This is a genomic window from Microbacterium sp. KU4F (genome assembly GCF_056868075.1).
Genome location: NZ_CP200324.1, coordinates 2463537 through 2924909, shown reverse-complemented (window position 1 = coordinate 2924909; position 461373 = coordinate 2463537). Strand labels below are relative to the sequence as shown.

Genomic DNA, 461373 nt, shown 5'->3' with positions numbered 1-461373 from the left:
CAGGGCTTCTGGGCCGGCGGGCGCGACGAGCTCGCACTCTTCGACTGCGCGACCGACCTCGACCCGCTGCACTTCAGCAGCGCGTTCGACATCCCGCCCGTGCTGGTGTGCGTCATCGACGCGCCGCACATGATCCAGGACCTGCGCGACGGCTCGGCGCTGCGCGACGACGCACCGCCCGGCGACGACCGGGGCGACCACGGCGCCCGTGCGCGGCAGGCGGCGGCCTTCATCGAGAGTGCGCACCTCATCGCCTTCGTCAACTGGGAAGGCGTAGACACGGCGAGGCTCGCGATGCTCATGGCGCTCGCCTCTCACCTCAACCCCTTCGCCCGCATCCGTCTCACACGGGAGCCGCACGAGGATGTGCGCGCGGCGCTCACGATGGACACCACCATCGCCGTCGGGGAGCGCGCGGGATGGGTGCGGATGCTGAACGACGAACACGATCCGCACATGACGGATCGTCGCGTGACGACCTTCCGGTACGAGCAGCTGCGCCCCTTCCACCCGGAGCGCCTCGTGCGCGCGCTCGACGATGAGATCGACGCGCGCCGCTGGGGACTCGTCCTGCGCTCGGTCGGCTTCTGCCGCCTGGCGACCCGCCAAGGCATGCTCGCGCGCTGGGAGCAGGTCGGATCCGCCATGTGGCTCGACCCGCTCCACGCCCGCGACGCCTACAGCTGCATCGGGCAGGAGATCGCCATCACCGGACTCGACCTGAACGTGGGCGCGGTGGCGCGAGCACTCGACGCCGCCGCGCTGACGGATGCGGAGATGGATGCGGGCCCCGAAGCCTGGGAGCGGTTCGCCGATCCCCTGCCGTCGTGGCCGGTCCAGGCGTGATCAGAGCGCGCGGAGGATGTCCTCGACGCGCTGCTTCGCGTCTCCGAACAGCATCTGCGTGTTCTCACGGAAGAAGAGCGGGTTCTCGACGCCCGCGTAGCCGGATGCCATCGAGCGCTTGAAGACGACGACCTGGCGCGCCTCCCAGGCACGGATCACCGGCATCCCCGCGATGGGGCTCGAGGGATCCTCGGCTGCGGAGGGGTTCACGGTGTCGTTGGCGCCGATCACGAGCACGACCGAGGTCTGCGCCAGGTCGTCGTTGATCTCGTCCATCTCCAACACGATGTCGTAGGGCACCTTCGCCTCCGCGAGGAGCACGTTCATGTGTCCGGGCAGGCGCCCGGCGACGGGATGGATGCCGAATCGCACCTCGATCTCCTTCGCCCGGAGCCGTTCGACGAGCTCGGCGACCGGGTACTGCGCCTGCGCGACGGCCATGCCGTACCCCGGCACGATCACGACGCTGTCGGCGTCGGCGAGCATCTCCGCCACCGACTCCGCATCCGTCTCGCGATGCTCGCCCGCCTCGGCGGCCGGTCCGGATGCGGTCGGGGCGCCGAAGCCACCCGCGATCACAGCCAGCAGCGAGCGGTTCATCGCCTTGCACATGAGGAACGAGAGGTACGCACCGGACGATCCCACGAGAGCACCGGTGATGATCAGCAGGTCGTTGTCGAGGAGGAATCCCGCCGCGGCGGCGGCCCAGCCGGAGTAGCTGTTGAGCATCGAAACGACCACGGGCATGTCGCCGCCGCCGATGGAGGCGACGAGGTGCCAGCCGAGCGCCAGGGCGAGGACCGTCACCGCGATCAGCAGCACGAGCGTCGGGGTGATGACGTACCAGACGGTGAGTGCGGCGAACACGAGGAGCGCGCCGAGGTTGAGCGCATTGCGTCCCGGCAGCATGAGGGGCTTCGACGGCATCCGGCCCGAGAGCTTGAGGTACGCGACGAGCGACCCGGTGAAGGTCACCCCGCCGATGAACACGCCCACGAACACTTCGCCGTGGTGGATGTCGCGCAGCGCGCCGGTGAGTCCGCCGTCGTGCAGGTGCCCGTTCCAGCCCACGAGCACGGCAGCGAGGCCGACGAAGCTGTGCAGCAGAGCGATGAGCTCGGGCATACCGGTCATCTCCACCGACCGGGCGCGCCAGAGCCCGATCGCCGCTCCCACCGCGACCGCTGCCACCAGTAGGGGAAGCCCGAGGGCTGCGGCACCGGACGAGAACGCACCCGTGACGGTGACGACGATCGTCGCAACCAGGGCGATCGCCATGCCGGCGATGCCGGATGCGGCGCCGGCGCGCGCCGTCTCGTGACGGCTGAGCCCGGCCAGACTCAGGATGAACAGCAGCGCCGCGACGAGGTAGGCGGCGCCGGCGACGGCGGCAGCGGTCATCGGCTCGTCCCCTTCGAGAACATCGCGAGCATGCGACGGGTCACCGCGAAGCCGCCGAAGACGTTGATGCTGGCCAGCAGGACGGCGGCAGCGGCGAGGACCTGCACGACCGGCTCGGGGACCGTGAGCTGCGTGAGGGCACCGACCACGATGATCCCGGAGATGGCGTTGGTCACGCTCATGAGCGGGGTGTGCAGGGCGTGATGCACCTTGCCGATCACGTAGTAGCCGACGACGATCGACAGCGCGAGCACGGTCATGTGCTGCGGCAGCGGCGCCGGCGCGAACGTCACGATCGCGAACAGGGCGAGCGCGGCGAGCGCGAGCAGCAGGAGCTTGCGCCCGCGCCGCGGCGGCGGAGGTTCGGCAACGGATGCGGCGGGCGCCGGAGGCGCGGAGGGTGCTGCGGATACGGCGACGGGCGGCGGCGGCCAGAGCACGTCGCCTCCCGCGGTGACGGTCACCGAACGCTGCACGACGTCGTCGAGGTCGAGGACGAGAACGCCGTCCTTGCCCGGCGTGAGCAGGCGCAGCAGGTTGAGCACATTCGTGCCGTACAGCTGCGACGACTGCGCGGGCAGTCTTCCCGCCAGGTCGGTGTACCCGAGGATCACGACGCCGTTCTCGGTCACGACACGCTCGTCGGCGACCGAGCCCTCGACGTTGCCACCGTGGCCCGCCGCCATGTCGACGATCACGCTGCCGGGCCGCATCCCGGCCACATCCGCGGCCGTGATGAGCCGCGGTGCGGCGCGTCCGGGGATCAGCGCCGTGGTGATGACGATGTCCACCTCAGCCGTCTGCGCGCTGTACAGCTCCGCCGCGGCGCGGTCGTACTCTTCGCTCGTCGCTCGCGCGTAGCCGTCGCTCGACACGGTCTCGCTGCTCACCGTCACGGGAAGGTACTCGCCACCGATGGAGCGCACCTGGTCGGCGACCTCGGGGCGCGGGTCGGTCGCGCGCACGATGGCGCCGAGGCTGGATGCGGTTCCGATCGCCGCGAGGCCGGCGACACCCGCGCCGGCGACGAGGACTTTGGCCGGCGGCACCTTGCCCGCGGCGGTCACCTGACCGGTGAAGAAGCGACCGAACTCGTTCGCCGCCTCGACCACCGCCCGGTAGCCGGAGATGTTGGCCATGGAGCTGAGCACGTCCATCGACTGGGCCCGCGAGATGCGCGGGATCGCGTCCATCGCGAGCGCCGTCACTCCCTGCGCCGCCAACCGGTCGACCAGGTCGAGGTTCAGCGCGGGGGCGAGCTGGCTGATGAGCACCGCACCCGAGCGCAGCCTCGCGATCTCGTCCTCTCGGGGCGCGTCGACGCCGAGCACGATATCCGCACCCCAGGCGGCGTCCTCATCCACGATCGCCGCTCCGGCGTCGCGGTAGGCGGCATCCGGGAACGCTGCACGCGAGCCGGCGTCCGCTTCGACGACGACCTCGTATCCGAGCGCGATCAGCTTGCCGACGGTCTGCGGGGTGGCAGCGACGCGGTTCTCACCGTCGCCCTCCGAGACGATGCCGATGCGGGTCATGGGGCGACTCCTCGTGCGGGGCGGGGCGGTGGGGACGCGGCGGGCCGCTGCTCTCATCCGAGCATGCCGACCCCGCTTCGCACCAGCATGACGACCGTGCGAAATCCGCAGCGGTCAGCGTGCCCGAGCCGCGCGCGGCCGGAACAGCGCGACGAGCACGACCATCACGACGAGCTCGACGAGGGTCTGCGTCACGACGACGAGCGGGGCGGGCGAGAGGGATGCGGGCAGCGCCAACGCGAGGGGAAGGACCGCGAGGGAGTTGCGGGTCACCCCGCTGAACACCGTCGCGATCCGTTCGGGGCGCCGCATCCGAGCGGCCCTCGCCACGAGCAGCCCCAACACGGCGGCGACGGCGGCGAATGCGGCGAACAGGGGCACGAGGACGGCGAGGACGGCGAGGCGCTCGCCGACGGCGTGAACCTGCGAGCCCACGACGACCGCGAGCACGAGCATCATCAGCGGCACCATCGCCCCGAGCACCCCGGTCTCGAGGACGCGGACGGGGCGGAGGGTGCGCGCGAGCAGCTGGGTGACGACGGCGAGCGCGAGCGGCAGGACGATGAGCAGCCCGAACGCCTCGACGAACGGACCGGGGTCGATGGCGTCGACCAGCTCGGGTCCCGCCATGATCCAGAGATAGCCCGGCAGCAGCACGAGCTGGGCGAGCATGAGCAGCGGCGTCGCTGCGAGCAGGCGTTCCCGCGCACCGCCGGCCAGGTGGGCGAACACGATGACGTAGTCGACGCACGGGGTCAGCAGCACGAGCAACACCCCCGCGAGCAGGGCCGCATCGTGCGCGACGACGCGCGACAGAGCGAACACGACGATCGGCACGAGCACGAAGTTCAGGACGAGGACCGCCGCGAGAAAACGTCCGTCGCGCAACGCCTGCCCGATGCGGGCGAAGGGCACCGCGAGGAACGTGGCGTACAGGAGCACCGCGAGGGTGGGTGTGATCGCCGCTTCGAGCACCGGCGCGCTCGCGGGCGCCGTCAGCCCGACGACGACGCCGAGTGCGATCGCCGCGAGATAGAGCACGACCTGGTGCCGCTCCCCCCACGCCCGGACCGTCGCCATCCCCCTAGCCTGCCGCACGCCGACGGTCGCCCCGCTCCCCGATCCACCGGGGCGACCGTGCCGAGACTCAGCTCACGCGGCGACGGGGGCGCGCCAGAACCGCTCCCGCACCCAGCAGGGTGAGCAGCATCCCGGCGGCGAGCGCGCCGTACGGCATCTCGGTTCCGGTGACGGCGAGCGTGTTCTCGGCCACGACGCGCACGGGAGCCCAGCCGATGAGCGTCCCGTCTGCGGCGTACACGACGATCCGGTGATCGCCCAGCGGCGCGTCGGCGGGGATGCGCGCACGCACGGCGCCCGCCGCATCCACCGTGCCCGCGGCGATCCGCTGCGGCGTGGAGTACAGCCAGACCTCGACCGCAGCGCCCGCATGCTGAGTGCCCACCGACACGGTCACCATCGCGCCGCGCTCGACGCGCTCCGGGGCGCTCACGCCGCCACGGTTGGCGGGCGAGAGCGCGCCACCGGGGAGAGGCGTGACGCCGACGCTCGGCGAGCCGCCACCCGTTCCCGGCAGACCCGGCTGCGTGCCCGGGCCGCCCGGCTCGGTCCCCGGATTGCCCGGCTCGGTCGGTTCGGTACCGCCCGGGAGCGAACCCATGCGCAGCGCCTCGGCGGCGAATCCGTCGGCGAACCAGTACGCCGGACGCATACCGCCTACGGTGAGCGATGCCGGGGCGGTCGCGAAGCCCTCGTTGTTCAGGTCGGGCATGCCGGCCGGCCGAGCCACGTGCGCCACCTGCGGCGACGCGGTCCCGTTGAGCGTGATCTGCGCGGCGGTGCCGCCGCATCCGTTGTCGCAGACGGCCCACAGCGCGCCGAGCACGGTGTCGTAGTCGAGCGCCATGACACCGGGCAGGCCGGGGTTGATCGTCGCCACGAGGCGGGCTTCGCCGCCGGGCAGCAGCGCGAGTGCGTGCACGAGCCCGGTGTCCTCGACCGCCACGAAGAAGAGCCCGTCGCCGTGGCCCGGGTAGAGAGCGGGGTCGTAGGCGGCACCTGTCGTGCCGACCAGCGCACCCACGAGATCCTCGTCCGACACCCACTCCACGGCCTCGAGCCCGACGTTCGCGGCCACGGCGGCCAGGCCCGGCACCACGTCGTTCAGTTCCCACTGCGCGGTCGCGACCACATCCGGCCCGGGAGAGGCCGGATCGACCTCGAGGATCGTGTTGCGGTTCACGCCCTTGGCGGCGTTGTCGCGCTCGGAGGCGAGGAAGACCCGCCCCGACCCGTCGACCGTGATGCCCTCGGCATCGGGGCCTGCCTTCTCGGGCGAGCCCGCGTCCGCGATGAATCGCGCCCGCTTGCCGCGGTCCCAGCCGGGCGCGAACGACGTGGTGCCGTCGGCCGCGATCGCGAGCTTCCAGAACGTGCCGGTGCCGTTGTCGACGGCCCAGAGATACGCGCCGTCCGGAGTGTCCTGGACGTCCAGGCCGGAGCTGTCCTCCAGGAAGGTCGGTTCGGCATCCAGCACGCGGACCTCGGCGGAGCCGGGCCATGCCCCGACAGGGAGCGCACCCGGGCAGAGGTTCGCCGCACCCTTCGTGGCCTCGGATGTGGTCGCGAAGGCACCCGTCGCATCGGGGCAGCGTCCCCAGGTCGTCGCGGCGTGCCCCGCTCCCCAGCTCGTCTCGTCGATGAGCGCTGCGCCGTCGAACAGGCGCACCCGGTCGCCGCTGCCCAGGCCGAAGCCGAGCTGATCGCGGTCGATCACGAGATAGCCGCCCGCGGCGATCGTGCTCCCTCCGGGCAGAGCGTAGACGTGCGCGTCATCGTCGTCCTTCACGACGATCCCGCTCACGTCGAGCGTCGCGCCCGTCGGGTTGACGAGCTCGATCCAGTCGTCGGGTGCGCCGCCGTCCGACTCGACCTCGTTGATGCGCACGGGGTTGCCGCACGCGTTGGGCAGGCCCTTCGTGGAGGTCGCGACGTCGATGAAGTCCCCAGTGGCCTCGGGGCAGCGGGCGAGCACACCGTCCGCGTGCGCGGCGTAGACGTGCTCGTCGACGGTGAGCCCGGCCGCGTCCCGCAGCGTCACCGTGTCGCCGTTGCCGAGTCCGAAGACGAAGTCACGGCCGCCGTCGAAGACGAACCGTGCGCCCGCGGCGAGCACCGTCCCCGCCGGCAGCGGCGTCGCCTCACCGGCGTGGCCCACGGGGTCGTTGTCCATGACGCTCCAGCCCGAGATGTCGACCGGCGTCTGCGCGTGGTTGATGACCTCGACCCAGTCGGTCGCGTCACCGTTCGACTCGATCTCGTTGATGGCCACACCCGGCATGACGCAGGAGTTGGCCGCGCCTCGGGTCGGGTGCGCGAGCACGAAGTCGGCATCACCGCCGGCGCAGCGGGCGAGGGTCGCATCCGCCTCCGAGCCGTTCAGCGCCGCGTGTCCCTGCCAGGCCCCGGTGCGGTCGATGAGTGAGCCGGCGGGGTCGAACAGCCGGATCTCGTCGGTGCTGCCGATCCCGATCGCTGCGGCGAAGGCCGCGGCGACGCCGCCCACCACACCGACGGTGTCCGCATCCACCACGACGAATTGTCCGGCCGCGATCACGGTTCCGGGCGCGAAACGCCAGCTGTGATCATCGGAGTTGTCACGCAGCTCATACCCCGAGATGTCGAGGGCCGCCTCCCCGGGGTTGATGAGCTCCACCCAGTCGGCGGGCGACGAGTCCACCTCGCTCAGTCGCACAGAGCCGGGGGTCACCGGCACCTCGACGTCGTTGGCGGCGCCCTTCGTCGGCTGCGCCGTGACGCCCCAGCCCGACGAGAGGACACCGTAGGTGGTGGGCGCGTGGCTCGTCCATGCGCGTTCGTCGACGAGAGCGCCCGTCGCGTCGAACAGACGCACGGCGTCGTCCTTTCCGAGTCCGAAGTCGAACTGGCCGGCACCTCCCTTGAGCTCGTCGATCACGAGGAAGCCGCCGGGCGCGAGGCTCGTCCCCGCCGCGATCACCCAGACGTTCTCGTCCTTGTTGTCCTTCACACTCCAGCCGTCGAGCTGGACGGCCGTCGAGCCGGCGTTGAAGAACTCGATCCAGTCGCCCGGCGTTCCGCCGTCGGACTCGACCTCGTTGATGCGGATGCCGGCGTCAGCTGCGAGGGCGGCGGACGGCGCGGCGATCAGGGCGGTCGCGGCAAGCGCGCAGACCGCGGCGACGGCGAGGGGCGGGGACAGGCGGGACATGGCTCTCCTGGGGCAGGGTGCGGGTCACCCCAGGTCATCGAGAACGGATGGCGCCCGGGCGCACGGTCGGCGACGGGCCGGTGAACGCAGGGTGTCCACTTGCCCCTCACCCGCGCCGCTCAGGCGACGCGTGTGCCAGGGGGTAGCGATCGCGCCGGCGTCCGCGTGCGGCGATAGCCACCCCAGAACAGCAGACCGGCGACCACCAGCTGCACGCCGAGTCCGACGAACCAGCTGGGCGCGAGTCCCGCCGTCTGCTCCTCGGTGCTCGGATAGGGCTGCTCCGGGTTCTCGCATCCGTCGGTGCGCACCTCGGTCTCCGGCGCGATCTGCGCCAGTCGCACAGCCGAGGCGATCTGGCCGAAGAGGTCCTGCGGATAGCCGTTACGGTCGTAGACCGTCGGGGTGGCGTCGGCGATCACGACGAAGGGGTTGGCGGCGAGAGCCCACCACACCCGGTCGAAGCGCGGCACCTCGGTCGTGTAGGTCTCCCACGGACTGCATGAGACGACCCCGCCGCTCGTGTCGTAGTCCATCCCCCACCGCGTCGAGTGGGTCACCTCGGTGCGGGTGGCGATACCGCCGAGACCGAACACGATGAGCGTGCCCACCACGAAGGCGGCCATGACCAGGTAGGTCGACGCGACCGAGAACAGGGGGCGAGCCAGCAACGCGCTGAGCCCCACGCCGATCGCGGCGAAGATGCCGATCTCCAGGATGAGCACGAGCAACGAGACCATGAGCGAGACCGGTGCGACACCGCCGGCGACCGTCGCCGCGATCAGGAACGGGACGGCGACGGCCAGGAATGCGAGACCGGTGATCCACGCGGCGAGGAGCTTTCCGAACACGATCTCGGCCGTCGTGGCGCGCGTCACCTGGACGGCCGCGAGGGTCGCCGATTCCCGGTCGCCGTTCACGGCGTTGCCCGCCACGGTCGGCGCGACCAGCAGCACCAGGAGCAACACCATGTAGACGATGACCGAGTAGATCGCCCCTCCGGGCCCCTCGCTACCCGACCACATCCCGAAGGCCAGGAAGGAGAGCACCGTCACGCCCAGCAGGATGACGGCGAAGACGCCGAGCAGCACGTACCAGGCCACCGAGCGGACGCGCTGGGTCAGCTCCAGGACGGTGATCGTCCACAGTCTCGACGCGTTCATGCGCCCTCCTCCTCGGATGCGGGGCGAGCACTCGCCGGATCGGAGAGATCCATGAAGGCCTGCTCGAGACGGCCGACGGCCGGGGCGAACTCGGTCACGGCGATGCCCGCATCCAGGATCGCCCGAAGCCCCTGGGCGGCGTCCTCCTCGCCGGCGAAGCCGAGGACGAACGCCTCCCGATCCCGGCCGACGTCCTGTGGGCGGCGACCGAGTGCCGCGGCGAATGCGACGGGCGTCGGCGGCTCACCCCAGACGCGCAGGCGCCAGGGGCGCACCGCCGCCGATGCGCTCGGTGCGGAGACGGAGATGCCGTCGCGAAGGAAGACAGCGTCGTCGACCAGTTCCTCGAGTTCGGCGAGCACGTGGCTGGAGACGAGGACGGTGCGCCCTGCCGCGGCGAAACCGCGCAGCAGTCGGCGCAGGTCGATGCGCGCCTGCGGATCGAGGCCGGATGCCGGCTCGTCCAGGAGCAGCACCTGCGGGTCGTGCACGAGGGCACGAGCCAGCCCCAGCCGCTGTTTCTGTCCGCGTGAGAGCACCCGCGCCGGCGAGCCCGCGAGCGGCCCGAGTCCGACATGGTCCAGGAGCGCGTCGGCGCGCCCGGCCGCATCCGTCTTCGTCATCCCGTAGAGCCGCCCGGTCATGACGAGCGTCTCCCGCGCCGTCAGTGCACCCCACGCCCCGAGGGCGTCCGGCATCCAGCCGAGGACGCTGCGCGCCGCGGCAGGATCCTCGATGGGATCGATGCCGTGGATGCTGATCGCGCCGGAATCGGGGCGCAGCAGCGAGGCGAGCATGAGCAGCAGCGTGGTCTTGCCGGCGCCGTTGGGCCCGACGAGCCCGGTCACGCGTCCCGGCTCAGCGACGAACGTCGCACCTCTCACCGCCTGCACCGCGCCGAAGGAACGGGTGACGTCGCTCGCGACGATGCCGGTCGAGGTCATGTTCCGACACTAGGGGGCGGGCTGTGCCGCACGCACGCAAGTCAGCGAAAGAAGGCGACTCCGAGATCAGCGTGATCGACGAAGACCCCGTCCAGCCCCGCTTGGCGCAGCAACTCCCACTCGCCCTCGTAGTCGCCGAAACGCGCCGGTTCGCTGCCGAGGCGGAACTGCCGCGACAAGAATCGGTTCTCCGGTCGGGCGGTCCAGGTGAAGACCAGGAGGCCGCGCTGCTGCGCCTCCGCGACCACCGGCGCAGGACGTGTGATGCGACCCAGGGTATTGGGCACGAGAATCAGCTTCTTGTCGAGGCTGATGCCGTCGAACCTGCCGACGAGCGCGTCGAGTCCTCGCGGCGAGACGATGTCGCGGTAGGTCGGCGCGTCCGCGCCGAGGGAGACCAGCAGGTCGACGGGTGAGCCCTCGGCCTCGATGAGATGGATGTAGGTGCCGGGCACACCTCGTTCGCGCAACGTCGTGAGCACCGTCGGCTCGAAGGACTCGAAGGTCAGGGGTGAGCCCGCATCCAGCCACCCCGCCTGCTTCAGGTCGGCTTCGAGCAGCGGAACGAGATCGAGTCCGATCGCTTGGAAGTAGGCGGCGTGCTTGATCTCGAGCACGAGACCGATCGGGCGGGATGCGGCGCCGATGATCTCGAGCAGATCGACCAGTCGCAGGATCGGCTCCGTATCGTCGTGCGTCGCGCTCTGGGTTCGGATGCGGGGCAGTCGCTCCCGGCAGCGCAGGGTGGACAGCTCGTCCCACGTGAAGTCCTCGGTGAACCAACCGGTCATCGAGTGGCCCGCGAACTGCTTCGTGCGCTTCAGGTGGGCGAACTCGGCTCGATCGGCGACGTCGGTGGTGTCGGAGATCTCGTTCTCGTGGCGGATCACCAGCACGCCGTCCCGCGTCGCGACCACGTCCGGCTCGAGCGCGTCGACCCCCTGGGCGATGGCGAGTTCATAGGACGAACGGGTGTGCTCGGGCAGATAGCCGGGTGCACCACGGTGACCGATCACGAGAGGAGGCATCGCGCCCAGGCTAACCGCATCCGCTCGCCTCGTCTGCCGACACCGGCGCGCTCGTGCCCGGCTCAAAGTTCACTCACAGCGATACCCTCCCCACCCGCGGAAACACTGGGATATCGTGGGTCGTGCGGCACCGTGCCGCCACCTGACACTGGAGTGTGACCCTGCCGATGGCTTCGTCCAACCCCGCGTTCAACAACCCTGCATTCCAGGACCCGCGAGCCGTGAAGAGCTACCCCGGTGGCTCCAACGCGGCGGGGATCGGTCTGACCCCGCCCCCCGCGTCGACGGTGACGCCCGGTCAGCAGGCCGGCCTCGAGGGTGCATTCGCCGCCCCGCCGGCAGGCGCCGCCGACACCGGCCGCATGACGGTCGAGGACACCGTCCACAAGACGGCGGCCCTGTTCGCCGTGCTCCTGATCGGCGCCGTCGCCGGTTGGTTCGTCACCCTGGGCGGCACGCTGCTGCCGCGTGAGGCCACGACCCTCGTCGTCGCACCGATGATCCTCGGCGCGCTCGTCGGCTTCGTGCTCTCGCTCGTGATCATCTTCACGTCGCGCAAGAAGGTGCGCCCCGCGCTCATCTTCGCGTACGCCGCGTTCGAGGGCATCTTCGTCGGCAGCATCTCGGCGTTCTTCGAGGTGCAGTGGGCCGGCATCGTCATCCAGGCGACGCTCGCGACTGTCGCCGTCGTCGGCGTGACCCTGGCCCTCTTCGCGAGCGGCAAGATCCGCGCCTCCAAGCGCGCCACGAAGATCTTCCTCATCGCGATGGTCGGCTACCTGGTGTTCAGCCTGCTGAACGTCGTGCTGATGCTCTTCGGCGTCTTCCCCGCCGGCCAGATGTTCGGCCTGCGCAGCCAGGAGGTCTTCGGCGTCCCGCTCGGCCTGATCCTGGGTGTGTTCGTCGTGATCCTCGCCGCCTACTCGCTGGTGCTCGACTTCGACTCGATCCAGCAGGGCGTGCGCAACGGCGCTCCCCGCCAGTTCGCCTGGATGGGCGGCTTCGGCATCATGGTGACCGTCGTCTGGCTGTACCTCGAGATCCTGCGGATGATCGCGATCCTCCGAGGCAACAACTAGCGCTGCTGCGCTTCGAAGGGCCGCCCCTCGGGGCGGCCCTTCGTCGTTGCGGGTCGGGAGTCCCCCTCTCCCCCTCCCGCCCCTCCCGACACCTTCCCCTGTCACAGATCGCGTCTCCCGCGTCGATCTGCGACAGGCGAGCGGCTGACAACCCGGTTCGCCTGTCAGAGATCGCGTCTCCCGCATCGATCTATGACAGGCGAGCGGGTGGCGCGACCGGGCCACCGGCCACGGACCGCTGCCCGAGCCAACGCCGCCACGCACACGGCACTCGCCTGAGGCGTCCCTGGGCGGCTCAGCGCGCCCCCTGGGCGGCTCCGGCGAGTGTCCTGGGCGGCTCAGCGGGGGGCGAGGATGCGGCGCACGAGGGCGATGAGGCCGTCGCGGATGCGGGAGGGCGCGAAGTCGGCAGCGCGCTGGAGTGCGAGCCGCGCCGCGCGCTCGCGGCGCGCGGCATCGTGCAGCAGCTCGATGACCGCATCCGCGAACGCGTCCTCGTCGCCGTCCGGCACGAGAACGCCGCCGCCGGTGCCGAGCTGGTCGCGGGGCCCGTACCGCACGTCGTACGACACCACCGGAACGCCACGACTCATGGCTTCGAGCGCCGCGAGTCCCTGCCCCTCGAACGCCGTCGTCTGCACCATGAGCGCCGCGCCGTCGAAGAGCGCCGGACCTGCATCGCTGCGTCCTTCGAGCGTGACGGATGCGGAGAGCCCGCGCTCATCGATCAGGCGCTGCAGATCGTCGCGCAGCGCACCGTCTCCCCAGATCTCGAGCCGCGCGTCGGGCACGACGGCCACCACGCGGCTCCACGCACGGATCGCGTGATCGACGCGCTTGCCCGGTGCGAGCCGCCCGAGCATCACGACGCGGCGCGGGTCGATCGGTGCCGGCTCGTCGACGGCGACGGGCGCAGCGTTCGGCAGCACCGTCGATCCCGGATGCGCGCCGAACCGCCGCTCGGCGTCGGCGCGCTGCTGCGCGGTCGGCCACACGACGGCATCGAAGCGGTCGGCGACGGCGAACCATCGGCGCCAGAGGTCGTTGACCGGCGCGTCCGGCGCATAGGGCGCCGAGAGGTGCGTGGTGTGGATCGTGTGCACGATCCTCACCCCGCGCGGCGGGTCCGTAGCGAGCAGCTCGCCGAGCTGCCGCGACTCGCAGAAGAGCACGACCGGCTGCGCGAGAGCGGCGACGACGTGATCGAGCCAGGCGCGGTACAGGCCGCCGAATCCGGGCAGGACACGATCACCATCCGGTGCGTGCACGACGACTGCGGCCTTCGTCAGGTGCCAGTCGGGGTCGCCGGAGATCACCGGCAGCGCGAGCAGAGGCCGGCCCGCTGCATCCGGGATCTCGCGGTACGCAGTACCGGGCGTGGCCACACCCGGCGTCGCGGCGGCGATCAGCCAACGAGGATCGGCCGCGGCGTCGTCGAAGAGGTTGCGGAACGCGTCGACGGATGCGGCGGCGCCGGCGGCGACGAAGGCCGCGCGGTGTGCGGCGTGGTCGCCCGGAGCGCCGGGGTCGACGCTCAGCAGGCGAACCCGGGCCCCTGCGTCGGCGAGCAGGCGCGCGCGCTGGAGCGTCGCGACCGTGTAGCCGCCGTCGACTCCCGGGATGAGCCGCGACGTGAGCACGAGCGCCGTCACGCCCTCGAGCGTCTCCCGCTCGAGGGTGCGCCCGTCGAGCGCATCGCTCACGAGGCGATCATCTCTCTCCACGCCCCTGAACGGAGAGCGAAGGGGTGTCCCTTCTCGGGCAATCGGGGTGCAGGGGTCCCCGCTCTTGCCGGAGAAGGGACACCCCTGAGCTCGGTGTCCCCCGAGCTCACTCCCACTCGATGGTCCCCGGGGGCTTCGACGTGACGTCGAGAACCACGCGGTTCACGTCGCGCACCTCGTTCGTGATCCGGTTAGAGATCTTCGACAGGACGTCGTACGGGAGACGGGTCCAGTCCGCGGTCATGGCGTCCTCGCTGGAGACGGGGCGCAGCACGATCGGATGCCCGTAGGTGCGTCCATCGCCCTGCACGCCGACCGAGCGCACGTCCGCGAGCAGCACGACCGGGCACTGCCAGATCTCGCCGTCGAGGCCCGCCTTGGTCAGCTCCGCACGCGCGATGGCGTCGGCGTCCCGCAGAATCTCGAGGCGGTCAGCGGTGACCTCACCCACGATGCGGATGCCGAGGCCGGGGCCCGGAAAGGGCTGGCGTGCCACGATCGCCTCCGGAAGTCCGAGATCGCGACCGATCTGGCGCACCTCGTCCTTGAAGAGGGTGCGCAGCGGCTCGATGAGCTCGAACTGCAGGTCTTCCGGCAGGCCGCCCACGTTGTGGTGGCTCTTGATGTTCGCCGTGCCCGCGCCGCCGCCCGACTCGACCACGTCGGGGTAGAGCGTGCCCTGCACGAGGAAGCGGATGGGCTCGCCGTCAGCGGCCGCCTCGGCAACGAGATTGCGCTCCGCGGCCTCGAAGGCACGGATGAACTCGCGTCCGATGATCTTCCGCTTCTGCTCGGGGTCGCTCACGCCCTCGAGCGCGGAGAGGAACTGCTCGCGCGCATCGATGGTGATCAGACGCACGCCCGTCGAGGCGACGTAGTCGTTCTCGACCTGCTCCCGCTCGCCCTTACGCAGCAGCCCGTGGTCGACGAAGATCGCCGTGAGCTTGTCACCCACGGCCTTGTGCACGAGCGCCGTCGACACGGCGGAGTCGACGCCGCCGGACAGCGCCGAGATGACGCGGCCCCCGCCGACCTGCGCGCGGATCTTCTCGACCTGCTCGGCGATGACGTTGCCGCTGTTCCAATCGGCGCCCAGGCCCGCGGCCTTGTGGAGGAAGTTCTCGAGCACGGTCTGGCCGTAGTCGGAGTGCTTCACCTCGGGGTGCCACTGCACGCCGTAGAAACGACGCGTGTCGTTGGCGAAGGCCGCGACCGGCGTCGCCGCGGTGCGCGCGAGCACGTCGAAACCCTCGGGGGCGCGGGAGACCTGGTCGCCGTGGCTCATCCACACGTTCTGCTCGGCCGGGGTGCCCTCGAGCAGCGTGCCCTCGGTCACGATCGTCGCGTCGGTGGCGCCGTACTCGCGCAGCCCAGTGTTCGCGACCTCGCCGCCGAGCGCCTGCGCCATGACCTGGAAGCCGTAGCAGATGCCGAGGGTCGGCACACCGAGGTCGAAGACCTCCGTGTCGAGCGCGGGCGCGCCGTCCTCGTACACCGAGGAGGGGCCGCCGGAGAGGATGATGCCCACCGGGTTCTTCGCCGCGATGTCGGCCGCGGATGCGGTGTGCGGCACGATCTCGCTGTAGACGCCGGCTTCGCGCACGCGACGGGCGATCAACTGCGCGTACTGGGCGCCGAAGTCGACGACCAGGACGGGGCGCTGGGAGGTATCGGTCTGCTCGGTCAACGGCTGCTCTCTGTCGCGTCGGCGGATGCGGGAGGGGCCTCGGCGGCCTCACGGGCCGCGAGGTAGCGCTTGACGTCACGGGCGACGATCGCCTCCATGACGAAGGAGAGGAAGGGCACGACGCCGCCCGCGGCCAGCAGCAGCAGACGCCACAGCGGCCACCGCATGAGGCTCCAGACGCGGAAGCAGGCGATGAGATAGACGACGTAGAACCAGCCGTGCACGATCAGGATGCCGAGCGAGAGGTTGATGCCACCGCTCGAGTCCCCCAGAGACTTCAAGGTTCCGTCGGGGCCCGGCACCACGGGCGCGAACCACAGGAATCCGCCCGATCCGCCCAGGAACAGCTCGACCGCGAGCGAGGGCGTGTACTTCAGGATCATCTCGGTCACCAGCAGCAGCAGGCCGACACCGGTGATCACGGAGCAGATCTGGTAGAACCGCAGCGCCTTGCGGATCGCCGGGAAGGTGGCGAGTTTCGGGGCGGGCATGAACCCCAGTCTAGTCGTGCGGCGGGGGCGTCGCCCGGCGCGCGGGCGCTCAGGCGTCGACGGTCTGGGCGTCGGCGAGCTCTTCGAGCTCCTTCTCCCACGCGTCCTTCGCGAGGCGGTACCAGAGGTAGAAGGCGAAGCCGGCGAAGATCACCCATTCGGCCGCGTAGAAGATGTTGAGCCAGTTGACGGAGGATCCCGCATCCGGTGCGGGCGAATCGATGTCGGTCAGGCCGCCCATCGGGTCGTCCGCCACGACGAACTGGCGGTAGACGTCGGTGTCACCGATGTCCTGCCAGCGGCTCAGCAACGCGGCGGGCGACATCCGCGTGATCTCCCACGGATCGCTCTTGGGCGGCGGCACAGGGCCCTCGTCGGCGACGATGCGTCCGGTGAGCGTGACGACCTCGTTCGGGTCGGTGCTCTTCGCCAGCGCGTCGGCGGCCGCGTCCGCGTCGTCTCTCGTGGCCGCCCAGCCGACGGCCACCGCGAGCGACGCATCCGGGTCGACCGCGCGCAGGTGGGCGGTGACCCAGTACCCCTCCACGCCGCCGTTGTACCGGGAGGCGACGACGATGAAGTCGCTCGGCACGAACGTGCCGCTGACCTCCACACGCTGACCGATGAGCGGATCGGTCAGGTACTCCCCCGGCACCGCGACATCGGCGATCGGCATGACCTGCTCGGTCGCGCCCTCTTCGCGCGGCGCCGTGTCGATCGCTCGCGCGAGCTGCCACTGGCCGAGCCACGCGAACACCGCCGCAACGGCCAGGCACAGCAACAGCATCGCGATCCACCGACCGCGCAGCATGACCTCGCGCAGGGTCGGGGGAAGACCTCGGGAAGGTCGTCGGATGCGGGGGAAGTCACGAGGGAACGGCCGAGCTCAGCGCCCGTAGGGGGCGACGACGACCTCGACGCGCTGGAACTCCTTGAGGTCGGAGTACCCGGTGGTGGCCATCGACTTGCGGAGGGCCCCGATGAGGTTCGCGGTGCCGTCGGCGACCGGAGCCGGCCCGTACAGCACCTCTTCGAGCGAGGCCACCTGGTCGACCTTCACGCGGTTGCCGCGCGGGAGCTTCGGGTGGTGGGCCTCGGGCCCCCAGTGGAAGCCCTGGCCCGGCGCATCGGTCGCCCGCGCGAGCGCGACGCCGAGCATGACGGCGTCGGCGCCCATCGCGAGCGCCTTGACGATGTCGCCCGACGTGCCCACGCCGCCGTCGGCGATCACGTGCACGTAGCGGCCGCCGGACTCGTCCAGGTAGTCGCGGCGCGCGCCGGCGACGTCGGAGACCGCCGTGGCCATCGGCGCGTGGATGCCGAGCGTCGCGCGCGTGGTCGAGGCCGCTCCCCCACCGAACCCGACCAGCACGCCGGCCGCGCCCGTGCGCATGAGGTGCAGCGCCGCGGTGTATGTGGCCGCTCCTCCGACGATGACCGGGACGTCGAGGTCGTAGATGAACTTCTTGAGGTTCAGCGGCTGGTCCACGGACGAGACGTGCTCGGCCGAGACGGTCGTGCCGCGGATGACGAAGAGGTCGACGCCGGCGGCGACGACGGTCTCGTAGAGATCCTGCGTGCGCTGCGGCGTCAGGGAGCCGGCCACCGTCACTCCCGCGGCACGGATCTCCGCGAGACGATCGCGCACGAGCTCGGGCTTGATGGGCTCGGCGTACAGTTCCTGCATCCGCCTGGTCGCGTCGACGGAGGAGAGCGTCGCGATCTCGGCCAGCAGCGGGTCCGGGTCGTCGTAGCGCGTCCACAGACCCTCGAGGTCGAGCACGCCCAGTCCACCGAGCTGACCGAGCATGATCGCGGTGCGGGGGCTCACCACCGAGTCCATAGGAGCGCCGAGCACCGGGATGTCGAAGGAGAAGGCGTCGATCGTCCACGAGGTCGAGACGTCCTCGGGGTTGCGCGTGCGACGCGAGGGGACCACCGCGATGTCGTCGAAGGTGAATGCGCGGCGGGCCCGCTTCGCGCGGCCGATCTCGATGTCCATGCTCACCCCTCCAGCCTAGCCGCCGGATCGAGAGTCACCACGGCTCGTCCACGCGCGGGGCGAGGGCGAGCACGGTGGCCTTCTCCGTGGGGAAGCACGCCGAGAACAGGTCGGTGATCCGCGGGTCGACCTCGGCCGCGTCGGCCAGACGCAGACCGATCATCGTGTTCAGCATCATCCCCTGCGCCAGAAACGCCTGCGCCCGTTCGGCGGGGAAGCCCAGATCGCGCAGATACGCCCACACACGCGCGAAACCGTCGCGTGCCCGCGGGCCGATGACCGGATGGGAGCCGAGCAGGAATGCGTGCGACAGGGTCTGATGCAGACCCCGCACGCTGAGCAGGCCGATGTACTCGTGCCCCATGCGGGCTTCGATCTCGTCGTCCAGGCCAGGCCCGGCCGCGCGCGCGAAGGCCTCGAACAACAGCCGGAGCGTCTCGTCCAGCGCGGCGAGGAACAGCTGTTCCTTCGTGCCGAACAGCCGCACGACATAGGGCTGGGAGACACCGGCCGCGCGCGCGATGTCGTCCGTCGTCGTGCCGACATAGCCCTTGGCGCCGAACACGGCGATCGCCGCCGTGAGGATGAGCGCTCGGCGCTCATCCGAGCCCAACCGCTTCTTTGACGTCGCTGTTTCGGAAGCCATGTTGACATGTTATCAGTCGATAACTACAGTCGGCTCAGCTTGGTAATCATTCGATTACAACTCGAAAGGACGATCCTCCCATGTCGACGCCGTCACGCCCCTTCGCCCTCGTCGTCGCCGCGACATCGCTCCCGATGTTCATGGCGACGCTCGACAACCTCGTCATGACCAATGCGTTGCCGGTCCTCCACACCGAGCTCGGCGCGACCGTCGAGCAGCTGCAGTGGTTCGTCAACGCCTACACCCTCGCGTTCGCCTCGACGATCCTGCTCGCCGCAGCCCTCGGCGACCGGCTCGGCCGACGGTCGGTCTTCCTCGTCGGCATCGCGATCTTCGGGATCGGGTCGGTGCTCGCCGCTCTCAGCACGGATCCGACACAGCTCATCGTCGCCAGAGCCGTCCAGGGCTTCGGCGGCGCGGGCGTGCTCCCCCTCTCCCTGGCCCTGCTCTCGGGCGCAGTGTCCGTGCAGCGACGACCGCTCGCCATCGGCATCTGGGGCGGGGTCTCCGGCCTCGGCGTCGCCGTGGGGCCGCTGGTGGGCGGCGCCGTCATGGAGGGCTGGAACTGGCAGGCCATCTTCTGGCTGAACGTGCCGGTGGCCATCGTCGCGATCCCGCTCGCCCTGTTCGCCCTCGGCAACGACCGCGGCGAGCGCGCCCGGATCGACGTGCTCGGCACGCTCATGTCGGGCGTGGGCGTGCTCGCCCTCGTGCACGCGATCGTCCGCGGCAACGACGACGGATGGGGCTCCGCATCCGTCGTCGGCGAGATCGCCGTGGCCGCTGTTCTCATCGCGTTCTTCGTCGTCTGGCAGTGGCGCGCGAAGGCTCCCCTCATGCCCCTCCGGCTCTATCGGGACCGCTCGTTCGCGCTCACGAACGTCGTGGGCTTCGCGTTCAGCTTCGGCACCTTCGGCGCGGTCTTCCTCCTCATCCAGTACCTGCAGGTCGTGCAGGGCGCCTCTCCGCTCGACGCCGCGTTGCAGACGACACCCTGGACCATCGCTCCGATGTTCGTCGCGCCGCTCGCGGGAGTGTTCTCGGGGCGTATCGGCACACGGGCGCTCATGGTCGCCGGGCTCGCCTTCCAGGCCGTGGCTCTCGCGTGGATCGCCACCATGCTCTCGACCACGCTCGACTACCCCTCGCTCATCGCACCGTTCCTGCTCGCAGGAATCGGCATGGGACTCGTCTTCGCCCCGTCCGCGACGGCCTTGCTGGCCACCCTCGGGCTCGTCGACCACGCGAAGGCGTCCGGGGTGAACTCGACCCTACGTGAGATCGGCGTCGCGCTCGGAACCGCCGTCATGACCGCGATCTTCGTGGGCGCGGGCGGTCAGCTCCTCCCCGACTCCTACGTGGATGCGGCGAGGCCCGCCGTCTACGTCGGGGCCGCTGTGCTGGTCATCGCCGCCGTCGCGGCACTGTGGCTGCCGGCCGGCCGGTCGGCGCGCGCAGGCACCGCCCCCGCTCCCGCTCCCGCTCCCGCTCCCGAGGAGGTCGGCGTCGGCGCCTGAACGCGGACCGAACTCCTGCAAAACGCGCCCTTCCGGCTTTCGGCCCCGGGAATCAGGCGTTGCTGCAGGAGTTCGGTCGCGCCGCTAGCCGGCTGACACGTCCGGTGACGGCGCGTCGGGCGTCGCCGTCGCGCGCGGTCGCGAGAGCAGGCGGGTCAGCGGCCCGTCGACGAGGAACAGCAGGAAGGCGAGCGAGCCGGCCAGCGGGCTGAGGGCGACGACACCCGCGGAGATGATGAGGGCGCTGAGCGCTCCGCCGCCCTGGATGCGAGCCTCGGAGAGCGGGAAGTCGGGCATCGACCGATCGTGGGTGCGCACGGCCCATGCCCACTGTGCCCAGCTGCATCCGATCGCCAGCAGGAAGTTGATCGGCAGGAGCATGCGCCCGAGCACCAGGTCGGCGAACTCGTTGTTGATCGTGGAGGTGAAGGGCACGAGCACGATGAAGAACAGCCGCGCCGAGTTGATCCACGTGCCGAGGGTGTCGATGCGGGAGATGTGCTCGAACTGCTCGACGTGCGCCCGCCACATCAGGCTCAGGATGAGGAAGCTGATGAAGAACGTGAAGAACGGCTGCGACATGCCCACGAGTGCCGCCCAGAGGTCCGCGTCGGAGCGCACCCCGTCGAAGGTTCGCGCCGTCAGATCCAGCACCAGCAGCGTCGCCGCGATCGCGAACACGCCGTCGGTGTAGGCCTCGAGTCGCCGCGTCGAGACGGTGGCCTCGGGATGCTGACGTCGCCGGATCACGAGCGTCAGCGTAGCCCCGGGACGCGAAACGCCGCACCCCGACGGGATGCGGCGTCGCGAGCGCGTCGGGTCAGCGCTTGTAGTTGGGGGCTTCGACCACGATCTGCACGTCGTGCGGGTGCGACTCCTTGAGCCCTGCCGGGGTGATCCGCACGAAGCGGCCCTTGGCCTTGAGCTCCTCGACGGTGCGCGCCCCGACGTAGAACATCGACTGCCGCAGGCCTCCCACGAGCTGGTAGGCCACGGCGGACAGCGGCCCGCGGTAGGCGACCTGGCCCTCGATCCCCTCGGGGATCAGCTTGTCGTCGTTGGGCACGTCGGCCTGGAAGTAGCGGTCCTTGGAGTAGGAGGTCTTCTTGCCGCGCGTCTGCAGCGCTCCCAGCGAGCCCATGCCGCGGTACAGCTTGAACTGCTTGCCGCCCTGGAAGACGATCTCGCCCGGCGACTCGTCGGTGCCGGCGAGGAGCGAGCCCAACATCACGGTGTCGGCGCCGGCGACGAGGGCCTTGGCGATGTCGCCCGAGTACTGCAGGCCGCCGTCCGCGATCACCGGCACACCGGCCTCGCGAGCGGCCTGGAACGCCTCCCAGATCGCCGTCACCTGCGGCACGCCGACACCAGCGACGATGCGGGTCGTGCAGATCGAGCCCGGCCCGACCCCGACCTTGACCGCATCCACGCCGGCGTCGATGAGCGCCTGCGCACCCTCGCGGGTCGCCACGTTGCCGCCGATCACGTCGATGTCCGCGAAGGACGGGTCGGCCTTGATGCGACGCACCATGTCGATGACGCCCGCCGACTGCCCGTTGGCGGTGTCGACGACGAGCACGTCGACACCGGCGTCGCGCAGCGCCTCGGCGCGCTCCCAGGCATCGCCGAAGAAGCCGATGGCGGCGCCCACGCGCAGGCGACCCTGGTCGTCCTTCGTGGCGAGCGGGTACTTCTCGCTCTTGTCGAAGTCCTTGATCGTGATGAGGCCCGCGAGCTTGCCCTCCTCATCGATGAGGGGCAGCTTCTCGACCCGGTGCTTCGCGAACGCCGCGATCACGTCGCCGGCGCTGACGCCGACCGGTGCGGTGATGAGGTTCTCGCTCGTCATCGCGTCGCGCACGTAGGTCGTGCGGCGCTCGAAGCCGGAGACGAAGCGCATGTCGCGGTTCGTGATGATGCCGACGAGGTGCCCCTCCTCGTCGACGACGGGCAGACCCGAGATGCGGTACTGCGCGCAGAGGGCGTCGACCTCTTCGACCGTGGCGTCGGGGGTCGTGGTGACCGGATCGGAGATCATGCCCGACTCGCTGCGCTTGACGCGGTCGACCATCGCGGCCTGGTCCGCGATCGAGGCGTTGCGGTGCAGGATGCCGAGGCCGCCCTCCCGGGCGATCGCGATCGCCATGCGCGCCTCGGTGACGGTGTCCATCGCGGCCGAGATCAGCGGCGTGGCCACCGTGATGCGGCGGGTCACGCGCGATGACGTGTCGGCCTCGCTCGGGATGACATCCGTGTGCCCGGGAAGCAGCAGGATGTCGTCATAGGTCAGTCCGACGAAGCCGAACGGGTCGTGGTTTTCCATCGCGCTCTCCTCCCCCGCCGGCACTCGCGGATGCGGCGGGTCGCCTTAGACGTCAGACGCGGGAGCAGGCCTCGAACCCCTGCCGATCACGGCCAGAGCGAGGGTTTCCCGTCGTCTGTCGATTGTAAGCGGCCACGGCTGTCGTTTTGTTCCCGCATCCGTTATCGCGCGCGCCCGTCCGCGAGCTCCGGCGTATCCACAGGCGCGAGCGGGCGGGCGATGCCCGATTGCGGATTACGTAGGCTCGAACGGCATCCGGTGACGGAATCCGTCGACGAGGCGATCGTGGCCGGGGCGTGTCCTCGCTGAAACACGACGGACACAATACGCTCGTAGCGTCGTCGTCATTGCCGATGCCGACCGCATCCTGGGTGCGTGTCCCCGACTGGAGGTTCCGTGGTTTCCACCACTGCGACCGAGAGACGATCCCTACCCGGGATACTTCTCCTCTTCGCCGCGCTCATCGTCGCGCTGCTGACCTTTATCCCCACCGCGGCCCACGCCGAGGCCACCGACGACGAGAGCGCGATGCAGACCGAGGTCTGCGCCCCCAGCGCCACCGTCGGCTGTCTCACCGGCACGCTGCGCGACGCCGGCAAGGGAGTCGTGGTCTCCGCCACAGGCCCCGGCGGCACCGTCTCCACCGAGACCGACGACGACGGCCGGTGGTCGCTGAGCGTCGAGCAGCCCGGTGAGTACTCGGTCACGGTCGACGCCGACACGCTCCCCGAGGGCGTCACCCTGAGAAGCGACGAGCCGCAGGTGCGGACCGTGACGCTCGGCGCGAACACCGCCGCGCTGTTCTCGCTCGAATCGGCGGGCGGCAGCGGCGACGGCGGAACCACGAGCGGCGGCACCACGACGGCCGACTCCGGATTCAACTGGGACCGCCTCGCCCAGCAGGCGGCATCCGGCCTGCGGCTCGGACTGCTCCTGGCACTCGCCGCCGTCGGACTCTCCCTGATCTACGGCACGACCGGCATCTCGAACTTCGCCCACGGCGAGCTCGTGACCCTCGGCGGCCTCCTCGCCTTCGTCTTCGCGAACCTGCTGGGACTGAACATCTGGCTCGCCGGCCTCGTCGTCATCATCCTGTGCGCGGCGTTCGGCTATACGCAGGACCTCGCGATCTGGAAACCGCTGCGCAAGAAGCGGCTGTCGCTGACGCAGCTCATGATCGTCACGATCGGAATGTCGCTGGCGCTGCAGTACGTGTTCCAGTTCTTCATCGGCGCATCGACCGTGCGCATCGTCATGGCCAACCCGAAGCCCGTGCAGATCGGCCCGGTCTCGCTCAGTCAGGACTCGCTGATCGCCATGGGCATCGCGGTCGTCGTCCTCGTCGCGGTCGGCCTCTTCCTGGTCAAGACCCGCGTCGGACGCGCGACCCGCGCCGTGAGCGACAACCCGGCGCTCGCCGCCGCATCCGGCATCAACGTCGACGGCGTGATCCGCCTGATCTGGACCGCATCCGCCGCGCTCGCGGGCCTCGCCGGCATCCTGCTCGGTCTCGTGCTCAACGGCATCAACTGGATGACGGGCATGCAGCTGCTGCTCCTGCTCTTCTCCGCGGTCACCCTCGGCGGCCTCGGAACCGCCTTCGGCGCCCTCTTCGGCGCCCTCATCATCGGTATGACGGTCGAGCTGACGAACATCTGGCTGCCGGGCGACTTCAAGTACGCGACCGCCCTGCTGCTGCTGATCCTGCTGCTGCTGGTGCGACCGCAGGGTCTGTTCGGTCGCAAGGAACGGGTGGGCTGACACATGGAATTCCTGAACCTGCTCACCCAGATGGCGGCAAGCGCCATCTCTCCGGCCACGGCCGCCTTCGCCATCGCCGCGATCGGCCTCAACATCCACTTCGGCTACACGGGTCTGCTCAACATGGGCCAGGCGGGCTTCATGCTGCTCGGCGCCTACGGCTTCGCCGTGTCGATCGGCGCGGGCCTGGGATTCTGGCCGTCGCTGCTGATCGCGATCATCGCGGTTGTCGTCTTCAGCCTCATCCTCGGTGTCCCCACGCTGAAGCTGCGCGGAGACTACCTCGCGATCGTCACGATCTCGGCCGCCGAGATCGTGCGCATGGTCGGGCGCTCCTCGATCATGGGCCCCATCACCGGTGGCTCGAACGGTCTTCCCGGCGCGACCTACCGTGATCCGTTCAACGAGCTGTCGTTCCTGCCGGACGGCTCCACCACCATCCTCTGGTTCACCTATGAGAACAACGGTGTGAGCGGATGGTGGATCCGCATCGTGGCCTGGGCGCTCGTGGCGGTCTTCCTGGTCCTGGTGTGGCTGCTCATGCGCAGCCCGTGGGGTCGTGTACTCAAGGGCATCCGCGAGGACGAGGATGCGGTGCGCAGCCTCGGCAAGAGCGCCTACTCCTACAAGATGCAGGCGCTGGTGCTCGGCGGTGTGCTCGGCGCGTTCGCCGGCATCATCTACGTCCTCCCGTCCTCCGTCCAGCCGGACGCGCTGGGACGCTCGACGACGTTCTTCATCTGGACCGCGCTCCTGCTGGGCGGCGCCGCGACCATCTTCGGACCCGTGCTGGGCTCGATCCTGTTCTTCGCGGTGCGCATCTTCATCCAGGGCATCACCGACATCGTCGTGCCCGACTCGATCATGTCCACCCAGCAGACCGATCAGTTCTCGTGGATCGTGATCGGCATCGCGCTGATGCTCCTGGTCATCTTCCGACCACAGGGCATCCTCGGCAGCAAGAAGGAGCTGAGCTTCAATGTCTGAGCCGATCACGGCGGCCCAGGCGGCCGCACAGGAGAGCCTGTCGCACGTCGCGCAGACGCCCGGCGCGCCGAAGCCCGACCCCATCCTCGTCGTCGACAACATCATCCGCCGCTTCGGCGGCATGACCGCCGTCGACGTCGACCACCTCGAGGTCCAGCGCGGCGCCATCACGGCCCTCATCGGTCCCAACGGCGCCGGGAAGACGACCTTCTTCAACCTCATCACCGGCTTCGACAAGCCGACGAGCGCGAAGCGCGCCTTCGGCGGCCCGCCCGCCGACAAGGCGGCCCGATGGTCGTTCGACGGGCGCACGCTCGGCAGCACGGCCGCATCCAAGGTCGCCCGCAGCGGCATGGTGCGCACCTTCCAGCTCACCAAGGCGCTCTCGCGCATGACGGTGCTCGACAACATGCTGCTCGGAGCGCGCGACCAGCCCGGTGAGAACATGGCCGTCGCCCTCATCCCCGCGCTCTGGCGCAAGCGGGAGAAGGAGATCACCGACAAGGCGATGGATCTGCTGCAGCGCTTCAAGCTGTACGAGAAGCGGGAGGACCTCGCGGGCTCCCTCTCGGGCGGGCAGAAGAAGCTGCTCGAGATGGCGCGGGCGCTCATGAGCGACCCGAAGATGATCATGCTGGACGAGCCCATGGCCGGCGTGAACCCCGCCCTGACGCAGTCGCTGCTCGGCCACATCCAGGCCCTGCGCGACGACGGCACCACCGTGCTGTTCGTCGAGCACGACATGCACATGGTGCGCCACATCTCCGACTGGGTCGTTGTGATGGCGCAGGGCGCCATCGTCGCCGAGGGCCCGGCAGGCGAGGTCATGAACCAGCAGGCGGTCGTCGATGCGTACCTCGGCGCGCACCACGACACCGACCTCGGTGACGACTCGCTGCTCGACACCTCGGTCATCCAACAGCTCGAAGCCGAGGCGGAGGCCGCCGACGCGGCCGCCGAGCGGCAGATCGACGAGGCGCTCGGAAAGGAGCACCGTTCATGACGAACGCGACCGAACCGGTCCTCGTCGCGAAGGACCTGCACGCCGGCTACCTGCCGGGGGTCAACATCCTCAACGGCGTGAACATCGTGGCCCACCCGGGCGAGCTCATCGGCATCATCGGCCCGAACGGCGCCGGCAAGTCGACGTTCCTGAAGGCGGTGTTCGGCCAGGTGTCGATCCGCGGCGGCTCCGTGACGCTCAAGGGCACCGACATCACCGGCTGGAAGCCCAACAAGCTCGTCTCCACCGGCGTGGGCTTCGTACCGCAGACGAACAACGTGTTCCCCTCGCTCACGATCGAGGAGAACCTGCAGATGGGCATCTACCAGAAGCCGCGCAAGTTCCGGGAGCAGCTCGACAAGATCCTCGAGATCTTCCCCGTGCTCGCCGACCGTCGCGATCAGCGCGCCGGTTCCCTCTCGGGCGGTGAGCGTCAGTCCGTCGCGATGGCGCGTGCGCTCATGATGGACCCGTCCGTGCTGCTGCTCGACGAGCCTTCGGCGGGCCTGTCACCGGTCCGTCAGGATGAGACCTTCATCCGCACCCGTCGCATCAACAAGGCGGGCGTGAGCGTGATCATGGTCGAGCAGAACGCGCGCCGCTGCCTGCAGATCTGCGATCGCGCGTACGTGCTCGACCAGGGACGCGACGCCTACACGGGAACGGGGCGTGAGCTCGCCAACGACCCGAAGGTCATCCAGCTCTACCTCGGCACGCTCGCAGCCGACGTGGATGCGGACAAGTCCGCCCCCGCATCCGCTGCCGCTCCGGTCGCCTCCGCGACGGCGGAGCCGGCTCCGGCGGGCATCGTCACCCCCGACGAGCAGGTGCCGACGTCGGTGACGGCGGGCGCCACCGCGGCGGAAGACCTCCCGCCGGGAGCGGAGCCCATGTCGGACCCGGGAGTCGAGCCCGACGCCGGCAAGGCCTGAGATCCGCGCGGCGCCACACGCCGCCTGAGCGCTCCGAAGGGGGCAGATGCGGCTGCATCCGCCCCCTTCCCCCTTTGGCGCCCCGCGCGGCCTCCTGGCCCCCCGCCGGCGCTGCGTCGCCCCTGTGCTCGCCTGCATGGGGGGCTGTCCCCCGCTACAGGCCCGCATCCCACGTGTTCAAAGGACCCGAAACGCGACCCCAACGCCTCCGGAGCAACAACACGCGTCCCCCGAACACGCACCCCACACGCTCGAGAGACCCCACACGCGACCTCAACACCCCCGGAGCAACAACACGCGTCCCCCGAACACAGGCGCCGCGCCGCTCGGAGGGCGGGGCAACGACGGGACGGGACGGATCGGAAGGGGACGGGACGGATCGGAAGGGGGACGGGACGGGGCGGGGGGACGGGACGGGGGCACTCGCACGCGCACCGACCCGGAACGCACGAACGCCCCCGGGCGAACCCGGGGGCGTTCGTGCGCGTGAGCAGTCAGATCAAGACTTGCCCTCGACAGCGCTCTGCCAGACGGGCTTGTTGTCACCGTCGAACTTGTAGATGCCGATGAAGGCGCTCGAGGGGTCGTTCTTGTCGTTGAACGGTCCCGTGCCTGCGACACCCGTGTAGTGGATGTCCTTGCCGCCGGCGATGAGCTCCTTGCAGTCCGCGTACGTGGAGCACTCCTCGCCACCCGTCGCACCCGACACAGCGGCCAGGTTCGCCTGGATGGTGGCGGGGTCGGTCGCGCCGCCCTTCAGGGCCGCGAGGGCCGAGAGGATGACGGCGTCGTACGACTCAGCCGAGTAGGAGTAGTCGTCCAGGGCCGAACCCTCGACCGACTCGTGCCACGCGGATGCACGCTCCTTGAAGTCCTCGGCGGGGTTCGCACCGGGGATCGTGCCCTGAGCGCCCTCGAGCGTTCCGGGCTCGAAGTCCTTCGAGAAGTCCGACGTGTTGCCGTCCGTGTAGTAGGTGCGGGACATGTCCCAGCCCTGCGACACGAGCTCGGGGATGATCGCCTTGGTCTCGTCGAAGGCGATGATCACGATCGCGTCGGGGTTGGTGGCCAGAGCCGCCGTCACCTCGGACGAGAAGGTGGTCTGACCGGGAGGGAACTCCTGGCCCGCGCCCTTGGCGCCGTAGGTGACCGATCCGCCCGCACCGGTGACGGTCTCCTCGATCACGTCGCGCAGGCCCGTGCCGTACGCGTCGTTGAAGACGAGGAACGCGATGTTCGCGTTGCCGTCGCTCGTGATGAGCTGGCCCAGCGCGGAGCCCTGCACCGTGTCCGGCGGAGCGGTGCGGAAGTAGAAGGGCGAGTAGCCCGAGAGCGAAGCAGCCGTGTTCGCGGGCGAGATCTGCACGATCGGGCTCGCGCTCTTGGTGAGCTTGTCGACGACGTTCAGCGACACCGAGGAGGATGCGGCGCCGATCACGATCGAGACCTTCGCGTTGATGAGCTCGTCGGCCGAGGCGGACGAGACCGTCATGTCGTTGCTGTCACCGGAGTCGGTCCAGAACGTACATGCGTCGTCGCCCGCGGCGACGATGTCGTCGACAGCCAGGCCGACACCGGCGATCTCGGGCGGGCCGAGGAACGCCAGGGTTCCGGTGGTCGGCAGCAGGGTGCCGACCTTCAGGATGTCAGCGCTCGTGGTGCCGTCGGCGCAGTTCTGCGCCGTGTAGTCGCCACCTGCGTCTGAGCTGCCGGAGGGCGCTGCTTCGCCCCCGCCGGCACACCCGACGAGCGCAAGCGCCGAGACGCCCGCGAGGGCGGTCGCGGCAAACCACGCCTTCTTGGAGTGAACCATCTGGTTCCGTCCTTTCACTCTTCAATGCGCGACCTGGACGCCGCGTTGCGCCAGAAGCTAGCCGCGCATTGTTACGAGTGTGTTGTAGGCGCGCGTCGCGCACAGTCTCCGCACCCTTTCGCGACGAAATCGTTATGAATCGCGCCGCTTTTCGACGCATTACGTCAATTCGGCCACGTCGGACGGAGCGTTCTGCAATCCTGCGTCCTTGCGCGCGCGGCGCGAGGCGATGATCGAATCCGCGCTCAACAGGATGAGCGCGGCCCACACGAGCGCGAACCCCGCCCACCGTCCGGCCGTCATCGGCTCGCCGAGCACCCACCATCCGATGAGGAACTGCAGAACCGGAGCGACGAACTGGATGATGCCGAGCAGCGTCAGGGGCGCCCGGCGCGCACCCGCGGCGAACAGCAGCAGTGGGACGGCCGTCACGACGCCCGCCAGGGCCAGGGCCACCGTGGTGCCGACCCCGGCGGAGGCGAAACCCAGCCCCGTCGTCAGACCCACCACGACGAGCTGCACGAGGGCGAGAGGGGTGAGCCAGAGCGATTCCAGTGTGAGCCCGCTGACCGCATCCACGGACGGACCGATCTTCTTCTTCACGAGTCCGTAGAAGCCGAACGAGAACGCGAGGATGAGGGCGATCCAGGGCATGGCGCCGTAGCCGACCACGATCACCACGACCGCGGCGGTGGCGAGCCCGATCGCCACCCACTGGGTCGGGCGCAGTCGCTCGCGCAGCACCAGCACGCCCAGCAGGACCGTGACGATCGGATTGATGAAGTAGCCGAGGCTCGTCTCGATGACGTGACCGCTCAGGGTGCCGATGAGATAGGTCTGCCAGTTGACGTAGATCAGGATGCCGGCGATCACGGTGAGAGCGACGAGTCGACCCTGGCGAAGGATGGCGGCGAGGCGCCGCCACGAACGCGTCACCGCGATCAGGAGCGCGCAGAAGACCAGCGACAGCAGGATGCGCCACGCGACGATCTCGAAGGCTCCCACCGGCGCCAGCAGCAGGAAGTACAGCGGCAGCACGCCCCACAGGAGATAGGCGGAGAAGGCGTACAGGCCGCCGGCGAGGCCCTGCTCGGGGGAAGTGCGTGGGTTCACCGATCCAGCCTAGGACCGCGGGCGCTGCCGGGGCGCGCCTACAACGAACGAAGCCCCCGGCCGAGTGGCCGGGGGCTTCGAGCAGTCGATGTCAGCGAACGACGACCGCGAGCACGTCGCGCGCGGAGAGCACGAGGTACTCGTCGGCGCCGAACTTGACCTCGGTGCCGCCGTACTTGCTGTAGATCACGCGGTCGCCGACGGCGACGTCGAGCGGAACACGGTTGCCGTTGTCGTCGATGCGGCCGGGGCCCACGGCCACGACCTCGCCCTCCTGGGGCTTCTCCTTGGCGGTGTCGGGGATGACCAGGCCACTAGCGGTGGTCTGCTCGGCCTCGACCTGCTGAATGACGATGCGGTCCTCGAGCGGCTTGATGGAAACCGACACGGTCTACCTCTTCTTTCTCGCTTCGTGAAACGGAAGACTCAGTTAGCACCCTCACACCGAGAGTGCTAACGGCAAGTCTAGAGGCGTCCTGGCACTCGTGCAACGCGAGTGCCAACACAAGCTCGCACCTAGGCTGGAGCGATGGAGATGAGCGAGCTGCGCGCCCTTCTCACCCCCGAAGGACTGCGCCTGCTGGATGAGACGGGACCGATCGAGTCGACGGCCGCGGTCGCGACGGCCGTGAGCAGGCTCCGCGCCGCGGGACACGGGCCCGACCTCGTCTCGGCGGTCGTCGGTCAGGCGCGACTGCGCGCCCGCTCGGCGGCGAAGTTCGGACCGTTCGCCGGCCGGATGCTCTTCACCGCCGCGGGGCTCGAGCAGGCCACCCGCCTGAGTGTGGCCGCCCGCCATGCCGGTCGGTTCCGCGACGCGGGACGCCGTCGCATCGCCGATCTCGGATGCGGGATCGGCGGCGATGCCCTGGGGTTCGCAGCCCTCGGGCTCGAGGTCGCCGCCGTGGACGCCGATGAGGCGACCGCGGCCGTCGCCGCCTACAATCTGGCGCCGTTCGGCGACACCGTCACGGTCTCGCACGCCCGCGCGGAGGAGATGGATCTCGGCGACAGGGATGCGGTGTGGCTCGACCCCGCGCGTCGCCCGGTGGGCGGCTCCCACAGCGACCGCCTGCGCGCCGACGAGTACAGCCCGGCGCTCGGCTGGGCGTTCGAGCTCGCCGAACGCATGCCGACCGGCATCAAGCTCGGTCCCGGCTTCGATCGCGACAGCATCCCCGACGGTGTCGAAGCGCAGTGGATCAGTGTGGACGGATCGACGATCGAGCTCGTCCTCTTCTCCCGGGAGCTGGCTCGCGACGGGGTGCGGCGTGCAGCACTCGTCGTCCGCGGCGACCAGGTGCACGAGCTCACATCCGCTCAGGACGCCGAAGACGTCGCCCCTCGCCCGCTCGGCGCGTTCCTCCACGAACCGGACGGCGCCGTGATCCGCGCCCGCCTGATCGGCGACGTGGCCCGATCGCTGGATGCGGGCACGCTCGATGAACGCATCGCCTACCTCACCTCGGACGAGGCGATGACGAGCCCGTTCGTGCAGAGCTTCCGCGTGCGGGAGCAGCTCCCCGCCGACGAGAAGAAGCTTGCTCGCGCCCTTCGCGAGCGCGGTATCGGCACGCTCGAGATCAAGAAACGCGGCGTCGACGTGGACCCGGCGCAGCTGCGCACCCGGCTCAAGCTCAAGGGCGAGGCTTCAGCGACGCTGCTGCTGACGCGGATCGGCGACAAGCGCGCCGCGATCCTGGCGGACCGCGTCTGATCAGCCCTCGCCGACGACCCTGCGTCGTCGGAACACCGCCGCTGCATACACGAAGGCCGCCGCGGCCGCGATGACGATCACCCCGGCGGCGACGACCGCCGCCGCCCCCAGCAGCGCGTTGTCTTCGAGAAAAGCCGCGACGGCGATGAACACCGCGCTCGGCACCAGCATGCAGGCCAGAACCCCGGCCGCGACCACGATGACAGGGCTGATTCGTCCCCACTCGATCCCCATGCTTGCGAACCTATCAAGCACACCGGCGTGCGGGAGCACTCGCCCGAGGGGAGAAAAGTCAGACGATCCACCCCGATTGGATGCCCGCGTACATGAGCCATCCCGCGCTGTAGATCAGCGAGAGCGCACCCAGCGCCACACCCCACGCCGCGATCGGGCGACTCTCCACGCGGCCGCGCAACGACATGACCCCCAGAACGACGGCGCCCACCCCGATCGGGAAGCCCCATCCGACCACGATGGCGACGATGAGGGCCACGACGGCGAAGCCGAGGGAGAGCGTCGCGAAGTTGGCGGGAGCGCCCGCATCCGTCGTCGGCAGGGTCGCGGTCGTCGCGGGGAGCTCCTCATGCTCGGCGACCTGCTCCCGCACGTCCACGGGCGCGGTCGGCGGGCGGGTGAAGCCGCCGCGGTGCGTGCCCGGGAGCTCGGCGGCCTGCGTCGGGACGATCACATCGTCGGAAGGCGACTCGACGCGGGCGACGACCGGCAGTTCGCCGACGGGCTGCTCGGGCGGCGAGGGATCCAGAGCCGCGGCTGCCGCCAGCAGGGGCTGCGCGGCCGCGTCGTCCGGCCCGTACGCCGATGCCAACGACGCCGGATCTTCCGGCGCGTCGTGTCCCTGTTCGCGGTTCACCGCTGCTCCGCCACCTGGATCTCGGTGACCGGCAGCGTGGAGTCGGCGCCGAAGCGGAGCGTCGACGGAGCACGCCCTGCAGAGATCAGCTCAGCGGCCAGCGCCGCGATCATCGCCCCGTTGTCGGTGCACAGGCTCAGCGGCGGGATGCGGACCGCGACGCCGGCCGCGGTGCCGCGCTCGAGAGCCACGTCGCGCAGCCTGCGGTTGGCGATCACGCCGCCGCCCAGCAGCAGGCGCGGCACACCGTAGCGCGCGCAGGCGTCCAGCGCCTTCGTCACCAGCACGTCCACGACCGCCTCGCGGAAGGATGCGGCGACGTCGGGCACGGAGGCCTCCGGCGTCTGCTCGAGGTAGCGCGCCACGGCCGTCTTCAGGCCCGAGAACGAGAAGTCGTAGCGGTGCTCCGCCATGTCGGAGGCGCGGGAGAGCCCGCGGGGGAACCGGATGGCGGTGGGATCGCCCTCGGCGGCGGCGCGGTCGATCTGCGGGCCTCCCGGGTAGGGCAGACCCAGGATGCGGGCGACCTTGTCGAACGCCTCCCCCGCGGCATCGTCGACCGTCTCACCCAGCAACTCCACATCGCTCGTGAGATCGCGCACGAGCAGCAGCGATGTGTGGCCGCCGCTGACGAGCAGGGCGACCGTCGGGTACTCGAGGGGGGCCGCATCCGCATCGAGGATGTCGGCCGCGATATGACCGACGAGGTGGTTGACGGCGTAGAGCGGCTTGCCGAGCCCCACGGCGAGCGCTTTCGCCGCTCCGACGCCCACCATGAGTGCGCCGGCGAGGCCCGGACCCGACGTGACGGCGACCGCGTCCAGGTCGTGCAGGCCGACCCCGGCCTCGGCGAGTGCCGCGTGGATCGCGGGCTGCAGCGCCTCGAGGTGCGCACGCGCGGCGACCTCGGGCACGACGCCGCCGTAGCGGGCGTGCTCGTCCATGGAACTGGCGATCGTGTTCGTCAGCAGCTCGCGGCCACGGACGATGCCGATGCCGGTCTCGTCGCAACTTGTCTCGATGCCGAGCACGAGAGGTCCGCTCACGAGCACCATCCTCCGTTCACACCGGATGCCACCGCATCCTCGCCGCGGGCCGCCGCCCACGCCGGCACGTCCACGCGCATGACGATCGCGTCGACGTCGTCGGGCTGGTAGTAGCGCGGACGCCGGCCGGCCTCGACGAAGCCCTCGGAGGCGTACAAGCCGCGGGCGACGGGGTTGTCGTCGCGCACCTCGAGGAACACGTCGCGCACGCGACGTTCGTGGGCCTTCGAGAGGAGCGTGCGCAACAGCGCCCGCCCGAAGCCTCGTCCGCGCGCCGTCTCGTCCAGAGCGATCGTCTGGATGTCGCCGTCGCGCGCTCCCGCGGGCGCACGCAAGCCTGCGTAGCCGATCAGCCGACCGCCCTGCTCGAGAGCGATGTAGTGCCCGTGCGGCGAGGCGAGCTCTTCACGCATCATGGCGTCGCTCCACGCATCCGTGGGAAAGCTCGCCCGCTCCAGACGCATGATGGCGTCGAGATCGGCGGGCGTCGCCGCACGGATCACGACCCCACCCGCTTGGGCGCGTGCGGGCTCGTGACATCGGGGGATCGCAGATACAGCGGTTCGTCCGCGGCGATCGTGCGGCCGGCGGCGACGGCACGGGCACCGCACAGCGCGAGGACCGTCGCGGGGATCGCACTCGCGTCCATGCGCGCAGCGCCGAGCGCCGCGAGGCGGTCGTCCAGCTCGTCGCGCGGGCTCAGGGCGGGGCCGGTGATCCGCTCGGGCAGGCCGTCATCGTCGAGGCCGCGGTACACGGTGTAGGCGAACTCCCGACGCCGCGCGTCGGTGACGACGGCGAACGTGCCGGCGTCCGCATCCTCCATCGCCGACGCGAGCAGCACGCCGAGCGCGACCGCATCGTGGCTGGCGACGGGCACGACGGGCACACCGCGGGCGAGCGCGAACGCACGCGCGGCGGCGATCCCGATGCGCAGCCCGGTGAAGGGACCGGGGCCCATGCCCGCGACGACGTGCGTGATGCGGGCGTCGTCGTCGGCCCCCAGTCCCGAGCCGTGCGCGGCCGTGGTGCGCGCGGCCTCCGTCACGGTCAGAAGCAGATCGCCGATGACCTCGGCGTGCCCGAGGGGGTTGTCGCTGGAGACCTCGGCGCGCACGACGCCGTCGGGGTCGATGACGGCGAGCGCCGTTCCGAGCGAGGTGTCGATGCCGAGGAACACCCCTCCAGGGTAATGCGGCGCCGCCGCGGCGCTCAGACGGTGTGGTGCGTGATCGTCACCAGACGCGGCGTCTCGGCATCGAGGTCGTCGTTGTGGCGCTGATACGTCCCGCAGGCACTGTCGACCCCGCGGCCGTCCCACTCGCGATCGAGCTCGACCTCCCACCAGGAGTCCGCGATCGCCTCGATGAGTCCGTGGCCCCATTCCACGACGACCACCGAGCCCGGCAGGTCGATGTCGAGGTCATCGAGTTCCGCCGCCGAACCCAACCGATAGGCGTCGACGTGGACCAGCGGCGCTCCGCCGGTGAGCGAGGGATGCGTGCGGGCGATCACGAACGTGGGGCTCTGGATCGGCCCGCGCACACCGAGACCGGCGGCGATCCCGCGCGTCAACGTGGTCTTGCCCGCCCCGAGCGCCCCCGTCAGCACCACGACGTCGCCCGCGTGCAGGCGCTCTCCGATCTGCCGACCCAGCTGCTCCATCTCCTGCGGCGAGACGATCTCCCGCTCGCCGAGCAACTCGTCCATCGCCAGCTCACCGACCCCGTTCGTCATGTCGTGCGCAACATCGGCGGCGCCGGATTCATGCCCGCTCATCGCTCGATATCGCGCCGAGGCACGCGCACGCCGATCCGCGTGACGATCTCGTAGTTGATGGTGCCGGCGGCATCCGCCCAGTCGGTCGCCGACGGCACACCGAGGGTCGGATCGCCGAAGAGGACGACCTCGTCTCCCACGTGCACCTCGGCATCGCCGACATCGACGACGAACTGATCCATCGCGATGCGCCCGGCCACCGAGTGACGCCCGCCCGCGATGCGCACCGGTCCCGCGCCCGAGGCCTGCCGCGGCACTCCGTCGGCGTACCCCAGCGGCACGAGCGCCAGCGTCGTGCCGCCGTTCGTGCGGTAGTCGTAGCCGTACGAGACACCCTGTCCCGCACCGACGCGCCTGACGGCAGCGACGGCGGCGCGCAGCGTCATCGCCGGGCGCAGGCCCAGATCCGCGGACGAACGGTCGTCGAAGGGCGACAGGCCGTAGATGCCGATCCCGATCCGCACGCAGTTCAGCCGGGTCTGCGGCAGGGCGATCGCGGCGTGGGTGGCGGCGATGTGGCGCAGGCGCGGCGTCAGGCCGGCGGCGGATGCGGCGGCGACCGCATCCTCGAAGCGCGCGAGCGCAGCCAGGTCGTCCTGAGCGGAGGCGTTGGAGAGGTGGCTGAAGATGCCGATCACCCGCACCCGTCCCAGCCGTTCCCAGCGGGCCGCCTCCGCGAACAGTGCGGCATAGTCGGCGGGCGAGGCGCCGTTGCGCCCCAGTCCGGTCTCGAGCTTCAGGTGCAGCACGGCGGGACGATCGCCGCTTCCGGCGGCGGCTGCCGCGTTCAGCTGATCCAGGTTGGACACGCCCAGCTCGATGCCGCGCTCGACCGCCTCGCCGAAGGAGGCGCCGGGAGCGTGCAACCACGCCAGGATGGGCGCGTCGATCCCGGCGCGCCGCAGGGCCAGCGCCTCGGCGATGTCGGCGACACCGATGCGCGTCGCACCGCCTGCGAGCGCCGCCGCGGCGGACCGGGCGGCTCCGTGCCCGTAGCCGTCGGCCTTGACGACGGCGATGACCTCGACGCCCGTCAATCGGCGCAGCTGACGAACGTTGTCGGCGATCGCCTCGACGTCGATGATCGCTTCTCGCATGACCCCGGCCGGCAGCGTACTCATGGGACCTCCCGTCGCCGCATCCACGGTACCCGCTGACGCAGGACGCTCAGCGCCGCCACTTGGGCGCGGGCGGCTCCCATGCCGCGAATCCCGCGAGCAGCGCCGCCGGGTCAGCGGCGACGCCGAGGGTGTCGCGGAAGGCTGCGGTCAGGAATCCGGCCTCGACCATGCCGTCCAGCATCGTTCCCAAAGGCGCCCAGAAACCGTCGACGTCGTAGAGCGAGACGGGCTTGCGGTGCAGACCCAGCTGCAGCCAGGTCCACGCTTCGAAGAGCTCCTCGAGCGTTCCGGCCCCGCCAGGCAGGGCCACGAACGCATCGGCGAGCTCCGCCATCCGCATCTTGCGCTCGTGCATGTCGGCCACGATCTCGAGCCGGGTGAGGCCGGGGTGGGCGAGCTCCGCATCCACCAGGGCCTGCGGGATCACTCCGTGAACCTCGCCGCCCGCGGCGAGGGCGGCATCCGCCACGACACCCATGAGTCCGGCCCGCCCGCCGCCGTACACGAGCCCCATGCCGGATACGGCGAGCGCCTCGCCCACCGCGGCCGCGGCCTGCGCGTGGGCCGGCGAGACGCCGAGGGCGGAGCCCGTGTAGACGGCGACGCGCGTGATCATGCCGGTGCCGCCTCGGCGACGACGTACGCCGTCGCAAGGTCCGCATCGTGGCTCATCGACAGGTGCACGGCCACGATGCCGCGCGCCGCGACGACCTCGGCCGTAGAGCCGGTCAGCGCGAAGATCGGTCGTCCGGAGGGCTCCGACGCCACCTCGATCTCCACCCAGTGCACGCCGTCCGATCCGCCGAGCGCCTTGATCAGCGCCTCCTTGGCGGCGTAGCGCGCGGCGAGCGAGCGCGGCTTCAGCATGCGCTCGGCGGGTGAGAAGAGGCGCGTCAGCAGGCCGGGCGTGCGCGCGAGCGTGCGCTCGAAGCGCGGCACGTCGACCAGGTCGACGCCGATTCCGACGATCATGTGCCCTCCCGGATGCGGCGGCTCCCCGCATCCGCCACCCTATCCGCGCCCCGGGACGCCCGAGTTGCGTCGCGCATGCGCACCCGCCACAGGAATGCGCATACGCGCCTGTTCATCACAGGCGCGTATGCGCAGAAGTGTGGCCCTTACTCGACCGTGACCGACTTGGCCAGGTTGCGCGGCTGGTCGACATCCAGGCCCTTCGCCGTGGCGAGGCCCATCGCGAAGATGTGCAGCGGGACGACCGCGAGCAGCGCCTCGAACAGCGGGCCCGCGAGCGGGATGTGCAGCACCTCGTCGGAGAACGGCAGGACGCTCGCGTCGCCCTCCTCCGCGATCACGATGACGCGGGCGCCGCGCGCACGGATCTCCTGGATGTTGGAGACGACCTTGTCGTGGAGTACTGAGGACTCGCGCGGCGACGGCACGATCACGAACACCGGCTGACCGGGCTCGATCAGCGCGATGGGCCCGTGCTTGAGCTCGCCGGCGGCGAAGCCCTCCGCGTGGATGTAGGAGATCTCCTTGAGCTTGAGCGCCCCCTCCAGCGCGATCGGGTAGCCGACGTGTCGGCCGAGGAACAGCACCGACCGGGTGTCTGCCATCCAGTGCGCGAGCTGCGTGATGCGCTCCTGCTGCGTCTCGAGAATGGTGCTGATCTTGCCGGGCACCGACTCGAGCTCGCGCACGTGGTCGGCGATCTCGGCTGCCGTCAGCGACCCTCGCACGCGCGCGATGTGCAGCGCGAGCAGGTAGATCGCGGTGATCTGGGCGACGAAGGCCTTGGTCGAGGCCACGGCGACCTCGGGTCCGGCGTGCGTGTAGACGATCGCATCCGACTCGCGCGGGATGGTGGCACCCTGCGTGTTGCAGATGGAAAGCGTGCGCGCGCCGCGCTCGCGGGCGTACTTGACGGCCATGAGGGTGTCCATGGTCTCGCCGGACTGGCTGATCGAGACGACCAGCGTGCGCGGGCCGATCACCGGGTCGCGGTAGCGGAACTCGTGCGCGAGCTCGACGTCGACCGGGATGCGGGTCCACAGCTCCAGCGCGTACTTGCCGGTCTGCCCGGCGTAGGCCGCGGTGCCCGCCGCGATGATGACGACGCGGTCGATGTCGGCGAAGAGCTCGTCGAGTCCGTCGAGCTCGGGGACGACCACGACACCGTCGCGGATGCGGCCGCGGATCGTGTTGGCGACAGCCTCGGGCTCCTCCGAGACCTCCTTCGCCATGAACGAGGACCATCCGCCCTTCTCGGCGGCGGCAGCATCCCAGGTCACTTCGAACGGCTCGGGCTCCACGACGTTGCCGGCGAAGTCCGTGACCTCCACGCCGTCGGGGGTGATGGCGACGATCTCGTCCTGGCCGATCGCGAGCGCGTTGCGGGTGTGCTCGACGAACGCCGCCACGTCGGACCCGAGGAAGTTCTCGCCCTCGCCGAGGCCGATCACCAGCGGCGAGTTGCGGCGCGCGGCGACCACGAGTCCGGGGTGGTCCTTGTGCATCGCCAGCAGCGTGTAGGCGCCCTCGAAGCGGCCGACGGTCGCGCGGAACGCGGCGATCAGGTCGCCGGATGCGGCGTACTCGCGGCCGATCAGGACAGCGGCCACCTCGGTGTCGGTCTCGCTGCGGAACGTGTAGCCCTCGCTGACCAGCTCGGCCTTGAGGGCCGCGAAGTTCTCGATGATGCCGTTGTGGATGACGGCGAGCTTGTCGTCGTCGGCCAGATGCGGATGGGCGTTCGCGTCGGTCGGGCCGCCGTGGGTCGCCCAGCGGGTGTGGCCGATGCCGGTGGTGCCGTCCGCGAGCGGCAGGCGCGCGAGGTCGTCGCGCAGCACGCTCAGCTTTCCGGCACGCTTTCGCATCCCCAGGTCGCCGTCGGCGTCGATCACGGCGATGCCGGCCGAGTCGTATCCGCGGTACTCGAGACGGGCCAGACCCGAGATCAGGATGTCCTGGCTCGGCCGAGGGCCGACATATCCGACGATGCCACACATGCGATCCATCGTAGTTGAGCGCAGCCGTGAACCCGCCCGGCGTCGAGCCGTGCAATCCGTGGGCCCAGTCGGGGCCGCGCGCGCCGGGCCGGTGGTGCCGGACGCGTGCCTCTCGCAGGGGCGACAGTTTCCCGCATCCGCACCAGTGAATGACTGTGGCGGATGCGGAAAGGTGTGGCATCTGCGCAACTGCGACGCAACTCGGGCACCGGAGGGTTGCCCGGGTCGGGGCGTCAGAGCTTGCGCAGGAGCACCGTCTCGACGGCGTGGGAGGCGCCCTTGCGCAGCACGAGCGAGGCGCGGTGACGCGTGGGCAGCACGTTCTCGATGAGGTTCGGCAGGTTGATGCTGTTCCAGTAGTACGCGGCCCGCTCGCGCGCTTCTTCGTCCGAGATGTCCGCGAGAACCCGGAAGAACGAGTTCGGGTTGCTGAATGCGGCATCGCGCAGCGCCAGGAACCGGTCGGTGTACCAGCCTTGGATGTGATCGGGTTCGGCATCCACGTAGATCGAGAAGTCGAACAGGTCGCTCACCGCGACGTCGTGCGGGACGGGCGGCGGCTGCAGCACGTTGAGGCCTTCGACGATCACCACGTCGGGCCGGTGCACGCTCGTGTGCGCGTCGGGCACGATGTCGTACCGCATGTGCGAGTAGTACGGCGCGTGAACTTCGGCGGCACCCGACTTCACCGCCGTGAGGAAGGCGATCAGCGCGCGGCGGTCGTAGGACTCGGGGAAGCCCTTGCGGTCCATCAGCCCGCGCCGCTCCAGCTCCGCATTCGGGTAGAGGAAGCCGTCGGTCGTGACGAGCTCCACGCGGGGCGTGCCCGGCCAGCGGCTCAGCAGCTCGCGCAGCAGCCGGGCGATCGTTGACTTGCCGACCGCGACGGAGCCTGCCACGCCGATCACGAACGGCGTGGTCTCGTCGGGTTCGCCCAGGAAGGTGCTCTCCTCCGCGCCGAGCCGCTTCGTGGCGGATGCGCGCAGCGACAGCAGCCGGCTCAGCGGAACGTAGACCTCGCGCACCTCGGTGACATCGAGCATGTCGCCCAGCCCGCGCAGCTGCACGACCTCGGCCTCGGTCAGCGGTTGATCCATGCCGCGGGCCAATCGGGCCCAGTCGGCGCGGTCGATCTCGCGGTACAGCGACTCGGCTGACGCCGCCGGCAGGGTGGTCTCCTCTGGCACCCGCCCATCGTAGTGGCGCCGCACCGGCGTGGCGTTCCCCCTCGCAGCGCGCGGAAAGGTGTGCGCCGCTACTCTCATCGGGTGCGGCTCGGAGTTCTCGACATCGGTTCCAACACCGTGCATCTGCTCGTGGCGGATGCACACCCCGGCGGAAGGCCGCTCGCGACGACGAGTCACCGCACCGTGCTGCGCCTCATGCGCTACCTCACGCCGACGGGCGCCATCGACGAAGAGGGCATCCGTGCGCTCGAGGATGCGGTCGCCGAGGCACGTGAGACAGCCAGGCGCGAGGGTGTCGCCGAGCTGCTCGCGACGGCGACCTCCGCGGTGCGCGACGCCACCAACGGGGAGCTCGTGATCGCCCGGATCGAGGAGGCGCTGGGCCAGCCGCTCCAGGTCCTCGGCGGAGAGGACGAGGCGCGCTTCACCTTCCTCGCGGTCCGACGCTGGCTCGGCTGGTCGGCCGGCCAGATCCTGCTCTTCGACATCGGCGGCGGCTCGCTGGAGATCGCCGCGGGCGCGGACGAGCTGCCCAGCTCGCCGCATCCGTTCCCCTCGGTGCCGGCCGAATGACGGTGGGCTATCTCCCCGAGGATCCTCCCGGGGAGGATGCGGTCGAGCGCCTGCGCGCACACGCCGAGGAGGTGCTCGCGCCCGCGGCAGCCGGGTTCGCGGCGCTGGCCCGGCCCGACCACGTGGCCGGCTCCTCGAAGGCCATCCGCTCGCTCGCCCGCCTCGCCGGCTACCCCGTGCCGGGATGGTCTGGCAGCGAGCGACTGCTGCTGCCGCGACAGGCGCTCGGCTCGTGGATCCCGCGTCTGGCGCGACTTCCCGCCAGCGCCCGGCAGGAGCTGCCCGGGATCACCCCCGACCGCACCTTCCAGATCGTGGCGGGGGCAGTCGTGCTGCACACCGCGATGCGCGCACTCGACATCGACGAGCTCGAGGTGAGCCCGTGGGCTCTGCGCGAGGGCGTGCTGCTGCGCTACATCGAGGCGATGGCCTGGGGCTGACGACCCATAGCACCCACGGGCGGGGCGAACATAGACTGACCGCCGTGATCCGCGGGGGGGTCGATCTGCACCCGACCCGCGGATCACGGTACCGACGTCCCCCCATTGGCGGCCGCCGCCATCTCGAGAGCAGGACCTTCCGTCGGTAGGAACGAAAATATGCCAACTCAGGACGAACAACAAGACTCTGGACGCAGAGTCCATAACGATTCGTCACAGACGGGCCGCGCAAGACGCATCCCACGTGACGACTGCGCCGTCGTGTCCTGGATGCGGCGGCCGATCTCCTCGCGGACGGCGCCGTGAGCGTGGGGCTGCACCAGCTCAACATGGAGGAGCTCATCCGGCGCGTCGGTGTGCCCCGGAGCTCCGCGTTCGCGGCGTTCGGCGGCAAGGACCAGCTCCTCTCCGCCCTCATGCTGCGCCTGCTCGAGCCGCGCGGCCCCCATCCGATCGGATACTCCGCCGCCACCATCCAGATCGCGACCGCGGTCTTCGAGCAGTACTCGGAGCATCTGGTCGACGCGAACGGCGCGCCCGATCCCGTGGGCGTCGAGCGCGTGCTGCAAGAGTCCGTACGCCGAGCCATCGGGCAGAACGTGCTCGACACGATGGCCTCCACCGAGTGGAAGAACTACATGGCGCTCTCCGTGTCGGTGGGCTCGCTCCCCGACGACCAGCAGGCGGAGGTGCGTCGCGCGCTGGCGGCGAGCGAGACCCGGTTCCTGACCGAGATCGCCGACATCTACCAACGCGTTCTCGCCCGCGTCGAGCGCGAGCCGGTCCCCGGCGTCACCTGGCTGCAGATCGCCGCGGCCGGCGCCTCGCTCATCGAGGGCATGGCCAGCAAGCGCCTCGTCGGCATCGACGGCATCGACGACGTGGTGCTGCGCGAGGGCATCGACGGCGAGGAGGTCCCCTGGGAGTTGCCGGCGCTGGCGTTCTGGTCGCTGCTCATGGGCCTGACCCGCCCCGCGGGAGAGCCCCGTCATACAGCCTGAGCCCGCCCAGGCGAGCCGATAGGATACGGGGGGCGCCCATCCCCCACCCGCCGGGCGCGCAATCCACCCTGTCTGCGAAGGAATCCCTGTGGCGAGACTGCGCATCGCACTCGTCGAGGATCAACCTCTGTACCGCGACATGCTCGTGGGTCTGCTGCGCGCCGTCCCCGACTTCGAGGTCGTCATCGCCGTGAGCTCCGCCGCGGAGACCACGGGCTTCCCTCGCGATCTCGACGTCGCGCTGCTGGACATCACGCTCCCCGACGGCGACGGGATCGAGGTGGGTCGGCGCCTGCAGGAGCGGCAGAGCTCACTGTCGATCGTGCTGCTGTCGGCCGTGGACCGGCTGAACACCCTGCTGGATGTGCCGGAGGAGCAACGCCGTCGGTGGAGCTACCTCTCGAAGACCTCCGCGCTGTCGGCGCCTTCGCTGGTGTCGGCCCTGCGCGCCAGCGCGAACGGACGCAGCGTGCTCGATCGCGAACTCGTGGAGCGTCGCCGGGCACGCCCGCGAGGCCGCCTGGCCGCCCTCAGCGCCCGCCAGTTCGAGGTGCTGACGCTGCTGGCGGAGGGGCTGACGAACACCGCCATCGCCCGTCGACTCAACCTCGCCGACCGCTCCGTCGACAACCACGTCAACGCCGTCTACAACTCACTCGGACTCGGCGGCGATGCGGAGCGGAATCCGCGCGTGAGCGCCGTGCGCATCTTCCTCGAGGAGAGCGCGTGAGCGCAGATCCCGCGAGCGACATCGCTCTTGTGGATCGCGCCGCCGATCAGCGGCAGTTCTCCTTCGTCGCCCTAAGCCTGGGCGGCACCCTCTCGCTGGCCATCAGCGCTCAGGCCGTACTCCTGCTCGGAGTCAACGCGGTGTCGCTGCGCGGCACCGACGCATCGCCGTTCGTCGATCTCGTCATCCGGGTGGCGATCAACCTCTGCGGCGTCGCGATCGCAACGCTCCTCGCGAGCCGCGCGCGCCTCATCTGCCGCACGGGGGTCGTTCGCATCGCGATGGTCGTCGGCTGCGCGGGGTTCGCGGCGGCGTGCCGTGCCGCCGCGCAGATCCTCGTCGGAATCTATCCCTCTGTGATGCTCACGCTCGCGGATGCGGCCATCGCGACGCTGCTCATGTCGGTGACCTTCGTGTTCGCCCTGCAGAGCGTGGGGTCGCGGCGCCGTGCCCGGGAGTCCGAGCGCACGCGACTCGCCCAGGCCGCACAGGCGACGGCGGCCTTGGCCGCCCTGCAGGACGAAGGCTGCACATGCGGCGGGAGATCGCGGATACCCTCCACGGCACCCTGCAGGGACGCGTCGTCATGCTGCAGGCCGACCTGCGCGCGTTGGCCCGCGGATTCGACGGGCCCGAGCGCACCCGAATCGATCGGATCGGGCAGGAGCTCGATGCCCTGCGCGAGAACGAGCTGCGTGCCGTGAGCGCCACCCTCTACCCGGAGGGCATCGATCGAGGACTCGTCGCCGCACTCAGGGCGCTGGTCTCGCGCATCCCGGCCGCAATCGACGCTTCCTTCGTCGTGGTCCCCTCCGGGGCCGAGCCCGAGCTCGACCTGGCTCGCCGCCTCGCGCTCGTGCGCGTCGCGGAGGAGGGGGTGTCGAACGCGCTGCGACACGGGCTCGCGGGGCGAATCGACACCGTGCTGCACGTCGGGATCGACGAGGTCACCCTCAGCGTGCGTGACGATGGCATCGGGGTGGACCCGAGCGCGGTTCTCAGCGGACTGCGCCGCCTCACCGACCGGTTGGGCGGTCTGGGCGGACGCCTCGAACTCCTCCCGACGGAGTCTGGGGCTGAGCTCGTCGCGCGTGTGCCGCGCAAGTGAGACGCCTCAGAGCGCGAGACGCTCGCGCACCGCGGCTGCCAGTCGCTGTGCGATCCGCTCGGCCTGTTCGGCGTCTTCCGCCTCGACCATGACGCGCACGAGCTGTTCCGTGCCGGACGCGCGCAGAAGCACCCGCCCGCTCGATCCGAGCTCGGCCTCCGCCTCGGCGACGGCCTCGGCGACACCCGAATCGGCGACGCGTGTGCGGTCGACGTCCTTGACGTTGATGAGCACCTGCGGGAAGACGGTCATCACCGAGGCGAGCTCGGCCAGCGAGCGCCCCTGACGCGCCATCTCTGACATCAGGTGCAGTCCCGTCAGCAGGCCGTCGCCGGTGGTCGCGAAGTCGCTCATGATCACATGACCCGACTGCTCGCCGCCCAGCGCGTATCCGCCGGCGTTCATCTCCTCCAGCACGTATCGGTCGCCGACGGCCGTCTGGAGGACGCGGATGCCGTTGGCGGCCATCGCCCGGTGAAGCCCGAGGTTGCTCATCACGGTGGCGACGAGCGTGTCGTGGCGCAACACACCGCGATCACGCATCGACACCGCCAGGATCGCCATGATCTGATCACCGTCGATCACGCGCCCGCCCGCATCCACGGCGAGGCAACGGTCGGCGTCGCCGTCGTGCGCGATGCCGAGGTCGGCTCCCACGCGCAGCACCTCGGCCGCCAGATGATCGAGATGCGTCGAGCCGACGCCGTCGTTGATGTTGAGCCCGTCGGGGTCGGCACCGATCACGGTCACGCGCGCACCCGCGTCCCGGAACGTCTCGGGAGAGACGCCCGCAGCCGCGCCGTGGGCGCAGTCGAGCACCACGTGCAGGCCGTCGAGACGGTGCGGCAGCGACTGCAGCAGGTGCACGACGTAGCGGTCCTCCGCGTCGGCGAAGCGACGGATGCGGCCGACCTCGGCACCCGTGGGCTGGAGCTTGGGACCGGCGAGCGCGAACTCGATGCGCTGCTCGACGGCGTCGGGCAGCTTGACGCCGCCGCGCGCGAAGATCTTGATGCCGTTGTCGGGAGCGGGGTTGTGCGACGCCGAGACCATCACTCCGAAATCGGCGTCGATGTCGCCGATGAGGAAGGCTGCGGCGGGTGTGGGCAGCACGCCGGCATCCAGGACGTCGACTCCCGAGGAGGCGAGGCCCGCGGCGACGGCAGCCGCCAGGAACTCCCCCGAGATCCGCGGGTCGCGCGCGACGACCGCGGTGGGCCGCTTGCCCGCCGCGCGGCGGGCTTCCGCGGAACGGCCCTGGCCCAGGACGACAGCGGTCGCCTGGGCCAGGGAAAGCGCCAGATCGGCGGTGAGGGGGCCGTTGGCCAGCCCCCGCACGCCGTCCGTACCGAACAACGCCATCCGGCGTGTCAGCGCTTCGAGTACTGAGGAGCCTTGCGGGCCTTCTTGAGACCAGCCTTCTTGCGCTCCTTCACACGAGCGTCGCGCGAGAGGAAGCCGGCCTTCTTGAGGGTCGGGCGGTTGTTCTCGACGTCGATCTCGTTCAGCGCGCGGGCGATGCCCAGGCGCAGCGCACCGGCCTGGCCCGAGGGGCCGCCACCGTGGATGCGCGCGATGACGTCGTACGCGTCGGTGAGGTTGAGGAGCGTGAACGGGTCGGTCACGAGCTGCTGGTGCAGCTTGTTCGGGAAGTAGTCCTCGAACGTGCGGCCGTTGATGGTGATCGTTCCCGAGCCCGGAACCAGACGCACGCGGGCGATGGCCTGCTTGCGACGGCCGACGGCTGCGCCGGGGACCGAGAGCACGGGGCGCTCGGCGACGACGGCAGCGACGTCCGTGGGGGTCTCGGTGGAGTAGTTGGAGGTTTCTTCGGTGTTCGCCACGAGAGTGTCCTTAGTCTGAGCGGCGCTTACTGGGCGACCTGGTCGAAGGCGTAAGCCGTGGGCTGCTGCGCGGCGTGCGGGTGCTCCGCACCGCGGTAGACCTTCAGCTTCGAGAGCTGCTGGCGACCCAGGCTGTTCTTGGGGAGCATGCCGCGAATGGCCTTCTCCACTGCGCGGACGGGGTTCTTCTCGAGCAGCTCCGAGTAGGTGACGGACTTGAGGCCGCCCGGGTAACCGGAGTGGCGGTAAGCCTTCTTCTGCTCGAGCTTCTGCCCGGTGAGGGCCACCTTGTCGGCGTTGATGACGATGACGAAGTCACCGGTGTCGACGTGGTTGGCGAAGGTGGGCTTGTGCTTGCCGCGGAGAAGGGTGGCCGCGTGCGAAGCGAGGCGTCCGAGGACGACGTCGGTCGCGTCGATGACCAGCCACTCGCGCTGGATCTCGCCAGCCTTGGGGGTGAAAGTGCGCGTCACGTTAGTGCTGCTTTCTTGATCGAACGGAGAGGTTCGTGAATCCCGCTCCGGGGTGCTTCTCGCGAGAGAAGACGCCAGTGGAGGGCTCACGTTCGTGGCACCGACCAGCAGGGATGCGGCACCAAACGAAAAGCTTAGCACGCCGGGCCCCCGCGCCCCGCATCCGCTTCCCGAGCTCGACCGCCTTCATGTTGCATAACACTTGTGCATAGAAACTGTGCATGACTAGAGTCGCGGTATGGAAGAGCCTCGCCGCGACAACACCATCCGCCTCGACAGCCGGGCCGTGCGCGCACTCGCTCACCCGTTGCGTTCGCGCATCCTCAGCCGTCTGCGCACCCACGGCCCGGCGACCGCGACCGAGCTCGCTGCCGCACTGGGCACCAACTCGGGCGCGACGAGCTACCACCTGCGCGCCCTCGGCGACGTGGGACTCGTGACCGACACCGGCGAGGGCGAGGGGCGCCGACGCGAGTGGCGTGCGGCGAGCGAGCGCCACTCGTGGGTCGATTCCGACTTCGCCGGCGACGAGGATGCCCGGACGGCTCTGGCGTGGCTGAGTCGCGACTACGTGCGTCAGTTCGCGGCGGGCGCCGAGCGCTGGCTGGATGCGGCCGAGCACTGGCCCGCGGAATGGGTCGACGTCCTGGGCCTGTCCGACGGCTTGCTGACTGTGACACCCGAACAGACCGCCGCCTTCTCCGCCGAGCTCGCCGAGCTCATGGCGCGCTACCGCGATGCGGGCGCGGCAGACCCGCGGGCACGCCGCATCCATGTCAGCGCCTTCGCGAGGCCCCTCGATCTGGACGACGAGTGATCACCGCGGCCGTTGCCGAGCGCCGGTTGCTCTGGCTCACCGCGTTGCGCTGGCTGCCGGTCGGCGTCACCTTCGGACTCACCGCGCTCCTGCCGCTGGAGCGGGGGCTCAGCCTCGTCGAGGTCGGCGCCATCCTTTCGGTGCAGGGTATCGTCGCGCTCGTGCTGGAGCTGCCCACGGGGGGTCTGGCGGACGTTCTGGGGCGCCGCCCCGTGCTGCTGATCGCGGCGATGATCGGTCTCTCGTCGACCGTGCTGTTCGTGCTCGCACAGGATGTGGCCGCGTTCGCTGTCGCGATGCTCCTGCAGGGCGTGTTCCGCACGCTCGACTCCGGCCCGCTCGAGGCCTGGTACGTCGACGCGGCCCACGCCGACGACCCCGCCGCCCCCGTGGAGCAGGGACTCGCCCGCGCCGCCACCGTGCTCGGCGTCTCGATCGCGGCGGGAGCGCTCGGGGGCGGCCTTCTCGTGGCGTGGGCACCGCTGGCGGACACCTCGGCACTGGTCCTGCCGTTCCTCGTGAGCCTCACGCTGTCGGCGGTGGGCGTCGTGATCACGGCGATCCTCGTCGTCGAGCCGGCACGCCCGCGCCGACGGACGGGCGCTTCCGCCACCGGCTCGTCGGGGTTGCGCGGCGCACTGCGCCTGGTCCGCCGTTCCCCGATCCTCAGGGCGCTGCTGGCGGTGGAGGTCTTCTGGGCCGTCGCCATGGTCGCGTTCGAGACCCTCACGCCGGTGCGGCTGGCGGAGCTCGCCGGCGGCGAGGATGCGGCGGGCGCACTGTTCGGTCCCGCGTCCGCCGCCGCCTGGGGACTCTTCGCGCTCGGCTCGCTCCTCGCGGGGCGCGCGGCCAGACGGTGGGGCGTCGCGGTCACGGCGGCGCTCGCCCGCGTCCTGAACGGGGCGTTCGTCGTGGTCATGGGTCTCGTCGCCGGCCCCGTGGGCCTGCTCGCCGCCTACGGCGCCGCGTACCTGTCGCACGGCGCCGCCGGACCCATGCACAACACGCTGCTGCACCGGCAGGCCGACGCGGGCACGCGCGCCAGCGTGCTCTCCGCCAATGCGATGGTCTCCGGCGGCGTGTACAGCGCGGGTCTGCTCGCCCTGACCGCACTGGCGGAGCACACCGGCACCGGCGTCGCCTTCGCCGTGGCGGGCGGCTTCAGCGTGTTCGGCGCGCTCTGCTACCTCCCCGCCTGGTGGGCGGAGCGTGCAGCCGGCCCGGCGTGAGCCGTGGACCATCCGTCCACAGATCGGTTCCGATGCGGCCCGAGGCCGAAGGCGTTCCGTAACGTGAGGCTGTGATGCCCGACGCCGTCGTCCCCGCCCGCGGGTTGCGCACCGTCCCCTTTCTCGCCGCCGTCAACCTCGCCGCCCTCGGAGCCCTCACCGCCCCCGCGGTCGTCGGTCTCCCGGTGCGGGTGGCCGAGCTCGTGCCCGCCGCCGAGCGCGCCGGCACGCTCGCCGCCGTCATCGCCGCGGGTGCGTTCGCCGCGATCGTGGCGAACCCGCTCGTCGGGTTCCTCTCGGACCGCACGCGTGCCCGGTGGGGCAGGCGGCGTCCCTGGATGCTGGCGGGAGCCGTCACCGGCCCGCTGGCGACCTGGTGGCTGCTGAGCGCGAACGACCTGGTCACCGTCGTGTTCGCCTGGATCGGGATGCAGATCTGCTACAACGCCGTGCTCGCCACCGCGGCCGCCCAGCTCGCCGACACGGTCCAGGAGCGTTGGCGGGCGGGAGCGTCGGGGATCTTCGCGGCCGCGGCCTTCGTCGGCACGGTCCCGCCACTCGTCATCGCCGCGACCCTTCCGACCCAGCTGGTGCTCGCGTCGGCGATCATGCCCGCCGCGGCGGTCATCGCGGTCGTCCTGTGCGTCCTGTTCGTTCCGGATGCCGTCGTCGACGGCGCCGATGTGCCGGCGCGTCCGGTGCGGGCATCGCGCTTCGCCATCGCGCCCGGCTTCGCCGTCGTCTGGGTGCAGCGACTCCTGCTGCAGTCGGCGTTCTCGCTCACCACCGCCTTCACCCTCTACTTCGTGATGGACCGCATGCTCCGCGATCAGGCATCGGCCACGAGCGTCACCTCGCTGTCCACCGTGCTCGGCGGCGGCGCCATCGTGGTGGCCGCCGTCACGATGGGGCTGCTCGCCGGTCGCCGCGGCGATTATCGACCGTTCCTCGCGGCCGCCATCGTCGGTCTCATCGCGGCCGCTCTGCTGCGCGCGTTCGCCGCGGAGCCGGTCCAGCTCTGGACGAGCGCGCTCGTGGGCGGGCTCGCCATGGGCACCTTCTTCGCGGTCGACTTCGCGCTCGCGCTGCGCACGATCCCCGCCGAGCGCACGGGCGCCTACCTCGGGGTCCTGAACGCGACGGAGACCATCCCGCAGGTCGTGGGGCCGCTCGCGGCCGCAGCGCTTCTGGCCACGGGCGGCGACCCGCTCGGTGGCCGCGGCGGCGATTACGTCGCGCTGTACGCGACCGCGGCGGCGGTGGCGGTCCTCGCGCTGGTGCTGCTGCGGCTCGTCGCTCCCTACGCCCGCCGTCCCGTCACTGCTGCGAGCCCAGAAGATCCAGCGCCGCGAGCGCACGAAGGGCATCCGCGCGCGAGCTGACACCGAGCTTGCGGTAGAGACTGCGCAGCTGCGACTTCACGGTGTTCGGGGAGACGACCAGCGCGGCCGCGATCTCGGCCACCGACTCGCTGCGGGTCAGTTCGTCGGCCACCGCGATCTCGCGAGGAGTCAGCTGCACACGACGACGAGTCGCCGGGACCATGCCGATCCGCTGCGCGCGTGCGATCAGGTCCTGGGCGTGCGGATCGACCGCGATCTCGGCGATCGCCTCGAGCGCGTTGGTCGGCACCATCGCCAACGGCACCAGCAGACCACGCTGATCGAGCACCGTGGTGAGACGCTCCAGCATCCGCCTGGTCGCGTCCGTGTCGCCGCCCGCCAGAGCGAGTGCGCCGACGGTGAGGGCGAGGTGCTCGGTGTCGATGCGCGGCGATGCGGCCATGCCCGCCGACGCCTGCAGCACGCGCACGGCACCCTCCACATCGCCGGCGGCCAGCGCGATGCGCCCGAGGCTCACCCCGCGCCGCACGGGCTCCTTCTCCTTCGTCACGGCCCGTTCGGCCCCGGCAGCATCTCCCGCCGCGAGCAGCACGAGCGCGCGCGTGTGGCGCAGCCGACTCAGCGTCAGCTCGCTCGTCGCGTGGCGCGCCTGCTGCGTGCGCAGCGCGTTGGCCAGGAGAGCGTGGGCCGCCCCGACCCGCCCGCGCGCGAGGGCGATGAGAACGTCGACGTGCGTCAGCAGCGGCCAGTGCTCGATCGTCGCGCGATGCGGATCGAGAACGCGGATGGCGGCGTCCGCTGCATCCGGGTCGCCGTCTTCGAGGGCCGAGAAGCCGCGGGCCAGCTGGAGAAAGCTCCCCGGGTAGCCGTCGATCCACCGCTCGGGCCAGGTGCGTGAGAGCGCCTCCTCGATGGTCTCGCGGGCCTCCTCGACCTCGCCCGCGACAGCGAGCGTGCCCGCCGTGAGGGCGAGCCCCTGCAGACCCGCGAACAGCCCCTTCGTGTCGCTGACCGCCGTCGAGCGACGGAAGCAGTCGAGCGCTTCCGCCGTGAGTCCGCCGTAGAACAGCGAGGTGCCGATCTGGTTGTAGACGGTCGGCTCGTTGCGGCCGAGCCCGTCGCGCTCGGCCGCATCCATCTCCTGCAGTGCGCGGTAGCCGTCGCGCGCCGCGGCCAGCGCTCCGGAACGACCCGAGACGCGATAGGAGGCCGTCTCGATCGCGCGCAGCAGCACGCGGTCGGGGCCCGGCGCGGTGGCCCGCTGCATCCGGGCACCGTAGACGGCCAGACCGAAGTACTCGAGGGCTCGCAGACGCTGGGTGCCGCTGGCGTTCGCGACGATGGCGAGCACCATGGCGACGAGGGGCCTCGTGCGCAGCGACAGCAGCGGTACGTGGGCGAAGAGCTCCGTCAGCCGGCCCCGGTACGTCAGCAGCTCGTTCCAGTGACGCCGGATCACGTCGTCGATGAGAGCGGCGTCGTCGATCTCCACCGCGCGCCGGAGCGCCGAGAACGCGAGACCCCGCTCCAGCTCCCAGCGGGCGACGCGGCGGACGATCTCGCGCACCTCCGGGCGCGAGCGCTCGCGCCGCAGGCTCTCCTCCGCCGCGAGGCGCAGGAACGGCGAGAAGACGAACACGGCGGAGGAGTCACGCTCCCCCGGCGTCTCCCAGGAGCCGAGCCCTTCCGCCTCCGCCGTCTCGAGCAACCGCAGAGCGTCGGAGCGACCGGAGATCGCCTCGGCCAGACGGACGTCGAGCGCATCGGCGATGGCCACCGTCTGGAGGAACCCCACGAACGCGTCGTCCCAGTTCCCGCCGCGCAGCCGCAGCAACGAACGGGCGGCCTGCTCCACGTTCGCGCCCGTCGAGGCGCCGACGTCGCCGAGCGTGAGCATGCGCGCGAGGGCGGGCACGCCGCCGGCTGCGACGATCTGGTCGGCGGCCGCCGCGTCGCCGGCGAGCTCGAGCGCCTCGGATGCGGTGAGCGCCAGCTCTTCCCTGCCCACGATGACGGCGTCGACGAGGACCGCGAGGCTCGGTTCGGTGAAGAGGGATGCACGACGGACCGTGACGCGCACGACGAGCTCGGGGACGTCGGCAAGGACCTCGAGCAGGCCCCGCACGGTCGCCTCCGAGAGTCGGTCGCCGTCGTCGAGGGCGACCGCGAGCGGGCCGGGCTGACGCCGGAGCCCTCGAGCGAGCAGCCCCCACGGGTCGTCGTCGACGGCGAGCGTCTCCGCCGCGGTGCGCAGCGGATTGCCCTCGTCGAGCAGACCCGCATCCGCGAGCTGCGCGGCGAGCTGCTGCACGAAGGGGCGCGGTTCCCCGCCGCCGTCGCGCACCCGCATCCAGACGCCGCGGCTGCCGGTGCTGCGGGCCCACTGCGCCATCGCGACCGTCTTGCCGTAGCCCATGGGGGCGTGCAGGACGACCAGCGGCGCCGCGTCATCGAGCACGGCCACCAGGCGGGGTCGCGCGAGGACGCCGACACCGGCGCGCGGCACAGCGGACAGGCTCATCGGGTCGTCTCCGGCGACGGTTCCGGGTGTCGGGCATCCCGCCGCCGGCTCCACCTTACGGCGATGGGGACGCGCGGGGCGGATGCGGGCGCCGAACACACGCCGACGCCCCCGTCCGCGTCAGCGGACAGGGGCGGGCGTTCACTCACCGGGTGTGACATGTCGGCTCGGCGTCGCCACCCCGCGGGGCGGGGTGGCGACCGGGTCAGGCGCGGGCGGTACGCCGCCTACGAGCCACGAGCAACGCCATCAGACCGATCGTCATCAGCAGCAGCGCACTCAGCACCGCCCCCGTGATCGACAGGGTCATTCCGGTGACCGCCAGCGCTCCCGGCGCATAGGCGTGGAAGGGGTCGCTGTCGGTCAGTCGCACGGGCGCTCCCGACGCGTCGGTCACCGGGACGGGCGTGCCCGAACCGTCGACCTGCGGCTGCCCGGTGGGCACACCGTTGCTGTCGGTGGCAGGCACCACGGGGGTGCCGCCGACGCTGACCGTGTCGGCATGAGTGATGCCCTCGCCGAGGCGCAGGGTGCCCTCCGCGAAGAAGGACGCACCGGGCGGGATCATTCCGTGCCAGGTTCCGCTGGCGACGAAGTCGTACGCCGCGGGTCCCCCGAACGCCGACAGGTCGGCACTCCAGCGCTCCACGTCGGGCCCGTTCGCGGTGGCGTCGGTCAGGTCGATCGCCGTCAGCCACGTCGAGCCGGTGTTCGTGACGACCCAGCGCACCTTGTGCACGCTGCCCGCCTCGTACTTCACCGCATGGTCGCGGTCGTTGGCGTCCTGGGCGGCGTCGATGAGCGGCTTCGTGGGCACGACCCAGGCGCCCGAGGCATCCTTCACCGCGGGGTCGGCCTTGTCGCCGTCGTACTTGATCACCTGGATGCCGGATGTGAACGCGTTGTAGTCGTCGCGATCGGTCACCGGGATGCCGCTGGCAACACCTTCGGCCTCGACCACCGCCCGGTCGACGTGCGGCTCTCCCCCGTCGAGGGTGAGGGTCGCGGAACCGGTGATGACCTCGCCCGGATGCCACACGGCGTCGCCGGAGAACGTCTGCTCCCAGCGCGCGCTCCAGACGGAGTCCTGCTGCGTTGCGGGCAGCGTCGAACCGTCGGGCAGCGTCCACACCAGCGACTGGATGGCCGCACCCGAGAGGTTCTCATCACGCAGCACGACGCGATGCAGGTCCTCGTCACCGGTGTTGGCCACCGTCAGCACGATCGTGCGGGTCTCGCCGTTCTCGTAGTTCTGGCCGTCGGCCATCGTGTCGGCGTCGTTCGCGATCGTCGTCCCCTCGCCGTCGCCCTTCTCGATGTCGACATAGGGGCCGACACCCGTGCGGGCGTGGAAGGGATCGTCGTCGGCGAGCACGAACGGGACGCGCTGGGTCGGGTCGGACGCATCGGGCACGGAGGCGCGCACGGCATCGCCGTTCACGATCAGCGGCTGACCGTTCGGGGTCACGCCGTCGGTTCCGACCGCCGGCACCACGACCGTGCCGGCGACGTCGACCGTGTCCGCGTGCGACTGCTCGGCCGGCAGCGTCAGGGTTCCCTGCGCGAAGAACGACGCACCGGGCGGCAGCAGTCCGCGCCACGGTCCGCTCTCGGCGAAGGAGTAGTCGGCCGGGCCGCCGAAGGCCGACAGGTCGGCCGTCCAGTCGGCGCCGATCGCGGGGCCCGCATCCGTCGTATCCGTCAACGTGATGTCGGTCATCCACGTGGTCCCGGCGTTCGTGACCACCCAGCGCACCGGCTCGGCCACACCGACGGGGTACTCGACGGCGTGGTCGGCGTCGTTCGCATCCTGTGCAGCATCCGCGAGCGGCTTGGCGGGAGTGATCCACGCCCCCGAGTCGTCGGTGATGGCCGGGTCGGGCTTGTTGCCGTCGTACTTGATCACCTGGATGGCACCCGTGAAGGCGTTGTAGTCGTTCGAGTCCGCGACCGGGATGCCGGAGAGCTGACCGACCGCGTCGACACTCGCACGGTCGACATGGGCCTCGGAGGCCGCGCCGAGGGTGAGCGACGCCGTACCGGTGATCACGTCACCGGGCTGCCACGGCCCTGCCCACGATGCCGACCAGGCACCGGTGGCGGGATCCTGCGTCGCCGGCAGCGGCGTGCCGTCGGGCAGGGTCCAGCTCATCGAGACCACGGCACCGCCGGCGATGGTGACATCCCCGAGCTCCACCTCGACGAGCGGCTCGTCGCCGGTGTTGGTGGAACGGAACACGATCGTGCGCGTCTCGCCGGGCGTGTAGGCCTCGCCGTCGGTCATCGTGTCGGCCTCGTGGGCGATGGTCGTCCCCGACCCGTCACCCTTCTGGATGTCGACGATGGGGCCGACACCGGTCTCGGCGTGGAACGGATCCTCGTCGGTCACGGTGAACGGGGTGCCGTCATCGCGCTTGGCCGTGACCGGCGTGCCGCCGGAGGTGGCGGGCTCATCGGTCGGTGTGCCGTCCGCATCCGTCGCCGGCACCACGACGGTGCCGACGACCGTGACCTGGTCGGCGTGCGTGGTCGAGGCGGGCAGCGTCAGCGTGCCCTCGGCGAAGAACGACGCGCCGGGAGCGAGAAGCCCTTGCCAGTTGCCGTCCCTCGTGAACGAGTAGTCCGCGGGGCCGCCGACGCCGGACAGGTCCGCCGTCCAGTCGTCGCCCACGGCGGGGCCGTCCTGGGTGAGATCGACAAGTGAGAGGTCGGTCAGCCAGGTGTCACCCGTGTTGGTGACGACCCACCGCACCTTCTGCGGCGTGAGCACCGGGTAGGTCACCGCGGTGTCCTCGGTGTTCGCGTCCTGCGCGGGCGAGAGCAGCGGCTTCGCGGGCACGATCCACTCGTCGGTCGCGTCCTTGACCGCCGGGTCGGGCAGGTTGCCGTCGTACTTGATCACTTGGATCGCACCGGTGAAGGCGTTGTACCCGTTCTCGTCGTCGACCGGCTGGCCGGAGAGGGCGCCCTCGGCCGAGACCGTGGCGACGTCTTGGTGTGCGCCGTCGCCGACGCCCGGCGTGAGTACGGCCGTTCCGACGATCACATCGCCGACCGCCCACTCGGTGGTTCCCGGTGCGAACGTGTTCGCCCACGCAGCGCTCCAGACTCCGGTGGCAGCGTCGTAGTTCGCCGCCGTCGTCGATCCGTCGGGGAAGGCGAAGCTCAGCTGGGTCACGGCGCCTCCGGCGACCGTGGCGTCGGTGAGCGCCACCTTGCGCAGCGGCTCGGGACCGGTGTTCACGACGCGGAACACGACGCTGCGAGACTCGTCCAGGCCGTACACCTGGCCGTCCGTGACGCTGTCGGCCTCGTGGACGATGGCGGCCGTCGCCCGGTCACCGTCGCCCTTGCGGATCTCGACGGAGGGCGTGACGGTGGTGGGGTTGGTGACCACGACGGCGATGGTCGTGGCGTCGCCGATCGTGAGGGTCGAGCCGTTGGTCGCGGGAGTGCCGTCGACCGTCAGCGTGGGCGTGCCCCAGGCAGCCCCCGCGGGCAGTCCCGTCGTCGGCGCGACCTCGGTCACGGTCACGACGGTGCCCGTCGGCAGCGCCGGCGAGGTGGCCGTCTCACCGTTGTGCACCGTGAGGGTGCCGTCGCCACCGGACCACGTGTAGTCGATGTCGAACGTGGTGTCGGCATCGAGGAGCGTCGTCCCGGGCCCGGTCACGTTCTTGGTCACCGAGAACTGGCCGTTGAGCGGTGTCGTCGGGTTCTGCATGGTCACCTGCACGGTGGTGCCGTCGCCGATGGTCACCGTCGCGGTCCCGTCGGCGTTGTCGACGACGCCGGTGCCGGAGAAGGCGACCTGCCCCCACTCGACATCGGGCAGCGCCGGAGGCGTCTTCTCCCGCAGCAGCACCGTGGAGCCGGTCGGCAGCGACACGGGACCGGAGACAGAGCCGCCGTCCACGACCTCGGCCAGGTCGGTCCAGGTCGTTCCGCCGTCGGTGGAGTACTGCGCGACGAAGCTCGTCGTCGAGGGCACCCGAGTGGCGCCGGGTCCGGTGACGTCCTTCGTGACCGAGAACGTCCCGGTCAGTCGCGTGGTCGGGTTGGTGAGGGTCAATGAGGTGTCGGCACCGTCACCGATCGTCACGGTCGCCGTGCCGTCGCCGTTGCCGCCGGAGCTCCACCTGGGTGTGTCGAAAGCGACGCTCGGGTCGGCACCGCTGATGTTCGGTTCGCTGAGGGTCACGACCGTGCCGTAGGGCAGCGGCGGAGTGGTCGCCTTCCAGTCGGACCTCTTCAACTCGAGCGTGCCGCTGCCGGCCGCCGAGGCGTAGGCCACGGTGAAGACGGCGTCGCGCAGCTCCGGGCTCGCCAGGGCGACATCACCCTCGGTCTCCTTCGTCACGGTGATCGTGCCGGGCGCGAAGAGCGTGTTGGTCACGACGAGCGCGAGGGTCGTCCCGGTGCCGGTGAGCGCACGATAGCCGTCGGCATCCGCCGCGCCCGCCCCGGTCACCGTGTAGGACTTCACCTTCGGGTCGCTCTCCGAGAGCTTGATGCGGGTTCCGACGGGCACGGTGAACGTGCCCGAGACCTCACCCGCTTCAAGGGTCACGCTGTTCTGCGTGAGCGGGGGCGAAAGGGATCCGCCACGGAAGTCGCGCGCGGCGAGATCGATCGTGAACTGCTGCCCGGCTGTTGCCGCCGCACCCGAGGCGTCGATGTCCTTCTCGACCGTGAACGGCACGTTCGCGACGAACCCGGCGTCGATCCTGTGGTCGTTGTACCCGGGCCCGTCGATCGTAACCGAGGCGGTGCCGGATGCGTTCGCATCGGAGTCGACGGCAGGGTCACCGCCGACGGCGGTCTGCGTGAAGGACGCATCCTGCCAGCGCACGTCGCCGAAGCTCGTCGCGTGGGGTCCGCGCAGGTCCATGGTGCCCGAGGTGGGCTTCACGAACGTCACCGTGTAGTCGCCCGAGGGGGTGAATCCGTCGGCGTCGGAGCGGAAGTAGTACTCGCCGTTCTCGTCGGTGACCTTGGTCGCGACGACGGATCCGGTGCTGTCGCGGAGCTCGACCGTGACACCCGCCACGGAGGGCTCGTCGGCATCCTGGATGCCGTCCTGGTCGGCGTCGAACCAGACCCGGTTGCCGATCTCGACCGGCGCCTCGCGGGCCACCAGGGCCACGGCACCGAGGCCGCCGCCCTTCTGGAACGTGCCGTCGGACGAAGCCGAGCCGCCGCCGTCGAGGGTCTGCTCGTAGCCGGAGAGGGAACGCCCGTTGGTCTGGTTGAACCACTGGAGTCCCGCCAGGCGGATGCCGCCGAGCGGGTCGTAGGTCGTCGCGACGACCTCACCGGTACCCCGCATGCCGATGACGGAGCCGAGCGAGTTCTCGCGGTGGTATGTGCCGCTGCCGAGGTTCTGGCGGTCGTCGTAGAACTCGCGCCCGCCGGGTCCTTCGGGCGTCGCGCCCACGGCCGCGGTGCGCGTGCCCACCACGCCGTTGTTCTCCATGACGAAGCCCGCTCCGCTGGGCGCCGCGATCAGCAGGTCGCCACCGGATGCGGTCTCGTAGGATCCGGTGCTCACCGTGCCCCAGTTGCGGTTGCCGCCCTGGATCGCGGTGCGGTCGAGCAGAGCAAGGCTCAGGTAGCCCTCGTCGTCGAAGTACAGGCTCGACAGGATCGGCTGGGGGTAGATGTGCCAGCCTCCGTTGGGCTCGCTGACCGAGCCCCCCGTCCACGTCCACGTGTCGGTCCACGTGTTCCAGCGCTTCGCCTGCGTGCTGAGCGCGCCCAGCGCGACGTCGCCCTTGGCGTAGCCCAGCGACGAGGAGAGGACCTCGGTCCACGCGCCGGGTGCATTCGCGGGCGTGGCGAGCACGTGCAGCGACATGTCCGCGGCGGCGGCGGAGAGCCCGGGCCGCGGGCCGGCTGCGGTCTCGCCGGAGTCGACGTAGCCCACGTAGATCGAACCGCCGTGCACCGTCACGGCCCAGGGACGCTGACCGTCGCCGAGACCGAGGTCCCACGATGCGTAGGTCGTCGGCGTCACGGCCGGGTCGGAGACGTCGATCGAGTACAGCTTCTTGTCGTGGAGGTTGACGAAGAACAGCGTGGAGCCGTCGGCCGAGAGGGCGACGCCGCCGACGCCGATCTTTCCGGCCTTCTCGAAGCCGTCCACATCGTGGGCCGCGGTCGTCGCGGAGGTGAGCCCACGGGCGGCGTTGGTCGCTGCCGCACCGAGGTCGATCCCCAGGTCGGTCAGATCGAGCCACGGCGTGACGGAGCCTGCATCCGACGGCTTGCCGTCGGCACCGAGAACGTCGCTGACGCGGTACACACCGCCGATGCCGAGCGACCCGAGGCCGCTCTGACGCTTGTAGGTGGCGAACGCGAACACGCTGTTGGACTGCGCCTGATAGACGACGCTCGAGACCGCGCCGACCTCACCGAACGTGGCGAGCGTGGTCAGGTTCGCGAACCCGGACGGCTGCGCGCCCCGGTAGCTCGCCTCGTACGGCAGCGCCGTGATGGCTGCGCCGTTGATGGCCGCCGGGGAGCCGCCCTGCGCCGTCGTCGGGGTGCCCGCCCGCTGGATGGAGGTGACGATCGGCGCCTTGGCCTGGGAGTAGTCGCCCGGCTGGTTGAGCGCGAAGTCGACCCCGGACTGGCCGACCTTCGCGAACTGCACGCTCGTGCCGTTGGAGCCCGCGGCGCTCGTGCCGCTCGGCTCGTAGGCGGTGGGCCAGTCGGAGAACTCGACGCGCACGTCGGAGCTCAGCGCGTCCGAGGCATCGATCGCGTAGGTGCCGTCGGCCGCGGAGGTCGTCGTACCCAGCAGGGCGCCGGCGCCGTCGACGACCGTGACCGTGACGCCCGCGAGGCCGCGGTCGTTGGCCTGGCCGGTGCCCGCGGCGTTGCCCGTGTCGAAGAAGCCGTTGCCGTTGAAGTCGCGGAAGACGGTGCCGCGCACCTCGTCCTCGGGCGCGGCGGATGCGGGAGCCGCGGCAGCGAGACCTGCGCCGGTGAGGGCGAGTGTCCATGCCATCGCCGCGCCGAGCAGGCGCCGGCGGGCATGTCTGGGGCGGGCAGGGGCAGTGGGCATGACGGTCCTCCGGCAGAGTCTCGGGCGAGCGCGCGAGAACAGGGCGAGTGGTCCTCCGTCGGGCGGGGAGGACAGTTCAGGCTCTCGTCCGCGTCCCGCGCCGAGCCGCGTCAAACGGGTATTTCACCCGCCTTTTCACCCTCGCCCGACGCCGTGACGTGCCCGCGTGCCGAGCGCGGTTAGGATCCGGTCATGCCTGCTTCCTCGAGGGGCCGTCTCGCGGCTGCTCTCGCTGCCCTCGCCATGGCCGCGTCCGCTCTCGCCGCCTGCGCCGCCGAACCCGCGACGCTCGAGACGGTCGCCGTGCCGGCGGATGCGCCCACGATCTCCGAGGCCGTGGCGCGCGTCGCCGAAGGAGGGCTCATCCTCGTCTCACCCGGCGTCTACCCGGAACAGGTCCTCGTCGACAAGCCGGGCGTGACCGTGCGCGGTCTCGATCGCAACGAGACCGTCGTCGACGGCGAGGGGCAGCGTCCCTACGGGATCGTCGCGATCGCCGACGGGGTGAGCGTCGAGAACCTCACCGTCACGGGCGCGACCTTCTACGGCGTGCTGGTGACAGGACTCCATGACGAGAACGGCCCCACAGCGCATGGCGGCGGCGGATACACGCATCTGGATCCCGCGAAGTTCCCGCCCGTGCAGCGCTTCTCGATCGACCACGTCACCGCCTACAACAACGGCCTGTACGGGCTCTACGCCTTCGACGCTCAGCACGGGGTCATCTCGAACTCCTATGCCTCCGGCTCCGCCGACAGCGGGATCTACGTCGGGCAGTGCCGCGACTGCGACATCACCGTCAGAGACAACATCGCCGAGAACAACGCCGTGGGCTTCGAGAACGCGAACGCCTCCGACAGCGTGTACATCGTGGGCAACCGCTTCAGCCGCAACCGCGTGGGTCTGACGCTGATCTCCAACTACCAGGAGGCCTTCGTCCCGCAGTCCGGCAACACGGTCGTCGGCAACCTCGTCTCGGACAACGTCGAACCGACCTCCCCCGTGCAGGCGGACGGCGGGTTCGGGATCGGCATCGGCATCAGCGGCGGCACGGACAACGACATCCGCGAGAACCGTATCGCCGGCAACGCGCGGGCGGGTGTGCTGCTGGCGGGCACCGAGGATCTGGGAGCTGCGGGCAACGCCTTCACCGGCAACGCCTTCGAGGCGAACGGCGTGGACACCGCGAACGTCTCGGGCCCGCGGGCGCCGGCGCAGGGCAACTGCGTCGACCCGGCCGCCGTGACGGTGCTGCCGGCGGCCCTGGCCGCGGGCTGCGCGAGCGGCGTCGACCAGCCCGCAGCGGATGCGGCGGAGCTTCCCGCATCCGTGGCGCCGCCGGGCGTCAGCTTCCGCGCCGTGCCACCGCCCCCGCCGCAGCCGCAGCTTCCCGATCGCGAGGCCCCCGCACGTGCGCTCCCCGACTCCGTGGGAGCTCCCGACCTCAGCCGCTATCGGCTTCCGGCGCCCGACCTGCTCGCCGCCGGGGCTCGCGGATGAGGCGCCGCGTCGCCGCCTCGCTGGCGGTCGTGGCCGTCGCGATCGCAGCCCTCACCGGATGCACCGCGGCGGCATCCGACGACTTCGCCGCGGGCGATGCGCGTCCGCTCACGAGCGAGGAGGCGCAGGACCTCGCGACGATGCGACTGCGAAACCAGGACACCGGCGCCCGCGCGATCACGTTCTCGCTCACCGAGAACGGGAGCGAGGCACGCTTCGACGGCTGGTACGACTACGCCACCGCGATCGGCTACGGCCGGTGGCAGAACGTCGACCCGCAGCTGCTGCTGTGGAACGCCCAGGTGGCGGGCACCCACCCGGCATCCGCCGCGACCCCGGGCGACGACGCCGACCCCGCGCCCCTGCCCATCCCCGACGCCGATCGGCTCGACACGGCCTGGACCGGTGACGCACTGGACCCCTCCGGCTCGCGCCGCGATGCAGTGTTGTCGGTCATCGCGCAGCTGGGCGCGGATCGCCCCGACAACCCCCTGCTGCTGCAGCAGGGCGGAGCGCTCTGGCTCGGCACGCGTGACGTCGACGGCGAGACGCTGACCGTGTACGCAGGGCCTGAAAGCGACGAGGTCGCCGCGACGCCCGCGCCCGATCCCGCGTCGGCGACCGTCCGTTACTGGCTCGACGACACCTCGCTCCTGCGCAGGCTCGACGTGCGCCTCGGCGGCGGGGCGGAGTGGACCACGGTCACGTTCGCGGACGCCGGCGGCGTCTCGCTGCCCGACGTGTTCACCCAGGCGACAGGGGCGGCACAGTGAGCGAGACACCGGCATCAGGGATCAGCCGCCGCGCGCTGCTGCTGGGTGGCGGCATCGGCATCGGCGGGGCGGCCCTCGGCGCCGCGGGCGGGTGGGCGCTCGCGCAGAGCGCGGCGCCCGCTCCGGATGCTGCTCCGGCTGCCGCGACCGGGACGGTGCCCTCCCGCGGGCGCACGCAGGCGGGCATCGCACGCCCCGCCACGCCCCAGCGCAACGGTCTGGTGGTCGTGGCAGACACCCCCGAGATCACCACGGCGGCGGGGGTGCTGGCCATGCTGGCGGCGCTCGGCGAGCGTATCGACACCCTCACCGACCCCGCGGCGACCGCGCGGATCGTGCTGCCCGACGGCCCGGGCGACCTCACGATCACCGTCGGCATCGGTCCTCGACTCGTGGCCGCGATCGACCCCTCGCTTCCTGGCGCAGCGGAGCTCCCGCGCTTCACCAGCGACGCGTCGCTCGCCGACGACATGCGCGGCGGAGACCTGCTGATCTCGGCTTACGCGTCGGATGCGGCCGCGCTGCACCCGAGCATCGCCGACGTCCTCGCCGCCGCCGACGGCGCCGTCCGCCGGTGGACGCAGCCCTGTGTGCGAGGTGCCGGCGAGGGCACGATCGTGCGCAATCCCCTCGGCTACCACGACGGCATCATCGTGCCCCACGGCGACGACGAGCTCGACGAGAACGTCTGGATCGCGGACGGCCCCGCAGCGGGCGGGACGATCGCGGTGATCCGGCGGCTCCGACTCGACACCGCCGGGTTCCACGCGCTGCCGGGCGAACGCCAGGATGCGGTCGTCGGCCGCGTGCGCGCCACGGGCGACCCGCTGTCAGGCGGCGGCCCCACGGCCGAGGCGGATCTGACGGCCAAGAGCCCCGACGGCAGTTATCTCGTGCCCTCTCGCTCCCATGTGCGCGCCGCCCACCCCTCGTTCACGGGCAGCCGGCTCATGCTCCGACGCGGCTATGCCTACAGCAATGCCGCGGGTCCCGGCGAGACCACCGACGACGGGCTGCTGTTCATGTGCTTCCAGCGCGAGCTCGACGATTTCGTACGCACGCAGCACCGCCTGGACGAGACGGACGATCTGATGACGTTCGCCACGCCGACCGCATCCGCCTCCTTCCTCATCGTCCCGGGGCGCACGGACGGAGCCCTCGGCGCGAGTCTCGGCCGCTGACTCAGAGCGGCAGGGTGCCGCGCATGAGGGCGATCGCGCCGAGCAGGACGCTCGCGGCGAGGACGAGGGTGAGACCGAGCATGGCCAGGCGCGCAGCGGCGCGGGACGAGCGGGGCAAGGGAGCCTCCGAGCGGTGAGGGTGCGGTGCCGTCGGAGATCGGCGACGCAGCGTCGATCACCGACAGACGGGATCGGGTGAACAGACGCTAACCTCGCGGCGCGGAGAGGGGAGCACCCCAGGGCCGGGTTTCACCCGCCGCTTCACCCCGGCCTGTTCAGGCCGCGACGATCCCTGCGTTGAGGCCCGCGAGGGTTCCGACGACGGCGAGCGCCACATACGAGCCGTTGAAGACGACGTGGGCGATGAGCGCCGCCCAGAACCGCCCCGTGACCAACACGAGCACCGCTGTGGCGAGTCCGAACAGCGCGATGGATGCGGCGCCCGCCGCGCCGGCGGCCAGCGAGCCGGTGAACTGGTGGAGCAGCAGGAAGATGCCCGTGCTGATCAGCGCAGCCCCCGCGCCGGCGACCGACGGCGACCGCGTGAGGCGCCGGAACACGGTGAACAGCGCGACGAGCAGGACCCCGCGGAAGAAGAACTCCTCCACGACGGGCGAGACGACGACGGGCACGACCGCATCGACAAGCCAGTCGACACCGGAGAGTGCGCCGTTAGGCGTCGACAGCGCAGGCCAGAGCGTCGTCCCACGTTCCGCCTGCTCGAGCCAGCCGCTGACGACGCGCAGGCCGAGCCCGAGGAGCAGCCCGAAGAGCAGGTCCGTCGCGCGGAAGCGCAGCAGGCCTCGCGGCACCGAACGCGAGTAGGCGAGCACGACGGGGACGATCATCGAGGCCCAGAGCACGAGGCTGCCGACCCATCCGCCCAGCGTTCCGCCGATCAGCGTCGCCGCCGCCGTCGCGATCAGCAGACCGGCGCCGAGCCCCATGAGCGCACCGCCCACCAGCAGCCAGCTCCACCGCTGCGTCGTGGTGCCGCCCTGCAGCCAGACACGCGGGGCGCGCGGACGGCGCCGCCGCGGACGACGCTCGGGCTCCGGCTGCTCGTCGATCTCCGCGTCGACGAGATCGAGGTTCTCGAACCGGCCTACGCTCGCCGCTGCCTCCTGGCGGCGAGCGGTCCAGGCTCCGTCCGACGCACGCTCGAAGCGCGAGGAACGATAGGCGCCGGACTCGCCGCTCTCGGGCTCGGTAGGATCGCTCACAGGGGCCACGTTACCGGGCAGGGCCCGGCGGACAGGAGACACCGGCGATGCTCGAGGTTCTGACGGTGTGCACCGGCAACATCTGCCGCTCGCCGTTCGCCGAGGTGATCCTCCGCGACGAGCTGGGGCGCACGGGCGTCACGGCGGCCAGCGCCGGGGTGAAGGCACTCGTCGACCAGCCCATGACGCCCGAGGCGGCGGCGCTCGCCCACGCCTACGGCGTCCCCGAGGACCTGATCGGCGCGCACCGCGCCCGCTGGCTGAATGAGAACCACCTGCGCACGCCCGCGCTCGTGCTGGCGATGACGCGCGAGCACCGCCGCGCGGTCGTCGAGCTCGCCCCCGCGGCGACGCGGCGCACCTTCACGGTGCGCGAGCTCGCCCGCCTGGCCGCCCACGTGTCGGACGACGATGCCCGATCGGTGGCCGACGCGGCGGGCGCGGATCCGCGTGCCCGGCTGGACGCGTTGCTGGCACACCTCGTCTCGGTGCGCGGCGAGATCGAGGCGCCGGTCGACCCCTCGCTCGACGACGTCATCGACCCGTACCGCCGGGAATGGGAGGTGTACGAGCAGATGGCGTCCGAACTGATGCCCGCCCTGGGCGAGACGGTACGGCTGCTCGCCGTCGCCGTGCGTCCGTGACGCTTCATTAGAGTTTTCAACCGTTTGCGTCAAGAGATCTGCGCTCACTCCCAGACTTCTGCCAGAGTGGTGCGGTCAACCCGTCTCGAGCAAAAGGACTCTTCATGACTCAGCAGCCCGCTCCCGGCGTCGACTACCCGGGCAAGACTCTCGGGGTCGTCGGCCTGGTCGTCGCGATCTTCTTCAACGTCATCGGACTGATCATCTCCGCCATCGCCTTCAACCAGTCGAAGAAGGCCGGCTACAAGAACACGCCCGCCCTGGTCGGCATCATCATCGGGGCCGTGCTGTTCGCGCTCGGTCTGATCCTCTCGATCCTCGCCATCGCCGGTGGGATCGCGGCGGTGAGCGTCAACAGCTACTGACGTCGTCCGAGGCGAGGGGCCGCATCCGTTCGGATGCGGCCCCTCGTCGTTCGCGCCCGGCGGCAGAGAATGGCCGCATCCGTCGTGTGTTATTCACGGTCTCGGGCGCGGATCTCCGCGTCGAAAGGGAGTTGAGTAAGCACGTGGACGCAGAGAGTGCGACACGGGTGCCGGCGGAGACAGACCCCTGCGGTGGGTTGGCGGTCTCTCTCCCCGACACGTTTTCCGTGTCGTGAGGTGATCGTCGGTTCCCGCACAAGCGCAGACGTCGGGACCGGCCACCATCTGCGGCCGCACTCGGACCGCTGCGCCGCGTTTCGACGCTGACGCAGCGGTCCGAGTGGTTCGACGTCGAGCCGGTCGTGTCGCGGTGGGGCGGGCGGGGCTCGGGATGCCGATCGCCCCCTCACCGCGAGACGGCCGGCTCGCGTGCCGCCTCAGGATGCGGCCAGGCTCCCCACCCCGCCGTCGTGGTAGATCAGCGGAGCGGTGCCGCGATGACTCGATCCGCCGAGCACCTCCAGCACGACCAGACGATGATCGCCGAGCGGCTCGTCGCTGTGTACCCGGCACTCGAGCCACATGCGCGCGCCGTCGATGAGGATGGCGCCCCCGTCGGTCTGCGCGGTGACGAGACCGGCGAACCGGTCCGCCGAGCGCGACGCGAGCGTACGCACCGCCGCCGCGTTCTCCTCTCCGAGCACCGAGACGCCGATGCGGGAGGCGCCGGCGATCAGAGGCCACGTGCGAGACGACTGCTGCGCCGAGAAGAGCACGAGCGGCGGGGCGAACGAGATGCCGAGCGCGAACGAGGTCGCCACCATCGCCTGCGGCCCCTCCGGCGTGAGCGCGCAGATCGCGGCGATGCCGGTGGGATGCTGCGCGAACATGTCGCGCACCGCATCCGCATCCGTCGGCGCGGCGGGCAGGACGGTACGGGCGATTCCGTCGGGTCCGGGGACGATCTCGGCCCACGGGTGATTCCAGGTCATTGCGGCTCTCCTTCGCACCCGTCAGCGCAGTCCGCGGGTGCACCGCCACGCTACGAAGCCGGTGTTACGCGGGCTTTACGCGGGAGTGAAGATGCCTGACGGCGATCAGGCGATTACCGACAGCTATCGTTATGCGGCGGGACGCGTCACGCAGTCGCGCACGGTGCCGCCGTCGGGGGCACGCCGGTCGCCGACCGCGCGGATGTCTCGTACGGCCGAGGGGGATGCATCCTCCGATGCGAGCCCGCCGTCGTCGTCGACCGGGAGCGTGATCGTCACGGTCGTTCCTTTGCCCATCGTGCTGCACAGCAGCACCTCACCGCCCTGCCGTTCGATGAGCGCCTTCGTGCTCGCCAGCCCGATTCCGGTTCCGCCGTCGTCCGGGTTCGACAGCCGACCGCGCTCGAGGGGGTCGAAGATGCGCTCGAGGTCCTCGGGCGCGATGCCGCGACCTCGGTCGGAGATCGCGATGCGCGCCTGGGCGCCGTCGACCTCGACCGAGATCTCGATGGGGCCCTCGCTGTACTTCGCCGCGTTGTCGACGAGATTCGCGATCGCCCGCCGCAGGGCCACCGGGTCCGCCTGCACCGCGACCGAACGCGGTGAGCGATAGCGGATGCGCCCGTACGCGTCGCCGGGCAGCACGAGCTCGGCAGCCTCCCGCACCGTCGCGGAGGCATCCGCCCGGCTCCGCGCCTGGCGCGCACGGGTGGGCACGAGGCGCGCGGAGAGGTCCTGGATCATCGTGGCGAGGTGATCGGTGACGGCGGAGATGCGTTCGATGGCGGCGGTCGTGTTGCCGCCGGGCTCAGCCATCAGGTCGACATAGCCGCGCAGCGCCGTGATGGGCGAGAGAAAATCGTGGGCGAAGGCGCGCAGGAAGTCGAGCTCCGCATCCTCTCGCTGCTTGGAGGCGGTGAGATCCGAGACGATCTTCACGAAGCCCGAGACCTCGCCGGTGTCGTCGCGCAACGCCGTGATGATCACGTGCGCCCAGAAGAGGGAGCCGTCGGCGCGCACCCGCCATCCGTTGTCCTCGACCGACCCTCGCGTCGCAGCGATCGCGAGCAGACGCAGCGGCAGGCCACGCAGCCGGTCCTCCTCCCGGTAGAAACGTGTGAAGGAGGAGCCGAGGATCTCCTCGGCGGTGTACCCCTTCAGCTTCGCGGCGCCGGGGTTCCACCCCATGACCCGACCCTCGACGTCGAGGTGCACGATGGGCACCGAGGTCACCTGCGCGGTCCAATCCTGCACGAGCGCGCCCGTCGGGGCATCGGCCGGGAGAGCGCCGACGGGAATCGGCAGCCCGACGCCGGATGCGGGCGCAGCGGCGACCGGCGTCTCGTCGGACGACGGCGCGGCGGAGGATTCGGGCTCGGAGATGTCGGCTCCCATCGGGACGTCGATCAGTTCATCGCTCGTCGGTTCGATGCGTCGGGTACGCGTCATCTGGATTCTGCCGCAAACGCGCCGTCGCCGCATCCGCTCATGTGTGTAGCACATCCACGTGACAGAAGGGGTGCGGTCGACCCGGCTCTGCGGAGGAGAGACGATGGCGACACGCATTCGCAGAGGAGGAACGAACATGTCCGAGAACGCACACGAAGAGCTCGCCGGTCTGATCAAGAAGTTCCGGTTCGCCATGGTCACCACCACCGAGACGGACGGCAAGCTCGTCGCACACCCGCTCACCGTGCAGGAGGCGGAGTTCGACGGCGACCTGTGGTTCATCGTCGGCACGGGGACCTCCGCCGCCGTCAACGTCGCGCGCGAACCCCGCGTGAACGTGTCGCTCAGCAGCGACGACACCTGGGTGTCGTTGTCGGGGACGGCGACGATGGTCGACGACCGGGCCAAGCTCGAGCAGCTGTGGAGCCCCGCGGTCGACGCCTGGTTCGAGGGCGGCCCCGAGGACCCCGCCGCCGGCCTGCTGCGCTTCCACGCCGACAGCGCGGAGTACTGGACCGCGCCCGGCGGCAAGATCATCCGCGCCGTCGCCGCCCTCACCGGCCACCGCGTCGAGGGCGAGAACGAGACCGTCGAGCTCTGACGCCTCGCGCCCGGACCTTCGCCGGTCCGGGCGCGATCACCGCGTGAAGACGGGCTCTCCGTCCACGAGCACCAGCTGCACGTCGTCCGGACGAGAGGCCAGCACGATCTGCGCCTCCGGCGGCATCGACGGAGCGTCCGGCGCGGCCCGGAGCACCAGATCGGCACGCTTGCCGGGCTCGATGGAGCCGACGAGCTCCGCCATCCCCAGCACCCGCGCCGCGTCGATGGTGGCGTGCGCCAGCAGATCGGAGGCGGTTACCCGCCGGGCCCCGGTGCCGACAGCACGATCGAAGGCGAGCGCGTGGCGCATCTCGGCGACCATGTCCGCGGGGGTGTTCAGACTGCGGTTGTCGAGGCCGAGTCCGATGCCGATGCCGGACTCCCGCAGCTTCCCCGAGGGCGCTGCGGCCAGAGCCGGCATACATCGACGACGCCGCGCAGTGCACCCCGCCACATCCGTGGGACGCGAGCCGCTCCCTGTCGTCCGCGTCGGTGGCGCTCAGATGCGCGCCCACCAGACGCGGGCCGAGGACTCCGAGCCGTTGCAGACGGGCGACCGCCCGCTCGGGACGCCCGTCCGGACCGAGGATGCCGGCAGCCCCGGCGTCGGACGCGCACAGATGGGTCGTCACTCCGGGCGCATCGAGGCCCGCGAGTCCGGTCAAGAGCTCGTCCGACGCCATCTCGGGAAGCTCCGCGCAGGCGAACACCGACAGTCGGCCCGCCGCGGCGTCCAGCGCAGACGCGGCGAAGCGCAGAGCCGTCTCGGTGGGGGCGATGAGCGCCTCGCGGCGGAAGCCGCCCGCGCGTTCCGCCGCCCGCAGCCACGGGCTCCACGGCTCGGGCAGGCGATCGGAGACCATCGGCGCGAGGATCCATCGGATGCCGGAGCTCCGCGCGGCCGCCGCGCTCGCGGCGAAGGCCTCGTCGGCGCGACGTGTACCGACGTCGCCGACACCCCAGCAGTCGAGCACCGTCGTGATGCCGGCACGAGCCGCATCCGTCGCGAGACGATGCGCCGCATGCGCCGCATCCGACGGAGTGAGGGCGAGCACGGTGCGGTAGTACGTGCCGAACAGCCAGTCGAAGAACGGTGCGGACACATCCAGCGAGCCGGCGGCGGCCGCATCCATGGAGTGGGTGTGCGCGCTGACGAACCCCGGGTGCACGATGCCGCCGCGCGCGTCGATCCGCTCGCTCGCTGCGGGCGCGGGCCCCTCGCCCACGGCCGCGACCGCGCCGTCACGGATCGCGATCCATCCCCGCGTGACACGACGCGCCGCATCCATCGTGACGACCACGGCGTCGTCGATGACGAGGTCGACGACGCTCACGCGCGCGGGAACACCGGGATGCGCCCCAACACCGCGACGCGATCCACGTACGGCGCGAGGGCCTCCGGCCACCCCTCCCCCTCGGCCAGCAGCGCACCGATCCCGACGATGTCGGCGCCGGCCCTCTCGATCAGGCGCAGCGCCGCACCGGACGACGAGCCGCTGGAGATCACGTCGTCGACGAACAGCACGCGTTTGCCCGCGACCGCCGACAGACGCGCGCGGTCCAGCAGCGAAGCTGCGCCCGTCGTGCTGGTGATGGCGTGCACGGATTCCTCCAGCGCATCCCCGAGGTGCACCTTGCGGGTCTTCTGCAGGATCACATAGTCGTCGAGGCCGAGGGCGCGAGTGACCTCGATGGCGACGGGGATGCCGAGCGTCGCCGGCGCCACGACGACATCGACGCCCGCATCCGCGAAGTGCTCCGCCAGTTCGCGCCCGGCCGTCTCGGCGAAGCGCACCCCGTGATCGATCACCATCATCAGCGCGATCGACAGGTCGTCGGAGACGGGGATGATCGGCAGCGTGATCTGCTGGCTGCCGACCTGAGCGAGGTAGGTGTCTGCGGGCATGTCCGGAGGCTACGCCGCGCGTGTGTCGCCCCGGTTTCACGACCCGCCCGCAGCCCGAACTCCTGCAGAACCGCGGTCCGCCGCCGCATCCGGCCCCGAATCGCCCGTTCTGCAGGAGTTCGGGCGCGACGGATGCCGGACGGCAGCCCGGTCAGGGGATGGCGCAGGCGCTCTCGACGGACACGCGGATGGGGTCCGCGGCTCGCACGATGAGCCGTTCCACCGGCAGGGTCTCGCTGTAGCGGATGTCCTGCTGCATCGCCCGGTCGGGGGCGTAGCCCGCGTCGTCCCAGATCCGCAGCAGTCGCGCCACAGCACCGTCGGGATCGTCGGCGCGGATCGAGAACTGTGCGCTCAGCCGCGTGCCGGTGTCTCCGCAGGGCGCCGCATCGAACGGGATGTCGGATGCGGCGAGCTCCGCGCCGTCGGCACCCAGGGGTGTTCCGCCCGCCGCCGCAACGCTGCGTTCGATGAGCGACCGCATCTCGGCGCGAGCCGCGTCTGCGGTCAGCGGCGGCGGCACTGTGGGATCCGGCGACGGCGTGGGTTCGGCCACCACGCCCACGGGTATCCCCTCGGCGAGCCGCGCAGCGTCGCCGGCCGCCTGCTGGATCGCCGCGGGCATCACCACGAGCTCGGCGACGAGGGCGAGGGAGAACAGGGTGCCGCAGATGATCGACGTCACCCGCCACCGACGGGACCGGCGTCGCACGAACGCGAAGAGCAGGAGCGATGCCGCCAGCGCGGTCGCCAAGACGAGCACCGCGGTCTGAAGTGCCTGCGCGCTCCGCTGTGCGCGCAGTGCTGACGCGACGACCGTCGGGGCGCCGTACGAGCCAGCGAACACCGCGCCGACACTGTCGAGGAGCACGAGGAGAATCGCGCAGACACCGGTGCCGACCGCGGCCACCGCAGCAACCGCGCTGACCGCGCGCGCCACACCGGCCGCCCGGCTCATCCCCGGAGTGCGGCGATGGGTTCGATGCGAGCGGCGCGCCGCGCGGGCAGCCACCCGGCGGCGAGTCCCACCACGGCGCCGAGGAAAGCTCCCCCCACGGCGACCAGCGGGTTGATCACCGGGCTCCACCCCGCGATCACCGACACGAGGACGACCGAGAGCACGGCCACCGCCGAGCCCATGATCCCGCCGAGCATCCCGATGATCGCCGACTCCGCGATGAACTGGCCCGCGATCTGCCGCGGTGTTGCCCCGAGCGCCCGACGCAGCCCGATCTCGGGCGTGCGCTCCATCACCGAGAGCAGGGTGACGTTGGCGATGCCGAGTCCTCCCGCCAGCAGCACGATCACGCCGAGCGCGATGAACACGACGTTGACGTCGGCCTGCACGTTCTGGCTCAGGTCGCTGCGTCCGCTGGGAGCGGCCACCTTGATCTGATCCGGAGCATCGGGTGCGAGCGCGAGGGGAGCCTGCTCGCCGATCTGCGGCCCAGCCCCCACGTCGACGCGCGCCTGGATGCTGCCGGGAGCGGCCAATGCGAAGTCGGCGCGCGCGGTGCCCACCGGGATGATGACCGCGTCCTGCAGGTCGGCGCGCCTCTCGAACGAGTCGACGATGCCGATCACCGCGTACGCCAGTCCGTCGATGAAGATCGAGGGCTGACTGTCGACGCGATTGATGGCGAGCCGATCGGCCTCGCGGGCTCCGAGCACCGCCACGCGGTCGCCGCGCGCGTCGTGCCCGGCATCGAACATCCGCCCCTGGGTGACCCGTCCGCCGAGCGCGTCGAGCAGACCCTCGGATGCGGCCACGACCGGAGCGGGAGCGGCGGATGCGGCCGACGGGTCGTACACGGGCACCGCGGTGATCGCAGCGCCTGCGGGCAGCGTCACCTCGGCGAGGGTCGCCGCGGCGACCACGCCCGCAAGGCGCTCCACCCGTTCCGCACCGTCCCAGGGCAGACGCGCCGTGGCGACGGAGGCGCCGGACTGCGTGCGCGCCTCGGCCGGCGTGATCTCCACCCGCGTGGCCGCCGCCTGGTCGAACTGGCGGGCGATCTGGCCCGCGGCCGTCTGCGCGAATCCGAGGGTCGCGACGAGCGCGCCGATGCCGAGCACGGTACCGGCGATGGTCATGATCAGCCGCGCGGGCCGCGAGCCGATGTCGGCGGTCGCCTCAGCGACGAGGTCTTGCGAGGTGAACCGGTCGGCGCGGGGAGTCGGCGGCACCAGTGCGCTGAGATCCACGCGCTCGCGGGCGGCGGCGCGGCGGCGTCTCATGCCACCTCGCTCAGGCGGCCGTCGGCGATCCGCACGCGGCGGCTCGCCCTGGCGGCGACGGCATCGTCGTGCGTGATGACGATGAGGGTGAGCCCGTCGGCGCGCAGCTCGTCGAAGAGGTCCATGACCTCGTCCGAGGTGCGTCGGTCGAGGTTCCCCGTGGGCTCGTCGGCCAGCAGCAGGCTCGGCCGGCTGACGACCGCGCGCGCCACGGCGACGCGCTGGCGCTCACCGCCCGAGAGCAGCCCCGGCAGGAAGCCGGTGCGCCCGCCGAGCCCCACGCGTTCGAGCGCCGCGCGGGCACGGTCCTCGCGCTCGGCGCGCGGCACGCCGCTGTAGAGCATCGGCATCAGCACATTGTCGAGCACGGTGCGTCGCGACATGAGGTGGAAGGCCTGGAACACGAACCCGATACGGCGTGCCCGGACGGCGGCCCTGCTGTCCTCGTCGAGGGATGAGGTGAGCACGCCGTCGAGGTGATACTCCCCGACGCTCGGTCGGTCGAGGAGCCCCAGGATGCTCAGCATCGTGGACTTGCCCGAACCGCTGGGACCGACGATGGAGACGTAGTCGCCCCGCTCGACCGTGAGGTTGATCCCCTTGAGCGCCTGCACCTCGGGAGGTCCGGGGAAGGACCGGGTCACATCGCGCAACTGCACGAGCGGCGCCGCGGGCGCCGCATCGATCCCGGCCGCATCCGTCACGACCGCGGCCCGAGTCATCGTCCGACCACGACCAGGTCGCCCTCGTCGACGGCGCCCTCGAGCGGAGTGATCTCCACCGCGCCGCTGGCGGCGAGTCCCGTCTTCACCGTGACCAGGCGGGTCTTCGCGTCGGGGTCGCGGGGGTCTCCCTCGACGACCTCGACCCGCGCCTCGCCGCCCGGACCCGCGGTGAGCGCGGCGACGGGGACCGAGAGCACCTCTCCCTGGGTCGCACCCACGGGGATGGCGACACGCACGTTGGAGCCCTGCATCTGCTGGATCTGCTCGGGCGTCAGCGGGTCGGGCTCCAGCTCGATCGACCACCGTCCCGTCGAGTCCTTGCTCGTGCTGGGAGCCAGAGCGGTGATGACGGCGCGATGGGGCGTCCCGTCGGGCAGCTCGAAGCTCGCCTCGCCGCCCACCTGCAGCAGGGCCGCGTCCGCTTCGCCCGCCGATCCGGTCAGGCGCACGCTGGCCCCGGACACGGTCATGGCGGCGCCCTGCAGCACCGCACCGCGAGTGACGTTGACGGCGTCGACGCGGCGCGGCAGGCCCATCAGGTACAGCACCTCGGATGAGGGCAGGAACGCCATGGACCCCTCGCGGGCACGCTGCAGGTCCTGCTGCGCCTGCTGCACCTGCGCGTTCGCAGCGTCGACCGCCGCGCGCTGCGCGGAGGTGTCGGCGGGCGCGTCCAGCTGCTGGCGCTCGAGCTGGCGCAGCGAGAGAGTGTCCTGCAGATCGGCGATCTCGGATGCGGACTTGTGCGCCGCGATCGCATCGTTCACGGCACGCTGGGCCGCTGCGACCGCGTTGTCGGCGGTCTTGACGGCGACGACGTCGGCTCCGGACCGCGCCTTGGCCAGGTCGGCCTGGGCCGCGGCGACCGTCTGCTGGGCCGAGCGCACCCCCGCCTCGGCGGCGCTCACGGCCTGGGCGGCCCCCTCATCCCCGGAGGGCGCGGGATAGCCGACGGCGGCGTAGAGCGCCGTGATCCCCGCTGCCGTCTGGGCGTCGAACACGTTCGAGGCCGGGTCTCCCCCGTCGATGCCGACGCTGCGCAGCGCGTTCTTGAGCTGCACCACATCCGGCCCCGAGACGCCGAAGCGCAGGCTCCGATACGCGGGCAGGTCGCCCGGCAACACGATCACCGGGCGTCCGGCGACCTCCAGCGCGATCGACAGCGTGTTCAGCTCGGCACCCACTTCGGGCACCTGCCCGGTGACCACAGCCGGCCCCGACAGGGTGGCCGTGTCGATCGTCACCTCGACCGCGTCTGCGTAACCGACATCGGCGCGGATGGTCACATCGTTGCTGAGCTCGCCGAACTCCACCGGAACCGTGATGAGTCCGGGCTCCGGCGCGTCGGCGCGGGATGCCGCCTCCACCGGCGAGACGACGAACGTCCCCACGAGCAGTCCGATCACGAGGCTCGCCACCGCGACCGCGGCGGTGATCCACAGCGGGCGGTTGCCGCGGAACACGCGCCCCCACCCGCGCAGGGCGGCGAAGCGCCCGCGGGGAGCTCCCGCATCCTCCGCCTCGGTCGCGGCAGCAGCCGCATCCTCGCCAAGCAGCTCGCGCGTGAGCGCGGAATCGTCCGAGACGTCGTCGGGGACGGGATCGAGGTCCTTCCGTGCCACCTCGGTCAGCTCGCCTGCTCGGCGGCCGCCTTGAGGGCGTCGAGGTCGGCCTTGTTGTCGGCGATGAACTGCTCCTCGAGCGCGAACTGCACCTTCTCGTACGCGTCGCGGTAGTTCGTCTTCTCACGGCAATCGAGGTCGACGATGGCCAGCGCGATCTCCTCTTCACCGAGATCCTTGAGCTTCGGGTCGTCCTCGATGTACTCCGTCTGCGCGCTGTAGTACTCGTTCAGCTTGTCGGACATGCTCGTCTGCGCATCGCTCTGCTTGGCGAAGCCGGAGTGGCCCGCGTCGGCCATGCAGGACGCCCACTCCGCGTCGATCTTGGCGAAGCCCGGGTCGTCGGCCATCTTCATGTAGAAGTCGTTGATGGCGTCGTTGATGGACTGGAACTCCTCGTCCATCATCGGGTTGGCACCGGACTCGTGCTGCGCCCAGCCCTGGCAGCCGGCCTTCGTCCAGTCGTACTCGTACGAGCCGTCCTCGCTCAGCTCCTCCTCGGAGGGGGACGGACCGTACAGGGCCTCGTAGAACGCCGCCTGCTCCGACTCCGACAGGCTCGAGACGTAGTCCTGGTTGGGGTCGACGTACTCCTCCTGGTCGGTGGGCGTCTCGTCGCGGCCGGGGTAGTTGACCATGCCGTAGCCGTACTGGGTCACCCAGTCGCGGTCGTCCGGCTTCCATTCGACGTCTTCGCCGCTGCTGAAGGAGACCGACTGGATGTTGGGCGTGTAGTCGAAGCCTTCCTCCGACATGCACTGCGCCACGAGCTCCTCGGACTTCTTCTGCTGCTCGGTGAAGCGCGCCTCCTGCTCCTCGGGAGACAGGTCACCGCCCCAGATCGAGGACAGGTAGGCCGACAGCGGCGACTCGGGCCGGTCATCACCCTTGTCGCCGTCGGCGGGTGAGCAGGCGGCCAGAGCGAGCGCCGCGACGACGCTGAGCGGCGCGATGGCGAGCAGGCGTGAACGAAGCATGATTCCCCCATAGGATCACCGGCGCCGACACGACGACGCACATGCTCAGCTTAGGGATCGCATAACGTCTTCCCATCTGGGAAGACGCCGCGCATCCGCCCCATCCGATCGGATAAGGTGTCACGCCGCTCAGATCAGCGGCAGTCGCGCGCGCAGCACCGCACCGCCTGTGGCGCCCGCGGTGAGTTCGAGGGTCCCCCCGACGACATCGAGCTGCTGGCGCAGGCGAGCCAGTCCCGACATCCGCGCGTCCGCGGCGGGCGAGACGCCGTCGCTGACGACCTCGAGCAGCAGCACGCCACGGGTCACACGCGCGGCGAGTCGGATGCGGCGCGCGCCGCCGTGACGCAGCGCGTTCGTCTGCCCCTCCTCCAACACCCGCACCACGACGATCCGCATCCGCTTGTCGATGCGCGCGCCGAGCACCGCGAGCAGCGGCGACGCCTCGTCTACGATCTCGACGTGCGCAGGAGTGCGGGCCGCGAGCGCACGCACCGCGGGCGCCAGCCCCCGGTCGAGATCGACGGGGTACAGCCGCTCGCTCAGAGCGCGCAGCTCATGCTCGCGCAACCGGGCGAGCGTATCGGCCACCTCGGTGATGCGCTGCGGCGTCGGGATCCCCGCCGCGATGTCGCGCAGCTCCGCCTCGAGCACGACGAACGTCCCCTGCACCGAGCCGTGGATCGTGGCGGCCACGTCCCTGCGCACCCGCAGCTCCTCCGCGCGCACATCGTCCATGAGGGTCAGCGCCCTCTCCTGCGCCTCGATGCGCGTCAGATCCGCCTCCCGCGCGCGACGCCAGAGGTCGGCGAACTGGAGTCCGCTGCCGAGAGCAAGCAGCGCCAGGAGGAAGGTCATCGCCGTCTCCAGGCCGACCACGCGCACCGCGCCCGCCGACCCCGCATCCACCACCCCGCTGAGCACCTGCAAGACGGATCGGATGACGGCCGCTGTGACGGCGAGCGAGAGCACGACCGCGATCCGGGCGCGCGTCCCCCGCCGCTCGGGGCGCAGCAGCGACGCGCCCCCGACCACGATCGCGACGGCGGTGAAGTTGTACGCCCATCGCAGCAGGATCTCGGAGAGCGGGTCAGGGGCGACGTGGCGCATGTCGTCGGAGACGACCCCGAGCACGAGCACGGCTTGCACGCTGGCGAGCACCGCCCCCAGTCCCGACACCAGCGCGGTCGCGCCGACCATGATGCGCGAGAGCGCGCGTTCCTCGGATGCGGCCGCCCGCGCGAGAGGGGAGACGGTGATCGATCCGGCGCGACGGGCACGGCGGATCGATCGGGCGGGGACGGGCGCGGTCACTCTCGTTCGCGACGCCCGCGCACCACGATGGTCACCAGGGTCGCGAATCCCACCACGCCCAGCGCCCCCCAGACCCACGGCAGACCCTGCGTCGCCGCAGCCGCCCATGCGGCAGCACTCGCGAGAGACATCGCACGCCCTTCCCTGACAGGCGGCTCCCCCAGGAGCCCGCCGTGACGAACCTAGACCGGAGGCGGTCGCTGCACTCGTGCGACTGAGTAGTTTCCCCTGCGCCGGCCGCGGCCGGGATGTCCGATGAGCGTTATCGTTCACCGGCCCGAAATAAGGCCTGTGGCAGGATGGTGCCCGATACTCCCGATCTGAGAGGCACCATGGAACTCAGCGACTACATCCGGGTTCTGCGGAAGAACTGGCTGATCATCGTCGTCGCAACTCTCGTCGGGCTGGGGGCGGCCGCCGGATATTCGCTGACCCGCACGCCCCTCTATGAGTCGCAGGCCTCGGTGGTCGTCTCGACCCAGTCCAGCGGCAGCGTGCAGGAGATCACGCAGGGCTCGACCTTCACGCAGGCGCGCGTAGCGACCTACGTCAACGTCGCGACCACTCCGCTCGTGCTCGATCCCGTCATTCGCGATCTCGGACTCGACGTCACCGCCGGCGCCCTGGCCAAGAGCATCAATGTCAGCAGCACGCTGAACACCACCTTCATCACGATCGCCGCGACTGATGCCGACCCCGTCCATGCTGCCGACATCGCCAACGCCGTGGCGTCCCAGCTGCCGCTCGCGGTCGAGGAGATCGAGCCGTCCACCGGCGGCGAGAGCCCGGTGCGCCTGACGACCGCGCGCACGGCGATCCCCACGAACGTGCCGGTGAGCCCGAACGTCCCCCTGAACCTCGCGCTCGGGGCGCTCATCGGCCTGGCCGTCGGCATCGGCATCGCGGTGCTGCGGACCGTCCTCGACACCCGCATCCGCACCATCCGCGACGTCAACCAGATCACCGACCGCCCGATCCTCGGTGCGATCCCCTTCGACGCGAAGGCGGCGGAGCGGCCCATCATCATCCAGGCCGATCCGTACAACACCCGGTCGGAGTCGTTCCGGGCCCTGCGCACGAACCTGCAGTTCATCGAGATGGACGGCGGTCACTCCTTCGTGATCACCTCCTCCATCCCGAGCGAGGGCAAGTCCACCACGACCGTGAACCTCGCGATCGCGCTGGCGGATGCGGGAAAGCGCGTCGCCCTCATCGACACCGACCTGCGAAAGCCCAAGGTGGCCGAGTACCTCGGCATCGAGGGCGGAGCGGGTCTCACGGATGTGCTGATCGGCCGCGCGAAGGTCGGCGACGTGATGCTCCCCTGGGGCAAGCGTCCGCTGTTCGTGCTGCCGGCCGGCAAGGTGCCGCCGAACCCCAGCGAGCTGCTCGGCTCGCGTCAGATGGCGCAGCTGCTCGAGGCGATCAGCCGCGACTTCGACGTGGTGCTGCTCGATGCTCCGCCGCTGCTGCCGGTGACGGATGCGGCGATCCTCTCGCGTGAGACCACCGCCGCCATCCTCGTCGTGGCCGCCGGTCGCACGACGACGGGTCAGCTCACCGCTGCTCTCACGGCTCTCGAGACGGTCGACGCGAAGGTGGGCGGCATCGTCATGAGCATGGTCCCGACCCGCGGGCCGGACGCCTACGGGTACGGCTATGGCTACGGATACGGCGGCTACGGCACGTACGGCACCCCGCCGGAGCCGGCGCCGAAGAAGAACTCACGCAAGCGGGCGCCGGAGGATGACGCCGGCCTCGACGAGCTCGTGAAGGGCTCCTGAGAAGAGAGGCGTTCGTGCGATGTCCTCACGTCGTCGCCCGATTCATCGCTCCACCCCCGTCAGACGCGCGCTGACGGGGGTTCTCGTTTCCGTCCTGGCGGTGGCCGCCATCGCGCTCGCGGTGTTCGCGCTGACCCCGCGCACCCCGCCCGAGTCGCGCCCGCTTCGCACGACGGCACCCTCCCTCGCGCCGTCCCCCTCACCATCCCCCTCAGCCTCGGCTTCGGCTTCGTCCGCGCCGATCGCGCCCGTTGCTGCGCCCGGCGCCGACGAGCGGTTCCTCGCCGCGGGCGAGCAGGCCGTGTGGCGCGCATCCGCCGGCGACTGCGGGACGGTCCCGCCGCTGTTGGAGCGCTCCACCGACGGAGGTCGCACCTGGACCGACGTCACGCCGCGCTATCTCGGCATCGGGGAGATCCTCCACATCGAGGCGTTCGTCGGAACGGAGGCACGCATCGTGGCGCGCATGGGTGCCGCCTGCGAGACGCAGGGGCTGCGCACCTTCACGCAGGGGCGGTTCTGGGAAGAGGATGCCGCCACTCTCGCTGCGGCGACCTATGTCGACCCCGCGGCGCCCGCCGTCGTCGTGACCCCCTCGGGCCGCGTCGAGGCGCCGTGCCCGTCACCCTGGGGCGCTCAGGGCGACGCCGACGCGCTGACCCTCGTCTGCGACGGCGTCGCGCAGCAGTGGAACGGCGGCGCGTGGCAGGCCGTCGCGGAAGGCGCAGTCGCCGTCATCGCGACAGCCGACGGCGTACGTGCGGCCCGCACGGACCCCTCCTGCGCCGGCCTGATCGTCGGCGACGCCTGCCTCGCCGACGCCCCCGCCGGCCCCGCCGCCCTCGCCGCGGCATCCGACGCACTCTGGCTCTGGGCCGGCGACACCGTCCGCTCCCTCCCCTGACCCCGTACCCTCCCGGCGCGGGCCCGGACCGGGCCCGCGGGCGCCCGGTCTGCCCCGCGGCGCCCGGTCTGCCCCGCGGCGCCCGGTTCTGGCTGATGCCCGGTTCTGGCGGAGGCCGGGTTCTGGCTGAGCTGTGCCCGGTCCTCGCTGAGGCCCGGTCCTTGCTGAGCTGTGCCCGCTGCGTCCCGTCCTGGCTGAGGCCGGGTCCCGGCTGAGATGTGCCCGAACTCCTGCACATCAGCCACAACACCCACGTGCCAACCGGTCCACCGCCGCTTCTGCAGGAGTTGTGCACCCCGCATCCCCCGCACCCCGCATCCCGGCGCCGGGCGACTCCGCGAGGGCCACGCTCCACAGCCACAGCCACAGCCACGGCCACGGCCACGGCCACGGCCACGGCACAACTCAGCCACATCGCCCCCGAATCCGCTGCCAGGCTTCCCACGCCCGAGTCCTGGCTGAGCTGTCCCCGAACTCCTGCACATCAGCCACAACACCCACGCGCCAGGCGATCCACCCCGCTTCTGCAGGAGTTCCGCCCCCGGCATCGCCCGCACCCCGCATCCCCGCACCGGCCGACTCGGCGAGGGCCACACTCTTCCGCATCAGCCACAGCCATTGCCTGGCGCACCTGCGCATAGATGTCGCATCTGCGCACCTGCGACGCAACTCGGGCACCCACCCCGGGCACACAGCTCGCCCACCCGACTCGGGCACCCGACTCGGCCACCGACTCGGGCACGCAGCGGGGCCACACGACCCGGGCGCCACGGACGGTGCGGATGTTGCGGCACCCTCCGGCGCACCCACCCGAGGCCGGGCGACGGCCGTCGCCGCCCGGCCTCCGCGAGTCAGCGCGTCGTGGTGCGGCGCCGGCGGCGGGCGTCGACCACCAGCAGCGCGCCCAGCAGCATCAGAGCGCCCGCCGTCGTCGCCAGCATGGTGGGCGCCGATGCGCCCGTCGCAGGAAGACCCGCCACGGTGAACGACACCCATCCGACGATGGAACCGGTCTGCGCATCGACGAAGACCACGCGGTGGGCTCCTGCGGGCAGGGATGCCGGCACGGTCACCGTCGCGCGCCCTGCCGCATCCGCCGTCACGGATCCTCCGGACACGGGCGTGGAGAAGAACCACACGTCGTACGTGCCGCCTGCCTCGAGCCCCGCCACTCCCACGCGGCTTCCGGCGGCTACGCGATCGGCGGCGAGCGTCACGGAGCCGCGGTTCTGTGCCGTCAGGGAACTCTCCGCGGGCACGGACGCTCCACCCGCGCCGGGGTTACCCTCCGTCGGGGGAAGGGTGACATCGTCGGCCGCGGTCGTGATGACCTCGCTGAACCCGGATGCGGGCGACACGCCCACACCGTTGATCGCCTCGACGGTGAACACGTACTCCGTGTCCGGAAGCAGGTTCGCCACGGTCAACGTGGTCGAGTCGGCCGACACGACGGCGCCCTCCTGGGTTCCTCCGAACACGCGGACCCGGTACTCGGTGATCGGCGAGCCGCCGTGGGAGCTCGGTGCGTCCCAGGTCAACGAGACCGTGCGCGCCGTGCTCGCGACCAGCCGCGGCGCACCCGGCGCCGACGGCGCGGTCGCCGTCGGAACCGTGGCCGGGGTCGTGAACGCGACCTGCGCGGATGCCTGGCCCGTGCCCGCGCTGTTGCGCGCGGCGACCGTGACGGCGTACGAGGTGTCGGGCAGCAGGCCGGAGACGACCGCCGTCGTGCCGGTCACGACGACCTGCGCCGGAGCCGACTGGCCGCCGCGTGTGACCACGACGTCGTACGCGCTGATCGCCGCGCCGCCGTCGGATGCGGGCGCCTGCCAGCTCACCTGCGCGGCGGTCGCGGATGTGGCGACCGCGCTCACCTGCCGCGGGACTCCCGGCAGCACCACCGGAGCGTCCGCCGTCCGGGCGATCAACGCCGAGGAGGCGGGGCCGGCACCGACGCTGTTCATCGCCGTGACCGTGATGGAGTAGTCGGTCGCGGGTGCGAGCTCTCCCACGGAGATCTCTGTGACCGATGCGCCGACGGTGAGCGTCGTCACCGCGTCGCCCAGGGCCACCCGCACGAGGTAGCCCGTGCGCTGCGCCCCGCCGTCGGATGCGGGAGCCTGCCATCCGATCGAGAGACCGGTCGGCGTGGCCGAGCGTTGTGCGAGAGCCGTGGGCGCACCGGGCACGGTGGCCGCCGGCGGCAGCGCCGCCGTCGTCGCGTCGATGTAGGCGCCGATCGTCTGGCCGATGCCGTTCACGGAGGCGACGCTGACCACGTAGAGGGTCTGCGGCTGCAGGTCGTCGACCAGCAGGCTCGTCGTGCCGGGCGCCAGGGTCACGTCCTTGACCACATCGCCGCCGTGCGTGACGACGACGCGGTGTCCGGTGACGGGGGCGCTCGGCGTGGCGGTTGCGCCCTTCCACTGGACGACGAACGAGCTCGCCGTCACGGAGATCGCCACGATGTCGGTGGGCGCCGCGGGTGCGGTGAAGGATGCTGTGGTCACTGCGGCTCGCGGTGACCACGCGCCGGTCCCGATCGCGTTCCTCGCGGCGACCGCGACCTCGTAGGAGGTTGCGGCATCGAGTCCGAGGGTCGCCGTGGTGACGGTGCCGAGCGTGATCGTGCGCAGGGGCACCTGGCCGCCGGCCGCATAGACCGCCACCTCGTACCCCTCGATCGCGCGCCCGCCATCCGCCGGCGCAGCCCAGGTCACCGTCGCGCTCGCGGTGGTCACCTGGCTCACCGTCGGGGCGGCCGGCGCCGCGGGCGTGGTCGGTGCCGGGGCCACCGCCAGGGTGGCCGCATCGGTCTCGCGCGTCTGGTCGCCGAGGGTGAACACGGCGCGGAAGGCGGCACCGTCGTCGGCGAGGGCGGCGGAGAAGGTGAGGGTGCGGAAGCTCTCGCCCTCGATGTCCACCCAGGTGTCGCTGTCGGCGGCGCGTCGCTGCCACTGCACCGACGGAACGGGGGTGCCGGATGCCAGTGCCGAGAACGTCACGGTCTGCCCTGCCTCGACGCTCTGGGAGCTCGGGCCGGCGACGATGTCGAAGGAGTCGCTCAGCGTCTCCTCCGGCGAGCGCGGCGTCTCGCCCTCATCGATCGGCAGGATCTCGACGTCGTTCGTGAGCGCGACGCGCTGGCCGGCTCCGACGTGGATGACGTCGGCTTCCGCCCGCGTCGACTTGCCGTTGTACCAGGTGGTACCGGTGCTCGGCGAGTAGACGTAGAGCGTGTAGTCGCCGGGCTCCAGCGGCGGGAGCACGAAGTGCCCGTCCGCATCCGTCGTCGTTTCGATCCCCAGGATCGGACTCGTCGTGGTGGAGCCGGCGAAGAAGGACACGACGCGCTGGAAGAAGCCGGCGATGCCATTCGTGGGTGCCGTCGCCACGCCCACCGTGGCACCGGCGAGCGGCTGACCGTTTGTGTCGACGATGCGTCCGGAGACCGTGCCGCCCAGGCCCAGACGGGCGTCGATGTTCGTCACGGGCGCGTCGACGATGTCGATCACTCGGGCACCGTCGAACGAGGCGGATCCGTCGTACCACTGCGACACGTACAGACCGTCATAGTTGACGAGTTCCACCTTGTACCGACCAGGGATGAGGGCGGGAACCGTGAAGGTGCCGTCGGGGTTCGTCCGCACGCTCTGCCGGTAGTCGTACTCGTCGTCCGCGCCGGTGATCGAGACGGAGACGTCGGAGAGCGGCACGCCGTTGTTGGCGGCGACCACCGTGCCCGAGATGCCGTATCCGCGCTGCAGCGAGACCTCGACGCCGTCGAGGCCTGCGTCCGGGATGACGAGCGGTGTCGTCGAGGGCACGTAGTCCTGTGTGGCCCACGTGTGCAGCACGGTGCTGCCGACGCGGTCGAACACGGCCGTGAACCGGCCGTCGGAGCCGCTCGTGCCGCTGATGCTGCCGTCGCCGACGGAGACGCCCGCGACCCCTGCCCCCGTCAACGCGTCGACGAGGCGACCCGTCACTCGCAGACCGGGCTGAAGGACCGCATTCGCGACGAACGGCGCGGACCCGTCCGGACCGATCTCGATCGGTGTTGCGGCATCCTCCGTCTGCGCGCCCTGCCACCACTGGGACGAGAGCGTGCCCGACGCATAGTTCCGTTCGAACTTGAGGATGACGGATGCCCCGGCGGGAATGCCGGAGAGTCGGTAGGCGCCGGTCGTGGAGTCGGCGGTGGCGCTCTGGGAGTTCTGCCACGTGCCCCACTCGGTCTCATACTCCCAGGTCGCCCTCACGTACGCGCCGACCGGCTGCCCGGTGATCGCGGAGGTGACGGTCCCGGTGATCTGCGCGGGAGGCAGGGCCAGGGTGATCCCCGACGTCGTCTGACCGGCGACCACCACGATCGCCGACGTGGGAGCGATGCTATTGCTGCCAAGGCTCCCCGAGATCGTGTACTCGCCTGCGGGAATGCCCCGCAGGTCGAAGGCGCCGTCATCGAGCATGGTCGACGGATATCCCGAGAAGGTGAGGCCGGAACCGCCCTGCGTGGGCTGCACCCACAGCGACAGGTAGATGTATCCCGCACCGACCGCTTCGGGGAAGGTTCCTGCGATCGAACCGCCGAGGGTCAGGGGGAGATCGGCGCTGTCGTAGGCGTCACCCGCGCCGAGCGAGATCGCGGTGGCGTCCTCGCGCGAGCCCGACGGACCGAACCATCGGTTCACGTAGAGCTGCGTCTCTCCGACGGCCTGCACGGCATAGTTGTCGACGCTGAGTGCGGCGAACGTGTAGACGCCGTCCTCATCCGTCGTCGCCGTGCCGATGGCGGATGAGGGCGCGCCGGTGTCGTTGGCCCGGTAGAGGCGAACGGTGATGCCGTCGAGGGGAGCGCCGGTGCCCGCATCCGTGATGATGCCGGAGATCGTGCCGGTGCCACCGCTCAGGAACACGGGCACACGGTCATCGGCACTCACGGTCACGACCGTGGCGGTGGCCAGCGAATCGCCGCCGTAGTACACCGGCTGGCCGCCCGCGTACGAGGTGTAGCGCACGAGGTAGTCGCCGGGGCGCACACGCACCTCGAGCGTCGAGGTGTACGTGCCCATCGTGGCCGCGACGGTGCGCGTCTGGGCATCGAGGACGTCGATGTAGCCGGGTCGGGCCGAGAGGGCCTCGTCCAGCGTCACCGAGATCGTGCCGAGCTCGAGGCTGTAGGCCGAGACGTCGAGCGTCAGCTGGTCGCCAGCCGCGACGGTGAAAGGATCTCCCCACACCTCGTTGAAGGATCCGGCGGTGAACTGCAGCCGATACGTACCCGCCGGAAGATCGGTGAGTCGGAACGTGCCGTCCGAGGCGACCCCCGACCAGCCGTACGTCGACCCCATGGTCCCGCTCGCGCGGGCGGCGACGTTGGTCACGCGGGATGCGGCGGCCTGCGGCAGCGTGCCGATGACGGTCGCTCCGGCCACGATGGTGACGTCGATCCCGGTGAGATTCGTCGACCCCTCGTTCGCGATGGTGAGGACGGTCGCCGTCTCGTAGGTGGCACCGCCGTAGAAGGTGGACAGCCCTTGTCCCCGCGCCGGGGAGAACTGCAGCCGGTAGGCGCCGGGCTGGACGTTGCCGAACGTGTACCGTCCGGTGCTGTCGGTGACGGCAGAGTAGTACCGCGTCGGAGCGCCGGGGACGGTCGAGACCGGGGACGCGGAGACACCGACGCCCGACAACGGCGCGCCCTGCGCGGTGACCACGCGCCCGGAGATGGAGTTCGCGCCGAAGGCGAGAGTCGCATCGAGGCCGCCGATGCTCTGACCGGCCGCGAGGGTGACGGCGGTCGCCGCATCCCGGGTCGCCGCCCCCTGCCACCACTGCTCGAGGAAGGCGGAGCCGTCGGAGAAGCCGATGTCATACGTCCCGGCCGGCACCACGATGCGCCAGGGCACCGTGCTCCCGGGGGCCGCGACCTCGTAGGTGCTGAACCCGTACGGGTCGCCGACACCGACCAGCTGCACGCTCACGGGGAACATCCCCGCCGGCGCCGCGGGGAGCGTCACCGCACCCGACACCGCGGCGCCCGGCTCGAGCGTGACCGCACCGAGGTCGTACGCGAAGCCCTCGCGCGCGCCGTCCACCTCGGCCGTCGAGGTCACATACAGCTGCGACGCCCCCGACTCGAACAGCAGACGGAAGTACGAGTCCGACGTCGAGACGGCGAGGGAGAACGAGCCGTCGGAGGACGTGGTCGTGTCCGCGAGCACCTCCTCGCCATCGCCGGAACCGCCGGCGGCGGCGACCCGGAACCCGGGGATCGGCTGCGCGCTCACCGAGTCGGTCAGCACGCCCGTGAGGGTGACGACCCCCTCGACGCCGGGCGTTGCGGGCACGTCGTGGGACGAACCGCCCCACCAGATGCTGAGGTGGTCCCCCGTCCCGGTGCCGGGGTTGCCCGTGCCGGGGAGATCCGCGGTGCTGGTGTCGGCGCGTGCCGACGAATCCTCCTGCGGTGCGGGCGCGGAGTCCTTGTCGGCGGTCTGCGGGGGCGCCTCGGATGCGGGGGGCTCCTCCGTGCCGGATGCGGGGTCCGTGACGTCGCCGGCGGACGGCGGATCGGACGGCTGCCCAGGCGCGGAGACGTCGGGCGTCTCGTTCGCGGGGGCCGCGTCGGGCGACGGCGCGGTCTGGCTCGGCGCCGCATCCGGGCTCACCGTGTCGGCGGGCGCCGTCTCGGCAGCGGGCGGCGCGCTGACGACGGGCTCCGGAGCCGCAGTCGCGCCCCAGGCGAGCGAAGACCCTGACAGCACCAGGCACACACTGACGCCGATGGCCGCGAGCGTCGACTGCAGGCGCGACGATGAACGATGACGACGAGTCATCTCTCCCCCTTCGGGCAACCCCCCGGCAGCCCTCGCGAGCATGTTCCTGTACGCGACGAGCACGCGTCAACTCGGCGCCACGGCGCGCCGCGGGCCCTCACCGGTCCCGGGATCCTGAACACGCCCGGAAACGCGGGGCAGCGGCGGCGCCGTCCGCGCATCCGGAATCGGAAGATCCAGACGAATCCGAACACCGGGACGGCGCACCGCTCCCTCGGCGCCACACTTCTCCGCATCCGCCACCGTCGTCGGCCTCGTCTACGCTGCCGCCGGACGAGTCCACGGCACGACAGAGGCGGAGGGCGCCCCGGCACCCTCCGCCTCTGCGGCTCTCAGCGTTCGATCACGCTCCCCCGACGCCGCGCCACGAGGATGCCGCCGGCGACCAGCAGAAGTGCCGCCAGCGCTCCCGCACCCCACGCCACCTGACCGCCGGTGTTGGCGAGCGGATCGCTGCTCGGAGCACCCGGAGCCGCCGCACCGCCGGCGGCGGTGACCTCGAGGTCGGCACGGAGCTCCACTCCCGCGACCCGCACGACGAGCTCGTGTGGACCCACGGCGATCCCCACCGGGATGGTGACTGTCGCCGTCAATGAGCCATCGGCATCAGTCGTCGTATCCGCGAGAAGCACGGGATCGGAGTGCAGCCACACCTCGGCCGCGGCGGATGCGGGCAGCCCGCTGCCGGTGACGGTGATCGTCCCGCCCTGCGCCACCGTCGACGAGGACAGCGACATCGCGGGGTCGACCCCCGGCTCCGGCTCCACCACCTCGACGGTGAACGTCGTGGTGAACGAGCGACCGGCGATCTCGGCGGCGACGGTGATCGTCTTCTGCCCCGCGGTCGTCGACTCGAAGCCCTGCAGAGAATAGGCGTCCTCCGCCAGCGGGATGATCCGCTCGCCGTCTCGCACCGCCACCGCGAGCCCCTCCGCGGCGAAGACCTCGCCGATGACGTACCGCGTCTTGACCGGCGGGGAGACCACTTCCAGGGTGGCGGACTCCGACGGCGGTGCCGGCACGTTCGTCACCGCGAGCGAGAGCGGCGCGAGCGCGACCCAGTCGAGGTTCGGAGCGTAGGACGTGGCGTTGCCGAGCACGATGTCTCCGCTCTCCGTCGAGAGCGTGACGGGCATGCTGTGCGTCCAGAACCCCTTCCAGGAGTAGTTGTGGCGGAAGGATCCCCGCGCCGTCTCCCCGCCCACCTCGCTGACGTCGAGGAACCTCGTGATGATGTCCGCGTTGTAGGCGTGACCGGTGTTCTTCTCAGCGTTGGAGTAGCGCACCTGCAGGTCGTAGTCGCCCGCCGGCAGCGCGTCGCCGCGCGCGATGGTCGCCGTGTTGGCGGCACCCCCGCCGAGCCAACCGATCTGCTGACCGCTGACGTTCGTGGGTGCGGAGACGTTCTCGCGTCGGACGCCGCCCGCGAGCGTCACACGCTCCGCGTCCTCGACCTCGATGCGCGTCACGGCCTCATCCGCTTCGGCGACACGGGTCGTGCGGATACCCGCGAGCTGCGCCGCATCCGCCGTGACCGAGATCTGGTTGATCCCCTCCCGCAGGTGCACCCGCACGGTCGAGGTCCAGCGCCCGGCATGCTCTGCCGCCGCGCCCTCGATTGCACGGCCGTTGAGCGAGACCTGCACGGATGCGGGCCCGTCGGTGTCGTACCGCACCTCGACGTCGTGGTAGCCGCTCTCTCGCGCGGAGACGAAGAACGTGGCCCCGGCGTCGGGCGAGAGCGCAACGGTCCCGGATGCGTCGGGCGCCGCATCCGTGCGCGCGAGGAAGGCGGGGTAGTCGTGCGTCTCCGCGCCGTCGACCCGCTCGAGCTCCAGTCGGTCGAGCGACACGTCGGCGCCCGGCAGCACCGAGGAGCCGTCACTGCTCGCGCGCACCGAAATGGTGTGCGCCCCGGCATCCAGCGTCAGCATCGCCTCCGCGCGACCGCGGTAGGTCGTGTTGAAGCCGGGCTCGTAGGCGAGGGTCGCGGCCGGTTCGCCGTCGACGAAGACCGCGTGGCTCCCCGGACCGCCGACGCCGACGATCACGGCGAAGCGGTAGTCGCCGTCTTCGGGCACCTCCACGTCCCAGCTCACCGACGCGTCGGCGCGGGTGAACCCGCTGACGTCCTTCTGACCCGATGCGGCGAACACCCACGCGTCGTTGGCGGGGCGGTCGTTCACCTGCAGCGAGCGCAGCTCCGCGTCCTCCGCCTCGATCTCGGTTCGCCAGGTGTCATCGACGACCGGCTCCTCGCCGAGCGCGGGGGTGATCACCACCTGATACGCGGACTGCCTGTCGTCGTTCGGCACGGTGACCTGAAGCGCGTCGTCGAGCGTGACCCGCTCCGCCGCGACGACTCGCGGCGCCTGGGCCTCGCCCTCCTGGCCCGTCCAGCTGCTCTCCCGCACCTGCACATCGACGGTCGAACCGAACACATCGGGGTCCAGTCCCGCGAGGTCGAGCTGGATGTCGGAGGAGCCGCCGCCGACCAGCACGGTCGCCTGCCGGCGCTCGTCGTCGATCGTCGCGATCCCCTGCACCGTGTCCACCGCGTTGAGCTGCGGCGGGGTCAGCTGAACGGTGTCGCCCGAGAGATCCCCGTACCACTTGAGAAGCCACCAGGCGCCGTTCGCGGCACCACCCTTGGCCATGTTGTCGTTGAGGTTCCCCGCGAACGTCCAGTACGCGGTCTGGGCATCCACCTTGGCGTCTTCGAACATCGCGAGCCACTGCACGATCTGGCCGGGAACGGACATGTCCCGGCGCATCGCGTACTCGGTGATGTTGACCGGAAGCGGCCCCACCCCGACCTCCTGCTCGATCTGTCGGAACTCGGCCAGATGACCGCGGAAGGTGCGGAGGTTCTCGACGCCGAGCTCGTGCCAGGTCCAGATGTCCGGCAGGGTGCCCGAGGCCTTCGCCGACTGCAGGATCTCCCGCGTGCTCCCGCCGTGCCACCATGCGTCGCCCGGACCGGCGATACGCGCCTCCGGCATGATCTCCTTGATCGTGCGATAGGCGGCGTCCCAGTCGGAGAAGAAGTGGTCCTTCATCTGGTCCCACTGGCCGTACCAGTTGATGCCGTCGGGCTCGTTGAACGGGGTGAAGACGTAGCGCTCCGGATAGGCGGAGTTGTCGCGGATGTCGGTGACGACGGTGCGCACGATGTCGAGGTACGACTCGAAGTCCTCGGGGCGCTTCCCGCCGTTGTAGGGCCAGTCCGGGTAGTAGTCCTGGATGTTGACCATCAGGTAGTCGCCGCCGTTGCGGAAGAAGGAGCCCTCCACCTCCAGCGGGTCTCCGTTCGGGTGCTGCGCACCGCGCGGGGCCTTCTGTGTGACGTTCGAGGGACGCGCACCCGCGATGATCGCGTCGGTGGGCACGCCCTCGTCGCCGAGGCCGTAGAGCATGCCGGAGGCGCCACCGCGGAACTGGCCCGTGCGCTCGCTGAAGTCGATCTGAACCGTGTCCGCGGATGCGGCGGCAGCCGGTGTGGCCACGGCCGCGCCCGTGAGGGCCAGGGCGGCGCACGCGGCGGTCGCGACCGCCCGGCGGAGGGAGCGCCCGGCGCGGCTGCGCAGGCGTGGTGAGGCGAGTGTCATCGTGACGTCCTTGTCGTGAGGGGATGCGGAAAGGGGGTGGGCGCCGCGTGCCGCGGCGCCCACCGGGTTGTCATCGGAACAGTGCGTTGATCTGGTCGTTCGCGCTGGTGAAGGCGCCCGCTTCCGAGCCGCCCTTCAGGAACGACTCGATCGTCGCGGTCATGGTGTCGTTGACGTCCGACCAGTGGTCGGCGATCGGAAGGAGCTTGGTGGTGCCGTCGGTCACCTGGACGGTGAAGCCGCTGACGTCCCAGCCCTTTTCGGCGAACGCGGTCTCCGCCTTCTCGGTGGAGCTCTGGATCGCCGGGAACACGACGGCCGCGTCAGCCACGACGTCTTGGCATGCGCTGGAGCCGAGGTAGCTGACCCACTGCCACGCCGCATCCGGCTTGCTCGTTCCCGCCCAGATGCCGTCCGAGAGCCCGTTGAAGACGCTGGCGCGTTCCCCGTCGGGGCCGATGGGCGTCGGCACGACCAGCGTGGGCGTGTCCGTCTGCCCGAGGTACGAGGCCGTCATCCAGCTGCCGTCCGTGACCATGGCGTAGCGACCCGCGAGGTAGCCGTTGAGCGGGTCCTGCTCGGACAGCGCGATATCGACGCTGGGCATGTAGCCCTTGTCGGCGAGGCTCTTGTACCAGGTCATCGTCTCGACGAACGAGGGGTCGTCGAAGTTCCAGCTCGTGGTCCAGGGCGTCTTGTCACCGAAGTACCAGTCGTTGCCGAGCGCGTACGGGGCCCAGGTCTGCTGACCGCTCGCGTTGAGCCCGTTGCCGCTGAGCGCGAGTCCATAGACAGCGACCTTCGACTTGTCGAAACCGGGCTCGTCGCCGTGCACGCCGTTCGCGTCGACCGTCAGTCGCGCGAGCGCGGCCTCGAAGCTACCGCCGTCGGCGGGATTCCACTCCAGCGATCCCAGTTGCTCGGCGGTCAGGCCCGCATCCGTCGCCATCTGCTGGTTGTAGAAGGTGGCGACGGTATCGAAGTCCTTCGGCAGGCCGTAACGGCCGCCCTCCTGGTCTGTCCAGAGTTCAGCGAGGCCGTCCTGGTAGATGTCGAGGTCGATCGAGTCGGCCTCGACCCGGTCGCTGATGTCGAGCAGCTGCCCCTGCGAGACGAACTGGGGGAAGTAGGAGAGGTGATCGGCGAACACGTCCGGCGCGGTGCCCGAGGCGAAGCCCGTGGTCAAGCCCTGCCAGTAGTCGGCCCAGCCGAACTGCTCGATCTTGACGCTGATGCCGCTGGCCTGCTCGAAGTCGGTCGCGCACTGCTGGTAGGCGGCCTGCTGGTTGCTGTCCCACAGCCAGTACGTGATGGAGTCGTCGGAGCCTGCCGCGTCACCGCCCCCGGCGCATCCGGCGAGGGCGAGAGGGACGCCGACGGCGACCGCGGTGACCGCAACGGTGCGGCGCACACGAGGAGAATGACGCATGACATGCCTTTCGTGAGGGTGTTTCTTCGGGTCGACCGAGCGACGGCGCCGTCGGCCAGGCGTACAGCGGCTACTTGATGCCCGAGTAGCCGAGGTTGTCGACGAGCTTTCGTCCGAAGAGGACGAACAGCACGAAGATGGGCAGCGCCGCGACGAGGGTTCCCGCCATGAGTCCCGCCCAGTCGGGCCCGGTCTGCGGTGTCTGCGAGCGGAAGATGCCGAGGGCGACGGTGAGCACACGGGATTCGTCGGCACGGCCGACCAGCAGCGGCCAGAAATACTCGCCCCAGGCCGTGATGTAGGTCAGCAGCGCGAGCGTGAAGATCGGCGTCGACGACATCGGCAGCACGATGCGGAAGAAGATCCGGAAGTGGCCGGCGCCGTCGATCTTCGCCGACTCCTCGACCTCGCGGCTGATGCCGAGGAAGAACTGCCGCATGAAGAAGATCGCGAACGGCGTCATGAAGAAGAACGGCAGGATGATGCCGGCGAGCGTGTTGAGCAGCCCCAGGTCGCGGATCAGGATGAAGTTGGGGAGCTGCACGAAGATCGGCGGGATCATCAGCGCCGTGAGGAAGAGGAAGAAGACCGCTTCCCTCCCCCGCCAGTGCAGCCGCGCGAAGGCGTAGGCAGCCATGGACGAGAACAGCACCTGCCCGAGGGTGATCACGGTGGCGACGATGACGGTGTTGCGCAGGTACAGCCAGAAGTCGATCGAACCGGTGGTTCCCCCCTCTGCCGCCGCCTGCTCGGGTGTCGCAAGCCCCAGCACACGTGCGAAGCCGCCCCAGCTGAAGTCCACCGGGAGCAGACTGCCCGCGTTCGTGTACAGCGCGGTGTTCGTGGACAATGCCGTGCGCAGCATCCAATAGAACGGGAAGAGCGTCACGACGAGAAGGACTCCCAGGGCCGCCCACGCGAGGATACGCCCCACGGGCAGCGGCTTGCGCGGTCGGCGTCGGACGGGGGATGCGGGTTCGGTCGCCGCCGGGCGCGGCGTCATCACAGCGGTCATGGCGGCTCCTTAGGCGAGGTCCGACTGGTTGGAACGCATGATCTTCAGCTGCGCCCACGCCACGGCGGCGAGGACTACGAGCAGGAAGACCGACATCGCCGACGCGTATCCCAGGTCGAAGCGTTCGAAGGCCTGTTGGTAGATGTAGTAGTAGATGACGCGCGTCGCGTTGACCGGGCCGCCCTGCGTGGTGACGGCGACGGTGTCGAAGATCTGGAACGAGCCGACCACGGTGATCACCAGCACGAGAGCGAGCACCGGGCGCAGCAACGGCAGCGTGATCGAACGGAACATCCGCGTCTCCGATGCGCCGTCGAGCGCCGCGGCCTCGTACAGCTGGGTGGGGATGGTCTGCAGCCCCGCGAAGATGAGCAGCGCCGTGTAGCCGACGTAGCGCCACACGTTGATCAGGGCGATCGTGGGGATGGCCAGCTGCTCGCTGCCGAAGAACGCGACGCGATCCGTCCCGAGCCAGTCGAAGACGACGTTGATGATGCCGGTGGAGTAGTCCATCATCCAGAACCAGACGAGGGCGACGACGACGTTCGCGACCAGGTACGGCAGCAGGATGATGCCGCGGATGACGGCGGAGCGGGTCAGGCGGTGCATGAGCACGGCGATGCCCACCGCCAGCACCGTCTGCACTCCGATGTTGATGACGACGTACTCCGCCGTCACCCCGAGGGCGTTCCAGAACAGCGGGTCCTGGAACATCCGCTCGTAGTTCTCCGTGCCGATGAACTCGCCCGCGCCGATGAGGTTCTGATCGGTGAAGCTGAACCACACGCCGCGCAGCGAGGGGATCAGGTAGAAGGCCAGGAAGCCGATGGCGGCGGGCGCGATGAACAGCATCGCGACCCGGAAGTCGCCACGGTGCCGGCGGCGCAACCCGGGCGCGATGATCGCGCGGGTGTCGAGTGCGCGGGTCGTGATGTTGCGACTCATGACAGTGCCTCCACGTGCAGCAGGGCGACCTGGTCGGGATCCAGAGCGGGGACGTGCACCCCGACCTCGGCCAGGGCCGCGCCCGTCAGAACCGTGCCGCCGTTCCACCAGGAGGGATGGATGCGCTCGTCGTACGGTTCGAGCGCGGGCCCGGAGGCCCGCAGCCGGTAGCGCCGTCTGGGGTCCAGGCCGGGCAGACGGACCCGCCCCACGGGCCAGGTGATGTGACGCTCCCGCAGCGTCACGAGGTAGAGGGCCTCGCTGAGGTCGGTGGCGACCGCACCGTGCAGCCAGAGGTCACCGTCTTCGAGCGCCCGGCGCACGGTGGTTCCGCCGTGGATGAGCGGACGCATCCGCTTGTAGTACGCGACCCATTCCGCCAGCTCGTCCCGTTCTTCGGGCGTCGCGGCGCTGAGGTCCCATTCGATACCGAAGTGCCCGAAGAGCGACGTCGCCGCGCGGAAGGAGAGGTCCAGACGCCGACGCGTCGTGTGGGCGCGGTCGGCGCCGATGTGGCTGCCGACGAGCTCCGGCGGCAGCAGCTGCGCCGTCCACCGCTGGATCTGCTGACGCTCGCGCGCATCGATGCAGTCCGAGGCCCACACCCGGTCGGTGTGCTCGAGGATCTCGAGGTCCACGCGCGCGCCGCCCGACGAGCACGACTCAATCTCGAGATCCGGCACAGCCTGACGGATCTCATCCAGCAGCCGGTACGCGGCGTGGGTCTGCGCGTGCACCCCGGCACGACCCGTGCGCGTGGAGCCGGCATCGATGAGGTCGCGGTTGTGGTCCCACTTGATGTAGGAGATCCCGTACTCCTGCACGAGCGCCACGACCTGATCGCGCACGTGGGCGAAGGCCCCCGGATGCGTCAGATCCAGCACCTGCTGATGGCGGAAGGGGATGGGCAGCCTTCCGGGCACCTGCAGCATCCACTCCGGATGCGCGCGCGCGAGATCCGAGTCCGGGTTCACCATCTCGGGCTCGAACCAGAGTCCGAACTCCATCCCGCGAGCGCGGACGCCGTCGACGAGGCGCCGGAACCGGCCGTCTCCCCAGACCTGCTCGCCCAGCACCCAGTCACCGAGGCCGGAGGTGTCGTCTCGACGGCTGCCGAACCAGCCGTCGTCGAGCACGAACCGCTCCACCCCGACGCTCTGCGCGAGATCCGCGAGCTCGAGCAGACGGTCGAGATCGTGGTCGAAGTACACCGCCTCCCAGACGTTCATCACCACCGGACGTGCCGAGCGCGGATGACGCGGGCGCGCACGGAGGTGGGTGTGGAAGCGTGCAGCCACCGCATCCAGTCCGGCGCCGTAGGCCGCGTACACCGCAGGCGCGCCGTAGGACTCACCGGGCGCGAGCTCGATCTCTCCCGGAAGGAGAAGCTCGCCGCCGAGCAGCAGTCGCTCGCCGGAGAACGCGCGTTCGGCGAGCGTGCGGTGGTTGCCGCTGAACGCGACGTGAAGCCCCCAGGCCTCCCCGCGGTCGAAGTCGAGGTCGGGTGTTCCCGCCATCAGCACGAGTGCCGCATCCGCGCCCGTGCGACCGTGACGGCCCTCGCGCAGGTGAGTGCCGACCGTGAACGCACGCGTCTGGGGAACCCGCTCCTTCGCCCATCGTCCGGCAAGATCGAACAGCAGATCGGCGCGGGTGGGCACCGGCATCGCGGAGGTCAGGGCGTCGAGGGTGTACGCGTCGGCGCCGACGTTCTTCAGCTCGGATGCGAGGCGCACCAGTCCGCTCGGGAGCAGCTCGATCGCGAGCCGCAGTTCGAGGCCGACGAACTCGTCGCGCGCGACGACCAGGATGCGTCCGCCCACGGGGCGATGCTCGATCTCCGTCGACACCGGGACGAAGGACGGCGACCACGCGCGGCCGGCGCGGTGACCGGACACGCCGGGCGTTCCGGTCCACCCCGCCGAGTTCTCCGGGATGAGCGACACCCGCACCGGCACATCGGCACCGTTCGTCGCCCGCGGCGGCGCGGCATGGCGGGCGAGTTCGTCCGCATCCGCGTCGTCGAACGCGTCCGAACCCCAGTGCACGATGCGCGGCAAGGAGCCGGAGGGAAGGGACACGACGAGCCCGACTCCCCCCGCGACGAACCTGACGTCTTCGCTCATCGAGATCGGAGCGGCGTCGCCCTCGTCGGTTGCCTGCATCGTCACAGCGTCTTCGCCTCTTCCCACCATTGGTCTGCAAACGTTGGTCAGAACGTAGCATGCAGCGGCGAGCGTCTGCAAACGTTGGTCAGAAATATGTCAACGGGCATCCTGCAGCACCCCACGACGTCGAGACGCGCGAGGTCTGCGCTCAGCGGGCGCTTGCGGTGCTCTCGCGCACGACGAGGCGCGGGAGCACCGCAGAGTCCTCCGGCGCGTGTCCGCTGAGCATCCACTCCTCCAGCAGGGCGAAGGTGCGCCGTCCGAGATCGGTGAAATCCTGCGCCACGGTCGTCAAGGCGGGCACCCACATCTGCGCGAAGGGCTGATCGTCGAAGCCGACGACGCTCACGTCGTCGGGCACCCGGCGTCCCCGCTCCTGCAGCGCCCGTGCTGCGCCGATGGCCAGCTCGTCGTTGCCGCACAGGAGGGCGGTGACCGCGGGGTCGTCCGCGATGGTCAGCGTGGCCTCGTAGCCCGACATCGGCGAGTACGCCGCGCGCACGACGGCGGGGACCGGCGCGCCCGCCTCCTCGAGCGCGCGTCGCCATCCCCACTCGCGTCCGGTGCCGGCACGGGTCGCGGGGATGGCCAGATGGTGCACCGTGCGGTGCCCGAGCGAGAGAAGGTAGCGCGTCGCCTCGTACCCGCCGGCCTCGTCGTCGAGGAACGCGTGCGGCCGGTCGCCCCGAGCCCGCCGGGCACCCGCGGCAGCCACGACCGGGAGATTCTCGGGCATGGCGTCGAGGGTCGCGACACCGACCTCGTCGAACTCGATGACGATCGCTCCCGCGAGTGGTTGCGACAGCGTCGATGCGATCGCCCGCTGGATCGCAGACTCGTCGTCGCTCTCCACGACCGCGATGAGGATGACGTAGTCCGCCGCCCGCGCGGCCTCCTCGATGCCCTGCAGCGTCGCCGCGTATCCGAACCGGATCGTGTTGCGCGCCAGCACGGCCACCGTGGACCGCTTGCCGCTGACCAGCGCCTGCGCCGCGGCGTTCGGCCGATAGTCCAGTTCCCGGACGGCGGCCATCACCTTCTCGCGCAGCCGCGCACTGACGGGCGTGCGCCCCGAGATCACCCGCGACACCGTCGACACACTCACGCCGGCGCGTGCAGCCACGTCGATGAGGCCGGCCGGGCGATGCTCGAAGGTCATCCCCACAGGCTAGCCACGCGCATCGACACCGGCGGCATCCGCGCCGATGCGGATGCGACGGCGCCCGTGGGGATCGTAGCGACGCCCGTGGGGATCGTAGCGACGCCCGTGCGGATCGTGGCGGCGCCCGTGCAGATGCGGCGGCGCCCGAACTCCTGCAGATCGGGCCCGCACGCCATCCGATGGCCCCATCCAAGCCGCATCCGCAGGAGTTCGGATGCCCTGGCAACCCTGTTCGCCCGACTCCCTGCCCCGGCGAAACAGCACTCGCACCCGCTCGCTCCGGCGCACCGCTCCCTCGGCGCCACACTTCTCCGCATCCGCCACAGTCATTGCCTGGCGCAGCTGCGCAAAGGTGTCGCATCTGCGCATATGCGACGCAACTCGGGCAACCCGGCGGGGCGGCCCTCGGCAGCGGATCTACCCGACGAGCGGACCGCCGAGCTTCCAGTACCCGAGGAACGAGACGCGGTCCTTCGGCACATCGCGTTCGGCGGTCAGGTGGCGACGGATGCGGGTGACAGCCCCCGCCTCCCCCGCCAGCCACAGGTACTCGGCATCCGCCACGGGCGCCTGTCGCACGAGGGCCTCGAGCGCCTCGCCGGCGACGGCGGCGCGCGACACGAGCCGCACCTGCGCGCCCTCCGGTGCCACGGGGCTCACGATGTCGTCGCGCACGTCTGCCGCCTCCAGCAGCACGTCCGCGCGGCCGCCGTCGGGCAGGGCGCGCAGGATGTTGGCGATCGCCGGAAAGGCGGTCTCGTCGCCCACGAGCAGCCACCGTGTGGCCCCGGCAGGCGCCTGCCAGTGCAGCCCGTAACCGGTCCAGCCGCTGCGACGGTCGGGCCCGGTGATCCACAGACGCTCCCCCGGCGTCACACGCGCAGCCCACGCGGATGCAGGGCCGGGCGGGTCGTGCAGCAGCACATCCACGTCGATTTCGCCCTGCTCGGGCCGGATCGCCGACGGCGTGTAGGTGCGCAGCACGTTGCGTTCGGTCTCGGGCAGCGCCTTCCATCGGGCGTACCAGTCGGACGGATGCGGGGTGGGCTCGACCATGAGCCCGAAGTCGGCGAGGCCGCCGTCCGGCAGCGGCAGGACGAGCTTGATCCGCTGGTCGAGGCCCCACGGCGCGAAGTCGCGGAGCTCGGGCGCGGCGAGGGTGAGCCGTCGCCATCCCGGCGAGATGGCGCGCGCGGCGGCCACGGTCACCGCGAATGCGCTGTACTCCCAGGGCCGCATCATGCACCCCCGAGCGGCACGACGAGGTGTCCGCCGGTCACCGGGTCGGCGATCACCATGTTGGGCAGGCCGAAGACCTGTTCCACCCGCTCGCTGGTCACGACGTCGGCGGGTGCTCCCTCGGCGACGATGGCGCCGTCGCGCATCGCGATGATGTGGCTGGCGTATCTGGCGGCGTGGTTCAGGTCGTGCAGCACGGCCACGATCGTGCGCCCTGCGCGGTTGAGCCTGCCGAAGAGCTCCATGAGCTCCACCTGGTGCGCGATGTCGAGGAAGGTGGTGGGCTCGTCGAGCAGCAGCAGGTCGGTCTGCTGGGCGAGCACCATCGCGACCCACACGCGCTGTCGCTGCCCGCCGGAGAGCTCGTCGACCGCACGCGGCGCGAGCTCGCGGGTGCCCGTCGCATCGAGCGCCTCGTCGACCGCGCGTTCGTCCGCATCCGACCAGCGCCGGATGAGGCCCTGGTGCGGGTAGCGTCCGCGGGCGACGAGATCGGCGACCGTGATCCCCTCCGGGGCGATCGCGGTCTGCGGGAGAAGTCCCAGCCGTCGGGCGACGTCCTTCGCGGGGTAGGCGGAGATCGCCCGCCCGTCGAGCACGACGCTTCCGGACTGCGGCGCGAGCAGGCGTGAGAGCCCCCGCAGCAGCGTCGACTTGCCGCACGCGTTGGGGCCGATGATCACCGTGAACGAGCCGTCGGGCACCCTCACGGTGAGATCGGACACCACCATCCGGCGGTCGTACGCGAGGCTCACCCCGTCGGCGGCGAGGCGCGGGGCGGACGGATGCGGAAACTCAGGCACGGCGACGGATCTCCTGGATGATCGTGACGACGAGGTAGATGCCGCCGAGGGTGACGGTGACGACACCGGCGGGCAGCACGACGGGAAGCACATGCTGCGCGATGACGTCGGAGGCGAGCAGCAGCAACGCGCCGACGAGGGCGGCGAGCATGAGAGAGAGGTACGGCGTGCGCGCGAGGCGTCGCGCGATCTGAGGCGCCGCGAGCGCGACGAACGCGATGGGCCCGACCACGGCGGTGGCGATCGAGACGACGCCGACACCCAGCAGCAGTGCGGAACTGCGCACGAGGGCGGGGCGGGCCCCGGTCGCCGCGGCGACGTCGTCGCCGAGGTCGAGCTGACGCAGGCGCGGCACGAGCACCGCGACGCCGATGAGCAGCGGCACGGCGCAGGCGAGTGCGCCGCCGAGCGGCGCGGCGGTGATGCCGTTCAGCGACCCGGCTCCCCAGGCGGACGCGAACATCGCGGTCTCGAGTTCGACCTGCAGCAGCATCCAGGTGTTGAGCGAGGCGAGCATGGCCGAGATGCCGATGCCGATCACGATGAGCCGGAAGCCCTGTACGCCGCCGCGCCGGGCGAGCGCGCCGATCACGAGCGCGACGCTCACGCTGCCGACGACGGCCCCGATCGTCAGCGCGGGCCAACTGCTCGAGACGAGGGTCAGGGTCAGGAGCATGCCGGCGAAGGCGCCGTTGGACAGGCCCAGGATGTCGGGGCTGGCGAGCGGGTTGCGTGTGACGGTCTGGAAGAGCGCACCGCTGACGGCGAGCAGCGCTCCCAGGGCGACGGCCGCGAGGGTGCGGGGCAGCCGCCACTCGAGCACGACGGTGCGATCGAGATCGGTGCCGCCGCCGGCGAACGCGGTGAGCACCTGGGCGGGATCGAGCGCGTACGAGCCGAGACCGAGCGAGACGACGGCGAGCGCGATCACCGCCGCGGCGAGCGCGATCCCCACGACCAGGCTCCGCGCGCGCAGGCGGATGCGGTATCCACCGAACCCGACGTCGAACCGGCGGTAGCCGGCATCCACGAGCGCGCTCATCCGAGCCCGCTCGCACGACGGCGCATCGCGAGGGCGATGAGCACGGGGGCGCCGACGAAGGCGGTGACGATGCCGGCGGGCATCTCGGCCGGGGCGATCAGCACGCGCCCGAGCACGTCGGCGGCCAGCACCACGACCGGGGCGAGCACGACCGAGACGCCGAGGATGACGCGCTGGTCGACACCGAACACCCACCGTGCGACGTGCGGCACCATGAGGCCGACGAACGCGATCGGGCCGACGAGCGCGGTGGCGGCGCCCGCGAGGAGCGTGACGGCGATGACGACGAAGACGCGGATGAGGCGCACGTTCGCCCCGTGCGAGCGGGCGACGTCGTCGCCGAGGGCCAGCGCGTTGAGTCCCGGCGCGACGGCGAACGCGATGATCAGCCCCACCGCGATGAAGGGGACGATCGCGACGAGCGCGTCGACTCCGGCACCGAGCAGGCTCCCGGCGTGCCAACTGCGCATGGCGTCGAAGGCGTCGGGGTTGCTCAGGGTCATCCCGGTCACCAGCCCCGAGAACACGGCTCCGAGCGCGACGCCGGCGAGGGTGAGGCGGATGGGGTCGGCGCCCCCGCGCCCCGATGAGCCGATGAGGTACACGCCGAGCGTCACGACGAGCGCCCCGGCGAAGGCGAGCCAGACGAAGGATGCGGGATCCCGCATGCCGAGGAAGGCGACGCCGAGTGCGACGGCGAAGGCCGCCCCCGCGTTCACCCCGAGGATGCCGGGGTCGGCGAGCGGGTTGCGCGTGAAAGCCTGGATGAGGGCGCCGGCCACGCCGAGAGCCGCCCCCGCGGCGATGCCGGCGAGCGTGCGGGGTACCCGCAGCTGCCACACGATGTACTGCGATTCGGGGGTGCCACCGCCCGCGAGGGTGTCGACGACCACGCGCGGCGACAGCGGGTTCGCCCCGAGCGCCAGCGACAGGACGACCGCGGCGACGAGGGCGGTCACGAGCGCGAACGCGCCCACGGCGACGCGCAGGCTTCTGGGCCGTGCGCGCCGCCGTGAGCGGGCCGCGAGTGTGAGGGTCACCGAGCGTTCGAGAGGTACTTCTCGATGTCGTCGAGCACCTTCATCGCGCCCTTGGGACCGACGCCGGAGACCCAGTAGCTGGTGTCGACGAGGGTGACGTTCGGGAACTCCGCGGCGTTCTGCGCGATGGCGGCGGGGATGAGGGAGGTGTCGGCCACATCCGTCGCGGTCACGAACACGTGGTCGGCCTTCGCCTGCAGGATGTTCTCCGGCGAGATGTCGGCCTGGATGCCGTCGGCCCAGTCCTGGTCGGGGATGGTGAAACCGACGCACTCGAGCAGACTGCCCGCGAAGGAGGTGGGGCCGTAGAGGCTGAGCGTCGTCTCGTCGCGGGGGCGGATGAGCTGGGCCGTCTGTCCGTCGACCGAGAACTCGGCGCCGATCTCGTCGCAGCGCGCGTCGACATCGCTCAGGAGCGTCTGCACCTCGTCCTTGTGGCCGAGTGCATCGCCGATGAGCAACGCGTTGTCGCGCCAGGGGTCGGCCTGCGTCGCGATGAACACGGTCGGCGCGATGGCGCTGAGCTGGTCGTACAGCTTCGAGTGGCGCGCCTCGGTGCCGAGGATGAGGTCGGGCTTGAGGGCGGCGATCGCCTCGAGGTCGGGCTCGGGCACGGTGCCGACCGGCTCGACACCGGACGCATCGAGGTAGGCGGGGATGCCCGACACGTTGCTCGCGACGGCCGCTCCCACCGGGGTGATGCCGAGCGCGACGGCCGTGTCCAGCTCGAGCGGCTCGAGCGTCACGACGCGCTGGGGGTCGGCGGGCACCTCGGTCGTGCCGCGCGCGTGCGTCACCTCGTGGGTGGAGGCGGCGGCCGGAGTGGATGCGGCGGGCTCGGCGGATGCGGCGGAGCAGCCGGCCAGGCCGAGAGCCGCGACCGCGGCCAGCGCGAGGGCAGCGAGGGAACGGGGACGAGCGGGCATGCGGCCGCCTTTCGGGTGATGCGTTCGGGACCCCGCCGTCGCGCCGCGACGAGCAGGTAAGCACAGCCTAACCAACCTTGCCGCCCACTCTCGACCCCCATCCACACCCCGCCCCGCGACGTCGGCACGACCGGTCGCCCGCCGGGCACCCCATCGGGCACGGGCGCCCCCACCTGCACCACTCGCCGTGCAGACGTCGCGGCATCGACGTGCCGGACGCCGCGACGGTGGGCGAATCGGCGGGTGAAAACGCGGCATCTCCGGCATATGGCGGCGCGGGGCGGGGTTACGTTCACGTCGCCGGACGCACCCGACGCACCGGCTGAAGATTTGCTCCGGACTGGGGGGCAGCGGGGTGGGGCAGCGACGCCCCACCCCACTGGACTCGTCGCCCCCTCCCCCGGCGGCCCCCTGCCCTCGCCCGCCGCGGCAGGATCCAGCTGGCATCCGTGGGCGGTCAGCGTGCACATGATCGATGCCGGCCTCGTCACCGACGTGACGTTCACCGTCACGAAGCGCATCGCCGCGGGAAGCCCGGCGCCGCTGGCGGGTCAGACGTTCACGATCGATGTGGGCGCCGCTGCAGCTGACCGACGGCCAGACGGTGGACGGCCCGCAGAACCTGCGTGTCAGCACGGTCGTGCAGGTGCGCGAGGTCGCTCCGACCGGACCCGCCGACGCCACCTGGCAGACGCCGGTGTTCAGCGGCACCGGTGTGACGCCCGGTCAGCCGGCGACCCTCACTATCGGCACCGCGGGCGAGGTGCACGTGCTGCTCGAGAACCCGACCGAACCGAGCGACGGGCAGTTCTCGCTGCTGAAGGACGTCACGGGTCCGGGTGAGCCGCTGCTCGCTCCGGGCACGGTGTTCCCCGTCACCTACAGCTACCCCGGCCAGCCCGGCGGAGCCCAGCCGGTGAACCTGACCAACGGCACCCCGTGGTCCTCCCCCGCGCTCCCGACGGGCACCGTCGTGACGGTGACCGAGGGTGCTCCCACCGGCGGCCTGCCGAACGGCGCGAGCTGGGTCACGCCCTCGCTCGAGATCGACGGCGTCGACACGCCCAACGGCGCGACGTTCACGATCGGCGCCGACAGCCGCGTCGCGGTGGTCGTGGACAACCCACCGACGTCACTCCGAGCGAGGTGCCGTGGGCGGCCGGCGGTGTGGCCGCGGTGATGCTCCTGCTGGGCGCAGGGATCGTCATCCTGGCCGGGTGGCGTCGCCGCACCCGAAGCGGTCACTGACCCACCCTCCCTCACGCCCGCAGGCGCCCTCCCCGGGGCCCTGCGGGCGTGACCCGTTTCCCGGGCAGCGCTTCTCCCCAGCCCCCGCAGGCCGCCCACGAGCACAGCGAGGCGAAGCGCCCCGCTCGTGACGAATACGGGGATGGCACAGTACAGCCGCGACGAAAACCGCTGCTGCGACCCGACCGAGGCGAAGGAACCGCTTAGCATCCGGGGATGATCAGGATGCGGGCGAGGACTCGATTCGGGTATGCGCTGGGCGGTATCGCCTCCGGCACGTACGGCACTGTGCCGGGACTGATCCTCATGCCCTACCTCACGGATCTTCTCGGGGTCGAGGCGGCGATCGCCGGGCTCATCGTGTTCATCCCGAAGGCGTGGGACTTCTTCCTCAACCCGATCGCCGGCCGCGTGTCCGACCGGTCCCCCCGCCCGGACCGGCGCCGCCCTTTCCTCTTGCGAGCCGGCGTGATCCTGGCGCTCACGTTCGCCGCCATGTTCTTCGGCCCCAGCGCACCCCCCGTCGCCGGCGCGCTCTGGGTGCTCGCACTCTTCGTCGCATCGGCGACGGCGTACGCGTTCTTCCAGGTGCCCTATCTCGCCCTCTCGGCGGAGATCACCGACGACTACGGCGAGCGGACACGCCTCGTCACCTGGCGTGTGATCGTCTTCACCCTGGCGATCCTTGTCTCCGGCGCCGCAGCGCCCGCACTGGTCGAGGCGGCGGGCGGACTCGCCGGCTATCGGATCATGGCGGGGGCGATGTCGGCACTGATCCTCGTCGGCACCGTCGGCGTGTGGTGGGGCACCCGAGGCGCCGCGCGCGTGCGCAGCGAGCCTGCCGGCGGGCGACTGCGCACACAGCTCGCCGCCGTGCTGGGAAACCCGGATGCCCGGCTTCTCGTCATCCCCTTCGTCCTGCAGGCGATCGCCATGGGGATGGTGCTCAGCGGTGTCATCTACGTCGCACGACATGTGTTCGACGACGCGTCCCTGGCGACGACCTGCTTCGTGTGCTTCGTGGCCCCGGCAATCCTGCTGACTCCGGTGTGGGCGGCCATCGGGCGGCGCCTCGGAAAGCGCAACGGATTCGCGGCCGCCACCGTGGTTCAGATCACGGGCTTCATCGGACTGTTCGCCGCGGCCGGCATCGGGCAGGGGGTCCTGCTCGCCGCCGCCGCTGTCGTCGGAGTCGGCTACGCCGGCGGCCAGCTCTTTCCTCTCGCCATGCTTCCGGACATCGCCGCCGACGACGCGAAGCGTTCCGGACTGAACCGGATCGGGATGATCGCCGGGGTGTGGTCGGGATTCGAACTCCTCGGCTACGCGCTGGGTCCGGCGCTGCTCGGGGCGACGATGAGCATCGGCGGCTACGTCGCCTCCACGCAGATCGATCTCCCGCAGACGGATGCGGCCAAAGCAGCGATCGTCATCGGCGTCTCCCTCGCCCCCGCACTCCTGTGCGCCGTGAGCCTGGTGCCGCTCTCGCGCTACACGCTGGATGCGCGACTGCGGCGAGAGGCACTCACCATTCGACCGGAATCCGTCTGATCGAACGCCCCTCACCGTCGAGGAGATGGCCGTTGCGTTTCCACGTGCGCAGCACGGTCCACCGGTCGGCGACCTCGACGGCGGCGGCGTCCTGCCAACGATGCTCGATGGACGGCAGGGCGGTGAGGGTCCGCATCCGCACACTCGCGAACACGGGCGACGGACCGACGACGACGCCGGCCCGGTGCGTCTCGGCGAGCAGACCCGCACGATCCGCTGCGGCGTCGACGTCTCGGGCGCGTGCCCACAGCACGGCCGCGCGCCCGAGACCCGCCGCCGACATGGCGAGGTCGCAGCCGAAGCGGAGAACCCCGGCGGCGATCGCCCGATCGAGGGTTCGGCGCATCGTCGGCTCCGACACGCCCAAGCGTCTGCCCAGAGTGAGCACCGCGAGCCGCGGATCATCGGCGAGCGCCGCCGCGATCTCCGCGGTGACCTCGGGCGACGGCGGGCGCACGTCGCGACGCGCTCCTGCGGGTGCGACCAGCACGCGCTGCTGCGCGCGCGAGAGGGCCTGCAGTCGCCACGTCGAGTCCTCCTGCGCGATGGATGCGGCGACGTCGGCACGCCGGATGCCGGCGCCGAGCCCGGCGATCGTGCGCACGCGCGCGCCGATCGCCTCGAGTCCGCCCGACTCGGCGACGACCGCCAGGACGCCCGCGGACGTCTCGTCGAGAGCGATCACCCAGGGCATCAGAGCGATCGCGTCGCGTGCCGTCGCATCCGCATCCATCAAGACGAGCACGACATCGGTCGTTCGCGCCCACCGTTCAGGTGTCGGCCAGATCGTGGTCCAGGCGAGCCCGCCCGCGCGCAGGTCCTGCCAGTGGCGGGTCACGGTTCCGGTGTCTGCTCCGACGGCGGCGGCGATCCGCGCCCACGGCGCCCGGGCGTCGATCTGCAGCGCGTGGACGATGGCGAGGTCGAGTTCGCTGAGCGAGTCGGGCATACGACGAATATTCTCACGGGCAACGCAGTCGGTGACGAATACAGGGCGTCATCTCTGCGAATGACGGACTCTACATACCGTTGTCCGTATGACGATGACGGAATCGGCGATGATGGACACGATCCGAAGTCTCGTCGCCCTCGCTCCTCGCGCCACGGGAACCCCGGGAGGCGATGCGGCGGCCGACTACGTTCGGGGCCGCTTCGAACGCGCGGGCCTCGCGACCCAGAGCTGCGCGTTCCGTCCTTCCGATGGGAGGCGAGCGAGTGCCGACTCGAGCTCGGCAGTGAGACGATCGCGTGCGCGCCCATCCTGCATTCGGGCCTCGTGTCGCACGAGTGGACCGGAAGCGCCTCCCACCGCCTCGTCGCCCGCGTCGTCGACATCGGATCCGGCCGGGTGGCGGCACACGACGTGCGCGGCGCGATCGTGCTGTTCGATCTCACGTTCGACATGACGCTGGCGCACACTCTGCCTCTCGCGCGCTACATCCACGATCCGAACCGGCGGATGCTGCGCCGCGACGTGCTCGCCGGCCGCAATCCTTACGTGACCTCGCTCGCGCGGGTGATGCGCGATGCGGCGGCGGCGGGCGCGGTGGGCCTCATCGGAGTCCTGCGCGATTACCCCGACTCGCGCAAGTATCACAACGAGTACTACCGCCGCACACTGTTCTCCCTGCCGGGCGTATGGGTGACGCGCGCCGAGGGGCGGCGGCTCCGGCACCTGATCGATTCGTCACCGTCCGAGGCGGCTCTGACGCTCACCGTCGAGCGTCGCAGGGTGACCTCGCGGAGCGTGATCGGCGTGTTGCCCGGGCGCACCAGGGATGCGGTGATGGTGCAGTCTCATCACGACTCCGTCGGTCCGGGAGCGGTGGAGGATGCCTCGGGCACGGCGGAGGTGATCGCGTTGGCCGAGCACTTCGCCGCGCGCGACCCCGCGACGCGGGAGAAGACGCTGATCTTCGTGACGTTCGACACGCATTTCACCGGGTATCAGGCGCACCAGGAGTTCGCACGACGTTTCGTGCTCTCGCGCGGCGCACCGTGGCGCATCGTTCTGAACACGACCATCGAGCACATCGGCCTGCGCGCCGTGGAGGGCGCTGACGGCGGATTCGCCGACACCGGCGAGACCGAGCCGCGGGGAATCTTCCTGAACGTGAACCCCGCCTTCGCCCTGCGGATCGCACGCGCGGTGCGCGAGAACGGCATGCACAGCACGACCCTGTTGGACGCGACGGCGCTCGAGTTCTTCGCGAACGGCATCCCCACCGATGCGTCTTTCACTCTGGTCAGCGGCGTTCCGACGGTGAGCCTGATCTCGGGGCCGCTGTACCTCTACGACGACGCCGACACGATCGAACGCATCGACCGCACGCAGCTCGTGCCGGTCGCGCGGTTCTTCGCGCGCATCATCGACGACGCGGATGCCCGCCGAGGCGGTCTGCTCGGATTCATCCCGCGTCGCCTGCGGTTGCTCCTGCCCCGCGGGCGCTGGTGATGCGCCACGGCACGACCTGCCGCGTCGCCTTCCCCGCCACCGGCATCGACGGGTCGCTGCAGCAGCAGACGGGTCTCGTGCATGTTCCGCACCTGCCGGCTCCGGCGACCGGCTTCCCGATCGCGGTCTACGGCCATATGACGACCGGCGGCGGTCCCCGTTCCGCGCCGAGCACGGCGGATCCGACGCATCCGGAGTGGCGCCGGATGTCGCAGGGAGATGTCCTGTGCGACGAGCTGCTCGCGCGGGGGATCGCGGTGCTCCGCCCCGACTACGAGGGGGTCGGCGGTCCCGGCATCCACCCATACCTGATCGGTCCGTCGCTGTCCGAGTCCATGGTCGCGATGGTGCGCGCTCGCGCGCTCTTCGCGGCTCCCCTCGGTGACACGTGGCTCGCGGCGGGGCATTCGGAGGGCGCCGTCGGCGCGTTGTGGGCGTCGGTCTCCCCCGAGCCCGACGAGTGTTCTCGTCTGGTCGGAACGTGCGCTTTCGCGCCGGTCACCCGGATGGATCTCAGCATCGGCGCAGCGCTGCGAGTGCCGATCACGGCACCCGGCAGCGGCGTCGTCTCCGCACTGATCGGGCTCATGCTGCGCGGCGCAGCCACGGTCGACGCCGACCTTGCGCACTTGTGTGCGGGCGACGGGCTGAGTGCGCGTGCCCGGGCGCTGTGGCCGGGCCTCGGCAGTCTCTCGCTCACCGAGCTCGCGCGCCGCTCCTCGTGGGGCGGCATCGCACCCGCGGCGATTCTCGGAACCGCGGGAGGAGAACTCCGCTCACGCTTGCTCGCGTCCTTCCGCGAGAACGAGGTTGCCGCATTGCGCGGCTTTCGCGCGCCGGTGCGGGTGGATGCGGCGGCCTTCGACGAGGTGGCGCCTGCTCCCCTCACCGGCGCGCTCCTGCGCCGGTACCGGCGGGCGGGCGTCGATATCACCTCGCACTGGTGGCCGACGCACCACTCCGGCACGATGCACGCGCGGTTCGCGCCTTCCCGCGCGGCCGCCTGGATCGCGGAACGACTCGGTCATTGAGCGAGCCGACCGCGAGAGGAGACGCCCCTCACCCCCAGAGCATCGCCTCCACGTCGTCCACGAGCGCCGGCGCGCCGCCCGCCATCGCGATTCGCTCGCCGATGTGTCGGGATGCGGCGGCGAACCGCGGATCGGCCAGCACACGGTCGACGGCGCGGGCGATCTGCGTCGGCGACGGCCGCCCGGTGCCGAGGCTGATTCCGGCGCCGGAGAACTGCACGCGCGCCGAGGTCTCGACCTTGTCCTCGCTGTCGCCGGCCACGACGATCGGTACGCCGTGGCGCATGGCGTGGTGCAGTCCCCCGTATCCGCCGTTCGTGACGAAGACGTTCGTGCGCGGCAACAGGCGGTCGTAGGGCAGGTAGTCCGCGGCGAAGGCGTTCTGCGGTAGCGGCGGCAGTTCGGATGCGGCGCGGCCGCCGGCGGTGAGGACCACCTGCACCGGCCGGTCGGCGAGGGCCTGCAGCGACGGGCCGATGAGCTCGGAGAAGTCGGTGTTCGCCACCGTCCCCTGCGTCACGTGCACGACGGGCAGGTGGGGGTCGAGTCGGTCGATGAGCTCCCCCGCAGATCCGCTGGATGCGGCGGGCGCCGCCATCGGCCCGTAGAAGCGGAGGTGCGCGGGGGCGTCGCTGCGGGGGTACTCGAATTCGGCGACGGTGAACTGGGCGAGCAGGTCGCTGCGCGCGAGCACGTCCATGAAGAAGGCGCCGTCGAGCCCCGGGGCGTCGAGCCGGGCGAGCAGGTCGTCGAGCGCGCGATGGGCGCCCGACAGCACCCAGCGGGCGGAGCGGTTGAGCACCGCATCCCGCATCCGTCCGATGCCGCGCCAGCGCGCCGGGATGATTCCGAGCCCGTAGGGCGGGCAGTCGCGGCTGGAGAAGCCGGCGGGGCCGACCCCGCACATGACCACGAGCGGGCGTTCGGATGCGGGGCGCGCCAGCAGCCCCTGCACGCCGAGGAAGGTCATGTCGTGGAAGACGACGTCGACCGGATTTTCTGCGAGGAGGGCGTCGAGCTTCTGCGCGGCGGGCAGCGCCGGGCGCACGAAGGCCTCCTCCACGCCGGCGTTGATGGTCGCGATGCCGCGGTTGCGCCCGGAGGCACCCACGGAGTCGAGCGTGTCTGCTTCGGCGGGCAGGGCGACGAAGTCGACACCCGCAGCCTGCACGCGGTCTGCGTAGCGCGCGCCGGTCAGCATCCGCACGCGCCACCCGCGCCGCAGCAGTTCCCGTCCGACCACGAGCATCGGGTCCACGTGACCCACGGCGGGCATCGCGCAGAGCAGCGCGGACCGATTCGTAATTGACATGTTCGCCACACTAATAGATATTGAGGCACACCAACAGATCCGGGAGGACCGATCATGAGCACAGTAACCACGCGAGCGACCACGAAGCATCCCGCCTTCGCCGAGACGGATGCGAGGGTGTGGGCACGATGGGGCGGTGGGCTGATCGCGGCGGGCGGCGCACTGCTGCTCGCCGCGACCGTGGTGGAGGTCGGCCTGCGCACCGGACCGACCGGCCCGACCCTGCCGCTGTTCGCGGTGCTGTTCCTGGCGAGCGCGGCGATCCTCGCCGCGGCGATGTTGCCGCTCGCCCTGGGCACGATGGCGGCGAACGGCATCACGGGCGGCCGGGTGCGGGGCACCTTCGCGCTACTCGGCTTCGGGGCGGTGTTCTTCGCGAACCAGCTCGTCTACTACGTGATCACCTACGGCACGCCGGGCGGCGCGGACGCGACGCTCGGATGGCTGCCGCTCACCCTCGGGATCGTGCAGCTCGTGCTCCTCATCGTCGGCGCGGTTGGTGCCGTGCGCGCCGGGATCGCGACCGGCGCGGCGCGGTGGGCGCTGCTGACGCTGGCCGCGGTGGTCGCGGTGACGGGTGGGCTCGCGTCGGCGAGCGACGACGTGGCGACCGTCACGATCGCGCTCGTGGCGTCGTGCGTGGCACAGATCGTCGTCGGCGGGGTGTTCCTCGCTGCGCGTCCGGCCGCGAGCGGCGGTACGGTCTGAGGATGCCCCGCGCGTACCACTCCCCCCGTCGCGAGGCCGAGGCGGCGGCGACGCGGGCCGGCATCGTGACGGCGGCGGCGGGGCTCTTCATCCGCGACGGCTACGCGGCGACGTCGATGAAGGCGATCGCCGCAGAGGCGGGCGTCTCAGCGCAGACCGTGCAGCTGCACGGCCCCAAACACGCGCTGCTCATCGCAGCGTTCGAGACCTCGTTCGCCGGCGACGAGGGGGCGCACTCGCTCACGGAGCGCCCCCTGATCGCCGAGATCATGGCGGAGCCGGAGTTCGAGACCGCGCTCGCACGCTACGTCGCCTTCCTCACCGAGGCGAACCGGCGATCGGCGGCGATCGTGCAGGCGATGATGGCGGCGGCGGATGCGGATGCGGCGGCCCGCGCGGCCTACCTCGAGCTCGAAGAACGGCGCCAGCGCGACATGCGGTTGAGTGCGGGCTGGTTCGCGTCTCGCGGCCGCATCCCGGAAGCGTCGGTGGATGTAGCCGCGGATGTTCTGGGGCACCTGACGGGGCCGGCCACGTACCTTCACTTCACGCACGCGCGCGGATGGTCCGACGAGCAGTACGGCGCCTGGGTCACCACCCAGCTCACCCACCTCGCCGACTCCCTCCCACCCTCCGGTCGTTGAGCGAGCGCAGCGAGACGAAACGCCCCACCGGAGCGCCTCGCAACGCAGAACTACTCACCCGGCCCCAAACCGCAACACGCCCTCATTCCGCCCCGGATCAGGACAGTATGTGCTTGTCCCCCATTCGGTGGACTGTGTCCAACGAACCGATCACCGTAACATCGCACGCAGAGACGCGCCCCATGAATCCAGATGAATCACCCGACACATCACCGTCACATTCACCTGATAACGTGCGGCCCGTCAGCAAGGCACGACTGATGAAGGGGGAGGATGTGTCGACCGATTTCGAGGTCGACGCGACGACGGAGTCGCGGATAGCGAAGAACGCGTCACCGTCTCTTCCCGACCATTTCTTGCAGCCCAAGACTCCGGCGACCTCGCCGCAGCCCATCATTTCGGATGCGGCCCGCCAGTCCCTCACGACCGGACCGGTTCACACCCACGACCGGATGCCGAAGAACTGGCGCCGCAGCTACCAGCGCCGTCTGTGGATCAGCGACCTTCTCGCCGTCGTGTGGGTGGTCTACGGCACCCAGATCGCGTGGTTCGGTCTCGGCAACGCTCAGATCGCGATGGCCGGCGATTCCCGCTGGACCGACCTCTCGTATTGGGTCTTCTCCGCAATTCTCGTGATCGCCTGGATGGGGGCCCTGTCGTGGAGTGACTCCCGCAGCCCTCGTGTGTTCGGGAGCGGATCCGCGGAGTATGTGCGCGTCGCCGATTCGAGCCTGCGCCTGTTCGGCGGCGTCGCGATCATCGCGTTCCTGTTCCAGATCGATCTGGCGCGCGGGTTCCTGCTGATCAGCCTGCCGCTCGGCATCCTCGTGCTGGTCACGGTGCGCTGGCTGTGGCGGCAGTGGCTCGTCGCGCAACGGTCGGTCGGAGAGTACGCCGCGCGCGTGCTGCTGGTCGGTTCAGTTGAGTCGGTGACGCACATCGCGCGCGAACTGGCTCGCACGCCGAGCGCCGGCTACAAGGTGGTCGGTGCGTGCACTCCCACGGGCAAGGTCGGCGCTCTCGTTCCGGGAACCGAGATTCCGATGATGGGCAGCGTCAACGCGGTCGATCGTGCGATGGAGCGCGCTGGCGCCGATACGGTCGCCGTCACGAGCACCGACGAGCTGCCGCCCTCGAAAGTGAAGGAGATCTCCTGGGGGCTGCAGGCCGGCCGCCAGCACCTGGTGCTCGCGCCGAGCATCGTCGACATCGCAGGCCCGCGCCTGCACACCCGCCCCGTCGCCGGACTCCCCCTGATCCACGTCGAAACACCGCGCTTCAGCAAGGGCCAGCTCTTCCTGAAGCGCACGGTCGACATCCTCGGCGCCTCGCTCTTCATCGTCCTTCTCTCACCACTGCTACTCGCCGTGACCATCGCGGTTTCGTCAACGAGTATCGGCCCCCTTCTGTACAAGCAAGAGCGCATCGGTCGTAACGGTGAGCCGTTCAAGATGCTCAAGTTCCGGTCGATGCGCGTAGGCGCCGACAAGGAGCTGAAAGCGCTTCTCGAAGCGCAGGGCACGAGCGAGAAGCCGCTGTTCAAAATCAAGGACGACCCTCGCATCACTCCGGTGGGCAAGTTCATCCGCAAGTATTCGCTCGACGAGCTGCCGCAGCTGTTCAACGTGCTGGGCGGCTCGATGAGCCTGGTCGGCCCTCGTCCGCAGATCGCGGCGGAGGTGGCTCTGTATACGGATGCCGCGCGCCGACGTCTACTAGCCCGTCCGGGCCTCACGGGTCTCTGGCAAGTGAGCGGCCGCTCTAGTCTCGATTGGGAGGATGCTGTGCGCCTCGACCTTTACTACGTCGAGAACTGGTCGCTTGTCAGCGACATAGCGATTCTGATGAAGACAGCCAAGGCTGTTGTAGCGCCCGGCGAGTCAGCGCACTGACTTCACCATGCGTGCCCGTCGCGCCCTGCCCGCAAATAAACCGACCCCTTGAGCTTGCAACTCAACCGCACATCCTACGCAACGGAGGAATCGCTTGCGCACAGTACTCGTCACTGGCCACGCTGGCTTCATCGGATACCACCTAGCGACTCTGCTACTGCGCGAAGGACACAGGGTCGTCGGAGTTGATTCGATGTCGGACTACTACGACCCAGATTTGAAGCGAGCTCGACTGGCGGAGCTAACTACGTTTGAGCGGTTCGAGCACAACGAGTTCTCTATAGTTGACGAAGGCAGACTGAGACAGCTCATCGAATCGACTAAGCCAGAGATCGTTGTTCATCTCGCCGCCCAGGCCGGAGTTCGCTACAGTCTTGAGGCGCCGGAAGCGTACATCTCGTCGAACATTCTGGGCACGTTCAATCTGCTCAACACTCTGAAGGACAACAGGCCCTCCCATCTGCTCCTCGCGTCGACTTCTTCGGTCTACGGGGGGAACCGCGCGCTGCCATTCTCGGAGTCGGACCGCACCGACTTCCCTGTGTCTCTCTACGCCGCGACGAAGAAAGCTACAGAAGATCTTGCGCATTCATATGCCCACCTCTGGGAGCTGCCCACGACGTGCTTCCGGTTCTTCACCGTGTATGGCCCATGGGGGCGTCCTGACATGGCGCTGTTCAGGTTTGTGAAAGCACTACGCGCTGAAGAACCGATCGATGTGTACGGCGGCGGTCATATGAAGCGTGACTTCACGTACGTCGCAGATCTCGTTCACTGCATCAGCCGGTTGGCTGATGCGCCGCCTTCACCCGGCCTCGAGGTTGGGGAATGTGACTCTGTCAGTCCAGTCGCCCCGTTCCGTACGGTAAACATAGCCGGCGGCGCTCCGGTCGGCCTGCTCGATTTCATCGAGGCGGTCGAGCAGGCGACGGGAGCTGAGGCGGCACGGAATCTGTTGCCGATGCAGCCTGGTGATGTCGTCGCCACGAGTGCCAATGTTGGCCTACTGCGTGAGTTAATCGGAGAGGTACCGTCGACCCCCGTCTCTGTAGGCGTCGCAGAGTTCGTCAAGTGGTATGACGAGTTCTACGGCGGATCCTCCATCACGACGGGGGTGTCATGACGGCGCGCGGGCGGGATCTGCAGGACGAGCAAAGCCGTGCATGCGCCGAGGCGAGCGACGTTGGTCGCACCTTCCGCCTATCCGGACACGTAGCGTTCGTAGTTAATTCCGATAGGGCGTTTGTGACCCATCGAGCGCCTTGGGGGAGCGCATTGCAATCCGCTGGCGCTCACGTGACGGTCTTCGCCCCAGACACCGGCTACCGGAAAGCCATCGAGCGACTTGGATTCGATTTCGTAGAGCTCGACCTTGGGCGAGAGAACATCAGCCCGATCAAGGCCGCTCGCGCGGCCATGATCTTGATTACATGGGTTCTTCGCACGAAACCTGCTGCTGTGTTCTTGATCCAGACAGCCGCCTATACCCTTGGCTGGCTGGCAGCGCCGCTCGCCCGCCGCACTCGCTTTGTGCGTGTAGCGGGCGGCATCGGACGCGCACTGAGTGAAGAGGCCAGTGCGGCCTCCACCAAGATCGCGAGAGCGCTCATTGCACTCGGCAAGCTACCCGCGAACGTGTTTACATTGTTTCAGATCGATAGCGACCGAAACTACTTCCTGGCAAATAATCTCGCTCGGACAGAACGATCAATGGTTCTACCTGGCACCGGAATCGACACAAATGTTTGGACGCCGGCCACTCGGATCGCAAACTCGGCCGGCATCCCGGCTACGGTCGCCTTCGTCTCCCGACTCTACGCCGAGAAAGGAGTGCGCGAGTTTGTTGAAGCCGCGAGGGCGCTTCGAGGGAACCGAGCTCGATTCGTCCTTGTAGGCGAGCCCGACGAAGGAGTCTCGTCGAGCATCGCGAAGGAGGAAATAGACGCGTGGCGTGAGCAGGGTTTGATTGAGTATTGGGGCCATCGGGACGATATGCTTAATGTGTACCAGCAGCTTGATCTGCTGGTTTTCCCTTCACGCCATCCGGAAGGCACACCGCGCACTCTCATCGAGGCAGCTGCCTGCGGCGTTCCAGCTATCGTCTCGAATCAGCCGGGCTGCCAAGCAGTTGTCATCGATGAAGTGACCGGTTGGGTGCTCAAGGAGGCAACCGAAGTAGAGATCGCAGCGGCGGTGGAGGCCGCCCTAAGCGCGCCAGAACTCCTCAAGAGCGCAAGCGCTGCTGCAAGGAAACGAGCTGTTCGGGAGTTCGGCCTGGAGCGCGTAATTCGTGGGGTACTAAATCTGGCGGGAGCAAGATCGCTCACGAAAGGCGCGTCCGTCACGGGAAGTCTAGGCCGGGACGCATCGACGGAGGAACGATGAGAATCGGAGCAAGCGGGACTGTCCGCGAAGGTAGCGGAATAGGCGTACTTCAGCGCGCCCTGTATCCCCGATTAAAGACACGCGGCATCGAGATCAGCGTCTCACGAAACCGAGACGTTGGTTCAGGTGTGCGCCATAAAGTAGTCGGACTAATTCGCGGACTAACGCCAGCAAGGGGTCGGTACGAATGCTACTTCTCTGTGGTACCGCCGCTTCCGCTCGGCCTCCGCATGCCGATCGTCTCTGTCGTGCACGACCTACGTTGGCGCCATACCCGAGGAGGTTTGGCTCAGCGCTATCGCGAGTGGGACCTACGGCGAACCGTCTCCCGTTCTGAGGTTGTGATTTGCGTGAGCGAGCGGACCAGAGCTGATCTCGTCCGCTACATACCGGCGGCCTCAGCAAAGGCTCGAGTCGCATGGCTGGGTCCCGGGCTGTTCGACAATTACAAACCGAGTGGCTCGAAAGCGGCTGGAAGCGTGCTACTTGTCGGGGGAGCATCCCACAAGAGGAACGAACTTGCCGCAAAAGTTATCGGAGACCTGCCGCGCGACAGATTCAGCTCTGTTGTCGGCGTGGGCCTAAGTGAGGACGCAAAGCGCACACTAGAACAGTCTCTCGGAGCGGATTCATGCACCTGGCTCATGCGCATCTCCGATGATGAGATGCGCCACGAATACCTGAAGGCTGACTACTTCATGCTTCTAGGAACCGACGAGGGATTCGGGCTGCCATACATCGAAGCGCTGGCTGCAGGATGCACCGTGATCGCATCGGACCAGAGCCTGACGCAGGAGCTTCTTGGGGGCGCAGGAATCTTGGCGACGTTGGGCGAGCCGGCCGCGATGGCCAATCAGATAGCGAGCTCGACCAAACCTTCGGTCGCCCATGTCAGTGAAGTCTTGACACGGTATTCCTGGGATACGTTCGCGGAGCTAGTCGTCGACTCATTGCGAGCCGCCGCCGGTGCGCGATGATGAGCAGTATGAGCAATTCCCCCTCGATTGCGAGAGGATTGCGTGCACTGTATGCCGACCAGGGACCTCTCCCATCGTTCAAGGATGTCCTGAAGGCCATGGCTAAGTCGGTGTTCGTAGTGCGTCATATGTCCGTGACGCTCTTCCGCTGCTCCCAAATCGCAGGACGGACTCTCCCTGCGGCAGGATTCTTGGTGAAGCAGTGGAATCATATGCTCACCGGTGCTGACCTCGCGTGGCAAGCTGACGTCGGAATTGGATTGACTCTCCACCATCCGACAGGAGTCGTTTGGGGCCCGGGAGTCAGGATTGGATCAGACTGTCGAGTGCAGCAAGGCGTAACGCTTGGTGGGCGTGGTGGATCGAATGACGACGGGTCACCCACAGTAGGCGACCGCGTGGTGCTGGGTGCAGGATCACGTATACTCGGGCCGATTGATATCGGGGATGACTGCGTCATTGGCGCGAACGCTGTAGTAGTAAGAGATATACCTTCGGGCTCTACCGCAGTCGGAATTCCTGCGAAGGTTCTTCCCTCCCGAAGGGAGATTCAATGAACGATCGGCGCTCGACGTCATTGAAGGGTTCGCCCACAACGACGTTGCTCATCCGGATGATTCGCGGTGCTGCGGGTCCACTGATCGGAGCAGTGGCGCTATTCGCACTACCGCTTGCTGGCGCTGCTCTCCTGAATACGGAGAGCTTCGCCTTCTGGGCAATCTTGTCGTCGATATCCACCGTTGCCCTATCCTTGGACTTCGGCGGAGTGGCGCTGCTGACGGCGCGGTTCCATGCAGAGCGACGCCGACGTCTAGTGCTGATAGCAAGTGCCCTGTCCGCCCTGGGCGCCGTCGTTGTCGGATCTGTTGCATGCATAGCTTGGTTGTTCTACGCAGACACCGAGATGGGGCGATCGATACCGCTGAGCATCGCTTTGTCAGCGATTGGGGCGATGGCATTGGCGTCCGCGATCAGAAGCGTTTTGATGGTTTACGCGCAAGCGGCGTTGATTGTAGAGGACCAATTCCTGCGCAACCTCACGACTGCCGGTCAAGCGTTGCTGGCGAGTATCATTACTATCGCGGTTTTGGCAGTGTGGCACACGTATTGGGCGCTGCCGATCGGCTGGATGCTATCCGGCTTAATGGTTCTAGCCCCCACTGTCTGGATGGGTGATCGCCGGCTGCGACTGAGGGACTTCCGGCCGACGATACAACAAGACTTCCGGCTCCGCAGCTTCGCGTCGGTCAGGACGCTCTCTACTCTCCTTGGAGCCGCAGCCCAACAAGGTGACCGTTGGGTCATCGGCGCAATCGGTGGGCCAACAGTTCTCGCCGCCTACGAGATTGCTTGGCGATTCGCGATGTTGCCGCGGTTTCTGGTGCAGAATCTCACAATTCGCGTCGGCGCAGACTCAGCTTCAATGATGAACGCAGACAAAGATAGGCTCCGTGAGCTGCTCAATCTGTCAATACGACTCGGCGCTGCAGTCTGTGCGCTGGCAAGCCTGCTTGTAGCCGCGGGGTACGGCGGTTACACCACACTACTGGGAAGTCAGCCTGAGTGGCTGCTGATCGCGTCAATGCTGATTGCGTTCGGCGCCCTCGGCGTGGCCTCTCCGCTATCTTTCACCGGCGCCGCACTCGGCCGCGGGGGAATTGACATCCCCTACCTGGGGCTCATCTTGATAGCGGCGGCCGGAGCGGCGACCCTGTCTACGATCTATGCAGACGTCTGGATCTTCGTTTTCGGCTATCTACTTGGCACCCTGTGCGGAGCAGTAGCCCTCGCCGCATATGCGCCAACGCTTCTGTCACGATCACTTCTTCTCCGTAGTTCCACACAAGTCGGCGAGGTTGCGTGATGAGTAGAGAGTCGATTGACGAAAGTCGTCTGAGTGCTGGCATAGTCCGCCTTGTGCACCTCCAGAAGAGTGCGCTGCGGGGCCCAGTGGCGAGGCTACTTCTTTGGATCCTGGGCGTCGATATCCCGAAACAAGTCCGTGTTGGAAGCGGATTTAAGCTGGGGCATCCAACAGCGGGGATTGTCATTCACCCCTCGACGACCATTGGGGATAACGTCACAATCTTCCATGGAACTACGATTGGCAGGGCAGAAGCCTGGCGGCCGAGCTCCGAGATGTCTGACTCTGAAGGCGTCTCTGTTGGCTCTGATGTAGTCATCGGAGCAGGGGCGGTGGTCCTCTTCAGAAGCGGAGCGAGGACCATACTGGGCGACGGCGCAATTGTCGGCGCGAATGCTGTTCTCACGCATAGCGTGGGTCCGGGTGAGATATGGGCCGGAAACCCAGCCCGACTTGTTGGGACTATCCAGAGCAGGAAGAAATGATGACATTTCTCCGGCCTGCTGGCACCGTCACTCGAGTCATCGGAGCGCTCCCGTGACGGCACTGGGCGTCATCTTCTCTGCCGCGTGCCTCGTTTCCCTATTCTGGGGTCGACGTGGAGCCTTGTTCGTCGCGAGCACTTCGATTGCATTCAACGACTCAGCCGCTCTTGTGATTGGTCAAGCCACCATCTCACCGTTCTATCTGAGCATCCTCGTCTATTTGACTGTCTCAATCCTCGCTCCGTCGTGGCGGGCGACCAATCGTCCACGTTCGGGCAGCGGTATTCCTATTGCACTTCTGATCTACGGGGTTCTTAATGCTGTCATAGCTCCGATTATGTTTGAAGGCATCGGCGTTGTGGCGCCAGGAATTGGACTCGACGAGCAGGTAGGTTTTCTAACGCCGCTTTCGTTTACCCTCTCCTCTGTTGCGCAGATGATCTACCTTGGCCTCAACATTGGCCTCATAGTCTTCAACGAGCGGGATGAGATTCTTAACCAGTCATATTTAGCCTGGGGTCTCGGGGTTGGCGTACTAGTCGGCGTATGGGCGTTCTCGAGCTGGCGGCTAGGGCTTAGTTTTCCTCAAGACCTCTTCGACAATAACCCTCGTGGTCAATATATCGTCAACCCTAATCGCCTGCGCGCCCAGTTTAGTGAGGCTTCTCATCTAGGCGGATTCACGGTTGCAGCCCTCGGGTTTTATCTTGCACGCTGCTTCCAGTCGAAGAAACCTGCCGAGATGCTGATGTGGCTGACCTTCTCAGGCGCGTCGGGCCTTCTCCTCGTATCCACAGTTTCGGGCACGGCGACGATTGGTGCGATAGTCGCAGTAGGCGCATTGGGCGTGATCGCTGTTATTGCGCTGATCAGGCGCGGCCCGAAGAGTTTTCGCTTGCCACCCTCCGTGCTGTTCGGCGCGCTCCTGGTGATTGTGCTCATCGCAGTTACGGCAGCCCCGATCGCTAATGCTGCTTCGACCGTGATTGACGGTAAGCAAGGCGGAACGTCTATCGAGACGAGAGGCTACGTGGACAGCCATGCTATCTTGCTGAGCCTGCAGACTGGTGGCCTCGGCGTGGGCCTGGGGAATAATCGTTCCTCTTCGATGGTCCTCATGCTTCTGAGCACAGTCGGCTTGATTGGTACGATACTTTTCGCCGTAGTGGTCCTTCGCGCCGTTTCCAGAGGCTTGTCCGATCCTGCACGGCGCGCGTCCGCGGTCACTCTCGTCGCCTTCACCGCAGCTGCCGCGGTTTCGCTGGCAGATTTCGTGTCTCCGGTTATGTGGCTCTGCATTGCTATGTGCTATCCGCGCGGGGCCCTGCCCGTGCATCAACATCGCCAGGCGCAACACATCCGGGAATACACTCGTCTGCACAGCTAGGATATGACGATCAATACTTGTTCTTATGCTCATTGAGCAATCCCTGACCCTACCTATATCGAAACTCGACGTTTGGATGAGAAGATGAGAATCTCGGTGATCGGTTGCGGCTACCTCGGCGCGGTGCATGCGGCAGCCATGGCATCTATCGGCCATGAAGTAGTCGGGGTGGATGTCGATCAGCGAAAGGTCGCTGTACTGTCGAGCGGCGAGGCGCCGTTCTTTGAGCCGGGACTTTCCGATCTGCTTGTATCAGGAATCGAATCGGGACGGCTAAGTTTCACCACCGACATGGCAGCGGTGAAGGGCGCAATGGTGCATTTTGTGGGAGTTGGGACGCCGCAACAGAGGGACAGCCACGCAGCGGACCTATCTTTCGTGTACTCTGCCGTGGATTCTCTGATTCCTTACCTTGCGGCAGGTGACATTGTGGCGGGAAAGTCGACCGTTCCGGTGGGTACAGCGGCAGAGCTGGCTAAACGTGTGGCCTCTACGGGTGCCACTCTGGTGTGGAATCCTGAGTTCTTGCGCGAGGGTTGGGCAGTTAAGGACACTCTGGAACCCGACCGGCTTGTGGCCGGCGTCCCGGACGGTGAGGCGGGAGCGGCGGCGATCTCGGTGCTGCGGCAGGTGTATGCGCCTGCTATCGCAAATGGGGCGCCATTTCTAGTGACTGATCTGGCCACGGCGGAGTTGGTTAAGGTTTCCGCGAACGCGTTCCTGGCAACGAAGATCAGCTTCATCAACGCCATGGCAGAGATCGCAGAGGTCACTGGCGCTGACGTGAGCAAGCTGGCGGAGGCTATCGGCTACGACGAGCGAATCGGGCGTCAGTTCCTCAAGGCCGGGATTGGTTTCGGTGGCGGCTGCTTGCCAAAGGACATCCGCGCGTTTTCCGCGCGGGCGGAAGAGCTCGGGCGCGGCGAGTCCGTAGCGTTCCTTCGCCAGGTCGACGAGATCAATCTGCGCCGCCGCGACCGCGCTGTACAGCTCGTCGTCGACGGTCTTGGGGGCTCGGTTTTCGAGAAGAAGATCACGGTGCTCGGTGCGGCCTTCAAGCCTCACTCTGACGACATCCGCGACTCTCCGGCCCTCGACGTCGCCGTGCGCCTTCACGGGCTGGGCGCGACCGTGACCGTGACCGACCCCGCGGCGATTGAGAACGCGCGCCGCGTTCATCCCCAGCTCACTTACATCGAGGACCGCGACGAGGCCATCCGCGACGCCGACGCACTTGTGCTCGTCACCGAATGGGACGAGTACCGTCGTCAGCTACCGCCCGAACACGCGTCGTCCCTCACCGTCGGCCGCGTCGTGGTGGACGGCAGAAATGGACTTGACGCGGCGGCGTGGCGCGCCGCGGGATGGTCGTACTACGGTATGGGGCGCCCATGAGGAGCCCGGCTCGAAGGACCACTCGCCAACTCGCACTTGTGGCCTCATGGACGATGGAGGAGAGACGGGCGCGGAGCGACTCCCGCGGTCAGCTCAGGCTCGTTTCTCTGCCTCATCGCCAAAGGTGTGTCCGTTCGCGCCAGATTCATAGGGTGCCTGCATGAGCACTCGGCTCGGCGCCCAGCCGTCCGCGACGGGAGGCCCAAGTCGTCGACCATGGTGCACGCGGTTTCGGCGGGCGCTCCCGGCCGTCGGCGCGGCTCTAACCGTCGCCCTCGGAGGCATGGTTGCGGTCTACTGCTTCCCGGCGGCAGGAGACCCAACAGGCGCTGATCTCGTGTACGTCATTGGGCCAGCGACCGAGAGTCGCTTGGATGAGGCCGAGGCGATCATTCAAGCGACTGGACGCCATGATCTCCTCGTATCGGTGTCACCAGGAGACTCCGCGCAGTTTGCCGCGGCAAAGGTTCCGGCGTGCTCACAGACCCACGTCACGTGCGAGAGTCCCGTGCCCTTCACCACGAAGGGCGAGGCTCTTATGCTGAATGAGTACGCGAAGGCCCACGACGTGCATAAGGTCGTCGTTCTGACCGTCACGCCACACGTTGCGCGAACGCGCTACATCTTCGCCAGGTGCTCGCCCGATGTCGATGTGCAGGTGGTCCCCGTCGACGAGCATCTTCGCTTCGAGGACTGGGTTCGTCAGTTCGTCTACCAGACCGGCGCCTTTGTGAAGGCGATCACCACTCCGTGCGCGAGCGACGACGAATGACGACGCCTACGGCACGACGAGGTCGACTCGCGACTCGGGGTCGCCGTTGACCACGCCCCAGGCTTCGGTAGACCCTTCGGGCAGCACTGCGGTCACGGAGCCGGCGACCGCATCCAGGTGGCGTTTCGACGTCACCGCGATCTGAAGCCGTGTGCCCGACTCCCAGACGTACGCGATGCGTTCCAACTCGGGGTAGTCGAGCCGCCCGGCGAGGTCACGGGCACGGGCGCCGTCTGTTTCGCCGAGCCGGATGAGATCGCTCGCGAACGCCAGCCGAGGCTCGGCGTCGCTCCCGAGAGTGGCGGCGCGGTCTGCCGCGCGCGCGTAGTCCTCCTCCTTCGCCAGCGTCATCACGAGCACATCGTCGCGCAGTCTCATCCCCGTCAGCGGCACCTCGGGGACCAGGGCGTCCCAGGCGGCGAGCGCGCCCTCGACGCGCTCGGGCGCATCCCCCACATCCACGGCTCGGTCCTGCGTGCGCACGAACAGTTCCGACCTCGCCGCGGACGGAGCCTGAGCCACGAGCTCGGGAAGCTCGCGCATCAACTCGATCGCGGCGGCCACATCGACACCCACGAGGGCGATGAACGACTCTGCGATCTCCGCCGAGACCACGCGCTCATCCGCACGGAGAGTGAGCGCCGCTCCCGCGGCTGCCGCATCCGTCTCGAGATGTCCGGTGACGATCAGCTCGACATCGTCCGCGAGCAGCGAGACCAACCCGCGCATCCGCTCGCTGTTCTCCTGCGTATACGAGCTCAGCCGATCGGCGAGCGCCGACAACTCATGATCGGCGAGCCCCGCACGCGCCACGACCTGCCCGCTCACGCCACCGGTGAACGGCTGTTTGTCGTGGCTCGTGAGCTCCACCGAGGCGACCGCGGGATCGTCGCCGAACTCCGCCGCGAACGCTCCCGCCTCGCCGTCTCCCGTGCAACCCGACACCAGCATCGCCGTGAGCGCGAAGGCCGCCGCGACGGCGAACATCCGCCCACTCGTCGCTGCCACCCCGCGCCGTCGCCTCACACCGACCCACTTTATCCAGGCACTTCGCACCGGTACCGGACATCCCACCCAGAGGCTCAGCGCCGATTCGATACCCACCGCGCCTCGCACCTTCGGGATGGTTTCACGGAAGGAGGGCCTGACAACCGTCGCGCCACCTATCGTCCACCACATCGGTAGGAGGTGCTTCACGTTCCAGGTTTCGGCGACCCCGTCGGAAACGCGGCGTCAGTCGTCGAGCGCGGACGTGCACGCACACCGGGCGCCGTCCGCACTGCGGCACGCGTGCGCGTTCTCGACCCGGCGCGCCCGCGTTCATAGCCGGTTCACCGGGTGCACACCGTCGACGACCCTCGCCCGGATAGACCTTTTCTCGGCCCGTCCCGAGGCCGCCGAAAGGACCTTCACAGCTCATGAAGCCCCCGATCCGACGCGCGTGGAGCGCGGCCGCCGTGGCCGCCGCACTCGCACTGATCTCCGCAGCCGCGGCCGCGCCGTCCGTCGCCGAGACGCCCTCGCGCACGGTGGTCATCGACCCCGCCGCCGCCTCCGTCGCCGCACCCGCGTGGCCCTCGATCGATCCCGCAGCGATCGACCCGGCCGCGACCGACTCCGGCCGGGCCGGCGAGTTCGCCGCATCCGTCATCGCCAGCGCCCGCACCGGCGCGCAGGTCCTCGCGGGCGACACCCTCCCCGCCGCCGCGAACACCGTCCGTGCGCACTTCGCCGACTTCATCGCCGCCGGAACCCCGCTGCTCGCGTCCCCCGACGACACCACGCTCATCGCCCTCGCGGGCGACACCGCGACGGTCGTCTTCGCCAACACCTCCAGCGCCCAGGCGACCCTCGAGATCGACGTGCGCTCCTTCGCCGATCACGCCGCCGCGGCCACCACCGTGCACACCACCAGTGCGGCGGGCGAGCTCGTCGCCGCACCGGCGACGCCCGTGCCCTCCTCCGGCACGATCACCGTCACCGCCCCCGCGCACTCGATCGTCACCGCCGTCACCACCGGCCTCGTCGTCGCCCAGGCCCCGGTGACGACCACCGCACGCGTCGCGCCCGCATCCGCCCTCGTCGGCGAAGGCCAGCTGCGTCTCGTCGAGTCGTCGTACGCGCCCGGCAAGGTCATCGAACTCGGCAACCCCGGCGCCCAGCCCACCGGACCGACGGGCGCGACCTACCCCGCCCCCGCGGCCGTGTTCACGATCTCGGGCGTCGCCGCCCTTACGCAGAAGCAGGCCGTCGTCTTCTCCCCCGTCACCGCCCGGGCCGACACCTACGTCATCTCCACCCAGGACGGCCGCGTGCTCTCGCGCCGCGACAACGCCGCGAGCGACTTCCGCTACCTGCAGCTCACCGAGCGCACCATCGACGACGCCGCCACCGACCCCTACGCGCAGTGGACCGCCGTCGACGCCGGAAACGGCGAGGTCTCGCTCCAGAACGTGCAACGGGATGCGGGCGGCGCCATCGCGGCCCTCGACCTCTACAACTGGAAGACCGCCGACGCCTCCGAGGTGCAGACCTACACCGCCAGCGGCGCCGCCGTGCAGAAGTGGAAGATCCACCCCCTCACCGCCACCGTCTCGACCGACACCGTCATCGTCCAGCCCGGCGCCGCACCCCAGCTGCCGACGCTGCTGCGCGCCGCCTACGGCTGGGGCACTCGGTTCGAGATGACGACGCTCACCTGGAACCTGCCCGATGAGAACGTCTGGAACACCGACGGCACCGTCACCGTGACCGGCACCGGCATCGGCTACTTCGGCGAGCAGGTGCCCGTCGAAGCGCGCTACCTCGTCGGCTCGCTCTCCGACGGCGCCGACGCGGCGTACACGACCTTCACCGGCGTGCTCGTCAAAGAGCTCCAGATGCGCGCACCCCGCACCGTCGTCCGCGGCGTGTCCGGATCCGAGGCCACCGTCGACGCACCTGTCACCTGGGACTGGTCGCGCGTCACCGACGCCGACTTCGCCGCTGCCGGCACCGTCACCGTCCCCGCCTCCGCGAAGAGCGGGTTCGCGGCGAACCTCGTCATCACCGTCACCCCCGCCGCAGCCACCAACATCCTGCGCGGCGCCGGCGTGCACCACACCGTCACACACATGGACGGCTCGAACTTCCAGCTCACCGACGGGGTGCGCACCATCTCGGGCTTCTCCGACTGGCGATCGGGCGGCGCATCCAACCGCGTCAACCCGAACACGATCACGTTCTACCTCGACGAGCCCCGGCAGGTCACCGGCGCCGCGGTGTTCGACATCGCCGGAAAGCAGAACATCGGCACTGTCACGGTGCAGTACCGCACCCTCACCGGCGGGTGGGCGAACCTGCCCGGCACCGACTGGCCGGTCACCAACCCCGCCCCCGATCTCAGCCTCGAGGTCACGAACGACCCGGTCATCGCCACCGGCGTGCGCGTGATCATCACCAACAAGTCCGCGAACACGTGGATGACCCTCTCCGAGATCGAGGTCTCGGGACTCACGGCGGGAGACGCACGATGATCCGCTCCGCTGCGCCCCTCACCGACCCATCCACCGAGGAGACCTCGTTCATGTCACGAACGACCCGCCGTGCCGTCACGGTCGCGACCATCACCGCCATCGCCGGCTCCGTGCTGCTGGGCGGCACAGCCGCATCCGCCGCCACACCGAACACGGCCACCCCGCCGAGCCCGGCCGGATCCGAAGCCGGCGGCGACCGCTCCAGCTTCGTGCTGCCCGTGCTGCCCGACACACAGTTCTACTCCCGCTACAGCGCCTCGCAGTTCGTGCCCCAGTACGGCACGAACCCGTTCGAAGTGCAGACCCAGTGGATCGTCGACAACCAGCGCGAGCTCAACATGCCCTTCGCCGTGCACGTGGGCGACGTCGTCGACCAGCAGGGGCAGAGCGGCGAGTGGGATGCGGCCGCCAAGGCCATGAAGATCCTCACCGACGGCGGCGTGGACTACTCGGTCCTTCCCGGCAACCACGACGTGAGCGACATGAACGCCCGCTCCTCGGTGGGCATCTCGGGCAACTACCTCGCCCGCTTCGGCGAGTCCCAGCTTCGCGCTCAAGCGGGCGACGGCCTGATCGGCACCTTCCAGAACGGACTCTCGTCGGCCTACCTGTTCGAAGCCGAGGGTCACACCTGGATGTCGCTCGCGATCGCCTGGAACGCCTCCGACGACACCTTCGCGTGGGCGCAGGGCGTGCTCGACGCGCACCCCGGAATCCCCGTCATCCTATCCTCCCACGCGATCATCGGCATCGCCGAAGACCAGGTGTCACCCGCATCCTGGTGGTGGGGCGAAGAGCTCTGGAACCGGCTCATTAAGAGCAACGACGAGATCATCCTCACCGTCAACGGACACTTCCACGGCTCCACGTCGCAGACACGCACGAACGACGCCGGTCACCCGGTGTACCAGGTGCTCACGGACTACCAGATGGCCGCCGACGGCGGGAACGGCATCATGAGCCTGTTCGAGTTCAACCTCTCCGGCGGCGACATCACCCTGTCGACCATCTCGCCGTGGGTGCCCAAGAAGCACGCGAACTCCGTCACGTCCACCGACGCGCCGGTGCTGACCGGCTCCGGGCAGAACCTCACGATGCCCCTCGACTTCCGCTCCCGCTTCGGCTGGACGATCGACCCGTCCGAAGAGGACGACGTCAACCTCTCGGCGCGCGCGAAGGCGATCGTGTCGCAGGGATGGAGCGGCTCGAACGGCGGCGCCGAGCGCGCCGTCGCAGGAGCCTCCAACGACTACATCCAGGTCGACGGCACCATCGCGCACTGGCGGTTCGGCGGCGTGCCCGAGGGAGTCGTCGACGAGAACTCGGTGATCCCCGACGTCGCGGGCGACAGCCCGATGTACCGCAACGCGATCGACCAGACCGATGCGAACGAGGCCCTCGACGACGTGAAGGTCTCGCATGAGAACCACGCGTACTACTCGTCCGACTTCGGCGCGGTGTGCTTCAGCAACGTCTATCGCAACGCGTCCGGCCCCGACAACCTGTCGTTCCTGTCGACCGAGTACGGGGCGCCTGCGACCTTCGCCGACCTGACCGCCTCGACCGGTTACACGCTGGAGAGCTTCCTGCAGCTCGACGAAAGCTGGACCGAGACGGCCAACCGATGGGGCGCGGCGATCACCCGCGGCGGCTCACGCGAGTGGACCGGCATCCACGACTCGGCGGACCCGGGCGCGGGCGCCGCGTGGCTCGGCATCTCGAGCCTGCGCGAGTACCAGTTCTCCGCCGGCGACACCGCAACGGGCAACGCGTACACCAACTGGTCGGGCGAGATCATGCCCGGCTCGTGGCACCACGTCGCGATCGTCAACGACCCGGGCGCTCGCACCGTGATCATGTACGTCGACGGCGTGCCGGTGCTGCGCAACGCGTCGAACGTCGGCGGGATGATGGCCGCCGACTTCATGCCGTGGATCATCGGCACCTCGACGTGGGACACCGAGCCCGACCACGGCTGGAACGGATGCGTCGGCGAGACGCGCATCGTCGACCACGCCCTGTCGCAGAGCGAGTTCCTCACCCAGCGCGTCGACATCGACGGCACGGGCGCGAACTTCGCGCTCACGACCGACACCGGCACGGTGCTCGCGCACGATGCCAAGATCACCGAGTTCGCCGGAACCGGCTTCCCGGGCGCGAAGATCACCGTCACGGCGGGAGAGGCGCGCCTCGGCGAGGCCGTCGTCGCGCAGGACGGCAGCTGGAAGGCGACTCTCGACGCGCCCGTCGCGGGCTCCGGCGCACACGCCTTCGCTTTCACCCAGGCGATCGGCACCCGCTCCGGCAAGCCCTTCGAAGCGACCGTCACGATCGGTCGGAACACCGCATGGAGCCCCGTCGAGAGCGACCTGTCCGACACCCTCGAGGGCCTCATCACGGTGACCCCCGAGAACTTCGTGGCCGGGCAGGCGATCAGCGTGCGCGTGCCGGAGGGACACGAGGGCGAGGAGCTGTCGGCCTTCCTCTTCTCGCAGCCGACGGGCCTCGGGGTGGCGACGGTCGCCGACGGATCCATGCGACTCGTGACACCCGCATCCCTCCCGCTGGGCGTGCACCGCCTCGCGGTCTACACCGCGGACGGCACGATCCTCGGCTGGAGCAACGTGCTGATCAGCGCACCCGCCACCGGCACCGACCCGACGACTCCGGTCGCTGCGGGTCCGGGAGTCTCTGGAGCGCTGCCGACCACCGGAATCGAGGCCGCATCCCTGGTGCTGCTGTTCGCGGCGGGGCTGGGCGCGCTCGCCATCGGCGTGGGCGCAGTACGTCGAGCTCGGCGCCGCTGAGCCGGCATTGATCGTGGCCCCTTCCGCACCACGCGGGAGGGGCCACGAGCGTGCGTCAGCGGGATTCGCGGCGTCCCCGTGCGATCGCGGCGTCGAGGTACCGACGCAGCGAGACCTCCCGCACGTGGTTCCACCCCGCGCGTACGCGCACCATCGTCACCCCGCGCGCACGCATCGCCAGCGCGACATCGTGAGTTAAGCGCACCCGACCATCGACCGGGCGCCAGGTCATGCCAACATATTCGTCGAGCACCCTCGCCCCGTCGACCTTGTGAGATGCACCGGCCATGGCGACTCCATCCGAGCTCGCACGAGAACTGCATTACATCACCATGTATACATGGTGTGAACCATGACGACAAACGCACCCGACCGCCGCAGCAACACCGCAACCTCCCGCCCCACCGGGTGAACCCGTCGCCCGGTCCCGATTCGGAAGAGGATGACTGCCACATGCGCGATTACTTCGCCAGCGACGACGCGCTCTGCCCGACATGGTGCACCGGGGAGCACGAGCTGTCAGACGACCTCCGGCTGGCCCATCGCAGCCAAGCGATATCCGTACCCGCCGTCGAGCGCATCGACGACCCCGCGCACGGCACACCCCACGCGGCGACGGCGAACCTGATCGTCGGGCTCGAGAAGTCGTCCGCCGAGCTCTGGGTGTGGATCGGCCCCGAAGACGACGCGAGACGCGGCCTCACCCTGAGCGCGGAGAGCGCACACCGCTTGCACAGCGCACTGAGCGACATCCTGCGCCTCGCTCGCACCGGGCGCGAGCGGGGCGCGACAGGGCCCGCCGACGAGTAGTCGCGGTCCCGCCCGATCACCGCGATCACGCAGCCATGTACCATGTAAACATGGTGCCGCCATGAGTTGGCGGCCCAGCGAGGGTCTCTGGACGTGGGAATCCAGGGGCGCGTTGCGTTCTCCGTGGGGCGCGACGCCTGGCTCCCCTCTGTGCGCTTTCACCCCCTCGCATCACGGAGGGGAGCCAGCACATCCTTCGTGGACGGCGGCGCGGATGCATCCGGTCGATTCCAGCCGCTTCCCGCAGTTTCCTCATTCGAGCAAATGGTTCAGAGTTGATCCATGACCATGACCGTCAGCGAGCAGTGGACCACGTACTGCCGGATGCTGGGAGAGAACCTCTCGACGGCGCGCGCGACGCTCAGCCTGAGCCAGGAACAGGTCGCTCGCGCGGCGGGCCTGGCGACGTTCACGTACCAGAAGCTCGAGAAGGGCGAGTCGAATCCGGGCAGCCCGGCGAACCCGCGACTGCACACTCTCGTCTCGCTCGCCCTGGTGCTGAACCTGGATCTCGCGACGATGCTCCCGTCCGCTGAGCTCGCGAAGGCGTGAGCACCAGTATCTCCGTCCGACTCACACGGATGAGGCGGCCGGCCGCCTCCATCCACTGACAGCATGCCCGCACGCCGCGTCCCGCCGACCGCGGCGATGCTCGATCTCGCGTCCGATTGCGAGGCCGAGCTGCTCGACGGCTGGCTCGTGCTCTACAGCGGACGCCCCTGGCGACTCTCCACGCCGCGCGGCTTCACGCGGCTCATCTCGCTCGTCGACCTCGTCGGACGCAAGATGCGCGACCGCACCGAGCGGTATCGCGACGACCACGCGGATGCAGGGACCGCCATCGCGCTCCCCGGTCGTCGCCTCCGCGCCCGCCCCTCCTGGGGAGCCGTCGCTTCCACGATCGTGCCCGCCGCGTACATCGCGCTCGGGCTCGTGTCGATGGTCCTCGACGCGTTCTGAGGGATGCGGTCTCATCCTTGTTCTGAGTCGTATCTTTGTACTATACATGACACGTTCAGTGCGATAGAATACGAACATGTCTTCTAAAGAGTATCGCCCCGTCGGTTTCTCCGACGCGGATGCGGCGACACTCGCCGAGATCGCCGCGGCGGTCGAGAAGACTCAGGCCGATCTCGCCGCCCTCCAGGCGCGCATGACCCGCGAGCTCGCGCGGGCAGAAGAGCTGGCCTGCCGCCAGTCCTCCGGCGCGACGCGCAGCGCCGCCGCCAGCGACATGGCGCACCGCGCCATCGCCTCCGAACTCGCCACCCCGCTTCGCATCGCCGACCGCACCATGCAGCGGCGCATGACGCAGGCCGCCGAGATCGCGCACGAGTATCCCGCCACGCTCGACTCGCTCGCCGCCGGCCGCATCACCATGGGCCACGTCCACGCCATCACCGACGCGGGCGCACATCTCCCCCACGAGGCGCGCGCCGAGTTCGAGGCGGCTGCGCTCCGCAAGAGCGAGAACGACACCGTGGGTCGCGTGCGCCCCGCCCTGCGCATGCTCGCCGAGCGCCTCCACCCGCGCACGCTCACCGAGCGTCACCTCGACGCGCGCGAAACGCGAAGCGTCACCCTCGACCCGCTCGACGACGGCATGTGCGAGCTCACGGCCACTCTCCCCCTCATCCTCGGCGAGGGCATCCATAACCGGCTCACCCAGCAGGGCGTGGCCCTCCAAGACGAACGGATGCGGGCGACCGACCGCCTGCGCGAGGCCCGCGCGGCGAGCCTGCCGGCATCCGAGGCCGACGAGAGCCTCGCTTCCGACCGTCGCACGATCGACCAGCTGCGCGCCGACATCTTCGCCGACATGCTCCTCACCGCCCAGCCGAGCGCCGACCCCACGCGCACCGACGACCACCCCGGCGCGCTCGGCGCTATCCGCGCACACGTGCAGGTCGTCGTGCCGGTGCTCGCGATCGCGGGCACGCACGAGTACCCCGTCGATCTCGCCGGTCGCAGCCCCATCGACGCCGAGACCGCCCGACAGCTGGTCGGCGCCGAGTCCGGCTGGGATCGCATCCTGACCCACCCCGTCAGTGGCGAGATCCTCGCGACCGACCGCTACCAGCCCACCCCAGACCTCCGGCGCCGGCTGCGCGCCCGCGACGCGCACTGCCGTTTTCCCGGATGCCGGGTGCCGGCCCTCCGGTGCGAGCACGACCACACCGTCGACTTCGCCCTCGGCGGCAAGACCCGGATCGACAACCTCGCCGGGCTGTGCCAGCGGCACCATTCGATGAAGCAGTTCACCGCGTGGAAGGTCACGCAGATCGGTGACGGAATCCTCGCCTGGACCTCGCCGCTCGGTCGCCCCTACCTCGACCATCCGCCCGCGCCCACGGTGCATTTCGTACCGGATGAGATCCCGCTCGGCGTCCCCTCGCGCTACGACGATGACGACGACCCGCCTCCCTGGGAGAACTGCGCCTGACGGCCGGCGGCCGGCATCCGGGCTGTCGACCTTCGGCTTCTGACTTCCATCTCTCGGACATCGCGATCGCGTAGAACTGCTCAGTTCCCGCGCCATTCGCCGCCACGTTCCCCCGCAGACCCACCTCATCCATCGTCCCAGCCAGGCTTCCCCAGCACCTCCCCCGAAACCTTCCATCCAGCTTCCCGCCGACCGTCGCCCCACACCTGACACAACCTTCAGCAAGGCGTAAGGTTACGCGCATGGAGACCTTCCTGCTTCGCCTCGATCGCCTGGCGGGCGGCCGCATGGCCGGCTACCGCGTCGACCGCTCCGACGACCCCCGCGTGAGCCGGGCTTTCCGGGCGATCACGATCCTGCTCGTCGCCTGCTTCCTGCTCGGCATCGCGACCGTCGTCACGTCGGCCTGGCTCACCGCATCCGGCGAGAACGTCGGCTTCGCCGTCTGGATGCGGTGCCTCGTCGTCCTCGGCATCACCACGACCCTCTTCTACTTCCTGTGGCGGGCGCGCGCCGGCTGGTACTGGGCGATCCGTCGCCTGCAGCTGTTCAGCCGGATCTTCCCGATCGTGGCTCTCGTCCTCGCGGCGATCCCGGGGCTGTACCCGTGGTGGGTCATCAGCGAGCAGATCGTGTTCGCCATCCTGCTGATCGGCGTCTCCGACTACCTGCAGTCCGACTACCTCCGCGCCGCCTACCCGAAGCCCGCGCGCCCCTAGCCCAACGGCGGCCCGGCTCGTTGACTGTGGCGCTCGCGCTCCGGCAATGGCATGGTCATCTCATAGCGCCTGACCCGAGGAGCAGCAATGCCGTTGTTCGAGATGGAGGCGAGCCCGAAGGGCCGCACGCGGGTCTTTCTGCGCGCGCAGCTCCCCTTCGCCCTCGGCGTCATCTACATCGCCGGAGTCACGACCCTTGTCGAGCCCGCACGATGGGCCACATGGCCGATGATCGTCGGCGTCGTTCTCACCGTCGTCGCCACGGCCGGAGCCATCGCGGTGCCGTGGGAGCAGCTGCACCGCTCGTGGATGATCCTCCTCGCGGCGGTCGACATCATCGCCGTCGCCTTCTTCCGTGCGGAGATCGGCGCCGACGTCTCCGCCGTCACGATCCTGTCGCTGTTCCCGATCCTCTGGCTCGCCTACGGTTTCCCCTGGTACGGGATGATCGTCGGCGTCGTCGGCGGCGCGTTCATCACCTCGTTCCGCTTCTTCTACACCTCGGATTGGCCCGACACCGCGGTCGAGTGGGCCAACGTCGTCTCGTTCCCGATCCTCATCATCGGTGTCGCGATCATCGTGTTCGTCGCCGCGGTCAACCTGCGGCGAAACGGCGCGCGCCTCGCCGCCGCATCCCGCGCGCAGGCCGAAGCGCTGCGCGACGCGAGGGATGCCGAGGCGATCGCCCTCGGCATCCTCAACACCGTCAGCGCGGGCGTCGCCTTCTTTGACGCCGAGGGCCGACTCGATGTTGCGAACACCACCGCACGGCAGATGACCGTCGTCGCCGGCTTCCGCCTCGACATCCCGCCCTACAGCGGCGAGAATGCCTTCGCCGCCGACCGCGTGACCCGCATCCCCTCCGACGAGCAGATCATCCCCAGAGCCCTGCGCGGGGATGCGATCGAAGACCACCTCGAGTGGATCGGCCCGCCCGACTCGCAGATCGCCATCATCGCCTCGTCCGGCCAGGTACGCCGCGAAGACGGGGAGCTGCTGGGCACGGTCGTCGTCGCCTACGACGTCACCGAGCTCGCCGATGCGATCGAGGTGCGCGAGCAGTTCCTGCGCACGGTCTCGCATGAGCTGCGCACCCCCATCACGAGCATCACGGGCTTCCTCGACCTGATCGACGACGCCGTCGACCCCGCCGACACGAAGGTGCGCGGCTACATCGACATCGTCACCCGCAAGACCAACGACCTGCTCGACCGCGTGCGAGACCTGCTCGCCGCGAACGACAGCAATAAGGTCCTCGACTGGGCCGAGACCGACGCCGCACGCATCTCCCAGGCAGCCGCCGCACGCGTCGCCGCCCTCGCGGAGGCACAGGACGTGCGCATCGAGCTCACCGGACCTGAAGCCCTCCCCGTGCACGCCGACGAAGAGCATCTCACGATCGCCGTCGCCGAGCTGCTGACGAACGCCATCAAGTTCGGTGACACGGATGCGGCCGTCATCCTCCGCTACGGCGTCGTGAAAGATCGCGTGATGCTGGCCGTCACCAACAGCGGCCAGGGACTCACCCTGTCCGAACAACGCCGCGCCTTCGACCGCTTCTACCGTGCGCCCTACGCACGCGCCCAGGCGATCCAGGGGTTCGGGCTCGGCCTCACCAACGTGCGCGCGATCGTGGCTGCGCACGGCGGCCACATCCACATCGAGAGCGAGCCCGGCGTGCGCACGACGTTCACCCTCGACATCCCGCAGCACCCGTACTCCGTCAGCCACCCCTGAGCCGCGGCCCCGCCGCGCCGTCGCCTGCAGGCTGCCGGTGCCCGCGCCTTCGCCTGGCTCTGCCTGTGCCCGCGCCTGCCCCGTGTAGCCCCGCGGCCGGCCGCTGCCCCGCCTGCCCCGTGGCCTCGCGGCCCCGTCTGCCTGGATCCTGCCCCGCCTGCCTGGCTCTTGTCGGAGCCCGAACTCCTGCAGATCCGCCGCATCCCGCCGCCGAACCGGCCCGCACCCCGCGTTCTGCAGGAGTTCGGGCACGGCTCAGCCACATCCGACCCCACCGACCGCGGCCGCATACGCACCGGACGTGCTGGCTGAGTTGTGCACCCCACCCGAAACCCGCACCACCGCACTCGCCGCCCTCGCCCCACGGCACACGGTCCACGACCCGCCGCCTACTGCCCGCGACCCACAGCCCGCAGCCCACGACCCACGGCCCGCAGCCTGCCCGAACTCCTGCAAGCCGCCGCATCCCGCCGCCGAGCCGGCCCGCACCCCGCATTCTGCAGGAGTTCGGGCACGACTCAGCCGCATCCGGCCCCACCGACCGCACCCGCATCCGCACCGGACGTGCTGGCTGAGTTGTGCGCCCCACCCGAAGCACACCTCAGCGCGTACGGACGACGACCCCTGCGCCGCTCACGCGCCTGCGGCGCCGCTCTCCTTCGCCGCCCGACGGCGCCGGATCTCCGCCTCCAGGGCCGCCGCACGCTCCTCGCGCTCGAGGTCGGCGAGCTTGCTGCTCCGTCGTGCGCGTGTCGCGCGGACGCGGCGCGGGAGCGGGCGCTGCTTCTTCCTTCGACCAGCGGCGCGGGTCGCCGAAGCTCATGGCCTCGCGCCCACCGCTCCACTCGCGACCCAGCGTGAACCACAGGATGGAGCCGACGAGCGGCAGCAGCACGATGAAGAAGATCCACGCGACCTTCGGCAGGAACCGGATCTGATCGTCTCGGCGCGTGATGGCGTCGATGAGCGCGACCACCATGACGGCGAAGGTGAGCAGCACGAGGATCGGCATGCATCCAACGTGCCGCAGTGGGCCGCCGAGCGCAACGGTCGCGCACGCACTCCCCCTCCTCTTCGTCGGAGAAAGCGCGCATTGTCGGAGGATTCGGCACGGATCCTCCGACAAACGCGCGAATCTCCGACCGGCGGATGCGGGCAGCCCGCGCTCAGCTCGCAACGAGCCAGACGATGACGGCCGCGACCAGCAGCAGCGGCGAGATCCACGCCATCCAGCGGGTCGTCGGCAACGGCTCCCACCAGACCCGCAGCAGACTCACGACGAGGAGGAAGGCGGCCATGAACACGACCGCGAGGTGCACACGCATCACGGTGCCCACCACGATCAGGATGACGCCCCACACCTGCATCGCGAACAGCCGCCACAGCACGACGTGCGGCGGCCGGAAGCGGCGGCGTGGCGGTTCGGCCGTCACGTTCGGAGGGTGAGGGCGCGCGTGACACCGACCTCGTGGAAGAGACGCATGCTCACTTCGCGTCGAACGCGTCGACGAACACCTGCGGGAGCACGACGTTCGCGGGAGCCGCCTGGAAGAACGGCGCGATGTTCTCCGCCTTGTGGCCGGCGATGCCCGTACCGATCGGCGTGACGAGGAAAGTCGTTTCGGGATGCGCGTGCGCATAGTCGAGGAAGTCGACGATCTGCTCCAGCATCGTGTCGAAGCCGCTCATCGTGTCGATCGCGTAGGAGCGTCCTGTCGGGCCCGAGCCCACACCCCATTCGGCACCGAAGTTCTCGAAGGCGGCGCGCGCGGCACCCGCACCGTGGTGGCCGGCGGCGTTGCTGCCGAACACGAACACCTCGTCGTCGGCGAGCTGTGTCACGACCTCCGGCGTCCGCCTGGCGCGAAGCGCGGCCACGCGCTGCTCGTCCTTCTTCCCGCGTCGTGGTTCACGAGACGGGCCGAGCAGGAGGCCGAGCAGATCGTTGAACGCAGACATGCACCCAGTATTCAGCAGTGTCTGCGACGTCCGGCAGGATCGTCGGGTGGCACGCATCCATCACATCGAGATCTGGGTCGCCGATCTGCAGGAGGCACTAACGGAGTGGGCGTGGCTACTCACACGACTCGGTTCCACGCGGCAGAGCGAGTGGGCGAACGGTCAGTCCTGGTCGCTCGGCGAGGCATACGTGACGCTGACCACCTCGCCCGCGCTCTCCGACCCCGCTCACGACCGGCGACGCGCAGGGGTGAACCATCTCGCCTTCGCCGTCGACACCACCGACGAGGTCGACGCCATCATGGCGGATGCGGAGGCACACGGCTGGCGTCCGCTGTACCACGACCGTTATCCGCACGCCGGCGGTCCCGATCACTACGCGGGCTGGGTGGAGAACTCCGCGGGCTTCAAAGCGGAGATCGTCGCCGACCTCAATCCTGCTCCTGCTCCATGACGCGCGCGTGCGCGGTCTTCCCGCGCGCGACCTCCCGATCGTCGCGCCGCAGCACCCCCAAGAACTCGACGAACCGCGCCGCAAACGCGCGGAACGCGGCCGACATGCTCGCCGCGCGCGGCTCGGGCGCCTCGGCCTCCGCATTCGACATGAGGTTGAGTTCGCCGTCGGTGTCTCGGGGCGTCCGCGCGAACGCGACGCACAGCCGCGCGACACCCTCGGCATGCCCGTGCATGACGGAATGCGCCGCGCCTCCGATCTCCCACGTCGACGCGAACGGGATCTCACGCGCCGCGCGCTCGACCCACGCGCGCGGCACCACGTCGTCGTGCTCGCCGCGGATGACGAGCGTGTGAGCACGGATGTCGGCGAAGAGCTCCTCGATCGGGAACCGCATCATCTCCGGCAGCACCCGCAGAAACCATCGCGGCCCGCACAGCAGGTAGGCGCCCACCGCCAGCACCTTGATCTTGAGCGGTTCGTGCCACGTAGACCGCAGGAACCGCAGCGCGAGACGCGGGAGCCGTCGCGCGGCAGGGTCGACGACCGGGCCGATGAGCACGAGCGTCGAGATCTCCGGCCGCCGCCGCGCGACCTCGCTCACGATCTGCGTGCCCATCGAGTGCCCGACGAGCACGGGGTCCACGAGGGCGAGCTCGTCGAGCACCGCCTCCACCGCATCCGCGTACTGCGCGATCGACATGGCCGATTCCGGATGCGGCACACCGCCGAACCCAGGCAGGTCGAGAGCGTGCACCGCGCCGAACTCGTTCAGCTGCGGAGCCAGCCGCTCGAAGTAGGTCGCCGCGACGCCGATTCCGGCGACGAGCACGAAGGAGCGCTCCCCCTCCGCTCGGATGGAGGACACCCGCGTGTAGGCAGTGCCGCACGCGACGCGTCGCACGTCGACGACGGGCACGGATGCGGCGGTCACAGCGAGGATGCGAACATCGAGCCGACGAAGAGCAGCAGCGCGAATGCTGCCACCGCGTTGCCGACCATCACGAGGAAGGCGGACATCGTGAGTCCCGCGAACGCGCGCCGCCAGAAGGATGCCCCGACGGGCACCGTCGAGGCGTAGGAGAACGTGCCGACCGCGATGATCACGACCTCGATCGCCCCGACCCACCACGCCTGCAGCATCGCGACCTGCGGAGCGAAGACACCGACCGCGAAGTCGCCAGCCACCGCCGCGTACACGCTCACACCCAGCCACACGAGGTTCACGGCGACCAGGGACCACAGCCACATCCAGCGCTCCCGCGCCGCGAAGCCTGTGTCGCTCGGGTGAGAGGCGCCGTGCTCGGCGCGCTCGCGCACCGCATCCGCCGAACGCGCGCGGCGAGAGGACACCGACTGACGCCACTCGCAGTCCGGCTCGACACAGGAGTAGGTGACGGCGCTCATACCGACCGAGGCTATCGGGCCGAGCGGCGGGTACGGAGGCCTTGCACGAGCAGCACGATGGTCATCAGAAACGCGAACAGGGGCAGCCCCACCGCGCCGAGCGCCAGCAGTGTGCCGGCGGGATAATCCACGTTGCCCATCCGCCCGAGGCCCACGCCGCCACCGCCGGCGGTCACGTCGCCGGCCAGCAGGAACTGCCCGTCGTACGCGTCGAGCTGCGACGAACAGGTGACGGATGCGGCGGCACCGCCGGCGTCCGCGATGCTCTGCACAGGCGAGAATCCGACGCGGCGGGTCATCCACCACAGGGTGTCGTCCCACCCCGGCGACGGCACCGACCAGGTGCGCAGCGGGCTGCCGTCGGCCGTGTCGGCCCGGCACTCGACGAGTCCCAGCAGTGGCGCGGTTCCCGACGCCCACACTCCCGTGACGCCATCCGCTGGCAGCTCGACCGTTTCCCCCAGGGGCACCGGCTGCGCCGCCGCGACCGACTGCGACACCGGCACGACCCACAGTCCCCAGATGAGTGCGCTCGCCACGACGCACGCCACGACCAGCGCCCACAGGAGCTGCGCCCTGTGCCGCATCCGCATCCGCGACTCCTGCGCGTGAAACGCTGCGTCGACGGGCGGAGTGGTCACGCGTCGAGTGTACGGATCGCGCGGTGGCGGCGGGTGCGCCACCAGCGCAGCTGCCCGGTATGGGGACCATTCCCCATACCGGGCGCTCCACCCGGGCCCTAGTGTGAGGGCGGGGAGGTCTCCATGCCGCTGCTTCGCACCCGTCTGCGCGGATGGGCAGCTGCGGCTGCCGCGCTGACGGTCACGATCGGACTCGTGCCGCTCACGACGACGACCGCTGTCGCAGCCGACGACCCGCCGCCGGTCGTGTTCATCCTCGACGCGTCCGGATCGATGGTGCGAGACACCGCGACCGGCGTCAGTCGCATGGATGTGGCCAAGCAGGCCACCGCCGACACGATCCGCGCCCTGCCGCAGGGCACCGATGCGGCGCTCCTGGTGTTCGGTACCGGCACGGGCAACTCCGACGCCGAGCGCGCAGCCGGATGCAGCGACGTGAAGACCCTCGTGCCGCTGGGCCCGGCCGGCGACACCGCCTTCGCGAGCGCGATCGGGGGCATCGCCGCATCCGGGTTCACACCGATCGGCCCAGCCCTGCGTCAGGCGTTCGGGATGCTGCCGGCCGGCGAGAAGGGCACGATCGTGCTGATCTCCGACGGTGTCGACACCTGCTCGCCTCCCTCGTCCTGTCAGATCGCCTCCGAACTGCACAGAGACAACCCCCTCGTCTCCATCAACGTCGTCGGCTTCGCGGTCGATGACGACGAGGCGGCGCAGCAGCAGATGAGCTGCATCGGCGGAGTGGGCGGCGGCACCGCCGTGTCGGCGTCGGACCCCACCCAGCTCGTCGCTCGATTGCGCGCGGCCAGCGCGGCGTCCGCGGACAGCGGGCTCGGTGCACGCGGCTATCGCGGCGTGCAATTGGGGATGAGCCTCGACGAGGTGCGCTCCGTCGTCGACGGCGCCGCCGTCGGCGAACCGAAGACGATCAACGGCGTCGTGGTCATCGTGGTCGACTGCGGATGGGGCACGGTCGAGCTGCGCGGCGACCGCGTGTACGCGATCACCCCGAAGGACACCTCCACCACGACGGCCGAGGGGCTTGGACCCGAGGCAACGCTCGCTGACTTCGAAGCCGTCTACGGCCCGCCCGTCGCCGCCGACGGGCCCGGCCCCGACGACACCGTGCTCTACTCGGCCGCCCCCGGCAGTCGCGTCGGATATCGCGTCACGACCGAGCCCGCGAGCCAGAAGGTGCGTTTCGTGGTCGTATGCCGCTGCGTCGCATCCTCCGTCTTCGCCTCCGACGTGCCGAACTGGGAGATCGACTTCGACGGCGTCGGCCCGCTTCAACTGGGGATGACTCTGGAGGAGGCACAAGCCGCCGCCCCGTCGTTGAGCGCGGATGCGTCGTACAACGGCATGGACTACTGGACGATCCCCTCGGCCGGATTGCGCGCGTCGTTCTTCGAGGAAGCACTGGTCTCGATCACTGTGGCGCGCGACAGCGACGAGTACGGCACGTTCTTGACGACGGCCGGGATGCGGCTGCCGCACGCCCGTGGCATCCGCATGGGAGAGACCGCCGCGACGGTCGAGAACGTCTTCCCCGGAGGCACGTACCGCAGCTACCGCATCGCCGGAACGACCGACTACCTCATCGCCGACCGGACCGGACGGTTGATCACCTTCATCGCGGATCGCACCTCGTCGTCGCAGACGTCGATCCCCAGCTGTTCGCCCAGTCCCCGCTCTCCTCGGTCACGGTCGAGGACGCGGGGGTCACCCTCTCCTCGGCCCTGCGTCAGCAGCTCTGGGGCGGCTGATCAGCGGTAGCCGATCTCGTCGGTGAGCCGCGCCCGCGCCGTTTCCGCCGCATCCGCGAGCGCATCGTTCACGCCGCCGCCGGAGGCGTCAGCAAGCGAGGCGGCGTCCACCGCCACGGAGAGGACGACATTGCCCTCGAGTCGAAGGGCCACCAGACGGTCGCCGCCGTAGTCTCCGGATTCGACGACGCGCGCCGCGAGCGACGCATCGTCCTGACTCAGGACCTCGACCGTCGTGCTGCTGTACGGGGTCGCCGATGGGTCGCTGCCGAACATCCCGCTCGTGTACTGCGCGCAGGGCGCAGCGGAGTCGGCGTACGACGCGAAGTACTCCTCGGCCTCGACCCCCGTTGGAAACTGCAGCGTCGAGGCGCGTCCGCTTCCCCAGGCGGCACTCCGCAGACCGACGATCGCCCACTGCGCATCGAATGCCCACGGATCGCAGATGGCCGGGTCGGTCATCGCGCCCTCGCGCTCCCCGATCCCCCCGAACACGGCGTCGCGCTCGATCTGGTCGACGCCCGTGAACAGAGCACGGATGCGGTCGTCGTCGAGCGTCAGCCACGCGAGTTCATCGCCCACGTAGACCGGCGGCCCGGCGAGAGTGCGCTCCCCGGCAGGAGTCGGGGAGGATGCGGGCGCGTCACCCGCCGAGTCCGGCTGCGTCCCGGGAGCACCCGCGAACGCCACGACCGCCCATGCCCCGCCGGCGATCAGCACAATGCCCGAGCCAGCCGCGGCGATCCACCAGGCGGACTTCGACAAGCCGCGTCGCGGGGCGGGATGCGCAACCGGCGGCTCCGGCCTCGACGCACGAGCCGCCGTCGGTGCGGCAGCGGCGCCCGGCGTCCGCGCGGCGGAGGGTCGGGGCGTCTGCGCGGCGGAAGCGACGGGGACGATGTGCGGCTGCGCGTGCGCCTCCGACTGCGCCTGGGCCTGGGCGTGGGCGGCAGCCGCCTCGCGCGCCCACGCGGCGAGTCCCGGGTAGCAGTTCGGGTGCGCACCAATCGCTGCCGCGAACTCGGGGTGACGCCGCGCGATGTCGGCGAGGGTCGCCGCATCCGTCGCGGGATCGTGGACGGCGGCCCAGGCCTGCTCTCGTTCGCTGCTCATCGACACCCCCGCGCCTAGTGGATCAGACCTAGCGCCACCGCGTAGACGAGGAGGAGGACGAGTCCGAGCCCGATCGAACTGTATCCGATGACCAGCCCGGCGATCGCGAGACCGCGGCCCTCTTCGCCCGTGCGACGGATCTGCCCCAGCGCGGTGTGCCCGAAGACGATACCGAGGATCGAGAACACGAATGCGAAGACGATCGCGAGGACCGCCATCGTGTTCGTCCGCGGATAGGAGGGTGCGCCGGCCGCCGGATACGACGCGCCGACACCCTCGCGCGCCTGCTCCCGTTCCCGCATGCGCCGCTCCGAGCCGCGGCTCCACGCGCGCGCCATTCCCACGATGGCGAGGGGCAGGCCGACTGAACCAAGCAAAAGCAGCCCGATATACATCAACAGGTTGAAAGCCGACTCCGAGGCCGACTCCGACGCAGAGAACGGGCCCGTGCCGCTACGGATTTGGATCCACAGCGAGAACTGCAACGACCCGATCACGTAGCTGAGGACGGCGGGCAAGACGAGAACGAACGGGATGACAGCGTACCCGGCGCCGCGCAGCGGGCGGGCGATGGCCCAGCAGAGGAACGTCAGAAGGGCAACCAGCCCAACCACCACCACGTAGAACATTCCCAGCACCCACGGGCTCATGGCGAGGCCGACGGATGCGACGGCGGCGAGAAGTCCGAAGACTGCCGCTCCGATCTTGCGGCCGACCGTCGGAGCAGCGATGAGTGCGACGACGGCAACCGCCAGCGGCCCCAACGGACGGAGCCACCACAGTCCGGGGCCGTACCCACCGTCGGGCGATAGGAGTTCGACGACAGAGGTCACGAGTTGCACCGCGGCGAGAATGAGCAGCGCCACGGTCCATGCCAGGCGGTGGCCCCCGGCGGTCGGGGCGACATCCTGACCCGGCTGCGCCGATGCGGGTTCGGAGGCCGCAGCGGACGACCCCGCCTGCGCCGCCCACGCCCGCAGCTCGGCATAGGCGTTCGGATGCCGGCCGATCTGTGCGGCGAACTCCGGGTGGGCCGCGGCGATGCGCGCGAGCGTCGCCGCATCCGTCGCGGGATCGTGCAGAGCCCGCCACGCGGCTTCCCGCGTCGCGGCGGTGGCCGGCACCCCGGTCACGGCCGCCGCCTCAGCTGGACGGTCCAGTCGCCGAAGGTGACCGTCGTGTCGCCGGCGACCAGCGTGGCGACGCCGGGAACCAGCGACGTCTCGCCGTCGGGCCGGGTGATCGTCGTGCCGTTCGTCGAATGGAGGTCGGTGACCTCGATGCCGGCAGCGGTGGCGACGATGCTCGCGTGGGTCTTCGACATCGACTTCGTCGCCTCGTCCACGGGAACCAGGAGTGCGCCGGGACGGTCGTCGGGTGCCACCGGCGAGCGCCCCACGTACACGGCCCCGGCGACGGGCAGCTGGCGTCCGTCCGGCAGCAGCATCACCCATCCAGACGCGGAGGTCGCGACCCGCGTCTCGTCCAGCGAGGTCACCGGGGCGGGCGGAGGGACGAACGCGGCGGCCGGCGCCGGAGCCGCAGGAGGCGGCGGCGCTGCCCAGGCGGGAGGGGCCGACACCGGGGCGGGCGGGGCGGGCGGCACCGCCCACGCGGACTCGGCGGCCGCCGGCGCGGGCGGGGGCGGGGGCGTGAAAACCGGAGCGGCCGGCGGCGGGGGCGGAACCGGAAGCGCAGACGCGGCGGGCGGGGGCGGCACGGGCGGAGCCGCCGCAGTGGGCGGAGGCCCGTACGCCGGCGCCGGCTGCGGCGCGATCGACACCGGAGCAACGTGCGACGCCGTTCCGGGGACGTCGAAGCGGGCTCCATCGGGCTTGGACTCCTGAGCCAGCAGCACCAGCAGCAGGATCCCGCCGACGATGGGGATGAAACCCACGAAGTAGTAGGCACCCGAGTACCCGGCGTCGTGCAGGCGCCGCACCGTCGCCGCGAGGATCGGCACGAGGGTGGCCAGCCCGTAGAGCACGGCGACGAACAGCAGGAACGTCGACACCCCCATCGTGCTGTACGAGAACGCGGTGATGCTGGCGAACACGTAGAGCACCACGAACGGCACCACGCTCGCGAGATATCCGAACCAGTACTCGGACCGGCTGGCGCGACCGGTGAAGGTCAGTCCCTTCTTCCAGAAGCGCCCGAACGCCGCAGCGAACGGCGCGCCGGGATACGGCTGTCCGAGCGGCGGCTCGCCGCCGGGGTGTGACAGGGTCATTCGGGTTCCTCCTGTGGTCGGTGCGGGTTCAGGCTCGCGTGCTGATGGAGAGGTTCACTGCGTCACCTCGGCGATGAGCGCGGCGAGGAGGCGGGCGGTGTCTTCCCGCGCGGCCTCGCCGAGCGCTTCGAGCACGCTCGACGAACTCGCCGCGAGATCCGCGCGATCCTCATGGAACCGGATGCCCGCGACTGACTCGTCACCGATGAAGGCGGTGAGCTCGACCTCGCCGTGATCGGCTGCACGACGCGCTGCCTCTACGAGCGAGCACACGATGGTGGTGTCGCCGATCAGGTACTCGACCACCGCCCCGTGCAGTACTGCGACGAGTGCCGCATCGGGAGCGACCAGCACGAGCGCGGGAGCGAGATCGTTCTGAGGCGATGTCAGGCTCAGCCACGCCCGCGCCTCGCCCGCCAGATCGGTGAGCAGCGTCGAGACGGCCAGCTTGAACGGCGCTTCAGGGTCATCCGCCTCCTCCAGCGATCGCGTCATCTCGGCCAGGGACGCCGCGAAGTCCGGTGGCGCGGCGATGCTGTAAGCGCGAAGCGCGGCGACACCCTGGGTGCCCGCACCCAGCAGCGGGAGAGACTCCACCGGAAGCAGCAGTGCTTGCTCGGCCTGTATCTGATTCATCGTCGCTTTCCTCAGTAGAGCTTGATGCCCATGTCATAGAGCCACTTCGCGGGCTTCTCCAGCACGGTCTCGGCCGCTCGGTTCAGCCAGGGAGCCTTGCGCTCGACGTTGTCGTTGCCGAGGTTCACGAAGCCCTGCAGACCGGAGTATCGATCGCCGAGGTTCTCCCCGGGATGGTGTTCCTGCATCCACGTCATGTGCTCGTCCCTGGCGGCGTCGTCCAGCGGGATCAAGAAGCCCGTCATGTCTCTCAGACCGCTCCACACCTGGGAGAGGCCGGGAGGGAGAACGCTGCTGCCGGCATCGGCGGCAGCGAGCATCGCCCCCGAATAGTCGCGACTGTTCCATGCCTCGGCGAAACGCGCCCCCGCGTCGCCCAGCCCGATGCCCTTGAGCGCACTGCTCACGTAGGAACCGTGCGGGAAGACCTTCCAAGGATCGAACGGCGGCTTCGTCCCCGCGAAGTAATCGATCGCGAGCCCAGCGAAGTCGACTCGCTCGCTGACCCATCCGCTTCCGTCGACCAGAACATCGTCGACGAGCCACCGCAGCAGATCAGGAAGTCTCCCGCCGGAGGTCGACCCCCCGCCGGCCGCTCCGCCGCCCCCGCCGGAGCTCGAGCCGACCGAGCTGGTCTTCTCCTGTTCGTCGGCGTTGCGACGCAGCGCGGCTGCCGCGTCGCGCAGTCGGTCGGCGGCGTTGTGGACCGCGCGGCTGTGCGACGAGTCCCACTCGTGGCGGAAGCGCACCGCGACGGGCCCGACCCACGCGCTCACCTGGATCGCGTTGCCGACCGTCATCCGATCCTGGTCGAGCTGTGCCGCCTTCTGCTCGAACTGCTGCGCGAGCTGCCGGAGTCCTTGGACATCCGCTCCGTACATCACCATCGCCGGTCTCCTTCGCCGTCGGTGCGTCCGCCGTCGGGGAGGGCTTCGCATCGCGACGCCCTCCCCGCGCGCGTCACGAGTTGGACGTCTGCTCCTGCGCGTTGGCGTTCTGCGTCGCCTTCTGCGCGGCGTCGCGCAGCGCCTGAGAGACCTGCCGCAGCGAGGAGGTGTACTGCCCGCTCCAGTCGTTGCGGAACTGGGTCGCGTCGGGCCCTTCCCACTGCGTCGAGTTGAGGGTGCTGGTGAGCGTCGACAGGATGCTGTCGATGTCGCCCGCCTTCTGGTTGAGCTGCGTGCTCAGCTGCCGGACCTGTTCGACGTCGAGTCCCCAAACGGCCATGATCTACCCCATTTCTTTCGGTGTTCCGGCCCACCTTCGGGACCGGCTGCTCGCCTCGTGCCGGGCGGCTCGAGGCAAAACTATGGGCGCACCGCCCGCGGGGGCGATGGGCACGAATCCCCATCCGCGACGCCTGCCGCTCATGACGGCGCCTGCGCGATCTGCAGCTTCGTGGCGCGCCCGTTGCGGATGAAGAACCCTCTCCCGGGAGGGAAGTCGACGCGGCGGATGCGGCCGAGCGGTGTCGACATGAGCGTGTCGCCGTCCATCTCGCCGGGCACGAGGAGGATGCCGCGCCTTCCGGCCTTCAGCGGCGCCGCGAGCGTGTAGGCCTGCTGCCAGGTGGAGGTCTCCCCCTCGCCGACCACGAACTGGTCTTCACGGATGAGGAGCCGGATCAGCCGGTCGAGTTCGTACTCCGCAACCGAGCCGGCGAACTCCGGGAGCGTTTCGACGATCACGGCGAGACGTTGCGCGGAGCCGCTCTCCAGGTCGGCGTTCAGACGCTGCGCGAGCGCGAGCGCCTGATCGGCCCCCACCGCGACCTCGTCCCACGTGAGTGCCGCGAGCGCGGACCGGCGCGGCGTGACGAGGATGCGGCGCGTGCCGGCTGCCGCGCCGAGACCCGCATGCAGCGCCCGCAGCGCTGTCGTGCGTCCGCTCGCGGGCGGCCCCGCCACGAGCAGGGAACCGACGGGTTCGATCGCGAAGGCGTCGAGACCGACGTCGTCCACACCGATGACCAGGTGCCCGCTCGCTGCCCGCGGCAGCTCGTCGAGGCGCACGCTGTCGGGCAGGCGTCGCACCGGCGCGGGGCGCGCACCCCCGGCGCGCCCGAGAGAGGCGGCGAGCCGGGTCATCTCGCGGGCCTGCACGGCGACGTTGCTGCTCTCGCCGAGGATGGCGATCTGCACCTCGTTGCCGTCGAGGATGCCGCGCCCCGGAGGCGACGACGCGCCGAGCACGTCCTTGGGGACTCCGAGCATGAGGTACTCGTCCTCGCCCGCCATCCGCAGCACGATGCGCCGCTGCACGGTCGACGCGATGGAGTTCGGCACCGAGTTCGGCCGGTCGCCGGCCACGATCACATGCACACCGACGCTGCGTCCGTCCGCGGCGATCTGCGCGAACGCGGTGTACCAGCTCGACAGGTGCGCCGGCCCGAACTCGTACTGCTCCTTGAACGTTCCGATGCCGTCGACCAGCAGCAGGATGCGGGCTTCGTCGGGCGCCGCCGCGATCGCGCGGTATTCGCCGATCGACCCGGCATTGACCGCCGCATAGCGCACGGCGCGCTCGTCGACCTTGTCGCGCAGCATCCGCAGGGTGCGCACCACCCGCTCCTCGTCGTCGCCGGCGACGATCGCGCCCACGTGCGGCAGCGCCTCGAGCATGCTGAGACCGCGCGAGCCGAAATCGAGCCCGTACACGTGCGTCGGCCCGCCGTTGCGGGTCGTCGCGGCTGCCGCGACCGCGATCGTGCGCAGCGTCGCGCTCTTTCCGGCACCGCCCGTGCCGTACACGGCGAGATTGCCGTCACGGTCCGGCTCGTAGAACACCGCGGGCTGCGCCTGCGCCTGCGGGTCGTCGATGACTCCCAGCGGCAGGCGCTCATCGGTGCGGGGGTTCGGCAGGCGACGGAAGCTGTACACGGCGGCCAGTTCGTCGAGCCACGGCTTGCGAGGAACCGGCACCTCCGCCCGAGCCGCCGCCGCGCGCACCGTCGCGACGATGCGCGCGATGTCGGTCGGCCCCGGGTCGGGCTCGTCGACGACCTCGACCTGAGGCGCCTCCCACGCGGCGTGCGCGCCGAAGTCGAGCTCCGCGACGTCGATGCGAGGAACCGGCGGCTCGCCCGTGGTCCGTCCACCGGCGTAGCCCGTCTGGAACGCGGTGATACGCCCGGGGCCGCGCTTGGCGGCGCCGCGGCCGGGGATGGAGGGGTCGAAGAAAGCCGCCATGGCATCGCCCAGGATGTCCACCGAGTCATCGGCGTCCGCCATCCGCAACGCGATGCGCAGGTTCGTGTTCGCGCGGAGGTTGTCTTTGATGACGCCGGCGGGTCGTTGTGTGGCGAGCACGAGGTGCAGTCCGAGCGAACGCCCGCGCTGCGCGACGTCCACCACTCCGTCCACGAACTCCGGCACCTCGTTCACGAGAGCGGCGAACTCGTCGACCACGATCACCAGGCTCGGCGGGCAGTCCGGATCGCCCGTCTTCTCGAGCGAGACGAGGTCCTTCGCCTTCTTTGCGTTCAGCAGATGCTCCCGGTACCGCAGTTCCGCGCGCAGCGAGGTGAGCGCGCGCCGCACGAGGTGGGGCGAGAGGTCGGTCACGAGGCCCACCGTGTGCGGCAGCGAGACGCAGTCGGCGAACGCCGAACCGCCCTTGTAGTCCACGAACAGGAAGGTGAGCCGGTCGGGGCTGTGAGCGGCGGCCATGCCGAGCACCCAGGACTGCAGGAACTCCGACTTGCCGGCGCCGGTCGTGCCGCCGACGAGCGCGTGCGGCCCGTCCGTGCGCAGATCCAGCACGAACGGCTCGGAGCCGGCGTGCCCTACCACGGCCCGCAGGTTGCCCTCGGTGCGGCGGCGCTGCGGCGGGCGCCCGTCGCGGGCGATGAGCGAGCCGTTCTGCCGCCAGCGCTCGATGACAGCGTCCACCTCGCCGAGGATGTCCATCCCGGCCAACACCGGGTAGGCGACCGCGCGCGGCAGGTCGGAATCGTCGGCCTCCGGCACTCCCACGTCCACGACGGGTGCGAGCTGTCGGGCGAGCTGCTCGGCGCGGGGCACGTCGACGCTCTCGAGACGCACCGGCGAGGTGCGCTCCGCCAGCCGCACCTGCCCCGCAGCCCCCGTCTCGCCGTCCACCTCGATGAAGCTCCGGCAAGCGGCAGGCAGCTGCGCCACGCGCGGCGCACACCACACGACATGCACGCCCGCATCCGGACCGCGCTCGACGACACGCGTCGCGCGCGCCCGGTCGAGCGGAGCCCCGTCCTCGAGCAGGAGGATCACGCTCGGAACGACCGGCGCGGGCCGTTCGTCGACGCGCGCCGTGTCGAGGGGACCGCGCGGGGTCGGCACGCTCGAGTCCAGGCGCGCATCGATGAGCCCCTCGATCCGCGCCAGCAGCGCCGAGGCCGCGGCGGGCGTGTCCGCGAGATGCGGCCCGAGCAGAGGACTGTGCGAGGAGCTGGTGTGCGGAAGCCACTTCATCCAGTCCCACTCCTCGCGCGCGGCCGGCGGCACGATCGCGGCGATCGCGACCTCGGCCGGCGAGTGGCGAGCGGCGACTTGCAGGAGCGCCGCCCGCGCGACCGCGTGCACGGCGCCCCGCGCACCGGCGTAGCCGAGAGAACCGGAACGCACCAGGTCGACGGCGACCGGCACATCCTCGATACGCGAGAACTCGTCGCGCAACGCGATCAGGCGCTCCCAGCAGTCGGCGAGGCCGTCCTGCTCGGGGGGCAGCACGACACGGTTGCGCGCCTCATCCGAGCCGACCCCGACGTTCACGAGGAGGAAGCGGGGCGACTCGGTCCGCTCGGTCCACAGCAGCGGCCCGAGCCGGCGCGCGTCCTCCTGCACGTCGGCGCTCGAGGGGAGCTCCTGCCAGCGGGCGGCGCGCTCCTGGTCGCGGGCGGTCTCCAGCCGCTCCCTGGTGGCCCGCATCCCCTCATCGAACGCCCGGCGCTGCGCCTTCAGCTGACGCCGACTCGTCATCGACTGATCGACGAACGCCCCGACGAGCAGGATGGGGCTCATCGCCATCATCACGACCCCGAGCAGCTGCTGGGTGAGCGCCCACAGCACGGCGCCCATGATCAGGGGGGCGGCGAGCGCGATGAACGGGAACCGTTGCCGCTGCGGCACGGTCGGCGGCTTCGGGGCGGGATGGTCCGCCCCCTCGTAGCGGGGCACGACCCGCGGCGAGCGCACATGGTCGACCTGCGAGGCCGACGTCGTGGTCGCGGGCAGCTGGGTGCGCACCACGCACAGCGAGGTGTCTCCCAGCACGACGACGTCGCTCGGTTGCAGTGTCGCGCGCGCGACGAGGCCGCCGCCCACCATGACGCCGTTCGCCGAGTTGAGGTCGAGGATCTCGATCGTGTCGCCGACGTTGAGACGCGCGTGTCGCTTCGAGACCATGGGATCGCTCAGGCGCACCGGTGTTCCGTGGTCGCGACCGATGAGACTCGCCCCGGACGGCACGGGGAACTCCGTGCCCGCATCCGGACCGCTGAGAACGCGCACGGTCGCCACCGTCGCGCCGCGTCCATCACTCGTGGTGAAGCGCGCGCTCTCGCGCACGATGTCCACCGCGGCGCCCGAGAGCAGCCCCGACTCGGCGAGCGAGGCTGCCGCGTCGACCGTGCGGGATGCGGCACCCGCCGTGACCACCGACAGCGTCACCGGGCCCGGCACGGCACCGCCGTTCTGCGGATCGGCCACCAGCAGCATCCGTGCCACATCCGCGACGGTCGCCGTCGCGTCGGCGGTGACGGTGACGTCGACGGGGCTGCTCGGTCGTCGCAGCGTGAGTTTGAGCTTCATGAGGCGGCCTCCACATCCAGCAGCGGAAGATCGGCGCGGGTCACCAGACGCGACGCGATCGCGTATTCGACGAGACGGATGCGGCGGTTGGTCGCGTACGAGCGCACGCCGCCGCGCAGGCCCTGCACGCCCATCCGGTCGAGCTTGTCGCAGACGTTGTCGAGCTTGCGGTTGAAGCGGGTGATCGCCCAGCCGAGCCGGGCGGCGGCCTTGGCGCTCGTGGGGATCTCTCCCATACCGCTGCCTTCGCGAAGGAGCATCGGCTCGGCGAGAGCGAGGATGAGCTGGCGTTGCGAGAGCGTGAAGGTGACGTCGCCGATCGTCGTGGTGCCGTCGCCGCTGCTGGGCTGGGTCTCGCTGAAGACGGGCTCGGCGACGTGCAGCGACACCTCGTAGGTCGTGGGGCCGGCGGTGAACACGACCGTGGTGCGGCCGAACACGAGGGGCAGCCGACCGCCGGGGGCGAGCCAGGACTGGAGCCGGCCTCCGCCGTCGGTCACGGTCACGGCCAGGCGGGCACCGACGTTCTGAAGCAGCCAGATCCCCTCGAACTCGCGGATCTCCAGCAGGCGCCGATGCAGGAACGGGTTCTCATCGATCGAGAGGTCGGCCTCGCGTCCGATGGTGAAGACATCCCCCGAGCGCACCGCGAACCACTCTCCGCAGTACTCGACCGACACCGCCCGGTCGTCCGTGTCCCCGAATCCCGCGGTCACGGCGCGCACCCCTCGGCGGACTGGGCTGCGGACGTGCCGTCCGCGCGACGCAGCACGACTTCCACGCACGTCCGGCCGGACGGGTCGGCGGCGAGCGTCACGCCCGGCTGGTCCGTCTCCTGGAAGGTGAAGCTCTCTCCGGGCACGACGGGACGCCAGAGGTACACATCCCCCGAGACCGGCTCCGGGTTGCGCCAGGTGAACGAGACCCCGTCCGCCGTCGCCGTCCCCGCGAGATCCGCCACCGCGGGAGGAGCGTCCTCGCCGACCGCGTCGACGGGCGCCGGCGGCGCCGCCTCCGACTCCACAGGCGTCGCCGCACCCGGGGACGCCAGGGCCATCGCCACCCCCACACCCCCGACGACGAGAAGCAGCGCCGCGGCACTCGCGATCCAGATCCCGCGCCGTCTCCGCGGCTGCGGGCCGTCGGCGGGCGACGCCGGGACGTCGGGAAGCTCCCGCACGAGTGTCGCGTCGAGTTCGGGCGCGACGGGAGCCGGGGCGATGCGCGCGGGTGCGGGCGGAAGAGTCGACGCATTCGTCCAGACCGGAGCGGGAGCGGGCGACGCCGGGGGGATGACCGCGGCCGGCGAGGGCAGCGTCTGCGGCGACGCGGACGTGACGCTCTGCGCATCGATGCTCGTGACGCCCCGGAACCGCGTGCGCTCCTCACCCTCATCCGTCTCGTCCTCGAGGAGCTCCTCCTCGAGCACATCGAGCTGCGTCGCCTGCATCCCGAGCTCGATCTGCACGCGCTGCAGCGCACGGGCGAACTCCGCGGCCGAGGCGTAGCGGCGCGCCGGGTCCTTGTCCATCGCCCTGGTGAGGACGGCCTGGAGCGCGCCCGAGACGTCCGGGCGACCCGTCGAGGGCAGCGGCATGGACTGGATGCGCGCCATGACGTCCAGCTCGGTGTTCGACGCCCCGGGGATCTCGAAGGGTGTGCGATTGGTCAGCAGCGTGAACAGGGTCGCGGCCAGCGAGTAGACGTCCGAGGAGGGGAAGCCCTGCGGCGGCACCGCCAGAGATTCCGGGGGCGACCACGGAATGCTCATGCCGGTGAGCGCGTCGCTCGTCGTCGCCGAGATCCCGAAGTCCGTGAGGGCGGGACGACCGTAGTCGGTGACGAGGATGTTCGCGGGCTTGATGTCGCGGTGGAGGATACCGGCACGATGCGCCGTCTCCACGGCGCCCGCGATCTGCACCCCCACCCGCAGCGCCTCGGCCTCCGAGAACCGTTCGCGGCGGTGACGCACCTGCAGGTTCGGTCGGGAGCAGTACTCCATGACCAGGTAGGGTCGGCCGTCGTCGGAGACGCCCGCCTGATAGACCGAGACGATCGAGGGGTGCGTCGCCAACTGGGCCATCAGGTTCGCCTCCTCGGCGAAGCCCTCGGCCGTCGTGGTTCCCAGGCGGTCCTTCAGCAGCACCTTGACCGCCACCTGGCGACGCGGATGCAGCTGCTGATACAGGAACACGTCGGCGAAGCCGCCTCGTCCGAGCAGCTTGACGTGGTCGAACCCGGGCAGGGCGGGCGGAGTGGACGGAGGCCGGGCCGCCATCAGATCCCCTCGAACGACAACACGACGCCGTCTCCGAGATCCAGGCGGTCGCCGGCGACCAGCAGAGAAGGCTGTCCCGGATGCAGGCGCACCGGGTCCACGCCCGGACGCAGCAACCGCGTCCCGTTCATCGAGTCCAGATCGACGGCGAGCACGTCCTCCCCCTCCACCCGCAGCTCGACGTGGCTGCTCGAGATGCTCCGATCGGCGCTCGTGACGCTCACGAGGTGCGGCACGGTGCCGGTGGCGCGCACCGCACGGGGCCGGCGGCCGACGACGGCGCTGCGGTCGAGGTCGATCCGCTCGCCGGTCGAGAGAACGAGCACCGCCGTGCGGCGCGGCGGTGCAGCCGGCGCCGCCGTCGCCGGGCGTGCATCGCCGAGCTGCGCGCGCAGAGCGGCGAACTGCTCGGATGTCATCGTCTCGCCGTCGTGGTCGCCGCGCACCGAAGCCGGAAGCGCGGGCGCCGACGGCACCCCGCTGATGAGTGCGCCCGGTGGGAGCGCCTCGGCGACCGGATCCGGCTCCCGCACCGCCGCATCCTCCACCGACGAGATCCGCGTCTCGCCGAAGATGAGATCGTCGTAGCCCGAGGTCTCCTCTCCGGGCCGATCGCTCGGCACCTCTTCCGGCTGCGTCACCTGCGCCTCGAACCCGTCGGTCGGCACGTCTTCCGTCTGCGTCGTCTCCTCCCCGAGCGGAAGCCGGGTCTCCACCGCCACCGTGGGCGCCGGGGCAGGCGCGGGTTCAGGCGCAGGCGCAGGCGCCGGTTCACGCGCCGGTTCGGGCGCCGGCACCGGTCGCGCGTCAGGTTCTCCCACCAGCCACCGCACGGCCGAGGCTGCGGCCACCCCGTCGGCGAGAGGAAGCACGCAGGGCTCGTCGAGCGGCCCTACCACCACCGCGAGCGCGCCCGCGATGGTGCGGTCGGTCCAGGTCGGCGCACCGAGCGCGCTCACGTTCTCGACCTGCCCGCTCGAGGTCTCCACCCTCGCCGGCGTCGCGCCGCGCACGATCACCCGGGCAGCGCCGTCGGCGACGCCCAGCACCACGAACGGCGGCAACGCCGACATGTCCGCACCGACCCGCGCGACGAGCTCGCCGAGCACGACCGCGAAGGCGTCGGCGCCCTGCATCGCTCCCCAGACCCGCGCCACCGTGTCGGCCCCGATGTCGGGGGGCAGCATCGCCACGCTGCCGCCGGCGGCCACCACGTGCCAGTCACCCGAGCTGTACGTCAGCATCCGCGTCCTCTTCCTCGCTCGTACGCCCCGCGCTCGTGCGCGTGCGGGGCACCGTGTCCTCGTCGATCAGCTCGCCGTCCACCACCGGCAGAGTCGGCGCTTCGGCGTCGTCCAACACACGGTGGGCATCGACGACGACGACGGTGACGTTGTCGCGCCCGCCCCGCAGCAGTGCCTCGTGCACGAGGCGCGTCGCCGCCGCCTGCGCCGAGGACTCTGCCGACAGACCGGCCTGGATCTGGGTGAAGTCCAGTTCCTTGGTCAGCCCGTCCGAGCACATCAGCAGCCGGTCTCCGGCTTCGGCCGGCAGCAGCCAGTAGTCGGGCGCGGCGGAGGATCCCGCCCCCATCGCCCGGGTCACGACATTGCTCTCCGGGTGCGACGACGACGCCTCCTCGTCGAGCTCACCGCGATCGATCATCGCCTGGACGGCGGAATGGTCGACGCTGATCTGCTCCAGTCGCCCCCGCGCCAGGCGGTAGGTGCGGGAGTCGCCGATGTTCACGACGAGCCAGTAGCTCGATCCCGCCTGCTCGCACAGCGCCGCACCGGTGAGCGTCGTCCCCGCGGCCGAGCGGTCGGTCTCGATCGCCGCGACCCGCTCGAGCGCGCGAGCGAACGCATCCTGCATCTGCTCGACGGTCACGCTCTCGCCGCCCACGAGCGGGAGGAACCCCTCGATCGCGGCCCGGCTCGCATCCGCACCCGCCTCGTGGCCGCCCATCCCGTCGGCGACCAGGAACAGCGGCGGAGCGGCGAGATAGGCGTCCTCGTTCGCCGCGCGCCGCAGCCCTCGATCGCTCGCCGCTCCCCACGACAGCTCGACGGCGTTCACGAGCGGGCCGATCGGGGTGCCCGACGCGCTCCACGGCGCGCGAGAGCGGATGCCGGGAACAACCGAGCGACGAGGCGCCGATGCCACGGGACGGCCGCGCGCAGGGCGCGCGCCGCCTCGTCGAGGTCGTCCCAGTACGCGCTCGCCTCGTCGGCCGGGACCTCCTCGCCGCCGAACACCGCCGCATCCGCGCGCATCGCCAGGGCGCCCGCCGCGACGGCCGGATACCGCTCCTGGAGAGTGCGCGCCTGCTCGCGCCGTGTCGCCCCCGCGCCCACCGGCGCGCCCACGTCGCTCGCGACGTCCACGAGCTCGGCCCATCCTCCGTCGACGCGCTCCCACGAGGATGCGGCCGCACGACGACGGGCACGACGACGCGCCTTGACGACGGCGAGTGCGAGCGAGGGACCGAGCAGCACGACCAGCACGAGCAGCGAGAGGCCGGCGATCTGCAGCGTCGCCCACAGCCACGCGAGGTCGGCGGGAGCGTCGGTGGCGGACTCGTCCTCCACGGGCGCGGGCGGCGGGAGTTCGGCGGGCTCCTGAGGAGTCTGGGGCGGCTGCGCCACCTGGGCCTGCGGCTTCTGCGCCTGCTGCGGCGTCTCTTCCTGCGGCACGCGGTCTTTGGCGGGCGTGGGGTCGAACGCGATCCAGCCGAGACCCTGGAAGGGCACCTCGACCCAGGCGTGGAGATCATCGCCGGTGACGGTCGTCGTCTGCTCCCCGGCGGTCTCGAACCCCATGACGACCCGCACCGGAAGCCCCAGCTGCGAGACCATGAGCGCCATCGCGACGGCGTACTGCTCGTCGTCGCCGATCATCTGCGTCCCGGCCAGCAGCGCCGACTCCCTCTCCAGGGTGTGGCCCGACCGCGACGGCACCTGCCCCTCGAGTCCGCTGCTGTAGAAGCCGGTCGTCTGGAAGTACGCCTCGATCGCCCGCACCTGATCACCGGGCGTCTCGGCGCCCTGCGTCACCTTGTCCAACAGCACCGCGATCTCGTCCGGGACCGCCGCCGGTGCGGGCGTGCGGATGCCCTCGACCGCCGCGGCGGCGAGCTGCTCGTCGGTGGGGGCGGGGCTGAGCCACCCGCGCAGGCGGTACTCATCGCCGTCGTCGAGCCCGGTGGTCACCACCGCGGTGCCGGTCGCCGCGTTGTAGTGCAGCGCCGCCTCCCGGTCGGCGGCACCGGCCGATTCGAAGGTGATCGCCGACGCGTAGCCCACCGTCGGCACCCACACGCCGCGCAACGAGGAGACCTCGATCTGCGCCTCGAACTCGTCACCGGCAGGGACCGTCTCGATCTCACGGCCCACCCGGGAGAACACGCCGGAGCCCGCGCCTCCGGCGCCCGAGACCTTGTAGACGACGCCGTCGTAGGCGTCGAGCGTCGCGAGCCGCACACGGGTCCCCGCAGGCAGGCCCGTGACGGTGAACAGCCGCGCCTCGGCGCCGTCGCGTTCGTACTTCCGATACGACGCGAGCGGTGAGGCGTAATCGTGCAGGGTCAGCGGGGGAACCACGTGGTCCCGGAGCACCTGGCGGTCCCCGATCACCATCGCGCTGGCGGCCGATGCTGCCGCGAGCGAGCAGGCGAGCAGCAGGGCGATGGCGCCGATCGGGACGATGCGGCCCGGTCGCGACGGCTCATCCTGCCCCGCCGGGTTCCCCCGCTGGCCGCGCCGGCGCCCGGTGAGCCAGGCCAGGGCGATCAGGAGAGCACCCGCACCGACCGCGCCGGGCAGCACCGCCGCGAACGTGCTGAAGGCGATGGCGAGAACGAGCAGCCCCGCCGGGGCGAGCAGAGCGAGCGCGTACAGCCTGCGGGCTCGCAGGGCGACGCTGACCGCCACCACCGCCACCACCATCGTCGCCAGATAGGGCACGATCTGGAGGTTGTCGAACCCGAGGAACGGCGTCTGCAGAGTCAACGCCTGCTTCCACACCTGCACGACGCCGAGTGCGAGCGCCGCGAGGACGTCGAGTGAGGGGATCACCCCTGCGATGGATGCCGAACGCAGCACGAGAGCGCCGCCGAAGACGAAGTAGGCCACGACGGTCAGCGCCGCCAGGCTCAGCGGATGCCAGCGCCACCGCCACCCCGCCCATCCGAGACCGGCGCCGAGAAGGGCACCGCCGCCGGCGGCGATCCAGAAACCCCGCGCGTCGTAGGCGGACAACAGCGGGACCGCGGCGACGAGCACGAGCGCGAGCATCGTCGCCGTCTCGACGAGCGATCGCCGCACGCTCATGCGGTCACCGCCCGCATCGCCAGGCGGAGGGCCGGCAGCTCGGGCAGGCTGACCATCGGCAGCTCCCCCAGCATCCGGCGTGACAGATCCTCACCGCGGGCGGCCCGCAGGCACAGGGTGCGCGCGGTCACCGGCACGCGCACGGATGCCGAACGCACCTCCGCGGGAGCTGCGAGCGCGCCGGTGACCAGCAGGACGACGGAGGCGCCCGGCACCGCGGCGGCGACCGTCCGCCCCATCTCGGCCACGCCCCGATCCGCCGACGCCTGTGCCACGGCGGAGAGCGTGTCGAGCAGGTGCGTGCCCGAACGGAGCGCGTGCACCGCCTCACCCGCGACCAGTGACACATCCTTGCCGTCGCGCACCGCCGCCAGCCCCACGGATCCCGCGATGGAGACGGCGAGCTCGAACTCCTCCTCGTCCGCGTACTCCTGCGCACGCGTCGACAGGGCGACCACGAGGTGCGAACGTCGGGTCTGCTCGAACTGTCGGATCATCAGCGAGCCGATGCGCGCGGTGGATCGCCAGTGCACGTGCCGGAGGTCGTCGCCCGGCACGTACTCGCGCAGCGCGTGGAACGACACGTCGTCGTCGGCGAGGTCTCGCGTGGGCAATCCCTCCAGGTCCCGCAGGAGTCCGGCCGTGTCGCCGTCCAGGGGCAGCACCCTCGGGTGCACGTAGAGCTCGGTCGGCTCGGTCCAGCGCACCCGTCGGTGCAGAAGCTCCAGCGGATCGCTGCGCACGGAGGTGACGGGACCGAGGGTCAGCACGGCGCGGCGCTGGGTCGGGATGAGGAACAGCTCGTCGTGCTCCTCTCCCACCGGCAGCCGCGGCACGTCGAACTCGGGGCGCGCGGCTCCCACCGGGAGCATCACCCGCGTCGGCGGGGCGGCCCGGGTCGCTGCGTTGGCGACGAGCACCCGCCCCGTGGCGGCATCGCCGACCGTGACCCGGCTCGCCGCGAGTTCCACGGTGACCCGGTAGGTGGCCGTGCGCAGCACGAACGGCACGGCGGCGAGGATGAGCAGCGCCCCGAGCAGCGCCACGGCGAGCATCTCGGCCCAGCCAAACGCGAGCCCCAGGACGGCGGCCACGACGGTCACCGCGGCGAGGCTCCAGCCGAGCGCGGATCCGACGCGCAACGGCCGCTTCAGCCGTCGCGCCGTCGGAGCCGATCGCGCCGCCCAGCGCCTCGCCGACGCGATCATGCCGCGCTGGTCCGCGACTGCGGCGCTGCGACGTCGGCCAGCGCACGACCGATGACGGATGCGGCGGTGACACCTGCGAACTCGGCCTCGGGGTCCATCACCAGGCGGTGCTCCCAGACGGGTGCGGCGAGCGCCTTGATGTCGTCGGGGATGACGTAGGTGCGACCTTCCTCCGCGGCCCACACCTTCGCTGCGCGGATCATGGCGAGCGAACCGCGCACCGAGACCCCCAGGCGCGTGTGCGCATCGGCGCGGGTCTGCTCGGCGAGCTGCGCCGTGAATCGGAGCACAGCGGGGTCGACGTGGATCCCCGTCAGCAGGTCGGCGATCTCACCCACCGCAGCGGTCGTGATGATGGGCGTCAGCGCCGCGGAGCGGTCCCGTGTCGCGGCGCCGGAGAGGATCTGCTCCGCCGCCGCGAGGTCGGGGTAGCCGATGCTCGTCTTGAGGAGGAAGCGGTCGAGCTGCGCCTCCGGCAGCTTGTACGTGCCCGCCTGCTCGATCGGGTTCTGGGTGGCGATGACCATGAAGGGCCGTCCCGCTTCGTGGGTCTGCCCGTCGATGGTGACGCGGCCTTCCTCCATGACCTCCAGAAGCGCCGACTGGGTCTTGGGGCTCGCGCGGTTGATCTCGTCGGCCAGCACGATCGAGGCGAAGATCGGCCCGCGGTGGAAGGCGAACGACTGCGTCTTCTGGTCGTAGATGGTCACGCCCGTGACGTCGGAGGGCAGCAGGTCGGGCGTGAACTGGATGCGGCTGTTCGTTCCCTGCACGGAGGCGGCGAGCGCCTTGGCGAGCTGCGTCTTGCCGGTGCCGGGGGCGTCTTCGAGCAGCACGTGCCCCTCGGCGAGCAGCGCCGTGAGGACGAGTCGGATCACCCCCTGCTTGCCGAGCACGGCCTGACCGACGTTGTCGCTGAGCCGTTGGAACGTCTCGGCGAACCACGCCGCCTGCTCCTGCGTCACTGTCATCTTCTGTGTCCTTGTCTCACGGGATGTAGACCTTCTCTGTCGTGTACTTGCCGAGAACCTCTATGTAGACCCAGCCCTTGCGCCAGATGATGTTGCACACCGTCACCGCACCGTTTTGGGGGACATCGATGTTCACCTGACAGCTGGCGTTCTTGTCCTCGTCGGCGAAGACCTTGACCGTGTAGTTTCCTGGGTCGAAGTACTGCGTGTTCAGCTGCACCTTCGCCCACTCGCCGTCGACGAACCCGCCGTTCGACACCCAGGCCTTGGCATCCAGCGCCCGCTCCTGCCAGTTCGCATCGCTCGAACCTGCTTCGTTGCTGTAGCTCACGCTGACCGAGCCGGTGCCGCCCGCGCTGCTGACCGTCGCGGTGTACGAAGCAATCCCGTTGCCGTCGAGTCCATGGCTCGAGCTCGTCAGGGGGCGTCCATTCGCATTCACATTCCAGGTGAACTGCACAGCGTGGTCCTGCCGGACGGCGGAACTCAACGTCACGATCGGCTTGCCGAACGGCACCGCGTTGTTCGATCCCGCTTCGGGACTGGTCGCGACGCCCTCGATCGAGGACTCCGCCCACACGACGACCGAGTACGTCCCCCCGTTGGCGAGCCCGCGGATCACCGTCCCGCCCGGGTCGGCGACGCCTTGGGCGCCGGTCTGGTTGACGCGATAGCGGTAGGTGATGTCGGAGGCCCTGTTCCCGTTGCCCGGGCCGGGCGTGAAGGTGACGGTGATCGCCCCGTCGCCCGGGGTCGCCGTGACCGCCGTGGGCGCGCCCGGCGCGATGGCCGCACGCCGGGGGGCGGAATCCGCGCTGGGCACCGAGCTGCCGGCCTTGTTCCTGGCCGTCACCGAGAAGGTGTAGTCGGTCTCGTTGGTGTCGACCACCACGTTCTGGGTCGTGCCCGTCGACACGATCGTGCGCAGCACGCTGCCGCCGCGCTTGACCGCGAGAGCGTAGTCAGCGACCGGGTCGCCGTTGACGTTGGTCGGGGCCGTCCAGCTGACGGCGATCTGGGCCTGGCCGGAGACGGGCGTCGCTGCGGCCGTCGTCGGCTGACCCGGCGCATCGGGCACGCCCGCCGGAACCACCGTCGCCGAGTACGCGCTCCACTCCGAGGGCTCGGGGGCCCGGTTCACCGCCTGCACGCGCACCTGGTAGGCGATGCCGTTCTCGAGCCCCGCCCACTCGATCGAGGTGCCCGTGACACCGGTCTTCTGGATGGAGCCGGTCGCGGGAGCGGGAGAGATCTCGAGGTTGTAGCTGAGCACCGGCGAGCCTGCCGACCGCGGCGCCGCCCAGTTCACGGTGATTCGGCGATCGCCGAAGACGGTCGAGGGCGCCGAAGGGGTATCGGGGCGGGCATCCGGTCGTGCCGAGGCGGAGGGGCCCGAGGGGTCGGATTCCCCGACCTCGTTCACCGCGGTGACGGTGAAGGTGTAGTCGACGTCGTTGGTCAGGCCGTCGATCGTGCAGGTCGTGGAGGCGCACGAGCGGGATCCGCCCTGCGGTGAGCTGACACGGTACTCGGTGATCGGTGAACCGTTGTTGGCGGGCGCCGTCCAGGACAGCACGACGGTGCGGTCCTGCACCGAGGTGACGACGGGGGTGCCGGGTGCGGCCGGTCGTCCCTGGACGGTCAGCAGGACGCGCCCCTCCACCTCGCGATCGGCGGACCGGGTCGCGTCGGCGATCCGATAGCCCACGATCATCGTGCCCACGAAGTCGGCGGCGGGGGTGATGCGCACCCGATCCCCGTCGACGTCGGCCTCACCGCGTCCGCTGTCGACACGGGCGGAGAGCAGGACGAGGGGTCCGCGGTCGACGAACGGATTCACGTCGTTCGCGAGCACGTCGACGTTCTGTGTCGCTCCCTGGTCGGCGCGTGCGATCACGTCGTCATTCGCGACGGCGAACGGACGCTGGCTCGTCACCGTCGTGATCGACACGCGCGCTTGCGTGGGGGTCGTGACGCCGTCGGTGACCTCGATCGTCAGCGTGTCCGACCGCCCCGCGGGCACATCGGCGTCCGCCGACACGGAGAGCTTCGACCCGCTCACTTCGGCGCGGAACCCGGCGGGCACCTGTCCCGCGACGGAGAAGCGGAGCTTGGCCGCATCCCCCTCGTCCGGGTCGTAGGCCAGGCGGGCCAGTTCGAGCGTGGCCGCGTCCTCGCCGGGCGCGACGGTGACCGAGGCGTTGCGCAGCGTGGGCGGCTGGTTCTCGGCGGGTCGCACCTGGATGGGGATCGTGATGAAGGCCGTCAGCCCGTCGGGATCGTCCGGACCGGTTCCGTCCGTGACGAGCAGGGCGAGGGTGTCGGGCCCGAAGTAGCCCGCGGCCGACGTGTACTGGAGGGTCTTCTCATCGACCAGGGCAGAAGAGCCGTCGGCGTGGGCAGTGCGGATCGAGTCTGCCGTCGCCACGCGGGGCGTGCGCCCCGCGCGCACCCTCACGTGGTCGGCGAGGGAGATCTTGAGAGCCTCACCGCTGTCGACCACCAGCGGTGCCGTCGTGGTGAGCGTCGGCAACAACCCGGCCGATCCGGGAACGAAGATGAACGCCTGAGCCTGGCCGCCGTCCGGATCGGTGATCGTGTACCGGACGATCTGGGCCGTCGGGGTCACCGGGAGTGTCACGACGCCGTCGCGCGACACCTCCGCATCCGGGTTCTCGAGCGTGACCTCGAGCCCCGCGGTCGTGCCGTCGGGATCCTCGTCGTTCTCGAGCACGGGCACCGCGACCGTGAGCTCGTCGGTGATGTCGAGCACCGAAGCGCGGTCGTCGCGTGCGACCGGCGGCAGCAGCGGCGCCTGCGGATCGACCGTGACCAGCAGAACTCCCTGCGCGGTCGCGCCGAAGTCGTCGGCGATCGTGTAGCCGACGGTGAAGTCGCCCGCCGCCGAACCCGTGGTCACCTGCACGCGACCGTGGGAGACGGTCGCCGTCAGCCCCTCGGCGACCGTGAGGGTGTCGGAGAGGGTGATCACGTCGCCGTCGGGGTCGGAGTCGTTCGCGGTGACAGCGACGGTGACGGTGCGATCGGGGCGCACCACGACGACGTCCTTGGCGGCGTACGGGGCCTGGTTCTCGGTCGCGGGCGGCGCGATGCCGACGGTCACGGTCCCTTCGGCGGTCGCACCGAGCTGGTCGCGCACGAGGTAGGTGAACGTGTCGCGTCCCGAGGCATCGGGGTAGGCCTGATAGGTCAACCAGGACGCGCCCGCCGTCACCCGCCCCTTCGCGGGAGCGGACGAGACGCCCAGCAGTTCCACGGAGTCGCCGTCGGCGTCGATGCCGTCGAGCGGGATGGCGATGCGTTCCTCGGTGCCGGCGATCGCGCGGGCCGAGACGCTCTTGGGTCGGGGCGGCGAGTTCGCACCGGCGTCGGCGGGCACGATCTGGATGGTGAGGTAGCCGGCGCTCCGATTGCGCTGCGAGTCCTCGATCTCGTAGGTGGCGTGCACGGTCCCCGCGGCGGACGGCGCCTGGAAGCGCACCGCGTCGCCGGCGACGAAGATCGATGCGGGATCCGCGGCATCCGTCTCCACGAGCTCGGGCAGCAGCGTGATGGTGTCGCCGTCCGGGTGGTAGTCGTTGGCGAGCACCGGGACCGAGACCACGTCGCCGGCACGCACCACGGCCGTGTCCTCCACCGCCACGGGCGGGCGCAGCACCTCGGGCAGGGCCACGGGGAGCACCAGCACCTCGCCGGTCGCCGTCCGCGTTCCGTTCGAGATCGTGTACGAGATGGTGGTCGGCGCACTCAGCCCGCCGACATCGGTCACGCGCAGCACGCTGTGGGTGAGCACCTCCACACCGATGCCCGTGCCGGACGCGGCACGCGCCGACTGGACCACCAGGACTCCCCCGCCGGGGTCGGAGTCGTTGGCCAGGACATCGACGAGCACATCCCGTCCGGTCGGCAGCAGTGCGAGGTCCCGCACCGCGATCGGGTCCTGATCGGAGCCGTCGTCGGCCAGGACGTCGATGCGCACCAGCCCTACAGCAGAGCGGGGCCCGTCCGAGAGCAGGTACTGCACGTAGTACGTGTCGGGGGTGTCGGAGGTGAAGGTGAAGGTGCCGTCGGCGTAGTTCGCGACGATCGTCACCCCCGGCAGAGAGTCCAGCTTCGCCAGACGCAGGGGCTGTCCGCTGGGGCTGAGATCGTTGGCGAGGGGCGAGACGGTGACCGGCACGCCGACCACCGTGCTGACGCGATCGGAGTTGGCCACCGGATCCAACGAGCCGGCCGGCCGGACATTCACCCGCAGCACCCCTTCGGTGTCCTCGCGCCCGTCCGAGACGACGAGCTGGACCTCCTTGAGGCCCGGCGTCCCGGTCGCGGCGGTGAACTCCACGACGCCGTTGCTGCGGTAGGTCACGCTGTCGCCGGTGTCCACGCTCGCGCGCTTGAGGTACACGTCGTCCCCGTCGGGGTCGATCCAGCCATCGAGCGCCCCGTACGACACGGAGGCTCCGGCCTCCACCTGCACCGTCGCGATGCGACGTTGCTCGGGCGGCGCGTTCACGTCGGGGGGACGGACGGTGAGCGAGACCGTGGCCTCATCCGTCCCATCACGGCCGTCGTCGACGCGGTAGGTGAAGGATGAGGCCCCCTGCGCGTTCGCCGGGACGGCGACCTGGATGGCGGAGCCTCCGAGCACGGGGGCGGCGGTGTAGCCGTTCGGCAACCCGCCCAGCGGCGTCGCCGACAGCAGGTCGCCGTCGGGGTCGGTGTCGTTGTCGGTCACCGGGAGCAGAACGGTGCGGCCCGCGCGCACTCCGTACTCGTCGTCGACGGCGGTCGGCGGGTTGTTCTGAGCGGACCGCTCGGGCAGCTCGTACTGCGGCTGCTCCTGCTCGCTCTCCTGCTCGTCGGCGTCCTCCTCCGCCGGCGGAGTCACGTCCTGCCAGTTCTCGACCTTCTCGATCTGCTGCTCGACGACCCAGACCGTGCCCGCGGTGGTGTCGTTGACCACGACCACGCGGCGGTTGGTGCGCAGCACCAGGTGCGCACCGGATGCAGCGTCGATGCGACGCTGGTCGACCTCCTCGTCGCCGACGCACTCGCGCACGTAGGCGCCCGATCCGCTCCAGATGCCGTAGACGCAGCCGTTCAGCCACACGGGGGCGCCGGGAGTGCCCTCGTCCACGGTGGCCACGATCTCGGGCTCGCCACCGCCCAGCGGCTGCCGGATGAGGGCATTCGCGGTCGCGACGAAGACCGCATCCGTCTGCGTGCCGGACTGCTGCAGCCGCGCCTGTTTCCCGTCGGGGATCACGATCGCCGACCCGTCGGGCAGGAAGAGCGTGCCCGACGTGCGGTCGAGCACCACGCCGCGATCGCCGACCGCGGCGATCTCGAGATCGTCCCCCGCGCTCACGCCCGTCAGGCGGACGGTGTTCAGCGCGCCGACGACGCCTCCCGCGACCTCGGCCGACGACACGACGGCAGAGGTCGCGGATGCGGCGAACACGTGCGCTCCGTCGGAGGACACCGCGACGACGGCACCGTCACCGATGTCCGCGGCGGCGGTCTCCTCGGAGAAGACGGTGCCGGCCAGCGACGAGACGGGTGTCACGAACAGGGAGGAGCCGGAGCCGACGGCGACCGTGGTCCCGCCGAGCGCGAGGGAGGCGTCCGAGGGCACGGTGACCGGGCTCGCCAGCGCGACGGTGGCGGGATCGATCGCCGTCAGCGTCGCGTTGGTGGTGTCGGTCACGAGGACCGTCGCACCGTCCTGCAGCACGTCGAACTCGCCCGACCGCGTGCGCACGGCGCCGTCCAGAAGCCGCGAGGGGTGGTTGAGGTGGCCGACCAGGAGATCGTCGCTCTTCGTGACCCACACGCCGCCGTCGTCGAGCTCGAGATCCGCCGTCGGCACCCCCTGATAGAGCACGGCGAGCGTGGAGATCGCGACCGCCGCCACCGTCAGCGTCGCGCTGGACGCGACGGCGGCACGGTGCCGCGCAAGCACCTCGAATGCACGCACGATTTCTCTCCCCAGAGTCGGCATCCCCAGCCGAACGTGGGTCTCAGTAGACCCCAGCCGCCGTCGGGCTGCGTATGGGGAAAATTCCCCATGCCGACGGGCAGGGCTCAGTGAAGCAGCAGCGGCGCCGCCACGGATGGCGGAAACGTCCGGAGCGGAGCATCCGGAAATTCCGGACGAGTGGCGCTGCCCGCATCAGAACCGCTCAGACGCGCGACATCCAGCGGGCGCCTTGCTATATAAATGAGCCACCCGAATAGATCCACCCGAATACGACGCACCCGATCCGACGTCCTCTTGGGGGAAGACGATGACCGACCCGACCGCCTCATCCACCGATTCGATCGCCCAGTTCGCCGCCGATCTGCGACGCCTCCGCCTCGACGCGGGCAGTCCCACGCTGGCCAAGCTGCAGCACGACACCGGAATCTCTCGTACCGTGCTCTCGGATGCCTTCGCCGGCAAGACGCTGGCCTCCTCGCGCACGGTGGCCTCGCTCGTGCGCGCCTGCGGCGCCGACCCGACGGTGTGGCTGCGCCGACGTGACGAACTCGTCGCGCTGCAGCGCCCGCCGGCAGCGGACGGCCCCGCGCCGGAGGCGATCCCGCCGCGGCGCACGGGGATCTCACGGCGCCGCGCCGCCCTCATCGGCGCGGCCGGCTTCGTGGCGGGGGTTGCGGCGAGCGTCGCCATCACGGTGATGCTCCTGCCGGTGCTGGTTCCCGCGCCCAGCGCCGCGGCCCAGGGCGCACAGATCGCCGTATCCACCGGAGAGGACCCGGCACTGACCGCCTGCGTCGACGACGCGCGCGTCGCCACGGGCGACACCCGCGCCGACAACTCGCTGCTCGAGATCGTGTGGTCGGACAAATGCCAGGCCGGATGGGGGCGCATCACTCGCTACGACGGGCTGGCCCACGGCAACACCGTCACGATCGCGATCTATCCTCAGACCGCCGCCGACGGTCCTGACCGCCAGGAGGCCACGGAGCACGACGTGCAGAGCGCGTACACGACGCTCGTCGTGCGCCCCAGCCCCGACACGCTGCTGTGCGCCGAGGGGAGCTTCACGATCGACGGCAAGCGCATCGATCTCGGCGACCCGGTCTGCACCTGATCCTTCGACATCGCCCGCGGCCTTCCGGGGCTGCGAAGCACGCTTCGCTGCCACGGTCGAGCGCGCGCCGTCGGCCACCGCGCCCCGTCGCGACGAGGAGAGATCCGATAGCGGCGACGAATCGCGCACTCGGCCTCACCTAGGCTGGGGCGCATGAGCGAGCAGCCCTCCCCCACCGCCGCCGCGATCGGCCGAGCCGTGCGTGAGGAGCGCACGCGCCGTCAGCTCTCGACGCGCGCGCTGGCGGCGACAGCAGGCGTCTCGCAGCCGTTCCTGACGAACGTCGAGAACGGCAGGGTCATGCCCAGCATCGCCTCGCTGTACAGTCTCGCCGGAGCCCTCGGCGTCTCGGCCGCGGCGCTGTTGCCCGAGCAGCCCATCCGGCTCGAGGTCGTCCGCGCCGGCGGCGGCTCCCGCATCCCGATGCGCGACAGCGGCGAGAGCGCGGAGACCTACACGCAGCTGATCGCCGGCGCGCGCGGGCGCCAGCTCGGTGCCTATCGGTTCGAGCTCGCGGCCGGATACGAGGACGTGACCTATGCGCACGACGGCGAAGACATCGTGCACGTGCTCTCCGGCTCCCTGATCTACCGCTACGCCGACCACGACGACGTCGAGCTGCACCCCGGCGACACCCTCTGGGTCGACGCGCGCGGCGAGCACTCCTGGGTGGTGCCCGCCGCGCAGCGCGGCATGACCGAGCTCCTGCTCATCACGGCCGCGGGCGCGACGCATCGCCACGGCTCAGACACCGGCACCGAGCGATAACTCACACGAATCGTTACATCGACGGCGGCATGCGGTCACACCCGCGAAACACGCGGTTCCTAGCGTGGCCGCATGCCCACCAAACAGCTCGTCCTCGGCGCGTTCGAGGAGTTCACCCCCAACTTCATCGGCAACAGCTGGCACCACGAGCGCGGCGACACGGCCGCCTTCGCCACGCTCGAGTTCTGGACCGACATGGTCACCAAGCTGGATGCGGCGGGCTTCGACTTCTTCTTCATGGCCGAGGCCATCGGCTACCCCATGAACGACGCCGGCGAGGTGCCGGAGGCCGTCATCCGCGAGGCCGTGCAGTTCCCCGTGCACGACCCGCTCACGATCATGTCGGCGCTGGCGGCGGCGACGCCGCGCATCGGCTTCGTCGCCACCGCATCCACCACCGCGCAGCAGCCCCTGCTGAACGCGCGCACCTTCACGACGCTCGATCACCTCACCGGTGGTCGCATCGGCTGGAACATCGTCACGAGCGACAACCAGCAGGCGCTCGTACGGCTGCTGGGGCGCACGCAGGTGACCCCGCACGACGAGCGCTACGCCGCCGCGACCGAGTTCGTCGACCTCGACCTGGAACTCTGGGAGGGCGCCTGGGAGGACGACGCCGTACGCGCCGACAAGAAGAACAAGGTGTTCGCCGATCCGAGCAAGGTGCACCGCATCCGCCGCGACGGCACGTACTTCACCTTCGACGGCTACTTCCCCGCGACGCCGTCGCCGCAGCGCACGCCCACCCTGTTCCAGGCGGGCACCTCCGAGGCGGGTACGACCTTCGCCGCGCAGTACGCGGAGTGCGTGTTCACGCAGGACCGTAACGCCGCACGCCTCGCGGCGGGCATCGCGCGCCTGCGTCAGAAGGCCGTGGATGCGGGGCGCCCCGCCTCATCCATCAAGATCGTCAACGGCGCGTCGTTCATCATCGCCGACACCGAGGAAGAGGCCCAGCGTCTGCGCGCCGAGCTCAACACGACGGCTACCCGCGAGGCCACAGCGGCTCTCTTCCTGGGGTGGTCGGGGGTGGATCTCGCCAGCTCGACCCCGACGCGACCCTCGACGACGTCTCGACGGAGGTCGGCCACACCATGCTCGCGATGTGGCGCAACCCCGACGGCACGAGCCCGACGATCGGCGAGATCCTCGACTCGCTGCCGTCGACCTTCGGCGGCATGAAGTTCACCGGCACCGTGACCTCCGTCGCCGACCAGGTCGAGGCGTTCGTCGCCGAGACCGACGTCGACGGCTTCCTCGTCGAGAACTGGTACGGCGGCATCGAGGGCTACACGGAGTTCACCGACCAGCTCATGCCGGAGCTGCGCCGCCGGGGCCTGCTGCCTGAGACGCCCCGCACCGGAACGCTCCGCGAGATGCTCACCGACGCCGACGGCCCGCGCCTTCCCGACTGGCACCCCGCCGCCCGCTACCGGCGCTGACCCGCGTTCCGGCGGCACCCGCATCCGCTCGCTTCGTCGGAGAATGCGCCGGATGTCGGAGGATTCCGCGCGCATCCTCCGACATCCGCGTGAATCTCCGACGTTCGACGGACGCCAGGCCGGGACTTCCGGCGGCGCTTCCCGCTCAGGCGGGGCGGACGACGAGGGTGTGCTGGAGCGACTCGGCACTGACAACGGGCGGCACGTGCTCGGGGAAGTCGGCCGCGTACTTCGCCTCGTAGGCGGCGGAGACCGCATCCTGCACCGGGTCGTCGGCGGCCACGCGCTCGAATGTCACCGCGACCCGCGGGTCGTCGAGGGCCGCCACCGGATCCTGCTCGGCACGCGCGCCGTCGGCGAGCGTGAACGCCGCCGGACGCCCCGACACCGCACGGCGGAACCACGCCGTCTTCTCGCCGTACGCGGCGCGCACGTAGGCGGCATCGCCGACGACGACGGCCCAGATGGGAGTGGCGACGGCGGTGCCGTCGCGGCGGGTCGTGACGACGGTCACGGTGGAGGTGGCGTCGAGGTGAGAGAGCAGCGCATCCGTCATGCCCCGAGCCTAGGACGCGCCGTTCCCAACAGTGCGCCCGGTTCCGCGGGACGGATGCGGCGGCACTCGCATCCGCTCACGAACGTCGGAAATGAGGCCCACCGTCGGAGGTTTCCGCCCCGATCCTCCGACATTCGCGCAATTCTCCGACCGGCGGATGCAGGAGGGCGGCGGCGGATGCGGGCGACCGGCGGATGCGGGCGACCGGCGGATGCAGGAGGGTGACCGCCGGATGCGGGAGGGCGCCGGAGGCGGGAGGCCGCCGGACGCGGCACGGGCGTGGCGGACGGCGGCCCCGGTCAGGGCGCGGGCGGGCGGGCGACGAGCAACTCGCCCTCCCCGGTCACCGCCACCTCGCCCTCGGCCGCGGCGACCAGGAACACGCATCCCGCCGGAGCCTGTTCCCCGGCGATCTCGAGCACGCCACGGGTCACCACGAGCACCGCGAACCCTGCGGCGAGACGCACCGCATCCGTCACGCGATGCCGTTCGAGCCGCACGAACGGGTCGGCCTCGGGCGGGAACACGGATGCGGGGCGCGCCGCGAAAGGCGCGTGCTGCACGAGCCGCGCGAGCTCCGCGGGTGCGCGACGGTCGAGGTTCACGGCTTCGAGCGCTCGGGCGAAGCCGAGGCCGAGGTGGCCGTCGCGGGCGCCGTCGAGCTCGAAGCCGCGCCACTCCAGCAGGATCGAGAGATCCTCGGGCTGCTGCAGCTCCAGTAGGAGCACGCCCTCGCCGATCGCGTGGAGCTCCCCGGGCGGAATCCACACGACATCGCCCGGTCGCACCGGCACGGTGTGCAGCAGATCGAGCAGCGCCGCCGTGTCCTGGTTCTCGACGAGGTCGTGCAGTTCGCTGGCCGCCACGGGACGACGCAGGCCCACGTGCACCCAGCCGGCGCGGAGGATGTACCAGCCCTCCGCCTTGCCGTGCGCGTGCCCCAGCCTCTCGGCGGCGAACGCGTCGTCGGGGTGGGCGTGCACGGGCAACCGCTGCCCGGCATCCAAGAGCTTCACGAGCAGCATGGGATCGCCGCCCCACCGGGCGACGTGCGCGTCGCCGAGCCAGTGCACGGGGTCGGCGGCGATCTCCTCGCGCAGCAGGGCACCGCCGGGCAATCGGCTCAGCCCGACCTCGCGCTCACCGAACACGGTCGTGCACGAGGCGATCCAATCCTCCGGTTCGTGGCTCGCCGCGGGCGCCTCGCGGCGGAAGTCGGTGATCGCGCGCCCACCGCGGTAGAAGCGGCGGGCGGGCCGGTTCGACGGCAGCCGCACGATCATGCTCATGCCAGGAACCCGCCGACGAACGTGTCACCGAGGCCGATCGTCGTCGGGTGGGCGACCTCGACGCGGTACGCGGCGACGCCCACCGCGCCGGGAAGGCGGCGCGCCACCTCGGACACGACCCGTTCGCCGTCCGGATGCCGGTCGAACCCGGCCGTGGCCGCCATGTCCTCGGCGGTGGCGGCGTCGCCGAGACGGTAGCGGGTCGCCGCGAGCCGCACGGCGTTCTCGAGCGCGCCTCGGTAGCGGCCGGCCTCTGGCCCCGTCGCGATCGCCCAGTAGCGCGTGTGCACGACGAGCGCCGGCGCGGCGATCAGCCGCTGTGCCACGGCGAGCGCGTCGGCCACATCCGCGGCGTCGGTCAGAGACACGGGCCGCCGGACGTACTCCTGCAGCTCGTCCTCGTTCATGCCGTGCACGTCGATGACGTCGCCGAGGCGCGCGCGGACGATGTCGGAGAACTCGCGGCGGTAGAAGCCCGCATCCTCGTAGTAGACGAGCGCATCCGCGGGCAGGCGCGTCATCGCCGCCCGCAGGTCGTCGAGGCGCGAGCGCAGCAGCGCCTCGTCCTGCATCGTGTTGAAGCCGGAGACGAGGAAGGCGTCGGCGTCGGCGAGCGCGTCGGCCAGCTCCGGCGCCAGCGCCATCTCGCGGTTGGGCGCATCGTTCGCGAAGATGATCCGGTTCGGAGCCGGTGCGATGATCTCGCCGTCGACGAGCACGACGCGCGCGCCCGCCGGGTACTGCACGATGAGGTGCGGGTCGAGCGTGTCGCGGGTCGCCGAGCAGACGTAGGCGAGCTCGGGCGGCAGCAGCCGCCGCACGTTGTCGTCGATGCTCACGAGGTGCTGCACGCTCGGGATGCCGAGCCGCGCCAGCGCGAGCCCCGCCCGCACGCCCGTGCCGCCCAGCGTCACCCGCGTCTCGAACCGCGCGGCGAAGCGCGTCACGATCTCGGATGCGGCCACGAACCGCTCCCCGCCGCCGCCGGCGGCCAGGAAGCCGAGTACCGTGACGACGAGCGCGCGCTCGTCATCGATCGGCGCCGCAGTGGTCAGCTCGCCCCGGCGCACGCCGTACGCGCGCGCCAGCTGCTCGAGCACGGCTGCATCCCATCGCACTTCGTAGTCGACGGTGCCACCGAGCCCCAGAACGAGCTTTCCCACCACGGCGCCTCTCTCGTGAGTCCTGTGACCTGTGACGGTCAGTACAGCGCGGCCTTGCCGGTCGCTCCGAACAGATCGATCTTCTCGGCCGCGGTCACCTTCAGCGCCGCGATCGCCCCGGGCTGGATGGCGTTCGGCTCGCGCAGACGCTCGTCCGTACCGAGGATCTCGCGCATCCTGTTGTGGTACGAGACCTTGATGTCGCTGGAGATGTTGATCTTGTTGACGCCCAGCTCCACCGCGCGACGCAGCTCGGAATCCGGGTTCGCCGATCCGCCGTGCAGCACGAGCGGGATACCGACGGCCGCCTTGATCTCCTCCAGCAGGTCGTGACGCAGCTCGGGGTTCTTGTCGGCGGGGTACAGGCCGTGCGAGGTGCCGATCGCGATCGCGAGGCTGTCGACGCCGGTCTCCTCGACGAAGCGCACCGCGTCCGCCACGTTCGTGTAGATGATCTCCGCGGCACCCGACTCGCCGTAGCTGTCGTTCGCGCCGATGGTGCCGAGCTCACCCTCCACCTGGATCCCGACGGCGTGCGCGGCCTCGACGACCTTGCGCGTCAGTGCCACGTTCTCCTCGAACGGCAGGAGCGAGGCGTCGATCATGACCGAGGTGAAGCCGGACTTGATGGCGACGATCATCTGCTCGTAGCTGCCGCCGTGATCCCAGTGGATCGCGACGGGAACGGAGGAGCGGTGGGCGCGGGAGTGCATGGCGGCGATCAGGTCGGTGGTGATGTGCGAGACCTCGTCCGGGTGGATCGCGATGATCACCGGGGCCTGCTTCTCCTCGCTGATGTCCATGACGCCGTTGAACATCGCCCAGTCGCTGATGTTGAACGCGGGGATGGCGAAGTTGTGCTCGTTGGCGACGTCGAGGATGGACTTACCGGTGTACAGCACGATGGATTCTCCTTGAGTGGGATGGGTGACGGGACGTCGGGAACAAACGGGAACGGTGCGGGTCAGCCTTGACCGAGCCGGCGGTCAGGCCGCTGATGAAGAAGCGCTGCAGCACGAGGAAGAGGATCAGCACGGGGATCGAGCCGAGGATGCTCATCGCCATGATCTGGTTCCACTCGTACGAGTGCTGACCCATGAGCAGCTGGATGCCGATCGGCACCGTGCGCATGTCGGTCGTGCGGGTCAGTGTCAGGGCGAACAGGTACTCGTTCCACGCGATCATGAACGTGTAGATGCCGACCGAGACGATGCCGGGTACCGAGATCGGCACCAGCACGCGCCAGAGTGCGGTGAACGAGCCCGCTCCGTCGACCCGGACGGCCTCGTCGAGCTCGCGCGGCAGGGTGTTGAAATAGCCGGTCATCATGATGATCGCGTAGGGCAGCGTGAACACCATGTACGTGAAGATGAGGCCCGGGTAGGTGTTGTACAGCCCGAGTGCGACCATCAGCCCGAAGTACGGGATCAGCAGCGTGATCGGCGGCACGGCCTGCACGCTGACGATGACGACGTTCAGCACCCGCTTGCCGCGGAAATCGAAGCGGCTGAACGCGTATGCCGCCTGGATCGCGACCAGCAGGGTCAGGATCGTCACGGCGCCGGCGACGATGTAGCTGTTCAGGAAGAACCGCATCGTCTCGGCGTTCGTGAAGATCTTGACGTACGCGTCGAACGAGAACGCGTCGGTCACCAACCGCGGCGGGCTCTCGAAGATCTGGGTGTTGGGCTTGAAGGAGCTCGACAGCATCCACAGCACGGGGCCGGCGGCGAAGACGGCGCCCGCCACGAGGCCCACGAGCAGAAGCGTGCGCGCGAGACGGGTGCGCGAAGCAGTGGTCATCGACATGTCAGTCCCTCGCCTTCTGGTGGCGCACATAGAGCACGGCCAGCACCATCGACATGAGCAGCACGAGCACGGCGGATGTGGCCGCCAGCGAGAAGTCGTACTTGGCGAACGCGAGCTTGTAGGTGAACGTGCTGAGCATCTCGGTCACATCGATCGGACCGCCGCCGGTGGTCATCCAGATGAGCGCGAACTGCTGCGAGGTCCAGATGAGATCCAGCAGCACGAGGCTGACGATGATCGGGCGCAGCTGCGGCACCGTGACGTTCCAGAAGCGCTGCCACGCGGTCGCGCCGTCGACGGTCGCCGCCTCGTAGAGATCCTGCGGGATGCCCTGCAGACCCGCGAGGAGGCTGACCATGAAGAACGGGTAGCCCGCCCAGATGTTGATGAAGGTGACGGTGCCCAGCGCCAGCTGCGGCGAGGCGAGCCACTCGATGTTCGTATCGAGCAGGAAGTTGATGACGCCGTTGGGGGCGAGCAGCATCCGCCACAGCACTGCGATGACGGCAGCGGTGAACAGCCACGGCAGCACGTAGAGGGCGCGGAAGATGGTGCGGGTGACGCCGCCGAGGAGGCGACTGTTGAGCATCATCGCGAAACCGAGCCCCAGCACGAGGTGGGCGGCGACGCTGACGACGCTGAAGAAGATCGTGTTGCCCGTCGCCTTCCAGAAGCCCGGGTCCCCGAGGACCGTCAGGTAGTTCTGGATGCCGACGAACTCCGGTGGGGGGCCGAGGATCGCGCTGTCCTGCAACGAGTAGCCGACGACCATCACGATCGGCACGACCATCAGGATGAACAGCAGGATGAGGGTGGGGGCGAGGAAGCCGTACGACTCCGTCGTGCGCCGCAACTGGCGACGCTTCTTGCCGGGCGGCCGGCCGGTGACGAGTGTCTCCGTGTCCGGCGCGGTCAGCGCTCTGAGTGTCATGCTCGGTCAACTCCTGACGTATCCGGGTGCCGCACCGCGAGGTGCGGCACCCGGTGGCGGAAAGGGATCAGAACTCCGCCGTCCAGCTTCTCCTGCGCCTTCTTCAGCGCGTCGGGGATGGACTGCTGTCCGTCGAGGGCGGACTGCAGCTGCTCGCCGAGCTGACGCATGAGGTCCTCGGCCACGGGGAGGCCGGTGAACTCGTTGGCCGGGTAGCCCGCCTTGTAGATCTCGAACGCGGTCTTGAACAGTGCGTCGTCGTTCACGAAGTCGGGCTCCGAGCCGGTGTTGCCGGGGAAGGCCTTGGCCATCGTCGACAGCTTCGAGTTGGTGTCCTTGCTCATCAGGAACGCCACGAGCTTGGCCGCCGCATCCTTGTGCTGCGAGTTCTCCGCCACGCCGATGCCCCACGAGGCGTAGGGGATGCCGCGCTCACCGGTGAAGCCGTCCTCTGCGGGGATCGCCGAGATCGAGAACTTCAGGTCGGGGTTGTTCTCGCGGATCAGGTTGATGTGTGCGAGCGAGTCGATCATCATGCCGACCCGGCCGTTGGTGAACTCCTCGACCTTGTCCTGCTCCTTCATCGTGAAGCTGCCGGGGGCGATCACGCCCTCGTTCCACAGGTCGCCGATGTACTCGACGGCGCTCGTGACGTCGTCGTTGGTGAGGTCCGGCTTGCCGCCGTCGAGCATCGTGCCGCCCGAGGCCCAGACCCACGACATGACGTCGTTCTGCACGCCGTTCGGCGCCTCGAGCGAGAGCGGCAGCACCCAGCCGTGCACGTCGCCGCCGAGGGCGGTGATCTTCTTGGCCGCATCCTCGAACTCGGTGCGGGTGGAGGGCGGTGCGCTCACGCCGGCCTGCGAGAGCAGGGCGTCGTTGGTGAACATCGGGTAGACGAAGTTGACCACCGGGATCATGTAGGTCTTGTCGTCGACCTTGATCTGGGCGGCCAGCTCGCTCTCGTCGAAGCCGGCGTCCTTCAGCAGCGGACCGAGATCGGTGATGACGCCCTTGGACGCGAAGTCGTTGACCCATGCGCCGTCGAGACCGACGACGTCGGGCATCGTGCCGGATGCGGCGCCGGCGAAGAGCTGTTCCTTCGTCGATGCGTACGGGCCGCTGACGAGGTCGACCTTGATGCCGGGGTTGGCCTGTTCGAACTCATCCATGAGGGCGCGGAACTCGCCGTCGGGGAGTTCAGGCTCCCACCACTGCGCGAATTCGATCGTGACGTCGCCGCCGCTGTCGCCCGAACCGCTGCCGCCCGACGAGCAGCCCGTCAGAGCCAGAAGCGTGGTCGCCGCGGTCGCGACACCCATGAGCATGATTGCGGTACGGCGTCCTCGCCGGAATGCGGACATGTCTCTCCTCTTCGAGATGGTGCGGCATTCCGCTCATTTCTGCAGCTTCATGCCTGTTTAAGCAAGATTATGCAGCGCTGCCTGCATCCCGTCAAGACACGGAATGGTCACGAGAACCCCCGAAAGACGGGGTTCTTGGGAGCTTCGCGATGGACTCTCGGTCCAGAAAGTTGCGGATGCGTGCGGCTGTCTCCGCCGTTTTGTGCAGTCCTGTGCTAGATATGAGGCCATGGACGCGCAGCGCAAAAGCACCTCTCGCCGGCTGCCCGCCGGACGCAAGGCGGATCTCGCCGCCTACGTGGAGGAGGTCGGGCAGGTCACGGTCGCCGACCTCTCCGCGCACTTCGGGGTCTCGATCGACACCATCCGCCGGGATCTCGACGAGCTCGATCGCCAGGGCGCGCTCGTGCGCACGCACGGCGGCGCGATGAGCGCGTCGGAGGGGCCGGGTCGTGACCGCGGACTGGATGTGCGCCTGCGGATGCAGGTGCCCGAGAAGGAGAAGATCGGCAAGCTCGCCGCCGAACTCGTCGACGACGGCGCGGTGCTCATGATCAACGGCGGAACGACCGTGCTCGCCCTCGTCCGGGCGCTGCGCAATCACCGCGACCTCACGATCGCCACGAACAACCTGCGGGTTCCCGCGGAGATCCCGCCGAGCGTGTTCCGCGACCTGTACGTCTTCGGCGGCGCCGTGCGCACGATCACCCAGGCGACGACGGGCCCTGTGAGTCTCGCGATGACCTCGGCCGGCCCGGATGTGGACATCCGCGCCGACATCGCCTTCGTCGCGGTGGGGGCGGTGGACGCATCCGGGTACTCCGCATCCAACCTCGGCGACTCGACGATGATGGCCGAGATGATCCAGCGCGCCGATCGCACCGCCATCCTCGCTGACTCGACCAAGCTCGGACGCCGCCTGTTCGCGCAGGTGACGGCCCTCGAGGGCGCCGACTACCTCATCACCGACGCTCCCCCGCCCGCCGACCTCGCCGCGGCCCTCGCCGCCGCGGGCGTCACGGTCATCTGCGACTGAGCCTCAGGCGCGATCGCGCCGCCTACTGCCGACCCGTCCGGTCGGAGAAAACGCCCCGCGTCGGAGGTTTCGGCCCGCATCCTCCGACATTCGCGCGATTCTCCGACCGGCGGATGCGGGCAGCCGGCGGATGCGGCCAGGGATCGGCGGATGCGCCCCACGGATGCGGGCGGCGACCGGCCAGCAACCCGGTGAGCCGATGCCTGCGAGCGCAAGGGGTCAGCGGGGGTCCGGAACGGACTTATGCTGAGCGCGATGTCCACAGCTCTCGTTCCCCCGTCGAGGTCGTGATCCCCTGGCGGGACGCGCCGACTCGCCGCGCACCGTTCGCGCTCGTCCGCCGCTGGTACGAGACCCATCTGCCCGAAGCGTCGGTGCGCACCATCGACACCGACGACGACGTGTTCGTGCTCGCCGCGTGCCGCAACCTCGCGATGCGCACCGCGCATCCGGATGCCGTGGTCGTGATCGGCGACGCCGACACCCTGCCCGACGAAGAGCCGCTGCGCGCCGCGATCGCCGCTGCGCGCACGAGCGGACGAGTGCATCTGCCCTACGACGAGTACCGCTGGCTCGGCGCGAGCGGCTCTGCCGAGTACGCGGCCGGCACACCGCTCGTCGAATGCACCGTCGAGCAGTACGTCGAGGGGGCCTGCTCCGGCGTCTACGTGGCGACCCCGCAGACCTGGTTCGCGCACGGCGGGCAGGACGAGGCGTTCCGCGGATGGGGCTTCGAGGACGCGGCCTGGTACCTCACCCATCAGGCCGTGCTGGGCGAGCCGCCCCGCCGCCACGCCGGGCGCGTCTACGCGCTGCACCACGCGGCCGAGCAGCGCGTGGGCGCCGGCTACGAGGCCAACGAGGCCCGCATGGGTCTCTACCGAGCCGCGGCCAGCGACCCCGGCGCCATCGCGCGCCTCGTCGGCATCTCCTGATCCGCCGGGAACAGCCTCTGACCCGCGCGGGGCACCCGGATCCGTCCGGGACACGAGCATCCCTTCATCGAACGAGCTCGGCGATCGGATGCTCGCTCGGCGATCGGATGCTCGCTCGCGAAAGGGGCTCGGGACAGCGGGCTCGGGACCGCGGGCTCGGGACCGCGGGCTCGGCGCAGCGGGCTCAGCAACAGGGGCTCGGCACCAGCGGCTCGGCACCACGGGCTCAGCACCACGGGCCCGGCGCCCACCGGCTCGGCACCACGGGCTCAGCACCACGGGCCCGGCGCCCACCGGCTCGGCACCGCGGGCTCGGGACGGCGGGCTCGGCGCGCCACCGGCTCGGCACCACGGGCCCGGCACCACCGGCTCGGCACGACGGGCTCGGCACCACGGCCTCGGCACCACCGGCTCGGCACAGCGGGCTCGGCGCAGCGGGCTCGGCGCAGCGGGCTCGACGCAGCGGAGCGCGAACGGGTTCAGGCCAGCGCGTCGAAGGCCCGGAGCGGGCCCGGGCGCTCACGGCTGTCTCGCAGCATCCGGGCGCGCAGTGCGGGCGCGGCCGCATCCGGCTGCAACTGACGCGCGACGGCGTCGGCCAGCTCTCCGGCGCTCGCGCGATTGGGATCGCACGCGATGCCCACTCCCGTGCGCTCCAGCGCCGCAGCCCCCGCGAACTGATCCGTCGAGAACGGCAGCACCACCAGCGGCACACCCTGCGCGCACGCCTCGGTGACGGAGTTGTTGCCGCCGTGGGTGACGGCGACGGCCGCTGAGCCGAGCAGGCGCACCTGCGGCAGGTACTCGCGCACGAGCCACTCGGCCGGAACGTCGCCCCACATCGAGGTATCGGCGACGCCCGTCGCGATCGCGGCGCGCACGCCGAGCGCGCGCAAGGCCTCGACCACCCGGGCCAGCACATCGTCGCGCACCGAGAGGAAGCTGCCGAAGCTCACGTACACGTACGGTTCGCCCTCGTCGATCCAGCGCGAGATCGACGGATCGACGAGCTCCTCACGCAGCGTCGAGCCGAGGAAGGCCCCGGCCGCCATGGCGCGGCCGTCCCCGTCGGCGAGCTGCTCGGGGTAGTTGTAGAGCACCGTGTCGCCGTGCGACGCGAAGGCGTCGGCCACGACGGGGGCCGCGGGATCGATCTCGGATGCGGCTGCGTTCCACTGCGCGGTGAATCGCTCGGACACCTCCGCGGCCAGCGTGCGCAACGCCGTCAGGCTCGCCGCATCGGGATCGAAGGCGCGGGGCCAGAACGGCGGCACGCCGTAGAGTTCCCCGGCACCGGCAGGGCGGTCGGGTGGCCGAGCACGACGTCGCCGTACGCGACACCGGCGGCCTGCATCGCCATCCGCGCACTGAACGCGAGGTGGTCGACGAGGATGCGGTCGGGCCGCACCCGGTCGATGATCTCGAGCGTCCGCCGGCCGCGGCCCACCGGATCCCACATCAGGTCGGTCAGCCGTTCCCGCGCCTGGTAGGTGAGCGTTTCGACCATGCCCCGGCGGGTCGCGGAGAAGAACCCCTCGAGCGAGGAGGCCTCGTCCGCCTGCTGCTGAGCGGTGCGCATGACTCCCGCGTTCGCGCCGCGTCCGAGCGACAGCTCGACGTGCGCGAACCCGGCATCCGCCACGATGGGCGCCGTCGCGGGCCCGGTCGCCACGGTCACGTCGTGCCCGCCGTCCTGCCAGGCCGTGGCGAGGGTCGCGAGCGGCAGCAGGTGCGAGGCGTAGTCCGGACTGATGACGAGCAGTCTCACGAGGGCAGCACCGCCAGCCGGGCGAGGTACGCATCCTGCGAGGCGACGGCCTGGTAGAGCGGGGCGAGCGTCGCCGCCATCGCCTGGATCGTGAACCGCTCGGCGACCATCGCGTGCGAGCGCTCGGCGACGGCATCCGGGTCGACCTTCGCGTGGGCGAGCGCATCGGTGATCGCGGCGACGAAGCGCTCGCGGTCCCAGGTCGGCGCCAGGAATCCGGTGCGACCGGGTTCGACGTAGGTGGCGGGGCCTCCCGCGTCGGGCGCCACGACGACGAGCCCCGTCGCCATGGCCTCCAGCAGGGCGATGCCGAACTCCTCCTTGATGCTCGCGCAGACGTATACGCCGTGAGGCGCTGCCAGGCCGGGGAGTCCCGCACGAGCGGCCGCCAGCCACAGCGCCGTGACGCCGTTCGGGCGGTGTCCGGGAAGCAGGAGGCCGTGCGCGGCACGCTCGGCGGCCGGGACGATCGCGTCGATGCGCTCGAGCTGCTCCCGCTCGTCGACGGACGGATGCGCGAGGTCTCCGCCGACGATGAGCAGGTTCGTGCTCGCGGCGAGCGCGGAACCGTGCCACGCCTCGACGAGCGACGCCATGCCCTTCACGCGGTGCAGGCGCCCCACGCTGACCAGCAGCGGCAGGCCGCGGCGCTCCTCGGGCAGCTCGGCGAGCAGCCGCTCGAGCTCTTCCAGGCCCGCCGGGGCGTCGCCGTCGGCACCGCGGGCCGCGACGCGCGACACCGCGTCGTCGACGACGGCGAGGTCGACGCCTTCGGCGACCACGGTGTGCCGCTCGGCGTGCGCGGTGATGTCCACCCCGACGAGCCGCTTCATGTCGTCGGCGAGCGTCGGGCGGGGAAAGAGCACCGTGTGCTCGGCGCCCGCTGCGAGCGACTGCACGAGTCGGGCGCGGAACCAGTAGTGCTCGCGCAGGTCGGCCTCGCCGAAGCCCTCGCGCGTGAGCTGACCGGATTCCTCGAGCGACGTGATCACGGAGTGCGGGTCGGGCGCCAGCGTGAAGACGGTGGGGATGCCGAGTTCGCGGGCGACGTCGGCCGCCGCGAGGCTCCCGACATCCGCCATGCGCAGGTGCAGCACGTCGACGCGGCCCGCCGCGCGCAGCACCCGGCGGATGCCGCGACGTGCCTGGACGCGCAATCCCCACGCTGCGGCGGAGGGAACCGGCGAGGCCGCCATGGGCACGCGTCCGAAGCGGTGCCCGCCGCGGGTGCCCGCGACGTCCAGGAGATCGCTCGCGGCCTGGTCGATGCTGCCGCGGCCGAGGGTGATGACGCGCTCCACGAGTCCGGAGTCGTCGGCGACCAGCGCGTCACCCAGGCGCACGAGCAGCGTCGCGATGCCGCCGTTGTCGCCGGCGCCCGCCGTCGCCAATTGCGCATCCATGTCGGCGTGCAGGAACAACTGCGCGATCGTGCGGGGCGCATCGGCGGCATCCGGCTTCGGGGGCACGAGATCCAGCAGCGCCAGCCGCGCCACCGACGCCAGCCGCCCCGTGGTCGACATGAGCTCGTCGAGCGTGCTCTCGACGCCGGGTTGACCCGGCCGCTGACCCAGCGCCGCGATCGCGGCTTCGCGCACCGCGGGCTCTTCCCGCTCGTCGCGGGCGATCGCGATCAGGGGCCTCGTCGCCAAGGGCGCGCGCACGAGACCGAGGGTCTCCACCAGGCGCGCTCGGGCGGAGGGGTCGTCGGTCGACACCAGCGCGGCCTCGAGCGCGACGGCCAGCACCTCGCCCGAGGGGACCGACCAGCCTTCGAGCGTGCGCTGGGCGAGCATGGCGGAGAACCCGCCGGCGGCGACCATCGCGATGAGGCGCCCGACCGCGTCGAGCCGGGGCAGCCCCTGCGACAGCGCCCATGCCGCGTGCTCGCGCACGTACGCACGGCGATCCGACAGCAGCGCCGCCAGCATCCGTCCGGCTTCCTCGTCGGTCATCGCTCCCAGCGCGTGCACCGCTGCCAGCGCGCGCACGTCATCCTCGCTCGCGAGCGCCGCGGCCAGATGGCGCAGCGAGCGCACCCCCGGCTCGCGACCCGCCTCGAACGCCAGCTCGTCGGCGCGACGCAGCGCATCGACGATCGTCGGAGCGCTCTGCACCGCATCCATGGACGTCTGAATCCCCACGTCCCACTTCCCTTCGCCGTCGCCGGACGGCCACGAGCGAATCGATCGTAGAGAACACGTCTGAACAGCAGGCTAGCGTTGAGCCGCACCCTTTCCCCCGCTACGATCCCGGAGCCCGCGTGAGCGTTCTTGCCATCGGCGATGTCGGCGTCGTCGACGACCTGTTCCATGTCGGCGACGAGGCGATGTTCGACGCCGCCGTCGTCGAACTCCGCCGCCGCGGCATCGAGACGGTCGGCATCTCCTCCGCCCCCGCCGAGACGCGCGCACGATATGGGATCGACGCCGTCGACCGACTCGGTTTCGCGGGGCTCGATCCAGACGCCGCGGCCCGCAGGGCCGAGCAGTTGGTGGATGCGGCGACCGGGGGAACCGAGCTCGCCGCCGATGACGCGGCCCGGGGCGTCCTCGCGGCGCTCGGCACGGTCACCGGCGTGCTGCACACCGGCGGCGGCAATCTCGCCTCGCGGTGGCCCGTGCACATCTACGAGCGCACGACCCTCACCCGGATGGCGGCCGCACGCGGGCTGCCGATCGTCTTCAGCGGCCAGACCTTCGGACCCGACCTGACCGCAGCCGACGAGGCCCGGCTGCGTGCAGCGCTCGCGGACGCCGCGCTCGTCGGCGTGCGCGAGGGCAACACCGAGGCCCTGGTGCGCTCCTGGGGGCTCCGCCCGCGCAGGCAGGTCGACGATGCCTCCTTCCTCGATGCCCCCGCCGTCGCGCCCGCATCCGGACCGCTGCTCGTGAGCCTGTCCGGCTGGTACGCGCATCGCCCGACGGATGCGGTCGACGCCGCCCTTGCCCACATGATCGACACGGCCGCCGAGCACACCGGCGCGCCCGTCGTCTTCCACGCGCACTTCGGACCGCTCACCGACGGCGACGTGCGCGGCGACGTCGTCGTGCACGAACGCGTCCGCGCTCATCTGCGCAGCCCCAGCAGGTTGGAGACCACGGCGGACACGGCTCACGCGGTCTCCCTCGCGCGCTCGGCGCGCCTGCTCATCAGCTCCGCTATCACCCCGTCGTGTTCGCGGCGCCGTCCGGAGTGCCCGTGCTGGCCCTTGCGGCAGACGAGTACACACGGATCAAACTCACCGGCGCGCTGGAGCCTTGGGGCCAGGACGGCGTGATCGACATCGACGACGCCGCGGCCGCATCCGCGACACTGCCGGCTCTGATCTCGCGCGCGGCATCGCTCCGTGATGCCGCGACCGAACGGTTCGACGCCCACCGCACGCGGGCGTCCGAGTGGTGGGACCACGTGGCGGCGACCCTCGGCTGAGCCCTGGGGAAACTCCAGGTGCGCCCTCTACCCTGACCGCGATGCCCCGACGTCCCTCCGCCGCCCGGCGCCGACCGCCCGCCCGGCGACGCCCCGCCGATCGGCGCGCCCGGTCCGCGCGGCGCCGGGGTGCACGCGGCAGCCTCATCGCCGCGGTCGTCGCCCTGACCGTCGCGCCCCTCATCCTGATCGTGGCGCTCCTGGCCGCCGGCAGCGCCGCGATCAGCGCCTTCGACGGCGGCGACCCGATCGACGTCGGTATCGGCGACGCACCCCGCCCGCCCGGGATCGCGGAGCCGGGCATCGCGGGCTACGGTTCCGGTCAGCTCGCCAACGCGTGCACGATCCTCGCGGCGGGGCGCGATCTCGGCTTCGACGAGCGCGACCAGACGATCGCGATCATGACGGCGATGGGCGAATCATCGCTGCGAAACCTCGACTACGGGGACTGGGAGACGAGCGGAGTGACCAATCCCGACGGATCGCCCACGACCTCGATCGGGTTGTTCCAACAGCAGGATTCCTGGGGCTCCCGCGACGAGCGCCTCGATCCGTACACGGCGGCGACGATCTTCTTCCGCGCGATGGCCGAGCGTGTCCCGGACCGGGCAGCGCTCGATCCCACGCAGGTCGCACACGAGACGCAGGTCAACGCCGACCCGCTGCACTACGCCCGATTCTGGGACCGCGCGGTGCGCGTCGTCGCGGCGCTGAACGGCACACCCCGCGAGGGAGACCGTACAGACGGGATCGCGCTCTGCCCCTCGTGAGCGGTGCTCTGCTCTTGGGCGGCGGCACTCTGCTCCTGAGCAGCGCTCTGCTCCTGAGCGGCACTCTGCGCGCCCGGTGAGTACTGCCCGGCGGGACGCGGGTTCGGCGACCGGGACGGAGAACTACTCACCGCCGGCGACGCGTCGGCGCACGCCGCCTAGATTCGAAGGTCGCGCGCAGGCTAACTCTGTCGGCGGATGAAGCGCATCAACGCGGCGATGATCCCGATGACGAGGATGATCAGCCCGATCCAGAGCAGGAATTTCACCGCCTCGACGAACACGCCCAGCAGCAGCAGAACGATTCCGATGACGACCAAGAGAACAGCGATACCGACCATGCCCTCAGTCTGCGATGCGGCTCATTCACGTGGGGGGCCCTTGACGAAGACGACGGCCCCGGGCATGGGCGCCCGGACCCATCGATGATCCGCTTCGCTCCTGACTTTTCCCCCTCGGGTGGTTCCTGTTCGCCGCCATGGTGCTGCTGGTCGCCACCTAGCTCTACTTCTGGTGGATGGTGGTACGCGCCAGCGCCCACGGTCACGTGTCGCGTCGGACGCTCACCGACGCGGATGTGGCGCACGCGCTCGGCACCGCCGCCGAGCGTGGGCACACCGCGCAGTTCCTCATCCAGATCACGACGAAGGGCGGCGCGCTGGCCGTCGTGCAGCGCGGCATCGACACGGTCCTCGAGGGCGTCGCCGCATTCCCGAGCCTTCAGCGGGCCGTCTGGGTCGAGATCGTGACGGAGGAGGCACAGGAGGTCGCCGCCCTGGCGGCGCGCTACGCCGACGCGGCCGTGCCCGTCCTCCCGTTCCTCCTGCCGCGCGACTACCGCACCCCGCTCGGCACCCTGTTGAAGGCGCGCGCACTGGAGTTCATGGTCGACGAGCACCGGCGCGATCCGCGCGATTGCTACGTCGTCCACTTCGATGAGGAGTCCGTCCTCACCCCCATGAACCTCGCACGGCTGGTCCACCGGCTGGCCGAGTATCCGGTCGGGATCTCGGAGGGCATGATCTCCTACGGTCTCGACTGGGACCGCGCGACGCTCGTCAACAAGGCGATGGAATCGAACCGGCCCTTCGGGTGCCACGAGTGCTACGCCGTCATGACAAGTCCTCCGCCGCTGCACCTGCACGGCTCGAATCTCGTCGTCCGCCAGGATCTGGAGAACGAGATCGGATGGGACATCGGCACCCTGGACGGCGCCGCTCTCATCGCCGAGGACCTGGTGTTCGGTCTGTCCGCCTACCTGCGCTTCGGCCGCGGGGTCTTCGGCTGGCACCACACGGAGATGATCGAGCAGCCGCCGTTCACGCTGAAGGCGGCGTACAATCAGCGTGAGCGCTGGGTGTTCGGCGCCTTGCAGGCGTTGTCCCACTTGCAGCGCAGTCCCCAGTGGAGACGACTGTCACGCCGTGACCGCGCGCACATCGCCGTCGTGATCCGCGCACGCGTGTTCACGTACGCGCTCGGGTTCCCGATCTCGCTGCTCGCGCTGGTGTCCAACGCCATGCTCGTCGCCGCGGCGGCCGCGGAGGCTGTCGCGACCGGGATGCTGGATGTCGCGCCGCCCGAGCTCACGGTGTACGGGATCGTCTCCGCCATCGGTCTGACTCTGTGGCTCGCCGGGACCCAGCTCGGGCTCTTCTACAACCTCCGCTACACCGGGATGCCTCGGATCACGAAGGCGCGCGAGCATCTTCTGGTGCTCCTGGTGACGCCTCTCGCGGGCATCGTCGACACCGCGGGCCCTCTGGTCGCGGTCGCCAAATGGAGCGTCGGCATCCGCGCGGTGGCGTGGAAGCCGACGCCCAAGCTCGCACCCGCGCCGAAGTCCACACCGGCGCCCGCATCCGGTGCGGCGCGTGTCGGCTGAGGAATTTCGCGCCACCGCGTCACGATCTGGCGACCCCCGCGTCTCTCAGACATGCACCCCGCGCACACCGAGTTCACCGTTCCGCCCCGTCGCGCATGGCGGCGCTGGATGCCGTGGCCGACGACGGGGTCCAGGGAGCGGATCGCGCCCGATCGGATCGTGATCCGCGGACCGCTGGTGCACGTCTACTACGGGCAGGACACGGCGATCTGGCGGCGGGGTCTGGTGGGCTTCTGCGTGCCGCGTGCGGGCGATGCCAGGGTGGACCGACGCCTGCGGCACTGCATCTTGGTGACGGTTCTGGGGGCCGACCCCTGCATTCTGGACTGCCGCGCGTTCACCGACGATGCGTTCGCGGATCTCGTGCGTCATCTGCGCAACTTCGAGTCCATCGGCGATTCTGCACAGAATGCGTGGGACCTCCACGCATTCCTCGGCGAGGCCCTAGTCTGAGAAGACCCGAAGATGAGAGCTTTCTCACAAAGCCCGAAAACCCGAAGACCGATGCCCGAGCTGTCTGACGACGATCTCGTCGAACGCGTCCGCGCGAACGACTCCCGCGCCTACGGCGAGCTGTGGCTGCGCCATTCCGCCGCCGCCCACGCCGTCGCGCGCGCGTTCACGTCGCTCGACCCCGACGACGTCGTCGCCGAGGCCTTCACCCGCATCCTCGCCGCGATCGGACGCGGTCAAGGCCCCGTCATGGGCTTCCGCCCGTACCTCCTGACCGCGGTGCGCAACGTCGCCGCGGAGTGGGGCTCCCGCCAGGTCAAGGCGGACACGATGGACCTGGAGGACGCGGCCGGTGCCGCATCCGTGGATGCGGAGCACTCCGCGCTATCCGCGCTCGAGCGCGGAACCACCGCCAATGTGTTCCGCAGCCTGCCGACGAGATGGCAGGAAGCGCTCTGGTACAGCGAAGTCGACGGGCTCAAGCCCCGGCAGTTCGCGCCGCTGATGGGTCTCGCCCCCAACGCCGCATCCGCCCTCGTGATCCGCGCCCGCCGCGGTTTCCGAGACGCGTGGGTCACGGCACAACTGCGCAATCCGAGCGGCCCCGACTGCCACGAGACGCTCCCCCTGCTGGGCACGCACACCCGGGGCGCCCTCTCGCGACGTGATGCCCGACGCGTGGATGCCCACCTCGCCACCTGTACCGGATGCGCGCTCGCGTGGAGCGAAGCCCGCGACGTCGCGTCGCGACTCGCCCTCGTGCTCATTCCGCTCGTGGTGGGCGTCTCGGCGACGGCGAGCTACGCCGCGTGGGCGCAGTCCGGCGGCGCACAGGCCGCAGCCGTGGCGATGGCCGCCGGGAGCGGTGGATCCGCATCCGCATCCGGCGGCGGCTGGCTCGGAGCGCTGCGTCCTCGCGGTGCCGGTCGCAGCTCCTGGCAGGTCACCACCGTCGTCGCCGTCTCGGCGGTCGCCGTGGTGGCCGGCGGCGTGGCGTGGGCGGCCACCGGCGGCATCGGCGACATGCTCGCCGCGCCTGCGCCCGCGGCGATCGAGCCGGCGGATTCCGCGGCGGAGTCGCCGAGCATGACGACACCGGAGGAAGCGACTCCCGAGGTCTTCGTCACCCCGGACGCCGCGGCGACCCCGACGAGCGCACCGACGCCCGCACCGACCCCGCAGGCCTCTCGCACCCCCCGCGCTGTCCCTCCGCAGCCGGCCCAAGAGCCGACACCTGCCCCCTCGGGTCCCTTCGGCCTGCCTTCGCCATCGGTCACGCCCACCCCGCGCCCCACGGCGTCGCCGTCACCGTCACCGTCACCGTCACCGTCACCGTCACCGTCACCGTCACCGAGCGTGTCGCCGTCGCCGTCGCCGTCGCCGAGCGTGTCACCCATGCCCTCGCCGTCACCCACCGCGTCGCCCTCGCCCACAGCATCACCTTCGCCCACAGCATCACCTTCGCCGTCCGCCTCACCTTCTCCGTCACCCACCGCCTCGCCGTCGCCGTCGCCGTCGCCGTCGCCGAGCGGGCCCACGGAACCGACAGAGCCCGGATGTCCGTGGCCCTGGGGCTGGTTCTGCTTCCCGTTCTGATCGAACGATCTCGGAAACCGCGTCACGAAACCTTCTGAAACGCATCTCTCCTCGCAGGAAACGCGATCCCCGCGTCACCGCAGACCCGAGAGGCCCCGCAGATCGTGAGCGACATCACCCGCGAACCACCCTGCCCCCTGACCGCCGCCGTCGACGACGAGGACTGGGAGCGCGTCACCAGGGTGATCGCAGAGCACTGGTCGGAGCTCATCCTTCACGATGCCCCGACGCTCCTGGCGGCGTTGGAGCGGCTGCCGCCGTCGACGCTCGCCGCACAGCCCCGCTACGTCGCCGCACGCACGTACCTGCGCCACCTCTCCCGCGGCGAGGGAAGCGTCCATCGCTACCGGCACTCCGCATTCGAACGACCCGAGTCACTGCTGGACGTGCTCGTCGAGCACACCAGTCGCGCGGCCGCCGAGCGCAGTGCCGGCCATGTCACGGCAGCCCTCATCCACGTCGAACGGGGCCGTGAAGCGCTCGAGGCCGCCGCGAGCGAAGCGGTAGAGACGGCGCAGTCGGCGCTGCCCCACCTCCACGCGCAGTGGGCGCGTGTGCGTGAGTTCGCCGGCCAAGTCGAGCAGGCCGTGACCGAGTACCAGGATGCGTACGACCTCGCCGTCCTGATGGACGACCCCCTCATCCGCGCGTCCGCATCCTCCTCGCTGGCCGGCATCCACGCGCTCGCGGGTCATCGTTCGGCCGCGCTGCACTGGCTGCGCATCGCCGAGGCCGGCTCGCTGAGCACCGCGGCCGCGAAGTACGGCGTGCCGGCTCGGTTGGCCGAGGCTCTGCACCACGGCGATCTGCTGCGCAACGAGGACGCCGAGCGCGCTCTCACGGCGATCGATCCCGCTGCACTGGGCGAGTACTGGGCCCACGTGCTGCATGCCAAGGCGAGACTCACGTCGGCAGCTGATGCCGCAGCGCTGCTCACCGAGATCGACATCGCCGCGGCCTCACGCCCCGGGCCGCTGAGCGTGACCGGCTTGACCGCCGAGCTCGTGGCCGGTGCGCGCATCGACCTACTGCTGCGCCTGGGCGCGCTGACGCGGGCGACCGCGGTGCTCGAGAAGGCCGAGGAAGCGATCTCTCGCAGCTCGCGCGTCGAAGGATTCGACCTCTGGCCCGTGGAACCCGGCTATCTGACGCTCGCGCGAGGGCGTGTGGAGTCCGCCGCCGGTCAGCACCGTCGCGCGGTCGCCACCCTCATGTCTCTCATCGAGGAGGCGAGTTCCCGGCCCCGGCTGCTGGTGGAGGCCCTCATGGCCGCGGCCGTCGCGAGTCTGCGTCTGGGCGAGCCGGCCAACGCGGGCGAGGCGACCACGCACGCTCTCCGTCTGGCGCGCGAATACGACCTCGCCGGCAGCATGGCCACCGTGTCCCGTAGCGACTTCGATCTGCTGGTGGAGACGGCAGAGCTGGCCGACGACGAGCTGGTCCAGCACATCCGCGGGTCAGCCCGCTTCCCCGAGGCCGCATCCGCGCCCTCGCTCACCGCTCGGGAGCGGGCGGTGCTGCGCGAGCTGGCCACGGGCGCCACGACGGCCCAGATCGCCGACAGGCTCTTCGTGAGCCCCAACACGGTCAAGACGCAGCTGAGCAGCGCCTACCGCAAGCTGGGCGTGGCGTCACGCAAGGAGGCGGAGGCCGCCGTACGGCGCCTCGGATTGAGCTGAGGCGTCATCGGCCCATGACCTGTGTGAGCACCCACCCGCCGGCCACGACGAAGGGAGCCGCCACGGCGACCGCTACGAGACCGATGACACCGATCCATCCGAGCACGACGAGCGCCAGCGCGGACCCGCTGCCACGCGGGCGCAGCGGCGGGTGGAGGGACAGCGTGCGGAGGTTCTCGGTGGTCATGGCTCAAGCCTGGCCACCCACCGCGCCCCTCACATCCACCGCGAGGATGTTTCACATCATCCCTGCGGACTATTCACCCGAAGCGCGTCACACCGCGCGCGGCATCGTGCCCCGCCACGGGCGGCGGGTGGGAGCGGGGGCGGCATGGAACGCCGCCTCCACCCAGCTTCTCCAGCTTCCAGGTCGGCACGCGGAAGATCCGCGCGACCAGCACGACCGGATGCCCCGCCTCGACCACCGCGGCGACGGCGAACTGCTGCAGCGACTCGAACGTGCGCCCCGCCAACGCGCCGCGGCGGAGGTCGTCGAAGGACCGCGGGAGGCGGATCGGCGCGGACGACGCGAGCGGAGCGGACGGGGGCGCCTGCACGCGCGGAGCAGGCTGCACGAACGGAGCGCTACGCGCGGGATACCTGGCCGGATGTGCCGGCGGAGCCGTCGGGTCGGGGGCGGCGCGGTGCACGGGCCCCGCCGGCGCGAACGACGCCACGCCGGAATCGCCGAGGTATCCGACCGGGGGCTCCCAGAGTTCGGGGACCTCGAGCGGGACGTAGCCGGTGGGCGCCGGGCGGGCGACGGGTGATGCCACAGACGCTCCCGTCGGCGCGGCCGGCGCCGGCCTCGTCGTCGCGAACGGCGCGGGCCTCGTCGGCGCGAACGACGGGCGCGTGGGCATCGTCCGCTCGACGGCGGGACGTTCCGTGGCCGCCGGATGCGGCTCCTCGGCGCTGTCGGGCACGCGCGCCATCCGCATCGCCACCACGATCAGGGCAGCGATCGCGAGGGCCGTGACGACGAGAACGGGGTTCTCGCGTGCCCAGACGATCAGGTCCATGACGCTTCCTCTTCCGCTGCGGCATCCGGACGCGAGCGTCGCGGATCGTGCCGCGCTCGGAGGGGGTCGGGGTGGCCCGTCAGAGCTGGCACACGAGGTCTTCACGGGAAGACTACTCCTCCGCGCGCGCTCGGCAACGATCCGCGAGGACCGATTCCGAACCGAAATGAACGGCGGGCCCCGGATGTTCGGGACCGGGGCCCGCCGCGCAAGAGCCTTCGCGGGGACCTTGCAGCGCCCATCATCGTCGACCAATCCCGGTGCGGACTCTGCGGATGCGGTGAATTCGCCCGGCGATTCACCCGACGCACGGATGCGGAGAACTGCTCAACCGGAAACACCGCGTTCATCAACCATCTCTAGTGTTCGGCGCATGGCACACGCACCGATCAAGGCCGTCATCCCCGCAGCGGGGCTCGGGACCCGTTTCCTCCCCGCGACGAAGGCGATGCCGAAGGAGATGCTGCCGGTCGTCGACAAGCCCGCGATCCAGTACGTGGTCGAAGAGGCGGTAGCCGCCGGCAGCGACGACGTGTTGGTCATCGTCGGACGCAACAAGAATGCCCTCGCGAACCACTTCGACCGCGTCGCGGAGCTCGAGCACACGCTCGAGAGGAAGGGCGACGCCGCCAAGCTGGAGAAGGTCATGGAGGCCAGCAGGTTGGCCGACGTGCACTTCGTGCGGCAAGGCGACCCACTCGGACTCGGTCACGCCGTGCTGCGCGCCCGCAAGCACGTGGGTCATGAGACGTTCGCCGTTCTCCTCGGCGACGACCTGATCGATGCCCGCGATGTGCTGCTCGCGCGCATGATCGAGGTGTCCCAGGCCCGTTCTGCGACCGTCGTCGCCCTGATGGAGGTCGATCCGACGCAGATCCACCTCTACGGCTGCGCAGCCGTCGTCCCCACCGCCGAGGACGACGTCGTGGCCATCACCGGCCTCGTCGAGAAGCCGTCGGCCGCCGACGCACCGAGCAATCTCGCCGTCATCGGACGCTACGTGCTCAAGCCCGAGATCTTCGACGTGCTCGAGAAGACCGCGCCGGGCAAGGGCGGCGAGATCCAGCTCACCGATGCGCTGGAAGCGCTGGCCGAGGACGAGAGCATCGGCGGCCCTGTCCTGGGCGTCGTCTTCCGCGGCCGCCGTTACGACACGGGCGATCGGCTCGACTACATCAAGTCCAATGTGCAGCTGGCCCTCGACCGTCCCGACCTCGGACCCGATCTCGCGGACTGGATCAAGAAGCTCGCCACCACTCTCTGAGAGCGACGAGGGCGCACAGACGAGAATCACATCGCCCGTCGATAGCCGAGAACGGGCAAAGTAGGAGAACACACCCGAATCCTCCGGAAGGCACGGCATGAGCGACGCGCGCCCAGACTCCCCCGACGACTCGCAGGCTGGCTCCAGCCCGTTCGATGAGCTGATGCGCCCATCCTCGGGCGAAGACGGCAGCACGTTCTCGGTGGGATTCCGGGGATATGACCGCCATGAGGTCGATGCAGCCATCTCCGAGCTGACGAACCGACTGCAGCGCGCCACGGCGGAGCTCGGAACAGCCGAGGCGCGCCAGCGAGAGACCCTCGATCGGCTGCGCGAGGAGCAGCGGGCCGAGATCGAGCGCCTCGTCTCCGAGACCGAGCAGTCGGTGAACCGGGTGCGCGAGGAGCAGCACGAGCAGGCGGCACGACGGGAGGCTGATCTGCAGACGGCGACGGCGCAGATCGCCGAAGCCGAAGCGCGCATCGCGGCCCTGACCGCGCAGCTCGTCGATCGTCCGGAGGGCGCAGACGGGGCGGAGAGCGCGGCGTCGGACTCCGCCGACCCGTCCACGCGCGACCAGTTCGAGGCCGTCCTCCGCGTCGCCGAGGAGCAGGCCAGCCTCATCGTTCAGAACGCCGCCGCGCAGGCGGAGCGCCTGCTCGAGGCAGCGCGCGAGGAAGTGGCGACCCAACGCACCCAGGCGCAGGCTGACGTCTCCCGCATCCAGGCGCAGGCGCAGCACGATGCCGATCAGGTGCGTCTGCGCATCGAGACCGAGTACACGGCGCACGAGGCGACGATCCAGCGCGAGGCGGCACACGCCGCCGAGAAGCTCGCGCAGGCCGAGCGAGAGGCCGAGACGATCCGCTCCGAGGCGGAGAAGGGGGCCGCGGCGCTGCGAGCGATGGTGACGCGTGAGACGGCCCAGTTGCGCAGCGACACCGAGCGCGACGTCCGCGAGATGAACGCACGCCTGCTCGAGTTCGAGGAGACACTGACCCGTCGTCAGGATGACGCGCAGCAGGAGTTCCTGGTGCTGCACAACCAGGCGGTCGCGCACGCCGAACGCATCACCTCCGATGCCAACGATCAGGTCGCCGCCTCCCTCGAGCACGCCCAGCGCATCTCGGCGAAGGCCGACGACTACGAGAAGCTCATGAGGGCTCAGGCCGCGCAGATCGAAGCGGACGCGCATGTGCGGGCGCAGGAGAACCTCGACCGCGCGCGCACGAAGGCGCACAAGATCGTGTCCACCGTCATCGACCATTCCACCGCCGTTCTGCGCGACGCGGAGGACCGGACCCGCGCACTGCGGTGGCAGCAGCAGCAGCTCACGAGCTTCATGTCGGAGGTGCGCGAACTGATCCGCCCGGAGGGCGTGCTCGCTGCGACGGTCGGCGCGGACGAAGCGACAGCCGACGCGGGAGACGGCGACCGCGAAGACGACGGCGAACACGCCTGAGCGGAAATGCTCAGATCCATGAATCTCCTGTGATCCATGTGATTGAATTCAACTGAATGGTCGCTCCCCGCGAAGGCTCGGCCACTCGCACCCGAGCTGGGGCCCTGGCCAAATGCTCATACCCCCTCCCCGGCATCGCCGAGGAGGGGGTTCTGCGTTTCGCGATCAGCGCGTGAGGACTGCGGCGGCGACGAGTGCGACGACGCCGGCGGCGAGCAGGAGCACGCCGATGTAGAGGGACCAATGCGGACGCTGCGAGAGCTGGCGGTGGAGGCGACGCCGACGACGGGCGCGCGCTTTCGCCTCGCGATCGCTGACGACCGCCTCACGGCTTCCGACGCTCGAGCGATATTCTGAGCGCGAGTACGGTGCCTGCATGCGTCCTCCCAAGGACTCGACGGTTGGAGCCGGACGACCGTCGAGACGCCGGAGCATCAGAGTCGGGAGCCCCCTCATCCGCCGGCCTCCCCCGAAGATACCCACGCATGTTTTCCAGCAGGTTGCGGGTGAGTACTTTCCCGTCGCCGATCACGACCCACCCCCGGCGGCGGGCAGAATGCGACAAAGGAGAGAGGCCGCGATGGGAGCATCGGCAGGCGGGGGTTTCTCCGTCGAAGACGGACTGCTCGACCACCTCGACACCGGGATCGCGATCTTCGACCCCGACGGGCGTCTGCGCGCCGCCAACGCGGCCGCGCACCGCTACGCGCGACTGCAGGGCGTGGATCTGGACGACCTCGACCTGGCGCGCTCCGTGCGCGAGAGCCCGCCCGGATACGACATCGACGACGCCCCCCTGCGGCGGGAACAATCGGTCATCCTCGCCGCAGCCGAGGGCCGCGAGGCGCAGCGCACGGTATGGGCCGGTCCCGTCGATCGCCGCCGAGCCCTGCGCAAGTCGTCGCATCGGATCACGTCGCCCACGAGCGGACTCGAGGGAACGGCGCTGCTCACACGGGACGTCTCGCGACGCGCGCACCACGACCGGCTCCCGCACGACTTCCTCGCCTCGACCTCGCATGAACTGCGAAACCCGCTGACCCCGATCGTGGGGCACCTCGAACTGCTGACCGACGACCTCGCTCGGGGCGAATCGAACGCGTCGGCGCGGCTCGAGGTGCTGCGGCGCAATGTCGACCGGATCATCCACCGTCTCGACGAGCTCCTGCTCCTGGAACATCTCGCGCCACGGCTCACCCTCGCGGAATGCGATGCCGCTCAGATCGTCGAGGACGCGGTCGCGGCGCGCGGCGAGGACGCCTCAGCGCACGAGATCCGCATCCTCGTCGACGTCACCCCGGTCACGGTCCTCGCAGACGCGCACCGAGTGCAGATGGCCGTCGACGCCCTCATCGGCAACGCCGTCAGGTTCGGTCCGCCCGGCTCAGCCATCACGGTGGCGCTCACCTCGGACACCTCCGCGGGGCGGATCGATATCACCGTCATCGACGAGGGCCCCGGCTTCCGCCCGCCCGAACTCGCCCGCGTCTTCGAGCCCTTCCACCGAGGCCGCGACGCACGCGCCAGCGCCGTGCCCGGCCTGGGGCTCGGACTCAGCGTCGCGCGCGCGATCGCGCACGCCCACGGCGGCACCATCGACATCGTCAGCGAGCCGGGATCGGGCGCCGTGGTGACGCTCACGCTGCCCATCGACGGCCGGTGAGGGCATTCTCACGGCCGCGCCCTTCCGCCGCTGCTGCCACTCGTGGTTTACTCCTTCCGAGCGCCCGCTCCCCGCGAAGGCCCGAGCGCTCGCACTCCGTAACGGCCCCTCGCCATCGCCGGCGAGGGGCCGTTCTCTCGGAACTCAGCTGTGGGCGACGACGCTGTCCAGCACGACGGCAGACTCGATCGTCGTCACTGCCACCTCGAGGTCGGGCACATAGGTCTCGCGCAGTCGGGTCGAGCTCTGCGCGAACCGCTGGCGGAGCTCGTCCGCCGCGACGTCCGGCGTGGTGACGGCGCACACCATGGCGACCCGACCGGCGCCGATGAGCCCGACCTCGGCGTCGTCCGCGAGCGTCGCCGTGCAGGCGGCGACCAGTGCCGCGTTGACCTCGTCGATGTACTCCTGGCCGAACGATTCGCGGATCAGCTCCAACTCGTCGACGGTCGCCACCCGCCAGGACACCGCCCCGCTCTCGGCGAGGATCGTCCGGGCACGAGCCGCGAGCCGGTCGCGCGTGCTCACCTGCTGCACCCGGCGACTGGCTCGCTCGTCGCGGGCGGCGGCGAGCACGCCGAAGGCCAGGAGGATCACCGCGATCACGCCCGCGATGGTGGTCGGGCCGGTCGAGAAGTACTGCGCGTAGACCCCGTCGTACAGACCGTCGATCGCGAGGAAGACGGCGCGACCGAGGGAGAAGATCGCGTACCCGACCATCGTCGCCGCGATCGCCAACGTGCCGCTCGTGGCACGCGCGCGGCCGACGCGCGCCTCGATCGCCGTCAGCGCGCATCCTGCGATCAGCAGCAGGATCTTGATCCCGGACGACACGGTCTCGGACAGCAGGATGCTGCACACGAACATCACGACGCCGCCGGCGATCACGGCCCACAGTCGCCACGGACGCCGGTCGTTGAGCGCGCCGACCGCCACCCACAGCAGAGCCGGCGCGAGCACCATCGCCGCGTCGCCCGCGGCGATGGTCCACACCTCGTGCTGGAACGAGAAGTAGATGACGTAGAGCAGGCTCGAGAAGACCGCGAACACCGCCGAGGCGGTGGCGATGCCGAGGAAGGACCCGGAGCGGTACGAGGGACCGCGCACCCAGAGAAAGGCCGCGAGAACGACGAACGTCGCCACGATGCTGACGCCCACCAGCGGCAGACCGGTCATCGCGTTCATGGCCGTTCCCTCCGCCGCAGAATGAGAACGCCATGCTACGCGCGGGAGGATGCCGCCCGTCAGCCCGAGACGGAGAACCCCGTTCGGCTACCGCCGCCGCAGCGGCCGGAAGCTCGGGATGGGAATGGGCTTGCTGATCGGGCTCGCCGGCTCCGGCGCGGCGGTGCCGAAGCGCTCCTCGAACTCCCGCCGCACGTCATCCTCGAAATAGTCCGCGTCATCGCGGAGATCGTCGTGCTCCTTGATACTCATGACCGCCTCCTGCTGCGATCACGGTAGGTCGGCGGATGCGGCAGGCCACGGGGGTTGCGTATCCGCGGCGACCCGTCTAGTCGCGCGCGCTCGCGCCCATGGCGGCGACCGCGTCCGCGAGCAGCGGACGCGGCATCGCGAGCACGAGCCGGAGGAATCCGGGAGCAGCGCACAGTGCGCCGTCGGTCAGCACGACCCCCGCGCGCTCGCGGAAGAAGTCGGCGGGCGCGCCCGGCAGCTCGAGGCGGCGCGCGTCGAGCCAGGCGAGGTAGGTGCCCTCCGGCGGCGTGTACCGCACCTCCGGAAGGTGCTGCGAGAGCAGATCCACCAGCAGCATCCGATTGCCGTCGAGGTAGTCGAGCGTCTCGGCGAGCCAGGGCTCTCCTTCCTCGTACGCGGCGATGGATGCCACGACGCCGAGAGTCGAGGCACCGTGCACGTGCGCGAAACCCACTCGTCGATAGATGTCGTCGTCGTTCTGGTTCGAGGTGATGAGCTGGGCGGCCTTGACCCCAGGAATGTTCCACGCCTTCGACGCGCTCGTGCCCGTGAGGGTGTGCGCGGCGGTGGCCTCGGAGAGGGAGGCATACGGCACGTGCGCGAGCCCGCCGTAGCGCAGCGGCGCGTGGATCTCGTCGGCGAAGACCCGGCCCCCGTGGCGTTCGACCACATCGGCGATCCGGGTGAGCTCCTCACGAGTGAGGACCGAGCCGGTCGGATTGTGCGGGTTGCACAGCACGAGCGTGCGCGCGCCGGCCGAGAACGCCGCATCGATTCCGTCGATGTCGTGCTCCCACCGCCCCGACACCACGCGCCCCGGTACCGGGATCACGGGGTGCCCGATGGCCGGGAGATAGGTGAGGAACGGCATGTACGCGGGTGTGGGAACGATCACCGGCGACCCGACGGGGGCGAACGTCCGCACCGCGACCCCCAGCGCCGCCATCACGTCGGCGACGGGATGCACATGCTCGGGTTCGATGCTCCAGCCGTAGGCGCGCCGCATCCATCCCGCCGTCGCGACCGACATCCGCTGGGCGAGCGCGGGAGACAGATAGCCGAGCGTCTCCTCCTCCACCGCGCGGTGCAGCGCCGCGGTCACCACCGGCGCCGTGCCGAAGTCCATCTCGGCCACCCACGCGCCGATCTTTCCCGGATGCAGACTCCACTTGCGACTCTCCGGGCGATCGAGCGTCTCGCGGCCGCGTTCGTCGTAGGGATGCGTCACAGATCCGACGCTACCGGTGACGTGCTCTCCGAGTGCCCGGGATGCCGTATTCTGTCATTCAAGCAAGGGGAGTACTCCCGCTCGCGGTCGGCTCGTCAGTACGGATCCAACGTCGGATCCCGGGCCGCCGGTCCCGACCAGCATCGGGGCGGAGGAGACCTTGGCGTCATGACCGTACGCCCACCCCTTGGAGTTCTCCGTGAACGTCACCCCCGCCATCTGGCTCATCACGATCGCGATCACGATCGCCTTCTTCGTCTTCGAGTTCTTCGTGCACGTGCGCAAGCCGCACGCCCCCACCATCCGCGAGTCCGCCGTCTGGTCCGTCTTCTACATCGGCCTGGCGCTGCTGTTCGGCGTCGGGATCGGTATGGTCTCGGGCTGGACGTTCGGCGGCGAGTACTTCGCCGGATACCTGACGGAGAAGGCCCTGTCGATCGACAACCTCTTCGTCTTCCTCATCATCATGACGGGCTTCGCGGTGCCGAAGGAGTACCAGCAGAAGGTGCTCATGATCGGCATCGTGATCGCGCTCATCATGCGCGGCGCCTTCATCGCGCTGGGCGCGACCCTGATCGAGAACTTCTCGTGGGTGTTCTACATCTTCGGCGCGTTCCTGCTCTACCTGGCCTGGCAGCAGGCGTTCTCGAGCCACGAGTCCGACCCCTCGAACGGGCGGATCGTGCGGTTCATGCGCCGCATCCTTCCGGTGCGCGACGAGTACCACGGCGACCGGCTGACCGTGAAGATCGACGGCAAGCGCTTCGTGACCCCGATGCTCCTGACGATCGTCGCCGTCGGCTTCATCGATCTGGTCTTCGCCCTCGACTCGATCCCCGCGATCTACGGGCTCACGCAGGAGGCGTACATCGTCTTCACCGCGAACGCCTTCGCCCTGATGGGCCTGCGTCAGCTTCTTCCTCATCGGCGGATTGCTGGAGCGCCTGGTGTACCTCGCGCAGGGCCTCGCCGTCATCCTGGCCTTCATCGGCGTGAAGCTCGTCTTCCACGCGCTGCACGTGAACGAGCTGCCCTTCATCAACGGCGGCCAGCACATCGACTGGGTCCCCGAGATCCCGATCTGGTTCTCGCTGCTGTTCATCGGCGCGACGATCGCGGTGGCCACCGTCGCGAGCCTGCTCAAGACCCGGAACGACCGTCTGAAGGCCGACCGCGCTCAGGTGCAGGGGCACCCCGTCGCCGCCGCCGAGGTCGACGAGCACTGACCGCCGCCTCCCGTCCCCGGGTCCGGCGCCGCGTCAGAGCGCGCAGATCTCGAAGGCGTAGTCCGCATCCCCCGGCATCGTGAGGTCGCGATCGCGAAGCACGAGGGATGCGGGCACGGCGGGATCGGCGCAGAGCTCGTCGAACGGCCGGTCGATCGCGTCGGTGTACTCGATCGCGACCACGGCGTCGCCGTAGACATCGGTGTAGGCCGTGCACTCGTCGTAGTACGCGCACTCCTCCACCACCGCGAAGTCGAAGCCGGCCTCGGCGCGCAGGCGCTCGGCATCCTCCGCCGCGTTCTTCTGGCCCGCCGCGAGCCCCGCGCGATGCGCCCGTTCCACCAGCAGCGTCGCGAGGGCGAGGTTGTCGTCGGCGCTGAGGAGACCGTCCGAACGGGTGTACGTGTCGAGGTTGTCGAACTCCACCGCCGCGTAACCTGCCGCAGCACAGCCGTCGATCCACTCGCCGACGCGCGCCGCGATGCCCTCGCGAGCGTCATCCGAACGGGTGTCGAGGAGCGCTTCGTCCGGCCAGTCCGGGTCCATCAGGTCGGCACCGTTCTGGCGCAGGACGAGGTCGTCGGGCCATTCGTCGCGCTCGCTCGGCTGCGTCTGGAACGCGTTGAGATAGCAGATCGAGTACACCCCGGGCGCGGGTGCGGCCGTGCGGTCGCGGGCGACGATCCCCACCCGCGGATCCGGTGGATACGCGCCGCCGAGCTGATAGTCGACGGGCGTTCCCGCGGGCAGCCGCCCCATCACTGAGCCGGAATCTGAGACCGAGGCCGGCCCGCTCGCGCACGCGACCACGCCGGCCAATGCGACAGCGAGCACGCCGGCGGCGAGCACCCGCGCCGGCGCCAACGCGGCGCGGGTGCGCGTCATGAGGCGAGCAGGGCCCCCACCCGCGCGACGAGCTCGCGCGGCGAGAAGGGCTTCGTCATGAAGTCGTCGGCGCCGGCGGAAAGCGCGCGGGCGATGTCCTCGTCCTGCGCCCTGGCGGTGAGCATCATGATGCGGGTGTCGGCGAACGAGGCGTCACCACGGAGCTCGGCGCACACCTCCAGGCCGGTGCGGTGCGGCATCATCCAGTCGAGGATCACGAGGGAGGGATGCGCGTCGCGCGCGGCGACGAGGCCCTGCTCGCCGTCCGGTGCAACGGCGACCTCGTGCCCCGACGCTGCCAGGCGGTGCTGGATCAGCTGCGCCACATCGGCGTCGTCTTCGACGACCAGAATGCTCGCCACGGCCGCCACCTCCTTGCAACCCCTGCCTCGTGTACGGGGCGGGCGCCGCCGAGAGGGTACGTTCACAGTATGAAGGCTGCGGCCCCGTTCGCGACACTCGGCGCCCCGTCGAGGTCCGAATGGATCCCCCCGTGGTGGAGTTGGCCGATCGCCGCGATCACAGTCGCCGCCCTGGGCCTCACCGGGACGATCTTCACCCCTCCCGGAGGCAGCGCCGCCGCATGGTGGCCGGCCGCGGGCGCGTCAGCCCTGCTCGCGCTCCTCAATCCGCCGCGTCGCCGCGGCGGGGTCGTGCTCCTCGTCCTGGCCGCGACGGTGATCCCCAACCTCATCCACGGGCGTTCGCTCGCGGTCGCGGTGGGCTACGCGTTGGGCAACGCGGCAGAGATCGCCGCGCTGTTGGCCGTGCTGGCGATCTGGGGATACCGCAGCTCCAACCCCTTCGTCCTGCGCCGTACGCGCGAGGCGCTCGTGCTCGTGGTGGCCAGCCTCACAGGCGCCATCGTGGCCGCCGTGATCGCCGCCGCGACGGCCGCAGTGCTGGGCGGCGGCGACTTCTCCGCGACGGCGCTGAGCGTCTTCCCCTCTCACGCAGCGGCCGTGCTTCTGATCGCCCCGTTCGCCTGCATCCCGCCCTCTTCCGGACCGGTGACCCTGCCGCGCTGGGAGGCGGTGCTGCAGCCCGCGCTGCTGCTCGGCGTGCTCGCGTTCGTCGCCTTCCCGCGCGTGGAGATCCCCCTCACCTTCCTGCCGTTCATGATCATCGCCTGGGGATGCCTGCGCCTGCCGTTCGTCGCGGCCCTCATCGAAGTGCTGGTCGCCGGCGTCGCGATTCTCCTGGTCACCCTGGCGGGGCGGGGGCCCTTCGCCCTCGGACTCACCCCGACCGAGCGCGCGGTCACCGTCGAGATCTTCCTCATCGCGCTGGCGACCGTGTCGCTGCTGCTGCTGACGGCGCGCGCCGAACAACGGGAGGCGGCACGGGTGGCAGCGCGCACCACGCACCTGCTCTCGGGCGGCCTGGTCGAGACCGAGGTGGGCCTCGCCGTCGCGCGCCGCGACGGGGAGAGCACACAGCTGCTGTGGGCGAATCCCGCCGCCCGCTCGATGATCGCGGCGGAACTCGACGGCGACGGCTGGAAGGGTCCCCTCGAGCACGTCGCCCGCCACGCGAGCCGCGACGACGTCGAGCGCGTGCACGTCGACGGAGACACCTCGCTGCGCCTCGTGGCCAACCCGATCGAGAAAGATCCAGGACTGTTCGCCGTGCAGCTGCTCGACGTATCGAACACCGTACGCATGATCCAGGCGCGGGCGGATGCGGAGCGTGAGCGCGCCGCGGCCACCGAACTGCGGGCCGATCTCAGTCGGCAGCGCGACGACTTCGTCTCGACCACGAGTCATGAGCTCCGGACGCCCTTGACCAATGTGCTGGGCTACGCGGAGCTTCTCGAGGAGTCGCCCGCGCTGACGCCGCTCGAACGCGACTGGGTCGCCCGCATCCGACGGAACGGTTTGCGCCTGTCGGACCTCGTGGAAGACCTGCTGATGGTCGGCGGTGCCCACGCGACGCCCGTGAGCCCCGGCGAGCGGCGCACGGTCTCCACCCGTTCCGTGGTGGCGGCGATCGTCGCCACGCACGGTGCCGCGGCCGACGAGAAGCGGCTGCGCCTCGAGATCGACATCGACGCCGGAACCAACGTGCACGGCGTTCCTGCCGACATCCATCGCTCCCTGGCGGCGCTCCTGTCGAACGCGATCCTGTTCACGCCTGCCGACGGCGACGTCCTCGTGCGCGTGCGCGACGACGGCGAGACCACCGAGTTCTCGATCAGCGACAGCGGGCCGGGCATGAGCGACAGTGACCGGGAGCGGGCGTTCGACCGGTTCTTCCGCGCTTCGGAGGCGGAGCAGTCCGGTACACCCGGCGTCGGCCTCGGCCTGTCGATCGCGCAGCGACTCGCGCGGCGCAACGGCGGGACACTGGAGCTCCTCTCCCCTGCGTCCGGCGGTCTGCGTGCGGTGCTGCGGCTGCCGGCGGCGCCGCAACCCGCCTGAGCCTCGCGCCCCCGCATCCATGCCCTGCGCGCGGGTCAGGCGACGGGCACCGCCGACGCGCGCACCCGGCTGGCTCGCTGACCGCATCCACTGCGTGTCTCACAAATGCACGCGAACCCACGCCCCAACGTGCACAACTGAGACACGCAGGCTTGTACACGCCGCCACCACCACTGCGTGTCTCACAAATGCACGCAAACCCACTCCCCAACGTGCACAACTGAGACACGCGGGGGAGGGCCACGCGCGGGGGCACACCACACGCGCGGCGGGTCAGGCGGCGGGCAACGGCACGCGCGCCTCGAGCACGACGTCGCGGCCCCGCTGGAACAGATGCGCCCCGCCCAGGTTGGCGATTCCTCGACCCGCGGTGAGCGGCAACGCCGAGCCGAGCCGTCCCGGCGACGACACCTCCACGCGCAACTCCGGGGCCGCATCCGGGTCGCCGTGGGTCACCTCCAGCGTCGCGCGCTTCGCACCCGAGTGCTTGACCGCATTGAGGAAGCCCTCGCTCGCGATGTCGACGACCCGGCGCGTCACGTCCTCCCGCCCCAACGCGATCCGTGCGTCGGCATCGATGTCGCTCGAGATCTCGAGTACGTGCGACCACGTCTCGATCATCTGGGCGAGGGCATCCGACGGCGCGACCGGCGCCGGCACGGCGGATGTCGGTGCCGTGCCCTCGATCTCCGCGAGGGCCAGCGCGATCGTCGCCGCGAAGGCGTCAAGTTCGTCGGTGGTCGCCGCGCGCTCATCGACCGTCGCCGCGAACAGCACGCACCGCCCCTGCACCCGCCCGTGCAGCTGCTCGGCCGCGCTGCGCAGCTCGAGGCGCGCGCGTGTCGTGCGCGTGGCCACGGCATCCGTCTGCGCGGCCAGAGCACGCGACAGGCGACGCGTCTGCACGATGGAGCTGTGGATGGCGTCGGAGGAGACGCCGACGATGGCCGCGAGCAGGGGGAAGGCGAGGATCGGAACGAGCGCCGTCGGCAGGGTGTGGGGCGCCAGCAAGATCGCGACGGCGGAGAAGAGCACCCCGGCCGCGAACCAGGCGAACAGGATGGCGCCGCCGCGCGCCGTGGCCGACCGGCGGCGCGAGGAGCGACGGGCGACCCCGTTCGCAACGAATCCGCAGACGAACACCAGCACGACGGCGATGAGGGCGAGCCCCGTCGACACGGTCGTCAGGGTGTACGGAAGGCTGCCGACCACGTAAGCGACGCTGACCACGACAGGGCTCGGCGGACGCAGCCGGGCCAGAAGCGGGCGCCGGGGAGCCGTGGGCACCTCCACAGGACCGGTCCCCGCAGCGATCTCGGACAACGGCAGCGACGCCTCGTCCTCGAGATCGTGGCTGACCGCGCGGACCGACTGCGAGAACGCGCTGACGTCGTCGAAGCCGGGGCTCTTCGCCACCAGCTCGGCGAGCTCGGTGCGCAGCGTCGCGATCTGCTCGTGCAGCAGGATGCGGGTACGGCGCGCGTAGGCGTCGGCGCGACGGTCGGCCTCGTTCAGATCCGACAGCGCGACCCGCAGACGCGCGCTCGCGTTGCGGGTCGCGTCGTAGGCCACCGTCGCCGTCGCGACGATGGAGAGCACGATGAGCCAGATGATCACGTTCGTCGTGATGCGCTCGGCCCACGACCCCGTGCTCGGCTCGCGCAGGAGCAGCAGACCTGCGGCGTCGTTGAGCAGCGGACGTGCGGCGCCGACGGCCACGACCGCGGCGAGCACGAGAAGAGCGCGCCAGCGACGGCGTCGTATCCGTCGCTCGGCCCACGCCACGGGCAGCACGAGCACGACCAGCACGGCCCACACGAGAGCCGACACGCCGATGGCGGGCAGATACTCCACCGTCGAGTTCACGGACCGGTAGGCGCCGAGCACGGTCACCGCGATCAGGAGGGAGACGGCGGCGCTCCATCCGCTGAAGAAGCGCCCGCTGGCCAGGGTCCCCCACCAGATCCGTGCCACGCGCCGCGCACCGCCCACGGCGCCGCCTCCGCGCATCTCGGCGTACGCGCGGGCAGGCGTCATCGCCGGTTCCGTCCGGTCACGGCGTCGCTCGACGCATTCGACGACACGGAATTCGCGCGCACCATCGATCTCATAGATCCCCTCAGGCCGTCGGGTCGACCTGCTTTGCGCGACTACTGTACCCAGCGCGACGCCGGATGGGGCGTCATGCAGCGTATTGCGTGCGCGCCGTCAGGGGATGTGCGCGCTCAGATCGCGGCGAGCGCCGCATCCAGATCGGCGAGAAGGTCCGCCGTGTCCTCGATGCCCACCGAGAGCCGCACGACCTCCACGGGCACCGCGAGCTCGGTCCCGCGCACCGACGCGTGGGTCATCGCGTCGGGATAGTTCACGAGGGACTCGACGCCCCCGAGCGACTCGGCGAGGGTGAACAGGCGCGTCGACTCGGCGAAGCGGCGGGCCGCGGCCTGGTCGGCGAGCGCCAGCGACACGATGCCGCCGAACCCGCTCATCTGCCCGCCCGCGATGTCGTGGCCGGGATGCGTCGAGAGCCCCGGGTAGTAGACGGCGGCCACACGCTCGTGATCGGCGAGGAACCGCGCGACGGCCTCGCCGTTCTCGCTGTGGCGCTGCATCCGCACCCCGAGGGTCTTGATCCCGCGCGTGGTCAGCCAGGCATCGAACGGGCTCGAGACCGCGCCGACGGCGAACTGCAGGAAACGCGCCGCCTCGGCGAGCTCGGCATCGTTGGTCACGAGGGCGCCGCCGACGACGTCGGAGTGACCGCCGAGGTACTTGGTCGTGGAATGGACGACGACATCCGCGCCGAGGGCGAGCGGCTGCTGCAGGGCGGGCGTCGCGAACGTGTTGTCGACCACGACGAGCGCGCCCGCGGCGTGCCCGAGGCGTGCGAGCCCCGAGATGTCGCTGACCTTCAGCAGGGGGTTGGAGGGCGTTTCGACCCAGAGGATGCGGGCCGGCCGCTCCTCGAGGGCGGCGGCGACCGCATCCAGATCGCTCATGTCGACCACGCGCAGCGTGACGCCCCACGGGCCGAGCACCCGGGCGAGCAGCCGGTAGGTGCCGCCGTAGACGTCGCTGCCGAGGAGGACCTCGTCGCCCGGCTTCAGCACGGCGCGCAGCAGCGCGTCCTCGGCGGCGAGCCCTGACGAGAACGACAGCGCGTGCTCGCCGTGCTCGATGGCGGCAAGCTGCGTCTCCAGGGCGGTGCGGGTGGGGTTGCCGCTGCGGCCGTACTCGTAGCCGCCGCGAAGACCGCCGATGCCGTCCTGCGCGAACGTGGTGCTCATGTGGATCGGCGGGATGACCGCACCGGTGGTGGGGTCGAAGTCCTGCCCGGCGTGGACCGCGAGACTGGCGAAGGCGCGGGCTGCGGGGTTGGTCATCGTTGTGCTCCTTCGTCGGTGCCGGCTTCGGCGAGCCGGCTCGTGGTCTGTTCGACGGCGAATCCGTGGTCGGTCATCCAGGTGTCGTCGAAGATCTTGCTGAGGTAGCCGCGGCCGTGATCGGGCAGCACCACGACGACCACGGCGTCGGCGGGCAGCTCGCGCGCGGCCCGGAGGGCGGCGACCACCGCCATCCCCCCCGATCCGCCCACGAGCAGGCCCTCCTCGCGAGCGAGGCGGCGCGTCATCGCGAAGGCCTCGGCGTCGTCCACGCGCTCGTACCGGTCGACGACGGCGGGGTCGAAGGTGGTCGGCCAGAAGTCCTCGCCGACGCCCTCGACGAGATATCCGTGCAGCGGGCCGCCGGAGTAGATCGACCCCTCGGGGTCGGCACCGATCACCGTGACGCGCCCTTCGGAGGCCTGTTTGAGAAAGCGGCCCGTGCCACTGATCGTGCCGCCCGTGCCGATGCCGGCGACGAAGTGCGTGACAGCGCCGTCGGTGTCGGCCCAGATCTCCGGCCCCGTGGTCTCGAAGTGGCCGCGCGGGCCGTTCTGGTTGGCGAACTGGTTCGGCTTGAACGCCCCGGGGATCTCACGCGCCAGCCGATCGGACACGCTGTAGTAGGAGTCCGGATGCTCGGGCGGAACCGAGGTGGGAGTCATCACGACCTCGGCGCCGTACGCTCGCAGCACCGCGACCTTCTCGCCGGCGAACTTGTCGGGCACGACGAAGATCATGCGATAGCCGCGCTCGAGGGCCACCAGCGCCAGGCCCACGCCGGTGTTGCCGCTCGTGGGCTCGACGATCGTGCCGCCCGGCTGCAGCAGGCCGTCGCGCTCCGCGGCGTCGATGATGTTCTTCGCGATGCGGTCCTTGGCGGAGCCGCCGGGGTTGAAGTACTCGACCTTGGCGAGCACCGTGGCATCAATGCCGTCGGTGACGCGGTTGAGCTTGACGAGCGGGGTGTTGCCGACGAGCGCGGCGACGCTGGATGCGTAACGCATGGAGGTGTCCCTGGGTGCGGCGGGGCCCGGATGCGGGCGCCTGGGTTGTCGGAGGTTATCGGTGAGGGTGCGCGAGAGGGCGCACGGGATCACTCAGCGACAACAACGACAGGTAAGCACGCTGCGACCCTACCAGACGTCCGCGTCGGTCCTTTGTCCTCCCCGGCCGCATCGGCCAGCGTGCGCGGGGTGGCCCGGCCGCATCCGCCGGCGTGCGTGACGGGATGTGACGACGCGCGACGAGGTGTGACGGCTCGGATCGGACGCCGTCGACCCGGTGTGTCGCAATGGGGCATCGCGATCCACGGGTCGCCCGACACAGCACACCGAGCCCCGCGCACCTATGGCGCAACGGGCCAGAGCAAGGAGATATCCCATGTCCGAGAAGCCGTCAGAATCCCCCGACCTCCGAACCGCCCTCGACGCATCGCGTAAGCGTCGGCGCACCGTCTGGCTGAGCGTCGCAGCCGTCGCCGTCGTCGCCGTGATCGTCGGCGTGGTCGCCATCGTGGCAAACCTCACCCGCTCCGAGGAGCCAGCGGCCGCCGCATCCGAGGAGCGACTCTCGCTGCGCATCGCGGTCAGTGAGGACTCCGACTTCCAGAGCGCGATCGCCGACATCGCGGCGGAGAAGGGACTCGACGTGACCTGGGTCAACGTCGACGACTGGGTGCTGCCGAACACCGAGCTCGCCGCCGGAACGGTCGACGGCAACGCGTTCCAGCACATCCTGTACCTCTCCAACTTCAACGCCCAGAACAACGAAGACCTCACACCGGTCTTCTCGACGCTCATCACGCAGTGGGGCATCTTCTCGGCGACCCTCGGCGACACCGATGAGATCCCGGACGGCGGTCGCATCGCGATCCCCGACGACCCCTCCAACGGCGGCCGCGCACTAGGCATCCTGGCCTCGGCGGGGCTCATTGCGCTGAGCAAGGATGCGGGCGACTTCCCCTCTGTGGACGACGTGACCGCCAACCCGAAGAACCTCCAGTTCGTGCCGATCGCGGCGACGACCATTCCGCAGCAGTTCGACGACCCCAGCCTGTCCGCCGTCGTCGTCGGTCTGTCCTACTTCGACCCGTCGCAGGGCATCACGGCGGACAAAGCCCTGTACCTCGACGACTCGCTGGATGAGAAGAACCTCCCGTACATCAACGTGGTCGCCAGCCGCTCCGACAACGCGGACGACCCCGCCTGGAAGATCCTCGAGGAGGCGTACGCCGACCCACGGGCGGCCGCCGCTCTCGAGAAGGAGGACAAGGGCGCGACCGTGCTCGTGCAGATTCCGGTCGACACCTTGCGCGCCAAGCTCGCCGACCTCGAGAAGTCCGCAGCCGCCAACGGCTGATCCGCCGCCGGCCCGCTCGACGACCGACATCAGCCTCGGTCGTCGAGCGGGCCGGTGCGAGAAGCACTCCCCCGCACCCACTCCCTGGAGGAGCATGAGTACCGCCGTCCGCTTCGAGCACGTCTCGAAGACCTTCGCCACGACCCGCGGGCGCACCCTCACCGCGCTCGACGACGTGAACCTCGCCATCGATGCCGGCGACATCTACGGGATCGTCGGGTACTCCGGCGCCGGCAAGTCCACGCTCCTTCGCACCGTCAACGCACTCGAGCGTCCGACAAGCGGACGGGTCTTCGTGGGCGACCGGGAGATCACGGCACTCGATGCGGCGGCGCTGCGTCGCGCCCGCCAACGGATCGGCATGATCTTCCAGCAGTTCAACCTGCTGCGCTCACGCACGGTCTACAAGAACATCGCGTACCCGCTGCGGCTCGCGGGCGTCTCCGAGAGCGACACGATCGACCGGGTGGCCGAGCTGCTCGACTTCGTGGGGCTGTCCGACAAGGCACTCCAGTACCCCTCGCAGCTCTCCGGCGGGCAGAAGCAGCGCGTGGGCATCGCTCGCGCACTCGCGAACCGCCCCGACGTGCTCATCAGCGACGAGGCCACGAGCGCGCTCGATCCACAGACCACGGGCGAGGTGTTGGATCTGCTGCGCCGCGTGCATGCGGAGTACGGCATCACGATCCTCGTCGTCACCCACGAGATGGAGGTGATCCGCGACGTCTGCAATCGCGTCGCGGTCATGCAGGAGGGCCACGTCGTCGAGCAGGGCAGCGTGTACGACGTGTTCGCGCACCCGCAGCATCCCACCTCACGGCGCTTCGTGGCCTCCGTGCTCCACCATCTGCCCTCGACGGAGACCGTCCGCCGCATCCGCACAGTGCACACCGGGCGCCTCGTACAGCTGCACATCGAGAACCGCGAGTCGAACGATCCCTTCCTCTCCCGCATCTCCCGCGCACACGACGTGGACGTGAACGTCGTCTACGGCGGCGTCGACGAGTTGCAGGCGCGTCTGTTCGGAAGTCTCACGGTCGAGCTGCTCGGCACCGACGAGAACGTGGATCGCGCGCTCGCAGATCTTCGGGATGCGGCGCTGGTCACCGAACTGGAAGGAGCACGCTGATGGATGCGGCCTACCTCGACGCCCTGCTCCCGCGCATCGGCCGAGCGCTGTTCGAAACGCTGCTGATGGTGACGATCTCCTTCACCCTCGCCACGATCCTCGGACTCGGCCTGGGCCTGCTCCTGTACGCGACCAGGCCGGGTAACCTGCTTGCCAACCGGGTCGTCTTCGGCGGTCTGAACCTCGTCATCAACATCGTGCGGCCGGTGCCGTTCATCATCCTGGCGGTGTCGATCATCCCGCTCACCAGGTTGCTGATCGGCACGAGCATCGGGCCGCTCGCGGCGACCGTGCCGATCACGATCGTGGCGTCCATGGCCATCGCCCGCATCGTCGAGTCGAACCTCGTCGCGGTCGATCCGGGGGCCATAGAAGCGGCGGTGGCGATGGGGGCGAGCCCTGTGCGCGTGCTGTTCACCGTCGTGCTCCCCGAATCCATGGGACCGCTGACGCTGGGACTGACCTACATCGTCGTCGCTCTCGTCGACACCACGGCCGTCGCCGGTGCGATCGGCGGCGGCGGGCTCGGCGACCTCGCGCTCAAGTACGGCTACCAACGCTTCGACTGGTTCGTGGTGCTCGTGATCGTCGTCGTCCTGATCGTCCTCGTCCAGGCCGCCCAGCTGCTCGGCAACTGGGTCTCGCGAAAGGTGATGCACTGATGACCGACACATGGAACGACCTGCTCGCGAGATGGCGCGTGGGTGCGGCGGAGCGGGAGCGCGAGCGAATCCTTCCGTTCGCGGCCGTCGACGAGCTGCGCACGCAGCGCTTCGGTGCGCTGCGACTGCCGCGCACCGCCGGCGGCGCCGACACCTCGCTCGCCGAGGTACTGGGGCGCATCGTGGAGCTCGCCGAGGTGGACTCGAACCTCGCCCACATCTGGCGCGGCCACATCGCCTTCGTCGAGCAGCTGCGCTGGGGCGGCTGGGACACCGACGCCGCTGCACGCTGGCTTCCGCGCCTCGCGGCCGGCGAGGTGATGGGCAACGCGTTCAGCGAGCGCGCCGAGACGGCGGAGCTGACGACCCGCCTGGTCGACACGGGGCACGACGGCCTGCGCGTGACGGGGACCAAGCACTACACGACCGGTTCGCTCTACGCCGATTGGGTGCACGTCGCCGCGATCGATGCGTCCGGCGAGCGGGTCGCGCTGGCCGTGCGCTCGGATGCTGCAGGCGTGCGCATCATCGACGACTGGGACGGCTTCGGTCAGCCGCTGACCGCATCCGGCACGACGATCCTCGACGCCGTCGCGGTGGATCCCGCTGACGTCTTCCGCGTGACGCCGGAGGATGAGGATCGCCACCGCTATCTCCGCGGCGTGTACCAGTTGAGCCTGCTGGCGGTCGTCGCCGGAATCGCGCAGCGAGCGGTCGCCGACACCGTCGCGTTCGTCCGTCCGCGTCGCCGCACGTTCGGCCATGCCGGCGAGACGCGTCCGATCGACGACCCGCTCGTGCATCTCGTGGTCGGCGAGATCAGCGCGGCCGCATCCGCTGCCCGGCGCGTCGTGCTCGGCGTCGCCGCCGACCTGGAGGCAGCCGCATCCCGTCGCGACGCGGAGCTGCTGGCCGAGGCCGAGCTGGACGTCTATCGCGCGCAGCACACGGTCACCGAGAGCGTACTGGCTGCGACCAGCCGCCTGTTCGAGGTGGGCGGCGCGAGCGCCACCTCGCGGGAACTGGGTCTGGATCGGCACTGGCGCAACGTTCGCACCATCGCCTCGCACAACCCTGTGCTACAGCGTGTGGCGGCCGTGGGACGCTTCGAGCTGGACGGGACGCGTCCGAGCTGGGCCGCCCCGGGCGCCGGGACGCGTGCCGCCGCATCCGTTCCCGCCTCCTGAGCCCCTCCCGACCGTAAGAGAGATCCATGCCCGAGCCGAAGAAGCTCATCCTCAACCTGTTCGAGATGAACACGGTGAGCCACATCACCCACGGGCTCTGGCGCCTGCCCGGCAACAACCGCCACCGCCACGGCGAGATCGCGTACTGGCAGGAGCTCGCCCAGCTCGCCGAGGACGGCGGCTTCGACGCCGTGTTCCTCGCAGACGTCGTGGGCGCCTACGACGTGTTCCGCGGCGGGCCCGAGACGGCGGTGCGCGAGGGGCTGCAGATCCCCTCCCACGACCCGCTGCTGGTCGTGCCGCTCATGGCCGCCGTGACCCGCCGCCTGGGGTTCGGTGTCACCTTCTCCACCAGCTACGAACCGCCGTTCGCCTTCGCCCGACGGATGTCGACGCTCGACGCGCTGACGCGGGGGCGGGTGGGGTGGAACATCGTCACCTCCTACCTGCCCAACGCCGCGCGCAACTTCGGCCTGGACGAGCAGATCCCGCACGATGAGCGGTATCGGATCGCCGATGAGTTCCTCTCGGTCGTCTACGCCCTGTGGGAGCGCTCATGGGACGAGGACGCCGTGCTGTTCGACGCGGACGGCGGCCTCGTATCGGACCCGACGAGGGTGCACTACATCGACCACGTCGGCGAGAACTTCCGTGTCGCCGGTCCGCACCTGGTCGAGCCGACACCGCAGCGCACCCCCGTGCTGTTCCAGGCCACGGGCTCTCCCGCCGGGATCGCCCTCGCGGGCCGCCACGCCGAGGTGGTCTTCACCGGCGGCAAGAGCGCGGCGGACTTCCGACGCAACAGGGCTCGGATGCGGGACGCCGCCATCGTCGCGGGCCGCTCCGCCGACGACCTCCGCTTCCTCGTGCAGGCGGGCATCGTGGTGGGGCGGACCGAGGCGGAGGCGGCGCGCAAGTGGGACACCTACCGCCAGTTCACGAGCCTCGACGGCATCCTCGCGCACGCCAGCGTGCCCTTGGACCTTACGGCGTTCGACGGGTCCTTGACCGTCGCGGAGGCGGCAGCGCTGGCGGGTGTGGGCGTCGACAGCCTCGGCCTCCCGCCGGAACGGACGGTCGCGGAGACTCTCGACGGGTTCCGGCGCAGCCGCGAGGACCGGTACTTCGTGGTGGGCACCCCCGGAGTCGTGGCCGACGAGATCGAACGGTGGCTCGACGAGGACGGCATCGACGGGATCAACCTGCGCCAGTACCACTCCTTCGACACGCTCCGCGATGTCGCCGAGCTCGTCGTACCCGAGCTACGCCGGCGCGGGCGGCTCCGCGAGGACGACCAGGCCACCACCCTGCGCGATCGCCTGTTCGGCACCGGCGATCGCCTCCCCGCAACGCACCCCGCCCGCCGCTGACCCGCATCCCGCCGCATCCGTGCTCGCGCGCATCCCGTCGCATCCGTGCTCGCGCGCAGCCCGTCGCATCCGTGCTCGCGCGCGGCTCGTCGCATGCGTGCTCGCTTATGGCCCGCCGCATCCGTGCTCGCTTATGGCCCGCCGCATCCGTGCTCGCGCGCATCCCGTCGTCCGGCCGCCCCGGCCTGCGTGTCCCAACCGTTCACGCGAAAGCGCCCACCCGCGTGCACAAGTGAGACACGCATCCGTCTGCCCGACCAACGCAGACCTCCGTGTCTCAACCGTTCACGGGATAGCGCCCGCCCGCATGCACACCTGAGACATGCGTTCATCCGCCCGACCAACGCAGACCTCCGTGTCTCAACCGTTCACGCAGAAGCCCTCTCAAGCGTGCACAACTGAGACACGCATCCGTCTGCCCGACCGACGCAGACTTCCGTGTCTCAACCGTTCACGCAGAAGCCCCCTCAAGCGTGCACAACTGAGACACGCATCCGCCTGCCCGACCGACGCAGACTTCCGTGTCTCAACCGTTCACGCAGAAGCCCCCTCAAGCGTGCACAACTGAGACACGCATCCATCTGCCCGACCGACGCAGACTTCCGTGTCTCAACCGTTCACGCAGAAGCCCCCTCAAGCGTGCACAACTGAGACACGCATCCATCTGCCCGACCGACGCAGACTTCCGTGTCTCAACCGTTCACGCAGAAGCCCCCTCAAGCGTGCACAACTGAGACACGCATCCATCTGCCCGACCGACGCAGACTTCCGTGTCTCAAACCTTCACGGGAAAGGGCCCGTTCGCGTGCACAAGTGAGACACACATCGATCCGCCCGACCGACGCAGACTTCCGTGTCTCAAACCTTCACGGGAAAGGGCCCGTTCGCGTGCACAACTGAGACATGCGTTCACCCGCCCGACCGACGCAGACTTCCGTGTCTCAAACCTTCACGGGAAAGGGCCCGTTCGCGTGCACAACTGAGACATGCGTTCACCCGCCCGACCAACGCAGACCTCCGTGTCTCAACCGTTCACGCAGAAGCCCCCTCAAGCGTGCACAAGTGAGACACGCATCGATCCGCCCGACCGACGCAGACTTCCGTGTCTCAACGCTTCACGGGAAAGCGCCCGTCCGCGTGCACAACTGAGACACGCACACGGCGGGGCACACACGGCGGAACACCCACACGGCGGAACACGCACGCGGAGGGGCGCACACACGGCGGCGCGCACACACGGCGGGGCACACGCGCGGTGGGGCACAGGCTCGAGGCCGCCCGAGGGCGGGCTCAGCGGGCGAAGACCTCACCCCAGGGCGTGGGGCCGACGGCGATCGGACGCCCCGAGGTGCGCGACCAGCGGCTCCAGCCACCGGGGAACACCCGCGCATCGATGCCCGCCGCGGCGAGCGCGAGCGCGCTGTGGGCCGAGGCGATGCCCGAGCTGCACGTCAAGACGAGCTCGGCGGATGCGTCAACACCCGCATCGGCGAGCGTCCGCAGCACCTCGGCGGCAGGTCGCAGCCGCCCGTCGGCCTGCATGTGGGCGAGGGTCGGCACGTTGATCGCGCCCGGGATGTGACCGGCGGCGGGATCGGCGGTGGGAGCGAGACCCCGGTAGTGCTGCGGTGCACGCGCGTCGATCAGCGCGCCGTGCTGCGGAGCGCGCGCGGCGGCCTCGATCGAGGCGACCCCGGGATCGGCGTCGGCGAGCCGGACGTTCCCCGGCTCCGGACGCACATCGCCGCCCTCCAGCAGCCCGCCGGATCCGATCCAGGCGCGCAATCCGCCGTCCAGCACGCGTACATCGACGCCTCGGCGGCGCAGCAGCCACCAGGCACGCGCCGCAGCAACGCCGTCGTTGTCGTCATACGCCACGACGAGATCCCCCGCCTCCACTCCCCACGCCCGCGCGGAACGCTCCAGGTCGGCGAGCGTCGGCAGCGGATGCCGGCCCTCCTCCGGATGTCCGGGACGCGCGAGCTCGCGCTCGAGGTCGACGTAGACGGCCCCGGGCAGGTGCCCGGCGAGGTAAGCCGGGCGCCCCTCGGGCAGGTCGAGCCGCCAGCGCACGTCGAGCAGCCGCACGGGGCGCCGAGCGGCGGCGAGGGCGTCGCGCAGGTCGTGGGGGTCGATGACGGGTGGGGACGTCATACCGCGAGCCTGCACGCCCGGCATCCGGCGTTCACGACCCGCCGCAACAGCACGTCACCCGACGTCACACCCCGTCACAGATCGTCGCCATCGTCGCCACGGGATTGAATTGCGCACAACTCAATTGCGTGCAATGCTTTTGCCATGACGGAGACGACCGGACCGGCACTGGATCGGATGCTGTGCTTCTCGCTGTACTCGGCGAGCAGGGCGACGACCCAGGTGTACCGCCGTCTGCTCGAGCCGTGGCAGCTCACGTACCCGCAGTACCTCGTGCTCGTCGAACTCTGGGACCGCGGGCCGCGCACCGTCAGCCAGCTCGGCGAGAGCCTCGGCCTGGACTCGGGCACGCTGTCGCCGCTTCTCAAGCGCCTCGAGAAGGCGGGACTCGTCAGCCGCACCCGCGACGACGGTGACGGGCGCGTCGTGACGGTCGCAACGACCGAGCGCGGCACGGCCCTGCGTGCGGAGATGTCCGACCTGCCCTCCCAGATGTGGAACTGCTACGGACTCGAGCCGGATGCCGCCCGCGCACTGCTGACGGCGCTCCACTCGCTCACGGACACGCTGCACGCCGACGCCGACTGACCCCGAAGACCCCCCGAAGAATCAACGAAAGGTATCCCCCATGGACATCCTCTACACCGCAGAAGCCCTCGCCACCGGAGACGGCCGCAACGGCCACGTCGCCACGAGCGACGGGCTGCTCGACGCCGACGTGCGTGTTCCGAAGGAGATGGGCGGAGCGGGCGGCGCACTGAACCCCGAGCTGCTGTTCGCCGCCGGCTACTCGGCCTGCTTCCACAGCGCTCTGCTGTCGGTCGCCCGGATGCAGAAGGTCGCGATCCACGACACGAGCGTCGGCGCGCGCGTCGGCATCGGCTCCAACGGCCAGGGCGGCTTCCAGCTGGCCGTCGAGCTCGAGGTCGTCATCCCCGACCTCCCCGCCGACCAGGCGCAGGCTCTCGCCGACGCCGCCCACCAGGTCTGCCCCTACTCCAACGCCACCCGCGGCAACATCGAGGTCACGGTCCGCGTCGTCGAGGACTGACGCCCCCTCAGACCTGGAGGCGGTATCCCATTCCGGTCTCGGTGAGCAGATGCACCGGACTGGCGGGGTCCGCCTCCAGCTTCTTGCGCAGCTGCGACATGTAGAGGCGCAGATACCCCGAGTCGTTGACGTTCTCGCTCGCCCAGATCTCCTTCAGCAGGCTCTGGCGCGTCACGAGGGCGCCCGGATGCCGCGCGAGGAACTCCAGCATCCGCCACTCCGTGGGGGTCAGGTGCACCCGGGCACCCGCGCGGGTGACGGTCTTCGTCGCCAGATCCAGCTCGACGTCGCCGAAGCGCACGACAGGATCGTCGACGGATGCGGCGGCTCGCCGCCCGAGCGCCCGCAGGCGTGCCAGCAGCTCGTCGATCTGGAACGGCTTGGTCACGTAGTCGTCGGCACCCGCATCCAGGGCGTCCACCTTGTCTGCGGAGCCGGTGCGGCCGGAAACGACGATGATGGGCGCCTGGGTCCACCCGCGCAGCGCCTCGATCACCTGCACCCCGTCGAGGTGCGGCATCCCGAGATCGAGCAGCACGATGTCGGGATGCGACTGCGCCGCCAGCGTGATCGCCGCCGCGCCGTCTGCGGCTGCCACCACGTCGTAGCCGTGCGCGGCGAGGGTGATCCGCAGGGCTCGCACGAGCTGCGGATCGTCGTCCGCGACCAGGATCTTCACGAGCCCATCCTCCCCTCGAGTGCCGTATCCGCGGGCCACAGCGGCAGCGAGACGACCATGGTGAGCCCGCCGCCGGGGGTGTCCTCCGCGGTGAGCGTGCCGCCCATGCCCTCCGTGAAGCCGCGAGACAGCGCGAGACCGAGCCCGAGTCCGACCGTGTTGTCGGTGTCGCCGAGGCGCTGGAAGGGCGCGAACATGTCGTCTCGCCGATCGGCCGGCACCCCGACTCCGCGGTCGACGATGCGGATCTCGGCCCGTGCGCCGAGACTGCTGGTCGCCACGCGCACCCGCGCGTCGGGCGGCGAGTGGCGCGCCGCATTGGCGAGCACGTTGACGATCACGCGCTGCAGCAGCACGGGATCGGCGGCGAGCGCGGGCAGCGCCGGGTCGAGCGCGAGCTCGACCCGGCCGGGACCGAGCCCCAGCTCGTCGAGGGCGGCGAGGACGGAGCCGGCGGCATCCACCGGCGCGAGCGCGACGGCGAGCACGCCGGCCTCGACACGACTCACGTCCAGCAGGTCGGTCACGAGCGCCGACAGGGTCGCAAGGCTCTCCTCGGCGGTCTCGAGCAGCTCGCGCCGATCCGCGGGGCTCATGTGGGCCCCCGCCGCGCGTAGGCCTCCGATGGCGGCGACCGCGGCAGCGAGCGGGCGGCGCAGGTCGTGACTCACGGCGGACAGCAGAGCGGTGCGCACCTGGTCGGTGGCGGCGAGCGCGTCGACCTCTCGTGCCGCCGCCGACAGGTCGGTGTGCTCGAGGGCGGCGGCGAGCTGCGCGACGATCACGTCGAGCAGGCGCCGGGCCGACGCATCCGGGTCGGGTCCGTGCAGTTCGAGCACTGCCTCACCGACGGGGAGTGTCGTGAAGTCACCGCCGCGCACCGGCTCGCCGTCGGTGGCGATCACCTCTCCGTCGGCGGCGACGAGGCGGACCCCCGCGAGACCGAACGCCTCGCGGGTGCGGGTGATGAGGGCGGGCACGGCGCTCTCGCCGCGCAGCACGGACCCGGCCACAGTGGCCAGCAGCTCCGACTCCGCGGCGGCGCGTTCCGCACGGCGAGTGCGGCGAGCGGCCTGGTCGACGATGTAGCTCACCAAGATGGCGATCACGACGTAGAGCCCGAGGGCGAGCGCGTGCAACGGATGCGCGATCGACACCGTGAAGGTCGGTGCGACGAAGAGGAAGTCCAGCGTCAACCCCGACAGGACCGCGGCGAACAGCGCCGGCCAGATGCCGCCCACGAGCGCGACCACCACCACGAGCAGCTGGAACGCGAGCACGTCCGAGGTGATCGACTCATCGCTGCGGAACGTGAACAGCAGCGCCGACAGCAGCGGGCCGACCGTCAGGGCGATCACGAAGCCGAGGATGCGGCGCTTCACACTCAGCGCCCCGCGCTGCACCGAGGGCAGCCGCATCCGTCCACCGGCGGCGGCGTGGCTCACGATGTGCACATCGATGTCGCCCGAGAGCCGGATGACGGTGGCGCCGATGCCGGGGCCGGTGACCGCGGCCGTCCACCGGGAGCGGCGGCTGACACCGATGACCAGCTGGCTCGCGTTGACCGAGCGCGCGAAGTCGACGAGGGCGCGCGGGACGTCGTCGCCGACGAGCTGGTGGTACGTGCCGCCGAGAGATTCGACCAGCGCGCGCTGCTGCGCGAGCGCGCCCGGCGTCGCACGGCGCAGCCCCTCGGCGCTGGACACGTGCACCGCCAGCAGTTCGCCACCGGCCGAGCGCGCCGCGATCCGCGCGCCGCGACGCAGCAGCGTCTCGCCCTCCGGACCGCCCGTGAGCGCGACGACCACTCGCTCGCGCGTCTGCCAGGTGCCGCGGATGCCGTTCGCGCTGCGGTAGTCGTTGAGGGCGCTGTCGACCTCGTCGGCGAGCCACAGCAGCGCGAGCTCGCGCAGCGCCGTGAGGTTGCCGAGCCGGAAGTAGTTGGACAGCGCCGCATCCACGCGTTCGGCGGGATAGACGAGTCCGGCCGACAGGCGGTCCCGCAGCGACTGCGGCGCGAGGTCCACCACCTCGACCTGGTCGGCACCGCGCACCACCGTGTCGGGCACGGTCTCGCGTTGCGCCACGCCGGTGATCTGCTCCACGACGTCGCCGAGCGAGGCGATGTGCTGCACGTTCACCGTGGTGATCACGTCGATGCCCGCCGCGAGCACCTCCTCGACGTCCTGCCAACGCTTCTCGTTGCGCGAGCCCGGGGCGTTCGTATGGGCGAGCTCGTCGATGAGGGCGACGTCGGGATGCCGCTCGATGACCGCATCCACGTCCATCTCGTCGAGCTCGACACCGCGGTGGGCCCACCGTCGACGCGGGATCTGCGCGAGCGCCTCGGCCTGCTGGGCCGTGGCTGCCCGACCGTGGGTCTCGACGACGGCGATGACGACGTCGTGGCCCTCCTGGGTGAGCCTCGCGCCCTCGCGCAGCATCTGAAACGTCTTGCCGACGCCCGGCGCCGCGCCCAGCAGCACGCGCAGCTTCCCGCGCTTCATGCCCTCACCTTAATCTCCGCCACGAATCTCCCCCACGCCGCCTGTTCCCCTGTCACAGATCGATCCGCGAGCGTCGATCTGTGACAGGCGAGCAACACCACCACCCGCTCGCCTGTCGTAGATCGAGCCGGGAGCGTCGATTTGTGACAGGCGAGCGGGTCCAGCAGGCGAGCGGGGCCGGCGGGCGAGCGGGGCGACGCACCCCGTCACCGGCTCAGGGCGTCGAGCGCGAGGTTCAGCTCGAGCACGTCCACCCGCGGCTCGCCCAGGTACCCGAGGTCGGGACCGGTGGTGTGCGCGGCCACGAGCCGGCGCACCTCGGCCTCGTCCAGCCCGCGCGTGAGGGCGACGCGCGCCACCTGCAGGTCCGCGTAGGCGGGGCTGATGTGCGGGTCGAGCCCGGACCCGGATGCGGTGAGCGCATCGACCGGCACGGATGCGGGATCCACGCCCTCGAGCTCGGCGACCGCCTGCCGGCGCTGGGCGATCGCGTCGATCAGGTCGGGGTTCTCGGGACCGAGGTTGGACCCGGACGACGCCGCCCCGTCGTAGCCGTCGCCGGCGGCGGAGGGCCGCGACTGGAAGTACTGCGGGAGGGCTGCGCCGTCGGCATCCGTGAACGACTGGCCGATCAAGGCACTGCCGACCACCGTGCCGGCTGCGTCCGTCAGGAGTGAGCCGTTGGCCTGCGCGGGCAGCGCGAGCTGGCCGACGCCCGTGATGAGCCCGGTGTAGCCGACACCGAGGACAAGGGTCGCCGCGAGCAGGGTGCGCACGGCGACGCCGAACTGGCGGAGAGCGGAACGAAGGGACATGGTGTCGTCTCCAGAGAGGGCTCAGAAGCCCGGGATGAGGCTCACGACGAGGTCGATGAGCTTGATGCCGATGAACGGGGCGATCACGCCGCCGAGTCCGTAGATGAGGAGGTTGCGCGTCAGCACCTGCGACGCGGAGGCCGGCCGGTACCTCACGCCGCGCAGGGCCAGCGGGATGAGGAACACGATCACGATCGCGTTGAAGATGATCGCGCTCGTGACGGCGGATGCGGGCGAGCTGCTGCATGACGTTCAGCGCCGCCAGTCCGGGGAAGACGCCCATGAACATCGCCGGGATGATCGCGAAGTACTTCGCGACGTCGTTCGCGAGCGAGAACGTCGTGAGGGCGCCGCGGGTGATGAGCAGCTGCTTGCCGATGCGGACGATGTCGATCAGCTTGGTCGGGTCGCTGTCGAGGTCGACCATGTTGCCAGCCTCCTTCGCGGCCGACGTCCCCGTGTTCATCGCAACCCCCACATCCGCCTGCGCGAGGGCGGGCGCGTCGTTCGTGCCGTCACCGGTCATGGCCACGAGGTTGCCGCCGGCCTGCTCCTTGCGGATGAGGGCCAGCTTGTCCTCGGGGGTGGCTTCGGCGAGGTAGTCGTCGACGCCGGCCTCGGCGGCGATCGCCCGGGCGGTGAGCGGGTTATCGCCCGTGATCATCACGGTGCGGATGCCCATCGCACGCAGCTCGTCGAAGCGTTCGCGGAGCCCCTCCTTGACGATGTCCTTGAGGTGGATGACGCCCAGGATGCGGGTGCCCGCCGCATCCGCCACCGCGACGACGAGCGGCGTGCCGCCGGCGGACGAGATCGCCTCGACCTCGCTGGTCAGCTGCGCCCTGGTCGCCGTGGCGATCACGCTCCCCTCCGACTCGACCCACGCGATGATCGCGGAGCCGGCGCCCTTGCGGATGCGGGTGCCGTCGGGAAGGTCGAGCCCGCTCATCCGGGTCTGCGCGGTGAAGGGCACGACCACCGCACCCTCCGGTTCGACGGCGTCGATGCCCTGCGTGCGGGCGAGGTCGACGACGGAGGTGCCCTCGGGGGTCGGGTCGGCGAGCGAGGAGAGCGCGGCCGTCCGGGCCAGCTCCTGCGCATCGATCTGCGGCAGCGCGACGAACGCGGTGGCGCGGCGGTTGCCGTAGGTGATCGTGCCGGTCTTGTCCAGCAGCAGTGTCGTGACATCGCCCGCCGCCTCGACGGCACGGCCCGACATCGCGAGCACGTTGCGCTGCACGAGACGGTCCATGCCGGCGATGCCGATCGCGGAGAGGAGGGCTCCGATCGTGGTCGGGATCAGACAGACGAGCAGCGCCACGAGAACCGGCACCGAGACGGGGGCCGCGTAGGACGCGATCGGGTTCAGCGTCAGCACGACGACCACGAACACGATCGACAGGCTCGCCAGCAGGATGTTGAGGGCGATCTCGTTGGGCGTCTTCTGGCGCGAGGCGCCCTCGACGAGCGCGATCATGCGGTCGACGAAGGTCTCGCCGGGGCGGGAGGTGATGCGCACGACGATGCGGTCGCTGAGCACCCGGGTGCCGCCGGTGACGGCACTGCGATCGCCGCCGGATTCGCGCACGACGGGCGCCGATTCGCCCGTGATGGCGGACTCGTCGACGGTCGCGATGCCCCACACGATGTCGCCGTCGCCCGGGATGAGCTCACCCGCCGACACCACGACGACGTCGCCGAGGGTCAGCTCGCTCGAGGCGACCTCGGTCGTCGCCGTCTTCTCGGCTGCGCGGTCGCGCTCGGGGTCATAGGCGAGCAGGCGCCGGGCCATCGTGCTCGTGCGCGTCGAGCGCAGCGCCTGCGCCTGCGCCTTGCCGCGCCCCTCGGCGACGGCCTCGGCGAGGTTCGCGAAGATCACGGTGAGCCACAGCCAGAGGGCGATCCCCCACGTGAAGCCGAACGGGACGACCGAGCCGCCTGTGCTCTCGGGGCCGCCGAGGAAGGGCTCCGCGATCGCGATGACGGTCGTGAGGGCGGCGCCGACCCACACGAGGAACATGACGGGGTTGCGCCACAGCGCTGCGGGGTTGAGCTTGGCGAGCGCGCCGGGCAATGCCACGGCGATCTGCGCCGCGCCGAACGCGCGACGGGGGCCCTGCGCGCCGCTGGGGGTCGCGGGTTCGGTCGGACGGGCGAGATCGGGGGATGCGGGAAGTGGGGACATGGTCACAGAAGCCCTTCCGCCAGGGGACCCAGCGTGAGAACGGGGAAATAGGTGAGTGCGGTGATGAGCACGCTCACGGCCACGAGGAGGCCGACGAACTGCGGCCGGTGGGTCGGGAGGGTGCCCGAGGTGCCGGGAATGCGCTCCTGCGCGGCGAGCGAGCCCGCGAGCGCCAGCACCAGCACGATCGGGACGAAGCGTCCGAGCAGCATCACGACGCCGAGAGCGGTGTTGAGCCACGGGGTGTTCGCGGTGAGGCCTGCGAACGCGGAGCCGTTGTTGTTGGCCGCCGAGGTGAACGCGTAGAGCACCTCGCTGAAGCCGTGCAGCCCGGGGTTGAGGATCGAGGTGGACTCGACGTCGTCGCGCACGCCCGGCAGAGCGAAGCTCAACGCGGTGCCGGCGAGCACGAGCACGGGAGTCACCAGGATGTACAGGCTCGCGAGCTTGATCTCGCTGGGACCGATCTTCTTGCCGAGGTACTCGGGCGTACGGCCTACGAGCAGGCCGCCGATGAACACCGCGATCACGGCGAGGATCAGCATCCCGTACAGCCCCGACCCGACGCCGCCCGGCGCGACCTCGCCGAGCATCATGTTGATCATCGCCATGGCGCCGCCGCCCGCGGTGAAGGAGTCGTGCATCGAGTTGACCGCACCCGTGGAGGTGACGGTCGTCGAGGTGGCGAACAGGGTGGACGCCCAGATGCCGAACCTCGTCTCCTTGCCCTCCATCGCCCCGCCCGCCAGCTGCGGCGCGCTGCCGAAGCCCTGCACCTCGAACCAGGTCATCAGTGACAGCGACACCGCGAACAGCGTCCCCATCACCGCGAGGATGGCGTACCCCTGACGGTTGTCACCCACCATCCGACCGAAGGCGCGAGGCAGCGACACGGGGATCACGAGCATGAGGAAGATCTCGAAGAGATTGGTCCACGGGGTCGGGTTCTCGAAGGGATGCGCGGAGTTGGCGTTGAAGAAGCCGCCGCCGTTCGTGCCGAGCTCCTTGATGGCCTCCTGCGAGGCGACGGGGCCGCCGGGCAGGTTCTGCACCGCACCGCCGATGGTGTCGACGGGGGTGAACCCCGCGACGTTCTGCACGACTCCGCCGATGATGAGCACGATCGCCGCCACGATCGCGAGGGGCAGCAGGATGCGGCCGACTCCGCGAACGAGATCGACCCAGAAGTTGCCGATCGTTCCGGATCCGCGCCGCGCGAAGCCGCGCACGAGGGCGATGGCGACGGCGAGCCCGACGGCCGCCGAGAGGAAGTTCTGCACGGCCAGCCCCGCGAACTGCACGGTGTAGCCGAGCGTGGCCTCGGGCGAGTACGACTGCCAGTTCGTGTTGGTGACGAAGGAGACGGCGGTGTTGAACGCGAGCCCCTCCGGCACCGCAGGAAGGCCCAGCGCGTACGGGAGGAACTGCTGCGTGCGCTGCAGGAGGTAGACCAGCAGCACACCGGCCGCCGAGAAGATCAGCACGCCGCGCGCGTAGGCCTGCCAGCTCTGCTCCGCATCCGCGTCGACGCCGATCACACGGTAGACGCCGCGTTCGATCCGCGCATGCCGGGGCGAGGTGAAGACGAAGGCGATGAGATCGCCGAGCGGCCGGTAGGCGAGCCCGAGCGCCAGCAGCAGGGTCGCGATCTGAAGGACGCCGAAGGTGATCGACTCCGCATCCATCAGAACTTCTCCGGGCGCACGAGCGCGATCACGAGATAGACGACGGCAGCGACGGCCAGCGCCGCGGCGACGAGGGAGATGACGATCATGCGCGCTCGCTCCGGGTGGCGGCGGCGTGACGGGTCGTCGCGCGGTCGCCCGCCTGCAGGGCGTCGACCCCCTTCAGCACGAGGGCGACGAGCGCGAAGAGCGCGAGCGTCGCGAGAACGTAGACGAGATCGAGCACGGGACTCTCCAGGGGACAAGGCCGCGCAGTCGGCGCGGGCGCCCCACTCGGGGCACTCGTCGATCGAACGCCCTGGGCGGGCCGCATCCCGTCGTCCTTACGGAATCCGAACGCCCGCCGTGCGGATCCTCACGCCCTTCTCATCCGCCGCGCTCCTCGCAGACACCCTGTCGCCCGAGCGACGCCCTGCCCTAGGGTGTGGCGCATGATCATCGTCACAACGAACGACATCCCCGGTCGCACGATCACCGAGGTGCACGGCGAGGTCTTCGGCCTCACCGTGCGCTCGCGCCATATCGGCTCGAACATCGGCGCGTCGTTCAAGGCTCTCGCCGGTGGCGAGTTGAAGGGCATCACCGAGCTGTTGCAGGAGACCCGCACCGAGGCACTGTCGCGCCTGGCTGCGGAGGCCCAGCAGAAGGGTGCCAACGCCGTCGTCGCGTTCCGGTTCGAGACGAACGACTATGGCGACACCGGGGGCGTGGAGGTCTGCGCCTACGGAACCGCGGTGACGATCGCCTGACGCGTCAGAGGATCGCGTCGGCGTAGGCGGCCGCCTCGAGCACCGCCTTGGCGTCGTCGATGCTGCCGAAGACACCTCGGCAGGTGCCGAGCCCGTCGACGGCCTCGAAGCCGTTCGCCTTCTCGGTGACGGTGCCGACGAACGCGGACGCGGTGCTGGCGACGTGGAGTCCGTCTTCGACCTGCACCCACAGCGCCCGCGGCGCCGCGGCGGGCACCTGCTGGATCATCGTGTGAGCTTCCACATCCGAAAGCTTGCGTCGCACCTCCGACATCCGGGTGCCCCTGGCAGCCGAACGAACGATCTGCTAGTCACGTCCGGGAGGGAGGCGACATGTCGGAGCGAGCGCACGATGCCGTACCGGGAGACGGTCGCGACGAGAGCGCGAACGAGCGGGCGGATCGCAACTGGGACGAACTCATGCAGGAGCTTCGCGTGATGCAGACCGGCACCCAGATCCTCACCGGGTTCCTGCTCGCCGTCGCCTTCCAGCCCCGCTTCACCGACCTCGACGGCCTGCAGGTCGCTCTCTACATCTCGCTCGTCGTGCTCGCGGGCCTCTCGACCCTCCTCGCCCTCGCTCCCGTCACCTTGCACCGGACCGTCTTCGCGCGCCGGATGAAACCGGCGCTCGTGCGGGTCGCCGCGCGGATCATCGCGGTCGACCTCGCCGTGATCGCCCTGCTCAGCCTCGGGGTCACTGCCCTCATCGTGGATGTCGTGCTCGGCCGGGCGGCGGGCGCGATAGCCCTCGTCGTGGGCGCCGTGCTCGTGATCGGGCTCTGGGTCGTCCTCCCCCGCCGGTTCCGGCACGATACCCACAGTAGTTAAGCTAGTTAAACAGAATTAGTTAAGCGCCCACCCGGGGTTACCTTAGGGCAATGGGCCAGTTACTTTACGACGGTGGAAGCCAGTCTTTCGACATCGACGACCGGGCCCTCGCCCACCTGCGCCTCGTCTTCATGAACAAGCTGCGCCGCGGCGAGCCGTTCCTGCTGCACCTGGCCGACACCAGCGGCATCGGTACCCGCAGCCTCTGGGTGCACCCGGGCATCTCCCTGGTGTTCGCCTTCTACGGCAGCCGCAACCCCGCCCTCAACCGGGAGTGGGTGGACGCCATGATGGCCGAGGCCAATGGACCTCACGGCTTGACGCTGTCGCCCGAGCCGGCGGTCAGCGACACTCCGCATCGACAGCCTGCGTGATCTTCTCCATCAGCTGAACCACCGCCGCCGACGTATCCGGGTCGAGCTCCCCGACGGTTTCGCGGATGCGGGCGCCCACCGGATCCAGATCGTCGATGTCGGTGTCGCGGTCGAAGGGAACGACGAGCTTGCTGCGGCGATCGTCCGGGTTGATCCGGAAGGTCACGAGCCCGCCGGCGTGGAGTTTGTCGAGGATGCCGCTGACCGCCGCAGGCGAGACACCCAGATATTCCGCGATGTCGCCGGGGGTGAGATCCTCGCCCGCATCCGCGCGTTCGAGGATGAGACGCATCGCGGCGCGCGCGTTCTCGCTCGGGCCGCAGGCGGTCTGGCGACGGCGACTGAGGCTGGCCTCGGCGAGTCTCAGCCGTTCGATGGCCGAGACCGCCGGATCGATGGTGCGTTCCTCTGCCGTCGCGCCCGCCATGTCACTCCGCTCCTGGATTAACTACTAGTCTCTCTAGCGACCATCCTCGCCGAGCGGCGGGAGGACCACAACCCGGGGCAGAGAACGACGACGCGGTTTTGCGCAACCCCTCGGCCCCCCGATATCGCCGCGCGCTATCCTGCCGGGATGTACATGCTGGACGGCGGACCCCGAGCCGGGCAGCTCGTGGACGACCTCCCCGAAGGCTACGCGCTGGGAGACACGCGCTCCCCGGCTGCGGTCGTGCTGGTCGGCGACATCCCCGCTGCACGTGCGTCGTGGCGTGAGAGCTTCCCGCGCCTGCGCGCGCTGCGCCGCCAGGACGGCTGAGAACCGCCGAGTCATTCGCGACCCCTGCCCTTCGCGTCGACCAGGGAGAGCGGATCGGCGATGTCCTCGAGCGACTTGCCGGCGGCGCTGACGCCGAAGATGCCGCACACCACACCGCCGAGGATCATCACCGCGGAGCCGAGCACGTATCCCCAGAAGAGCGGCCCTCGATCCGATCCGTTCCCGATCAGGGCCCCGTAGAGCGCGGGCGCCGCGGCCCCGACGAGCTGGCCGATCGAGAAGACGTAGGAGATCACCTGGCTGCGCAGCTCCAACGGGAAGATCTCGCTCACGGTCAGATACGCCGCCGACGCCCCGGCGGAGGCGAAGAAGAACGATGCGCACCAGAAGATCGTGTGCGTCACCGCATCCAAAGCGCCGACGTGGAACAGGAAGGCGCTGACCAGCAGGATGAGCCCGGCGAGCACGTAGGTGCCGAACAGCATCCGTCGCCGGCCCCACGTGTCGAAGAAGTGCCCCAGCACGAGCGCGCCGGCCAGGTTGCCGAGCGCGAAGACGATGAAGTACTGCGATGCGGACGCGGGTGGGACGTCGTAGAAGTTCTCGAGTACGAGCGCATAGGTGAAGAAGATCGCGTTGTACAGGAACGACTGCGTCACCATCATCGTCACCCCGACCAGAGTGCGCCGGGGGTACTGACGGAACAGCACCTTGGCGATCACGAGGAACGGCACGCGACCGTACTCCTTGACGACGATCGCCTTGCTCTCGTCGACGGGCGGGATCTCCTTGCCTTCCTTGCGGATGCGTTCCTCGATCTCGTCGACGCCGCGCTCGGCCTCCTCCTCGCGTCCGTGCGTCATCTGCCACCGCGGGCTCTCCGGGATGTGGCGACGCAGCCAGATGATGAGGATGCCCAGCACGGGCCCCACGAAGAAGCTCAGCCGCCAGCCGAGGTCCTCCGCGAAGATGTCCTGGTTCAGGAAGAAGGAGCTGGCCACAGCGCCGAGCGCCGCGCCGCCCCAGTAGGTGCCGTTGATCGCGATGTCGACGCGTCCGCGGTACTTGGCGGGGATGATCTCGTCGATGGCCGAGTTGATCGCGGCGTATTCGCCGCCGATGCCCGCCCCGGCGACGAAGCGCCAGATGTAGAAGAACCACGGGGCGAAGGCGAGGCCGGCGACGGCGCTGCCGACGAGGTAGATCGCGAGGGAGATGAGGAAGAGGTTCTTGCGCCCGAGCTTGTCGGTCAATCGTCCGAACACGAGGGCGCCGGTGACCTGCCCCAGCAGGTAGAAGGTGGCGGCGAGCCCCACCTCGAACGAGCCCATGCCGAGGGTCGCCGCGTATCCCGTCGCCGCGACGATCTGCACTTCGAGTCCGTCGAGGATCCACGAGAAGCCCAAGCCCACCACGATCATCCAGTGGAATCTCGACCACGGCAGGCGATCCATGCGGGCGGGGACGAGGGATCGGATCTCGGTGGGCTGCAGCGACATGGCTCACTCCTTCCGCAGGCGGCACCGCTGCCCCTGCCGCCGATATTCCTACTCCCGCCCCGCGCACCCCGATGGAACCTTGACCTCGGCGGCGCCGAGGAGTACGCGCATCGCCTACCGTCGAGGGATGAGCGCCCTCCTCGCATCCGTCACCGCCGCCGTCGACGCCTGGCGCACGCGCGACGAGGCGGAGGCCGCGACGCGTGCGGACTTCGTCACCGCGCTGCGCGATCACGGCCAGGCGGCCCTGGAGCGCTCGGGCCCGCCGACGCACGTCACGGCGAGCGCCTTCGTGTTCGACGAGAACGCCGCGCACGTGCTGCTGTGCTTCCACGGCAAGGGCAGGTTCTGGGTGCAGCCCGGCGGGCACCTGGAGGCGGGCGACACCTCCGTGGAAGGTGCCGCACTGCGCGAGCTGCACGAGGAGACCGGAGTGCCCGCAGCGCGGCTGGACGGCGTGGTGGTGGCGGATCTGGACCATCACGCCCTCGGCGGCGGGTTCGGCCGGTGCGCGTCGCACCTCGACATCGGCGTCACGGGCCGCGTTTCGGACCTCGCCGTTCCTCTCGTCGTCAGCGACGAATCGGATGCGGTGGCGTGGTGGCCGGTGGCGGCGCTGCCGTCGGACTCGGCACCGGGTCTCGCCGATCGGCTGGCCCGGGTGCTCGCTGCCCGCTGAGCGGCGCTACTGCGCGGGCTGCGCGATGACCTCCGCGTCGACGGCCGTGCCGTTCAGCTCGAGATAGAGGCGGGATTCCACGACGGAGACCGTCGCGGTGTTGCGGCGCTCGAGAGCGGGGCGAGCCTCCTCGATGAACCCCGGCGTGAAGCTGACCAGGCGGATCGCATCGCCCCGGTGGATCTTCTTGCCGTCCCACGCGGCGGCGACCTTCGCCGGATCGCGGTGGGTGTAGACCACCACCCGACCGGCGAGCTTGCTGCCGAAGTGCAGCCGCGCCGCATCCGGGGCACCGACCTCGATCCATGCCGTGATCGCGCCCGTCGCGTCCCGCACGAGCACCGCGGGCTCCTCGGCCTGCGAGATCCCCTCGCTGAAAGCGACGCCCTCCTCGTACTCCAGGCAGAATGCCAGCACCCGGGTCAGCATGAACGCATCCGTCTCGGAGGGATGGCGCGCCGCCCGCACCGTGAACTGCTCGTACACCCCGCGGTCCACATCCGACAGCGTCACATCGAACGTGTACATCGTCGCGCCGGCAGCCATAGCCCTCGAGCCTACGCGCCCACCCGCTACTCGGGCCGCACGCGGCCGGTTCAGCGCTGGCCGCGCCAGCGCACGGCGATCATGGCGGCGATCACACCCGCCAGTGCGCAGGTCGCCACCGGGGCCGCAGGAAGGAGCACGATCGCCGCTCCGGACGCCGCGGCCAGTACGGCCGCATCCAGCGCCCACACGAGCCGCACGCCGGCCATCGGATCCCCCATCGGCGTCGACACGGGGGCGAGCAGCGCCACCGGCATCGGCCCCTTCAGCGCCGTCGCGAGGCGAAGAGCGAGCGCCATCAGCACCAGGAGCGCGACGGCCAGGACGGTCACCACCCCCACCGCCGAGGCCGCTGCGGTGAGCCCGGCGGCGAGCGTCGCAAGGGCGATCGCGGCCACGAGCGGGAACAGTGCGTGGAGCGCGACGAGCGACGCGTCCGTCACCCCGTAGAGCGGTACGTCGGCAGCAGCACTCGCGGCGTGACGGATGCCGTCGGTCACCGGCCCGAGGCCCGCGAAGGAGAGGACTCCGGCGACAGCGCCGAGCACAAGCGTCGGCGCGCCGGGGGCGATCGAGATCACCGCAAGCACGCCGGCGAGCGCCAGCGCCGCCGCCCCGAGCGCGAGTCGCAGGGGTGTGCGCAAGGACCCGACCGCGTCCCGGCGCAGGATGAGCACCCACAGCGGGCCGCGTGAACCGAGGGCTCGCCGGCGGCGGCCGCGCGCGGGTCGGGCACGGTAGACGTCCGCGGCCTGTCCGAGATCCAGCCCGACCGCCGACGTCTGCGCCGCATCCGCGCGGGCCGCCTGCGCGAGCAGCTCGTCCGTCCGCAACCGGTCCAGCAGCCACGGCGCGGACGCCGCGAGCGCGAGCGCGAGGGCCGTCAGCGGGAGGAGGCCGCTCGTGTCACCGCCGAGCGGATACGCGGCGGCGACCCAGCCCATGGGGGTCACGATGCCCGCTGTGGGAACGGCGACCGCCACCGCTCCCAGACCGAGAACGAGACCCGCCGCGGGGAGGGCGAGGCGCGGCAGCGCCTGCCCGAGCAGCCAGGCGCAGATCGTGACCGCACCGCCCAGGGCACCCGTCGCCGCGAACCCCACGACGGCATCCGCGGAAGCCAAACCGTTCGCCGCAAGGCTCCCGCCCGCCAGCACCGCCGCCGCGGTCCACAGGCCGATCGAGACGAAGCCGGAGGCCAGCACCGGCCCGAGAAAGGCGCGCGACCGAGGAAGGGCACTGGCGCCGAGCGCGTATGTGAGGGCGGACGGACGGAGCGCCGGGCCGCGCGAGGGCCCTCCTGCCAGCGCAGCGGCCCAGACCACCGAGGTCACCAGCGCGATCACGCGGGGAGCGCGCGGATCCGCGAACAGCGCGAGTCCGCCGGGCCCTGACGCCCCCAGCCAGACCGCACGCGCGACCGGTGCCACCGCCACGAGGGCGACCAGCACGAGCAGGTAGACGGTGAAGGCCCGCTCCCCGCCGCTCCGGGTGCCTCGCTGCCGCCACAGGGCGACGGCGGTGCGCACACTGCCGCTCACGCGACGCGCTCCAGGTGCACCGACTCGTCGGCGACGAGCTCCGCGAGCCGCGGGTGGTGCGTCGCGATCACGAGAGTGGCTCCCGCATCCCGCCGCGACCGCAGCGCGGCGATGACCGCATCCACGTGCTCGGGGTCGAGGCGCTGCTCGGGTTCGTCGAGGATCAGCACGTCGGCGGGACGCACGAGCACGAGCGCCAGGCCGAAGCTGCGTCTGCCCCGACGACAGCTCATGGGGGAACCGCTCGTGCAGCGTCTGCAGACCGAGCTCGCCGAGTACGGCGCGCGCTCGGGCATCGGCCTCCTCCGGCGTGAACCACGTCACCGCGACGAGTCGGACGTGCTCGAGCACGGTGAGATCGGGAGCGAAGGGCGGGAGCCCGATCATCGCCGCGACACGTCGGCGATAGGTGCGGTCGCGCTGCGAGATGGTCGCCCCGGCGATGCGCGCGGAACCGGCGGAGGGTGTCTGCATACCGGCCAGAACACGCAGGAGCGTCGTCTTCCCGGATCCGTTGCCGCCCCGCACGGCCAGCGCCGTGCCCGCATCCATACGCCAGCTGATCGTGTCGAGCAGCGTGACATCACCGGAGACGACGCGCACCGCATCGACCTCGACCATGCCGGAGGGGGATGCCGGCTGCGCAGCGGTCCGACCCGCTGTCGAAGAACCCATGCGGCAACCCTATAGATCGTCGATCGAGCGCACCCAGCGCCGCCACTCGGACTGCGAGGAGAAGCCGACCGCAGCCCAGAAGGACTGTCCGAGGCTGTTCTGCTCCAGAACCATCGCGTCGAGCCGCCGCGCTCCCAGCCGCGCCACTCGGTCTTCCGCTCGGCGAAGCAGCTCACCGGCGATCCCCCGACCCCGCGCCTCCGGGTGCACCGCGAGTCGGTAGAGATGCGCCCGCCATCCGTCCCAGCCGGAGATGAGCGTGCCGACCACGCGCTCCTGCTGGACGGCGAGGTCCAGAGCCGTCGCGTCCCGGCGGACCAGTGTCTCCACCGTCGCGGCGTCGTCGGACGGACGAGCATCGTTCTCCGCCGCCTCCGCCCAGAACGCGAGGATGCGGGCAGCGTCCTCGACACGGGCCGGACGAAAGACGAGGTCGTCGAGGATCGCGCTCACACGGCGAGCGTAACCCCGCCCGAGTCCGCCGCTCCCAGCCCATCGACGACGGCGGTGATGACAGCGTCGACACCGGCGCCCGACACATCCACCGTGACGCCCGCCTCATCCGGCCCCAGCGGTTCGAGGGTGGCGAGCTGCGAGCGCAGCAGACTCACCGGCATGAAGTGTCCTTCGCGCGCCGCGAGCCGTCGGGCGAGCTCGTCGTCCGACGGCACGAGCAGCACGAAGATGAGATCCGGCGCGGTGTCACGAAGCAGGTCGCGGTAGCGGCGCTTGAGCGCCGAGCAGGCGACGACGACATGCTCGTGCTCGGCCACCGCCTCCCCGACCGCCCGCAACCACGGCGCGCGGTCATCGTCGTCGAGCGCGACACCCGCCGCCATCTTCGCGACATTCGCCGCCGGATGCAGATCGTCGGCGTCGAGGAAGACGGCACCCAGGCGCGACGCGAGCGCCGTCGCCGTGGTCGTCTTCCCCGCGCCGGAGACCCCCATCACGCAGATCCGCCGCGGGAGCGGCATCTCACTCACCAGTCGTGCACGGTGCCGTCGGCGAGGCGGTTGTACGGCAGGTATGCCTGCTCGTACGGGTATTTCCCCGCCTCGTCGAGGTTCAGCTCCACTCCGAGCCCCGGCTTGTCACCGGGGTGCAGGAATCCGTCCCGCCAGGTGAAGGACTGCTCGAAGGTCGCGTCGGTCTTCGCGCCGTGCTTCATGTACTCCTGGATGCCGAAGTTGTGGATCGACAGGCCGAGGTGCATCGCGGCCGCCATCCCGACCGGCGAGATGTCGGTGGGTCCGTGCATCCCCGACTTGATCTGGTACTGGGCTGCGTAGTCGAGCACCTTCTTGAGGTGGCTGATGCCCCCGGTGTGGGTGACGGCGGAGCGCACGTAGTCGATGAGCTGCTCGCGGATGATCTGCTGGTAGTCCCAGACGGTGTTGAAGATCTCTCCGATGGCCAGCGGCGTCGTCGTGTGCTGACGCACCAGACGCAACGCCTCCTGGTTCTCGGCCGGTGACACGTCCTCCAGCCAGAACAGGTCGTAGGGCTCGAGCGACTTGCCGAGCTTCGCGGCCTGGATCGGGGTCAGACGGTGATGCGCGTCGTGCAGGAGCGGCAGCTCGGGCCGAACTCGTTGCGGACGGCTTCGAACACCGTCGGCACGTGGCGCAGGTAGCTGCGGGTGTCCCAGTCCTCCTCGTTGGGCAGCGCGCCGCGCTGAGCGGGCTCGTGGTCATAGCGCACACCGGTGTTCGCCTCATAGGTGGCGTTCGAGGCGATGCCGTAGATCGACTTCAGGCCGGGGACGCCGGTCTGGATGCGGATGGCACGATAACCCTGCTCCTGGTGCGCACGCACCGAGTCGAACAGCTCCTCGGTCGTCTTTCCCGAGGCGTGCCCGTAGGCGAGCAGGCCGTTGCGGGATGCGCCGCCGAGCAGCTGGTAGACGGGGAGCCCGGCCTGCTTGCCCTTGATGTCCCACAGCGCCATGTCGACGGCGGCGATGGCTGCCATGGTGACCGGTCCGCGTCGCCAGTACGCCGACCGGTACAGGAACTGCCAGGTGTCCTCGATCCGCGAGGCGTCGCGTCCGATGAGCAACTGCGCGACATGATCGCGGAGGTAGGCGACGACCGCGAGCTCACGCCCGTTCAGCGTCGCGTCGCCGAGACCGGTGATCCCCTCATCCGTCGTCAGCTTCAGGGTGACGAAGTTCCGGTCGGGGCTGGTGACGATGACTTCGGCCTTCTCGATGATCATGCGCCGCTCTCCTTCTTCTCGTGGGTCGTTCCGATGGCGGTCCACCGCTCCCTGAGGCTCCGCGCCACCGATTTGGGGCGGCGATCGCGGGTGAACACGCCCTTCTTGTTGCCGTCGACGCGAACCACGCCGCTCGTGGTCTGGAAGTCCGCGAAGTTCCAGATCTGCTCTCCGACGACCGCCGGGACACGATCGAAGACACGGTGGTACATCGCGAGGAAGTCGATCTGGTACTCCTCGCTCCACGGGCCGGGATGCGCGGAGTGCAGGCCCGCCATCGTGTCCACGCCGTACTCGGTCATGATGATCGGCTTGTCCCAGGTGCTCTGCCACCCACGCAACTCCGTCTCGAGCGCCTGCTCCGCCGCGCTCAAGTCGCCGGTCATCTGGTACCAGCCGTAGTAGCGGTTCAGGCAGACGATGTCGAAGAGGTCGACGATCTTGTCGTTGTCGAAGCGTGCCGCACCCTGGTTCGCGAAGGTCACCGGGCGGGTCGGATCCAGCTCACGGGTCAGTGCGACCAGCGGCTCGAAGTACCCGCGAGAGCCCTCCTCGCTCGAGGCCGGTTCGTTGGCGATGCACCACATCACGACACAGGGATGGTTCTTGTCACGCGCGATCAGCTCCCGGATGGCGGCGGCGTGCGCGGCCTGCGTGCGGTCGTTCATCGCGTCGGGCGAGAACGTCGGCTCGGGCCGGTCTCCGTTGAATCCCGCCACCATGTTGATGTTGAGACCCACCGCAGCCGTCTCGTCGATCACGACGATGCCGTGCCGGTCAGCGTAGTCCAGCCACTCCTCGGCATACGGGTAGTGAGAGGTCCGGAACGAGTTCGCACCGATCCAGCGCATGAGCTGGAAGTCGTGCACCAGGACGGCGGCGTCATGCCCCTTGCCCCGGATGGGCGAGTCCTCGTGTTTGCCGAACCCGGTGAAGTAGAACGGTGCGCCGTTGATGAGGAACCGCTGCCCGACGACTTCGACGGTGCGCACGCCGATGGGCTGCTCGTAGACGTCACCGTCGTCCCCCAGACGCACACGCATGCGGTACAGGTAGGCGGCCCCCGGCTGCCACAGGTGCACATCGGCGATCTCGAGACGACCGCTCGCGCCCTCGGACGCCGCCACGACGACGTCGTCCTCGTCGAGCACCTCCACGTGCACCTCGGATCGCCCGCCGTCGACGGCCACCGTGTAGTCGACGCTCGCGTCGGAGCCCTGCACGTCGGTGACAGCGACGATGTCCGCGATGTACTCACGTGGCGTCGAGATCAGCCGCACGCTGCGGGCGAGGCCGGCGTAGTTGAAGAAGTCGTGCCGATAGCGCTGCGTCTCGCGCCCGTCCGGTCCCTCGCCGACAACCCCGGGCGGGATGGTGGCCTGGGTGAGCCGGTTGTCGACGGCAATCGTCACAAGCGCCGACGTCCCCGGGGCGACGACCTCGGTCAGCTCCACCTCGAACGGCGTGTAGCCGCCTTCGTGGTGGGCGAGACGGCGCCCGTCGACGTAGACGGTGCCGGCGTGGGTGGCGGCGTCGACCCGCAGCGCGATCCGCCGCCCTTCCCACCCCGCGGGGATGTCGACCCGTTGCTGGTACCAGACCACACCCACGTGGTTTCGGATCTCCGGCTCCAGGAAGATGTCGTTGTAGCTGGCAGGCACGGGTGCCACGCGGGTCACCGGCAGCGGCGTCTCCCACGGGCGCTCCCCCACCTCGGTGTCGAGCGCGAAAGCCCACAGTCCATCGAGCGACCGCAGGTCGCGGCTCCGACTCGAACGCGGTGTCAGCATGTCGTCTTTCCTCTCGTAGATGTCCCCACAGCGCTCATCGAACGACCACCCGGGACCCGGCGGCCTGTCCGGCAGAAAGCTCTTCGCGCACCGCCTCGGTGAGCGCGTCCACGTACGTTCCGTCGCCCGCGAGCTCCTCATCCAGCTCGGCCAGCACCGCCCGCACATCGCCGACGCCCACTCCCTGGTGGCGAGCGGAGCCGGCGACCCATGATGCGACCGCGCGAGTGGCGGCATCCGCGGACCGCCCCTCAGCGCGTTCCGCGCGGATGAGGGGGATCAAGCGCACGCGCAACTTCGTTTCGGTGTCGAGCGCGATCTGGTCGAGGAGGTGCCGGATCCTGCCGTTCGTGAATCGCGAGCGCAGACGGGTGCGGTACTCCTCGGCATCGAGCTCGGTGGGAAGATGACGGATCGCGTCATCCCACAGTCGCTCCACCCAACCGCTCACGACAGGGTCGCTCATCGCCGCATCCACGGTTTCATGCCCGCGCGCCCGACCCGCCGTGGCGAGCAGCGTATGGGCGCCGTTGAGCATCCAGAGCTTGCGGCGCTCGAACGGCTCCAGATCCTGGACGATCCTGACGCCGGCGGATTCCCAATCCGGGCGCGGCGCACGGAAGGCGTTCGCGATGACCCAGTCGGCAAAGGGCTCGGTGACCACCGGCGCGGCATCCGAGTAGCCGGTGAGCCGCAGCGCGTCGTCCCGATCGGCATCCGTCGTGCGCGGCGTGATGCGATCCACGGATGCGGAGGCGACGCCGACGAGCTCGTCGAACTGCTCGAGAGCCTGAGCGCCCGCCGGCTCCAGCAGCATCCGCAACAGGTCGCGCGTGACGCCGCCGTTGTCGGGCAGGTTGTCGCACGAGATGATCGTGATCCCGCCCGCCTCCGCGCGCCGACGCGCCTCGAGTCCGAGCGCGAGTCGCCCGAGAGCCGTGACCGGGTCGACACCGCCGCGCAGGTGCGCGTCGGCGAAGCGGTCGCGCAGGATGGCCCGGTCCCGACGCAGCGCCTCGCTCAGCTCCGTGCGGCTCGCTCCGTACCCCGCCTCCGTGATGGTCAGCGTCACGATCGACACGTTCGGGTCGGCCACCAGTCGCGTGAGGGCTGCAACATCCGCTCCGTCATGCGCCTGCGAAAGAGGATCCATGATCTGCGCACGATCTCCCTCCGCGGCACGCTCGATGAGGGTGTAGAGACCGTCCTGCGCGGCGAGCACGGCGGCCGCGTCAGGGCGGCGCCCCGAGAAGGCGGCGATACCCCAGTCCGGCGCGTCCGGCGCCATCGCCGTGAACCACGCCTGGTGGGCTCGATGGAATGCTCCGAGCCCCAGGTGCACCATGCGCACGGGCTTCGACGGGCGGCTGGTCGCGCCTCTGCTGAGACGAACGTTCACAGCTTGAAGACCTTCCGGGGCTGCGCGTCGACCTGGTCGTGGATGATCCGGAACGCGGCCTCGGGGCGCACGCGCCCCTGGACGACGAGCCGGGCCAGGAACGCCGCGTCGAGCCGGCGCGACATGTCGTGACGTGCCGGGATCGACAGGAACGCGCGCGTGTCGTCGATGAACCCGGAGTTTCGCGTGAAACCTGCCGTCTCGGTGATCGCCTCCCGAAAGCGCATCCCCGCATCCGGCGCATCGAGGAACCACCACGGTGCGCCGATGAACACCGAGGGGTAGAAGCCCGCCAGGGGGGCGATCTCGCGGGAGTAGGTCGTCTCATCGACCGCGAAGAGCACGATGTGCATGCCGGGCACGAGACCGACCTCCTGCAGCAACGGGCGGAGCTCGTCCGTGAACCGCGTCGCGAGAGGGATGTCATGTCCACGGTCGGCGCCGAACCGCTCATACGCCGCCGTGTGGTGGTTGCGGCGCACGCCCGGGTGGATGGTCATGACCAGTCCGTCGCGGGCGCTCATGCGCCCCATCTCGAGCAGCATGTGCCCGCGGAACAGTTGACTCTCGTACGGCGAGAGGCTCCCCCGCAGCGCCCGGTCGAAGAAGGCCGGGGCGTCGTCTGTGAGATCGATCGTCAGCAGCTCCGCTACACCGTGATCCGCCGAGACGGCGCCATGAGCGATGAAGTGCTCCCGACGCGCGCGCAGCGCCTCGAGATACGCGGCGAACGTGGTCGCGCCGACGCCTGCGGTGAGTGCCGTCACGGCGTCCTCGAAGTCCGCGCCCTCGGGGTCCAGATAGCGGTCCGGCCGGAAGGTCGGCATGACCCGTCCACCGAAGGAGGGGTCCGCCGCGAGGGCGGCGTGGTCGCCGAGGTCGTCGAGCGGATCGTCGGTCGTCGCGAGTGCCTCGATGCCGAAGGTCTCGAACAGCGCGCGCGGGGCGAATGAGGGCTCGGTCAGGCGCTGGGCGATCCGTGCATACACGGCGTCGCCGTTCTCGGACGACAACGACTCCTCGATGCCGAACACTGCGCGCAGCGTCTGCTCGATCCAGTATCCGGATGCGGTTCCCGCGAACGAGAGCCAGTGGTCGACGAAGGTGCGCCACCCCTCGACGCCGGGGCTGCGCCCGGTATCCAATCCGAGCGCTTCGTAGCTCACGCCGCCGGCGTGGAGCAGCCGTGTCACGTAGTGGTCGGACGTGATCAGCAGCTGCGTCGGGTCCGTCCACGCGTCGTCGCGCCGGATCGTCCCGGCGTCCACGTGACCGTGGGGCGAGATGATCGGCAGTTCGCGAACCGATGCGTACAGGTCGCGAGCGATGGCGCGCGCCGTCGGATCGACGGGGAGCAGGCGATCCTCGGTGAAGTCTGTCATTCGAAGTCTCTCGGAGTACAACCGGTTGCCATCCGTCGTGTCGGAGGTGACCGGAGAAGGGGGGACGAGTCAGGCGCGCGCGCCCGTGGAGTCGCGCACGACGAGTTCGGTGGGAAGGAGATCGCGGGGGTCCTCGATGCCGAGGACGGCGCGCACGGCGCGCCTGCCCGCCTCGGCGAGCGGTGAGCGGATGGTCGTCAACGCGGGCACGGTGAAGTCGCTTCCGAAGATGTCGTCGAAGCCCACAAGACTCAGCTCACCCGGAATCGACACTCCCCGCGCGGTTGCCGCTTGAAGCACGCCCAGCATCATGAGGTCGTTGTAGCCCATGATCGCCGTGGCCGGCGACTCCAGGAGGTCGTCGAGGATCGCTGCGCCGCCCTCTCGGGTGGGCACGGTGTTCGCGAACTCGACCAGTTCGACGCCCCGGGCATCTGCCGCGCGCGCGATCGCCGCGGCACGACGCTCGCTGATCCAGGATGACGTCGGACCGGGGACGTACCCGATCACCTCGTGTCCGAGGCCGGCGAGATGCGCCACCGCCTCGTCGACGCCGGTGCTGAGATCGGGCAGGACACTCGCCACCGCTTCGCCGACGTCGCGGTTGATCGTGACCAGACGCTTGGACTTGGCGAGGGCGCGGATGGCGGGCGGGTCGAGCCGCGTGGTCGCGAGGATGATCCCGTCGACCGAGGGCAGCAGGCGCTGCGCGTCGACGAGCTCGCGCTCGCTCGACTCCTCCGACTCGGAGATGATGACGGTGTAGTCGTGGAGCGACGCCTCGCGCGCCGCTCCACGGATGATGTCGAACACCACCGGGTTCGTAATGTCGGCCACCAGCAGCGCCAGCGTGTGCGTGCGTCCCGTCGGAAGAGCGCGGGCCAACGGATTGAGCCGGAAGCCGAGCTCACGTGCCGCCTCGTGAATGCGCTCCGCGGTCTTGGTGTTCACGCGCGCGGGCTGACTGAACGCCCGCGACACCGTGGAGGGCGCTACACCCGCGATCTTGGCGATGTCGTAGATCGTCGGCGCACCGGTACTGCGACCCCCGGGACGAGGTTCGTCAGCCTCTGCCTGCGCGCTCATTCGGGCACCCCGTTCCTCAGCCTAAGCCAGCGGCGGTTCATGCCGCGTCCACATCCATTCGTGCCGCCTGACGCAGCAGGCGGCGCTCGCGCTGCACGTCGGGGTCCGGCGAGGGCGACGCCAGCAGGAGCCGTCGAGTATAGGGATGCGACGGCTCGGTGGTCACCTGGGCGGCGGGGCCGTGCTCGACGATGTCACCCCGGTACAGAACGGCGACATCGTGGCTGATGTGGCGAACGACATCCAGGTCGTGCGAGACGAAGAGGTAGGACACCCCGATGTCCTGCTGGATCTCGAGGAAGAGATCCAGCACCTTCGCCTGCGTCGTCAGATCGAGCGCACTGACCGGCTCGTCGCAGACGATCAGCTTCGGCTGGAGAGCGAGCGCACGCGCGATGGCGATGCGCTGGCGCTGTCCGCCGGAGAACTCCCGCGGCAGGCGACCGACGGCGTCGGAGGGCAGACCGACACGGTCGAGCAGCGCACGCACCCGCGACGCGCTCTCACGCCGACCGAGCGCCTGGGTGATCAGGGGCTCGGCGAGGATATCCCCCACCTGCATGGCCGGATTCAACGACGAGTACGGATCCTGGAAGACGACCTGGATGTCGCGCGCCAGCCGGCGACGCTGACGACGCCCGGCCCCGGAGATCTCGGCCCCCTCGAAGCGGATGGATCCGGCTGTCACGGGCGCGAGTCCCAGGATGGCGCGACCGATCGTCGTCTTTCCTGAACCGGACTCGCCGACGAGACCCAGCGTGCGGCCCTCGGCGATCTCGAGCGAGACGCCGTGCAGGATCTCGCTCGCAGGCTTGCGCCATCCCTTTCCCGGGTAGGAGACGACGAGCGAGTCGACCTCCAGCAGTGCACCGCTCATCCGCGGGCCTCCTTCGTCAGCATCCGGAGGGGCTCCTTGCCCTCGAGCATCGAGTCCAGCAGCGTGCGGGTGTACTCCTCGCGCGGGGCGCGCAGCACGTCGCGCACCGCGCCCGTCTCGATCAGCCGTCCGTGTCGCATGACCGCCACCCGGTCGGCCAGGTCTGAGACGACGCCGAAGTTGTGGGTGACGAGCACGATGGCCACACCCAGCTCGTCGCGCATCTCGCGGAGGAGTTCGAGCACCTCCGCCTGAACCGTCACATCCAGCGCCGTCGTGGGCTCGTCGGCGATGATGAGGTCCGGCCCGCAGCTCACCGCTCCCGCGATGAGCACGCGCTGAGCCATGCCGCCCGAGATCTCGTGCGGGTACAGGTCGAACGTGCGGGCGGGATCGGCGATGCCGACCCGCTCGAGCAGCTCGAGCACGCGCTTCTTCGCCTCGGATTTGCCGATGCCCAAGAGCTTTACCATCGGACGGCTCAGCTGGTGGCCGATCGTGTAGGCCGGATCGAGGTTCGACATGGGCTCCTGCGGGATGTAGGAGACCCGCCGTCCGCGCAGCGCGGCGATGCGCTTCTGCGAGACCGTCCCACTTCCGGAGGCGACCGTCTGGACACCGTCGATCACAATGGAGCCGGCCACGATGCGCGCGGTGTCGGGCAGCAGACCGAGGATCGCGAAGGCCGTCTGGCTCTTGCCCGAGCCGGATTCGCCGACGATGCTCAGCACCTCCCCCCGGTCGACGTGGAGCGTGACTCCTTCGACGACGCGCGTGATCGTCCCGGCGGGCGTGGGGTACCCGATCGCGAGGTCGCGCACTTCGAGCAGGTGCGGCCCGCTCGGACCCTCGGGTGCCGATGACAGTACCGAGGCCGGCGTGGGCGCCTCCCGGGTTTCCTCGACCGGGAGGACGAGGTTCGCGCCGGCGACCGCATCCGTCACGATGCCCGTCTGGAGCGCGGCTTCGACGGCTTTGCGATTCACCTTGACCCGGGGGGCGTCTTCGAGCGCATCGCGCAGGGCGTTTCCGAGCAGCACGAAGGCGCCGACAGTGACGCCGATGGCGACGGCGGGCCAGACGATGAGGCCCGGGGCGATGTAGATGTTGCGGAACCCCTCGCTGAGCATGGCTCCCCAGGTGACCTCCTGGGGGTTGCCGAGACCGAGGAACTCGACACCGGACTGGATCGCGATCGCGACACCGGCGACCAGGGCGGTCTGGATGATGATCGGCGCACGGACGACCGACATCACGTGACGCCCGATGATGCGCGCGTCGCTCAGGCCGGAGACGCGGGCGGCATCGACGTAGAGCTCGTTGCGCACCGACTGCACGGCGGTGCGGGTCAGTCGGTAGTAGCCGGGTGAGATCAGGATGCCGAAGACCACCATCGCCAGCCAGACGGAGGGGCCGAGCGCCGTGCGCACCGAGAGCAGCACGATGATCGCGGGCAGGCTCAGCAGCAGGTTGGCCGTCCAGTTAGACGCGGTGTCGAACCAGCGCCCGTAGTAGCCGGCGAGCAGGCCGGCCGGAAGGCCGATCGCGATCGCGACCGCGGCGCAGAGCAGGGCGGACAGAAGGGTGAGCTGGGCTCCCCACAGGAGCCGGCTGTAGACGTCGCGGCCGGCGGAGTCGGTGCCGAGCAGGTGGTCGACACCCGGCTGCGCGAGGGTGTTGCCGACCTCGGCGAAGTTGGGCCCGTACGGCGCCAGCACTCCGGCGAGCGCGGCGATCACGGTGACGGCGACGAGGACGACGAGCGATACGGCGCCGAGCGGATTGGTGAGCACCCGCACGATGACGGGGCGCCGACGAGGGGCATGCGGAGCGAGTGCGATCGCGACCGTGGAGCTCATGAGGTGCGCACCTTCGGGTTGAGCCAGCCGTTGGCGAGGTCGACCAGCAGATTGACGATGATGACGATCACGACGGTGTAGAGCACAACGCCCATGACGATGGGGATGTCGCCGTTGACCGTCGCGTCCACGGCGAGCTGTCCGATGCCGGGGATGGCGAAGATCCGCTCGATGATGACCGCGCCGCCGAGTAGTCCGACGAACTGCAGGCTGAGCACCGTCAGCCCGGCGGGGGCCGCCCCGCGCAGCACGTGTTTGAGCAGGATCTCTCGCTCGCCCAGGCCGCGACTGCGGAGAGTGCGCACGAAGTCGCGCTCGCGCTGGACGATGACCGCGGATCGGATCTGCTGCGCGCTCGCGGTCACGTAGTTCAGCACGATCGCGACCACCGGGAGGGTGAGCGAAGCGACCCAGGCGTCGATTCCGGCGCCGGGGCTGATGCTGCTGACGGCGGGAAAGAGCTTCAGCTGCACCGCGAAGATCGTGACCAGTGCGATCGCCAGCACGAAGCCGGGGATCGCGTCGCCGACGATCGCCCCGACCTGGACGAGCCGATCGACCCAGCCGCGCTTGATCGCTGCCGCGGTTCCCAGGATGGTGGCGAAGACCGCGACGAGCACGATCGAGACGATGACGAGGGTGAGCGTCACCGGTACACGGGTGACGAGGGCGTCGGACACGGTGAGTGTGCCGAACCAGCTGCGCCCGAGGTCACCGGTCAGGGCTCCGGTCGCCCAGTCGAAGAAGCGGACGGGCAGCGGCTGGTCCAAGCCGAGCTGCTGCTCCTTGAGTGCCACCTGCTCGGGCGTCGCCTGATCGCCCAGGATGTTGCGCGCGATGCTGCTGCCGTTGAAGAACAGCAGCGAGTAGGCCAGCGCGCAGATGACGACCAGCAGGATCACACCTGAGATCAGTCGTCGGATGATGAAGGAGATCATCGAGAAGACTCCAATGTCCGGGGGTGGATGCGGGGGCGCGAGGCCCCCGCATCCGGGTGTCAGCCTGCCGGGGTGTAGTTGTAGATCGCCGGCACGGCGGACTGGATCTGCTTCTCGACCGAGACCACGTCCGGCTTGTAGACGTAGATCTGATCGATTCGATAGACGGGCGCGAACCACGCCTCATCCGTGACGTACTCGTTGACCTTCTTCGCCAGCTCCGAGGACTCCGCACCGCCGGTCTGCACGGCGTCGATGAGCTGCTGCAGCTCCGGCGTCGTCGTCTTGAACGGGTTGTAGAGCGCGTTGGTCGAGATGAGCTGGTTGATGGCCACCCACGGCTCGCCCTGGAAGTAGTTGAAGTAGACCGCCGGGAACTTGCCCGCGGCCAGGTCTGCGAGGAACGTGGAGGTCGACACGGGCTCCGACTGCACGCGGATGCCGACGTCGGCGAGCTGCTGCGTGAGGGCCGCGAGCGGCGTCTCGAAGCCCGGGATGGCGGGCAGCGGCAGGTCGAACCCGTCGGGGTATCCCGCATCCGCAAGGAGCTTCTTCGCCTTAGCCGGGTCGTAGTCGTACGTGCCGTCCAGGTCGTCGACGTACGCGCCGCTGTCCGGGCCGAACACCTGGTCGGTCGACTTTCCGTAGCCGAGGAGGATCGACTCGAGCAAGGTGTCCCGGTCGAGCGCGTAGTTGATGGCCTGACGGACTCGCTTGTCGGCAAGCGCCGGCACGATGGAGCCGTCACGGTCCATCAGCACGAGTCCCTGCCAGTCGACGCGGTAGTCCTCGATCTGCGCGAGGTTCGCCGACTTCGCCTGCGCGGCGGTCGGGGCGTCGAGGATCGTCGCGTCCACCTGACCGGAGAGGATCGCGTTCAGTCGCGCGGTCGTCTCCTGGAACGACTTGAGGACGATCTTGTCGTACTTCTGCAGGTCGGGGTTCCAGTAGCCCTCACGTGCCGTGAAGACGAGCTGCGAGCCGGGCACCGACGATGCCGTATCCATGACGTAGGGACCGGATCCGACCGGCGTCGAGATGATGCTCTCGGTGCCGATCGAGGCGGGGCTGCCCATGAGACCGGCCGCCTGCGACAGGTAGAACTCGAGCGCAGGGTCGGGCTGGCTGAGGTTGAGGGTGACCATGTCGTCGTCGACGACGTCGACGCTCTCCAGCGCGGCGAGCTGCGACGCCTGCCGGCCGTTGCCGGACTTGAAGTTCTCGAGGTTGGCCTTCACGGCCTCCGCATCGAAGGCGGCGCCGTCGCTGAAGGTGACGTCGTCGCGCAGGTCGAGGGTCAGCGCGGTGTTGTCAGCGTTGTACTCCCACGAGGTGGCGAGCATGGGCTGCAGGGTCCCGTCCGGCTCGCGCAGCAGCAAGGAGTCGTACGTCACCTGGAACGGCTGCAAGCCGTGCCCGACGTGCGCCTGCGACGGATCCCACGAGGTGGGTTCGCCGATGATGCCGAGAGTAAGCGTGCCGCCGTGGCCGGAGCCGCCGGTGCTGGCCGGGGTCGAGCCGCCGGCCGAGCAGCCGGCAACGGCGAGCGCGGCCGCGACACCCAGGGCGCCGAGCGCGCTGACGCGTGCTGTGAACTTCATTGTCTGTCCCTTCTGGACACCATTGGAGAAGGGCACTCGCGGCGGCTCGTACCGGCCGTCGGGATGTCCGGCGCGGCGGCACGTCGTGTGTGCTGCGCATCACGTTAGACGATGCAATCGGTTGCCGCAACCGGTTGCCATTCATCATCGGGGAAAGTGGGAGCTCCACAGCGCGAGCGCGCACCCGCGGATCATCCGGCGACCTCAGCGGGCCGTCGCGTCCCCCGCGTGAGCCGGGGCGAGCCGATAGAGGACCTCGGGACGGCCGCGCCGGCCGTAGCGATGGGCGCGGTCGACGAGCCCGAGATCGACCAGGTGCGTGAGATAGCGGTGCGCCGTCGCCCGCGAGAGATCGCACGTGTCGGCGACCTCGGCGCCCGAGCGCGCGATGACGGGATCGAGCGCAGCCGCCACCCGATCGAGGGTGGGCTGCGCCAGCCCCTTCGGCAACGCGGGGGCGGCAGCGGGCGCCGCTGTAATACGCTCCCCGGTACGGATGCCTCCCGTCGCCAGCAGCCTGTCGATCTCCCCCTGACTCATCGGGCGTTCGCGCGCATCCTCCAGCGCCTGCTGACGACGCGTTCGATACTGCTCGAGCTGCGCGCGCAGCGCCGACTCGGTGAACGGCTTGATCAGGTACCCCACCACATGCGCCGCAAGCGCCTGGCGCACGGTCGTCTGGTCTTGCGAGGAGCTGATCACGAGCACGTCCACCGCCGAGCCGCCGATCGTGCGGAGGCGGTGCAGAACCTCGATGCCGCTGATGTCGGGCAGTCGCATGTCGAGCAGGATGAGGTCGACCGCATCGAGCTCGAAGCCCAGCGCCTCCCGCCCGCTCGCCGCGGTGCCGACGACCGTGAAGCCGCCCGTCGCGGCGACGAAGCCGCTGTGCAGTGCGCGGGCGCCCCTGTCGTCGTCGACGACCAGCACCCGGATGTTGCCGTTCACGCGCGCCGCTCCATCTCGAAGGAGAACCGGGCGCCGCCGAGCGTCGAGGTGCCCACCTCGATCGCACCCCCGCGCGCGGTGACCAGCCGGCGCACCAGATCGAGCCCGATGCCTCGGCCACTGCCCGTGGCGTCCGGCTTCGAGGAGAACCCGAGGGCGAAGATCCGCGTCGCCTGACGCGGATCGACACCGGGCCCGTCGTCGTCGACCGCCCCGACGAGCAGGTCGCCGCGCTCGCGCACGATGCACCGGATGCGGGTGGCCCCCGCCTCCGCGGCGTTGCGGCAGAGGTTGGTGAGCACGGTGACGACCTCGTCGTCGATGTCGCTCGCGACGGCGATGTCGAACTCCACCTGTGCGCCGTGGGCGAGGACGTCGGAACGCACGGCGTGGACGGCGGCATCGCGCAGCGGCATGCCCGCATCCCGCTCGTCGTGCCGAGCACCCGAGACGGGCACGAGGTCCTCGATGTAGGAGAGCGCCTCGTCCGCATCGCCGCGGGAGACGAGCCCGTGGACGACGTGAAGGCGTGTCGTGAACTCGTGGGACTGCTCGCGCAGCGCCGCGGTCGTGCGCCCCATCTGCGCGTGCTCGATGGCCAGCTCGTCGAGACGCCGGAAGCGGCGCTCGACCGCCGCCGTCAGCGCGGAGCTGGCGAGCGTCGCGACGATGAGCGCACCCACGGCCCACGGCAGCAGTGCACCCAGAGCCTGCTCGCGTTCCGCGGCGATGTCAGACTCGAGCACGCCGACCGCGACCATCCCGACCACTCGGTCCCCGTCGAACACCGGCACCTTCGCGCGCAGCGACGGCCCCGACGGGCCCGTCTCGGTGCCGAGGAACGGGGTACCCGCGAGCACCGAGGCGTTGGTGGTCGACACCTGCACGCCGCGTTCGGAGACGAGCGGATGTGTGATGCGCACGCCCTCGTCGTCCGTCACGACGACGTAGTACACGCCCGCCGCCCGCGCGATCAGTTCCGCGATCGGCTGCAGCGTCGCCGTCGCGGGAGCGAGATCCGCCGCATCGGCAAGGTCCTGCGGCGTTCCCGCGTCGGACACGGATGCGACGGTCTGCCGCACCTCGCTCAGCGCGGCGAGGCTGGTCGCCACCTCCTGCACGCGCTCCGCCGTCGCCTCGCGGATGCGGGTCTCCTGCAGCGACAGAGCCACCGCCGTCGTGACCCCGAGGGCGGCGAGGGTGACGACGGAGGGCAGCACGAGCATGGCGAGCCGGACGGCGCGCTGCCGGTGCCCGAACGCCATCGTGCTCGCTTCCTCGCCCTGCGGCCCCGTCGCCGCATGCGCGTTTATGGGAACAAATCGGCGCGACCGGCCTCGCCGTCTCGCGCGCTGCCATCCTAGGTCGATCTCGCGGAGACGACGATGTCCGCGCGAATGGAGCGATGATGACCACCCCCTCGGATGAGTCCGCCCGCCGGACCAAGACCACCACCAGGACCATGATCGGCCGCGTGATCGGCGGCGTCGTGACCGCTGCCGCCGTCGGCATCGCCGCGTTCGGCTCGATCAGCTCTGCCGCCAGCGGGCAGGAGATCAACGCCTCGATGACCATCGTCGCCCCGGCGGCCGCCGGCGGCGGCTGGGACGGCGTCGCGCGCGAGCTGCAACAGGCGCAGAAGGCGAACGGCCTCGTGAACAACGTGCAGGTCGTCAACATGCCGGGCGCCGGCGGCACGATCGCCCTCGGCAACGTGTCGGTGCTGAACGGTCAGTCGAACAATCTGCTCGTCGGTGGCACGGGCCTGCTGGCCGCCACCATCCAGTTCAACTCCGCCGCGACCCTCGCCGACGTCACGCCGCTGGCGGTCATCGTCGAGGAGTACGACGTCATCGTCGTGCCTGCCGACTCCCCCTATGAGAGCCTCGACGAGCTCGTCGCGGCATGGCGGGAGAACCCCAAGGCGCTGCCGTGGACGGGCGGCGGCTCGTTCGATCAGCTCGTCGTGACCGACCTCGCCCTCGCCGCCGGGATCGACCCGGTGGACACGACCTACATCTCGTCCGACGGCGGCGGCGAGGCGATCCAGGCCCTGCTCAACGGCACCGCCAAGGCCGCGGCCGGTGGATACCCCGACAACATCGACCAGATCGAGGCCGGACGCCTCCGGGCGCTCGCCCTCGTCGCCAAAGAGCCCGTGGACGGGATCGACATCCCCACCGCGGCCGAACAGGGCTACGAGATCTCCCTCACCAACTGGCGCATGCTCGCCGCGCCCGCGGGGCTCAGCGACGACGAGGTGGATCAGCTCGCACAGCTCATCCTCGACTCGGTCGAGACACCGCAGTGGCAGGACGCCGTCGAGCGGTACCGCTGGACCGAGCGCGTCATCACCGGAGACGAGCTCACCGGCTTCCTCGACGACGAGGAGTCCCGCATCCGTACGCTCTACGAGGAGATGGGCCTGTGACCTTTCCCGCCAATCCCACCGCCACCTCGGCCGTCCTCGGCGAGCGCCTGCGACTCGTCTCGGGTCCCGGCATCGCAGCGCTGCTGAAGGGCCTCACGATGCCCGTCATCGTGGCCGCCTTCGCGACGTACCTGCTGATCGGCATCCTGACGATGCGGGTACCGGAGGGTGCTGCCTTCCCCGGGCCTCAGTTCTTCCCGGGGATCGTCACCGCCGGTCTCTACGCGTTCGCCGTCTCGCTGGCCGTCACGGCGGTACGCGAGGTGCGCGCCATGCCCGACCCGCTCACGGCGGAGCTCCTGGCGGCCGAGGCGGCCGACGACGACGCGCCGCCGCCGCGGCCCGTGCGCGTCGACGTCCGCTCACTGGCGTGGGTGCTCGTCTCCTTCTTCGCCTTCGCACTCCTGCTGGACGTGCTGGGCTGGATCATCGCGGCGACCCTGCTCTTCTGGTGCATCGCCCGCGGATTCGGGGCGTCCAAGCCCATCCAGATGCTCGCGGTCGGCGCGACCCTGAGCTCGCTCGCCTACATCGGATTCGACATGCTGCTCGGGATGCCCCTCCCGTCCGGCATTCTCGGGGGGTTCTGACATGGATGCTCTGCAACTTCTGGCACAAGGCTTCGCGGGTGCCTTCACCCCGGAGAACCTGCTGTGGGTGCTCGTCGGCTGCCTTCTTGGCACGGCCGTGGGCGTGCTGCCCGGCCTCGGCTCCTCGATGGCCGTCGCTCTGCTGCTGCCCATCACCTTCTCGCTCGATCCCACCGCCGCGTTCATCATGTTCGCCGGCGTCTACTTCGGCGGCCTGTTCGGCGATTCGACGATGGGCATCCTCATGAACACTCCGGGGCAGGCATCCGCCATCGCCTCCACGTTCGAGGGTCACAAGATGGCGCTGAACGGCCGAGCCGCCCAGGCTCTGGCCACCGCCGCCATCGGCGCTTTCATCGGCGGATTCATCGCCTCGATCGTCGTCGTGTTCCTCGCCCCGGCTCTCGCCGACTTCTCGAGCCGGTTCGGGCCGGCGGAGTTCTTCGCCTTGGCCGTCTTCGCGTTCGCCGCGACGTCGTCCGTGGTCACGGACAACGTCATCAAGGGGCTGACCTCCCTGTTCATCGGCCTCGGCATCGCCGTGATCGGGATCGACGGGGTCTCGGGGGCACCGCGGTTCACGATGGAATCACCGCAGCTGTTCGACGGCATCTCACTGGTCACGGTGACGGTCGCCATCCTGGCGCTCGGCGAGGTCATCTTCGTCGCCTGCCTCGCGCGTCACGACACCGCGAAGAAGATCATCAGGCCCACGGGGCGTCCGTGGCTCAGCCGCAAGGAACTGAAGGAGGCGACGCCGGCGTGGCTGCGCGGCACCGCGATCGGCCTGCCGTTCGGCGTCGTCCCGGCGGGCGGATCCGAGATCCCGACGTTCCTCGCCTACGGGCTCGAGAAGCGATTGGACGCCCGGCGCAAGAAGCCGCAGTTCGGGCGCGGGGCGATCCGCGGCCTCGCGGCTCCCGAGGCGGCGGGCAACGCGACGACGGGAATGGCGATGGGCGCCCTGCTCGCGCTCGGCCTGCCGATCTCCGCGACGGCCGCGATCATGCTCGCGGCGTTCCGCCAGTACGGTCTGCAGCCGGGCCCGCTCCTGTTCGACCGAGCTCCCGAGCTCGTGTGGGCGCTGCTGGCGAGCTTCTTCATCGCGATGGTCGTGCTGCTGATCCTCAACCTGCCGTTCGCGATGCTGTGGGCGAAGCTGCTGCTGATCCCCCGGCCGTACCTGTACGCCGGGATCACCGTCTTCTGCGCCCTGGGCATCTACGCCACCTCCGGATCGACGTTCGACCTGCTCATGCTGCTCGGCATCGGCGTGCTCGGCTTCCTGATGCGGGCGATGGACTTCCCCCTCGCCCCGCTCATCATCGGGATGGTGCTCGGCCCCTTGGCCGAGACGAGCCTGCGGGACGCGGCGATGAGCGCGAACGGTGACTTCTCGGTGCTGGTGCACAGCCCGATCACCATCACGCTCTACGTGCTGCTGGCCGCCGTTCTGGTGTTCTCGGTGCGTGGGCGCGTCGTGGCCCGCCGGCGCACGCGCCGCGCGGTCGCCGAGGCGGAGAAGGAGCCGGTCGCGCGCTGAGCGCGTCTGGGGAATCGGCGCATCTGGGCCGATTCCCCTATGGCGCGCCCGACGGTCGCTCGCCAGACTTCGGTTGCTCCCCCGTGCCGGGAGTCCCCACACCGAAGGACCGTCATGCGCCGCCGTCTTCTCCCTCTCGCTCTGATCGCCGCGGCCGCTGCGACATTCCTCGCCCTGCCCGCGCAGGCCGCCGAACCTCTGCAGACCGTCACCGGCGTCGTCGGCACGGGTGGCAGTGTGCAGCGTCTCGCACTCTCCCCGGACGGGTCGACCGGCTACATCGTCGACGGCTCCGCTCGCCTCGCGATCTTCGACACGGCCACGAGCGCGGTCGTGGCGCACTCGATCGACTTCGCGGTCGAGGGTTTCGGCCTCCCGACGGATGTGGCGATCAGCCCCGACGGCTCCGAGGTCGATGTGTCCACGACGGCCGGGTGGGTGGTGCGGTTGGACGCAGCGGGTGCGCTGTCCTCTCAGATCGCGCTACCAGGTACGGGCCTCGGCGCACTCTCGATCGCGGCCGCGGGCGAGACCGTGGTGGCCGCACCCTCGGCGGCCGACCCCACCCGGATCCTCCGTTTCAACATCGGCGTGAGCAGCGTGAGCGGTATCGACTTCGCCGCGGACGCACCGGGCACCCCTCGCCCTTCCTCACTCTCGGACATCGCCGCAGGCCCCGGCAACGGTTCGGACAACGACGTTCTCGTGGCGGGGACCGCCGCGGGCGCCGGCGTCGTGTACCTCTTCAACGATCCTTTCGCGCTGGCAGGTCAATCCGCCACGATCGTCCTGCCCGGCGCGACCTCGGCCGGCCAGATCGTCGTGAACCCCGCCGGCACGCTGGCCGCGGTGACCACGCCGAGCGCGCAGCGGGTGTTCCTCATCGACATCGACGCCTCATCCGCGGCCTACGGCACGATCGTGCGCACGGCGACCGTGCCGCACGATGCGGCGGCAGCCGCATTCTCGCCCGATGGAACGAACCTGCTCGTGGTGGGCGCCAACAACGTGTCGACGCTCGAGGTCACGACCGGCGGCGTGACCGAGACGACGGCGATCGATACGACGGATGCGGCCGCCGTGCTCGTCTCCCCCAGCGGCAACCGCGTCTGGGTCGGCAACCGCGCCTCCGGCGCAGTCGGCCTGCTCTCCCGTGCCGCACTCACCGCGGCGACCGGCGGCGCGGGGACCGTCGGTGCGCCGTTCACGGCGACCGTGACCGCATCCGCGTTCGACATCGCGCCCACGTTCGCCGTGTCACCCGCGCTCCCTGCGGGCCTCGCACTCGACGCCGCGACCGGCACGATCTCGGGGACGCCGCTCGCCGCGCAGCCGTCGCAGACGTACACGATCACCGCGTCCGCCTCTGACGGCACGGTCCTGGCGACCACGATCACTCTGGCGATCGACGCGGCGACCGAGCCCACCTCCCCGACGGCGCCGGCCCCGGGCGCTGCGGCCGGCCCGGAGCGACTGGCTGCGAGCGGCGCAGCGGATGCGTCAGGTGCGGCGATCGGCGCGCTCGGCGCTCTCCTCGGGGGCGCGGCGCTGGCGGTCGGTGCCGGGATCCGGCGCCGGGGCAACCGCGGTTGAGGTCATCGGCTCGAACGAGACCGTGGCGAGGCCCGCTCGCGAGGGGAGGCCGAGCCGATGCAGGGCCTCGGCGAGGTGGTGCTCGACGGTCTTCACGCTGAGCCCGACGGATGCGGCGATCTCGGCGTTGCGGCTTCCCGCCGCGGCGAGCTCCGCGACCTGACGCTGACGCGGGCTCAGCTGCGCCAGGTCGAGCCCGCGCCGCGGACCGAGGAGGGCCGCCGCGCGACCACGCGTCGGCGCTCCCGTGATCCGCAGGATGTCCTCGACGTGGCTCTGGACGGTGCGCGGCGAGAGGTAGAGCACCTGCGCGATGGCGGCGTTCGTGTTCCCCTCGGCGAGCAGCACCGCCACCTCGCGCTGCTTCTCGGTCATCACGGCGAGATCGCCCCGCGCTCCGCCGACCCGCGCGGCCAACTCCCGCCAGCGACGAGCCGCGAGCAGGCGGTGGCGTTCGTAGCCGACCGCATCGGCCTGCCGCGCGAGGCGCAGCAGGAGCTCGAGCGCCGCCGAGGGTTCGGCGGCAGCGAGGGCGTCCGCACGCACGAGCTCCCCGCGCAGCACCTCGGTCGCCGCTCCCGCGGCTTCATCGATGCGCACGGATGCCGCAGCCAGCGCCTCCGCATCCGCCGCCTGCCCCTGCGACAGAGCGATCGCACCACGAGCGCGAGTGAGTGACGAGGCCGCCACGCGATGGCGGGCCAGAGCGCCGCTGCGACGCAACAGGACGCCGGCGCGATAGGTGTCCCCCCGCGACAGCGCCGCCTCGACGAGCACCTCCGTGGCGAAGGCGCGGTCCCACACCTTGCAACGTGACAGGTCGGCGCCCGCCGCCGAGACGAGCAGCGCCGCCGCGCGCTGCAACTGCCCCACCGCGCGGAAGCCCCAGGCCACGTAGAGCGACGAGCCCACGGAGAGATAGTTCTTGTCGCGGCGCGTGCGTGCGATCACCGCATCGGCGAGGGTGAAGAACCGGTCCCGGTCGCCGGCGACAGCGGCGCCGTAGCTTCCGATGGCCTGCAGCACCACGAGCGCCCGCGGCGGCACGATCGCCGCGCTGCGGAAGAGTCCCTCCGCGATCGAGCGCACCTCGTCACGGCGCCCGTGGAAGGCACCGCTGCGCGCGGCGAGCAGCTGCAGGGCCACGGCGGCCGGGTCGGCGCGCTCGGCATCGTGCGTCGCCACCTGTCCGGGGGCGAGCTCGGCACCGCGGATGAGCGCGTCGGCGACATCGAAGCCCCCCGAGCTGAGCGCGGCCTCGGCCAGCAGATATCTCGTCAGCAGCGACCCCTCACCTTCCTCGGAGAGGGCCCCGGCCACGGCGTTCGCGTCTACGCCGAGACGGTGCGCGTGCTCGGTGCCCGCCATGGCATCCGCGGTCAGCATCGCGGATGCCGCCAGGCGCACGACGGGAACCGCGCACCCGTCGCTCTCGTCCAGCGCGCGACGGGCGTGCGCGGCCGCATCCGGGAAGCGGCAGGCGATCACCGCGGCGATCGTCGCGGCGACCCGGAAGAGCACGCGGTCGGCGCGGTGCGTGGCCGCTTCCGAGCGCGCCGAGGCACCTGCCAGCTCGGCGGCCGCATCCCCGCCGAAGACGCGCAGCAGGATGCCCGTGACGAACCGCCACGCTTCGGCGCTGCCGTCGACGTCTTCTCCCACGCGGTCCGCTCCTCTGCCCGTTTCGGGGGAATCGTGCCACGCGGGAGGCCCGCCGCGATACGAACCGGATGCGGATTCCGCCGAAACCCGCAACGCGAGGGGTCAGAAGCGGTTCGCGATCGTCTCCCCGAGGCTCGCCCACAGCGCCGGGTCTGCGCCCGATCCGCCCGGGTCGATGTCGACGAGCAGCAGACCCTCGTTGCCCTTGACGACGAGGATCGTGCCGATGGAGGCATCGGCCCAGCCGCGCGTGACGCCCGGGATCGGCTGCGCGTTCGCGCCTTGGGGATAGAGCTCGGCCGGCAGGAACGCGTCGGCGTCGCCGGTGTACTGGGCGATCGCGGTGTGCGTGTCGGCGAAGGCCCACGTGCACTGCTGCAGTCCCTGCTGCCCCTCGGCGGCCACGCCCTCGATCGTGTCGACGCCGAGAGCTGCCGCGATGTCGGCGGAGGGCACGAGCGCGCATGCATCGCCCGTGCCCGACCCCGCCTCCGGCGCGGGCGCCGAACCCGAATCGGCGTCCGCCGTAGCCGAGCTCCCCGCGGACTCGGCGGTGTTCGTCGCGGCCTGCGAGCAGCCGGTGAGCACCAGGGCTGCCGCGACCAAGACGAGCGGCTTGAGAGATTTCACGCCGCGATCATGACAGTCGGCGACGCGCGCCGATACGACCTGCGACGCAATCCCGCCGGATCCCGCAGTGCGCGCCTCAGGTCTCAGTGGGCCGCATCCGCGCGGGCGCCGCGCTTCGTGAGGCGGGAGATGCCGGTGACGACGGCCACGATCACGAGGCCGAGGGCGAGGCCGAAGACGGCGGACAGGATCGTCTCTACGATCCACACCACCACGGGACCGGCCGCCTCCACGAGGTGCGTGATGGTGTGAACCAGGTGCTCGGGTCCGTCCCAGAGCGTCTCGGCCAGGTTGCCCACGACGAGATGACCGCCGACCCAGAGCATCGCGACGGTGCCGACGACGCTGATGACCCGGAAGACGGCAGGCATCGACGCGACGACGCGTACGCCGAAACGGCGGATGCGGCGTGCGTCGCTCTTCATGAGACGCAGGCCGATGTCGTCGATCTTCACGAGCAGCGCGACCGCGCCGTAGACCAACGCGGTCATGGCGAGACCGATGATCAGCAGCGCGCCGAGGGTCATCCAGATGCCGAAGTCGGGGTCGAGGCTCGAGAGCGCGATCAGCATGATCTCGGTGCTGAGGATGAGGTCGGTGCGCACGGCGCCGAACACGAGCTTCTTCTCGTCGCGGGGGGCGTCGTCATCCGCATCCTCGTGGTGCGCACCGAACCACTCGAGGACCTTCTCCGCACCCTCGAAGCAGAGGAACCCGCCGCCCAGGATCAACAGGAACGGCAGCACCCACGGGGCGAATGCGGTCAGCAGCAGCGCGATCGGGATGATGATCACGAACTTGTTGATGAGGCTGCCGAGCGCGATCTTCCACACCACCGGCAGCTCTCGCGCCGGCGTGATGCCCTGCACGTACTGCGGGGTGACGGCGGCGTCATCGATGACGACACCCGCGGTCTTCGCGCTCGCCTTGATGGCGGCGGTCAGGATGTCATCGACGACGGCGAGCAGGCCGACCGACATACGCACTCTCCCGGATGCGAGGGCCGCAGCCGAACGGCTGCAGGGGCGGATGCCCTCAGCGAGGATATCGGCCCCGACGGTGCTCACGTCCCCTTGCGCGCCTGATGGCGTGCGACTCGGTTGCGATTGCCGCACCCCGCAGCGGTGCACCAGATCCGGTTGTGCCGCGGCGAGGTGTCCAGATAGACCCAGCCGCACGCGTCATCGGCGCATTGCCGTGCTGCGTGCAAGTCCGCCGTGATCAGGTCCTGGGCGAGGGCGGCGATCGCCGCGCGCGGGCCGGTGACATCGAGAGGCACCTGCCAGCGCCAGCTCGCCGCATCCGCGTCGTAGTGGAGTGTCGAACGATCACGGGCGGCGGCGTACTCGTGGGCGATCAGGCGTGCCGCAGACTCGGATGCGGCGAAGACCGCATCGTGGATCGCTTCACGCAACGCGATGATCGCGCGGTGCTCGCGTGCCGCCGCATCCGGATCAGCCGTCGCGGCGGCGGCCAGAGCCCCCGCGTCCAGAACTCCCATCTGCGCACACCAGGCGAGGACGTCGTCGAAGCTCGAAAGAGTGTCGATCGCCCGGGTCGGGTCCAGCCGCCAATGCACGGTGTCGACGAGGTCGAAGCCGAGATGGCCGCCCACCGCCGGGAACCGAGGCTTCTCCTTCGACTCGCTCATCCTCCGAGAGTAATGCTTGGTCCTAACTTGTGGCATTAGTGCAGCACGTGCGAAGGTCTAACGCATGATCAGTCATTCACCCGTTAGGCAGCGGGAGCGGCTCGGGCGTGACTTCGACCGTTTCTGGCTCGCGCAGGGCGCGTCGTCCGCCGGGGCCCAGATCAGCGAGCTCGCGGTGCCCATGCTGGCGGTGCTCGTGCTCCACGCGTCGGCGAGCGAAGCGGGTCTCCTCGGCGCTGCACGTTGGCTGCCGTTCCTGCTGCTCGCGTTGCCGCTGGGCGTCCTGGTCGATCGCTCCCGGCGCCGCCGCATCCTGATCACGTCCGACCTCGCGCGCGCAGTTCTGACCACGCTCGTCGTGGCGCTCGCTCTGGCGGGGGTGCTCACCTTGCCCGTCCTTGTCGCACTCGTTGCTCTCCTGGGCGCATTCACGGTCGCCTTCGAGGTGGCTTATCAGTCGTTTCTGCCCACGGTCGCCGGGCGCGACCAATTGGAGCGGGCGAACGGCCGGCTCCAGGCGACCGTCGCGGCCACGGAGATCGGTGGTCCGGGCCTTGCGGGCCTGCTGATCCAGGCGCTGTCTGCCGCGTGGGCGCTGGCCGCACACGCCGTCGCGTACCTCGTGTCAGCCGCGGCGCTCCTGCGCATCCGTGCGACCGAGGCACGCCCGACACCCTCGGGCCGCAGCGCGAGGGCGGGCCTGCGCGAGGGACTCACGTTCGTCCGCCGCGACGGCTATCTCGTGTCCCTGCTCGGCTTCTCTGCGATCTACAACCTCTTCGCGCAGTGGATCATGGTGCTCTTCACGCTGCACGCGGTACGCGATCTCGGGCTCGAGGCGGGCCATCTGGGTCTTGTGTTCGGCCTCGGCGCGGTGGGCGCGGTCGTCGGCGCCGCGGCCGCCCCGATGAGCGTGAAGCGCTTCGGCGCGGGACCCGTCCTCATCGCGTGCGCCGCAGCGGAGTGCGTCGCGCTTGCGGCGCTGCCGTTGCTCCCGGCCGAGTGGAGCGCGCCGGCGCTCGTCGCGGCGCTCGTGGCCGTCTTCGCCGTCAACGGCGCGGGCACGTCGCTCTCGAGCGTCGTCGCCGTCACGCTGCGTCAGCTGCGCACGCCCGATCACCTGCTGGGCCGCGTCAACGCGACGATGCGGTGGATCTCCTACGGTGTCGTGGCGATCGGCGCAGCCGTCGGTGGCGCGGTGGGCGAGATCATCGGCACCCGGTGGGGGATGGCGATCGGCTGCGCGGGTGTGATGCTGACGGTGATCTGGGTGGGCGCGTCACCGCTTCGCCGCATCCGGGATCCTCGTTCGCTCGCGCGAGACGTCACCGAGGCGAAAGCGTCCGCCTGATCGCCGTGACCTGCCGCGGCGGGTTCGTCACCAGATAGTGCCGCCGCCGACGGAGATGCCGCCCCAAGTGAGAAGAATGAAGATGATCGCGAACACGACGGGCGCGATCCCCTGCCCGCTGCGCGCGAGACCTTTCAGCAGGCCGATCACCGTGAACACGGCCGCGACGACGGAGAGCCCGCCGCCGAGGATGAGCCCGATGAACAGCGGGATGGGCATGAGCACGAGCCCGGCGAGACCGAACCAGAATCCAGCCCAGGCGCTCGGGTTGCGGCGACGTTCGACGGTGTAGAACACGTGCCCATTATGCGGGGCGTGACCTGACAGAACACAAAAGCCCCGGCTGACCGGGGCTCATGGCGGAGACGGAGGGATTTGAACCCTCGGTCCCCTTACGGGGACTCCACCTTAGCAGGGTGGTGCACTAGGCCTGACTATGCGACGTCTCCAGTGGCGGCTTGCGCCGAACACACCCGTCCATCATAACCGGTCGGTTCGCCCCCACCGAACAGGTCCCGGATACTCGATAGCGGATGCGGTGGGCACCGCATCCGGAAGGGCATGCGGTGGACCCGAAACACCTCGCCAGTTCGGCGGCGCTCGCGCTGCTGGCCGGCTTCGTCGACGGCTTCGCGTTCGTGATGCTCGGCGGCTTCTTCGTGTCGTTCATGAGCGGCAACACGACGCAGGCCTCCGCCGAGCTGACGGGCGGCGCGTGGGGCGCCGCGGGATACGCGGGACTGCTCGTCGCGGCCTTCGTCGCCGGGGGCGTGACGGGCACGGCCGTGTCGATCCGCGCACGGTCGCGCGGCGTCATGACCCTTGTGGCGCTCACGCTCCTCGTGGCCGCGGTTCTGGCCGGGATCGGTTACGTGCTGGCGGCGGGACCGGTGCTCGCGGCCGCGATGGGCGCCACGAACGCCGTCCACTCCCGCGACGGCGCCGCTCCCTTCGGCATCACGTACATGACGGGGCAGGCATGAAGCTCGCGGAGAACATCGTCGCGGCCTTCCGCGGCGGCGATCGGCGCGCGTGGATGCGGCACCTCGCGCTGTGGGTCGCGATCGCGATCGGAGCGATCGCGGGCGCGGCGGCGGCGCGCCTGGTCGGCCCCGTGGCGCTCTGGCTTCCTGCCCTCGCCGCAGCGGCGACGGCGGCCGTGCTCGTCCTGCGCCCGAGAGCACCACGAGCAACGTCATAGGAGCGAGCGGGACAATCGAGTCATGATCGCATTCCGCCCCGCAGAACCGACGGATGCGGCGGGCATGGTCGAGGTACAGAACGCCATCCACCGCGCCGGTCTTCGCGCGGCACCTGTCGATCTCGCTTTCGTTCGGGGGCGCTACCTGGACCCCGGGCACTGCATCGCCTGCACGGTCGCCGAAGAGGGCGGCCGCATCCTCGGCTTCCAGTCGCTCAAGCGCGCATGGCCCGGCAATCCTTACGACGTCCCCGAGGGCTGGGGCATCATCGGCACCCACATCCAACCCGACGCCGGGCGGCGCGGCATCGGAAGGAGCCTGTTCGCGGTGTCGCTGACGGCAGCGAGGTCAGCGGACGTGCGTCACATCGACGCGAGCATCGGTGCCGACAACGCCCCGGCGCTGGCGTACTACGCCGCCATGGGCTTCTCGCCGTACCGCGACGGCGAGGGTGTCATCCCGCATCGCTTCGACCTCTAAGGTCTACTTCTGCGGAACCGTGCAGGTCACCTGGCTGGCGTTCTGGCCGGAAATCGACGACGGCAGCTCGACGGCAGTGTCGGACGGCAGCGCCTCGCCGCCCTCCGTGGCCGCGGGGGCAGGAGCAGTCGCGCCCGGGTCGGGGGCAGCTGTGTCGGGCACCTCACCGGTCACCTCGACGCCGAAACCGCCGCTCGCGTCACCGGTGAGCTGCAGCGGCCGGTTCTCACGCAGTGCCGCGAACAAGGCATCCGCGGCGCTCGAGATCGGTACGAGCCCGCCGCCGGAGTAAGCGGCCGGGTACTGCACGAAGACGATGTCCTCGAACGGGACGTCCTTCAACGCCATCGCGATCTGCGCCATGCGCGTCGGATTGGCGAGCTGCTTGTCGAGCACGAGCTGCTTCTCGCGCACCTGCGTCATCGCGACGTTCGCGAAGTCCAGCAGCTTGCCCGCATCCCCGAACACGGCGTCACCCTTCAGCTTGCGCACGAGCGACGACATGAACTGCTGCTGGTTCGAGATCCGGCCGAGGTCGGAGCCGTCGCCGATCCCGTGACGGATGCGCAGGAACTGCAGCGCCTGCTGGCCCTGCAACGTGTGCGTCCCGGCGGAAAGCGCCAAGCCCGTGTGCCGGTCCGAGATGTCGCCCTGCACACAGACGTCGACGCCGCCGACGGCGTCGGAGAGGTTGATCACGCCGGTCCATCGGATGGCGGCCGCGAACTGGATGTCTTCGCCGGTGAGCTCCTCGACGGTGCGCACGGTACACGGGAGCCCGCCGTACATGTACGACGCGTTGATCCGGTCCGTTCCCCCGCCCACCGTGTCGCCGTCGGCATCCTGACACTCGGCGATCGGCACGAAGGTGTCACGCGGGATGGACACGACCGTCACCCGCCGCGGCGCATCGCTGATGTGGACGAGCATCGTGACGTCGTTGCGCTCACCGCCGTCATCGTCGATCCCGCAGCGCGGGAACAGGGCGAGGTCCTGCCCCTCGCACGAGTCGGTGCCCACGAGCAGCACGTTCACGCCGCCCTCGATCTCGCCGAGGCCGGGAGGCAGAGCGGGGTCGCCGTCATTGCCGATGTCGATGGCGTTGTCCTGGATGGTGGCAGCGGCATCCCAGAGGTGGAAACCGACGACGCCGGCGGCCGAGGCGATGCCGACGACCACGGCGACGGCCGCGATCGACAGGGCTTGCATCAGCGGATGCGGAGACCGCAACCGCCCATGCCGGGCCACCGGAGCGCTGCGGCCGCGTCGTCTCGGCATCAGCGCAGGTTTCCGTTCGAGCACGTCTCCTCAGCGGCCGTCTGCCCCGCGATGGAGGACGGCAGCGCGACGCTGTCGGTCGGGGTGGTCGGCTGCGCCACGTCGGCGGACTGGGTCGGCGTGGGCGTCGTCGGATCGGTGGGCGCTTCAGAGGGTTCGGCGACGATCGTGCCGTCTCCCTGACTCGTCGAGCCCGTCAGCACGAGCTGCTGGTTCGCGTCGATCGCATCGAACAGAGCCTGTGCGGCGCTCTTGTTGGGCACGACCCGGTTGACGTCGTCCGGGTCGGTGAGCGTCGGGTACTGCACGAAGACGATGTCGTCGAACGGCACCTCCTTGACGGCGAGCGCGATCTGCACGAGCGTCATCGGGTTCGTGAGGCTCTCGCTCGGGGTGACGTTCTCGACGCCGACCGTGGCCAGCTTGTACAGCGTGGCGGGATCGTTGAGAACACCGTCGCCGACGAGCTTGCGCGCGAGACGAGACATGTACTGCTGCTGGTTCGAGATGCGGCCGAGGTCGCCACCGTTGCCCACACCGTGCCGCGTGCGCAAGAACTGGAGGGCCTCCAGACCCTGCACGTTGCGCATGCCGGCGGGCCAGTCGATTCCCGTGTAGGAGTCGCGGATGCCGTTCGCGATGCAGACGTCCACGCCGCCGATCGCGTTCGTGATCTGGATCACGCCGCCGAAGGTGATGGATGCCGCGAACGGAATGTTCTGTCCCGTCAGCTGCGAGATGGTCTTCACCGCACAGCTCAGACCCCCGTAGGAGAAGGTCGAGTTGAGCTTGCTGCTTGCTCATGGCCGAGCCGGCCGAACCATCCGGTCGGGTGCAGGAGGGGATCGGGATCATGAGATCGCGGGGGAAGGAGATCACGGTCACCCGACGCGGGTTGTCGGAGATGTGCAGCAGCAGATTGACGTCGTTGAGGTCGCCCTCGGCGTCCGGCCCGTCGCACCGATCGCCGAAGAGTGCGGCGTATTCCGGCTCGCACACGTCGGTGCCGGCGAGGAAGAGGTTCACTCCTCCCTCGATCGCCCCGATGTCCGGCGGCACCGCGCTCTGCCCCTCGAGCGCGACCGCGTCCTGCGTGAGGTTGGTCGTCAGGCTCCAGACGTTGTAGCCGACGACGCCGACGCCGGCGACCAGCACCACGGCGAGCGAGACGGCGACGAGCTTGAAGAACTGTGCGACGGGATGCGGCGAGCGCAATCGGCCGTGGCGCGCCACCGTCTGGCGACGCCCGCTTCGGGTCGGGCTCACACGGGTCCTCTCGTATGCACAAGCTGCAGGCGCGGCGCGATCCACACGCCCTGCCCCCATAGATCAGAGCCCATCCTAGGAGTGGCGACCTGAGAACGACGTGCGGATCGCCTGGGCGCGCTCAGCGCGGTGCCCGCGGAAGCGCGAGCCGCACGCTCGTTCCGCGTCCGAACTGCGACCGGAGGGAGACCTCCCCGCCGTGCCGGTGCACCACCACGCGCACGAGCGAGAGACCGAGACCCGTTCCTTCGACGCCCCGGGCGTCCTGGGCCCGCCACAGCCTCCCACACGAAGGGGAGGTCTTCGCCACGGATGCCCCACCCCGTGTCGGCGACCTCGATGACGACGGCATCCGTCTCCTCCGTGCCGCGCACCTCGATGCGTGCGCCCTCGTCCGAGTACTTCACCGCGTTCAGCAGCAGGTTGCGCACGGCGACGGCGAGGAGGTCGGGATCCCCGGTCACGGCGGGCAACGGCCAGGGGACGGTGGGCAGCACGGTCTCGACGCTGCGGTGTGCGCCGCGTGCGGCGAGTTCATCGCGCAGCGCTGCCGCTTCTTCCTCCACGATGACCGTCAGGTCCACGCGGGATGCCTCGATCGGCCGTGTCTCCAGCGAAGACAGGGCGCGCAGCTGCGTGACGACGCCGCTCAGCCGCGCGGCCTGGGCCGACGCGATCACCAGGTTCTCCGGCGGCGTCTGCTCCCCCGCCGCCAGCGCCGACCGGATGGCGGTCACCGGGTTCTTGAGCTCATGGTCGAGCCGGCGCAGGAACCGTCGGTGCGCATCGCGCTCGGCGACCGATCCCTCGGCGCGGGCGGCGACGAGAGCGGCGCCGCGCCGCCGCATCCGCATCGGCCGCACGACCAGCGCGAGGGTCAAGGCACCCGACAGGAGCGCGCCGGACACGACGAGCACGGTGGCCAGCGGCATCCGCAGCACGAGAGAGCCGTTGCCACCGGCGAGTGCGAGCACGACGGCGACGAGTGCGGCCACGGCGAGCGGGGCGGCAACGAGCACCAGGCGCACGGGTTTCACGACGCGCTCACCGGTGCGCAGAAGCGGTAGCCCGCGCCCGGCAGCGTCTCGATCCAGCGCGGCTGTTGGGCGTCATCGCCCAGCGCGCGACGCAGTTCCGCGATGCGGTGATCGACGGCGCGCGTGGTGACGGCGAACTCGAAGCCCCAGAGGGTCTCGAGCAGATGCTCCCTCGTGTGCACCTCGTCGGGGTGCGACATCAGGTATTCCAGCAGGGTGAGCGCCTTGGGCGTCAGCTCGAGCGTCGCGCCGTCGCGGTGCACGCGACGGGCCACACGGTCGAGCCGGAGCCCCGCGCTGACCAGCTGCGACGATGCGGTCAGCGGCTTGCCGCCGCCCGCCGTGCGGCGCAGGACGGCGCGGATGCGGGCGACGAGTTCCGGCGGATCGAAGGGCTTGCCGAGATAGTCGTCGGCGCCTTCCTCCAGCGCCGCGGTGCGCTCGAACGACGCATCCACCTTGGTGAGCATGATGACCGGGGTCCACGCGTCCGCACGCCGCAGGCGCCGCACGAGCTCACGGCCGTCCATGCGGGGCATGAGCACGTCGGAGACGACGATGTGGGGCGCGAAGGCGGCATGTGCGTCGAGGGCGCTCTGCCCGTCGGCCTCCACGCGCACATCGAATCCGCTGCGTTCGAGGAACGGCGCGAGGGTGGAGGTGATCGCCTCCTCGTCGTCCACGAGCAGCACGCGGGTGCGCGCCTGGTCGCTCACGAGGCGTTCACCGCCCAGATGCCGATACCCAGCGCCGCGAGGATCAGGACGGCGATCGCCGCGATCGTGAGGTAGCCGATCACGAGGCCCGCGATCGCGAAGCCCGCTCCGCCGGCATGACTGCGGCGGATGCGGGCGAGCGCGACGTGGCCGAAGATCACCGCGAGCAGGTTGAACCCCAGGAGCGCGAGCACGAACGACGTGATAGCGAGCCCGTCGGTGGGGCGAGTGACGTAGACGTACTGCTGCTGCGGCTGGGACATGGTGTTCATCCTCCGGTCGTGGCGCGCGCGGTGTTCGCTGCGCCGGTATCGGTCACGTCTGGGGATCCGCTCTCCCACCGCACGTCGTTGCCGCTGCCACCCAACCGGACGACGTCGATGGATGCGGCCTGCACCTGGTTCGCGGCCCCGGTGATCTCGAGCGTGCCGAGACGGTCAGCGAGCACGACGACGCCGCTCGCGGTCACCCTGACAAGGGCGCATTCCCCCGTGATCGACACCGTCGCACCCGCCTGCGCGACGACGACCTCGCCCGAGGCGCACGATGTCTGCTGCGCCACGTCGGCATAGCGCTCGCGCAGCTCGTCGGACGCCGCGGACGGATGCTCCGATGGGTCCGGCGATGGCGCCTGCTCGTTCGGGGCCGACGTCGCGGGCGCCGGCGTCGACGAGGGAGCGGGGTCGGCCGCGGGAGCTCCGGGCGCCTCATAGGCGACGGAGCACCCGGTCAGGAGCACGGCGAGGGCGGCGAGCGTGAGCGGCAGCGTCTTCTTCATCGTCTCGTCCGCTCAGAAGGCCGGGATGAAGATCTCGACGCGGCGGTTGAGCTGGCGTCCGGCGGGGTTGTCGACGCCGTCGATCTCGTTCGCGGCGACCGGCGCGCTCTCGCCGTACCCGACTGCGCTGAGCGACGCGGTGACACCGCGATCTTTCAGCGCGGCGACGACGGATGCGGCCCGCCGCTCCGACAGCTCCTGGTTGTAGCTGTCGGAGCCGATCGCGTCGGTGTGGCCGCCGATCTCGGCCGACGGAACGTCGAGCTCCGTCATCGCGGCCGCCAACTCGTCGAGCACGCCCGCCGCATCCGCCCGGATCTCGGAACGGTCGAAATCGAAGAGGACGCCGTCGCTGAGGGTGATCGTGGTGCCGCAGGAGGTGATGGGCGCGAGCGTACCGAGCGGCGGGAAGACGCCGACCGGCGCGACGGCGGGCAGAGGGTCTACCTCCACGGGCTCCCCATTGACCGCGCCGGTGCCGTCGCCGTAATTGCGGATGTCGAGCCCCTTCGCGACGTAGGAGCCGGAGCCGTCGCCGTAGTTGTGGATCTCGACGTCGGCGTCGCGGTACATCGCCGAGCCGTCGCCGTAGTTCCAGTGCTCGACGCCGTCGCCGGTGCGCGAGGCGGAACCGTCGCCGTAGACCCAGGTGGCACCGTTGGCCGTGGTCACCGAGCCGGAACCGTCGCCGTAGTTGTGGATCTCGATGCCGTCGGCGATGTAGGAGCCCGACCCGTCGCCGTAAACGTTCGCGGTCACCCCGTTGAGGGTGAAGCTGCCCGAGCCGTCGCCGTAGTTGTGCACCGTGCCGTCGGGTCCGGTGAAGTTTCCCGAGCCGTCGCCATAGAGGAGCACCGACCCCTGCGCACTCGCCCGCTCGGTCACGTCGCCGCAGGCGGCGGGGCGCACCTCGATGCCGGGTCGCGGCGCGATCTGGCGATCGAGCTGGATCGCGAAGCCGCCGAGGGCGCTGTCGAGTAGTGCCAGGTCGGGCATCGTGAACAGCGGGACCGGCGGCACTTCACCGGGCGCGTACCCCGCGACGACGGGAACGGTCGGCGTCGACGACGTCGCCGGCGTGCTCGCGGCGACCGGTGCGGACGCGGCCGGGCGGGGCTCGGCGGCGCATCCGGCGACCAGGACACCGACGGCCGCGACGAGGGCGAGGATGCGAGGGGCGGTGCTGCTCATGCAACGACCGTATCGAGCGGGCGCGGACCGTCGGTCGCAGGACGGTCGCACCTGTGTATCAATCCCGCGACACGGCCGCGATCATCCCCGCGGATGATGCGGATGATCCCCAAGGCCGACGACATCGCCGCGGCCTCCGAGGAGGCTCGAAGACATGCACGCTCCCTCAGCACCTCCTGTTCTCGTCGCGCGCGGTCTCGTCAAGCGCTACGGCACACTCACCGCCCTGGCGGGCATCGATGTGACGATCGCCGCGGGCGAGGCCGTGGCGGTGATGGGTGCATCGGGATCGGGGAAGACCACCCTGCTGCACTGCCTCGCGGCGGTCATCTCCCCGGACGGCGGCTCCGTCCGCCTGGGCCAGGCCGACCCGGTCGAGCTGGTCGGCATGGATGAGAAGGAACGCTCCGCCATCCGTCGCAGCCAGCTCGGGTTCGTGTTCCAGGAGCACCTGCTGCTGCCCGAACTCACCGCGCTGGAGAACGCCGCCCTCCCCCTGCTGGTGCAGGGCGTGCCGAGGCGCGACGCAGAGCAGCACGCCGCCGGATGGCTGCACGCCCTGGGGCTGGCCGGCATGGAGGATCGCCGCATCGGCCAGCTTCTCCGGCGGCCAGGCGCAGCGCGTGGCGATCGCCCGTGCGCAGGTGACCGGCGCACCGCTCGTCTTCGCCGACGAACCCACGGGCGCTCTCGACTCCGCCACCTCCGCCGATGTGATGTCGGCCCTCCTACACGCCACCGTCGGTCAGGGGCGCAGCCTCGTCGTGGTGACCCACGACGCCGATGTCGCGGCCCGGTGCCATCGCGTCGTCCGGATGCGGGACGGCCGCATCCTCGACGCCGCCTCGACGGCCGAGGCGCAGCGATGAGCGCGCTCGCCTCGCAGGGCGCGGTGCGGCGCACGCTCACGCTCTCGCGCCTCCTCGCCCGGCCGTCGCGGCAATCCCGCGCGGCGATCGTGCTCCCGGTCGTCGCGTTCGCCGCCACGACGGGGCTGCTGCTGATCGTCGCCGGCGGCACGCGCATGTTCCTCACCGACGACCGCGGCGGCGTGTTCACCGGGATGTACGGCATCCTGGCCGTGCTCGCGCTCGTCCTGCTCGCCGTTCCGCTGGCGACGCTCGGTGCCGCCGCGGCTCGGCTGTCCAGCCGGAGACGCGACGACCGCCTCGCGACCCTTCGCCTGCTGGGCGCCACCTCCGGCGAGGTCGCGGCCATGACGGTGCTGGAGGCGGCCGCGACGGCGGCGGTCGGCGCTGCCCTGGGGGCGATCCTCTACGTCGCCGTCCTGCCGCTCGTGGGCCTGCTGCCCTTCTTCGGCGGCCCGATCGGCGCGGCCGCGGTGTGGGCGGGCTTCGACGTGCTCGCTCTCGTGCTCGTGGGAGTCGTGGCGCTCGCGACCGTGAGCGCCACGCTCGGGCTCCGCCGGGTCGCGCTCACACCGCTCGGCGTGCGCCGGCGTTCGGATCCCGCACCCCGTCGGCGTACCGCGGTCGTCGTGGGCGTGATCGGCATCGCCGCGGTCACCCTCATCGTCCTGAATCTCTCGACCATCGGACAGCTGGTCGGCCCCGCCATCTCGGTCGCGCTGCTGCTGGCCCTGTTTGCCGGCTCCCTCGGCCTGCTGAATCTCATCGGCACCCCGATCGTCGCCGCGCGCGGGCGCGCGATGGCGCGCCGCGCCGGGGATGCGGCGCACCTGATCGCGGGGCGCGAACTCGCCGCCCACGCATCCGTCGCCTGGCGACGCGTCTCCGCGATCGCGATGGTCTCCTTCATCGCGGTCGTCGGCGGGGCGGGGATGAGCCTGGTCGCGCTGGCCGGCGACGACACGGCCGAGGCAGGCACGGTGTTCGCCGACATCCGCACGGGCGTGCTCGTCACGCTCGCGTCGGCCTTCCTGCTGCTGGCGTGTTCCGTCGGGGTGACGCAGGCGGCATCCGTGCTCGAGGACCGGGAGCTAATCGTGGGTCTCGACCGTCTCGGCGTTCCCGCGTCCGATCTCGCCCGCGCCCGGCGCATCACGGTGCTGCTGCCGCTGCGCTGGGCGGCGCTGGGCGGAGCGATCTCGGGCATCGCGCTGAGCCTGCCGATCATCGGCATCACCCTGGTGCTGGCTCCGACGTCGCTGCTGATCATCGCCGGGACCTTCGCCATGGGCGTCGCGCTCGTGCTGGCCTCGCTCGCCTCGACCGAACCCCTCGTGCGATCGATCCGGCGGGCGGCCGCCTGATCCACAGTTTGTCGAAATCTTTCGATACACGCGCATGCGTTCTGCTAAGTTCCGTGGGAGCGCTCTCTGAGAGCGCTCCCAGAGCGAAGGAGCTTGAATGCGCGCGACGACGCGGCACGTGAGACGCAACCTTGCCGTCTTGATGATCGGAGCGCTGGCGACGGCCGGCGCTGTGTCCCTCCCCACCGCCGCGCTGGCGGCCCCGACGGATTACGTGCAGAACGGCACGTTCACGACGGGACATGAACCGTGGTGGTCCGCCGGGGTGGATGCGTTCCGCACCGACGGTGGCGTGTTCTGCGCCGACGTTCCCGCCACGGCCAACCCGTGGGACGTCCTCGTGGGGCAGAGCGACCTGCCGCTGACGGCGGGCGTCGACTACATCGTCACCGCGGACGTGCGCGCGAGCGATCCCGCTACGCTCGTGACCCAGGTGGCCCCGAAGGTCGCGGATGCGTCGTTCAGCACCTACACGAGTCAGACCGCCTCGCTCACGGACGCGTGGCAGAGACTCAGCTATGCCTTCACCGCCCGCGACTTCGGCCAGGGCACGGTCTCCGACCTGCAGTTCCGCCTCGGCGCCAACAGCATCCCCACCACCTTCTGTCTCGACAACGTCTCTCTCATCGAGGAGGACTCCGTGCCACCCGTCGATCCGGACCCCGTGGACCCGGTCGTCGGCACGGACCAGCCCTGCCGAACCCGACGTTCGACAGCGGTACGAGTCCGTGGTGGACGGCCGGCCCGGTGGCGCTGTCGAACCCCGACAGCAACCTCTGCGCCACCGTGACCGGCGCGACCGCCAACCTCTGGGACGTGCTGGTCGGACACAACGACATCCCCCTGCCCGGCGCAACCGCCTTCCTGCTCGACTTCACCGCATCCGCCTCGGCTCCGGTGACGGCCTCGACCAAGGTCGGAACCTACTCGGGCGCATCGACGGAGGACTTCGTCGAGCGCACCTTCGCCGTGGGCACCGCGGCGCAGACCTACTCGTACACGTTCGAGACGACACCCGCCGACACGTTCCACCTCTCGCAGGTGCAGTTCCGCGTCGGAGGCGTGCCGGAAGGAACCGTGATCTGCTTCGACGACGTGACGCTCACGGGCACGAAGTACACCTACCAGGCCGACACCGGCCCGGCGGTGAAGGTCAATCAGGTCGGCTACCTGCCGCGCGGACCGAAGCGCGCGACTCTCGTGACGGATGCGGCCGAGCCGCTCGTCTGGACGCTCGAGGACGCGAGCGGCGACACCGTCGCGACGGGCACGACGACGCCGGCCGGGTTCGACGCGAGCGCGGGGGTCGACGTGCACACGATCGACTTCTCCGACGTCACCGCGACCGGTGACGGGATGCGGCTGCGCGTGGGCACAGAGCTGAGCCACCCGTTCCGGATCGCCGCCGACGTGTTCCAGTCGCTGCGCACCGACTCGCTGCGCTTCTTCTACACGAACCGATCCGGAATCGCGATCGACGGCGACATCGCGGGCGCCGAGTACGCGCGACCGGCCGGGCACCTGAACGAGGGCGCGAACCAGGGCGACAGCAACGTCGGCTGCCTCGAGCCGCAGACCTGGTCCGACGGGTGGACCTGCTCGGATCGCCACGACGTCACGGGCGGCTGGTACGACGCGGGAGATCACGGCAAGTACGTGGTCAACGGCGGCATCGCCGTCGCCCAGCTGCTGTCGGCGTACGAGCGCTCGCTCCCCGCCGGCACCGAGGCTGCTCTCGGCGACTCGACCCTCGCCGTCCCGGAGCGCGGCAACGGCACGCCCGACATCCTCGATGAGGCGCGCTGGGAGCAGGAGTTCCTCCTGAAGATGCAGGTTCCCGCGGGCGACCCGCTGGCGGGGATGGCATGGCATAAGGTCACCGATCGCGCGTGGACGGGCTTGCCGCTCATGCCGCACGACGACCCGCAGGAGCGACTGCTGCACCGCCCGTCGACGGCCGCCACACTGAACCTCGCAGCCACGGCCGCGCAGGCATCGCGCCTGTTCGAGCCGTACGACGCGGCCTTCGCGGCGCGCCTGCTGGACGCCGCGCGAACGGCGTACGACGCGGCTCTCGCGCACCCCGACCTGCTCGCACCCGAGGAGGACGGCGTGGGCGGCGGCACGTACGCCGACGACACCGTCACGGACGAGTTCTACTGGGCGGCGGCCGAGCTGTACCTCACGACCGGCAGCGACCGCTACCGCGACGAGGTCGAGAGCAACCCGCTGCACACCGCCGACATCTTCACGGCGGGCGGCTTCTACTGGGGCGACGTGGCGGCTCTCGGGCGCATGCAGCTCGCGCGCTTCGGCACCGATCTTCCCGACATCGACCGCATCCGTCAGTCCGTGGTGGATGCGGCCGAGAAGCTGATCGCCGACCAGAAGGCGCAGCCGTTCGGTCAGCCGTACGCCCCGAAGGAGGGCCTCTACGACTGGGGCTCGAACTCGGCCGTGCTAAACAACCAGGTGGTGCTGGCGACGGCGTTCGATCTGACGAAGCGCCCGCGCTACGCGGACGCGGTCATCGAGGCCTACGACTATCTGTTCGGCCGCAACGTGCTGGGGCAGTCGTACGTCACCGGCTACGGCACGAACGACTCGCGCAACCAGCACAGCCGGTGGTACGCGAACGCCCTCGACCCGCAGCTGCCGCATCCGCCTGTCGGCACGGTGGCCGGCGGACCGAACTCGTCGATCCAGGACCCGGTCGCGAGCGCCTGGCTCGCGGGCTGCGCACCGCAGGCCTGTTATGTCGACGACATCGGTGCGTGGTCGGTGAACGAGATCACGGTGAACTGGAACTCCGCGCTCGCGTGGGTGGCGTCCTTCGTCGCCGACCTCGGTGACGGCTTCGTCGCGGTGACCCCGGTCGCGGTCGACGACGCCGCATCCGGCGCACCGGGCGAGCCGATCGCGGTCACCCCGCTCGCCAACGACCGCGCCGGCGACGCCGACATCCCGTTGGACGCCGCGACGCTGACGCTGTTGGATGCGGCCGGCGACACCTCCGCCCGGGCGGCCTCCGCTCCCGCGACCTCGGTGACGATCGCGGGTCAGGGGCGGTACGACCTCGACGGTGAGCGCATCGTCTTCACTCCCGAGGCAGGCTTCATCGGCACCGCGACCCCGGTGACATACCGCGTGGCGGACACGCGAGGCACCGAGGTGACGGCGACGTTCACCCCCACCGTTCGAGCAGCTGCCGCATCCGATCCGTCGGCCGCCGTGCCCGCCGCGGCGGGGCGCGGCTCCTTGCCGCAGACCGGTGTCGACACGTCGCCGCTGTGGGCGATCGGGGCCGCAGCGCTCGCACTCCTGGGCGCGGGCGCCCACCTCGTGCGCCGACGCCGCCGCACGGCCTGAGCACACGACGAGGCCCCGGCGGGTGATTTCCGCCGGGGCCTCGTCGTGCAGCCCGTGCCGCCGGGCGGGCCGGGCTCGCGTATGGATCCGGCACCTGCACCTGCCCGAACTCCTGCAGAATGCGCGTCCCGCATCCGCTCGCTCTCCTGTCGAGCAGGAATTGCAGGAGTTCGGTCCGGTGTCGAACCGTGTTGCGACGTCCGTCCGCCGCCGGCGCCACCGGAGGCGCCTAGCGTCGTGAGGCATCGACAGAGAACGGAGCCCCGCCATGGATCATGTGGTCACCTCCTCCGCATCCACCGTGCGCTCCGGTTACCTCGATCCGGCCGCTCCGGCTGTGGCCACGGTGCTCTCCGGCGACACGGTGAGCTATCCGAACACGTGGACGCACTGGGGCAACGAAGCCGTATACGGAATGACCTTCGCGGACCGGGAGCCGCTGCGCGACAAGTATCCGGACGGGCCGTACTCGATGATCGGGCCCGTCCAGGTGGCTGATGCCGAACCCGGCGACATCGTTTGCTGCACCCTCGAGCAGTTGCGCACGATCGACTGGGGCTGGAACTCGTTCCCTCTGGGCGTCGGCGCCCTCCCCAGCGACTTCGCCGAACCGTACGTCCACTACTTCCGCTTCTCCGAGGACCGGACACGCGCCGACTTCGTCGACGGGGTCACCGTCCCTCTGCGTCCGTTCCTGGGCGTCGTGGCGGTCGAACCCGTCGGCGAAGTGCACACCAGCGCCATCCTCTCCGGCTCATATGGCGGCAATCTCGTGCTCCGAGACTTCACCGTGGGCGCCTCGCTCTACCTGCCTGTGGCGAAGCAGGGTGCGCGACTCTGGATCGGCGACGTCCACGCCGCGCAGGGGGACGGCGTCGTCGATCAGACCGCCATCGAAACGGCGGCAGAGCTCATCACCCTGCAGCTCAGCCTCCGAAAGCGTGTGCCGCTGGAGGGCCCGTTGCTGGAGACGGCGGATGAGTGGATCCTGATCGGCTTCGCGGGCAACCTCGACGACGCGCTCGTGACCTGCCTGCGCTCCTGCATCCGCTGGCTCCACACGGCGGCGGGGCTGACGGAGCGAGACGCATACGCCCTGTGCAGCATGCTCGTGAGCTTCCGCGTCACCCAGTTCTCGAACCAGACCGGCTCCGCGTACAGCTCGATCCCCCCTCGCGCCGTACATGCCGTCATCCCGAAGTCGGTCTTCACCGAGGACACCCGGGCCAGAATCGCGACCTGGCTCGCCGGATCATGACGGCACTGTCGCCGCGCGACCGCGTCCTGATCCTCGAGGCCATCGCGCGGGCGGACGACTGCGCCAGCAGGCGCGACACCGAGGCCTACCTCGCCCTCTTCACGACGGATGCGGCACTTTCGGGAGATCAGGGAGAGGCTGCGGGCCCCGACGCGCTCCGCGCGCAGCTCGCGCTGGTCTGGTCACGCGAACCCGCCTCCACCGTGCACCTGACCTCGGGCGCCTTCGCGGATGCGGGCGACGCGCCGGGTACTGCGGTCGCGACCTCGCATCTGCTTCTGGTCGACCCGACGACGGGGACGATCGCGGGCGTTGCGCGGGTGCAGCATCACCTCGTCAATCGCGAAGGCGCCTGGCTGTTCACACAGAGACGAGTGGAGATGACACCATGACGCAGGAACCGGCCATCCACCCCGACCTCGCATACGGCGACGATCCGTTGCAGCGGCTCGACGTGTACGAAGGCATGTCGAGCGATCCGGATGAGCGCGACGCCATCGTCCTCATCCACGGCGGGGGCTGGTTCCGCGGCTCCCGGAAGAAGGAGCAAGCTCTCGCGACGCGGCTGACACGAGAGGGATACATCGTCTTCGTGCCCGACTACCGCGAAGCGCCCACGCATCCGTTCCCGACGAGCCGGGAGGACGTGCTTGCGGCGTGGGCCTGGATCCGTGCATCGACGCACCGGTTTGACCGCTCCCGCGTCGCGTTCTTCGGCGGTTCCGCGGGAGGCAACCTCTCCGTGGAAGCCGGACTCGCGACAGGGCGCCCCATCGTCAGCTGGTCCGGGATCTTCGATCTGGCGCGCGTCGTCCGCGAGACGGCGTCCGTCGCAGCGACGCTCACCGACCAGGATCTGGACGCCATGCGCAGCGCCGATATCAACCAGACGGGTCGCGATGACGCGTTCCTGCGCTGGACCGTGCTGCAGGAGGTCGGGCACGACCGGTCGACTCTCGACGAAGCTTCTTCGCCTCAGCGCGTGACAGCGGATGCGGGCCCGGCGTTCCTGGCGAACTCCCTTGCCGAGTTCGTGCCCGTTTGGGACCCCGCGGGACTTCAAGCGGCCTTCGCCGCGGCCGGCGTCGCCAGCACACTGCAACTCATCCCGGGAACCCGGCATGCCGAAGGCTATTTCGACGATGCGATCGAACCGACGCTCGTCTTTCTCCGCGCGGCGCTCACCCGCGGCGGCGTGGTCGAGGCGTGAACGCCAGCCCCCATCTCCCCGCCTCAGCCAGGAGATACACGAGTTTCAGCTTCCTTTTCGGAGGCGGGGAGTGCAAAGTCGGCGCTGCTCGCGGAAAAGCACCCGGCGTTTAACCCGCGAGGGGTGGGCCGGGTGCTCTCTCTCGCGCGGATTAGTGTGCGGCGTCGTAGGCCTCGAGGACGGCGGCGGGGACTCGTCCGCGCGCGCTCACTTCGTGACCGTTCGCCGCGGCCCATTCGCGCACGGCGCCGAGGTCACGCGTGTCCTTCTTCGCGCTGCGACCGCGCGTCGTAGTGCGCGACGCACTACCGATGGAGCGCCCCGCCTTGATGAACGGCTCGAATGCCTCACGGAGCTTTTCGGCGTTCTTCTCGGAAAGATCGATTTCGTACGAGCGCCCCTCGAGAGAGAAATGGATTGTCTTTCCCTCCTCGAGAACTTCGCCGTCGAGGTCGTCGATGAGTCGGGTGAAATGCTGTTTGGCCATAGCTCGGGAGTATGACACATCAACCTTTTGCATTTCGGCATCTTGCGCGCAGAAAGAAAACCCAAGCGAGAAACAATGCGTTCTCGGTCGGCATGCCTCGGGCGGCGTAGGCCCAACTCCGTTCGAACCCGCTCAGCCGATCAAACGAAGGAACGCGGACCCCTACGGGGCCGGCGTTCCTTCGTTGCGGAGGGTGTGGGATTCTCCCCACCGCCCCTCCACGCGCCGCTGCTCGACGCGCGGAGCCTCGGCGGCGTGGGCCCAATTTCGTTCGAACCCGCTCAACTCGTCATAACGACGAAAGCGAGCCCCTGCGGGGCCCGCTTTCGTCGTTGCGGAACCCACGCGATGGCTTTCGAACCCCTCGCGCGAGACGCAGCGGCTACTCGACCGGGTAGCGACGCGCGAGTGGCCCGATCCAGAACGGCCTATTGAAAGTGCGAGTCTCGCTCCTGCTAGGCGGCCAGTCAGCCCTCCTCAGTTGGCCGTGTCTCACTCCTCGCGGTCGAAAACTTTCCGTAGCGGCGAGGGGCACGGCCCGATGTCGGACATATGAGGGATCGTGGTGACCATGAGCTGACCCAGGATCGTGAGGATTACCATGGCCGGTACCGACGAGTTTGATGAGCATTCGTCGCCCGACGGCGATCCTTCTCTCCGAGACTGGGCAGCTGAGCAAGCCCTCGCGGCTGACACCGAACGGGACCAGGCCAAGGAGCGGGTCGACCGTCTTGCCGGTGACCGCGAACTGGCCGAGGCGCTTCGTGCCGATGGTTTCCGCGGGCGCAACTACGACTTCTTCGCGACGGAGATTGCGAAGTACGGGTGGGCGGTCATCCGCGGCTGGATCTACAAAGGCCAGATCCGAGGAGAAGTGGCACGCAAGGGTTTCGGCGCGCTCGATCCCGAACCTCGACCGGGCGCGATGATCGAAGACGCGGAGGGGCTGGCGGACGAGACGGTCGTGCTGGCGTTGTCCGCGTTCAGAGACAAGGTTCTGGTCCCAGGGACGTGGGACCCCTCGAAGGGCGCTTCTCTCCGGACGTTCTTCGTGGGCCAGTGCCTGTTGCAGTTCAGCAACGTCTACAAGCGATGGCGGCGTGAGGAGCTGCGCTCGTACGCGGAGCCGCAGGCACCACCGGCGACAGCGGAGTGGGCGGATGAGTTCGAGGAAGGCCCCTCGACACCGCTCGCGCCGGATGCCAGCGAGACAGCACAGATCAAGGACGAGCTGCGCCGCGCCTTCGGAAGGATCACCGACGAACGCGTCCGGTCAGCGTTCTACTTGAGCGTGACGCACGGCTTTACCCACGCCCAGATCGGGGAGAAGCTGGGGATGACCGCCAAGGCAGTCGAATCCGCGATCGCGCGAGCCCGTCAGCAAGTACGAGAGAACCTGGAGTCGGCATGAGCGATCAATTTCGGAGCAAGGTGGAACGTTCGTCCTTCGGGACTCAGGGCGCCAAGGCAGCGCGACGATCCGTATCCGCCAGCAAAGCGCAGGCGCTCGTGACGCGATCGGCGGCGAGCAGCACCTCACAGAAGAATGTGCGAGGCCGCGAGGGGAAGTGATCGCAGACGTACATATACCGAGGTGTCGGGAACACAACAAAAAAGAGCCGCCCCGCGGCAACGGGACGGCTCGGAAGCCCTGAGAAGGTCAGGTCTCATCCAGAGCACTGACTGTACCGGAGTTGGCAGCCACAGACTAGTGGCGCTCCGCCTCACGGCACCCGGCCCAAACAGTTAGGAGTTCCGATGGGAACTGTACGTCGCTCTGCATCCACCGGCCGTTTCGTCACCAAGGCCACCGCCGACCGTTGGCCCGGAAAGACCACGACCGAACGTGTCGGCTCCGGCACGAGCAACTCCACCACGGTGCACCGGTCTGCGTCGACCGGCAGATTCGTCACTGAGGCCACAGCCAACCGAAATCCGGGCGGCACGATCAGCCAGCGCGTCTGATCCGACTCGCGAAGGGCTCGCACGTCCCCGTGCGGGCCCTTCGTGTTCTCGCCCGAGAGTGAAGCCGGCGCGATCCCCTCTGCCTGCGCTCGTAGATGAGATCTGCTCAGCACGGTTCGTTGCGCACCGAAGATAGAGCCCCGCCCTCAACCCGAGTCAAGTCGTTGGGCGGGTTGCTGCTACGCATTGAGTGCAAATCCGACCTGTGCACTACAGTCGAAGCGTTGACTCCGAGGGGGAAGTTGGGTATGTCAAAGCGCTTCTTTATTTCTCATGCAGGGCCGGACAAGCCGCTAGCCATTGAGCTAAAGAGTTCACTGGAAGGTGACGCTTGGGTCGACTTGTTCGAGATCGACCTCGGAGACGTACTGTGGCATGAGATCAGTGACGGAATAGAGGCTGCGACGGACTTTGTTCTCCTCTGGTCGAAAGACTCAGCTGAGTCGAAGTGGGTTCAGTATGAGATAACGCTGGCCTTCACTAGATGGCTCGAAGACAGCGCGATAGCGCTTCGCATAATCTGCCTAGATGACACGCCAGTGCCGCTTCGCTTGCGACCGTTTCTTCAGGCGCGCGATGCGAGAACGCCGAAGCTAATCGCGAACCTCCTAATCCGCAACGACCCGGCACCATCCCCGCGACGAAGGTTCTTCAACCGGAATGAGGAGATCGGCGCAGTAGAAGAACATCTGTACGCATCTACGACGGCCGCTCTGTGGATTTGCGGAGTTCCAGGCAGCGGAAAACGCTCACTCGCACGCGAGGCACTTCGACGCATAACAACTGGGGAAGGGACAGTTGTAAGGATTCGCGTTACTGATGGGGTCGCTGAGCCGGAGTTCGACCTACTAGTCTCTTCATCTCTCGGGCAATCCCCAGCAGCGGAATCAGCAACCCTAGCGGAATTTGCCGATCACACGGGCGCTATGATCCGCGAATTTGTGAACGCGGGTGGAGTACTCGTCATCGAAGATGCGGAACACTGGCTCACTGAGGATGGCACGCTTGGACGTCTAGCCGAGCAAGTGGTTGCGGCAGTGACCGGAATCGACTCAAACATCAATCGCCTGGTCGTGTTCACCTCGAGACGCCGTCCGCGAGTCGACCGATCGCAGGAAGACGCAGTACAAAGTCTCTATCTGAGCGGACTCGACGCGAAGCACGCCGTGCCCCTCTTGCGTTCGCAGGGAGCGGACGGATCCGACGACGACCTGAAGAGGATTTCGCTCGAACTCGACGGACACCCTCTCGCATTGGAAGTCGTTGCGCCACAGCTTCCGCTCGATGCGAAACTGCTTAACGACAAGCGCCATGAGATTGCCACAGACTTGATCGACCCCAGCCGCCTATCTGGTGCAACTTGGCGAATGCTCGAAGTTCTTTCTTTGGTAGATGGCCCGTTGTCCGGCGAAGATCTCGCAGACCACTTAAGACTCAGCGCTGACGAATTTTCGTTAGTTGTCGATGAAGCGACGAGCTATGCGCTCGTGCGCCTGAACGATTCAGGAACCCTCACGCTTCATCCGTTGCTTCGCGACTATTATCTTCGCTCATTCCGCAAGCAGCCGGACTATATCTCTGAGACCAATGCGCTAGCAGATGTGCTCTTGACGCGCTTGCAGGAGATGGCTTCGACCGACGCAACCTATACAAGTTCACTTCTTTCCACAGTCAAGGTCCTCGGCCTGTCTGGACGACTCCAAGAGGCGCGTGAACTTCGCCAGGGTCTAATTGGCACCCTTTACGAGACAGGTTTGGAACTGTTTCACGAACGGCGCTACGAGGCCGCTCTCGAGTATCTCGAAGAAGCGTTGACAGGTGATAGCGATGTCGACCTGCGCGCGAATCGGGTCCGGATCAAGACGCTTGCCTACCTCAAGCGAATGCCTGAGGCCCGCGCACTAGGCGACGATCTCGTTCTTCAATACCCGCGAGACGCGGGGGTTCTTCGAGACCGCGGACGTGTCGAGCAGATCGACCGGCGGTGGCCGGAAGCGATCTCGTGGTACGAGCGAGCGATCCCCTTTAGGAGCAACAAGGCTCAGTTGTATGCAGACATTGCACAAGTTCGGGTGCGCATGGAGGATTGGCCCGGTGCCGCCGCAGCGGCGAAGACAGCGATCGACATGGGTGGCGACACACCGTACGCGCTATCTACTTACTCACAAGCCCTGGAAGCGCAGAACATGCTTGTTGACGCGAGACGGGTGATGGCGCAGGCGGTCGGTAGGGAGCCAAAGAACCCACGCTATCGCTACCGACTCGGACGTATCGCTCTGCAGTTGGGCGACAGGATTAGCGCCATGCGTGAATTCTCTAAGTGCATCGAACTCGATCCCTCGTTCGTGGAGGCGCCGCTCTCCCTCGCCAATGCGCAGATTGACGAGGGCCTCATTTCGGAGGCGAAGGAGACGCTCGCCACGATAGAGCAAACACCCTCCGCCCCGTCCGCCGTGTTGTACAACATCAAGGCGAAGCTAGCTCTGGCTGACGGCGACTTGATCGGCGCACAGCACGCGTCGGATTCCGCGTTGCAAGACCGCCGAGATCTTCAGAATCTCGTACTGGGAATACGGGTTCTCATCGAGCGAGCAGAGAAAGGTCAGATTCCGGTGGGTCAGGCAGCGGCTGGCGTCACCCTTCTCGCCAAGGAGCTCGATGCCCAGGGAGATCTGTCAGCAGTACTCGACCTCTCCCAACGATTCCCCCGATACTTCGGATGAAGCGTCAATCGGGGCGGCGCGTGACCAGAAACGGCCCCTGAAGGTGCAGGAGCCCTTCCGACAACGCGGTGCGTCATGGACGGTCACGCAGCACCTCAATGCCGTCTCGACGAAACCCTAGCTCCACAGGAGCACTTCCTATCTATCTGCCCGATGCTCGGTCTCGCTGGGCGCTCCCGGCTGATCACGAGCTACTCGGTGGGGACTGCGCGCTGTGGTTGCTTCAAGGTGAGGGCTTGGAGCGCCTGCCCGTGGAGTTCTTGGCGAAGCGCTGAACTGCCCCCATTTTGATATGCGGTCAACGTGCTTTGATCGAGCAGTACGATCTGGATCGCGGTGTTGGCGGCGGCTTGCCGAGCGTAGTCCAACACGGAACGCGCGAAGCCGCCTGTACTCACGATCACAACGACCTGCGCTCGAAGAAGCGTCGCCATTCCGACTTCCTTGGCAAGAACCTCCAATCGCACAGGGGAGCCTGTGTTCTTGCACTGGAACAGCCAGCGTGAGAAGTGAAGGTGTGCGCCCTCGGCCACGAGGTCTACTTCGGCGCCGCCCGTCGCGATCCCGCGAGCGCGAAGTTCTACTGGGAAGAGACCGCACTCCGCCACGAGGCGCAGCGCAAGCAGTTCCAGCGCGATGCCTTTCGTATGAGTGTCGCTAGACAGAAGATCGCGGAAGATGTTCGCGAGAGGTGTCGCGAGTTGTTCTCTAAGGTCTGCGGGCAACGGTCCGAACTGTAGGTTCTCGATCTTCTCGACGTCGAGCGCGAGGGTCTTCTCGGTAGGCGTTATCCGCGCAACGAGACGCGCACGACCACCGCCGGTTCCTTCCAGAACGATCCATCCCGCATTCGCCAACGGGTCGTAAACGTCTCTGCGTAGCTGGCCTTCGTCGAACGTCAGACCACGCAGCCGGAACAGGGCCACTAGATCCCGTGCGGCGATGGGCGTCTGGTCGGACTCGGCGCGAATGCGGAGGGTCGTGAGTACCTGGCGCTGAAGTTGACTGAGCGCACTCCACCCGGCTATGCCTTCGGCACTCACGCCTGCCAACTCTTCGAACCGCGTTTCATCAATGTTCCAGCTGGAGTCCACCACACTTGCCGCCGCGAGCCAGTCACGTAGACGGCTGTAGTTGACGTTGTTGTTCGCGATGTCAAAACCGAAGGAACGAAGTTGCTCGACGACGGTGCGCTTGGAGACCACGCCGTCCCGCCGACGCACGAACCGGGCAGCTTCTAGTAGTTCGATTCCATACCGCTCCCGTAAAAGATGCCCCGCAAAAGCCTTCAGCGCCGCTTCCCGGCTCTCCGTTTCGGCGACACGGACGATCTCGTCACCCAACGCTGATCGAGTCGGAGCGCTCGTTGATGCGGTGACCAGCCCCGCCTGGCGCATTCCCGAAATGACGTTCCCAGCGAGCTTCCTCTGCATCGCGATGCGACGCGCCGGCTCAGACGCGAGTGACGAAGCCGCCTCATCAAACCAGCGTGCCCGGATTGACTCGATCAAGGAAGCTCGGTCGAGACCCGCGGCGAGCAAATCGAGCAACTCGAACAGTGAGTCAGCACCACCCAACGTCTCGGGATTGAACTCGATTAGAGCCGGGAGCTTAGGGGCGTCTGTCAACTCCGACATCCCTAGGCAGCCATATCCTCAGACACCGAGATCGCGTCAAGGTGCGACGCCACGGCTCTCCCGAGCGCTTCAGCGAGTACAGGCGGCACGGCATTACCAATCTGACGCCACTGCTGTTCGACCTTCCCCCCCAGGTACCAACCGTCAGGGAACGTCTGCAGTCGCTTGACCTCCTCAATACGCAGAATCCGGTTGCGCCAGTGAAGCGGCCCCATGTTGTTTGATCGGCGGGCCTGAATCGTCCACGCGGGCATATCCGGCGACAGCTTCAGGAGAAACGACCAGTACCGACTGCGCCACTCGAACTGTGGGTTTGGATGCCCACGCTTGGCGGTGAAGAAGAGGTAGTTGTCTCCGGGAGGAATCTGCTCCAGAAGGCTCCGATGCTTACCGCCCGCGACGTGTCCGGCATCGCTGGCATTCTCTTCTGTGTCCAGATCGCTGAGAACCGAACCGGCAGTTCTCCATGCGGGCAGTCCTCCCTCATCCGCCAATTTCGGATCAGCGTTGGTCGCCGTAGGCCACTCGAACTCGCTGCCGTCCAGCGTCCCGACTATAAAGAACCGCTGACGGATCTGCGGCACGCCATAGTCGGCCGCATTAAGAACGCGAGTAGCAGTCGTGTATCCAAGAGACTTTGCCGTGGCGAGAATGTGGTCAAGCGTATCCTTGTGCACCTTGAAAGCCATGCCCGCCACATTCTCCAGAACGAAGCTGCGCGGGCGGAGCCAAGTGAGCGTGTCGAGGTACCCGGTTATCGTGACCTCTCCCACAGGGTCATCCATCGCGCGCGGCTTATCCGTCAGGTAGAAACGGCTCTTCGAGAACGGGGGGCAAGGCGGACCGCCCACCAGGAGGTCTACGTCCTGTAGCGCCTCCGCTCCCACTAGGGCGACGGCCTTATCCCGGGTGAAATCGGCGATGCTGCCATGGAAGAACTTCGAGCGCGGAAAGTTGACTGCATGACTTTCCGCCGCAAACCGGTCGGTGTCCACGCCCACCAGGATCTCGAACCCGGCGTTCTGAAAACCCAAGTCAAGCCCGCCGCATCCAGAAAAGAGACTCACAGCCGTGCGTCGCCCGCCAGTCATGCGGCCACGCTCACAACGCCAAGAGACGCCGTAACCGACTCCACCATGGCCTGACCCATAACAGAAGGCACCGCATTCCCGATCTGCCGAACCTGCTCTCGGCGCGGTCCCGCGAATACATAACCACGAGGAAAACTCTGCAGTGCAGCGAGTTCAGGGACGCGAAGACGGCGCCCCTCCCAGTGGAAAGGACCGGTCCACGGCCCCGGGCTGGCTGGGATCGTCCAGGACGGTCGATCCGGGCTGAGCTTCAGAAGGAAGTTCCAGTAACGCGTTTCCGTCTCCCAGGTTGGGTTGGGGTGTCCCGCCCACGCGGTATGGAACTTGTAGTTCATGCCCGGTGGGATTGCGCGAAGGTGCTCAGCCCAACGACCAGATACATGCTCCGCGTCTTCCGGCAAAGACTCCAGGCCCTCCAGCGCTTCCCCTGCGGTCACCCAGGGCAGGACCCCAGGGCCCGCAGCTTGGGCGTGCGACTGCATCGGCACCTGAGGCTGGTCGTTGAGCGAGCCAAGGAGGAACACCCTCTGCCGGCTCTGCGGCGCACCATAATTCGTCGCAGTCGCCACAACCGTCGTAGTTTGGTAGCCCGCAGCCTCCGCGTCAGCCCTCAGCGCCTCGAACACGTGGCGGTTGCGAGGGTGCAAGATGCTCGGGACATTCTCAAAGACAAACCCCGACGCGTCGCTCTCCAGAACTAGCCGCCAGTACTCGTGGACGAGCGTGCGGCGGCTATCTTCACGAGCCTCGATGGGTACGCCTGACCGCTTGGCTTCTTCGCCGCGCGCTCGCGCACGGCGATAAGAGGCCTCCTCACCAGGGTCGAGCCAATACGCGGCCTTGCTAAACGGCTGGCAGGGCGCACCGCCGATCACGACAACATCCTCGCCACGGCGCAGACCCGCTTCGCGACGAAGATCAGCGCCAGTCAAGGTAGTTACATCAGCCTCCACGACTCGTCCGTCGTGCAGGCCAGGATTTGTCCTTAAGGTCTGGCAGGAGAAGGAGTCGCTGTCCACCGACAGACGCAAGTCGCCCCCGGCCTGCATCGCACCGATCCCCAACCCACCAGCACCCGAGAACAAGTCGATGACTGCAAACGAAGACGACATCTGGAACTCCTCCACGATCAGAACGACCCGACGCTACAAGGGGCCTCTGACACCCGGTCTGCTACAGGTTAGGCGGGACCGTAAGCCACCGTGTGAGGCGCGCCCGGACTATCGCCCAAGCGTTCATGAATCTTGCAGAGCCAGCCTGAGGGTGCAGGTGTGCCAGTCGTAGCGGACCGGGCTCACCGATACACAATGGGCGATAGGGGCTAGTCCGGTCGCGAGTGCCAGGGGCTTCATCATTCCACATCGGGAGTGTGATCCGTAGCTCGTCGCGGGTCCAGCGGATCGGCAGTGCAGAGCGGTAGCCTGCCGTTCGAACACCCTGGAGGCGTCCGTGGACGACGACGATTCGATTGATGCGCGGCTCGATGACGCTGTCAGCGCCACTGATCCGGACAGAGTGGAGCAGCTGGCGTCTGACGCCAACACGCAGGTGAGAGACCTCCTGCTATCCCGGAAGCCGCTGCCCGTCAACATCTTCCTGCTGCTCTTCGAAGCCACCCCAGAGTGGCACCGCCCATGGGTCTTCCAGCAGTACGCCAACACTCCTGAATGGGCTGCATATGCCAACGTGGAGGGTGTGACGGAGGAGTACCTCTTCGCCATTTACAGCGCGTAGCTTGATCCCTCGTCAGGTTCTGGTGAACCAACGCCAGCTGGGTTGCGTATGAGCACCGAAAGCTCCGCGCTCGTTGCGGCGCAACCAGTCCCACGAACTGGGATCCTCGGCGCCCCACCCGAGCGCCGCCGTTATCTCCTCGCGTGATGGCTGTTTCCCGCGGGTCACGACGAGCACCTTCGGCTTCTCCTCGCGGCTGATGAACTCACGCCTGAGCAGGTCATTAACCGCCACGTCCCTGAAGCTGTATCCGATAATGAGCCAGTGGTTGGAGCGAACAAGGCCCCTATTGAACATGTCGTAGGCGAGCTTGAAGGGATGATTCTCGACATCCTCAATCTTCTGTCGTTCCCTGTTGAGGACCACCAGCGGGCGCAGATCGGTTGTGCCTCGACGCAGCTTTCGGAAGAGCTTATGTCGTCCCACCTGATCGCGAGTGAGCTTGCCGTATTTCTCGCCGTCGTCAGTCATCCAGTAGGTGAGAGAGCCGTGGAGATGCAGGAGGTGGACGGGACAGCGGCTCAGGGTCGGGAAATCTGCGGCGCTCTCCCGCAGCCGCTGCGCTGCGATCTTGTCCTTCCCCATCTGCCATGTCTTCCAGCCGTGTCCGACATCCGCGAAGCCTCTTGTATCGACGCTCATGAGAGCGGCGAGAAGGATTGTGTCGTAGTTGAGGTTCCCGAAGCTGATACGCCCTGGGAACGCGGCGTAGATAGCTCGCAGTAGTTCGTTAAGTGGCTCTGAGTCGGTGTAACTGCTCTTGCTGTTCTCATAGACGACTTCGAGAACGTGACCAGTTCCAACGTTGCGCAGTTCTTCCGCGAAGTCGATGACCTGCGTGATTGCACTGCGGAGCTTCTTGTCGTCGGGGTAAGACAGGTTCGCGAGCGCTTGAAGATGCGTCAGACTGCGGCTCTCCGCGCCGAACGCGCCAACAAGTCGCTCGAAGTCATGATTGCTGGTTTGCCCGGGCGGTAACCACGCGTCCGCGAGTTCCCGCATCGCTCTGGCAACATTGCGCCCACCATCACCAGAGTTATGGATGCGCTTCCGGACCCGCTTCGTAATGTTCGACAGCAGCAGCTTGTCATTGAATGCGATGGATAGACCGTTGCCGACAAGCACCGCCACATCGCGATTGTCCTCATCCGGCATCCGTCCCCCTTGAGATTGATAGCTATGCGCAGTGTATGGGCTATCAGTAACCGCACACTGCAACCTTGTTACCACTGGCCCTAGGGGACACCTCAGGCGAGAGTCGAAGGCTCGCTGCCGCGCTTCTGCTTCCGCTAACTCAGTTCGCGCTTGCAGGCGAGTAAGCGGTCTGCCGAGTCCGCGCTAGCTCCACAGGTAGGTCGCGTCACGTTCCGCCTGCGCCAGCACCTCGCCCGCCGATCGCGACGCACCGGTGGCCGAGCGCAGGGCATCCTTCAGCGCTTGGACTGAACGCAGCCACTCGGACTGCGCGTAGGCGTACGCAGCTTGTGCACTGCCGTCCCAGCTTGAGAGAACCGCGCCGACCTCGGTGTCGAGTCGCTCGAGGATCTCGTCGAGCGACTTAGCCGCCTGCGTCAATACGTCAACCATTTCAGATTGACGATCGGGGTCAAAGGAGAGGCTCATCAGCCCTCCGACTCCTGGTTGATCAGGTCAACGGCGTCGCCGGGCACGCATTGCGACGTGCCGGAGAGACCGTAGAGACCCGGCTCCGTGTGGAACGCCAACCCCTCAACGGGGCCGCCCGTTGCGTAGACCGAGTACACGGGATCCGAAACGACACGGACTTCCATGCCCAGCGATTCCCAGTAGTCCGCCACTTTCTTAGCGTTTGAAGCATGATCAGTCAGAGGTTCGCGGGCGTATGCCCAGGTCACGTTCGCGCCTTCGCCAGAATCAAGGGAGCAGGGACCCCAGGCGGGCGGGCTGATCTCGTCCCAGCCGTCCGCGGCGAGAAGCGCCGCTGTGTCCTGGATCGCCGTGATGAGCTTCTGGCGAGAGTCTTGGGGTGTCATCTGCTCTCCCTGATCGCTTGTGCACGCACTGACCGTCAGTACCGCCAACGCAGCGGCTGCGAGGGCAGCCGATCGACGTACAGTCCGGCGGATCATCAACGTTGCCCTCCTCGGGGCCCTCTGGTCGGAACATCGGGCGCCGGGTCCTGAGTGATCAGGTCGCCGTGGCCGGTTGTCGCGAGCGCGATATTCGAGAGGGACTCCGTGTTCTGATCAAGATAACCCGTGAAGTCATCGGTGTGGGTGCCGTGGTCGCGCACTCCGGTGAGGCCATCCCCACCGTTGACTCCGAACACCTGCGCTCCGAAGTCCGGGCCAACAGGATTAACAGGGTGGAACCAGCTCTCCCGACCGAACCATGCCCATTGATCGCCACTGTTGGGAAAGATCGCCAGCGAGTCCGTCGCCTGCCCGGCGAAGACTTGCGCGGCACGAAGGTCGCTCGCTTCATCAATCTCTCTCGGGAGCCCGGCAGATCCGACGCTCACGAACGTGTCTACGGGCCGTTCAATCTGGGTCAGCGCGATCGAAGAAGTAGTGGTCCCGTATGAGTGACCGAGAACGTTGACGGTCGACTCATCCGCACGAACTGACTGCAATCCGGTGATGCTCGCATCGAGTCGCGTTGCCCCCGCTTCCGCATAATCTGTGCCCAGCACTCCGAAGCCGCCCTGCACGACAGGGACCGGCGGCGTCTCGTACCCAATCCAGGCGATGACCGAGTGAGTGCGCGTCGGGTCAACGATCGTTTGCTGAGCTTGCAGATTTGCGGCGTCCCGAGCCCAGCCCACCATGTCCGCAGTCGTTGCTCCCATGCCGGGGACCGCGAACGTCACGTTTGCGGCACCATCAGGATTCCCGATCGCCACAGCGGCCAGGGGCGGAACGTGGTCCGTCAAGGACACCAAGAACCGATCATGGCCCTTAACGGACGCCGCGACATTCTCGAGGGCATCGACTCGCGCCTGCAGATGCTCGACCGCTGCTCTGTAATTGTCGATACTCCCGCTGTCGTTCCATCTAGGGATATCGAGCTTCTTCGCGTCCAGTTCTGCCTTCGCTGCGGCGAGCTGGTCATCAAGATAAAGCCTGTTCGCCGTGTTGCGGTCGGTGTAGCTCACGCCCTCCAGGTTGCCAATGACAGCAGGGCGTAGGTTGATGAGCGCGTCGCGCTGGGATTGCGTGAAAGCACTCCACCAGGAATTGACGGCTTCAGGGCCCGCCGCGGCGACGAGGTTCACGATCTCTGGCCGCAGCGCGAGCACCGTCGTCATCTCCGCGGCGGTCAATCCCGACAGCAGCGCGAGTGCCTCCTCGGGAGTCGATGTGACCTTGCCAAGCGCATCCCAGACGTCTTCTCCGAGCTGGGGCTCTTTGGCGGCCTCACGAAGGCTCGCGGCCGCGCTGTCACCCGCGGCGGCGACGCGCGCGCGGGCATCGGCGAGGATCTGCTGGGCGCGCGCCTTGTCAGGGGCGCCTGCTTGGATTGCCTCGCCACGTCCGCCGTTCGGGAACGCTACAGAGAGCTTCGCGTCCGTCGCCGCTTGCCCTTCCTCCCACGCGTCAATGGCGGTCTCCGCTTGGAGTTGCGCCCAGCGGAGTACGGATGCATACCCGATGAGCGCCTGAACCGCCGCGCCATACACGTCGGAGAGCAGAATCCATCGAGAGCCGACGGACTGTACCCGCGACTCGAACGCGTCCGCGCTGCTTCCCGTCCAGCCTTCGGGGGCAGGGAAGCGTCGAAGGGACACGCCAGTCTCCTCCGCTAAAGACGCTCGCTGCTGCCACGTCGCCGCGAGATCTTCGACACTCTCGGGCGAACCCGGAATCAGTTGCCGGGGGTCGAATGTCTGGCCGAGCTCTGCCATCAGAACATCCCTGGATTGATGCGCTGAGTAGAGCTCGCGGCGTCCTCGTCGGCGCTCTCGAAGATCTTCGCAGTGCGCCTCAAACCCTGTGCAACAGCGACCGTGGTCTGTCGGCGCGCTGTCCAACTCGACGAAGTCTGCTGTTCGAACTCGGAAATCGCAGACGCCAGCGCATCATGACCGGCATCCACACAGGTCCCCGTCGGCGCCGCTGCAACGCTGTCCGCCAGCTGCTCCACCGACGTCGACGCAGCGCGAAGAGCATCTGGATCGACGGCGTACGCGGACATAGAAAAAGGGTAGAACGATGCCTCTAAATCCCGCGCGGCACGGCGTTTGCGCTGTGGAAAAGCACCCGGCGATTCACCCTGAGAGGGTCACTTCCGGGTGCTCATCCACGCATAGTTGGGATTACTGCGCGGCGTCGTACGCCTCAAGAACAGCGGCAGGGACGCGTCCGCGAGCGCTCACTTCGTAGCCATTGGCGGCTGCCCACTCGCGCACAGCCCCGAGGTCTCGGCTGTCCTTCTTCGCCGCGCGCCCACGCGTCGAGGTGCTGCGGGAAGCGCTCCCAATCGAGCGCCCGGCCTTGATAAACGGCGCGAATGCCTCACGGAGCTTTTCGGCATTCGTGTCCGAGAGGTCGATTTCGTAGGCGCGACCTTCGAGAGAGAAGTGGATGGTCTTGCCGGCCTCAAGAACTTCGCCGTCGAGGTCGTCAATGAGTCGGGTGATCTGCTGCTTAGCCATAGCTAGGGAGTATGACACATCAAACCAATGGAACACCGCCACTTGCGCCAAAAGCGATCCCCGCTCTTTCATGCGCCCGCAAACAAATAGGGCGCCCGCGATGCGGACGCCCTATTTGCCGGGATCCTGTTAGGCAGCTTCGCGGCGGCGGTGCTTTGCAAGAAGCAGGACGGTCGCGCCGCCGAGAAGAAGCGTCGCCGCAGCGATACCGATGCCGGCGCCGGCACTTCCGTCTACGCCCGTTGCGGCAAGCTCGGCGCCACGAACCGTGAGGTTGAGCCACAGCGAGCCGCTCACGGCACCGCGAACCTCGATCTGATGGGCACCCAGCGGGAGGTCAGCGGGGATTGTGATGGCCTGAGTCAGCGAGCCCGACGCGTCCGCGGTGCCACTCCAGAGCCGGACGGGTGTGCTGTGGATCCAGATCTGGACGGGTTCGTTGGCCGCAAGCCCGGTTGCCGTCACCGTCACGCCGCTTCCGGCCAGAACACTCGTGGCGGAGAGCGAGGCTGCGGGGGTAGAAGGAGCGGTCGTTTCGGAAGGCTGAGGCACGGGCGTCGTGGGCTCCGGCGTCGGCTCAGGCGTGGTAGGCGTCGGCGTGGGTTCGGGGGTCGGCGTGACCGCGGTGACCGTGAACGGCACCGTGGTGAATATGGTCGGTTCCGGACCGCCGCACTCGCAGTTTTCGATCCGGTGGACCCCGACCGAGACGTTGTAGTTACCGGGGGCGAGGGCGAACGTCTTGCTGTAGGTGCCGACCGACGAGATGGTGAGGTAGTCGATGGTGCCCTCTTCACGGTTCGCGTTCGACGGGTAGACATAGATGCGCAAACTGTAGGGCCGAGTGGGAACCTCGTCGCTGACGTTGGGCGCATAGTCGAAAGTGACGGTCGCAGAATCGGGCATTGCCGTGTCGACGGCGACGTTGTTCACGATCACCTGGGGCACGTCGTCGGCAGCACTGGCGGCCTGCGGCAGGATCGCGAGTGCGGCGACGGTCAGCGCGACAGCTGCGACGGATGAAGTGCGCCGGAGGCGGCGCCAGGGTCGGGTCATGGTTGGGATCCCCCAGTTCGGCTCAGTTCAGACTCAGACGGTGCCCAGCAACCGTGGAGCGTGCCTCAAGGTCGGCAGAGCATGATCCATTATGCATAATTTATCATCCCCCGCGAGTCGCATGGTGACGAGCGTGGAGGGATGGCCAAGCGCATCCCTCCCCCAGAGTGGGGACCGTACGTTCAGAGACTCGGCGTAGAACTGCACCGTCGACGGATTGCCGCGGGGCTCAGCCAGGAGCAACTGGCGGCGGCAGCGGGGATCACCAGGGCGACGTACGCGCAGTTGGAGAAGGGCTTGTCCCGCCCCGATGTAGCTGCTAATCCGTCCCTCTACACCCTCGCAGCGCTCAGCAGCGTGCTGCATGTGGACATAACAGAGCTAATCCCCAGGAATGCGCCCGACGTTTCGGCATGGAGATGACGCGACACCGACTCCTCACTCTGGACCGAGGCCGAGCAGCCTCGCCAAAGCCAGGAATGCTAAGAAGAAAATGCCCGCCAGCACGGTTAGGTGCATTGTAACGGAATGGAGCAACTTCGAAAGCTGCTGGCGACGCGAAAGTGTCCGAAAGTAGGACTGAACGGCAATGCGCCTTCCGAGCTTTGTCCGCTTTATTTCCTCGTCGTACACAGACGGTGATAGCTTATCCCGTCGCTTGTCGATCCGCGCCTTTTTCTGAATATAGTAAAGCTGCGTGTCCAGTCTCAAAAGTCCCATGGGCCCGGCGACGAAAAAATAGACGAACCACCAGAAGGGCGAGAGTTTTTCCTTAATGGGCGTCATCCCCTCGGCACGGTCAATCTCAGCTATCTTTTCGACCGCTTCCCCCATGGAAAGAGATGTCTGGACAGCATCCTGCTCCGTGGGGCTGACATTCCGACGCCCAGGTGCCGAGGTTGCCGCCAGAGAGACTTTCCCACCGCGCAAGGCAGGGCCGTCTACGTGAGTCCAGAAGACGAGCTCTGCGAGCGCGTCCGGGTCGAGAGAAGCGATGTGCCGCGACATCGCCGCCCACACAGCTTCGGCGAGCTCCCCGAGTCGACGGTCCTGACCCGAAAGCTGACTCCGGCTTCCGTAGCCACCCTCCGCGGCAGCGATCAGCTGGCGCTCCGTTTTCGTGAGGGTAGGCCTACCATCAGACTGCCCGACCCGCCCCACATAACTCTTCAGAGGTCTCCCCGTAGGCCCAAAGCCGACCTGAGGATCCGAGGGATACCGTTGAAACCCAAGGAGAATCCGACTTGCCAGCAGAGGGCGCTCAGCGCCTTGCTCGCTGATCCTGACGACCTCTTTGAGTGCTGCCCAAGCGACTCGCTCCGCAATCCAGAGATCACTCAGCTGTGCGATCCTACGCACAGTCGACACCACCGCAGGAGCTGCACTCAAATCGACTGGCGGATCGCTGCTTTGAAGAAGGACACAGATTTCCAGCGCCTCGACACATGTTGGCTCGTACTTTCCCACTGAAACACACCTTCTTGCCGGATCATTTCATTGACAGTGAGTCGATATTAGTTTATAATGCGCGACGGGTGGCCCCCAGACCTACAGGGAGGCCACCATGGGCCTTGGAACAGACGCAGTTAGAACACCGCTATCAGCTAGTTACGCATTCGAAGAATGGCTCGCAACGGAGCAGTTCCTCGCTGTGGTTGAGCACTGCCGAGAGGAGGGGACTGAACCGACCTGCCTCCTGGACATCATCACTCTCTGGGTGGTGAACACGGACGCCGCACTCCACTATCCCAACTTCCAGACATTCCTGCTGAGTGTCCTGGAAATCGTGAACCAGTGGCAGCGCGATACCCAAGTATTCCGTAGTTCATTCCTCTGGCCGCTACCAGAAGGGCAAAGTGAGGACGGACTGATCATCGGCACGCTCGCCGGCGACCGTGAAGGATCAGCCATAGGTAGGGCGGTCATGAGTCACCCCGTGATGCACGAGGCGAACTTCCTCCTCCATCAGGCCGCATTGCGCATGGCAGCCGGTTCGCAACAGTCGGTAACCCGATAGGGAAGCAACACCCATTCACAACCAACAGGGCCACCTAACCCGCTCTTAGAGAGCGGGTTTTCCTTTCCGCGGGCGCGTGCACGGTGTGCAACACATCCTGCACACCGTGCACACGAAGCTTGCACCGCAATCTAATCTTCGCGCCTAGATCTCCGAGGCACCCTCGTGTCAGCCTGACCGCAGATCGTAGTGAGTATGTCGACTACGACCTGACGCAGTTGGCGACCGCACGGTCCATGCGGTCGCCAACCACTTCAGCGTCACGAGACCCAGCTACCAACTTCGTCGCGTGGCGGTCACTTCCAACCCAGAGAGGACAGTCATGACGAACTCGACTGTATGCCAGCAAGCTGTGCCGTGGTACGGCTTCAACATCTACAAAGACGGCGCGCTTCTGCGCGAGGAGCACGTGCACGCCGCCACTTCAGCGATTGCGGAGGTGAGGGTGCTTCGGCGCCTCAAGGACGGCGAGTATCCCTGGTACGCCGTCCCTCGCCTGATCACTGCCGAGGAGCACCAGGGCTGCGACTGCGGGGACTGGTCGTGAGCGGCGAGGTCCAGCGGCCGTTTGGCTCTCGGACGACCGCACTCGGAGTATCGGTCGGCGGTGGCATCGCCCGGCAAACGAGACGCGAGATCGAACAGATCGCCGCCAACGCCGACGTCATGGCGATGGCAGAGCAGGGGACAGCCTTCCTCCACAGCGTCGCACTTTCCAACATTGCGACTCTCGTGTCTCAGGCTGAGGCGCACATGAAGGTCGCGCCGGCCGGGGGCGCGTACTACGAGGCCATCATCGCGAATTATGCGATCACGGCCGGTCAGCGTCTGTCTCGAGGTCTGGGATGAGCGCCCTCGATGTCATGAGCATGGTGCTCGCGATCGTCCTCGTCGGCGGAGCGGCAGCATACGTAATCCCTGACGCCGTCGAGAAGATGACTGTCCTCCGCCGAGAGCGACGCGTCAAGAAGCTCAATGTGAAGCTCGAACGTACGCGCGGAGATCTTCGCCGAGCTGTTCAAGAGCTGTGCCTGGCGCTGAACGACGACGCCGCTTACGCCCGCGGTGAACTCGCGCGAGCGGCGACTGACACCCAGGACTCGTCCCGCAGTGAGTGAGTCGATGGCCGAGGGGGGCGGCACCGCTCTACAACGCCCCCTCGGCCATCCTTCCGATCCAGAAAACAGGGAAGTCATGTCCGAGAACCCTTCCGGTCTGACGAAGCGCTTGGCGCTCTTCGGGCTCGCAGTCTTGTTCACCGCGTGGGCGTTGTCCGTCGCGGTGAACTTCATCGCCAGCGTCTGGTGGCAACTGCTGATCATCGCCGTCGTCGCCGTCGTCATCGTTGTCGGAATTGCAACGTGGAGATCGCGTCCATAAATCGCCACCAAACCACTAGAACCCACCCGTCCGATCGGTCGGACGAAATGCACACTTTCTCGAAAACCATTATTTACGTAGATGCCGCAGTAGCTCATAGTGGTGCGTGAATTCGCGCCAGTCTATGAGCGCGATATTACGCAGCCCTCGTCCCGCTACCAGACGAGCCCGGCGCGTGCGAACCAATTAATCGTTCACGTCACGCGGTCATACCCAGCCGCTGTGTCTTTCGTGCGCCTCTTAGGGGGGAGACGGCGATAGACGTGTCGACGTGAGAAGGGAGGGCACATGAATCAACCGAGCAAACCTATGGACGACTCCAAGGTCGTCGGCGCTGAGCAGACCGACGTGCGCGACGAGCTTTCGCTTCGGAAAGTGGCGCGGGCGGTACTCGCAATCGCGAGACGTCAACTGCACCAGGAAGCCGATCAGGTCGCGAGATCAACAGAGGAGGTGGGTGATGCGCGCGGGTAGGCCCTTCGTCTGGCGCGAGTTGGTCGTGCACCGCCCGCTCGACGAGTCGGACGCGGTCGAGATGCTTCGCCGCGTCGCCGATGATCAGTCCCACACCGGACTCGTGATCGAACTTCGCGGCGATGACCACGGCGTTCGGCTGCTCGTCAAAGCCCGAGTAGACGCACTCAGCCGCATAGCCGCAACCTTCGACGGAACGCTCAGCAAAGCGCATCCTCGTGAACCCGTCAGCCGCGCACGCGCAATCCAGCCACGACCGTCGGACCGAGCGTTCGCAGCGGACCCACTCGCGGTCTCGACCCGAGAGCTGTACCGCGCAGTCAGCGCAGCCAAGGCGGGCGAGGTTGCCGCCCTTCAAGTCATCCTCGGCGCTCGACTCGGGAGCAGCACCGCCGTACCGCAAGCGACGTCAGCGAGCATCCTCGCCGCGGTGCTTGGCACAAAGGCGGAACGTCTCGACAATCTCGTAAGTACCCAGCGACTGCAGAAGGCGCGCTCGGACGGCTTCACCGCTTCGATCCGACTGGGAGCGACCGCCGATTCATCCGACAGAGAACGCGCACTCCTTCGACGACTCCACAGCGCCGCGCGCCGACTCGAAGCTCCCGGTGTTCGACTGACCGTCCGCGGTACCTCCACACGGTCGTTCGACCGAGGATCGTTCCCGCTGTGGTGGCAGCGCCTCACGATCCGAGAGGCGGCAGCGCTTAGCGGGCTTCCCATCGGAGATGAACTTCCCGGACTCCCCGCGCTGCACCCGGTCTTGCTCCCTCCGCCGTACCGCACAACCACTGAGGAAGGACGCCTCGTCCTCGCAGACGCCACAGCGCCAGGCGTCAACGGCACTCTCACCCTTGGCGAGGACGCCATCCTGCGGGGCCTCCACGTACTCGGACCTGTGGGAGTCGGGAAGTCGGATCTCGCGGCGAACCTTCTCGTGCAATGGGTCGATCAAGGCAAAGCCGCCCTGGTCCTGGAGCCGAAGGTCGACTTGTCGACGGCAGTAGTTCGCAGAGTGGCTCCGAAGCACCGCGACCGCATCGTGTACTTCGACCTGCTTTCCGAAGACGGCGTGATCGGCCTCAACCCCTTACGCCTCAACGGTCAGCCGCTGGAGGTCGTGGTCGACAGTCTGGTGAACATCTTCAGCTCGGTGCTGTCAGACGTGATCGGTGTCACGACCCGCGACCTTCTCCACGCCGCATTGAGCTCACTGGCGCAGTACCCCGGAGCGACACTGCTCATGCTGCCGCTGCTGCTCGCTGATCCGAAGTTCCGCCGCAAGGTTGTCGTCAACGTCGCGCACGACGTCTTCTTGCAGGCTTATTGGGCGGAGTTCGAAGGCAAGTCAGAGCAGGCGAGAGCACACCTCGTGTCGCCAGTCCTCGTACGACTACGCGGGCTGCTGCTGCGCCCGTCCTTTCGTCGGTCGCTCGGACAAGCTGAGCCCAAGTTCGACGTACGCGAGGTCTTCGGGGAAGACCGACGGGTGCTGCTCGCTCCGCTACCCGAAGCTCAGCTTGGCAAGCAGGGCGCAGCCCTCCTCGGATCGCTCCTCCTGCACGAAGCATTCGTCGCCATCCGGGAACGAGCGCTGATTCCCGCTGAGCGGAGGCATCCCGTCATGGTCGCCCTTGATGAGTGGCACCGGTTCACCCACGGCACCCAGGACTTCGCAGAGGCACTGACGCTATTTCGCGGCTACGGCGCGGGCTTCGTGCTCTGCAATCAAGTCCTGTCACAGATCAGTCGTGAGCTTCGGGACGTCGTGACCGGAACAGTCCGCAGCCGGGTGTACTTCCAACTCGGCGCCGAGGATGCCGCCATACTCGCTCGCTACTCGCCAGAGATCGAAACCACTGACCTAATGCAGCTGGAGCAGTTCAACGTCTACGCCGCGCTCTACGAAGACGGACGAACCCAGGGATTCGCGTCGGGGCGCACGATCAAGCTCCCAGAGCCGCTGATCGAAGCAAGTCAGATACGCGCCGAGAGCCAGCGCCGCTTCGGCGTCCCTCCGGCGGAGGTCGAGCGAGAAGTCACCGCCCTCTACAGCGGCACCGATCCGGCTGTCGATCAGGGACGGCCGCCGCCGAACATCGGACGCCGCATCCCCCCAACTACTAACGCTCAACAAGGAGACCCCTCGCAATGAACACGAATTCAGAACCAGGCGCATCATCCAAACCCCGCGTTGCCAACTCCGTGTCCGATCGCTCTACCGGTCGCGTCGCCCACGATCCCTCGCCACCCGGCACACCGGCTGCCGAATCTATCGATTACGGGATCGACAGTCATGCCTTCGGCATGACACCGCCCGAAAGCAACGGTCGTATCGGCAAGCTTCGTCTCGACGCCCTCCGCATGAGCCTTTCGGCCCGGGACACTCGCATCATCGGCACCTTGAAGCAACACCGCTTCCTCTCCACCAACCACGTCGAACGCTGGCACTTCTCAGATCACGCATCGAAACTCAGCGCGGCCCGGACAACGCGCCGTGTACTGGCTCGCCTCAAGCACCTTGGGGTCATCACCGCACTTGATCGCCGCCTCGGGGGCGTGCAGGGCGGTTCCACCCAGCACGTCTGGCACCTCACACCCGCGGGCGAGCGTCTTGGCGCTGACCAGTCAGGACGCCGGGTAAGGGAGCCGTCGACGGCGTTTCTGCATCACGAACTCGGCATCGCGAGCGTCCATCTCGCATTCATCGAGGCTGAGCGAGCCGGGATGCTTCGCCTGATCGACTTCACGACAGAACCCAGATGCTGGCGGCGATTTCCGGGAGTAGGTGGGCAGGCCGTAACCCTGAAACCCGATTTCTTCGCGGTGGTCGCTGCACACCCAGGCTACGAGTCGCTGTACTTCGGAGAGTATGACCGCGCGAGCGAGTCCGCTCGAACGATCGTCCGGAAGGCCGGCGTCTATGAGTCCTACTGGCGCACGGGCATCGAAGAACGGCGCTCAGGCGGATTTCCTCAGGTGCTTTGGATCGCTCCCGAAGAGACCCGGTTGACGCGTATTCAGCGCGAACTCGGAAAGACCGCCGGAATCACGATGGAGCTTCACGCTTTCACGACACCGAGCGAGGTAATCGCCGCGATCACTGCCGAGGAGAAGGAGGCACAAGGATGACCAGGTCAGACCCGCGCCTCCTCATCGGCGATGCCGCAACAACACTGGCGACCCTCCCTGCCGCGTCCGTCGACATGGTGTTGACGAGCCCTCCGTACGCGAACGGGCTCCGCGACTACGGAGTGGTAGGACAACTCGGAAACGAGGCCACCGTGCAGGAGTGGGTCGACGACGTGTTAGCGGCGCTCACGCCGCTTGAGCGGGTCATGAAGCCCGATGGCACCTTGTGGCTCAACGTCGGGGACAGCTACTCGCGTACTCCTGGTGAAGGCGCACCGCGAAAGAGCTTACTGCTCGGCCCGGAGCGCCTGGCGCTCGCGATGATCGAGCGCGGATGGTTGCTTCGCAACAAGGTCGTCTGGGCAAAGCCGAACGGTTTGCCCACTGCGGTGACCGACCGGCTCAGGAACAAGTGGGAGGTGGTCTACGTCTTCGCGCGCACTCCCAGGTACTTCTTCGACCTCGACGCAGTGCGCGTGCCACACCTCACGAGGCCCCCACGGCGCCGCGAATCGCTCCCTGCGCGCACGCGCCCTGACACGTGGCAGGGACGGAAGGGAGACCGTGGTGACGGTCTTCAACGACTGCGGGCGCGCGGCCGCGTCGGACACGATCTGGGCTCGAACCCAGGCGATGTCTGGCTCATTCCAGTGAGCGCCTGGAAAGGGGACCATCACGCCACGTTTCCACTCGCCCTTGCAGAGCGCTGCATCCGGGCTGGCTGTCCCGAGGGCGTCTGCACCGGATGCGGAACACCATGGCGTAGAAACGTCGTTCGCAGGCTCGGCGCTACGGCGGTCCGCGGCGCGCTCCAACCTTCGTGCGCCTGCGAGACGCCTTCGCTCCGCCAGGGCGTTGTCTTGGACCCATTCATGGGGTCCGGAACCACTGCCATTGCCGCAGAGAACCTCGGGCGGTCGTGGCAGGGAATCGAACTCAATCCCGACTACGGCGATGTCGCGATCAATCGGATCGAAGAGGCTCGCGGAAAGCGCGCGGCCGGGTCAAAGCGACGCCGTCCCGCATAACATTTGTATTCACTTGCATATATATGCGTTCCGTGGTCCACTGACCACAGCACCAAGCGAAAGGAGGTGAATATGCCGAGAAGGAGCGTGAGGCGCTCGCCGATCGATGCGCAACGGGTGATCCGCTATGGTCACTCCACTCATCAGCCGGAAAGTGGAAAGAGTGCGAGACCAATGGTCGAAGAAGTCGCTGGATACGTCACCGAAGAGAGCAGGGCATCCGACCCGAAGTGGCTGGCGCGAAAGATGCTCTACGACGGCGCACACAGCAATCTCGTGCAACGGCTCCGCAACGGTGAGACACCAGGCACACAACCACTCCATACCCCGGCGGTCGAGGCACGACGACACCGCCGCGGTCGAGCCGCCGTCTACGCCCGCGTCAGTACCGAAGAGCAGGCGCGGATGGGTGGCGGGCAAGACGGCTTCTCGATTCCGTATCAACGAGAGGCCTGCGAGCGGTACGCCCGCGATCACGATCTCGAGATCGTCGGCGTCTACGTCGATCCGGGCAAGACGGGCACGACCGCGAACCGAAAGCAGTTCAAGGCGATGCTGAGCGATCTTGGCGAGCTGGGAATCACTCACATCATCGTGCACAAACTCGATCGCCTGAGCCGCTCCCCCAAGGTCGACTACGTCGTTGACGATGCTCGCGAAAAGACCAAGACGGCCTTGGTCTCGGTGACGGAGTACATCGACGAGACACCCCAGGGACTCCTCAATCTGCAGTTCATGCGTGGCGTGGCCGCGTACTACTCGAACAATCTGGCGAGCGAGGTGCAGAAGGGCATCACGACCAAGTTGAAAGAAGGCGGCACCCCGGGTCAGGCACCGCTCGGCTACCTGAACAAGCAACGCAAGGAGGGTCGGGCCGACATTCGTTGGGTGGAGATTGATCCTGATCGCGCAGCGCACATTCGTTGGGCGTTCGAGGAGTACTCCACCGGCAACTGGAGCCTCAAGAACCTGGCGGCAGCCCTCGAGGCGCGCGGACTGCGCAACCGAGCCCGCAACAGGGAACCGAGCCGCCCGGTCACCGTCTCGACGCTGCACCGGATTCTCTCCCATCCGTACTACGTCGGAATCGTCGTCTACAAAGGTGGCTACTACGAGGGGGCGCACCCGCCGCTCATCGCTCGCGAGTTGTGGCTACGAGTCCAAGATGTACTCGCCGCGCACAACAGCGCCGGCGAGAAGGACCGCCGACACCCGCACTACCTCAAGGGCTCGATCTACTGCGGCGAGTGCGGCAACCGCCTCGTCTTCACACGGAACAAGGGACGCCTCGGCGCCTACTACGACTACTTCTTCTGCCTCGGGCGGCGCGCAAAGGCCGCGACCTGCACACGCAAGTACGTGAGCGTCAGTGCGGTCGAGCGCGGCGTCGAAGCCTTCTACGGACGCCTCCACTTCACGTCGGAACGGATCGAGGCGGTTCGAAGGGTGGTGCGCGAGGAACTCGACAGGAGCCAGGCCGACGCGATCTTCACTCTCTCGGAAGCGAAGAGGCGCTATCAGAGCGTGAAGAAGGAACAGGAGGCGCTCCTTAAGGCGCATTATGCGGGAGCTGTCCCACTGGATCTCCTCAAGAGCGAGATGGATCGAACTACCCGAGAACTTGACGCGGCAACCGCGCAGATCCGTACTGCAGAGCAAACCCTGGACCAGTTGGATGAACAGCTCGACCGAGCGCTGGAAGTAGCCCGTCTCTGCGGCGAGCAATACAGCGGTGCCATCCCCTCGGAGCGCAGGATGCTCAATCAAGGCCTGTTTGTAAAGCTCTTCATCGGTCAAGACGGCACTGTCGAAGAGGCCGAGCTACAGGACCTCTTCGCGGGGATCCTGTCCAGGGACACCACCGTGAAGGTCGAAAGTCCCGAACGAGCAGTGATCCCCGTGCCGACGCAAGTCGATGAGGACTCAGGCGCTCGAAGCGGCGCCGGGGCGCTCGTCCCCGTGTCGGAGTGGGGAAGTCGCCCAGAACGCCGCTGGAGCCCCACCGCGGTCCTTCTAAGCGTCACCGACGCCAATGAGACGTCATACGCAAGAACCCCGCCCAAACTTTCGTTTGGGCGGGGTTCGAATAAGGCTCATTTGGCGGAGGGTGTGGGATTCGAACCCACGGGACATTGCTGCCCACCGGTTTTCAAGACCGGGTCCTTCGGCCGCTCGGACAACCCTCCCGACGCGCAGAATGCACGCGCCGAACGGGCCGAGTCTAGTCGACCCGCCGACGGTTCAGAGGCGCCGCAGCACCTCGGCGACGCCGCCGTCGAGCACGGATGCGGTGACTTCACCCGCCGCATCCTGCACTTCCTGCGGGCCCTGTCCCATCGCGACAGCGCGGCCGCCGTGCTGCTTCGCCCACGCGAACATGCCGACGTCGTTGCGGCCGTCGCCCATGACGAGGACGTTCTCGGGCGCCACCTCGAGCCAGTCGCGCACGAGCGCGAGCGCCGTACCCTTGTCGACGCCCTTCGGGGCGATGTCGAGCCAGGCCGTCCAGCCCACGGCGTACGAGACCTGGTTGAGCCCTACGCGGTCGACCAGCTCGACGAAGTCGCCCTCGTTGTGCTCAGGCGAAACGACGACGACACGGGTCACCGGCTGGCGCGCGAGATCCTCGAAGGCGACCTTCGACGCGCGGTCGAGGTTCCAGTCGTCCATGTAGTCGGTGTACTCGCGGCGCCCGTCGGGCAACTCGACGAGATAGTGCGCGTCGGGCAGGTGCTCGCGAAGCAGCGTCAGCACCTCGGCCGCATCGAACGTCTCGACGTGTCTGCGCTCGTAGACGAGGGATGCGGGATCCGCCGCGCCCACGCGCGCCATGATCACGGCGCCGTTCGAGCACACGGCGTAGTCGGGCGCGATCTGCAGCAACTCCTGGATGCCGCGGGTCGCCTCCCAGCTGCGCCCGGTGGCGAGCATCACCTCGTGACCGGCGCGTCGCGCATCCGCCACGGCCTCGACGATCCCGGGGCTCGGCGACTCGTCCTCGAGCAGCACCGTGCCGTCGATGTCGAGCACGATCAGCATCCGCTCCGCATCCGCGGCCGCGATCTCCTCGACGAGAGCGGCAGCTTCGGCCGGCGTCTCGATCTCGATCTCTCCGGTCTCCGGCAGCCGCGCCTCACTCACGCGATCGGCTCCAGAACCTCGAGGCCGCCGAGGAAGGGCCGCAGCACCTCCGGCACGGTGACCGATCCGTCGGCGCGCTGGTGCGTCTCGAGCAGCGCCACGATCCAGCGCGTGGTCGCGAGGGTTCCGTTCAGCGTCGCGACCGGCTGCGTCTTGCCCTCCTCCGGGCGGTACCGGATCGACAGGCGCCGGGCCTGGTACGTCGTGCAGTTGCTCGTGCTGGTGAGCTCGCGATACGCATCCTGCGTCGGGACCCATGCCTCGATGTCGTACTTGCGCGCCGCAGAGGAACCGAGATCCCCCGCGGCGACGTCGATGACGCGGTACGAGAGACCGAGATCCTGCAGCATCCGCTCCTGCATCCCGACGAGGCGCAGGTGCTCGGCCTCGGCCTCTGCCGGATCGACGTAGACGAACATCTCGAGCTTGTTGAACTGGTGCACCCGGATGATGCCGCGGGTGTCCTTTCCGTACGAGCCCGCCTCGCTGCGGTAACAGGTCGACCAGCCCGCGTAGCGCTTGGGCCCGCGGCCCAGGTCGAGGATCTCGTCCATGTGGTACCCGGCCAGGGGCACCTCGCTCGTTCCGACGAGATACAGGTCTTCGTCGTCGAGGTGGTACACCTCGGCGGCGTGCTTGCCGAGGAATCCGGTGCCCCGCATGACCTCGGGACGCACGAGCGTCGGCGGGATGATGGGGGTGAACCCGGCCTGCAGGGCGCGATCGAGCGCGAGGTTCATCAGCGCGATCTCGAGGCGCGCGCCGACACCCGTGAGGAAGTAGAAGCGGCTGCCGGAGACCTTGGTTCCCCGCTCCATGTCGATCGCGCCGAGCAGCTCACCGATCTCGAGGTGGTCGCGCGGGGTGAAGTCGAACGACGGGATCTCACCGTGCGTGCGCAGGGTCACGAAGTCGTCCTCGCCACCGACCGGCACGCCCTCGATGACGATGTTCTCGATCTTGGCGAGCGCCTCCGCGGCTGCCTCCTCCGCCTCGGTCACGGCGGCCTGTGCGGCCTTAACCTGAGCGCTCAGCTCCTTCGCCTCGGCGACGAGCGCAGCCTTCTCCTCCTTGGGAGCGGCGGCCACCCTCTTGCCGTGCGCGTTCTGCGCGGCACGGAGCTCTTCGAAGGCCGTGATGGCCGATCGTCGGTCGCGATCGGCGGCGAGCGCCGCATCCACCGTCTCCGCGGACTCGCCGCGGGCTTCCTGGGAGCGCTTGACGAGCTCGGGGTTATCGCGAAGGAGGGCCAGATCGATCACCCGTGAAGTCTAGACGCGGCGGGTGCGCCGCGGATTCCGCCCGCCGTGTCCCACTTCCCGCAATGCATGTCCCACTTCCTGCAGCGCATGTCCCACTTCCTGCAGAAATCGACCCCGGAAACTGCAACAAGTGGGACACGGATGCGGAGACAACCACGAAACTGCAACAAGTGGGACACGGATGCGGAGACGACCACGAAACCTGCGGGAAGTGGGACACGGATGCGCAGGAGACGGTCTCGAGCAGCACCACCGCCCGAGACGCCACACTGCGCCCGCGGCCCTACTCTGTGAGCATGACCTCGGATGCCGCCGCCGTCCGGCGCGCGGCGCTGGTCTACAACCCCGTGAAGGTCGACGCCCGTCGCCTGCGAACGCAGGTGGTGCACGCCGCCGAGCGGGCGGGATGGGGCCCGCCCCTCTTCTTCGAGACGACCCCCGAGGATCTGGGCCAGGGTCAGACGCGCAGCGCACTCTCGCAGGGAGCGGATGCGGTTCTGGTCGCCGGCGGCGACGGCACGGTGCGCGCGGTCGCCGAAGCCCTCGCCCACACGGGAGTACCGCTGACGATCGTGCCCAGCGGCACGGGAAACCTCCTCGCCCGCAACCTGCGCCTCCCCCTCGACGACCCCGACCGCGTGATCGCCACCGCGTTCGCCGGCGACACGGTGATGATCGACGTCGGCTTCGCCGAGTTGCACCGCATCGACGGGGCGCGCGAGACCCATGCGTACGTGGTGATGGGCGGTATCGGACTGGATGCGGCGATGATCGCCAACACCCGTCCGTCGCTGAAGAAGAGCGTCGGCTGGGTCGCTTACGTCGACGGCGCAGCGCGTTCGCTCGTCGGGGCCGCACCGTTCCGCATCGTCTACCAGGTGGGCGACCAGCGCCTGCACTCGGCCCGCGTGCAGAGCGTGCTCTACGCCAACTGCGGGTCGCTGCCGGCGGGGCTCTCTCTCATCCCCGAGGCGTCGGTGATCGACGGCACGATGGACGTCGTGCTGTTTCAGCCCAAGGCGTGGTGGGGGTGGCTGTTCGTCTGGCGCCGGGTCGCGTGGGACAACAGCGTGCTGCGCAGGTTCCGCGCCGGCCGTCGGGTGCTGCAACTGCGCACCCGGGACAACGCCGTGCGCTACATGCGGGGGCGGACGATGGAGGTCGCCGCGGCCGAACCGCATCCGGTACAGCTCGACGGCGACGAGTTCGGCGAGGCCGTGCGGATCGTGAGCCGCATCGACGCCGGCGCGCTGCGCGTGACGGTGCCGGCCGGGCACGACCTCAGCCGGCTCTGACTGTCAACCCTTCGACTCCGATTCCGGTCCGTTCGCGAGGATGAGCGGGTGAGCAGCCCCACCCTCGTCTGGTTCCGCGATGATCTGCGCCTCGCCGACAACCCGGCCCTGCGCGCAGCGATCGACCGCGGCGAACCGGTCGTCGGGGTGTATGTGCTCGACGAGGAGTCGCCCGGTGTCCGCGCCCTCGGCGGCGCCGCTCGCTGGTGGCTGCACCACTCGCTCGCCTCGCTCGGCGAGCGCCTGCGCGAGCGCGGCGGCAGCCTGGTGCTGCGACGAGGCGCCGCCGCATCCGTGCTCCCGGAGCTGGTGTCGGATGCGGGTGCCGGTGCCGTCTTCTGGAACCGCCGCTACGGCGGACCGGAACGCGAGATCGATGCCAGCCTCAAGGAGAGCCTGCGCGATGACGGCCTCGAGGTGCGCTCGTTCCAGGCGTCGCTCCTGTTCGAGCCGTGGACCGTGCGCACCGGCTCCGATACCCACTTCTCCGTGTTCACGCCCTTCTGGCGCGCCTGTCTGCACCTGCCCGCACCGCGCGCGCCGCTGCCCGAGCCGCGCGAGCTGCCGGGGATGGGCAGGCCACCCGCATCCGATGCGCTCGACGACTGGGCTCGCCGCCCACGCGCCCCGACTGGACTGGGGGCCTCCGCGAGACGTGGGAGCCCGGCGAGCCCGCCGCCCTGGCACGCCTCAGGAACTTCCTGAAGGACGACCTTCCGGGCTACGGCACCGCGCGCGACGAGCCCGCCGCGGGCGTCACCTCCCAGCTGTCCCCGCGCCTGCGCTGGGGCGAGCTAAGCCCGTTCACCGTCTGGCATGACACGCTCGCGACCGGCGCGGATGCGGGACGTTTCCTCTCCGAGCTGGGCTGGCGCGAGTTCGCGTGGCACACCCTGTTCCACTTCCCCGATCTCGCACGGAAGAACCTGCGTGCGGCCTTCGACGCCTTCCCGTGGCCCCGCCTGCACCCGTCGCACCTCGAAGCGTGGCAACGGGGACGCACCGGCGTCCCCCTGGTGGACGCGGGGATGCGGGAGCTCTGGCACACCGGCATCATGCACAACCGCGTGAGGATGGTCACGGCCTCGTATCTGATCAAGAACCTCATGATCGACTGGCGCCACGGCGAGCAGTGGTTCTGGGACACCCTCGTCGACGCGGATGCGGCCTCCAACCCCTTCAACTGGCAGTGGGTGGCCGGCTCGGGCGCCGACGCAGCACCGTACTTCCGGATTTTCAACCCCCAGACACAAGCCGAGAAGTTCGACAAGGATGGACTGTACGTCTCGCAGTGGGCTCCGGATTCCGCATCCCTGGACCCTCTCGTCGACTTGGGGGCATCGCGCAAGCGCGCGCTGGACGCGTACGAGAACGTCAAATCTGCCGCGCGCTGAGCGCTCTGGAAGGACCCGAGATGCCCCGTACCGCCCGCAGGCTCCTGCTGCCACTTGCCGCCGCCGCACTCGCGCTCGCCGGGTGTGCGGCTGCCGGCCCCGACGTCTCCCCCGTCGAGGTCGGAGACGCGCCGACGGAGGCGACCGCCCCCGGCACGACGCTGTCGGTCGGCGACACCGCCTGGGTCAAGGTTCCCGCCGCCAGCGGCGACACGGAGCTCGTGGGCGCGACAGTGCTCTCGATGGATCCTCTGGATCCCGAGAGCATCGACGGCTACATGGACAAGGCGGAGCTGAGCAGCCGGCATCCGTTCGCGATCGTGGTGCAGTACACGTGGACCCCGGTGAGCGAGTACGACAGCACGACCCGCAGCGTGCCCCTCATCCCGATCGAGGCGGACGGTTCGTTCGCGGGTTGGCTCGCGAACGACATGGGAAACGTCGGGATGGGCGACGCGGATGCGTGCGGCCTGTCTCTCCCGGAGCCGATGGACGGCACCGCCCTGGAATGCTGGGTCGCCCTGACGACGGGGCCCGACCTGGGCGGAGTGGAGTTCAACGGCACCAGCCGCAACGACACCTTCCCCGACGAGGAGCACCCCTACGCGGGCCAGCCCGTCACCTGGAAGCCCTGACCCCGGTCCGCTCCCGGCGCGCCGCGGAATGCGGGGACCCCCATCGGGGTTGCGCTCTGCGATGAGCATCACCGTTTCCGTCCTCGACCTCGTTCCCGTGCGCTCCGGCCAGACCAGCGCCCAGGCGGTCGCCGCATCCCTCGACCTCGCTGAGCGCGCCGATGAGCTGGGTGTCGGTCGCTACTGGTTCGCCGAGCACCACAACATGCCCGCGGTGGCATCGACCAGCCCGCCCGTGCTGATCGCGGCCGCTGCCGCACGGACGAAGCGGATGCGGGTGGGCTCGGGTGGCGTGATGCTCCCGAACCACTCGCCGCTCATCGTGGCCGAGCAGTTCGCCGCCCTCGAGGCGCTGGCCCCGGGTCGCATCGACCTCGGCATCGGCCGCGCGCCCGGCAGCGACCCGGTCATCACGCAGCTGCTGCGCCGCAGCGGCACCACGAGCGATGTGGAGCAGTTCCCGCAGCACATCTCCGACATCCTCTCGCTCACGAGCGACGCAGGCGCCACGGTGCGCTTCACCTCCGGCGACACGTACAGCGTGCATGCGACGCCCGCCGCGACGACCCTCCCGGAGGTGTGGCTGCTCGGCTCGAGCGACTACTCCGCGCAGCTGGCCGCCGCATCCGGCCTGCCCTACGTCTTCGCGAACCACTTCGCCGGCGACGGACTCGAGCGCGCGCTGACGCTCTACCGCGACCAGTACCGGCCTTCCGAGGCCCACCCGAGCCCGCGCACCTTCGTCACGGCGAACGCGGTCGTGGCGCCGACGGAGGCTGAGGCATGGGAGCGGGCGCTGCCGCAGGTGCGCATGATGTCCCGCATCCGCTCCGGCCGTCCGCTGGTGCCGATGGAGACCGTCGAGCAGGCGCGGGATGCGGAGGCGCACGACAACCTCGCCGCGCACATCATCGACAACGCTCGCCGCACGTGGTTCGTCGGCGCACCCGAGCAGGCCGCGGATGCCCTTCGCGCGTTCTCGGCGCGCTACGGCGTGGACGAGATCATGGTCTCCCCCGTCGCCGGCGCCTACGACGCGGAGCCCCTGGACGTCGCGGGCGGGCGCGTTCAGACCCTGGAGCTGCTCACGCCCCTGCTCGGCGCCTGAGGCGGGCGGGTCAGGCTGAGGCGGCCGCTCGGCCTCCGGGCGGTCGCATCGCTTCCCCTGTCACAGATCGACGCGTTGAGCGCGATCTGTGACAGGGGAATGGTCGGGCTTCGGCTTCGCCTGCCTGAGATCGACGTCCGCGGGTAGATCTGTGACAGGCGAGCACCCCGGATGCGGCCGGGTCGGGCTTCGGCTTCGCCTGCCTGAGATCGACGTCCGCGGGTCGGTCTGTGACAGGCGAGCACCGGAAGGATCCGAGCGCCGGGCCCCGCGCAACGCGGAGGCGGGCGGGTCAGGCCTCGGGTTCTCCGCTGACGAGCGCGCGCAGCCAGTCGCGGGCCTCGACGAAAACGTCGTCGGAGTACCGCTCGGGGTAGCGGTTGATCGCACGGTCGGCCCGCGGGTACGAGCCGAGGAAGATCACCTTCGGGCTGAAACGACGCAGCCCCATGAGGGCGTCGGCCACACGCTCGTCGAGGACGTGCCCGTCGGCGTCGATCACGAATCGGTACCGGCCGAGCGCGTCGCCGATCGGACGGGATGCGAGCAACGAGAGGTTGATCCCGCGCGTCGCGAACTGCTCCAGCATCTCCATGAGCGCGCCGGGGTACTCCTCCGGCAGCTCCACGATCAGCGAGGTCTTGTCCGCTCCGGTGGGTGCCGGCGGCGCCACCGTGCGGGCCACGAGCACGAAGCGGGTGACGGCGTCCTTCTTGTCGCCGACGCCCTCCGCGAGCAGGTCGAGCTCGTGGTGCTCGAGGATGCCGGGAGGGGCGATGGCCGCATCCGCATCGCTGGTTCCGTCGAGCAGACCGAGGGCCGCGGCGACGTTGCTGGATGCGGGCAGGTGCGCGTGGGCCGGAAGCTCACGGCTGAGCCACTGGAGGCACTGCGCATACGCGACGGGGTGCGCGGCGACGAGCGAGACGTCCTCGAGACGCTGCCCGGGCCGGCCGACGAGGACGAAGTTCACCGGCACGAGGTACTCACCGATGATGCGCAGCCCCGGCATCGTGGCCAGCGCGTCCTGCGCCGTAGAGACGCCGCCGTCGACCGAGTTCTCGATCGCGATCATCGCCGCATCCGATCGGCCCTCGACGACATCGGCGAGCGCCTCGCCCACATTGCGCACCGAACGCCAGATCTGACCGCGCGCCTCGGGCACCTGCGCGAGGGCCGCCTCCGTGAAGGTGCCGGCCGGACCCAGATAGCTGTAGGTGCGACGGTCGGCGGATGCGGTGCTCACGGGCACTCAGCCTAGACCGCCCCCGAGTGCCTCCGGTGAACACCGGAAATGAGGCCGCTGCGCGACAGGAGAGTGACGACGCCCTGCCGGCACGGCAGACTAGGGGCATGAGCCGTGCCGGACAGCCTGCTGAGCCTTCTGATCTGATCGACATCGACGAGCTGATCGCCGCCTACTACGACCTGAAGCCCGACGCCTCGGTGCCCGCCCAGCGGGTCGTGTTCGGCACGAGCGGTCACCGCGGGTCGAGCTTGTCGACCAGCTTCAACGAGAACCACATCCTCGCCACCACCCAGGCGATCGTCGACTACCGGGCGGGTCAGGGGATCACCGGCCCGCTCTTCCTCGGCCGCGACACCCACGGCCTGTCGCTGCCGGCCGAGCGCACGGCCATCGAGGTGCTCGTCGCCAACGGCGTGGACGTGCGCGTCGATGCCCGCGACTCGTGGGTTCCCACCCCCGCGCTGAGCCACGCGATCCTCACCTACAACCGCGATCGCACCGCCGACGACGCGGGACGCGCGGACGGCATCGTCGTGACGCCCTCCCACAACCCGCCGCGCGACGGCGGCTTCAAGTACAACCCGCCCCACGGCGGACCCGCCGACACCGACGCCACCTCGTGGATCGCGGACCGCGCCAACGAGCTCATCGCCGCGGGGCTGGCGGGCGTCGAGCGCACCCCCTATGCCGACATCGACAGCGACACCCTCGCGCAGTACGACTTCCGCGAGGCGTACGTGCGCGATCTCGACGCCATCATCGACATCGACGCGATCAAGAGGGCCGGCATCCGCATCGGCGCCGACCCGCTCGGCGGCGCATCCGTGGACTATTGGGCGCTGATCGCCGAGCACTACGGCCTCGACCTCACGGTCGTGAACCCCGACGTCGACCCGACGTGGAAGTTCATGACCCTCGACTGGGACGAGAAGATCCGCATGGATCCGTCCTCGCCCAATGCCATGGCAGCTCTCGTCGCCCGACGCGACGAGTACGACATCCTCACCGGAAACGACGCGGATGCGGACCGCCACGGCATCGTCACCCCCGACGCGGGCCTCATGAACCCGAACCACTACCTGGCGGTCGCGATCGACTACCTCTTCTCGCACCGGCCCGGATGGCCCGCCGAGGCCGCCGTCGGCAAGACGCTCGTGTCCTCGATGATCATCGACCGCGTCGTCGAGGCGCTCGGCCGCACCCTCTACGAGGTCCCGGTCGGCTTCAAGTGGTTCGTGCCGGGCCTGCTCGACGGCTCGGTCGCGTTCGGCGGCGAGGAGTCCGCCGGCGCATCCTTCCTCCGTCAGGACGGCACCGTGTGGACCACCGACAAGGACGGCATCCTGCTGTGCCTGCTCGCCGCGGAGATCCTCGCGGTGACGGGCAAGACCCCCTCGCAGCGCTACGCGGAGCTCGAGGACACCTACGGCGCATCCGTGTACCAGCGCGTCGACGCCCCGGCGACCCCCGAGCAGAAGGCAGCGCTGGCGAAGCTGTCGCCGGATGCGGTCACCGCCACCGAGCTGGCCGGCGAGCCCATCACCGCGAAGCTCTCCCACGCCCCCGGCAACGGCGCGGCGATCGGAGGGCTCAAGGTCGTGACGGCCGACGCGTGGTTCGCCGCGCGCCCGTCCGGTACCGAGGACGTCTACAAGCTCTACGCGGAGTCACTGCGCGGCGAGGCCCACCTGCACGACGTGCAGGACGAGGCCCGCGCCGTGGTGTCCGAGGCCCTCTCCGGCGCCTGATCCTCGGCGGAGCCCCGGCATCCGGGGCCGCCCGCATCCGGGGGTCATCGCTGCCCCACTTTTCCGCGAGACTGCATTTTCATCACGAGATCACGGGTAAACACAGTGATCTCGTGACAAAGATGCAGTCTCGCGGTCTTGGGGTGGGCCACGAGCGGCGCGGAGAAGGGGGCGGAGCCGGCGTGCGGCTCCGCCCCCTTCTCCGGGTTACTCCGCGGCGGTGCGGCGGCGCGTGGAGACGCCGACCAGCAGCGAGCCCAGCAGCAACGCCCCGAGGGCGAACGGCAGGGTCGGGCCGAGGTCGAGGCCGGTCACGGCCAGCGGACCGGATGCGGCACGCACCTCGAGCGGCACCCAGCCGATCACCGCGCCGGCGGCATCCGTCACGACCAGCCGGTGCTGACCCGCGGGCGCATCCGCCGGGATCGTGACCGTGATCGCGCCCGCCGTCGAGACGACCTTGGTCCCGAGATGCATCGGCGTGGAGAACAGCCAGGCATCGACCGACGAGCCGGCGCGGGACGCACCGACACCGATCGTGATCGACGATCCGGCCGTCACCGTGTCGGGTGCCGTGATGCCGCCGCGCGTCGCGTCGGTCAGAGCCGACTCCGCGGGCGCAGCGGCGCCACCGGTGCCCGGCAGACCCGGATTGCCGGGCTCGCCCGGCGTGCCGGGTCCGTCCGGGCCCCCGGGGTTGCCGGGTGCCGCGGCCACCACGACCGCGGCCGAGGTGGCCGCGCCCGAGGCGAAGCCGTCGGCGGATGCGGTGACGACCGCGCGCAGTTCGTGGCCGAGGTCGGCCGCGGTCGCGGTGTACGTGGCCGCGGTCGCCGAGGCGATCGGCTGATCGTCACGGGTCCAGACGTAGGTGAGAGTGGCGTCCGCGGGATCGCTCGTGCCGACCTGCGCGGTCAGAGTCGCACCCACCTCGGCGGCGCCCGAGAGCGACACCGCGCCCACGACGACGTGACGCGTCACCGCGATTTTCACCGTGCGGGAGGTGCCGTCGACGGCGGTGACCGTGATGGATCCCGCACCACCCGCATCCGCGGGCTGCACGATCTCCACCGATGCCTCGTCATCGACAGGCACAGCCCCGATCCTCGGCCAGGCCGCCCCGTCCGTGTCGATCGTGTACTCGTCGCGGGCCGGGTCGAATCCGTCGAGCAGCGCGTTGTCGATCGTGACGCGGGCGAGGTCGGCGACGCTGGACGCGGATGCGGCAAGCGCGTTGATCTCGACTTCGGACACGATCATGTGCGTGTTCTCACGGGCCTGCATCACGATGCGCACCTCGTCGGCCACGACACCGCCCAGCGGAACCTCCACGATCGGCGCGCCGGACTCGGGAACCGGAACCGCGATGTCCTCGCCGGCGATCCAGTCACCGCCCGCGGTGCGGTGCTCCACCCGGAGGGACTGAGCCCAGCTCGCCGTGCCGTCGCGATAGAAGTACACCTTCACGTTGGACACCTGCTGCCTCGAGCTCAGCACGTACGTCAGGGTGTCCTGCGTGTTCTTGGTGCCGGAGCGCCAGTTGGACCACCCCTTGTCTGTCGTGATGCCGTTCTTCGTGCGGTCGACGCTGTAGCTCGGACTCTCGGTGAAGGTTGCCGACGCCTTGCTGTCGCCGGCGACGTTGCGCGTGCCCGATGCCGTCACGATGACGCTCAGGCGCGCCTCGATCGTGGCGCCGCCCGTCACGGTGACGGCACCCGGGACCGTGACGGTTCCGGGCTGAGCGAAGTCGGCGTCGCCGACTCCGCTGAAGTCCCAGGTCACCGGCGCGTCGTAGGCGGTTCCGCCCAGGCGCACCTCGGCAGGCACCGTTGCCGGTGCCGCCGCCGTGACGCTGTCCAGGGCCGCGCCGGCATACGTCGTGATCGAGACGGGACGCGTCGCCGTGTAGGCAACGACCTCGACCGTGGCCGCGACCTCGAAGCCCGCACCGAAGACATCCGTCCCGGCACCGGGCACCTGCACGGTTCGCGCGGCGGAGAAGTCCGCGCCGGCCAGGTCCCACGTGACGGCGGCCGTGCGCTGCACGCCCCCTCGATAGTTCAGCGTGACAGTGGTCGGAAGCTCGGGCTGCTCACCGACGGCGGTCGCTGCCGTGACGGGCGTGACACTCGTCACCCGCGTGGAGGCGGGCGTCCATCGCTGGTTGCCACCGTTGTTCGAGGTCCACGTGCCCACTGTCGTGCCGTCGGCCGTGCCCTGCCCGTTCACATCGAGCACGCGCTCCGCAGATGCGCTCAGCAGCGAGTAGGTGCGCCCGTCGGTCGTGGACGGGATCCATTGGAGCGCCGGATCGGATGCGGCAGCTGCCGCATCCGCCGACACGAGCGTCGTGCTCGTGCCGTTCACCGCGAGGAAGCGCCCGTCGCCTGCCTCGAGGGCGATGCGGTGTCGGTTCGTTCCCTCGCCGGAGATCGAGTGCACGGTCCACGCCTGCGCAGGTGCCGCATCCGCAGTCGTGGCACCCGTGCGGATCGCGAGGCCGTTGGGGTCGGCCGCGAGGGCCTTGCCGCTCTGAACACCGAAGAGCTGGTACGTCTCGCCGTCTTCGAAGACGGCCGCATCCGTCGCGACGCCCGAGACGCCCGACACGACGAGCGTCGTGACCGACTTCGCCGGCAGCGTCACCGTGGCGGACTTGGAGGCCGCGTCGACCGGAATGGCCGTGCCCGTCACGAGCGCGTGGTCGGTGACGTCACCGGCCGACGACTCGGTCGTCACGATGGGGGTGACCGTGGCACCGGGAGCGATGGTCGCGAAGCGGGACAGGTCGACCTGCACCGCGCGCTCGGACGCCTCGGAGTTGATGTGCACCAGGGTCACGCCGTCGCCTTCGGCCGTCAGCGCCGCGGTGGTCTGCGTGTCGTCGGTGGGGATGAGACGGTCGCCCGGCTCGATGTAGTGCGTGAAGTTGCGCACCGTGTTGAACTTCGAGTTCGTCAGCACCTTGCACGAGGGGTCTGCGTCACCGTCAGCGAGACGCCGCTCCGAGTTGCCGTCGGCGTTGCAGTCGAAGTCGATGAAGACGCTGCCCCAGTTGAGCTTTTCGACCTTCTCCATGTTGTAGAGGTCCTCGACCGGCTGCCAGAACACCCAGGCGGTGGGCTCGAGCTCGCGCAGATCGTCGACGATCCGCGTCGCCATGCCGATGCCGTTCTCGATGTTGGTCTGGTTGAAGCCGCTGCCCCCGTTCCAGTCACCCTCGACCTCGCTCATCCAGAGCGGCTTGTCGGACGCCTTCGCGATGTCGCGCGCGATCAGTCGATCGCCCGTGCCGTAGGTGTGCACGTTGAGCTGGTCGACGAGCCCCTTGGATTCGGTGCTCCAGCCGTTCCAGTTCTGCACGAACTTCGACGGGTTGGTCTCGTCCATCGCCGAGATGCTCACATCGGTCGTCGTGCCGGGCTCGGCCAGGCGCGCGGCGAGCGCTTTGATCATCTGGTCCTGCCGCGTCGGCCCGATGTGAGCACCCTCCTGGCGGCTGGCGCTGGTGGGCCAGGTCTGGCCGTTCGGGATGCGGGTCTGCCAGTAGTCGGTGTTGGGCTCGTTGAACGGGTCCAGCGTGTCGAACGTGATGCCGTGAGCCTTCTCGAGCTCCTCGACCACGTTCACGAGGTAGCTCGAGAACGCCGCCATGTCCTCGGGGGCGAGCTGCTCACTGGTGGCGTTGTTGATGCCGCCCGAGACGTAGCCGCTCTGCGTGAGGAAGTACGGCGGGGAGTTGCTGAAGGCCTCCCAGTGGGTGATCTTGTCCTTGAGCGCGTCGAGCCACCACCGCTGTCCCTGATCCGCATCCCAGTCGTAGTGATCGGGGTTCTCGCCATCCCAGGCGGCGGCGTAGCGGTCCCGGTCGGCGTAGGTCGAGGTGATCTCGCCCTCGTCGTCGCTCTCGGCGAGGTCCGGGTTCCACCAACCAGGCACCGCGCCGCCGGGACGCAGGTACGACGGAACGTCCGTCGCGTTGCCGCCGCCGATGTTGTAGCGCGCGATGTTGAGGTTCAGACCGTCTTCGCCGAACACGGCGTCGAACAGCTTCTGGCGCACCTCGGTCGGGTAGCCACCGGTCGCGTTCGCGAACCAGACGAGGCTCGTGCCCCATCCTTCGAACGGGTCGGATGCGATCGCGGGATTCGGCGTGATGCGCACGCTGCTCGCCGCGTGGGCCGGCGGCGGCGAGACCGCGGCGCCCGCGACGAGTGCACCGGCACTGAGGGTTCCGACGCACAGCAGCGACAGGAATCTGAGGGACTTCATCGTCGATCCTTCCGGCCGCGTCGTCGCAGCCTTGGGGGGAGGGTGTTTCGTGTTGACGTAAACATGTTGACGTCAACACGAAACATAGCGGATTCCCAGTCGTCCGCACAACGTCCTCCGCGCGCCGCATCCGCATCCGCCCGCCGCACCCACCGGGCGCTACCTGCCGCGAGACTGTCCCCACGCCCTCTCGTCCCGACGCCGGATCCGCACGCCAGGCTGTCTCATCTCCGCGAAACTGCATTTCGAGCACGAGATCACGGGTAATGACAGTGATCTCGTGCCCGAAATGCAGTCTCGGCGGATGGATGGGGGCCCCGACCCAGGGCGGCGCCGGAGGCGCGACGAGGTCAGCGGATGCGGGGGCCCGAGCTCTGGCGCACGACGAGCTCGGTCGGCACGAGCGTGCGGTCGTCCACCCGCTCGCCCTCGATCTCGGCGAGGAGGGCACGGATGGCGCCCGAGCCGACGCGGTCGAAGTGCTGGCGCACGGTGGTCAGCGGCGGCCAGTAGTTGGCCGAGTCGGGCATGTCGTCGAACCCCACGACGCTGACGTCGTCGGGCACCGCGCGACCCGCCTCGTGCAGGGCACGCACGAGCCCGAGCGCCATCTGGTCGTTGGAGACGAACACCGCGGTGACCGAGGCGTCCTCGGCAAGCCTCGTGCCGATCTCGTACCCCGAGTCGGCCGTCCAATCGCCGACCTCGACCTCGGGCACGGGTGCGCCCCGGCGCTCGAGGGTCTCGCGCCAGGCGTCACGCCGGCGCTCGGCCGCGTACGACTCGAGCGGACCGGACACGTGCCACACGGTCTCGTGCCCGAGATCCAACAGATGCTCGGTTGCCAGGCGAGCCCCCTGCGCCTGATCGTTGTCGACCACGGGGTAGGCGTAGGCGGCGTGCGAGTCGACGACCACGACGGGCAGCCCGCTGGGCAGCGCGATCTCCGACTCGTCGAGGCGGTGCGACTCGATGAGGATGACGACACCGTCGACGGCGTGCTCGCGCAGCCGCACGAAGGCGCCGGAGACATCGGTCTGCGACGCCGTCTCGACGGTGATGAGCGTCAACGAATACCCCGCGGATGCGGCGACGGAGGCGACCGCATCCAGGGTGCGGGTGTTGCCGTAGCTCGAGAGCGAGAACATGATCACGCCGATCGAACGGAACTTGCCCGATCGGAGGGCCCTCGCGGCACTGTTGGGCCGGTAGCCCAGCTCGTCCATGGCGGCGAGGACGCGGGCGCGAGTGTCGGGATCGACGTTCGCGCGCCCGTTCGCGACCCGCGACACGGTTTGCCCGGAGACGCCGGCGAGAGCCGCCACATCCGCCATCGACGTCTCGCGGCGGCGCGCACGAGGTTCGCCCGGTGTTGCTGCCGTGACGTGGCTCATGCCCGGATCCTCCTCGATGTTGACGTTGACATGTTAGCGAGAGCGGAGTTATGTTTACGTCAACATACCGCGGAACCCGAATTCTGCGGAGGATTGCGTTCACAGAAGAGGCATCGGACGATGACGACCACAGCGGCTCCCCCACCCGCGCTGCGCGCCCCCAAGCGGCGGCGCTTCGCGGTCGACCAGAAGGGCTGGCTGTTCGTCGCCCCCTTCGCGATCGTGTTCGCACTCGTGTTCCTGGCGCCGCTCGCGTACTCGCTGTATCTCAGCTTCTTCCGCGAGCAGATCGTGGGCGGCAACGCGTTCGTCGGCATCGACAACTACATCACCGCGTTCACGGACACCAAGCTGTGGGACGGCTTCCTGCGCGTGCTGCTGTTCCTGATCATCCAGGTGCCGATCATGCTCGTGCTGGCCCTCGCCGCGGCGCTCGCGATCGACAGCGCACGCCTGCACGCCTCCGGTTTCTATCGGATCGTGATCTTCCTGCCCTACGCGGTACCGGCCGTCGTCGCGGTCCTCATGTGGGGCTACATCTACGGCGACCAGTTCGGCCTCGCCGGCAACATCAACGACCTGTTCGGCGCCCAGGTGCTCACACCGTTCGTGCCCGAATGGATGATGGTCTCGATCGGCAACATCGTGACCTGGCAGTTCGTCGGCTACAACATGCTGATCTTCTACTCGTCGCTCAAGACCATCCCCGGCGAGCTGTACGAGGCGGCATCGCTCGACGGCGCCGGCACCTGGCGCACGATCTTCTCGATCAAGCTGCCGGCACTGCGCGGCTCGATCGTCATCGCCACGATCTTCTCGATCATCGGCAGCTTCCAGCTCTTCAACGAGCCGAACATCCTCAAGCCGCTGGCCCCCAACACGATCACGACGTTCTACACGCCCAACATGTACGCGTACAACCTGTCGTTCGCCGGCCAGCAGTACAACTACGCCGCCACGGTCGCGATCATCATGGGCCTCATCACCGCGATCGTCGCCTACGTCGTGCAGCTGCGCGGATCCCGTCAGGAGATGCGATGACCGCCCCCGCCTTCGCCCGCACGTCGCCGTTCATGCGGCGGAAGTCGCTCATCCTCACCATCGTGATGAGCCTGTTCATCCTCTACACGCTGCTGCCGCTGTTCTGGCTGCTGATCAACGCCACGAAGGAGCAGGGCGACCTGTTCACCACCTTCGGACTGTGGTTCGGCAACGGGTTCCACCTGTGGGACAACATCGTGGAGACCTTCACCTACCGCGACGGGATCTTCCTGCGGTGGCTCGGCAACACCCTGCTCTATGTCGTCGTCGGTGCCGGCGGCGCGACGCTGCTCGCGACCCTCGCCGGATACGGCCTGGCGAAGTACAACTTCCGCGGCCGCAAGGCGGTCTTCGCGGTCGTCATCGGCGCGGTGGCCGTGCCCGGCACCGCCCTCGCCGTTCCCACCTTCCTCATGTTCAGCCAGATGGGTCTGACGAACACCCCGTGGTCGATCATCATCCCCTCGCTCATCAGTCCGTTCGGTCTCTACCTCATGTGGGTGTTCGCCAGCGACGCCGTGCCGACCGAGCTGCTGGAGGCTGCGCGCATGGACGGGGCGGGCGAGTTCCGCACGTTCTTCACGATCTCGGTGAAGCTGCTGACCCCCGGCATCGTCACGGTCGTGCTCTTCACGGTCGTCGCCACCTGGAACAACTACTTCCTGCCGTTGATCATGCTGAGCGACCCCGCCTGGTACCCGCTCACGGTCGGCCTCAACCAGTGGAACGCGCAGGCGACCGGTGCCGCCGCCGAGCCGATCTACAACCTCGTGATCACGGGCTCGCTCCTGTCGATCATCCCCATCGTCGTCGCCTTCCTCATGCTGCAGCGGTTCTGGCAGTCGGGGCTGAGCGCCGGAAGCGTCAAGCAGTGACGAGGGGCACTGTCTGACACCCGATTCCCCCTCACCACCGGCGCGTCCTGCTCCGGCATCCACAACAACGAAGTGAAGGAAAGTCCCATGTCACACATGCGCAAGGGTTCGGTGCTGCGTCGCGCCGCGTCCGTCGTGGCCATGACCACCATCGCGGGCATCGCGCTGGCTGCCTGCGCCGGCGGCGGCGGTGCAGCCTCCGGCGGCGGAAGCGCCGACGACCTCGACAAGGCTCTCGAAGCCGGTGGCGAGATCACGTACTGGTCGTGGACGCCCTCCGCCGAGGACCAGGCGGCCGCGTTCATGAAGAAGTACCCGAACGTCAAGGTGAACGTCGTCAACGCGGGCACCAACACCGAGGAGTACACGAAGCTGCAGAACGCGATCAAGGCGGGCTCCGGCGCCCCCGACGTCGTGCAGATCGAGTACTACGCCATGCCGCAGTTCGCCCTCACCGACGGCCTGCTCGACCTCTCGTCGTACGGCTTCGGCGACCTCGAGAAGGACTACACCGCCTCGACGTGGGGCTCCGTCGACTTCGACGGCAAGATCTACGGCCTGCCGCAGGACTCCGGCCCCATGGCCATGTTCTACAACAAGGCCGTGTTCGACCAGTACGGCCTGACCGTTCCCACCACCTGGGACGAGTACATCGAGACCGCGAAGAAGCTCACCGCGGCCGACCCCACCAAGAAGATCACGAACGACACCGGCGACCCCGGCTTCGCGACCTCGATGATCTGGCAGGCCGGCGGCCAGCCGTTCAAGGTCGACGGCACCACCGTGAACATCGACTTCTCCGACAAGGGCTCGAAGCTGTGGGCCGACACCTGGAACCAGCTCGTCGACCAGAACCTCCTCTCGGACGCCTCCAGCTGGAGCGATGAGTGGTTCAAGGGCCTCGGTGACGGCTCCATCGCCACGCTGATCATCGGCGCCTGGATGCCCGGCAACCTGGAGTCCTCGGTTCCCAGCGCCGCGGGCAACTGGCGCGTCGCCCCCATGCCGACCTACGACGGCACCCCCGTGTCGGCCGAGAACGGCGGCGGCGGCCAGGCGGTCACCAAGCAGAGCAAGAACCCGGCGCTGGCCGCGGCCTTCCTCAAGTGGCTGAACAACGACCAGGAGAGCATCGACATCTTCGCGAAGTCGGGCGGCTTCCCCTCCACTACGGCCGACCTGCAGTCCGACGCCTTCCTGAACGCCAAGAGCGACTACTTCGGCGGTCAGGAGATCAACCAGGTGCTCGTGCAGGCCGCATCCGACGTGCGCAAGGGATGGCAGTACCTGCCCTTCCAGGTCTACGCGAACAGCATCTTCAGCGACACCGTCGGCCAGTCCTACGCCAACAAGAGCGACCTCAACGAGGGCCTCATGACCTGGCAGGACCAGCTCGTCAGCTACGGCAACGAGCAGGGCTTCAGCGTCAACAAGTAATCACCGACGAGGGGTGGGTCGCATCGCTTGCCGATCCGACCCACCCCTTGCCGCATCCCACTGAAAGCGATCATGACCTCCGCCACCCGCATCGCCGTCGCGACGAACGCTGACGGCCCCGCCGTCCCCCGCCGCGTCTTCGGCACCTTCGTCGAGCACATGGGCCGCTGCGTCTACGACGGCATCCACGAGAGCGCACACCCCAGCGCCGACGCGAACGGCTTCCGCGCCGACGTGCTCGAGCTCGTGCGCGAGCTCGGCGCGACCGTCGTGCGCTACCCGGGCGGCAACTTCGTGTCGGGCTACCGCTGGGAGGACGGCGTCGGACCCCGCGAGGAGCGTCCCGTGCGCCTGGATGCGGCATGGCATTCCACCGAGACCAACCAGGTGGGCCTGCACGAGTTCGCCGACTGGGCGGAGTCCGCGGGCCTGGAGCTCATGGAGGCCGTGAACCTCGGCACGCGCGGCGTCGCCGAGGCGGCCGACCTGCTCGAGTACACGAACCACCCCGGCGGCACCGCGCTCAGCGAGCGCCGCCGCCGGAACGGCCGCGACGAACCGTTCGACATCCGCCTGTGGTGCCTCGGCAACGAGATGGACGGGCCGTGGCAGATCGGCCACAAGACGGCCGACGAGTACGGCCGTCTCGCCGCCGAGTCGGCGCGCCTCATGCGCTTCATCGACCCCGACATCGAACTGGTCGCCGCCGGCAGCTCCAACCACGAGATGCCGACGTTCGGCGAGTGGGAGCGCACCGTGCTGCGCCACACCGCGGACCTCGTCGACCACATCTCCGTGCACGCCTACTACGAGGAGACGCCGGGCGACCCCGCCAGCTTCCTCGCCTCGGGCGTAGCCCTCAGCCGCTACCTCGACGATGTCGCCGCGATCATCGACGAGGTGCGCGCCGAGACCGGCTCCACCCGCGAGATCGGCATCAGCGTCGACGAGTGGAACGTCTGGAACCAGACGCGCTGGAACGAGGTCGACAAGCCGCGCGTTTTCACCGGCGACTGGCCCATCGCCCCGCGCCTCATCGAAGACGACTACACCGTCACGGATGCGGTCGTCGTCGGCTCCCTGCTCATCACCCTGCTGCGCCACGCCGACCGCGTCTCCATGGCGAACCTCGCGCAGCTCGTGAACGTCATCGCCCCCATCCGCACCGAGCCGGGCGGCCCGGCCTGGCGGCAGACGACCTTCTTCCCGTTCCAGCTGACGGCTGCCGCCGCCCACGGCACCGTCGTCGTCCCGACCGTCGAGGGCGCGACGATCGAGACCGCCAAGCACGGCGTCGTCGCCACCGTGGATGCGGTCGCAACCGTCGACGGCGACGAGATCGTCGTCTTCGCCGCACACCGCGACCTCGACGCTGCCACCGAGGTCGTGATCGAACTCGACCGCGAGATCGCCGCAGCCGACGCGCTCGTGGTCACCGTGCCCGAGGGCGGCGACCGCCACACCGTCAACTCCGCCCAGGCGCAGCCCGTGGCACCCGCATCCCTTGCGACGATCGTCGACGGCACCCGCGTGCGTGTCACCCTCCCCCCGCTGTCCTGGGCGCGCATCACGTTGCGCGCGACCCGCTGAACGAAACGAAAGACACCGTGAGCACCTTCACCGTCGGCGAGACCGACTTCCTGCTGGACGGCGAGCCGCACCGCATCCTCTCCGGCGCGCTGCACTACTTCCGCATCCACCCCGAACACTGGGCCGACCGCATCCGCAAGGCGCGCCTGATGGGCCTGAACACGATCGAGACCTACGTCGCGTGGAACGCCCACGAGCCCGTGCGCGGGCAGTGGGACGCGACCGGCTGGAACGACCTCGGACGCTTCCTCGACCTCGTCGCCGCCGAGGGCATGCACGCCATCGTCCGCCCGGGGCCCTACATCTGCGCCGAGTGGCACAACGGCGGACTCCCCGTCTGGCTCACGCGAACGCCCGGCATCGGCCTGCGCCGCTCGGAGCCGCAGTACATCGAGGCCGTCAGCGAGTACCTGCGGCGCGTGTACGAGATCGTCGTGCCGCGTCAGATCGACCGCGGCGGCAACGTCGTGCTCGTGCAGATCGAGAACGAGTACGGCGCATACGGGTCCGACAAGGAGTACCTGAAGATCCTCACCGACCTCACGCGCGAGGCCGGCATCACGGTGCCGCTGACGACCGTCGACCAGCCAGAACCGTGGATGCTGGACAACGGCAGCCTTCCCGAGCTCCACCTCACCGGCTCGTTCGGCTCGCGCGCCACCGAGCGCCTCGCGACCCTGCGCGAGCACCAGCCGACCGGCCCCCTCATGTGCTCCGAGTTCTGGGACGGCTGGTTCGACTGGTGGGGCGGGGTGCACCACACCACCAGCGCCGCCGCATCCGCCGCCGAGCTCGACGCGCTGCTGGCCGCGGGCGCGTCCGTGAACATCTACATGCTGCACGGCGGCACCAACTTCGGCACGACGAACGGCGCCAACGACAAGGGTCGCTACGCACCCATCGTCACCTCGTACGACTACGACGCCCCGCTGGACGAGTCCGGCTACGCGACCGAGAAGTTCCACGCGTTCCGCGAGGTGCTCGCCAAGTACACCGATGTCGCGCCCGAGTCGGTGCCCTCGCGTCCCGCCGCCCCCGCTGTCCGTCGCGCTCACCGCGGCCGGCGACTGGCTCCCCGCATCCGACGGGCCCACGAGCGCCGAGCCCTGCACGTTCGAGGATCTCGGCCAGCTCGGGCCCCTCGTCCGCTATGATGTCGAGCTTCCCGCAGCAGCCTTCGGAGACGACGACGCCGCCGTGCTCGCCTTCGCCGAGGTGCGCGACCTCGCCTGGGTGTCCGTCGACGGCGTCGCCGTCGGTCGGCTCTCGCGGGCGCTGCACGAGCGCACCCTGACGATCCCCCGTGGCGCACACCTGACCGTGCTCGTCGAAGACCAGGGCCGCGTCAACTACGACCACCGCCTCGGCGAGACCAAGGGACTCATCAGCCCGGTGACCCTCGGCGGCAGCGCACTGACCGGATGGACCGGAACGCTCGTCGACGTGGAGCGCATCGCCGCGGGTCTCGGCGCCGCCGCATCCGGAACCATCGCCGGACGCACGGCGCTTCGCGGCGCGTTCACGCTCGACGCCCCCGCCGACCTGTACCTGGACACCGCATCCTGGGGCAAGGGCTTCGCGTTCGTGAACGGCTTCTTCCTCGGTCGCTACTGGGCCAACGGCCCGCAGCGTACGCTCTACGTGCCGGCGCCGGCGACCCGCGCGGGCGAGAACGAGATCGTGGTGCTCGAGCTCGAACAGGTGGCGAAGGCCGTGGCGGCGTTCGTCTCCGACCCCGACCTCGGCCACCGTGAAGAGTGAGCGCCCGGCTCGGGCAGGATGGATGACATGACCTGGCTTGTGACCGGCGGTGCCGGATACATCGGCGCGCACGTGGTGCGCGCGCTCACCGCGGCGGGCCTGACCCCCGTCGTGCTCGACGACCTCTCCAGCGGTCACGCGCCGTTCGTGCCGGAGGGCGTCCCGTTCGTCCGCGGCTCGATCCTGCAGCGCGACCTCGTGGAGCAGACCCTGCGCCAGTACGAGGTGACCGGCGTCATCCACGTCGCCGGGTACAAGTACGCCGGCGTCTCGGTGAAGCGGCCGCTGCACACCTACGAGCAGAACGTCGAGGGCACGCGGGTCGTGCTCGCCGCGATGGCGGCGGCCGGCGTCGACAAGCTCGTGTTCTCCTCCAGCGCCGCCGTCTACGGCACCCCGGATGTGCCGCTCGTCGTCGAGGACCTGCCGAAGCGACCGGCGTCGCCGTACGGCGAGTCGAAGCTGATCGGCGAGTGGCTGATCCGCGACCAGGCCGTGGCGACCGCCGACGAGGATGCGCCGCTGCGGCACACCTCGCTGCGGTACTTCAACGTCGTCGGCTCCGGCGACCCCGACGTGTACGACACGAGCCCGCACAACCTGTTCCCGATCGTGTTCGAGAAGCTGATCGCGGGCGAGACCCCGCAGATCAACGGCGACGACTACGACACGGAGGACGGCACGAACGTGCGCGACTACGTGCACGTCGCCGACATCGCCGCAGCCCACGCCGTCGCCGCACGCCGCCTCGCCGCGGGCGAGCCGCTCGAGGCCGCCTACAACCTCGGCTCGCAGAACGGCCTGTCGGTGCGCCAGATCATGGACGCGATGGCACGGGTCACCGGCATCGACTTCACGCCCGTCGTCGGCCCGCGCCGCGCCGGCGACCCCGACCGCATCGTCGCCACAGGGGAGCTCGCCGCACGAGACCTCGAGTGGGCGAACCGGTACTCGGTCGACGAGATGGTGCGTTCGGGCTGGGAGGCCCGCCGCCGGGCCTGACCACCGCACGTCGAGCGGGCGTTCGGGTTTCGGGGGGCGGTGCGGGTGCCTGTTCGGGGCTGTTCCGTGCGGGTACCGGTTCCGTGCGGGTACCGGTTCGGCAGGTGCTGACGGAGCTGTGCACCCAAACTCCTGCACAACCGGCGCGCAGCCCCCGCATCCGCCCCCCGACGGACGGTTCTGCAGGAGTTCGGGCACGGATGCGGTCGCCACCACCCGACCCGCGCCACGATCAGCCCCGACCGCGCCGCCCCCGACACCCCAACCAGCACAACTCAGCCAGCACCGGCCCGCCCGGGCGGGGCGAGCCCGGCACCGGCGCGTTCCGACTGAACTGTGCACCCGAACTCCGGCACAACCGGCGTGCAGCCCCTGCATCCGCCCCCGCCGGGCGATTCTGCAGGAGTTCGGGCACGCGCCAGGGCCGAGCCCACCCGCGCGTCAGGCGGAGTCGCGCCAGACCACGGGCGCCTCGAGCAGGATGCCGGTGCGCACGCTCTGGTCGCCGTCGAGCTGTGCGAGCACGGCGGCGGCGGCGCCGAGTCCCTCGGCGGGCTGGTGCACGGTGGACAGCTGGGGCGACGTGCGCGTCGCCCACGCACTGTCGTCGAAGCCCACCACCCCGACGTCCTCGGGGACCCTGCGCCCCGCCGCACGGAGCGCCTGCATGGCACCGGCTGCGACGGCATCGGATGCGGCGAACACGCCGTCGAGGTCGGGGGCGCGCTCGAGCAGGCGCGCCATGCCGGCGGCACCGTCGGCGAAGGCGTACAGGTCGACGGGTTCCACCAGCGCGGGATCGAACGCGTCGCCCAGCGCCGCGCGGAACCCGGCGAGGCGGTCGCTGCCCGAGTCACGGTCCAGGGCCGCGGCGATCATGCCGATGCGCCCGCGACCCGTCTCGCGGAGTCGGGTGACGACGGCCTCGGCGGCGCCGCGGTTGTCGATGCCGGCCCAGGCGCCGCTGATCCCGGGCGGGTGGCCGACGAAGGCGACGGGGAGCCGGAGCCGCCCGACCACGTCGGAGATGGGGTCCTGGTGACGGGCCGAGACGATGACGGCACCGTCGACGAAGCCGCCGGAGAGGTACCGGGCGACCCGGTCGGTGTCGCGTGCGGTGTCCACGACGACGCACACCATCTGGTAGTCCGCCTGCGAGAGCGTCGTGTTGGCACCCAGCATGATGCCGCCGATGTTGGGGTCCTCCAGGAACAGGGAGTGCGGCTCGTGCACGATGAACCCGACCGCCTGCGTGCGCTGGCGCACGAGGTTGCGCGCCGCGGTGTTGGGCACGTAGCCGACCTCGCTCCGACGACGAGGTCGGCGCGGACCGTCCCGCGGAGCGCCGGGCGGTCGGGGCGGAGCGCCGCGGGCAGATCCTCGATCCAAAGGACCCCGTCGCGGGTCCGGTCGAGGCTGTGGTCGACGACGGATGCCGGGGGTGCGCTTCTTTCGAAGACGGTGATTCCCACGGGGATCACTTCCTGTCTGAAGCTCAAGAAGGCGGGCGCACGGCGACGGGGGTCGCGGCGAGCGGCTGTCGTCGCCATTCAATACGCCGCATCGAGCCGGAGCAAGGGAAGCCGCCGGCCTCGGACGATCATCCGCCCTGCCGGCTCTCGCCAGACGGACCGTCCGCCCCCGCGCGGCGACCGGGGGGTCGGGTGATCAGGGTGGAGTCGGTCCGCATTCGTGTTGACCGTGGACTGTGCCGACGCTATCTTCACAGTACCGAAGCGTTTCGGTGAATGCCGGTCGATCGAAGGGGATTGATGAACGCGGGGCCCTCACCGTGGAGCGTAGCTGCGTCTTCGGCGCCGTCTCCGCGTGCTTCCTACGAAACGTTTCGTGTCGTGGCGCACCACACTCTGCGGGCCGTTCGACTCGGCGAGGGGTTCGTTCCGTTGCGCGCATCGACGCGTCCAGCATCCTCACGTGGGATCGACCGGGTCAACACCCTCCATCGCGGAGATCCCCAGCCGTGACGATGCCCATGAAGAGAACAGGACAGACGATCATGAGACGACAGCATCTCCTTGCAGGGGCGCGCGGTCAGCGCCCGCAGCGACCACGGAGCCTGGCGATCGCCGCCGCCCTCGCGGCGTTCGGGCTGACGGCGGCCACCGTCTCGCCGGCATCTGCGGACACGGCGGGCGGCGCCGACGAGGTCCTCCCGCCGGCCCGTGCCTCCGTTGCCGTCATCGATGACTTCCCGCGCGATCCGGGCCCGTGGAAGGACTTCGATTGGGCTCAGCGCTCCCGCGACTACGACGCGTTCCTCTATGACTGGACCGATCGCGGGCCCTTCACGACGATCACCGAAGACCCCGCACCGTTGAACATGCCGGCGGGATCGAAGAGCTTCCGCATCCCCGCCTACTACGGCGACACGCGGGTCAGCCGCGCCGAAGGCCAGCAGGAGTCGGTGGCGCAGATCTCCTCCGTGGTCGGGGCGACCCTCGTCGGCATCGATAAGTCCGACCAGGACGGACACGACTACGTCGACATGCTCCGCACCTTCTTCCACCCCGACCTCGGGGTCGCGCTCAACACCCCCGACGGCAGCGACAGCGCACCGGGCAGCCAGTCGATGTGGTACACGACGACGGCGAACGTCCTCTACGCGATGCTCGGCGCGCAGTACCCGGACGCCACCGACATGGAGAGTATCCAGCGTTCGATCGCCGACAAGTATTACGCGATGCTGGTGCAGCTCGGCGGGCCCGCGGCCGACCTCACGATGCAGGACTACGATTTCGCGCAGATGGTGCCGAAGGCGGGCATCCGCAATGAGGGCGGCGACGTCGCCGCGGGAACCGCGGCCATCCTGCTCTGGGCACACGAGAGGTTCGACGATCAGAAGTACCTCGATGGCGCCGTCTGGGCGATGGACTACCTCGAGCGCAGCAAGAACAGCCTCTACTACGAGCTGCTCGCGATGCTCGCTCCCTACGTCGCCGCGAGACTGAACGCCGAAGCGGGCACCGAGTACGACGTGGTGCAGATGTTCTCGCAGATCCGGTTGGGAATGGAGCGCAATGTGCGTCCCAACTGGGGGATCATGGGCGCGCAGTGGGACGGCCACGACGTGCAGGGACTCTCCGGCAGCCGGACTGACCTGCAGGGGTACGCCTTCGCCATGAACTCGTTCGCGACTCCGTGGCTGGCGGCGACGGCGAAGTACGACACCCGCTTCGCCGACACGGTCGGGCTGTGGATGCTGAACCTGTACAACGCGGGGCGCTTCTTCTACGCCGACCAGATGCCGGCGAGCCAGCTGGAGGACGGTGACCGGTTCATCGGCGACCCCGCGCACGTCATCGCGTACGAGGGACTGCGTCATCGCGGCCCCGGACACGACACCCTCGTGGCCTCCTCGGACGTGTTCGACCGCTCCGGCGGATGGGGACTGAACCCCGAGACCACGAACCTCGGGATCTACGGGGCGTCGTGGGTCGGCTGGATGGGCGGCACCGTGCGCCAGACGAACGTCGAGAAGGTGCTGCGCACCGACCTGAACGCGCTCGACATGTACGCCGACAGCTACCCGACCTCGCTCTATTACAACCCGGGCACCGAGGACGCCCTCGTCGATGTCGCCGTGGACGGTACGCGCGACCTGTACGACTCGGCTCGCGACCGTCTCCTCGCGAGCGGCGCGAGCGGGACGGCGCAGGTGTCGATCCCGGCGGGCTCGTCCGTCGTGCTCGTCCAGCTGCCGGCGGGAGCCGACCGCGACTCCATCGGTCACGAGGTCGTCGCGGACGGCGTCGGCGTGCGTTGGGACACCGACCCCCAGCGCGACCTCGCCCTGGGCGCGTCGGCCTCGGCGAGCACGGGGGATGCGGGCGCCGCGACCGACGGCGACGCCGAGACGACATGGGCGAGCTCGCGCGCCGACGCCCAGAGCCTGACCGTCGATCTCGGCTCGGTGCGCCGAGTAAGTGAGGCGACCCTGACGTGGACGGCCCATCCCACCGGCACCGTGCTCGTGGAGAGCTCGGCCGACCGGCAGTCCTGGAGTGCGCTCGGCACCGCGTCCGCTCCCGCGGACGGCGCCTTCGCCGACGCGGCTCGTGACGCCCGCTGGGTGCGCGTGAGCATCACCGGGGGCGGGGCCGGCACCCAGCGGCTCCAGAGCGTCGAGGTCCGCCAGCGCGATCTCGCGCTGGGCGCCGCGGCCACTGTCAGCTCGACGGCCAACGCGCTCAACGTGGCGGCGCACGTCACCGACGGCTCGGACTTCACCCGCTGGGAGTCCGCCACGAGCGACCCGCAGTGGGTGCAGCTCGACCTCGGACGAGTGACCGCTCTCGGAAGCGCGCGCATCGAGTGGGAGGCGGCGGCCGCGAAGGCGTATCGCATCGAGGTGTCCGACGATGGTGCGACCTGGCGCACGGCGTATCAGACGACCACCGCCGACGGCGGTGTCGACGAGATCGCACTCACGGAGGGCACGGAGGGACGTTACCTGCGACTGACGGGAACTCAGCGGCTCACTCAGTGGTCGTATTCGTTGTACTCCCTGGAGGCGTACGCCCCGGCATCCGTGCCGGCGACGCGGACGACGGAGCCGGCGCTGCACGTCGACGCGACCGAGGTGCGCGCCGGCGGAACCGTCACCGTCAGCGGGACAGGCTTCGACGGTGAGGACCGCGTCAGGATCGAGTTGCACTCGACGCCGGTCGAGATCGGCGCCGCAGACGTCGACGCCTCCGGACGGTTCGAGACGCAGGTCGTGGTGCCGAAGGATGCTGCGACCGGCTCCCACGAGCTCGTCGCCGTCGGTGTGGCCACGGGGCAGGAGGCGCGGGTGGCGCTGCGGGTGACCGCTGCGGATCCCGAGCCGGGCGGCTCGGGTGGCACGGACGGCACGGGCAACGGCGGTGCGGAGTCGTCCGCGGCGGCGAACGGCGGTCCGGGATCGCTCGCCTCGACGGGCGGCGACGGTGTGGCCGGCGGCATCGTCGCGGGCGTGCTGGCCCTCCTCGCAGGCGCAGTGCTCATCGCCGCCCGCCGGCTGCGGCCGAGCGCGGAGAACGAGCCGCGCTGATCTCGCCGATGGCCGGGGTCCCGATCTCATCGCGGACCCCGGCCATCGACGCGCCGGAGACCCGTCGTCGAGGCGTGGGCGTCTCACGCCCTCAGCGCTCAGCGGGCGACAAGCAGTTCGAGCTGTCGGATCTCCAGGGGCGACTGGGCGAGCACGCGCCAGGTGCGGGAGCGCTGCCCCGACAGCCCGAAGGGCCGCAACTGCCAGGCCCAGCGGAAGGTCGCGTCGGCGCTGAGCGCCGCCTCCCATCCGCCGTCGACGAGGCACTCCACGCGGAACCGGTGCTGCCCGGGCGACGCGAGCGTCAGCGTCAGGAACTCCGGCGTCGCCTCGGCGGGCAAGGAGATCTCGACCCACTCTCCGGCGTCGATGAGCGCTCCCGGGGTGGACGCGTCGTCGTCGATCACACCGCTCGCCTCGCCGACAGCCCGCGACGACGCGCGCACTGCGGCGCCCGACGTCAGGTCGTGCAGCACCTTCGGCGTCTGGCCGGGCGCGGTGAGCGACGGCGGTTCGTCCTCGACGCCGGTTCCCCATCGCTGGGGCTCGTCGGAGAGGTCGAACTCGATCGTCGCACCAGAGGCCAGCAGCTCATGCGGCACGAACGTCCGGTGCCATGGCTCACCGTTCAGTCGTACCGATCGGATGAAGCGGTGTGCGCGATCGGCGGCGGGTGCCGAGATCGTGAGGAGCGCACCCACTCCCAGACGTATGCGCGCCTCGGTCACCGACGGGGCGACGAGGACGTAGCCCGCCGTCCCGGGGACGAGCGGATACAGGCCGAGGGCGGCGAAGACCCACCACGCCGCCATCTCGCCGTTGTCCTCATCTCCGGGCCACCCCTGGCCGATCTCACCGCCGGTGAACATCCGCTCGACGGCGGTGCGCACGGCATCCTGTGCGATATCGGGCCGCCCCGCGAACAGCGCCATGAACGGGATGTGGTGGGCAGGCTGATTGGAGGGCGCCCATTGGCCGGCCCGGAGGTTGCGAGCCTCGACCATTTCGTGAATGACGCCGGGATACGACCCGCTGACCGCGGCGACGCCCGACTCGGGCGTGGCGAAGAACTGCTCCAGCTTGCGATCGAGTGCCGCGCGCCCGCCGTGCACGGCGGCGAGACCGGCGCCGTCGTGCGACACGGTGAACGCCGTCCCCCAGCCGTTGGTCTCCGTGTAGTCGTATCCCCAGATGCGCGGGTCGTATCGATCGGGGTCGAGGCGGAACCGGCCCTGCAGGTCGCGGCCGACGAAGAAGCCCGAGCGTGCGTCGAACACGTTCGCGTAGGCGGTCGCGCGGGCGGTGAAGTAGGCGACGGCCGCGTCGAGCTCATCGCTGCGGGGATCGTCCTGTCCGACGCGAGTCTGCAGCGCCTCGGCCAGACGAGCGACGGCCAGGTCGTTGATCGCGCCGTCGAGGGTCCATGACAGCCCCTCGGGGACCGACGTGTCCACCCATCCGCGGTACGGCGACGTCGCCAGCCCCTTGCGGCCCACCAGGCTGCGGGGCGGGACGACGGTGGCGTTGCGCAGGGCGGAATCGAACGCCGACCACAGATCGAGGCGGTGGTCGTCGGGGCCGGACCGCTCCTCGACACGCACGGGGACGCCGGCGGCGACGGCGTGCGCGAGCACGATGTCGTTCGAGGTTCCCGTCATCGAGTCGATCGGACCGGGTGCTGCCCAACGGCTCGTCCACCCGCCGGCGCGATAGTGCTCGACGAAACCGTCGAGCAGACGTGCGGCGAGGGCGGGGTCGAGGAGGGCATAGAGCGGCCACGCGGTGCGGTAGACGTCCCAGAACCCGTGGTTGACGCTGAGCTCACCCGCCACGATGCGCGCGCCGCTGCGATCGGCGTCCGAGCCGGCCACGGGATGGAAGGGACTGGCGTAGTGGGGCTGGGGCTGTTCCGCCGTCCCGAGGTTCTCGTGCATGCGGGAAGGGAAGAGTCCCACCCGGTACAGCGCCGTCGCCATCATCGCGCGTTGCTCGGCGTTCGCGTGGGGAAGCTCGACGCGGCCGATCCAGCTGTCCCAGAGTCCGGCGGCGCGTTCGCGAACGGTGTCGAAGTCGGCATCCGCGCCGTCGAGCACGAGGTTCCGCGCCGCTTGAGCCGTGCCGATGAAGCTCGTCGCAAGGCGCACCGTCACCGTGCGGCTCGTGTCGAGTGCGACGCGCACCCAGCCCCTCGGGGATGGTGCGGCCCTGCGCAGGAGGCTCCCGCGCAGGTGGCCTGCCGCCACGACCGGACGGTCGAGGTGGGCGTGAAGGTACGCGCGCGGCGCGCCATCTCGGTCGGCTTGAGCTGCGGCGCCGTCGTCGGTGAAGGCGCTCAGCGCGGCATCCGAGGACGTCGGGTCGGGCTCGGGCAGGCGCAGTTCACCGTGGCCGTCGACCTGATCGAAGATGAGGACGGCCTCGCGTGCTCCCGGTGGGTAGGTGAAGCGGAGGAGCACAGTGTGATCCGTCGCGGTCATCTCGCCGAAAATGCCGCCCTCAAGACGCACCCGGTAGTCGTGGGGACGCCCGATCTCGTCGTCGTGCGAGAAGGCGAGCGCTCTTGCCTCCCGGCTGGCCGGCACGGCGGCGCCGGCTCCGTCCGCGAGGGCGGGCATGACCTGGAAGACTCCGCGGTCACCCATCCACGGGCTCGGAAGGTGCGAGGTCGCGAACGCCTGCAACGCCGGCCGGTTGTCCTCCCGATTGTCGGCGTGCCAGGAGTACGGCCAGCGGGCCGAATCGGCGCGGGTGACGGGGATGCCGCCGACGAAGCCGCCGGGGACGGCGACGGTCGGTGCGGTGTTGCCCCGCGACAGTCCAGGGCTCGACATCGAGCCCTGCCGGATCCGCGCGCGTTCGGAGGGACGCTCCGCCTCGGTTGGGATCGGATGGATGCCGAGCACGTCGATCCAGCCGTGGAGTGCCGGGGATCGGTCCCCGGTGCGCGTATCGGCGACGCGGACCTCCACGCGTGCGACGATCTCTCCGGCCACGGCGTCGAGGTCGACGCGCACGAGGTTCCACTGGTCGGGATGCAGGGTGCGCCCCTCGTGCTGCGCGCGAGCCTCCACTGGCACCCCGTACTGGTCGACCGGGGCGTGGTCGCTCAGTCGCGCGCCGCTCACGAAGACGAGGTCGACGGCGACGGCATCTGCGGCGAAACCGTCGAGGGGATCGGTCGTGTTGTGCCACTCCGGCAGCACGGCGTATCGCAGTTCGCTGCCCCGATCGATCCGCTGGCCGAGGAGGTCGGCGCCGACGCTGCCGCGGACGTCGAGCACGCCTCCGCCGAACGAGTAGCGGGTCGCGGCAAGGGAGGTGAAGCCCGCTCCCGGGCGGGAAGTGGCCGCGTGGGCGGCGGACGGGCCGTTCCCGGGGTCTTTACGGGGTCGTGACGACATGGTTCCCCGAGCGTACGTCGGCCGACCGGTCGAGGCGTGCCCGCAGATGATCCGCCGTGTCGCGCCACTGCGTCACCGCGATGCAGGCCACACCCAGCTGGAGTACGGGGTTGTCGTTCCCTCCGGGCTGCAGCTGATCGCCGAAGAACAGGATGTCGTCGCGATCGAGCCCTGTCTGAGCGCAGAGCCGTCCGATGCCGTATGCCTTGTCTCGCCCTCGGCGGGTCACGTCGAGTGAGGTCGTTCCTCCGGTGCGCACTTCGAGCCCGGGCAGGAGGGCCGCGACGGCTTCCCGGAGGGCGTGCTTGCGGGTGCCGTCCGGATCCCACGCCTCCTTCTCGGCGATCGGTGCCTGCTGTCCGAGGGCGGAGAACGTCACTTGCGATTCGCGGTCCTCGATGATCGGCCCCCAGGCGCGCTCGTCGCTCCAGAGACCGAGGGTGCGTGCCGCCTGCTCCAGTGCGGCGAACGCGCGACTGCGCTCGTCGGGCGAGAGCGCCTCGACGTAGACACGTTCCCATCCGTCGTCCGTGAACCGGTAATACTGCGTCCCACACGCCGGCAGCACGTGCAAGCGGGTCGGGCGGACGGCACCGGCTTGTGCGAGCGGCGCAAGCAGCTGGGACTCGAACTGGGAGAACTGCCCTCCCGAGATGACGGCGACGTCGGTGACAGCGACGAGCTCGGCGAGGATCGCCGCCATCTCGGGATCGAGCGCCGACTTCGACGGCGCGAGGGTGTCGTCGAGGTCGAAGGCGACGATCGGGGCGAGAGCGCTCATGCTCCGGCGCGCGCGAGCCTGGCGACGCCGATGGCCGAGTCGGCCATGCCGTAGAAGACGTAGTACGTGTCGTCGATCTTCTCGATCGCCGTCGGGAAGACGACGTTCGCGACGGTGCCCTCCATCTCCTCCTCCGTCTCAGGAACCAGCAGCGGGACGCTCGTGCGCGCGATCACACGCGAGGGGTCGTCGGCGTCGAGCAGCAGCGCACCCGCGACGTACTCGACGTCGTTCTGCGGCACGAATGCTCCGCCGACGACGTTGCCGGTGACGCCGTGGTGAATCACGAGCCAGCCCTCGTCCACGCGGAGGGGGGCGGGGCCCGCACCGATCTTGAGCTCTTCCCACGCGAACTCGGGGCCCGCGACGAAGCGGTGCCCCGAGGGGCGGGCCAGTGCGGTGATGTCGCGCTCGACGTCGGATGCCGGGATGTAGGAGATCCACACGCTCGCCCGAGCGTCCGTGGTCCCGGCGGGCAGCGGAGGCTGCTCATCCGGACGGACGAAGCTGAAGTCCCACATCGGGCGGTGCAGCAGCGCGTAGCTGGGCACCCCGTCGGGCCCGGGGACGACCTCGGGGAAGTAGACGACGTCCTTGTTCGGGAACAGGTTGAGGTCGGTGTCGAGCGCGTCCTCGTAGCCGAACTGCAGCGGCCCCAGACGCTCCCACTCCTGTCCATCCTTCGAGATCGCCAGAGCGGGCTTCGGGCCGAGGGGGCCGAAGGCGACATAGGTCATGACGTGCAGCCCGAGCGAGGGAATCCAGGTGATGCGCGGGTCCTCCACGCCGCCGTGTCCCGTGCCGCGCTCCCACGCGCGGTCGGCCTCGAGCACGACACCACGCCGGGTGACGCCGACCGGGACGCCGCCCTCGATCTCGACGTCGGCGATGCCGACCCGCGACACGTTTCCGGCGGAGACAAGGCGGGGGTAGAGGTGGAGCCGTCCGTCTGGGCTCCAGGCCGTCGCGGGGTTCAGCACACCCTCGGCCTCCCGCGGGTCGGCGGGATCGGGGCGCATCAGCACGCCGAGACGCTCCAGCGAGAAGGGGAAGGTCGTGGTGCCATCGAAGATGTCGGTCACTCTGGGGTTTCTTTCGTTGTGGGTGAGGTGGAGATGGTGACGGTCAACCCTTGACGGCGCCGAGCACGCCGCTGACGAGGTAACGCTGGATGAAGATGTAGCCGATGATGAGCGGTGCGGCCACGATGAAGGTCGCCGCCGCCAGGAGCGGCCACTGGTTGGAATAGGTGCCCTTGAAGGCGTAGAGCCCGACGGTTACGGGGAACTTCGCCGGATCGGCGAGCAGAACCGTGGCGAGGATGATCTCGTTCCAGATCCACACGGCCTGGAGGATTAGGATCGTCGAAAGAGCGGGCTTGGACAGCGGGACGACGAAGGAGATGAGATACCGCCAGTACCCCACGCCGTCGATGGCCGCCGCCTCGTCGAGCTCACGCGGGATCGACTTCACGAACCCGCTGTACAGCAGGGGACCGACCCCCACGCCCACCCCCACCATGAGGATGTAGCCGAGCTGGTTGTCGTACAGCCCGAGACGCAGCAGCAGCTGGAACTGGGTGATCAGCGCGTTCGGCAGGAACAGCACGAGCACGAACAGCACCGACCAGAACTTGCCGCCCTTGATGTAGCCGCGCGAGACGGGGAAGGCCAGCACGACGGAGATGACCGTGCCGATCAGCGACCCGGCGACGGTGTACAGGATGCTGTTGAAGATGTACGAGCCGAAGTTGCCCTGGGTCCACGCCTGAAGGAAGTTGCCCCACTGCGGGTCCGTGACGATGCCCACGGGGTCCGAGACGAATTCGGCCTGGCTCTTCAGCGCAGTGTTCAGGAGGTAGAGGATCGGGAACACGAACACGATCATCAGCAGCGCTACGCAGATGTATGCGCCGATCGGATAGCGCCGCCGCCGCCGAGGAGGACGTGGCGCTGCAGAGCGGGATGTCGGGGCCGGGACTGTGCCCGGCCGTGTCGTCGTGGTCACAGCTTGGCCTCTCTCTTGCGCAAGTACCACAGGGCCAGCAGGCTCACGATGCCGACGATGGCGAACTGCACCATCGAGATCGCGGCGGCATAGCCTTGCGACTGGGACAGCGTGGTCCCCGACGCTCCGCCGAAGCCCTGCACGAAGACGAGGAGCGAGAGCACCTGCGTGGACTTGTTGCTGGGGCCGGTGAGGACGTAGGTGAGCTGGTAGCTCTGCAGCGCATTGACGATGCCGAGCAGGACGTTCGCGGTGATCGACGGTGCGAGCATGGGGATCGTGATGAACCGGAACCGTTGCCAGCCGGAGGCCCCGTCGATCGATCCGGCCTCGTAGAGCTCTTCGGGGATGGCTTGCAGGCCGGAGAGGAAGATGATGACGGAGATGCCGACGATCATCCAGATCTGGACGACGATGACGAGGGCCAGCGCGATCCTCGGGTCCCCGAAGAAGGCGGACTGTTTGCCGAACAGCGAGAGGAAGCTGGCCGCGGGGCCGCCCGTGACGTTGAACATCAGAGACCACACCAGGCCGGTCACGGTGACGCCGAGGACGGTGGGCATGAAGACGACCGCGCGGTACAGGTTGCGGCCGCGCAGCGGGCGGTTGAGCAGGATCGCGATGCCCAACGCGAGGACGATTTGGATCACCGTGCTGACGATCGCGAAGACGAGGGTGTTGCGGAGCGCGTTCGCACTGTCGGCCCACTTGGCAGGCGAGAAGAAGCTGATGTAGTTCTCCACGCCCACCCAGTTGACCGGCAGGTAGGGCAGCCCACGCAGATCGGTGAACGAGACGACCAGCATGCCGACAGCCGGGACGAGACCGAACACGGTGAGCACGATCAGCCCGACCGTGAACGTGATCCGGACCGGCCCGCGACGTGGGAACGGGAAAGATTGAGACACGATGACCTCGAGGAAAGAGAGCGTGGCGCCGCCCCGGCGCTCGTGGTGAGCGCCGGGGCGGCGCGTGGGCGGTTTAGAAGGCGGCCTTCCACGCGGTCTGGGCGGCGGCGGCGGCCTGAGCCGCGTCGTCGGAGCCGAGCGGCGCGAGTGCCGGGTAGTTGAACGGGTAGACGGCGTCCTGGCCGGCCTTGTTGTTCGCAACCCACTTCTGGTCCCAGGCGGGCTGGAACGTGCTGGTGTACTGCGCGATCGAGTTCAGGAAGTCGCTCAGGGCGATGTCCGGCTCGGCGGGGGAGAAGCCGGCGCGGTCGACGAACTGCTTGTAGTTGTCGGGGTCGGAGAAGTAGTCCATCCACGCGAGCGCGGCGGCCTTGTTCTTGGTTCCCGAGGCGATCGCGAGCTGAAGCTCGATCTTGCCGTTGAGGAAGGCGTTGTCGGCGGCGTCGTCCGAGGCCGGCAGCGGGAAGTAGCCGTAGTCGAAGGCTCCCGCGACAGCCGCCTGGATCGTGGGCTCGTTCCAGGTGCCGTCGATCGTCATCGCGTAGTCGCCCTTCGCGAAGCCGGCCGGGATCTCGTCATAGCCCGTGCCGGCGAAGTTCGCCTGCGCGTTCTGGAAGATCGTCTCGGTCTTCTCCAGCACCGACACCGGCTCCGGGTCGGTCAGGCTGACCGTGTTCTTCCAGAAGCCCTCGACGAGCTTCTCCTTGTCGCTCACGTCCGGGTACGTGGAGCCGACGACACCGAGCATCGCGAGGCCCGCGGGCCAGGTGTCCTTGCCGCCGATACCGAAGGGTGCGACGCCGCTGCCCTTGAGGGTCGTCATGACGTTCTCGAGCTCGCTCCAGGTCGTGGGCACGGAAAGCCCATTCGCCTCGAAGATCGCCTTGTTGTAGTAGACGCCCGTCGAGTAGCTGAGGCCCGTCGGAACGACGTACTGCTTGCCGTCGATCGCCTGCGAGTCCAGGACGCTCGGAGTGAAGCGCTTCATGAAGGGCTCGTCGGTCAGGTCCAGCAGTCCGCCGGACCGGGCGAGGAGCACGTCGTCAGAGGTGGATTCGGCAGCGAACTCAGGGACCTCGACGACGTTCTTCGCGACGAGGATGTCCACGTTCCCCGCGGTGAGGCGCGAGGACTTCGTTGCCGGGTAGTTGTCGTTGGACACCGACGAGAAGGTCACCTTCACGTCGGGGTACTTCTTCTCGAAGCCCTCGTTGATCAGCTTGAACGCGGCATCCGACGCGTCGGCGCTGGAGACCAGGATCTGCAGGTCGCCGGATACGGCACCGTCGCCCGACGGCGTCCCGCTGTTGTCGGATGAGCATGCTGCCAGGGCGCTGACGGCAACCAGTGCGGTTGCCAGGATTGCTCCGTGACGGATCAGGCGCCTCGCGCGCAACTTCTTCGTTGCCATGTGTGGATCTTCTCCTCAGTAATTGCGACCTTGGGGGTCCGACTTGCCGAAACGTTTCGGTTACGTCAGCATGCCACGCTCACCTCCTGGCCGCAACCCTGCGGTGGCAGATCGTGGCCAGATGCTCAGTGCACGCGAGGCGCGGGACCCGTCGACGAGCGCACGACGAGCACCGCGGGTTCGATATCCGCATCCGCCGCCGGAGTGCCGTCGATCAGCTCGAGCAGGATGCGTGCCGCCTCATAACCCGTCCGGCGCGGCTGGGTCTGCACCGTCGTGAGGGACGGGCGCACGTACTCTGCGAGTTGGATGCCGTCATAGCCGGCGACGGACAGGTCACCCGGGATCTCGAAGCCCAGATGCTGAGCCTGTGCCATGAACCCCATCGCAGACAGGTCGTTGGCGCAGATCACTGCGGTGGGACGCAGCCGCACCGACAGCATGGAACTCGCGGCCTCGATGCCGCTCTCGTAGGTGAAGGATGCCGGCACCAAGGGTCCGGGGCGCAGTCCCCTGGCCTCGAGGGCGAGCCGCCAGGCCATTTCACGCTGGCGAGAGTGGATGAAGCGCGGGGGACCGCTGACGAAACCAATCGAGGTGTGGCCGAGCCCCACGAGATGGTCGACCAGCTGCTCGATCGCCGCCCCATGGTCCTGGCGCACGCTCGGCAAGGGGAATCCGGGCTCGGGGTTGATGCCGACCGCGGGGAGGCCGAGCTCCTGCACGAGAGCGACGCGCGGATCGTCGATCTCGATCTCGTTGAGGAACACGCCGTCGACGCGCTTCCCCGCAGCGAGGCGACGGTAGCGTTCGAGCGTCCCCGCGGCGTCGGAGCTCGTCTGGAGAACGAGCGCGAAGTCGCGTTCGTCGATCCACGACTCGATGCCGTTGATGAAGGCGCCAAAGAAGGGGTCGAGCTCGAGCACGTCGGGATTGCGGTGCACGACAAGGCCGACGGCGAACGTCTTCTTGCCGGCGAGGCTCTTCCCCCGCACCGATGGCACGAAGCCAAGTTCATCTGCGGCGAGCAGGATCTTCTGGCGTGTCTGCTCCGACACGCCGGGGCGGCCGTTCAGCGCGCTCGACACTGAGCTGATCGCGACGCCGGCGCGTGCCGCGACGTCGGTGATCGTCACGCGACCGGGCATGCGTCCTCCGCTCCTCGGTTCATTCCTCCGACACTAGATCACCGCGTGCGGTTCTCGAGAGGAGTTCGTAGCCGAAGGTCTGTTCGGCTCTCACGTCCACCGTTTCTTGACACCGCTTCCGGTCGTCAATAGGGTTGCCGCGAACCGAAACGTTTCGGTTTCCATCGTGCCCTCTCGTTCTGGGTGACGAAACGATCAGACAAGGAAGACTGATGACGCACAGATCCCTCTTTCGGCGCACCTCCAGAACGGCGGTGACGATCCTCGCAGCGGGCGCGCTGATGCTCCCCGCTGCGACTGCCTTCGCCGAATCGCCGTCCGCCCCCGCTCCGAACCCCGGCCCCGTCACCGTCGCCGACCTCGCCGACTCGAGCGCCGCACAGCAACGGTGGCTCTCCGAGCCCGACTCGCGCGTCGCGCTCAACCCGAGCCACAGCCAGACCGACGACACCCGCCCGAAGGCCGACAACAGCCTGGACACCATGTTCTACGGCGATCAGCGAAAGCGCACGGCCGACGGTGTCGTCCGCAACTCCTTCACCGCGACCGATGCCCCGACCTCGCTCGCCGCCCTCTACGACGAAGGCGACACCACTCCCACGCTCAGCGAAGGCTTCAACGCCGACAGCGCGACGCACTGGCGCAGCACCAACAACGGCGGAGCACTCACAGTCGGCGCCGGCGGCGGAACGGTCGCCCCCGGCGGCGGGAAGGACTGGGGCGCGGTCGGGCGCGACGTCGTCCTGGATGTCGACGCAGATCCCGTCCTCCTCGTCTCAGTCGCTGCCACGACAGGCAAATGGGCACTGAAGATCGCCCCCGACGGCCAGCCCGACATCGTGGTCCAGACCGACACCGCCGCCACCGGAACCTTCGCCTATGACCTGAAGGCTCTGAACGTGCACAGCGGCAAAGTGACCGTAAAGCTCTTCGCGTCGAACAACGGCACGGCCACCTTCCGGGGCCTGTCTGTCCACGCCCGCCCCGGATTGGTCGAGGACTTCTCCGATCTGGGCGCCTGGAGCACGAACGTCCAGTCCAACAACGGCGCGACCATCGCGCGAGCCGCCTCGGGCGTCGGCGCGACCGTGACGAGCGCATCCAGCTCGGGATTCGGCGCGGTCGCCCGGGCCGTCACCGTGAACCTGACCGACAATCCCGTGCTGACCGTCGCCGTCGGGCCCCTCAGCACGGGGTCGAAGTGGGCCTTGAAGCTCACCGGCGCAGACGGCAACGGCGACTTCGCCGTCATCCAGGACGACACCGACGCGACCGGCGTCTTCAGCTACAACCTCGCTGCTCTCACCGGGCGATCCGGCACGCAGACGTTCGGTATCAAGCTGTTCTCGACGAAGACCCCGGTCCCGACGTCTGCCACCTTCACACGACTCTCCCTGCACGGGTCGAACGACTGGCTGCAGAGTCCCAGCGATTACACGAACACCTGGAATCCCCAGTCGCTCGACTGGACGGGAACGTACGGCGGCTCCGGCTCGTACTCGACCAGCGACGTCTTCGTCGATGCCACCACCGTGTCGCGCCTAGTGTCGCCAGCGAACCTCACCGCCGGCAGCCCGACCCTCGCGGGTCGCTTCTCCGGCGTCGCGGGCTGGGACACGGGCGTACGCGTGTTGACGGTCGCCGCCGACAACTACACGCGCGCGGTGGGCTTCCCCGCCGGCGCAGAGGTGCTCTTCTACGACTCGCCCGGTTCTGCGTCTCAGGGCGCCGGGGGGACGTCGTCGCCGACGTCGACCAGCACGGCATGGGTCGCCGTCCTTCCGAACGACGCCAACAGCGCCATCGGCCTGGGATACGCGTACGGAACAGGTGCGGACGCGACGAGCGCAGCCGCGGCCAGCGCCTCCCGGGGTGCGGACGCCTCCGTGGTCGCGGCTGCGCTGCAGACTCGCACGGATGAGTGGAACGCGTACCTGGCTGCTGTGCCGGCCGTAGAGCAGTACACGCTTCGCGCTGTCTCGGCGGAGGGCACGACGGGAGAGGACATCCGTGCGATGTACTACCGCTCCTTCGTGAACCTGAAGCAGACCGTCGTGCCTCCGCAGCCCGAGAGCGGCATCAGCCACGCGCAGGTCGCCACGGGCAAGGCCGCGACCTACAACGGCGGGTCGGAGCGCAACCGCGCCTCGGCGAGCTGGGACTCGCTGCTCGGCATCCAGTACCTCGGCTACACGGAGCCCGCCCTCGCCTGGGACTCGCTCGTGGGAATGATGGCCGACGTCGAGGCAGACGGCGGCTTGAACGGCGAGTCGCTTCCCAGCCGCAAGGCTCAGACGGCGTGGATGCTGTACTCGATCACCGGTGACAAGGACAAGCTCGCCGAGGTCTATCCCGCCATCAAGGCGCACATGGGCTGGTCGAGCGAACACCTCGCCTGGAACATCGACTCGCACTACCCGGGGGGCGGCGTCCCGGCTTCACAGGAGCGCGATGCCGAGTTCGTGAACTCGCTCGCCATCGACCTGGACTACGCCGCCGAGAGCGCTCGGGTCCTCGGCCTCGACGCCGACGCGGCGTCGTTCCTCGCGCTGCAGAAGACACTCCTCGCGCAGTACCAGGAGTGGTTCTTCATGACCGACGGCAGGGCGGTGCAGTACTACTGGACCAGCAAGCCCGACGCTACATACGACCAGCGCAAGGGCACCGTCAACTACGTCGGCACCGGTCTGCACCTTCCCGGCCTCACCGACGCGGAGACGACGGCCATCATGGCCCGGTTCGACGCGGAGTACGACCCGGTCGCGCAGTTCGCCGGCACGGCATCCGACTCGATCAAAACGCCGGACGCGCAGTTCGTCGCGTACGGCCTGATCGAGCACGGTCAGGCGCAGAAGGTTCAGGTCTATCTCGAGTCGACGCTGCGCGACATCACCCGCACCAACCGGTTCAGCGAGGTGTATCAGCAGGGCAAGAACCCCGGTGACGCACCGATCTCGCGGGGTGAGAGCCCGACGACCTTCGGCATGGCCCACGTCATCGACAATCTGTGGATGCTGAACGGGTACCGTTCCGACGAGGGCACGCCGACCTTCGTGCGGCTGCCGGGGGCGACCGGCGGAGTATCGGGACTGCACCATCTCGGGCGATCCTTCAGCATCGACCTCGACGGCACCCAGGTCGTGCTCGGCGGCGACGCCGCAGCTCAGCCGGGTGTGTGCGATCGGGTCGATGCGCCCGAGGGGCAGCCGATCGAGCTGACCACGACCTGCGGGTCGCTGACGCTGTCGGCGGACACCGTGCAGGCGGGGCAGAAGGTCACCGTGCGAGCGGGAAAGCTGCCGGCGACGACATCCGCCCGGATCGAGCTGCACCCCGACCCCGTGCTGCTGGACGAGGCCACGACTCGCGACGACGGCACGTTGGAGCGGACGGTCCTGATTCCGGCGGACGTCCCCGTGGGCCGTCACACGATCGTCGTGACCTCGGGTGTCGTGGTGGCGCAGGCCGACATCACAGTGCGTGCCCCGCAGGTGTCCGGCGGTGGTGACGGCGGGACGACGCCGAACACCGGCGGCGGCTCGGGCGTCTCCAGCGGCGGGGCGGGCGGCTCCGGGTCGCTCGCCTCCACCGGCGGCGACGTCGTGCTGTGGGCCATGTCGGGCGGCCTCGGCCTCCTCGTTCTCACGGTCGGGATCGTGATGGTCGCACGCGCGAGGAACCGATCGAGAGCGATCGCACACGACGAGAACGTCTGAGCCCGAACCAGCGCGGGGCGGGTCGCACTCTTCGTGCGGCTCGCCCCGCGCCGCTTCGACGTAACAAGCACTACCGTAGGCGCGGAGCGAGCCCCAACGGAGCGCTTCCGCAATGCGCTGCCCCCGGCAGGCCCCGATGTTGATCGTTGCTTTCGCGTTGGTCTTGCAGATCACCCGGCGGATCTCGACGTCGTAGAGCCTGTCGCAGAATGCCGTATTCGAGCGTCACCAGTGATGGAGGATCTGGTGACCGGGACCGCGGGGGCAAACTCGACGATTCTCCTGGCAAGCGCTCAGGCTTTGGCGGTGTGGGTCTTCCGAATGTTGTAGGCGGCTGCTGCGGGGTTCAGCTCACCTCGGACTGCATCGAGTCCTCTGCGAGAGAGTCGGCTGAGGATTGTTTGAGGGTTCCGATGATGGGCTCGACGGTCGCGCCGCGACGCTTGCAGGTGGCTGGTCCCTGGGCCATCCGGAGCCAGTGAGCCATCGCTTCGCGTGGAGTCGCCCTGGCAGGCGAACGCGTCTACCTCCAGGGTGACGTCACCAACGGCGCGATCCGTGGTAACCGGTTCGTTCGGACGGCGAAATGGCTCGCCTCGGACCGGGCCTACGATCGCAACTGGGCGATCCGCAGCGACGCCGCGGCCCTCCAGCTCTGCGGCCGTCGCCGAGCGCCGGTCGGCGCTTGCGGCCAACGGTCTGAGTGGCCGTGTCGCGCATCAGAGTATGTGGCAGGGGTAGTTAGTTGCTGATGCAGCGCCCCTAGGTCTGATCATCATGAGTCGTCCCCCGACGATCCCTGCGGAGAAGAAGCTCCGCATTGTGTTGTCTGTGTTGCAGGGTGAGATCTCGATCGCTGAGGCGGCCCGCCGCGAGAAGGTGTCTGAGCAGGCGATCGGGAGCTGGAAGCGGCAGTTCCTCGAGGGTGGGAAGGCCGGGATCGACGCGGGCAAGTCGAAGCCGTCCACCCGGGAGCAGCAGCTCGAGGACGAGGTCGCCGAGCTGACCCAGGCCCTCAGTGAGGCAGCGGTCGAGATCCGAGTGTGGAAGAAGTCCGCCGAGGGCCGGCTGGGCCCTTCGAGGACCTCGAGGTGATCCGCACCGATGCGGGCATGTCGACCGCGAGGTTCTGCCGCCTGATCGACATGCCCGAACGGACCTGGCGGCGTGGGCAGGCCAAAGCCCGCACCGATCGGCCGCCGAAGGGCCCCTGGCCGCAGCCGTCTCGCAGCGCCGTCCGGGACGTCGTGGTCCGGCACGCGGCCGCGCATCCTGCGTGGGGTCACCGGAAGGTCTGGGCGATGACCCGCCGTCACGGGTACCGGGTCTCGCAGGCGACCGTGCTGCGGCTGCTGCGCGACGAGGGCCCGCTCCTGGAGGCGAACCACCAGCGGGAGCGTCGCAAGCTCGCCGAGCGCCGCAAGGCCGCGTTCGCGACGGAACCGACGGGCCCGAACCAGGTGTGGCAGCTGGACTTCTCCGAGCACGAGACCACGACCGGCGGAACCTGGCGGATCGCATCCTGCCGGGACTACCGGGCCAAGTACGAGTTCGACGCGCACGTGTCCCCGACAGCGAACAAGCACGACGCCGTCGCCGCGGTCGAACTCGCCCTCGCTGAGGCCGAGGCACTGATGGGACACCCACTGATCGACGACTGCGAGGTCAACGAAGCGACCGGCGAGCTGCTACCGGTCGTGACGATCGTCACTGACAACGGTGGCCCGTTCCGCTCGTTCACGTTCGAAGCGTTCATCGCCGCGCACCCCGAGATCCGGCACGTCCGCACGAGAGTCCGAACGCCGGGTCAGAACGGGTCACGTGAACGTGGCTTCGGGACGATGAAGTACGAGTGGCTGCCGCGAAGAAGATCCGCGCTCTCGGCGGCTACATCACCAACTTCTCGCAGTCCGACATCAACCAGTTCGCTGGCTTCGTCTGGCAGGCCGGCGGGCAGTGGTTCGACAACGGCTCCGACGGCTGGAAGGTCTCGCTGACCGACGACGCCTCCACCAAGGTCGCCGACTACTGGCAGGACCTCATCTCCGAGGACCTCGTCAGCACGTACCCGGCATGGACCGACGAGTGGAACAACGCCTACAACTCGAGTCAGGTCTGGACGTGGAACTCGGCCGTCTGGGGCGCCAACTCGATCTCCAGCGGCGCACCCGACACGTCCGGCAAGTGGTCGGTCGCGCAGATGCCGCAGTGGAAGGCCGGCGACGCCGTCTCCGGCAACTGGGGCGGCTCCTCGATCGCCGTGCTCAAGGGCAGCAAGCACCCGTACGAGGCGTCGAAGTTCGCTCTGTGGCTGAACACCTCGGATGAGGCGCTGACGGCGCTGAACAAGGCCGCCAACATCTACCCCGCGACCACCGAGGGCCTGAAGCTCCCGTCGCTGGCCGAGGGCGTCGACTTCTACGGCGGACAGAAGATCTACGACGTGTTCGCGCAGGCGGCCACCGAGGTCACCCCCGACTTCGCGTGGGGCCCGACGATGACGCAGACCTACGCCGACGTCTCGGACGGCTTCAAGGCCGCCGTGTCCGGTTCGGGGACGCTCGCCGACGCGCTGCAGAAGGGTCAGGACTCGACCATCAAGACGCTCGAGTCGCAGTCGATCCCGGTCCAGAAGTAACACCGACCGTGATGCCCCGGGATGCCGCCGCATCCCGGGGCATCACGCGTTTCGGATCGCGTCAGGCACTGTCGCGGACGACGAGCGTCGCGCCGATCTCCTGCGCGGATGCGGCCTCGTCCGTCTCGATCATGCGCACGAGCACCTCGACGGCGCGAGAGCCCAGTGCGTCGAAGTCCTGCCGCACGGTCGTCAACGGGGGGCGGTACTCGGCCGCATCCACGATGTCGTCGAAGCCGACGACCGCGACGTCCTCGGGCACACGGCGGCCCGCGTCGGCGAGGGCGCGCAGCAGCCCGAGAGCCATCTGGTCGTTCGCGACGAAGACGGCGGATGCGGCGGCGAACGCCGCCCCGCGCTCGTAGCCCGAGCGGGAGGTCCAGTCGCCGCGCTGCGGCTCGGGGGCCTTGATGCCCGCCTCGGCGAGCTCCTCGCGCCAGCCGCGCTCGCGCTCGGACGCCGCGAAAGAGGTCACCGGGCCGGCCAGGTGATGCACCGTGCGATGACCGGCATCCAGCAGGTGCCGCGTCGCGAGACGCGCGCCGCCCGCGTGATCGGTCTGCACGATCGTGAAGCGGTCGTCGGGCGGCGAGTCGACCACGACGAGACGAAGCCCCGCGGGCGGCTCAGCACCGCGGGCGAGTCGCGTCGCCTCGTTCAGGACGACGGCTCCGTCGACACCCTGATCGCGCAGCTGCGAGAACGCCTCCGCGATGTCGCGGGTGCCGGCGACCGTGACGATCGCGAGCGCGTAGTCGCGTACGGCTGCGGCCTCCGCGATCGCCTGCAGCATGCGCGAGTTACCGACCGAGGCGAGCGTGGACACGACGAGGCCGATCGTGCGGGTCTGCCCGGTGCGCAGCGCCCTCGCCGCGCGGTGCATCCGATAGCCCAGCGCGCTCATGGCCGCCTCGACCCTGGCGCGGGTGGCCGGGTCGACGCGCGGACTCTGGTTGACGACGCGCGAGACGGTCTGCGCGGAGACGCCCGCGTGTGCGGCGACATCCGCCATCGATACCCGAGCCATCGCACCCCCGTCGTCATGTTGACGATATCACGCCCGAAATGTAGCGTGTTATCGTGAACACACCTCAGCAGGATGTCGCACTCCTCGGTGCGGGCGTCGTGAAGCGACCCACGCGCCTCGCCGACGGCCGCGAGCTCATCTACTACGACGATCCCGACACCACCCTTCCGCCCGAGCGCAGCATCGATGCCCGCGAGCTGGCGCCGCGTCCGGAGACCGCGACGATGCGCCTCGACGTGCTGACCGGCGACTGGATCTCCATCGCCGCCAACCGTCAGAACCGCGCGTTCCTGCCGCCGGCGGAACTCGACCCCCTCGCCCCGCAGACACCCACGAACCCTTCGGAGATCCCGTCGCGCTACGACGTGGCGGTCTTCGAGAACAAGTCGCCTTCGTTCGGTCCGGCCCTCGCCACAGCGACCGACGACGTCCCGGCGGCGGTCGACCCGCCGCGGAGTCTCGCAGACCTGGCCGAGTACGGGCTCGGCCGCACCCGCACCTCCGTCGGGCGCACCGAGGTCGTGTGCTTCAGCCCGGAGCACGCCGGCTCCTTCGGCACTCAGACCGTGACTCGCGCACGCACCGTGATCGAGGCATGGGCCGACCGCACGGCAGCGCTCTCGGCGCTGCCCGGCATCCAGCAGGTCTTCCCGTTCGAGAACCGCGGGCGGGAGATCGGCGTGACCCTGCCGCATCCGCACGGGCAGATCTACGCCTACCCGTACGTCACCCCGCGCACGCAGCGACTGCTGGCCGCGCTCGAGCGCACCGGCGACGACCTGTTTGACCGCATCCTCGAGATGGAGTCGCAGAGCGAGCGCGTGATCCTCACCGGCGAGCACTGGACCGCCTTCGTGCCGTTCGCCGCGCGATGGCCCCTGGAGGTGCACCTCGTGCCGCACCGCCACGTCGCCGACTTCGCCGAGACGAACGACGCCGAGCGCGACGAGCTGGCGCCGCTGTATCTGCGGCTGCTGCGCGGCGTCGATGCGCTCTACGACACCCCGACGCCCTACATCGCGGCCTGGCATCAGGCCCCCGTGCACACCGGACGCGCCGGCGCTCGCCTGCATCTCGAACTGACCTCGCCGCGCCGCGCGGCCGACAAGCTGAAGTACCTCGCCGGAAGCGAGGCGGCCATGGGCGCCTGGATCGGCGACGTTCCGCCCGAGACCGCCGCCGCACGCCTGCGCGAGGCCGTAGAAGGAGTATCACTGTGACCCAGACGGATGCGGCCGCCGCCGCCCGCGACCTGTTCGTCGAGCTGACCGGGAGCGCGCCGGTCGGCCACTGGTCGGCGCCCGGCCGGGTGAATCTCATCGGCGAGCACACCGACTACAACGACGGCTTCGTGCTGCCGTTCGCGATCGAGCACCGCACCCACGTCCAATTGGGTCTGCGCGAGGACGGCCGCATCCGCGTCGTGTCGACGTTGGACCCGGTGCCCGTCGAGGTTGCGCTCGACCAGCTCGACGCGCTCTTCCCCGAGGGCCGCGACGACGTACCCGAGTGGTCCACGTACCCGCTCGGCGTCGCATGGGCACTGCTGGCGGCGTCGGGGCGGGAGGCGTCGAGCGTCACCGGCGTCGACATCGCGATCGCCTCCGACGTGCCGGTGGGGGCAGGACTCTCCTCCTCCGCCGCGATCGAGGGCGCCACCGCATCCGCTCTCAACGACGTGTGGGAGCTGGGCCTGGACCGCGTAGCGCTCGCGAAGGTCGGCCGCGTCGCCGAGAACGAGGCGGTGGGCGCGCCCACCGGCATCATGGACCAGATGGCCTCGATGCTCGGCGAGCGGGATGCAGCGATCTTCCTCGACTGCCGCACGCTGGACACCACGGTCGTCGATCTCGGCTTCGCGGCCGCAGGTCTCGAGCTGCTGGTCATGGACACGAACGTGAAGCACTCGCACTCGACCGGCGGCTACCGCGACCGCCGCGCGTCGTGCGAGCTCGGGGCGTCGATCATGGGCGTTCCGGCGCTTCGCGACGTGCACGTCGAGGACCTCGAAGAGGCACGGACGAAGACCGACGATGTCACCTTCCGGCGGATGCGGCACGTCGTGACCGAGGACCAGCGCGTGCTCGACACCGTCCGGACGCTCCGCGAACAGGGCCCGCGTGCCATCGGCGAGCTGCTGCTCGCTTCCCACGCCTCCATGCGCGACGACTTCGAGATCTCGGTTCCCGAGCTCGACACCGCGGTCGAGGCAGCCATGGCAGCGGGGGCGATCGGCGCGCGTATGACCGGCGGCGGCTTCGGCGGCGCGGCCATCGCGCTCGTCGACGCGGACCGGATCGATGCGGTGTCGGATGCGGTGCGCCGCGCCTTCGCCGACGCCGGGTTCACCGCCCCCACGATCTTCACCGTGACCCCTTCGGCCGGCGCACACCGCGACGCCTGATCGGCCGCGACGACCTCCACCCGCGCGAAGGAGCACCGATGCACCGCGACGACGACACGACTGCGCACCTGCGCGCCGCAGGTGTGAGCCTGCTGATCGAGCTGACCGACCCGGTTCCCCGCATCCTGCACTGGGGAGCGGATCTCGGCGACGCCACCGATCTCGGCGCGGGCATGCGTCTCACGGGTGCTCCCGCCGTCCTGAACAACGCGCCGGATGCGGCCCGCACGTTCACGATCTGGCCGAGCGAGCGCGACGGCTGGTCGGGGAGCCCTGCCCAGTCCGGTCACGCGGGCGGTGCGGCCACGACACCTCGTCCCCGCCTCGTCGATGCGCGGGTGTCGCACGAGGAGGCGGGGGGCGGCCTGATCCGCATTCTGCTGCACGACGAGGTCACCGGTCTGGACGGTGAGGCGACCTACGCCCTCGATCGCTTCGGCGTTCTGAGCGTCGCCCTCTCCGTCACGCGTCCGGGCAACGAGCACACCGACGCGCTCTACGATCTGGAGGCGCTGCGCGCCCTCCTGCCGGTTCCCGCCCGCGCGAGCGAGGTACTCGACTTCTCCGGCAAGTGGGTGCGCGAACGCTCGCCGCAACGCGGTGCCTTGCGCGACGGCAGCCACGTGCGGCGCGCGCGGCGCGGCAAGCCCGGGCACGACTCACCGTTCCTGCTCGCGCTGGGAACACCGGGGTTCGGCTTCGGGCACGGTGAGCTCTGGAGCGCGCATCTCGCGTTCTCGGGCGATGCCGAATACCTCGCCGAGAGGCTGCCCGAGAGTGCGGGGGCGCTGCGCTCGGTGATCGGCGTCGGCGAGCTCCTCCGCGCCGGCGAGATCCGTCTCGCGCCCGGTGACCGCTACGACGCCCCGCTCGCGATCTTCACCTGGTCGGATGCGGGCCTCGACGGTCTCTCCGACCGCCTGCACCGGCGCCTGCGCGCGCGTGCCACGCATCCCTCCTCACCCCGACCGCTGACGCTCAACACCTGGGAGGCGGTCTACTTCGACCACAACCTGACGCGTCTGTCCGCGCTCGTCGCGCGCGCCGCCGAGGTCGGCGTCGAACGCCTCGTGCTCGACGACGGCTGGTTCCGCCATCGCCGCTCCGACCGCGCCGGCCTCGGCGACTGGTACGTCGACGAGGGCGTCTGGCCCGACGGGCTGGGCCCCCTGGTGGAGCAGGTACGCGCCGCGGGTATGCAGTTCGGCCTCTGGTTCGAGCCGGAGATGATCAGCCCGGACTCGGACCTCGCGCGCGAGCATCCGGAGTGGATTCTCGCCCCCGCCGAAGGTCTCGGCGGCACGTCTCGACACCAGCAGGTTCTCGACATCGCCCACCCGGAGGCGTGGAACCACCTGCTGGAGCGGGTCAGCTCGCTGGTCACGACGTACGACATCGACTACATCAAGTGGGATCACAACCGCGACCTGCTCGAGGCCGTCGCGCACCGCGCCGACGGCGACCGCCCCGCGGTCCACGCGCAGACCCTCGCGCTGTACCGGCTGCTCGACGAGCTGCGGCGCCGGCATCCCGCGCTCGAGATCGAGACGTGCTCTGCGGGCGGCGGGCGAGTGGATCTCGGCATCCTGGAACGTACTGACAGAGTCTGGGCATCGGACTGCAACGATCCCGTCGAGCGGTCGCAGATCGAACGCTGGACGCGCCTGGTCGTTCCGCCCGAGCTGATCGGCTCGCACCTGGGCGACGCCGAAGCGCACACGACCTCGCGCGTCACCGATCTGTCGTTCCGGTTCCTCACGGCGCTCACCGCGCACGCCGGGATCGAAGCGGACCTGACCCGCCAGGACGACGCACAGCTGGCAGCGACGCGCGCCTGGGCAGATCTCTACCGGGAGCTACGCCCCCTCGTACACAGCGGCCGCATCGTCAACGCGGACCTCATCGACGACGCGACGCAGCTCACCGGGATCGTCGCGCAGGACGGATCGCGCGCGCTCTTCACCTGGGCTCGACTGTCGAGCTCCGCCGACGGTCAAGTCGGCCGCATCCCGTTCCCCGGGCTCGATGCGTCAGCGCGGTACGGCATCCGCATCCGCACCGAGGTCGGGCTGGCGAAGCGTCGCGACGTCGCGCCGTCGGAGTGGATCAGCCGCGCCCTCGAGGAAGAGATCGTGCTGGCGGGCGCTGTCCTGGCGACCGCAGGCGTTCCGCTGCCGACGCTGGATCCGCAGCAGGCGATGCTCTTCGACGTGCGACGCCTCGACTGACCCGGGCAGCGGTGGGGATGCGGTGAGCGGAGGACGCCTCGAGGGATGCACGCCCTCCGCTCACCGGATCCTCTCCGCTCACCGTATCCTGAACCTCAGGCGTTGCCGGCCGCGATCAGCTCGTCGACCTGCTGCTCGCTCACGGGCGCGTTCGGGAAGGCGGCGGTCGCATGGTTTCCGGCGCGGCGCGGGAAGGACCCGCACCGCGCCGGAGGCTCAGGCCTCGGGCGGGTCCCGGCGGACCACGCGAGCTTCCCAGGGGCGCAGCCGACCCGCATCCGCCCCCGGATCCGCGGGCAGATTCGTCAGGATCGGCGGCCGGTCGGCCAGGGTCGCTGCGAGCTCGCCGGAGAGCACGACGGGCTCCGACGACAGGTTCGCCACGACCAGCAGTGCGCGCTCGCCCCGCCGGCGCTCGAAGGCGAACACGGCGTCGCTGCCCGCATCGATCCGACGGAAGTCGCCCTCGGCGACGATGGGTTCCTCGTGGCGCAACGCGATGAGCGCGCGGTAGTGCTCGAACACCGAGCCCTCGACCCCGTACTGGGACTGCGCGGTGATGTGCGCCGCCGCCGCGTTGACGTCGATCCAGGGAGTGCCGGTCGTGAAACCGGCGTGCGCGGTCGAATCCCACTGCACCGGGGTCCGCGCGTTGTCGCGGCCGATGTGCGCGATGCCGGCGAGCACCGTCTCGGCGTCGTCACCGAGGGCGATCCGCTCCCGGTAGTGGTTGATGCTCTCGATGTCGCGCACGTCCTCGATCGACGCGAACCGCGTGTTCGTCATCCCCAGCTCCTCGCCCTGGTAGACGTAGGGCGTGCCGCGCTGCAGATGCAGCACCGTGGCCAGCGCCGTGGCCGACTCGCGCCACCACGCGCCGTCGTCGCCGAAGCGGCTGACGGGGCGGGGCTGATCGTGGTTCGAGAGGTAGAGGCTGTTCCACCCGGTCTCGGCGAGCGCCTCCTGCCATCGGGTGAACGACGCGGCGAGTGCACCGGGCGCAGGCGGGCGATGCACGAACTTGGAGCCGTCGCCGTGGTCGAGACCGACGTGTTCGAACTGGAACACCATGTCCAGCTCGCGCCGCGCCGGATCCGTGAACAGGGCAGCCTCCTCGGGATTCACGCCGGGCATCTCCCCGACCGTGAGCAGGCCCGAGCGCCCCTGGAACACCTCGCGATGCATCTCCTGCAGGAACTCATGCAGGCGCGGCCCGTGCGCGAAGTGGACGAATCCGTCGCCGTACAGCTCGCCGGGCGCGGCCGCGCCGTCGGGCAGGCCGGGCGCTTTGGAGATCAGGTTGATGACGTCCATGCGGAAGCCGTCGACACCGCGCTCCAGCCAGCGGCGCATCATGGCGTAGACCGCCTCCCGCACCTCCGGGTTCTCCCAGTTCAGATCCGGCTGCTTCCGATCGAACAGGTGCAGGTAGTACTGACCGCTCTGCGCGTCGTACTCCCACGTCGATCCCGAGAAGAAGGACGTCCAGTTCGTGGGCTCGCTGCCGGGCTCCCCCGGAACGGTCCCCGGACGCGCGTCGCGCCACCAGTACCAGTCGCGTTTGGCCGCGGTGCGCGCGGAGCGCGCCTCGCGGAACCAGGGATGCTCGTCGGAGGTGTGGTTGACCACCAGGTCCATGACGATCCTGATCCCACGGGCGTGCGCCTCGGCCAGCAGCTCGTCGAAGTCCGAGAGCGTGCCGAAGAGGGGATCGATGTCTTCGTAGTCGCTGATGTCGTAGCCGTTGTCGGCGTGCGGGGACCGGTACACCGGCGAGAGCCAGACGACGTCGATGCCCAGACGCTGGAGGTGGTCGAGCCGGTGGATGATCCCGCGCAGGTCGCCGATGCCGTCGCCGTCGGAGTCCTGGAAGCTGCGCGGATACACCTGGTAGACGACGGCCCTGGTCCACCAGGCGGCGCTGCCGCTCCCGTCCGCGACGGCCGCGACGAGCTCAGAAGACGACATGGATCACCTGCCAGATGTTCAGTGCGGGAAGATCGACGAACGCCTCGTCGCCGTGCACATGCACCTCGACCGGCACGAGCCGGGCGCTGCCGTCGGGGTCGGCGACGCTCACGCGCGGGACGCGGTCGCGGAGGCTACGCATCCGCAGCCGGCCGCCGGCGAGGGGCATCGGCTGGTTGCGGGCCGCATCCCATGCCGTGTCGGTCTGGTCGACGAGGTTGATCAGGTGCACGACCAGCCCGACCTCCGCGGTGGTCACGCGGCGCCAGACGGCGCCGGCCGTGGCGGTGGAGGCGACGGCGACGCCCTCGAACCGCACGTCGAGGTCACCGTTGTAGCCGCCCACGTACGACGAGGTGACCTCGCGGACGTGCGCGGGCATCAGCAGCGCGTCGTGCTCGACGAGAAAGTCGTACCAGCGGGTCAGCAGGTCCAGCGTGCCCTCGGATGCGGCCTGGTTGCGCACGTAGTAGGGGTCGACGAGCAGTCGCCCGTCCTCTCCGGCGAGCAACTGGGTGGCACCGTGCGAGAAGAGGGTGGCCATCGTGAGCGCCGTCGAGATGTCGCCCTGGGCGGGCTCGACACTGTCGTAGACGTGCTGGTACGCCGCCAACACGACGGGTCGCCCCCGCCCTCGGCACGCGCCCGCAGCGCGAGGGCGGCCAGAGAGGCGAGCGAGTCGTTGGGCTCCCAGGGCTCGATGTACACCGCGTCCTGGTCGAGGGACGCGGTGCGCCAGGTCGGGAAGTCGTTGACGTTGTTGAAGATCAGACGGGCCTGCGGCAGCTCCTCGCGGACGCCGCCGATGAGGGTCGCGAAGGACTCCGCGACGTCGACGAGAGCGCCGTCGGGGGTCGTCGCGAACTTCGGGTAGCCGTACTGGTCGAGATGGAAGCCGTCGAGGCCCACCTCCGCGGCGGAGCGCGCCAGCTCGCCGCGGAAATGCGTGAGCCACGGCTCGGCGGCGGGGTCGACGATGAACAGGAAGTCGCCGAGCGCGTAGGGCTCGCCGTCGCCGCGCAGCAGGGCGAGCCCGCTCCAACGGTCCCACTCGTTGGGCCCCACGGCGTAGACGGCGGCGTAGCCGATGGCCTCGGCCCCGACCGCCCGGTAGCCGGCGGCGAGGGCGCGCACGGTGTCGAGGCTGATCGTCTGGCCGAGCGCATCGTCGTAGCTCTCACCCCCGCCCAGCAGATCCGCGTGGCGGTAGGCCCAGTCGTAGAACTGCACGGCGTTCACGTGCAGCCGACGCGCGAGCCGGGTCGCGGCGTCGATGTCCTTGTCGGCGGGGTAGGCGGCCACGAAGCCGTACCGCAGGCGCGAGCGCGCCTCGGAGGTGACCTCGACCGCCGTGCGGGCGACGATGCCGCCGGCGACGACGAGCTCGATCCCGTAGGACCCCTCGCCGGGCACGTCCACCTCGTGCACCCCGCCACCGGCGACCTCGCCGCGCCAGAGCTCGACGCCGAGCCGCCAGACGCTCAGCGTGCCCGCGAGGGCGTCGTCCGTGGTCTCGATCTCGATGAGGACCGCATCCTGCGGCGTGTACGTGGCACGGGTGGGAAGAAGGGAGTACTGATGCACGATCATCCTTTGATGGCCCCGGAGGTGAGGCCTTGTACGAAGTGGCGTTGGAAGACGAGGTAGACGATGATCACCGGGATCACGGCGATCACGGATGCGGCGAAGACGAGCCCCCACTGCGTCGCGTTCTGCCCCTGAAAGAGCTGGATGGCGATGGGCAGGGTGCGGTTCTGCGGACTGTTGATGATGGTCAGCGCCCAGGCGAACTCGTCCCAGCTCGCGAGGAACGTGAAGATCGTCGCGGTCGCCAGGGCGGGCCGCGCCAGCGGGATCGCGAGTCGCCAGAAGCGGGTCCACGCGTTCGCGCCGTCGATCTGCATCGCGTGGTCGAGCTCCCCCGGCAGCGCCGCGAAGAAGCCGCGCAGCAGGAAGACGTTCAGCGCGAGCGAGCCCGCCACGTAGAACACGATGAGACCGGCCAGCGAGTCGAGCAGATGGAAGTACTTCGCGAGCACGAACTGCGGGATGATCAGCATCATCGCCGGCACCATGAGCCCGATCAGCAGGATGCGGAACAGCACCTCACGCCCCCGGAACGTGAACCGGGCGAACCCGTACGCCATCATCGAGCTGATCAGCACCGAGAGCGCCGTGGAGACCACGGCGACGATGATCGAGTTCATCGCGTAGCGCGCGAAGTCCTGCGTCGTCCACGCCTGCACGTAGTTGTCCCAGGTGAACGGATCGGGGATGAACTGCGGCGGCGTCGACAGCACAAACGCCTGCGGCTTGAACGAGGTCGAGAGCATGTACAGGAACGGCGTCACCATGACGACCGCACCGACGATCAGCGCGACGACGCGCAGCGAGGTCGCCGCGCGTCGGCGGACGTCCTGACGAGCATTCATCACAGGGCCTCCTCATCCGTACGGTCGCGGAACACGCGCAGCTGCACGACCGAGAAGACGAACACGACGATCGTCAGGAGCACCGCAAGCGCAGCGCCGTAGCCGAAGTCGAGGTTCGAGAACGCCTGCTGGTACATGAAGGTGAGCAGGACCTCGGTCTGGCCGCCCGGCCCGCCGGCGGTCATCAGCAGGACGGAGGTGAAGACGTTGAACCCGCCAATGACGAGCATCACGACGACGAACAGCATGGCGGGCCAGATCGCGGGGATCGTGACGGCGCGGAACCGCTGCCACCAGTTGGCCCCGTCGAGCGCGGCCGCCTCCTCGAGGGACTGCGGCACCCCCTGGAGCGCGGCGAGGAAGATCATCATGGACCAGCCGACGCCTTTCCACACGCCGAGTGCGCAGATCGCGACGAGGGCCGTCCACCGGCCCGAGAGCCAGGAGGTGTCGCTGCCCAGCACGAAGTTGACGAGCCCCTGGTCGGCGAAGAGGTACTTGAACAGCAGCGACACCACCACCCAGCTCGTGACGACGGGCAGGTAGAACAGCACCCGGAACAGCGGTCGGGCGGGGGCACGGGATTTGAGCAGCATCGCGACGGCGAGGCCGAGCACGATCTGGGGCGGCACCGTGAACAGCATGTAGATGCCGCTGTTACCCAGACTCAGCCAGAAACGGTCGTCCTGCAGCGCACGCGCGTAGTTGTCGAGGCCGACGAACTCGCTCGCCGCCCCGCGCAGGATGTTCCAGTCATACAGGCTCATCTGCGCCGCCTGCACCATCGGATACAGGATGAAGAGGGCGAATAGGAGGGCGCCGGGGGCGATGAACAGCCACGGGGTCGGGTCGAAGCGCCGTCGGCGGCGGGCGGAGAGGGGCCGGAGCGAGGGCTTGGTCTCGCTCCGGCCCGCGGCGAGGGTGGACACTTACTTGTTCTCCGCCAGCAGTGCGTCGATCTTGCCCGCTGCCGCCGTCAGCGCGGCCTGCACCGTCGTCGAGCCGTCGAAGGCCGGGACGAGCTGCTCGCTGAGGATCTTGTCGACCTCTCCCGCCTGCGGGATGGGAAGACGCGCGCGAGCGGTCTGCAGCTGGTCAGCGAAGGTGGCGAAGTACGGCACGAGCTCGGCCTGCTTCTGCGCGAGATCGGGCTTGACCGACATCTGACCCACCTTTGCCATCGCCAGCTGGAACTTCTCGGACTGAGTGAACTCGATGAACTGATAGGCCGCATCCGCGTGCGTGTTGCCCTCGGTGAGCACGATGCTCTCTCCGCCGACGACGCTGATGGATCCGCCCTTGCCCGCCGGCACGGGCGAGTAGACGGGGGTGAACTGGGGGTACTGCCCCGCCCAGATGTCCTGCATCCAGGGACCGTCGAGGATGGTGGCGTACGCGCCCGACGGCAGTCCGTCGCTCGTGGAGGTCGAGCCGGCGTTGCCCGTGATGAGGTTCGGGATCTGCCCCTCCTGGTACAGGTCGACGAGCAGCTGCACGCCCGCAACGCTCTGCGCGCTGTCGAGGTAGCCCGTGGAAGTAGTGAGGTCCTTGTCGGTGATGTCGCCGCCCGCAGACCAGATCCAGGGCATCACGTTCCACGCGTCGAGCCCGCTGTCGGCGAAGGCCGCGACACCGGTGCCCTTGAGCTTGCCGGCCAGATCGCGCAGCTCGTCGAAGGTCTTCGGGGGCACGGACATCCCCGCGGCCTGCAGCGCGGCGGTGTTCGAGACGAGCACGCGCGTGTTCGTGTTCAGGGGCAGGCCGTAGTAGTCGCCGTCGTACGAAGTCGTCTGCAGGGTGCCGGGGTACACCTGCGCCGCGAGGTCATCGAAGCCGGGCATCGCACCGTTGAGCTTCTTGAACACGCCGAGCTTGGCGAACTGGGCGACCCACCCGATGTCCGAGCGGATGAGATCGGGCAGCTCGCCGCCGGCGGCGCTCGTGGTGAGCTTCTGCTTCAGCCCGTCATAGGGCATGTCGACGTACTGGACCCTGATGCCGGGGTGATCGGCCTCGAACGCGGGGATGAGCTCGTTCTCGAGGACGTCCGTCTGGGCGCTGTTGCCGCCGTTGCCGTAGGTGCCCCAGAAGGTCAGGGTGACGTCGCCGCCGCTGCCGCCGTCGCCGCCCGGCGCCGCACAGCCGGCGAGCACCGCCCCGGCGACGAGCGCCAGAGCTCCGATCGACGCGAAACGCTTGTGCCTCATTGCAGTCTCCATTTCCATGCGATCGCCGTGATCGCGGTTTATTTCACCACACGAAGGAAAGATGATGCAACAGTTCGTGTCTAGACTGTAATCACGTTGTTTTACTTTGATGTCGAAGGAAAAGAATGGCCTGGCGCCCGCGGGATCAGATCGCGCAAGACGTGGCGCTCGAGGTGCTCCTGCACGGGCCGCTGAGCCGCGCGGAACTCGCCCGCAGACTCGGCCTCGCACCCGCGACCCTCACCCGGGTGAGCGCCGAGCTCATCGCCGCGGGCCTGCTCGTGGAGTCCGGTCAGGTCACGGAGCGACGGGGCCGCCCCTCGACCCTGCTGCAGGTCGTCGCCGAGGCCCACCACTTCATCGGCATCAAGCTCTCCAGCGACACCCTCACCACGGTCGTCACCGACCTGTGCGCACAGCCGGTCTCGGCCGTGCGCCACGACCGGCACGGCGGGGACCCCGCCGCGGTCGCCGATCTCATCGCCCGCGCCGCCGCGGATGCGGCCCGCGAGCACACGATCGATCGCGTCGGCATCGCGGTGGGCGGCGTGGTGGGGCCGGGCGGGGTCGTCACCTCGGCGCCCTTCCTCGAGTGGCAGGACGTCCCGCTGGCCGCGATGGTCGCCGACCGCGTCGGCATCCCCGTCTCGTGCGCCAACGACCTCGAGGCCTACACGCGCTCGACCCACTGGTTCGGCGAGGGATCCGGGCACGACAACTTCGCGGTGCTGACGCTCGGGATCGGTGTGGGCTACGGCTGCGTCGCGAACGGCCGCCCCCTGCTGAACGCCGACTCGGGCGTCGGGCTCGTGGGGCACTGGCCCCTCGACCCTCTGGGCCCGCCCTGCACGCAGGGCCATCGCGGCTGCGCCGAGGCCATGCTGACCTCGCCCTCGATAGCCCGCCAGATCCGCGCGGCGACGGGACGGGACCTCACGTGGACCGAGGTTCTCGAGGCCGCCGCATCCGACGACACCGCCGTGCGCCGCATCCTGGATCAGTCCGGACTCGCCCTGGGCAAGCTCGTCGCGGCCGTCGCCAACCTCACCGCCCCCGACCTTTTGGTGATCGGAGGCGAGGCCGTCGATCTGGCGCACGTCGCCCGGGAGGCGATGATGGCGGGGATGCGGCAGCACCGCGACCCGCGCGCGTCCGCAGTCGAGGTCGTTCTGGCCGAGGGTTCGAACGAGCAGTGGTGCCGCGGAGCCGCGGTCTGCGCACTGCAGGAGTTCGTCTTCGACCACGGCGTCGCGAGCGGCTGAGACCCTTAGCGCCCTCCGCTCACCGGATCCTCTCCGCTCACCGCATCCTGAGCCTCAGGCGTTGCCGGCCGCGATCAGCTCGTCGACCTGCTGCTCGCTCACGGGCGCGTTCGGGAAGGCGGCCAGGCGGCCGATCGGGAACGACGCCATCATCTTGATCATCCCCGCCTCATCGCCGAACATCGCGGTGATGGCCGGGCCGATGATCGAGGCCGTCGCGGGGTTCTCCAGCAGCTCGCCGATCGAAGACTCGCGCGACAGCGGCGGGCGCACCTCGTCACCGGTCAGCTCGAGCGCGACCGACGAGCGGATGTCGCGGCTCGATGCGGCGGCCTCGAACACGTAGGCGCCGGGCTCCACGATCCAGCCGTCGACCCGGATGTCCCAGTAGGCGAGGTCGCTGCGGCGGACGATCAGCTCGGCCGTACGGGTCTCGCCCGCGTCCAACGCGACCGACAGGAACGACTTCAGCTCGCGCGGCGCCCGCTGTACGGCGGAGCCCGGCAGCGAGGAGTACACCTGCACGATCTCGCGCCCGGCGACGTCCCCCGTGTTGGTGACGTCGACCCGCACGAGCACATCGCCGGTCTCGGTGACCTCGGCCGCCGCCTCACCGTAGGAGAAGCGCGTGTAGGAGAGTCCGTGGCCGAACGGGAAGGCGACGTCCTTCGCGCTCGCGTCGAACCCGCGGTAGCCGACGAGGAGGCCCTCGCCGTAGCGCACGTGGCCGAACTCGCCCGGGAAGCTGCCGTAGGAGGGGGTGTCCTCCAGCCGCAGCGGGATCGTCTCGGTGAGCTTGGCCGAAGGGTTGACGTCACCGAAGAGCACGTCGGCCGTGGCCGAGCCGCCGGCCTGTCCGAGCAGCCATCCCTCCAGGATCGCCGGCACGCGTTCGGCGAAGGGCAGGGCGACGACGCCGCCGTTGGAGAGTACGACCGCCACGTTCGGGTTCGCCTTCACGACCTCGTCGACGAGCGCGAGCTGCGCAGCCGGCAGATCGATGTGCGTGCGGTCGAAGCCCTCCGACTCCTCCGCGGCGGGAAGGCCCAGGAACAGCACGACACGCTCGGCGGATGCGGCCGCGGCGACCGCTTCGGCGCGCAGCGCGCCCGCATCCCCGCTGCCGTCGAAGGTGAAGCCCGCGGCGTAGGCGACCTCGCCGTCGGCGGCCGCGCGGATCGCGTCGAGTGCTGCATCCACCCGCGTCGGGTTGATCAGCGAGGACCCCGCACCCTGGAAGCGCGGCTCCGCGGCGAACGCGCCGATGACGGCGATGCGCTGCGAGCGATCGAGCGGGAGGATGTCGCCGTCGTTCTTCAGCAGCACGATCGAGCGGCCCGCGGCCTCGCGGGCGAGAGCGTGGTGGGCGTCGACGTCCAGCACACCGGATGCGGCGGGCCGAGCTCCGGCCTTGCGCACGAGATCGAGGACCCGACCGGCGGCGAGATCCACGACGGCCTCATCCAGCGAGCCGTCCTTCACGGCGGCGACGAGCTGTGCATCGGTGCGTCCGCCGCTCGAGGGCATCTCGAGATCGAGCCCGGCCACGACACCGGCGACCCGGTCGTTGACCGCGCCCCAGTCGGAGACGACGAGCCCCTCGAAGCCCCACTCGCCGCGGAGCACGGAGGTGAGCAGCCACGGATCCTCGGACGCGTAGACGCCGTTGATGCGGTTGTACGAGCACATGACCGTCCACGGCTGGGCATCTTCGACGACACGCTGGAATCCGCGCAGGTAGATCTCACGCAGGGGCCGAGGGTCGACGTCGCTCGAGACGCGCAGCCGGTCGGTCTCCTGGTTGTTCGCGGCGAAGTGCTTGAGCGAGGCTCCGACACCCCGCGACTGGATGCCGCGCACGAGGCCGGCACCCATGACGCCCGAGACGATCGGGTCCTCGGAGAAGTACTCGAAGTTGCGGCCGCACAGCGGGGAGCGCTTGATGTTGACGCCCGGGCCGAGGATCACGGCGACGTCCTCGAGCGCGGATTCGGTGCCCAGCGCGACACCGACCCGCTCGGCGAGCTCCGGGTCGAACGACGAGCCCAGGCCCACCGCGGGCGGGAAGCAGGTGGCGGGGACGCTCTGCACGAGACCGAGGTGGTCGCTCGCGGCCGACTGCTTGCGCAGTCCGTGGGGACCGTCGGTCATCATGATCGAGGGCACCCCGACCCGCTCGATCGGCTTGGTGGTCCAGAAATCGCGGCCGCTGGTGAGCGAGGCCTTCTCCTCGAGCGTCAGCTCGGTAGGGGACACATCCGTCATGGTGCTCCTTCGTGATCGCGGCGCTGCTCCGCGCCGACGCGAAAAGCTTATGTCGCTCGGTTTTCGTCGCACAAGCGGTTTCGGGCATATCCTCGGGAACATGACGCAGCGGGGGTCCTACGCGAAGGGCGTCGCCCGGCGCGAGCAGATCCTCGAGGCGGCGCTCGCGGTCATCGCCCGCGAGGGCTATCGCGCCGCATCCGTGCGCGAGATCGCGGACGCCGTGGGGCTCAGCCAGGCGGGATTGCTGCACTACTTCGACAGCAAGGAGCACCTGTTCGTCGAGATCCTCCGCAAGCGCGACGAGTTGGACCTGCGCACCTACGACCCCGAGGGCGCCGAGGACCTGCCCGCGGCGTACGAGCGGATGATCGCGCACAACGCCCAGGTTCCCGGGCTCGTGCATCTGTTCGCGCGGATGTCGGTGGAGGCGGGCGATCCCGCGCATCCGGCGCACGCGTACTTCGCCGAGCGCACCTCGGGATTCCTCGACGGCCTCCGCGACTGGTTCCAGAAGGCAGCCGAGGCGGGGCGGATGACTCCCGACATGTCGCCGGCCACCGCCAGCAGGCTCGTCCAGGCCTCGTGGGACGGCGCGCAGTTGCAGTGGCTGCTGGATCCGTCGGTCGACATGGCCGCGATCGTCCGCGCCGCGTTCCAGAGCGCCTTGACCGGACACCAGGCGCAGCTGCGATGACCGACCCTCTCGTCACCGTCTCGACCGGCACCCTTCGCGGCGTCCGGCGCCCGGGCTCGCTCGCCTTCCTCGGCGTCCCGTTCGCGGCCCCACCCGTCGGTGAGAACCGCTTCGCGGCGCCCCAGCCCGTGGCGCCGTGGGACGGGGTGCGCGACGCGACCGCCTACGGCCCCACCCCGCAGCGCGGCGACACCGGCATCACCCTCATCCCCGAGCCCTCCGTGCCGGGCGACGCGACGCTCAACGTGAACGTCTTCACACCCGACACGGATGCGGCGGCACCCTTCCCCGTCCTCGTGTGGATCCACGGCGGCGGGTACATCTCCGGCTCGCCCGCGAGCCCCTGGTATGACGGTGACACGCTCACCCGCGAGGGGATCGTCGTCGTGACCCTCTCGTACCGGCTCGGTTTCGACGGGTTCGGGGCGATCGATGGCGCGGCGAGCAATCGCGGCGTACGGGACTGGATCGCAGCCCTCGAGTGGGTACAGCAGAACATCGCGGCATTCGGCGGCGACCCCGCACGCGTGACGATCGGCGGACAGTCCGCCGGCGGCGGGGCGGTGCTGACGCTGCTCGGGATGCCGGCGGCGCAGCACCTCTTCTCGGCGGCCTGGTCGATCTCCGGCGCGCTGGGAGATGTTCCGCTCGACGAGGCGCGCGCCCGCGCCGCCCGCCTGGCGGTCGCCGCGGGGGTGAGCGCGGACCGCGACGGTTTCGCGTCCGTGCCGGAGGAGACACTGCACGCACTGCAGAGCACGATCGAGCTCGCCCCGCATCGCGGCCGGCTCGCCCCGCTGCGCGAGATGATCGCCGAACGCGCGTGGGGCCCCGCGGTCGACGGCGATCTGCTGCGCACCGATACCCCGACCTCGATCGCCGCGGGCGTCGGCGCCGACAAGCCTCTGCTTCTCGGCTCCACGGCCGACGAGTTCACCATGGTCACCGACTCGTTCGCCCCGAAGCTCCGCCTCATCCCTGCCTGGCTGGCATTGGCAGCCCTCGGACTCGACCGCCGCCGGCGCCGGGGGTACCTGCGGGACAACCCGGGCCCGCGCGCGAAGGGCACCGCAGCCGTGCTCGGCCGCTACGTGACCGACCGCGTCTTCGGCGCCCTCGTCCCGCGCATCGCGGACGCCCGCGGCTCGGCCGCCGCGACGTGGACGTACCGGTTCACCTGGCCCTCGCCCACGATCGGTTGGGCCTGCCACTGCCTCGACGTGCCGTTCTGGTTCGGCCGGCTGGACGCCGACGGCGTCGCCCGGATCGCGGGCCCGCATCCGCCCGCATCCCTCGCCGAACGGATGCACGCCGCCGCCGTCGCCTTCATCCGCGACCATCGGGCGCCATGGACGCCGTGGAGCGAGACCCCCGGCACCACGCAGGTCTTCGACGTCGACTCCCCCGTCGTCGAAGACGGCTACGCCGGCACCGCCGCCCTGCTCTGACGTCGTTCTTTGCCGCGAGAATGCATTTCGAGCACGAGATCACTGTGTTTACCCGTGATCTCGTGCAAGAGACGCAGTCTCGCGGGTCCGGTGTCCCGCGAGCGGCTCAGGCCTCGCGAGGCAGGGGCGGGATGAGCACGGCGCGGGGCATCCGCTGACGCATCACGGCGACCGCATCCGCGTTGTCGTCGACGAGCACCGCATGGCGGCCGAGGGGAGCCGCGACCGCGCCGGTCGTGCCGCTGCCCGCGAAGAGGTCCAGCACGGCATCGCCGGGGCGGCTCGACGCCTGCACGATGCGGCGCAGCACCCCCTCGGGCTTCTGCGTCGGGTAGCCCGTCTTCTCGCCCCCGGACGTCGGCACGATCGTGTGCCACCACACGTCTGTCGGCAGCTTGCCGCGCGCAGCCTTCTCCGCCGTGACGAGCCCCGGCGCCATGTACGGCTCGCGATCCACCGCATCCGCATCGAAGAAGTACCGCGCTGGATCCTTCACGTACACGAGGATCGTCTCGTGCTTCGTCGGCCATCGGCGGCGAGTCTTGGCGCCGTAGTCATAGGCCCACACGATCTCGTTCAGGAACCGCTCGCGACCGAACAGGGCGTCGAGCATGACCTTCGCGTAGTGCACCTCGCGGTAGTCGAGATGCAGGTACAACGTGCCGTCGTCGGCGAGGAGACGCCACGCCTCGAGCAGCCGCGGCTCGAGGAAGCCCCAATAGTCGTCGAACCGGTCGTCGTACGCACGCAGGTCGCCCCGCAGACGCGCATACTCCTGGCCGCGGAAGCCGGGGCGCGAGACCGCATCCGCGTCGGACACGGTCGCCGTCTCGATCGCGCGGATGCGGGAGCGCCCCGTGTTGAACGGCGGATCGAGGTAGACGAGCGTGAACGCTCCGGAGGGGAGCTCCTTCGCGATCGCCAGGTTGTCGCCGTGGTGGATGGCGACGGTTCCGGGGGTGAGCCCGCTCACGGCACGCGCTGCAACCACGCATCCGTGGCGAACTTGCTCTGCACGAGCGCCTCCGCCTCGGCGTATTCCTCGTCGGTGATATGTCCCGTCGTCGCACCGTACATCGTGGTGAACGTGCTGATGAAGCGCTCGATGATCTGCTCGCGCGGCAGCCCCGTCTGGCGCCGCAGCGGGTCGACGCGCTTCGCGGCCGACACCGTGCCCTTGTCGCTCAGCTTCTCGCGGCCGATGCGCAGCACCTCGGTCATGACCTCGCCGTCGAGGTCGTAGCTGAGGGTCGCGTGGTGCAGGACGCCGCCGTTGGCGAGGCGCTTCTGCGCGGCACCGCCGATCTTGCCCTGCGGGGAGGAGATGTCGTTGAGCGGCTGGTACGTCGCCTCCACCCCGAGCGAGCGCAGCGCCTGCAGCGCCCAGTCGTCGAGGAACGCGTAGGAGTCGGCGAACGTCATGCCCGCCACGAGGGATGCCGGCACGTACAGCGAGTAGGTGATGATCGCGTTGGCGCCCATCATCATCGCGCCGCCACCCGAGATGCGCCGCACGACGTCGTAGCCGTGGCGGGCCGCACCATCCGGGTCGACCTCGTTGCGCAGCGACTGGAACGAGCCGATCACGACAGCGGACTGGTCCCACTCCCAGAGCCGGAGCGTGGGGTTGCGGCGTCCGTCGCCGACGCGGGCGGTGAGGACCTCGTCGAGGGCGAGGTTCATCCGCGGTGAGACAGGCGCGTCGTGCACGACCTCCCAGGAGAAGTCCTTCCATCCGGGAGCGGTGACCAGCGCCCGTCGCACGACCGTGCCGACCGCCTCGGGCGAGAATCCGAGCAGCTGCGCGCCGTCGGGAAGCGCCTGGCGCACGGCGGCGGCGATCGCGGCCGCATCCGTCTCGACCGACAGCCCCTCGACCGCGCGGTTGATGTCGAGCAGCGCCTCGTCCGGCTCGAGGAAGAAGTCGCCGGCGAGGTGCACGTCGGCGATGCGCCCCTCCCGCACCTCGAGATCGACGACAACGAGCTTGCCCCCGGGGACCTTGTACTCACCGTGCATGCTCTCAGCCTAGGTCGCCCGCTCCCCCGCCGGCCTTGATCCTCGGCCCACACCCGAGCAATCGCCGCATCCGCCGCGTCTTGGACTCACCCTCTTCGCCCCGTCTCTCGCCCCTCGTCCCCTACTTGCCGCGAGACTGCATTTCCGGCACGAGATCACGGTTAATACCCGTGATCTCGTCATCAAGATGGGCCCACGCGCCCAGAGGCTCCGCGCCCGCGCAGCGGGCGTGGAGAGGGCGTGGGGACAGTCTCGCGGGAGGAAAAGGGGCGAGAGCGCGGGAGAAAGAGTGCCTCAGACGCGGGAGGGGATGCGGGCGTCGAGCCAGGCCAGGAGGTCGGCGCGCACGTCGGCCTGCATCACCTCGTTGAAGATCTCGTGGCGCGCGCCCGGGTAGACGAGGGTCGTGACGTCGGTGAGCCCGGATCGCTCGCGGTACTCGGCGGCGAGCTTGTGGACGCTGCGCGGGCCGCCCACGGTGTCGTCGCGCCCGACCATGAGCAGGATCGGGATGTCGCGACCCAGGTTCCGGCGCGGACGACCGAACAAGCGCGCGGCATCGACGGGACCGAAGAGCTTCAGCAAGGGCGTGCCCGTGGTCAGCGGGTCGTCGACGAACGCGCGTCCCACCGAGAGGTCGCTCGAGAGCCACGCGGTGCCCGTCGCATCCTCGCGCTGCCACGGGGCGTTGAGGTTGCCGGCGTTGAGGGTTCCCGGCAGGCGCAGCGCCGACCCCGAGAGCACGACGGCGTCGTAGGCCTCCGGATGCCGGTTCACCAGGATCTGCGCGAGGAAGGACCCCCAAGAGTGCCCCAGCAGCACGAGCGGCAGGTCAGGGTTCTCGTCGCGGATGCGGCGGGTCAGCTGCCAGACCGCATCCACCGCCGCCCGGTGCCCGCCCCGGCCGAGCCGGCCGAGCCGCGCGGAATCGCCCCACTGCTTCATGCCGGTGCGCCCGTGCCCGCGGTGGTCGTCCGCGTACACCGTGAAGCCCGCGGCGGTGAGGGCGGAGATGAGCACGGGATAACGACCGGCGTGCTCACCCACGCCATGGAGCAGTTGGATGACACCGCGCGCGGTGCCCTGGGCGGGATGGATGTCATAGACGATCTCGACGCCGAGCGCGTCGGTGAACTCCGGCATGCTCTCGATGTTATGGGTCGCGCGCGGCTCGGACGGGTGTAATCTCTCGTCGAGAAAGCTAGAAAAGCGAGACATATCATGAACGCTCCGTCATCCCGTCGCTGGGCGGGCCTGGTCTTCATCAGCGTCGCCGTGTCGCTGATCATCGTGGACTCGACGATCGTGAACGTCGCCGTGCCCTCGATCGTCGACGAGCTCGGCGTCTCCTCGACCGAGGTGCAGTGGATCCAGGAGGCGTACACCCTCGTCTTCGCCGCGTTCCTCCTGCTGTTCGGGTCGATCGCCGATCGGATCGGCCGGCGACGGCTCATGCTCATCGGCATCGCCCTGTTCGCGCTCGCCTCCATCAGCGCGGCGCTCGCGCCCGACGGGCGCCTGCTGATCCTCGCCCGCCTCGTGCAGGGCGTGGGCGGCGCGATGATCCTGCCGACGACCCTCTCCCTCATCAACGCGACCTTCCGCGGCAAGGAGCGTGGCATCGCGTTCGCCGTGTGGGGCTCGACGATCGGCGGCATGGCGGCCGTCGGACCGCTGCTGGGCGGCTGGCTCACCACCGCGTTCTCGTGGCGCTGGGCCTTCGGCATCAACCTGCCGCTCGCCGTCGTCATCGTGATCGGCGTCCTGCTGACCGTTCCGGAGTCCCGGGAATCGGCCCGACGCGGCATCGACGGAGTGGGCGCCCTCCTATCCGTCGTCCTGTTCGGATCGCTCGTGTTCGGTCTCATCGAGGGGCGCACCTACGGCTGGTGGCAGAACACCGACACCACGTTCTCGCTCGGCTCGTTCAGCTGGCCGTTCTCGATCTCGCCCGTCCCCGTGGCCTTCGCGGTCGCCGCCGTCGCGCTCATCGCCTTCATCTCCTGGAGCGTGCACCGGGTCCACCGAGGACGCGCCGCTCTCCTCGATCTGTCCCTGTTCCGCATCGGCACCTTCCGCGACGGCAACCTCGTCGCGCTCACGGTCGCGCTCGGCGAGTTCGGCATCATCCTGTCGCTGCCCCTCTGGCTGCAATTCGTGCTCGGATTCGACGCGCTGCAGACCGGCCTGGTGCTCCTGGCCCTCGCGATCGGCTCCTTCGTCGCGAGCGGATTCGCCGGCGCCGCATCCGGTCGCGTGACGCCGGTCACGATCGTGCGGGTCGGACTTCTCGCGGAGATCATCGGCATCGTCTGGGTCGGTCTCGTCGTCGCCCCGGATGCGGCGTGGGGTTGGCTGCTGCCGGCGCTGTTCGTCTACGGATTCGGCGTGGGGCTCGCGACCGCACAGCTCACGGGCGTCATCCTGCAGGACGTCCCGGTCGAGCTGTCCGGGCAAGGCTCGGGCACGCAGTCCACGTCTCGCCAGGTCGGCGCGGCACTCGGCGTCGCGATCCTCGGCACAGTGCTGTTCACCTCGACCGGCGGCCTGCTGGCGAGCTCGCTCGACGATGCGGGGGTGCCCGCATCCCAGCGTGACCAGATCGTCTCGAGCGTCGTCGACTCCGCGGGCGGGGCCATCGCGGGTCTGGCCGCGAACCCGCAGACCGCCGAGATCGCGACCGCCGCCGAGACAGCCTTCTCCGACGGCACCCGCTATGCCGCGTTCACCGCGGCGGGATTCATCGCCGTGGGCCTGGTGGCGACCCTCACCCTCGGCGGGCGTCGTCGCGAGCAAGTCGAGTCCGGATAGTCGCTCGATCCTTAGCAAGACTAATGAGCTATGCTAAGGATCGAGATGACCGACGAATCCCCCCGCGCCGCCGAAGCGGCAGAGCTGCGCATGTCCGTCTTCCGTCTCGCCCGGCGTCTGCGCGCCCAGCGCGCGGTCGACTCGATGAGCGACGGGCAGTTCTCGGTGCTCATGGCACTGAAGGTCAACGGCACGCGCACGCTCGGCGAGCTCGCCGCGCGTGAGCGGGTGACGGCTCCGTCCATGAACCGCACGGTCAACTGCCTCGAGGAGTCGGGCTACCTCGAACGCCGCAGCGATGACACCGACCGTCGCAAGGTCAACATCGTGCTCACGGATGCGGGCCGCGCCGTCGTCGAAGAGACGGTGCGCCGCCGCAACGCCTGGCTGGAAGAGGCGCTCGACGAGCTCGACGCCGATGAGCGCGCGACGCTGCACGCCGCATCCGAGATCCTGCGGAAGGTGGCCGAGCGATGAGCGCCATGTTCCGCTCGATGCGGCTGTTCAACTACCGCGTCTGGTTCCTGGGCGCGCTGGTGTCGAACATCGGCGGGTGGATGCAGGCGACCGCCCAGGACTGGGTGGTGCTGACGCAGCTCACCGACAACGACGCCACGGCCATGGGCGTCACGATGGCGCTGCAGTTCGGCCCGCCCCTCGTGCTCGTGAGCGTCACCGGCTGGGCGGCCGACCGCTTCGATCGCCGGCGGATGCTGCTGGTCACCCAGTCGACGCTGATGCTGCTGGCCGTGACCGTCGGCGTCCTCCTGCTGACGAACGTCATGACACTGCCGCTCATGTGGTGCTTCGCGGCGGCGTTCGGCGTCGCGAACGCGTTCGACGCACCCGCGCGTCAGGCGTTCGTGACCGACATCGTGTCGCGCGACGACGCCTCCAATGCCGTCGCCCTCAACTCCGCATCCTTCAACGCCGCGCGCCTGCTCGGACCGGCGATCGGTGGCGTGCTGATCGTGCTGGTGGGCACCGGGTGGGTCTTCATGATCAACGCGGGCACCTTCCTCGCGATGCTCGTCGCACTCATGCTCGTGCGCGTACGCGAGCTCGTGCCGCGCACCCGTGCGCCGGGCGGTGCGCGCCTCGCCGACGGCTTCCGCTACGTCGCGGGACGACCGGATCTCAAGGTCATCTTCGCGATGGTGTTCCTGATCGCCGCGTTCGGCATGAACTTCCCGATCTTCGCCTCGACGATGGCGGTGCAGTTCGGGCAGCAGGCCGACGGGTACGGGCTGTTGAGCTCCGTGCTCGCCATCGGCTCCCTCGCCGGCGCGCTGCTCGCCGCGCGGCGCGATCGCGCCCGCATGCGGGTCGTGATCGCCGCTCTCGGCGCCTTCGGCGTCTTCTCCCTCATCTCCGCGGCGATGCCGACCTACCCGCTCTACGCCGTGAGCCTCGTGTTCGTCGGCTTCAGCACCGTCACGATCCTGACCACGGCGAACGGCTACGTGCAGACCACGACCGACCCCGCCCTGCGCGGTCGCGTGCTCGCGCTGTACATGGCCGTCATCATGGGTGCCACTCCCATCGGCGCCCCGATCGCCGGGTGGGTCGCCGACGCGTGGGGCCCCCGCACCGCGATCGACGTCGGCGCGGTCGCGGGTCTCATCGGCTGCGCGATCGGCGTCACCTGGCTCCTCGCATCCGGTCGGGTGCATCGCGATCCCGAGGCCCGTCTGCGCTTCGAGATCGACGAGACCCGGCCTGTGCGCGTCGTCGCCCCCGAGGAGTTCAGCGACGAGGTCGCCGCGGCCACCGCCCCCGTCACCCTCCCGGATGCGGCAAGCTCGCCGCCGCATCCGACGCCGCTCGCCGCGCACCGCCCGCGCCCCGCGTCCCTGACCCGCCGCGGCAGGCCTGGCGCGCCCGCCCCGCCGCGCGCGCCCTGCCGCGCGCGAACGTCGGAGATTGGGCCCGATGTCGGAGGTCTCGGGCCGCATCCTCCGACATTCGGCCGATTCTCCGACCGGGCCGAGGCGCGGCGCGGGGATCAGGCCTCGCGGGTGATCGTCACCTTCACGTGCAGGTTGCTCTTGAACGGGCCCGCATACACGCCGCGCAGCGGCGGCACGTCGTTGTAGTCGCGACCGCGCCCCACGAGCACATGGCGGTCGCCGATCTCGATGTTGTTCGTCGGGTCGAAGCCGGTCCACTCGCCGGCGAACCACTCGACCCACGCGTGCGACTCCCCCGTCACCGCGACGCCGACCTCGGCCTGCGGACGCGGATGCAGATAGCCCGACACGTAGCGCGCCGGGATGCCCACCGAGCGCAGCGCACCGATCGCGATGTGCGCCATGTCCTGGCACACGCCCTTGCGCGCTTCCCACGCGTCGATGGCCGTGGAGTGCACGCCCGTGACACCGTGCATGTACTCCACGGCATCCCCGATCGCGACGCAGATCTCGTGCGCCGCGCGGCCCGGGTCGTCGTGACGCGCTGCGTAGGATGCGGCGAGCTCCGCGACCTCGGGATGCGGGCGCGTGCGGTTCGTCTGCGTCAGCTGCTCGACGGTCTCGAGCGACCGAGCCGCCTCGACGGCGAGCCGGTCCCAGGTGATGCCGGTGTGCTCGATGGGCCGCGGACGCACCTCGACGAGGGAGCGGGCGGTGATCGTCAGCGCCCGGTGCGGCGAGAGCACGTCGAACGCGCTCACCCGCGTGCCGAAGTAGTCGACGTACGTGTTGACGGCGGTGGACGGCTCGATCTCGAGCGCCGCGCTGAGCACGAACTGGCTCTCGGTGGTGCCGGGCAGCATCCGCGCCTCGTTGTAGGAGGCGGAGACGTCGCCGCCGTATCGGAAGCCCGTCTCGTGCTCGATCCGCAGCCGCTTCATGAGGTCTCTCCGATCCAGCTGGGCTCGGCCTGCGTCGGGAAGAAGCGCTGGCGGATGGCGTCGGACGCTTCGCGCGTCACCGTCTGAACCCGGAGCATATGGGCGGGAAGCTCGCTCAGGATGTCACCGATCGGCAGATACTCGAGGTCGTTGCGGATGCGACCGAGCGCCCGCAGCACCTGATTGGACTGCCCCACGCGGTCCTCACGCGGGTCGATGGCCGAGATGCACTCCTCGGCCCGCGAGATCGAGTAGATGATCGAGCGCGGGAAGAGGCGGTCGAGCAGCAGGAACTCCGCCGCGTTGCGCGCACTCGGCATCCCGCGATAAGTGCGCAGGTACGCCTCGTATGCGCCGCAGGAGCGCAGGATGGTGGTCCACGACGGCCCGGACGCCTCGGTCAGCGACCGGGTCGCGAGGAGCCGCGCCGTCATATCGGCCCGCTCGATCGAGCGGCCGAGGGTGAAGAACTGCCAGGCCTCGTCCCGACTCGTCGACGAGTCGACGACGCCGACCGCCAGGGCGGCGCGCTCGCGCACCCACTGGAAGAACTCGTGCACCTTGTCGGTCTGCAGTCGCCGCGGCATCCGGGCATTGGTCGTGTTGAGGCACTCCCACAGCTCGGTCGAGACGATCTCGCGCGCGCGGCGTGCGTTCTCGCGCGCCGAGGTCAGCGAGTAGAGGATGCTCGAGGGGTTCATGCGGTCGACGGCGAGGCGCGCGAGGACGTGTTCGCGGGTGACCGTCTCGACACCGTCGGGCGGCGAGGATCCCATGACCGCGAGCAGCGAGCGGCAGGCGGTGTCTTCGTCGATCCACGGGTCCTCGAGCAGCAGCTGCAGATGCACGTCGAGGATGCGGGCGGTGCCGTCGCTGCGCTCGATGTAGCGTCCGATCCAGAACAGGCTCTCGGCGATCCGGCTCAGCAGCATTCCGCACCCCCATCCATGTCCCGATTGCTGCAACGCATGTCCCGGTTGCCGCAGTTTTCGGGGTCGATTCCTGCGGAAAGTGGGACATGCCGTGGGGCGGATGCGGACTGTTGCTGCTGCTCCTGCTGCTCGACGTGGGAGCGCGGGCGGTCATGCGGCGAGTGATCGACCTCGTCGGGGGTGGCCTCGAGTCCCGCATCCGTGATGATCGGAATGGCCTGCGTGATCGTCGACGCCTGGTCGGCCACGAGCCCGGCCAAGCCCTGACCCTGCCCGTACTCGACGTGGCCGGGAGCTGCGCCGCCGACCACCCACGTGTCCTTGGAGCCGCCGCCCTGGCTCGAATTGACGACGAGCTGACCCTCCGGAAGCGCCACCCGGGTGAGACCGCCGGGCAGCACCCAGATGTCGTCGCCGTCGTTCACGGCGAACGGTCGCAGGTCCGCGTGACGCGGCCGCATCCCGTCTTCGACGAGCGTGGGGATGGTGGAGAGCATGACCACGGGCTGCGCGATCCACCCGCGCGGGTCGGCCAGCAGGGTCTTGCGGAGCGTATCGAGCTCGGCGCGGGATGCGTCGGGGCCGACGACGAGCCCCTTGCCCCCGGAGCCGTCGACGGGCTTCACCACGAGCTCGTCGAGCCGGTCGAGTACCTCTTCCAGCGCCGCCGGATCCTCCAGCCGCCAGGTGTCGACGATCGGCAGGATGGGCTCCTCCGACAGGTAGTAGCGGATGAGGTCGGGCGTGTACGTGTAGAGCAGCTTGTCGTCGGCGACGCCGTTGCCCACCGCGTTCGCGATCGTGACGTTGCCCATGCGTGCGGCGAGCATGAGTCCCGGCGCGCCGAGCATCGAGTCGGCGCGGAACTGGAGCGGGTCGAGGAAGTCGTCGTCGACACGGCGGTAGATGACGTCGACGCGCTTGGGCCCGCGGGTGGTGCGCATGAAGACGCGCCCGCCCATGCACAGCAGGTCGCGTCCCTCGACGAGCTCCACGCCCATGAGTCGCGCGAGCAGTGTGTGCTCGAAGTACGCCGAGTTGTACACGCCGGGCGTCAGCACGACGACGTTGGGATCGTCGATTCCGGGCGGGGCCGAGGCGCGCAGGGCCGCGAGCAGCTTGTTGGGGTAGTCGCCCACGGGACGCACCCGCATCGAGAGGAACAGCTCCGGCAGGGTCTGCGCCATGACCCGCCGGTTGGAGATGACGTAGCTGACGCCCGAGGGCACCCGGACGTTGTCCTCCAGCACACGCATCTTGCCGTGCTCGTCGCGGATGAGATCGATGCCCGACACCTGGATGCGGACGCCGTTCGCCGAATGGATGCCGGCGGCCTGGCGATAGAAGTACTGGCTCGACGCGATCAGACGGGCCGGGATCACGCCGTCGCGCACGCAGTTCTGGCGGCCGTAGGCGTCGTCGAGGAAGGCCTCGAGGGCGCGGACGCGCTGCTTGACGCCCGCCTCGATCTCGCTCCACTCCGCGTAGTCGATGATGCGCGGCACCGCATCCAGCGGGAACGGCCGCTCCTCGCCCGCGAAGTCGAAGGTCACGCCCTGCGCGAGGTAGCTGGAGGCGAGCGACTCGGTGCGTCCGCGCAGCTCCTCCTGCGTCATGCGCGCCAGCGCCTGGTAGAGCTCGCGGTAGGCGCTGCGCGACTCCGCCGCCGCCCCGGGGTGCGCGGGATGACCGAACATCTCGTCGAAAGCGGGCAGCCCCTGCGGGGTCTTGCGCGGCGCGAGAGTGGAGCCGTAGCCGTCGAACAAGTCGCCCATGCGATGAGCCTAATCGCGCGCGTATTGCCAGGATGTTTCTCCGCCGTTCGCGGCGCGGATTCGGGCCCCCGCCCGGCGAGGATTCGGGTGACCGCCCGGCGAGGCGCGCCACCACGCCCCGCGCGCACCGTGCCGCGCACCCGGCCCCGCGCGCACCGTGCCGCGCACCCACCCGTCGCACGCGCACCGTCCGGCATCCGTGTCTCACTTATGCACGCCCAGCACCCCCGAAACCTGCACAAGTGAGACACACACCGCCCCCACCCCGGCGCCTGACACCCACACCCGGCACCTGGCATCCGGCACCCGGCATCCGTGTCTCACTTATGCACGCCACACGCACCAAAAACCTGCACAAGTGAGACACGCACCGCCCCCCACCCGTCGCGCGCACATCGCCCGGCAACCGTGTCTCACTCACTCACGCCACACGCACCAAGAACCTGCACAAGTGAGACACGCCCTCACGCCCCGCCCCCACGCACACCGCCCCGCCCCGCCCCGCAGCCGCCGCGTCAGGGACGGGCGCGGGCGGCGCACAGGGCGCTGACGACGAGGCAGGCGAACATGCCCGCCGCCATCGGAACCGCGGTGTGCGAGCCGAGGATGCCGCCCACAGGCGCCGCGGCGGCGGCCACCGCGTACTGCGCCGAACCCATCAGAGCCGCTCCCGCACCCGCGGCGAAACGCGCCCGCGACAGGGCGAGAGCGCTCGCGCTGGCCAGCACGGCCGACGCCGCGGCCCCGCTCACGAGAACCGGCACGAGGAAGGTCACGAGCGTGAACGGCCCCCACAGCGCGAATGCCAGCAGCGCGCTGGTGGCCACGAGCGCGGCGCCCTGGGCGGCTGCCGCCGCCGCGGCCGCCTCGCCGTTCGGCGGGCGCATCGCGCACGGCATGTTGACCCTCAGCATGGTCGTGCTGCCCCTGCGCGAGATCTACCGCGTGAGCGGGGCCAGCGCCGGCATCGTCTACGGGTTCGATCGCATCCGCTTCCCCGCCCCGACGCCGTCGGGCGGACGCATCCGCCTCACCGGCCGGATCGCCGAGGTCGAGGACCGCGGCGACGCGCTGCAGGTCACACTCGCGCTCACCTTCGAGGTCGAGGGGTCCGCGAAACCGGGGGTCGTCGCCGAACTGATCCTGAGGCATTTCCGGTGAGCGGCATCCGACTCGACGGTCGGGTCGCGATCGTCACCGGTGCGGGCAGGAGCCTCGGCCGGGCCTACGCGCTCGCCCTCGCGGCCGCGGGAGCCGCGGTCGTCGTCAACGACGTGGATGCGGCGTCGGCCGACACCGTGGTCGAGGAGATCCGCGCCGGCGGCGGCTCGGCCACGGCAGCCGTGGCGGCTGTGGGTTCGACGGCCGCCGCCGAGCAGCTCGTCCGCGCCGCCGTGGACACCTTCGGTCGCCTCGACATCCTCGTCGCCAACGCCGGCGTGCTGCGCGACCGGGTGCTGTGGAAGATGAGCGACGAGGAGTTCGACCTCGTCGTCGAGACGCACCTGCGCGGCACTTTCACGTGCGCTCGGGCCGCCGCATCCTTCCTGCGCGAGCAGGGCGAGGGCGGGCGCATCATCCTGATCGGGTCTCCGGCAGGCCAGTTCGGCAGCTTCGGCCAGACCAACTACGCGGCCGTGAAGGCGGGAATCGTGGCGATGGCCCGCACGTGGTCGCTCGAGCTCGCCCGCGCCGACATCACGGTGGACGCCGTCGTCCCGACGGCGCTCTCGCCCATGACGGCCACGATCCCCGCGTACGCGCAGGCCTGGGAGGACCACCTCGCGGGCCTGCCGGTTCCGCCGGCAGCTCCGCCGTGAGAAGGCGCTGGGCACGCCCGACGACGTGGCGCCGCTGGTGGTGTGGCTCGCCTCGGAGCGGGCCGCGGGCGTCACGGGTCAGGCCATCGGGATCGGTGGCGACCGGCTCACCCTCTACGCCCACCCGCAGGTACTCGACACCGACCACCGGGACGGCGGGTGGAGCGCGGAGGAGATCGACGCCGCCTGGGCCGACCGGTTCGCCGCGCAGGCGCAGCCCTCGGGACCGCCGTCGCGGAGGGAGGACGCGTGAGCGGCATCCACTACAGCGATCTGTGGGCACGGATCGCGCAGGCCGATCCCGATCGCACCGCGATCGTCACGCCGACGCGGCGCCTCAGCTACGCGCGGTTCGCCGCGGAGGCGGGTGCGCTCGCGCGGTACCTGCGCGAGAGCGGCGTGGGTCTCGGCGACGCCGCGGCCCTGCTGCTGTACAACCGGGTCGAGTACCTCACCTTCTTCTGGGCGTGCCTGGCCGTCGGCGCCTCCCCCGTGGCGATCAACTACCGCTACCGGGCGGGCGAGGTGCGGGCGCTTCTGCAGGACTGCGACGCGAAGGTGCTGATCGCACCGACCTCGCTCGCGCGCGTCGCCGCCGAGGCTGTGACGGGGCTCGAGCCCCCCGTGCGGCTGATCGCGGTCGATGACGAGGACGGCGCCTCCTCCATCCCCGGCGCCGATGACTACGACGCGATCGTCGCGGCGGGTGGCGAGATCCCGGTGGCCGCACCTCGCGGCGCCGACCTGCGGCTCTACACGGGCGGCACGACCGGCGCCCCCAAGGCGGTCGTGTGGGAGATGGACACCCTGCTGCAGGCGCGCCGCCAGTCGACGTGGGGAGTCATCGGGATCGACCCGCCGGACGACCTCGACGACGCGGCCCGCATCGCGACCGACCCCGCCACCCCGCGGGTGGTCACGCTGCCCCTGCCGCCGATGCTGCACGGCACCGCGCAGTCCACGACGATGGGCACGCTGGCCCTCGGCGGCACGATCGTGCTCCTCGAGAACGCGCACCTGGACGTCTCCGATGCCCTCGCCCTCGTGCACCGGCACGGCGTGACGCGCGTCGTGGTGGCCGGGGACGCCGTCGCGCTCCCCTTGGTCGAAGCCGTCGAGGCCGACGGGCGGGGTCTCGGCCGGCTCGACTCGATCATGAGCTCCAGGATGCGCTTCAGCGACGAGGTCAAGCGTCGGCTGCACGCGCAGGGCGATGTCATGATCGTCGACCTGCTCGCCTCCAGCGAGGGCGGGCCGTTCGCGTTCGGCATCACGCGCGCGGCCGAGGATCTGCCTGCCAAGCTCATGCTGACACCGGGCACCGTGCTGCTGGACGAGGATCTCACCGAGATCCCACCGGCCGCAGGTGCCCGCGGCATCCTCGCCTTCCGCGGAGTCCTCCCCCGCGGCTACTACGGCGACCCGGAGAAGACCGCACGCACGTTCCCGACCATCGGCGAGCACCGTTACGTCATGCCCGGCGACTGGGCGCTCGCGCGCGGCGACGGCTCGGTCGAGCTCCTCGGCCGACTCAGCGCCGTGGTCAACACAGGCGGTGAGAAGGTCTTCCCGGCCGAGGTGGAGGAGCAGCTGCTGACGCATCCCGACATCGACGACGCCGTCGTGTTCGGCCTGCCGCATCCGCGGTTCGGCGAGGTGGTCTCGGCCATGATCGTTCCCGTCGCCGGCGCCGTCGTCGACCTCGACGCCCTTGCGGCGTACCTCGACGAGCGACTCGCCGGATACAAGAAGCCCCGTCAGGTCTTCGTGCGCCCGACGCTCGCGCGCAGCCAGACCGGCAAGATCGAACTCGCGCGCGTCAAGGCCGACGCCGCCGCCGAACAGGCAGAACGGATGCAGGGAGCACGATGACCATCGACCTGAACACCGTCACCGCGATCGACGTGCACGTCCACGTGCAGATCGACGACAGCGGACGCACCGCGTCGCCGCCCACCCTGACCGCCGCCATGGCGGCGTACTTCGGCAGCAGCGAGCCGCCGCGCACGGTGGATGCGACCGCCCACTACTACCGCGAGCGCAAGATGGCGGCGGTCGTGTTCACCGTCGACGCGACGACCAACCTGGGCCACGCACCCAACAGCATCGACGACCTCGCCGCGGGTGCCCACCGCAACGCGGACGTGCTGATCCCGTTCGGCAGCGTCGATCCGCTGCAGGGCGAGGCCGCCGTCGAAGAGGCCCGCCGCCAGGTCGGTGAGCTGGGCGTCCGCGGCTTCAAGTTCCACCCCTCGGTGCAGGGCTTCGACCCGTCCGCCGACGAGTTCGATCCGCTCTGGTCGACGATCGAGGAGCTCGGTGTCCCGATCATCGTGCATACCGGGCAGACCGGTGCCGGCGCCGGCACCCCGGGCGGCTGGGGGTTCCGGCTGTCGCTGTCGAACCCGATGCTCCTGGACGACGTCGCAGCGCGGCATCCGGAGCTGCAGGTGATCATGGCCCACCCGAGCGTGCCGTGGCAGGACGAGGCGCTCTCGATCGCCGCGCACAAGCTGAACACGTGGATCGATCTGTCCGGCTGGTCGCCGAAGTACTTCTCGCCCGCGCTCGTGCGGGCCGCGCGCACGTACCTGAAGCACAAGATGCTCTTCGGCTCCGACTTGCCCGCTCTCACCCCCGACCGGTGGCTGAACGACGTGCAGACGCTCGAGCTCCCCGCGGACGTGCACGAGATGATCGTCAAGCAGAACGCCGCCCGGCTGCTGGGACTGTCGTGACGGCGGCACCCACCGACGTCTTCGGCTACGCCGCACAGCTCACCGGCGCCGAGTCCGCCAAGCTCGCCGAGCTGAGGAGCTGCTGGAGCGCAGCGCCCGCCCGCATCTGGCCACCTGGTGGGAGGATGCGCACTGCCCCGCGCACCTGCGTAAGGAGATCGCGGCGCTGCACCTCGAGGATGACCCGTCGATCATCGACGCCGACGGCGAGCCGCGCCCGCTCTACGTGGGCTTCCGCCACCTCGAGCTCGCCCGCTTCGACATGTCGATCGGCACCCTCTACGGCGGCCAGGTCGGCATGTTCCGCACGCTCGTGCGCCGGCGCGGCTCCCTCGAGCAGGTCGAACGATGGGATCCCCGCATCCGCTCGTTCGATCTGACCGGGTGCTTCGCGCTCACCGAGCCCGATCACGGCTCAGACGTGGGCGGCGGCCTCGAGACCACCGCGACCCGTGAGGGCGACACGTGGCGCATCCAGGGGCACAAGCGCTGGATCGGCAATGCCGCACTGTCCGAGGTGATCGTGGTGGTCGCCCGCGACACCGCCGACGATCGGGTGAAGGCGTTCCTCGTGCCGCGAGAGGCCGAGGGCGTGACGGTGCGCGATGTGACGGGCAAGATCGCGCTGCGGATGGTGCGCAACGGCGACATCGAGCTGCGCGACGTGAGCGTGCCCGAGAGCGACCGGCTGCAGCGCATCGACTCCTTCGCCGATCTCGCCGCGATCCTCGCCGACCTGCGGTTCGTCGTCGCGTGGAATGCGGCAGGGCTCCAGATCGGGGCGTACGAGGCGGCGTTGGCGTACGCGATGCGCCGGCGGCAGTTCGGGCGGCCGATCGCCGGGTTCCAGCTCGTGCAGGAGAAGCTGTCGCGGATGCTGGGCAATGCGACGGCGACGCTCGCGCTGGCAGTGGCGATCACCGACGCCCGCCAGAACGGCGGCGCCGACGAGATGCAGGCCGCGCTCGTGAAGGGCTGGGCCGCCGACCGCGCCCGCGAGACGGTCGCCCTCGCCCGGGAGATCTGCGGCGCCGAAGGCATCCGCGTCGACAACGACGTCGCCCGCTTCTTCGCCGACGCCGAGGCGCTCTACACGTTCGAGGGCACGCGGGAGATGAACGCGCTGATCGTGGGACGCGCCGTCACCGGGCTCAGCGCCTTCACGCGCTGAGGATCAGGACTCGGGGCGGGCGTACCCCGCCGCGGCGAGCTGACGGGAGATGGAGGTCGCCGTCAGACGCACCAGGTGGATCATGTTCTTGCCGTCCACATCCTGCTCGGTCAGAGCGAGCGAGCAGGCGGCGACGACGGAGCCGTCGGCGGCGTAGACGGGAGCGGCCACGCTGATGTGCACGTTGTCCACCTGACGGTCGCTGACGGCGTAGCCGCTGCGGCGGATGTCGGCGAGCAGGCGCTCGAGCAGGACCGGGTCGGTGTAGGTCCGCGAGGTGAACGCGGTGAGCGGGCGTGAGAGGACCTCCTCCCGTACCTCCTCCGGGGCGTGTGCGAGGAGCACGAGGCCGATCGCGGTCGCGTGCAGCGGATACCTGTTTCCGACACGGGGGCGCGGCGCCTGCCGCCGGGGGCTCTGCAGCAGCTCGATCGAGACGAGCTCCAGCCCCTCGCGGATCGCGAGGTGCGCGGCGTACCCCGTGGTCTCGTAGAGGTCGAGCAGGTAGGGCCGGGCGAGGCGCTGCAGCCCGACCGACCGCGGCGCGAGCGACGCCGTCTCCCAGAGGCGCAGACCGATGTTGTAGCGCCCGTCGCCGTCGCGCTCCAGCGCGCCCCACTCGGTCAGGCGCTTGACGATGCGGTGACAGGTCGCGATCGGGAGCCCGGTGCGGCGGGAGATGTCGGAGAGGGACTGCCGCACGCGGCCGCCCTGAAAGGTGCCGAGGATGGCGAAGGCCCGGTCGATCAGCGAGCGCGCACCGTCGTCGGACGTCCCCTCCAGCGCCATCGCCATGCCCCCCATCATCGCGGATGCGTCCCGCCCTGGCTATGCCCCGTTTCCGCTGCATGGAACTCGCCCGGGGCCCCACCGCATCCCGCGCCCGCATCCGTGTCTCACTTATGCACGCCCAGCACCCCACCAACGTGCACGAGTGAGACACGCACCACCCCGTGCGCGCCACGCGCACACCCCGTACCCGCATCCGTGTCTCACTTATGCACGCCCAGCGCCCCACCAACGTGCACAGGTGCGACACGCAACGCCCCGCGCACATCCCGCGCACATCCGTGTCCCACTTATGCACGCCCGCGCCCCCGAAACGTGCACAAGTGAGACGCGCAACACCCCGCACCCACCCCGTGCACATCCGTGTCCCACTTATGCACGCCCGGCGCCCCCGAAACGTGCACAAGTAAGACACGAAGGGGCCCGCACCACGCACGGGCCTGCAGCGCACCGCCCGGGCGTGCAGCGCCCCGGCGTGCGCGTCAGGCGGTGAGGACGAGCTTCAGCTGCTCGATCGCCCAGTCCAACTCCGTCGCGCGCACCACGAGCGGCGGCGCAATGCGGATGGTCTGTCCGTGGGTGTCCTTCACGAGCACGCCGCGCCCGAGCAGCCGCTCGGCGATCTCGCGCGCGGTGCCCTGCGCGGGGTCGATGTCCACGCCCGCCCACAGCCCCGCCACACGCACCGCCGTCACGCCGTGACCGACGAGGTCGTTCAGACGTGCCTCGAGGTGCTCGCCGAGCGCCTTCGCGCGCTGCTGGAACTCGCCCGTGGCGAGCATCTCGACCACGCGGTGACCGACGGCCGCCGCCAGTGGGTTGCCGCCGAACGTCGAGCCGTGCTCGCCGGGACGGATGACGCCCAGCACCGCCGCGTCGGCGGCGACGGCGGACACGGGAAGGATGCCGCCGCCGAGCGCCTTGCCGAGCACGTACATGTCGGGCACGACACCCTCGCGCTCGCACGCGAACGTGTATCCCGTGCGGCCGAGGCCCGACTGGATCTCGTCGGCGATGAACAGCACGCCGCGGCGGGTGCAGATCTCGCGCACGGCGGCGAGGTACCCCGCGGGAGGCACGATGACACCGGCCTCGCCCTGGATCGGCTCGATCAGCACGGCCGCGGTGTGGTCGGTGATGGCCGCCGCGAGGGCGTCCGCATCGCCGAACGGCACGGTGACGAAGCCGGGCGTGAACGGTCCGAAGTCTCCGCGCGCTTCGGAGTCGTCGCTGAAGCCGACGATGGTCGTCGTGCGGCCGTGGAAGTTGCCGCCCGCCACGACGATCTCGGCCGCGCCGGCCGGCACACCCTTCACGCGGTACGCCCACGCGCGGGCGACCTTGATGGCCGTCTCGACCGCCTCGGCGCCCGTGTTCATGGGGAGCACGAGGTCCTTGCCGCAGAGCTCCGCGAGCGCTGACGCGAAGACGCCCAACTGGTCGTTGTGGTACGCCCGGCTGGTGAGGGTGAGACGCGTGAGCTGCTCCTGCGCGACCGCCACGATCGCCGGATGCAGGTGCCCGAAGTTGAGGGCGGAGTACGCCGACAGCAGGTCGAGGTAGCGCTTGCCCTCCACGTCGGTGACCCACGACCCCTCGGCGCGGGAGATGACGACCGGCAACGGGTGATAGTTGTGGGCGAGGTGCGCGTCCTCGGCCGTGATGATGTCGCTCGTGGTGGTGTCGAGCACGGACATGTCGGTCTCCTTCATCGACGTCATCGGCGCAGTTCGAGCGTGCAGCATTTGATGCCGCCGCCGCCGAGCAGCAGCTCGGACAGATCGATCAGCACGGGGTTGTAGCCGCGCTCACGCAGCTGCGCCTCGAATCCCTTGGCGCGGGGCGAGATGAACACGTTGTAGCCGTCGCTGGCCGAATTGAGCCCGAAGACGTCGCCGTCCGCATCCGAGACGCGGATGGCGTCGGGGTAGCGCTCGGCGAGGATCTTCTGGCTCTCCTCGTCGAACGCGCCGGGAAGGTAGGCGATGTTCGCCTTCTCGACGCCGCCGGGGCCCTCGACAGGGTCCAGCACGGCGATCGCGGTGTCGAGGTGGTAGAAGCGCGGGTCCACGAGCGTGAGCGAGACGACCTCGCGGTCGAACACCTCCCCGACCTCGCGGTGACTGTCGCCGGTGGAGCGGAAGCCGGTGCCGGCGAGGATCGTGTTCCCGACCAGCAGGAAGTCGCCCTCGCCCTCGTTGACCTCCTCGGGGCGGGCGACGCGGAACCCGTTGGCGGCGAACCAGTCCATGAACGGCTCCGCCTCGCCCGCGCGCTCGGCGAAGCGGAACTTCGGGCCGTACGCGACACCGTCGATGACGAAGCCGCCGTTGGCGGTGTAGACCATGTCGGGAAGCCCGGGCACGCCGTCGATGAGGCGCACCTCGTGGCCGAGCGCGACGTAGGCGTCGTACAGCGTCTGCCACTGCGCGACGGCCTTGGCCGTGTCGGTCGGGTCGGCAGGCCGCATCCACGGATTGATGGAGTAGCTGACCGTGAAGTGCTCGGGACGGCACATCAGGTAGCTGCGACGCTGGGCGATACGGGATGAGGGCACAGATGCGGTGGACATTCAGCTCCTTCGACACACGGCGGACGCTGTCCTGGGGCCCGGCGGAGCTGTCAGAGAGCCGGCGACACGGGCACGCCGGATGACATTCTCGCACGATGATCCGGATCACGACCGGAAGCGCGTTCCCGGATGCGGTCGTGCCAGTCTGGAGAACACACCCCCTGTCGAAGGAGACCCATGAAGCAGCGCACCCTCGGACCGTTCTCCGTCTCGGCCATCGGCCTCGGAGCCATGCCTCTCTCGATGAACAACGACAACGAGCTCCCCGACCGGCAGAGCGCGATCGCGACCGTGCACGCGGCTCTCGACGCCGGCGTGACGCTCATCGACACGGCCGACATCTACGCCCCGAGCTGGGACGCGATGGGGCACAACGAGGAGCTCGTCGCCGAGGCCCTCGCATCCTGGGGCGGCGACAGGTCGTCGATCGTGGTGACGACGAAGGGCGGCATCACCCGCACCGAGCAGAAGGACTTCGGCCGCGACGGCTCGCTCCCCTACCTGCGCGGCGCCGTCGAGTCGTCGCTGCGCCGCCTCGGCACCGATGTCATCGACCTGTACCAGTACCACCGCCCCGACCGGTGGATCGTCTACGGCGAGATCATGCAGAACCTCAAGACGCTGCACGACGAGGGCAAGGTGCGGGCCCTGGGCATCTCGAACGCGAGCATCGAGGAGATCCAGATCGCCCAGGAGGTGCTCGGCGACGCGCTCGTCAGCGTGCAGAACGAGTTCTCGCCGCGCCACCCCGGCAGCTACAAGGAGCTGACCTACTGCGCGGATGCGGGACTCGCGTTCCTCCCCTGGAGCCCGCTCGGCGGCACCGGCGGCGGCGGACGCTCGGTCGGCGAGCGCTTCCGCGTGTTCTCTGAGGTCGGCGAGGCACACGGCGTCAGCCCGCAGCAGGTCGTGCTCGCCTGGGAGCTCGCCCTCGCCGACACCGTGATCCCGATCCCGGGCGCGCGGCGTGCCGCATCCATCACCGACAGCGCGAAGGCGGCCGATCTGCAGCTGAGCGCGGACGAGGTCGAGCGCCTGTCGTTCTCGGTGGGCATCGACGCCTGATCACCCGGCGGCGAGGGGACGAGCGCGGCGAGCGGAGGAGGTGCCCGCGCGCGTTCGCTCCCCCCGCCGCCACTCCTCCGCCTCCCCAGGCGGAAGCGTCAGCCGAGGGCGATCGCACTCCACGAGACCGGCGGCAGCGAGACCGTGAGCACGCCGTCGGCGAGGGCGACCGAGTCGTTCGCCCGTGGCGCGACGCGCTCGGGTGCCTCGAGCGTGTTCTTCGCGTACACATCGTCATCCGACAGGGTGTGCGCCTCGAGCACACCCACCTCTCCGAGCGCGGAGACGTCCACCGAGACCTCGATCGACTCGGTCGTCGACCGGTTGACGAGGAACACGGCGCTGCGTCCGCCGTCGGCGTCGTGGGTGGCCACGGCGTCGATGAGGGGAACCTCGCCGTACGCCTCCGTCAGGTACGTCGGGGCGTCCAGCTTGAGTCGCAGCGCCTCGCCCCGCGCGAGTCGGGACGTGATCGAGAAGGGATAGAACGTGCTCTGACGCCAGGCGATACCGCCCGGCTCGGTCATGATCGGGGCGATGACATTCACCAGCTGCGCGAGCGAGGCGCTCGCGACACGGTCGGCGTGCTTGAGGAGCGAGATCATCAGGTTGCCGAACACGACCGCATCGGCCACGGAGTAGATGTCTTCGAGCAGACGGGGGGCGATCGGCCAGTTGTCGATGCCGGTGATCTTGTCGACGCCGTGGAAGCGGTCGATGTACCAGACGTTCCATTCGTCGAACGAGATGTCGATGCGCTTGCTCGATCCCCGCACCGCCCCGACGTGGTCCGCCGTGGCGACGACCGTCTCGATAAAGCCGTCCATGTCGACCGCGGATGCGAGGAAGCTGCCGAGATCTCCGCCGCGCTCCTCGTAATACGCGTGACACGAGATGAGATCGACGTCGTCGTACGTGTGCGTGAGCACAACGCGCTCCCATTCGCCGAAGGTCGGCATGTGCGCGCTGGAGGAGCCGCACACCACGAGCTGGATGTCGGGGTCGAGCTGGCGCATCCCCTTCGCGGTCTGCGAGGCGATCTTGCCGTAGTCGTCGGCCGAGCGGTGGCCGAGCTGCCAGGGTCCGTCCATCTCGTTGCCCAGGCACCACATCCGCACATCGAAGGGCTCGGTGCGCCCGTTGGCGATGCGCTGTTCGCTGAGGGCGGTGCCGGAGCGGATGTTGGAGTACTCGAGCAGGTCGAGCGCCTCGAGCGTGCCGCGTGTGCCGAGGTTGACCGCCATCATCAGGTCGCTGCCGACCTTCTCCAACCACGAGGAGAACTCGTGCAGCCCGACCTCGTTGGTCTCCGTGGAGTGCCAGGCCAGGTCGAGCCGGCGCGGGCGCTGTTCGCGGGGACCGACCGAGTCCTCCCAGCGAAAGCCCGAGACGAAGTTGCCTCCGGGGTAACGGATGGTGTCGACGCCGAGCTCCTTCACCAGTTCGATGACGTCCTGGCGGAACCCGTCCGCATCCGCGGTGGGGTGACCGGGTTCGTAGATGCCGTCGTAGACGTGCCGGCCGAGATGCTCGACGAACCCGCCGAAGATCTTGCGGCGGATCGGCCCGATCGCGAACGCGGGGTCGAGGGTGAGGCGTGCAGAGGGCATGGATGTGCTTTCTGTCGAGGAGGTCGGGGTCGGTTCGCTGTCGGATGCGGTCACTTGACGCTGCCGAGGGTCAAGCCGCCCTGCCAGTAGCGCTGCAGCAGCAGGAACGACAGCAGCAGCGGCAGCACCGAGATGAACGCGCCGGAGGTGATGAGGTTCCACACCTGCTCGCCGCCCGCGCCGGCGTTGGAGAGGGCGAGCCAGCGGTTGAGGCCCACCGTCACCGGCAGGGTGTCAGGGTTGGTGAGCATCGCCAGCGGCAGGAAGAAGTTGTTCCAGGTGCCGACGATCGACAGCAGGAGCACTGTGACGATCGCGGGGCGCAGCAGCGGCAGCACGATCCGAGTGAAGGTGCGCCACTCCCCCGCACCGTCGATGCGCGCCGCCTCCAGCAGCTCGTCCGGCACGGTGTCCTGCGTGTACACGCGCATGAGGTAGACGCCGAAGGGATTCAGCAGCGAGGGCAGGATGACGGCCCAGCCGGTGTTCACGAGCCCGTACTGGCTGAGCAGCATGAACTGGGGGATGACCAGGGCCGTGAGCGGCACCATGACCGAGCCGAGGATCATGCCGAAGACGAACCCGCGCCCGCGGAAGCGGTACTTCGCGAATCCGTAGCCTGCGAGCACCGCGACCACCGTCGCTCCGAGACCCGACACGAACGCGTAGAGGAACGAGTTGCCGAGCCACCTCCAGTAGATACCGCCCTGGTGCTCGAACAGGCCCGCCAGGTTCGTGAAGAACTGGGCGGGATCGTCGAACCAGAAGGCGGGGCTGGAGAAGAGGCCGCCGGTGCTCTTGGTCGACGCGACGAACAGCCACCAGATCGGGATGACGAAGTACAGGGCGAGGATCAGCAGCAGGACGTGCGAGCCGATGCGCCGTCCACCCTGCATCCGGGTGCGGTGGCGCCGGGCATCGCGACGCGCGGCGCGGTCGAGTCGCGGGGTGCCTGCGGTCACGACGGCCCGGGTGTGGTCTGTCACGGCAGTGGGAATGGCCATCACTTCAGTCCGCTCTGCTTGCGCGTCAGGAACAGAAACCCGAACGATCCGATGAAGACGACGATCGCGAGGGAGAACGCGATGGTCGAGGCGTAGTTGAACTGGCTGTAGCTGAAGGCCAGCGCGTAGGCGTACATGTTGGGGGTGTACTCCGCGGGAAGGGCCCCGGACGCGATCGATCTCAGCACCGTCGGTTCCGTGAAGAACTGCAGGGTGCCGATCAGCGCGAACGTGATCACCATGACCATCGAGGACGAGATCATCGGCACCTTGATGCGGGTCGCGATCTGCCAGCCGCTCGCGCCGTCGATGCGTGCCGCCTCGTAGATGGCGGGGTCGATCGAGCGCAGGGCGGCGTAGATGACGATCATGTAGTAGCCGGACCACTGCCACGTGACGACGTTCACGAGGCTGCCGAAGATCGTGTCGCTCGCAAGGAAGTTCGGCGCATCCATTCCGAACAATCCGAAGATGGTCCCTGCCGGGCCGAAGCGAGGGCTGTAGAGGAAGCTCCACATCAGCGCGCCGATGACCACGGGGATCGCGTACGGGGCGAAGATCAGCAGCCGCGAGAGCTTGGAGAGCCAGGTCGCGAGGTTGTCGAGGACGAGGGCCGCCACCAGAGCGACCAGCAGCTGCGCCGGGATCATGACGATGGCATACAGCGCGACGCGTCCCAGCCCGCCGAGGAACAGCGGATCGGTGAAAGCCTTCAGGTAGTTGTCGATGCCGACGAACTTCGTACCGGTGGCCAGCGTGGAGCTGAACAGGCTCATCCCGAACGCGTAGATCAGCGGGAACACGAGGAAGGCGGCGAAGACGACGAGGAACGGGGCGATGAAGAGCCAGCCGACGCGTTGGCGGCGGACGTGACCGCTGGCGCGTCGAGGCGCGGCGATGGCGTGCGTGGACATGAGAGCTCCCTGCGGGCGTGGACGAACGGGCGGATGCGGTGGGCCGGCACGCGGCCGGCCCACCGGTCGATCAGCCGAGCGTGAAGCCCTGATCCTTCGCGTACTGCTCGAGCGTCGTCTGGAGATCGTCGAGTGCGGGAGCGGCATCCTTCGACTTGTCCACGACGACCGCGGTCACCTGCTGCTGCAGCTGGTCGTAGGCGTAGTTCTGGAACGGGCTGAAGGTGAATCCGCTGTAGCCGGCCGCCGCGGGGAGGAAGACCTCCTTGTTGATCTGCTGCCCGCCGAAGAAGGGGTACTCGAGGTCGCGGAAGTAGTCCGACTCCAGGATGGGCTTCCACAGCGGGAACAGGGCCGCCTTCTCGATACCGATCTTCCAGGCCTCCTCGGTGCCGAAGATCTCCTTGGCCACGGTGGCGGCCGCCTCCTTGTCCTTGGCCTGGCTGGTGACCGCGAAGGTCGAACCGCCCCAGTTGACCTGCACCGGCTGGGCCGCATCCCACTGCGGGATGGGCGCTGCGCGCCACTGGGCGCTCTCGTCGGTGCCCTCGAGACCCTGGAGGTAACCGGGGCCCCATGCCGCGGCGACGTAGATCGCGTACGACCCGTCCACCAGCTTCGTGTTGTAGTCCGCGGTGAAGGCCTCATCGACGGCGACCAGCCCCTTGGTGGCGAGGTCCTGCCAGTACGAGAGCACCTTCTTGGAGCCCGCGTCGTTGACGTCGATCGAGATGTCCTGCGGCGACGCGCTGTCGTACTGGAACGGCGTGGAACCCGCCTGCGCGAACAGCGCCTGCGTGAAGGCGCGGCCGTTGGGCGGGAAGTTGGCCAGGACGCCCGGGGCTCCGGCATCCTTCAGCTTCTGCGCGGCGTCCGCGAACTCCGCCCACGTCGTCGGCGCTGCGATGCCGTACTTGTCGAGGATGTCCTTGCGGTAGAGCATGCCCATCGGGCCGCCGTCGACCGGGATCGCGTAGACGGCGTCACCGCTGGAGACGTCTTTCCACGCACCGTCCGTGTAGTTCGCCTTGACGTCGGCTGCGCCGTACTGCGAAAGGTCGACGAGCGCGTCGCGGATGGAGAAGCTCGAGAGCACCTCCGCCTCCAGCATGATGACGTCGGGAGCGCCCGAACCGGACTCGATCGAGGTCGAGAACTTCGTGTACTCGTCGTTGCCCTGACCGGCATTGGTCCAGCAGATCTGGACGTCGTCGTGGTTCTCGTTGAACAGATCGACGACGTCCTCGAAGGACGGGTACCATGCCCACACCGAGACCTGCGTGGCGTCGGGCTTGAGGATCTTGTTCGTGCACGATGCCTCGGCGGAGCCGGATGCCGCGCATCCGGTGAGCGCCGCGGCGGCCACGGCGACGACGCCGAAGCCGGCGATGAGTCTGTTCTTCATGGGGCTGTGTGCTTCCTCTCGCGGTGCGGACTTCTGTGTCTCGCGTCAGTGGATGCGGTCAGCCCGGCATCTTCCCGTGCCACGCTGCACCCGCTTTACAACGTTGTAAGTAAACGTTGTAAATTCATGATGCCGCGCGGCGGCCGACTGTGTCAAGAGGTCAGTCGCGCGGCGCGTCGCCGGGCGCCGATTCCCGCCGCACGAGGCGGAAGTCGGCCAGCAGCCGCCGCGCCGGGCCCTGCTCACCGGGGCTCGCAATGCGCGCGAGCAGCGTCTCGACCGCCGTGCGCGCAATCCAGTCCTGCCCCGGATCGATCGTTGCCAGCGAAGGGATCGAGTACTGCGCCTCGTCGAGATCGTCGAAGCCCACGACCCACACATCGTCGGGAACCCGCAGGCCGGATTCCTGCAGGGCCCGCATCGCACCGAGCGCAAGGGTGTCGTTCAGCCCGAACACGGCGTCGAACGCGACGCCGCGATCGAGGAGCTCTCTCATGGTCTCCGCGCCGTTCGCGCGGTGCCACATCGTGGTGTACCCGACCAGCGTGTCGTCGTAGGCGATGCTCGCCGCATCCAGGGCCTCGCGGTACCCCGCCAGCCGGAGGCCCGCCGAGCCGATGACCTCGCCCGCGTGGGCGCCGACGACGGCGATCCTGCGCCGCCCCTGCGCCAGCAGATACTCGGTCGCCGCGCGCGCGGCCGCCACGTTCTGCATCGTGACGTGATCGCTCGGCCCGTCGAAGATGCGCTCGCCCAGCAGCACGAGCGGATAGGGCACGTCGAGGTGCGCCACATCCTCCTGCCCCATGCCCAAGGGGCTGAAGATGAGCCCGTCGGTGAGGCCGCGCCGAGGCGAGCGCAAGAGCTCGATCTCACGCTCGCGGTCGCCGCCGGTCTGTTCGACCAGCACGCCGACCCCGCGACTCTCCGCCTGCTGGATGATGGTCGCGGCGAGCTCGGCGAAATAGCTCAGCCCCAGGTCCGGGACGGCGAGCGCGAACGCACCTGTGCGCCCGCTGCGCAGGTTCCGGGCAGTCAGATTAGGGGTGTAGTCGAGCTCCGCGATCGCCTGCTCGACGCGCTCGCGCGTGGCGGGACGCACGTTCGGGTGATGGTTGATCACGTTCGAGACGGTCTTGATCGAGACCCCGGCGAGACGGGCGACGTCGTGCAGTGTCGGTGTCATCGCTCCCCCATCCGCTCACTGTACAACGTTGTACTGGCGCGATTCCGCCGCGCGGCCTGCGAGGCAGCCCGTCGCCGGCGCTCCGCAGTCACGGAGCGGGTCTATGATCAGACGTCCGATAGTTGCGGATAGTCAACTTTTTCCGCCTCGTCCCACCGGAGGCTCCATGTCCGAGACTGCGCGCACCGACCAGCCCGTGATGACGCACCGCGCCATCCTGCTGGTGATCTTCGGCCTCATGGCCGGCATGTTCCTCTCCGCGCTCGACCAGACGATCGTCGGCACGGCGATCCGCACGATCGGCGACGACCTGCACGGGCTGAGCCTGCAGGCATGGGTGACGACGGCCTACCTGATCGTCTCGACGATCGCCACGCCCATCTACGGCAAGCTCTCCGACATCTTCGGCCGCCGCCCCCTGTTCCTCTTCGCGATCATCGTGTTCATCGTCGGCTCCGTGCTCGCGAGCTTCTCGACCGACATGGTTCAGCTCGCCGCCTTCCGCGCCGTGCAGGGTCTCGGCGCGGGCGGGCTCATGTCGATGCCGCTCGCGATCATGGGCGACATCCTGGCGCCGCGTGAGCGAGCCAAGTACCAGGGCTACTTCCTCGCCGTCTTCGGAATCTCGAGTGTCATCGGCCCTCTCGTCGGCGGACTCTTCTCCGGCGCGAACCAGATCCTGTGGATCGCGGGATGGCGCTGGGTCTTCCTCATCAACGTGCCGATCGGCATCATCGCCCTGTTCATCGTCGTGCGCTTCCTGCACATCCCGCACCACCCCCGCGAGTCCGTCCGCATCGACTGGTGGGGTGCGGCGCTCGTCGTGGTCGCCCTCGTGCCCCTGCTGCTGGTGGCCGAACAGGGCCGCGAGTGGGGCTGGGACTCGCCCATCGCCATCGCCTGCTACGTCGTGGGTGCGCTGGGCGCTGTCGCGTTCGTGTTCGTCGAGCGCGCCATGAAGACAGATGCGCTCATCCCGCTGAGCCTGTTCCACTCGTCGACGTTCTCGATGGCGACCGTCATCGGCGTGCTCGTGGGCTTCGGCATGTTCGGCGCGATGCTGACGTTGCCGCTGTATCTGCAGCTCGTCCTGGGCGCGACGCCCACCGAGAGCGGCTTCCAGATGCTGCCGATGATCCTCGGACTCATGATCGCCTCGATCGCGAGCGGCCAGATCATCGCGCGCACCGGCCGGTACCGCATGTTCCCGATCCTCGGCACGCTGTTCCTCTCCGGCGGATACGTGCTTCTGACCTTCCTCCGCGTCGACAGCTCATACTGGTTCCTCGCCGGCGCCATGCTGCTGCTCGGTCTGGGCCTCGGCCAGCTCATGCAGACGCTGACGATCGCCAGCCAGAACTCCGTCGGGCTGCGCGACATGGGTGTGGCCACGAGCGCGTCGACCTTCTTCCGCCAGATCGGTGGCACCCTCGGCACCGCCGTGCTCCTCTCGCTCCTGTTCACGCTGGTGCCCTCCAACATCCAGAGCTCGTTCGCCGACGAGGAGACCGTGACGAACGCGCTGGAGGCGGCGCTCGACCCCGCCGTCACCCAGGCGCCCGAGAACGCGGCGATCATGAAGACGATCTACGACCCGATCGTCGCGAACCTGCAGCAGGCGGCGAGTGCCGCATCCGTCGATCTCTCGAACGAGGCCGCTCGCGAGGCGTTCGTCGCTCAGGCCGTACCGCAGGTGCAGGAGGCCCTCGCCACGAAGAACGACGACCAGAGCTTCGACGGCTCGGTCATGAACGACACGTCGTTCCTCAACGGCGCAGATCCCCGTCTGACCGCGCCGATCCTCGTCGGGTTCAACGACTCGGCGACGGTGGTCTACCGCGTGGCGCTGGGCGTCGTGCTGCTCGCCTTCGTGCTGACGCTGTTCTTCCGCACACCGCCGCTTCGGGCGAAGTCCGCGCTGCAGGAGGCGGCGGATGAGGCGGCCGCCGCATCCGAGTCCGACGACCCGGCGGTGCTCGCGCAGGCCGCCGCGGCGGATGCGGGTGCGCTGATCGCGCCCGACACCGGCCCCGTGCCCACCGCGGATCGCCCGCTCACCCGGCGCGACCTGCGCGACTGACCTCTGTCGGTCCCGCACCGCATGTCCCACTTGCTGCACCGCATGTCCCACTTGCTGCACCGCATGTCCCACTTGCTGCAGGAATCGGGCCTGATTTCTGCAGCAAGTGGGACATCGATGCGGGGGCGGGCTGACCCCAGCTAAGAGGAAGCGAGTCCAGCACGGAGGCGCGCATTCGCTGCGTCCCAGTCCTCCGCGTCACCCTCAGCCCACAACTCAGCGAGTTCACCCTCCGCCGAGGTCGCCATCGCGAGCGCCCGCTGAGCGAGCCGGACGAGCCGCCGAGATGGCTTTCGTGCTCGATGGACGAACGCCTCGACACTCTCCGTATAGGCGTCGGACTGTGTCGGATGCCCGAGACCGTGCGCCACCACCTCTGCAGCGGCGATCGCGATCGCGGCGGTGTCGGCGTCGAGCTGCCCGGCACCTCGGTCCGCTTCACGAAGGGCATTCTTCACGAGGTTCCACCGCCTTCGACCGTCGAGCTCCCAGGCGAAATCCGCCGCCATGTCATTACCGAACGGTTCGCCGCTCCATGTCCCCATAGCCGGATGGTACGGGACGCCCGACAGCAGACTCGCCATGTCCCACTTGCTGCAGGGCATGTCCCACTTGCCGCAGGAATCGGGGCTGATTTCTGCAGCAAGTGGGACAACGATGCCGGCGGCGGGACACGGATGCGCAAGCCGGCCGGCGCGATGACAGGGCGACCGGTCCGGGCGACCCTCAGATGACGGCTTCGCTCCACGCGTCGGGGTTGCCGAAGCGGTGCGCGGTGATCGCGATGGCCTGCTCGTGCAGGAACGGCAGCAGCTCGAGGCGCCCGGCCGTGGTGACCGGGCTCGCGTAGACGGCCAGATCCGGGTCTCCCGCGATCGCCTCGGCGAGGGTGCGGTGCAGGATCTCGGTCTCGGATGCGGGGCCCACCAGGCGTGCCCGCGCGACGCGCGGCTTCACGCTGACACCGGCCTCATCCGCCTCGGCGCGAGTGAGCCGCTCGATCCACTGCGCGTCCGTCTCCACGTGCACCGTGAGACCCGCCTCGCCCAGGGCGCGGCGCACGGCAGGCGGAAGCCCCGTCGCCGTGCTGAGGGATGCGGCGGAGCCTGCGCGCAGGGCGGCGAGCGCGACGCGCAGCACCTCCTGCACCTCCGCGCCGGCGGTCGCCCGCACGGCCGCATCGACCGAGCGGTACCGGAACAGGTTGCGCTCGACGCCGAGGCCCGTCACATCCTTGATGCGGCCGAACTCGCGATCCCACTCGACGGCATCCGACAGCGCGGCGCGGCGCAGCCATTCGAACCGTTCGTAGTCCAGCGACGGCTGGGCGGCTTCGATGATCGCGGTCATGCGCGAGTCGAGCCCGCGCAGGTGCAGCGTGGTCGAGCCGGCGGCGGCGGTGGGTCGCCAGCTGCCGAGGCCGATCAGGTAGTTCGGGCCGCCGGCCTTCGTGCCCGCGCCCACCGATGAGCGCTTCCATCCGCCGAACGGCTGGCGCTGCACGATCGCGCCCGTGATGCCTCGGTTGACGTACAGGTTGCCCGCTTCGGCGCGGTCGAGCCACAGCGCGAGGTCATCGGGGTTCTGCGTGTGAAGGCCCGCCGTCAGGCCGTAGGCGACCGCGTTCTGCAGTTCGATGGCCTCGGCCAACGACGACGCGTGCATGATGCCCAGAACCGGCCCGAAGAACTCCTCGAGGTGGAAGCGCGACCCCGGCGCGACGCCGGTGCGGATGCCGGGACGCCACAGTCGCCCCGCCAGCTCCGGCGCCCCGTCGATCCGCTCGGGCTCCACCAGCCACTTCTCGCCGTCGTCGAGAGTGGTCAGCGCCCACGCCAGCTTGCCCTGCGGCGGCTCGATGACCGGGCCGACCTCGGCGGCGGCGTCGGCGGGCGATGCGACCACGAGGGAGCGCGTGGCATCGACGAGCTGGCGCGCGAAGCGGGCCGAGCGTCCCACCGATCCGACGAGGATCGCGAGGGATGCGGCGGAGCATTTCTGTCCGGCGTGCCCGAACGCGCTCTTGACGAGATCGGATGCGGCGAGGTCGAGATCAGCCGACGGCATGACGATGATGGCGTTCTTACCGCTCGTCTCGGCCAGCAGCGGAAGGTCGGGCCGCCAGGAGCGGAACAACTGCGCGGTCTCCCAGGACCCGGTGAGGATCACCCGGTCCACGGCGGGGTGGGAGATGAGCTGCTCCCCCAGCGCACCCTCGTCGATGTCGACGAGAGCGAGCAGGTCGCGGGGGATGCCCGCATCCCACAGCGCTTCGGCGACGACGGCCGCCGAGCGGCGCGCCTGCGGGGCGGGCTTGAACACCACTCCGGATCCGGCCGCGAGGGCCGCGAGCACACCTCCCGCGGGGATCGCGAGCGGGAAGTTCCACGGCGGCGCGACGACCGTCAGCCGCGCGGGGACGAAGACGGCGCCGGCGACCCGGTCCAGCTCGCGCGCGGTCGCCGCGTAGTAGTTGGCGAAGTCCACCGCCTCGCTCACCTCGACGTCGGCCTCGGCGATCACCTTGCCGGTCTCGGATGCGGCGACTTCGATGAGCAGGTCGCGGCGCGCCTCGAGCGAGCGCGCCGCCGCCTGCAGCACCACGGCACGGTCGGCCGCGGGCAGCGTGCCCCAGCCGGCGGCCGCGTCACGCACCCGCGCGATCGTGCGCTCGAGCGTGTCGGTGTCACCGACGCGGGCGCCACCGATGGTCGCGTCACCGGCGGTCGAGGTCTCGATCCGCTCGATGATGCGCTGCGCCCACTCGCGGTTGGCCGGGAGCGCCGGATCGGTGTCGGCCGCGGGGCGGAAACCGGGCGCGCCGTGCACGCCGGCGTTCGATTCGCGCGGGGAGAAGACTGCCGTCTCGACGAACTCCGCGCCGCCGAACAGCACGGAGTGCGCGTCGGGTTCGGTGCGGTCGGCGGCGATGCCGAGCACGGCCTGGGTGAGGCCGGCGACCTCCTGCGTGGGTGCGGGGTCTCGCAGGATGGCGGACCCGGCCGCATCCGGCGCGCTCTGCAGGCGGTTCTGCCCGCGGCGGGGGCCGGTGCGCAGCGCCGCATCCGTCGACCGCTCGATCGAGGCGAGGAAGCGGTCACGCTCCCGCGCGAACAGCTCCGGATCGGTGTCGAGATCGAACGCGGCGGAGAGGAAGTTCTCGCTCGAGGCGTTCTCCTCGAGTCGGCGCACGAGGTAGCTGATCGCCACGTCGAACTCGTCGGGGCGCACGACCGGCACGTACAGGAGCACGGCGCCCACCTCGCGCGAGACCGCGGCGACTTGACCTGCGGCCATGCCCAGGAGCATCTCGAACTCGATGCGCTCGCGCACGCCGCGCTCTCCGGCGAGGAGCCACGCGTAGGCGACGTCGAAGAGGTTGTGACCGGCGACACCCACCCGCACCGCGGCGGCGTGTTCGGCATCCAGCGCCCAGTCCAGGCACCGCAGATAGTTGGCGTCGGTGTCGAGCTTCGTGTCGTACGGGGCCTGCGGCCACCCGTGCATGATGGCATCGACCCGCTCCATCGCGAGGTTCGCGCCCTTCACCAGACGCACCTTGATGCCGGAGCCGCCGCCCGCGACGCGCTGCCGGGCCCACGCGGTCAGCTCCTGCAGAGCCGGAAGCGCATCGGGCAGGTACGCCTGCAGCACGATGCCCGCCTCGAGCCGCGAGAGCCGCTCATCCTCGAGGATCCGGGTGAACACCGCGATCGTGAGGTCGAGGTCGCGGTACTCCTCCATGTCGAGGTTGATGAAGGTACCGTCGGCGGCGGCGCTCAGATAGAGGGGCAGCAGACGCTCGACGACGCGCTCCACGACCTCGTCGAAGGCCCAGAGCGAGATGTGTCCGGCGATGGCCGAGACCTTGACCGAGACGTAGTCGACATCGGGTCGGCGGATGAGCTCGTGGATGCCGTCGAGGCGGCGCCGCGCCTCGTTCTCGCCGAGCACGGCCTCGCCCAGCAGGTTGAGGTTCAGTTTCGCGCCGCCCTCGCGCAGCGTGGCGATCGCCGCACCGAGCTTCTCGGGGCGCGCATCGACGATGAGGTGGCCGACCATGTCGCGGAGGGCACGGCGGGCGATCGGCACGACGGGAGCCGGCACCGCGGGGGCGACGGCCCCTCCGACCCGCACCGCGGAGCGCAGGTACCAGGGCAGGAAGTCCGGCACGAGCGGGGCGATGCGGCTGAGGTTCGCCGCCGCGGCCGACAGGCTCTCGGGGCGCATGACACCGTCGACGAACCCGATCGTGAACGGGAGCCCGTTGGGGTCGCGCAGCACACCCGCGAGGCGTTCCGCGGCGGGGTCGGCGTGGGCGTCGGCGGCTTCGGTGACCCAACGGCGCGCGAGGGTGACCGCGTCGTCGGCGAGGGATGCGGGACGCGGCGCTCGTGGCGCCCCCGCCTCGGTGCTGGAGGACATGCGCTCAGCCTACGTCGGGGCCCTGCGGCGCCACGGGCGTGACACGAGCCCGCAGGCGGCGCCGGTTCAGCGCCAGATGCTGGGGGCGGGGCGACGCGTCGACGGCAGGGCCACATCCTCCGCCCAGCGCAGCATCCACTCCTCGGGAGCCGGCACGGTGGCGGGGTCCTGGCCGAGCGCCTCGAACAGCTCCGCGAGGCCGACCGTGCCGCCCGAGCGGCGCACGAAACGTCCGCGCGCGATGAGCTGCGCGTAGATCTCACCGTCGACGACGGCACGGTGCTCGAGGTACACGGCGCGGTCGTCGGCGGCGATGACGCGCGACTCGACATCGAAGCGCTGCCACAGATGCAGCGACTTGCGGTAGCTGATGGTCGCGTTGGCGACGACCGGGTACCAGCCGCGCTCGCGCATGAGGTCCCAGAGCCCGGTGCGCATGAGCAGGTCGAAGCGTCCGAGGTCGAACAGCGACAGGTACCGTCCGTTGTTCATGTGTCCCACGACGTCGAGGTCGGTGGGAAGCGTCGTCAGCCGGATACGGCCGACGCCGAGCGAGTCCATCGCGCCTTCGCGACGGTAACGGCGGCGGGAGGAGGCGAGCAGAAGCAGGGTGCGCCAGATCACGTTCACGACGTCAGATCGTAGGAGAGGGCCGGCAGATGCGGGATTCGATTGTGCGATCCCGACAGCGGCGGCGGCCGCATCCGGCTCGTCACTGGTGGCCCGCAATGACCCGGCGCAGTCGATTTCCGCCGGTCGTGCCGCCCGCGTAGAGTCTGGCCATGGAAGCCGACCTCACCACCGATGTGATCGTCCGCCCGGTACGCGATGTGGACGCCGAAGCCCTCGGTCGCGTGCACGCCACGTGCTGGCACGAGACCTACGACCACCTGATCAGCAAGGCCGCACTGGAGCGCGTCTCGCCCCGCAGGCTCGCCGAGCTCTGGACCCACTGGGCCGAGCAGGGCCCCGACTACCGCATGTCAGCCGCGCTCGTGGAGGGCGAGATCGTGGGTTTCGTGGGCTCCGGCCCCGCGCGCGACGAAGATGCCCCGCGCGAGCGCGAGCTGTACTTCATCTACCTGCTGGACGCGTGGCACGGCACCGGAATCGGCCAGAAGCTCTTCGACGCCGCGGTCGAGGAGGGCGAAGGGCTGTACCTGTGGGTCGCCGAGGACAACCCCCGCGCCCACCGCTTCTACACGCGCAACGGTTTCGCCCTCGACGGCGCGACGCACACCGAGCCGTTCCTCGGCGAGACGCTGACCGAGGTCCGCTTCACCCGCTGACCCGGCCCCGCTCGTCCGCGAGACCGCATCTTCGTCACGAGATCACGGGTAAACACCGTGATCTCGTGCGGGAAGTGCAGTCTCGCGGTCGTTGGGAGGGGTGCGCGCGGTAACCGAATGCGGGTCAGCGGGCGCTGACGGTGCCGAAGAGTCGCGCGATGGGCGCGAGCACGAGGGGACGCGCGGCGATCCACCCGCCGGCCATCACGAGCACGGAAGCGGCGAAGATCCAGAACCCGACCCAGTTGTCCGCGTAGGCGGTGGGATCCGTCGACCCCTGCGCGGCGTACATGTGGTTGAGGTTGCGCAGCGCACCGGTCGCGAAGACGAGGGCGACGTGCACGATGATGAACGCGACGAAGAAGAGCATCACGGGGAAGTGCACCTTGCGCGCCCACTCGATCGGATAGGCGCGGTTCAGGGCCTCCGCCTTGCGCGGCCACAGCCCGCTCATCCGTACCCCCGTGAGAATCGCGAGCGGCGCGGCGACGAACACCGTGGTGAAGTAGGCGAGCTGTTGCAGGCTGTTGTAGTTCACCCAGCCGTTCTCGGTCGGCCAGTCCAGCGACGCGTACTGCAGCATCGCCGACAGCGCGTTGGGCAGCACCTCCCAACTGGTCGGCACGATCCGCATCCACTGCCCCGTCACGAACAGGAGCACGAGGAACACGAGCCCGTTCACGAGCCACAAGAGGTCGAGCGACTGGTGGAACCAGATCGTCAGGCTGGTCTTGCGCTTGCTGTTCCATCGCGGCGTCCAGAACGCCGCCGGCCGCTTCTCGCGCCGCACCTGCAGGCCCGACCGGATGATCAGCAGCATGAAGATGGCGTTGAGGAAGTGCTGCCACCCCAGCCATGCCGGTAGACCCACCGGGGCGCTCTCGGGGAGGTGGTACTCGCCCGGGTAGGTCGCGAGGAAGTCGCGCAGCGGCTCGAGCGAGACGAGCCACCGCGTCGCGAACACGACCATCGCGAGCGCGAACAACGCCCCTGCGCCGGCCACGATGCCCGCGCCCACCCACTGCAGTGCGGTGAACGGACCGTAGCGGCGGGGCTCGCGCCGAGGCGCGGGGCGCTCGAATGCGGCACGTCCGGGAAAGACGGTCGGCGTGAACGGCAGCGGCTCCCGCATCCATTCGATGTCCGCACTCCCCGGTTCGGGGGACTCCGGATGCGGCTCCGCGCCCGATTTCCGCGCAGGTGGCGTCTCTTGAACACTCGCCGCGGGCGCAGATCCGGCGGCGGATGCCGCGGGCCGCTCCGCCGCGGCGGACTCGGACCCCGGGACGGCGCCGGGGTTCGCGGCGGACTCGGGCTTCGTGACGGCGCCCGGGTCCGGGCCGGGGCCCGCGTTCGCGGTGGGTGCTGCAGCGGCGGCCGGCCGCATCCGTCCCGCCGGAGGCCACGGCTCGCCGCCCGCGACGCGCGGCAACCCGCGCCGGAGGGGCCGCGCATCCGCGTCGAGGGGCTCCGGATGCGGCCCGGAGCCCGTGAACGCAACATCGCGCGTCCCTTCAACGGGAGGGACGGGGCCCTCAGGGGCCGCATCGGGCACGGTCGGCGGCACCGGTGCAGGCACCGGCGCCGGTGTGGTTCGCGCGGCGGCGCCCGCGGACGACGCAGCGACGGATGCAGGAGGCCAAGGCTCACCGCCGGGCACCCTCGGCAGGCCGCGGCGGCGCTTCACACCCGCGACACCGGACCGCGTCGCGTCCGCGCCGACACCGGCCCCCATGTCCTGTTCGACGGACTCTTGATGCGCCTCCCGGCCCGAGAACGCGGCATCGCGCGTCCCTTGAACACCGACAGGGACACCCACACTCGGTTCGAGGGACTCTTGACGCGCCTCCGAACCGGAAAACGCCGCATCGCGCGTCCCTTGAACACCGAGACCGACGGAACCGGCAGGAGAAGCACCGGAGCCCGCGGCACCAGCAGGAACGTCGGCACCTCCGCCGGCGCCAGCAGCCGGGACGAAGGATGCGGGGGGCCACGGCTCCCCGCCGGCGACGCGCGGGAGTCCCCGGCGCACGCGACGCGGGAGGTCGGCCACGCTCAGCCTCGCTTCGCCGCGAGGGCGTCGATGAGCTGCGGCACCACCTGGAACACGTCGCCCACGACGCCGAAGTCCGCGATCTGGAAGATCGGCGCGTCGGCGTCCTTGTTCACGGCGACGATGGTCTTCGCGGTCTGCATTCCGGCCTTGTGCTGGATGGCACCGGAGATCCCGAGCGCGACGTACAGCTGCGCGACACCGATACCCCGGTCTGGCCGACCTGGTGCTCGTAGGGGATGTACCCCGCATCCACCGCCGCGCGAGAGGCGCCGACAGCGGCACCGAGCGCGTCGGCGAGCTGCTCCACGAGCGCGAACTTCTCGGCCGAGCCCAGTCCGCGCCCGCCCGACACGACCCGCGCGGCTCCTCGCAGCTCCGGCCGCGACGAGGCCTTCTCGACCACCTCGGTCGACACGACGGATGCGGCCGGCGCACCCGACGCGGTCACCGACAGCTCCGTCACGACCGGCTCGACGGCCGCCGCACGGTCCTCGACCGCGCCCTGGCGCACCGTCGCCACAAGCGGCCCGAAGGTCGCCGCCGCGTCGACGGAGTACGCGCCGCCGTACACGGAGTGGTGCGCGATCACGCCCTCCTCGTCGCGATCGAGGCCCACGACATCGACGACGAGCGCGGCTCCGAGGCGCGCGGCCAGCCGGCCGGCGACATCGCGCCCGTCGATCGAGTGCGAGACGAGCACGGCTTCGGGTGCCACCTCGGCCACCGCCGCGGCGAGCGCGTCGACCTGGGCCACGCCGAGCCCCTCGCCCCCGGGTGCGACGAGCACGCGGGGCGCGCCCCACTCCCCGGCGGTCTCGGCGAGCTCCGCGTCCCCTACGACGAGGGCGACGGGTGTTCCCACGCGGGACGCGGCCCCGATGAGTGCGGCCCCGGATGCGGCGAGTCCCCCGGCCGCCGAGGTCTCGAGCAGCACCAGGATGGCGTCGTCGGCGAAGTCGGTCATCGTCGTCACCTCTCAGACCAGGCGGTTCTGGACCAGGAACTCGGCGAGGCGGTTGCCGCCGTCGCCATCGTCGACGATCACCTGTCCCGCCGCCCGCGCGGGGCGGGGAGCGATGGCGATCATGATCGAGCGGGCGGTGTCGGGGTCGTCGGCGTCGATCGCGAGATCGGCGAGCGACAGCGCCTCGATGGGCTTCTTCTTCGCCGCCATGACGCCCTTGAAGCCCGCCATCCGCGCCTCGGGCATCGCCTCGGTGATCGAGATGACGGCGGGCAGTTCGGCACGGATGCGGCGCACGGCGCCGTCTCCGGGACGGTCGCCCTCGACGGCGTCCTCGGTGAGCTCGACGCGGGCGAGCCCCGTCGCCGAGGCCACCCCCAGCCGCTCGGCGATCATGGCGGGGATGACGCCGCCCACACCGTCGGTGGACTGGTTGCCCGCGATGACGAGGTCGAATCCGGTTCGCGCGATGGCGGCGGCGAGCACCTGCGCGGTGAGCCCCAGGTCGGCACCGCGGAGCGCGTCGTCGACGATCTGCACGGCGGAGCCCGCACCGAGCGCGAGCGCCTTGCGCAGCGTGGGCGTCGCCTCGTCTGCGGCCATCATCATGGCCACGACCTCGGTGCCCGGGTGCGCGTCGGCGTAGGAAAGGGCGGCCTCGAGGGCGCGCTCGCCGATCTCGTCGATGACGCGATCGCTGGCGGCTCGGTCGGCGAGGCCGGTCTCGAGATCCAGAACGCGGTCACCGTAGGTGTCGGGGACTTCTTTGACCAGCACGACGATTCTCATGGGGCGGTGCTCCTTCGACGGGACGAGTCTAGACGACACTCGGTGTCAGCGATGGCGGAACTCAGGCGCACGCTTCTCGCGGAACGCAGCCATCCCCTCCTTCTGGTCGTCGAGCGCGAAGAGGGTCGCGAAGCTCTGCTTCTCGAACCGCAGACCCTCCGCCAGCGTCGTCTCCTGCGCGGCACGCAGTGCCTCCTTCGCGGCGTAGACCACCGGCAGCGACTTCGCGGCGATGGCCTCGGCGACCTCCATCGCCGCATCCCGCAGCTCGGCCGCGGGAACGACGCGCGAGACGAGGCCCGCACGCTCGGCCTCCTCGGCCCCCATGCGGCGGCCGGTCAGCACGAGCTCGGCGGCCTTGTACGCCCCGACAGCACGGGTGAGCCGCTGCGTTCCGCCGAGGCCCGGGATCACTCCGAGCGCGATCTCGGGCTGACCGAACTGCGCGGTGTCGGCGGCGAGGATGATGTCGCAGATCATGGCGAGCTCGCACCCGCCACCGAGGGCGAAGCCGGCGACCGCCGCGATCAGTGGCGTCCGGGCCCGCGCCACGTCGTCGAGAGCCGCGAACGGGTTGTCCACGAGCATGTCGCGTGTCGACTTGTCGGCCATCTGCTTGATGTCGGCGCCCGCGGCGAAGGCGCGCTCGCTCCCCGTGAGCACGATCGCCCCGATGCCCTCGTCGGCGTCGAACGCCGCGACCGCCGCCGCAAGCTCAGCGACCAGCGTCGAGTTGAGGGCGTTCAGGGCGTCGGGACGATTCAGGGTGATCAAACCGACGCGGCCGTGCTGCTCGACGAGGATCGTCTCGTAGGTGCTCATCTGCCCATCGTGGCATGAGCGCTCGAGGGTGCGGCAGGGTCGGTCCCGGAGGAATCCCTCTCAGACCCGTTCGATGATCAGGGCGTTCGCCATCCCGCCGCCCTCGCACATGACCTGCAGCCCCCGGCGACCGCCGGTGTGCTCCAGGTGGGCGACGAGGGTTCCCAGCAGGCGCGTCCCGGATGATCCGAGCGCGTGGCCGAGTGCGATCGCGCCGCCCCAGGGGTTCAGGCGCGCGGGGTCGGCGTCGAGCTCGTCCTGCCACGCGAGCGGCACCGAGGCGAACGCCTCGTTCACCTCGTACGCGTCGATGTCATCGATCGTGAGCCCCGCGCGATCCAGGATGCGGCGCGTCGCCGGGATCGGCGCGGTGAGCATCATGAGCGGGTCGTCGCCCACGACGGCGAAGGAACGCAGGACGGCACGGGGCCGCATCCCGAGCTCGGCCGCGCGCTGGGCGCTCATGAGCAGCACCGCGGACGCGCCGTCGGTCAGCGGCGACGAGGACCCGGCGGTGACGCGCCACTCCAGCTGCGGGAACCGGGCCGCGGCGGCATCGGTGCGAAACACCGTCGGCAACCCCGCGAGCGCCTCCGCGGTCGTGGCCGCACGGACCGTCTCGTCGACCTCGATGAGCCCTGCGGGCGTCTCGACGGGCACGATCTGCGAGGCGAACAGTCCCGCCGCAGCGGCTGACGCGGCGCGGCGATGCGACTCGGCGGCGTACGCGTCCAGTGCCTCGCGCGACAGACCCCACTTCGCAGCGATCAGCTCGGCGGCGATGCCCTGCGACACGAGCCCGTCGGGGTAGCGCTCACCGAGCAGCGGCGAGACCGGGGATCCGGATGCGGCGGCCGACCCCAACGGCACACGGCTCATCGACTCGACGCCGCCGGCGATCACGATGTCGGCCGCCCCCGCCATGATCGCCTGCGCCGCAGAGTGGACGGCCTGCTGCCCCGAGCCGCACTGGCGATCGAAGGTCGCTGCGGGCACCGTCTCGGCGAAGCCGGCCGCGAGCACGGCCTGGCGCGCGATGTTCGTGGACTGCTCGCCGACCTGGCTGACGCAGCCGAGCAGCACGTCGTCGACGAGGGCGTCGTCGAGAGAGTTGCGATCGGCGAGGGCGCGCAGCACACCGGCGGCGAGATCGACGGGGTGCACACCGCTGAGCGCACCACCCGGTTTGCCCCGGCCGGAGGGCGTGCGCACCGCGTCGACCAGCACCGCCTCGCGCACGGTCTCAGCCCTTCTCTTCGGGCCGCTCGCTGACATGCTCTGCCGCGTCGTCGGGGACGTAGCCTGCGACGTGCCGTTCCTCGTGGCCGGTGTAGACCGAGAGCGGCCGGATGAGGGCGTTGCGGCTGTACTGCTCCATGATGTGCGCCGTCCACCCGACCACACGGGCGGCGACGAACAGCGGGGTGAAGGTCACCGTGTCGAACCCGATGAGGTTGTAGGCGGGCCCCGACGGGTAGTCGAGGTTGGGGTAGATGCCCTTGCGCGCCACGAACTCGCTCTCGAGCGCGTCGTAGAGCCGTGCCACATCCGGTCGGTCGTAGTGGGCGACCAGGTCGTCGAGCGCCGCCTTCATGGTGGGCACGCGGGAGTCGCCCCGCTTGTAGACGCGGTGGCCGAAGCCCATGATCTTGCGTTTGTTCGCGAGCGCGTCATCGAGCCAGGCGGAGACGTTCTCCGCCTCGCCGATCTCGTCGAAGATGTGCAGCACCGCCTCGTTCGCGCCGCCGTGCAGCGGCCCCTTCAGCGCGCCGACGGCGCCGACGACCGCGGAGTGCAGGTCGCTGAGCGTCGAGGCGATGACCCGCGCGGTGAAGGTGGAGGCGTTGAACGAATGCTCGGCGTACAGGATCATCGATCGGTTGAAGGCGTCGACGACGACCGCATCCGCCTCTTCGCCGAAGGTCATCCAGAGGAAGTTCGCCGCGTAGTCCAGGTCGTCGCGCGGCGGGATCGGAAGCTGTCCGCGGCGGCGGCGCTGGCCGTAGGCGACGATCGCCGGCAGCGCGGCGAACAGCCGAAGACTGCGCGCGAGGTTCTCCTCGGGGGTGCCGACCGCATCCAACACCGAACCGACACCCGCGAGATCGGCCGCACCCAGCACGCTGAGCGCGGTGCGCACCTCGTCCATCGGATGCGCGTCCAGCGGCACGAGCTCGATCGCCGCCTGCACAGCCGCCGTCAGCGGCCGGTGCTCCCGCTCGGCACGTCGGAGCTCCCTGAGCTGCTCGTCGCTCGGCAGCTCGCCGTGCCACAGCAGGTAGGCGACCGCCTCCACGGGCTGCGTGGCGGCGAGCTCCTGCACCGGGTAGCCCCGGTACAGCAACGAGTTCGTCTCGGGGTTGACCTTGGAGATGGCGGTCTCGTCCGCGACGACCCCCGCCAGTCCCTTCCGGATCTGCTCCTGCTCGGTCATGTCACTCCTTCGTGCTCGGCCGCGCGTCACGGACGCGTGTAGGTGAAGATGCTGTCGTCGAAGCTGTTGTACTGCTCGTAGTCGATCAGGTCGTAGAGCTCGGCGCGATGCTGCATCTCGCTGACCTTGTCGCGCAGATGTCCCTTGTCGACGAGGTCCTCCAGCGCGCGCTCGGCGGCCCCCATCGCGATGCGCAACAGCGAGACCGGCCAGATCACGATGTTCACGCCCACGTCGCGCAGCTGATCGACCGAGAAGAGCTCGCTCTTGCCGAACTCGGTCATGTTGGCGAGGATCGGCACGTCGACGGCACGGCGCATCGCCTCGAACTCGTCGAGGGTCGCCAGGGCCTCCGGGAAGATCGCGTCCGCCCCCGCATCCACGAGCGCCTTCGCGCGGTCGATCGCCGCATCCAGTCCCTCGATCGCGCGGATGTCGGTGCGCGCCATCACGAGAAAGTCGGGATCGCGGCGCGCGTCCACGGCGGCACGGATGCGGCGCAGCGCCGTCTGCTCGTCCACGACGGCCTTGCCGTCGAGGTGCCCGCAGCGCTTCGGGTTGATCTGGTCCTCGATGTGGGCGCCAGCGACGCCCGCGTCCTCGAGCATCTGGATGGTGCGGGCGACGTTCATGGGCTCGCCGAATCCGGTGTCGGCGTCGATGAGCGCCGGGAGCTCCGTCGTGCGGGCGATCTGAGCCCCGCGCCCGGCGACCTCGCTCAAGGTCGTCAGGCCGATGTCGGGAAGCCCGAGATCGGCCGACAGCACCGCGCCGGAGATGTAGACGCCCTCGAATCCCTTGCGTTCGATCAGGCGCGCGGACAGGGGATTGAAGGCACCCGGCAGCCGCATCAGCTCGCCCGAGGCGAGTCCGGCGCGGAAGGCGCGGCGCTTGTCGGATGCGGAGGCGCTCGACCCGAGCATCAGAACAGCCCCTTCGGTGCCGGCTGCGAGAGCAGCAGTCCCGGCTTCGCGACGATCGAGAGCTGGCGCACCTCGTCGGCGGTCAGCTCCGGCAGGCGCTGCACGAGCTCGAGGAACCGCTCGATCTCCGCCTCCTCCAGCACGGGCTCCGCCAGCAGCCGGAACTTGCGGACGTAGTCCTCGCGCACGAACGGGCGGGCGCCGAGCGGATGCGCGTCGGCGACGGCGATCTCGTCCTCGATGACCGACCCGTCGGCGAGGGTGATGACCACGCGTCCGCCGAACGCCTTCTCGTTCGGGTCCTCGGAGTGGTAGCGGCGGGTCCACTCGGCGTCCTCGGCGGTGGTGACCTTGTTCCACAGTTCGACGGTGTCCGCGCGCGCTGCGCGCTCGGGCGCGTAGGAGTCGACATGGTGCCAGGCGCCGTCCTGCAGCGCCACCGCGAAGATGTACGGGATCGAGTGGTCCAGCGTCTCGCGGGAAGCCGCCGGGTCGTACTTCTGCGGGTCATTCGCCCCGGAGCCGATCACGTAGTGCGTGTGGTGGCTGGTGTGCAGCACGATCGACGCCACGTTCGCGGGGTCGCGCAGCTCGGGCCGCTCGGTGCCGAGCTTGCGCGCCAGGTCGATCCACGCCTGCGCCTGATACTCGGCCGAGTGCTCCTTCGTGTACGAGTCGAGGATCGCCCGCTTGGGCTCACCCGCGGCCGGAAGCGGCACGTCGTAAGAGGCGTCCTTGCCGTCGAGCAGCCAGGCGACGACGCCGTCCTCACCCTCGTAGATGGGCGACGGGGAGGTCTCGCCGCGCATCGCGCGGTCGACGGCCTCGACCGCCATCTTGCCGGCGAACGCGGGGGCGTGAGCCTTCCAGGTGGAGATCTCGCCCTTGCGGGACTGACGGGTCGCGGTGGTCGTGTGCAGCGCCTGCGCGACGGCCTGGGAGATCGTCTCGGTGTCCAGACCCAGCAGCGTACCGATGCCGGCCGCTGCCGAGGGACCGAGGTGTGCGACGTGGTCGATCTTGTGCTTGTGCAGGCTGATCGCGCGCACGAGGTCGATCTGGATCTCGTAACCGGTCGCGATGCCCCGCACGAGCGCCTCCCCGTCGGCGCCCACGTGCTGCGCCACGGCGAGGATCGGCGGAATGTTGTCGCCGGGGTGCGAGTAGTCCGCGGCAAGGAAGGTGTCGTGATAGTCGAGCTCGCGCACGGCGACGCCGTTCGCCCACGCCGCCCACTCGGGCGAGGTGCGGCGCTCGAGCGCGCATCCGAACACCGTCGCACCGGCGCCGCCGATGGAGACGGCGTGGTCGAGTGCCTGCTGGCGTGCGGCGACGACAGGACGGCGGGTGAGGGATGCGGCGGCGACGGCGGCGTTGTCGATCAGCCGGTTGACGATCATGTCGACGACCTCCGGCTCTACCGCCACGGGGTCGGTGGCGACCTCGGCGATGTGCCAGGCCAGCTGGCCCTCGCGCGCGAGCTTCTCCTCGCTCGTGTGGACACGGAGGTGGTGCGTGATCATGCTGCTCCCGGGGTGGATCGTGCGACGCGGGGGGCGTCGGATGCGTCGGCGAGCGACGCGAGGATGGCGGTCAGGGCGTGGTGCAGGTGCACGTGGGTGGCATGGGCTGCGAGTTCGGGGTCGCCGTCGGCGATCGCGCGCGCGATGAGGCGATGCTCGGCGGCGGAGGCGGCGAGGCGTGCGGGGTTGTCGCGCGCGAGGCGACGCACCCGCACGAGATGGGTGCGCACGGTTCGCAGCGCCGCGATGAGATAGTCGTTGCCGACGGCGCCGTCCAACGCCTGATCGAACTCTGCGATCGTGGCGTAGTAGGCGTCCGCATCCGCCTGCGGGTCTTCGGCCGACCAGCGCTCGGCGAGCGCGGCGAACGGCTCGCCCGCAGCTCCGTCGGCCACCCGTTCCGCCGCGATGCGGGCCGCAGACTCCTCGAGCGCCCGGCGCACGGCGAAGAGGGCGCGGATGTCGTCGGCATCGATGTCGGTCACGACGGTCACCCGCGGCGAGGCCTGGGCCACGAGTCCGTCGGCGGCGAGCCGACCGATGGCCTCTCGCAGCGGAGTACGGCTCACGCCGAGCCGGCGCGCCTGCTCCACCTCGGCGAGCACCGTTCCCGGCGCCAGCTCGCCGGACTGGATCTGCTCGAGAAGAGTGCGGTACGCACGGTCACTGGCCCGCATCCCGCCTCCTCTGGCACCGTCCGATGAACTCGCACAGTGTATGCACAATCCCCGCCGGGGCGCCACCCGCCGACACTCAGAGCGCTTTGGGTATACACAATGCGCGGGAGCATCACCGATCCAGGTGCGGGGCGAGGGCATCGAGCACGGGGCGCTGCGCGGCGACCAACAGGTCTCGTGCATCGTCGACCCGCACCCATTCGGCACGGTCGACCTCGGGGAACGACTCCATGCGCCCCGAATGCGGCGGCCACTCCAGCGCGAACTCCCCGAACTGCATGCCGACGAGAGCGAAGCCGTCGGCGTCCAGCGCGAACACACGCAGGCGCTTGCCCGACGAGTAGCGGAACTCGCCGAGCTCCACCCGTTCGCCGGCGGGCGGTGTGAGCCCCAGTTCCTCGCGGAACTCCCGCTCGGCGGCGGCGAGCGGATCCTCGGATGCGGGGTCGTACTCCCCCTTCGGGATCGACCACGCCCCCGCCTGCTTGCGCTGCCAGAACGGGCCGCCCATGTGCGCGATCAGCACCTCAGCGGTGTCGGGCCGGAAGAGGAGGAGTCCTGCGCTGTACGCGGTCATCGCCGCATCCCGTCGCTTCTTCGCCGCACCCGTCCACGCTAGCGGGGTCTGAGACGGCGAGGGTCGGCAGGCGCCTATCGCCTTCGCTCGAAGGCGGCGCGAAGGCTCCGCAGCAGCAGGAGCAGCCCGCCGAGGCCGACCACCGCACCGAGGAACGGGAACAGCGGCACCTGCGCGGTGAGGTGCGGCCCCGCGTCCGAGACGCCCAGCAGGACCGCGGAGATCACGAGGGCGATGCCGACCAGCGTGGTCGTGAAGCGCGAGAACAGCTGCTCGACGAAGCCTCGACCGGTCGCGTCGTCGAAACTGCGCAGACGCACCGAGAACGTGCCGTCCTCGAGCTGCTGGCTGAGAGTCGAGATCGTCCGCGGCAGTCGCCGCAGCTGCTCGCCCACGATCGCCGCCTGCGTCTGCGCCGTGAGCGCGAAGCTCTTCGGCGAGGTCAACGCGCGCGTGAAGGAAGGTGCCTGCGACAGCGCACGACCCACCATGTCGTAGTCGTGACGCAGGCGCCGCAGCGACCCCTCCAACGAGGCCAGCGTGCGAAACACCAGCAGGAGCGAGGGCGGGAGCGCGAGCCGATGGTGCCGCATGACGTCCACGAGGGCGGCGAAGACGTTCTGGTCCACTCCCGCGTTGTGCATGCGGGTCAGGATCACGCCGATGTCGTGCTGCAGCGCGACCTGGTCGAAGGTGTCGGTGTCGGGAGGGGTCACGAGCATGAGCACGATGTCGGTCGCGGCGACGTCGTCCTCGTTCGCGATGGCCACCAGCAGCGGAAGCAGCAGGCGGCGCATGCTCTTCTCGAGCACCCCGACGGAACCGAAGTCGATGAGCGTCACGGTGCCGTCGTCCGCGAGCATGAGATTGCCCGGATGCAGGTCGGCGTGGAAGACCCCCCGAACGGCGATCTGCTCGAAGACGGCGTCGACGACCCCGTCGGCGATCCTCGTCGCCGCATCCGAGTCCAGCGTCGATGCGTCGACGTGTCCGAAGGGGATGCCCTCGGCGCGCTCCTGCACGAGCATCTGCGCGGTCGTGTACTGCGCGAAGACCTTCGGCACCGCGAGCGGGGTGAGCGTCGAGCGGGCCGCGGCCCCGCGCAGCATCTCGGTGTTCGCCGCCTCGATGCGGTAGTCCAGCTCCTCCCGCAGCGACCTCGCGAACTCCGCGGCCAGCGCCGTCACGCCGTAGTCGCGGGCCCACGTCGTGTGGCGTTCCGCATCCGCCGCCAGACGCTCGACGATGTCGAGGTCGGTCGCGACCTGGGCGCGCGCGCTCGGGCGCTGGATCTTGATGACGACCTCCTGGCCGTCCTGCAGCGTCGCCGCGTGCACCTGCGCGACGGATGCGGCCGCCAACGGCGTCTCGTCGACGTGCGCGAAGACCTCTTCGAGCGGCCTGCCGAGCTGCGTCTCGATCGCGTGGCGTGCCTCGACCCACGGGATCGGCACGGTCTCCATCTGCAGCGTCGACAGGGCGGTCGTGAACTCCGGCGGCAGCACATCGTCGCGGGCGGAGAGAACCTGGCCGATCTTGATGAACGTGACGCCCGCGTCGTTCAGTGCGGCGACGATCGCCGCCGGCAGCTCCTCGCGATCGGGCCGATGCCGGCCGCGGTACACGCCGAGCCCGTGCCGCGAGGCGATCGCGATGATCTCGGCGTAGCGGCGCGCGCGGTCGCGGCGGCGGAACATGTCCCGTACCACGACGATCGGATTGCGCAGCGGCCGGGTCGGCCAGAGGAACTCGAGCGCGACGATCGCGATGACGTCGATCGCGAACAGCCACCCGATGGTCAGCAGCAGGAACAGCGCGCCGATCGCGTCGTCGACCGTGAGGACGTCGCCGCCGACGACGTCGGCCTGCTGCAGGGCCCACAGCGCCAGCGGAGCGCCGGCGATGACCACCAGCACGCCCGTCACGAAGGGCCGGATCCACCCGATCGGCATCCCCAGCAGCCTGCGGGCCACCCAGGCCGCGACGCTCGCGAACACGAGGATGAACAGAATCACCCACACGATCTGCGGCATCGCACCCTCCCCTGTGCGACGACGCTATCGCGTCGGGGGCGCCACCGGGAGGCTATCGGCGGCGGATCAGTCGACCGGGGTCGCCGCCGCGACCGCCTGGTCCTCCTCGGTCGCCACCAGCTGACCGCACGCGCCGTCGATCTCCTTGCCACGGGTGTCGCGGAGCGTCGTCGGGATGCCCGCATCGTTCAACCGCCGCACGAACTCGTTCTGCACCGGGCGCTCGGACGAGGTCCAGACCGAGCCGGGAGTGGGGTTCAGCGGAATCGGATTGACGTGCACCCAGCCGCGACCGCGCGCATTGAGCTTCTCTGCCAGCAGATCCGCGCGCCACGCGTGGTCGTTCATGTCCTTGATCAGCGCGTACTCGATCGACACGCGCCGACCGGTCTTCTCGAAGTAGCCGCGCGCGGCGTCCAGCACCTCGTCGACCTTCCACCGTGAGTTCACGGGGATGAGTTCGTCGCGCAGCTGATCGTCGGGCGCGTGCAGCGACAGGGCGAAGGTCACCGGGATGTCCTCGTCGGCGAGCTTGCGGATGGCGGGGGCGAGTCCCACCGTCGAGACCGTGATGCCGCGCGCGCTCATGCCCAGACCATGCTTCTTGTCGGTCATCACACGCACCGCGTGCATGACTCTGGCGTAGTTCGCCAGCGGCTCCCCCATGCCCATGAACACGATGTTGGTGACGCGCTCGTCCGGGTGCTCGGCGGGTCCGAGACCGCCGTCACGGATCAGACGATTCGCGCGGACGATCTGCTCGATGATCTCCGCGGCGCTCATGTTGCGGGTCAGACCCGCCTGACCGGTCGCGCAGAATGGGCAGTTCATGCCGCATCCGGCCTGCGACGAGACGCACAGCGTGATGCGGCCGGGATAGCGCATGAGCACGGATTCGACGAGGGCCCCGTCGTGCAGCTTCCAGAGGAACTTGATCGTGTCGCCGCGATCGGTCTCGAGCCGGCGCACCTCGGTCAGCAGCGGAGGCAGCAGGCCCGCGACGAGCTCCTCGCGGCCGGACGCGGGCAGGTCCGTCATGAGCGCGGGATCGCTCGTGTAGTGCGTGAAGTAGTGCTTCTCGAGCTTGCTGCGCGGAACTTCGGGAATCCGAGCTCGACGAGCTTCTCGGCGCGCTGCTCGTGCGTGAGGTCGGCCAGGTGCACCGGCGGCTTGCCGCGCTTGGGGCTGGCGAACTGGAGGAGCGGTCGGCCGCTCTCGTCCTTCTGCTGCGACCAGCCCTCGGTGCGGGGGCGCACCTGGCGCACGGCGGATGCGGCATCGCGCGGCACAGTCGTGCGGATGGGGGGCTGGTCGGTCATACCCTCCAGGCTACCGGTGCGCGGCTGCCAGGGCCCTGGGCGCGACGGCGCCGACAGAGCCCGCCGAGTGAGCACCCGATCATCCGATGAGCATCCGATGGAGTGCTCCCTCGGCGAACGGATGCTCGCTCGGCGAACGGCGTGAGGCCGGGCCAGGAATCCCCGGCCCCGTTAGGATGCACGCATGCCCTCACCCGAAGGGCGCGACGGCGCGCGCGAGAATCACGTCGTCGCGCACAAGGTCCTCAACAACAACGTCGTCATCTCGATCGACGAGCACGGCCGCGAGCGCGTGCTCATGGGGCGCGGCCTCGGCTTCCAACTGAAGCCCGAGGACCGACCGGATCCCACGAAGGTCGAGAAGACGTTCATCCTCGACTCCGGCGCCGAGGGCGATCGGGAGCGGCAGCTGCTCACAGACGTGCCCTATCCGGTGATCGAGGCTGTTACCGGCGCGGTCGATCTGGCCGAACGCGAACTCGGCCACCACCTCGGTCGGCGCCTCGTGATTCCGGTCATCGACCACATCCAGTACGTGTTGGAACGCCTCGACCAGGGCGTGCGCATTCCCGCGACCCACATGCCCGAGCTGCGGGTGCTGCATCCGCACGAGTTCCGCGCGGCCGAGCACATGGCCGCCCACATCGCGACCGCGCTGGATCGGGAGCTGCCGCCCGAGGAGGCCGTCTTCCTCACGATGCACCTGCTGAACGCGACGCGCGACGAGCCCAACGGCACGGCGGCCCTGCTGTTCCGACGCGTGCAGCACGTGGCGACCACCGTCGAGACGGGGCTCGGGGTCACCCTCGACGTCGAGAGCCCCGACTACGCGCGGTTCATCCTGCACGTGCAGTTCCTGCTGCAGCGACTGGTCTCCAAGACCATGCTGCGATCGAACGACACCTCGTTCTTCGAGTTCGCCAAGCACAGCTACCCGCGTTCCTACGCGATCGCCGAGCAGGTGAAGGCCTATGTGCGCGCCGCCACGGGGTCGGACCTGACCGACGAGGAGCTGCTGTATCTCATCGTGCACGTCGAGCGACTCGCGTCCCAGGTGGGCGCCAAGACCGATCCGGGAGACGCTGGCGGCGGCATCGAAGAGGTGCTACGGTAACTCGCGCAGGGCGTCGTCGCTCTGCGGACGCGACGGATTGTTACTGCGGCAGCAGGCAAAACCTGAACTCACATCGTCTTGAACGACGGTGAACGAGTTCAGGTTTTTTTGTTGCCCGGAAACGACCCGACCCGGCGCGTCCCCCACTCGAGTGCCGCACTGATTCGGCGGAAAGAGGGAGTCCGAGATGGACTACTCGAAGACAGCAGCGGGCGTCCTGAAGGGCGTCGGCGGCGAGGAGAACGTCACCTCGCTGGTCCACTGCATGACGCGCCTCCGGTTCGTCCTCAAGGACGAGAGCAAGGCGGATGCGGCTGCCATCAAGGCCGTCCCCGGCGTCGTGACCACCGCGCAGGCGGGAGGCCAGTACCAGGTCGTCATCGGCAACGAGGTGCCCGAGGTCTTCGCCGCGATGGGCAAGATCTCGAAGTTCGGCGGCTCCGGCGATTCTTCCGCACCCGCCGAGGACGCCCCCAAGGGCAACCTGTTCAACCGCTTCATCTCGATGATCTCCGCGATCTTCACGCCCGCGCTCTGGGCCCTGGCCGGCACGGGGCTGCTGAAGGCGTTCCTCGCCGCCGCAGTGACGTTCGGCTGGATCGACACGACCACGTCGACCTACATCGTTCTGAACGCCCTGTCGGATGCGTTCATCAACTTCCTGCCCCTCGCGCTCGCGATCACAGCCGCCCGCTACTTCAAGGCGTCCGAGTTCACGTCGCTCGCCATCGCCGGCGCACTCGTCTATCCGAGCATCACGGCACTCGTCGGGGCTCCTGACCTGACCTTCTTCGGGATCCCGTTCACGATGGTCAGCTACGTCTCGAGCGTCATCCCGATCATCATCGTGGTCTGGCTGCAGAGCCATGCCGAGCGCTTCCTCTACGCGAAGCTGCCCGCGGCCGTCCGCCGCTTCGTCACCCCGATGATCGTCGTCCTCATCGCCGTGCCGCTCGTCTTCGTCGTCATCGGCCCGATCTCCGCGATCGTCAGCGGCTGGGTCGGATCGGGCATCGGCTGGGTCTTCGAGACCGTGCCGTGGCTGGGCGGTGCGGTCATGGGCGGCCTGTGGCAGGTCTTCGTGATCTTCGGTCTGCACTGGGGCCTCGTGCCGCTGTTCCAGCTCGAACTGCAGACCACCGGCCAGATGCTGCTGATCGCTCCCGTCTTCGCCGCGGTGCTCGCGCAGGCCGCGGCCGTCGCCGGCGTCTGGGCGCGCACGAAGGACAAGAACCGTCGATCGCTCGCCGCTCCCGCGACGCTCTCGGGCTTCCTGGCCGGCGTCACCGAGCCCGCCATCTACGGTGTGAACCTGCCCCTCAAGCGCCCGTTCGCCTTCGGAATCGTCGGCGGTGCCGTGGGTGGCGCGATCATCTCGCTCGGCGGCGTGTTCTCGACCGCGTTCGTGGTGCCGTCCGGCCTCGCGATCCCCGCGCTGCTCGGCAACGGCAACATGGTGTTCCTCGTGCTCGGCCTGGGCGCCGCGATCATCATCCCGTTCCTGCTCACGGTGATCGTGGGCTTCAAGGAGCCCACCACGGATGCGGCGACTGCCGCTGACAGCACCGATCTGGAGGTCTTCAGCCCGGTCGACGGCACCGTCGTGCCGCTGTCCGAGACTCCGGATGCGGCCTTCGCCGACGGTTCGCTCGGTCAGGGCGTTGCGATCATCCCCCGCAGCGGAGCGCTGTATGCGCCGTTCGATGCGACCGTCGCCGCCGCGTTCCCGACCGGTCACGCGATCGGCCTGCGTCATGCGGACGGCGCCGAGGTGCTGATCCACATCGGCATCGACACCGTCAAGCTCGCGGGTGAGCACTTCAGCCTCAAGGTCACCGGCGGTCAGCAGGTGAGCAAGGGCGACCTGCTGGTCGAGTTCGACATCGAGGCGATCGCCGCGGCCGGTTACGACTTGACGACCCCCGTCATCGTGACCAACTCCGACCTGTACCCGACCGTCGCCTCGCCCGCATCCGGGCCGATCGCGCACGGCGAGCCGCTGTTCTTCGCGGTCGCCGTCGAGCAGGCCGTCGCGGCCAAGTGACACCCCGTGCGGGCGGGGGCGCGTGCTCCCGCCCGCACGCCGCATCCCCAGATACGAAACGGAAGAGAACCATGAGCACCACCACCCCGTTCCCCCAGGGCTTCCTCTGGGGCGGCGCCACCGCCGCCAACCAGGTCGAGGGCGCCTACGATCAGGGCGGCAAGGGTCTGTCGGTCCAGGACGTCATGCCCCGCGGCATCGTCGGCCCGCGCACGGCTGAGCCCACGGCCGACAACCTCAAGCTCGAGGCCATCGACTTCTACCACCGCTACGCGGAGGACATCGCCCTCTTCGCCAAGATGGGCTTCGGCGTCTACCGCTTCTCGATCGCGTGGAGCCGCATCTTCCCGAAGGGCGACGAGGCCGAGCCCAACGAGGAGGGCCTCGCGTTCTACGACCGCGTGCTCGACGAACTCGAGAAGCACGGTATCGAACCGCTCGTGACGATCTCGCACTACGAGACGCCGCTGCACCTGGCCGAGACCTACGACGGCTGGACCGACCGCCGCCTCATCGGCTTCTACGAGAACTACGCCCGCACCCTGTTCGAGCGCTACGGCTCGCGCGTGAAGTACTGGCTGACCTTCAACGAGATCAACTCTCTGCTGCACGCGCCGTTCATGTCCGGCGGCATCAACACCCCGAAGGAGCAGCTGAGCGACGCTCAGCTGTACCAGGCCATGCACCACGAGCTGGTCGCATCCGCCCGCGCGACGCGCATCGCCCGCGAGGTCGCGCCGAACGCGCAGATCGGCTGCATGGTGCTGTCGATGCCCGTGTACCCGCTGACGCCGTCACCCGCCGACGCGCTCGCGGTCATGGACTTCGACCACTCCAACCTCGTCTACGGCGACGTGCACACCCGCGGTGCGTATCCCGGCTACTTCCTGCGGACGCTCCGCGAGAAGGGCATCGAGCTGGAGATCACCGACCAGGACCGCGAGGACCTGACCAACACGGTCGACTTCGTCTCGTTCAGTTACTACATGTCGGTCGCTCAGACTGCCGACCCCGCCAAGAAGGTCACGGGCGAGGGCAACATCATGGGCGGTGTTCCGAACCCGACCCTCGAGGCCAGCGAGTGGGGCTGGCAGATCGATCCCGTGGGTCTTCGCCTCGTGCTCAACCAGTTCTGGGACCGCTGGCAGAAGCCGCTGTTCATCGTCGAGAACGGCCTGGGGGCCAGGGACGAGCTGGTCGAGGTCGACGGCGTCAAGACCGTCATCGACGACTACCGCATCGCCTACCTCAACGACCACCTCGTGCAGGTCGGCGAGGCGATCACCGACGGCGTGAACGTGCTCGGTTACACCTCGTGGGGCTGCATCGACATCGTCAGCGCCTCCACCGCGCAGCTGAGCAAGCGGTACGGCTTCATCTACGTCGACCGCAACGACGACGGCAGCGGCACGCTCGAGCGCTTCGAGAAGAAGTCGTTCGGCTGGTACGCCGAGGTCATCCGCACGAACGGCGCCAGCCTCACCCGCTGACGCCACCTGCCGCGTGTGCCCACGACCGTTCCCCGCGGAACGTCTCGTGGGCACACGCCTGTGCCGTCCTGCCCGACTCACCCCGATACGCCTCCCAGGCGGAAGCGGGGAGAATGGATCATCGTGACCCCTCCCCGCATCGCATTCCTCGACGTCGACGGCACGATCCTCGATCACGGCACCATGATCGCCCCGTCCACGGTGACCGCGATCCGCACCGCCCGCGCGCGCGGCACCCTCGTGTACCTCAGCACCGGACGCTCGGCCGGCGACATCCACCCGGCTGTGCGGGAGATCGGCTTCGACGGCGCGATCACCAACGGCGGCGCGTACGCCGTCGCAGGCGACGAGGAGATCGTCGCCGAGCCCATGCCGGCGGATGCGGTCGACCGGCTCGAGCGGTTCTTCCGCTCGCACGACATCCATTACTTCCTCCAGACCGACGAGGCCGTATACGCCTCGGCCGAGGTGCAGGCGGCCGTCGTCGCGATGCTCTCGTCGTTGCGCGCCCAGCTCGCCGCTGACGGGCCGCAGAAGGCGCCGCAGGGTCGACCCCGCTTCCGCGATCTGGCCACGGTGGACCGCGCCCGCGTCGCCAAGGCGGTCTTCCTCAGCGACTCGACGGATGCGGTCTCTCGCGCGCAGTCCGAGCTCGGCGACCGCTTCCACGTCGTCCCGGGCAGCATCCCCCTCCCCGGTGGGACCAACGGCGAGATCGGCATGCAGGGCGTCACGAAGGGCTCGGCGATCACGGCCGTGCTCGACCACCTCGGGATCGACGCCGCCGACGCGATCGGCATCGGCGACAGCTGGAACGACGTCGAGATGTTCCAGGTGTGCGGCACCGGGATCGCGATGGGCAACGCCGCACAGGAGCTGAAGGACCTCGCCGACGAGGTCACGACCGCGGTGCTCGACGACGGCGTGCACAACGCCTTCGCTCGCCACGGCCTCATCTGACCCCGGGGGCTCTCCCCTCCCCCTGCCCGAGTTGCGTCGCAGTTGCGCAGATGCGCCACTTCTGCGCAGATGCAGCTGTCGTTAACTGGCGCATCTGCGCAGAAGTGTGGCGGCACGCGCGCGGCGGACGATCGCACCCCGGACGGATGCGGCACGCCACCGCATCCTGTCCCGGTCCGTATGCTGCCCCTGCCGAGCTCACGGGCCGGGGTGACGGATGCGGCATGCGTTGCGAGGATGGGACACATGCGCCGCGCACGGATCCACATCCTGGGAGCGAGCGGCAGCGGCACCACGACACTCGGCGCCGCCCTCGCGTCCGCGTGGAGCGTGCCGCACGCGGACGCGGACGACTACTTCTGGCTACCCACCGACCCGCCGTTCACCACGAAGCGCGCGGATGCCGATCGGGTGGCACTCATGCGGGCGATCTTCGCGCCCCGTCCGGCATGGGTGCTCTCCGGCTCGATGATGGGGTGGGGCGACAGCATCGCCGCGGAGTGCGACGCCGTCGTCTTCGTCACGCTGGATCCGACGGAACGGATGCGGCGGCTCGAGGCACGGGAGCGGCGCCGGCGAGAGTGCGGCCCCCTCAACGATGCGGCGTGGGACGTGTTCCGCGACTGGGCGCAGAGCTACGACGATCCGGAGTTCGACGGACGGAGCCGGACCACCCACGAAGCGTGGCTTGCCGCACTCGGCAAACCGGCCCTCCGGCTCGACGGCATCCACCCGACGGCGGACCTGCTCGATGCCGTCCTCCGTTGGGAACCGGCGTAGCCCGCATCCGCGGAGCCTCCCGGCGCACGAGACTGCATCTCCGTCACGAGATCATGGGTAATACCCGTGATCTCGTGCTCGAAATGCAGTCTCGCGGGTGGAGAGGTCGCCGGGCTAGCCCGCTAAGAGACGGCGGGAGGGCCGGATGCGGGTGGCGCGGGTGCGGTGACGATCGCCGCACGCTCGTGCCACGTCTTCGCGGTCACCCGGTCGAGCGAGACCTGCCGGCGGAGGGCATCGGCCTTCTCGTAGATGGACGGGTCGCCGAAACTCGTCAGCACCTTCACGAGCACGGGCAGCAGCTCGATCATGAAGAACAGCGCCGCGATGAGCCAGTGCGCCCACGCCAGGGTCGGCTCGCGCTCGGACAGGCGTTCGAGCGCGCTGATCTGACTCAACAGCCCGACCGCCTGCGCGTTGCCTCCCGCGATGGATGCGGCGCGCTCGTTGTAGGCGGCGAGAGCAGCGTCGTACTGCGCCTGCGCCGCCGGCAGCTGGTCCTCGGCCTGCTTCTTGTTCTGCTCGGCGGATGCGGCGGCCGCATCCGTTCCGGCGGCGTTGGCGGAGGTGAGGGCGGCCTGCGCTTGGCTGAGCTGCGTCGCGAGGGCGTCGTACGCGGACTGCGCCTGGGTGAGCTGCGCCTGGGCGGCGTCCGAGCTCGTACCCGATCCCTGCACACCGGTGCAGCCGGGGACGGTGCCCGCTCCCTCGCCGGTCAGCTCGCACTGGTACAGCGCGCGGGCCTGATCGATCACGCCCTGCTGCGCGGCGAGCTGCTGGGTGAGCTGGTCCACGTTCGCCTGCGCGGCGACCGACTCTGCCGAGGTGGAGGAGGTTCCCGCGACGATACCGGTCGCCGCCTGGTTCTGCAGGGCGGCGAGCGAGGCCGATGCGGCATCAAGGGCCTGCTTCTCGGGCCCGTTCGTGACGGCATCCTGATCGGACTGCGCCTGCACCACGTTGGTCGAGTTGACCTCTCGCGCGATGTCGTTGTGGAAGACCTGCAGCACGAGCGGCTCGGCGACGACGATGCCGATGAGCGCCGCCATGATGACGCGGGGGAAGGCGAGACCGAGCAGCCGCCACACGTTCCGGGTCGAGCGCATTGTCGAGGTGAGGAAGCGGTCGAGGTTGAAGATGATGAGCGCCCAGATGATCGCCAGCGGCACGGCGGCCCAGACCGCGATCTGCACACCGGTGACGAGTGCGAACCCCATCGAGAGGGCGGAGACGAGCGCCGTGCCGACCAGCACGAAGAACATCTGCACGAAGCGCGGCGTCTCGCCGGGCACGTCGTCGAGCACCTCTCCGTCGGCGCCGCCGAGCACCGCGAGGGTACGCGAGAGCGGCTGCCGGGGACGGCGGCGCGGGCTCCGGCGCTCGCGCACCACGGGAGGCGCGGGATCGGGAACCGACGCTTCGGGCCGCGGCTCGGCCTCGGGTTCGTCGATCGGGTCGATCACCTCGGTCGGGCCGGTCGCGACGTCATCGGAGGGACGGACGTCGCTCAGGTACAACGCCTCCTCTTCGGCCTGCGATTCGAGGTCGATGCGGCCGTCGGAGCCGAAGCGACCGGGTCGATGCGCGGAGAATGACACTGCGCAAGGGTAGGAGGCCCTGCCTGTGTGACAGGTGCGAGCCGCCCGTCCGCGCTCAGTCGAGGAAGATGTCGGGGAACATCGCCGAGTCGGGGGTGCCGGGCACGGCGGCGTAGCCGGAGAGGTCGGTCACGCCCGCCTCGGCCAGCACGTCCTCGACGATGAGCGTCTGGCCCGTGTACTCGCGCGCAGGCCGCGTGATCACCTCGTACGCCGCGTCCGCGTAGATCTCGGGGGTGCGACTGACGGCCATCATCCGCTCGCCGCCCAGGGAGAACTGCACGGCGGCGGTCGCGATCGTCGTCCGCGGCCACAGCGTGTTGGCCGCGATGCCCGCATCCGCGAACTCCGCGGCCATGCCGAGGGTCGCCATCGTCATCCCGTACTTCGCGAGCGTGTAGCCCGTGTGGGCGCCGAGCCACCGCGGCGACAGGTTCAGCGGCGGCGACAGCGACAGGATGTGCGGGTTCGGCGCATCCTTCAGCATCGGCACCGCGGCGCGGGAGAGCAGGAAGGTGCCCCGCACGTTGACGTCCTGCATGAGGTCGTACTTCTTCGTCGCGAGCTCGAGAGAGCCGGACAGGTCGATGACCGACGCGTTGTTGACGACGACGTCGATGCCGCCGAACTCCCCGTGGGCGGTCAGCACGGCCTGCGTGATGTCGTCCTCATTGCGCACATCGCCCACGAGGGGCAACGCGTGCCCGCCCGCTTCCTCGATCGCTGCCGCCGCGGTGTGCACGGTGCCCTCGAGCTTCGGATGCGGGGTGTCGGTCTTGGCCAGCAGGGCGATGTTCGCGCCGTCGCGCGCCGCGCGCAGCGCGATCGCGAGGCCGATACCGCGGCTACCGCCGGACATCAGGATGGTCTTGCCGGCGAGCGGCTTCTGCTCAGTCATGGGATCTCCTTGGTACGTCTGAGACGTCGGCGTCACGCGCGGCGGGCGGATGCGGCGGCGAACGCCTGGATGCGGGCTTTCGCCTCGGGGGTGTCGAAGGCCGCGCCGATCGTGCGCGCCTCGTCGTCGAGGTTCTCGGCGAACGACCGGTCGACGCCCGAGCGGAGGAGCCTCTTGGCCTGGCCGAACGCGCCCGTCGCGCCCTCGAGCCAGAAACGGGCGATGTCGAGAGCGCGGGATGCGGGATCGGCGACCACCTCCGCGACGAGCCCCCATTCGAGCGCCTCCGGAGCCGACAGTGTGCGGTCCTGGAGCAGCAGCTGCAGCGCGCGGCGCGGGCCGACGGCGGCGGCCAGCAGGGTCGAGACGCCGAGGTCGGGCGTGAGACCGATGTTCGCGTAGCGGCTGACGAACTTCGCACCCTCCGCCGCGACGATGTAGTCCGCCGTGAGCATCAGGCCGAGCCCTCCCCCGGCGACCGCGCCTTGGACCGCCGCGACCACGGGCACGTGGGACTCGGTGAACGCGCGGATGCCCTCGTGGATCACGTGCGCCGCCGCGGTGACATCGCTGCCGCCGGCGCCGGAGGTCGCCATGGAGATCACGTCGCCGCCGGCGCAGAAGGCCGGCCCCGCCGCATCCAGCAGCACGGCACCGACCGCGGGGTCCGAGGTGACCTGTCGCGCTGCGTCCCGCCAGCGCTCGCCCATCGCGAAGTCCATCGCGTTGAGGCGATCGGGCCGGTTCAGCGTCACGCGGGCGAGGCCGTCGGCGATCTCCACCAGGATCGAGTCGGCGCTCATCGCGGCGCCATCCGGATCGCTCCGTCGAGACGGATCGTCTCGCCGTTGAGGTAGCCGTTGCGCACGATCTCGGCCACGAGACCGGCGTACTCGTCCGGACGCCCGAGTCGGGCGGGGTACGGCACCTGCTGACCGAGCGAGTCCTGCGCGGGCTGCGGCAGGCCCGCGAGCATGGGCGTCTCCATGATGCCCGGTGCGATCGTGACGACCCGGATCGCGTGGCGGGCGAGCTCTCGGGCGATCGGGAGGGTCATCGCGTGCACGCCGCCCTTCGATGCCGAGTAGGCCGGCTGCCCGATCTGGCCGTCGAACGCGGCGACCGACGCGGTGTTCACGATGACGCCGCGGTCACCGCCCGCGGCCGGCTCGGTGCGGGCGATGGCGGCAGACGCCTGGGCGATGACGTTGTAAGTGCCGACGAGGTTCACGCGCACGAGCTTCTCGAAGTCGCCGAGCGGCGTCGGGGTGCCCTCGCGATCCAGCACCTTCGCCGGCGGGGCGATGCCCGCACAGTTGACGACCACACGAAGGGGCGCGACGGCGGATGCGGCGGCCACCGCATCCGCGATCTGCTCCGGACTCGTGACGTCTGCCGCGGCGAACGTGCCGCCCAGCTCGGCCGCCCGTTCCGCGCCCGCCGAGGACGGCAGATCGACGAGCACGACGTGTGCCCCGTCGGCGGCGAGTCGCTGCGCCGTGGCCCAGCCGAGTCCGCTCGCGCCGCCCGTGACCAGCGCGGATGCACCCGCGACATCCATACGTTCTCCTTCGTACGTCGGTATCGGGTTCCACCCTACGCGGCACCGGGTCCCACCGTCACGCCCTCCCTCGCGACCCACCCCGCGTACCCCTGCCCCCCCCCCCCGCTCGCCTGCCCCCCCGTTGCTCGCGACCCACCCCGCTCGCCTGTCACAGATCGACGCGCTGCGCTCGATCTGTGACAGGCGAGCACGCGGGCTTCTTGTTCCCCTGTCTGAAATCGACGCCTACGGCTCGATTTCAGACAGGGGAACAGCGGGCGGTGCGAGGCGAACAGCGGGCGGCGCCCGAAAGCGTCAGAGGGCGAAGACCAGGGTCCAGGTGCCGGCGAGCACCGCGGCGGTCACGGATGCGGCAGCGATCACCGCCGCGAGGGCGAGCAGCACGGCATCGCGCCAGCCGAGCCGCGACGGCCGGGCCCAGGTGCGCGGGGCGTCGGATCCGAAGCCGCGGGCCTCCATCGCCGTCGCGAGCTTCGTGCCGCGACGGATGGACAGCACGAACAGGGCGAACGCCTGACCGAGGAATCGACGGATGCGGCCGCGGTCGGCCACCCCGCGTGCGCGCCGCGCCAGCGCGAGCTCGCGCCAGTCGTCGACGAGCAGCCCCACCAGGCGCAGGCCCGCGAGCGCACCGAGCACGAAGCGGGCGGGCAGGCGCAGCAGCTGGGCCAGACCGTCGGCGAGATCGGTCGGGTCGGTCGTGATGAAGAGGACGACCGACGGCAGCGCGATCGCCAGCACCCTCAGCACGATGGCGGCTGCGAGCGAGAGGGATCCCTCGCTGACGCGCACGAGCCCCCACTCGAAGAACACCGTGCCGGAGGGCCGGCCGTACAACACGGTCGCCGCGCCGCCGATGAGCGCCGCGACTCCGATCGGCCACACGCGCAGCCAGACCTCGCGCGCCCGCAGCCGCGAGAAGGCGAGGAGCACGAGCGTGGCGGCGAGAGTGACGGCCGCGGAGACGGGATCGATCGAGAGCAGGAGGGTGACGGAGACGACGAGGGTCGCGGCGAGCTTTGCGACCGGGTTGATCCGGCCCAACGGGCTGACCGAGGCGTCGATCGCGAACAGGCTCACGAGGCCCGCCCCAGCCGCAGCTCGTCGTCGGCGAGCGCCGCGACGAGGGCGGGATCGTGCGAGACGAAGCCGATCGCGGTGCCGTCGGCGCGGAGCTCGTCGATCAAGTCCGCGAGCTCCCCCAGGTGCGCGCGTCCTGCCCGTAGGTCGGTTCGTCGAGCAGGATGACGCGGGGCGCGGTCGCGAGGACCGCCGCGACGGTCAGTCGGCGCTTCTCCCCGCCGGAGAGCGTGAAGGGGTTCACCTCCGCGAGGCGTCCCAGACGCAGACGTTCGAGCAGCGGATCGACCCGCGCGGCGACCTCCGCCTCGGAGAGCCCCAGCGCGCGAGGACCGACGGCGAGCTCGTCGCGCACGCGCGCGGTCAGCAGCTGGTGCTCCGGATCCTGGAAGACGGTGCCGATGCGCGTGAGCAGCTGGGCGGCGCGCCAGCGCGAGGGGTCGGATCCGACGCCGGCGGCCAACGCATCCGCAGCTCGCACCTGACCGCCGATCGGCGGCAGCAGCCCCGCCAGGGTCAGCGCGAGCGTGGACTTGCCGGCCCCGTTGGCTCCCGTGATCGCGAGCGCCCGCCCCGCGCTCAGCTGCACGTCGATCCCGGATGCGGCGGCGAGCGCCTCGCGGCGTCCGATCCGCCGGCGCCCGACCGCGAGGCCGGCGCCGATCACGAGCGGCGACGCCTCAGCGGTGCGCGGGCGCCGGGTGGTCTGCACCGGCACTCCCGGCACCCAGACCCCGGCCCGCGTCAGGGCGTCCGAGGCCGCGGCGAAGACGTCGGCGGGAACGCCGTCCGCGAGCACCCCGCCCTCGGGCGCGAGTACGACGACGCGGTCGACGAGATCGGCCCACAGGTCGACGCGGTGCTCGACGACGACGAGCGTCGCCCCGGTACGGGCGGCGACCGCGGCGACCGCATCCCGCACCTGCCGAGCGCCATCGGGATCGAGGTTGGCCGTCGGCTCGTCGAGCAGCAGGAGCTTCGGGCGCATGGCCAGCGCACCGGCGAGCGCGAGCCGCTGCTTCTGTCCGCCCGACAGCGCGGACGTGGGGTGGTCGAGCGGCACCGACAGCCCCACCGCATCCAGCGCTTCACCGACTCGCGGCCAGATCTCGTCGGCGGGCACCCCGAGGTTCTCGCAGCCGAACGCGACGTCGTCGCCGACGCGGGCGAGGATCACCTGCGCGTCGGGGTCCTGCAGCACCATGCCTGCGACACCGCGGACGGATGCGGGGGGCTGACCGTCGACGGTCAGCTCCCCCGTGGCCTCGCCGTCCTCATCGCCGCCCAGCACTCCGGCGAAGGCGCGCAGCAGCGTCGACTTGCCCGCACCGCTCGCTCCCAGCAGCAGAACCCGCTTACCGGGCTCGATCGTGAGGTCGAGGTCGGCGACGGCCCAGCGCCTGCGGCCCGCGTGCCGCCACCCCCACCCGCGGGCGACGACCCGCGCGCCCTGCCTCACGCCGCGTCGGCGGCTTCGACGATGCGCGCCTGGCGTCCGGAGGCGAACCGGTCGAGAGCCCCCGTCGCGGCGAGTGCCCGGGCGATCAGCCACGAGACGAGCCCCGCGATGAGGATGCCCGAGACGACCGCCGAGACGAAGTAGATCGCGCGGGGGCCGATGTCGTATGCGGCGGGCGAGGAGAAGTTGGTGTCGAGCAGCGCCACGGCGAGTCCGGTCAGCGCTCCCGAGAGGAGTGCGACCCAGAGCCGGTAGTTGGCGTAGGCGAACAGTGCGAAGCCGAGCTCGGCCCCCACGCCCTGCACGACGCCCCAGATGAGGGTGGTGAAGCCCCACTGCGTGCCGAGCGCCATGGAGACGACCGCCGCGACGATCTCGCCGTACAGCGCAGCACCCGGCTTGCGGATGATGAGCCCCGTGAGCACCCCTGCGAACAGCCACCCGCCGGCGAGCACACCCTCGAGCCCCGGCAGGAACGCGAGCGCGGTGCTCAGCGGCGTCCAGGCCTGGCCCCAGACCCAGAAGATGACACCGGCAGCGACACCGATCACGCTGGCGACGACGATGTCGACGACCCGCCAGCGCCACCGGGAGGTGAGAGAAGGACGAGCGGATGTGGACGTGGACGTGTGCATTGATGCTCCTTCCTGCGCCGGCATGATCCGGATCAGGTTCGACGGTCGAAGCGTGGATCCGCTTCCTCTCAGCCCGGCTCACCGGACTCCCGTGGTTGACGTGCCGAGTATAGACCCGCAGCTCGCGCTACCGTAGGCGAGTGACCGTGACTGGCCCGACCCCGCCCACTCGGCGTTCGCTGCGCCACGGCGGACGCGCCGAGCCGACCGTCGACGAGGCGCCGCTGCCGCCCGACGACCTCCAGATCGACGTGCCGCGCGTGCCGGCGGATGCGGCATCCACTCCGGCGATGATCGCGGCCGCGAGCTTCGACGACACATCGGAGCACACCTTCTCTCCCGCGCAGGATGCGACCGCGTCGGTGCCGGTCGTGGTGCCGCCGGTGACCACGGCCCTGAGCTGGGTCGATGAGACCACCGTCACCCACGCGTCCCGGGCGGTTCCGCAGCTCGAGGCCGCGGGCGCCGCATCGTTCACCCCCGTCGCCGCAGACCTGCTCGCCCGCGCCCCGCGCCGCACCCCGTGGCGTCCCGGGGTGCTCGTTCCGATCGGGCTGATCGTCGCCGTGATCGCGGCGTACTGCGGCACCACGCTCCTCTGGCCGCTGCATGCGATCGCCCCCACCGTGCAGGCGTCCGTCGTCGAGCCCACCCCCGCGGCAGCGGCCATCGGAGCCTGGCCGGGCGAGGGCAGCGCCGCCGTCGTGGTCGACGGCGTGGGCTCGGCCATCGCGTCCAGCGCCGATGCCCGGTCGATCGCGAGCATCACCAAGGTCGTGACGGCGATGGTCGTCCTCGACCAGATGCCCCTTGCGGCAGGCGAGCAAGGCAGGGAGTTCGCCTTCAGCGCCGCGGACGAGCGCGAATACTGGTCGTACCGCCGCAACGGCGAATCGGCGCTGGATGTTCCTGTCGGGGGAACGCTCAGCGAGTACCAGATGCTGCAGGGCATGCTCATGGGCTCCGCGAACAACTACGCCGACCGTCTCGCCGACACCATCTGGCCCAACAACGCCGTCTATGCGCGGGCGGCCAACGACTGGCTCGCCGCCCACGGCCTGGCGGGCATCACGATCGCCGGCCCCGCCGGCATCGAGGCCGAGAACACGGCGACCCCCGAGGCGCTCCTGGAGGTCGCCAAGCGCGCGTTGGCAGACCCGGTCATCGCCGAGATCGTGCGCACGCCCTCCGTCGAGCTTCCGGGCGCGGGTCTCGTCGAGAACACGAACAACCTGCTCGCGGACCCCGGCGTCGTCGGCCTCAAGACGGGCACCCTCGACTCCTACAACCTGCTCGCCGCGAAGGACGTCACGATCGGCGACACCACCGTGCGCATCTACGCCGCGACGCTCGGACAGCCCGACGTCGAGACGCGGGATGCGGTCACGCGCGCCCTGTTCGCCCAGGTCGAGCAGGAGCTGCAGCCGGGGCCCTCGGTTGCGGCCGGCACGACGGTCGGACGGGTGGAGACGCGGTGGGGCACGACCGTTCCGATCGTGACCGCGGCCGATGCCGATGTGGTGCTCTGGAACGGCTCCGCGGCGTCGGTGGCGACCTCGTTCGACCTCGGCGACGCGCGTGAGCAGGGCGAGGTCGTCGGCTCTCTCATCGCGACCGGCCCGAAGAACGCGTCGACCGTGGACGTCGTGCTCGACGGCGAGGTGGACGGCCCCAGCCCCTGGTGGCGTCTGACGCACCCGCTCGAGCTGTTCGGCCTGGTCTGAGCGATCCCGTCGACGCCGGTCAGGCGCGGAAGTCGGGAGAGCCGAGCACGCGCTCGACCGTGATCTCCAGCACGACCCGGTCCGGGTTCGGACGCGGCTCGCGGTAGCGCCGGGTGTAGAGCTCGACGGCGTGGGCGACCGCATCCGCATCCTCGACGACGCGCGCCGCCCCCTCGAAGCTGAGCCAGCGCGGACCGTCGACGGTGTTGACGCTCGCACGGCCCGCGCGCTCGGCGTTGAGGAACTTCTGGCTGCCGCGCGAACCGATCACCCGCACGACGCCGTCCTCGTACGTGATGCCGACCGGCACCGAGTGGATGCGGTTGTGCCGGCCCAGCGTGGACAGCGTGGCGAGGTGGTACTCGGACAGGAACGCGCGCGCGGCATCGGTGATCACCGCATCAGCCTGACAGAGGCCGATGGGCGTCGGCTCAGAAACGCCAGATGAGCGGCACGTAGAACACGGCCGCGGCGAGGAAGAGAAGGGCGAGCGGGAGTCCGAGGCGCCAGTAGTCGCCGAAGCGGTATCCGCCCGGGCTCAGCACCATGAGGTTCGCCGGGGTCGCGACGGGCGTCAGGAAGGAGGCTGCGCCGGCGACGGTCAGCGCCATGAGGAAGGTGATGGGGCTGACCCCGAGGTTCACCGCGATCGCCGTGGCGACGGGCGCGACGATCAGCACCGTCGCGACGTTCGAGATGAACTGACCGAGCACAACCGTCACGACGCAGACCGCGAGCAGCGCGAGGTGCGGATCGGCCGAGCCCACGACGCGGAGAACACCGTCGGCCACGACCTCCGCCGCGCCCGTCTGCAGGAAGGCGGCCGAGAGCGGGATCATGCCGGCGATGAGCACGAGCGTCGTCCACGAGATGTCCTGATACAGGGCCGGCAGCGTGACGACGCGGGTGAGGACGAGGGCCCCGGCCGCCACCAGGCCCGCCACCGCCGGCGGCGCGATCCCCGTCGCGAGCAGCACGACCATGACGCCGGTGATGACGAGCGTGCGCCGGGCTCCGCGCCGCATCGCCGTGCGCACGGTCCGCACGGCGCCCGTGCGCACGGTCTCGGGAACCAGCGACAGTGTCTCCGCCTCACGCGGCCCGGGTGCGGGCTCCGCGAGGGCGTCGGGTCGGGAGGGCAGCAGACGGTCCCCGAACAGGATGATGACGGCGAGGGCGCCGCCCAGCAGGGGGAGCCCGACGAGCGCGAACTCGGCGAAGCCGAACCCTCGGCCGGTCTCTGCCTCGGCGAGCTCGGAGACGACGACGTTCACCGGTGTGCCCGTAAGCGTGAGCAACGAGGCAGCCGACGCGAGGAACGCCAGCGGGATCATGACCTTCGACGCGGGGATGCGGGCGCGTCGCGCGATGACGGCGGCCACCGGCACGAGGGCGGCCACCGCGCCGTTGATGCTGAGGAAGGCGGTCAGCACCGCCACGAGCGCACCGAGTGCGGCGATGACCGGGCCTCGGCGATGGCCGGCGTGCGCGACGATCAGGCCCCCGAGCCAGCGGGTGATGCCGCTTCGTTCGAGCGCGCTGGCCACGACGAACAGGCTGGCGATGAACAGCACCGTAGGGTCGCCGAACCCGGCGAGCGCTTCGGGGAGAGTGAGCACGCCTGTCGCCCACAGGGCGAGGGCGACGCCGATCGCCACGACCTCCAGCGGCACTCGACCCGAGAGGAACGCGAGCACCGCCAGCCCCAGGATGAGGAAGGTCGCGGCGATCGGGTCCATACCTCCACGCTAGCGGCGGGCTGTTCGCCGCATCCGGTGCGAGCCGTGCGCTCAGACGAAGCGCACGGTGGCGTCGAGGCGCGTGCGCACGTCGAAGACCTCGTTGCCGCCGATGTCGCGCGCGCCCGTTACGCCGCGACGCAGCACGGTGGCCAGCGCCGAGCGACCTGCGACGACGACGGGCGTGCCGCGCACGGTGCCGAGCTCGGTGATCTGCTGGGCGAGGTCGTTGTCGGGCAGCACGACGATGGCGCCGCTGAAGCGCACCCGCGCGGCACGGGCGACGACCCGCATCCGCGACAGCAGATCGCTGACGGGAGCGCCGACGACCGCGGGGCCGATGATCTCGCCGCGGCGGAAGCCGACCGGGCCGCCGAAGTCCTCCGAGAGCACGCCGTACAGACCGCTCGGGCCGAGCACGATGTGGTCGAGCTTCTCGTCGAGATCGCCGCTGCGGCCGGATGCGGCGACGTCGTGCCAGACGCTGTAGCCCATGCCGAGGTCGGCGACGATGCGGGCGGTCGCCTCCTCGGCGAGCGCGTCGGCCAGAAGGCGCCGGATCTCGCGCGGCGCCGAGCGCACCAGCTGCGCGTCGTAGGGATCGGGCACCTCCGCGCCGCGCCCCACCCACTCGCGGATGAGGGTCAGGTAGCGCTCGCGCCGCCAGCCACCCGGCTGGCCGGCCGATCGGGCGCGCGGACGCGTGTCCTGCCGCGCGCGCGGCGGGGTCCACGCGCCCTCCGCCTCGGGCGCGGCGCTCACCGCACCCCGGCCGCGATCGTAGGCCGCTCTCGCCTCGGGCGTGCCCACGAGCTCCCACGCGCGCTGCACCTCGACGAAGCGCACGGCGTCGCCGCCGGTGTCGGGGTGCGTCTCGCGCAACCGCACCCGGAAGGCACGGCGCAGCGTCTCGTCATCGGCATCGGCCGCGACCTGGAGGATGTCGTACGCGGATGCGGAGAGGGGACTGTCGAACACGCCGCCTCGCTTTCACCTGCCGCACGGCAGCGTCCAGGCTACCGGCCCGCGGCTGTTCGGGCGCCGTGAGCTCAGCGGCGTTCGTTGCGCCGCGCGTATGCCGCCGCCTTGCGGCTGGACAGCGCGAGCAACACGAGGATGTCGAGGCCGAGGTTCAACAGGGTGCCGCTGATGCGGATGTCCTGCCCCTGCACCCACCAGGTGGAGAAGGCGAAGCTGATCGACAGCACGGAGAGGACGAGCACGGTGACCCGCGAGCGGTTTCCCCCGCGCAGGACGAAGATCGCCATGACGGTGTCGAAGAGCAGGACGCCGCCGCCGACGGCCCACACGAACCCGAGTCCGAGGGCCCGCTCCTCTTCACTCAGGGGCACGCCGTCGATCACGAGCGACGCGTCGTGCACGATGTGACGCCACTCGAGGCTGATCGACAGCAGCCAGAACACGCCCGCGAGCACGCGCAGCAGCACCAGGAGCCCGCCGGCGACGGTCGCCGCGGGCCGCGGCATGTGCGGGTCGTATGCCAGCGGGCGCGCGAGACGCACCGGCGACTCGAACGCTGCGCGTTTGCGGGGAAGCTTCTCGCTCACGCCGTCACCCCCCGTACGTCCACGATCGGCAGATCGCCGTCGGTGCGGATGCTGTCGCCGCCGCCGTTGCGGGCGTGATAGCCGGTGGAGAAGTCAGCGATCACGTCGACGCTCACCCGAGGCTCCGCCGCGGTCACCGTCTGCACGATGTGGTCGCGCTCGATGTCGGTGTCGGCATCGATCCGATGCGTCACCTGCAGTGTGAACAGCGACAGTCCGACGGCGGTGTCGAAGGTGCCGGCGGCGAGCCAGTCCACGCGGCGTCCGCCCGGCAGCAGCCAGTCGTCCGGGCAGCGCCAGAAGCGCACGTGGTGCCGCTGCGCGGGGTTGCCGTCCACCTCCTGCTGGTAGGCGAAGTCCTGCTGCCTGGAGAACAGGAACAGCGGACTGACGGGGGCCTCGTCGTAGCTGCGTCTGGTCAGCGTCGACGTGATGATGCGCCAGGACGAGGCGAGGGTCACCGGATCGGCCTTCGTCCAGCCGGCGCGGCGCAGCACCTCCTCGATCTGCTCGTCACTGCCCATGAACGCGAGGTTCACCGGGTCGCCGAGCAGTCCGTCGCTCGTGCGCGTGCGACCGATGAAGTAGTCGGGCACGTAGATCATCGTCAGGATGCGGTGCAGCCGCGGCAGCACCAGGTAGGCCAGCAGCACCCAGAACGCGATGGCGAGCGGAATGCCCCACCATCCGACGCGGAAGGTCTCGGTGAAACTGAGATACGCGAGCCAGATGGAGGCGAGGCCGGCGAAGACGAAGAAGAAGCCGTCGAGCGCGACGCCGATCGAGTAGGCCCGACGCTTCCGCTTCTCCCCCGCAGTCATGATCAACCCCAGAGCGCCCGCGGAGGTCGGAAGGCGAAGGCCTGGTCGACGATCGCGGGGTCGAGCTCGTCGAGCGCGGCGGGATGCCAGCGCGGGGACCGGTCCTTGTCCACGAGCTGCGCGCGGATGCCCTCGACGAGGTCGGGCTGGGTGAGGGCGAACCACATCACGAGCCCGTACTCCTGCTCCAGCACCTCGCGCAGCGACCGCCTGCGCCGCGCGCGACGCACGGCCTCGAGCGTCACGGTCAGCGCGGTGGGCGAGAGCGCGGCGATCAGTTCGGCGGCGGCGGCCGCATCCGGCTCGGGATGCGCGCGCAGCCGCGCGAGGATCTCGCTGACCGAATCGGCGGCGAACGCGTCGTCGATCCACGCTCTCGCCGTCTCGAGGCGCGAGGTATCGGGCGTCTCGTCGAACAGGAGCACGAGTTCGGCCGGCCCCTGCGGATCCGCGCGGGTCTCGAGTGCGTCACGGAAGGCGTCGATGCGGTCCGAGGGAACGAGGTGGTCGGCGAAGCCGGCGTAGATCGCGTCGGCCGCATCCATCGTGCCGCCGGTGAGCGCGAGGTACTCGCCGATGCGCCCGGGCGCGTGGGCGAGCAGCCACGTGCCGCCGACGTCGGGGGTGAAGCCGATGCGAGTCTCGGGCATCGCCAGCTGCGAACGCTCGGTGACCACGCGGTGCCCGGCGTGCGAGGCGAGCCCCACGCCGCCGCCCATGGTGATCCCGTCGGCGATCGTCACGACCGGCTTCGGATACTCGGCGAGGCGGGCGTTCAGCGCGTACTCCGCGAGGAAGAAGTCGGCGGTGCGCTCCGCGTCGGAGCTCATCGCCTGCTCACGCAAGAGACGTACGTCGCCGCCCGCGCAGAAGCCGCGATCGCCCGCACCGTCGAGCAGCACGACCTCGACATCGGCGTCGTGCTCCCACGCATCCAGGGCCCCGGCGAGCCGGCGCACCATACCGATGTCGACCGCGTTGAGCGCGCGCGGACGGTTGAGCGTCAACCGCCCCACCCCCTGATCCGACCGCACCAGCACCGTCGCATCCGCACCGCTCATGCCCGCCACGTTAGCGCCGCCGGCGCGCCCTGACAGGGATCAATGAGAGTCGATCCCCGTTTTTCCGCGTATTTCCGCCAGAATGGAGAAACGTTCTGACCTTGACGGAGGTTCCCATGCCCGACGGCCAGATCCTGGAGTTCTCCGAGGTCACCAAGAGATTCGGCGCGATCGACGCCGTCTCCCGATTGAGCGCGCGCATCGAGCCCGGCCTCGTGACCGGATTCCTCGGCCCGAACGGCGCCGGCAAGACCACCTCGCTGCGCATGCTGCTGGGGCTGGTTCGGCCCACCTCCGGCACAACGACGATCGGAGGCTCGCACTACAGCGAGCTGCGTCACCCGCTGCGCACGGTCGGCGCGGCGCTCGAAGCCTCGAGCTTCCACCCCGGCCGCAGCGGCGCCAACCACCTCAAGGTCTACGCGCAGGCGGCGGGGCTGCCGACCAGCCGCATCGACGAGACGCTCGCTCTCGTCGGCCTCTCGGATGCGGCCGGCCGCAAGGTCGGCGGCTACTCCCTGGGCATGCGGCAGCGGCTGGGGCTCGCCACGGCGCTGCTCGGCGACCCGGGCATCCTGGTGCTCGACGAGCCCTCCAACGGCCTCGACCCCGAGGGCATCAAGTGGATGCGGATGCTGCTGCGCGCCTTTGCCAACGAAGGCCGCACGGTGCTCGTCTCCTCGCACCTGCTCATGGAGATCCAGCAGACCGCGGATCGCCTGCTCATCCTCGCCCGCGGACGACTCGTGTTCGACGGCGGCATCGAAGACCTCGCCGACCCCGACGAGTACGCGACGGTCGTCGATGCCCCCGATCGCGCCGCCCTCGAGGCCGCGCTCACCGCGGCGGGACACTCGTTCGAGGTGCTGCGTTCGGGACTCACGGTACGCGGAGCGGAGCCCGTGGAGGTCGGCGCGCTCGCGGCCGCATCCGGCATCGCCCTGTCGGGCCTGCAGCGCCGCGGCCCCGAGCTCGAGGAGATCTTCCTCGCCCTCGTCGACGGCACGCGGGTGCACCCGCCGGTGAGCGAGGTCTCGGCCATCCCCGCGGTCGACGAAGAGGCCCCGCTCGCGCCGGAGAACGACCCCGCCCCGGAGACGTCGGAGATCGCCGAGGCGCCGGATGTGGAGGTGCCGCTGGACACGCCCGTCCCCGAGGGTGCCGCCGAGGCCGCTCGCGAGGATGCCGCCGCTGCCTCCGAGACCGTCCCCGCGGATCGGACTGCGCCGGTCGACGAACCCGCGGCGCTGAGCAAGCAGCAGGGGGCTGCCGCCGATGGCCTCCCGCCCGCCGTCGAGAGCGCACAAGCTCCCGCATCCGACGTCGAGCCGGTGGAAGGCGGGGCATCGGACGCGGATCCCGCCCCGACCGAGGCCATCCAGATCACCGAGCCGATGGATGAGGCCGAGCCGCATCCCGAAGCCGACGACCACGAGGAAGGGGGCCGCGCATGAGCCTCGTGAACGTCACCCGCTCCGAGCTGACCAAGCAGTTCACCACCTCGATCTGGTGGATCCTCGGCATCGTCCTCGCCGGATACGTCGGATTCACCGCGGCGGGCTTGACCGTGGTGTTCGCGCTGGCCGCGAGCGGCGCGCTGCCCTCGAGCGGCGGCGGCCTCACGGCAACGGGAGTGCCGGGCGATGTCAGCGCCCTGATCTACAGCCTCGCCGCATCCGTCGGTTATGTGTTCCCGCTGCTGATCGGCACACTCCTGGTCACCGGCGAGTTCCGCCACAACACGCTCACCCCGACGTTCCTCACCACTCCGAAGCGCGGGCGGGTGCTCACCGCGAAGGTCCTGGCCGGCGCCGTGATGGGCCTGGTCTACGCCGCCCTGGCGCTGATCGTCACCGTCGGCCCCGCCGCCGGCATCCTGGCCGGGTTCGGGCAACACACGGGCCTCGATTCCTCCGACACGTGGGCGATGTTGGGACGCATCGTGATCGCGTTCGTGCTGTGGGTCGTGGTGGGCATCGGCGTGGGTCTCGTGGTGCGCAATCAGGTCGCGGCGATCGTGATCGTGCTCGCGTTCACGCAGTTCGTCGAGCCCCTGCTGCGCTTCGGCGGCTCCTTCGTCTCGGGGCTGAGCGACGTCGCCCGGTTCCTGCCAGGCGCCGCGAGCGACACCCTCGTCGGCGCGAGCCTGTTCTCGGTCAGCGCGGGAGGGGATGCGGGCCAGCCGCTCGAGTGGTGGGTCGGCGGCCTCGTGCTGCTCGCCTACGGCCTGTTGTTCACCGTGCTCGGCTACCTCTCGAGCTGGCGCCGCGACGTCGGCTGACCCGCGCCTGCGGGCGGTCCCGCACCCGCCCGCCCTGACCTCGCCGAGTGAGCATTCGTTCATCGAGTGAGCACCCCATTGAGTGCTCGTTGGGCGCACGGATGCTCGCTCGGCGGCTGCGGGGGCTCCCGCGGAGACTGCCGAGCCGCGTGCTCAGCTGGAGGCGAGCTCGACGACGTCGGTCGGGTCGTCGCCCGCGTCGACGCGGAGCGCGCGCACGAGGGCCTCGCCGTGCCGGGTGCCGAGCACCAGCCGCTGGAACTCGGTGTCGCCCTCGAGGTCGATGACCACACCGGGGCGATTCTTGCGGATGACGGCGAAGTCCTTGCCGCCGGCGTAACGCCAGGTGCCGATCGCGAGGGTCGCGGGAATGAAGGTTCCGGGCGAACGGACACCGCGCAGCCATGTCCACGGGTCGTCGGTCAGCTGCACCCGCGAGATCGCGGCGCGGTCGAGCGTCACATTCCGCTTGCGGAATGCCAGCGCCTTCTCGGCGCCCGACAGCACGATCTCGAGGTGTCCCGAGTCGAGCATGAGCGTCACCATGATCCAAGTCTGCCAGCGACGCCTAGCCGGCGGCAGCGAATTTGCTCACAGACGGACAACGATCCGCCGGCCTCATGCGACCCCGACCCCGCACGGCGGTGGAAGACTGTAGCGGTGCCCACGCCTCGTACCGACCTCCGGTCAGATGTGGGGCCTGAGACGGCTCCCGTGCTCGTCGCCCACGTGATCGACCGCGCCCGAGCCGGCGCGCGACTGAGCGTGAACGAGGTGCTCGCCCTCGTCACCGCGGACGGCGCCGACCGCGAGCTCCTGTTCGCCGCCGCATCCGCACTGCGCGACGAGGGCCTCGCTCTCGCGGGACGCCCCGGCGTCATCACCTACTCGCGCAAGGTGTTCGTGCCGCTGACGACCCTGTGCCGCGATCGGTGCCATTACTGCATCTTCGTCGACACTCCGGGCCAGCTGCTGAAGAAGAACAAGCCCGCCTACATGTCGCCGGAGCAGGTGCTGCAGGTCGTGCGCCAGGGCGCGGCGCTCGGATGCAAAGAGGTGCTGTTGACCCTCGGCGACCGCCCCGAGGATCGCTGGCCGGAGGCGCGCGCCTGGCTCGACGAGCACGGATACTCGTCGACACTCGACTACGTGGCCGCGATCGCCCGCCTCGTCACGGCCGAGACCGGGCTGCTCGCGCATCTGAACCCGGGCGTCATGCACGCGCACGAGCTCGAGGAGCTCCGCCCGGTGGCGCCCTCGATGGGCATGATGCTCGAGACGACCTCGCGCGCCCTCTTCGAGACGCCGGGCCAGCCGCACTTCGGCTCCCCCGACAAGGATCCCGCGCTCCGGTTGCAGGTGATCGAGGATGCGGGAGCCGCCCGCATCCCGTTCACGACCGGCATCCTGGTCGGCATCGGCGAGACTCCGCTCGACCGGGCGGAGTCTCTCATCGCGCTGCGCGATGCCGAAGAGCGGCACGGCCACATCCAGGAAGTGATCGTGCAGAATTTCCGGGCGAAGCCGCGCACCGCGATGCAGGACGCCCCGGATGCGGACCTGCTGGAGTACGCGACGGTCGTCGCCGCCGCGCGGCTCGTGATGGGCGCGCGGATGCGGATCCAGGTGCCGCCGAACCTGTCCGACCCGACCGAGTTCGCGCTGCTCGTCGGCGCAGGGATCGACGACTGGGGCGGGGTGTCGCCGCTGACCGCGGACCACGTGAACCCCGAGCGCCCGTGGCCGCACGTCGACGATCTGGCGGCCGCGACCGCATCCCTCGGCTACGTGTTGCGCGAGCGCCTGACCGCTCACCCCGAGTACCTCGCCGACCCCGAGACGTGGCTCGACCCCGCGCTGCACGCGCCGGTCGCTGCCCTCGCCGACCCCGCGACACACCTCGCCCGCGCCGCACTCCCTGTTCAAGGGACCCGAATCGCGGCCCCGGCGGGCTCAGGGCCGCAAGAAGAGTCCCTCGAACAGGGAATGGGCGCCGCATCCCGTGTTCAAGGGACGCGAAACGCGACGCCGAGCGCCCCCGCGCCGCAGAACGGGTCCCTTGAGTACGGGGCGACGGACGGCGCGAGCACGGGCACGGGCGCGGTGCGGGAGCTGGCCGAGCGGGCGGCAGCCGACCCGCTCGCGCTCGACGACGCGGAGTGGCAGCGGCTGCTCGAGGCGACGGGCGGCGAGCTGGATGACCTCGCACGTATCGCCGACGACGTGCGCCGCTACACGGTCGGCGAAGCGATCACGATCGCGGTCAACCGCAACCTCACCTCCACCGGCTTCCGCGCCGCGGGCGCACAGACGCCCGACCAGTTCGACCTCGCGGATGCGGCGGCGATCGCCACGGATGCGTGGGACCTCGGCGCGACAGAGCTCTGCATCCAGGGCCTGATCGAGCCGGATGAAGCGGCGACGGCTTACCTCGACATCGTCCGCGCGGCGCACACGGCCGCTCCCGACATCCACCTGCACGCCTACCGTCCGCAGGACGTGCTGGACCTCGCCACCCGCAACGGCCTCACGCTCGACGAGGCTCTCGCCGCGATGCGGGATGCGGGCGTCGACACCGTTCCCGGCACCGGGGTCAAGGTGCTCTCGGAGCGAGTGCGCGGCCTCATCGCCCCCGGCGACGTCGAGATCGACCGCTGGATCGAGACCATCAGGGCCGCCCACCGCGCCGGATTCCGTTCGACGAGCGTGCTGTTCTACGGCCACGTCGAGACCGCTGCGGAACGCATCGCGCACCTCGGCACCCTCCGCCGGATCCAGTCCGAGACACGCGGGTTCACGGAGTTCGTGCCGATCCCCCTCCCCGGCCCAGCGGGTGGGGTCGGCCTGGTCGCCGGTCGATCCGCGCTCGCCGAGCACCGCGCGATGGCGGCGGTCGCGCGCCTGTTCCTGTCGGGCAGCATCCCTCACATCCAGATCCCGTGGACGCGGCACGGCCTCGAGACGAGCACCGTGCTGCTGCAGGCGGGCGGCGACGACCTCGGCGGCACGCTGCTCGACGGTCGCGTGCGCCCCGAAGCGGGCATCGAGGCGGGCAACGAGCTTCCGCTGACGGATGCGGCGCGGATCGCTCGACGGCTCTTCCGCCCGCTGCGCCAGCGCACCACGGTCTACGGCGAACCTTCCGATGAGCGCAAGGCGGCGGTGCGATGACGCGCGAGGTCGACGTCGCGATCGTCGGCGCGGGCTTCGGCGGGCTCGCGATGGCGTCGGCGCTGCGGCGGTCCGGTCGCGAGTCGTTCGCCGTGCTCGATCGGGGCAGCTCGGTCGGCGGCACCTGGCGCGACAACACGTATCCCGGCGTCGCGTGCGACGTGCCCTCTCACTTGTACGGCCTCGAGAACCACCCGTGGCCCGACTGGTCGGGACTCTTCGCCCGCGGCGACGAGATCCACCGCTACCTGCAGCACATCGCGGAGGCCGAGCATCTCGGCGAGCGCCTGTTGCTGGACACGCCGCTGCAGTCGGCAGCGTGGGACGGCGGCGGCTGGGCCGTCGAGACCGGACGCGGCGAGGATGTGCGCGCCCGCCGCCTCGTGCTGGCGTGCGGGCGACTGACGGAGCCGTCGATCCCCGACATCCCCGGGCTCGAGAGCTTCGAGGGCCCGCTGTTCCACTCCGCGCGCTGGGACCACACCGTCCCGCTCGCCGGGCGGCGCATCGCCGTGGTCGGCACGGGCGCCTCCGCCGTGCAGCTGGTTCCCGCGCTCGTCGCGCAGGGCGCCGAGGTCGTGCTGTTCCAGCGCACGCCCGCCTGGATCGTGCCGCGCGGCGACATGGACTACACGGCCACCGACCGGCGCCGTTTCGCCCAGCATCCGGACGAACTGGCGCAACTGCGCGACGAGCTCTACCGCGAGGGCGAGGAACGCTTCGCCTCGCGCTCCGGAGATGCGGATGCGGCCCGCGCCGCCCGCGCGGTCGCGCTCGCCCATCTGGAAGCCCAGGTGGCGGATCCGGAGCTTCGCCGCGCGCTGACCCCGGACTACGCGTTCGGCTGCAAGCGCGTGCTGCTGTCGGACGAGTTCTACCCGGCCGTCGCGTCGGATGCGGTCGCATTCGAGCCGACGGCGCTCGCGCGCGTGGACGGCGGCGAGCTGGTCGCTGCATCCGGCGCCCGCTACCTGGCCGACATGCTCGTGCTGGCGACCGGCTTCGCCGCGTCCGAGCAGCCCTACGCGCAGCTCGTGACGGGTGAGCAGGGCACGACGCTCGCCGAGCACTGGAACGAGGGGATGACCTCCTACGCCTCCACGGTCGTCGCGGGCTTCCCGAACCTGTTCGTGCTCAACGGCCCCAACGCGTCGCTCGGGCACAACTCGTCGCTGCTGATGCTGGAGGCGCAGGCGGAGTACGTGGCACGCTGTCTCGACCGCGCGGGCGACGATGTTCTGCGTCTCCGCCCGGATGCGGAGATGGCCTACACCGCCCGCATCGATGCGGCGGCCGCATCCCGCCCCTGGCTCACCGGGGGTTGCGACAACTGGTACGTCGACGCACGGTCGGGCAGGCTCACTCTGCTGTGGCCGGACACCGTCGACGCGTTCCGCGCCATGCTGGGTTCCACCGACGGGTCGGAGTTCCTCCCGGCCCCGCTGCACCGCGACGCGTCGCGGGCGAGAGGAGAGTCATGACCGTTCCCCTGCGTCTGGGCTACAAGGCCTCAGCCGAGCAGTTCTCCCCCGATCGACTCGCCGACTTCGCCGTGTTGGCGGAGGAGGTCGGGTTCGACTCGGTCTTCATCTCCGACCACTTCCAGCCGTGGATGCACGAGGGCGGCCACGCCCCGGCGGCGCTCCCGTGGCTCGGCGCCGTGGGGGCGCGCACCTCGCGGGTGCTGCTGGGAACGAGTGTGCTCACGCCCACCTTCCGCTACCATCCGGCCGTTGTGGCGCAGGCGTTCGCGACGCTCGGAGTGATGTTCCCCGGTCGGGTGATCCTGGGCGTCGGCACGGGTGAGGCGCTCAACGAGGTGACCCTCGGCCTCGACTGGCCCGACCCGCCCGAGCGTTTCCAGCGTCTCAAGGAGGCCATCACGCTCATCGAGAAGCTGTGGGCGGGTGAGCGCGTGACCTACGAGGGCACCTTCTGGAGCGTGAGCGACGCCACGGTCTACGACCGCCCGACGACGCCCGTGCCGATCTACATCGGTGCGGCGGGGCCCGCGGCCACGCGTCTGGCCGGGCGCATCGCCGACGGCTTCATCACGACCAGCGGCAAGGATCCGAAACTCTACACCGACACACTTCTTCCCGCTCTCGCCGAGGGCATCGAGAAGGCGGGGCGCTCGAGCGACGATGTCGACACCCTGATCGAGGTCAAGGTGTCTTACGCCGCCGACCGCGAGACCGCGCTCGAGAAGACGCGTTTCTGGGCTCCGCTCGCGCTCAGCGCCGAGGAGAAGATGGGCATCCACGACCCGATCGAGATGCAGCGGCGGGCGGCCGAGCTTCCGATCGAGCGCGCCGCATCCCGCTTCATCGTCTCGACCGATCCCGACGAGCACGTCGAACAGATCGCCCGTTACGTCGACCTCGGCTTCCGGCACCTGGTCTTCCACGATCCGGGCGAGGACCAGGAACAGTTCCTGCGCACCTACGGCGAGGAGATCCTGCCGCGCCTGCGCGCACGCTTCGCGTGAACCTCGACTGGACGGTCGTCGTCCCGCTGAAGGCGGCGGCGTCCGGCAAGTCGAGGCTGGGAGCGAGCGCAGAGCTGGTGCGGGCGATCGGACTCGACACCGTGGCCGCCGCGGCCTCGGTGACGCGGGTGGTCGTCGTGACGGCGGATGCGCAGACGGCAGCGGATGCGGCGGCGATCGGCGGCGTGACGGTGGTGACCGAAGAGGAGCCGCGCGGCCTGAACGCGGCGATCACGCTCGGCATGCCCGCCGCCGACGTTCCCCGTGCGGCGCTTCTCGGAGACCTGCCGGCACTCCGCCCCACCGACCTGCGCAGGGCGCTGGATGCGGCCGCATCCGTCGACCGCGCCGTGGTCCCCGACGCCGAGGGAACCGGCTCGACCCTCGTCACCGCACGGGCGGGGGTGGCGTGGGAAAGCGCGTTCGGCGCGGATTCCATGGCCCGCCATCTGGCGCTCGGATGCGTGCGGCTGGACGTGCCGGAGCACTCGTCGCTGCGCCGCGATGTCGACACGATGGCGCAGCTCGCCGAGGCCGCCGCGCTGGGGCTCGGACCCCGCTCCGTTCGGTTCTCCACAGGTAGCGCCCTTTCGCAGGGAGGCCCTCGCCGAGAGGCGTAACGTGCCAAAGGTGAGCGACGATTTCATGCGGGATGCGGACGCGTCGATCGCCCGTGTCGAGCAGCAGATCGCGGCCGCCCAGGAGCAGGCGAAGCGCGGTCAGCAGTTCCAGCGCGACGTCGCAGATGTGCGCGCCACGGCCAGCTCGCCCCGGCGTGAGCTTCGCGTGACGGTCGACGCCTCGGGCCGCTTGCTCGATGCGGACCTGTCGGATGCGGCGATGGAGCTCTCCCCGCAGGCCCTGTCCCGGTTGCTCGTCGACACTGCCCGCGCCGCACAGCGCCAGGCGGGCGAGCAGGCGGTGCGCATTGCTGCGGAGCTGTTCGGCGAGCAGGCCGGCGCCACCGAACGGCTGCGTGCCGAGATCGCAGACGCCCTGCCGCAGGGCGGCGGCACGGATGTGCGGTGGTCGTGATGGCCGATCGCATCGCACTCGACGGCGACCTGATCGCCGCGCAGGCGTCGCGAGTCGAGCTCGTGGCGTCCGACGTCTCGGTCGCACGGGATGCGGCGGGCTCCACGAACATGGGCGGCGGCGCCTTCGGGGTGCTGTGCTCGTTCCTCGTTCCGCCTGCCCAGATCGCGGCGGCGATGGCGCAGCAGGCCATCGGCTCGGCCGAGCAGATGCTGCGCCGGTCGGCGACGGAGTTGCGCGGTGTCGGCAGCGACATGGCCTCGTTCGAGGATGACGTGGTGCAGGGCATCCACACGCTCGGTCAGGGACTCGGATGAGCACCGCGAACGTGCTGGTGGCGGCGCCCATCGACACGGCGACGCCGTTCAGCGGCGCGGGGCTGCTCGATTCGGGCAGCCAGCTGGTCGCCGCGGTGGACTCCGGCTCCTGGGTCGAGGGGGACTCGCGGGCGTCGGCTTCGCGATCGATGTCGCCGCGACAGCGATCGATCCACTGGGGTCGCTGATCGGGGCGGGTCTTGGCTGGATTATCGACCACCTCGAACCGCTGAAGGGTTGGCTCAACGACTTCGCGGGCAACGCGGGCGAGGTCGCCGCGTTCGCGCAGACCTGGTCGAACATCCAGACCCAGCTCGAGACGTCGGCGCAGGAGCTCGCCCACGTGGTCGGCCAGGTCGACGAGATGGCGGGCGAGGCGATGGAGGCCTACCGCCGCTTCCAGCAGGATGCGGCCAAGCATCTGTCCGGCGCCGCATCCTGGGCCGGGGCGATGTCGACGGGTCTGCAGATGGCGTCGACGATCGTGCAGGTCGCGCACGATCTCGTGCGCGATGTCCTGTCGCAGCTGGCAGGGGCGATCATCTCGTGGGTCGCCGAACTCGTGGTGACCGTGGGGCTCGCGACACCCGTCGTGATCGGCCAGGTCACCACCCGCGTCAGCCAGCTCGCCACGACCGTCGGCGAGACGGTCACGAAGGTGCTGCGCTCGTGCAAGAACCTGGGCAAGCTCCTCGACGACCTCAAGGGTCTGCTGCAGCGTGCCGGCGACCTGTTCAGCAGCGTGCTGAAGGGCGGCGCTTCGGGGCCGTCGGTGCGCGTACCGGACGGCCCCACCATCCATGCCCGCGTCGGCGAACCGCTCTCCCCCGCCGACCTGAAGAGCATGATCGACGAGGGGTATCACACGTCGATCTTCAGCGACAAGGTCGTGCAGCACTACGACCACTCGGCAGCGACGCTCGGCCGGTCGGGTTCGGATGTGTGGGCGATGCCGACGGAGGATGCGGCCAAGATCCACACGCCGGCGCAGGCGGCGCGCGAGACCGGCATGGCGCCGATGGCGCAGGACGCGTACCTCAACGGCGGCGACATCTACGCCGTGCACTTCCCGGTCGACCCCAGCGAGCTGCGCCGCCCGACGGTGGCGGATTCGGGCGGGTGGGAGCACTTCTATCCCGACCCCACGAACACGAGCACCACCTACGGCCACACTGCCGTCAACACGGGCACGGGGGCGTACCTGGTGAACTCCACGCGTGAGACGCTCATCGGCGGCGGCGACGCGATGCGCAGCAATGCTGTGCTGACGAAGCTGGAGAATGGAGCGTGGGTGCTCGTGAGACGGTATTGAGCGCCGCGACGGAGCTCGGATGCCCCGTGTGCCGCGAGGGTGCGTACAGCGGTGGGCAGCCGCGCTTCGTGACGTCGACCTCGCCGGTCGACCTGCTCTATCGTTGCGAGGTGTGCCACACGTGGTGGTTCGACAACAGTCGAGGACTGCGTCCGATGACAGACGAGGAGGCGCGCGAGCGCTTCCCGAACGAGGTGGGCAATGACTGAACCGACCGTCGTCGATCTGGCGATCCTGCAGGCGCGCGAGCAGCGCCTGACGATGCAGACCGTGCTGTGGACGTTCGCCGCCTCGACCGTCTACGTGCCCAGCGGCGGCGACCCCGGTGACGACTTCCGCGGCTTCCAGCCGGTGTACTATCCGGGCGCCTCCGAGCGCGTGCTGGCCGTGTTCACCGACCCCGACCTCGCGAGCGAGCTCGACGCCCTCGCGCCCTGGATGGTGACGTTCACCGGGGCCGACCTCATCCGTCGCATGCCCGCGAGCGAAGGACTCGTCGTGAACGCGGGCTCGAGCGTCGGCTTCGAGCTTCCCGCTGCCGGCCTCGCCGCCTTCCGCCAGGAGTTGGACGGCGCACGGGGTCTCGCCCAGCCCTGACCCGGATGCGGCCCGCTCCGCGGGGAGCCGCTAAGGGTTCGCCTGCCGCGACCGGTTGCTCCGCCGCACCAGAACCACCGTCACGACCACACCCACCACGATCAGTGCGAACACTCCCACCCCGATCCCGATGTTGACAGAGAGGAACGACGCGAAGCCACCGGCATCGGTGCTGGGGGGCTGACCGCCGGAGTCCGCAGCTGCGAGGGCCTGCTCAGCTTCGGCGATCTGTTCAACCGAAGGGAGTTGCAGCACCTTGTCCAGGAGCGGATTCGTGTCGGGATACTGCGAAGGGTCGGCAGCGAGAACGCGTGTCAGCGATGCGGCGCCGTATCCGTATCCGTCGGTCCCGTCGTAGCTGACCGGCTGGTCTCCGCTGCCCGTGTTGTTCACGAGGGCCTGAATGAGCTGATTTCCCGTCGCATCCGGGTACTTCTGCATCGCCGCGGCGAGTATTCCGGCAACCTGCGGAGTGGCGAGCGAAGTTCCGGTTCCCAGGCCCGGCACATCCCACGAGTTGCTGTCACCGAGAGTGGAGATCCCCACTCCCGGCGCGACGACAGTCGTGTCGAGGATGGCGTTCTCGACACCAAGCGCGGCGATAGGAAGATTGCCGTCACGGTCGACGGCACTGACACCGACCACCCCGCTCAACCCGGCGGGAAGGCCGCCCTGTTTGAAGCCGTCGTTAGGGTTTCCGGCGATGAGTGGAGTCCTGCTCGCAACCGCCTGTGCCACCGTCATCAGATCCGGTGTCGTGGCCTGCCCTTGGACGATCGCCGTCATGACGATGTCAGCCCCGTCGTCCAGGGCTCGCTGGAGCATCCAGCCCAGCGGAGTGTGCCCCGAAGCCTCCACCTCCGACGTCGGAGTGCAGTCCCCGAGCGCTCCCACTCCGTAGAACGTCACCGACGCATCCGGCACGATCCCTTTTGTCTGCGCGACGCCGGTGCCGTTGCCGATGAGCATCGCCGTCACCGTCGAACCGTGCTCAGACTCTGCGTTCGCTTCCGCCGTTGACGGCTCGACGCCCTCGCACGCTGCGCCCGGGGCGACGGTCAGGTCCGCGCCCGCGAAATCGCGAAGCTCTGGGTTGATCTGACTGTCGACGACGGCGATCTTCACACCCTCGCCCGTCCAACCCTCTTCGTGTGCGTCTGCCACGTCATAAACGTCGTACCACCACTGCCCGTCATCCGCAGCGGATGCAGGAGTCGCACCCAGCAGCACACCCAGAAGCCCCACCGCGACCACCGCACCAGCACACATCCAACGCTTCGGGGAAGACGCCATCACGCCCCCACCCGCCGACGACTCCGCCGCACGAGAACCACCGTCACGACCACACTCACCACGATGAGCACCACCACGCCCAGACCCACCCCGAGGACGACTGGGGGCAACAGCGATCTGTCGGTTGATCCCGCGGGCGGGGCCGCAGCAAGCTCCTGTTCGGCGGTGGCGATCTGCTGGGCCGACGGCTGTTGAAGACGCTTGTCCAGCAAAGGATTCTCGTCCGGGTACTGCAACGGGTCCGCCGCGAGGAGGCGGGTGAGAGAAGCGGTCCCGTAGCCAAAACCATCGCTTGCGTCGAACTCGAGCGGGTGATCTTCAGACCCGGTGTTGTGCACGAGCGACTGGATCAGCTGGTTGCCCGTGGCGTCCGGGTACTTCTGCATCCCGACGGCCAGGATGCCCGCGACCAAAGGTGTCGCCAGCGAGGTCCCCGTCCCGCGCCCCGCCACGTCCCATGAACCTGCGTTGTCACCGATCGTGGATATGTCTACACCCGGTGCGACAACCGTCGTTCCAGGAATTCGGTTCTCCACCCCCAGGCCCCCCGCAGGGAGGCTGGAGTTGCGATCGATAGCGCTCACCGCGATCACGCCGTTGAACGCTGCCGGAAGAATGCCCTGATTGAATCCGTCGTTAGGGTTACCCGCCACGAGCGGAACCTTGCGGGCCACCGCCTCGGCCACGGTCTCGTTATCTGCACTCGTGGTCTCGCCGACAACGACCGCCGTCATGATGACGTCGGCGCCGTCGTCGAGGGCGCGCTGGATCATCCACATCAACGGCGAGTGCCCGGAAGCCTCAACCTCGGGCGTCGGCGTGCAATCCGCCAGAGCACCCACCCCGTAGAACGTCACAGAAGATTCAGGCGCGATACCCTTCGTTCCCGCCACACCAGTGCCGTTACCGATCAGCATCGCCGTCACCGTCGACCCATGCTCCGACTCAGCATTCGCCTCTTTCGTCGGCGGCTCCACGCCCTCACACGCCGCACTAGGAGCGACGGTCAGGTCAGCGCCCGCGAAATCCGGCAACTCCGGATTGATCTGGCTGTCCACCACCGCGATCTTCACGCCCTTACCGGTCCAGCCAGCATCATGCGCATCCTGAACGTGGTAACCCTCATACCACCACTGCCCGCCATCCGCAGCGGACGCGGGAGCCGTGGTGCTCATCGCGGCGACCACAAGCAGCGCGGTCGTGACGTACTCGCGAAGCGTTCGAGTTCGCAAGTCTTCTCCCCGGAAGCGGTATCGGGGAGTGAACGCGCGCGTTCACTCCCCGAGACCGAGATCGACCCGCGTCTCGCGGGCTCGCCATGATCGTCAGCGCTGGAACAGCTTCGCCGCATTGCGGTCGGTCGTGACGTAGTCCTCGGCGATGGACTCGGTCGCCGAAGCGATGTTCGCCAGCACCGCCTTCATGTGCTCGAACTCCATCGACCACGCGCGCTGCGCGTTGTCGTATGCCACGCGGGCCGCTCCGTCCCAGTTGCCGCGAAGGCGGTTCGCCTCCTGTTCGAGCGCCCGGAGGGCACCCTCGATGCGCTGCGATTCACGCCGCAACTCGCCGGCCGATGCGGTCAGTGCCGCCGGAGTGATGCTCAGATCGCCCATTTCACGCCCCTCCCATCATCGCGCCCAGGCCGCCGATGGTGGACTGGTGCTGCTCCTCCAGAGCGTTCTGCGCACGCTCGGTGGATCGCAGCGCCTCCTCCAGGTGGACCAGCGTCTGGTTGATCTTCTGTGCGCCCGCCGTCCACGTCTGCATCATCTGCGCGTATGACTGCGAGGCCTCACCCTGCCAGATCGACTGGATCTGGTCGAGCTCGGCGATCACGTGTCGGGTGCTGTCGGCGATGTCGAGGTAGGTCGCTGAGACCGCCTCGGCGCCGCGCAGCAGCGCTCCCTCTTCTGCGGAGATCTTCTCGCTCATGTGTCAGTCCCTTCCCCCTGCGCCCGCGCCCTCGGAGCGAGGGCCGAACTCTGCATCGTCTTCGATCGACGGCGCGATCGGACCGCCGAGACCGCGACCCTTCTTGTCGCTGCGACCTCCGCCGCCGGCACCGGCACCGGCTCCGCCGCCGCCCATCATGCCTGTGGCCCCGCGCGAACCGCCCGCGGCTTCTCCCGCAGCCCCTGCGCCGACACCAGCACCGCCGGCACCGGCCTTACCGAGCAGCCCGCCACCGGCGCCGCCACCTGCATTGGCCGTGAGGCCACCGCCAAGACCACCGGCACCGCCACGCGCCGCGAGGCCAGCCCCACCGAGCCCACCGGCTCCGCGAAGCCCCCCGAGCCCACCGGCTGCGGCCGCCTTACCGAGGCCGCCCAAGGCCGCGGCACCGCCGGCGCCGGCCACGAAGCCGCTAGACAGGCCTCCGGAGCCCATTCCGCCGGACCCCAGGCCGCCCGACCCTCCAGGACCAACAGGCGCCCACGGTGCTTGACCCCCACCGGGGTAGGTGCCGATTCCGTTTCCCACCGGACCGTCCGGATGCACGATGACACCCGGAGCCGGCAGCGCGTTGTAGATCGGCGGCCGCGCCGTGCCCCCAGGACCGCTCGCGTTGGGATCATCAGGCACGAACCGCGGGCCCGCCCCCTCGGGACCGGGCATGATCACACCGCCCTGTCCCGGCGGGACTCCGATCGGCGTGTTGTAGTCCGGGTACTTCTGGAAGCTCGGAGTCTGGGGACCGCCCGGGTCGATGTTGGTGTTCTGCAAGTGGGGCGGGATGTCTGGGATGCTGCCGTATACATTCGCCATCGGCGGAAGCTCTGGGAAAGCCTGCTGATCGTTGTTGAGAGCGGTGCTCACAGACTCGACCGCCGCCCTCGCCTGCGCTTCGCGCTGAGATCCGAGGAACCAGTTGGCTGCGGCGATCGCCCCCTCACCCGCGATGATGGAGAAACCCGGGAAGAAGATCGTCGTGCCCACAGCGACGTTGCGGATGGTCTGCTGGTCTTCTGCGCTCAGCGATCCTGAGTCCAACGACGCGAGAGCGCGCTGGGCTTCCTCGCGACGCGTGTTCGCTATCTTGATGGCAGCTGGAAGCGTGGTCTTCACGACACCGATCAGGTCGCCGATGTCTTCCTTCGCCGCCTCCATCTGAGCGATGGCATCACGGTCGGTCTGACCGGTGAGGCCAGTGTCGCTGGCGACGCGGTTGAGCAGCGTCGTCAACGCCTCCAGCGCCTCAGCGACCTTCGGGAGGTTCGGAAGCGTCCACTCCGGCGCGTTGGCGAGATTCTGGAGGCGTGTCTCCCATTCGCTCATGATTGCCCCTTTCGCTGGGTGCGGTTGTTTCGACGAACGATGACGACGGTCACCACGACGGCGACCAGGATGAGCACCACGACTCCGATGGCCACTCCGACAAGAAGCGGAAGGATCGATTGCGCGCCCGATTGCGGGTCCTCAGCGGGAGCCGTGGGTTCGGCGGACGCGAGCGCTTGCTCGGCCGTAGCGATCTCCTCCGCAGAGGGTTGTTCGAGGCCCTTACCGAGAAGGGGGTTCGTGTCCGGGTACTGCGTGGGGTCGGCCGCCAGAACACGAGTGAGGGATGCAGCACCGTAACCGAAACCGTCGCTCGGGTCGTACACCAGAGGATGATCCTCGCTACCCGTGTTGTGTACGAGCGATTGGAGCAGCTGATTCCCGGTGGCGTTCGGGAACTTCTGCATCGCGGCTGCCAGAATGCCGGCAACCTGCGGGGTTGCGAAGGAGGTCCCTGTTCCGAGTCCTGGGGTATCCCAGGAGTTGTTGTCACCGAGCGTCGAGATCGCAACGCCGGGTGCAACCACCGTCGTCTCAGAGATCACGTTGGGAACTCCGAGCGCCGCGATCGGCAGCTCGAGGTTTTGATCGACGGCGCTGACAGCGACTACGCCAACGAAGCGGGCGGGCAGGAGGCCCTGCTTGAAACCGTCATTCGGGTTACCGGCGATCAAGGGGACCTTGCGCGCGATCGCCTCCGCGATCGTGGTCCGATCGGCCGGTTGTGCTTGACCGATGACGACGGTCGTCATGACGATGTCGGCGCCGTCGTCTAGTGCGCGCTGCAGCATCCACCCGAGGGGCGTGTGCCGCGACTGCTCGACCTCCGCCGTCGGGGTGCAGTCCTCCAGCGCTCCCACGCCGTAGAACGTCACGGATGCGTCTGGCACGATGCCCTTCGTTCCGGCAACACCCGTGCCGTTGCCGATCAACATCGCCGTTACCGTCGAACCGTGCTCAGACTCTGCGTTCGCTTCGGTCGTTGACGGCTCGGCGCCCTCGCACGCTGCACCTGGAGCGACGGTCAGGTCCGCGCCCGCGAAATCGGGAAGCTCTGGGTTGATCTGACTGTCGACGACGGCGATCTTCACACCCTTGCCGGTCCAACCCTCTGCGTGTGCGTCTGCCACCTTGTAGACGTCATACCACCATTGCCCGTTATCGGTCGCGGCGGAGGCAGGCGCCCAGCCGATGCCGGCGAGGATCGCTGTGGTTACCACGACGACAAGCGGGCGCCAGCCACTACCAACGATGGAGTGCGTACTCACCAGGTCCGCGCCGACTTCTTCGCCGAGGCATCTCCCGGTACATCTGCCGACTCCGGCGCGGTCGCCGCGTTGAGGTACGCAGCTGCCTGGCGCGCTTCCAGCGACGTGTTGCCGTCCGTTTCCAGCAACGCCTCAGAAGCCTTCTGAAGAGCCTCCGCGTTCTGCCTCACGTACAGCTGGACGAGCTCGGTCTTCTGCCCGATCTGCTCAGCGTAGCTCCTCAGAGCAGCGACGTAGTCTGCTTGCGCGATCTCCTTGGTGGAGCCTTCGGTCGTCTTGATCTCGTCGGTGGTGGGCATCGTCGCTGCCTGCTCTTGAAGACGAGCGATGTTCTGCATCAGTACATCGAGGCTGAGCGAGATCTGGTTCGCGATGCTCATGGTGTTCCCCCGGAAAGTCTGTGTGTGAAAGCCGGATGCGGGCCGGCGCGGTTCTCACCGGCCGACCCGCAACACGAGGTGTGTCAGAGCGCGAAGCGCCCGGCGGCCGAACGGTCGGTCGAGACGTAGCCCTGCGAGATCTCTTCGGTCTTCGCCGCGATCTGCTCGAGGAGCGTGTTGAGGGCGATCAGCGACTGGTTCCACTTGCGCTGAGCGTCGTCGTAGGCGTTCTGCGCTTCACCGTTCCAGGAGGCGCGGAGCTTGCCGACCTCGGACTCGAGGGTCTCGAGCTGCGACTTGATCCCGTTGGCGCCGCCGCGGATCTGCTGCGAGAGCGCGATGACCTGCTCGGGACGGACGGACATGGACTGCATTGAAGTTTCCTTTCCGAAAGCCTGCGCCGAAGCGTCAGGCACCCATCATCGAGTTGAGACCGGAGATCGTCTGCTGGTGCGATTCTTCCGAGGCGGCCTGGTCGCGCTCGGTGCCCGACAGGGCCTCCTCGAGCGTCACCAGCACCTCGTTGAGCTTGGTGGTCTCCTGGTTCCACCGCGCCATGAGCTGCGTGTAAGCGCCGGCTGCGGCGCCCGTCCAGAATCCGGAGACCTGCTCGATCTCGGAACGGACCTTCTTGACCTGCTGGTCGACACCGGCCTTGGCCGTGTTGACTGCCTGGGCGCCGCGCTTGAGAGCACCCTCTTCAGCGGAGATCACATCTGCCACGACTTCCCCCTCATCCCTCATCATCGGCGTTCCCGCCAGCCGGCCGCTCTTCGCGAGGTGAAGGGCGTAGGAAACCGACCGATCTAAAGCTAGGGAGGTTTTCGAGGGGTGGGCAAGCTCTCCACAGGGCATTGCCATGAGACTTCTCTCACGTTATAAACCACCGGCGCTGTGCCGTCCAGCAAGCGTGCCCCGCGCGCACGGGACCATAGAATGGCGGCGCGCGAGGACAGCGCATCTTGTCGCCCGAGCCGGAGGGGGAGCCCGCACCGTGGCCCAGACGATCAGCGCGCCGCGCGCGCTACTTCGGATCTCCGTACAGAGCGAGGGGCGCCGACTGGACATCGGCGTGCCCGCGCATGTGCCGCTCATCGAGTTCATGCCCGGTTTCGCCCGGAGCCTCGGTGTGCTCGATCCGACCATGACGTACGCGGGCTACGCGCTGCAGAAGGCCGACGGCACGGTGCTGGATGCGGCGCAGGGCGCGGCGTCACAGAGCGTGTCCGACGGAGACGTGCTCACGCTGGCTCGTGGCGGGCTCATCGCCCAGCCGCGGGTCTACGACGACATCGTCGAGGCGGTCATCGATGCCACCGGCCAGCAGAACCGGCCGTGGACGGCACGAGACAACGCCCGGACGGCTCTGGCGGTCAGCCTCACCCTCCTCGGACTCTGCGCGCTTCTCCTTCTGGCGGCCGGCCCCTCGCTGGGGCTCGGTGCGCTCATCGCCGGCGGCGGAGCCGTCATCCTCGCGACCGTCGCCGCCGTCGTCGCCCGGCTCGGGCAGCTCGAGGCGGGCCAGGGGCTGGGCATCGCCGCTTCGGTGTTCGCCGCCCTCTCCGGATACCTCGCCGTGCCGACGTCGCTCGATCTGTGGGGCTGGCCGCTGGCCGCCGCCGGCCTCGGGATGCTCGTCGTGGGAGGCGCCGCCCTCGCGCTCATGCCCGACCGCGCCGAGGTGCAGCTCGTTCCCGTGGCGCTGGGCGGAGTGGTCGGCATCGCGGCCGCGATCACAGCGCTGCTCCCGGAGGGGACGGTCGCGCCCTACGCACTCATGATCGGCATCGTCGGCACGCTCTCCGGTACCCTGCCGTGGCTCGTCCTCAGCTCGACGCGTCTGCGCGTCATCTCCCCGCAGAGCGACGCGGACATGTTCGCCGACCCGCAGCCGATCGACGCCGCCGACGTACGGGCGCGCACGGCGCGCGGTCAGCGCACCCTCGTGGCCCTGCGCGTCGCGCTCGGTGTCGCCGTGCTCGCCGCCACACCGCTCGTCGCCTCCGACGGCGTCGTCGGCGCGATCCTGTGCACGCTCGCCTTCCTCGGCATGATGTTCCCCTCCCGCCAGACCTATGCCCGCTCGGGCGTGCTCGCCATCATGGCCGTCGGCACGGCAGGACTCGCCGCATCCGGCCTGACGATCTCGCTCACCCAACCCGAGCTGCGCACGGCGCTGCTCATCGCGCTCGGCGTCGCCGCAGCGATCGTGGTCACCGTCACCCTGCTCTCCCCCAAGGCGCGCACGCGTCTCGCGCGGGTGTCCGACACCGTCGAGCTCGTGCTGCTCGCGCTCCTGCTGCCGTTGGGCGTCATCGCGGCGGGTCTGGCCTGATCGATGGCGACCAAGAACGACCTCATCGAGGCGCAGACCTTCTCGCGCCGTCGCCTGCTCACGGCCTTCGTCAGCGGCGCGCCGGGCGGCAAGGAGCTCGAGCCCACCGCCCCCCTGCGCGCGGTCATCGCCGCCATCGCGCTCACGGTCGGCGTCGTCCTGGTCGGGGTGTTCTACGGACTCATCCGACCGGGACTGCCGAACGGCTGGGACAACGGCAAGCTCATCATCGTCAAGGACACCGGGTCGCGCTTCATCACCCAGGACGGCGTGCTCTACCCGGTCATCAACACCGCGAGCGCCCGTCTCATCCTGCCCTCCAGCGACTTCCAGGTGATCGACACCGATCAGCAGAATCTCGAGGGAGTCCGCCTCGGTCCCACGCTCGGCATCGTCGGCGCACCCGACGAGATCCCCACTCCCGCCGGCCTGACCAACAGCGGCTGGGGCGCCTGCGTGACCGACGACGCCGCACTGGACGTGCGCATCGGTGGCACTGCCCCCCAGGAGGCGAGCGGGCGGGCCGTCGTCGTCGACGCCGCCGGTTCGCGCTACGTGATCGCCGATGGGCTGCGCTTCGCGGTCTCCAAGAACGACGGCGACGCGGTGCTGCGCGCCGCCGGCATCGGCACGCTCAACCCGGTGAAGGTTCCGGTCGACTGGCTGAACCTGTTCACGCCGGGCGCGGACCTCGCCCCCCTGCGCGTATCGAACGCGGGCACCGCCGTGCAAGGGACATCGCTGCGGGTCGGTGACGTCGTGCACGCCACGGGCGAGCCCGAGGACCGGCGCTCCCTCGTACAGTCGGACGGCACCCTCGCCGAGCTCACACCGCTCGCCTGGCAGCTCTACCAGCTCGGCGGCCAGACGTCGCAGGTGCGCGAGGTCACGCAAGCCGAGACGGGCAGCCTTCCCTCGGCCGACAAGCGTGCCGGCGGAGCGGACTGGCCCACGCAGAGCTTCACGGCCATCGACACCGACGAGCGCCCCTGCGCCGCACTCGTCGGCGACAACGCCGAGACCCGCACCGTGCTGGCCACTCAGCCACGTTCGGACAGCGTCACCGCCCAGGTGCGCGTGACCGCAGGCGCCGGCGCTCTGGTGCGGTCGGGCGGTCGCGGCGATCAGAACACCGCACTGGTGACACTCGTCGACGCGACGGGCACCTCCTACGCCCTGCCCGGCGCCACCGAGGAGACCATCGCACGGCTCGGGTTCACTCCCGACGACATCGGCACGGCCGCGGACGTGTGGATCGACCTGCTGCGCACCGGCCCCGCCCTGACCGAGGCCGCCGCCGGCATGTCCACCGACGGCTCCCGGCCGCTCCCCACGCCCACGGCGGGAGGCTGATCGCATGCGCCCCGCACCCGGGATCACCCGGCGGCCGTTGCGACGGGTCGCCGCGGCGCTCTCCGCGGCGACCCTGGCGGGCGTGCTGCTGGGCGCCGTTCCCGTGGATGTCCCCGCCGCATCCGCGCAGTCGCAGCAGGGCTGCAATGCCGCGACGCGCATCGGTGCCGCACCTCCGGCCCTGTCGATGCTGCAAAGCGAGCTGGCATGGGGCATCACGCGGGGCGCGGGTGTGACGGTCGCGGTCGTCGACTCCGGCGTTCTGGCAATCAACCCGCATCTGGTCGATGCATTCGCGGGCGGAGTGAATCTCGTCGGCGACGGTCAGGCACCCGACGGCTCGACCGACGTGTACGGTCACGGCACGGCCATCGCCGGGCAGATCGCCGCGCGCAAGCTCGACGCCTCGGGTGTCGAAGGTCTCGCCCCGGAGGCGAAGATCCTCTCGGTGCGGGTCTTCGCCAGCGACGACAAGCAGACGGCCGAGGCGGGCTTCGGACCACAGATCGGCAAGCTGGCCGCCGGCATCCGCTGGGCGGCCGACGCCGGAGCGCAGATCATCAACGTCTCGATGAGCACGACCGACGACGTGCCCGAGGTGGCGGATGCGGTCGCCTACGCGACCTCGCGCGGCAGCCTCGTGATCGGCAGCTCGGGCAATCGCAACAACGTCCTCTCCCTCGTGCAGACCGAGGCCGATGTCCCGCGCTACCCGGCGAACTACCCCGGCGTGCTGGGTGTCGCCGCCACGGATCTGCAGGGGGTCGTGACGGACGACAGCATCCACGGCTCACACGTGGCCATCGCCGCTCCCGGGCAGAGCATCATCACGACGTCGCAGTTCGGCGGCGACTGCGTGTACGCGGACAGCGCCCCGGCCACCAGCTACTCCGCGGGATACGTCTCGGCGGCGGCGGCGCTCGTCGCCGCCGCACATCCGGACGAGACCCCCGCCGAGTGGGCCTATCGCCTCACGGCGACCGCCGTGCGCAGCGACCCCGACACCCGCGACGACCGATCGGGCTGGGGCGTCGTGCAGCCGTACGACGCCATCGTGATGCAGCCGGGACCGGGGCTTCGCGGGCCTGCGAGCCCGTTCGCCGGCAGCGAGGCCGCCGCACCGGAGCAGCCCGCTGCGGATCCGGTCACGGTCGTCCACCAGCCCGCGCCCGACGAGGAGGCCATCTTCTTCGGGACCACGGCTGCAGTCGGAGCGCTCATCGCGATCGGCGGTGCAGGCGCGCTCGGCGTCTTCGTCTCCCGCCGCCGGCAGGCGGCGACGGCCGCGCAGCCCGTCCGGCGCGGCGGAGGGCTCTACCGCGACGACGCACCGCGCGACTGAGGTCCTCAGCTCGCGCGGCGAATCTGCACCACGGCGTCTCCGAGCACGAAGCGGTCGGTCACCGGCGCGGATCCGCCCGCCGCGACGGCCTGCTCGGCACCGGAGGGGTCCAGCAGGCTGACACCGTTCGTGGAACCGAGGTCGGTGATGGTCCACCCGCTGCCGTCCCAGACCAGGCGCGCGTGCTCCTTCGAGACCGTACGCGCATCGTCGGTGACCGCGACGTACTGCACGCCGCTCTCCGCAGCGCGAGGATTGCGCCCGAGCACGAGCGCTGCCGAGGCGACGGCGACGATCTCGCCCGAGGGGAGCGCGAGCGACCATCCTGTCGGTGCGGACGTCTCGTCGGCGCTGCGTCGCGCGCGACGCGTCAGAGGTGCGGGTTCCGGCTCCACCGCGCCGGAGCGCAGGACCGGTGCAGGCTGGCCGGGCGCGGGCGACTGCGCGCTCTGCGGCTGGGCGACCGGAGTCGGCGGCGCGGCGACGGGTGCCGCGGGCGGAACGACGGGGGCCGGTGCGGAGGCGACAGCCGGCGCGGGGAACGACGGCGCACCCATGGGCGGCACCGCCGGAGCCGGAGCCGCGGGCGCGCCGCGGCGCATGGGGCCGTATCCACTCGGCGCAGGGGCCGGCGTCGCGGCAGCGGGAGCCGCGCCGGGCGCCATCGGGGCGAGAGCGACCGGGGGCACGGGCGGCGCGACGACCGCATCCGGGATGGCGGGCGGGCGCTGCGCCGGCGGGGCGACGGCGAACACGGGCGCGGGACGCCCGGGCGCGACCGCGGGCTGCTGGGGTGCGGCAGGAGCGCGCCCACCGGAGAGCACCGCGGCCCACACCGGCGGCAGCAGCACGCCCAGCACGGTCGTTCCCGCGCCGCGCCCCGCCTCGCTGTTGATGCGGTGCACGGCCATGATCTTGAGGATCAGGGCGTAGACGTTCACGAAGGGGACGAGCAGCAGCGCGGCCTTCACGGGGTCGACGTTGCCGAGCCGGAAGAGCTCCGCCTCGTTCATGATCGGCACCCACGCCCGCCAGGGCTCGGTCTCTCGCTCCTGAAGAACCCGAGAGAGCCCGATGGCGTACCAGACGTGCCAGCCGGCGGCGAAGATGCCGCCGAGCACGGCGGCGACGATCACGACGGTCAGCGGGACCGAGCTGTCATCCACGGATTCTTCGTCTCCCCTCGGGCCGCGCGCTCGAGGGCCCTCGCCCAACGCTACCGGCCCGCATCCGCGGGACGCAGCCCCTTGCCTTCCGTCAGCGGAGCGACCACGAGTTCATGCCCTCCCTCGACCAGCGCCGCCGCCCCGCGGTCGAGGGCATCGGCCGTATAGGGCACCGCGATCGTGCTTCCGTGCGTGAGGCGATCGAGCATGATCAGGATGCGGGTGCGACCGGCATCCGGCTCAGCCGTCATCGTCGCGCGCGCCTCGAAGCCCCAAGACCTCATCCCGGGGATGAGTTCGACACCGACCACATTCAAGGCGATGAACCGCAGCGCCGAGCCGGCCTTCAACCGGCGCATCGACAGCGCGGAGTCGACCATGCGGTACTTCGCATCCACCAGCGCCGTAGTGAACGCATCCAGCGCTACCGATGCAGGCGCCGTCGTTCGCACGATCCAGGTCGGCTTGATGAAGACGCCGCCGTCGGTCGGGAAGTGGCGCCCCCCGTCCGTTCCCATGCGCCCGCTCCGATGCCGGCCGGCCTCAAGCGCCGCGCAGGCGCTCCGCCAGATAGCCGTGCAGCGTGTCGAGCGGCACGCGCTCCTGCGTCATGGTGTCGCGATCGCGCACCGTGACGGCGTCGTCTTCGAGCGAGTCGAAGTCGACGGTGACACAGAACGGCGTACCGATCTCGTCCTGGCGACGGTAGCGGCGTCCGATGGCGCCGGCATCGTCGAAATCGACGTTCCAGCGTCCGCGCAGCTCATCCGCCACACGCCGTGCGAGCGGCGAGAGATTCTCGTTGCGGCTCAACGGCAGCACCGCGACCTTGACGGGTGCGAGACGCGGGTCGAGCTTGAGGACCGTGCGGGTGTCGACGCCGCCCTTCGCGTTGGGCACCTCTTCTTCGCGGTACGCGTCGACGAGGAAGGCCATCATCGCGCGCGTGAGGCCGAACGAGGGCTCGATGACGTACGGCGTGTACGTGGTGTTCGAGGCCTGGTCGAAGTAGGCGAGCTTCGTGCCCGACGCCTCGGCATGGCTCGACAGGTCGTAGTCGGTGCGGTTGGCGACACCCATGAGCTCGCCCCACTCCTTGCCCTGGAACCCGAAGCGGTACTCGACGTCGATCGTGCCGGCGGAGTAGTGCGCGCGATCCTCCTCAGGAACATCGAGGCGGCGCATGTTGTCGGCGTCGATGCCGAGATCGATGAACCAGTTCCAGCAGGCCTCGACCCAGTGCTCGAACCACTCGTTCGCCTCGGCGGGCGGCGTGAAGTACTCGATCTCCATCTGCTCGAACTCGCGCGTGCGGAAGATGAAGTTTCCGGGCGTGATCTCGTTGCGGAACGCCTTGCCCACCTGGCCCACGCCGAACGGCGGCTTCTTGCGGCTCGCGGTCAGCACGTTCGAGAAGTTGATGAAGATGCCCTGCGCGGTCTCGGGACGCAGGAAGTACAGCCCCGACTCGTCGTCGACGACGCCGAGGTACGTCTTCACGAGACCCGAGAAGGCCTTCGGCTCCGTGTACTGCCCCTTGGTGCCGCAGTTCGGGCACGGGATGTCGGCCAGGCCGTTCTCTGCGGGGCGACCCTTGCGCGCCTCGAAGTCCTCGATGAGGTTGTCGGCGCGGAATCGCTTGTGACAGTGCAGGCACTCCACCAGCGGGTCGGTGAAGGTCGCGACGTGGCCGGATGCCTCCCACACGCGCTTGGGCAGGATGATCGACGAGTCGAGACCCACCATGTCGCCGCGGCCGCGGACGAAGGTCTGCCACCACTCGCGGCGGATGTTCTCCTTGAGCTCCGTGCCGAGGGGGCCGTAGTCCCAGGCGGAACGCGATCCGCCGTAGATCTCCCCCGCCTGGAAGACGAACCCGCGATGGCGGGCGAGGGCGATGACTTTGTCGAGACGGGACTGCTCGGCCACGGTGGCTCCAATGGTCGCTGTGCGAAGGGCGCGCGGGCGCATCGGAGATGCGGCGCGGGATCATCCGATTCTATCCGCGCCAGTCCCGCAGTCCGCCGCGCGTTGTGCGGGGGTCAGCCTGCGGGCGCCGCCGCGCACGCGGCGGCGATCCGAGCCGCCACGACACCCTCGGGATCGGCCAGCGGCGTCACCGCGACACCGATAGCGGCGCCGAGGGCGAAACCGATCGTCGCTGTGGGGTTCTCGCTCGCGCCGCTCGCCGACGGCGAGGGGGTGGGCAGCGGCGCCGCATCCGCTCCGGCGGGCGTGCTCGCGTCCGCCTCGCAACGGATCTGCGGCAGCGACACCACGATCTCCGCGCTCTGCCCCGCTTCGACCTCGATGCTTCCCGAGCCCACCTTGCGACCGATGCCGGCGAATCCCGGAGCGTCGATGCGGATGCGGGTGAGCGCGAGGTTCTCGTCGGTCGTGTTCTCGACCCACAGTCGGACCTCGTCGGCACTCTGGGCAGGCGTCGCGGGCAGGAGGGTCGCCGTGATGCCCGAGGGAAGCGCGGTCGCGCTGGGCGCCGGGCGCGGCTGCGCGCCGCATCCGGCCAACGCGAGAGCCGCGATCAGCAGCGTGGCTGCGGTCGCTCCGGTGCGCGCCGCCCCGCGGCGCGCGGGCCTCGCAGACGCGGCATCTCCCCCATTCGGCATACCTGCACTGTATCCGGGGGGTGCCTATGGCTTCCCTGAGGGCTCAGCTCCTCGCGGCGGCTTTCGCGGCCCGCTTCGTCTCGCGGACCTTCGCGAGGGACTCGGGACTCGTGATGTCGGCGACCGAGCGGAACGAGCCTTCCTCGCCGTACGGAGCGGATGCCTCGCGCCATCCGGCGCCGGTGAACCCGCGCTGCTTGCCCAACAGCGCGAGGAAGATCTTCGCCTTCTGTTCACCGAAGCCCGGCAGGGCCTTGAGCCGCTTCAGCACCTCGCGGCCGTCGGGGTCGCCGTCGCTCCAGATCGCCGCCGCATCCCCGTGCCACCGGTCGGCGATCTCGGCGCTGAGCTTCTGCACCCGCTTTGCCATCGATCCGGGGAAGCGGTGCACAGCGGGGGTCTGGCCGAACGCCGCGGCGAAATCCTCGGGGTCGTATGCCGCGAGCGCCGCCGGCTCCAGCGTGCCGACCCGGTCGAGGATCTTGAGAGGCCCGGCGAACGCGGTCTCCATCGCGACCTGCTGGTCCAGCAGCATCCCGATCAGCAGGGCGAACGGGTCGCGCGTCAGCAGTGCGTCGGCGTTGTCGTCGGCGGTGAGGTGCAGGTCGGCGCTCATGCGTCTCCTTCGTGATGCGGGGCAGGTACAGGCGTGCGAAACCGATCCGGGCGGTTCTTCTGCGGCCGGCGCCGGTTCTGCGCGAGGGGCCGTAGCGCTCCCTCGAAGTAAGCGATCGCCGCCAAGGCATCCACGTGTCCGTGCGTGATGTTCCGCCCCACCACGGGAAGCGGGTATCGGGGGTTCTCGTAGACCGCGGCGATCCGAAGGATGGCGGCGTGATCGTCGGCGCTCATCGCCAGGGCACGTTCGGCGAGCTCGTCCTCGCCGAAGTCCCAGAGGCACCCCGCGATCAGCGTGACCGGTGCGCTCACCCGGAAGTTCGTCCGACCCTTCATGGCCTCCAGGACGTCAGGCGCCCAATGAGAAGCGGCGGGTGGTTCGGCGCTCATGCCTCCATGGTGCCAGTCCCCGGACCGCGGCGGCAGGGATGGGCGGAGGCTGTGGGGCGGCCGGGGGCCGGGGGCGTGCACCCGTGTCCGGTTCCCCTGTCAGAGATCGACGCCAACGCGTCGGTCTCTGACAGGGGAGCACAAGCCCGGCGCGCTCGCCTGTCAGAGACCGACGGCGGAACGTCGATCTCTGACAGGCGAGCTGATCGGGCAGGCGGGCAGGCGGGCGGGCGGCGCGAGCTAGCCCGGCGGGGCGACAAGGCGCCGGCCGGATCAGGCAGGCCGGCGGCGCGAGCTAGCCCGGCGGGACGACGAGGCGTCGGGCGGAGCGTCGATCTCAGACGGGGAAACGGCCGGCGGGGCGACGACGCGCGGCGCGAGTCGGGCAGGCGCTGCGGGCGGCCCGGCGACGCGCGGGCGGGTCAGCCGGCGAGCTCGGATGCGGCGTCGCCGTCGTCCTCGGATGCGGCATCCTCCGGCGCGAGTCCGTAGAGCACCTCGAGCGCGGCGAAGACCTCGTCGGCACGGCCCTGCTCGGCGAGGGCATGCGCGCGGGTCGTGGGGGTGTGCAGCAGACGACCCACCAGGTGGCGCAGCGCCTGCTCGGTGCGCTCGTCGTCGCCGCGGCGGCGCCCGCGGGCGATCTCCGCTTCGAGCAGTTCGAACATGTGCGTGCGCAGCGCGACGACGGCCGGCGCGACCGTGCGACGTTCGCCGACGACCGCGAAACGCTGAGCGGCGTCGGCCACGAGGGCGCGCGCCGCATCCGTCGCCTGCAGCTCTTCGAGCGGCGCGTGCAGACGGATGGTCTCCAGGTCGAGCAGGTCGGTGCCGCTGACGGTCGCGACATCGGGGTCGACGTTGCGCGGCAGGCCGAGATCGATCACGAGGCGGCGGTGCCGGTCATGCCCGGGAGCCGTCCGTGCAGGGGACGGCTCGTCGCCGAAGGCCGCGGCGTTGAGCACGGGGTGCTCGACGCTCGTGCACGTGATGATGAGATCCGACAGCTTGGCGGCCGTGGCGAAGCCCGCGGCGTCCGCGACGGCGAGGCCGTGCTTGCGGGCGAAGCGCTCGCCTCGACCCGACGGCGAGTGCACGGTGATGTCAGTGACGCCGCGCTCGCGGAGGGCCGCGAGGGTCGCGGCCGCGTAGGAGCCGGTGCCCACGAGCAGGACGCGCAGCGTCGCCCAGTCGGCGAACCGCGCCGCCGCGAGATCCAGAGAAAGACGCACGAGCGAGCGGCCGGCACGGCCGAGCGCGGTGCCGTTCTTCACGCCGCGCTGCGTCTCGGATGCACGCTGGAACAGGCGCTCGAGTTCGGGAGAGGTCGTGCCGTCGCCGCGCGCCTCGGTGAGCGCCCGGCGCACCTGACCCGCGATCTCGCCCTCGCCGACGACGACCGATTCGAGACCGGACGCGACGGCGAACAGGTGCTGCGCGACGCGGGGGCCGGAGATGACCTCGTAGGAGCCGGAGAACTCGTCGGCCGAGACGCCCGTGGCGGCTTCGATCGCCGACAGTGCCGCCTCGAGCCCCACGGCCTCGGCCGCGGTGACGGGCTCGTCCATGTCGACGTACGCCTCGAAGCGGTTGCAGGTCGCCACGACGACAGCACCCTGCACGCACTCGTCGTGCTCGGCGATCAAAGGGGCGACACGGGTGGTGTGGATGCTGAGTCGCTCGAGGAGCTCGAAGGACGCGGTCTTGTGACTCGCGCTGACACACAACAGCACGCATCGATTGTACGCCGCGTCGAAATCACCGGCCGCGGGAGGTTGCGCACGAACGTGCAGTTGCTCGACATGTGGCGCTCACCCACCGGATGGGAGGATGTCGGGGTGAGCTCCACCGGACCTGCTTCCTCCCCCTCATCCGCGCCCTGAAGGGCGAGCGCACCGACCGACTCCCGGTCTGGTTCATGCGTCAGGCGGGGCGGTCGTTGCCGGAGTATCGCGACCTGCGTGTGGGAACGCGCATGCTCGACGCCTGCCTGACACCCGACCTCGCGGCCGAGATCACCTTGCAGCCCGTGCGCCGTCACGGCGTGGACGCGGGCATCTTCTTCAGCGACATCGTGGTGCCGCTGCGCCTCGCCGGCATCGCCGTGGAGATCGAGCCCGGACGCGGCCCGGTGTTCCCCGACCCGGCGCGCACCGCATCCGATGTCGCCCGCATCGTGGACATCGATCCGCAGGCGGTCGCCGCCGCGGCCGAACCGGTGCGTGAGGCGGTGCGCATCGTCGTGGACGAGCTCGGCGACACCCCGCTCATCGGGTTCGCGGGTGCGCCCTTCACCCTCGCCGCGTACCTCGTGGAGGGCGGCCCGTCGAAGGAGCACCTGCGCGCCCGGGCGCTGATGCACGCCGACCCGGAGTCGTGGCACGCGCTGGCCGGTTGGCTCGCAGAGGTCTCGCGCACCTTCCTCGCCGCGCAGACGGATGCGGGAGCCTCCGCCGTGCAGCTGTTCGACTCGTGGGCGGGCTCGCTGTCGGTCGCCGACTACCGCACGTACGTCGCGCCCCACTCGCGGGCAGCGCTGGCCGGTACGGACGCGCCGCGCATCCACTTCGGCGTCGGCACCGGACACCTGCTGACGGACATGCGCCTCGACGGCACGACCGATGCGGTCGGTGTCGACTGGCGCACACCGCTCGACGAGGCCGCCGCGATCCTGGGACAGGGCGTCACCGTGCAGGGCAACATCGACCCGGCGCTCCTGCAGGCACCGTGGCAGGTGGTCGAGGAGCACGTCCGCGACGTCATCGCGCGCGGACGTGCCGCGCGCGCCCACATCCTCAACCTCGGGCACGGCGTCCCGCCCGAGACCGACCCCGACGTGCTGACGCGCATCGTCGAGCTGGCGCACGAGGAGCAGGCGTGAGCAGGGCAGATCTCGACGATCTCGCCGCGCGGGCGGAGGCCACACGCGTCGTCGTGGTCGGCGGCGGCGTGGCCGGTCTCGTGGCAGCCCTCGACTTCGCCAAGCTGGGCTTCCGCGTCACGGTGCTCGAAGCATCCGCGCAGGCCGGCGGGGTGCTGCGCGGCGCAGAGGTCGCAGGGCTCTCCGTGGATGTGGGAGCGGAGAGCTACGCGACGCGCGGCGGGACCGTGCGAGCCCTGATCGACGAGCTCGGCATCGGCGACGAGGTGGTGACCCCTGCTGCCGGCGGCGCCTGGGTCGCGGGCCTTCCCGGCGGACGGGCCGCGCCCCTGCCGCGCGGCGGGGTGCTCGGCATCCCGGAGAATCCGTTCGATCCGAACGTGCGGCGCGTCATCGGATGGCCGGGCGCCTGGCGCGCCTACCTGGATCGCCTGCGCCCGCCGCTGACGATCGGGCACGACCGCAGCCTGGGTCACCTCGTGCGCAGTCGCATGGGCGAGGCCGTGCTCGACCGGCTCGTCGCCCCCGTCACGAGCGGCGTCTACTCGGCGCGCCCCGACGACATCGACGTGGACCTCGCGGCTCCCGGCCTGAACGCCGCGCTCACGCGCGCGGGTTCGCTCAGCGGCGCCGTGGGCGAGCTGCGCGGGCGCAGCAGCGGCACCCCGGGAAGCGCCGTTGCCGGGCTCCGCGGCGGCATGACCCGCCTCGTGCGGTCGCTCGTCGCCCGCCTCGAGGAGCTGGGGGTCGAACTGCGCACGGATGCCGCCGTGACCGCGCTCGAGCGTGGCGACCGGTGGACGCTCACCGTCGCTGAGGAGCAGATCGAGGCCGACCTCGTGGTCGTCGCGACCACCGAAGATGAGGCGCGCCGCCTGCTCGTGCCGGTCGTGCCGACGCTGGAGCCGATGACCAGCGCGCCGCCGGTGGTCGAGATCGTCACCCTCGTCGTGCACGAGCCGCGCCTGGACGCCCCGCCGCGCGGAACCGGCGTGCTCACGGTGCCGGGCTCGCACCGTGCGAAGGCACTCACCCACGCGAGCGCGAAATGGGAGTGGATCGCGGATGCGGCCGGCCCCGGTGTGCACGTCGTCCGCGTCTCGTTCGGCGCTCAGGGCGAAGACCCGGCCACCGCCCCGCTCGGCGACGATGCCGCCGCGGCGCTCGCGCTCGACGAAGCATCTGCCCTGCTCGGCGTCCGCCTCGACCCGGCCTCGGTGCGGGGCTCGCATCGCGCCCGCTGGGTGCAGTCGCAGCCCGCATCCGTCATCGGACGCACGGAGCACACCGCCGCAGCACGCGGTGCCATCCGTGCCGTTCCAGGCCTCGGCGCGGTCGGCGCATGGCTGTCGGGAACGGGGCTCGCCCAGGTCGTCCCCGATGCTCGCGAAGAGACCGAACGACTGCGCCGTTCGGCACTGTGGGGGTCGCCGCGTTCTCAGGAGTGAGCGCGCATGTCAACCGGATAACCCGAACGGCATACAGCGCTACGCTGGGCGCACACTCGCTTGATCCACCCCGAACGTGAGGAGACCCCATGAGGGGCAAAGCTGGACTCGTCATCGGACTGGCAGCGGGCTACGTGCTCGGAACGCGCGCAGGCCGTGAGCGCTACGAACAGATCAAGACGCAGGCGCAGAAGGTGTGGAACCTGGCGCCCGTGCAGAAGCAGGTCGGCAAGCTGCAGGAGGCGGGAAAGTCCGCGCTGCTCGCGGTGCCGACCGCCCTGTTCAGCGGCGCGGTGAAGATCACCAAGGCCGTCACGACCGACGGCACCCCCGGTCAGCGTCTGGATGCGGCACTCGACGCCGGCGCCGACGCGGCGGAGGATGTCGCGGACGCCGCCGAGACCACGGCATCGGCCGCGAAGAAGTCCACGCCCTCCACGACCGCGAAGCGCCCCGCCGCCAAGCGCAGCACGGGCGGCTCCTCCTCGGGCGGGAAGTGACATGACCACCCCCCGCGGCTTCCGTGACAAGTCGGAGAAGAGCCTGCTGACCCTGGTCGGCGAGGTCCCCGAGCTCGTCCGCAACCTCGTGACAGCGGAGATCGACTCCGCGAAGAAGTGGCTCGGCAAGGCGGCCAAGAACGCCGGTATCGGCGGCGGCCTCATGCTGGGCGCTCTGTTCATCCTGTTCTGGTCGATCCCGGCGCTCGGCGCGTTCATCATCATCGGGC

Annotated in this window: 389 protein-coding genes, 2 tRNA genes, 16 pseudogenes and 1 riboswitch (2 of these 408 running past the window's edge); of the genes and pseudogenes, 168 read left to right on the top strand and 239 right to left on the bottom strand. The window is 69.8% G+C overall.

The window, feature by feature from the left end; genetic code table 11:
* Nucleotides 1–846: the 3' portion of a GTP-binding protein gene (locus tag AC1VNH_RS14595; protein ID WP_483112229.1), read on the top strand. The gene continues 138 nt to the left of window position 1, outside the view; only the last 846 of its 984 coding nucleotides appear in the window; its start codon lies off the left edge, out of view; the stop codon is at nucleotides 844–846.
* Here AC1VNH_RS14595 and pntB read toward each other — a convergent pair whose 3' ends face one another.
* The 7 genes from pntB to AC1VNH_RS14560 form a co-directional block, all read right to left on the bottom strand.
* Nucleotides 847–2247, bottom strand: coding sequence for a Re/Si-specific NAD(P)(+) transhydrogenase subunit beta (gene pntB / locus AC1VNH_RS14590; RefSeq protein ID WP_483112227.1), 1401 nt, complete (start codon nucleotides 2245–2247; stop codon nucleotides 847–849).
* A complete protein-coding gene (locus tag AC1VNH_RS14585; protein ID WP_483112225.1) occupies nucleotides 2244–3782 on the bottom strand; it encodes a Re/Si-specific NAD(P)(+) transhydrogenase subunit alpha in 1539 nt (512 codons plus the stop codon). Before AC1VNH_RS14585 ends, pntB begins: the two co-directional genes overlap by 4 nt.
* 114 nt (nucleotides 3783–3896) lie before the next feature.
* Nucleotides 3897–4862, bottom strand: a complete 966-nt coding sequence (locus AC1VNH_RS14580; RefSeq protein ID WP_483112224.1) for an arsenic resistance protein — start codon at nucleotides 4860–4862, stop codon at nucleotides 3897–3899.
* A gap of 67 nt (nucleotides 4863–4929) precedes the next feature.
* The gene (locus AC1VNH_RS14575; RefSeq protein WP_483112223.1) at nucleotides 4930–8052 is read right to left on the bottom strand and encodes a lamin tail domain-containing protein; all 3123 of its coding nucleotides are present in this window, start codon (nucleotides 8050–8052) and stop codon (nucleotides 4930–4932) included.
* Nucleotides 8053–8171: 119 nt separating this feature from the next.
* Nucleotides 8172–9215: an ABC transporter permease gene (locus tag AC1VNH_RS14570; protein WP_483112221.1), complete on the bottom strand. Its 1044-nt coding sequence runs from the start codon at nucleotides 9213–9215 to the stop codon at nucleotides 8172–8174.
* Nucleotides 9212–10159 (bottom strand): ABC transporter ATP-binding protein, encoded by a 948-nt coding sequence (locus AC1VNH_RS14565; protein ID WP_483112220.1) that lies wholly within the window; start codon nucleotides 10157–10159, stop codon nucleotides 9212–9214. Before AC1VNH_RS14565 ends, AC1VNH_RS14570 begins: the two co-directional genes overlap by 4 nt.
* 41 nt (nucleotides 10160–10200) lie before the next feature.
* Nucleotides 10201–11187, bottom strand: a complete 987-nt coding sequence (locus AC1VNH_RS14560; RefSeq protein WP_483112219.1) for a glycerophosphodiester phosphodiesterase family protein — start codon at nucleotides 11185–11187, stop codon at nucleotides 10201–10203.
* A gap of 167 nt (nucleotides 11188–11354) precedes the next feature.
* On the opposite strand from AC1VNH_RS14560, the gene AC1VNH_RS14555 reads away from it, so the two are divergent.
* Complete coding sequence (locus tag AC1VNH_RS14555) at nucleotides 11355–12266, top strand: Bax inhibitor-1/YccA family protein (RefSeq protein ID WP_344229704.1); 912 nt, start codon at nucleotides 11355–11357, stop codon at nucleotides 12264–12266.
* Between the two features lie 338 nt (nucleotides 12267–12604).
* Here the strand turns inward: AC1VNH_RS14555 and AC1VNH_RS14550 are convergent, their stop codons facing one another.
* The 6 genes from AC1VNH_RS14550 to AC1VNH_RS14525 form a co-directional block, all read right to left on the bottom strand.
* Entirely contained in the window at nucleotides 12605–13969 is a 1365-nt protein-coding gene (locus AC1VNH_RS14550) for a glycosyltransferase (RefSeq protein WP_483112218.1), read from the bottom strand.
* 127 nt (nucleotides 13970–14096) lie between these two features.
* The gene (gene guaA / locus AC1VNH_RS14545; protein ID WP_483112217.1) at nucleotides 14097–15677 is read right to left on the bottom strand and encodes a glutamine-hydrolyzing GMP synthase; all 1581 of its coding nucleotides are present in this window, start codon (nucleotides 15675–15677) and stop codon (nucleotides 14097–14099) included.
* Nucleotides 15674–16168, bottom strand: a complete 495-nt coding sequence (locus AC1VNH_RS14540; protein ID WP_483112216.1) for a DUF3817 domain-containing protein — start codon at nucleotides 16166–16168, stop codon at nucleotides 15674–15676. Before AC1VNH_RS14540 ends, guaA begins: the two co-directional genes overlap by 4 nt.
* Before the next feature lie 49 nt (nucleotides 16169–16217).
* Nucleotides 16218–16979, bottom strand: coding sequence for an SURF1 family protein (locus AC1VNH_RS14535; protein WP_483112214.1), 762 nt, complete (start codon nucleotides 16977–16979; stop codon nucleotides 16218–16220).
* Nucleotides 16980–17054: 75 nt separating this feature from the next.
* Nucleotides 17055–18170 (bottom strand): GuaB3 family IMP dehydrogenase-related protein, encoded by a 1116-nt coding sequence (locus AC1VNH_RS14530; protein WP_243227289.1) that lies wholly within the window; start codon nucleotides 18168–18170, stop codon nucleotides 17055–17057.
* Nucleotides 18171–18204: 34 nt separating this feature from the next.
* Nucleotides 18205–18816, bottom strand: coding sequence for a TetR/AcrR family transcriptional regulator (locus tag AC1VNH_RS14525; protein WP_483112213.1), 612 nt, complete (start codon nucleotides 18814–18816; stop codon nucleotides 18205–18207).
* Nucleotides 18817–18896: 80 nt separating this feature from the next.
* On the opposite strand from AC1VNH_RS14525, the gene AC1VNH_RS14520 reads away from it, so the two are divergent.
* Nucleotides 18897–20333 carry a DHA2 family efflux MFS transporter permease subunit gene (locus AC1VNH_RS14520; RefSeq protein WP_483112212.1) on the top strand — a complete coding sequence of 479 codons (1437 nt, stop codon included), beginning with the start codon at nucleotides 18897–18899 and terminating at the stop codon, nucleotides 20331–20333.
* Nucleotides 20334–20417: 84 nt separating this feature from the next.
* On the opposite strand, the gene AC1VNH_RS14515 is transcribed toward AC1VNH_RS14520, so the two are convergent.
* Both AC1VNH_RS14515 and guaB read right to left on the bottom strand, forming a co-directional pair.
* Nucleotides 20418–21083 (bottom strand): TMEM175 family protein, encoded by a 666-nt coding sequence (locus AC1VNH_RS14515; protein WP_483112210.1) that lies wholly within the window; start codon nucleotides 21081–21083, stop codon nucleotides 20418–20420.
* A 70-nt stretch (nucleotides 21084–21153) separates the two neighbouring features.
* Complete coding sequence (guaB, locus tag AC1VNH_RS14510; protein ID WP_483112209.1) at nucleotides 21154–22656, bottom strand: IMP dehydrogenase; 1503 nt, start codon at nucleotides 22654–22656, stop codon at nucleotides 21154–21156.
* 396 nt (nucleotides 22657–23052) lie between these two features.
* Between guaB and AC1VNH_RS14505 the strand changes: the two genes are divergently transcribed.
* From AC1VNH_RS14505 to AC1VNH_RS14490, 4 genes and pseudogenes are all read left to right on the top strand, one after another.
* On the top strand, nucleotides 23053–24417 hold the full coding sequence (locus tag AC1VNH_RS14505) for a branched-chain amino acid ABC transporter permease (RefSeq protein WP_483112208.1): 1365 nt from the start codon (nucleotides 23053–23055) through the stop codon (nucleotides 24415–24417).
* Nucleotides 24418–24420: 3 nt separating this feature from the next.
* The gene (locus AC1VNH_RS14500; protein ID WP_483112206.1) at nucleotides 24421–25404 is read left to right on the top strand and encodes a branched-chain amino acid ABC transporter permease; all 984 of its coding nucleotides are present in this window, start codon (nucleotides 24421–24423) and stop codon (nucleotides 25402–25404) included.
* A complete protein-coding gene (locus tag AC1VNH_RS14495) occupies nucleotides 25397–26407 on the top strand; it encodes an ABC transporter ATP-binding protein (protein WP_483112205.1) in 1011 nt (336 codons plus the stop codon). The genes AC1VNH_RS14500 and AC1VNH_RS14495 overlap by 8 nt, the downstream gene beginning before the upstream one ends.
* Nucleotides 26404–27153 (top strand): annotated as a pseudogene (locus AC1VNH_RS14490) (ABC transporter ATP-binding protein); the annotation flags it as partial. The gene AC1VNH_RS14495 and the pseudogene AC1VNH_RS14490, both read left to right, overlap by 4 nt.
* Nucleotides 27154–27838: 685 nt before the next feature.
* Here AC1VNH_RS14490 and AC1VNH_RS14485 read toward each other — a convergent pair.
* From AC1VNH_RS14485 to groES, 3 genes are all read right to left on the bottom strand, one after another.
* Nucleotides 27839–29152 carry an ABC transporter substrate-binding protein gene (locus tag AC1VNH_RS14485; protein WP_243226848.1) on the bottom strand — a complete coding sequence of 438 codons (1314 nt, stop codon included), beginning with the start codon at nucleotides 29150–29152 and terminating at the stop codon, nucleotides 27839–27841.
* Between the two features lie 159 nt (nucleotides 29153–29311).
* A complete protein-coding gene (gene rarD / locus AC1VNH_RS14480) occupies nucleotides 29312–30265 on the bottom strand; it encodes an EamA family transporter RarD (RefSeq protein WP_483112204.1) in 954 nt (317 codons plus the stop codon).
* A gap of 91 nt (nucleotides 30266–30356) precedes the next feature.
* Nucleotides 30357–30653, bottom strand: a complete 297-nt coding sequence (gene groES / locus AC1VNH_RS14475; protein ID WP_047543013.1) for a co-chaperone GroES — start codon at nucleotides 30651–30653, stop codon at nucleotides 30357–30359.
* Nucleotides 30654–30794: 141 nt separating this feature from the next.
* Between groES and AC1VNH_RS14470 the strand changes: the two genes are divergently transcribed.
* Entirely contained in the window at nucleotides 30795–31982 is a 1188-nt protein-coding gene (locus tag AC1VNH_RS14470; RefSeq protein WP_483112203.1) for a class I SAM-dependent methyltransferase, read from the top strand.
* Here AC1VNH_RS14470 and AC1VNH_RS14465 read toward each other — a convergent pair whose 3' ends face one another.
* The 11 genes from AC1VNH_RS14465 to coaA form a co-directional block, all read right to left on the bottom strand.
* Nucleotides 31983–32216, bottom strand: coding sequence for a hypothetical protein (locus tag AC1VNH_RS14465; protein ID WP_483112202.1), 234 nt, complete (start codon nucleotides 32214–32216; stop codon nucleotides 31983–31985).
* Nucleotides 32217–32274: 58 nt separating this feature from the next.
* Nucleotides 32275–32853 (bottom strand): hypothetical protein, encoded by a 579-nt coding sequence (locus tag AC1VNH_RS14460; RefSeq protein WP_483112201.1) that lies wholly within the window; start codon nucleotides 32851–32853, stop codon nucleotides 32275–32277.
* On the bottom strand, nucleotides 32850–33908 hold the full coding sequence (gene tsaD, locus AC1VNH_RS14455; RefSeq protein ID WP_344229614.1) for a tRNA (adenosine(37)-N6)-threonylcarbamoyltransferase complex transferase subunit TsaD: 1059 nt from the start codon (nucleotides 33906–33908) through the stop codon (nucleotides 32850–32852). Before tsaD ends, AC1VNH_RS14460 begins: the two co-directional genes overlap by 4 nt.
* On the bottom strand, nucleotides 33896–34363 hold the full coding sequence (rimI, locus tag AC1VNH_RS14450; RefSeq protein WP_243227288.1) for a ribosomal protein S18-alanine N-acetyltransferase: 468 nt from the start codon (nucleotides 34361–34363) through the stop codon (nucleotides 33896–33898). Before rimI ends, tsaD begins: the two co-directional genes overlap by 13 nt.
* 35 nt (nucleotides 34364–34398) lie before the next feature.
* Nucleotides 34399–35079: a tRNA (adenosine(37)-N6)-threonylcarbamoyltransferase complex dimerization subunit type 1 TsaB gene (tsaB, locus tag AC1VNH_RS14445; RefSeq protein ID WP_243226842.1), complete on the bottom strand. Its 681-nt coding sequence runs from the start codon at nucleotides 35077–35079 to the stop codon at nucleotides 34399–34401.
* Nucleotides 35080–35111: 32 nt separating this feature from the next.
* Nucleotides 35112–35609, bottom strand: a complete 498-nt coding sequence (gene tsaE / locus AC1VNH_RS14440; RefSeq protein ID WP_483112734.1) for a tRNA (adenosine(37)-N6)-threonylcarbamoyltransferase complex ATPase subunit type 1 TsaE — start codon at nucleotides 35607–35609, stop codon at nucleotides 35112–35114.
* A 65-nt stretch (nucleotides 35610–35674) separates the two neighbouring features.
* Nucleotides 35675–36799: an alanine racemase gene (gene alr, locus AC1VNH_RS14435; RefSeq protein ID WP_483112199.1), complete on the bottom strand. Its 1125-nt coding sequence runs from the start codon at nucleotides 36797–36799 to the stop codon at nucleotides 35675–35677.
* Nucleotides 36800–36845: 46 nt separating this feature from the next.
* Nucleotides 36846–37415 carry an LOG family protein gene (locus AC1VNH_RS14430; RefSeq protein ID WP_483112198.1) on the bottom strand — a complete coding sequence of 190 codons (570 nt, stop codon included), beginning with the start codon at nucleotides 37413–37415 and terminating at the stop codon, nucleotides 36846–36848.
* Nucleotides 37412–37771 (bottom strand): holo-ACP synthase, encoded by a 360-nt coding sequence (locus tag AC1VNH_RS14425; RefSeq protein WP_483112196.1) that lies wholly within the window; start codon nucleotides 37769–37771, stop codon nucleotides 37412–37414. The genes AC1VNH_RS14430 and AC1VNH_RS14425 overlap by 4 nt, the downstream gene beginning before the upstream one ends.
* A 146-nt stretch (nucleotides 37772–37917) precedes the next feature.
* Entirely contained in the window at nucleotides 37918–39768 is a 1851-nt protein-coding gene (glmS, locus tag AC1VNH_RS14420; protein WP_483112195.1) for a glutamine--fructose-6-phosphate transaminase (isomerizing), read from the bottom strand.
* 233 nt (nucleotides 39769–40001) lie between these two features.
* Nucleotides 40002–40955, bottom strand: coding sequence for a type I pantothenate kinase (coaA, locus tag AC1VNH_RS14415; protein ID WP_483112193.1), 954 nt, complete (start codon nucleotides 40953–40955; stop codon nucleotides 40002–40004).
* A gap of 81 nt (nucleotides 40956–41036) precedes the next feature.
* Between coaA and AC1VNH_RS14410 the strand changes: the two are divergent.
* From AC1VNH_RS14410 to AC1VNH_RS14390, 5 genes and pseudogenes are all read left to right on the top strand, one after another.
* Nucleotides 41037–41968, top strand: a pseudogene (locus AC1VNH_RS14410) (Ppx/GppA phosphatase family protein).
* 251 nt (nucleotides 41969–42219) lie between these two features.
* On the top strand, nucleotides 42220–42969 hold the full coding sequence (locus tag AC1VNH_RS14405; RefSeq protein ID WP_483112733.1) for a TetR family transcriptional regulator: 750 nt from the start codon (nucleotides 42220–42222) through the stop codon (nucleotides 42967–42969).
* Between the two features lie 88 nt (nucleotides 42970–43057).
* Nucleotides 43058–43699 (top strand): response regulator transcription factor, encoded by a 642-nt coding sequence (locus tag AC1VNH_RS14400; protein WP_483112192.1) that lies wholly within the window; start codon nucleotides 43058–43060, stop codon nucleotides 43697–43699.
* Nucleotides 43696–44403: a hypothetical protein gene (locus AC1VNH_RS14395; protein WP_483112191.1), complete on the top strand. Its 708-nt coding sequence runs from the start codon at nucleotides 43696–43698 to the stop codon at nucleotides 44401–44403. Before AC1VNH_RS14400 ends, AC1VNH_RS14395 begins: the two co-directional genes overlap by 4 nt.
* On the top strand, nucleotides 44400–44807 hold the full coding sequence (locus tag AC1VNH_RS14390) for an ATP-binding protein (RefSeq protein WP_483112190.1): 408 nt from the start codon (nucleotides 44400–44402) through the stop codon (nucleotides 44805–44807). The genes AC1VNH_RS14395 and AC1VNH_RS14390 overlap by 4 nt, the downstream gene beginning before the upstream one ends.
* 6 nt (nucleotides 44808–44813) lie before the next feature.
* On the opposite strand, the gene glmM is transcribed toward AC1VNH_RS14390, so the two are convergent.
* The 3 genes from glmM to rplM are packed head-to-tail and all read right to left on the bottom strand — an operon-like array spanning nucleotide 44814 to nucleotide 47124.
* Nucleotides 44814–46169, bottom strand: a complete 1356-nt coding sequence (gene glmM, locus AC1VNH_RS14385) for a phosphoglucosamine mutase (protein ID WP_483112189.1) — start codon at nucleotides 46167–46169, stop codon at nucleotides 44814–44816.
* An 8-nt stretch (nucleotides 46170–46177) separates the two neighbouring features.
* A complete protein-coding gene (rpsI, locus tag AC1VNH_RS14380) occupies nucleotides 46178–46651 on the bottom strand; it encodes a 30S ribosomal protein S9 (RefSeq protein ID WP_274287389.1) in 474 nt (157 codons plus the stop codon).
* Nucleotides 46652–46677: 26 nt separating this feature from the next.
* Nucleotides 46678–47124, bottom strand: a complete 447-nt coding sequence (gene rplM / locus AC1VNH_RS14375) for a 50S ribosomal protein L13 (protein WP_137419039.1) — start codon at nucleotides 47122–47124, stop codon at nucleotides 46678–46680.
* A 238-nt stretch (nucleotides 47125–47362) separates the two neighbouring features.
* Between rplM and AC1VNH_RS14370 the strand changes: the two genes are divergently transcribed.
* From AC1VNH_RS14370 to AC1VNH_RS14360, 3 genes are all read left to right on the top strand, one after another.
* The gene (locus AC1VNH_RS14370; protein WP_483112188.1) at nucleotides 47363–47941 is read left to right on the top strand and encodes an ArsR/SmtB family transcription factor; all 579 of its coding nucleotides are present in this window, start codon (nucleotides 47363–47365) and stop codon (nucleotides 47939–47941) included.
* Nucleotides 47938–49170, top strand: a complete 1233-nt coding sequence (locus AC1VNH_RS14365) for an MFS transporter (RefSeq protein ID WP_483112186.1) — start codon at nucleotides 47938–47940, stop codon at nucleotides 49168–49170. Before AC1VNH_RS14370 ends, AC1VNH_RS14365 begins: the two co-directional genes overlap by 4 nt.
* Nucleotides 49171–49244: 74 nt before the next feature.
* Nucleotides 49245–50552: an MFS transporter gene (locus AC1VNH_RS14360; protein WP_483112184.1), complete on the top strand. Its 1308-nt coding sequence runs from the start codon at nucleotides 49245–49247 to the stop codon at nucleotides 50550–50552.
* On the opposite strand, the gene AC1VNH_RS14355 is transcribed toward AC1VNH_RS14360, so the two are convergent.
* Nucleotides 50488–53034 carry a LuxR C-terminal-related transcriptional regulator gene (locus AC1VNH_RS14355; RefSeq protein WP_483112183.1) on the bottom strand — a complete coding sequence of 849 codons (2547 nt, stop codon included), beginning with the start codon at nucleotides 53032–53034 and terminating at the stop codon, nucleotides 50488–50490. The two genes, AC1VNH_RS14360 and AC1VNH_RS14355, sit on opposite strands and share 65 nt — an antisense overlap.
* Before the next feature lie 205 nt (nucleotides 53035–53239).
* Nucleotides 53240–60103 (bottom strand): SdrD B-like domain-containing protein, encoded by a 6864-nt coding sequence (locus AC1VNH_RS14350; protein ID WP_483112182.1) that lies wholly within the window; start codon nucleotides 60101–60103, stop codon nucleotides 53240–53242.
* 192 nt (nucleotides 60104–60295) lie between these two features.
* On the opposite strand from AC1VNH_RS14350, the gene AC1VNH_RS14345 reads away from it, so the two are divergent.
* The 3 genes from AC1VNH_RS14345 to AC1VNH_RS14335 are packed head-to-tail and all read left to right on the top strand — an operon-like array spanning nucleotide 60296 to nucleotide 63557.
* Nucleotides 60296–61603 carry a right-handed parallel beta-helix repeat-containing protein gene (locus tag AC1VNH_RS14345; protein WP_483112181.1) on the top strand — a complete coding sequence of 436 codons (1308 nt, stop codon included), beginning with the start codon at nucleotides 60296–60298 and terminating at the stop codon, nucleotides 61601–61603.
* Entirely contained in the window at nucleotides 61600–62376 is a 777-nt protein-coding gene (locus AC1VNH_RS14340; protein ID WP_483112179.1) for a hypothetical protein, read from the top strand. The genes AC1VNH_RS14345 and AC1VNH_RS14340 overlap by 4 nt, the downstream gene beginning before the upstream one ends.
* The gene (locus AC1VNH_RS14335; protein ID WP_483112177.1) at nucleotides 62373–63557 is read left to right on the top strand and encodes a Dyp-type peroxidase; all 1185 of its coding nucleotides are present in this window, start codon (nucleotides 62373–62375) and stop codon (nucleotides 63555–63557) included. The genes AC1VNH_RS14340 and AC1VNH_RS14335 overlap by 4 nt, the downstream gene beginning before the upstream one ends.
* Before the next feature lie 275 nt (nucleotides 63558–63832).
* On the opposite strand, the gene AC1VNH_RS14330 is transcribed toward AC1VNH_RS14335, so the two are convergent.
* Nucleotides 63833–64780, bottom strand: a complete 948-nt coding sequence (locus tag AC1VNH_RS14330) for a CPBP family intramembrane glutamic endopeptidase (RefSeq protein WP_483112175.1) — start codon at nucleotides 64778–64780, stop codon at nucleotides 63833–63835.
* Nucleotides 64781–64827: 47 nt separating this feature from the next.
* Between AC1VNH_RS14330 and AC1VNH_RS14325 the strand changes: the two genes are divergently transcribed.
* Nucleotides 64828–65424, top strand: a complete 597-nt coding sequence (locus tag AC1VNH_RS14325) for an arsenate reductase/protein-tyrosine-phosphatase family protein (protein ID WP_483112173.1) — start codon at nucleotides 64828–64830, stop codon at nucleotides 65422–65424.
* A gap of 104 nt (nucleotides 65425–65528) precedes the next feature.
* Nucleotides 65529–65789: a hypothetical protein gene (locus AC1VNH_RS14320; RefSeq protein WP_243226818.1), complete on the top strand. Its 261-nt coding sequence runs from the start codon at nucleotides 65529–65531 to the stop codon at nucleotides 65787–65789.
* A gap of 437 nt (nucleotides 65790–66226) precedes the next feature.
* Here AC1VNH_RS14320 and AC1VNH_RS14315 read toward each other — a convergent pair whose 3' ends face one another.
* Together AC1VNH_RS14315 and AC1VNH_RS14310 are read right to left on the bottom strand one after the other, a co-directional pair.
* Nucleotides 66227–66781: a flavin reductase family protein gene (locus AC1VNH_RS14315; RefSeq protein ID WP_243226817.1), complete on the bottom strand. Its 555-nt coding sequence runs from the start codon at nucleotides 66779–66781 to the stop codon at nucleotides 66227–66229.
* A 129-nt stretch (nucleotides 66782–66910) separates the two neighbouring features.
* Nucleotides 66911–68230: a PAS domain-containing sensor histidine kinase gene (locus AC1VNH_RS14310; RefSeq protein ID WP_483112170.1), complete on the bottom strand. Its 1320-nt coding sequence runs from the start codon at nucleotides 68228–68230 to the stop codon at nucleotides 66911–66913.
* 136 nt (nucleotides 68231–68366) lie between these two features.
* On the opposite strand from AC1VNH_RS14310, the gene AC1VNH_RS14305 reads away from it, so the two are divergent.
* Nucleotides 68367–68831 carry a pyridoxamine 5'-phosphate oxidase family protein gene (locus AC1VNH_RS14305; RefSeq protein ID WP_483112168.1) on the top strand — a complete coding sequence of 155 codons (465 nt, stop codon included), beginning with the start codon at nucleotides 68367–68369 and terminating at the stop codon, nucleotides 68829–68831.
* A gap of 36 nt (nucleotides 68832–68867) precedes the next feature.
* Here AC1VNH_RS14305 and AC1VNH_RS14300 read toward each other — a convergent pair whose 3' ends face one another.
* Nucleotides 68868–69254 (bottom strand): amidohydrolase family protein, encoded by a 387-nt coding sequence (locus AC1VNH_RS14300; protein ID WP_483112167.1) that lies wholly within the window; start codon nucleotides 69252–69254, stop codon nucleotides 68868–68870.
* 461 nt (nucleotides 69255–69715) lie between these two features.
* Between AC1VNH_RS14300 and AC1VNH_RS14295 the strand changes: the two genes are divergently transcribed.
* Entirely contained in the window at nucleotides 69716–69898 is a 183-nt protein-coding gene (locus AC1VNH_RS14295; RefSeq protein WP_483112165.1) for a hypothetical protein, read from the top strand.
* Nucleotides 69899–70163: 265 nt separating this feature from the next.
* On the opposite strand, the gene AC1VNH_RS14290 is transcribed toward AC1VNH_RS14295, so the two are convergent.
* From AC1VNH_RS14290 to AC1VNH_RS14255, 8 genes are all read right to left on the bottom strand, one after another.
* A complete protein-coding gene (locus AC1VNH_RS14290; RefSeq protein ID WP_483112164.1) occupies nucleotides 70164–70739 on the bottom strand; it encodes a phosphoribosyltransferase family protein in 576 nt (191 codons plus the stop codon).
* Between the two features lie 151 nt (nucleotides 70740–70890).
* Entirely contained in the window at nucleotides 70891–71697 is an 807-nt protein-coding gene (locus AC1VNH_RS14285; protein ID WP_483112163.1) for a hypothetical protein, read from the bottom strand.
* Nucleotides 71694–72977, bottom strand: coding sequence for an ABC transporter permease (locus AC1VNH_RS14280; RefSeq protein WP_483112161.1), 1284 nt, complete (start codon nucleotides 72975–72977; stop codon nucleotides 71694–71696). The genes AC1VNH_RS14285 and AC1VNH_RS14280 overlap by 4 nt, the downstream gene beginning before the upstream one ends.
* Nucleotides 72974–73699 (bottom strand): ABC transporter ATP-binding protein, encoded by a 726-nt coding sequence (locus tag AC1VNH_RS14275; RefSeq protein ID WP_483112159.1) that lies wholly within the window; start codon nucleotides 73697–73699, stop codon nucleotides 72974–72976. The genes AC1VNH_RS14280 and AC1VNH_RS14275 overlap by 4 nt, the downstream gene beginning before the upstream one ends.
* On the bottom strand, nucleotides 73696–75324 hold the full coding sequence (locus AC1VNH_RS14270) for an efflux RND transporter periplasmic adaptor subunit (protein ID WP_483112157.1): 1629 nt from the start codon (nucleotides 75322–75324) through the stop codon (nucleotides 73696–73698). The genes AC1VNH_RS14275 and AC1VNH_RS14270 overlap by 4 nt, the downstream gene beginning before the upstream one ends.
* Before the next feature lie 5 nt (nucleotides 75325–75329).
* The gene (locus AC1VNH_RS14265; protein WP_483112155.1) at nucleotides 75330–76301 is read right to left on the bottom strand and encodes a hypothetical protein; all 972 of its coding nucleotides are present in this window, start codon (nucleotides 76299–76301) and stop codon (nucleotides 75330–75332) included.
* 129 nt (nucleotides 76302–76430) lie between these two features.
* Complete coding sequence (locus AC1VNH_RS14260; RefSeq protein ID WP_483112154.1) at nucleotides 76431–77615, bottom strand: sensor histidine kinase; 1185 nt, start codon at nucleotides 77613–77615, stop codon at nucleotides 76431–76433.
* Complete coding sequence (locus tag AC1VNH_RS14255) at nucleotides 77612–77746, bottom strand: hypothetical protein (protein ID WP_283818112.1); 135 nt, start codon at nucleotides 77744–77746, stop codon at nucleotides 77612–77614. Before AC1VNH_RS14255 ends, AC1VNH_RS14260 begins: the two co-directional genes overlap by 4 nt.
* 201 nt (nucleotides 77747–77947) lie before the next feature.
* Here AC1VNH_RS14255 and AC1VNH_RS14250 point away from each other — a divergent pair, with 201 nt between their 5' ends.
* Both AC1VNH_RS14250 and AC1VNH_RS14245 read left to right on the top strand, forming a co-directional pair.
* Nucleotides 77948–79399: a tyrosine-protein kinase domain-containing protein gene (locus AC1VNH_RS14250; RefSeq protein WP_483112152.1), complete on the top strand. Its 1452-nt coding sequence runs from the start codon at nucleotides 77948–77950 to the stop codon at nucleotides 79397–79399.
* A 100-nt stretch (nucleotides 79400–79499) separates the two neighbouring features.
* Entirely contained in the window at nucleotides 79500–80303 is an 804-nt protein-coding gene (locus AC1VNH_RS14245) for a hypothetical protein (protein WP_483112150.1), read from the top strand.
* An 851-nt stretch (nucleotides 80304–81154) separates the two neighbouring features.
* On the opposite strand, the gene AC1VNH_RS14240 is transcribed toward AC1VNH_RS14245, so the two are convergent.
* The 12 genes from AC1VNH_RS14240 to AC1VNH_RS14185 form a co-directional block, all read right to left on the bottom strand.
* A complete protein-coding gene (locus AC1VNH_RS14240; protein WP_483112149.1) occupies nucleotides 81155–87145 on the bottom strand; it encodes a fibronectin type III domain-containing protein in 5991 nt (1996 codons plus the stop codon).
* Between the two features lie 332 nt (nucleotides 87146–87477).
* A complete protein-coding gene (locus AC1VNH_RS14235; RefSeq protein ID WP_483112147.1) occupies nucleotides 87478–90753 on the bottom strand; it encodes a bacterial Ig-like domain-containing protein in 3276 nt (1091 codons plus the stop codon).
* Nucleotides 90754–90823: 70 nt separating this feature from the next.
* Nucleotides 90824–92164: an ABC transporter substrate-binding protein gene (locus tag AC1VNH_RS14230; RefSeq protein ID WP_483112145.1), complete on the bottom strand. Its 1341-nt coding sequence runs from the start codon at nucleotides 92162–92164 to the stop codon at nucleotides 90824–90826.
* 88 nt (nucleotides 92165–92252) lie between these two features.
* Nucleotides 92253–93197 carry a carbohydrate ABC transporter permease gene (locus AC1VNH_RS14225; RefSeq protein ID WP_483112144.1) on the bottom strand — a complete coding sequence of 315 codons (945 nt, stop codon included), beginning with the start codon at nucleotides 93195–93197 and terminating at the stop codon, nucleotides 92253–92255.
* A gap of 9 nt (nucleotides 93198–93206) precedes the next feature.
* Nucleotides 93207–94142, bottom strand: a complete 936-nt coding sequence (locus AC1VNH_RS14220; RefSeq protein WP_483112142.1) for a carbohydrate ABC transporter permease — start codon at nucleotides 94140–94142, stop codon at nucleotides 93207–93209.
* Entirely contained in the window at nucleotides 94139–96307 is a 2169-nt protein-coding gene (locus tag AC1VNH_RS14215) for an alpha-galactosidase (protein WP_483112732.1), read from the bottom strand. The genes AC1VNH_RS14220 and AC1VNH_RS14215 overlap by 4 nt, the downstream gene beginning before the upstream one ends.
* 151 nt (nucleotides 96308–96458) lie before the next feature.
* Nucleotides 96459–97469 (bottom strand): LacI family DNA-binding transcriptional regulator, encoded by a 1011-nt coding sequence (locus tag AC1VNH_RS14210; RefSeq protein WP_483112140.1) that lies wholly within the window; start codon nucleotides 97467–97469, stop codon nucleotides 96459–96461.
* A gap of 420 nt (nucleotides 97470–97889) precedes the next feature.
* The gene (locus AC1VNH_RS14205; RefSeq protein WP_483112138.1) at nucleotides 97890–98714 is read right to left on the bottom strand and encodes a siderophore-interacting protein; all 825 of its coding nucleotides are present in this window, start codon (nucleotides 98712–98714) and stop codon (nucleotides 97890–97892) included.
* Entirely contained in the window at nucleotides 98711–99442 is a 732-nt protein-coding gene (locus AC1VNH_RS14200) for an ABC transporter ATP-binding protein (protein ID WP_483112731.1), read from the bottom strand. The genes AC1VNH_RS14205 and AC1VNH_RS14200 overlap by 4 nt, the downstream gene beginning before the upstream one ends.
* A gap of 64 nt (nucleotides 99443–99506) precedes the next feature.
* Nucleotides 99507–100556: a FecCD family ABC transporter permease gene (locus tag AC1VNH_RS14195; protein ID WP_483112137.1), complete on the bottom strand. Its 1050-nt coding sequence runs from the start codon at nucleotides 100554–100556 to the stop codon at nucleotides 99507–99509.
* Complete coding sequence (locus tag AC1VNH_RS14190) at nucleotides 100553–101596, bottom strand: FecCD family ABC transporter permease (RefSeq protein ID WP_483112136.1); 1044 nt, start codon at nucleotides 101594–101596, stop codon at nucleotides 100553–100555. Before AC1VNH_RS14190 ends, AC1VNH_RS14195 begins: the two co-directional genes overlap by 4 nt.
* Nucleotides 101593–102522 carry an ABC transporter substrate-binding protein gene (locus tag AC1VNH_RS14185; RefSeq protein ID WP_483112134.1) on the bottom strand — a complete coding sequence of 310 codons (930 nt, stop codon included), beginning with the start codon at nucleotides 102520–102522 and terminating at the stop codon, nucleotides 101593–101595. The genes AC1VNH_RS14190 and AC1VNH_RS14185 overlap by 4 nt, the downstream gene beginning before the upstream one ends.
* Nucleotides 102523–103090: 568 nt before the next feature.
* On the opposite strand from AC1VNH_RS14185, the gene AC1VNH_RS14180 reads away from it, so the two are divergent.
* Nucleotides 103091–103702 carry a DUF5979 domain-containing protein gene (locus tag AC1VNH_RS14180; RefSeq protein ID WP_483112132.1) on the top strand — a complete coding sequence of 204 codons (612 nt, stop codon included), beginning with the start codon at nucleotides 103091–103093 and terminating at the stop codon, nucleotides 103700–103702.
* 284 nt (nucleotides 103703–103986) lie between these two features.
* Nucleotides 103987–105321, top strand: a complete 1335-nt coding sequence (locus tag AC1VNH_RS14175) for an MFS transporter (protein ID WP_483112130.1) — start codon at nucleotides 103987–103989, stop codon at nucleotides 105319–105321.
* On the opposite strand, the gene AC1VNH_RS14170 is transcribed toward AC1VNH_RS14175, so the two are convergent.
* Nucleotides 105296–106270 carry an AsnC family transcriptional regulator gene (locus tag AC1VNH_RS14170; protein WP_483112128.1) on the bottom strand — a complete coding sequence of 325 codons (975 nt, stop codon included), beginning with the start codon at nucleotides 106268–106270 and terminating at the stop codon, nucleotides 105296–105298. The genes AC1VNH_RS14175 and AC1VNH_RS14170 overlap by 26 nt on opposite strands.
* A gap of 327 nt (nucleotides 106271–106597) precedes the next feature.
* Between AC1VNH_RS14170 and AC1VNH_RS14165 the strand changes: the two genes are divergently transcribed.
* Both AC1VNH_RS14165 and AC1VNH_RS14160 read left to right on the top strand, forming a co-directional pair.
* On the top strand, nucleotides 106598–107776 hold the full coding sequence (locus AC1VNH_RS14165; RefSeq protein ID WP_483112126.1) for a M28 family peptidase: 1179 nt from the start codon (nucleotides 106598–106600) through the stop codon (nucleotides 107774–107776).
* Entirely contained in the window at nucleotides 107776–108807 is a 1032-nt protein-coding gene (locus AC1VNH_RS14160) for an alpha/beta hydrolase (protein WP_483112124.1), read from the top strand. Before AC1VNH_RS14165 ends, AC1VNH_RS14160 begins: the two co-directional genes overlap by 1 nt.
* Before the next feature lie 28 nt (nucleotides 108808–108835).
* Here AC1VNH_RS14160 and AC1VNH_RS14155 read toward each other — a convergent pair whose 3' ends face one another.
* Nucleotides 108836–110119, bottom strand: a complete 1284-nt coding sequence (locus tag AC1VNH_RS14155; RefSeq protein WP_483112122.1) for a glycosyltransferase — start codon at nucleotides 110117–110119, stop codon at nucleotides 108836–108838.
* Between the two features lie 54 nt (nucleotides 110120–110173).
* Between AC1VNH_RS14155 and AC1VNH_RS14150 the strand changes: the two genes are divergently transcribed.
* From AC1VNH_RS14150 to AC1VNH_RS14095, 12 genes are all read left to right on the top strand, one after another.
* Nucleotides 110174–110827 carry a hypothetical protein gene (locus AC1VNH_RS14150; RefSeq protein WP_483112120.1) on the top strand — a complete coding sequence of 218 codons (654 nt, stop codon included), beginning with the start codon at nucleotides 110174–110176 and terminating at the stop codon, nucleotides 110825–110827.
* Nucleotides 110828–110829: 2 nt separating this feature from the next.
* A complete protein-coding gene (locus AC1VNH_RS14145; protein WP_483112118.1) occupies nucleotides 110830–111471 on the top strand; it encodes a TetR/AcrR family transcriptional regulator in 642 nt (213 codons plus the stop codon).
* The gene (locus tag AC1VNH_RS14140) at nucleotides 111468–113363 is read left to right on the top strand and encodes a sugar transferase (RefSeq protein ID WP_483112116.1); all 1896 of its coding nucleotides are present in this window, start codon (nucleotides 111468–111470) and stop codon (nucleotides 113361–113363) included. Before AC1VNH_RS14145 ends, AC1VNH_RS14140 begins: the two co-directional genes overlap by 4 nt.
* Nucleotides 113364–113457: 94 nt before the next feature.
* Nucleotides 113458–114486 carry an NAD-dependent epimerase/dehydratase family protein gene (locus tag AC1VNH_RS14135; RefSeq protein ID WP_483112114.1) on the top strand — a complete coding sequence of 343 codons (1029 nt, stop codon included), beginning with the start codon at nucleotides 113458–113460 and terminating at the stop codon, nucleotides 114484–114486.
* Entirely contained in the window at nucleotides 114483–115748 is a 1266-nt protein-coding gene (locus tag AC1VNH_RS14130; protein WP_483112112.1) for a glycosyltransferase, read from the top strand. Before AC1VNH_RS14135 ends, AC1VNH_RS14130 begins: the two co-directional genes overlap by 4 nt.
* Nucleotides 115745–116725, top strand: a complete 981-nt coding sequence (locus AC1VNH_RS14125) for a glycosyltransferase (protein ID WP_483112110.1) — start codon at nucleotides 115745–115747, stop codon at nucleotides 116723–116725. Before AC1VNH_RS14130 ends, AC1VNH_RS14125 begins: the two co-directional genes overlap by 4 nt.
* Complete coding sequence (locus tag AC1VNH_RS14120; protein WP_483112109.1) at nucleotides 116722–117282, top strand: serine O-acetyltransferase; 561 nt, start codon at nucleotides 116722–116724, stop codon at nucleotides 117280–117282. Before AC1VNH_RS14125 ends, AC1VNH_RS14120 begins: the two co-directional genes overlap by 4 nt.
* On the top strand, nucleotides 117279–118589 hold the full coding sequence (locus AC1VNH_RS14115; protein WP_483112107.1) for an oligosaccharide flippase family protein: 1311 nt from the start codon (nucleotides 117279–117281) through the stop codon (nucleotides 118587–118589). The genes AC1VNH_RS14120 and AC1VNH_RS14115 overlap by 4 nt, the downstream gene beginning before the upstream one ends.
* Nucleotides 118589–119074: a serine O-acetyltransferase gene (locus AC1VNH_RS14110; RefSeq protein ID WP_483112105.1), complete on the top strand. Its 486-nt coding sequence runs from the start codon at nucleotides 118589–118591 to the stop codon at nucleotides 119072–119074. Before AC1VNH_RS14115 ends, AC1VNH_RS14110 begins: the two co-directional genes overlap by 1 nt.
* A gap of 52 nt (nucleotides 119075–119126) precedes the next feature.
* Nucleotides 119127–120461: a hypothetical protein gene (locus AC1VNH_RS14105; protein WP_483112103.1), complete on the top strand. Its 1335-nt coding sequence runs from the start codon at nucleotides 119127–119129 to the stop codon at nucleotides 120459–120461.
* Nucleotides 120462–120545: 84 nt separating this feature from the next.
* The gene (locus tag AC1VNH_RS14100) at nucleotides 120546–121856 is read left to right on the top strand and encodes a UDP-glucose dehydrogenase family protein (RefSeq protein ID WP_483112730.1); all 1311 of its coding nucleotides are present in this window, start codon (nucleotides 120546–120548) and stop codon (nucleotides 121854–121856) included.
* Between the two features lie 160 nt (nucleotides 121857–122016).
* A complete protein-coding gene (locus AC1VNH_RS14095) occupies nucleotides 122017–122628 on the top strand; it encodes a YdcF family protein (protein WP_483112101.1) in 612 nt (203 codons plus the stop codon).
* 6 nt (nucleotides 122629–122634) lie between these two features.
* On the opposite strand, the gene AC1VNH_RS14090 is transcribed toward AC1VNH_RS14095, so the two are convergent.
* Complete coding sequence (locus AC1VNH_RS14090; protein ID WP_483112100.1) at nucleotides 122635–123615, bottom strand: hypothetical protein; 981 nt, start codon at nucleotides 123613–123615, stop codon at nucleotides 122635–122637.
* A gap of 431 nt (nucleotides 123616–124046) precedes the next feature.
* Here AC1VNH_RS14090 and AC1VNH_RS14085 point away from each other — a divergent pair, with 431 nt between their 5' ends.
* Both AC1VNH_RS14085 and AC1VNH_RS14080 read left to right on the top strand, forming a co-directional pair.
* A complete protein-coding gene (locus AC1VNH_RS14085; protein WP_483112098.1) occupies nucleotides 124047–126143 on the top strand; it encodes an RICIN domain-containing protein in 2097 nt (698 codons plus the stop codon).
* Nucleotides 126140–128950: a laminin G domain-containing metallophosphoesterase family protein gene (locus AC1VNH_RS14080; protein WP_483112096.1), complete on the top strand. Its 2811-nt coding sequence runs from the start codon at nucleotides 126140–126142 to the stop codon at nucleotides 128948–128950. The genes AC1VNH_RS14085 and AC1VNH_RS14080 overlap by 4 nt, the downstream gene beginning before the upstream one ends.
* A gap of 55 nt (nucleotides 128951–129005) precedes the next feature.
* Here AC1VNH_RS14080 and AC1VNH_RS14075 read toward each other — a convergent pair whose 3' ends face one another.
* Nucleotides 129006–129182 carry a hypothetical protein gene (locus tag AC1VNH_RS14075; RefSeq protein WP_483112095.1) on the bottom strand — a complete coding sequence of 59 codons (177 nt, stop codon included), beginning with the start codon at nucleotides 129180–129182 and terminating at the stop codon, nucleotides 129006–129008.
* Nucleotides 129183–129403: 221 nt separating this feature from the next.
* Here AC1VNH_RS14075 and AC1VNH_RS14070 point away from each other — a divergent pair, with 221 nt between their 5' ends.
* The 6 genes from AC1VNH_RS14070 to AC1VNH_RS14045 all read left to right on the top strand — a co-directional run bounded on the left by AC1VNH_RS14070 (nucleotide 129404) and on the right by AC1VNH_RS14045 (nucleotide 134659).
* Nucleotides 129404–129760 carry a hypothetical protein gene (locus AC1VNH_RS14070; RefSeq protein ID WP_483112093.1) on the top strand — a complete coding sequence of 119 codons (357 nt, stop codon included), beginning with the start codon at nucleotides 129404–129406 and terminating at the stop codon, nucleotides 129758–129760.
* Nucleotides 129761–130042: 282 nt separating this feature from the next.
* A complete protein-coding gene (locus AC1VNH_RS14065; protein WP_483112092.1) occupies nucleotides 130043–130312 on the top strand; it encodes a helix-turn-helix domain-containing protein in 270 nt (89 codons plus the stop codon).
* 63 nt (nucleotides 130313–130375) lie between these two features.
* Nucleotides 130376–130720 carry a hypothetical protein gene (locus AC1VNH_RS14060; protein WP_483112090.1) on the top strand — a complete coding sequence of 115 codons (345 nt, stop codon included), beginning with the start codon at nucleotides 130376–130378 and terminating at the stop codon, nucleotides 130718–130720.
* 76 nt (nucleotides 130721–130796) lie between these two features.
* Nucleotides 130797–132203, top strand: a complete 1407-nt coding sequence (locus AC1VNH_RS14055; RefSeq protein WP_483112088.1) for an HNH endonuclease signature motif containing protein — start codon at nucleotides 130797–130799, stop codon at nucleotides 132201–132203.
* Between the two features lie 242 nt (nucleotides 132204–132445).
* Nucleotides 132446–132922 (top strand): hypothetical protein, encoded by a 477-nt coding sequence (locus AC1VNH_RS14050; protein WP_483112086.1) that lies wholly within the window; start codon nucleotides 132446–132448, stop codon nucleotides 132920–132922.
* A gap of 87 nt (nucleotides 132923–133009) precedes the next feature.
* Entirely contained in the window at nucleotides 133010–134659 is a 1650-nt protein-coding gene (locus tag AC1VNH_RS14045; RefSeq protein WP_483112084.1) for a sensor histidine kinase, read from the top strand.
* A gap of 601 nt (nucleotides 134660–135260) precedes the next feature.
* Here the strand turns inward: AC1VNH_RS14045 and AC1VNH_RS14040 are convergent.
* The 3 genes from AC1VNH_RS14040 to AC1VNH_RS14030 form a co-directional block, all read right to left on the bottom strand.
* Nucleotides 135261–135671 (bottom strand): PLD nuclease N-terminal domain-containing protein, encoded by a 411-nt coding sequence (locus AC1VNH_RS14040; protein ID WP_483112082.1) that lies wholly within the window; start codon nucleotides 135669–135671, stop codon nucleotides 135261–135263.
* 154 nt (nucleotides 135672–135825) lie between these two features.
* Nucleotides 135826–136092, bottom strand: a complete 267-nt coding sequence (locus AC1VNH_RS14035; protein ID WP_483112081.1) for a hypothetical protein — start codon at nucleotides 136090–136092, stop codon at nucleotides 135826–135828.
* Between the two features lie 52 nt (nucleotides 136093–136144).
* On the bottom strand, nucleotides 136145–136618 hold the full coding sequence (locus AC1VNH_RS14030) for an A1S_2505 family phage non-structural protein (protein ID WP_483112079.1): 474 nt from the start codon (nucleotides 136616–136618) through the stop codon (nucleotides 136145–136147).
* Nucleotides 136619–136664: 46 nt separating this feature from the next.
* On the opposite strand from AC1VNH_RS14030, the gene AC1VNH_RS14025 reads away from it, so the two are divergent.
* The gene (locus AC1VNH_RS14025) at nucleotides 136665–137072 is read left to right on the top strand and encodes a VOC family protein (protein ID WP_483112078.1); all 408 of its coding nucleotides are present in this window, start codon (nucleotides 136665–136667) and stop codon (nucleotides 137070–137072) included.
* On the opposite strand, the gene AC1VNH_RS14020 is transcribed toward AC1VNH_RS14025, so the two are convergent.
* The 3 genes from AC1VNH_RS14020 to AC1VNH_RS14010 are packed head-to-tail and all read right to left on the bottom strand — an operon-like array spanning nucleotide 137050 to nucleotide 139120.
* Nucleotides 137050–138006: an alpha/beta fold hydrolase gene (locus AC1VNH_RS14020; protein WP_483112077.1), complete on the bottom strand. Its 957-nt coding sequence runs from the start codon at nucleotides 138004–138006 to the stop codon at nucleotides 137050–137052. The two genes, AC1VNH_RS14025 and AC1VNH_RS14020, sit on opposite strands and share 23 nt — an antisense overlap.
* Nucleotides 138003–138479, bottom strand: a complete 477-nt coding sequence (locus AC1VNH_RS14015; protein WP_483112076.1) for a hypothetical protein — start codon at nucleotides 138477–138479, stop codon at nucleotides 138003–138005. The genes AC1VNH_RS14020 and AC1VNH_RS14015 overlap by 4 nt, the downstream gene beginning before the upstream one ends.
* A gap of 11 nt (nucleotides 138480–138490) precedes the next feature.
* A complete protein-coding gene (locus tag AC1VNH_RS14010; RefSeq protein WP_483112075.1) occupies nucleotides 138491–139120 on the bottom strand; it encodes a hypothetical protein in 630 nt (209 codons plus the stop codon).
* A gap of 123 nt (nucleotides 139121–139243) precedes the next feature.
* Here AC1VNH_RS14010 and AC1VNH_RS14005 point away from each other — a divergent pair, with 123 nt between their 5' ends.
* Nucleotides 139244–140896: a VWA domain-containing protein gene (locus tag AC1VNH_RS14005; RefSeq protein ID WP_483112074.1), complete on the top strand. Its 1653-nt coding sequence runs from the start codon at nucleotides 139244–139246 to the stop codon at nucleotides 140894–140896.
* On the opposite strand, the gene AC1VNH_RS14000 is transcribed toward AC1VNH_RS14005, so the two are convergent.
* The 15 genes from AC1VNH_RS14000 to AC1VNH_RS13930 all read right to left on the bottom strand — a co-directional run bounded on the left by AC1VNH_RS14000 (nucleotide 140887) and on the right by AC1VNH_RS13930 (nucleotide 165440).
* Nucleotides 140887–141999 carry a variant leucine-rich repeat-containing protein gene (locus AC1VNH_RS14000; RefSeq protein ID WP_483112073.1) on the bottom strand — a complete coding sequence of 371 codons (1113 nt, stop codon included), beginning with the start codon at nucleotides 141997–141999 and terminating at the stop codon, nucleotides 140887–140889. The genes AC1VNH_RS14005 and AC1VNH_RS14000 overlap by 10 nt on opposite strands.
* A gap of 14 nt (nucleotides 142000–142013) precedes the next feature.
* Nucleotides 142014–143132 carry a DUF4190 domain-containing protein gene (locus tag AC1VNH_RS13995; protein ID WP_483112072.1) on the bottom strand — a complete coding sequence of 373 codons (1119 nt, stop codon included), beginning with the start codon at nucleotides 143130–143132 and terminating at the stop codon, nucleotides 142014–142016.
* On the bottom strand, nucleotides 143129–144232 hold the full coding sequence (locus AC1VNH_RS13990) for a DUF805 domain-containing protein (RefSeq protein ID WP_483112071.1): 1104 nt from the start codon (nucleotides 144230–144232) through the stop codon (nucleotides 143129–143131). Before AC1VNH_RS13990 ends, AC1VNH_RS13995 begins: the two co-directional genes overlap by 4 nt.
* 54 nt (nucleotides 144233–144286) lie before the next feature.
* The gene (locus AC1VNH_RS13985; RefSeq protein WP_483112070.1) at nucleotides 144287–144868 is read right to left on the bottom strand and encodes a hypothetical protein; all 582 of its coding nucleotides are present in this window, start codon (nucleotides 144866–144868) and stop codon (nucleotides 144287–144289) included.
* A gap of 11 nt (nucleotides 144869–144879) precedes the next feature.
* Nucleotides 144880–145755, bottom strand: coding sequence for a hypothetical protein (locus AC1VNH_RS13980; protein ID WP_483112069.1), 876 nt, complete (start codon nucleotides 145753–145755; stop codon nucleotides 144880–144882).
* 73 nt (nucleotides 145756–145828) lie between these two features.
* Nucleotides 145829–146095, bottom strand: coding sequence for a WXG100 family type VII secretion target (locus tag AC1VNH_RS13975; protein WP_483112068.1), 267 nt, complete (start codon nucleotides 146093–146095; stop codon nucleotides 145829–145831).
* Between the two features lie 140 nt (nucleotides 146096–146235).
* Nucleotides 146236–150654 (bottom strand): FtsK/SpoIIIE domain-containing protein, encoded by a 4419-nt coding sequence (locus tag AC1VNH_RS13970; protein ID WP_483112067.1) that lies wholly within the window; start codon nucleotides 150652–150654, stop codon nucleotides 146236–146238.
* A complete protein-coding gene (locus AC1VNH_RS13965; protein ID WP_483112066.1) occupies nucleotides 150651–151379 on the bottom strand; it encodes a hypothetical protein in 729 nt (242 codons plus the stop codon). The genes AC1VNH_RS13970 and AC1VNH_RS13965 overlap by 4 nt, the downstream gene beginning before the upstream one ends.
* Nucleotides 151367–152932, bottom strand: coding sequence for a serine/threonine-protein kinase (locus AC1VNH_RS13960; RefSeq protein ID WP_483112065.1), 1566 nt, complete (start codon nucleotides 152930–152932; stop codon nucleotides 151367–151369). Before AC1VNH_RS13960 ends, AC1VNH_RS13965 begins: the two co-directional genes overlap by 13 nt.
* Nucleotides 152932–154176 (bottom strand): FHA domain-containing protein, encoded by a 1245-nt coding sequence (locus tag AC1VNH_RS13955; RefSeq protein ID WP_483112064.1) that lies wholly within the window; start codon nucleotides 154174–154176, stop codon nucleotides 152932–152934. The genes AC1VNH_RS13960 and AC1VNH_RS13955 overlap by 1 nt, the downstream gene beginning before the upstream one ends.
* Nucleotides 154154–155011 (bottom strand): PP2C family protein-serine/threonine phosphatase, encoded by an 858-nt coding sequence (locus AC1VNH_RS13950; protein ID WP_483112063.1) that lies wholly within the window; start codon nucleotides 155009–155011, stop codon nucleotides 154154–154156. The genes AC1VNH_RS13955 and AC1VNH_RS13950 overlap by 23 nt, the downstream gene beginning before the upstream one ends.
* Nucleotides 155008–157263 carry a transglutaminase-like domain-containing protein gene (locus tag AC1VNH_RS13945; protein WP_483112062.1) on the bottom strand — a complete coding sequence of 752 codons (2256 nt, stop codon included), beginning with the start codon at nucleotides 157261–157263 and terminating at the stop codon, nucleotides 155008–155010. Before AC1VNH_RS13945 ends, AC1VNH_RS13950 begins: the two co-directional genes overlap by 4 nt.
* Complete coding sequence (locus tag AC1VNH_RS13940; RefSeq protein WP_483112061.1) at nucleotides 157260–158471, bottom strand: DUF58 domain-containing protein; 1212 nt, start codon at nucleotides 158469–158471, stop codon at nucleotides 157260–157262. The genes AC1VNH_RS13945 and AC1VNH_RS13940 overlap by 4 nt, the downstream gene beginning before the upstream one ends.
* Nucleotides 158468–159442, bottom strand: coding sequence for an AAA family ATPase (locus AC1VNH_RS13935; protein WP_483112059.1), 975 nt, complete (start codon nucleotides 159440–159442; stop codon nucleotides 158468–158470). Before AC1VNH_RS13935 ends, AC1VNH_RS13940 begins: the two co-directional genes overlap by 4 nt.
* A gap of 16 nt (nucleotides 159443–159458) precedes the next feature.
* Nucleotides 159459–165440, bottom strand: a complete 5982-nt coding sequence (locus AC1VNH_RS13930; RefSeq protein ID WP_483112058.1) for an Ig-like domain-containing protein — start codon at nucleotides 165438–165440, stop codon at nucleotides 159459–159461.
* Nucleotides 165441–165750: 310 nt separating this feature from the next.
* Between AC1VNH_RS13930 and AC1VNH_RS13925 the strand changes: the two genes are divergently transcribed.
* The 4 genes from AC1VNH_RS13925 to AC1VNH_RS13910 all read left to right on the top strand — a co-directional run bounded on the left by AC1VNH_RS13925 (nucleotide 165751) and on the right by AC1VNH_RS13910 (nucleotide 168767).
* Nucleotides 165751–166557, top strand: coding sequence for a DUF2690 domain-containing protein (locus tag AC1VNH_RS13925; protein ID WP_483112057.1), 807 nt, complete (start codon nucleotides 165751–165753; stop codon nucleotides 166555–166557).
* A 153-nt stretch (nucleotides 166558–166710) separates the two neighbouring features.
* On the top strand, nucleotides 166711–167325 hold the full coding sequence (locus AC1VNH_RS13920) for a helix-turn-helix domain-containing protein (RefSeq protein WP_483112056.1): 615 nt from the start codon (nucleotides 166711–166713) through the stop codon (nucleotides 167323–167325).
* Nucleotides 167326–167397: 72 nt separating this feature from the next.
* Nucleotides 167398–168507 carry an NtaA/DmoA family FMN-dependent monooxygenase gene (locus tag AC1VNH_RS13915; protein ID WP_483112054.1) on the top strand — a complete coding sequence of 370 codons (1110 nt, stop codon included), beginning with the start codon at nucleotides 167398–167400 and terminating at the stop codon, nucleotides 168505–168507.
* Nucleotides 168429–168767 (top strand): hypothetical protein, encoded by a 339-nt coding sequence (locus AC1VNH_RS13910; protein WP_483112052.1) that lies wholly within the window; start codon nucleotides 168429–168431, stop codon nucleotides 168765–168767. The genes AC1VNH_RS13915 and AC1VNH_RS13910 overlap by 79 nt, the downstream gene beginning before the upstream one ends.
* A 145-nt stretch (nucleotides 168768–168912) precedes the next feature.
* Here AC1VNH_RS13910 and AC1VNH_RS13905 read toward each other — a convergent pair whose 3' ends face one another.
* From AC1VNH_RS13905 to AC1VNH_RS13875, 7 genes are all read right to left on the bottom strand, one after another.
* Nucleotides 168913–169323, bottom strand: a complete 411-nt coding sequence (locus AC1VNH_RS13905; protein WP_483112050.1) for a DUF2255 family protein — start codon at nucleotides 169321–169323, stop codon at nucleotides 168913–168915.
* Nucleotides 169324–169622: 299 nt separating this feature from the next.
* Nucleotides 169623–170612: a class I mannose-6-phosphate isomerase gene (locus AC1VNH_RS13900; RefSeq protein WP_483112048.1), complete on the bottom strand. Its 990-nt coding sequence runs from the start codon at nucleotides 170610–170612 to the stop codon at nucleotides 169623–169625.
* Nucleotides 170609–171778: an ADP-dependent glucokinase/phosphofructokinase gene (locus AC1VNH_RS13895; RefSeq protein ID WP_483112046.1), complete on the bottom strand. Its 1170-nt coding sequence runs from the start codon at nucleotides 171776–171778 to the stop codon at nucleotides 170609–170611. The genes AC1VNH_RS13900 and AC1VNH_RS13895 overlap by 4 nt, the downstream gene beginning before the upstream one ends.
* Nucleotides 171779–171813: 35 nt before the next feature.
* A complete protein-coding gene (locus AC1VNH_RS13890) occupies nucleotides 171814–172677 on the bottom strand; it encodes a ketose-bisphosphate aldolase (protein ID WP_483112044.1) in 864 nt (287 codons plus the stop codon).
* Complete coding sequence (locus AC1VNH_RS13885; protein ID WP_483112042.1) at nucleotides 172661–173584, bottom strand: carbohydrate ABC transporter permease; 924 nt, start codon at nucleotides 173582–173584, stop codon at nucleotides 172661–172663. The genes AC1VNH_RS13890 and AC1VNH_RS13885 overlap by 17 nt, the downstream gene beginning before the upstream one ends.
* Nucleotide 173585: 1 nt before the next feature.
* Nucleotides 173586–174515, bottom strand: a complete 930-nt coding sequence (locus AC1VNH_RS13880) for a carbohydrate ABC transporter permease (RefSeq protein WP_483112040.1) — start codon at nucleotides 174513–174515, stop codon at nucleotides 173586–173588.
* Nucleotides 174512–175879 carry an ABC transporter substrate-binding protein gene (locus AC1VNH_RS13875; RefSeq protein ID WP_483112037.1) on the bottom strand — a complete coding sequence of 456 codons (1368 nt, stop codon included), beginning with the start codon at nucleotides 175877–175879 and terminating at the stop codon, nucleotides 174512–174514. The genes AC1VNH_RS13880 and AC1VNH_RS13875 overlap by 4 nt, the downstream gene beginning before the upstream one ends.
* A gap of 229 nt (nucleotides 175880–176108) precedes the next feature.
* Here AC1VNH_RS13875 and AC1VNH_RS13870 point away from each other — a divergent pair, with 229 nt between their 5' ends.
* Both AC1VNH_RS13870 and AC1VNH_RS13865 read left to right on the top strand, forming a co-directional pair.
* Nucleotides 176109–176915: a DeoR/GlpR family DNA-binding transcription regulator gene (locus AC1VNH_RS13870; protein WP_320435156.1), complete on the top strand. Its 807-nt coding sequence runs from the start codon at nucleotides 176109–176111 to the stop codon at nucleotides 176913–176915.
* A gap of 287 nt (nucleotides 176916–177202) precedes the next feature.
* Nucleotides 177203–177850, top strand: coding sequence for a hypothetical protein (locus tag AC1VNH_RS13865; protein ID WP_483112035.1), 648 nt, complete (start codon nucleotides 177203–177205; stop codon nucleotides 177848–177850).
* Between the two features lie 479 nt (nucleotides 177851–178329).
* On the opposite strand, the gene AC1VNH_RS13860 is transcribed toward AC1VNH_RS13865, so the two are convergent.
* From AC1VNH_RS13860 to AC1VNH_RS13850, 3 genes are read right to left on the bottom strand one after another with little or no spacing between them, the layout of a single operon-like run.
* Nucleotides 178330–179124, bottom strand: a complete 795-nt coding sequence (locus tag AC1VNH_RS13860) for a glycosyltransferase (RefSeq protein ID WP_483112033.1) — start codon at nucleotides 179122–179124, stop codon at nucleotides 178330–178332.
* Nucleotides 179076–179618: a hypothetical protein gene (locus AC1VNH_RS13855; protein ID WP_483112031.1), complete on the bottom strand. Its 543-nt coding sequence runs from the start codon at nucleotides 179616–179618 to the stop codon at nucleotides 179076–179078. Before AC1VNH_RS13855 ends, AC1VNH_RS13860 begins: the two co-directional genes overlap by 49 nt.
* Nucleotides 179615–181762 (bottom strand): glycosyltransferase, encoded by a 2148-nt coding sequence (locus AC1VNH_RS13850; protein ID WP_483112029.1) that lies wholly within the window; start codon nucleotides 181760–181762, stop codon nucleotides 179615–179617. Before AC1VNH_RS13850 ends, AC1VNH_RS13855 begins: the two co-directional genes overlap by 4 nt.
* Nucleotides 181763–181881: 119 nt before the next feature.
* Between AC1VNH_RS13850 and AC1VNH_RS13845 the strand changes: the two genes are divergently transcribed.
* Genes AC1VNH_RS13845 through AC1VNH_RS13835 form a run of 3 tightly spaced genes read left to right on the top strand, consistent with a single transcriptional unit; the run spans nucleotide 181882 to nucleotide 183820 of the window.
* Nucleotides 181882–182898: a polysaccharide pyruvyl transferase family protein gene (locus AC1VNH_RS13845; RefSeq protein WP_483112027.1), complete on the top strand. Its 1017-nt coding sequence runs from the start codon at nucleotides 181882–181884 to the stop codon at nucleotides 182896–182898.
* Nucleotides 182895–183050 carry a hypothetical protein gene (locus AC1VNH_RS13840; RefSeq protein ID WP_483112025.1) on the top strand — a complete coding sequence of 52 codons (156 nt, stop codon included), beginning with the start codon at nucleotides 182895–182897 and terminating at the stop codon, nucleotides 183048–183050. Before AC1VNH_RS13845 ends, AC1VNH_RS13840 begins: the two co-directional genes overlap by 4 nt.
* Nucleotides 183051–183091: 41 nt before the next feature.
* A complete protein-coding gene (locus AC1VNH_RS13835) occupies nucleotides 183092–183820 on the top strand; it encodes a peptidase M23 (RefSeq protein WP_483112023.1) in 729 nt (242 codons plus the stop codon).
* A gap of 182 nt (nucleotides 183821–184002) precedes the next feature.
* On the opposite strand, the gene AC1VNH_RS13830 is transcribed toward AC1VNH_RS13835, so the two are convergent.
* On the bottom strand, nucleotides 184003–184161 hold the full coding sequence (locus AC1VNH_RS13830; RefSeq protein WP_483112021.1) for a hypothetical protein: 159 nt from the start codon (nucleotides 184159–184161) through the stop codon (nucleotides 184003–184005).
* Between the two features lie 176 nt (nucleotides 184162–184337).
* Between AC1VNH_RS13830 and AC1VNH_RS13825 the strand changes: the two genes are divergently transcribed.
* From AC1VNH_RS13825 to AC1VNH_RS13810, 4 genes are all read left to right on the top strand, one after another.
* Nucleotides 184338–185705, top strand: a complete 1368-nt coding sequence (locus AC1VNH_RS13825; RefSeq protein WP_483112019.1) for a glycosyltransferase family 2 protein — start codon at nucleotides 184338–184340, stop codon at nucleotides 185703–185705.
* Nucleotides 185706–185864: 159 nt separating this feature from the next.
* Complete coding sequence (locus AC1VNH_RS13820) at nucleotides 185865–186158, top strand: hypothetical protein (RefSeq protein WP_483112017.1); 294 nt, start codon at nucleotides 185865–185867, stop codon at nucleotides 186156–186158.
* Between the two features lie 51 nt (nucleotides 186159–186209).
* Complete coding sequence (locus AC1VNH_RS13815) at nucleotides 186210–187754, top strand: zf-HC2 domain-containing protein (RefSeq protein WP_483112015.1); 1545 nt, start codon at nucleotides 186210–186212, stop codon at nucleotides 187752–187754.
* 104 nt (nucleotides 187755–187858) lie between these two features.
* On the top strand, nucleotides 187859–189433 hold the full coding sequence (locus tag AC1VNH_RS13810) for a LuxR C-terminal-related transcriptional regulator (RefSeq protein WP_483112013.1): 1575 nt from the start codon (nucleotides 187859–187861) through the stop codon (nucleotides 189431–189433).
* Nucleotides 189434–189437: 4 nt separating this feature from the next.
* Here the strand turns inward: AC1VNH_RS13810 and AC1VNH_RS13805 are convergent, their stop codons facing one another.
* Both AC1VNH_RS13805 and AC1VNH_RS13800 read right to left on the bottom strand, forming a co-directional pair.
* On the bottom strand, nucleotides 189438–189620 hold the full coding sequence (locus AC1VNH_RS13805) for a hypothetical protein (protein WP_483112012.1): 183 nt from the start codon (nucleotides 189618–189620) through the stop codon (nucleotides 189438–189440).
* Nucleotides 189621–189693: 73 nt separating this feature from the next.
* The gene (locus AC1VNH_RS13800) at nucleotides 189694–190455 is read right to left on the bottom strand and encodes a hypothetical protein (protein ID WP_483112010.1); all 762 of its coding nucleotides are present in this window, start codon (nucleotides 190453–190455) and stop codon (nucleotides 189694–189696) included.
* 373 nt (nucleotides 190456–190828) lie between these two features.
* Here AC1VNH_RS13800 and galU point away from each other — a divergent pair, with 373 nt between their 5' ends.
* Entirely contained in the window at nucleotides 190829–191719 is an 891-nt protein-coding gene (gene galU / locus AC1VNH_RS13795; RefSeq protein WP_243226745.1) for a UTP--glucose-1-phosphate uridylyltransferase GalU, read from the top strand.
* A 97-nt stretch (nucleotides 191720–191816) separates the two neighbouring features.
* Complete coding sequence (locus AC1VNH_RS13790) at nucleotides 191817–193181, top strand: cell division initiation protein (RefSeq protein ID WP_483112008.1); 1365 nt, start codon at nucleotides 191817–191819, stop codon at nucleotides 193179–193181.
* Between the two features lie 165 nt (nucleotides 193182–193346).
* Here AC1VNH_RS13790 and AC1VNH_RS13785 read toward each other — a convergent pair whose 3' ends face one another.
* Nucleotides 193347–193559: a hypothetical protein gene (locus tag AC1VNH_RS13785; RefSeq protein ID WP_483112006.1), complete on the bottom strand. Its 213-nt coding sequence runs from the start codon at nucleotides 193557–193559 to the stop codon at nucleotides 193347–193349.
* A 202-nt stretch (nucleotides 193560–193761) separates the two neighbouring features.
* On the opposite strand from AC1VNH_RS13785, the gene AC1VNH_RS13780 reads away from it, so the two are divergent.
* The gene (locus tag AC1VNH_RS13780) at nucleotides 193762–194844 is read left to right on the top strand and encodes a sensor histidine kinase (protein WP_483112005.1); all 1083 of its coding nucleotides are present in this window, start codon (nucleotides 193762–193764) and stop codon (nucleotides 194842–194844) included.
* 144 nt (nucleotides 194845–194988) lie between these two features.
* Here the strand turns inward: AC1VNH_RS13780 and AC1VNH_RS13775 are convergent, their stop codons facing one another.
* The 3 genes from AC1VNH_RS13775 to AC1VNH_RS13765 form a co-directional block, all read right to left on the bottom strand.
* On the bottom strand, nucleotides 194989–196029 hold the full coding sequence (locus AC1VNH_RS13775) for a hypothetical protein (RefSeq protein ID WP_483112003.1): 1041 nt from the start codon (nucleotides 196027–196029) through the stop codon (nucleotides 194989–194991).
* A gap of 87 nt (nucleotides 196030–196116) precedes the next feature.
* Nucleotides 196117–196281, bottom strand: a complete 165-nt coding sequence (locus tag AC1VNH_RS13770) for a hypothetical protein (protein WP_483112001.1) — start codon at nucleotides 196279–196281, stop codon at nucleotides 196117–196119.
* A 76-nt stretch (nucleotides 196282–196357) separates the two neighbouring features.
* Entirely contained in the window at nucleotides 196358–197509 is a 1152-nt protein-coding gene (locus AC1VNH_RS13765; RefSeq protein ID WP_483111999.1) for a MalY/PatB family protein, read from the bottom strand.
* A gap of 199 nt (nucleotides 197510–197708) precedes the next feature.
* On the opposite strand from AC1VNH_RS13765, the pseudogene AC1VNH_RS13760 reads away from it, so the two are divergent.
* A pseudogene (locus tag AC1VNH_RS13760) lies at nucleotides 197709–198735 on the top strand (TerC family protein).
* Between the two features lie 33 nt (nucleotides 198736–198768).
* Here the strand turns inward: AC1VNH_RS13760 and AC1VNH_RS13755 are convergent.
* Together AC1VNH_RS13755 and AC1VNH_RS13750 are read right to left on the bottom strand one after the other, a co-directional pair.
* On the bottom strand, nucleotides 198769–199620 hold the full coding sequence (locus AC1VNH_RS13755) for an endo alpha-1,4 polygalactosaminidase (RefSeq protein WP_483111997.1): 852 nt from the start codon (nucleotides 199618–199620) through the stop codon (nucleotides 198769–198771).
* Complete coding sequence (locus AC1VNH_RS13750) at nucleotides 199617–199982, bottom strand: response regulator transcription factor (protein ID WP_243226737.1); 366 nt, start codon at nucleotides 199980–199982, stop codon at nucleotides 199617–199619. Before AC1VNH_RS13750 ends, AC1VNH_RS13755 begins: the two co-directional genes overlap by 4 nt.
* A 69-nt stretch (nucleotides 199983–200051) precedes the next feature.
* On the opposite strand from AC1VNH_RS13750, the gene AC1VNH_RS13745 reads away from it, so the two are divergent.
* Nucleotides 200052–202040, top strand: a complete 1989-nt coding sequence (locus tag AC1VNH_RS13745) for a sensor histidine kinase (protein ID WP_483111994.1) — start codon at nucleotides 200052–200054, stop codon at nucleotides 202038–202040.
* A 273-nt stretch (nucleotides 202041–202313) separates the two neighbouring features.
* Here AC1VNH_RS13745 and AC1VNH_RS13740 read toward each other — a convergent pair whose 3' ends face one another.
* The 3 genes from AC1VNH_RS13740 to AC1VNH_RS13730 all read right to left on the bottom strand — a co-directional run bounded on the left by AC1VNH_RS13740 (nucleotide 202314) and on the right by AC1VNH_RS13730 (nucleotide 206430).
* Nucleotides 202314–204077, bottom strand: coding sequence for a sensor histidine kinase (locus AC1VNH_RS13740; protein ID WP_483111992.1), 1764 nt, complete (start codon nucleotides 204075–204077; stop codon nucleotides 202314–202316).
* Between the two features lie 188 nt (nucleotides 204078–204265).
* Nucleotides 204266–205423 (bottom strand): cystathionine gamma-synthase, encoded by a 1158-nt coding sequence (locus AC1VNH_RS13735; RefSeq protein ID WP_483111990.1) that lies wholly within the window; start codon nucleotides 205421–205423, stop codon nucleotides 204266–204268.
* Nucleotides 205420–206430, bottom strand: a complete 1011-nt coding sequence (locus AC1VNH_RS13730) for a pyridoxal-phosphate dependent enzyme (protein ID WP_483111988.1) — start codon at nucleotides 206428–206430, stop codon at nucleotides 205420–205422. Before AC1VNH_RS13730 ends, AC1VNH_RS13735 begins: the two co-directional genes overlap by 4 nt.
* Before the next feature lie 376 nt (nucleotides 206431–206806).
* On the opposite strand from AC1VNH_RS13730, the gene AC1VNH_RS13725 reads away from it, so the two are divergent.
* The 5 genes from AC1VNH_RS13725 to AC1VNH_RS13705 all read left to right on the top strand — a co-directional run bounded on the left by AC1VNH_RS13725 (nucleotide 206807) and on the right by AC1VNH_RS13705 (nucleotide 212132).
* Nucleotides 206807–207784, top strand: a complete 978-nt coding sequence (locus AC1VNH_RS13725) for a MetQ/NlpA family ABC transporter substrate-binding protein (RefSeq protein WP_483111986.1) — start codon at nucleotides 206807–206809, stop codon at nucleotides 207782–207784.
* A gap of 94 nt (nucleotides 207785–207878) precedes the next feature.
* Nucleotides 207879–208913, top strand: a complete 1035-nt coding sequence (locus AC1VNH_RS13720) for a methionine ABC transporter ATP-binding protein (protein ID WP_483111984.1) — start codon at nucleotides 207879–207881, stop codon at nucleotides 208911–208913.
* The gene (locus AC1VNH_RS13715) at nucleotides 208913–209575 is read left to right on the top strand and encodes a methionine ABC transporter permease (protein WP_243226730.1); all 663 of its coding nucleotides are present in this window, start codon (nucleotides 208913–208915) and stop codon (nucleotides 209573–209575) included. Before AC1VNH_RS13720 ends, AC1VNH_RS13715 begins: the two co-directional genes overlap by 1 nt.
* Nucleotides 209575–210762, top strand: coding sequence for an acyl-CoA dehydrogenase family protein (locus AC1VNH_RS13710; protein ID WP_483111982.1), 1188 nt, complete (start codon nucleotides 209575–209577; stop codon nucleotides 210760–210762). Before AC1VNH_RS13715 ends, AC1VNH_RS13710 begins: the two co-directional genes overlap by 1 nt.
* A gap of 26 nt (nucleotides 210763–210788) precedes the next feature.
* Entirely contained in the window at nucleotides 210789–212132 is a 1344-nt protein-coding gene (locus AC1VNH_RS13705; RefSeq protein WP_483111980.1) for an NtaA/DmoA family FMN-dependent monooxygenase, read from the top strand.
* Nucleotides 212133–213422: 1290 nt separating this feature from the next.
* On the opposite strand, the gene AC1VNH_RS13700 is transcribed toward AC1VNH_RS13705, so the two are convergent.
* The gene (locus tag AC1VNH_RS13700) at nucleotides 213423–214286 is read right to left on the bottom strand and encodes a sulfurtransferase (protein ID WP_483111978.1); all 864 of its coding nucleotides are present in this window, start codon (nucleotides 214284–214286) and stop codon (nucleotides 213423–213425) included.
* A gap of 144 nt (nucleotides 214287–214430) precedes the next feature.
* Here AC1VNH_RS13700 and AC1VNH_RS13695 point away from each other — a divergent pair, with 144 nt between their 5' ends.
* Nucleotides 214431–214874: a MarR family winged helix-turn-helix transcriptional regulator gene (locus tag AC1VNH_RS13695; protein ID WP_483111976.1), complete on the top strand. Its 444-nt coding sequence runs from the start codon at nucleotides 214431–214433 to the stop codon at nucleotides 214872–214874.
* Between the two features lie 40 nt (nucleotides 214875–214914).
* Nucleotides 214915–215337 (top strand): organic hydroperoxide resistance protein, encoded by a 423-nt coding sequence (locus AC1VNH_RS13690; RefSeq protein WP_274287282.1) that lies wholly within the window; start codon nucleotides 214915–214917, stop codon nucleotides 215335–215337.
* Between the two features lie 7 nt (nucleotides 215338–215344).
* Here AC1VNH_RS13690 and AC1VNH_RS13685 read toward each other — a convergent pair whose 3' ends face one another.
* From AC1VNH_RS13685 to AC1VNH_RS13655, 7 genes and pseudogenes are all read right to left on the bottom strand, one after another.
* Nucleotides 215345–216016, bottom strand: coding sequence for a response regulator (locus AC1VNH_RS13685; protein WP_483111974.1), 672 nt, complete (start codon nucleotides 216014–216016; stop codon nucleotides 215345–215347).
* Entirely contained in the window at nucleotides 216013–218523 is a 2511-nt protein-coding gene (locus tag AC1VNH_RS13680; protein WP_483111972.1) for a DUF4118 domain-containing protein, read from the bottom strand. Before AC1VNH_RS13680 ends, AC1VNH_RS13685 begins: the two co-directional genes overlap by 4 nt.
* A 206-nt stretch (nucleotides 218524–218729) precedes the next feature.
* Nucleotides 218730–219338 carry a potassium-transporting ATPase subunit KdpC gene (kdpC, locus tag AC1VNH_RS13675; protein WP_483111970.1) on the bottom strand — a complete coding sequence of 203 codons (609 nt, stop codon included), beginning with the start codon at nucleotides 219336–219338 and terminating at the stop codon, nucleotides 218730–218732.
* Between the two features lie 21 nt (nucleotides 219339–219359).
* Nucleotides 219360–221523 (bottom strand): annotated as a pseudogene (gene kdpB, locus AC1VNH_RS13670) (potassium-transporting ATPase subunit KdpB).
* A gap of 2 nt (nucleotides 221524–221525) precedes the next feature.
* Nucleotides 221526–223208: a potassium-transporting ATPase subunit KdpA gene (gene kdpA / locus AC1VNH_RS13665; RefSeq protein ID WP_483111968.1), complete on the bottom strand. Its 1683-nt coding sequence runs from the start codon at nucleotides 223206–223208 to the stop codon at nucleotides 221526–221528.
* Complete coding sequence (locus tag AC1VNH_RS13660) at nucleotides 223208–223297, bottom strand: potassium-transporting ATPase subunit F (RefSeq protein WP_137418923.1); 90 nt, start codon at nucleotides 223295–223297, stop codon at nucleotides 223208–223210. The genes kdpA and AC1VNH_RS13660 overlap by 1 nt, the downstream gene beginning before the upstream one ends.
* Nucleotides 223294–223434 carry a hypothetical protein gene (locus AC1VNH_RS13655; RefSeq protein WP_483111967.1) on the bottom strand — a complete coding sequence of 47 codons (141 nt, stop codon included), beginning with the start codon at nucleotides 223432–223434 and terminating at the stop codon, nucleotides 223294–223296. Before AC1VNH_RS13655 ends, AC1VNH_RS13660 begins: the two co-directional genes overlap by 4 nt.
* A 205-nt stretch (nucleotides 223435–223639) precedes the next feature.
* Here AC1VNH_RS13655 and AC1VNH_RS13650 point away from each other — a divergent pair, with 205 nt between their 5' ends.
* Complete coding sequence (locus tag AC1VNH_RS13650; RefSeq protein WP_274287275.1) at nucleotides 223640–223957, top strand: YbjQ family protein; 318 nt, start codon at nucleotides 223640–223642, stop codon at nucleotides 223955–223957.
* A gap of 4 nt (nucleotides 223958–223961) precedes the next feature.
* Here the strand turns inward: AC1VNH_RS13650 and AC1VNH_RS13645 are convergent, their stop codons facing one another.
* The gene (locus AC1VNH_RS13645) at nucleotides 223962–224186 is read right to left on the bottom strand and encodes a hypothetical protein (protein ID WP_483111965.1); all 225 of its coding nucleotides are present in this window, start codon (nucleotides 224184–224186) and stop codon (nucleotides 223962–223964) included.
* Between the two features lie 104 nt (nucleotides 224187–224290).
* Between AC1VNH_RS13645 and AC1VNH_RS13640 the strand changes: the two genes are divergently transcribed.
* Both AC1VNH_RS13640 and AC1VNH_RS13635 read left to right on the top strand, forming a co-directional pair.
* Nucleotides 224291–224788, top strand: a complete 498-nt coding sequence (locus AC1VNH_RS13640; RefSeq protein WP_483111963.1) for a DUF6328 family protein — start codon at nucleotides 224291–224293, stop codon at nucleotides 224786–224788.
* A gap of 50 nt (nucleotides 224789–224838) precedes the next feature.
* Nucleotides 224839–225162 carry a DUF7882 family protein gene (locus AC1VNH_RS13635; RefSeq protein WP_243226713.1) on the top strand — a complete coding sequence of 108 codons (324 nt, stop codon included), beginning with the start codon at nucleotides 224839–224841 and terminating at the stop codon, nucleotides 225160–225162.
* Here AC1VNH_RS13635 and AC1VNH_RS13630 read toward each other — a convergent pair.
* The gene (locus AC1VNH_RS13630) at nucleotides 225131–225589 is read right to left on the bottom strand and encodes a MarR family winged helix-turn-helix transcriptional regulator (RefSeq protein WP_483111962.1); all 459 of its coding nucleotides are present in this window, start codon (nucleotides 225587–225589) and stop codon (nucleotides 225131–225133) included. The two genes, AC1VNH_RS13635 and AC1VNH_RS13630, sit on opposite strands and share 32 nt — an antisense overlap.
* A 147-nt stretch (nucleotides 225590–225736) precedes the next feature.
* Here AC1VNH_RS13630 and AC1VNH_RS13625 point away from each other — a divergent pair, with 147 nt between their 5' ends.
* Nucleotides 225737–225919 (top strand): hypothetical protein, encoded by a 183-nt coding sequence (locus AC1VNH_RS13625; RefSeq protein ID WP_243226711.1) that lies wholly within the window; start codon nucleotides 225737–225739, stop codon nucleotides 225917–225919.
* 11 nt (nucleotides 225920–225930) lie between these two features.
* On the opposite strand, the gene AC1VNH_RS13620 is transcribed toward AC1VNH_RS13625, so the two are convergent.
* Entirely contained in the window at nucleotides 225931–227379 is a 1449-nt protein-coding gene (locus AC1VNH_RS13620; protein ID WP_483111961.1) for an MFS transporter, read from the bottom strand.
* 127 nt (nucleotides 227380–227506) lie between these two features.
* On the opposite strand from AC1VNH_RS13620, the gene AC1VNH_RS13615 reads away from it, so the two are divergent.
* A complete protein-coding gene (locus tag AC1VNH_RS13615) occupies nucleotides 227507–228058 on the top strand; it encodes an NUDIX hydrolase (protein WP_483111960.1) in 552 nt (183 codons plus the stop codon).
* Between the two features lie 6 nt (nucleotides 228059–228064).
* Here the strand turns inward: AC1VNH_RS13615 and AC1VNH_RS13610 are convergent, their stop codons facing one another.
* The 17 genes and pseudogenes from AC1VNH_RS13610 to AC1VNH_RS13530 all read right to left on the bottom strand — a co-directional run bounded on the left by AC1VNH_RS13610 (nucleotide 228065) and on the right by AC1VNH_RS13530 (nucleotide 246185).
* Nucleotides 228065–228604, bottom strand: a complete 540-nt coding sequence (locus tag AC1VNH_RS13610; protein WP_483111959.1) for a YaeQ family protein — start codon at nucleotides 228602–228604, stop codon at nucleotides 228065–228067.
* 50 nt (nucleotides 228605–228654) lie between these two features.
* Nucleotides 228655–230145 (bottom strand): hypothetical protein, encoded by a 1491-nt coding sequence (locus AC1VNH_RS13605; RefSeq protein WP_483112750.1) that lies wholly within the window; start codon nucleotides 230143–230145, stop codon nucleotides 228655–228657.
* The gene (locus AC1VNH_RS13600) at nucleotides 230142–230378 is read right to left on the bottom strand and encodes an ATP-binding cassette domain-containing protein (protein ID WP_483112729.1); all 237 of its coding nucleotides are present in this window, start codon (nucleotides 230376–230378) and stop codon (nucleotides 230142–230144) included. Before AC1VNH_RS13600 ends, AC1VNH_RS13605 begins: the two co-directional genes overlap by 4 nt.
* Before the next feature lie 31 nt (nucleotides 230379–230409).
* Nucleotides 230410–230697: pseudogene (locus AC1VNH_RS13595) on the bottom strand (ABC transporter ATP-binding protein); the annotation flags it as partial.
* 132 nt (nucleotides 230698–230829) lie between these two features.
* The gene (locus tag AC1VNH_RS13590; RefSeq protein WP_483111958.1) at nucleotides 230830–231273 is read right to left on the bottom strand and encodes a GNAT family N-acetyltransferase; all 444 of its coding nucleotides are present in this window, start codon (nucleotides 231271–231273) and stop codon (nucleotides 230830–230832) included.
* Complete coding sequence (locus AC1VNH_RS13585) at nucleotides 231270–231797, bottom strand: gluconokinase (RefSeq protein WP_483112728.1); 528 nt, start codon at nucleotides 231795–231797, stop codon at nucleotides 231270–231272. The genes AC1VNH_RS13590 and AC1VNH_RS13585 overlap by 4 nt, the downstream gene beginning before the upstream one ends.
* A gap of 5 nt (nucleotides 231798–231802) precedes the next feature.
* Nucleotides 231803–233040: pseudogene (gene manD / locus AC1VNH_RS13580) on the bottom strand (D-mannonate dehydratase ManD).
* The gene (gene uidA / locus AC1VNH_RS13575) at nucleotides 233037–234830 is read right to left on the bottom strand and encodes a beta-glucuronidase (RefSeq protein WP_483111957.1); all 1794 of its coding nucleotides are present in this window, start codon (nucleotides 234828–234830) and stop codon (nucleotides 233037–233039) included. Before uidA ends, manD begins: the two are co-directional and overlap by 4 nt.
* Nucleotides 234831–234864: 34 nt before the next feature.
* Nucleotides 234865–236229 (bottom strand): mannitol dehydrogenase family protein, encoded by a 1365-nt coding sequence (locus AC1VNH_RS13570; RefSeq protein WP_483111955.1) that lies wholly within the window; start codon nucleotides 236227–236229, stop codon nucleotides 234865–234867.
* Nucleotides 236226–237611, bottom strand: a complete 1386-nt coding sequence (gene uxaC, locus AC1VNH_RS13565; RefSeq protein ID WP_483111953.1) for a glucuronate isomerase — start codon at nucleotides 237609–237611, stop codon at nucleotides 236226–236228. Before uxaC ends, AC1VNH_RS13570 begins: the two co-directional genes overlap by 4 nt.
* Before the next feature lie 69 nt (nucleotides 237612–237680).
* Entirely contained in the window at nucleotides 237681–238697 is a 1017-nt protein-coding gene (locus AC1VNH_RS13560; protein WP_483111952.1) for a LacI family DNA-binding transcriptional regulator, read from the bottom strand.
* Between the two features lie 37 nt (nucleotides 238698–238734).
* Nucleotides 238735–239574, bottom strand: coding sequence for an ATP-binding cassette domain-containing protein (locus AC1VNH_RS13555; RefSeq protein ID WP_483111951.1), 840 nt, complete (start codon nucleotides 239572–239574; stop codon nucleotides 238735–238737).
* Entirely contained in the window at nucleotides 239571–241433 is a 1863-nt protein-coding gene (locus AC1VNH_RS13550; protein WP_483111950.1) for a dipeptide/oligopeptide/nickel ABC transporter permease/ATP-binding protein, read from the bottom strand. Before AC1VNH_RS13550 ends, AC1VNH_RS13555 begins: the two co-directional genes overlap by 4 nt.
* Nucleotides 241430–242371 carry an ABC transporter permease gene (locus tag AC1VNH_RS13545; protein WP_483111949.1) on the bottom strand — a complete coding sequence of 314 codons (942 nt, stop codon included), beginning with the start codon at nucleotides 242369–242371 and terminating at the stop codon, nucleotides 241430–241432. The genes AC1VNH_RS13550 and AC1VNH_RS13545 overlap by 4 nt, the downstream gene beginning before the upstream one ends.
* A 59-nt stretch (nucleotides 242372–242430) precedes the next feature.
* The gene (locus AC1VNH_RS13540) at nucleotides 242431–243972 is read right to left on the bottom strand and encodes an ABC transporter substrate-binding protein (protein WP_483111948.1); all 1542 of its coding nucleotides are present in this window, start codon (nucleotides 243970–243972) and stop codon (nucleotides 242431–242433) included.
* A 204-nt stretch (nucleotides 243973–244176) separates the two neighbouring features.
* The gene (locus AC1VNH_RS13535; RefSeq protein WP_483111947.1) at nucleotides 244177–244920 is read right to left on the bottom strand and encodes a response regulator; all 744 of its coding nucleotides are present in this window, start codon (nucleotides 244918–244920) and stop codon (nucleotides 244177–244179) included.
* Nucleotides 244917–246185 (bottom strand): ATP-binding protein, encoded by a 1269-nt coding sequence (locus tag AC1VNH_RS13530; RefSeq protein WP_483111946.1) that lies wholly within the window; start codon nucleotides 246183–246185, stop codon nucleotides 244917–244919. Before AC1VNH_RS13530 ends, AC1VNH_RS13535 begins: the two co-directional genes overlap by 4 nt.
* Nucleotides 246186–246328: 143 nt before the next feature.
* On the opposite strand from AC1VNH_RS13530, the gene AC1VNH_RS13525 reads away from it, so the two are divergent.
* From AC1VNH_RS13525 to AC1VNH_RS13510, 4 genes are all read left to right on the top strand, one after another.
* Nucleotides 246329–247351, top strand: a complete 1023-nt coding sequence (locus tag AC1VNH_RS13525; RefSeq protein ID WP_483111945.1) for a tripartite tricarboxylate transporter substrate binding protein — start codon at nucleotides 246329–246331, stop codon at nucleotides 247349–247351.
* A complete protein-coding gene (locus tag AC1VNH_RS13520) occupies nucleotides 247348–247941 on the top strand; it encodes a tripartite tricarboxylate transporter TctB family protein (protein WP_483111944.1) in 594 nt (197 codons plus the stop codon). Before AC1VNH_RS13525 ends, AC1VNH_RS13520 begins: the two co-directional genes overlap by 4 nt.
* Nucleotide 247942: 1 nt before the next feature.
* Nucleotides 247943–249484, top strand: coding sequence for a tripartite tricarboxylate transporter permease (locus AC1VNH_RS13515; protein WP_483111942.1), 1542 nt, complete (start codon nucleotides 247943–247945; stop codon nucleotides 249482–249484).
* Between the two features lie 114 nt (nucleotides 249485–249598).
* A complete protein-coding gene (locus AC1VNH_RS13510; protein WP_483111941.1) occupies nucleotides 249599–251077 on the top strand; it encodes a putative Ig domain-containing protein in 1479 nt (492 codons plus the stop codon).
* Here the strand turns inward: AC1VNH_RS13510 and AC1VNH_RS13505 are convergent.
* The 4 genes from AC1VNH_RS13505 to AC1VNH_RS13490 all read right to left on the bottom strand — a co-directional run bounded on the left by AC1VNH_RS13505 (nucleotide 250985) and on the right by AC1VNH_RS13490 (nucleotide 255020).
* Nucleotides 250985–252739, bottom strand: coding sequence for a helix-turn-helix transcriptional regulator (locus AC1VNH_RS13505; protein ID WP_483111940.1), 1755 nt, complete (start codon nucleotides 252737–252739; stop codon nucleotides 250985–250987). The genes AC1VNH_RS13510 and AC1VNH_RS13505 overlap by 93 nt on opposite strands.
* 102 nt (nucleotides 252740–252841) lie before the next feature.
* Entirely contained in the window at nucleotides 252842–253369 is a 528-nt protein-coding gene (locus tag AC1VNH_RS13500; protein ID WP_483111939.1) for a hypothetical protein, read from the bottom strand.
* Nucleotides 253370–253452: 83 nt separating this feature from the next.
* On the bottom strand, nucleotides 253453–254349 hold the full coding sequence (locus tag AC1VNH_RS13495; protein WP_483111938.1) for a DUF808 domain-containing protein: 897 nt from the start codon (nucleotides 254347–254349) through the stop codon (nucleotides 253453–253455).
* 83 nt (nucleotides 254350–254432) lie between these two features.
* Entirely contained in the window at nucleotides 254433–255020 is a 588-nt protein-coding gene (locus tag AC1VNH_RS13490; protein WP_483111937.1) for a CGNR zinc finger domain-containing protein, read from the bottom strand.
* 64 nt (nucleotides 255021–255084) lie between these two features.
* Between AC1VNH_RS13490 and AC1VNH_RS13485 the strand changes: the two genes are divergently transcribed.
* Nucleotides 255085–256371, top strand: a complete 1287-nt coding sequence (locus AC1VNH_RS13485; RefSeq protein ID WP_483111935.1) for an MFS transporter — start codon at nucleotides 255085–255087, stop codon at nucleotides 256369–256371.
* Nucleotides 256372–256398: 27 nt separating this feature from the next.
* Here AC1VNH_RS13485 and AC1VNH_RS13480 read toward each other — a convergent pair whose 3' ends face one another.
* Both AC1VNH_RS13480 and AC1VNH_RS13475 read right to left on the bottom strand, forming a co-directional pair.
* Nucleotides 256399–256668, bottom strand: a complete 270-nt coding sequence (locus tag AC1VNH_RS13480) for a hypothetical protein (protein WP_483111934.1) — start codon at nucleotides 256666–256668, stop codon at nucleotides 256399–256401.
* A 60-nt stretch (nucleotides 256669–256728) separates the two neighbouring features.
* Nucleotides 256729–256820, bottom strand: a tRNA-Ser gene (locus AC1VNH_RS13475).
* A gap of 117 nt (nucleotides 256821–256937) precedes the next feature.
* On the opposite strand from AC1VNH_RS13475, the gene AC1VNH_RS13470 reads away from it, so the two are divergent.
* From AC1VNH_RS13470 to AC1VNH_RS13460, 3 genes are read left to right on the top strand one after another with little or no spacing between them, the layout of a single operon-like run.
* Nucleotides 256938–257354: a DUF1275 family protein gene (locus AC1VNH_RS13470; protein ID WP_483111933.1), complete on the top strand. Its 417-nt coding sequence runs from the start codon at nucleotides 256938–256940 to the stop codon at nucleotides 257352–257354.
* Nucleotides 257351–257572: a DUF1275 family protein gene (locus AC1VNH_RS13465; protein WP_483111931.1), complete on the top strand. Its 222-nt coding sequence runs from the start codon at nucleotides 257351–257353 to the stop codon at nucleotides 257570–257572. Before AC1VNH_RS13470 ends, AC1VNH_RS13465 begins: the two co-directional genes overlap by 4 nt.
* A gap of 22 nt (nucleotides 257573–257594) precedes the next feature.
* Nucleotides 257595–258053 carry a GNAT family N-acetyltransferase gene (locus tag AC1VNH_RS13460; protein WP_483111929.1) on the top strand — a complete coding sequence of 153 codons (459 nt, stop codon included), beginning with the start codon at nucleotides 257595–257597 and terminating at the stop codon, nucleotides 258051–258053.
* A 3-nt stretch (nucleotides 258054–258056) separates the two neighbouring features.
* Here the strand turns inward: AC1VNH_RS13460 and AC1VNH_RS13455 are convergent, their stop codons facing one another.
* The 7 genes from AC1VNH_RS13455 to AC1VNH_RS13425 all read right to left on the bottom strand — a co-directional run bounded on the left by AC1VNH_RS13455 (nucleotide 258057) and on the right by AC1VNH_RS13425 (nucleotide 264319).
* Entirely contained in the window at nucleotides 258057–259262 is a 1206-nt protein-coding gene (locus AC1VNH_RS13455; RefSeq protein WP_483111928.1) for an LCP family protein, read from the bottom strand.
* A 68-nt stretch (nucleotides 259263–259330) separates the two neighbouring features.
* The gene (locus AC1VNH_RS13450; protein ID WP_483111927.1) at nucleotides 259331–260080 is read right to left on the bottom strand and encodes an LCP family protein; all 750 of its coding nucleotides are present in this window, start codon (nucleotides 260078–260080) and stop codon (nucleotides 259331–259333) included.
* A 513-nt stretch (nucleotides 260081–260593) separates the two neighbouring features.
* Nucleotides 260594–261634 (bottom strand): sensor histidine kinase, encoded by a 1041-nt coding sequence (locus AC1VNH_RS13445; protein ID WP_483111926.1) that lies wholly within the window; start codon nucleotides 261632–261634, stop codon nucleotides 260594–260596.
* Entirely contained in the window at nucleotides 261631–262350 is a 720-nt protein-coding gene (locus AC1VNH_RS13440) for a response regulator transcription factor (RefSeq protein WP_483111925.1), read from the bottom strand. Before AC1VNH_RS13440 ends, AC1VNH_RS13445 begins: the two co-directional genes overlap by 4 nt.
* Nucleotides 262347–262613 carry a DUF4190 domain-containing protein gene (locus AC1VNH_RS13435; RefSeq protein WP_483111923.1) on the bottom strand — a complete coding sequence of 89 codons (267 nt, stop codon included), beginning with the start codon at nucleotides 262611–262613 and terminating at the stop codon, nucleotides 262347–262349. The genes AC1VNH_RS13440 and AC1VNH_RS13435 overlap by 4 nt, the downstream gene beginning before the upstream one ends.
* 5 nt (nucleotides 262614–262618) lie before the next feature.
* Nucleotides 262619–263128 carry a DUF3060 domain-containing protein gene (locus tag AC1VNH_RS13430; protein ID WP_483111921.1) on the bottom strand — a complete coding sequence of 170 codons (510 nt, stop codon included), beginning with the start codon at nucleotides 263126–263128 and terminating at the stop codon, nucleotides 262619–262621.
* Between the two features lie 12 nt (nucleotides 263129–263140).
* Nucleotides 263141–264319 (bottom strand): OmpA family protein, encoded by a 1179-nt coding sequence (locus AC1VNH_RS13425; RefSeq protein ID WP_483111920.1) that lies wholly within the window; start codon nucleotides 264317–264319, stop codon nucleotides 263141–263143.
* A 154-nt stretch (nucleotides 264320–264473) separates the two neighbouring features.
* Here AC1VNH_RS13425 and AC1VNH_RS13420 point away from each other — a divergent pair.
* The 7 genes and pseudogenes from AC1VNH_RS13420 to AC1VNH_RS13390 all read left to right on the top strand — a co-directional run bounded on the left by AC1VNH_RS13420 (nucleotide 264474) and on the right by AC1VNH_RS13390 (nucleotide 272389).
* Nucleotides 264474–265188: pseudogene (locus AC1VNH_RS13420) on the top strand (ABC transporter ATP-binding protein).
* Complete coding sequence (locus tag AC1VNH_RS13415) at nucleotides 265185–266552, top strand: FtsX-like permease family protein (protein WP_483111919.1); 1368 nt, start codon at nucleotides 265185–265187, stop codon at nucleotides 266550–266552. Before AC1VNH_RS13420 ends, AC1VNH_RS13415 begins: the two are co-directional and overlap by 4 nt.
* Before the next feature lie 97 nt (nucleotides 266553–266649).
* The gene (locus tag AC1VNH_RS13410; protein ID WP_483111917.1) at nucleotides 266650–267342 is read left to right on the top strand and encodes a carbohydrate binding domain-containing protein; all 693 of its coding nucleotides are present in this window, start codon (nucleotides 266650–266652) and stop codon (nucleotides 267340–267342) included.
* Complete coding sequence (locus AC1VNH_RS13405; protein WP_483111915.1) at nucleotides 267300–269921, top strand: glycoside hydrolase family 9 protein; 2622 nt, start codon at nucleotides 267300–267302, stop codon at nucleotides 269919–269921. The genes AC1VNH_RS13410 and AC1VNH_RS13405 overlap by 43 nt, the downstream gene beginning before the upstream one ends.
* A gap of 268 nt (nucleotides 269922–270189) precedes the next feature.
* A complete protein-coding gene (locus AC1VNH_RS13400; RefSeq protein ID WP_483111914.1) occupies nucleotides 270190–271179 on the top strand; it encodes an acetamidase/formamidase family protein in 990 nt (329 codons plus the stop codon).
* A complete protein-coding gene (locus AC1VNH_RS13395; RefSeq protein ID WP_483111912.1) occupies nucleotides 271176–271571 on the top strand; it encodes a nuclear transport factor 2 family protein in 396 nt (131 codons plus the stop codon). The genes AC1VNH_RS13400 and AC1VNH_RS13395 overlap by 4 nt, the downstream gene beginning before the upstream one ends.
* Nucleotides 271568–272389 carry an alpha/beta hydrolase gene (locus tag AC1VNH_RS13390; RefSeq protein WP_483111911.1) on the top strand — a complete coding sequence of 274 codons (822 nt, stop codon included), beginning with the start codon at nucleotides 271568–271570 and terminating at the stop codon, nucleotides 272387–272389. Before AC1VNH_RS13395 ends, AC1VNH_RS13390 begins: the two co-directional genes overlap by 4 nt.
* A 151-nt stretch (nucleotides 272390–272540) precedes the next feature.
* Here AC1VNH_RS13390 and AC1VNH_RS13385 read toward each other — a convergent pair whose 3' ends face one another.
* Nucleotides 272541–272876, bottom strand: coding sequence for a histone-like nucleoid-structuring protein Lsr2 (locus tag AC1VNH_RS13385; RefSeq protein WP_483111909.1), 336 nt, complete (start codon nucleotides 272874–272876; stop codon nucleotides 272541–272543).
* A 601-nt stretch (nucleotides 272877–273477) separates the two neighbouring features.
* Here AC1VNH_RS13385 and AC1VNH_RS13380 point away from each other — a divergent pair.
* From AC1VNH_RS13380 to AC1VNH_RS13370, 3 genes are all read left to right on the top strand, one after another.
* Entirely contained in the window at nucleotides 273478–274287 is an 810-nt protein-coding gene (locus tag AC1VNH_RS13380; RefSeq protein WP_483111908.1) for an RNA polymerase sigma factor, read from the top strand.
* Nucleotides 274288–274634: 347 nt separating this feature from the next.
* Nucleotides 274635–274841, top strand: coding sequence for an ABC transporter ATP-binding protein (locus AC1VNH_RS13375; protein ID WP_483111906.1), 207 nt, complete (start codon nucleotides 274635–274637; stop codon nucleotides 274839–274841).
* A 248-nt stretch (nucleotides 274842–275089) separates the two neighbouring features.
* Complete coding sequence (locus AC1VNH_RS13370) at nucleotides 275090–277564, top strand: TIR domain-containing protein (protein ID WP_483111905.1); 2475 nt, start codon at nucleotides 275090–275092, stop codon at nucleotides 277562–277564.
* A gap of 191 nt (nucleotides 277565–277755) precedes the next feature.
* On the opposite strand, the gene AC1VNH_RS13365 is transcribed toward AC1VNH_RS13370, so the two are convergent.
* Genes AC1VNH_RS13365 through AC1VNH_RS13355 form a run of 3 tightly spaced genes read right to left on the bottom strand, consistent with a single transcriptional unit; the run spans nucleotide 277756 to nucleotide 281419 of the window.
* Nucleotides 277756–279201, bottom strand: coding sequence for a restriction endonuclease (locus AC1VNH_RS13365; protein WP_483111904.1), 1446 nt, complete (start codon nucleotides 279199–279201; stop codon nucleotides 277756–277758).
* Between the two features lie 2 nt (nucleotides 279202–279203).
* A complete protein-coding gene (locus AC1VNH_RS13360; RefSeq protein ID WP_483111903.1) occupies nucleotides 279204–280292 on the bottom strand; it encodes a DNA cytosine methyltransferase in 1089 nt (362 codons plus the stop codon).
* A complete protein-coding gene (locus AC1VNH_RS13355) occupies nucleotides 280289–281419 on the bottom strand; it encodes a DNA cytosine methyltransferase (protein WP_483111901.1) in 1131 nt (376 codons plus the stop codon). The genes AC1VNH_RS13360 and AC1VNH_RS13355 overlap by 4 nt, the downstream gene beginning before the upstream one ends.
* Nucleotides 281420–281741: 322 nt before the next feature.
* Between AC1VNH_RS13355 and AC1VNH_RS13350 the strand changes: the two genes are divergently transcribed.
* Nucleotides 281742–282026, top strand: a complete 285-nt coding sequence (locus tag AC1VNH_RS13350; RefSeq protein ID WP_483111900.1) for a hypothetical protein — start codon at nucleotides 281742–281744, stop codon at nucleotides 282024–282026.
* Between the two features lie 12 nt (nucleotides 282027–282038).
* Here the strand turns inward: AC1VNH_RS13350 and AC1VNH_RS13345 are convergent, their stop codons facing one another.
* The 7 genes from AC1VNH_RS13345 to AC1VNH_RS13315 all read right to left on the bottom strand — a co-directional run bounded on the left by AC1VNH_RS13345 (nucleotide 282039) and on the right by AC1VNH_RS13315 (nucleotide 287598).
* On the bottom strand, nucleotides 282039–283181 hold the full coding sequence (locus AC1VNH_RS13345; protein ID WP_483111899.1) for an SIR2 family protein: 1143 nt from the start codon (nucleotides 283179–283181) through the stop codon (nucleotides 282039–282041).
* Nucleotides 283182–283364: 183 nt separating this feature from the next.
* Nucleotides 283365–283649 (bottom strand): WXG100 family type VII secretion target, encoded by a 285-nt coding sequence (locus AC1VNH_RS13340; protein ID WP_483111898.1) that lies wholly within the window; start codon nucleotides 283647–283649, stop codon nucleotides 283365–283367.
* A complete protein-coding gene (locus AC1VNH_RS13335; protein ID WP_483111897.1) occupies nucleotides 283649–284038 on the bottom strand; it encodes a hypothetical protein in 390 nt (129 codons plus the stop codon). The genes AC1VNH_RS13340 and AC1VNH_RS13335 overlap by 1 nt, the downstream gene beginning before the upstream one ends.
* Nucleotides 284039–284133: 95 nt before the next feature.
* A complete protein-coding gene (locus tag AC1VNH_RS13330) occupies nucleotides 284134–285909 on the bottom strand; it encodes an alpha/beta hydrolase (protein ID WP_483111895.1) in 1776 nt (591 codons plus the stop codon).
* Complete coding sequence (locus AC1VNH_RS13325; RefSeq protein ID WP_483111894.1) at nucleotides 285909–286199, bottom strand: type VII secretion target; 291 nt, start codon at nucleotides 286197–286199, stop codon at nucleotides 285909–285911. Before AC1VNH_RS13325 ends, AC1VNH_RS13330 begins: the two co-directional genes overlap by 1 nt.
* A 121-nt stretch (nucleotides 286200–286320) precedes the next feature.
* On the bottom strand, nucleotides 286321–286659 hold the full coding sequence (locus AC1VNH_RS13320; protein ID WP_483111892.1) for a histone-like nucleoid-structuring protein Lsr2: 339 nt from the start codon (nucleotides 286657–286659) through the stop codon (nucleotides 286321–286323).
* A 129-nt stretch (nucleotides 286660–286788) separates the two neighbouring features.
* Entirely contained in the window at nucleotides 286789–287598 is an 810-nt protein-coding gene (locus AC1VNH_RS13315; RefSeq protein WP_483111891.1) for a hypothetical protein, read from the bottom strand.
* Between the two features lie 258 nt (nucleotides 287599–287856).
* Between AC1VNH_RS13315 and AC1VNH_RS13310 the strand changes: the two genes are divergently transcribed.
* Nucleotides 287857–288138 carry a helix-turn-helix transcriptional regulator gene (locus AC1VNH_RS13310; RefSeq protein ID WP_483111890.1) on the top strand — a complete coding sequence of 94 codons (282 nt, stop codon included), beginning with the start codon at nucleotides 287857–287859 and terminating at the stop codon, nucleotides 288136–288138.
* 15 nt (nucleotides 288139–288153) lie between these two features.
* Here AC1VNH_RS13310 and AC1VNH_RS13305 read toward each other — a convergent pair whose 3' ends face one another.
* Nucleotides 288154–289182 (bottom strand): hypothetical protein, encoded by a 1029-nt coding sequence (locus AC1VNH_RS13305; protein WP_483111889.1) that lies wholly within the window; start codon nucleotides 289180–289182, stop codon nucleotides 288154–288156.
* Between the two features lie 97 nt (nucleotides 289183–289279).
* On the opposite strand from AC1VNH_RS13305, the gene AC1VNH_RS13300 reads away from it, so the two are divergent.
* The 10 genes and pseudogenes from AC1VNH_RS13300 to AC1VNH_RS13255 form a co-directional block, all read left to right on the top strand.
* Nucleotides 289280–289732, top strand: coding sequence for a hypothetical protein (locus tag AC1VNH_RS13300; RefSeq protein ID WP_483111888.1), 453 nt, complete (start codon nucleotides 289280–289282; stop codon nucleotides 289730–289732).
* 322 nt (nucleotides 289733–290054) lie between these two features.
* Complete coding sequence (locus AC1VNH_RS13295) at nucleotides 290055–290279, top strand: hypothetical protein (protein WP_483111887.1); 225 nt, start codon at nucleotides 290055–290057, stop codon at nucleotides 290277–290279.
* Entirely contained in the window at nucleotides 290276–290581 is a 306-nt protein-coding gene (locus tag AC1VNH_RS13290) for a hypothetical protein (RefSeq protein WP_483111885.1), read from the top strand. Before AC1VNH_RS13295 ends, AC1VNH_RS13290 begins: the two co-directional genes overlap by 4 nt.
* Nucleotides 290578–290850: a hypothetical protein gene (locus AC1VNH_RS13285; protein ID WP_483111884.1), complete on the top strand. Its 273-nt coding sequence runs from the start codon at nucleotides 290578–290580 to the stop codon at nucleotides 290848–290850. The genes AC1VNH_RS13290 and AC1VNH_RS13285 overlap by 4 nt, the downstream gene beginning before the upstream one ends.
* 4 nt (nucleotides 290851–290854) lie before the next feature.
* Nucleotides 290855–291112: a hypothetical protein gene (locus tag AC1VNH_RS13280; protein WP_483111883.1), complete on the top strand. Its 258-nt coding sequence runs from the start codon at nucleotides 290855–290857 to the stop codon at nucleotides 291110–291112.
* Nucleotides 291113–291400: 288 nt separating this feature from the next.
* Complete coding sequence (locus tag AC1VNH_RS13275) at nucleotides 291401–291586, top strand: hypothetical protein (RefSeq protein ID WP_483111881.1); 186 nt, start codon at nucleotides 291401–291403, stop codon at nucleotides 291584–291586.
* A gap of 61 nt (nucleotides 291587–291647) precedes the next feature.
* Entirely contained in the window at nucleotides 291648–293741 is a 2094-nt protein-coding gene (locus AC1VNH_RS13270) for a type IV secretory system conjugative DNA transfer family protein (RefSeq protein WP_483111880.1), read from the top strand.
* The gene (locus tag AC1VNH_RS13265; protein WP_483111878.1) at nucleotides 293738–294718 is read left to right on the top strand and encodes a replication-relaxation family protein; all 981 of its coding nucleotides are present in this window, start codon (nucleotides 293738–293740) and stop codon (nucleotides 294716–294718) included. The genes AC1VNH_RS13270 and AC1VNH_RS13265 overlap by 4 nt, the downstream gene beginning before the upstream one ends.
* Nucleotides 294715–295746, top strand: a complete 1032-nt coding sequence (locus AC1VNH_RS13260; protein WP_483111877.1) for a DNA-methyltransferase — start codon at nucleotides 294715–294717, stop codon at nucleotides 295744–295746. The genes AC1VNH_RS13265 and AC1VNH_RS13260 overlap by 4 nt, the downstream gene beginning before the upstream one ends.
* A gap of 72 nt (nucleotides 295747–295818) precedes the next feature.
* A pseudogene (locus AC1VNH_RS13255) lies at nucleotides 295819–297081 on the top strand (recombinase family protein); the annotation flags it as partial.
* Nucleotides 297082–297844: 763 nt separating this feature from the next.
* On the opposite strand, the gene AC1VNH_RS13250 reads toward AC1VNH_RS13255, so the two are convergent.
* The 3 genes from AC1VNH_RS13250 to serS form a co-directional block, all read right to left on the bottom strand.
* Nucleotides 297845–297932: transfer RNA gene (locus AC1VNH_RS13250), tRNA-Ser, on the bottom strand.
* Nucleotides 297933–297987: 55 nt separating this feature from the next.
* Entirely contained in the window at nucleotides 297988–298887 is a 900-nt protein-coding gene (locus tag AC1VNH_RS13245; protein ID WP_483111876.1) for an HAD family hydrolase, read from the bottom strand.
* Nucleotides 298884–300149: a serine--tRNA ligase gene (gene serS, locus AC1VNH_RS13240; RefSeq protein WP_483111875.1), complete on the bottom strand. Its 1266-nt coding sequence runs from the start codon at nucleotides 300147–300149 to the stop codon at nucleotides 298884–298886. The genes AC1VNH_RS13245 and serS overlap by 4 nt, the downstream gene beginning before the upstream one ends.
* A 296-nt stretch (nucleotides 300150–300445) precedes the next feature.
* Between serS and AC1VNH_RS13235 the strand changes: the two genes are divergently transcribed.
* The 4 genes and pseudogenes from AC1VNH_RS13235 (at nucleotide 300446) to AC1VNH_RS13220 (ending at nucleotide 304581) form a co-directional block, all read left to right on the top strand.
* On the top strand, nucleotides 300446–301444 hold the full coding sequence (locus AC1VNH_RS13235; RefSeq protein ID WP_483111874.1) for a diacylglycerol/lipid kinase family protein: 999 nt from the start codon (nucleotides 300446–300448) through the stop codon (nucleotides 301442–301444).
* A 48-nt stretch (nucleotides 301445–301492) separates the two neighbouring features.
* Nucleotides 301493–302838 (top strand): annotated as a pseudogene (locus tag AC1VNH_RS13230) (cryptochrome/photolyase family protein).
* Between the two features lie 20 nt (nucleotides 302839–302858).
* Nucleotides 302859–303473: a hypothetical protein gene (locus AC1VNH_RS13225; protein ID WP_483111872.1), complete on the top strand. Its 615-nt coding sequence runs from the start codon at nucleotides 302859–302861 to the stop codon at nucleotides 303471–303473.
* A gap of 28 nt (nucleotides 303474–303501) precedes the next feature.
* Nucleotides 303502–304581: an LLM class flavin-dependent oxidoreductase gene (locus AC1VNH_RS13220; protein ID WP_483111870.1), complete on the top strand. Its 1080-nt coding sequence runs from the start codon at nucleotides 303502–303504 to the stop codon at nucleotides 304579–304581.
* 292 nt (nucleotides 304582–304873) lie between these two features.
* Here the strand turns inward: AC1VNH_RS13220 and pheA are convergent, their stop codons facing one another.
* A complete protein-coding gene (gene pheA / locus AC1VNH_RS13215; protein WP_483111869.1) occupies nucleotides 304874–305827 on the bottom strand; it encodes a prephenate dehydratase in 954 nt (317 codons plus the stop codon).
* Nucleotides 305828–305934: 107 nt separating this feature from the next.
* Here pheA and pgm point away from each other — a divergent pair, with 107 nt between their 5' ends.
* Entirely contained in the window at nucleotides 305935–307578 is a 1644-nt protein-coding gene (gene pgm / locus AC1VNH_RS13210; RefSeq protein WP_483111867.1) for a phosphoglucomutase (alpha-D-glucose-1,6-bisphosphate-dependent), read from the top strand.
* Between the two features lie 207 nt (nucleotides 307579–307785).
* Here the strand turns inward: pgm and AC1VNH_RS13205 are convergent, their stop codons facing one another.
* Nucleotides 307786–311853, bottom strand: coding sequence for a glycoside hydrolase (locus tag AC1VNH_RS13205; protein ID WP_483111866.1), 4068 nt, complete (start codon nucleotides 311851–311853; stop codon nucleotides 307786–307788).
* Nucleotides 311854–312203: 350 nt separating this feature from the next.
* The gene (locus tag AC1VNH_RS13200; RefSeq protein WP_483111864.1) at nucleotides 312204–313247 is read right to left on the bottom strand and encodes a LacI family DNA-binding transcriptional regulator; all 1044 of its coding nucleotides are present in this window, start codon (nucleotides 313245–313247) and stop codon (nucleotides 312204–312206) included.
* A 120-nt stretch (nucleotides 313248–313367) separates the two neighbouring features.
* On the opposite strand from AC1VNH_RS13200, the gene AC1VNH_RS13195 reads away from it, so the two are divergent.
* From AC1VNH_RS13195 to galE, 6 genes and pseudogenes are all read left to right on the top strand, one after another.
* On the top strand, nucleotides 313368–314288 hold the full coding sequence (locus AC1VNH_RS13195) for a carbohydrate ABC transporter permease (protein ID WP_243226661.1): 921 nt from the start codon (nucleotides 313368–313370) through the stop codon (nucleotides 314286–314288).
* Entirely contained in the window at nucleotides 314285–315163 is an 879-nt protein-coding gene (locus AC1VNH_RS13190; protein ID WP_192900654.1) for a carbohydrate ABC transporter permease, read from the top strand. The genes AC1VNH_RS13195 and AC1VNH_RS13190 overlap by 4 nt, the downstream gene beginning before the upstream one ends.
* An 87-nt stretch (nucleotides 315164–315250) precedes the next feature.
* Nucleotides 315251–316600 carry an ABC transporter substrate-binding protein gene (locus tag AC1VNH_RS13185; RefSeq protein WP_483111861.1) on the top strand — a complete coding sequence of 450 codons (1350 nt, stop codon included), beginning with the start codon at nucleotides 315251–315253 and terminating at the stop codon, nucleotides 316598–316600.
* Between the two features lie 72 nt (nucleotides 316601–316672).
* Entirely contained in the window at nucleotides 316673–318190 is a 1518-nt protein-coding gene (arfA, locus tag AC1VNH_RS13180; RefSeq protein WP_483111860.1) for an arabinosylfuranosidase ArfA, read from the top strand.
* Between the two features lie 17 nt (nucleotides 318191–318207).
* Nucleotides 318208–319951 (top strand): annotated as a pseudogene (locus tag AC1VNH_RS13175) (glycoside hydrolase family 35 protein).
* A 27-nt stretch (nucleotides 319952–319978) separates the two neighbouring features.
* On the top strand, nucleotides 319979–320953 hold the full coding sequence (gene galE, locus AC1VNH_RS13170; protein WP_483111859.1) for a UDP-glucose 4-epimerase GalE: 975 nt from the start codon (nucleotides 319979–319981) through the stop codon (nucleotides 320951–320953).
* A 441-nt stretch (nucleotides 320954–321394) separates the two neighbouring features.
* On the opposite strand, the gene AC1VNH_RS13165 is transcribed toward galE, so the two are convergent.
* Nucleotides 321395–322246 (bottom strand): LacI family DNA-binding transcriptional regulator, encoded by an 852-nt coding sequence (locus tag AC1VNH_RS13165; RefSeq protein WP_483111857.1) that lies wholly within the window; start codon nucleotides 322244–322246, stop codon nucleotides 321395–321397.
* A 724-nt stretch (nucleotides 322247–322970) separates the two neighbouring features.
* Here AC1VNH_RS13165 and AC1VNH_RS13160 point away from each other — a divergent pair.
* Nucleotides 322971–326006, top strand: coding sequence for a discoidin domain-containing protein (locus AC1VNH_RS13160; RefSeq protein ID WP_483111855.1), 3036 nt, complete (start codon nucleotides 322971–322973; stop codon nucleotides 326004–326006).
* A 98-nt stretch (nucleotides 326007–326104) separates the two neighbouring features.
* On the opposite strand, the gene AC1VNH_RS13155 is transcribed toward AC1VNH_RS13160, so the two are convergent.
* From AC1VNH_RS13155 to AC1VNH_RS13125, 7 genes are all read right to left on the bottom strand, one after another.
* Nucleotides 326105–329407, bottom strand: coding sequence for a GH92 family glycosyl hydrolase (locus AC1VNH_RS13155; RefSeq protein ID WP_483111853.1), 3303 nt, complete (start codon nucleotides 329405–329407; stop codon nucleotides 326105–326107).
* The gene (locus AC1VNH_RS13150) at nucleotides 329388–330188 is read right to left on the bottom strand and encodes an HAD-IIB family hydrolase (RefSeq protein ID WP_483111852.1); all 801 of its coding nucleotides are present in this window, start codon (nucleotides 330186–330188) and stop codon (nucleotides 329388–329390) included. Before AC1VNH_RS13150 ends, AC1VNH_RS13155 begins: the two co-directional genes overlap by 20 nt.
* Complete coding sequence (locus AC1VNH_RS13145) at nucleotides 330185–331270, bottom strand: glycoside hydrolase family 130 protein (protein ID WP_308220860.1); 1086 nt, start codon at nucleotides 331268–331270, stop codon at nucleotides 330185–330187. The genes AC1VNH_RS13150 and AC1VNH_RS13145 overlap by 4 nt, the downstream gene beginning before the upstream one ends.
* 43 nt (nucleotides 331271–331313) lie before the next feature.
* Nucleotides 331314–332075, bottom strand: a complete 762-nt coding sequence (locus AC1VNH_RS13140; protein WP_243226652.1) for a carbohydrate ABC transporter permease — start codon at nucleotides 332073–332075, stop codon at nucleotides 331314–331316.
* A 116-nt stretch (nucleotides 332076–332191) separates the two neighbouring features.
* The gene (locus tag AC1VNH_RS13135) at nucleotides 332192–333103 is read right to left on the bottom strand and encodes a carbohydrate ABC transporter permease (RefSeq protein WP_483111851.1); all 912 of its coding nucleotides are present in this window, start codon (nucleotides 333101–333103) and stop codon (nucleotides 332192–332194) included.
* A gap of 73 nt (nucleotides 333104–333176) precedes the next feature.
* Nucleotides 333177–334514, bottom strand: a complete 1338-nt coding sequence (locus AC1VNH_RS13130; protein WP_483111850.1) for an ABC transporter substrate-binding protein — start codon at nucleotides 334512–334514, stop codon at nucleotides 333177–333179.
* 125 nt (nucleotides 334515–334639) lie between these two features.
* On the bottom strand, nucleotides 334640–335662 hold the full coding sequence (locus AC1VNH_RS13125; RefSeq protein WP_483111849.1) for a LacI family DNA-binding transcriptional regulator: 1023 nt from the start codon (nucleotides 335660–335662) through the stop codon (nucleotides 334640–334642).
* A gap of 212 nt (nucleotides 335663–335874) precedes the next feature.
* On the opposite strand from AC1VNH_RS13125, the gene AC1VNH_RS13120 reads away from it, so the two are divergent.
* The 3 genes and pseudogenes from AC1VNH_RS13120 to AC1VNH_RS13110 form a co-directional block, all read left to right on the top strand.
* Complete coding sequence (locus AC1VNH_RS13120; RefSeq protein ID WP_483111848.1) at nucleotides 335875–339378, top strand: hypothetical protein; 3504 nt, start codon at nucleotides 335875–335877, stop codon at nucleotides 339376–339378.
* Between the two features lie 777 nt (nucleotides 339379–340155).
* Nucleotides 340156–340473 (top strand): transposase, encoded by a 318-nt coding sequence (locus tag AC1VNH_RS13115; RefSeq protein ID WP_483111847.1) that lies wholly within the window; start codon nucleotides 340156–340158, stop codon nucleotides 340471–340473.
* A gap of 763 nt (nucleotides 340474–341236) precedes the next feature.
* Nucleotides 341237–342016: pseudogene (locus AC1VNH_RS13110) on the top strand (type 2 periplasmic-binding domain-containing protein); the annotation flags it as partial.
* A gap of 61 nt (nucleotides 342017–342077) precedes the next feature.
* Here the strand turns inward: AC1VNH_RS13110 and AC1VNH_RS13105 are convergent.
* Complete coding sequence (locus AC1VNH_RS13105; protein ID WP_483111845.1) at nucleotides 342078–343043, bottom strand: LacI family DNA-binding transcriptional regulator; 966 nt, start codon at nucleotides 343041–343043, stop codon at nucleotides 342078–342080.
* A gap of 53 nt (nucleotides 343044–343096) precedes the next feature.
* On the opposite strand from AC1VNH_RS13105, the gene galT reads away from it, so the two are divergent.
* Genes galT through AC1VNH_RS13090 form a run of 3 tightly spaced genes read left to right on the top strand, consistent with a single transcriptional unit; the run spans nucleotide 343097 to nucleotide 347675 of the window.
* Entirely contained in the window at nucleotides 343097–344263 is a 1167-nt protein-coding gene (gene galT, locus AC1VNH_RS13100; protein ID WP_483111843.1) for a galactose-1-phosphate uridylyltransferase, read from the top strand.
* Nucleotides 344260–345447 (top strand): galactokinase, encoded by a 1188-nt coding sequence (galK, locus tag AC1VNH_RS13095; protein WP_483111841.1) that lies wholly within the window; start codon nucleotides 344260–344262, stop codon nucleotides 345445–345447. Before galT ends, galK begins: the two co-directional genes overlap by 4 nt.
* 38 nt (nucleotides 345448–345485) lie before the next feature.
* The gene (locus AC1VNH_RS13090) at nucleotides 345486–347675 is read left to right on the top strand and encodes an alpha-galactosidase (RefSeq protein ID WP_483111840.1); all 2190 of its coding nucleotides are present in this window, start codon (nucleotides 345486–345488) and stop codon (nucleotides 347673–347675) included.
* A gap of 216 nt (nucleotides 347676–347891) precedes the next feature.
* Here AC1VNH_RS13090 and AC1VNH_RS13085 read toward each other — a convergent pair whose 3' ends face one another.
* The 5 genes and pseudogenes from AC1VNH_RS13085 to AC1VNH_RS13065 form a co-directional block, all read right to left on the bottom strand.
* Nucleotides 347892–349643, bottom strand: coding sequence for an alpha-glucosidase (locus AC1VNH_RS13085; RefSeq protein ID WP_483111839.1), 1752 nt, complete (start codon nucleotides 349641–349643; stop codon nucleotides 347892–347894).
* Nucleotides 349630–351233: pseudogene (locus AC1VNH_RS13080) on the bottom strand (glycoside hydrolase family 66 protein). Before AC1VNH_RS13080 ends, AC1VNH_RS13085 begins: the two are co-directional and overlap by 14 nt.
* Nucleotides 351230–352075: a carbohydrate ABC transporter permease gene (locus tag AC1VNH_RS13075; protein WP_483111838.1), complete on the bottom strand. Its 846-nt coding sequence runs from the start codon at nucleotides 352073–352075 to the stop codon at nucleotides 351230–351232. Before AC1VNH_RS13075 ends, AC1VNH_RS13080 begins: the two are co-directional and overlap by 4 nt.
* On the bottom strand, nucleotides 352075–353004 hold the full coding sequence (locus tag AC1VNH_RS13070) for a carbohydrate ABC transporter permease (protein WP_483111836.1): 930 nt from the start codon (nucleotides 353002–353004) through the stop codon (nucleotides 352075–352077). The genes AC1VNH_RS13075 and AC1VNH_RS13070 overlap by 1 nt, the downstream gene beginning before the upstream one ends.
* Complete coding sequence (locus tag AC1VNH_RS13065) at nucleotides 353005–354282, bottom strand: extracellular solute-binding protein (RefSeq protein ID WP_483111835.1); 1278 nt, start codon at nucleotides 354280–354282, stop codon at nucleotides 353005–353007.
* Between the two features lie 125 nt (nucleotides 354283–354407).
* Here AC1VNH_RS13065 and AC1VNH_RS13060 point away from each other — a divergent pair, with 125 nt between their 5' ends.
* The gene (locus tag AC1VNH_RS13060; RefSeq protein ID WP_483111834.1) at nucleotides 354408–355544 is read left to right on the top strand and encodes an ROK family protein; all 1137 of its coding nucleotides are present in this window, start codon (nucleotides 354408–354410) and stop codon (nucleotides 355542–355544) included.
* A gap of 54 nt (nucleotides 355545–355598) precedes the next feature.
* Here AC1VNH_RS13060 and AC1VNH_RS13055 read toward each other — a convergent pair whose 3' ends face one another.
* Nucleotides 355599–357809, bottom strand: a complete 2211-nt coding sequence (locus AC1VNH_RS13055; RefSeq protein WP_483111833.1) for a glycoside hydrolase family 3 C-terminal domain-containing protein — start codon at nucleotides 357807–357809, stop codon at nucleotides 355599–355601.
* A 100-nt stretch (nucleotides 357810–357909) separates the two neighbouring features.
* On the opposite strand from AC1VNH_RS13055, the gene AC1VNH_RS13050 reads away from it, so the two are divergent.
* Nucleotides 357910–358506 carry a TetR/AcrR family transcriptional regulator gene (locus AC1VNH_RS13050; protein WP_483111832.1) on the top strand — a complete coding sequence of 199 codons (597 nt, stop codon included), beginning with the start codon at nucleotides 357910–357912 and terminating at the stop codon, nucleotides 358504–358506.
* The gene (locus AC1VNH_RS13045) at nucleotides 358503–359954 is read left to right on the top strand and encodes a carboxylesterase/lipase family protein (RefSeq protein ID WP_483111831.1); all 1452 of its coding nucleotides are present in this window, start codon (nucleotides 358503–358505) and stop codon (nucleotides 359952–359954) included. Before AC1VNH_RS13050 ends, AC1VNH_RS13045 begins: the two co-directional genes overlap by 4 nt.
* 106 nt (nucleotides 359955–360060) lie before the next feature.
* Here the strand turns inward: AC1VNH_RS13045 and AC1VNH_RS13040 are convergent, their stop codons facing one another.
* The 3 genes from AC1VNH_RS13040 to AC1VNH_RS13030 form a co-directional block, all read right to left on the bottom strand.
* Nucleotides 360061–360945, bottom strand: coding sequence for a DNA-methyltransferase (locus tag AC1VNH_RS13040; protein ID WP_483111830.1), 885 nt, complete (start codon nucleotides 360943–360945; stop codon nucleotides 360061–360063).
* Entirely contained in the window at nucleotides 360924–361973 is a 1050-nt protein-coding gene (gene lplAB / locus AC1VNH_RS13035) for a lipoate-protein ligase LplAB (protein ID WP_483111829.1), read from the bottom strand. The genes AC1VNH_RS13040 and lplAB overlap by 22 nt, the downstream gene beginning before the upstream one ends.
* A 294-nt stretch (nucleotides 361974–362267) precedes the next feature.
* Nucleotides 362268–363116, bottom strand: a complete 849-nt coding sequence (locus AC1VNH_RS13030; RefSeq protein ID WP_483111828.1) for an alpha/beta fold hydrolase — start codon at nucleotides 363114–363116, stop codon at nucleotides 362268–362270.
* A gap of 78 nt (nucleotides 363117–363194) precedes the next feature.
* On the opposite strand from AC1VNH_RS13030, the gene AC1VNH_RS13025 reads away from it, so the two are divergent.
* From AC1VNH_RS13025 to AC1VNH_RS13015, 3 genes and pseudogenes are all read left to right on the top strand, one after another.
* Nucleotides 363195–364784: a DHA2 family efflux MFS transporter permease subunit gene (locus AC1VNH_RS13025; RefSeq protein ID WP_483111827.1), complete on the top strand. Its 1590-nt coding sequence runs from the start codon at nucleotides 363195–363197 to the stop codon at nucleotides 364782–364784.
* Nucleotides 364785–364829: 45 nt separating this feature from the next.
* A complete protein-coding gene (locus AC1VNH_RS13020; RefSeq protein ID WP_243226635.1) occupies nucleotides 364830–365261 on the top strand; it encodes a MarR family winged helix-turn-helix transcriptional regulator in 432 nt (143 codons plus the stop codon).
* A gap of 5 nt (nucleotides 365262–365266) precedes the next feature.
* Nucleotides 365267–366577: pseudogene (locus AC1VNH_RS13015) on the top strand (MFS transporter); the annotation flags it as partial.
* A 212-nt stretch (nucleotides 366578–366789) separates the two neighbouring features.
* Here the strand turns inward: AC1VNH_RS13015 and AC1VNH_RS13010 are convergent.
* The 4 genes from AC1VNH_RS13010 to AC1VNH_RS12995 all read right to left on the bottom strand — a co-directional run bounded on the left by AC1VNH_RS13010 (nucleotide 366790) and on the right by AC1VNH_RS12995 (nucleotide 371229).
* Nucleotides 366790–367635 carry a transglutaminase family protein gene (locus AC1VNH_RS13010; RefSeq protein ID WP_483111826.1) on the bottom strand — a complete coding sequence of 282 codons (846 nt, stop codon included), beginning with the start codon at nucleotides 367633–367635 and terminating at the stop codon, nucleotides 366790–366792.
* Nucleotides 367632–368564, bottom strand: a complete 933-nt coding sequence (locus AC1VNH_RS13005; RefSeq protein WP_137419271.1) for an alpha-E domain-containing protein — start codon at nucleotides 368562–368564, stop codon at nucleotides 367632–367634. Before AC1VNH_RS13005 ends, AC1VNH_RS13010 begins: the two co-directional genes overlap by 4 nt.
* On the bottom strand, nucleotides 368558–370342 hold the full coding sequence (locus AC1VNH_RS13000; protein ID WP_483111825.1) for a circularly permuted type 2 ATP-grasp protein: 1785 nt from the start codon (nucleotides 370340–370342) through the stop codon (nucleotides 368558–368560). Before AC1VNH_RS13000 ends, AC1VNH_RS13005 begins: the two co-directional genes overlap by 7 nt.
* 515 nt (nucleotides 370343–370857) lie before the next feature.
* Nucleotides 370858–371229 carry a hypothetical protein gene (locus AC1VNH_RS12995; protein ID WP_483111823.1) on the bottom strand — a complete coding sequence of 124 codons (372 nt, stop codon included), beginning with the start codon at nucleotides 371227–371229 and terminating at the stop codon, nucleotides 370858–370860.
* A 10-nt stretch (nucleotides 371230–371239) separates the two neighbouring features.
* Here AC1VNH_RS12995 and AC1VNH_RS12990 point away from each other — a divergent pair, with 10 nt between their 5' ends.
* The 6 genes from AC1VNH_RS12990 (at nucleotide 371240) to AC1VNH_RS12965 (ending at nucleotide 376071) form a co-directional block, all read left to right on the top strand.
* Nucleotides 371240–371503 (top strand): hotdog family protein, encoded by a 264-nt coding sequence (locus AC1VNH_RS12990; protein ID WP_483111822.1) that lies wholly within the window; start codon nucleotides 371240–371242, stop codon nucleotides 371501–371503.
* On the top strand, nucleotides 371500–372162 hold the full coding sequence (locus AC1VNH_RS12985) for an SDR family NAD(P)-dependent oxidoreductase (protein WP_483111821.1): 663 nt from the start codon (nucleotides 371500–371502) through the stop codon (nucleotides 372160–372162). Before AC1VNH_RS12990 ends, AC1VNH_RS12985 begins: the two co-directional genes overlap by 4 nt.
* A 25-nt stretch (nucleotides 372163–372187) precedes the next feature.
* Nucleotides 372188–372415, top strand: a complete 228-nt coding sequence (locus tag AC1VNH_RS12980; protein WP_483111820.1) for a hypothetical protein — start codon at nucleotides 372188–372190, stop codon at nucleotides 372413–372415.
* Nucleotides 372412–374034, top strand: coding sequence for an AMP-binding protein (locus AC1VNH_RS12975; RefSeq protein WP_483111819.1), 1623 nt, complete (start codon nucleotides 372412–372414; stop codon nucleotides 374032–374034). Before AC1VNH_RS12980 ends, AC1VNH_RS12975 begins: the two co-directional genes overlap by 4 nt.
* Nucleotides 374031–374900, top strand: a complete 870-nt coding sequence (locus tag AC1VNH_RS12970) for an amidohydrolase family protein (protein ID WP_483111817.1) — start codon at nucleotides 374031–374033, stop codon at nucleotides 374898–374900. The genes AC1VNH_RS12975 and AC1VNH_RS12970 overlap by 4 nt, the downstream gene beginning before the upstream one ends.
* Nucleotides 374901–375126: 226 nt before the next feature.
* Nucleotides 375127–376071 carry an acyl-CoA dehydrogenase family protein gene (locus AC1VNH_RS12965; protein ID WP_483111816.1) on the top strand — a complete coding sequence of 315 codons (945 nt, stop codon included), beginning with the start codon at nucleotides 375127–375129 and terminating at the stop codon, nucleotides 376069–376071.
* A 3-nt stretch (nucleotides 376072–376074) separates the two neighbouring features.
* Here the strand turns inward: AC1VNH_RS12965 and AC1VNH_RS12960 are convergent, their stop codons facing one another.
* The 3 genes from AC1VNH_RS12960 to ddaH all read right to left on the bottom strand — a co-directional run bounded on the left by AC1VNH_RS12960 (nucleotide 376075) and on the right by ddaH (nucleotide 379432).
* Complete coding sequence (locus AC1VNH_RS12960; protein ID WP_483111815.1) at nucleotides 376075–376866, bottom strand: IclR family transcriptional regulator; 792 nt, start codon at nucleotides 376864–376866, stop codon at nucleotides 376075–376077.
* Between the two features lie 476 nt (nucleotides 376867–377342).
* Nucleotides 377343–378557: an ornithine--oxo-acid transaminase gene (gene rocD / locus AC1VNH_RS12955; protein ID WP_483111814.1), complete on the bottom strand. Its 1215-nt coding sequence runs from the start codon at nucleotides 378555–378557 to the stop codon at nucleotides 377343–377345.
* 20 nt (nucleotides 378558–378577) lie between these two features.
* Nucleotides 378578–379432, bottom strand: coding sequence for a dimethylargininase (gene ddaH / locus AC1VNH_RS12950; RefSeq protein WP_344230919.1), 855 nt, complete (start codon nucleotides 379430–379432; stop codon nucleotides 378578–378580).
* Nucleotides 379433–379609: 177 nt separating this feature from the next.
* Here ddaH and AC1VNH_RS12945 point away from each other — a divergent pair, with 177 nt between their 5' ends.
* Entirely contained in the window at nucleotides 379610–380497 is an 888-nt protein-coding gene (locus tag AC1VNH_RS12945) for an aldo/keto reductase (RefSeq protein ID WP_483111812.1), read from the top strand.
* 98 nt (nucleotides 380498–380595) lie between these two features.
* Here the strand turns inward: AC1VNH_RS12945 and arfA (AC1VNH_RS12940) are convergent, their stop codons facing one another.
* The 5 genes from arfA (AC1VNH_RS12940) to AC1VNH_RS12920 all read right to left on the bottom strand — a co-directional run bounded on the left by arfA (AC1VNH_RS12940) (nucleotide 380596) and on the right by AC1VNH_RS12920 (nucleotide 386616).
* Entirely contained in the window at nucleotides 380596–382107 is a 1512-nt protein-coding gene (arfA, locus tag AC1VNH_RS12940; protein WP_483111811.1) for an arabinosylfuranosidase ArfA, read from the bottom strand.
* A 50-nt stretch (nucleotides 382108–382157) separates the two neighbouring features.
* Nucleotides 382158–383111 carry a carbohydrate ABC transporter permease gene (locus AC1VNH_RS12935; RefSeq protein WP_483111810.1) on the bottom strand — a complete coding sequence of 318 codons (954 nt, stop codon included), beginning with the start codon at nucleotides 383109–383111 and terminating at the stop codon, nucleotides 382158–382160.
* A complete protein-coding gene (locus AC1VNH_RS12930) occupies nucleotides 383111–384025 on the bottom strand; it encodes a carbohydrate ABC transporter permease (RefSeq protein ID WP_483111809.1) in 915 nt (304 codons plus the stop codon). The genes AC1VNH_RS12935 and AC1VNH_RS12930 overlap by 1 nt, the downstream gene beginning before the upstream one ends.
* Before the next feature lie 70 nt (nucleotides 384026–384095).
* The gene (locus AC1VNH_RS12925; RefSeq protein WP_483111808.1) at nucleotides 384096–385430 is read right to left on the bottom strand and encodes an ABC transporter substrate-binding protein; all 1335 of its coding nucleotides are present in this window, start codon (nucleotides 385428–385430) and stop codon (nucleotides 384096–384098) included.
* A 160-nt stretch (nucleotides 385431–385590) separates the two neighbouring features.
* Nucleotides 385591–386616 (bottom strand): LacI family DNA-binding transcriptional regulator, encoded by a 1026-nt coding sequence (locus tag AC1VNH_RS12920; RefSeq protein WP_483111807.1) that lies wholly within the window; start codon nucleotides 386614–386616, stop codon nucleotides 385591–385593.
* Nucleotides 386617–386782: 166 nt separating this feature from the next.
* On the opposite strand from AC1VNH_RS12920, the gene AC1VNH_RS12915 reads away from it, so the two are divergent.
* The gene (locus AC1VNH_RS12915) at nucleotides 386783–388696 is read left to right on the top strand and encodes an MDR family MFS transporter (protein ID WP_483111806.1); all 1914 of its coding nucleotides are present in this window, start codon (nucleotides 386783–386785) and stop codon (nucleotides 388694–388696) included.
* A 140-nt stretch (nucleotides 388697–388836) separates the two neighbouring features.
* On the opposite strand, the gene AC1VNH_RS12910 is transcribed toward AC1VNH_RS12915, so the two are convergent.
* The 3 genes from AC1VNH_RS12910 to AC1VNH_RS12900 form a co-directional block, all read right to left on the bottom strand.
* Nucleotides 388837–389241 (bottom strand): DUF4259 domain-containing protein, encoded by a 405-nt coding sequence (locus tag AC1VNH_RS12910; RefSeq protein WP_483111805.1) that lies wholly within the window; start codon nucleotides 389239–389241, stop codon nucleotides 388837–388839.
* Between the two features lie 181 nt (nucleotides 389242–389422).
* A complete protein-coding gene (locus AC1VNH_RS12905) occupies nucleotides 389423–393121 on the bottom strand; it encodes a bifunctional proline dehydrogenase/L-glutamate gamma-semialdehyde dehydrogenase (protein WP_483111803.1) in 3699 nt (1232 codons plus the stop codon).
* Nucleotides 393122–393187: 66 nt separating this feature from the next.
* Nucleotides 393188–393751 (bottom strand): acyl-CoA thioesterase, encoded by a 564-nt coding sequence (locus tag AC1VNH_RS12900; RefSeq protein WP_137418857.1) that lies wholly within the window; start codon nucleotides 393749–393751, stop codon nucleotides 393188–393190.
* A 152-nt stretch (nucleotides 393752–393903) separates the two neighbouring features.
* Between AC1VNH_RS12900 and AC1VNH_RS12895 the strand changes: the two genes are divergently transcribed.
* A complete protein-coding gene (locus tag AC1VNH_RS12895) occupies nucleotides 393904–394410 on the top strand; it encodes a GNAT family N-acetyltransferase (protein ID WP_243226628.1) in 507 nt (168 codons plus the stop codon).
* A 124-nt stretch (nucleotides 394411–394534) separates the two neighbouring features.
* On the opposite strand, the gene AC1VNH_RS12890 is transcribed toward AC1VNH_RS12895, so the two are convergent.
* From AC1VNH_RS12890 to rlmN, 12 genes and pseudogenes are all read right to left on the bottom strand, one after another.
* A complete protein-coding gene (locus AC1VNH_RS12890; protein ID WP_483111801.1) occupies nucleotides 394535–395989 on the bottom strand; it encodes a cytochrome b/b6 domain-containing protein in 1455 nt (484 codons plus the stop codon).
* A 476-nt stretch (nucleotides 395990–396465) separates the two neighbouring features.
* Nucleotides 396466–397430: pseudogene (locus tag AC1VNH_RS12885) on the bottom strand (electron transfer flavoprotein subunit alpha/FixB family protein).
* 12 nt (nucleotides 397431–397442) lie between these two features.
* Nucleotides 397443–398219 carry an electron transfer flavoprotein subunit beta/FixA family protein gene (locus tag AC1VNH_RS12880; RefSeq protein ID WP_483111799.1) on the bottom strand — a complete coding sequence of 259 codons (777 nt, stop codon included), beginning with the start codon at nucleotides 398217–398219 and terminating at the stop codon, nucleotides 397443–397445.
* A 45-nt stretch (nucleotides 398220–398264) separates the two neighbouring features.
* Nucleotides 398265–399041, bottom strand: a complete 777-nt coding sequence (locus AC1VNH_RS12875) for an enoyl-CoA hydratase-related protein (RefSeq protein WP_483111797.1) — start codon at nucleotides 399039–399041, stop codon at nucleotides 398265–398267.
* Nucleotides 399042–399101: 60 nt separating this feature from the next.
* Nucleotides 399102–400280 carry a thiolase family protein gene (locus tag AC1VNH_RS12870; RefSeq protein ID WP_483111795.1) on the bottom strand — a complete coding sequence of 393 codons (1179 nt, stop codon included), beginning with the start codon at nucleotides 400278–400280 and terminating at the stop codon, nucleotides 399102–399104.
* Between the two features lie 4 nt (nucleotides 400281–400284).
* Nucleotides 400285–401475, bottom strand: coding sequence for a bifunctional 2-methylcitrate synthase/citrate synthase (locus AC1VNH_RS12865; protein ID WP_483111794.1), 1191 nt, complete (start codon nucleotides 401473–401475; stop codon nucleotides 400285–400287).
* A gap of 26 nt (nucleotides 401476–401501) precedes the next feature.
* On the bottom strand, nucleotides 401502–402398 hold the full coding sequence (prpB, locus tag AC1VNH_RS12860) for a methylisocitrate lyase (RefSeq protein WP_483111793.1): 897 nt from the start codon (nucleotides 402396–402398) through the stop codon (nucleotides 401502–401504).
* Nucleotides 402398–403921 carry an MmgE/PrpD family protein gene (locus AC1VNH_RS12855; protein WP_483111791.1) on the bottom strand — a complete coding sequence of 508 codons (1524 nt, stop codon included), beginning with the start codon at nucleotides 403919–403921 and terminating at the stop codon, nucleotides 402398–402400. Before AC1VNH_RS12855 ends, prpB begins: the two co-directional genes overlap by 1 nt.
* Nucleotides 403918–404598, bottom strand: coding sequence for a GntR family transcriptional regulator (locus AC1VNH_RS12850; RefSeq protein WP_483111789.1), 681 nt, complete (start codon nucleotides 404596–404598; stop codon nucleotides 403918–403920). The genes AC1VNH_RS12855 and AC1VNH_RS12850 overlap by 4 nt, the downstream gene beginning before the upstream one ends.
* Before the next feature lie 112 nt (nucleotides 404599–404710).
* Nucleotides 404711–405175, bottom strand: a complete 465-nt coding sequence (locus tag AC1VNH_RS12845; RefSeq protein WP_483111788.1) for an NUDIX hydrolase — start codon at nucleotides 405173–405175, stop codon at nucleotides 404711–404713.
* 74 nt (nucleotides 405176–405249) lie between these two features.
* Nucleotides 405250–407208: an ABC1 kinase family protein gene (locus AC1VNH_RS12840; RefSeq protein ID WP_483111787.1), complete on the bottom strand. Its 1959-nt coding sequence runs from the start codon at nucleotides 407206–407208 to the stop codon at nucleotides 405250–405252.
* A gap of 66 nt (nucleotides 407209–407274) precedes the next feature.
* Nucleotides 407275–408527, bottom strand: a pseudogene (rlmN, locus tag AC1VNH_RS12835) (dual-specificity RNA methyltransferase RlmN).
* A gap of 184 nt (nucleotides 408528–408711) precedes the next feature.
* Here rlmN and AC1VNH_RS12830 point away from each other — a divergent pair.
* The 5 genes from AC1VNH_RS12830 to AC1VNH_RS12810 all read left to right on the top strand — a co-directional run bounded on the left by AC1VNH_RS12830 (nucleotide 408712) and on the right by AC1VNH_RS12810 (nucleotide 414915).
* Entirely contained in the window at nucleotides 408712–409641 is a 930-nt protein-coding gene (locus AC1VNH_RS12830) for a PRD domain-containing protein (protein ID WP_483111786.1), read from the top strand.
* Nucleotides 409642–409828: 187 nt separating this feature from the next.
* A complete protein-coding gene (locus tag AC1VNH_RS12825; protein WP_483111785.1) occupies nucleotides 409829–411685 on the top strand; it encodes a beta-glucoside-specific PTS transporter subunit IIABC in 1857 nt (618 codons plus the stop codon).
* 71 nt (nucleotides 411686–411756) lie between these two features.
* Entirely contained in the window at nucleotides 411757–413175 is a 1419-nt protein-coding gene (locus tag AC1VNH_RS12820; protein WP_243226613.1) for a glycoside hydrolase family 1 protein, read from the top strand.
* 117 nt (nucleotides 413176–413292) lie between these two features.
* The gene (locus tag AC1VNH_RS12815; RefSeq protein WP_483112727.1) at nucleotides 413293–414135 is read left to right on the top strand and encodes a Cof-type HAD-IIB family hydrolase; all 843 of its coding nucleotides are present in this window, start codon (nucleotides 413293–413295) and stop codon (nucleotides 414133–414135) included.
* A 246-nt stretch (nucleotides 414136–414381) separates the two neighbouring features.
* Complete coding sequence (locus AC1VNH_RS12810; protein WP_483111784.1) at nucleotides 414382–414915, top strand: AAA family ATPase; 534 nt, start codon at nucleotides 414382–414384, stop codon at nucleotides 414913–414915.
* Between the two features lie 122 nt (nucleotides 414916–415037).
* Here the strand turns inward: AC1VNH_RS12810 and AC1VNH_RS12805 are convergent, their stop codons facing one another.
* From AC1VNH_RS12805 to AC1VNH_RS12775, 7 genes and pseudogenes are all read right to left on the bottom strand, one after another.
* Entirely contained in the window at nucleotides 415038–416513 is a 1476-nt protein-coding gene (locus AC1VNH_RS12805; RefSeq protein ID WP_483111782.1) for a DUF4407 domain-containing protein, read from the bottom strand.
* 55 nt (nucleotides 416514–416568) lie between these two features.
* A complete protein-coding gene (locus AC1VNH_RS12800) occupies nucleotides 416569–417411 on the bottom strand; it encodes an SDR family oxidoreductase (RefSeq protein WP_243226609.1) in 843 nt (280 codons plus the stop codon).
* Nucleotides 417412–417443: 32 nt separating this feature from the next.
* Nucleotides 417444–418214, bottom strand: a complete 771-nt coding sequence (locus tag AC1VNH_RS12795) for an enoyl-CoA hydratase/isomerase family protein (RefSeq protein ID WP_483111780.1) — start codon at nucleotides 418212–418214, stop codon at nucleotides 417444–417446.
* Nucleotides 418211–418972 (bottom strand): SDR family NAD(P)-dependent oxidoreductase, encoded by a 762-nt coding sequence (locus AC1VNH_RS12790; RefSeq protein ID WP_483111779.1) that lies wholly within the window; start codon nucleotides 418970–418972, stop codon nucleotides 418211–418213. The genes AC1VNH_RS12795 and AC1VNH_RS12790 overlap by 4 nt, the downstream gene beginning before the upstream one ends.
* A 297-nt stretch (nucleotides 418973–419269) precedes the next feature.
* The gene (locus tag AC1VNH_RS12785; RefSeq protein WP_483111778.1) at nucleotides 419270–420055 is read right to left on the bottom strand and encodes an energy-coupling factor transporter transmembrane component T family protein; all 786 of its coding nucleotides are present in this window, start codon (nucleotides 420053–420055) and stop codon (nucleotides 419270–419272) included.
* Nucleotides 420052–421514, bottom strand: a pseudogene (locus AC1VNH_RS12780) (ABC transporter ATP-binding protein). Before AC1VNH_RS12780 ends, AC1VNH_RS12785 begins: the two are co-directional and overlap by 4 nt.
* Entirely contained in the window at nucleotides 421511–422149 is a 639-nt protein-coding gene (locus tag AC1VNH_RS12775) for an ECF transporter S component (RefSeq protein ID WP_483111777.1), read from the bottom strand. Before AC1VNH_RS12775 ends, AC1VNH_RS12780 begins: the two are co-directional and overlap by 4 nt.
* A riboswitch (TPP riboswitch) is annotated at nucleotides 422142–422252 on the bottom strand. (Overlaps the previous gene by 8 nt.)
* 37 nt (nucleotides 422253–422289) lie before the next feature.
* On the opposite strand from AC1VNH_RS12775, the gene AC1VNH_RS12770 reads away from it, so the two are divergent.
* Nucleotides 422290–423873, top strand: coding sequence for a D-alanyl-D-alanine carboxypeptidase family protein (locus AC1VNH_RS12770; protein WP_483111776.1), 1584 nt, complete (start codon nucleotides 422290–422292; stop codon nucleotides 423871–423873).
* 19 nt (nucleotides 423874–423892) lie between these two features.
* On the opposite strand, the gene AC1VNH_RS12765 is transcribed toward AC1VNH_RS12770, so the two are convergent.
* The 6 genes from AC1VNH_RS12765 to AC1VNH_RS12740 form a co-directional block, all read right to left on the bottom strand.
* A complete protein-coding gene (locus tag AC1VNH_RS12765; RefSeq protein WP_483111775.1) occupies nucleotides 423893–424270 on the bottom strand; it encodes a TIGR03618 family F420-dependent PPOX class oxidoreductase in 378 nt (125 codons plus the stop codon).
* Nucleotides 424271–424304: 34 nt separating this feature from the next.
* Entirely contained in the window at nucleotides 424305–425612 is a 1308-nt protein-coding gene (locus tag AC1VNH_RS12760) for an SLC13 family permease (protein ID WP_483111773.1), read from the bottom strand.
* 51 nt (nucleotides 425613–425663) lie between these two features.
* The gene (locus AC1VNH_RS12755) at nucleotides 425664–426590 is read right to left on the bottom strand and encodes a J domain-containing protein (RefSeq protein WP_137418828.1); all 927 of its coding nucleotides are present in this window, start codon (nucleotides 426588–426590) and stop codon (nucleotides 425664–425666) included.
* A gap of 71 nt (nucleotides 426591–426661) precedes the next feature.
* Entirely contained in the window at nucleotides 426662–427180 is a 519-nt protein-coding gene (locus AC1VNH_RS12750) for a hypothetical protein (RefSeq protein ID WP_483111772.1), read from the bottom strand.
* On the bottom strand, nucleotides 427177–428001 hold the full coding sequence (locus AC1VNH_RS12745) for an LssY C-terminal domain-containing protein (RefSeq protein ID WP_483111771.1): 825 nt from the start codon (nucleotides 427999–428001) through the stop codon (nucleotides 427177–427179). Before AC1VNH_RS12745 ends, AC1VNH_RS12750 begins: the two co-directional genes overlap by 4 nt.
* A gap of 2 nt (nucleotides 428002–428003) precedes the next feature.
* A complete protein-coding gene (locus tag AC1VNH_RS12740) occupies nucleotides 428004–429062 on the bottom strand; it encodes an enoyl-CoA hydratase/isomerase family protein (protein WP_483111769.1) in 1059 nt (352 codons plus the stop codon).
* Between the two features lie 116 nt (nucleotides 429063–429178).
* Between AC1VNH_RS12740 and AC1VNH_RS12735 the strand changes: the two genes are divergently transcribed.
* Both AC1VNH_RS12735 and AC1VNH_RS12730 read left to right on the top strand, forming a co-directional pair.
* Nucleotides 429179–430516 (top strand): ABC transporter ATP-binding protein, encoded by a 1338-nt coding sequence (locus AC1VNH_RS12735; RefSeq protein ID WP_483111767.1) that lies wholly within the window; start codon nucleotides 429179–429181, stop codon nucleotides 430514–430516.
* Nucleotides 430513–431343, top strand: coding sequence for an ABC transporter permease (locus AC1VNH_RS12730; RefSeq protein WP_483111765.1), 831 nt, complete (start codon nucleotides 430513–430515; stop codon nucleotides 431341–431343). The genes AC1VNH_RS12735 and AC1VNH_RS12730 overlap by 4 nt, the downstream gene beginning before the upstream one ends.
* A 153-nt stretch (nucleotides 431344–431496) precedes the next feature.
* Here AC1VNH_RS12730 and AC1VNH_RS12725 read toward each other — a convergent pair whose 3' ends face one another.
* Entirely contained in the window at nucleotides 431497–431889 is a 393-nt protein-coding gene (locus AC1VNH_RS12725; protein ID WP_234073793.1) for a hypothetical protein, read from the bottom strand.
* A 114-nt stretch (nucleotides 431890–432003) separates the two neighbouring features.
* Here AC1VNH_RS12725 and cofG point away from each other — a divergent pair, with 114 nt between their 5' ends.
* From cofG to AC1VNH_RS12680, 9 genes are read left to right on the top strand one after another with little or no spacing between them, the layout of a single operon-like run.
* On the top strand, nucleotides 432004–434514 hold the full coding sequence (gene cofG / locus AC1VNH_RS12720; RefSeq protein ID WP_483111763.1) for a 7,8-didemethyl-8-hydroxy-5-deazariboflavin synthase CofG: 2511 nt from the start codon (nucleotides 432004–432006) through the stop codon (nucleotides 434512–434514).
* The gene (locus AC1VNH_RS12715) at nucleotides 434511–435995 is read left to right on the top strand and encodes a flavin-containing monooxygenase (protein ID WP_483111761.1); all 1485 of its coding nucleotides are present in this window, start codon (nucleotides 434511–434513) and stop codon (nucleotides 435993–435995) included. The genes cofG and AC1VNH_RS12715 overlap by 4 nt, the downstream gene beginning before the upstream one ends.
* Entirely contained in the window at nucleotides 435992–437002 is a 1011-nt protein-coding gene (gene fgd, locus AC1VNH_RS12710) for a glucose-6-phosphate dehydrogenase (coenzyme-F420) (protein WP_344230979.1), read from the top strand. Before AC1VNH_RS12715 ends, fgd begins: the two co-directional genes overlap by 4 nt.
* Nucleotides 436999–437622 (top strand): 2-phospho-L-lactate guanylyltransferase, encoded by a 624-nt coding sequence (gene cofC, locus AC1VNH_RS12705; protein ID WP_483111759.1) that lies wholly within the window; start codon nucleotides 436999–437001, stop codon nucleotides 437620–437622. Before fgd ends, cofC begins: the two co-directional genes overlap by 4 nt.
* Before the next feature lie 10 nt (nucleotides 437623–437632).
* Nucleotides 437633–438037, top strand: a complete 405-nt coding sequence (locus tag AC1VNH_RS12700; RefSeq protein ID WP_483111757.1) for a YbaB/EbfC family nucleoid-associated protein — start codon at nucleotides 437633–437635, stop codon at nucleotides 438035–438037.
* The gene (locus AC1VNH_RS12695) at nucleotides 438037–438354 is read left to right on the top strand and encodes a hypothetical protein (protein WP_483111755.1); all 318 of its coding nucleotides are present in this window, start codon (nucleotides 438037–438039) and stop codon (nucleotides 438352–438354) included. The genes AC1VNH_RS12700 and AC1VNH_RS12695 overlap by 1 nt, the downstream gene beginning before the upstream one ends.
* A complete protein-coding gene (locus tag AC1VNH_RS12690; RefSeq protein WP_483111754.1) occupies nucleotides 438308–439666 on the top strand; it encodes a hypothetical protein in 1359 nt (452 codons plus the stop codon). The genes AC1VNH_RS12695 and AC1VNH_RS12690 overlap by 47 nt, the downstream gene beginning before the upstream one ends.
* The gene (locus AC1VNH_RS12685) at nucleotides 439642–439875 is read left to right on the top strand and encodes a hypothetical protein (protein WP_137418815.1); all 234 of its coding nucleotides are present in this window, start codon (nucleotides 439642–439644) and stop codon (nucleotides 439873–439875) included. Before AC1VNH_RS12690 ends, AC1VNH_RS12685 begins: the two co-directional genes overlap by 25 nt.
* Nucleotides 439868–440263, top strand: a complete 396-nt coding sequence (locus AC1VNH_RS12680) for an SseB family protein (protein WP_483111753.1) — start codon at nucleotides 439868–439870, stop codon at nucleotides 440261–440263. The genes AC1VNH_RS12685 and AC1VNH_RS12680 overlap by 8 nt, the downstream gene beginning before the upstream one ends.
* 30 nt (nucleotides 440264–440293) lie before the next feature.
* Here AC1VNH_RS12680 and AC1VNH_RS12675 read toward each other — a convergent pair whose 3' ends face one another.
* The 9 genes from AC1VNH_RS12675 to AC1VNH_RS12635 all read right to left on the bottom strand — a co-directional run bounded on the left by AC1VNH_RS12675 (nucleotide 440294) and on the right by AC1VNH_RS12635 (nucleotide 447206).
* Nucleotides 440294–441508, bottom strand: coding sequence for a S8 family peptidase (locus tag AC1VNH_RS12675; protein ID WP_483111752.1), 1215 nt, complete (start codon nucleotides 441506–441508; stop codon nucleotides 440294–440296).
* 47 nt (nucleotides 441509–441555) lie between these two features.
* Nucleotides 441556–442731, bottom strand: coding sequence for a S8 family peptidase (locus AC1VNH_RS12670; RefSeq protein WP_483111751.1), 1176 nt, complete (start codon nucleotides 442729–442731; stop codon nucleotides 441556–441558).
* 150 nt (nucleotides 442732–442881) lie between these two features.
* Entirely contained in the window at nucleotides 442882–443172 is a 291-nt protein-coding gene (locus AC1VNH_RS12665) for a WXG100 family type VII secretion target (RefSeq protein WP_344230990.1), read from the bottom strand.
* A gap of 1 nt (nucleotide 443173) precedes the next feature.
* Nucleotides 443174–443491, bottom strand: coding sequence for a WXG100 family type VII secretion target (locus AC1VNH_RS12660; RefSeq protein ID WP_483111750.1), 318 nt, complete (start codon nucleotides 443489–443491; stop codon nucleotides 443174–443176).
* A gap of 3 nt (nucleotides 443492–443494) precedes the next feature.
* Nucleotides 443495–444835 carry a hypothetical protein gene (locus AC1VNH_RS12655; RefSeq protein WP_483111749.1) on the bottom strand — a complete coding sequence of 447 codons (1341 nt, stop codon included), beginning with the start codon at nucleotides 444833–444835 and terminating at the stop codon, nucleotides 443495–443497.
* Entirely contained in the window at nucleotides 444832–446103 is a 1272-nt protein-coding gene (locus AC1VNH_RS12650) for a S8 family peptidase (RefSeq protein ID WP_483111748.1), read from the bottom strand. Before AC1VNH_RS12650 ends, AC1VNH_RS12655 begins: the two co-directional genes overlap by 4 nt.
* A complete protein-coding gene (locus AC1VNH_RS12645) occupies nucleotides 446100–446483 on the bottom strand; it encodes a hypothetical protein (RefSeq protein WP_483111747.1) in 384 nt (127 codons plus the stop codon). Before AC1VNH_RS12645 ends, AC1VNH_RS12650 begins: the two co-directional genes overlap by 4 nt.
* An 83-nt stretch (nucleotides 446484–446566) precedes the next feature.
* Nucleotides 446567–446848: a WXG100 family type VII secretion target gene (locus AC1VNH_RS12640; protein WP_137419266.1), complete on the bottom strand. Its 282-nt coding sequence runs from the start codon at nucleotides 446846–446848 to the stop codon at nucleotides 446567–446569.
* A 43-nt stretch (nucleotides 446849–446891) separates the two neighbouring features.
* The gene (locus tag AC1VNH_RS12635) at nucleotides 446892–447206 is read right to left on the bottom strand and encodes a WXG100 family type VII secretion target (protein ID WP_137418805.1); all 315 of its coding nucleotides are present in this window, start codon (nucleotides 447204–447206) and stop codon (nucleotides 446892–446894) included.
* Between the two features lie 271 nt (nucleotides 447207–447477).
* Between AC1VNH_RS12635 and eccD the strand changes: the two genes are divergently transcribed.
* Genes eccD through AC1VNH_RS12620 form a run of 3 tightly spaced genes read left to right on the top strand, consistent with a single transcriptional unit; the run spans nucleotide 447478 to nucleotide 451513 of the window.
* Nucleotides 447478–448818, top strand: a complete 1341-nt coding sequence (gene eccD, locus AC1VNH_RS12630) for a type VII secretion integral membrane protein EccD (RefSeq protein ID WP_483111746.1) — start codon at nucleotides 447478–447480, stop codon at nucleotides 448816–448818.
* A 3-nt stretch (nucleotides 448819–448821) separates the two neighbouring features.
* A complete protein-coding gene (gene eccB, locus AC1VNH_RS12625; protein WP_483111744.1) occupies nucleotides 448822–450171 on the top strand; it encodes a type VII secretion protein EccB in 1350 nt (449 codons plus the stop codon).
* 4 nt (nucleotides 450172–450175) lie between these two features.
* The gene (locus tag AC1VNH_RS12620; protein WP_483111743.1) at nucleotides 450176–451513 is read left to right on the top strand and encodes a S8 family serine peptidase; all 1338 of its coding nucleotides are present in this window, start codon (nucleotides 450176–450178) and stop codon (nucleotides 451511–451513) included.
* Between the two features lie 5 nt (nucleotides 451514–451518).
* Here AC1VNH_RS12620 and AC1VNH_RS12615 read toward each other — a convergent pair whose 3' ends face one another.
* The 7 genes from AC1VNH_RS12615 to AC1VNH_RS12585 all read right to left on the bottom strand — a co-directional run bounded on the left by AC1VNH_RS12615 (nucleotide 451519) and on the right by AC1VNH_RS12585 (nucleotide 458047).
* Nucleotides 451519–452679, bottom strand: coding sequence for an FHA domain-containing protein (locus AC1VNH_RS12615; RefSeq protein ID WP_483111741.1), 1161 nt, complete (start codon nucleotides 452677–452679; stop codon nucleotides 451519–451521).
* A gap of 50 nt (nucleotides 452680–452729) precedes the next feature.
* Nucleotides 452730–453197 (bottom strand): hypothetical protein, encoded by a 468-nt coding sequence (locus AC1VNH_RS12610; RefSeq protein WP_483111740.1) that lies wholly within the window; start codon nucleotides 453195–453197, stop codon nucleotides 452730–452732.
* A 25-nt stretch (nucleotides 453198–453222) separates the two neighbouring features.
* Entirely contained in the window at nucleotides 453223–454608 is a 1386-nt protein-coding gene (locus AC1VNH_RS12605; protein WP_483111739.1) for a glycine--tRNA ligase, read from the bottom strand.
* A gap of 113 nt (nucleotides 454609–454721) precedes the next feature.
* Nucleotides 454722–455306, bottom strand: a complete 585-nt coding sequence (locus AC1VNH_RS12600; protein WP_483111738.1) for a hypothetical protein — start codon at nucleotides 455304–455306, stop codon at nucleotides 454722–454724.
* Nucleotides 455307–455349: 43 nt separating this feature from the next.
* Complete coding sequence (locus AC1VNH_RS12595; RefSeq protein ID WP_483111736.1) at nucleotides 455350–455922, bottom strand: HhH-GPD-type base excision DNA repair protein; 573 nt, start codon at nucleotides 455920–455922, stop codon at nucleotides 455350–455352.
* Nucleotides 455919–456314: a hypothetical protein gene (locus AC1VNH_RS12590; protein WP_483111734.1), complete on the bottom strand. Its 396-nt coding sequence runs from the start codon at nucleotides 456312–456314 to the stop codon at nucleotides 455919–455921. The genes AC1VNH_RS12595 and AC1VNH_RS12590 overlap by 4 nt, the downstream gene beginning before the upstream one ends.
* A 422-nt stretch (nucleotides 456315–456736) precedes the next feature.
* The gene (locus AC1VNH_RS12585; RefSeq protein WP_483111733.1) at nucleotides 456737–458047 is read right to left on the bottom strand and encodes a glutamyl-tRNA reductase; all 1311 of its coding nucleotides are present in this window, start codon (nucleotides 458045–458047) and stop codon (nucleotides 456737–456739) included.
* A gap of 89 nt (nucleotides 458048–458136) precedes the next feature.
* On the opposite strand from AC1VNH_RS12585, the gene hemE reads away from it, so the two are divergent.
* The 4 genes from hemE to AC1VNH_RS12565 form a co-directional block, all read left to right on the top strand.
* The gene (gene hemE, locus AC1VNH_RS12580; protein ID WP_483112726.1) at nucleotides 458137–459195 is read left to right on the top strand and encodes a uroporphyrinogen decarboxylase; all 1059 of its coding nucleotides are present in this window, start codon (nucleotides 458137–458139) and stop codon (nucleotides 459193–459195) included.
* Nucleotides 459192–460643 (top strand): protoporphyrinogen oxidase, encoded by a 1452-nt coding sequence (gene hemG / locus AC1VNH_RS12575; protein ID WP_483111732.1) that lies wholly within the window; start codon nucleotides 459192–459194, stop codon nucleotides 460641–460643. The genes hemE and hemG overlap by 4 nt, the downstream gene beginning before the upstream one ends.
* Nucleotides 460644–460732: 89 nt before the next feature.
* Nucleotides 460733–461143 (top strand): hypothetical protein, encoded by a 411-nt coding sequence (locus AC1VNH_RS12570; RefSeq protein WP_483111730.1) that lies wholly within the window; start codon nucleotides 460733–460735, stop codon nucleotides 461141–461143.
* 1 nt (nucleotide 461144) lies between these two features.
* Nucleotides 461145–461373: the 5' portion of a phage holin family protein gene (locus AC1VNH_RS12565; RefSeq protein ID WP_243226567.1), read on the top strand. It continues 173 nt past the right edge of the window; the window shows 229 of its 402 coding nt (coding positions 1–229); the start codon lies at nucleotides 461145–461147; its stop codon lies off the right edge, out of view.

Bases quoted from the DNA above. Each gene is read 5' to 3' on its own strand.
- AC1VNH_RS12695 (WP_483111755.1), top strand. From the start codon at position 438,037: ATGGCCGATCGCATCGCACTCGACGGCGACCTGATCGCCGCGCAGGCG.
- AC1VNH_RS14525 (WP_483112213.1), bottom strand. From the start codon at position 18,816: ATGGCTTCCGAAACAGCGACGTCAAAGAAGCGGTTGGGCTCGGATGAG.
- AC1VNH_RS12600 (WP_483111738.1), bottom strand. From the start codon at position 455,306: ATGCCGAATGGGGGAGATGCCGCGTCTGCGAGGCCCGCGCGCCGCGGG.
- AC1VNH_RS13200 (WP_483111864.1), bottom strand. From the start codon at position 313,247: ATGAGCCACGTCACGGCAGCAACACCGGGCGAACCTCGTGCGCGCCGC.
- AC1VNH_RS14080 (WP_483112096.1), top strand. From the start codon at position 126,140: ATGATCCGCTCCGCTGCGCCCCTCACCGACCCATCCACCGAGGAGACC.
- galE (WP_483111859.1), top strand. From the start codon at position 319,979: ATGACCTGGCTTGTGACCGGCGGTGCCGGATACATCGGCGCGCACGTG.
- AC1VNH_RS14465 (WP_483112202.1), bottom strand. From the start codon at position 32,216: ATGGGGATCGAGTGGGGACGAATCAGCCCTGTCATCGTGGTCGCGGCC.
- AC1VNH_RS13555 (WP_483111951.1), bottom strand. From the start codon at position 239,574: ATGAGCGGTGCACTGCTGGAGGTCGACTCGCTCGTCGTCTCCTACCCG.
- AC1VNH_RS12690 (WP_483111754.1), top strand. From the start codon at position 438,308: ATGACGTGGTGCAGGGCATCCACACGCTCGGTCAGGGACTCGGATGAG.
- AC1VNH_RS13585 (WP_483112728.1), bottom strand. From the start codon at position 231,797: ATGCCGCTCCCGCGGCGGATCTGCGTGATGGGGGTCTCCGGCGCGGGG.
- AC1VNH_RS14170 (WP_483112128.1), bottom strand. From the start codon at position 106,270: ATGCCCGACTCGCTCAGCGAACTCGACCTCGCCATCGTCCACGCGCTG.
- AC1VNH_RS13075 (WP_483111838.1), bottom strand. From the start codon at position 352,075: ATGAATGCTCGTCAGGACGTCCGCCGACGCGCGGCGACCTCGCTGCGC.
- AC1VNH_RS14265 (WP_483112155.1), bottom strand. From the start codon at position 76,301: ATGCTTCGTTCACGCCTGCTCGCCATCGCGCCGCTCAGCGTCGTCGCG.
- AC1VNH_RS12970 (WP_483111817.1), top strand. From the start codon at position 374,031: ATGACCATCGACCTGAACACCGTCACCGCGATCGACGTGCACGTCCAC.
- AC1VNH_RS12715 (WP_483111761.1), top strand. From the start codon at position 434,511: ATGACGCGCGAGGTCGACGTCGCGATCGTCGGCGCGGGCTTCGGCGGG.
- AC1VNH_RS14425 (WP_483112196.1), bottom strand. From the start codon at position 37,771: ATGATCGTCGGAATCGGCGTCGACCTGGTCGACGTGCCGCGCTTCGAG.
- AC1VNH_RS12745 (WP_483111771.1), bottom strand. From the start codon at position 428,001: ATGACTGCGGGGGAGAAGCGGAAGCGTCGGGCCTACTCGATCGGCGTC.
- AC1VNH_RS14205 (WP_483112138.1), bottom strand. From the start codon at position 98,714: ATGATGCGGCCCTGGGAGTACAGCGCATTCGCGGTGACCGTGGCCGCC.
- AC1VNH_RS12925 (WP_483111808.1), bottom strand. From the start codon at position 385,430: ATGAAGAACAGACTCATCGCCGGCTTCGGCGTCGTCGCCGTGGCCGCC.
- AC1VNH_RS13875 (WP_483112037.1), bottom strand. From the start codon at position 175,879: ATGTCCGCATTCCGGCGAGGACGCCGTACCGCAATCATGCTCATGGGT.
- AC1VNH_RS13395 (WP_483111912.1), top strand. From the start codon at position 271,176: ATGACGGCACTGTCGCCGCGCGACCGCGTCCTGATCCTCGAGGCCATC.
- AC1VNH_RS13280 (WP_483111883.1), top strand. From the start codon at position 290,855: ATGGCCGAGGGGGGCGGCACCGCTCTACAACGCCCCCTCGGCCATCCT.
- AC1VNH_RS13610 (WP_483111959.1), bottom strand. From the start codon at position 228,604: ATGGCTGCCGGCGCGACGATGTACACGTTCGATGTGACGCTGTCGGAT.
- AC1VNH_RS13430 (WP_483111921.1), bottom strand. From the start codon at position 263,128: ATGAAGAAGACGCTGCCGCTCACGCTCGCCGCCCTCGCCGTGCTCCTG.
- AC1VNH_RS13945 (WP_483112062.1), bottom strand. From the start codon at position 157,263: ATGAGCGTGCGGCGATCGCTCGTCGAGACGGCGACGATGCTCGCGCTC.
- AC1VNH_RS13010 (WP_483111826.1), bottom strand. From the start codon at position 367,635: ATGAAGCGGCTGCGGATCGAGCACGAGACGGGCTTCCGATACGGCGGC.
- AC1VNH_RS13390 (WP_483111911.1), top strand. From the start codon at position 271,568: ATGACGCAGGAACCGGCCATCCACCCCGACCTCGCATACGGCGACGAT.
- AC1VNH_RS13885 (WP_483112042.1), bottom strand. From the start codon at position 173,584: ATGTCGATGACCACTGCTTCGCGCACCCGTCTCGCGCGCACGCTTCTG.
- AC1VNH_RS14280 (WP_483112161.1), bottom strand. From the start codon at position 72,977: ATGAGACGCCGCCGCGCCGCCGCCCGCGAGCGCGTGGATCTCAGCGCA.
- AC1VNH_RS14220 (WP_483112142.1), bottom strand. From the start codon at position 94,142: ATGAGTCGCAACATCACGACCCGCGCACTCGACACCCGCGCGATCATC.
- AC1VNH_RS13725 (WP_483111986.1), top strand. From the start codon at position 206,807: ATGTCCGAGAAGCCGTCAGAATCCCCCGACCTCCGAACCGCCCTCGAC.
- AC1VNH_RS13770 (WP_483112001.1), bottom strand. From the start codon at position 196,281: ATGAGTATCAAGGAGCACGACGATCTCCGCGATGACGCGGACTATTTC.
- AC1VNH_RS14150 (WP_483112120.1), top strand. From the start codon at position 110,174: ATGAGCACAGTAACCACGCGAGCGACCACGAAGCATCCCGCCTTCGCC.
- AC1VNH_RS12795 (WP_483111780.1), bottom strand. From the start codon at position 418,214: ATGAGCGCCGACTCGATCCTGGTGGAGATCGCCGACGGCCTCGCCCGC.
- AC1VNH_RS14085 (WP_483112098.1), top strand. From the start codon at position 124,047: ATGAAGCCCCCGATCCGACGCGCGTGGAGCGCGGCCGCCGTGGCCGCC.
- AC1VNH_RS13325 (WP_483111894.1), bottom strand. From the start codon at position 286,199: ATGTCCGCGTACGCCGTCGATCCAGATGCTCTTCGCGCTGCGTCGACG.
- AC1VNH_RS12620 (WP_483111743.1), top strand. From the start codon at position 450,176: ATGCGCCCCGCACCCGGGATCACCCGGCGGCCGTTGCGACGGGTCGCC.
- AC1VNH_RS13775 (WP_483112003.1), bottom strand. From the start codon at position 196,029: ATGAACGCGATGACCGGTCTGCCGCTGGTGGGCGTCAGCATCGTGGCG.
- AC1VNH_RS13090 (WP_483111840.1), top strand. From the start codon at position 345,486: ATGCACCGCGACGACGACACGACTGCGCACCTGCGCGCCGCAGGTGTG.
- AC1VNH_RS13700 (WP_483111978.1), bottom strand. From the start codon at position 214,286: ATGACGTCCCCACCCGTCATCGACCCCCACGACCTGCGCGACGCCCTC.
- tsaE (WP_483112734.1), bottom strand. From the start codon at position 35,609: ATGGACGAGTTGCTCGGCGAGCGGGAGATCGTCTCGCCGCAGGAGATG.
- rimI (WP_243227288.1), bottom strand. From the start codon at position 34,363: ATGCGTCTGGAGCGGGCGAGCTTTCCCACGGATGCGTGGAGCGACGCC.
- AC1VNH_RS14350 (WP_483112182.1), bottom strand. From the start codon at position 60,103: ATGCCCACTGCCCCTGCCCGCCCCAGACATGCCCGCCGGCGCCTGCTC.
- AC1VNH_RS14100 (WP_483112730.1), top strand. From the start codon at position 120,546: ATGAGAATCTCGGTGATCGGTTGCGGCTACCTCGGCGCGGTGCATGCG.
- AC1VNH_RS13635 (WP_243226713.1), top strand. From the start codon at position 224,839: ATGGGCCAGTTACTTTACGACGGTGGAAGCCAGTCTTTCGACATCGAC.
- AC1VNH_RS14195 (WP_483112137.1), bottom strand. From the start codon at position 100,556: ATGAGCGCGCTCGTGGATGCCGGCTACCGCCGGTTCGACGTCGGGTTC.
- AC1VNH_RS14255 (WP_283818112.1), bottom strand. From the start codon at position 77,746: ATGTCTCTCGCGAGTGCTGCCGCATGGGCGGCTGCGGCGACGCAGGGT.
- AC1VNH_RS13375 (WP_483111906.1), top strand. From the start codon at position 274,635: ATGGGAACTGTACGTCGCTCTGCATCCACCGGCCGTTTCGTCACCAAG.
- AC1VNH_RS13130 (WP_483111850.1), bottom strand. From the start codon at position 334,514: ATGGCAACGAAGAAGTTGCGCGCGAGGCGCCTGATCCGTCACGGAGCA.
- AC1VNH_RS12665 (WP_344230990.1), bottom strand. From the start codon at position 443,172: ATGGGCGATCTGAGCATCACTCCGGCGGCACTGACCGCATCGGCCGGC.
- AC1VNH_RS13920 (WP_483112056.1), top strand. From the start codon at position 166,711: ATGAGCGAGCAGCCCTCCCCCACCGCCGCCGCGATCGGCCGAGCCGTG.
- lplAB (WP_483111829.1), bottom strand. From the start codon at position 361,973: ATGCACGGTGAGTACAAGGTCCCCGGGGGCAAGCTCGTTGTCGTCGAT.
- AC1VNH_RS12960 (WP_483111815.1), bottom strand. From the start codon at position 376,866: ATGGCGATGGCGCTGGAGGGGACGTCCGACGACGGTGCGCGCTCGCTG.
- AC1VNH_RS13960 (WP_483112065.1), bottom strand. From the start codon at position 152,932: ATGGCGGCCCGGCCTCCGTCCACTCCGCCCGCCCTGCCCGGGTTCGAC.
- AC1VNH_RS12930 (WP_483111809.1), bottom strand. From the start codon at position 384,025: ATGTCCACGCACGCCATCGCCGCGCCTCGACGCGCCAGCGGTCACGTC.
- AC1VNH_RS14430 (WP_483112198.1), bottom strand. From the start codon at position 37,415: ATGATCACGCGCGTCGCCGTCTACACGGGCTCCGCCCTCGGCGTCTCG.
- AC1VNH_RS12855 (WP_483111791.1), bottom strand. From the start codon at position 403,921: ATGATCACGCACCACCTCCGTGTCCACACGAGCGAGGAGAAGCTCGCG.
- AC1VNH_RS14030 (WP_483112079.1), bottom strand. From the start codon at position 136,618: ATGTCTGCGTTCAACGATCTGCTCGGCCTCCTGCTCGGCCCGTCTCGT.
- AC1VNH_RS12670 (WP_483111751.1), bottom strand. From the start codon at position 442,731: ATGAGCACCACGGCTCCCGCGTCCGCTGCGGATGGCGGGCAGTGGTGG.
- AC1VNH_RS13645 (WP_483111965.1), bottom strand. From the start codon at position 224,186: ATGATCCAGCAGGTGCCCGCCGCGGCGCCGCGGGCGCTGTGGGTGCAG.
- AC1VNH_RS13815 (WP_483112015.1), top strand. From the start codon at position 186,210: ATGCCCGAGCTGTCTGACGACGATCTCGTCGAACGCGTCCGCGCGAAC.
- AC1VNH_RS13830 (WP_483112021.1), bottom strand. From the start codon at position 184,161: ATGGTCGGTATCGCTGTTCTCTTGGTCGTCATCGGAATCGTTCTGCTG.
- AC1VNH_RS12590 (WP_483111734.1), bottom strand. From the start codon at position 456,314: ATGAGCGCCGAACCACCCGCCGCTTCTCATTGGGCGCCTGACGTCCTG.
- pgm (WP_483111867.1), top strand. From the start codon at position 305,935: ATGAGCCGTGCCGGACAGCCTGCTGAGCCTTCTGATCTGATCGACATC.
- pntB (WP_483112227.1), bottom strand. From the start codon at position 2,247: ATGACCGCTGCCGCCGTCGCCGGCGCCGCCTACCTCGTCGCGGCGCTG.
- AC1VNH_RS14495 (WP_483112205.1), top strand. From the start codon at position 25,397: ATGTCTGAGCCGATCACGGCGGCCCAGGCGGCCGCACAGGAGAGCCTG.
- AC1VNH_RS14500 (WP_483112206.1), top strand. From the start codon at position 24,421: ATGGAATTCCTGAACCTGCTCACCCAGATGGCGGCAAGCGCCATCTCT.
- AC1VNH_RS14000 (WP_483112073.1), bottom strand. From the start codon at position 141,999: ATGAGCAGCGAACGAGAGCAGGCCTGGGCCGCCGTCCACGATCCCGCG.
- AC1VNH_RS13260 (WP_483111877.1), top strand. From the start codon at position 294,715: ATGACCAGGTCAGACCCGCGCCTCCTCATCGGCGATGCCGCAACAACA.
- AC1VNH_RS14310 (WP_483112170.1), bottom strand. From the start codon at position 68,230: ATGACGCGTACCCGACGCATCGAACCGACGAGCGATGAACTGATCGAC.
- AC1VNH_RS14575 (WP_483112223.1), bottom strand. From the start codon at position 8,052: ATGTCCCGCCTGTCCCCGCCCCTCGCCGTCGCCGCGGTCTGCGCGCTT.
- AC1VNH_RS13085 (WP_483111839.1), bottom strand. From the start codon at position 349,643: ATGTCGTCTTCTGAGCTCGTCGCGGCCGTCGCGGACGGGAGCGGCAGC.
- AC1VNH_RS13740 (WP_483111992.1), bottom strand. From the start codon at position 204,077: ATGACGCCTGCCCGCGCGTACGCCGAGATGCGCGGAGGCGGCGCCGTG.
- AC1VNH_RS14540 (WP_483112216.1), bottom strand. From the start codon at position 16,168: ATGCCCGCCCCGAAACTCGCCACCTTCCCGGCGATCCGCAAGGCGCTG.
- AC1VNH_RS13155 (WP_483111853.1), bottom strand. From the start codon at position 329,407: ATGTCGTCACGACCCCGTAAAGACCCCGGGAACGGCCCGTCCGCCGCC.
- arfA (WP_483111811.1), bottom strand. From the start codon at position 382,107: ATGCCCTCTGCACGCCTCACCCTCGACCCCGCGTTCGCGATCGGGCCG.
- AC1VNH_RS13915 (WP_483112054.1), top strand. From the start codon at position 167,398: ATGCCCACCAAACAGCTCGTCCTCGGCGCGTTCGAGGAGTTCACCCCC.
- AC1VNH_RS14120 (WP_483112109.1), top strand. From the start codon at position 116,722: ATGATGAGCAGTATGAGCAATTCCCCCTCGATTGCGAGAGGATTGCGT.
- AC1VNH_RS13785 (WP_483112006.1), bottom strand. From the start codon at position 193,559: ATGCAGGCACCGTACTCGCGCTCAGAATATCGCTCGAGCGTCGGAAGC.
- AC1VNH_RS12845 (WP_483111788.1), bottom strand. From the start codon at position 405,175: ATGACCGCGTACAGCGCAGGACTCCTCCTCTTCCGGCCCGACACCGCT.
- AC1VNH_RS14305 (WP_483112168.1), top strand. From the start codon at position 68,367: ATGTCCGAGAACGCACACGAAGAGCTCGCCGGTCTGATCAAGAAGTTC.
- AC1VNH_RS13935 (WP_483112059.1), bottom strand. From the start codon at position 159,442: ATGACAGTGACGCAGGAGCAGGCGGCGTGGTTCGCCGAGACGTTCCAA.
- AC1VNH_RS14210 (WP_483112140.1), bottom strand. From the start codon at position 97,469: ATGACCTTCGAGCATCGCCCGGCCGGCCTCATCGACGTGGCTGCACGC.
- AC1VNH_RS13300 (WP_483111888.1), top strand. From the start codon at position 289,280: ATGGGCCTTGGAACAGACGCAGTTAGAACACCGCTATCAGCTAGTTAC.
- AC1VNH_RS12995 (WP_483111823.1), bottom strand. From the start codon at position 371,229: ATGCGCCCGCCGAACGGCGAGGCGGCCGCGGCGGCGGCAGCCGCCCAG.
- AC1VNH_RS14340 (WP_483112179.1), top strand. From the start codon at position 61,600: ATGAGGCGCCGCGTCGCCGCCTCGCTGGCGGTCGTGGCCGTCGCGATC.
- AC1VNH_RS14485 (WP_243226848.1), bottom strand. From the start codon at position 29,152: ATGGTTCACTCCAAGAAGGCGTGGTTTGCCGCGACCGCCCTCGCGGGC.
- AC1VNH_RS13485 (WP_483111935.1), top strand. From the start codon at position 255,085: ATGATCAGTCATTCACCCGTTAGGCAGCGGGAGCGGCTCGGGCGTGAC.
- AC1VNH_RS12945 (WP_483111812.1), top strand. From the start codon at position 379,610: ATGAAGCAGCGCACCCTCGGACCGTTCTCCGTCTCGGCCATCGGCCTC.
- AC1VNH_RS14345 (WP_483112181.1), top strand. From the start codon at position 60,296: ATGCCTGCTTCCTCGAGGGGCCGTCTCGCGGCTGCTCTCGCTGCCCTC.
- AC1VNH_RS13705 (WP_483111980.1), top strand. From the start codon at position 210,789: ATGCCCGAGCCGAAGAAGCTCATCCTCAACCTGTTCGAGATGAACACG.
- AC1VNH_RS13415 (WP_483111919.1), top strand. From the start codon at position 265,185: ATGAGCGCGCTCGCCTCGCAGGGCGCGGTGCGGCGCACGCTCACGCTC.
- AC1VNH_RS12830 (WP_483111786.1), top strand. From the start codon at position 408,712: ATGCCCTCACCCGAAGGGCGCGACGGCGCGCGCGAGAATCACGTCGTC.
- AC1VNH_RS13835 (WP_483112023.1), top strand. From the start codon at position 183,092: ATGCCCCGACGTCCCTCCGCCGCCCGGCGCCGACCGCCCGCCCGGCGA.
- AC1VNH_RS12655 (WP_483111749.1), bottom strand. From the start codon at position 444,835: ATGAGCGAATGGGAGACACGCCTCCAGAATCTCGCCAACGCGCCGGAG.
- AC1VNH_RS13055 (WP_483111833.1), bottom strand. From the start codon at position 357,809: ATGACGGATGTGTCCCCTACCGAGCTGACGCTCGAGGAGAAGGCCTCG.
- AC1VNH_RS13550 (WP_483111950.1), bottom strand. From the start codon at position 241,433: ATGAGCTCCACGGTCGCGATCGCACTCGCTCCGCATGCCCCTCGTCGG.
- galU (WP_243226745.1), top strand. From the start codon at position 190,829: ATGGCACACGCACCGATCAAGGCCGTCATCCCCGCAGCGGGGCTCGGG.
- AC1VNH_RS13870 (WP_320435156.1), top strand. From the start codon at position 176,109: ATGGACGCGCAGCGCAAAAGCACCTCTCGCCGGCTGCCCGCCGGACGC.
- AC1VNH_RS14565 (WP_483112220.1), bottom strand. From the start codon at position 10,159: ATGACCTCGACCGGCATCGTCGCGAGCGACGTCACCCGTTCCTTCGGC.
- AC1VNH_RS12915 (WP_483111806.1), top strand. From the start codon at position 386,783: ATGTCCGAGACTGCGCGCACCGACCAGCCCGTGATGACGCACCGCGCC.
- AC1VNH_RS14275 (WP_483112159.1), bottom strand. From the start codon at position 73,699: ATGACTCGGGCCGCGGTCGTGACGGATGCGGCCGGGATCGATGCGGCG.
- AC1VNH_RS12820 (WP_243226613.1), top strand. From the start codon at position 411,757: ATGAGCACCACCACCCCGTTCCCCCAGGGCTTCCTCTGGGGCGGCGCC.
- AC1VNH_RS12920 (WP_483111807.1), bottom strand. From the start codon at position 386,616: ATGACACCGACACTGCACGACGTCGCCCGTCTCGCCGGGGTCTCGATC.
- AC1VNH_RS14015 (WP_483112076.1), bottom strand. From the start codon at position 138,479: ATGAGCGCCGTCACCTACTCCTGTGTCGAGCCGGACTGCGAGTGGCGT.
- AC1VNH_RS13495 (WP_483111938.1), bottom strand. From the start codon at position 254,349: ATGTCGGTCGGCCTGCTCGCCGTCGTCGATGACATCCTGACCGCCGCC.
- AC1VNH_RS14175 (WP_483112130.1), top strand. From the start codon at position 103,987: ATGATCAGGATGCGGGCGAGGACTCGATTCGGGTATGCGCTGGGCGGT.
- prpB (WP_483111793.1), bottom strand. From the start codon at position 402,398: ATGCTCGGGTCGAGCGCCTCCGCATCCGACAAGCGCCGCGCCTTCCGC.
- AC1VNH_RS13735 (WP_483111990.1), bottom strand. From the start codon at position 205,423: ATGACCAACCCCGCAGCCCGCGCCTTCGCCAGTCTCGCGGTCCACGCC.
- AC1VNH_RS13970 (WP_483112067.1), bottom strand. From the start codon at position 150,654: ATGAAGCTCAAACTCACGCTGCGACGACCGAGCAGCCCCGTCGACGTC.
- fgd (WP_344230979.1), top strand. From the start codon at position 435,992: ATGACCGTTCCCCTGCGTCTGGGCTACAAGGCCTCAGCCGAGCAGTTC.
- AC1VNH_RS13900 (WP_483112048.1), bottom strand. From the start codon at position 170,612: ATGAGCATGATCGTGCGGCTGCCGTCGAACCGGCCCGCCCGCCGCTTC.
- eccB (WP_483111744.1), top strand. From the start codon at position 448,822: ATGGCGACCAAGAACGACCTCATCGAGGCGCAGACCTTCTCGCGCCGT.
- rocD (WP_483111814.1), bottom strand. From the start codon at position 378,557: ATGTCCGTGCTCGACACCACCACGAGCGACATCATCACGGCCGAGGAC.
- AC1VNH_RS14040 (WP_483112082.1), bottom strand. From the start codon at position 135,671: ATGCCGATCCTCGTGCTGCTCACCTTCGCCGTCATGGTGGTCGCGCTC.
- AC1VNH_RS14370 (WP_483112188.1), top strand. From the start codon at position 47,363: ATGGAAGAGCCTCGCCGCGACAACACCATCCGCCTCGACAGCCGGGCC.
- uidA (WP_483111957.1), bottom strand. From the start codon at position 234,830: ATGCTGACACCGCGTTCGAGTCGGAGCCGCGACCTGCGGTCGCTCGAT.
- AC1VNH_RS13265 (WP_483111878.1), top strand. From the start codon at position 293,738: ATGAACACGAATTCAGAACCAGGCGCATCATCCAAACCCCGCGTTGCC.
- AC1VNH_RS14095 (WP_483112101.1), top strand. From the start codon at position 122,017: ATGAGCACTCGGCTCGGCGCCCAGCCGTCCGCGACGGGAGGCCCAAGT.
- AC1VNH_RS13720 (WP_483111984.1), top strand. From the start codon at position 207,879: ATGAGTACCGCCGTCCGCTTCGAGCACGTCTCGAAGACCTTCGCCACG.
- AC1VNH_RS13630 (WP_483111962.1), bottom strand. From the start codon at position 225,589: ATGGCGGGCGCGACGGCAGAGGAACGCACCATCGATCCGGCGGTCTCG.
- AC1VNH_RS14185 (WP_483112134.1), bottom strand. From the start codon at position 102,522: ATGCCCGCTCGTCCCCGTTCCCTCGCTGCCCTCGCGCTGGCCGCGGTC.
- AC1VNH_RS13710 (WP_483111982.1), top strand. From the start codon at position 209,575: ATGACCGACACATGGAACGACCTGCTCGCGAGATGGCGCGTGGGTGCG.
- AC1VNH_RS14060 (WP_483112090.1), top strand. From the start codon at position 130,376: ATGCCCGCACGCCGCGTCCCGCCGACCGCGGCGATGCTCGATCTCGCG.
- AC1VNH_RS13235 (WP_483111874.1), top strand. From the start codon at position 300,446: ATGACCTCGGATGCCGCCGCCGTCCGGCGCGCGGCGCTGGTCTACAAC.
- AC1VNH_RS13275 (WP_483111881.1), top strand. From the start codon at position 291,401: ATGAATCAACCGAGCAAACCTATGGACGACTCCAAGGTCGTCGGCGCT.
- AC1VNH_RS12825 (WP_483111785.1), top strand. From the start codon at position 409,829: ATGGACTACTCGAAGACAGCAGCGGGCGTCCTGAAGGGCGTCGGCGGC.
- AC1VNH_RS13270 (WP_483111880.1), top strand. From the start codon at position 291,648: ATGCTTCGCCGCGTCGCCGATGATCAGTCCCACACCGGACTCGTGATC.
- AC1VNH_RS13515 (WP_483111942.1), top strand. From the start codon at position 247,943: ATGGATGCTCTGCAACTTCTGGCACAAGGCTTCGCGGGTGCCTTCACC.
- AC1VNH_RS14145 (WP_483112118.1), top strand. From the start codon at position 110,830: ATGCCCCGCGCGTACCACTCCCCCCGTCGCGAGGCCGAGGCGGCGGCG.
- AC1VNH_RS13940 (WP_483112061.1), bottom strand. From the start codon at position 158,471: ATGATCGCGTCGGCGAGGCGCTGGGCGGCGCGATCGGCTCCGACGGCG.
- AC1VNH_RS14115 (WP_483112107.1), top strand. From the start codon at position 117,279: ATGAACGATCGGCGCTCGACGTCATTGAAGGGTTCGCCCACAACGACG.
- AC1VNH_RS13980 (WP_483112069.1), bottom strand. From the start codon at position 145,755: ATGGTGATGTACGGAGCGGATGTCCAAGGACTCCGGCAGCTCGCGCAG.
- AC1VNH_RS12850 (WP_483111789.1), bottom strand. From the start codon at position 404,598: ATGCGGGCCAGTGACCGTGCGTACCGCACTCTTCTCGAGCAGATCCAG.
- AC1VNH_RS12990 (WP_483111822.1), top strand. From the start codon at position 371,240: ATGTTGACCCTCAGCATGGTCGTGCTGCCCCTGCGCGAGATCTACCGC.
- AC1VNH_RS13525 (WP_483111945.1), top strand. From the start codon at position 246,329: ATGACCACCCCCTCGGATGAGTCCGCCCGCCGGACCAAGACCACCACC.
- AC1VNH_RS13825 (WP_483112019.1), top strand. From the start codon at position 184,338: ATGGTGGTACGCGCCAGCGCCCACGGTCACGTGTCGCGTCGGACGCTC.
- AC1VNH_RS13680 (WP_483111972.1), bottom strand. From the start codon at position 218,523: ATGAAGCGCGGGAAGCTGCGCGTGCTGCTGGGCGCGGCGCCGGGCGTC.
- AC1VNH_RS13455 (WP_483111928.1), bottom strand. From the start codon at position 259,262: ATGCAAGCCCTGTCGATCGCGGCCGTCGCCGTGGTCGTCGGCATCGCC.
- AC1VNH_RS13115 (WP_483111847.1), top strand. From the start codon at position 340,156: ATGAGTCGTCCCCCGACGATCCCTGCGGAGAAGAAGCTCCGCATTGTG.
- AC1VNH_RS13465 (WP_483111931.1), top strand. From the start codon at position 257,351: ATGAAGCTCGCGGAGAACATCGTCGCGGCCTTCCGCGGCGGCGATCGG.
- AC1VNH_RS12595 (WP_483111736.1), bottom strand. From the start codon at position 455,922: ATGAGCGCCGACCTGCACCTCACCGCCGACGACAACGCCGACGCACTG.
- AC1VNH_RS14320 (WP_243226818.1), top strand. From the start codon at position 65,529: ATGACTCAGCAGCCCGCTCCCGGCGTCGACTACCCGGGCAAGACTCTC.
- AC1VNH_RS14055 (WP_483112088.1), top strand. From the start codon at position 130,797: ATGTCTTCTAAAGAGTATCGCCCCGTCGGTTTCTCCGACGCGGATGCG.
- AC1VNH_RS14235 (WP_483112147.1), bottom strand. From the start codon at position 90,753: ATGACACTCGCCTCACCACGCCTGCGCAGCCGCGCCGGGCGCTCCCTC.
- AC1VNH_RS13360 (WP_483111903.1), bottom strand. From the start codon at position 280,292: ATGACTGGCGGGCGACGCACGGCTGTGAGTCTCTTTTCTGGATGCGGC.
- AC1VNH_RS13800 (WP_483112010.1), bottom strand. From the start codon at position 190,455: ATGGACCTGATCGTCTGGGCACGCGAGAACCCCGTTCTCGTCGTCACG.
- AC1VNH_RS13385 (WP_483111909.1), bottom strand. From the start codon at position 272,876: ATGGCCAAACAGCATTTCACCCGACTCATCGACGACCTCGACGGCGAA.
- AC1VNH_RS12740 (WP_483111769.1), bottom strand. From the start codon at position 429,062: ATGAGCGGTGCGGATGCGACGGTGCTGGTGCGGTCGGATCAGGGGGTG.
- AC1VNH_RS14300 (WP_483112167.1), bottom strand. From the start codon at position 69,254: ATGCCGGCTCTGGCCGCAGCGCCCTCGGGGAAGCTGCGGGAGTCCGGC.
- alr (WP_483112199.1), bottom strand. From the start codon at position 36,799: ATGAGTACGCTGCCGGCCGGGGTCATGCGAGAAGCGATCATCGACGTC.
- AC1VNH_RS13545 (WP_483111949.1), bottom strand. From the start codon at position 242,371: ATGATCTCCTTCATCATCCGACGACTGATCTCAGGTGTGATCCTGCTG.
- AC1VNH_RS12680 (WP_483111753.1), top strand. From the start codon at position 439,868: ATGACTGAACCGACCGTCGTCGATCTGGCGATCCTGCAGGCGCGCGAG.
- AC1VNH_RS13650 (WP_274287275.1), top strand. From the start codon at position 223,640: ATGATCATCGTCACAACGAACGACATCCCCGGTCGCACGATCACCGAG.
- AC1VNH_RS12725 (WP_234073793.1), bottom strand. From the start codon at position 431,889: ATGGTGACGCTCATGCTCGACTCGGGACACCTCGAGATCGTGCTGTCG.
- AC1VNH_RS13205 (WP_483111866.1), bottom strand. From the start codon at position 311,853: ATGAAGTCCCTCAGATTCCTGTCGCTGCTGTGCGTCGGAACCCTCAGT.
- AC1VNH_RS12610 (WP_483111740.1), bottom strand. From the start codon at position 453,197: ATGGGAACGGACGGGGGGCGCCACTTCCCGACCGACGGCGGCGTCTTC.
- AC1VNH_RS13410 (WP_483111917.1), top strand. From the start codon at position 266,650: ATGCGCGCGACGACGCGGCACGTGAGACGCAACCTTGCCGTCTTGATG.
- AC1VNH_RS13060 (WP_483111834.1), top strand. From the start codon at position 354,408: ATGGCCTGGCGCCCGCGGGATCAGATCGCGCAAGACGTGGCGCTCGAG.
- glmM (WP_483112189.1), bottom strand. From the start codon at position 46,169: ATGGCGTTGTTCGGTACGGACGGCGTGCGGGGGCTGGCCAACGGCCCC.
- AC1VNH_RS12800 (WP_243226609.1), bottom strand. From the start codon at position 417,411: ATGACTGAGCAGAAGCCGCTCGCCGGCAAGACCATCCTGATGTCCGGC.
- AC1VNH_RS14225 (WP_483112144.1), bottom strand. From the start codon at position 93,197: ATGACCGCTGTGATGACGCCGCGCCCGGCGGCGACCGAACCCGCATCC.
- kdpA (WP_483111968.1), bottom strand. From the start codon at position 223,208: ATGGATGCGGAGTCGATCACCTTCGGCGTCCTTCAGATCGCGACCCTG.
- AC1VNH_RS13030 (WP_483111828.1), bottom strand. From the start codon at position 363,116: ATGCCGGAGTTCACCGACGCGCTCGGCGTCGAGATCGTCTATGACATC.
- AC1VNH_RS13400 (WP_483111914.1), top strand. From the start codon at position 270,190: ATGGATCATGTGGTCACCTCCTCCGCATCCACCGTGCGCTCCGGTTAC.
- AC1VNH_RS14090 (WP_483112100.1), bottom strand. From the start codon at position 123,615: ATGTTCGCCGTCGCGGCGGCCTTCGCGCTCACGGCGATGCTGGTGTCG.
- AC1VNH_RS13195 (WP_243226661.1), top strand. From the start codon at position 313,368: ATGACGACCACAGCGGCTCCCCCACCCGCGCTGCGCGCCCCCAAGCGG.
- AC1VNH_RS14125 (WP_483112110.1), top strand. From the start codon at position 115,745: ATGAGAATCGGAGCAAGCGGGACTGTCCGCGAAGGTAGCGGAATAGGC.
- AC1VNH_RS12640 (WP_137419266.1), bottom strand. From the start codon at position 446,848: ATGTCCGTCCGTCCCGAGCAGGTCATCGCGCTCTCGCAGCAGATCCGC.
- AC1VNH_RS12660 (WP_483111750.1), bottom strand. From the start codon at position 443,491: ATGAGCGAGAAGATCTCCGCAGAAGAGGGAGCGCTGCTGCGCGGCGCC.
- AC1VNH_RS13345 (WP_483111899.1), bottom strand. From the start codon at position 283,181: ATGCCGGATGAGGACAATCGCGATGTGGCGGTGCTTGTCGGCAACGGT.
- AC1VNH_RS13000 (WP_483111825.1), bottom strand. From the start codon at position 370,342: ATGGGCGACTTGTTCGACGGCTACGGCTCCACTCTCGCGCCGCGCAAG.
- AC1VNH_RS14250 (WP_483112152.1), top strand. From the start codon at position 77,948: ATGGAACTCAGCGACTACATCCGGGTTCTGCGGAAGAACTGGCTGATC.
- AC1VNH_RS13695 (WP_483111976.1), top strand. From the start codon at position 214,431: ATGACGGAGACGACCGGACCGGCACTGGATCGGATGCTGTGCTTCTCG.
- AC1VNH_RS12880 (WP_483111799.1), bottom strand. From the start codon at position 398,219: ATGAGAATCGTCGTGCTGGTCAAAGAAGTCCCCGACACCTACGGTGAC.
- AC1VNH_RS13330 (WP_483111895.1), bottom strand. From the start codon at position 285,909: ATGGCAGAGCTCGGCCAGACATTCGACCCCCGGCAACTGATTCCGGGT.
- AC1VNH_RS13715 (WP_243226730.1), top strand. From the start codon at position 208,913: ATGGATGCGGCCTACCTCGACGCCCTGCTCCCGCGCATCGGCCGAGCG.
- AC1VNH_RS14535 (WP_483112214.1), bottom strand. From the start codon at position 16,979: ATGCTGCGCGGTCGGTGGATCGCGATGCTGTTGCTGTGCCTGGCCGTT.
- AC1VNH_RS13560 (WP_483111952.1), bottom strand. From the start codon at position 238,697: ATGAGCGCGCAGGCAGAGGCTGACGAACCTCGTCCCGGGGGTCGCAGT.
- AC1VNH_RS13910 (WP_483112052.1), top strand. From the start codon at position 168,429: ATGTGGCGCAACCCCGACGGCACGAGCCCGACGATCGGCGAGATCCTC.
- AC1VNH_RS13600 (WP_483112729.1), bottom strand. From the start codon at position 230,378: ATGAGCTGTCGTCGGGGCAGACGCAGCTTCGGCCTGGCGCTCGTGCTC.
- kdpC (WP_483111970.1), bottom strand. From the start codon at position 219,338: ATGTCCCTTCGTTCCGCTCTCCGCCAGTTCGGCGTCGCCGTGCGCACC.
- AC1VNH_RS13310 (WP_483111890.1), top strand. From the start codon at position 287,857: ATGGCCAAGCGCATCCCTCCCCCAGAGTGGGGACCGTACGTTCAGAGA.
- AC1VNH_RS13340 (WP_483111898.1), bottom strand. From the start codon at position 283,649: ATGAGCCTCTCCTTTGACCCCGATCGTCAATCTGAAATGGTTGACGTA.
- AC1VNH_RS14130 (WP_483112112.1), top strand. From the start codon at position 114,483: ATGACGGCGCGCGGGCGGGATCTGCAGGACGAGCAAAGCCGTGCATGC.
- AC1VNH_RS13380 (WP_483111908.1), top strand. From the start codon at position 273,478: ATGGCCGGTACCGACGAGTTTGATGAGCATTCGTCGCCCGACGGCGAT.
- AC1VNH_RS13370 (WP_483111905.1), top strand. From the start codon at position 275,090: ATGTCAAAGCGCTTCTTTATTTCTCATGCAGGGCCGGACAAGCCGCTA.
- AC1VNH_RS13730 (WP_483111988.1), bottom strand. From the start codon at position 206,430: ATGCGTTACGCATCCAGCGTCGCCGCGCTCGTCGGCAACACCCCGCTC.
- AC1VNH_RS12735 (WP_483111767.1), top strand. From the start codon at position 429,179: ATGCCCGACGGCCAGATCCTGGAGTTCTCCGAGGTCACCAAGAGATTC.
- tsaD (WP_344229614.1), bottom strand. From the start codon at position 33,908: ATGGTGCTCGTGAGCGGACCTCTCGTGCTCGGCATCGAGACAAGTTGC.
- AC1VNH_RS13125 (WP_483111849.1), bottom strand. From the start codon at position 335,662: ATGCCCGGTCGCGTGACGATCACCGACGTCGCGGCACGCGCCGGCGTC.
- AC1VNH_RS12570 (WP_483111730.1), top strand. From the start codon at position 460,733: ATGAGGGGCAAAGCTGGACTCGTCATCGGACTGGCAGCGGGCTACGTG.
- AC1VNH_RS13955 (WP_483112064.1), bottom strand. From the start codon at position 154,176: ATGCTGACGTACAGCTCGGGTGACTGGCACGTGGTGGCCGCCGGCGGC.
- AC1VNH_RS13425 (WP_483111920.1), bottom strand. From the start codon at position 264,319: ATGAGCAGCACCGCCCCTCGCATCCTCGCCCTCGTCGCGGCCGTCGGT.
- AC1VNH_RS14530 (WP_243227289.1), bottom strand. From the start codon at position 18,170: ATGGACATCGAGATCGGCCGCGCGAAGCGGGCCCGCCGCGCATTCACC.
- AC1VNH_RS13150 (WP_483111852.1), bottom strand. From the start codon at position 330,188: ATGAGCGCTCTCGCCCCGATCGTCGCCTTCGACCTCGACGACACCCTC.
- AC1VNH_RS13225 (WP_483111872.1), top strand. From the start codon at position 302,859: ATGCCCCGTACCGCCCGCAGGCTCCTGCTGCCACTTGCCGCCGCCGCA.
- AC1VNH_RS14295 (WP_483112165.1), top strand. From the start codon at position 69,716: ATGCCGGAGCTCCGCGCGGCCGCCGCGCTCGCGGCGAAGGCCTCGTCG.
- uxaC (WP_483111953.1), bottom strand. From the start codon at position 237,611: ATGACAGACTTCACCGAGGATCGCCTGCTCCCCGTCGATCCGACGGCG.
- AC1VNH_RS13625 (WP_243226711.1), top strand. From the start codon at position 225,737: ATGTACATGCTGGACGGCGGACCCCGAGCCGGGCAGCTCGTGGACGAC.
- AC1VNH_RS13365 (WP_483111904.1), bottom strand. From the start codon at position 279,201: ATGTCGGAGTTGACAGACGCCCCTAAGCTCCCGGCTCTAATCGAGTTC.
- AC1VNH_RS14005 (WP_483112074.1), top strand. From the start codon at position 139,244: ATGCCGCTGCTTCGCACCCGTCTGCGCGGATGGGCAGCTGCGGCTGCC.
- AC1VNH_RS14155 (WP_483112122.1), bottom strand. From the start codon at position 110,119: ATGTCAATTACGAATCGGTCCGCGCTGCTCTGCGCGATGCCCGCCGTG.
- AC1VNH_RS13780 (WP_483112005.1), top strand. From the start codon at position 193,762: ATGGGAGCATCGGCAGGCGGGGGTTTCTCCGTCGAAGACGGACTGCTC.
- AC1VNH_RS13975 (WP_483112068.1), bottom strand. From the start codon at position 146,095: ATGGCCGTTTGGGGACTCGACGTCGAACAGGTCCGGCAGCTGAGCACG.
- AC1VNH_RS13880 (WP_483112040.1), bottom strand. From the start codon at position 174,515: ATGACACTCAGAGCGCTGACCGCGCCGGACACGGAGACACTCGTCACC.
- AC1VNH_RS13295 (WP_483111887.1), top strand. From the start codon at position 290,055: ATGACGAACTCGACTGTATGCCAGCAAGCTGTGCCGTGGTACGGCTTC.
- AC1VNH_RS13020 (WP_243226635.1), top strand. From the start codon at position 364,830: ATGACCGACGAATCCCCCCGCGCCGCCGAAGCGGCAGAGCTGCGCATG.
- AC1VNH_RS14355 (WP_483112183.1), bottom strand. From the start codon at position 53,034: ATGAGCCTGTCCGCTGTGCCGCGCGCCGGTGTCGGCGTCCTCGCGCGA.
- AC1VNH_RS13985 (WP_483112070.1), bottom strand. From the start codon at position 144,868: ATGAATCAGATACAGGCCGAGCAAGCACTGCTGCTTCCGGTGGAGTCT.
- AC1VNH_RS13190 (WP_192900654.1), top strand. From the start codon at position 314,285: ATGACCGCCCCCGCCTTCGCCCGCACGTCGCCGTTCATGCGGCGGAAG.
- AC1VNH_RS12840 (WP_483111787.1), bottom strand. From the start codon at position 407,208: ATGCCGCAGATCGTGTGGGTGATTCTGTTCATCCTCGTGTTCGCGAGC.
- AC1VNH_RS14200 (WP_483112731.1), bottom strand. From the start codon at position 99,442: ATGGTGGTGTCCGATCTCACCGTGAGGGTGCCCGACGGCTCGTTCACG.
- AC1VNH_RS13530 (WP_483111946.1), bottom strand. From the start codon at position 246,185: ATGGCGTTCGGGCACCGGCAGCGCGCCGTCCGGCTCGCCATGCTCGTG.
- AC1VNH_RS13990 (WP_483112071.1), bottom strand. From the start codon at position 144,232: ATGACCCTGTCACACCCCGGCGGCGAGCCGCCGCTCGGACAGCCGTAT.
- AC1VNH_RS14160 (WP_483112124.1), top strand. From the start codon at position 107,776: ATGCGCCACGGCACGACCTGCCGCGTCGCCTTCCCCGCCACCGGCATC.
- glmS (WP_483112195.1), bottom strand. From the start codon at position 39,768: ATGTGTGGCATCGTCGGATATGTCGGCCCTCGGCCGAGCCAGGACATC.
- AC1VNH_RS13660 (WP_137418923.1), bottom strand. From the start codon at position 223,297: ATGATCGTCATCTCCCTCGTCGCCGCGGCGCTGGCCGTCGCTGCCGTC.
- AC1VNH_RS14065 (WP_483112092.1), top strand. From the start codon at position 130,043: ATGACCATGACCGTCAGCGAGCAGTGGACCACGTACTGCCGGATGCTG.
- AC1VNH_RS12910 (WP_483111805.1), bottom strand. From the start codon at position 389,241: ATGGGGACATGGAGCGGCGAACCGTTCGGTAATGACATGGCGGCGGAT.
- AC1VNH_RS13105 (WP_483111845.1), bottom strand. From the start codon at position 343,043: ATGGCTCGGGTATCGATGGCGGATGTCGCCGCACACGCGGGCGTCTCC.
- arfA (WP_483111860.1), top strand. From the start codon at position 316,673: ATGACCTCCGCCACCCGCATCGCCGTCGCGACGAACGCTGACGGCCCC.
- AC1VNH_RS12790 (WP_483111779.1), bottom strand. From the start codon at position 418,972: ATGGATGTCGCGGGTGCATCCGCGCTGGTCACGGGCGGCGCGAGCGGA.
- AC1VNH_RS14050 (WP_483112086.1), top strand. From the start codon at position 132,446: ATGGAGACCTTCCTGCTTCGCCTCGATCGCCTGGCGGGCGGCCGCATG.
- AC1VNH_RS13045 (WP_483111831.1), top strand. From the start codon at position 358,503: ATGACCGACCCTCTCGTCACCGTCTCGACCGGCACCCTTCGCGGCGTC.
- AC1VNH_RS13120 (WP_483111848.1), top strand. From the start codon at position 335,875: ATGACGCACAGATCCCTCTTTCGGCGCACCTCCAGAACGGCGGTGACG.
- AC1VNH_RS12865 (WP_483111794.1), bottom strand. From the start codon at position 401,475: ATGACCGAGCAGGAGCAGATCCGGAAGGGACTGGCGGGGGTCGTCGCG.
- AC1VNH_RS12810 (WP_483111784.1), top strand. From the start codon at position 414,382: ATGCGCCGCGCACGGATCCACATCCTGGGAGCGAGCGGCAGCGGCACC.
- AC1VNH_RS13615 (WP_483111960.1), top strand. From the start codon at position 227,507: ATGAGCGCCCTCCTCGCATCCGTCACCGCCGCCGTCGACGCCTGGCGC.
- AC1VNH_RS13540 (WP_483111948.1), bottom strand. From the start codon at position 243,972: ATGAAGTTCACAGCACGCGTCAGCGCGCTCGGCGCCCTGGGTGTCGCG.
- AC1VNH_RS14110 (WP_483112105.1), top strand. From the start codon at position 118,589: ATGAGTAGAGAGTCGATTGACGAAAGTCGTCTGAGTGCTGGCATAGTC.
- AC1VNH_RS14520 (WP_483112212.1), top strand. From the start codon at position 18,897: ATGTCGACGCCGTCACGCCCCTTCGCCCTCGTCGTCGCCGCGACATCG.
- AC1VNH_RS13510 (WP_483111941.1), top strand. From the start codon at position 249,599: ATGCGCCGCCGTCTTCTCCCTCTCGCTCTGATCGCCGCGGCCGCTGCG.
- ddaH (WP_344230919.1), bottom strand. From the start codon at position 379,432: ATGTCCACCGCATCTGTGCCCTCATCCCGTATCGCCCAGCGTCGCAGC.
- AC1VNH_RS13745 (WP_483111994.1), top strand. From the start codon at position 200,052: ATGAAGGCTGCGGCCCCGTTCGCGACACTCGGCGCCCCGTCGAGGTCC.
- AC1VNH_RS14315 (WP_243226817.1), bottom strand. From the start codon at position 66,781: ATGACCTGGAATCACCCGTGGGCCGAGATCGTCCCCGGACCCGACGGA.
- AC1VNH_RS13790 (WP_483112008.1), top strand. From the start codon at position 191,817: ATGAGCGACGCGCGCCCAGACTCCCCCGACGACTCGCAGGCTGGCTCC.
- AC1VNH_RS14325 (WP_483112173.1), top strand. From the start codon at position 64,828: ATGCTCGAGGTTCTGACGGTGTGCACCGGCAACATCTGCCGCTCGCCG.
- AC1VNH_RS12905 (WP_483111803.1), bottom strand. From the start codon at position 393,121: ATGTCCTCCAGCACCGAGGCGGGGGCGCCACGAGCGCCGCGTCCCGCA.
- AC1VNH_RS14070 (WP_483112093.1), top strand. From the start codon at position 129,404: ATGCGCGATTACTTCGCCAGCGACGACGCGCTCTGCCCGACATGGTGC.
- AC1VNH_RS12875 (WP_483111797.1), bottom strand. From the start codon at position 399,041: ATGAGCACCTACGAGACGATCCTCGTCGAGCAGCACGGCCGCGTCGGT.
- hemE (WP_483112726.1), top strand. From the start codon at position 458,137: ATGGGAGGATGTCGGGGTGAGCTCCACCGGACCTGCTTCCTCCCCCTC.
- AC1VNH_RS14240 (WP_483112149.1), bottom strand. From the start codon at position 87,145: ATGACTCGTCGTCATCGTTCATCGTCGCGCCTGCAGTCGACGCTCGCG.
- guaB (WP_483112209.1), bottom strand. From the start codon at position 22,656: ATGGAAAACCACGACCCGTTCGGCTTCGTCGGACTGACCTATGACGAC.
- AC1VNH_RS13050 (WP_483111832.1), top strand. From the start codon at position 357,910: ATGACGCAGCGGGGGTCCTACGCGAAGGGCGTCGCCCGGCGCGAGCAG.
- AC1VNH_RS13490 (WP_483111937.1), bottom strand. From the start codon at position 255,020: ATGAGCGAGTCGAAGGAGAAGCCTCGGTTCCCGGCGGTGGGCGGCCAT.
- AC1VNH_RS13065 (WP_483111835.1), bottom strand. From the start codon at position 354,282: ATGAGGCACAAGCGTTTCGCGTCGATCGGAGCTCTGGCGCTCGTCGCC.
- AC1VNH_RS13435 (WP_483111923.1), bottom strand. From the start codon at position 262,613: ATGTCCCAGCCGCAGCAGCAGTACGTCTACGTCACTCGCCCCACCGAC.
- AC1VNH_RS14570 (WP_483112221.1), bottom strand. From the start codon at position 9,215: ATGAACGCGTCGAGACTGTGGACGATCACCGTCCTGGAGCTGACCCAG.
- AC1VNH_RS12645 (WP_483111747.1), bottom strand. From the start codon at position 446,483: ATGAGCATCGCGAACCAGATCTCGCTCAGCCTCGATGTACTGATGCAG.
- AC1VNH_RS12935 (WP_483111810.1), bottom strand. From the start codon at position 383,111: ATGGCCATTCCCACTGCCGTGACAGACCACACCCGGGCCGTCGTGACC.
- AC1VNH_RS12895 (WP_243226628.1), top strand. From the start codon at position 393,904: ATGGAAGCCGACCTCACCACCGATGTGATCGTCCGCCCGGTACGCGAT.
- AC1VNH_RS13285 (WP_483111884.1), top strand. From the start codon at position 290,578: ATGAGCGCCCTCGATGTCATGAGCATGGTGCTCGCGATCGTCCTCGTC.
- AC1VNH_RS12775 (WP_483111777.1), bottom strand. From the start codon at position 422,149: ATGCACACGTCCACGTCCACATCCGCTCGTCCTTCTCTCACCTCCCGG.
- AC1VNH_RS14555 (WP_344229704.1), top strand. From the start codon at position 11,355: ATGGCTTCGTCCAACCCCGCGTTCAACAACCCTGCATTCCAGGACCCG.
- AC1VNH_RS14290 (WP_483112164.1), bottom strand. From the start codon at position 70,739: ATGCCCGCAGACACCTACCTCGCTCAGGTCGGCAGCCAGCAGATCACG.
- AC1VNH_RS13640 (WP_483111963.1), top strand. From the start codon at position 224,291: ATGTCGGAGCGAGCGCACGATGCCGTACCGGGAGACGGTCGCGACGAG.
- AC1VNH_RS13185 (WP_483111861.1), top strand. From the start codon at position 315,251: ATGTCACACATGCGCAAGGGTTCGGTGCTGCGTCGCGCCGCGTCCGTC.
- AC1VNH_RS14180 (WP_483112132.1), top strand. From the start codon at position 103,091: ATGTGGGCGCCGCTGCAGCTGACCGACGGCCAGACGGTGGACGGCCCG.
- AC1VNH_RS13335 (WP_483111897.1), bottom strand. From the start codon at position 284,038: ATGACACCCCAAGACTCTCGCCAGAAGCTCATCACGGCGATCCAGGAC.
- AC1VNH_RS13220 (WP_483111870.1), top strand. From the start codon at position 303,502: ATGCGGGGACCCCCATCGGGGTTGCGCTCTGCGATGAGCATCACCGTT.
- AC1VNH_RS14470 (WP_483112203.1), top strand. From the start codon at position 30,795: ATGGAGATGAGCGAGCTGCGCGCCCTTCTCACCCCCGAAGGACTGCGC.
- AC1VNH_RS13140 (WP_243226652.1), bottom strand. From the start codon at position 332,075: ATGATCGTGTTCGTGTTCCCGATCCTCTACCTCCTGAACACTGCGCTG.
- AC1VNH_RS13755 (WP_483111997.1), bottom strand. From the start codon at position 199,620: ATGACGCGCACCCGCGCCGCGTTGGCGCCGGCGCGGGTGCTCGCCGCC.
- AC1VNH_RS14580 (WP_483112224.1), bottom strand. From the start codon at position 4,862: ATGGCGACGGTCCGGGCGTGGGGGGAGCGGCACCAGGTCGTGCTCTAT.
- AC1VNH_RS13905 (WP_483112050.1), bottom strand. From the start codon at position 169,323: ATGACGGATGCGCTGCTCTCTCACCTCGACGCCACCTCCACCGTGACC.
- AC1VNH_RS13025 (WP_483111827.1), top strand. From the start codon at position 363,195: ATGAACGCTCCGTCATCCCGTCGCTGGGCGGGCCTGGTCTTCATCAGC.
- AC1VNH_RS13460 (WP_483111929.1), top strand. From the start codon at position 257,595: ATGATCGCATTCCGCCCCGCAGAACCGACGGATGCGGCGGGCATGGTC.
- AC1VNH_RS13320 (WP_483111892.1), bottom strand. From the start codon at position 286,659: ATGGCTAAGCAGCAGATCACCCGACTCATTGACGACCTCGACGGCGAA.
- AC1VNH_RS13805 (WP_483112012.1), bottom strand. From the start codon at position 189,620: ATGACCACCGAGAACCTCCGCACGCTGTCCCTCCACCCGCCGCTGCGC.
- AC1VNH_RS14075 (WP_483112095.1), bottom strand. From the start codon at position 129,182: ATGACCTGGCGCCCGGTCGATGGTCGGGTGCGCTTAACTCACGATGTC.
- AC1VNH_RS12730 (WP_483111765.1), top strand. From the start codon at position 430,513: ATGAGCCTCGTGAACGTCACCCGCTCCGAGCTGACCAAGCAGTTCACC.
- AC1VNH_RS14215 (WP_483112732.1), bottom strand. From the start codon at position 96,307: ATGCAGGCAACCGACGAGGGCGACGCCGCTCCGATCTCGATGAGCGAA.
- AC1VNH_RS14560 (WP_483112219.1), bottom strand. From the start codon at position 11,187: ATGCCTCCTCTCGTGATCGGTCACCGTGGTGCACCCGGCTATCTGCCC.
- AC1VNH_RS14585 (WP_483112225.1), bottom strand. From the start codon at position 3,782: ATGACCCGCATCGGCATCGTCTCGGAGGGCGACGGTGAGAACCGCGTC.
- AC1VNH_RS13690 (WP_274287282.1), top strand. From the start codon at position 214,915: ATGGACATCCTCTACACCGCAGAAGCCCTCGCCACCGGAGACGGCCGC.
- AC1VNH_RS14285 (WP_483112163.1), bottom strand. From the start codon at position 71,697: ATGAGCCGGGCGGCCGGTGTGGCGCGCGCGGTCAGCGCGGTTGCTGCG.
- AC1VNH_RS14045 (WP_483112084.1), top strand. From the start codon at position 133,010: ATGCCGTTGTTCGAGATGGAGGCGAGCCCGAAGGGCCGCACGCGGGTC.
- AC1VNH_RS12760 (WP_483111773.1), bottom strand. From the start codon at position 425,612: ATGGACCCGATCGCCGCGACCTTCCTCATCCTGGGGCTGGCGGTGCTC.
- AC1VNH_RS13620 (WP_483111961.1), bottom strand. From the start codon at position 227,379: ATGTCGCTGCAGCCCACCGAGATCCGATCCCTCGTCCCCGCCCGCATG.
- AC1VNH_RS13160 (WP_483111855.1), top strand. From the start codon at position 322,971: ATGAGACGACAGCATCTCCTTGCAGGGGCGCGCGGTCAGCGCCCGCAG.
- AC1VNH_RS13925 (WP_483112057.1), top strand. From the start codon at position 165,751: ATGACCGACCCGACCGCCTCATCCACCGATTCGATCGCCCAGTTCGCC.
- AC1VNH_RS14360 (WP_483112184.1), top strand. From the start codon at position 49,245: ATGCCCGACGCCGTCGTCCCCGCCCGCGGGTTGCGCACCGTCCCCTTT.